Raw genomic sequence first — 461373 nt, forward strand, 5'->3', positions numbered from 1 at the left:
ACCGCCATCGCCGTCGCCGCGCTGCTGGTCTTCGCCTTCGGCGCCCTCACCGACTTCGACGCGGGCTCGCTCAACAACATCCCGGCGGACCACTCCTCCTTCGGCTCGAGTTCCTGGCTGCCGTTCGGGCTGCTCGGCATCTGGTCGGCGTTCCCCTTCGGCATGTGGTTCTTCCTGGGGGTCGAGGGGGTGCCGCTGGCGGCCGAGGAGACCCGGGACCCGGCCCGTACGCTGCCGAAGGCCATGGCCTGGTCCATGGGCATCCTGCTGCTCCTCGCCCTGCTCACCTTCCTCGCGGCGACGGGGGCGCGCGGCCCGAACGCCGTACAGGACGCGGGCAATCCGCTGGTCGAGGCGCTCCAGCCGGACGGCAAGGCCACCGTGTTGTCCCGGATCGTCAACTACGCGGGCCTCGCCGGGCTCGTGGCCTCCTTCTTCTCGCTGATCTTCGCCGGTTCGCGCCAGCTGTTCGCGCTCTCCCGGGCCGGCTATCTGCCCCGCTTCCTCTCGCTGACCAGCCGCCGCAAGGCCCCCTTCCTGGGCCTGCTGGTCCCGGGCGCCATAGGCTTCGCCCTCGCGGCGTGGACCGGCGACGGCGCCCGGATGCTCAATACCGCGGTCTTCGGCGCCACCATCTCGTACGCCCTGATGTCGCTCTCCCACATCGTCCTGCGCCGCCGCGAACCGGGCCTGGAGCGTCCTTACCGCACCCCCGGCGGCACGGTGACGTCGTCCCTCGCCTTCGTCCTGGCCTGCTCGGCGCTGGTGGCCACCTTCCTGGTGGACAAGGACGCGGCCTTCATCGCGCTCGGTGTCTACGCGGTGGCGCTGGCCTACTTCGCCTTCTACAGCCGCCACCGCCTGGTCGCGGCGGCGCCGGAGGAGGAGTTCGCGGCGCTGGCCGAGGCAGAGGCGGAACTGTCCCGCGACTGAGACCATTCCCACGGCGGAGAACCGTCCCGCGGCCGAGAACCGTCCCCCGGCGGAGAGCGGTCCCCGCGGCCGAGAACCGTCCCCCGACCGAGCAGATCCACGAAGATCGGAGTCCCCGGTGTCCAAGCCCCTGATCGGCGTCAGCACCTATCTCGAATCCTCGGCGAGCTGGGGCGTGTGGAACCTTCCCGCCGCGCTGCTGCCCTCGGGCTACCACCTGCTCGTCCAGCGCGCGGGCGGCCTGGCGGCGATGCTGCCGCCGGACGAGGACCCGGCCGCCGCCGCGTCCGTCGTCTCCCGCCTCGACGGGCTCGTCATCTCCGGCGGCCCGGATGTGGAACCGGCCCGGTACGGGGCCGAGGTGGAGCCGCGCACCGGGCCGCCCGCGCGGGAGCGGGACGCCTGGGAGCTGGCCCTGATCGAGGCGGCCCTGGCGTCGGGCACTCCCCTGCTGGGCATCTGCCGCGGCCACCAGCTCCTGAACGTGTCCCTGGGCGGCACCCTCGTCCAGCACCTGGACGGCCACGTGGGTCGGCCCGGCGTCTTCGACCACCACGAGGTGAAGCCGGTCCCGGGGACGCTCCTCGCCGGGATCCTCCCGGAACCGGTGTCCGTCCCCACCTTCCACCACCAGTCCGTGGCCCACCTGGGCAAGGGGCTGACCCCCTCGGCCCACGCCACGGACGACGGAACGGTGGAGGCGGTGGAGCTGCCGGACGCGGAGGCGTTCGTACTGGGCGTCCAGTGGCATCCGGAAGCGGGCGACGACGTACGCGTCATGCGCGCCCTGGTGGAGGCGGCGTCGGGCTGAGAAGCCGAGAAGGGACCGGCTCAGCCGAGCTTGAGCAGCAGTTCGGTGAGTTCACCCGGCATGGTGATCATGCAGTCGTGACCGGTCGCCAATTCCCACACCTGTGACGGGCTGCCGTTGGGCTGGACGGCGGGGACGGGCCGCCGGGTGATGCCCTCCGGCACATCGGCGACGCAGTGGATATGCGCCCGCGGGATCGCGTTCACGGCCGGGTTGTCCAGCCGGACCGGCTGCTGGAGGCAGCGCACCGGCTGATCCGACAGCATCGACCGCAGCCACTCCACATCCGCCGGTTCGGTCACCCCGAACAGACCCGAGGACGGCTCCATCCCGGCCAGGGGTGGTATCCGCCAGCCGCTCTCGGACGTCAGGGCCTGGTCGATCATGGCCTGGGTGAAGGGCATGACATCGACCGCGCTCTCGCCGTCCTCCGGGACCATGGCGTCGAGATAGACCAGCTGCGCGATCCGCTCCGGGACCCGGTTGGCGGCGGACGAGATGACCAGCCCGGCGTAGCTGTGCCCGACGAGCACGACATCGGTGAGGTCTTCCTCGGTGATCAGCCCGACGATGTCGTCGACATGCGTATCCAGCCCCACCTCCGGGCCCGCCAGATGCGCCGTGTCGCCGTAGCCGGTCAGCGTCGGCGCCAGCACCCGATGCCCGGCCGCCGTCAGCAGCGGGACCACCCGCTCCCAGCACTGCCCGCTGTGCCAGGCACCGTGCACCAGCAAATATGTCGACATAGTCCTACTCCATCCCCACACCGAATAAACGGGACACTGTCCCGATTGACGATATGGGACAGTGTCCCGCTTAGCAAGCGGGGACGGCACGGCGGTCAGGAGTTGATCTCGTACGGGTCGCCGTAGACCTTCCACTTCAACGGGGGCGCCAGGTCGAAGTTCTTCTCGTTGAGGAACTTCCGCTGCTCGGTGTCGACCCGGCTGGTGTCGCTGTGCGCCTCCTCGCTCTTCATGGCCTCCTTACGGGCGTCGAGGAAGGCGTTGAGGTAGGTGGTCTCATTGCCGCCCTGCGCCGGGGACTTGGCCTTGGACAGGGCGGTCTTACGGATGCCGCCGAAGCTGTACTTGCTGTTGCCGGGGCCGTGCATCACGATCGCGTCGTAGTAGATGAACTGGCCGAGCGCGCCCACGCCGTCGTCCTTGCCCTGCTTGACGGCCGGGTTGAAGTAGACGCGGTCGCGCTCGTGCTCCTGGGCGTCCTGGAACGCCTTGTCGGCGGCGGCCTTCTTCCAGTCCTTGGTGAAGTTCGGGTCGAGACCGTCGTGGGAGTCGGTGCCGTCGACGTCGCGCAGCGCGGGGAGGTACTTGGCCAGGACGTTGCCGGGCTTCTGCTGGGTGTAGTACTCGACGAGTTCCAGCATGTCGCCGGTGCCGGAGCAGAATCCGATGATGCCCGCGGTGTAGCCGCGGCCGTCGCCTATGTCCTCGATGTACTTGAACTGGGCGCGCCAGTCGAGCGAGGAGTTCTCGGCGCTGGAGACCAGCTTCATGGCGATCTCCTTCTTCGCCGGGTCGTCCAGGCCGCTCGCCGCCGCGGCCTTGTGCGCCGAGTGGGTGTGGCGCACATCCGACGAGGACGGCAGGTGGTCGGACGCCTGCCCGACTCCGACGCCGGTGAAGACGAGCGCGGCCGGTACCGTGACGGCCACGGCCGCGAGGCCGATCCTCCTGTGCATGGGGGACATGGGGGACATGGGGACTCCGTTCCTTGTCGACTGTGGGGGAAGTGCGCGCGGCCGCCCCAGGGCACGCCGGGGCAGCCCCGGCCCCCTGAGGCGATCCGTTAGGAACCTTTCCTAACCATTCAAGCGAGCGCGTCGTGTCCACCACAAGGGTTTGGACGCCATTCAGCGCCATTCGACAAAGAAGCAACCCGTGTCGTACCGCCCCGGGAGGCGGCCCCAACCCCCTTGTTACGACTGGGGGATGGGCATCGCGGGGTCCGCGCCGCCGGTCGCTCCGGGACGCTTTCCGGTCGCCCCCGAAGCCCCGGCCCCGGACGGTCCGGCCGAAGCCCCGCCGCCGGACGGTCCGGCGGGAACGGCCGGCTCGGCCGCACCCTCGGCCGCGGCCGGTACCTCCGTCACCGGCCGGGCCGCGATCGCCCGCCACCACGGCTCCAGCGGCAGCCCCTGCTCCGGCTCGAACGGCTGGCCAGGACGCGGAACGGCCACATTCGCCCCGGCCTCCTCGGCCGCCGCCACCGTGCCCTCGGCGGGCTCCTCCCACGGGTGCGGGGCGAGGTTGAAGGTGCCCCAGTGGATCGGCAGCATGATCCCCCGCACCGGGTCCCCGCCCTGGAGATCGAGATGGGCCCGCATGCCCTCCTCGGGGGTCATGTGGATGTCCGGCCAGTAATCGGAGTAGGCACCGATCTGGATCATGGTCGCGTCGAACGGCCCGTGCGCCGCGCCGATCTCCGCGAAACCGGGGAAGTAGCCGGTGTCCCCGCTGTGGTAGATCCGGCGCCCGGAACCCGCCACCACCCAGGAGGCCCACAGAGTGTGCTGGGTGTTGCGCAGCCCGCGACCGCAGAAGTGGCGGGCGGGGGTGGCGGTGAGCGTGAGCCCGGCGACCTCGGTGGACTCGTGCCAGTCCAGCTCGGTCATCCGCTCGGCCGGGACGCCCCAGCGCTCCAGATGGGCCCCCACCCCGAGCGGGACGACGAACATCGCGTGGCTCCGCACCAGCGCCCGGACCGTGGGCATGTCCAGATGGTCGTAGTGATCATGGGAGATGACCACCGCGTCCACCGGCCCCAGCTCCCGCAGCGGCACCGGCACCGGGTGCAACCGCTTGGGCCCCACCATCGAGAAGGGCGAACAGCGCTGTCCCCAGACGGGGTCGAACAGCACCCGCCGCCCGTCGATCTCCGCCAGCACACTGGAGTGCCCCATCCAGGTCAGCCGCAGCCCGGAGGCGGGAGGGGTGGCCAGATCGGCGACGGTGGTGGGGTGCACCGGCACGGTCCCGGCCGGGGCCCGGCGGACGCGCTCCTCCTTGCGGAAGTAGGTGGACGCGAGCTTCAGCATCGAGCCCGACGGGGCGGTACGGGCCCCCACCGGGTTGACGAACACACCGTTCACGAAGTTCGGCGACCGCCGGATGCGCTCCATCCGCTCCCCACCGGGATCCGCTCCGAAGGCGGCGGGGCGCAGGGCGGCGGTGAGCCGGGAACGTGTCGGATGTAAGCCGGTCACGGGGCCTCCAGGGTGAGAGGGCGGGAGCACTCCAACGAGCGGTGCCGTTGGGCTGCAATGACACAACTCTTACGAGGGGTGACCTTGTTCCGGAACGGTGCGCTCGGCCGCGATGAAGGACAGCAGCAGGTGGTCCTCCAGCGGGCGATAGCCGAGACGCTGATAGAGGGCGTTGCTGGTGGGGTTGTCGAGATCGGTGAAGAGCAGGACCTCCTGCACCCCGGCGGCCCGCGCGGCCCCGCTCACGGCGGCCGTGGCGGCGCCCGCGTAGCCGCGTCCGCGCAGCTCGGGCGGGGTGTAGACCAGGGAGACCCGGGCCATGCCGGCGATCGTACGGCTGATCCCGGCACAGGCCACCGGCCGGCCGTCGAGCTCCCACACCGTGATCCCGTCATGGCCGAGCTTGTCGTCCACCTGCGCCGCGACATCGTCCCTCAGCGCGCCGGTCTCGCGGGCGAACCCCTCGTACCAGGTGATCAGCAGGTCCCGGTCGGCGGTGGTGGCGATCCGGGGCCGCCCCGGTGGGGCCGGATCGGGCGGGGTGAGGGCATCGAGACGATAGAGCCGGTGGGTCTGCTCGACGGTGGCCACCGCACCGGTGAGGTCCTCCCAGGCGGTGGCGAAGGTCTCGGCGGTCTCGCGCCCCGCGTTCACTCCGGTGACCTTCAGCTCGCCGTCCCGGGCGAGGATACGGGCGAGGGCCCGGGACGCCTCGCCGGAGAGGGCGGAGAGCAGCGGGGGGTAGGGCGGCGTGCACAGGAACGCGCCCTCCACCGCCCCGCCCTCTCCGGTCCACCAGCCGTAGACCGGCGGCTCGTCGCCGTATCTGCCGCTGCCCGCCACCGTCAGGGAGGAGACCACCGTGAGCAAAGTGGTGTTCCGGGCCGGGTGGGTGCGCAGGAAGCCACCCGCCGCGACCCGGAACTCCTCGAGGTCGTACGTCACCGTCCACGCCATGTGCTCCAGGCTGGCGCGTGGCGGCGGAGCGGCGCACCTCAATTTCCTCGCTTCCGGCCGGACGCCCGCTCGGCGCCGGTCAGCGGCGACCGAACAGCGGCGGCCGGTCAGCGGCGGCCGGTCAGCAGCTCAGGTTGGAGCCGGGGGTGGTGCCGAGTATCTGGACGAACCGCTGGTAGGCGTCTATTCGGCTCTGCACCTGGCCGGGGTTGCCGCCGTTGCACTCCAGGCTGCCGTTGATCGCGCGGATGGTCTCGCCGAAGCCGCGCTGATTGACCATGGCGTCGTGCGGGGTCATCGAACCGGCCCCGCGCTGGGTGTTCCAGAACCACAGGGCGGTCTTCCAGGACACCGCGGCGTCCCGCTCCACCAGCCAGGGGTTGCCGAGCAGATCGATGCCGAGCGCGTCGCCCGCGGCCTTGTAGTTGAAGTTCCAGCTGAGCTGGATCGGGCCGCGGCCGTAGTACGCCGCCTGGCCCGCGGGGCAGCCGTAGGGCTGGTTCCAGTCGCAGTAGTGCGGGTAGTTGGAGGTGTTCTGCTCCACGATGTGGACCAGGCCGCCGGTTTCGTGGTTGACGTTCGCCAGGAAGGCGGCCGCCTCCTGCTTCTTGACGGTGTCGCTGCCGGTGTTGGCGAAGCCGGGGTAGGCGCTCAGGGCGGCGGTCAGGCCCTGGTAGGTGTAGAACGAGTTCCGGTTCGGGAACATCTGGTTGAACTGCGCCTCGCTCACCACGAAGCCGCTCGGGTTCTGGCCCTCGCCGCCGCAGTCGTAGGGCTCCCAGTACCAGGTGCTGATCACCGGGTCATAGCCCGGGTTGTCGTGCTCCGCGCGGTAGTACTTGCCGTCGGTGTACCGGACGATGTCACCGGTGACGTACGGCTTGCCGGCCACCCAGTTCGGGTAGTCGCAGGCCGCCTGGGCGGTCGTTCCCGCCGCCGAGGCCGTCGAGGCCATGGGCATGACAAGCACACTCGCGCACACCGCCGCGGTCGCCGCGAGCGGCGCCAGAACACGTCTCTTCCGCATGGGGCCGATCTCCTTCGTGTGGGGGGCCCTGCAACTTCGAGGAACACTCAAGCGGTTTGGTCTATACCAGTCAAGGTATAGACCAAACCTTTGTGCGGGGATGAGCAAAAGGGCGGACATCACGGGATGACCGGAAGAGCGGACATCACGGGATGCCGGAAGAAAGGCGCCGGGGCCGGTGGTGCCGGTTCCGTCAGTCCGGCAGCAGGTGTGACACCAGGGTGCGCGCCCATTCGGCGGTGGGGGCCTGGTCGGTGAAGACGGCCCGGTAGTAGAGGGGGGCGAGCAGAGCCTCGGTGGCGCGTTCGACGGTCGGGGCCCAATTGCCCCGGGCACGTTCCCGGTCGAGCATGGCCTGGAGCTGCTGCTGACGCTCTCCGGTGCACGCACTGGCGCCTTGCTCCCCGGCCGTGCCGATGGTGGCGCGCACCAGAGGGAGGGTGTCCGGGTCGTTGAGGTCCTTGGCGAGGTCGGACGCATAGCGTTCCAGGTCACCGCGGAGACTTCCGGTGTCCGGCACCACGTTGCCGTCGGAGAAGCGGCTGGTCGCGACGTCGGCGAGCAGGTCGCCGACGGAGCCCCAGCGGCGGTAGACCGTGGTGGCGTGCACGCCCGCCCGGGCGGCCACGACCGGGATCGTCAGCAGTTCGTCGGCCTCGTCGGTGAGCAGTTCCTTGACGGCCCGGTGGACGGCCGCGCGGATGCGGGCGGAGCGGCCGCCGGGCCGGCTGCCTGTGCGGGGCACGGAGGAAGTCGTAGCGGGCATGTCGCCAGTATCGCACTGATCGCTGCTTTTTTAGCGCAGCGATCAGTGCGTTAGTGGTACCTTGGGGCCACTAACGCACTGATCACTGCGAGGCCGTATATGCCCATTGAATCCGCCGCCACCGCCGCACCGCCCGTCGCCGATCCGCACCACGTGCCACGGAAGGGTGCATTCCGCTCCGTGGCCGCCACCTTTGTCCTCTTCCTGGCCGCCTCCAGCGCACCCTCCCCGCTCTATGTGATCTACCAGCAGCAATGGCGGTTCACGGCGTGGGTGCTGACCCTCGTCTTCGCCCTCTATGTGGTCGGCCTGCTGGGCTCGCTGCTCGTGGTCGGAGCGCTGTCGGACCATCTCGGCCGCCGGCCGGTGCTCGCCGCGGCGATCGGCCTGGAGATGGTCGCGCTCACGCTGTTCCTCACCGCCGGGAACGTGGTCGTCCTGGCCGCCGCCCGGGTGCTGCAGGGCATCGCCACCGGGGCGGCGACGACCACCCTGAGCGCCACCCTCGTCGACCTCGAACCGCCGCACGCCCGTGGCCGCGCGGGCGCCGTCACCTCGGTGTCCCCCCTGACCGGGCTCGCCCTCGGCGCTCTCGGCTCCGGTGTGCTGGTGGAGTTCGGCCCCGCCCCGACCCGGCTGGTCTACGCGCTGCTGTTCGGCGGAATGGTGCTGGCGGCGGTGGCCGTCGCCGTCCTGCCGGAGACGTCTCCCCGTCGGCCGGGAGCCGTCGCATCCCTGCGTCCGCGGGTCGCCATGCCCGCACATCTGCGCGCGGACATCCTCCCGGTGGTGCCGGCGATGATCGCGGGCTGGGCCCTGGCCGGGATGTACCTCTCGCTCGGCCCGTCCGTCGCGGCCAAGTTGCTGGGGCTGCACAGTCATCTGGTCGGCGGCGTCGTCGTGACGCTCCTGACCGGCACCGGCGCGCTCGCGGTCTTCCTGCTCCGCTCCCGGTCCGCGTCCTCGCTGCTGACGCCCTCGTCCGCACTGCTCGGGCTCGGCACCCTGATATCACTCGCCGGAATAGCGGAGGACCTCACCTGGCTTGCCGCCGTCGGCACCGTCGTCGCGGGCCTCGCCCTCGGTGCGTCGGTGCTGGCGACGTTCGGCACCTTCGCCCGGGTCGCCGAGCCGCACGAGCGCAGCGCGGTCTTCGCGCTGGCGAACGTCATCGCCTATCTGGGAAACAGCGTGCCCGCCGTACTCGGGGGAATCGCCGTCACCACCCTGGGACTGAGGACCGCCGCCGAGAGCTACGCGCTGGCGATCGCGATGATCGCCTTCTCCGTCCTCGTCCTGCGCCTGAACCGGGTACGGGCGCGGCGCCGTGACGTCATGGCCCCGTGCGGATGAGGGGCCGGCCAACGGCAGAGGATCCCTCGACCGCCGTTTTCATCCACTGCCCGATACGGCATTACACAATGCGGAACAAGGAGACACCGTGACGACGACAAGCAGGCCCAGGAAGAACCTCGAGGTGCGGCGATCGGACCACACGACGATCCGGTACACGGCCGGCGGTCCCGCCGGAGGGCCGACTCTGGCTCTCATCCACGGCTGGGCATGCGACCGCGGCGACTTCGACGCGGTGACCGACCATCTGCCCGAGGACTACCGCGTTCTCGCGATCGACCTCGCCGAGCATGGCGAGTCGCGGTCGACGCGGGACGTCTGGACCATGGAGGAGTTCGCCCGCGACGTGGCAGCAGTGCTGGAAGCCGAGTCGGTGGACACATGTGTCGTGGCCGGGCACTCCCTCGGCGGGGCGGTCGCCGTCGAAGTCGGCCGGCTGCTCCCTGCCACGGTCTCTCATGTGGTCGCACTCGACGCGCTGCACTATCTGTCCCTGTTCCCGGCGCTGAGCGACGAACAGACCGACGCGACGCTGCGCATGTTCCGCGAGGACTTCGCCGGAGCGGTGCGGGGCCTCGTCGAGGGAGGTTCGCCGGCCGGGACCAGCACGGCTCTCAAGGATGCGTACTTCGAGAAGATGGTCGCGGTGCGGCAGCCCGCGGGTCTGCGTTCCATCGAGGGTCTGGTGCGTTGGGACATGGACGCGGCGCTGCGCGAGACCAAGCAGCCGATCACCGTGTTCGCGATACGTGACCTGGTGACGCGTGAAGCGATCGACCGCTACGGGGACCGCTTCGACATCGTGCTCGTCGACCTGGGCACCCACCACTTCCAGGTGGAGGCACCCGAAGGCACGGCGAAGATCCTGGCCGGCGTGGGAACCGAGCAGGGATCCGGGAACCGGCCCTCGCTCGCGGCCCGGGGCCGAGCGCGGGATCAGGTCTAGCGCCCGGGGCGTAGGTGTCGGCGTCCACCTTCCGGGGGCCGGTCGATGGTCACGACGCTGAGGTGCGGCGCTGACACGCCCGCCCCGCCGCGTCACCCACGTCTGCCACCTCTCCGTCGAACCCGTCGCCCCCAGGGCGGCACATTCCGTCAAGTCTCCTTGTCCGCAAGTCACCTGGGCTCTCGGGCGCCCGTCTTCCGGTCGCCGAGCATCAGGCGGGCGTGACCGAGGAGTTCAGCGCCCATCTGAAGCTGAACCGCTTCCATCTCGTCAGCCAGTTTCGGCTGGTAGCCCTCACTGTCCGCATCCGAGACCAGATAGCACCCAAGCTGGTTGTACTGGCTCAGCCCAGTTCGGGCAAAGCTGCGGCCGAGGGCCATACCTACACCGACGCCGAGGCGGCCGAGTGGACCGCGCTGGACCCGCTCTTCGGCTACAGCCGCCATCCGCACCGAGGCGCCGGTCCGCCATGCCGGACCGGCGCCTCGGTGATCTCGGTGGACGGCGACGGCGCGGTGCGCCGCCGCCGTTTCATCCCTACGGAACTGGGCAGTCTCCAGAACGGGTCGTAGCGCGTACGACGTGTTCGCGGGCGGTGTGCTGGAACGCGCCCCGGCGCCGCCCCCGCCGGTCGCTTCGTGGTCGGTCGGTCACACTGTTTCCCCCTCGATCCCCCTGGTCACGATGAGCGTCACAGGCCCGGACGTCACACCGGACGTCACAGGAACAGAAAGTCCGCCTCCCCGGCCTTCGCGCTCTGGATGAAGCGTTTCATCTCCAGATGCGTGTAGATCAGGGCCGGTCCGTCCGGGTCGGTCGACTGGCGCAGCGCCACCCGTCCGTCCGTCAGTCTCATGGCCTCGACGCAGCTTCCCCCATTGCCACCGCTCCATGGCTTGTGCCAGCCCTCGTTGCCGAGTTCCCTTGCCGGCATGCCGCTGTAGACGCGGTTCCCGCATATGCGATCCATCGTTCAGATCTCCTTGCGAATGCGACTCAGAATCGCCTGAGTCGTCTGTGCAGGCGCGGCCTGCGCGCACATCCGGTCCAGGGCCTCCAGGAACGCCGATACATCATCGCGCTGGTCGAAGTAGGAGCCGCTGACGAGCGTCTCCGTGTACGCGATATCGGGGAGCTCCGGGATCGGGAACCGGAAGATATGGAAGGGGCCGTACATCGCCGGGTGCGGACCGGCGTCGAACGGCATGACCTGCAAGCGGATATGAGGCGCCTCGGCCTCCTCGATGAGCCTCGCGATCTGGGCACGCATGGTCTCGGCGCCGCCGATGGGGCGGCGCACCACCGTCTCGTCCATGACCACCCACAGCATCGGCGGGTTGTCCCGGGTGAGCAGCGCCTGGCGCTCCATGCGGAGGGCTACGTTGCGCTCGATCTCCGATTCGGGCGCATGCGGCATGCCCGCGCGGAGCACCGCGCGGGCGTAGTCCTCGGTCTGGAGCAGCCCTGGGATGTAGTGCGGCTCGTAGGCCCGGATCAGATTGGCCTCGACCTCCAGGCTGACGAAGGTGTTGAACCACTCCGGCAGGACGTCGCGGAACCGGTGCCACCAGCCGGCCTTGTTGGCCTCGCGCGCGAGGGAGAGGAACCCCTCGACCTCCTCGGGGTCGGTGACGCCGTACGTCCGCAGCAGCTTCTCGACGTACGGGAGCTTCAGGCCGACCTCGGCCTTCTCCATCCGCCGGATCGTGGCATGGGTGACGTCCAGGGCGCGCCCGGCCTGTTCGAATGACAGCCCGGCCTTCTCCCGAAGGTCCTGGAGCCGTTTTCCGAGCACGACTCGCAGGACGGTCGGGGCTCCGCCCGCCCGCGCATCCGCCACTACCGTCCCCCTCCAAGTACCTTCACGACACAGCAGTCTGGCATGGGCTCAGCATTCCGAACAGCCTGCGCTTGCGATTCTGTAATTTACAGATTGAACCTTGCCATACGCGAGTGTGACAGAGCATAGTGTCGGCGTGGCTCCTTCCTATGAGGCTCTCCGGTTAGGGCGCGGCGGCACCGTGGTCGCTCCGCCCCGCCACGACGTGTTTCGTCTGCCGGCGCTGAGCACGTCCGTCGCCGAGGCGAGAAGGCATGTCGTGCGGCGGCTGGGCTCATGGGGCATCGACCAGGACACCCGGGACAGCGCGGAGTTGATCGTCTCCGAGCTCTTCACCAACGCGGTGCGTCACACCTCCAGCGAGGAAGTTCGCTGCTCACTCCAGCTCATAGGCACCCGGCTGCGGCTGGAGGTGGCCGACCAGGGCTGTGCGCGCACGGTGCCCGAGGCCCGGTCGGTGAGCGCGGACCAGGAGGGCGGCCGCGGGCTGATGCTGGTGGAGGCCATGTCGGAGGCCTGGGGGGTCAGGCCGAACCAGGGCGGCGCGGGCCGCGCCGTCTGGGCCTACCTGGCGATATAGCGGCCCAGCGGCGACGACACGACGTACGCGAGCGGTGCCGAGGGAATAGGGGCAGCGACAGCGCATCGGGCGGTCAGCCTCGGGGCGCCAACGGGGGTCTGCCCCTATTCCTCCGGGACCGCTTCGGGTCACAGGCCCTCAGGGCCGCAGCGGCAGCAGATCGGGCCGCTTGGGTTCCACATGGTCACCCGACGACTCTCCGCGCAGCCGTCGGCCGATCCAGGGCACCAGATATTCGCGCGCCCAGTGGATGTTGTCCCGGCGCACCTCGGCCGGGGTGCGCTGCCCCTCCGGGGGCCAGGGCTGATCGGGGTCGGCGGGGACGTCGAGGCCGAGCACCTGACCGGCCCTCAGCGCGACCCGGGTGTGACCGTCCGGCGACAGATGCAGCCGGTCGGCGTCCCAGGCCCGGCGGTCCTGCACCGAGCGCAGCGACCACAGGTCGAGCACCGGGCAGCCGTGGCGGTCGGCGATCGCCCGCACATGCGCCGTATACGTGGCGATCTTGCCCCGTAGATGGCGCAGCACCGGCACCCCTCTGGTGTCGAAGCCGGTGCACAGCAGCACCGTGCCCACCCGCGCCCGGAGGTCGGCGACGGCGGCCTCATAGCGCTCGGCCACATCGTCGGGGTCGCTGCCGGGGCGCAGGATGTCATTGCCACCCGCGCAGAAGGTGACCAGATCGGGGCCGAGTTCGATGGCCCGGGCCACCTGCTCGGCCACTATCTGGTCAAGGAGTCGACCGCGTACGGCCAGATTGGCGTAGCGGAAATCGTCGTGGGGTCGTTGGTCGGACAGCAGGACGGCGAGCCGGTCGGCCCAGCCGACGAACACCCCGTCAGGACCGGGGTCGCCGACGCCCTCGGTGAAGCTGTCCCCGACGGCTGCGTAGGACCCGATGGAACCGTTGCTGAATCTCTCCTTATCGTCTGCCACGTCGGGACATCATTCACCCGATGGCGTGACTTACGCCACCGTAACCGGGGCTTGACGTGGGGTGATCTATCCCACCTGGTCAGTTTCGGCGAAGGTGGAATACGGCGGCGTCCAGGTCGCCGCTCAGCCCGGTGCGCAAGCCCCGGTGGGCGAGCACCGCTCCACGGTGCACCTCCCCGGTCTCCAGATCCCGGTAGGTGGCCGCCGGGTCGAGCCCGCGCAGCCGCAGCGGAGGCTGTGCCCGGCCGTGGTGCTGCGACTGGAGCCAGGCCAGCACCACGGTCTCCTCGCCCCGGACGTACTGCACCGCGCTGAGCCCGTCGCCCTCCGGAGGCCGCAGCCGGTACAGCTCACCGTGCTGGACGACCGGGCGCACCCGCTTGTAGAGCGCCACCCAGTCGCGGGCCTCGGCGAGTTCGGCCTCGCTCCAGCGGGTCAGATCGCCACCCACGCCCAGCACCCCGGCCATCGCGCTGACGAAGCGGAAGCGCAGCGAGCTGACGCGGGCGTTGCCCATGGCGTTGGGGCTGTCGGTGACCCAGGCGGCCATCACCCGGGCCGGGTGGAGCTGACCGAAGCCGTGCTGGATGGCCAGCCGGTCCAGCGGATCGGTGTTGTCAGAGGTCCACACCTGGTCGGTGTGGGCCAGGACGCCGAGGTCGATCCGGCCGCCGCCGCCCGAGCAGGACTCGAAGGCGACCCCGGGGTGGGCCGCGCGCAGCCGCTCCAGCAGCTCGTACAGCCCGCGTACATGGTCGATCCACAACCGTCGCGGATAGGGGTCGCCGGGCCAGCCGGGGTCCGCGAAGGAGCGGTTGAAGTCCCATTTCACATAGTCGATGGGCGCGCCGCTCAGCAGAGTGTCCAGCCGCTCCCACAGATAGGCACGCACCTCGGGTCGGGCGAGGTTGAGCACGAGCTGGTTGCGGAACTCGGTGCGACCCCGGCCGGGGTGGTGCTGCACCCAGTCGGGATGGGCACGGTAGAGGTCGCTGTCGGGGTTGACCATCTCCGGCTCGACCCAGATGCCGAACCGCATCCCGAGCGCGTGCACCTGGTCGGCCAGCGGCTTCAGCCCGTACGGAAAGCGGTCCGGGTTGGGCGTCCAGTCGCCGAGCCCGGCCCGGTCGCTGGTGCGCGAACCGAACCAGCCGTCGTCCACGACGAACAGCTCGACGCCCATGTCGGCGGCCAGCCGCGCGAGCGAGCCCTGCTGCTCCTCGCTCACCTCGAACTCGGTGGCCTCCCACGAGTTGTAGAGCACCGGCCGGGACCGGTCGGCGCCGGGGACCACATGCGCGAGCTGCCAGGCGTGCCAGGCGCGGCTCGCGGCCCCGAAGCCGCCGTCGGTCCACAGCCCCGCGAAGACGGGCGTGGTGAAGGACTCACCGGGCGCGAGGAGCAGCTGGCCCGCGTCGTCGTGGCCGACCCCGCCGACCGCCTGGACGGCGCCGTCGCTCAGCAGCTGGACGGCGATCCGCCAGGCCCCGGACCAGGCGAGTGCGCAGCTGTGCACCTCGCCGCTCTCCTCGGTGGCCGCCCCGCCGTCCAGGGCGATCCAGGGCAGATGGTGATGGCTGGTATGGCCTCGGCGGCTGCCGATCACCTTCTCGCCGGGGGTGAGCTCGGTGCGGGCGAGCCGGCTCTCGGCGGCCCAGCGGCCGTGCAGATGGGACAGCCGCCAGCGGTCGCGCGCCGGGAGCGACCAGGCGGCGGAGTCGGCGCGCAGCAGCTCCACCGGCTCCTGCCCGGCGGTGCCGGTGTGGGCGAGGGCGGTCCAGCGCTCGATGACATCGCCGTCGTCCCGCATCCGGTAGTGGAGGGTGATGTCGAGGTGGTGCAGCGGATCGTGGAAGCGCAGCCGCAGCTCCTCACCGGTGCCGGGGTCGAGGACGGTGCCGCCGCCGAAGCGCCACTCGGTGCCGCGTACGCCCCCGGCGTGGACGGACAGGGCGGGGCGTACAAAGCGCGGACCGCCCTCCACGGGGTACTCCTCGCGCCCGTCAAGCGGTGATTCGAACGGCCAGTCCGGCGGCCCGGGCTCGGCGGCGAGGGCCTCGGCGTCCTCGACCGCGATCCTCGGCCCCCAGTGGAGATGGAGCAGCTCATCACGGTCGGTGAGGTGCAGGGCGTAGCTGCTGCGCCGCCCCGAGAGCACCCAGAGCCGACCGCTTCCACCGGTTTCGATCATCGCACTCCCCAATTCTCCACAGGTATCAACATGATCGGGGAGGGCGGACGGTGCGGCAATGCCCGCACCCTCACGAGACCGATTGCCCGTTGCACGCATGTCGTATGGTCAGCTTCAGCCCGCCTCGTCGACGAGCCGCGTCGGCGGCCGATGGTGAAGGAGAGCCCGTGACGCAGCAGTCGCAGTCGCCGCAGGTCCCCCAGGCCGAAAGCCGATTGGTGGGGGTACGCAATTTCCGTGATCTCGGTGGACTGCCGGCTGCCGACGGCCGCCGGGTACGGCCCGGAGTACTGTTCCGCAGCGGCCATCTCGCCCATGCCACCGAGGCGGACACGGCCTACCTCGACTCGCTCGGCCTGCACACCGTCTTCGACTTCCGCAACGCCGCCGACATCAAGCTGGAGGGTCCGGACGTCACGCTCCGCGGGGTCCGCAACGTCAATCTGCCGCTGTCCGACCCGGCCGACGGCGCCGGGTTCTGGAGGATGGTGCGCGAGGGCGATCTGAAGACCCTGCGCGAGCTGCTCTCCGAGGGCCGGGCCGAGAAGCGCATGATCGGCTCCTACCGCTCCATCATCACCACCCGGCTCGTCGAACACGGCCGGATCCTCCGCGACATGGCCGAGGACAGCTCACCGGTGCTGATGCACTGTTCCGCGGGCAAGGACCGGGCCGGGCTCTCCATCGCGGTGACCCTGCTGGCCCTCGGCGTCGACCAGGAGGCCATCGAGGCCGACTACCTCGAGTCGGCGGCCACCCACCGGCGCTACAAGATCTGGCGCAAGGGCGCTCCGGGGGACGGCTCCGACCCCATGTCGCCCGAGGTCATGGCGCTGCTGCTGCCGCTGTTCGACGCGCGCGCCGAATATCTGGCGGCGGCGTTCACGACCATCGAGGAGACCTGGGGCGGCCCCGAGCGCTATCTCGCCGAGGGGCTCGGCCTCTCCCCCGAACAGCGCGACCGGCTCCGGGAACGGCTGCTCACCGCCTGACGCGCTTCACGGGCTGGGGAGGTGTCCGACGGATCTTGAGGCCTGCGGCGGGCTGCTCCCCTACCCCGCCCCTTCCCGACACCTGACGATATGCGGCTCCGCCGCGTGGGGGGCTGCGCCCCAGACCCCGGGGTCCAGGGGCGAAGCCCCTGCCACGCGGCGGAGCCGCATATCGATACTGCGGGAAGGGGCGGGGAGGGGAAAGATCCACCGGACACCGCGTAAGGGGCTTCGGGTGCGAGACGGAGACGGCCGCGGGCTCACGGGGCTCACGGGGCTCACGGGGCTCACGGGGCTCACGGGGCTCACGGGGCTCACGGGGCTCACGGGGCTCACGGGGCTCACCACATGGTGTCGGCCCCGGGCTCCGGCTCGGTGACCCAGCCCGCCGTCAGCACCAGACCGGTGGCGCGGTGCACGGCCAGGAAGCCGAACGGGCGGTCGTACGCCACGCTGATCAGCTTCGCCTTCTGCTGCGGCGGCGCCGAACCGGGCGCCATGGCGAACGCGGTCACCGCCGCCGCCCGGAAGCCCTCGGCGCTGAACGAGGCGGTCATGGACTGCTCCGCCGAGTACAGCGCCAGCGCGGCGGGGCTGATCCCCGGAAAGTGGCCGCGCGCGGTGTCCTGGGCGGTACGCAGCCCGAACAGCTCGGCCCTGCGCAGCAGATCGTGCCGCGCCGTCACGGTGAACTGCGGGGTGGAGAGCGTCGCCCGGGGCGTGGGGTCCCAGCTCGGGACCTCCATCACCCGGACCCCGGGCCCGGCCTCGCCCAGCGGCAGCGCCGAGCCCGGCAGCCCCGGGTACTCCCCGGCCACCGCGCCGATCCCGGCCTCCAGCACCTCGCCGCCCACGGCGTCCTCGGCTCCGAGGACCAGGTGCGCATCCAGCCCGTTGTCACCCGCGATGCCCGAGAGGGTGAGCGGACCGGCCGGGGTGTCGGGGACGACCCGCAGCACCCCGTCGAGGTCGTCCGTGGACCGGGTGAGTCCGGCCAGCGAGCGGTCCCGCCAGGGGCCGCTCGCCGGCCTCAGCCAGCCCGGCCGGAACGGCTGGAGCCAGGCCGTCTCCACCGTGAGCGCCCCGGCCAGCACCAGCCGGGTGTCGGGGGTGAGCGGCACCGGCATCTCGGCGATCGCGCCCCGGGTGCGCCGGGACGCCCAGCCGTCCAGCTCCTTGCGGTCGCGCTCGGCGTCCCCGGTCAGCGTGGAGCGTACGCCCGGGGGCAGCCCGGCCTCCCACTCGGGCCGGATCGGCAGGTCCTGACGGGTCCACAGCCCGGTGGCCGCGTGCACGCCGTCCATGGCGTCCAGCGACCCGAGCAGCCGCCCGCCGAGCGCCGTCGCGCCGTCCGCGCCGACGCCCAGCGCGCCCGCCAGCTCCTGTCGGGCCGGGCCGTCGGCACCGCCCGCGAGCAGGGCGAGCAGCGACCAGACCCCGGTGGCGGCGAAGGCCGTGCCCTCGTCCGCCACGGCCGCCCGCGCCCACCTCGCCGTCATCGTGTTCACGGCCCGTACGGCGGTCGCGTCGATCATCCGGGGTCCCCCATCGGTCAGCGGTTGGCCACCGCCTGTTTGACGAGCGCCCGGCCGAAGTCCCAGATCAGACCGCCGCCGTCGTGTGCGTCGTCCATGACCGCTGTGAACGCCTCGACGAAACGGTCCACTTCCCGCTCACCGATGATCAGCGGCGGGATCAGCTTAATGACCTCCAGATGGTCGCCGGACACCTGGGTGAGGATGCGATGGCGCCGCAGCAGCGGGACGACGACCATCTGCGCGAACAGCCCCTTGCGCGCCGCCTGGAGCATCGCCCACCGGCCGCGCAGCCCCAGTGAGCTGGGTCGGCCGAACTCGATGCCGATCATCAGCCCCCGGCCGCGGACGTCGTGCAGCAGCTCGTAGCGGTCCACCAGGGCGGCGAGGCGGTCGCGCAGCAGCTCGCCGGTGCGGCGGGCGTTGGCCACGACCTCCTCGTCCTCCATGACGGCGAGGACGGCGAGCCCGGCCGCCATGGCCTGGGCGTTGGAGCCGAAGCTGGCCGAGTGCACCAGCACCCGGTCCATCGACGAATAGACCCTTTTGAAGATCCAGTCCTTGCCGAGGGTCGCACCGACCGGCACATAGCCGCCGGAGAGTGCCTTGGCCACGCACACCAGATCCGGTTCGACGCCGTCCTCGTGCTGGTAGGCGAAGAAGTCCCCGGTGCGGCCGAGGCCGGTCTGCACCTCGTCCGCGATGAGCAGGGCCTTGTGGCGGTGGAGCAGCTCCTGTGCGGCGCGCAGGAAGCCGGGCGGGGCCTCGTGCACCCCCTTGCCCTGGATGGGCTCCACCACGAACCCCGCCACGTCCCCGCGCGCCAGCTCCCGCTCCAGCGCCTCGAGGTCGCCCATCTCGATCGGGGTGTCGGGCAGCAGCGGGGCGAACCCCTTGCGGAAGCCGTCCTCGCCGTTGACCGACAGCGCGCCGGTGGTCAGCCCGTGGAAGGCGTGGGCGCAGTACAGGACGCGCGGCTTGCGGGTGGCGTAGCGGGCGAACTTCAGGGCGGTCTCGACGGCCTCGGTGCCGCTGTTGCCGAAGAAGACCCGGTCCAGATGGGGGGCGTGGGTCAGCAGCCGCTCGGCCAGCAGACCGGGCAGCGGCTGGCAGTCGAAGCGGGTCAGATCGGCCAGGTCGGCGTCCAGGACGTCGTGCAGCGCCTTGCGGACCACGGGGTGGTGGCGGCCCAGGCCCATCACCCCGAAGCCGGCGAGCATATCGAGGTAGTCCTGGCCCTCGTCGTCCCAGAAGTACGCGCCCTCGGCCCGCTCGTAGACCTTGTCGAACCCGATGGTGCGCAGCATCCGGGGCAGCTGGTGGTTGAGGTGCCGGGTGTGCAGGTCGTACCGCTCCGAGGCGCGCTCGGCCAGCAGCTTGCCGAGGTCGAAGCCCGAACGCCGCTGCTGCTGCTCGGCTGCTGTCATGCCTGGCTCTCCTCGGCGGCGGTACGGGCTTCGGCGGCGGTACGACCCCCGGCGGGCGTACGGGCCCCGGCGGCGGCACGCGCCTCGGCGAGGGCGCTCGCCCGCTCCGGGTGGGCCGCCTCGATACGGGTCAGGGCCGCCCCGATCCGGCCCGCGATCTCGGCGGGGGTGAGCCCGATGTCGGCGAGCACCTCACCGCGCTTGGCATGGGCCAGGAACGCCTCGGGGATGCCGAACGTCCGCACCGGCAGGTCGACTTCGGCGTCCCGCAGCGTCTGGGCGACGGCCGCGCCCACCCCGCCGGTGCGCACATTGTCCTCCACGACCGCCACCAGCCGGTGGCGCGCCGCGAGCCCGGGGAGCTCGGGGTCGACGGGCTTGACCCAGCGCGGATCCACCACCGTGCAGCCGATGCCGCGCCCGGCCAGCAGCTCGGCGGCGCGCAGCGCGACGGGCGCCATGACCCCGGCCGCGACGAGGAGGACGTCCTCGCCCCGGCGCAGGACGTCCATCCCGCCCACCCGGTCGATCGCCGGAATCGGCTCCCCCACCGACTCCTTGGGGAAGCGGATGACGGTCGGCGCGTCGTCCACGTCGATCGCCTCGCGCAGCTGGGCGCGGAGCTGGTCGGCGTCGCGCGGGGCGGCGATCCGCAGCCCCGGCACCACCTGGAGGACGGACATGTCCCACATGCCGTTGTGGCTCGGCCCGTCGGTGCCGGTGACACCGGCCCGGTCCAGGACGAAGGTCACCCCGCACCCGTGCAGGGCGACATCCATGAGGATCTGGTCGAAGGCGCGGTTGAGGAAGGTGGCGTAGACGGCGAGGACCGGGTGGAGTCCGCCGGTGGCGAGCCCGGCCGCCGAGACCGCCGCGTGCTGCTCGGCGATGCCCACGTCCCACACCCGCTCGGGGTACGCCTCGGCGAAGCCGGCGAGCCCCACGGGGTGCAGCATCGCGGCGGTGAGGGCGACCACATCGGGCCGCTCGGCGCCGATCCGCACCATCTCCTCGCCGAACACCGAGGTCCATGAGCGGCTGCCGGAGGGGGTCAGCGGCGCGCAGGTGAGCGGGTCCATCGCGGCCACGGTGTGGAAATGATCCGCCTCGTCCTCCAGCGCGGGCGGGTAGCCCCGCCCCTTCTCGGTCAGGCAGTGGACGAGGACCGGGCCGTGGAACCGCTTGGCGCGGCGCAGGGCCGACTCGACCGCCTCGGTGTCATGGCCGTCGATGGGGCCGACGTACTTCAGCCCCAGGTCCTCGAACATGCCCTGCGGCGCGAAGGCGTCCTTGAACCCCTTCTTGGCGCCGTGCAGCGGCTGGCCGACCACGGGGGTGCGCTGGAGCACGTCCTTGCCCCAGGCCAGGAAGCGCTCGTAGCCGTCGGTGGTGCGCAGGGTGGCGAGGTGGTTGGCGAGCCCGCCGATGGTCGGCGAGTAGGAGCGCTCGTTGTCGTTGACGACGATGACCAGCGGCCGGTCCCGGGCGGCGGCGATGTTGTTGAGCGCCTCCCAGGCCATACCGCCGGTCAGCGCCCCGTCCCCGATGACGGCCACCACATGGTCGGTGCCGCCGTGCACCTCGTTGGCCTTGGCGAGGCCGTCGGCCCAGCCCAGCACGGTGGAGGCATGGCTGTTCTCGATGATGTCGTGCTCGGACTCGGCCCGTGACGGATAGCCGGACAGCCCGCCCTTGTGGCGGAGCTTGGAGAAGTCCTGGCGGCCGGTGAGCAGTTTGTGGACGTAGGACTGGTGGCCGGTGTCCCACAGGATGCGATCGGCGGGCGAGTCGAAGACGCGGTGCAGGGCTATGGACAGCTCGACCACGCCGAGGTTCGGTCCCAGATGGCCCCCGGTCCTGGCCACCGCCTCGATCAGGAACTCCCTGATCTCCTGGGCGAGCGCGGCCAGTTCCTCACCGGTCAGCGCCTTGAGGTCGTGCGGGCCCCGGATGTTCTCCAGCAATGGCACGGTCGGTTCCCCTCCTCGGTGTATCAGCTCACGGTGACGTCCGGGGTACCCGACGGGACCCCCTCATCCTCCATGCGCCGCGCGATGTTCATGGCCTCGTCGATCAGGGTCTCCACGATCTTCGACTCCGGCACGGTCTTGATGACCTCGCCCTTGACGAAGATCTGCCCCTTGCCATTGCCTGACGCCACCCCCAGATCCGCTTCCCGCGCCTCACCCGGACCGTTCACCACACAGCCCATGACCGCGACCCGCAGCGGGACCTCCATGCCCTCCAGACCGGCCGTCACCTCATCCGCGAGCTTGTACACATCCACCTGCGCCCGACCGCACGACGGACACGAGACGATCTCCAACCGCCGCTGCCGCAGATTCAACGACTCCAGAATCTGGATCCCGACCTTCACCTCCTCCGCCGGAGGCGCCGACAGCGACACCCGGATCGTGTCCCCGATCCCCTCACTCAACAGCGCACCGAACGCCACCGCCGACTTGATCGTCCCCTGAAACGCCGGACCCGCCTCCGTCACACCCAGATGCAGCGGATAGTCACACTGAGCCGCCAGCTGACGATAGGCGTTGACCATCACCACCGGATCGTTGTGCTTCACCGAGATCTTGATATCCCGGAACCCGTGCTCCTCGAACAGCGAGCACTCCCACAACGCCGACTCCACCAACGCCTCCGGCGTGGCCTTGCCGTACTTCTCCAGCAACCGCTTGTCCAGCGACCCCGCGTTCACCCCGATACGAATCGGCACACCCGCGTCCGACGCCGCCTTCGCGATCTCCCTGACCTTGTCGTCGAACTGCCGGATGTTCCCCGGATTCACCCGCACCGCCGCACACCCGGCATCAATCGCCGCGAACACATACTTCGGCTGGAAGTGAATATCGGCGATCACCGGAATCTGCGACTTCTTCGCGATCACCGGCAACGCGTCCGCGTCATCCTGCGACGGACACGCCACCCGCACGATCTGGCACCCCGACGCCGTCAACTCCGCGATCTGCTGCAACGTCGCACCGATGTCCGCCGTCACCGTCGTCGTCATCGACTGCACCGAGATCGGCGCGTCGCCGCCCACGGCCACCGATCCGACCTGGAGGCGGCGTGAGACCCGGCGCGGTGCGAGGGGCCTGCCCGGCACGCCGGGCAGGCCGAGTGCGACTGGTTCCGCTGAGCTCATCGCGTCACCCATGGCTTCCGGCGGCGGTCTCCCGGGCGGCGCGCAGCGACTCCTTGAGGGAGCCCATGGTCGCCAGGACCGCGGTGGGCTCATAGCCGCAGTGGGCCATGCAGTTGTCGCAGCGCGGATCCCTGCCGCGGCCGTAAGCGTCCCAGTCGGTCTCCTCCACCAGCTGACGGTAGGTCGGGACATAGCCGTCGCTCATCAGATAGCAGGGGCGCTGCCAGCCGAAGAGGGAGTAGTTGGGAATGCCCCAGGCCGTGCACGGGAAGTCCGTCTTGCCCTCGAGGAAGTCGAGGAAGAGCGGGCTGTGGTTGAGCCGCCAGCGGCGCCGGTTGCCCCCGGCGAACGCCTTGCGGAACAGCTCGCGGGTCTGCTCGACGCCCAGGAAGTGCTCCTGGTCGGGTGCCTTCTCGTACGCGTAGGCGGGCGAGATCATCATCTCGTCCACCTCGAGTTCGTCATTGAGGAAGTCGAGCACGTCGATGACGGTCTGCGGGGTGTCGGTATTGAAGAAGGTGGAATTGGTGGTGACCCGGAAGCCGCGCCGTTTGGCCTCCTTGATGGCCTCCACCGCCTCGTCGAACACCCCCTCCTTCGCCACCGATTCGTCATGCCGCTCCCGCAGCCCGTCGATGTGCACCGCGAAGGCGAAGTACGGGGACGGCTTGAACAGATGCATCTTCTTCCGCAGCAGCATCGCGTTGGTGCACAGGAAGACGTACTTCTTCCGCGCCACCAGCTGCCGTACGATCTCGTCGATCTGCGGGTGCATCAGGGGTTCGCCGCCCGCGATGGACACCATCGGCGCGCCCGACTCCAGCACCGCGCCCACCGCCTGGGCGACCGGCATGCGCTGCTTGAGCACCCCGGCCGGATGCTGGATCTTCCCGCAGCCCTCGCACTTGAGGTTGCACGCGAACAGCGGCTCGAGCTCGACGATCAACGGGAACTTGTCCCGCCGCTTGATCATCTTCTGTTCAAAGAGATACGTCGCGACCCGGATGGTCTGGCGGAGAGGCATGGCCATCTAGCTCACCTCCTGGGAGCAGCGAAGAACGGTGCCAGTGAAAGAAAGCGGGGAGAACGGTCCGAAGAACCCGGAAAGCCGATATTCCACCGCGTAGCGTGCCGATTCGGACGAGTTCATGTTCTGGAGCGTCCACGACCACCCGGACGGCCGCAACCGGACGGACGCCGTGGCCGACGGCGGTGCGCAGGGTCGCGGCGGACTCCATGTCCACCGCGATGGCGCCGGTGCTGTGCAGCGCGGCCCGCTCGGCGCCGCGCACCACATGGTCCGAGCCCACGACCGGACCGATATGGACGGCCCGGCGGGGGCCGCCGGGGAGGGGAGGGGACAGGGCGTCGGCGAGGATCCGGGTGCCGGCGCACAGGGTCCGGCCCGCCGGATCGCGGGTCTCGTCGGCGACAACGATGTCCCCCGGATGCATTCCGGGGGCCAGCCCGGCGCAGAAGCCGGTGGCGATGACGGCGGTGGGCCGCTCACCGGGCGTGGCGCGCCGCTCACCGGGGGCACCGGGCGCACCGGGTTCACCTGGCTCACCGGACCTTCCGGTGAGCGCCCGGGTCACGGCGCGCTCGGCCGACTGCGGCCCCATGCCCGTGCGCAGCACGGTCACGGCCCCGGCGGCGGCGCCGAGGCCCGCGCCGCGCAGGGCGAACCGCTCGATGCCGAGCGCACAGGCGATCAGCAGCGCCGCACCGTCGGCCTCCGCGGCCGGATCGGCGGACATCAACTGCTCCGCGGTCGCGCCCCGGTGGGCTCGCCGTGGACATACCGGCCCAGTGCCGTGACCGGGAAGACCTGCCGGTACAGGTGGTAGTTGATGGAGAAGTCCCAGGGGAAGCCGGTGCCGGTGAAGTACGGCTCGTCCCAGGAGCCGTCCTGCCGCTGGGTCTGGGCGAGCCAGGTGACCCCGCGCTCCACGGCCGCGCCGTCCCGCTCCCCCGCCGCCAGCAGCGCGAGCAGCGCCCACGCCGTCTGCGAGGCGGTGGAGGCGCCCCGGCCCATCCACTCGGCGTCGAGGTAGGAGCGCTGGTCCTCGCCCCAGCCGCCGTCCTCGTTCTGGACGCTCTCCAGCCAGCGGACGGCCCGGCGGACCGCCGGATGGGAGGCGGGGACGCCCGCGGCGATCAGCGCGGGGACGACGGAGCCGGTGCCGTAGACGTAGTTGGTGCCCCAGCGGCCGAACCAGGCGCCGCTCGGCTCCTGCTCGGCCAGCAGCCAGGAGATACCGCGCCGGGTGCGGGCGTCGTACGTCCGCCCCTCGTGCGCCAGCATCTCCACGACATGCGCGGTGACATCGGCCGACGGCGGGTCGATCACCTCGCCGAAGTCGCAGAACGGCAGCTTGTTGGGGAGCGGGCTGGTGTTGTCGACGTCGAACGCGCCCCACGCCCCGTTCTTCGACTGCATGCCCAGGGTCCAGCGCATGGCCCGCCGCACGGCCGCCTCGATCCGCTCGGGCTCGGGGTGGTCGACCCGGCGCAGCGCCAGGATGACCTCGGCGGTGTCGTCGATGTCGGGGTAGTTGTCGTTGTGGAACTCGAAAGCCCAGCCGCCGGAGGGCAGCCCGGGCCGCCGGACCGACCAGTCGCCGGGCCGGTCGATCTGCTCGGTCAGCATCCAGTCGGCGGCCTTGACCAGCGCCGGGTGGTCCGGCGCGAGACCGGCGTCGGCGAGCGCGATGGCGGCCAGGCAGGTGTCCCAGACCGGGGACTGACAGGCTTCGATCATCCGGCTGCCGTCCTCGCGCCACACCGCGAACCGGTCCAGCGACTCCAGACCGGCGCGCATCACGGGGTGGTCGAGGTCGTAGCCGAGCAGATGGAGGGCGATGAGGGAGTAGACGGCGGGCGGCTGGATGCCGCCCCAGCAGCCGTCGTTCTCCTGCCGCTCCACGATCCAGCGGGCGCAGGAGCGCAGCGCGGCCCGGCGCAGCGGGCGGAAGGCGACCTTGTGGTAGGCGTGCAGCGCCCGGTCCAGCCGCTGGAAGGCGCCGTCCCAGGAGGCGACGGGGGCGAGCGGGCGCGGCGGATTGGGCCTGCGGGGGTCAATGTGGAGCTCGTCGAGGGGGAAGGGGGCCGGGCGCACGGGGCGCTTGGCCGAGACGATGGTGAGGGGCACGATGGTCTGCCGGGCCCAGCAGCCGAAGTCGTAGATGTTGAGCGGAAGCCACTTCGGGAAGTAGATGATCTCCGGTGGCAGCTCGGGCAGGTCCTCCCAGCGCCACCAGCCGAAGAGGGCCAGCCAGATCCGGGTGAACACCCGACTGCTCGCGATCCCGCCCCGGGAGCGCACCCAGGCGGAGGCGGCGGCCATATGGGGCGCGTCGGGCTCGTCGCCGGCCAGCCGCAGGGCGACATACGCCTCGATGGTGGCGGAGAGCTCGGGCGGACCGCCGTGGAAGGTGGCCCAGGTGCCGTCGGTGGCCTGCTGGGAGCGCAGATAGCGGGCCGCGGCGTCGAGGGTGTCGGGGTCCTGGATGCCGAGGAACTGGCGGAGCATCAGGTCCTCGGCGTCCATGGTGACGTTGGTCTCCAGGTCGCCCTTCCACCAGCCCCGCTCGTCCTGGCGGGACAGCAGGTGGTCCACGGCGCGGGCCATCGCCTCACGGGCGACGCTTAACGTCTTGGGCTCGAATGATTCGGAGGGTTGGACGGTCGGTGTCGCTGTCATGGCTTCCCCTCTGCAGTGTGCTCATCTGCCGTCTTTGGGGCTTCCGTCGGCCGGCACCCCGGCTGGGTGCCGGCCGGCGACTGCGAACTAGCGGTCCATGGCGATCATCTCTCTCGTACGACGACGAAGTCGGCGAGCGCCACGAACCGCGCCCGGATCTCGGCGGGCATGTCCACCGAACCCAGCGCCTCCATGGCGGTCGCATGCTGTCTGCGGGCCTCCTGAGAGGTCCAGTCCCGGCCACCTGCCTGCTCGATCAACGCGGCGCGCACGGCGAACTCCTCCTCGGAGAAGTCGGCGAACTCCTCCTCCGGCTTGTGCGCGTCGGCCGCGAGGATCTGGGCGAGCCGCTCGGAGTCGGGGCCGCCGGCGTCGAGCGCGGCGACCACGGGGAGGGACTTCTTCCGCTGGCGCAGATCGCTCCAGGTCCGCTTGCCGGTCGCCTCCGGGTCGCCCCAGATGCCGAGCAGGTCGTCGACGGCCTGGAAGGCGAGGCCCAGGTGGTAGCCGTAGCGCTCCAGGGTGTCGGCGGTGCGGTCGTCGGCGCCGCCGAGCACGGCGCCGATGGAGGCGGCGCAGGCGATCAGGGCGCCGGTCTTGTTGCCCTCCATCTCCAGGCACTCCTCGACGGTGACCCGCTCGCGGTGCTCGTAGGAGATGTCCTGCGCCTGACCGTCGATCAGCTTCCGGGTGGCGGCGGTGAGCCGGCGGGTGGCCCGCCCGGCCTCGGCGGTGCCGATCTCCAGCAGTATCTCGTTGGCCAGCGCGAACAGGGCGTCACCGACCAGGATGGCCTGGGCCGGGCCGTGCACCTTCCAGACGGTGTCGCGGTGGCGGCGCTGCTCGTCCCCGTCCATGAGGTCGTCGTGGAGCAGCGAGAAGTTGTGCACCAGCTCGACCGCGACCGCGCCGGGCACCCCGGCCTCGGGGGTGGCGCCCGCCGCCTCGGCGGAGAGCAGGGCGAGCGCGGGGCGTACGGCCTTGCCGCCGTCGCCCTCGGCCGGGTTGCCCTCGGCGTCGATCCAGCCGAAGTGGTACGCGGCGACGGTGTTCATGGGCGGGGCCAGCCGGTCGACGGCGGCGCGCAGCACCGGCGTGGCGAGCGTACGGCCGCGGTCCAGCAGCGCCATGACGCCTGCGGTGTCGACACCTGGGGTCGCCGGGGTCACGGTCTCTCCTCTGTTCTTGGTGGTGGTGCTCATGCCGCCTCCTTGGGCGTCCCCCCGCCCGGGGCGGGGAGAGGGTTCACATGCGGGCGGCCGAAGACGGACCCTAGGTCGGTGAGGGCCGCGCGGGCGGCGGAAAGACCGCTGCGCACGGCGCCCTCCATGGTCGCGGGCCAGCCGGTGGCGGTCCACGCACCGGCCAGGTAGAGGCCGGGCGCGTCGGTCGGGGCGGAGGGCCTGAGGAGGCCGACGCCGGGGACGGGGGCGAAGGTGGCGGTGCGCTCCCGGGTGACGAAGAAGTCGCGCACCCGCGCCCCGCGGGCGACCGGAAGCAGCCGCTCGAGCTCGGGCAGATAGCGGGCGCGCAGCTCGGCCACCGGGCGGTCGATGTCGTCGTACGCGGCGGACTGCGACACCGCCAGGTACTGGCTGTCCCCGGCCCCGGGCGCGTCCCTCAGCCCCGAGGCGTCCGTACGGTCGAAGACCCACTGGACGGGGGAGCCGATCGCGGCGAAGAAGGGGCGGCGCAGCACCGTGCGGTCGTAGATCACATGCAGATTGAGGATGGGCGCGGTGCCGATGCGCAGCAGCCGGCCGGGGTCCTTCAGGGCGCCGTCGGGCAGCAGGGCGTGCGCCTCGCGCTGCGGTACGGCCAGTACGAGAACGTCCGCCTCGGCCCGCGGCCCCTCCCCCGGCCGCCCGGCGGTGGCCGCGCTCCAGCGGCCCTCGGGGGTGCGGGTGACGGCGGTCACCCGGGTACGCAGGCCGGTCCGCACGCCCGCCGCGTCCAGGGCGCGGTGGGCGTGGGTGTGGTGCAGCTCGCCGAGCGGGGCGCGGGCCCAGCCGATGTCGGCGGCGCCGGGCCGGGAGAGCAGCCCGGTCTTGAAGACCATCGCGGCCAGGCCCAGCGATACATGGGGCGCGGTGGCGTTGAGCGTGGCCACGCCGACCAGGTCCCACAGCGCCTCGACGGCGCGCGGCGACTGGCCGTGGCGGCGCAGCCAGCCGGCGAAGTCCACCCCGTCCAGCGCCGGGTCCTCGGGGTCCAGCCGCCCCAGGGCGAGCGCGGCGCGGCCCACCTGGGCGCGCTCGGCGAGGGAGAGATGGGGGTAGGTGGCCAGGCTCGCGGACAGATGGAGCGGCACCGGCAGGGCGGTGCGGCGCAGCCGGCCGAGCCGCCGTCCGTCGCGCCCCCGGGCGTCGAGGACGGGGACGTCCAACCGGCCCTGGAGCGGGGCGAGTCGGGCCGCACCGACCCGCTCCAGGAACCACTGGTAGGCGGTGCAGCAGCGCAAGTACACATGCTGGCCGTTGTCGACGCTGAGCACGCCCGCCGGGGAGGAGCGGTGGAAGGAGAAGGCGAGGCCGCCCAGGCGGGGGCGGCCCTCGACCAGGGTGACCCGCAGCCCGGCGTCGGCCAGCGCGAGCGCGGCCGTCGTACCGGCGAGCCCGCCGCCGATCACCAGCGCGCTCCGCCCGGCGGGGCGTGGCCCGGCGGGCGGAGCGGGGTCCAGGGTCGAGTGGGTCACACCGGCCTCCCGGGGCCGCGGCGCTCCACGGCACGGGCGTCGAGACCGGCGAGCCCGCGCACCGCCACATACGCCTTCTCATGGCCGGGCAGCGAGACACGGCCGCGCAGGACGGCCGCGGGGTCCTTGGCGATCCGGTCCAGCAGCCTGCGGTAGATGCCCGCCATGGCGGCCACACACGCGCCGCTGCGCCGGTCCAGCAGCGGCAGCAGCCGGAACCCCTCGGTGAACAGCGCCCTGGCCCGGCGCACCTCGAAGTGGACCAGACCGGTGAAGTCGGCGTCGGGCGGTGCGGTGGAGCTGCGGAACGCGGCGGTGCAGCCGAATTTGGCCAGGTCGTCGGCGGGCAGATAGGTGCGCCCGGTGGCGGCGTCCTCGCGGACGTCGCGCAGGATGTTGGTCAGCTGGAGGGCGAGCCCGAGGGTGTCGGCGTAAGCCGGGGCGCGCTCGAGCTCGTCCTCGCTGTGGCCGGTGCCGGGGGCGGTCCCGAAGACGCCGAGTGACAGCCGTCCGATGGCGCCCGCCACACAGCGGCAGTAGACCTTTAGGTCGTCCCAGGTCTCGTAGGTCTGCCCGGCCACGTCCATCAGCACGCCGTCGATCAGCTCGTCCAGCGCGTCGAGCGGGATCGGGAAGCGGTGTGCGGCATGGGCGAGGGCGACGGCGACGGGGTCGGTGTCGTCCTCCTCGATGCCGCCGCCCCGCATCCGGTCCAGCAGGGCGCGGGTGTCCGCCAGCCGGGTGCGCTTGGCCTCCGGGTCGAGGGGGCCGTCGCCGATGTCGTCGACCCGGCGGGAGAAGGCGTACAGGGCCGACATCGCATGGCGCTTCTCCGTCGGCAGCAGCCTGATGCCGTAGGCGAAGTTACGGGCCTGGTGGCCGGTCACGGCCTCGCAGTAGCGGTACGCCGCGAGCACTGGCGCGGACGCGTGCGGAGATCCCTTCACGGTCCGGCTCACCCCTCTCTTCGCAGTGTCGCCCCCACCTCGCGCAGCAGGCTGAGCTTGGTGGGCCTGGGCGGTCCAGGGAGTACGTCATGTCCCGCGGCCGCGACCGCCCGCAAGGCGGCCCGCCCCCCGGCCACGAATCCGGCGAGCAGCACCTTGAGCCTGCCGTGGACGCTACCCACCAGGGGGGTGCCTTCATTCAGCAGGGCAGCGGCGCGTTCCGCCTCCTTCGCGACCAGCGCGCGCACCCGTACGCCGCCCCTGGGGGCGGCGAGGTCGGCCTCGGTCACACCGAAGCGTTTCATGTCCTCGGCGGGCAGGTAGACGCGGTCCCTGCGGAGGTCCTCGGCCACGTCCTGAAGGTGCTCGATGATCTGCAAGGCGGTGCAGATGGCGTCCGAGTGGCGGATCCGCTCGGGGCTCGCGGTGCCGGTGATGCCGAGGACGAGCCGTCCGACCGGGTTGGCGGACAGCTCGCAGTAGTCGAGGAGGTCCTGGTAGGTGGCGTACCGCCGGATCCGCTGGTCCTGGCGGTTGGCCTCGATCAGCCCCAGGAAGGGCCCTTGGTCGAGCCCATGGCGGTGGACGGTGGGGCGCAGGGCCCGCAGCAGCGGATGGCGCGGTTCCACGGCGGGCTCGAAGACCCGGCGGAGGTCGGCCTCGAACGCGTCCAGCATCGCGAGCGCGTCGTCCGCCCGGTCGCGGTCAAGACCGAGCAGTTCGGCGTCGGCGCCGCCGGGGGGCAGATCGCCGTCGCCGATGTCGTCGACCAGCCGGGCGTAGCCGTAGACGGCCATCAGATCGGTGCGCCAGGCGCGGGGGAGGAAGAAGGGGGCTACGGGGAAGTTCTCGTGGGCGGCCTTGTCGAGCACGGCGCGAGCGGCTTCCTGCCCGCCGCTCCGGCTGCTCGACGTGGTATGGGACCCGCTGCGCTCGTCCTCGACGGTCACCGTGGACAGCCAGGCGTACGGGCGAGACCCAGGACGCCACGTGGGTCCCGGCGACCGGGCCCCTCGGGAGCGCTGGAGATGGGCCGTGTAGCCAATGCCGTCACATCCCCCGTTCTACACCGGTTACCAGGGTCCGCACGATCCGGACACGCCGCTCCGTCTTGTCAACGGGCCCCGGCCCCTAGCCCCCGAACAGGCGACAAGGGCCCGGCTCCGGCATGATCCGGACGGGCATTGCCACAGCTTACGCCTCTCGGTGTACACATGTACGGAGCGATACCCCGATGTGACCTTCGACGGGGCGCCGGGCGGGTGACCGGCGAACGCCCCCGGGCCGGTGTCCGGGGGCCTTCGGACGACCTCAGACGACCTCTTCGTAGAACTCCGAGATGTCCAGCACCCGGCACAGGTCGCGGAGCTCGAACTCGAAGAAGTGCTGACCCTCAGAGAGCGCGAAGGACATATGGCCGAGCGCCTCCATGGAGATCACCCCGTACAGCCGCACCCAGCAGCGGAGCATCACGGCGATGGCTCCGGGGGGCATGTCGACGTCCTGGTCCTCGCTGAGCGCGGTGAGGGTGCGCGCGAGGCCGGGGTCGAGCTCCTCGACCTCGGGGGCGGGGAAGCCCCGCACCCGCCACAGGTCGGCCACCAGATCGGAGTAGACGGAGCCGAAGACCCAGCTCATATGGCGCTCGGGCTTGGTCTCCTCGCGGCCGAGCCCCGGGGCCCAGGGGCCGAGGATGAGCCCGAACTCATGGGGGTGCTTGATCGCCCAGACCCGCAGCGCGCGGGCGCCGCTGATCCACCGGCGGCCCGGCTCCTCCTCGGGGTGCTGGCCGAGGACCCCCTGCATGAAGCGGGCCATCTCCTCGAAAATGTCCACACGCAGCTGAAGGATCAGCGCATCCCGGCTACTGAAGTAGCGGTAGACGGCCGGCGCGGTCATGCCCATCTCACGCGCGATGGCCCGGATGGTCACGTTTTCCGGGCCCTCCTGAACCAGGAGCGTCCGGGCAACGTCCTTGATTTCACGGATGGTCGCGATGCGCAGCCGCTCGCGCCGTGAGTACGGTGCGACGTGCGCTTCCCCTGGCGACACGCGTCCCCCTCCCTGATGCTGCGCCGCTCGACAACCCGGCGTACACGCACACGATACAGCGCCTCCGTTTAGTGAACAGCGGCGGTGACAGTGCCTCTGGTTCAACTGCTAGCCCCCTGACCCTGCCACAGATCCGCGGGGTTGCCCCGCCGGATGGCTCAGCGACCACCATCCGGGTCACCCGGGGGCGCGGGGGAGCGTCCGTACATACGTCGGACATTCATTCGGAGGCATTGTGCGCGAGTGCTCCGGGGAGCGGACGGGGGGCGGTGGACGGCCACACCGGGCGCCACCTGGGAGTAAACGCCCGTAGCGATCGTGAAATGAAGTTCTTGCGCGTCCCGGCGCACCTGGGGAAAGGGTCCGTCCCACCCCTTCCACCAGGAGCGTCAAGAAAACCGACCGGTCGGCGCGGTGGATTTCCGCCCCCGCCCGGGAACGGTTTCCGCGGCCCGCCGGAGGGCGTAGCCCCGGCGCGGGAGCGCTGCCGCGCGATCGGCCCGGGCCTCGCCCTTCGCGCCCGGCCGCACATCTTCCGCATTTCCGAACCCAGCGCCACGGGACGCGTTTTCCCCGAAATGCGCCCGCGTCCCGTCGATAATGATCCACCGCCACGGACCCCTGCTTCCGACGGTGTGCCGGGTATCCCGGGCCGGGGCGCGCGGGCGAAATCGGGAAAGGCGACGGCGCCGGTCCGGCCCGGAACTCCGATTCCGCTTCCGCCCTCCGGGCTATGGGTGATGGGGGCAGGCGGCGGGGGCGGCGGGAGCGGTCCGGCGGGACGGACGGGGGGCGGCGGTGGATCGCTCGCGCGGAGTCACCGTCACCATCACGTCCTTCAGCGGCCGCAGCGAGATCACCGGTGAGCCGTACCGCAGTTCGGTCCCCGGGATCCGGCTGATCCGGAAGCGCTGGTTCACCATGGCCACGATGATGCGCAGCTCCAGCAGCGCCATGAAGTTGCCGACGCACTGCCGGGGCCCCGAGCCGAACGGCAGGTACGCCATCCGCGGCCGCTCCTTGATGGCCTGCGGGGTGAACCGGTACGGGTCGAAGGCCAGCGGGTTCTCCCAGTGGCGCGGGTTGTGGTGGGAGACCAGCGGGGACAGCAGGATCGAGGAGCCCGGCTCGATGCCGTAGCCGCCGAGGGTGTCCGCCTCCACCGCCGCCCGGGGGAAGATCCAGATGGGCGGGTGCATCCGCAGGCTCTCGTCGACGACCATCTTGGTGTACGTCAGCGCCTCGGCGCTCTCCGCGTCCGGCAGGCCGCCGCCGAGCACCGTGGCGATCTCGGCGTCCAGCTCCTCCTGGACGCCGGGATGAGCGGCGACCGACAGCAGCGTCCAGCACAGCGAGACGGCGGTGGTCTCATGGCCGGCCAGATAGACCGTGAGCAGCTCGTCCTTGATCTGCTGATCGGTCCAGGGCTCACCGGTGGCCGGGTCGGTGGCCCGCTCCATCAGCGCGATCAGCGGCCCCTCCCCCGTCTCGGCGTAACTCCGGCGCACATCGGCCACGATGCGGTCGAAGACCCGGTGGATCCTGAGGATCTTGCGCTGACGGTCCGTCGGCACCCAGGAGGGCAGCATCTCGGTGGCGGTGCCGCGGCGGAACATCACCTCCACCACATCGTCCACGATCGTCTTCAGCAGGGCCGAATCCGGCTTGATGTCGTAGGCGAACAGCGAGCGGGAGAGGGTGACCAGGGTCAGCCGCAGCATGTCGGTCATCAGGTCGACCGGCTCACCGGCGGCGGCCTTGCGCTCCCAGGTGTCCAGCATCTCCTCGGTGGCCCGGATGATGTTGGGGATGATGTCGGTGATGGCGTTCTTGAGGAAGACCGGCTGTACCGCCCGCCGGTGGGCGCGCCAGAACTCGCCGTCGGTGGTGAGCAGTCCCTTGCCCATGACCACGCCGAACTGCTCGTAGAGCGGGCCGCGGACGTAGTTGCCGTTGTTCTCCACCAGCACCCGGCGTACCGCCTCGGGCTCGGTCACCTGGTGCACCAGGAACGGGCCGAGCCGCATCCGGACGATCTCGCCGTGGTCGCGCTGGAGTCCGAGCAGGAATTCGGCGGTGTTCCGCTTCCAGGGGCCCAGACTGCCCAGCAGCGGGGCGCCCTTGGGGCCGGGTGCGATGCGCGGCGCGGAGGTCGCTGTGGTCATCGGTGGTCTCCTTGCTTTCGCGGCCGCGGCCCGCGGGGCACCGGAAACAGGCGGCGCACGAAGAGATGGTCGAAAAGGACGTCGGAGGTGAGGCGCCGCAGGGCGATCGTGCTGTGGGCGAGCAGTCCGACGGGGTAGCGGGCGCGCGGCCGGGAGCCGCGGGCGCCCTTGGCCACCACCTTCGCCACCCGGCGGGCCACATCGTCCGCCTGGATCGCGAAGGTGCCCGCCAGGGTCCGGCGGCTGCCGGTGTAGATCGCCTCGAAGTACTCGGCGCTCTCCCGGCGGAAGGTCTCGTACGTCCGGCTCACCGGCCGCAGATTGGCCACATAGGTGGCGCCGAAGCGGGTGGTGCGCACCGGGCCCGGCTCGACGAGGACGACCCGCACCCCGAAGTCGGCCACCTCGTTCCGCAGCGAGTCGCTCAAGCCCTCCACGGCGTGCTTGGTGGCGTTGTAGAAGCCCGAGCCGGGGACGGCGTAACGGCCGAAGATGGAGGAGATGTTGACGATCGTGCCGCCGCCGTGGGCGCGCATCGCGGGCAGCACCAGCTGGCTGAGCCGGACCAGGCCGTACACATTGGTCTCGAACTGTTCGCGCACCTCGGCCAGGGAGGCTTCCTCGATACAGCCCGACATGGCGTAGCCCGCGCTGTTGACCAGCGCCCCGACCGCGCCGTGCTCCGCCTCGACCTTGGCGACGGCGGTGGCCATGGACTCCTCGTCGGTGACGTCGAGCGCCATGGTGCGGATGCCGATCGCCGCGAGCTCCGCCAGCGTCTCGGGCCGCCGCGCGGTGGCGTACACGGCGTGCCCGGCCCGGTGCAGCCGCAGCGCGCACGCGCGGCCGATTCCGGAGGAGCAGCCGGTGATGAGGACCGGGATGCCGGCCCCGGAGCCCGGGGCCGGCTCATGGCCGGTCACGCCGGGGGCGCGTCGAACGCCCCGAGCTGGGTGGCGAGGTCGTAGGAGTCCATGGAGAACCAGCTCTCCACGATCTTGCCCTCGTCGTTGAACTCGTCGATGACGATGCCGGGGATCTCCAGCTTGCGGCCCTGCGCCGGGATGAGGCCCGCGTAGTCGTCGCCGGTGTGGGTGCCGCGCGCGGTGAAGCGGCTGACGACCTTGTTCCCCTCCAGGATCCAGTCGTCCACGGTGACGTGGAGGTCGGGGAAGGAGGCGCGCTGGAGCCGCACCCACTCCTTCAGGTGCTCCACGCCCTCCTTGCCGTTGGCGGCGGTGCCGTGGCTGATGTGGTCCTCGGTGGCGCCCTCGTAGATGACGTCCAGGTTGCCCTTGTTGAGGCACTCCTCGTAGTAGCGCGCGAGGACGGCCTTGTTCTGCTCGGGAGTGGACATGAACTGCCTTTCTATTCCGTCGTGTTTCCCAGCGGGCCGGAGAGTCCCGAGACGGTCGCCACGGGCTCCCCGGAGTCTGCGTCGGTGATCCGCCAGACGCCGAGCGAGGGATCGCCCTCGACACGGGTGGGTCCGCGCTCGGCGGAGTGCGGTGCGATCCGGCCGAGGACCAGGGGGTCGGCGGTGACCGAGAGGCCGTCGCCCTGGGTGGTGCACCGCCGCACCACGTTCTCCAGCGCGGCGACCGGAAGGGCCGTCCCGGGCACGTACGGCGTCGCCCACAGGTCGACCGGCAGGCAGCGCGGGACCTCGGCCACCAGGCGGCCCGCCGGCCCCGCCGTCCATGCGGAGAGCGGCACCACGGCGCCGCGCCAGTGCAGGAAGGGCGGCCCGGAGCGGAGGGTGGTGGTCTGCTGGACGTCGGGGCGCGGCGGGGCGGGCGGCCGGGGCGCGCCGGTCTCGTGGACGATGCGCAGGCTCGCCTCCGGGCCGTCCGCGGCCCCCTCGTGGCGGTAGCGGACCTCCACGATCCAGTCGTGCCCCTCGTGGAAGCCGCGGATCTCGCGGACCAGCCGGATCGCGGGGCCGTCGAGGCGCAGCAGCGCCAGCGGCACCACGATCTCCTCCAGCGCACCGGCCCGCAGCGCCGGGAAGTCCTCGGGGACGATCCATTCGGCGGCCCGCAGCGCGTTCTCCAGCAGCAGGGAGGGCGGCAGCGCGGGGGCGCCGTCGACGCGGAAGTCGCCCAGCGCGGGGGTGTGTTCGGGGTCGATGACGACGCGTGCCGTGAGCTGGGCGTGCGGCTGGTAGGAGGTCACCTCGCCGAGGTGGAAGACCTTCGGATACGCGGCGGCGAAGCCGGGCAGCGCGGGCACCACCGGATAGCCGATGGCCTGCCCCGGGTCGATGGCCTTGCCCAGCGGTCCGACGAAGGTGACCTCGCCCTCGGACCCCGCCAGCAGTTCGGCCCGCCAGCGCTCCAGACCGTCCGCCACGTCGATCGCGGCCATGTAGCGCAGCGTGGCGGCGAAGTTGGCGATCAGACCGATGCGGTCCCAGGTGGGCCAGGCGAGGGTCATCACGGGGAACGCGGCCCGGCGGGCGGCCCACTGGCCGAGCCGCGCCAGACCGTCGTTGGCCGCCGCGTACTCGAGCTGGCCGACCATGCCGCCGAGCCGTCCGGTGAGGGAGCCGACGCTACAGAAGAACTTCAGGTCGCGCCCCCGCACCTCCTCGAAGACGTTGAGGAAGCCCTCGATCTTGACCTCGACGGTGCGCAGGATCTCCTCGTCGGTCTTCTTCGGCAGCCGGGCTGAGGTGTCCACCCCGGCGTTGTGCACCACCCCGGCGAGCCGGCCGCCCTCCAGCGCGTCCTCGCGCCGGATGAGCTCGCGCACCTGGGCGCGGTCGGTGAAGTCGCAGCGCGCGTACTCGATGCGCAGCCCCTCCCGCCGGGCCGAGGTCAGATGGGTGGCGAGCTCCCACAGCCGGCGGGTGCGGGCCAGCCGGCCGCGGACCACGGCGGGCGACTCGCCCTTGGCGCGGCCCGCCCAGATCTGCCTCTCGTACGCCTTCCACCCGGCCTCGTCCACGCCGAACCAGGGCTCGTCCCCGCTGGGGAACGGCTCCCGGCCGGTCACCACGACCCGTACGCCGTGCCGGGCGGCCAGCGACCTGGCCAGCTCCCAGCCGATGCCGCGGCCGCCGCCGGAGATCAGCACGGTGTCCTCGGAGCCGAGGGTGAGGGCGAGCGCTGCCACCGGCCGGTCCTCGGGGGTGAGGGTGTACCGGCGGCCGTCGCGGTAGCCGACCTCGATCTCACCGGTGCGGCCGAGCTCGGCGGCGACGATGCCGGGCAGTTCGGCGGAGGCGGCCAGGTCGATGTCCACGACGCGGGCGGCCACGTTGGGGAACTCCCGGTGCAGGGTCTTGGCGAGCCCCGCCCAGATGCCGCCGAGCGGCTGCTCGAGACCGTCCCGCGGATGCTGGCCCATCCCGCCGCCGAGGTAGCTGACGGCGAGATAGCACAGCCGGTCCGCGGCGGTCTCGGCCGCCCAGTCGTCGTAGACCCCGCGCAGCGCGGTCACGGTCTCGGTCAGCGCCCGCCGCCACGCCCCGGCGGAGGCGGCCCGGTCCGGGTCGTACGCCCGGCCCACGGTGAGGTCGACGACGGCGTCCACGGGGCCGGGGCCGTCCGGCTCCCGGCGCACCAGCGCGCCGTGCCCCTTCAGTTCCCGCTCCACCCCGGCGGCGATGTCCTCCTCGCCGCCGATCAGCAGCACCCGCAGCCCGGCCAGCCGGGGGTGCGGCCCGGCGGGGCGGGGCAGCTCGGTGAGCCGCCACACCATCCGGGTCACCGGCTGGACCGGCGCGTCCTCCGCGGTCACGGTCATGTCCGGCTGAGTCGCGGTCATGTCCGGTCCTCCCCCGCCGGTGCCTGCTCCAGGGGGACGGCCTCGCCGGTCTCTGCGTCGACATAGCCGATGAGGGTGGCCCGCATGTCCTTCATCTGGAGCAGCATCCGGCCGTCGGGCCGCACCGCCACGAAGCGGTTGCTGATGGTGTCGGCCGTCAGATCGAAGCCGGGCGGGGTGACGAAGAGATCGATGTCCTCCCCGGACGCGGCCAGGTCGTGGTCGCTGATCTCCTCGTACAGATCGATCCGGCGGATCGACAGCGGCGCGGCCACCGGCACCAGATGCCCGTCGACCAGGTCCAGCACCCCCACCCGGGCCAGCCCGTCGAGCAGGATGCTCGGCACGGTGAAGCGGGACCACACCGGATCGCCGGCCGGGACGTCGGGCGCGTAGCGGGCGCGCTTGCCCCGGGGGTGGATCCGGGTGTCGGTGGTGGAGACGAAGGGGCCGGTCAGCCGCACCGGGGAGCCTGGCTGGTGGTACGGGTCGGGCACCGGGGTCTCCTCCCCCGTCGGCCACTCCTCCCAGCGCGGCGCGGTGGGCGCCTCGGTGTCGAGCAGCACCCGGGCCAGGAAGTGCACCCGGTCCTCGACCAGGACCACCCCGCTGGGCGCGACCACGTCCTCGGTGATCCGCACCTGGACGACGGTCACCTCACCGGGGCTGTCCACCAGTTCGGCGCGGATCCGCCTGGGACCGGCCGGGATGTCGCGGTAGACCCGCAGGAAGTGCTCGAAGCGCAGATCCTCGAAGGCGATCACCCGCTTGCCGGGGACCAGGGCCCGGGCGGCCTCGGCGGCCAGTTCGGTGACGAAGGTGCCGGGCAGGGTGGCCTCGCCGCGCACCGTGTGGTGTTCGAGATAGCCGTCGGTGTCCAGGTCGAAGGGGCACTCGTAGACCACGGACCGCTCGTCGGAGGCCACCAGCCGGCGCAGGAAGAACCCGGGCCGCCGGTCCAGATAGCCGGGGTAGAAGCGCTCCACGGTGGCGCGCTCGGCGTCGCCGAGGTGGACGACGGAGGGGCGCCGCACGGGGGCGTGGAGCTCCTGGACGAAGTGGTGGATGCCCTCGGCGATGGCCATGTTGCTGTACGAGCCCGCGCGCTCGTAGTACGCCTTGGTCAGCTCGTTGGCGCCCATGCCGACGCCTTCCCACAGCGTCCAGCCGATGGTGAACTCGTCCGTCCGCGAATCGGTCGCGCGGGTGTGGGTCGCGGCGGCGGCCAGGAAGTCGTTGGCCGCGGCGTAGTCGGCCTCCCCCAGCTGCCCGAAGTAGCCCAGCAGCGAGCCGAAGTTGCACCACAGCCGGGGCGGCGCGGTGCGCAGGGCGCGCTTGAGGTGGAGGTAGGAGTCCAGCTTCAGATCGCGGATGGAGGCGAACTCGGCGAAGCTCTTGTCCTTGATCAGCCCGGAGCGCTGTAGCCCGGCGGCGTTGACCAGCAGGTCGATCCGCCCCCGCTCCTCCAGGACCCGGCCGATCGCCCGGTCCACCGCCGCGCCGTCGCGCATGTCGCAGGCGAGGTAGGTGACCCGTCCCGCGCCGCTGTGGGCGGCCATCTCGTCCAGGTTGCGCTTCGCCCAGCGGGCGTTGACCATGCGGTCGAAGGCGCGGTTGATGTCGGCCACGGTGCGGCCGTCGCGCCGGGCGATCTCCGTCTTGATGTAACCGGCGCGCCGGGCGGCGAACTCCTCGTCGGTGCCCTGGTACGTCTCCGGCGGATAGTCGTCCAGGGAGTTGCTGCCCAGGACGTAGATCCGGGGCCGGAAGTGCTCGGCCACCGCCTTGACCACCTCGGCGGTGATGCCCCGGGCTCCCCCGGCGACCACCACGACCGAGTCCGGGCCGAGGACGGCCGGTGCCCCCGCCGCCAGGTCGTTCGGCTCGTCGGAGAGCAGATACGCCTTCCGCACGCCGTCGAGGTCGAACACCACGGGGAAGACCCGCTCGGCCGCGCTCTCCTCCTCGGCGCGGGCCATCGCCTCGGTGAGGTCGGTGGCCGAGGTGCACAGCGTGAAGACGAGGCAGGCGTCCCGCTCCAGGGCCGCGGTCTTCCACAGCCCGGTGAAGAGCCCGGTGTACGGATGCGGGGTGCCGTCCGGCGCGGCGCCCAGCAGCAGCGCCACGGCCGAGGAGCCGGGGTCGCCCAGGTCGTCGTAGAGGTGCTGGAGGGTCAGATAGGCGGCGTCGTGCAGGGCGGTGAGGGCGGGCGCGGGGCCGTCCGTGGCCGCCCGGCCGAGGTCACCCACCACCCTGAGGTGGGTGACCCCGGGGCCCGCGCCCGCCAGGGCTCGGCGGACCGACTCCTCGGTGACCTCGGCCAGGTGGTGCCAGCCGGGGCGCGGGGCCGCGAGCGGCGCCGTGGACAGGACGGTGAGGTCCGCGTCCGGCGGCGCGGCGGCGGCGAGCGGCCCGGGGGCGTCGGTGAGCACCACCGCCCCGGCGGGCAGGAACGGGACGCGCTCGCGTACGGGGCGCGCGGGCAGCTCGGTCAGGACGGGCACCTGGCGGCGGACCCGTACCGGGGTGCCGTCCGCGAGCCGTCCGCCGGTGGTGAACGCGGCGGGCAGCGCGGCCGGGACCGCCTCCCGGCCCTCGGACTCCCGGCCCTCGGACTCCCGGCCCTCGGACTCCCGGCTGTCGGACTCCCGGCCCTCGGACTCGGAGCCGGCGGACTCCGGGCCGGCGGACTCCGGGCCGTCACCCGGGATGGTCAGCCGGAGCCGGGCCCCGGCGGCGCCCTCGCTCTCGTCGGTGGCGATCTCCACGGTCCCCGAGGGCCGGTGCAGCGCCTTGAGGACGGCGAGGCCGCCGGCCGCGCCCAGGTAGCGGGCGTGCTCGGGCGCGGGCGTACCGCACAGCAGGACCTCCTCCGGGGCGGCCTCCCCACGCCCCGCCTCGACGGCGCCGAGCGGCTCGTCCACGTACGCGAGCACCTCGAGCCCGGCGGCGCGGGCCCGCTCCTCGGTGGTGAGCGCGAACAGGAAGGCGCCCTCGGCGAGTTCCCGGGCCTCCGGCGGCAGCAGCTCGCCGATCAGCGTCCGGTACTCCGGGAGGCTGTTGCCGTTGATCCCGCCCGCGAGCGCGAAGTCCAGCTCACCGGTGCGCAGATAGCGGCCGGCGGAGGTGATGGAGGAGACGGCGGAGGCGAAGCCGGAGTCCATCGTCATGTTCGGGCCGTTGAGGTCGAAGTAGTTCGCCACCCGGGCCGAGATGATGTTGGGCATCTGGCCGGGGAAGGAGTCCTCGTTGGAGGCCGGGATCATGCCGCGTACGCGGTCGCCGAGCCGCTCCAGCACACCGGGCAGGGCGTCGGAGGGCAGTTCGCCCAGCGCCTCGGCGATGTCGTCGAGGTAGCAGCGGTTGGCGTAGAGCATCGCGGCGCGGGTCGGGCCCATATGGCCGACGAACACCCCGGTCTTGAGCGCCCGCTCCTGCCAGAAGTCCGGCATCTGGTCGCGCAGTTGATGGGCGCACTCCACGATCATCAGCTGGCAGCGGTCCAGGGCGCGGATGGTCTTGGGCGGCAGCCGGACCTTGCTGAACGGCGGCGCCGGGTACTCGTCGCCGAAGCTGTCGCGGGGGCGCGGCCCGCCGCCCAGCCAGCGGGTGACCTCCTCGCGGCCCGCCAGCCCCGGCAGATGGGCCGACCAGCCGACGATCGCCACCCGGCTGCCGGTGTCCGGGACCTTGGTGACGGTCGCGGGGGCCCGGTCGGTGGCGGTGGCGGCTCCGGCGGCGGGGCGCGCCCGGTGCTCGGAGACGATCAGATGGGCGTTGGTGCCGCCGAAGCCGAAGCCCGACACCGCGGCCAGCCGCGGGCTGTCGGACCGCTCCGGCCAGTCCTTGTGCTCGGGGGTGATCTCCAGTCCGGTCTCGGCGAGCCGGAAGTCCTCGCGGGGCTTGGAGAAGCGGAACTGACCGGGGATGGTGTGCTCGGCCAGGCCCAGCAGGTTCTCGATGAGCGAGACCACGCCCGCCGCCCAGCCGGTGTGGCCGATCAGGGACTTGTTGGAGGTGACCGCGGCGGGTCCGGCGGTGCCGTAGTACTCCCGCAGCGTGGTGAACTCGGCGAGGTCACCGGCCGGGGTGCCGGTGGCGTGGGCGTTGACCCAGCTCACCGCGGAGCCCTCGACCTCGCCCGCCTCCAGGGCGCGCCGCACCGCGAGGCTCTGACCGGCGGCGTTGGGGGCGTAGATGGCCTTGCCCTTGCCGTCGGACGACGAGCCGAAGGCGCGGAGCACCCCGAGCACCTCGTCGCCGTCGGCCCGTGCCCGGCTCAGCCGCTTGAGGACGACCAGCGCGGCGCCGTCGGCGAAGATCACGCCATCGGCGTCCTCGTCCAGCGCGTGCACCTCACCGCGCTTGGAGAGCCCCTGGAGCTTGGAGAAGAGCACGGTGCCGCGCGGCGCGAGCGCGAAGGCGCCGCCGCAGACGGCGATGTCCTGCTTGCCCATCAGCAGGCCCTTGGCCGCGATGTCGATCGCGTACAGCGACGAGGAGCAGGCGGTGTCCACCATGTGCAGCTCGGTGGAGGGCGGCAGCAGGCCGCGCATCGCCAGCTCTCCGACGCGGTGCGGCAGGAAGCGCGAACGGTCCTGTCCGGCGCGCCAGTAGCGGCGGTTCAGGGCCGCCTCGATGTCGCCGCCGAGGGCGGTGCGCTCACCGTCGTCCAGCGGCAGGTCCCCGAGGATGTCGTGGGTCATCCGGGTGACGCTGTCCAGCACCCCGGCCTCTTCCAGGTGCTGGCTGCCGTCGGGGGTGTAGCCGACCACGAAGGAGCAGCGGTCGGAGTCCTGGTGGCGCACTCCGTCCAGGGCCTGGACCAGGCTGTGGCGCAGCCACATGGTGGTCAGCTCGTGGTCGTCCGCGCCCTCGGCCATGCTGTCGACGGAGCCGGGGGCGGCCTGGAAGTCGGTGATGAAGACGCAGCGGTCGGCGTACGCCTTGTCCTCGGCGGCCGTGTCGACGGCGTGGAAGTTCTCGTGCCGCCAGCGGTCCCGGGGGATCTTGACGAACAGCTCGTCACCGGTCGTACGGAGCTTCCAGAACTCCTCGGGACTGTTCGCCCCGGCGACCGCGAGGCCCATGCCGACGACGGCGATCGCGTCGTCGGGGACATCGGGGGCCACGGGCTCAGGGGCCACGACGGGATCCGGCTCGGGCGCCAGGACGGGCTCGCGCGTCACGACGGGCTCGGGCGCCACGACAGGCTCGCGCGTCACGACGGCCTCGCGCGTCACGACGGCCTCGCGCGCCACGACGGGCTCCGGCTCCGGTGCGGCCGGTGCGGCCTCCTCCCGTACGGGGGCCGCGGCGGGCGGCGACATGAGGGCGGCGCCCAGCGTCAGTCCCCCGTCGGCGAGCACCACCTGTCCGGTGATCCACCGCGAGGCGTCGGAGGCCAGGAAGGCGACGACGTCGGCGAACTCCTCCGGGGTGCCCAGCCGTCCGAAGGGGGTCGCCCTCGCGATCACCTCCTGCATCTCCCGGGCCCTGGGGAACTTGTCCGCGACCTCGCTCTCCAGCATGGCGGCCGAGGCGGTGTTCACCCGGATGCCCAGCGGGGCGTACTCCACGGCGAGATAGCGGGTGGCGGCCTCGGCGGCCGCCTTGGCGGGGGCGCAGGCCGAGTAGTTGGCCATCACCATCTGCGAGCCGCCGAGCGCCGAGACGGTGACGATCGACCCGCCGCCGCCCCGCGCCATCAGCGGGACCGCGCCGCGGGCGCAGCGCAGTCCGCCCTTGTAGTTGGTGTCGATGGCCTTGGCGATGTCCTCGTCGGTCACCTCGGCCAGGGGCAGCAGGGCCCCGTTGGCGGCGCTGTTGACCAGGATGTCCAGCCGCCCGTGGCGCTCCTCGATCTCGGCGAACATCCGGTCGACCTGCTCCTGCCGGGCCACCGAGGCCCGGGCGAGCTCGACCCGGGCGCCCTCTGCCACCAGTTCGTCCCTGGTGCGCTTGGCCTGGTCGTGCGAGTGGAAGTAGTTGAGGACGACATCGGCGCCGCGGGCCGCGAGGGTCCGCGCGATCGCCTTGCCCACGCCCTTGGAGCCCCCGGTGACCAGGGCCACCTTCCCCGTGAGGTCTTTCATCGGAACGACTGACTCCTTCTGCGACTGCGGCGACGAGGGGTGGGCGCTTCAGCCCGTGGCGGAGGCCGGTGTGTGGGCCCCGTGGTCGTTGAGCTGCTGGAGCACAAAGTCGGTGATCTTGCCCATGGTGTTGTAGGTGGCCAGCCGGAAGCCGGACTCGCGCGGCGGCAGCCCGTAGCGACTGGAGACCCTGGACAGAAGTTCGACCTGCTTGACGGAGTCGACGCCCAGCTCGGCCTCAAGCTGCACCTCGTCCTCGAAGACGTCCTCGGGGTATTCGAGCGCCTCGGCGTAGAGGGTCCGCAGCTCCCCGAAGAGCTGGTCGCGGCCGTACCCCTCGGGCCGCGAACCGGACGCGGGGGCCGCCGGGGCCGCCGGGGTCTCCGGCGCGGGAACGGGAGCGGGAGCGGGAGCAGCCTCGGCGGCGGGCTCAGGCTCGACGGCCGCCGCGGGCTCCGGCCCGGGCTCGGCACCGCCACCCTCGGTCGACTTGCGGAAGGCGTCCAGTTCGGTGCGGACCAGCTCGAGCACCATATGGCCGCGTTCGCTCCAGTACGCCGCGAAGACGTCCGCGGGCACCGAGGGGGCCAGCAGCTCGGCGAGCCCGCCGCGCTCCGGCGCCGCCAGACCGGCCTCGCGCAGCGCGTCGAGGGTGCCGTCGAGCGCGAGCCGCCCGCCGGTCACGGCCAGCGTGGGCAGCGACCGCACCGCGGAGCCGTCGGTCACCTTGGCGACCAGCTTGGAGAGCGCGGCGCGCCCGCCCGCCTCCACGAACACCTCGGCACCGGTCTCCCGCAGGTGCCGTACGGCCGCGGCGAACCGCACCGGCCGGGTGAAGTGCTCGGCCAGCAGCTCGGCGAGGTCGTCGCCCGGCTCGTAGTAGCGCTGGAGGATCGGCGAGTAGACCGGGCGGTTCAGCGGACGCTGGTCCAGCTTCCTCACGTACGCGGCGAACTCGGGGGCGGCGGGGGCGAGCGCCGGGGTGTGGAAGGGGAAGGGGGTGTCGATCTCGATGGCGCCCACGTCCAGCTGCCCGGCGATCGCCACCACGCGGTCCAGGATTCCGGCGGGGCCGCTGACCACGGTCTGCTCGTCGTGGTTCTCGGTGGCGACGGCCAGCAGCGGCTCGTCCACCAGGTCCAGCAGCTTGCGGGTGCGCTCGGCGCTCGCGGCCAGGGCCACCATGCGGCCGTCGACCCCGCCCTGCCGCTCGATCACGGCGACGCGCTGGGCGACGATCCGGACCCCGTCCTCGACCGAGAAGGCCCCGGCCGCCACCAGGGCGGTGATCTCGCCGAGGCTGTGCCCGGCCAGCACGTCCGGGGCGACGCCCTGGGCGGCGAGGATCTCGTAGGCGGCCAGACCTGCGCCGTAGATGGCGACCTGGGAGGCCCAGGGGTCGTTGTCGAGCAGATCGCGCAGATCCGCCTTGCGCTCGCCGAAGAGCACCTCGGAGATGCGGCTGCCGTAGAGCTCCTCGGTCACGGTGTCGAGCCGCTCGAAGACCCGGCCGATCTGGGGGTGGCGCTCCTTGGCGCGGCGGAGCGCCTCGCCGTCGAAGCCGCCCTGTCCGGGGAAGAGGAACGCCGTCGTGACGCCGGGGGACGGATTGCTGGACATGCCGATGCCTCCATGGCTGTGGTGGTGACGGTGGGTGGGGTGCGTCACCCGCGCGGGTGACGCGGCGCTGTGGGCGGCCGAAGGCCGTTGTGAGGTGCGGGCGTGCGGGGTGGGCGTGACGCGAGGGGGCCCGGCTACGGGGCGTCCGGCGGGCTGCTCCCCAACCCGCCCCTTCCCGTTACAGGGGCTTCGCCCCTGGGCCCGGACGCCCTTCGGGCGTGTCCTCAATCTCCCCCAGCTACCGCTGGGAGGTGCCCCCTGGACGGGCTGAAATCAGCCCCTCCGGCGCTTGAGGAGCGGGGTCTGGGGCGGAGCCCCAGTTGAGGGAAGGGGCGCCGCCGCAGGCGTACGCGATCCGTCGGACACCCCCTAAGCCACGCGGGCGACCGGGGAGTCGAGCAGGAAGGTGCCCATGCTCCCGAGGTTGGCGGCGATCAGTCGGTCGGCGAGCCGGGTCGCCGGGGGCAGATGCCGGGGGGCGCCGCGGACGAGCCAGCGCACCATCCGGATCTTCCAGCCCGGTTCGGAGCCCGGCGGGATGTGGTCGAAGAGGGCGTGGATATTGGCCGGGGAGTAGAACTCGGCGGGCGGGACGATGGTGGCGAACATCCCGACCATGCCGCTGCCGTGGTGCGGGCTGCGGGCCATCGCCCGGATGAACTCCAGCTCCTCGCGGTTGTAGTCGGCGATCGCGGCGTGGTCGCGGGTGTACTGGAAGTGGCCGCTCACCAGGGCGTCACGGCGCCGGGCGTAGCCGGCGAGGGCGGGGGCGAGGTCGCGGTCCCCGGCCAGGGCCGGCTCCACGGCCTCCACCAGCAGTTCGGCGCCGCGCAGCGAGTCGGTGATACCGGCGGCGGTGATGGGGTCGCGGGTGTAGCCCGCGTCGCCGACCAGGGCCCAGCCGGGGCCGTGACAGTGGCGCAGGAAGTTGGGGACCGCGCCGGTCATCCACTTGTCGACGCGCCGGGTGTCCCGCAGCCGCGCCGCGAACTCCGGGTCGACCTCCTCGAAGGCGGAGACGACCGTGGCGTCGCGCTCCCCGTCGGCGGACGCCTTGAAGTCCTTGACCGGCAGGGCGAGTCCGACGATGGTCAGGCCGTCGTGGGTGGGCCAGGTGAAGGCGTGCTGATGGCGGTGGCGGTAGGTGCGCACCTTGCCGTCGTGCGGCAGATCGGCCCAGTACGACCAGTGGCTCTTGTTGAGCACCGGATGGGAGTCGTACTTCTCGGCCCCCACCAGCCGGGCGACGGTGGAGTTCGAGCCGTCGGCGCCCACGACCAGCCGGGCGTGCTCGACGATGGGGGTGCGGTCCCCGGTCTCGGCCCGGACGCCGATGACGGTGCCCTGGGCGTCCGTCAGCAGCTCCCGCACGGCGACCTGTTCCCGCAGTTCGGCCCCGGCCTTGACGGCGGCCTCCAGCAGGATCTCGTCCAGCTTGCGGCGCTCCGGGGAGTACGCCTCGGCCACGCCCTCCACGGCGGGCAGCTTGGCCATCAGCTGGACGGGACCGCTCTGCAGACCGTAGGAGTGAATGGGCGGGCAGCCGGTGGCCGCCACCTCGTCCAGCAGCCCCCAGCGCTTCAGCCGGAGAATTCCCGGAGGGTGGACCAGATTGGTGGCGGCCCCCTTACCGCCGGGGAATTTCGCCCGGTCGAGGAGGAGGACCCGGTACCCCGCTCTCGCCAGGAGCATCGCGGTCGATGACCCGCTGATGCGTGCTCCTACCACAATGACGTCGTACATAGCGTCCCCCATACCCAACGGTCACCCGGGATCCGGGGGCCGGTGGATCTTCTTGTTCGCTCTGACTTCGCTCTCTCGAATTTAGTTGCGCGATCGACTCGGCAGGTTTCCCTGATATGAATCCTCGACGGCCCCCGAAGAAATCACCTTCGTTTCGGCCGGCGCGGTGCGGCCGCGCGGTGCCATGAGAATGGCCAGACAGCCGGCGGCGGCGATTCCGGCGCCGATCCAGGCGGCGGGCCGCAGCCCGTCCACGAATTCCTGCGGCGAGCCGTATCCGCCCAGCGTGGTGAATACGGAGGTGAGCACCGCGACGCCGAGTGCGCCGCCGAGCTCCCGGAAGGTGTTGTTGGCGCCCGAGGCGATTCCCTGGTCGCGGGGCGCGACGACGTTCATCGCCATTTCCGCGACGGGCGAGAAGAACAGCCCCAGGCCGATTCCGCCGAGCACCAGACCGGGCACCTGGTCGGCGTAGGCGGTGTCCGCGCTCACCACGGACGCCAGCCAGCCGAGACCCGCGGCTTCGAACAGCAGGCCCGCGGCGACCACCAGACGGTTGCCGAGCCGGGCGGTCAGCAGCGCCGCCAGCGGGGCGACGACGACCGGCATCGCCGTCCACGGCAGCATCTTCACGCCCGCCTCCAGCGGCGAGAAGCCCTGGATGTTCTGCATGAACTGGGTGAGCAGGAAGACCAGTCCGAACATGGCCGCGAACATCAGCAGGCTGGCCGCGTTGACCGCGCTGAACGCCCGGTTGCGGAACAGCCGCATCGGCAGCATCGGTTCGGCCGTGCGCAGCTCCCAGCCGACGAAGAGCGCGAGCACCACCAGGCCGCCGGCCAGGAAGCCGAGCACCCGGCCGCTGGTCCAGCCGTGTTCGGTGGTGGACACCAGCGCGTAGACCACGCCGAACACCCCGAGGCTGACCAGGACCGTGCCCACCGGGTCCAGCGAGGTGTCCGGGCGGGTGGACTCGACCAGCTTCCACAGGCCGAGCACCAGCACCACCACGCCGATCGGCACATTGACCCAGAAGATCCACTCCCAGGAGATCTTCTCCACCACGGCCCCGCCGATCAGCGGGCCGAGCGCGACCGCGAGCCCGCTGAGGGCCCCCCAGACGCCCAGCGCGACACCGCGCCTGCGCTCGGGGACGGCCACCGTCAGCAGGGTCAGCGTCAGCGGCATCACCACGGCCGCCCCGAGCCCCTGTACGGCCCGGGCGGCGATCAGGGCGTCCGCGCTGTCGGACAGCGCCGCGGCGGCGGAGGCCCCGGTGAAGACGACGAGGCCGGCCAGGAACACCCGGCGGCGGCCGAACCGGTCACCGGCGGCCGCGCCGGCCATCAGGAAGACCGAGAAGGTGAGGGTGTAGCCGTTCACCGTCCACTCCAGGTCCTGGAGGCTGGTGCCCAGGTCCTTCTGGATGGCGGGCAGCGCGGTGATGACGACGAGGTTGTCCAAGGCGGCCATGAAGACGGTGAGTCCGGACACCACCAGCGTCCACACGGGGTTCATTCCGCTCGGGCCGGAACGGTCAGTCATGAATACCTTTCCTATGACGGCGCGATTGCTGTGCGACAGGTTGGTTCACGTCGTTATCCGGCCGACGGATAAACGGGCAGACGGCGGCAACGCTAACCGGCCACGCCTCTCCCCGGAACTGTACTTTGGTACAGGTGGCGGTAGCTGAGCGCGACCAGACCGGCCTGTAGTCGCGATTCGACCTGCAGTTTCGCGAGTATTGACGCCACATGCGCCTTCACCGTGCGCTCGGTCACTTGCAGCCGCAGCGCGATACGGCGGTTGGACCAGCCCGCGCCGAGCAGTGCAAACGTCTGGCCCTCCCTGGCTGATAACAGCGGCACACGTTCCAGCTCCCGCGCCCAGTTGGGCACGGGAATATCGGGCACGACGGTGAGACCGCCCCTGTCGGACACGGTGACATTTCCCCCTAGTTAGGCGGCTCTTCGAGCCGCCGATCATGCAAGAATCAGACTTGATTGCCCTCTTGATTATTGCGGCCGCACGCCCGTACGAGTCAAGGATTTCCGACCCTTTCTCGCCTCGCGAGAAAGGGCTGGTGAAGCGCGGGAAATGCGCTTCGCGTTTACTCCTGTTACCGTAAATTTACTTCGTTCTCGAATCGTCGCCATCCGGACCGGCGGGACGGCCCCGCCCCAGGTCGGCCAGCGCGGACGCCGTCCGCTCGACCGCCTCGATGACGGTCACCGGACACCGCGTCATGACCTGCTTGGGCTTCATCACCAGCACCGAGCCCATCACCAGCCCGTCCCAGGTGACCGGCGCCGCGCACTCGTTCCACCCCGCCGCGCACTCCTCGTGCCCCAGGGCGTACCCGCGCGCCCTGATCCGGGCCAGCGAGGCCAGCAGCCGCACATCGTCCTGGTAGGCGCCGGGACCGGCCTCGGTGGGCACCGGCCGGTCCAGCACCTCCGACTGGATGGTCTCCGGCAGATACGCCAGGATGGCCCGCCCCGCGGCCCCCACCCGCAGCGAGTGCTCGACGGTCTGCACCGCGCGCGGCGTCATCCCGAGCTCCGTCAGATCGGAGTCGCCGACGGCCATGTCGACGCACTGCCGGTGCGCGCCGCCGAAGGGCGCCAGCAGATAGAGGAAGGCCAGCCCCCCGGTGGCCCGGCGCAGCGCCTCGAGGAGGGCGTGGGCGGCCTCCGGCGCGGGCGAGTGGGCCAGGGCCTTGAGACCGAGCTGCGGGGCCGCCGAGCCCAGCCGGTAGAGACCCCGGCCCTCGCGGACGAAGATGCCCTGGTGCACCCCGGACTGAAGGATCCGGTAGACGGTCGAGTCGTCCAGATCCGCCGCTCTGGCCAGCGCCCCGGGCCCATGGGCCCGCCCCTCGAGCTGGGTGAAGGCCCGCTGCACGCGGAACACCCTCTCGGCATGACCGCTTCCGCCCACGGCACCGCTACTGGCCACCCCGTCAGCCCCCCGTGCAGATTCCCCCGTCGCCCTGCCCAACGTGCCACGGATGCACACCCATTCCCATCCGGGGCACATGGTCCGCTTGTGGCCAACAAGGCCCCGCCGGGTTGCCCGGCGGGGCCTGATGGTTTATGGGACGACGTTCGCCGAGCGGCTACTTGCCGGTCTCCTTCTCGTACGCCTTGACGACCTCGTCGGTCGGGCCGTCCATCAGCAACTCGCCCTTCTCCAGCCACAGCACCCGGTCACAGGTGTCCCGGATGGACTTGTTGTTGTGGCTGACGAGGAAGACCGTGCCGGCCTCCTGACGGAGCTCCCGGATCCGGGCCTCGGAACGCTTCTGGAACTTCCTGTCACCCGTGGCCAGCGCCTCGTCGATCATCAGCACATCGTGGTCCTTGGCCGCGGCGATGGAGAACCGCAGCCGGGCCGCCATACCCGAGGAGTACGTACGCATCGGCAGGGTGATGAAATCACCCTTCTCATTGATACCCGAGAAGTCCACGATGCCCTGGTAACGCTCCCGGACCTGCTCACGCGACATCCCCATCGCCAGACCGCCCAGGATCACATTCCGCTCACCGGTCAGGTCGTTCATCAGCGCCGCGTTCACCCCCAGCAGCGACGGCTGACCATGGGTGTAGACCTTGCCGCGCTCGGTGGGCAGCAGCCCCGCCACCGCCTTCAGCAGGGTCGACTTCCCCGACCCATTGGACCCGATCAGACCGATCGACTCACCCTTGTACGCCACGAAGGTGACCCCGCGCACCGCGTGCACCTCACGCATGCCCGGCGCATTCTTGCGGCCCAGCAGGCGGCTGAGGGCGGCGGTGGCACTGCCCTTCCCCTTGGGGCCGCCGTTGACCCGGTAGACGATATGGACGTCGTCGGCGATGACGGTGGGCACCCGCGCCGGCGCGGAAGCCGCCCGAGCGGCCTGGTCGGCCCGCTCCGCCTGGGCACCTTTGTCGAGGGTCTGCTCAGCCACGGCCGTACTGCTCCTCTGCCTTCCAGAAGTACACGAATCCCCCGACACCGAAGAGCACCGCCCAGCCCAGGGCCAGCGCCCACACATGCGGCGGCAGGTTGGCCCCGGTGTAGTCGTCGATCAGGGCGTACCGCATCAGGTCCATGTACACCGCCGCCGGATTCCCGAGCATGGCGTCCGAGATCCACTTACTCGCCCCCGCGTGTTCGAGCGTACGGGCCAGCGGGAACATCACGCCGGACGCGTACATCCACGTACGGAGGATGAAGGGCAGCAGCTGAGCGAGGTCCGGGGTCTTGGCCCCCAGCCGGGCCATGATCAGCGAAAGCCCGGTGTTGAAGACGAACTGGAGCGCCAGCGTGGGAACGATCAGCAGCCAGGCGAAGGACGGGAAGTGACCGAAGCCCAGCAACACGACGACCAGCACGATCATCGAGAAGAGCAGCTGCTGGAGCTGCTGGAGCGCGAAGGAGATGGGGAGCGAGGCGCGAGGGAAGTGCAGGGCCCGCACCAGCCCCAGGTTCCCGGAGATCGCCCGAACGCCCGCCATGGCGGACGCCTGGGTGAAGGTGAAGACGAACACACCCGTCACCAGGAACGGAATGTACATGTCGTTCGCCATGCCGCGGCTGCTCTTCAGCAGCATGCCGAAGATGAAGAAGTAGACCGCCGCGTTGAGCAGCGGGGTCGCCACCTGCCACACCTGACCCAGCTTGGCCTGGCTGTACTGGGCGGTGAGCTTGGCCGACGAGAAGGCGATGATGAAGTGGCGCCGGCCCCACATCTGGCGGATGTACTCGCCGAGGCCCACCCGGGCGCCGCTCACCGACAGCTCGTACTTCCGCGCCAGCTCGGCCGGGGACAGTCCCTCGTCGGCTGATGGCGGGCCACTCACGGCTACCGCACCGTCGTGCGTAGTCTCGCTCACAGTTGACACTTTCGTCTTCAGGGTGCGCTGAGCGGGGCCGCGCCCCGGGTCGCGCCCGATGCTCTTCGATACGAGCTTGTCAGATGACAGGAGGTCGGCCCAGTCGGGTCAGGCGCCATACCGTACGCCACTTCATGGGGTGGCGTGGACCACATGGTGTCCTCCAGCCTTCCCGGAACCCCCCGAACCAGGCCCGAAGTGCGGTTTTCGAAGGACGCCTGGCCAGCGTGAGCAGCAGCCAGACGCCCAGATAGACGGGGACGAGCAGCGCAGGAAGGTTACGCCGGGCCAGCCAGACCCGGTTGCGCGCCACCATGCGGTGGTAGACCGCGTGCCTGCTCGGGGCGGTGGTCGGATGGTGCAGCACCATGTCCGACCGGTAATCGATCATCCATCCGGCGTCCAGCGCCCGCCAGGCCAGATCGGTCTCCTCATGGGCGTAGAAGAAGTCGTCCGGCAACCCTCCGACCTGCTGGAACACCGTGGTACGGACCGCGTTGGCACCGCCCAGGAAGGTGGTCACCCGGGAGGACCGCAGGGGGTCGGAGGCGCGCAGCCGGGGCACATGGCGACGCTGGGTGACGCCGGTCTCGGGGTCGGCGATGCGGAACGAGATGATGCCCAGCTTCGGGTCGGCGGCGAACGCCTGGCGGCACAGCTCGGCGGTGTCGGTGCCCGGCAGCAGTCCGTCGTCGTCGAGGAACAGCAGCACGTCGACGTCCGACCCGCCGGGTCCGAACGCCTCGATGCCCACGTTGCGGCCCGCCGGAATGCCCACGTTCTCGGGCAGCTCGATGGTCCGTACGCCCTCGGGGAGCGTGGGCAGCGGCGAGCCGTTGCCCACGACGACCACCTCGACCGGGTCGCCGTCCTGCTTGGCGACCGAGTCGAGGAGCGCGCGCAGCTCCTCGGGGCGATTGCCCATCGTCAGGACGACCGCTCCGAGCTTCATCGTGCCGCTCATGCTCACTTGAGCCTGCTCGACGCGAGGATGGACACGAGGTGAAGCAGGGTTTGCAGCAGGGCGATACCGGCCAGTACGGCAACGCCCAGCCGGGTGAAGAACAGATCGCCGCGCACCTGGTCCACGACCGCCACCACGAGGATGAGCAGCGACGCCTCGACGCCGAGGACCAGCCGGTGGAACTTCAGCGCCGCGGCCGCCCTGCGGGCCAGCGCCACACCGGACGAGCGCGGCTCGGCGGCCGCCTCCTTGACCGGCGGCAGACCGCCCTGGTGCCGGGCGACCCCGACCAGGTCGGTCTCGGCCTTGATCAGGATGGCACCGAGCGCGGCGAGGGTGCCGAGGAACGCCCACAGCCAGTCGATCCGCCCCGAGCCCCACAGGTCGGCGGCGCGCAGACCGAAGCCGACGAGCACCGCGGCGTCGCACAGATAGGCGCCGACCCGGTCCAGATAGACGCCGCCCAGCGAGAACTGCTTCTTCCAGCGGGCTATCTCGCCGTCGACGCAGTCCAGCAGCAGGTAGAGCTGCACCATCAGCACCCCGAGCACGGCGCCCGCGATCCCCGGCACCAGCAGGGCCGGGGCCGCGAGGGCGCCGAAGACGGTCATCAGATACGTCAGCTGGTTGGGCGTGACCCGCGTGTTCACCAGGTGCCGGTCGATGCGCAGCGAGATCTCGCGCATGTAGAGGCGCCCGGCCCAGTGCTCACCGCTCCGCCGGTCCTTCACCCCAGCGGGGTGGACGACCGGGCGGAGTTCAGCCACTGATGGCTTGACTGACTGCTTTGGCATAGTCGGCGTATGCGTCCCTGATCGCGTCGGATGAGAGGTCGAGGTGCTCGAGGATCGTGTAGCGGCCGGGGCGCGTCTTCGGAGCGAACTCCACGACCTGGACGAACTCGTCCGCGGTGAAGCCGATCTCCTCGGGCAGCACGGGCAGCCCGTGCCGGTGCAGCACCTCGGCCATGTGCTCCGACTCCTCGTGCGCCCCGCGCAGACGCATCGCGAAGGCGGCGGCCAGGCCGCACTGCTCGCCGTGGCTGGCGGCGCGCTTGGGGAAGAGCAGGTCGAAGGCGTGGTTGATCTCGTGGCAGGCACCGGAGGCCGGGCGGGAGTCCCCCGCGACCGACATCGAGATGCCGGTGAGCACCAGTCCCTCGGCCAGCACCTGGAGGAAGCCGTCGTCGCCGACCCCGCCGGGGTGGCGCAGCACGGCCTCACCGGCCTGGCGCGCCATCGCGGCCGCGAGGCCGTCGATCTGCTCGCCGGTCTCCCGGTTGGACAGCTCCCAGTCCGCGACCGCGGAGATGTTGGACAGGGCGTCGCCGATACCGGAGCGGACGAAGCGGACCGGCGCCTCGCGGATCACATCGAGGTCGATGACCACGGCGATCGGGTTGGGCACCCCGTACGAGCCGCGGCCCGCGTCGTTGTCGAGGGTCGCGACCGGGGAGCACAGACCGTCGTGCGAGAGGTTGGTGGCGACGGCGACCAGCGGAAGGCCGATGCGCGCCGCGGCGAACTTCGCACAGTCGATGATCTTTCCGCCGCCCAGCCCCACGACCGCGTCGTAGTGCCCCGACTTCATCCGGTCGGCGAGCTTGATCGCGTCATCCAGGGTGCCGCCGTCGACCTCGTACCAGCTCGCGCCCGGCAGCGCCGGCGCCAGCCGCTCGCGCAGCAGGGCGCCGGAGCCACCGCTGATGGCGATGGCCAGCTTGCCGGAGGAGGAGATCCGCTGGTCGGCGAGGACCCCCGCGAGATCGTCCAGGGCGCCCGCGCGGATGTCGACGACGAGCGGCGAGGGGATGAGCCTCGTCAGTACTGGCACGCGATCTCACGGCCCTTCGCCAGATCGTCGTGGTTGTCGATCTCGACCCACTTGATGTCGCCGATGGGTGCCACGTCGACCTTGAAGCCGCGGTTGACCAGCTCCTGGTAGCCGTCCTCGTAGTAGAGGTCGGGGTCGCGCTCGAAGGTGGTCTTCAGCGCGTCCGCGAGCTCCGCGGCGGCCTCGCCCTCGATGAGGGTGACACCGATGTACTCACCGGTCGCCTCGGCCGGGTCCATCAGCTTGGTGATCTTCTGGACGCCCTTGTCGGGGTCGGCGACGACCTTCATCTCCTCGTCGGCGAGCTGCTTGACCGTGTCCAGGGCGAGGATGATCTTCTGGCCGTTGCCGCGCGCGGCCAGCAGGGTCTTCTCGACCGAGACCGGGTGCACGGTGTCGCCGTTGGCGAGGATCACGGAGTGCTGGATCGCGTCACGGGCACACCAGAGGGAGTAGGCGTTGTTCCACTCCTCGGCCTTGTCGTTGTCGATCAGCGTGAGCTTGACGCCGTAACGCTGCTCCAGGGCCTCCTTGCGCTCGTACACGGCCTCCTTGCGGTAGCCGACGACGATGGCGACCTCGGTCAGACCGACCTCCGCGAAGTTGCCGAGGGTCAGGTCGAGGACGGTGGTCTCACCTTCCTTCCCTTCGGGTCCTACGGGCACCAGGGCCTTGGGAAGCGTGTCGGTGTAGGGGCGCAGACGCCGTCCGGCGCCGGCCGCGAGCACGAGGCCGATCATGCGGGTTCTCCTGATTCGTCGTGTACAGCGGGTGCTCCTGAGGACACCCAGAAGCGGATGCTCTCGATGAGCACCGCCAGCGCGAGGACCGCCGCCAAAGCGGTCAACGCGATGGTGAAACCTTGGTTCTGGTGCGGCAGGGCAGCGGCGGCCGTGACCACCACCGTCCGCCCCTCGTGCCCGCCGATCGCCCGCACCAGCCGGTGCGGGGGCGCTCCCGTGCCGCCACGGATGCGGTACACCGTGTCGTAGTGATGGTAGGCGACCGCCGCAACGAGCCCGAAAGCCGCCGGCAACGCGCCGTTCACCTCCGAGCAAGCCGCCAGGATCAGGATGGTGCCGTATTCGGCCGCGCGGAAGAGCGGCGGCACCAGCCAGTCGAGGGGGCCCTGGAGGGGCGCGGCGACGGCGACGCCCGAGAGGACCGCGTAGAGCACGGCGCAGCCGACGGGCACCCAGGAGCCGAAACCTGCGGCCGCGGTGCCGGCCAGGACGGCCGCCGTGCCGAGGGCGGCCGCGAGCGGGGCGAGGTACGAACTCGCCCCGCGGCGGGCGGCCTTGGCGACCAGCTCGGCCAGCGGGCCGGAGTCGGCCAGCTCGGCGAGGGCGCGGGCGGCCCGGTCCGTGCGCTCGGCCCGGCGGGTCAGCGAGCGCAGCACCCGGCCGGCGGTGGTGTAGCAGGCGGCCAGCGCACAGCCGATGAGCAGTGCGTAGAAGGTGATACGGGGGGTGGTGAGCGCCGTCAGCACCGCGATCATCGCCCAGCGCTCGCCGATCGGCAGCACGATCATGCGGCGCACCCAGACCGTCCAGCCGACGCTGTCGAGGCGGCCGGAGAGGGCGGCGGTGGGGCTGGTGTTGCCGGTGGCGTCGTGATTGGCCTCGTTGAAGGCGAAGTCCACGACATGACGGCAGGTCTGGAGCACCATCGCGCCGAGCGCGAGCGCCCAGACGTCGTCGCCGTCGGCGCGGGCGGCGCCGAGCGCAAGGCCCGCGTAGTAGGCGTACTCCTTGGCGCGGTCGAACGTGGCGTCCAGCCAGGCGCCGAGCGTGGAGTACTGGAGCGAGTAGCGGGCCAACTGCCCGTCGGTGCAGTCGAGCACGAACGAGGCGATCAGCAGCACACCGGCCGAGACGAACCCGGGCCGGGTGCCGGTGGCGGCGCAGGCCGCGGCGATGAGCGCGGTGAGGAGGGAGGCGGTGGTGACCTGATTGGGGGTCAACCCGCGCCGGGCGCACCAGCGGGCGATGTAGCGGGAGTACGGGCTGATGCAGAAGGTCGTGAAGAAGCCGTCCCGCGCCTTCACGGCCGACCGCAGCCGCACCCGCTCGTCGTCCACCGCGTCCACGGCGTCCCGCGCCGCGGCCCGCGCGGCGGCGTCCGCGGGCACGGCGGCCACGAGCACCCCGAGCTCGGGCCGGTGCACGGTGACGCCTTCGGCGTCGAGGGCGGCGGCGAGGTCGTCCACGCGGGAGCGGGCGTCGGCGGCGGCGTGCATGGCCGCCACCTCGGCGGGGGCCACGGACCGCGACGGTGCGGCGAGGCCGTCGGCGGCGTGCCCTGCGGCGACCGTCTCACCGGCCCGCGTGGCGGGCCCGGCAGCCACGGCGTCCGCGTGTACGCCCGCGGCGGCGCGGTCCGGCGCGGCCCCGTGCGCGGCCTCGCCGGGCGCGGCGGCAGTGGGCGAGTCGGCGGCGGGCGCGTTGGTGGCGCCCATGGCCGCCACCTCGGCGGGGGACTCGGAGGGGGACCGCGTGGCGGAGCTGTCGGCGGTGTGTGCCGCGGGGCCTGCACGCACGCCTGTGTCGGCGGCGCGCTCCGGCGCGGCCGTCCCGGCGGCATCGGTGCGGGTCGCCCGCCCGGCAGCACCGGCGGTGGTGGGCGAGTCGGCGGCGCCGAGGGCCGTGGCGACTCCGGACGGCCGCGTCCGGCTCCGGCTTCCGGCGTACTCGCCCGACCCGTGTGCCGCGGCGGGCGCGCGCAGCGCGGCGTCCGCGCTCGACGCCGCGGCCGCTCCCGGCGTGCCCGTGTGGCCGTCCCTGGTGTCCGCGCCGGGGCCCGGGGCCGAGCCGACGGGCGGCTGCGCCTCCCCCGCCCGGTCGGGCACGGCGGCGGGCACCGCTGTCGGCGCGGCCTCGCGTTCCAGGCTCTCGGCGGAGCCGAGAGCCTGGGCGGGGGCGGCGGTGGGCGCCCCGCCTCCGTTTCCAGCGGGCCGCGCCGTGGCGGCGGCAGCCGTCACCGCGCGGACCAGGGCCGTACGGGCCTCCGCCTGAACGCTGAGCGCACCGCGCACCGCGGCGGCGGGGAAGCGGGGGTCGGTGAGGGCCAGCCGCAGGGTATGGACATGGCCGACGAAGCGGGGGTCCACGAGGGCCACCCGCTCATGCGCCGGGACGGCGGCGAGCTCCGCCGTGACCCCGGCGGCGTCGGCCGCCGTACGCACGGCGAAGCCCAGCGACCGCAGGTCGTCCTCGAGGGACGAGCCGGCGACCGGCGCACCGGTGAGAATCGCGGTCGACAGACGAACTCACTCCTTGGCAGCTGACATGGTGGCCGCGCCGCTGATGGCACTGGCCTGGGGGCCCTCCGGGCCGTGGGCATCGCACGCCCTGGCCCCGTGGGGTCGGCGGCACGTCCGGCAGAGGCTATCGGATCGATGGAAGCCGCCGTTCACCGCACATTCACCACACGATCGGGGGAACGACCACTTCCGCGCGCCGCCGATCATCATGGTGGATGGCGGCTGTCCTCCACAAACGGCGATCGCCCCGCCATGGATAGGGTGCGGGGCATGACATGGCTGATCACAGGTGGTGCCGGATATATCGGGTCGCATGTCGTGCGGGCCATGGCCGAGGCGGGCGAGTCCGTGGCCGTGCTCGACGACCTGACCAGCGGCGTCCGGGCGCGGCTGCCCGAGGACGTACCGCTGGTGAGCGGCTCCACCCTGGACCGTGGGCTGCTGGACCGCACCTTCGCCGAGCTGGGGGTCACCGGTGTGGTGCATCTCGCGGCGAAGAAGCAGGTCGGGGAGTCCGTGGAGCAGCCGCTCCGCTACTACCGGGAGAATGTGCACGGGCTCACGGTGCTGCTGGAGGCGGCGGTCGCGGCCGGTGTCAGCCGCTTCCTCTTCTCCTCCTCCGCCGCCGTCTACGGCATGCCCGATGTGGAACTCGTCACCGAGGACACCCCGTGCCTGCCGATCAATCCGTATGGAGAGACCAAGCTGGCCGGAGAGTGGCTGGTCAGAGCGGCGGGCGCGGCCCACTCCCTCTCCACGGCCTGTCTGCGCTACTTCAATGTGGCGGGTGCCACGCGCCCCGATCTGGCCGACACCGGAGTGTTCAACATCATCCCGATGATGTTCGAGCGGATCACCGAGGGAGAGCCGCCGCGGATCTTCGGTGATGACTACGACACCCCCGACGGCACCTGTGTCCGCGACTACATCCATGTCGAGGATCTGGCCTCCGCCCATCTGGCCGTGGCCCGTCGGCTGGCGGCGCAGCCGGAGCCGGGCGATCTCACGGTGAACATCGGCACCGGCCGGGGCGTCTCGGTGCGGGAGATGTCCGATCTGATCGGCGAGATCACCGGCCGACCCGAGCTCACCCCCGTGGTGGGGCCCCGCCGGGCGGGCGATCCGGCCCGGGTCGTCGGATCCACCGAACTGATCACCAAGGAGCTGGGCTGGAGCGCCCGGCACGATGTGCGCGCGATGGTGGAGTCGGCCTGGGAGGGCTGGTGCCTGCACCACCCCGAGGCCCGGCGCGGCTGACCGGGCCCCGCCCCGGCGCCGTCGGCCTGGCCGCGAACCTGGTGTCGCCGGCCCTGCTCCGGGGCGGGCGGCGCACCAGCCTGAACGTCCGGGGCGCCTTCCTGGACCGCACGCCCTTCAGGGACGTCTGGGGGAGCACGTCGACGTCGGACACCGCACGTTCCAGCCGGAACCGGGTGGGCATGCTGATCACGAAGCCAAGCTGTGCCACTGACACGGACGTGGGGCACATGTGCGGCAGACTTGGACGTTCACGAGTCGGAACTATGAGGATGGTCATGCCGATCACACCTGCCAACGGCGGCTCCGCCGAGACCGCCGCGCCGAGCGGTTCCGCAGAGCCGATCATGCTCGAGCTGGTCGACGAGGACGGTACGACGATCGGCACCGCGGAGAAGCTCTCCGCACATCTCGCGCCCGGCAAGCTGCACCGGGCGTTTTCGGTCTTCCTCTTCGACGACGAGGGGCGGCTGCTGCTCCAGCGCCGCGCGCTGGGCAAGTACCACTCCCCCGGGGTCTGGTCCAACACCTGCTGCGGCCACCCGTACCCCGGTGAGCCGCCGTTCGTGGCCGCCGCCCGGCGCACCGCCGAGGAGCTGGGCACGGCACCCGCGCTGCTGCGGGAGGCGGGCACGGTCCGCTACAACCACCCGGACCCGGCCTCCGGCCTGGTGGAGCAGGAGTACAACCACCTCTTCGCGGGGCTGGTGCGGGCGACCCCGCGCCCGGACCCCGAGGAGATCGGCGAGATCGCCTTCGTCACCCCCGACGAGCTGGCGAAGCTGCGCGACGAGGGGCCGTTCTCGGCGTGGTTCATGACCGTGCTGGACGCGGCCCGCCCGACGGTCCGTGAGCTCACCGGGACGGCGGCAGGCTGGTAGCCGCGCCGGGCAGCGGAAGGGCGGCCCAGACCACCTTGCCGCCGCTCGCCGTGTGGTCCACGTCGTAGACCCCGCCCGCCTCCTCCGTGATCGCCGTCACCAGCAGCAGTCCCCGCCCACCGGTCCCGCCCTGGTCCGCCATCAGCGCCACGGGCCGGTAGGGATGGTTGTCCTCGACGGCGATCCGGACCCAGTCCCGGCTCAGGGAGACCTCGACGGCGATCTCGGGGGAGAGCAGCGCGGCATGCCGTACCGCGTTGGTGACCAGCTCGGAGACGATCAGAAGCAGACTCTCCACCAGTTCGTCGTTCACCGGCACCCGCTGATGGGCCAGCAGCTCGCGCACCGCGTGCCGGGCCTGTGGCACGGAGGAGTCCAGGGCCGGTGCGGTGAACCGCCAGGTCCCCTCGTAGCCGACCGGGGGCGGCGGCGCGGGCGGGGCGTGTCCCGCTTCGGAGGGGACTCTCCCGACGATCTCCATGTGCGATACCCACCCCTCGCCGCGGCCCGACCTCTCGTATCGAGTGTTGGGAAGCTCTGGTACTGACCCGATGGACTACGCACAACTTGACGCTTATCGAGCGTTTTTGATCGTTGGCGTATGCCAGGGTCACGCGCTCGACTGTTCCTGCTCGCGTGGATTCCGTGCATTGACTCTGTGGATTCCGAGCCTTGACTCAGCCGTGACCGGCTCGAACGGCCGGGCCCGGCCCGGGGGCCGCAGGGGCCGCCGCGCGGCCGGGCACGAGCGGCCCGGACACGAGCGGCCCGGACACGAGCGGCCCGGACACGAGCGGCCCGGATACGAGCGGCCCGGATACGATCCGCCACATGGAGCCCTCCCTGGAGCACGAGGTCGCCGACGGCATAGCGACCGTCGTCATCCGCCACCCCGCCAAGCGCAACGCGATGACCCCCGGGATGTGGCGGGCGCTGCCCCCGCTGCTGACCCGGCTCGCCGCCGACCCCGCCGTACGGGCGCTGGTGCTCACCGGCGACGGCGACACCTTCTGCGCGGGCGCCGACATCGGCTCGCTGAGCGCCACGTACGAGGAGACCACCGGGATCGCGCTGCCCGCCGAGGAGGCGCTGGCCGCCTTCCCCAAGCCGACCCTGGCCGCGGTGCGCGGCTACTGCGTGGGCGGCGGCTGTCAGCTCGCGGCCGCCTGCGATCTGCGGTTCGCCGAGGAGGGCGCCCAGTTCGGGATCACCCCGGCCAAGCTGGGGATCGTCTACGCCCCCGGCTCGACCCGCCGGCTGGTCGAGCTGGTGGGACCGGCCACCGCCAAGTTCCTGCTGTTCTCGGGCGAGCTGATCGACACCGAGCGGGCGCTGCGCACCGGTCTGGTGGACGAGGTGCTGCCGGCGGGCGGACTCGACAAGCGGGTGGCGGAGTTCACGCGGGTGCTGGTCTCCCGGTCGCAGCTCACCCAGGCCGCGGCCAAGGAGTTCGCGGCCGGGCCCGTCGCGCCGGACAGGGTCGCGTACTGGCAGGAGCAGGTGGGGGACAGCAAGGAGGCCGCCGAGGGCATCGCGGCCTTCTTCGAGCGCCGCCCGCCACGGTTCCGCTGGACCCCGCCGACCGGATGACCACGGCGGGACGCGCCCGGGCCGGGCGGGTTCATGGGATCCGTAAGGGCGTCACGGCGGTCAAGGAGTGGCCGGATCCGGCGGGACCGATCAAGACTGGTGAGACCCGGGCTACCGGGGGTGACTACCAGTCGGTAGCGTGCGCCCATGACCACACTTCCCGAGCTTGCCGCCCGGCGCTGTTACAGCGTCATCAACCCCCTCCACTCCGCCATCTACTTCTCCCCCGACTTCGGCGAGGAACTCGCCGAGCTGGGGCTGAAGGACGGCGCGGCCGCGTACTTCGTCGGCCGCGCGGCGCCCCTGGGACGGGTGGGCGCGGGCACCGTCACCGCGACCTTCTTCAACTTCAGCCACGAGCTGGTCGCCCGCCACATCCCGGCCGCATGGGACGTGGTCTCCCCCGAGGTCGCGCTGGAGGCCCGGCTGCGAGCCGCCGACTCGGTGCTGCGGCGGGTGCTGGGCGAGGAGGTCATCGCCTCCAAGGAGCTGGCCGAGGCCGCGGAGCTGGCCCTGCGCGCCACGGAGGCGTGCTCGCGCCTGGCGCGCCCGCTGTACGCCGCCCACGCCGATCTGCCCGTCCCGGACGCCCCGCACCTGGCGCTGTGGCACGCCGCCACGCTGCTGCGCGAACACCGCGGTGACGCCCATCTGATGACCCTGGTCGGCGCCGGGCTCGACGCGGTCGAGGCGCTGGCCTCCCACACCGCGACCGGTCAGGGCATGTCCACCAAGTGGATCCTGCGCACGCGCGGCTACAGCGCCGAGGAGTGGGAGGCGGGCCGCCAGCGGCTGCGCGACCGCGGCCTGCTCACCGCCGACAACGAGCTGACGGAGGCCGGTGAGCGGCTGCGCCGGGACCTGGAGGCCGAGACCGACCGCCTGGACGCGGCACCGTACGAGCACCTCGGCGCCGAGGGCGTGTCCCGGCTCACCGAGCTCGCCACCGCCTTCTCCACAACCGCCCGCGAAAACGGCGCCTTCCCGGCCGACCTCCGCAGCAAGAACTGACGGACGGCCCCCCGGGCCCGCCTGTCGGGACCGCGCCCCTGGATCGCCCGCCCCGGGGCCGCGCCCCTGGAGAGTGTCCGACGGAGCTTGCCGCCTGCGGCGGGCCGTTCCCCTCCCCGCCCCTTCCCGGCACCTGACGATATGCGGCTCCGCCGCGTGGGGGGGCTGCGCCCCAGACCCCGGGGTCCAGGGGCGAAGCCCCTGCCACACGGCGGAGCCGCAGATCGATACTGCGGGAAGGGGCGGGCAGGGGAAAGCATCGATATGCGGCTCCGCCGCGTGGTCCGCCGGGCACCGCGTAGGTCCACGCGTCCCGGGGCCGCCGCCGATGCCCGCCGCGGGACGGCCGGGCCGCGGGTGCGACGCACCTTCACCTCCGGTCAGCCCCACGGGTATGGCGCGCCGCGCGGCCGCTCCGGCCCAGCGGCACCCCCGGCTGAGCGGCCACCGCACCTCAGTCCCGGCGCACCCACAGGGCGGCGGCCCGGCCCCTGCACCGGCCCGACGCGGGAGCCCGCTGTCGGCCCGACGCGGACCCCAGCCGAGGCCGGGCGCCGGGCGCGCCCCAGCCAAGGCCGGGCGTGGGGGCCCCGGTACAGGGCCCCGATCGGCGGCCCCGCCGTGGGTCGCGTTTGGCAGGGGCACATCGGGATACCCGCTTGTCGTGCGCGATCGGCCGTCTGACAACCGGGCGCCCACACCGCGCGCCGCGTACGCCGGCAACAGCCCGTGCGCCGCGTAGCGAACGGCGCCCGGCGGCCACCGCCGAGCCGCCACCGACCGACAGGAGGTATCCCGTGTTCCGTGCCATCGCCGACGTGCTCCGTGCCATCGGTGCCGCCATCGCGACCGTGGTGACGCTTCCCTTCCGCGCTGTGGCCCGCCTTTTCGGCGGTGTCTCCGACGCGGCGAGCGGACCGCGCCGCAGGCGGGTGTGATGACCGTTTCCGGCTGATACCGGTGTCCGCCCGGCCCGTACCCGGGCCTCCCCGGCCCGCCGAAAGCGTCGGCCGCGACCGCTTCGTCAGTGCCACCTGCCACAATGCAGGAGCAGTGCAGACCGAAAGCGGAGCGTGATCGTGACGACGTCCATCGAAGGCAGGATCGCCGAGGAACTCGGCGTACGGGAACGGCAGGTCAAAGCCGCCGTCGAGCTGCTCGACGGCGGCTCTACCGTGCCGTTCATCGCGCGCTACCGCAAGGAAGCGACGGAGATGCTCGACGACGCGCAGCTGCGCTCCCTGGAGGAGCGGCTGCGCTATTTGCGGGAGCTGGAGGAGCGGCGCACCGCGATCCTCGACTCGATCCGCTCCCAGGGCAAGCTGGACGAGGCCCTGGAGGCGCAGATCCTCGCCGCGGACTCCAAGGCCCGGCTGGAGGACATCTACCTCCCCTACAAGCCCAAGCGGCGCACGAAGGCGCAGATCGCCCGCGAGGCCGGGCTCGAGCCGCTCGCCGAAGGGCTGCTGGGCGACCCGACGGTGGAGCCCACGGCCGCCGCGGCGGCCTTCGTGGACGCCGAGAAGGGCGTCGCGGACGCCGCCGCCGCGCTGGAGGGCGCGCGGGCCATCCTCACCGAGCGGTTCAGCGAGGACGCGGACCTCATCGGCGAGCTGCGTGAGCGCATGTGGGAGCGCGGCCGGGTGGCCACCAAGGTGCGCGAGGGCAAGGAGGAGGAGGGCGCCAAGTTCGCCGACTACTTCGACTTCGCCGAGCCGTTCACCGAGCTCCCCTCGCACCGGGTGCTGGCGATGTTCCGCGGTGAGAAGGAGGAGGTCCTCGACCTCACCCTGGAGCCGGAGGAGCCCTCCGAGGAGACCGGCCCCACCTCCTACGAGCGCTCCATCGCCCAGCGCTTCGGCATCGCGGACCGCGGCCGCCCCGCCGACAAGTGGCTGGCCGACACGGTGCGCTGGGCCTGGCGCACCCGCGTCCTGGTCCACCTCGGCATCGATCTGCGGCTGCGGCTGCGCCAGGCCGCCGAGGACGAGGCCGTCCGGGTCTTCGCCGCCAACCTCCGCGATCTGCTGCTCGCCGCCCCGGCCGGGACACGCGCCACGATGGGCCTCGACCCCGGCTTCCGTACGGGCGTGAAGGTGGCCGTGGTCGACGCGACCGGCAAGGTGGCGGCCACGGACACGATCTACCCCCACGTCCCCCGCAACCAGTGGGACGAGGCCCTCGCCAAGCTGGCCGCGCTGGCGCGTGAGCACAAGGTGGAGCTCATCGCGATCGGCAACGGCACGGCGTCCCGCGAGACCGACAAGCTGGCGGGCGACCTGTGCGGCAAGCACCCCGAGCTGAAGCTCACCAAGGTGATGGTCTCGGAGGCCGGCGCCTCCGTGTACTCGGCATCCGCCTTCGCCTCGCAGGAGCTGCCGGAGCTCGATGTCTCGCTGCGCGGCGCCGTCTCCATCGCGCGGCGGCTCCAGGACCCGCTGGCCGAGCTGGTCAAGATCGATCCCAAGTCGATCGGCGTCGGCCAGTACCAGCACGACCTCTCCGAGGTGAAGCTCTCCCGCTCGCTCGACGCGGTCGTCGAGGACTGTGTGAACGGTGTCGGGGTGGACGTCAACACGGCCTCCGCCCCGCTGCTCAGCCGGGTCTCGGGCATCGGCACCGGCCTCGCGGAGAACATCGTCTCCCACCGCGACACCAACGGCCCGTTCCGCAACCGTAAGGCGCTCAAGGACGTGGCCCGGCTCGGCCCCAAGGCGTATGAGCAGTGTGCGGGCTTCCTGCGCATCCGCGGCGGCGACGACCCGTTGGACGGGTCGAGCGTGCACCCCGAGGCGTATCCGGTGGTGCGGCGGATGGCCGCCACGGCGGGCGGCGACGTGACCACCCTCATCGGCAACACCTCGGTGCTGCGCGGTCTGCGGCCGAACGAGTTCGTGGACGACGCCTTCGGTCTGCCGACCGTCACCGACATCCTCAAGGAGTTGGAGAAGCCGGGCCGGGACCCGCGTCCCGCCTTCAAGACGGCGACCTTCAAGGAGGGCGTCGAGAAGATCGGCGACCTGTCGGCCGGGATGATCCTGGAGGGCGTCGTCACGAATGTGGCGGCGTTCGGCGCGTTCGTGGACGTCGGTGTGCACCAGGACGGTCTGGTGCACGTCTCCGCGATGTCCAAGACGTTCGTCAAGGACCCGCGGGACGTGGTCAAGCCCGGTGACATCGTCCGGGTGAAGGTCCTGGACGTCGACATCCCGCGCAAGCGGATCTCGCTGACGCTCCGGCTCGACGACGAGGCGGGCGCCCCGTCCGGCGGCGGCCGTGACCGCAACCGCTCCGACGAGGGCCGCGGCCAGCGCGGCGGGGGCCGTCGCGGAGCGCCCCAGCAGCGCCAGGGCGGCAGCCGTGGCGGCCAGCGTGGTGGCGGCGGCCGCGACGCGGCCCCGGTGAACGGCGCGATGGCCGACGCCCTGCGGAGGGCGGGCCTGCTGGACCCGAAGAAGCGGTAGCCCTCTGAGAACGGTTCCGCCCCTGTTCCGCGCCGCCATGACGGCGAGGCCGCGCGGGGGCGGGCCGACGGCCGCCGTTACCGTTCCACGGGTGTGACCCGGACGGCCTCGTTGGTGCGGGCCACCAGATAGGAGCGGCCGCGCAGCGCGCGGGGGTCCAGGGGAATGTGGTGGGTGCCCGGGTCCAGGACGGCGTCGAAGAGTTCGCGCGCATGGGGCCGGGACAGCCGGTTCAGGCGGTGGGCCGCGAGCGCCACCCGGCACGTGGCCGCGGCCTCGACCACCGCCTCGGCCCCGCCCGCCACCGTCGTCAGCCCGAGGAGGCGGCGGCGGTCGTGAGGGGTGCGGTCCAGGGCCTGTACGACCTGGGCGACGAGCAGGGGGACGATCGGGGCGAGCGCGGTGACGCACACCGCGTCGGAGCGCGCCGCCGCGAAGGCGTCCCGGACCGCGTCACGCTCGTCCTGACCCACCGTCCGGCCGAAGACCACCGCACCGTACTTGCGCAGCTCATCCGCGTGGGCGCCCGCCGCGTCCAGGGTGATCTCGGCGCCGATGCCGATGCGGCGCAGCGCGGCGGCCAGCTTGGCGAGGACGGCGGCGCGCGGCCCGATCAGCAGCGCCCTGGGGCCGTTCGGGATCGCGGGCGCGAGCGCGCCGTCGGCGGTCAGCAGCCCCTTCAGCGCGGTGCGGTACTGCTCGCCGTGGAAGCGGTAAGGGCCGAGGTCGTGGTAGCCGTCGCGCTCGATGTCCGGGGTCCCGCCGGTCTGCCGGACGAAGTCACGCCAGACGACGTCGGGGCCGTCCCGCTCGATGACGGCGGTGACGGCCCCGCATTCCGGACCCTCGCACTCCGGACAGCCGTAGAGGACGAACCGGCTCCCCTCCGGCGCCGGCTCCGTCTCCAGCAGCAGCCTCCGCACCTGTTCGGCGAGGGCGGAGGGCCCGATGTCGGCGGCGAGCGGTGAGACCGCGTCGAGGTCGGCCAGGCGCGCCAGCAGGGGCCTGCCGTCCACCACGAAGTCCAGGAAGTCGCGGTGGGTTTGGTACGCGCCGTCGGCCAGCACACCGCCCGCGCGCATCGCCGGGGCCAGCCCGAAGGTCACGTACTCGGAGGTCATGCCCCAAGTATTCCCGCTTCGAGGTGGTATCAGGGGGTAACCGACGGTGCGCCGCCCGGACCGGTGGGTCCGGGCGGCAGGGCACGGCCGCGCCCGAAAGCGGCGGCCGGTACGCCTCAGCAGGTCGGAGGAAGTCCGCTACGGTTCGGGCAGCGCCCCGAAGGGGCGCGGGGCTGTGTCGATGTGCGGCTCCGCCGCGTGGGCGCGACCAGCCACGATGCGGCCGCAGACGCACGACGGCATTTCGCGGCACTTCCCGCGGAGCGCTTAGCGGGTCTTGGCCGCGGCGGTGTGATCGTCCGGCCCGGCCGCGCCGTCCTGGTTCTCCGACGGGGAATCGGCCGGGGAATCGGCAGCCGACGGGGAGTCGGTGTCGGACGGGGTCACCGGGCCGATGCGGATCTCGAACTCGCCCGCGTACTTCTCATGGCCGGCGATGACCGCCATCTCGACGGCCTCCTCGCCCTTCTCGCCCCGGACGATCAGCGGATCGCGGCGCAGATCCTTCAGCAGGGCCCAGCACAGCCCCACCATCACCAGTGTGAAGGGCGCCGCCACCAGGATCGTCAGGTTCTGCAACCCGGTGAGGGCGTCTCCCCCACCGCCGCCTATCAACAGCATGACGGCCGCCACCGCGCCCGTGACCACGCCCCAGAAGACCACCACGAAGCGGGTCGGCTCGAAGGCGCCCTTCTGCGAGAGCGTGCCCATCACGATGGACGCGGCGTCCGCGCCGGAGACGAAGAAGATGCCGACGAGGATCATCACCAGCACGCTCATCACGCCGGCGATCGGGTACTGCTCCAGCACCCCGAACAGCTGTCCCTCGGGGGTGGATTCCTTCCCCAGCCGCCCCGCGGCCTGAAGCTTCATCGACGAACCGCCGAAGATGGCGAACCAGATCAGGCTCACGGTGCTCGGGACCAGGATCACGCCGCCCACGAACTGCCGGATGGTGCGGCCACGGCTGATCCGGGCGATGAACATGCCCACGAACGGCGTCCAGGAGATCCACCAGGCCCAGTAGAAGACCGTCCAGCTGCTCAGCCAGTCCGCGACCGACTTGCCACCGGTGGCCTCGGTGCGGCCCACCAGCTGCGGCAGATCGCCGATGTACGAGCCGATCGAGGTCGGCAGCAGATCGAGGATGATGATGGTCGGGCCCGCCACGAAGACGAAGACCGCGAGGAAGAGCGCCAGCACCATATTGATGTTGGACAGCCACTGGATGCCCTTGGCGACACCCGAGACGGCGGACGCGATGAAGGCGACGGTAAGGACCGCGATGACGGTGACCAGCAGCCCGGTGCCCACGTCGCTCTTCCAGCCCAGCACCTCGATACCGCTGCCGATCTGCAACGCGCCGAGGCCGAGCGAGGCGGCGGAGCCGAAGAGGGTGGCGAAGATGGCCAGGATGTCGATGACCCGGCCGCCCCAGCCGTTGGCGTTCTTGGAGCCGATCAGGGGCGTGAAGACCGCGCTGATGGTCTGTCGGCGGCCGCGGCGGAAGGTGCTGTACGCGATGGCCAGGCCGACGACCGCGTAGATGGCCCAGGGGTGCAGCGTCCAGTGGAAGAGCGTGGTGGACATCGCGGTCTGCATCTTCTCGGCCGCGGTGCCGGGGTCGGTCCCGGGCGGTGGGGTCATGAAGTGCGACAGCGGCTCGCTCACGCCGTAGAACATCAAACCGATGCCCATGCCCGCGCTGAACATCATCGCGACCCATGAGACGGTGCGGAATTCGGGTTCCTCGCCCTCCCTTCCGAGGGTGATCTTGCCGTAGCGGCTCATGGCCAGCCAGAGGGCGAATATCACGAATCCCGACGCGGCCAGGACGAAGGCCCATCCACCGTTGTGGATCAGCCCGGAGAGCATGCTGTTCGAGACGCTCTCCAGGGTGTCGGTGGCCACGGACCCCCAGACGACGAAGGCCAGCGTGAGCGCGGCGGAGACGCCGAAGACCACGCGGTCCGTCCGGGGAGTCCGATGGGGCCCGGCGTGGTCGGAGCCGGGGAGATCCACGGTCACCGGAGGATCGCCGCCGACGTCCCCCGTGGTTGTACCTGTCTGCGGCACGCAAAAGACCTTTCACTGAGGGTTTATCTGACGGATTTCCGGCTACCCAGGACTCCAGGATGCATGCCACCGGCCGCGGGGCCGGTGTTTTCGTGCGCCGTCAGGGCGTCAGTTCAGCGCCGTCAGGGCGTCAGTTCAGCGCCGTCAGGGCGTCAGGTCAGCACCCTCAGCACGTCAGGTCAGCACGCGTCCACCGGCTGCCCCTCTGTGAGGTGGTACGCGGCGCGGCCGTCCAGCAGCAGCGGCACCAGCGCGCGGGCCGACTGGCGCAGCGGTACGAAGGCGCTTCCATCGCGCTTGACGGGCCGCGCCGTCACCCCGTGCAGGGCCAGCTCGTCCCGCACCGCGCCGTAGCTCTCGGCGTCCAGCCGGTAGCCGCACGGCGGATCCTCGAGGACCGTGTCCTCCTCCGGCGGTTCGTTGTCGGCGCCGCCGAGGTAGACCGGGCCCCGGTCCGCGTAGCCGGCCAGCCGCGCCGCCGTCGTGGCCGCCTCGATCCTGGCGCGCCGCCGGCTGATGAAGTCGAAGGTGCCGTTCAGGGCCGCCAGATGGGAGCTCACCCGGCGGCGGTTGTTGAGGGCGGGGTCGGCCTTCTCGGCGTCGGTGAGCGGGTCGACCCGGGTCTCGGCCAGCAGCCCGATGGAGTGCTTGACGCCCGCGGTGTTGCGCAGGATCCGCTCCTGGCCGTCGCCCGCCACCTGCTTGACCGGCTCGCCGGTCTCGGGGTCGGTCCAGATGCCGTAGACGCCGGTGGTGTGGCCCGCGGCCTCGACGCTCGGGCGCACATAGGCGTCCGACAGGGTCCGCGCCTCCCGGTGCACCGGGCCGTCGGTGTTGAGGTTGCGCGGCCACAGCGCCAGCAGGTCCTTCACGTAGTACGGGGCGGTCGCCCCGTACTCGTGCAGGTCGTGGACGGTGTCCGGGCGCCAGTCGCGGATGACGCCCGCCATCGCGCGGGACTCGGCGGTGGAGAGCGCGATGTGGTCGCGGTTGATGTCCACACCGTCGGAGTTGCCGCGGGTGTCGGCGGCGCGGCCGTCGGGGTTGGCGGTCGGGACCACGAGCACCTGGGTGCGCTCCAGGAAGCGCCGCGTCCGGTTGTCCTTGGCGTAGGCGAGGTCGCGGATGGTGGACAGACATGCTTCGCGGCCGGAGGGCTCGTCGCCGTGCTGGGAGCAGATCAGCAGCAGGACGTTGCCGCGCGCCGCCCGGGCCGGATCGGCGGGCGCGGCCGGTGCGCCGATCCGCACCAGCCGCAGCGGCCGCCCCTGCGCGGTGGCGCCGATCCGGTCGACGGCGACGCGCGGGGCGGCCTTGTCGACGGCCGTGAGGAAGTCCGCCTCCTCGGCCTGGCTGGTCCACCGTGCGCCATGGCTGATCTCGAACCCCGTACGCGGCGGGCGTTGTTCGGCCCGCGCGGGGGCGCTGAGGGACGACCCGGTCAGCAGCGCACCGATCGCACCGCAAGCGGCGCTGCGGATGAGGGGTGACCGCGAGAACACGAAGGACCTCCTGGGGTGAGGGGATACGGGGGCGATATCGGTGCTGGCGTCCTGCCGGGCCCGCCGCCGGTGGGCCCCCGCTCGGCGGCGGGGACCCACCGGCGCGGGTTCAGTCGTGGGTGGACATGGACGGGAGCGGGGTCCGGTGGTGCGGGGCCCGTACGCCCTTCAGGGGCGGTGCGGCCGCCGTGCGGGAGGGGGCGGCCGCGGCCTTCGGGGCACCGCCGACCAGCGGCAGACGGGCCGAGGTGCGGGGCAGGTCCAGGGTCAGCCGCGGGGTGGTGGACGGCGGTTCGATGAGGCCCGCGTCCGTACCGGCGATGATCAGACCGAGGCGGTGACCGGCCGGGACCACATGGTCGGTCGCCGCGAGGTCGAGGGTGATGGTGTACGCCTTGCCCGGGGTCAGCGGGCGGCCCTTGCCGTCGTCCGCGAAGTGACCGAGGTCGGCCCAGCCCCGGCTGAAGACCGTGTAGTCCACGTCCTCCTTGTCGGCGGCGGTCTCCTTGAAGCAGGCGCTGTCGCCCTCCGTGCTGCTGCCCCAGCAGGTGCGCCGGTCGAGGGTGGTGATCCCCTCGCCCGCCGCCGTGTAGTCGCGGATGGTGGCCGGGCCGAGGTCGACCAGGACCGCGGAGAGATGGGCGCTGGTGGTGGAGGGCGTGGCGGTGACGGTGACCGTGCCGGAGCCGGACAGCCGCAGGTCCTTCTCGAGCGGACCGGTGGTGAAGCCCGCCTTGCCGGGCGTCGAGGTGTCGATCGCCGCGGACCAGTCGGCCTCGCTCAGCGCGGGGTCGTCGGTGAAGGTCTCCGTGGCGCCGGGCTCGGCCTGCTCCGTGCCGAGCACACCCACTCCCGCCGTGGCGCCGCCGCGCGGGCGCAGGGTGGTCTGCCGGGTGCCGGAGGGGGGCCAGACCCGGTCGGTGGACCACTGGTCGGGGGCGCGCTCGACATCGGCCATCGGCTCGCGCTCGATGCCGTTGTCGATACCGAGGAGGTAGTGGTCGAACCAGCGGTGCAGGGTGCGCACCCACTCCCCGCGCCGGTAGTCGAACGGGTCGACATGCCCGGTCTGCGAGAGCCAGATCTTGCGCTCGACGCCCGCGTCGGCGAGGGCGTTCCACCACTGGCCGAGGTGCTTGGTGCGGACGTTGAGGTCCTGCGCCCCGTGGACGGCGAAGACGCTGGCCCGCACCTTGTCCGCGTCCGGTACGTAACTGCGGTCGGTCCACAGACCGGTCCAGTCGCCGTTGCGCGGGGCGCCCTCGACGAGACGCTTCTGTACGGCGGCGCAGCGGGCGTGGGCGTCATCGCTCTCGACGGCGTCCGAGAGCCCGTCGGGGCCGGAGTCGAAGAGCGCGGCGCCCTTGGCGAAGTAATAGTCGTACCAGGAGGAGATGGCGCCGATGGGCACGATGGTCTTGAGCCCCTTGACGCCGGTGGCGGCGACCCCGTTGGCGATGGTGCCGTCGTAGCTCTTGCCGATCATGCCGGTGGCGCCGTTGGTCCAGCTCGCCGTGGTCCGCTCCCCGCCGGTGCGGGTGCGGTACGCGGTCCCACGGCCGTTCAGCCAGTCGACCACGGCCTTGGCGGAGAGGATGTCGGAGCGGCCGCCGATGTCCACACAGCCGTCGGAGCGGTTGGTTCCGGCGAGGTCGACCAGGACGGTGGCATAACCGCGCGGTACGAAGTAGTTGTCGTAGAAGAGCGGGAACCGGACCGGATTCCCGGCCGCGTCATAGGTCTTGGTCTGGCTCTCGTTGCCGCGCCCGCAGCAGGAGTAGTACGGACTGGCGTCCACGATGACGGGGACGCGGCGGCCCTGGGCGGCGGGTTCGCGCGGCCGCACGATGTCGACGGCGACCCGGTCGGTCCGTCCGTCCGCGTCGCCGTCGATCGTGGTGTCCACCCATACGGATTCGCGGATGGCGTTCTCGTAGGAGTAGACGGGTCTGCTCTCTGATGGGCCTTTTGCTTTGCTGTCCGATCTGCTCTGCGCGGCGGAAGCGGCGGAAGCGGCGTGGGCGGCCGGGGCGCCGAGCGGTGGCAGCAGCGATACGGCGGCGGCGACCAGCGCGGTGACCGCCGACAGCACGAGTGTGGTCCAGGGGATGCGGGATCTCCGCGTCTGTAGCAGCACGGGCGGACGGTAGCGCGAGTCAACTCCTGTACAGAAGAGGGCGATACGTGTCGTGAGCGTGTCCGAGTCGATGCGCATTGCGTCCGGATGTCGATTGGATGTCGAACGGCGTGATGGACGTGAGGTGCGTGTGAGGAGTACATAAGGTCACGAGTGATCGTTCTCCCCTACGAGTTGGAGGACTCGTGCGTCACCACAGACTCCTCGTCCCGGGCGCGGCCGCGGCCTGCCTGCTGCTGGCGATCCCGGCATCGGCGGCCGATGCCACGCCGGGCGCCCCCGGCATCGGGGACTCCTACTACCCCTCGTACGGCAACGGCGGGTATGACGTCTCCCATTACGACCTGCGGCTGAGGTACCAGCCGAAGACGGACCGGCTGGAGGGCACGGCGACGATCGTGGCCGACGCCCGGCAGGATCTGTCCCGGTTCAACCTGGACTTCGCGCTCGATGTGAGCGAGGTGCTGGTGGGCGGGAAGAAGGCCGCCTTCAAGGCGACCGGAGACCATGAGCTGGAGATCACCCCGGCCGCGCCGCTGACCTCCGGCCGCCCCTTCACCGTGGTCGTGCGCTACAGCGGTACGCCCTCGAAGGTCGTGGCGAACGGTTTCACCTCCTGGCTGCGCACCCCGGACGGCGGGATCGCGGCCAATGAGCCGGAGTCGGCGTGGTGGTGGTTCCCGAGCAATGATCACCCGCTGGACAAGGCCACCTACGACGTGTCGGTGACCGTGCCGGACGGAACGCAGGCGATCAGCAACGGCACCCTCCAGTCGACCAGTTCGAAGCTGGGCTGGACCCGCTACGTCTGGCGCTCCAACAAGCCGCAGGCCACGTATCTGGCCACGCTGGCGGTCGGCAAGTTCGACATCACGACGGACACCACCGCCAACGGTCTGCCGGTGATCAACGCCTACAGCAAGGACCTCGGGGACAACGCGGGGGCGGCGCGGGCGAGCGTGGAGCGGTCGGCGGAGATCGTCGACTGGGAGTCCACGGTCTTCGGCCCGTACCCCTTCGACGCGCTGGGCGGCTATGTGCCCAATGTGCCCACGGGCTACGCACTGGAGACCCAGACCCGGCCGTTCTACAGCCCGAAGGGGTTCGCCAAGGGCGCCAACCCCTCGTTGATCGTGCATGAGCTGGCCCATCAATGGTTCGGCGACAGCGTCTCGCTGAAGGACTGGCGTGACATCTGGATCAACGAGGGCTTCGCCAGCTACGCACAGTGGCTGTGGTCGGAGAAGGAGGGCGAGGGCACCGCGCAGGAGCTGGCGGACTACACCTACGCCTCCTACCCGGCCGACGACCCCTTCTGGAAGGTCGAGCCGGGCAACCCCGGGGCGGAGAACCAGTTCCATGACGCGGTGTACGACCGGGGCGCGCTGGCCCTCCAGGCGCTGCGGAACCACATCGGCGACAAGGACTTCTTCGCGATCCTGAAGGGCTGGGCGGCGGAGCACCGGTACGGGAACGCCTCCGTCAAGGAGTTCGTGACCTATGCGGAGAAGGTGTCGGGCAAGCCGCTGGCCTCGCTCTTCGAAACCTGGCTGTTCACCCCGTCGAAGCCGGCCGCGGCACAGGCGCGGGCGGCGGAGCTGAGCCCGGCCAAGGCGCCGGTGCGGCCGAAGTCGTGGCAGCGGATCCAGGACACCCACAGCGCCCACGGACGCTGAGCCACCCGGACCCCGGCCGGGTCCCCCCACCCCGGCCGGGGCCCGGCGCCTCCGCGACGCGGCGGCGCCGTCCCGTACGGCCCGCCGCTTCGCGTGGCGTCTTGTACGGCCCGCCGCATCCCGTGGCGTCCCGTACGGCCTACCGCCTTGCGGAGCGCTGGTAGGCCGTCCGCGCCCAGAGATAGCCGCCGACCGTCAGGGCGACGCACCAGGCGAGGGAGACGAGGGCGCTGTTGCCGATCTCCGTGCCCATCAGCAGACCCCGCAGCGTCTCGATGACCGGGGTGAAGGGCTGGTACTCGGCGAACCAGCGGAGCCCGTCGGGCATGGACTCCGTGGGAACGATGGCGCTGCCCATGAAGGGGAGGAACTGGAGAGGCAGGGGTATGTTGCTCGCGGACTCGGGGGTCTTGGCCATCAGGCCGATCGCCGCCGAGACCCAGGTGAGCGCCAGCGTGACCAGGGCGAGCAGACCGGCGACCGCGAGCCATTCGACGGGGGTGGCATCCGGCCGGAATCCGATGAGCAGCGCGATGCCGATGACGAAGGCGATACTGATCAGCGTCTGGATCACGCTGCCCACCACATGCCCGGTGAGGAAGGACGCCCGGGAGATCGCCATGGTGCGGAAGCGGTTGACGATGCCCTCGGTCATATCGACGCAGATGCCCACCGCGGTGACCAGGGACCCGGAGGTCGCGGCCATCAGGATGATGCCGGGCGCGACATAGTCGATATATCGATCACCGCTTCCCCCGCCGCCGGTGGCGCCGCCGGAGATCCCGCCGATTCCGGCGCCGAGGGCCCCGCCGAAGGCGTAGTTGAACAGCAGCAGCATCAGCACGGGCATCGCCACGACGGAGGCGGTCATGGAGGGATAGCGCTGTGCGTGCTTCAGATTGCGGCGCAGCATCGTCAGCGAGTCGCGGGCGGCGTAGGACAGGGCGGTCATCGGATGCTCTCCTTCGCGGCGGTGTCGGCGCGCTCGCCGGAACCGGAGTGGCCGGAGCCGGAGTGGCCGGAGCCGGAGTGGCCGGAGCCGGAGTGGCCGGAGCCGGAGTGGCCGGTGAGGGTGAGGAAGACGTCGTCGAGATCGGGGGTGTGCACGGTCAGCCCCTCGGGTTCTATCGACGCGTCGTCCAGGACGGCGAGGACGGCCCGCAGAGTGGGGACGCCGCCATCGCTGGGGACCTGGAGGGTGAGCGCCTCGCGGTCGGGTGCGGCGACGCCGAAGAGGTCGGTGGCCGCGTCGAGTCCGGCCGTATCGGCGAACCGGAGCCGGATGTGGCCGCCGGGGATCCGGCACTTCAGCTCCTCCGCGGTGCCCTCGGCGACCAGCGTGCCCTGGTCCAGGACGGCGATGCGGTCGGCGAGTTGATCGGCCTCGTCCAGATACTGCGTGGTCAGGAAGATGGTGACGCCGTCGTCGGCGACCAGGCCGCGGATGATCTCCCACATGGTGCGGCGGCTGCGCGGATCGAGTCCGGTGGTGGGCTCGTCGAGGAAGATGATGCGCGGATCGCCGACCAGGGTCATCGCCAGGTCGAGCTTGCGGCGCATCCCGCCCGAGAAGGTGACGACGGGCTTGCGGGCGGCCTCGGTGAGATCGAAGCGGCGCAGTAGTTCGGCGGCGCGCCGCCGCCCCTCTCGGCGGTCCAGATGGTGCAGATCCGCCATGAGGAGCAGGTTCTCCTCCGCGGTCAGCAGATTGTCCACGGCCGAGAACTGCCCGGTGACGCCGATCGCGGCGCGCACGGCGTCGGCGTCGCGGACCAGATCGTGGCCCGCGACCCGGGCCTGGCCGGAGTCGGCGGAAATCAGCGTGGAGAGGATCTGCACGGTGGTGGTCTTGCCCGCGCCGTTGGGCCCGAGCATGGCGAAGATCGTGCCCTCGGGGATGCTCAGGTCGATGCCCTTGAGCACTGGCTTGTCACCGTAGGACTTGGTCAGTCCGGTGGCCGTGATCGCCACCGGAAGGGTGGCGGTGGAAGACGCGGTCATGGCGGTCCTGTCTCTTCCATGGGCTGTCATGGGCTGTCATGCATGGGCTGTCTCGGGCGGTGCGTGATCGGGGTGCGGGAGGGTCGTCAGGCGCGGCGGATCACGATGTCGCCGAACGCGGTGCGGGCGCGGATCTCGACCGTCTCCTCGGAGGCTTCGGGGCCCTCGGCCGGCCCGAGGGAGGTGTGCACGGTGCCGAACCGGGTGTGGACGTCGAGCCAGGCGGCGGTGGACTCGCGGACGCCGACTTCGACATCGCCCGTGGCGGCCTGGAGCCCGATCTGCCCGCGCACCGCCTCGTCGATCCGGATGCTGCCGTTGGCCGACTTGGCGTCCACTCCCGCATGGGCGACGCCGACGGAGATGAGCCCGTTGGAGGAAGTGGCCCGCAGTTCGCCGACGACCTCGCCGACGACGGTGTCCCCGTTGCCGTTCTTGACCGTGGCCGCGCCCGCGACCGTGCCTATCTCGACCCGGCCGGAGCCGACGACATCGGCCTCTCCCGTGGCGCGGGACAGGCGGACATCGCCGTGCGAGGTCCTGAGATGGGCGGCCGCCGCCTCGTCGACCTGGATGTCGCCGAGCGAGGTCTTGACCCGGCAGTCCCCCAGACGGCCCTCGCAGAGGAAGTCCGCCAGCGGGGAGGTGGCCTGGAGGTCCGAGCCCGCCGGGAGCTCGATGGTCACCTCGATCGAGCCGGGCTTGCCGAACAGACCGCGCTTCTTGGGCCCCTTGACCAGCAGGGTGCCGCCCGAGCAGCTGACCTTGGTCTGCTCGGCGGCCCGGATGTCGGCCTCCTCGGCGGGGTCGTGCGGCCGGACCTCGACGACCGTGTCCAGGCGCTTTCCGGCGGTGATCCGGGCGGCGCCCATGTCGAATTCCAGGGTTACGGAGAGCGGTTCGGGTGTGTCGAAAGCAGGCATGGCTGTCCCGTCCTCATGGCTGTGGTACGCGTTCCCGCTGGTCGTGCGGGTGAGATGGAAGGTGGTGCGCTACTGCCGCTGAGTCAGCGGACCCAGCCCTTGTAGCTCTGCCGGCCCTTGGGGCGGCCATGAGCGGCCGCGGCCGGGCGGGCCCGCTCGGCGGGCTCGAGCGCGGCGGCGACGGCCCGGACCAGCCAGGCGTTGACCGAGAGACCCTCGGCCCCGGCGGCCTCCTCCACCCGGGTCTTGAGATGGGTGGGGAGACGGAGGTTGATGCGCGCCGTGCCGCCCTCGTCGGCCTCGGCGGGGACCGGCGGTATGGGCGACGCCAGGGCGGCACCACCCGGCAGCTCCTCCGGCTCCTCGGCCTCCTCGTACGCCACCGCGAGCGGCGGAGGTGTCACCACGAACTCGGGGTCGAGCCCGCGCAGCCGCACATCGACCGAGCCGGGCGCGAGCTCACGGGTCACCTCGTCCATGGCGGCGGACAGGGCGTTGAGCAGGGTGAGCCGGACGGCCGACTCCAGAGGTGTGGTGAGCCGCTCGGCCAGGGCGCGGGCTTCGTCGCCGCCCGCGTCCGCGGCCACCGCGAGCTCATGGCGGAGATTGTCGACGTACCGGGTGAGGTCCATGGCATCATCATGGCACATCTCTGGCGCCACGTCGAGACTTTATGGCACCACGCGTGCCAGCGATGGCGCCATCATGGCTCCGGGCCTGACATCACCCCTGGTCATGTCCCTATCGCGCGGCACCAAGCCATGCGCCACACCTGTGCCACACCAAGCGACACGCCATGCGCCACACCACCTGCCACGCCGCGGAAAGCCACTGATCACGGCCGTCCGGCGCGGGCGCGGCGCCGGGCCTCGCGCGCGATGGGCAGATAGCGCAGCCGCTCGGGCAGCAGCGGGACCACCACCCGCGCGGCCCTCCCGAACCACCGCAGCCGCCACTCCTGACCGCGCGTCCACTCCAGCCCGATCGCCTCCCGCGCGTCCGGCGGCATCAGCCCGACGGTGAGGAACGCGCGGAAGCGGGTGAACAGCGGGCGCAGCAGCGGCCACAGCAGACGGACCGGCAGCGCGTCCGGCGGAGGCACGGCCGCGTCGGGCTCGGCCAGTTCACGCGCGACGACGGTCGGCTCCAGCCGTTCCCGCACCATCGCGCGGTAGTAGGGCCAGAACTCCTCGACGGATCCCGGTATCTCGTGCTCGTCGATGCCCAGCACCTGCCCGATCCGCAGCCATTCCCCGTACAGCTGCCGCTCCTCGGCCGCGGTGAAGGGGCGGGTGCCCAGATAGCGCTGGGCGCGCAGATAGACCGGATAGCCGGTGGCGTGCACCCACGCGTAGACGGGCGGGTCCAGCGCCCGGTAGGAGCGGCCGTGCGCGTCCACGCCCTGTATGGACGCGTGGAGCCTGCGCAGCCGGTGGCCCTCCGTCTCGGCCCGCGCGCCGCCGTACACCCACAGCTGCACCGACCGCAGCGACCGCTCCCCGCGCCCCCAGGGGTCGGTGCGGAAGACGGAGTGCTGGTCCACGCCCGCCCCGACGGCCGGATGCGCCACCTGCATGGTCATCGCGGCCGGCAGGGCGAGCACACTCCGCAGCTCCCCCGCCACGGCCCACAGGATGCCGCCCACAGGGGGCGGATCGTGGCCTTCGGCGGTGTGGCGGGGGCTCTGCGTGCTCATGGGTCCATCGGTGGTGCGGCTACTTCCCTCCTGTCCCAGTGTGCGCGCTCGCGCCGCCGTCGAGCGGGCGCAGGGTGAGCGTGTAGTCGTAGGCGCCGTCGGCCTTCACCCGGTACTGGTCGCGCACCGGGTTGGGGGTGTCGCCCACGCCGGTGACCGCGTGGTCGGCGTGCAGGGTGTTCCAGCCGTCGTTGCGCTTGAGGAAGTGCGGGTAGGCGGCGCGGTCGAGTTCGTCGTACGCGCTGGCACCCGCCTCCAGATCGCCGGAGACCAGCAGTCCGGCGCCGCCGCGGTCGGTGAGGGACGCCCAGCGCACATCGTCGTGGTTGCCGTGGTCCTGGGGCTTCAGATACTCCACGTACTGGTCCTCGACCGAGGAGGACCAGACGCCCATGGGGGTGCCGTCCTTACGGTCGTTGAGGTTCTCCACCGGTCCGCGCCCGTACCAGCGGAACGTTCCGTACCGCTCGGGCACCTTCAGCTTGAGGCCGATCCTGGGCAGATAGGGCAGGGTGCGGAAGTCGCCGCGCGCCTCGACCTGGTGCCGGATCCGGACCTGGCCCGCGCCGTCGACCCGGTAGGCCACGGTCTGTCCGAAGGACGCGCCGGTCACATCGGGCGCGGCGGCCGTGGAGCGGACGGTGACGGTGACCGTGCCGTCGTCGCCGGGGGTCACCTCGATCCCGTCGACGGTGGTGCGCAGCCGGTCAAGCCCCAGGGAGCGCCAGCGCTTGCCCTCGGCGGTGCCCCAGTCGGAGCGCTCATTGCTGATCGGGGCGCGCCAGGCGTCCAGTTCGGGGCCGGAGCGGAGCAGTTCGCGGCCCGCCACGCGCATCGAGGTGAGCGTGCCCTCCTTCTTGCCGAAGGTGTAGCGGAAGCCCTCGCCGCTGACCTGTACGGCCTCCCCGCTCTCGGCGGCCTTGGCGGGGCTTTCCGCGGCCGGGGCGGGGGCCGGCTCGGGCACCTTGTCGCCGCCGACCGCGAACTGGCCGAAGGAGACCACATGCCCGGCCTTCGCCCAGTCGGTGGAGTGCGCGGTGACGGCCCGTACGGTCAGATGGCGCTCATAGCCACCGGGGTTGGCGGGCGGGGCCGGGAGCTGGACCACGGCGCTCTCACCGGGCCCGACGTCCAGGGCGCGGGTGCCGCTCGCGACGGTCCGCGCGCCCTCGGTCACCGTCCAGCGCAGCCGGAGGTCGTCGATGCCGGTGAAGGCGCGCTCATTGGTGACCTTCACCTTGCCGGCGCGGGCGCCCTCGCCGCCCGGGTCGGTGATGCGGATCGGGGCCTGCGCCCAGGCCAGCTGGGCGGTCTCCGGCTCCGGGTCGCGGTCGGCGGTGACCAGGCCGTCCACACCGGATTCATAGAGCCCGTAGGAGAGATAGCTGCCCTTACGGGTGAAGTCGTCGAAGTTCAGCGCGATCAGGGCGTCGCGCTCGGGGTCCTGGCCGGCGGCGAGCCGCTCCGCGCCGAGTGCCGTGTCATAGACCCGGACCTGGTCGATGGTGCCCTTGGCGGTCCGGCCGGTCCAGCCGTCCTCCATGGTGTCGTTGTTCCGGCCGACGCCGAGGTCGAAGCCGGTGTAGTCGATATGCCCGCTCCACTCGGTCCTGGCGAGCTCCTTACCGTCGGCATAGAGGCGCAGCGCGCCGCCGTCGTAGGTGCCGGTGACCCGGTGCCAGGCGCCGGTCCAGCCGTCGGGCACGGGGGCCGTGACGGTGCGGGGCTTGCCGCCGCTGGTGATCGTGAATTCGAGGGTGTCCTCGTCCTTCATCCGCAGGACGTACTGGTCGCCCTTGCTGACGATGGTGAAGTCCCCGGTCCAGGGCTCGGCCGGTTTCACGCGGGCGTCGAGGGTGACGGCGGTGCCGGTGAGGTCGAGCTTCGGATCGCGGTAGGTCTCGACGAAGTCGTCAAGACCGGACAGATACAGCGCCTTGCCCTTGCCTCCGTAGCCGTCGACCACCTTGGGCTTGCCGGACAGGGAGGCGGCGATGTCATGGCCGGAGGAGTCGGGGGTGGTGATCAGCGGACGGCGGATGTTCTGCTCGGCCCAGTCCCAGATGAACCCGCCCTGGGCGCTGGGGTAGGCGCGCATCACCTCCCAGAACTCCCGGAAGTTGCCCAGGCTGTTGCCCATGGCGTGGGCGTACTCGCCCATCACGATGGGCTTGGTGAAGGTCTTGGCCTTGGCCTCGAGGGAGGCCGGGGTGGGATAGCGGGGACCCGCGATGTCCGCGTAGGGGGCGTCGCCGTCGGGGCTGTTGGACTGGTGGTAGAGCGGGCGGGTGGGCTCGTTCGCCCGGGTCCACTCCGCCATCGCGTAGTGCGCCTTGCCCAGCCCGGCCTCGTTCCCGGTGTCCCACATGATCACGCTGGGGTGGTTCTTGTCGCGCTCCACCATGCCCTGGTGGCGCTCGAGGAACGCCTTCTGCCATTCGGGGCGCTCGGCCAGGCAGTCGTCCGGGCAGTTCTCATGGCTGTGGGTCTCGACCTCCATCTCGTCGTCGATCAGGATGCCCTCGCGGTCGGCGAACTCGTAGAGGTACGGGTCCGAGGGGTAGTGCGAGGTGCGGATCGCGTTGACGTTCAGCCGCTTCATCAGCCGGATGTCCTGCTCCATCCGGGCACGGGTGGCATGGCGTCCGGTGGCCGGGTCGGTCTCGGCGCGGTTGACGCCGCGGATCAGGATCCGCTTGCCGTTGAGCGTGAGCTGCTTGTTCTTGACCTCGACCTCACGGAAACCGACGCTTTGGCGCACGGTCTGGATCGCCTTGCCCTCCGGATCGCGCAGGGTGAGCACCAGCGCATAGAGGTTCGGCGTCTCGTCGGACCACTTGGCGGGGTTGGCGATCTGTCCCGTCAGCTCCACCTTCCCGGCCTTCTCCTCGGCGATCAGCCGCCGTACCTCACGTCCCTTGGGGTCGTAGAGCACACCGGTGACCTGATGGGGGCCGCTCTTGTCGCTTCCGGTGCGCGCGATGTCCACTTCGGTACGCAGGGTGGCGTCCCGGTAGGAGGCGTCGAGGTCGGTGGTGACGTACGCGTCCTCCATCCGGGTCGTCGGCGTGGAGTACAGCGATACCGAGCGGAAGATGCCCGCGTAGCGCCACTGGTCGTAGTCCTCCAGATACGATCCCGCGCTCCAGCGGTGCGCCTGGACGGCGATCCGGTTGGTGGCGCCGGGCCGCAGATAGTCGGTCACATCGAACTCGGCGGGCACATAGCCGCCCTGGTCGTAGCCGACGTAGTGGCCGTTGATCCACAGGAACCAGCCGGAGGTGACCCCGTCGAAGCGGATCACCTGCCGCCGCCCGTCCCAGTCCCGGGGCACCGTGATGTCCCTGATGTACGCCCCGGTCGGGTTGGTGTCACGGGGCACCTTGGGCGGGTCGTCGGGCGACATCTCGCTCTGTACGTTCCGGAACACCGGATGGTCGAGGTCGTCGGTCTGCCAGGTGTGCGGGACCTGGACCCGCTGCCACGCCGAGGCGTCGTAGCCGGCCTTCCAGAAGCCGCCCGGGGCGTCCTCCGGCCGGTCGGCCAGGGCGAACCGCCAGGATCCGTCCAGGCTGCGCTCCCACCGCGCGCGGTCGGGCCCGTCCGGCCGCAGCCGGGTGTGCGGGGGCTCCTGGCCCTCGCCGGTGCGTTCCGGGTCCTCGAGGTAGGTGTGCACATCGGCGGGGAACTTGCCCGCGTCCGGCGACCTCCCGACGGCCGTGTCCGCGGCCGTGAGACCGAGGCCGACGGCGGTGGTCATGGCCAGCACCGCCCCGATCAATCGCCGTATTCGATACCTGCCGCGTTCCGAGCTCAATCCGACCCCACCTCACAGATTCGGAAGAAAACCAACACAGCTGAACGGCGTCGCACGCTATTCATCGGTAAAGAGAGCGTCAACAGGTCCTACCGATCCCGGTGTTCACCGTGTGGCGGTGGGAGGTTTCACAGCGATGATGCGACAGCAATACTGATGAACCCGATCGGGCAGCAGCACAGCGGAGCAGGACGACGCGGAAGCGAGGCACGACCGATGACCACCCCCGGCACCGAGGAACCCACCCTCACCGTCGACGAGCTGGCGGCCCGCGCCGGGGTGACCGTGCGCACCGTGCGCTTCTACAGCACCCGCGGGCTGCTTCCGCCGCCCGCGATCGGCCCGCGCCGGGTCGGCCACTACGGCGCCGAGCACCTCTCCCGGCTCGCACTGATCGAACAGTTGCAGCGCCACGGCATGACCCTGTCCGCCATCGAGCGCTATCTGAGCCAATTGCCACCGGATCTGAGCGAGAACGATCTGGCGATCCACCGCGCCCTGGTCGCCACCTGGGGCCCGGACGCCCCCGAGGAGGCGACCCGCGAGCAGCTGGACCGGCGGGCCGGGCGGGAGCTCACCGAGGAGGACATCGACCGGCTGGCCGCACTGGACGCGCTGGAGCGCACCGACGACCCGGAGCGGTTCCGGATCGACCCCAAGGCGCTCCATCTGGGGCTGCGGCTGCTGGAGGTGCCGATCGAGCTGGAGACGATACGCACCGCCCACACGGTCGTCCTGGAACACACCCGCTCCGCGGCGCGCGAGCTCAGCCGGCTGTTCCGGGACGAGGTGTGGGGGCCCGAGCGCGATCATGAGTCCGGGAGCGGGCCGGAGCGGATGCAGGCGAAGAAGTCGCTGTCGGCCCATATGCAGCCGCTGGTGGTGGAGGCGCTGGTGATCGCGTTCCAGCGGTCGATGAAGCAGGAGCTGCGCGCCTGGTACGGGCAGGACGCGGACTGAGCGGGCCCGGGGGCGGTACGGCGGCCGCCCCGGGGGAACCGGCCGGTCAGCGGCCGCCGGTGAACTGGGCAGGGGCCGCGCGGTGAGTGGTTGCCGGCCTCCGGTGAGCGGTTGTCGACCACCGATAAGCGGTTGCCGACCACCGGTGAGTGGGTCAGCGGCCGTCGGTGAGTGGGTCAGCGGCCGCCGATGAGCGCGGTGGCGAGCTCCTCGGGGCGGGCGGCGAACGGCGAGTGGCTGCCCGGCAGCGGCCGCACGGTGAAGGGCCGGTCCGGCATGGCCGCGTCGGCCTCCGCGATCATCAGATCCTGCATCGCGGGGGTGCACGCCCAGTCCTCGGCGCACCGGATGAAGGTGCGCGGGATCCGGCCCCACCGCTCCCGGGTCAGGGCGATCGGGGTGGTCGGCACCGCGAAGGGCAGATCCGGGCTCAGGGCCTGGTACCAGCGGGCGAAGGACTCGGCGGGGACGTCGTCGTAGAAGGCCATCCGCAGCTCCTCCACATACGCCGGATCGGCGGAGCGCGGATTGATCCGGAACGCGCCGATGGCCTCCGGGTCGCCCAGCATCAGCCCCTGCCCCCGCGCGGTCGCGGTCTGCTCGGGGGACGTCAGATAGTCGGCGAAGCGCGGGCGCCCGGCGGGGACGAAGGACGACAGATGGATCAGCTCGTCGACCAGCTCGGGCGCCCGCTCCGCGGCCAGGGACGCGGGGGCGCCACCGGCGCTGTGCGAGACCAGGGCGACCTTCGGACACCGGCGGACCGATCGCAGCGCGGTGACGACGGCCTCCGCGCACTCCTCCAGGGTCACCCCGGCCAGCGCCGACTTCTCGGTCGCCAGACCCGGCTGGCCGGGGAGGAGGAGGCCCGAGGGCAGCGGTGCCTCGAAGCCGTGCCCCGGCAGATCGACGGCGAGGCTCGCCGCGCCGAGCCGGGCCAGGGCGCGCTGGGTGGACGCCCACTGCCAGGAGGCGTGCCAGGCGCCGTGGACCAGCACGAACACGGTCCCGGACGGAACCGGGCCGGGGCGGGAATCGGTGAGAGGGGTTCTGGGGCTCGTGGCACTCATGAGCACAGTCCACCGGCCCGGCCAGGCGTTATCCACCCTCATAGCTGACAACCCCGTCGCCGATATCTCCTGAATATCGCCTCGGCTATCCTCGGTCCGATGGAGTCACGTCATCTGCGCTACGCCCTGGCGCTGGCCGAGCATCAGCACTTCGGACGGGCGGCGGCCGCCCTCGGCATCGCCCAGCCCCCGCTGTCCCAGCAGATCGCGGCGCTGGAGCGGGAGCTGGGCGCGCGACTCTTCGACCGTACGGCGCGCGGGGTGTTCCCGACCGCCGCGGGTGAGGCGTTCCTGGCCAGGGCGCGCCGGGCGCTGGCCGAGATGTCGGCCGCCGTGTCGGACACCGGCCGGGCCGCCCGGGGTGAGACGGGGCGGCTGCGGCTCGGCTTCATCGGCTCGGCGCTGCTGGAGCTTCTGCCGTCCGTGCTGGGCACGTTCATCCGCGACCGACCCGAGGTACGGCTGGGGCTTCAGGAGATGTCCACCCGCCGGTCCACGGCGGCGCTGCTCGCGGGCGAGCTGGACCTCGCCATCGGGCGCGGGGCGCCCCGGGGCGCCGGTGCCGAGGATCTGGTGTCGGTCACGGTCGGCCGGGACCATCTGGTGGCGGTCGTGGGGGCCGCCCATCCCTTCGCCGGGCAGGCCAAGGTGAGCCTCGAACAGCTCAAGGGGCAGCATCTGATCGTCGCGCCCGCGGAGGAGGAGCCGACGGTCGCCGCCTGGCTGGCCGGGCTGCTGGGCGAGGGCCTCGACGTGCCCGCGCGGGCCGGTGGGGTCACCGAGGCATGGGACGCGCACACCATCGTCGGGCTGGCCTCGTGTGGGGTCGGGGTGGGGCTGGGCCCGGCCTGTCTGCGGGTGGCGGCGCGGCCGGACGTCCGGGTGTGCGAGGTGAGTCCGCGGGTGGAACTGCCGGAGCTGGTGATGTCGTTCCGCGCCCAGGACCGCTCCCCCGTGCTGGCGGCCTTCCTGGACATCACGAGGGAGCGGTGCCCGGGGGTGGCCGAGCGGCTGGAACGCCGTCTGGGCGCGCGCTGACGGGCGGCCGGACCGGCCGGGCGCCTGCGGCGGGCTGTTCCCCTCCCCGCCCCTTCCCGAAACGATGGGGCTGCGCCCCCTCGCACCCCCCGGGGCTCCGCCCCCGACCCCGCTCCTCAAACGCCGCAGGGGCTGGAAAGCGGGGTCCAGGGGCGGAGCCCCTGCCACGCGGCGGGGCCGCGTATCGATGCAGCGGGAAGGGGCGGGGAGGGGAGGGGAACAGCCCGCCGCGGGCGCCAGGATCCGCCGGGCCCCCTAGTCGTCAGTCCGTGAAGCGCTCCCCGCGCTCCGCCTTCTCCAGCAGCAGCGCGGGCGGGGCGAACCGCTCCCCGTACGCCGCTTCCAGCTGCCGGGCACGGGCCACGAAACCGGCCACGCCGCCCTCGTACCCGTTGATGTACTGGAGCACCCCGCCCGTCCAGCCGGGGAAGCCGATGCCGAGGATGGAGCCGATGTTGGCGTCGGCGACGGAGGTCAGCACGCCCTCCTCCAGCAGCCGCACGGTGTCGATGGCCTCGCAGAAGAGCATCCGCTCCTTCATGTCCTCGAAGGGGATGCGGGTGCCCTCGCGCACGGCGTCTCCGGACCCGCCCGGTGCGAAGTGCTCGCGCAGCCCCGGCCACAGCCCGGTGCGCTTGCCGGTCGTCGCGTCGTAGTCGTAGAAGCCCGCGCCGCCGCTGCGGCCGGGGCGCCCGAACTCCACCACCATGCGGTCGATGACCGCGTCGGCCGGATGCGGCCGCCACTCGCCGCCCGCCTCCTCGGTGGCCCGGCGCGTCTCCTCACGGATCTTGCGCGGCAGGGTGAGGGTCAGCTCGTCCATCAGGGAGAGCACCTTGGCCGGGTATCCGGCCTGGGCGGCGGCCTGCTCCACGGAGGCCGGGTCGATGCCCTCCCCCACCATCGCCACGCCCTCGTTGAGGAAGTGGCCGATGACGCGGGAGGTGAAGAAGCCCCGGGAGTCATTGACCACGATCGGGGTCTTGCTGATCTGCCGCACCAGATCGAAGGCGCGGGCCAGCGCCTTGTCGCCGGTGCGCCCGCCCTTGATGATCTCGACCAGCGGCATCTTGTCGACGGGCGAGAAGAAGTGCAGCCCGATGAAGTCGTCGGCGCGCTGCACGCCTTCCGCGAGCAGCGTGATGGGGAGGGTGGAGGTGTTCGAGCACAGCAAGGCGTCCGGGGCGACGACGCCCTCGATCTCCTGGAACACCTTGTGCTTGAGCGCCGGGTCCTCGAAGACCGCCTCGATGACCGCGTCACAGCCCTCGAGGTCGCGCGGATCGGCGGTCGGGGTGATCCGGGCCAGCAGCTGGTCCCGCTCGGCCTCGGTGGTGCGGCCCTTGGCGAGCGCCTTGGCCAGCAGTCCCTCGGAGTACGCCTTGCCCTTGGCTGCGGCCTCCACCGACACGTCCTTGAGGACGACCTCGATGCCCGCCTTGGCGCACGCGAACGCGATGCCCGCGCCCATCATCCCGGCGCCCAGCACCGCGACCTTGCGGACCTGGCTGGGCTCGATCCCCTGCGGCCGGTTGGCACCGGAGTTGACCGCCTGTAGTTCGAAGAAGAACGCCTGAATCATGTTCTTGGCGGTCTGGCCGACGACCAGCTCGGTGAAGTACCGGGCCTCGATGGTCTGCGCGGTCTCGAAGTCCACCTGGGACCCCTCGACGGCGGCGGCCAGGATGTTGCGCTGCGCCGGGTAGGGGGCGCCGTTCAGCTGCTTCCGCAGATTGGCGGGGAAGGCGGGCAGATTGACGGCGAACTTCGGATGCGCCGGGGTGCCGCCCGGAATCCGGTAGTCCTTGTCGTCCCACGGCTGCGCCGACTCGGGGTGGGCGGCGATGAAGGCGCGCGCCCGGGTCAGCAACTCCTCGCGGGTGGTCACCACGTCATGCACCAGCCCCGCCTCCTGGGCGCGCAGGGGGCTGTATCGCGTGCCCTGGAGCAGCCACTTGAGCAGCGCGTCGGTGACGCCGAGCAGCCGTACGGTACGGGCGACGCCCCCGCTGCCGGGGAGCAGGCCCAGGGTGACCTCGGGGAAGCCGATGCGGGCCCCGGGGGCGTCGAGGGCGATGCGGTGGTGACAGGCGAGGGCGATCTCCAGCCCGCCGCCGAGCGCCGCGCCGTTGATCGCGGCCACCACGGGCCTGCCGAGGGTCTCGATCCGGCGCAGCGCGCGCTTGACGCGGAGGTTCTTCTCGTAGACCTCCTGGGCCTGGCCGGGCCCGACCTGGATGAGGTCGTTGAGGTCGCCACCGGCGAAGAACGTCTTCTTGGCGGAGGTGACGATGATGCCGCGAATGGCGTCCCGCTCGGCCTCGACGCGGTCGGCGATCGCGTCGAGGGAGTCGATGAACGCGGCGTTCATGGTGTTGGCGGACTGATCGGGGTCGTCGAGCACCAGGGTGACGACGCCTTCGTCGTCCTGCTCCCAGCGGATGGTCGAGGCGGTGGTGGGGTGGGTCATCTGAGGTCTCCAGGGCGAAGGGGCGTGGGGAAGGGCGGGAAGGAAGGGGCAACGGCGGTGTCTTGAGAGCGGCCCGGCTCTACGCGGCGTCCGGCCGATCTACGCGGCGTCCGGCGGCTCTACGCGGTGTCCGGCGGCTCTACGCGGTGTCCGGCGGACCATGCGGCGGAGCCGTGTGGCAGGGCTCCGCCCCTGGACCCGGGGTCCGGGGCAGAGCCCCAGTCGAGGGAAGGGGCGGGGAGGGGAAAGCAACCCGCCACAGGCGTCAGGATCCGTCGGACACCCCCTAGAGCCGCTCGACCACCGTCGCGATGCCCATCCCGCCTCCCACGCACAGCGTCACCAGCCCGAACCGCCCGCCGCGCCGCTCCAGCTCGTCGATCACCGTGCCGAGGATCATCGCGCCGGTGGCGCCCAGCGGATGGCCCATGGCGATCGCGCCGCCGTTGACGTTGACCTTGTCCAGGCTCAGCCCCATGTCGTCCACGAAGCGCAGCACCACCGCCGCGAACGCCTCGTTGATCTCGACCAGATCGATGTCGTCGATGGTCAGCCCGGCCTTGCCGAGCGCCTTACGGGTGGCGGGAGCCGGGCCGGTGAGCATGATGGTGGGGTCGGCGCCGGAGACGGCGGCGGAGACGATCCGGGCGCGCGGCGTCAGCCCGAAGCGCTCACCGACCTCACGGCTGCCGATGGCCACCAGGGCGGCACCGTCCACCATCCCCGAGGAGTTGCCCGCGTGGTGGACATGGTCGATCGCCTCGACCCAGTGGTACCTCTGTAGCGCCACCGCGTCGAAGCCGCCCGCCTCGCCGATGGCGGCGAACGACGGCTTCAGCCCCGCCAGGGTTTCGGGGGTGGTGCCGGGGCGGATGTGCTCGTCCCTGTCGAGGACGGTCAGCCCGCTGCGGTCGCGGACCGGGACCACCGAGCGGTCGAAGTGCCCCTCCTTCCAGGCGCGGGCGGCCCGCTCCTGGGAGAGCGCGGCGTAGCTGTCCACGTCATGGCGGCTGTAGCCGCCGATGGTGGCGATGAGGTCGGCCCCGATGCCCTGCGGTACGAAGCCGGTCTCGTAGTTGGTCATCGGGTCCGCGAACCAGGCTCCGCCGTCGGAGCCCATCTTCACGCGCGACATCGACTCGACCCCGCCCGCGAGCACGAGGTCCTCCCAGCCGGAACGGACTTTGGCCGCCGCCAGGTTGACCGCCTCCAGGCCCGAGGCACAGAAGCGGTTCTCCTGGACGCCCGCGACGGTGTCCGGGAGCCCGGCCGCGATGGCCGCGATCTTGGCGATGTCGGAGCCTTGGTCGCCGAGCGGGCTGACGACGCCGAGGACCACGTCGTCGATCGCCGCCGGATCGAGCTCGGGGAACCGCCGCCGCAGCTCGTGGATGAGGCCCACCACCAGATCGACGGGCTTGGTGCCGTGCAGGGCACCGTCGGCCTTCCCGCGCCCGCGCGGGGTGCGGATGGCGTCGTACACATACGCTTCGGTGCTCACGTCAGCGGCCTTTCGGGGAAGGGTTGGGGCGGTGACGGCTCAGTGGTCCGGCGGGAAGCGCGGACATGGGGCTCACGACGGGTTTCCCTCGATGAGTGAGGTGACTCCCCAGTCGCGGGCCACCTCGTCGGTGTCCGCCCCGGGCCGGGCGGGCGCGCGGCGCACCGCGCCCGGAGTGGCGGAGAAGCGCGGGGCGGGCGCGGGCTGGGTGATCCCGCCGTGGTCGACGAAGGTGGAGCGGGCGGCGAGCTGCGGATGGGCCGGGGCCTCCCGCAGCGACAGCACGGGGGCGACGCAGGCGTCCGAGGCGCCGAAGACGGCGGTCCACTCCTCGCGGGTGCGCTCCTTGAAGCGGTCGGCGATGGCGGCGCGCAGCGCGGCCCAGCTGTCGAAGTCATCGCGGGCCGGGGCCCGGTCGGCGATCCCCAGCAGCTCGATGAACTCCGCGTAGAACTTGCGCTCCAGCGGCCCGACCGCCATATAGCCGCCATCGGCGGTCTCATAGGTGCCGTAGAAGGGGCAACCGCCGTCGAGGAGGTTGCTGCCGCGCTGGTCCCGCCAGCCGCCGGCGGCCATCATGCCGTGGATGACGGCGGTCAGATGGGCGGTGCCGTCGACGATCGCGGCGTCCACGACCTGGCCGGGGCCGCCCGCGCGGGCGTGGTGCAGGGCGGCGAGGAGGCCGATGACGAGGTAGAGCGAGCCTCCCGCGTAGTCCCCCAGGAGGTTGACGGGGGCGACGGGCGGGCCGTCGGCGGCGCCGATCATGCTCAGGGCGCCGGTGACGGCGATATAGCCGATGTCATGGCCGGCGGTCCGAGCGAGCGGGCCCTCCTGGCCCCAGCCGGTCATCCGGCCGTAGACCAGCTTGGGGTTGCGGGCCAGGCAGTCGTCCGGGCCGAGGCCCAGCTTCTCGGCGACCCCCGGGCGGTAGCCCTCGACGAGGATGTCGGCGCGCTCGACGAGGTCGAGCACGACGGCCGTGCCCCCGTCGGACTTCAGGTCGATCAGCACCGAGCGCTTGTTGCGGTTGGCGAGATCGTAGTCCGGGTCGATCCGCAGACCCCCGGCGCCTCCGGGGCGGTCGACGCGCACGACGTCGGCTCCGAGGTCGGCGAGGACCATGGCGGCGAACGGACCCGGCCCGATCCCGGCCAGCTCCACCACCCGCACCCCGGCCAGCGGGCCGCTCGCCGCCCCTTCCTCCGCGACCGTCATTCCGTCCCCCCATCGTGTGACACCACCGCTGTAACACCGCCGATGCTAAGAACGCGTCCCGCATTCCACAAGCCCTCTCCTGGGTCTGTGGACAACCAAGCCCCGTGACCGGAAAGGGGGTTCGGCCGTGCGGGCGCGCGGCGGGCCGGGTGTGGCGCCGACCGGGCCTTTCGGATCAGGTCTTCTTCAGGTCGGGCCCCGCCATCGACAGCGGCTGTCCGTTTACCAGATGGTCCTCGTCGCCCTCCGGATCGGTCAGCCGGCCCAGCCGGCGCGGCACATCGGCGCCGACCAGCACGATCACCACCAGCGTCAGCCCGAAGGTGAGCACTGCCAGCGCCCGTCCGAGGGACATGCCCTCGGCCAGATGGGCGCCGAGCACCGGCGCCACCGCGCCGCCGAGCGCCCCGGTGTTGTAGACGAAGCCGAGCGAGGCCGCCCGGCTCCCGGTCGGGAAGTGGCCCGCGATGTACTTCGGCAGGATGCCCGAGATCCCCTGGCTCAGCGCGAGCAGGAAGAACAGCAGCACACCCAGCCCGACCAGCGAGTCCTGCACCGCGAACACCGGGAAGACGAAGGCCAGCGAGGCGAGCAGGGTCACGGCGTAGGCGCGCCGGGTGCCGAGCCAGTCACCCACGAAGCCCGCCAGCCAGCAGCCGGCCATGGTCCCGAACCCGGCGTAGAACATCACATCGGTGACCTCGGAAGGGGAGTACTCGAGCTGCTCCTTCAGATAGGTGGGCAGCAGCGCCTGGATCGGCCAGCTGTAGAGGAACGCGCAGAAGACCGTGCACATCAGGGACACGTACAGCGGCCAGCGGCGCCGTCCGCCGAGCTGGGCCGCGAAGGCGAACAGGCACCCCGCCGCCAGGACCGACAGCGGCCAGCGCCAGCCCGCCCCCGCCGGGGTGAAGACCAGGAACAGCGCGACGTTCGCGGCCACGGTCAGCGCCGTGTTGACGCTCGCGCGGATGCGTCCGGCGAACAGCGGCCGGAAGGGGTTCGGCCGCCTCCGCGCCGCCGCCACCTCCTCGTGCCAGTCCCCGGCCTCCGGGAGCGCGCGCCGCACCCACAGGGCGACCACCACCGGCAGCACACCGATCCAGAACATCCAGCGCCAGCCCCAGTGCGGCACCACCCACTTGTAGAGCTCGGAGGCGATGATGGTGCCGCCCGAGTAGCCCGAGATGAGGAAGCCGGAGGCGCGGTTGCGCAGCCGCGCGGGCCAGCTCTCCAGGACGTAGGTGGCGCTTGCGCTGTACTCACCAGCCATGCCCATGCCAATCACTAGGCGGGCCGTGAACAGGCTGATGTAGTTCCAGGCGAACCCGCAGGCGAAGGTGGCGAGCGAGTAGAGCAGAATGCTGACGATCATGGCGGCCTTGCGCCCGTAGCGGTCGCCCAGCGCGCCCAGCACCGCGCCGCCGAGCCAGCGGGTGATGAAGGCGCCCGAGACCAGGCTCGCCGCCGACGCCGTGCTCAGGTCGAACTCGTCGGCTATCTCGGTCAGGACGAGCGTGATCAGCACAAAGTCGAAACCGTCGAGCAGATAGCCGATCCAGGCGGCGAACAGGGACTTCCACTGACCGGGTGAGACCTCGCGGTACCAGGGCACCCTGGCGGCTTCGGTCACGACAACAGCCCTCCCTCCTCCAGGAGTTGACGCACGATCTTGACGGCGGCCTCGCCCAGCGGCACCTGGGGCGCGGCGGTGTCCGCGCAGTCGATCACGCCCAGCAGCCGCAGCGCTGCCTTGAAGCCGCCCAGGCCCGAGGAACTGCCGCCCATGTGGGTGGGATCCCCGGCGTCGGTGATGGCGAAGAGCGCGGCCAGCCGGTCCTGTTCGGCGGCCGCCTGCTCCCAGCGCCCCGCGCGCGCGTGCTCGTACAGCCGGACGAACCCGGCCGGATCGACGTTGGCCAGCCCCGGGACGACGCCATGGACGCCCGCCAGCAGGGCGCCGTCCACCGCCAGTTCGGAGCCGGTGAGCACGGTGAAGGTGTCGGCGAGACCGCGCCGGCGAACCTCGACCAGCAGCCGCCGCAGCGCCCCGTCGTCCCCGCTGCTGTCCTTGACCCCGGCCAGCGTGGCGTCGGCGGCCAGCGGCAGCAGGATCGAAGTCGTCAGCTTGGAGTGGACGGAGGCCGGGATGTCATACGCGAACAGCGGCCTGTCCACGCCGTCGCGCAGCCGCCGGAAGTGGTCGGCGATCTCCAGGGGGTGGGTGCGGGTGTAGAAGGGCGCGGTGGCCACGATGCCGTCCGCGCCCAGCTCCGCCGCCGTACGGGCATGATCGAGCACCCGCGCGGTCGTCATGTCGATCGCCCCCGCGAGCACGGGAACCCGGCCGCCCGCGGCCTCGATGACCGCCGTAAGGGCCGTACGGCGGCTGCGGTCGCTCAGATAGGCAGCCTCTCCGCTGGAGCCGAGCGCGAACAACGCGCTCACCCCCGCGTCGATCAGCCGCTCGGCGAGCGCGGCGAGGGAACGCGTGTCGACCTCGCCCGTGGGCGTGAGCGGGGTGCACAGGGGCGGAACGACACCGGTAAGGGGAGCCGGAAGACTCATCGACACCCAGCCTTCTGGATAGCGGGACAATACGGACGTGGGACGTCCTATGTTCGGGCCCGAATCTGACGGAGCGCCATCGCCCTGTCAAGTACATTCCCGCCGCAGCGCCTCGTCCGAATCCCGCCAGCGCGCCGCGACCCCACCGGCCAGGCTTGACCGCATGGACGAAAACTATGAAATGCGGGCCATCGCGCCCGAGGTGCTGAAGCAGCTGCGGATCACCGATGACGCGGGCAACGTGCCGCGGCCGGTGGTGGAGGACGAGGAGGGCGGCAGCCCGATGCGCTGCTGCCTGGGCCGGAGCCGGCCGCACGAGACCATCGCGCTCGTCTCCTACGCCCCGCTGCGCCGCTGGGCGCGGGAGACGGGGGCCAGGCCCGGCCCCTACGACGAGGTCGGCCCGGTCTTCATCCACCTCGACGAGTGCGACGGCTGGACCGGCCCCGGCGTCGCGGACGGCATCCGGGGCCGGCGGCGGGTGCTGCGGGCGTACACGGCCGAGGGCAACATCCTCGGCGGGCGGCTGCTGAACGACTTGCCGAACGACGGCCAACCGACGATCGAGGAGGGGCTGGCCGAGCTGTACGGGGACCCGCGGGTGGCGGCGGTGCATGTGCGGGCCGTCGAGTTCGGCTGCTTCCTGGCCGAGACGCGGCGGGTCTGAGGCATCCGGCACCCCGGGGGCAGGCGACGCCGGGGGGTACAGGGGTTCGCCCGGCGCCGCGCTCGGAGTACCGCGTGCACAGCCGCCACGTCCGGACGTCGGGCTCACCACACCGCGTTCAGAGCGTGGCGGCTTTCAGGGCCCGGCGGCACAGCGCGTCCGCGCGCCGTGTCGTCTCGGGCTGCCGGAAGCCGCGGGCCAGGTGCAGGGTGTAAGCGCAGGCGTCCGCGATGGTGACCCGATGGCCGACGGAGACGAAGAGCGGCTTCACCGCGTCGCGGGTGCGCAGCGCCCGGCCGACCTCCTCGTCCCTGTCGAGCAGGGGCGACCAGTCGCCACGGCGCGGCCCCGGGTCGGCGTGGCGGAAGCCGAAGGGGTTCTTTGCGACGCCGATGGTGGGCAGCCCGGTGAGCACCCCGAGATGGCTGGCCAGCCCGAACCGCCGGGGGTGGGCGAGGCCGTAGCCGTCGCACACCACCAGGTCGGGGCGGCGGCCGAGCCGCCGGTCGAGGTCGCCGAGCGCGTCGAGGACGGCCGGGATCTCACGGAACGCCAGCAGCCCGGGGACGTACGGGAAGGAGACGCGGCCCACCGCGGTCGCCTCCGCGACGACGTCGAGGCTATGGGCGTCCAGGGCGACGGCGGCCGCCGCGACCAGGTCGTGCTCGTCGTCGTACGCCACGTCCGCCCCGACGACCGCGCCGGTGCCGGTGCCCGGCTCGGGCACCTCGCCGCCGACGACCACGGACGCCCGCGTCCGCTCCTGGACGGCGATGGCCTCGGCCTCGGTCGTGGGCCAGTCGCGGGGCAGTTCATATCGTGGATCGACGGCGCTGGTCATCGTGCGGTTCACGTTACTAGCCTGCCCGTCATGTTCGTACTGGAGATCACGTACACCGCCTCGGCGGACCGCGTCGAGGCCGCCCTCCCCGAACACCTCGTCTGGGTGGACGATCACTTCGCGAACGGCGCCTTCCTCGCCTCCGGGCCCAAGAACCCCCGCGACGGCGGGGTCATCCTGGCGCTCGGCGACGACCGGGCGAAGATCGAGGAGATGCTGGCGAGCGACCCCTTCGTGGTCGCGGGCGTCGGCGAGTACACCATCACCGAGTTCCTTGCCACGCGTACGGCCCCGGCCCTCGCCGATTACCGCCAGCAGCGACCGTAAGGAGCCCGTTTCGGCTTACGCCTTGAGGGAGGCTATGAACACGCCCCACGATTCGGTGGGGAACAGGAGGGCGGGACCGTCGGGGTCCTTGGAGTCGCGGACGGGGACGAGGCCCGGGAGGTTGTCGGCGACCTCGACGCATTCGCCGCCGTCACCATTGCTGTAACTGCTCTTGCACCACGCGGCAGTGCTCAGGTCCGGGTTGATCGGCATGGGTCCAGTCCTTCATGACGGCTCGGATCATCGCCTCCGAGTCGCGAGGCGAGAGGGCCATGGCCCTGAGCAGATCGTAGTTCTCCCGGCGCACTGCGACTCCCTCTCGGTCCTCGATGATGGTCCCGGACCGACTGCCTTCCTCGTAGGCCACTTGCGGTCCCTCGGGCACCGTGTAGAGCGTCAGCGCGCCACCCAGCATCTCTGGGTGCTCACCCACCGCGAAGGGAAGCACCTGGATGGTCACGTGTGACTCTGTCCCACGCCAAATCAAAGACGCCAACTGATTGCGCATTACCTCTGATCCACCAACGGGGCGGCGTAGTACTGCCTCGTCGAGGATGAACCAGCAGCGTGGTGGCTTGGGTCGACCCAGCAACGCCTGCCGGTCGACACGGGCCTTGACCATCGCCTCGATCTCCGCGTACGGCGCATGCGGATGGACACCGCGCATCAATGACTCCGCGTACTTCGGTGTCTGGAGCAGTCCGGAAGCACTTCCGCTGATGTACTGCTCGATGACGACCGCCCGGCTTTCGATCTCCACCACCCGCCGGTATTTACCGGGAAACGGCTCGTTCTTGGCGAGCGCGTGCAGCCTCGCGAATAACCCATCCGTGCCGAAGCACGCGTCCAGCTTCGCCGGTAGGTCGTCGTACGGCAGCGACTCCGCCGCCTCGATCCGCGCGAGGTGGGACTTGCTGTAGTTCAGCACCTCGGACAGCCGCCGCAGCGACATGTCCGCCTTCTCGCGGTGGCGGCGGATCTCCGCGCCGAACAGGTCGCGTGCGGAGCGGTCGGGGAAGAGTTCGCGCGGCTGGAACGTCATCGGTCCATCCCTCCTGGTCCCGCTGTCCGGCTGGGACCGCCGGCTTGTTTTGAGCTTACGCTCCGGAGGGCAACGCACCTGATACGTTCCGTAATTGACTCTGGGCAAATTGAACCCCGGGGACCGCGCACGGCCCCCGGGGCAAGGTCAGCGCACGCAGAGCCGGACCACGAGCGAGACGCAGTCCCGGGAGTCGCCGGACCCGGAGCCGGAGTCGGAGCCGGGGTCGGTCGGCTTGGCCGTGGGCCGCTGCGTCGGCTCGTCCGTGGGCTGCCGCGTCGGCTGCCCGCTCGGGGTGCCCTCCGGGTCCGACGTGCCGCCGTCCGTCGGCTTCTCGGTCGGCCGGTGCGATGGACCGCTCGACTCGGTCGGCGAAGACGGTCGCGACGAGGGCGATTCGGAGGAACCGGACGTCGGCGCCTTGCGCGAGGGGGACACGGCGCTGGACGGCACATCCGTCGGGGAGTGCCCGGTGGGCACGCTCGCGGTGGTCGGCCGGTTCCGGGACGCCTCCCCCGGAACGCCCGCCCGCGAGCCCTCCGAGTGCCGCGAGGCCCCGGACGCGGTGGACGACCCGGAAGAAGCGGAAGAAGCGGAAGAGCTGGAAGGGTCAGCGGAGTCGGATGTGTCCGATATGGACGGCTCCGAGGCCGCCGCCGGCTGCTGCGCTGCCGCCGAGCCGCCGTCCGTCAGCGCCAGCCCCGTCATGACCGCCGCCCCCGCGACCAACAGCACACCGCCCGCGGCCGCCGCGACCGCCACCGGCCCCGCCTGGCGCACCTGCCCGCGGACGAGGTGGTGCATGGAACGGCGGGAGGAGACCAGCGGCCCGTTCGAGGGCGCCGCGTGCGCACCGCCGCCGGTCGCCAGGGCACCCGCTCCGGCGGCCCCCACCGCACCGGCGGCGGCCAGCGGCGCCAGGAAGCGCGCCATGTCCCGGTCGTACAGCGCGAGCAGCGCCGGGCCGGTCAGCGCGGACAGCCGGTCGTCGGCCGCGACCAGCTGCTCCATCCGGCCCCGGCAGTCCTGGCAGCCGTCGATGTGCACGGCGATCTGTTCGGCCTGATGCGGGGAGTCCGTGCCCCGCACATGGTCGGGCAGCCCCTCCCAGTGCCCACCGCACGCGGCACTCGCCGGATAGCCGGGCTGGGCGCGCAGGAACTCCTGGCGCACGCTCTCCCGGACGCGCTCCACCAGGGCCGCCGCGCCATCCGGGCTCGCCCCGGCCCGCCACGCCACCTCCTCCGGCGGGAGCCCGTCCACCTCGGCGAGCCACAGCACCTTGACCCAGCGCTGCGGCAGCTCGCCGAGGACCTGGACGAGCGGTTCGAGATACGACGCCTGCTGCGAAGGACCCCCGTTCCTCACCCCGGCCGACAGCGCCCTTACGGCGCCCGTCAGCTCGGCCGGGACGGCATCGGCACCGAGGGGATGCCCGGCGCGGATCCGACGCCACACGCTGTAGTGCGCCTCGGCCACCAGGTCTCCCGCAACCCAGGGGTTGCCGGTGAGAGTTCGGGCATATCCGCACAGACGCGAATATTCGGCTTCGTAGATTCGGCTGTAGGCGGCCGTGTCGAGCGCCGCGTGACCTTCGGTCATGGTGGAACAACCCCTGGGGTGGGTGCCTCGTCATGGCCGACGTTTCTGTAACAGCTCCGCACGGCGTCCGAGACCTTGCATGGATTGGCAAGCCTAAATGCCCTATGTCCCCTCGAAAAATCAGTCGTGACGCACGTCACGTCGAAAGTGGGTGCACTGGCCTGATCGCTCAAACGTCTTAACGGTCGTAAGGGCGACGCGCCCCGCACCTATCGCAAGGGAGCCGACGTGACCACTGTCATCGACCAAGCCGTCCAGGCACAGCTGATCGCGTCGACGCCCGAGTCACGCGCGATTCCGGCGTGCCTGCACTACGAGCGGGACGACCCGTTCGCCGTCCACATCTCCTTCCCGCCCTCCGCGTCCCTGGACGGCTCCGCGGTGGAGTGGACGTTCGGGCGCGAGCTGCTCGCGGCCGGGCTGCGTGGCCCCGCGGGCAGCGGGGATGTGCAGATGTGGCCGAGCGGACCGCAGGGGACGGTCCTGGAGTTCCATGCCCCCGAGGGCATGGCCATGGTCCAGTTCGACACCGCCGACCTCCGCAGATTCCTCGGCCGGTCGTACGCGGTCGTCCCCGAGGGCAGCGAGGCCGGGGAGCTCGACCTGGACGAGGGGCTGGCATCCCTGCTGAGAGACGCCTGAGGTCCGTACGGAAGCCCGGGCCGGGCCGGAACGGAGGCTCGGGCCCGTACGGGCGCCTGGCCCGTACCGACGTCCTGGCCCGTACGGGCGCCCGAGCCCGCCCCACCGGTGAGGGAGGGGTCAGGTGGCGGTCACGGCCGTGGTCGACGCCAGCATGGTCGTGACGACGGCGGCGGCGAGCGCCGTCCGCACCTGCGCGATGACCTTCTCCAGCACCGGGCCCATGCCCCCGCAGCGCTCCCCCAGCTCCAGGATCCGGCGCTTGCGGACCTTGGCGTCCGTGGCCGTCACCACGGACCTCAGCTCACCCGCCGCCGCCAGGGTGACCAACGCCGCGTCCCGTTCGGACACTTCGGCCGCCGGCTGCTCACCGTGCAGCACGCGCACCGCGTCGTCCCGCATCCCGGCCACCTGGTCGGGCCGTTCCAGCAGGTACTCCTTGGCGGGGAACAGCCCCAGCATCCGCTTTCCCTTCGCCCGCACATATCCGGCCGTCACCATCTGGTCGCGGACCGCGTGCTCGGTCAGCCGCGGCTGATGGCCCACCCAGATCTGCCAGCTGCGCGGCCGGGATTCGCCGATCAGCTCCAGCAGCCCGTCGAGCGCTTGGTCGCCGGTGGTGGCGTCAGGCACGGGGCAAGGGCTGCCGTCGGCGTCGGTGAGCATGCCCCGCTGAACGAGTTCGGTGAGGGCGGCGGCGCGGACGAGGAGGGCGGTGTGAGCACCGGCGGGTTGGCCGGTCTCGGGGTCGTAGGAGAGCAGGTAGAGCGAGGCGGCTAGGGAGAGCGATCCGTTCGGCACGGGAAACCTCCGACGGTCGGGCGTCCGGTGGGGCGGCGTACTTCGACCATATCGGCCACGCACCCTCATGATCGACCCTCCGCCACGGGGTCTCCGCGGCTCCTGGGAACACGTCACCTGACCGAGGCCCGGTTGCCCTGAACACGTCACCTCCCCGGGTCTTGGCAACCCCCGGGTGACATGGCCACTCCCCGAACACCGTGGCCCCCGGGACGGCGGCCCCGGAACACGTGGAGGTAGCGACACGCGGAACTGGCGACACACGGAGGTGGCGGCGACGCGTACCCCCGTGTGTACGCGTGGCCGCCACCGGTCCCCGCCCCCGTCGCCCCCTCGGGCCGTGTCCCCCACGTCCCCCGTCGGCCCGCTCGGGGCCTCTCCCCCGTCCCCCGTCGGGCCCGAGCCAGTCACCCCCGTGGACTCACTCGGGCCCGCGTCCCCCGTCAGGGCACGTCCCCCGTCCCCCGCCGCCCCCTCGGGCCGCCCCCGTCAGCCCGATCGGCCCGCGTCCCCCGTCCCCCGTAAGACCCCCGTCAGGCCCCGCTCACGGGTGGTACAGCTTGACCACGGCAGTCGTGGCGGTGCGCTTGAAGTCGGCCAGCGGCGCCTGGTCGTAGCCGCCCATCTCGCCCCACGTCACGACGGTGACGGTCCGGCCGTCGCGGCCCACGCCGAAGAGATGGATGCCGGGCTCCGAGTCCGGATACGAGGTGTGGACGCCGTAGACATGGGCGCCGTCCTCGGCCGTCAGGGCGCCGTAGTCCCGCCATGAGGCGGTGCCCTCCGGGTACTGGCGCTCCCAGTCGGCGGCGCAGTTCCGGATCTTCTTCTCGGCCGCGGCGGCGAGCTTGCGGGCCGCGTCCACCGTGCCGGTCCTGACGACGATCTGGGTGGCGCCGGTGTCGTACTCGGTCCAGAAGGTGCGGTGGGTCGCCCCGGCCGACGGGAAGGTCTTCTCCACGCAGAACGGAGGGGTCTCGGGCAGGCCCTTGGTGACATCACTCGCGTACCAGTCGGAGCTCGGATGCGGCGGGAGCTCCCTGGGCACGAGGTGGCCGGGGGTGCGCAGGGGCACGGCCACCCGCACCTCCCCCCGGGCCTGGGCCTGGGCCTGGGCCTGGGCCTGGGCCTGGGCCTGGGCCGACGGTGCATGGGCCAGGGCCGGCCCGGTCCCGGCCACGGCCACGATCCCGACGGCCGCTGCCACGACGCCGAGCGCGGCGCCGCGGAATGAGTGCGTGGGCTTGCGCATGAGGTGTTTCCCCGTCTCTTCCCGATCTCAGGGTTTCAGCATGTCGCCGTCGCACCGGGAGGTCGCGGCGGCAGGACAAGCGTGTGCGCCACCTGGCCGTGGCGGCTACGACCGGCGGGGCATTCGGGACGCTGGAACGCCTGCACGTACGCTGACTTGGGGGTATGACAACACCCTGGAACGCGCTCGTGGGACGCCCACGGGACGATGCGCGGCGCCGGGGACGATATTGGGGGGTGGAGGGCGTGGGGAACGCCAAAGAGGTAGAGGACTTCGCCGAGAGACTGCGGGCACTGAAGGAGCGCTCGGGCCGCAGTTACGGCTCGCTGGCCACACGACTGCACGTCAGCACGTCCACGCTGCACCGCTACTGCAACGGCGACGCGGTCCCGGCGGACTACGCCCCCGTCGAGCGCTTCGCCCGGCTGTGCGGCGCCGCCCCGGAGGAGCTGGTCGCGCTCCACCGCCGCTGGATCCTCGCGGACGCCGCGAAGCGCCGCGCGCGGGAGCGTGCGATGTCGGCTCCGCGCGGGGGCGAGGACGCGTCCGGCGGCCGCGCCGCGGATGGCACCGCGCGGAGGATGGACGCCCGGTCCGGCGGCGGTGAGCCTCGGCAGTCGGCCGGCGTACGAGGCGCCGACGCCGCCTCGGACGCGTCCGGGACCACCGCGACGCCCGGCCCGGGCCCGATGACGGGCCCGCACCCGGATGCGGCCACGGCCACCGGCCCGGCCGGAGACAGCAGCGGCGGGCCGGAGGCCGGGGCGCGCTCGCGCGACGCTCAGCCGGGCGCCGCAGCCGATGAGCGACACGACACCGCCGACCCGGCCGACGCGTCGAGGGCCACTCCGCCGTCCGACGCCCACCCGGCCGCGCGCCGCGCGTCCGCCGCGGCCGACCCCGCGTCGGGCCGCCCCGGAGACGACAACGGCCCGGACCGGTCGGCACAGGCCCATGGCACCGCGCACCGCGGCGCGGCCGCATACCCGTACGGCGACCCGCACCAGCGCGCCGACGCCACCGACCGGGCCGACGGCACCGACCGCGCCGACGGCACCTTGACCGACGGCACCCGCACCCAACCGCCCGGCGCGACCACGGACGAGGCCGAACCCACGGCCACCGGCCAAGCCCAACCACCCCGCCCATGGCCCCCGGCCACCGACCGCGCCGACGGCACCGACCGCGCCGACGACCCCCAGCCCCGACCGCCCGGCGCGCCCACGGGCGAGACCGGGCCCGCACCCACGGCCGAGACCGAACCCGCGGCCGCCGACAAGACCGGACCCACGCCCACGGACGAGACCGGCCCCCCGCCCGCCAAGCGAGCCCGTTTGCGGGCCGTGGCGGCAGGCACCACCGACACCGCCACCACCTCACGCGCACGCCGGCCATGGGCGCTGCTCGCCGGGGCCGCCGCCGTTGTCGTGCTCGCCGTCACCGCGGTCGAGGTGCGGCCGCCCGGGGAGGACAGCCGTAAGGACGCCGCGGCCGTGCCTCCCTCCGCCGCGCCCACCTCCACCTCACCCGCCGGGCCGACCGCCCGGGGCCATCTGGACCGTCAGAAGACGGACGGCGACAAGGAGTCCGGCTCGCCGCGCGGCGGCGATGAGGGGAAGGGCGAACGCGGTAAGGAGCGGAGGGCCAAGGAGGGCGCCTCCGGCTCCCCCGCGCCCGGCGCGTCCAAGGGGACGGACCACGGCGGGTCCACCCAGGTCCCGCTCACCCTCGCCACCCGCTCCCATGTCTGGGAGAACGGCTGCGGCCACCGCTATCTCATCGACCGGCCCCCGGCCCAGGTCGCCCCGCCGCCCACCGAGCAGGACGCCCCGACCTGGGCCGCCGCCCATGACGCGGTGCACGGCGGGACCACCAATGTGGAGGTCACGGTGCAGGGCCGGGCCTCGTCGGCCGTCGTCCTTCAGGCCCTGCACGTACGGGTGGTGGGCCGCCGCACCCCGCTCGCGTGGTCGTCGTTCGCCATGGACAACGGCTGCGGGGGATCCCTCACCCCGCGCGCCTTCTCGGTGAATCTGGACGCCGCCCGTCCGCTGGCCCGGCCCACGGACGGCAATGACGCGGGCAAGCCGATCCCCGCCGTCCACTTCCCCTACCGCGTCTCGGCATCCGACCCCGAGGTGTTATTGGTCAACGCCCGGACGGCGGGCTGCGACTGTAGCTGGTACCTGGAGCTGGACTGGTCGAGCGGGGACCGCTCGGGGACAGTGCGGATCGACGACCACGGCTCGCCGTTCCGCACCAGCAGCATCAAGGGGCGCCCCGCCTACGCCTACGACTACGCCGACGGCACCTGGCACAAGAGCGACTGACCCCAGGGTCCCCGAAGCCCCCAGGGCCCCGAAGCCCCCAAGGGGCCCCGAAGCCCCAGGGGTCCACAGGATCCCGGGGCCCCGGGCCCCGGCCTCACCGCCACCTCACTCCACCGTCGTCGTAAGCCGCAGCGCCGCGTCCCGCACATCCGCGTGCGGATGGCCGCGCAGCGTGCGCAGCCGCTCCCGCCAGTGCTCCGCCCAATCCGTACGGGCCCCGGCCACCTCGGTGAGGGTAGCGGCGAACAGCCCGGAGGCGTGGCCGCCGTCCTCGTCGAGCTCCCGCGCGGCGCGCAGCAGGGCCGCGTCGGAGCCCGGCCGCGCGGCGGTGTTCAGCCGTCGCCGCAGGGCGTCGGCGGTACGGACGGCGAGCGCGGGGCGGGTGGTGTGCAGCCGGGCGAGGCGGGCGAGGGCGGCGGCCAGCGGGCCGGGGCGGGAGTCCAGGTCGATGGCGTTCACCAGCACATGGGCCGCCTCCTGGACGAACGTCTCGTACCCGGCGAGGAGTTCACCGGCGGCCCGCGCGGTGCGCCGGGTCACCCGCGGCCGCATCCGGGCCAGGGTGGCGAGCCGGTCGGCCAGGTGCCGGATGCGGCGGTGCGCGGGGCGGTCCCGGTCCGGTTCGGCGTCGGGGCCGCCGGGCCGGGCGTCGGCGGTGGCGAGCGCGGCGAGCGCCCAGGCCAGCGGGTTGTCACCGGGCGAACCGTCGGGCGCCGCGGCCATCAGGTCCAGCAGGGCGTCGGCGGCGGGCCGCCAGCTCGCCCGGTTGCCCAGGTCGGTGACGGCCGTCACCAGCACGGCCGCCGCGTCCGGCGCCCATGGCGACCAGCGGGCCAGCGCGCCGTATCCGGCCGCGGCCACCTCGGGGTCGTCGGTGTCGTAGACGGCGCGTATGAGCTGGGCGTAGCGGCCGCGGTGGGCCTCGGCGAGGTCCAGCGGGCGGGTGCGCAGCACGGCGTGGCGCAGCTCGCGCCGGCCGCTCGCGGCGGCGGTCAGCAGCTCCCAGGCGCGTTTGGTGTCGAGCAGCCCGGTGCCGAAGGCGACACAGGCGGCCTGCACATCGGGGTGCTGGCCGGGCAGTTCGAAGGCGTCGGCGAGCAGCGCGGCGGCGTCGGCCACCGGGAGCAGGGTGGCGGCGAGCCGGACGGCCTCCTTACGGCTGGTGACCTTCGCCGGGACGGGCGGTACGGCGGTGGCGACCCCGTCCGGTGCGAGCACCCCGCGCACCAGCCGCCCCAGCCGTGACGGCTCGACGTACCGGGACGCCCTCGTGGCCGCGTACATCGCGACCCGGGCCCGGTCGCCGCCCGCGTGGGCGAACAGGACGGGCAGGGCCTCGCCGGGGCGGTCGGTGCGGGCGAGGGCGGCGAGCGCGGTCTCGGCCAGGACCACATCGTCGGTGTCCGTCCAGGTCCGGACGGTGGCCGCGCCGTGGCCGGGGATCGGCGCGGCGTCGGCGACGGCGGCCGCCCGCTGCCCCGGCCGCAGGGAGGTGTCGGCGGCGGCCCGGTCCAGGACGCGGGCGGCGGCGGCCTGCTGACGGGGCAGCCAGCGGCCGGTGTCCCGCCCGGTGGGCGGGGTCCAGTGGGTGCCGGGGGTCAGAAAGCGCCCGTACGGCGGGGTGTCGCCGAGGACGAGGTCGAGCAGATCGGTGCGACGGCGGGTCAGCACGGCCAGGACGGGCGGCAGCACGGCCGCCGAGGGCTCGTGCGCGAGCAGTTCGGCCACGCGGGCGTCCCGCTCGGCCGGTGGTTCCAGCCACAGCCCGATGGCGGTGCGGGCCGTCGCGTCGCTGCCGAACGAGATGGCCTGCCACAGGAGTTCCTGGAGCTCGGGGAGGGTGTGGGCGCGCCGTCCGAGGGAGCGGGCGAGGGCGAAGGTCAGCTCGTGGTCGACCCGTTCGGCGCCCGCTTCCAGCCAGGGCCGCAACGCCTCGAACACCGCCTGCTCCTGGCCGCGCCGCAGCTGGTGGTCGAGGCGGCCCAGGTCGGCAGCGCCGACGCTGCCCGCGAGCCGGGTGAGGGTGCGCAGCGCCCAGCCCAGCAGCTGCCGCCGCCCGGTGACGGCGTGTTCGCGCAGCAGCGCCACGGCCAGGTGGCGCAGCGCCTGGCGGGTGGCGGAGGACGAGTCGCGGGCGGAGATCGCGTCGGCGGCGATCCGGTCCAGCTGCTCGGCGGCGTCGTCGGTGAACAGCGCGGGGTGGGTGTGGGCGAGCGCGCCGAGCACCGCGGAGCGCACCGGGTCCTGCTCGTTGCGCAACCGCTCCAGCTGCCGCAGCAGCTCGGTGAGGGCGTCCGGGTCGCCGGAGCGTGCGACGCACCGGATCAGCAGCGGATGGGCCAGGGCGCGGTCCTCGGCCGAGGAGCGGCGCACGGCGGCCGCCAGCTCCTCGCGCGCCTCCTCGACCGGCAGATGGGCCACCGACTCCAGCACGGTGGTCCAGGGCGCGCCGCGTTCGCGCGCCTGGACGGCCATCCGGCGGGCCTCGGCCTGGCGGCGGGGGCGCGGCAGGACCTCGAGCACGGCAGGCTCGATCACGGTGTGGTCGGCGTGGGCGGCATGGGCGGCATGGGCGGCGTCGCGTCCGCCGGTGGACTGGTCGTACGTGGCTTGGCCGTCGGCGGCCTGGCCGTACGTGGCCTGATCGCCGCTGAACTGGCCGTACATGGCCTGGCCGTCGGCGGCCTGGCCGCCGGTGGCCCGGTCGCCAGTGGCCCGGTCGCCAATGGCCTGGCCGCCAATGGCCTGGCCGCCAATGGCCTGGCCGTACATAGCCTGATCGCCGGTGGCCCGATCGCCAGTGGCCTGGCCGTACATGGCCTGATCGCCGCTGGACTGGTCGTACGTGGCCCGGTCGTAGAGCGCGGAGCGGCGGGCGGGCGGCAGCGCGGCCAGCAGCCGGGCGAGGGCTTCGGGGTCCGCGTCGTGCCGCAGTGCACGGCCGAGCTCGGCGAGCTCCGGCGGGTCGGCGCGGACCATCCGGCGCAGCACGGCCCGGTCCAGCCGCCGCCGGGTGCCGCTGTGCTCGGGGGCGAGCAGCAGCCGCAGCGTACCGCTCGGATCGGCGGTCACCAGCGCGGACAGCCGGGCCCGTACGGGGGTCGGCAGCGGGCCCTGGCCGTAGTCCTCCAGCAGCTCCAGCACCCGCTCGGGCTCGACGGGCGCGGCGAGCGCGACGCAGGGCGCGTAGCGGGTCCACCAGTCGGCGCGCAGCGGCGCGGGCAGCGCGGCGAGCTGGCGCGCCGCCTCGTCCAGGACGGCCACCGGGTGCCGGGAGACGAGGGGCCGCCAGCCACGGACGGCGTGGAACAGCCCGGGCAGCAGCCGCGCCACGGTCTCGGCGCCGCATCCGGGGAGCAGCCGGGCGGCCTCGCCGTCGCCCCAGCGCTCCCGGAACGGCTCGATCAGCCGGTCCGCGAGCGCGGTGCGCCGCCCGGCCACGACGGTGCGGGCCAGTTCGCGCCGTACGGTGGCGGGCGCGTCCTCGAAGGCCGCCTCGAGCGCGGCGTCCGGGACCGCTCCGGGGCCGCCGCGGCGGGCGGTGTCGAGGGCGCGGTGCCGCACCACGGGGTCCGGGTCGGCGAGCCGCGCCGCGAGGTGGCCGGTGCGCCCGCCGGCGGCCGCGGCCACGGCCGCCAGCCGCCGCTCGTAGGTCCCGCGCCGCTCCAACTCCTCGATCAGCGCCCCCAGCCGCCCCTCGGCACTCGCCGCCCGCGCCCGCCCGGCCAGCTCCCGCATCCGGCGCGGAAAGGGCAGCGGATCGAGGGCGGCGAGCAATTCGTCGGCGAGGGCGCGCCGGGAATCGGGAGCGCCGAGGGCTTGGGAGCCGCCGTCAGCTCCGGGAGCGCCGAGGGCTTGGGAGCCGCCGTCAGCTCCGGGAGCGCCGAGGGCTTGGGAGCCGCCGTCGGCTCCGGGAGCGCCGTGGGCTTCGGGAGCGCGGGGAGGCTCGGGGCCGCGGTGGGCTTCGGACGCGTTGACCATGCCAGGGATTGTGCCGCCCACACGTCCGGTCACACCTACCGCCGGCAGATGGTTTCCCGGAGCACCCGTAGCCCGGCCCGTCGCGCGAGGCCGCGCCCGCCCGCGCGCCACACTCCGGGCCGCGAACCGCACGGCCCCGGTGACCCACCGCCCGCCGAGCCGCACCCCGGCGACGACCCCAGGCGCCCCTGGCGCGCACCCGGCCGATCTCGCCGGGGCCGTCGGGGCCCTCGGGCCCCGCTCACACCCCACCGCTCCCGCGCCCGCGGCCCCCGCCCCCGCCCTCCGTACGCCGTGCGCGAGGGACCGGTGCCGCTTACGCTCGGTATGTGGGCCGGACGGGTGCGTCGATGGATCCACTCGGGACCGGCCCTGTCGTCCGAGCCCGGAGGAACCCATGCCGGAGCTGTTCATCGGCGGCCACTGGACGACCGCCCTCGACGGACACAGCCGCGAGATCCGCTGCCCGGCGGACGGCTCGCTGGTCGCCGTGGTCGACGAGGCGGGGCCGAAGGACGCCGCCGCGGCGGTGGCGGCCGCCCGGGACGCGTTCGACCGCGGATCGTGGCCCGGCACCCCGGCCGGTGACCGGGGCGGGCTGCTGCTGCGGGTGGCCGAACTGCTGGAGCGCGAGAAGCCGACGCTCGCCCGCGCCGAGTCCCTGGACACCGGGAAGCGGCTGGTCGAGAGCGAGTACGACCTCGACGACATCGCGAACTGCTTCCGCTACTTCGGCACCCTCGCCGCCTCCGGGAGCGGTGGCCGCGTGGTGGAGGTGGGCAGCCCGGAGATCGACAGCAGGGTGGTGCACGAACCGGTCGGGGTGTGTGTGCTGATCACGCCGTGGAACTACCCGCTGCTCCAGACGGCCTGGAAGGTGGCGCCCGCGCTGGCGGCCGGGAACACCTTCGTCCTCAAGCCCAGCGAGCTGACCCCGCACACCGCGATCCATCTGATGCGGCTGCTGACCGAGGCCGGGCTGCCGGGCGGCGCCGCCAATCTGATCCTCGGCTCGGGGGCCACCGCGGGCGCGCCGCTGGTCACGGACGAACGCGTGGACATGGTGTCCTTCACCGGCGGGGTGGTCACCGGACGCTGGATCATGTCGGCCGTCGCGCCCACGGTGAAGAAGCTCGCCCTGGAGCTGGGCGGCAAGAACCCCAACATCGTCTTCACCGACTGCGATTTCGACACCGCGGTGGACTACGCGCTCACGGCGGTGTTCCTGCACTCCGGGCAGGTGTGCTCGGCCGGTGCCCGGCTGCTGGTGCAGGAGCAGCTGCATGACGCGTTCGTCGACGAGATCGTCCATCGGGCCCGGAGCATCCGGCTGGGCGGGCCGTTCGACGAGAACGCCCGCACCGGGCCGCTGATCTCCGCCCAGCACCGCCAGAAGATCGCCGACTATGTGGCGGCGGGGGTCGACGAGGGCGCGGTGCTGCGCTGCGGCGGGACCCCGCCCGACGACCCGGACCTGGCGAAGGGCTTCTACTACCTGCCGACCGTGCTGGACGACTGCACCCCGGACATGTCGGTGGTGCAGGACGAGTCGTTCGGCCCGGTGCTCACCGTGGAGCGGTTCCGGGACGAGGACGAGGCGGTGGCGCTCGCCAACGACACGGTGTACGGCCTGGCGGGCGGGGTGTGGACGCAGGACACCGAGAAGGCGCACCGGGTGGCGTCCCGGCTGCGGGCCGGGACCGTATGGATCAACGACTTCCATCCGTATGTCCCGCAGGCCGAGTGGGGCGGGATGAAGCAGTCCGGTTTCGGCCGGGAGCTGGGCCCGTCCGGGTTGCACGAGTACCAGGAGCTCAAGCACATCTGGCGCAACACCGCGCCCCGTCCGCAGCGATGGTTCGAGTGACGGCGACCGAACCGGACGGACCGCCGCCGGAGCCACGGCCGGACGGTGCGCACGACGACGACTCGCTCACCGAGCTCGGCTACCGTCCGGAACTCAAGCGCACCCTGGGCAACTTCCACACCTTCGCCGCCGGGATCAGCTACATCTCCATCCTGACCGGCACCTTCCAGCTGTTCTACTTCGGCGTGGCGCACGGCGGCCCGGCGTACTGGTGGTCGTGGCCGATGGTGTTCACCGGACAGCTGATGGTGGCGCTGTGCTTCGCCGAGCTGGCCGGCCGCTATCCGGTGGCCGGTTCGGTCTACAACTGGTCCAAGCTGCTGGGCGGTCCGCATGTGGGCTGGCTGGGCGGCTGGATGATGATGACGGCCTCGATGGTGTCGCTGGCGGCCGTGGCGCTCGCGTACCAGGTGACGCTGCCGCAGATCTCCTCGTTGTTCCAGTTCATCGGCGACGGCTCCACCGGGACCGAGCGCGCGGCCAACGCGGTGCTGCTCGGCAGTGTGCTGATCCTGTTCACCATGATGGTCAACGGCTTCGGGGTGAAGCTGATGGCCCGTATCAACTCCGCGGGCGTGGCCATCGAGCTGATCGCCACGGTGGTGCTGATCCTGCTGCTGGCCGCGAACATCGCCCGCGGCCCGTCCGTGGTGCTGGACACCTTCGGCCGTGGCCAGGGGCAACCGCTGGGCTACCTCGGCGCGTTCCTCACCGCCTCGCTCGCCTCGGCGTATGTGATGTACGGCTTCGACACGGCGTCCTCGCTGGGCGAGGAGTCCGTGGACCCGGGCCGTAACGCGCCGCGCGCCATCCTGCGGGCGCTGGTGGCGTCGTTCGCCCTCGGCGGGCTCATCCTGCTCTTCGCCCTCATGGCGGTGCCGAATCCGCGCGACAAACGGCTGGCAGTGGACGGCCTGCAGTTCGTGGTGCTCTCCACGCTCGGCCACGGCGTGGGCCTGATGGTGCTGTGGTGCGTGGTCGTCGCGATCACCGTATGCGCGCTGGCCGTGCACACCGCCGCCATCCGGCTGATGTTCGCCATGGCCCGGGACAACAACCTGCCCGGCGGCTCCCGGCTGGCCCGGGTCCATCCGCGGTTCCAGACCCCGCTGCTGCCGGCGGTGCTGATCGGGCTGGTGGCCATCGCGATCCTGGTCCTCAACATCAACCAGCCGCAGATCTTCTCCGTGGTCACCAGCATCGCGATCATCATGATCTACTTCGCCTATCTGATGGTCACCCTGCCCATGCTGGTACGGCGGCTGAGGGGCCAATGGCGCCCGGCCGAGGGCCGCTTCTCGCTGGAGCGGCTGGGGCTGCCGGTCAATGTCCTGGCCGTGCTGTGGGGCACCGCGATGACCGTCAACCTCGCCTGGCCCCGGGCCCAGGTCTACAACGCCACCGGACCGCAGCACTGGTATCTGCGCTGGGGGGCGGTCCTGTTCGTCGGCGCGGTCGCACTGGGCGGCTTCACCTACTACTGGTTCGTCCAGCGAACCCGTACGGGTGTGCTCGCCGAACACGCGGCCGCCACCACCCCGTGAGGAGAGGCCCGTGGACCAGTTCGACTACGTGGTGGTCGGCGGCGGTACGGCCGGATCGGTGGTCGCGGCGCGGCTGTCCGAGGACCCCTCGGTGAGCGTCTGCCTGCTGGAGGCGGGCCCGTCCGACGTCGGGGACGACAACATCCTGCGGCTGAACCGCTGGATGTGGCTGCTGGAGTCCGGCTACGACTGGGATTACCCGGTCGAACCGCAGGAGAAGGGCAACAGCTTTCTGCGCCACGCCCGCGCCAAGGTGCTCGGCGGCTGCTCCTCGCACAACTCCTGCATCGCCTTCTGGGCCCCCGCCGAGGACCTCGACGAATGGGCCGCCATGGGCCTGGACGGCTGGTCGGCCGCCGACTGCTTCCCGCTCTACCAGCGCCTGGAGGACAACGACGCGCCCGGCGACCACCACGGCCGCGGCGGCCCGGTCCGGATCCGCACCGTGCCGCCCGAGGACCCGTGCGGCAGGGCGGTGCTGGCGGCCTGCGAGGAGGTGGGCATCCCGATCACCCCGTTCAACACCGGGACGACGGTGCTGGACGGCGCCAACTGGTTCCAGATCAATGCCCGCGAGGACGGCACCCGCTGCTCCGCCTCGGTCGCCTACCTCCACCCCGTCATGGACTCCCGGCCCCATCTGGAGGTGCGCACCGGACTGCAGGCCAAGCGGCTCGTCCTGGACGAGAACCTGCGCTGTACCGGTGTCGACTACCTCTCCCCGGATCTCATCCGCACCCTGCGGGTGCACGCCCGGCGCGAGGTCATCGTCTCCTGCGGCGCCATCGACACCCCGAAGCTGCTGATGCTCTCCGGTATCGGCCCCGCCGGACATCTGCGGGAGACGGGGGTGGAGGTGCTCGTGGACTCCCCCGGTGTCGGTGGCAACCTCCAGGACCATCCCGAGGGCGTCATCATGTGGAACGCCGAGCAACCCATGATCAAGAGTTCCACCCAGTGGTGGGAGATCGGCATCTTCACCACCACCGAGCCCGATCTGGACCGCCCGGACCTGATGTTCCACTACGGCGCGATGCCCTTCGACCTGAACACCTACCGCCGTGGCTACCCCACCTCCGAGAACGCCTTCTCCCTCACCCCGAACGTCACCCGGGCCCGCTCCCGGGGCACCGTGCGGCTGGCCTCCCGCGACTTCCGTGACAAGGCGCGCGTCGATCCCCGCTACTTCACCGATTCCTACGACATGGACATCATGACCCGCGGGCTGCTACTGGCACGCAAGATCGCCGCCCGTCCCGCGCTGGCCATGTGGGCGGGCACCGAACTCGCCCCCGGGACCGATGTGAACAGCGGCGACGAGCTGGCCGGCTACATCCGCGCGACCCACAACACCGTCTACCACCCGGCGTGCACGGTGCGGATGGGCGCGCCCGACGACCCGGACGCCCCGCTGGATCCGGAACTGAGGGTCAAGGGGGTGACGGGGCTGCGGGTGGCGGACGGCTCGGCGATGCCGTATCTCATCGCCGTCAATCCGTGCATCACGACGATGATGATCGGCGAGAAGTGCGCGGACATGATCAAGCGGGCGTGATCGATCACGCCTGATTGATCAGGCATGATCGAGCGCCGCCGTCCGTGACCCACCGCCGCGCTCCTCTGCCGTTCCCCAACTCCTGTGGCCGTTCAGGGCGTTGGCACGCCCCGGCCACAGGATTCGCTTGAGCACATCCGCTCGCGGCCACCACTCTGATCGCACCTTCCGACAGGAGAGTCGGATTGCGATGAGGGAGGAAGCCAGCCGATGCGAAGATTGCGTCGCTTCTTGGCTGTGGTGGGCGCCGCCGGTGTGATGGGCGCCATGGCCGCTCCGGTGGCCAGCGGGCGGCCGTCCCAGGCCGCCGCGGAGGCCCCACCGGCCCGTACGCAGCAGCACACGGTCACCCTGATCACCGGCGACACGGTCAGCGTCACCACCGGCGCCGACGGAAAGTACGCGGTGGAGGTGGAGCGGGCGCCGGGCCGCGAGTCGGCGGAGTTCGTGACCACCCAGCAGGACAAGGACATCAGCGTCGTACCCGTGGACGCGCTCCGGCTGATGTCCAAGGGCCGGGTCGACGCGGGCCTGTTCAACATCACCCAGCTGGTGAAGCAGGGCTACGACGACCGGAAGACCGACTCGATCCCGGTCATCGCCTCCTACCGCGCCGACGGCGCGCACCCGACCCCCGAGGGCGCGCGCAAGACCCTCGCCCTCACCAGCGTGGACGGTGCGGCGCTCAGCGCCAGGAAGGCCGACGCGGCGGACTTCTGGGCCGACGTCACACGCGACAAGGGGTTACGGAAGCTCTGGCTGGACCGGAAGGTCAAGGCGTCGCTCGACGTCAGCGTCCCGCAGATCGGCGCCCCGGAGATGTGGAAGGCCGGATACGACGGCAAGGGCGTGAAGGTCGCCGTGCTGGACACCGGCATCGACGCCACGCATCCGGACGTCAAGGACGCCGTCGCCGACTCCAAGAGCTTCGTCCCGGACCAGACCGTCAAGGACGGCCATGGCCACGGCACCCATGTGGCCGACACCATCGTGGGCAGCGGCGCCGGATCCGACGGGAAGTACAGGGGTGTGGCCCCGGGCGCGAAGCTGCTGGTCGGCAAGGTGATGAACGACGCGGGCGAGGGCTACTCGTCGTGGATCATCGAGGGCATGGAGTGGGCCGCCGCCTCCGGTGCCAAGGTCGTCTCCATGTCGCTCGGCGGCACGGCGTCCGGCCCCTCGGATCCCCTGAGCGAGGCGGTCGACCAGCTGTCGGCGTCCTCCGGGGCGCTGTTCGTGATCGCGGCGGGCAACTCCGGGCCGTTCGAAGGGACCGTGGAGACTCCCGGCATCGCCGACTCGGCCCTCACCGTCGGCGCCGTCGACAAGTCCGACAAGTGGGCCACCTTCTCCAGCCGTGGGCCGCGCTCCGGGGACTACGCGATCAAGCCCGAGATCACCGCCCCCGGTGTGAACATCACGGCGGCCCGCGCGGCCGGCACGTCCATGGGCACCCCCGTCAACGACCTGTACACCACGGCGAGCGGCACCTCCATGGCGACGCCGCATGTGGCGGGCGCGGCGGCGATCGTCGCGCAGGTCCACCCCGACTGGACCGGCTCGCAGCTCAAGGAGGCCCTGGCCGGCACCGCCAGGACCAGTACGGCGGACGGTCCCTTCACCCAGGGCGACGGCCGGGTCGACGTGCCGCGCGCGGCCACACAGAACGTCTTCGGGACCCCGATCCTCAGCTACGGCCAGTACGCGTACGACGCCGACAAGGCCGACCCCAAGGCCATCACGTACACCAACGCCACCGACAAGCCGGTGACGCTGAAGCTGGCGTCCTCGGTCGGCGACGACTCCCTGACCCTCGGCGCCGACACCGTGACCGTGCCCGCGAACGGCGAGGTGAAGGCCCTGGTCACCGTCGACCCGGCCAGGGCGAAAGCGGGCCGCCACGCCGGATACATCACCGCCACCGGCGACGACGGCGCGGGCGGCACGGTCAAGGTGACCACGGCCGTCGCCTACGAGAAGGCCGAGAAGCTCTACGACCTCAACGTCACGCTGCTGGACCGCGAGGGCAAGCAGTCGCCCGGGGCGGCGCTCTTCACCCTCCAGCGGCTCAGTGACGCGAGCCAGAACCAGTTCGGCTACATGAACGCCTCCGACTCCTTCCAGCTGCCGCCCGGCACCTACTCCCTCGCCACCTGGATCCCGGTCTACGACAGCGGGAAACACGAGGTCGCGACCAGCGTCGTGGGCGATCCGCAGATCGAGCTGAACCGCGACACCTCGCTCACCCTCGATGCCCGCAAGGCCGTCGAGATCAAGCCACAGACCAAGGAGAAGGACGCCGAATCCCAGGGCGTGACGACCTCCTGGCACCGGGAGCTGAAGGGCGGCAGTTCCTTCGGCCTGACCTACTCCATGGGCAAGTGGAGGAAACACATCTACGCGGCGCCGACCGAGAAGGTCACCGAGGGCTTCTTCGAGTTCTACAGCCGCTGGCGGCTGGAGAAGACGAAGCTGACCGCGAGCGTCACCAGTCCCGAGCGGGTCACGCTGAACCCGGAGTACGCGGATACGTACACCGGCTGGCCCGTCAAGATCGACGGTAAGCGGAAGGTGCGGCTGGTGTCGGCCGGGGCCGGTACGCCCGAGGACTTCGAGGGCCTGGACGTGAAGGGCAAGGCCGTGCTGGTGGGCCTGGCACCCGACGGATGGCCCGACGAAGCGGTCATCAACGCCACCAAGGCGGGCGCCGCGTACGTCCTCGTCTACCGCAAGACCACGCTCGGCCTGTGGATCACCGCGGTCGACAGCGCGACTATTCCCGTCATGTCCGTACCCGGCGAGGAGGGCGACAAGCTGCTCTCGCTGCTGGACGGCCAGTCCAAGGGGGTGACCCTCGAACTGGGCGGCACGGCCAACAGCCCGTACCTGTACGACGTCCTGCTGCCCGAGCGGGACGCCATCGGCGAGAACCTCACGTACCCCATCGACAGCCGCACCACCCACAAGGTCACCGCCCGCTACCACGCCCCCGGGAAGGATCAGCTCGGCGCCGAGGCCACCCACACCTACCGCCCCTACCAGCTCTTCTCGGTGGAGCAGAAGTCCGAGGTGCCGCTCGGCACCCAGCGCACCGAGTACTACAGCGCCGACCCCGACACCCGCGTCTGGCGCACCGCGATGCAGGACTACGACGGCGCCGGACGACAGTGGTCGCCGTTGCGGACCTATGCGCCCGGGACGAAGGAGACGGTGGACTGGCTGTCGCCGGTCATCCGGCCCACCACCGCGGCCGAGTTCGGCACCTCGGAGCGCGAGGGTGACCAACTCACCGTCGCCATACCGGAGTTCTCCGACTCGGGCACCGGACACTACGGCTCCGCGGGCGCGGCCAAGGACGGCATCGACGCGGTGAAGACCAGCCTGTACGCGGACGGCAAGCCGGTCGGCGAGGCCCCGTACGGCTCCGGCACCTTCCAGGTGCCCGCCGAGAAGGCCGCGTACCGGCTGACGATCGACGCCCGGCGGAAGGCCGACTGGTCGGCGTACTCGACCAGGACCACCACGCAATGGGACTTCGCCTCCGCGCACACCGCCCAGGCGACGGCGCTCCCCCTGCTCTCCGTCGACTACGACCTCGGCGTGGACCTGCTCGGCCGGGCCAAGGCGGGACGAAAGTTCGGCTTCGGCCTGACCCTTCGCCACCAGGAGGGCGCCGACACCGCGAAGTTCACCGGTGCGAAGGCATGGGTGTCCTACGACGACGGCACGACCTGGAAGAGGGTCGAGCTCACCCGCTCCGGCACGGGCTACCGGGCCGCGGTCGGCCATCCCCCGCTCGGCGCCACCAACGGCTTCGTCAGCCTGCGCGTCCAGGCCGCCGACGCGGACGGCAATCGAATCGATCAAACGGTCATTCGCGCATATGGCCTGAAGTAGGCCGAAAGCCTTCCTTCGGCGGTAACGAACAACGTCTAGCGTGCCGTTGATCGCATCGTTGCATCGACGCGCTGGAGCCGCCGCCAGTGGACAGCAGAGCATCCGTATCCGCATCCGACGAGACCCCTGCCACGAGCCCGAGCCCCTGGGCCGCGGCAGGGGTCTCCGACTTCGACGAAGCGCTGTACCACGCGATCCTCCACCAGCCCGAGGCGGGCATCACCGGCTGGTCGCGACTGCTCGGCGCCTCCCCGCCGCGGGTACGCCGCGCCTGCGCCCGGCTGCTCCGCCTCGGCCTGATCCAGGCCCCCGACTCCACCGGGGGGCTGCGGCCCGTCGACCCCCGTATCGCCGTACGGGCCCTCATCCGCAAGCGCGAGAGCGAATCCGACCTGCTCGCCGCCACCGCCGACGACATGGCCAAGATCTACGCCGCCGGGCTGCTGCGCGCCGAGCCGTCCTCGCTCGTCGAGGTCGTACGCGGCGAGAGCGCCAACGCCGCCCGGCTGGAGGAGCTGTACGCCCGCGCCGAACACGAGGTCTGCCTCTTCGACTCCCCGCCCTACCTCGCCCCGCTCACCCCGCAGCTGGACCTCCAGAGCGAGGTGCTGCGCCGTGGGGTCGCCTACCGCACCGTGTACTCCGTCACCTCGCTGGAGTCCCCCGACCTGCTGGCGTACGCGGAGGGCATGGTCGCGCTCGGCGAACAGGCCCGGGTGCTGCCGACCGTCCCCATGAAGCTGCTGGTGGTCGACGGCCGGACCGCGATGCTGCCGCTGACCAGCGCGGACGTCGGTCCGGCCTACTGCGCGGTGATCGTGCGGCACTCCGCCCTCACCGATGCCCTCCAGACGCTCTTCGAGACCTTCTGGCAGCAGGGGACCCCGCTGAGCGGTACGCCGGACGACGGTGCCGAGGAGCTCAGCGCGGCGGACCGTCGGCTGATCGGCCTGCTGGCGGCGGGCATGAAGGACGAGGCCATCGCCCGTCACCTCGGCGTGAGTCTGCGCACCCTGCGCCGCCGGGTCAGCGACCTCCAGCTCCGCCTCGCCGCCGCCGGGCGCTTCCAGGCGGGCGTCCGCGCCGCCCAACGGGGCTGGGCCTGACGCCGTGCGGAACCCGGGCCTGACGCCGTGCGGAACCCGGGCCTGGCACCGTGCGGAACCCGGGCCTGACACCGCGCGAAACCAGGGCCTACGGGCGCCACTGCGGCCCCGTGCCGCTCCCCCTCGGCACGACCGTCTCGATCTTCGCCCGGATCTCCCGCATCACCGCGACGATCCGCTCCTCCCGCCCCTCCGTCAGCCGGGCCGTCGGCACCGAGCAGCTGATCGCGTCCACCGCGGGTACGTCGTACCGCAGGGCGAACCCGAAGCCCACGATGCCCAGGACCCCCTCCTCCCGGTCGATGGCGTGGCCGCGCTCCCGCACCCGCTTCAGATCGGCCAGGAGCGAGGCGCGGGTGCGGTGGGTGTTGGGTGTCGCCTGGTCCAACTCCTCGCTCATCAACGGGAGTTCACGGTCGATCCGCTCGGCGAGCAGCGCCTTCCCCAGGGCCCCCACATGGGCCGGGAGCCGCCGCCCGACGCGGCTGAAGGGGCGCAGGTACTCATGCGATTCCCGCGTGGCGAGGTAGACGACATCGCCGCCGTCCAGCCGGGCGAAGTGAATGGTCTCGCCCAGCGCGTCGGACGCCTCGTCCAGATACGGGCGCGCCGCCCGCACCCGTGGATCGCTGTCCAGATAGCTGGTGCCGGTGAGCAGCGCGCGGATGCCGATGCCGTACAGCGAGCCGGTGACATCGGTGCGCACCCAGCCGCGGTCGATCAGGGTCTTGAGGAGGGCGTACATACTGCTGCGCGGAACGCCGAGCTCCTCGGCGAGCTCGCGCAGCCGGGCCGGCTGCTCGCCGCGCGCGGCGAGCAGCTCCAGCAGTTCCACGGTGCGGCCCGCGGACTTCACTTCGCGCACCCCACCGGTTTCCGCCATGGCTCACATCGTAACTGTCGCCGTACACCTTGACGTTGAACCGATTCAAGGCTTCCATCGTGGGGCCACGACGCCTGGGAGCGCTCCCAGACCTCCCCGGCAGCCCCCTCCCCCGAGAGGACCCCCATGCGATCGATCCCGCACTCCATACGCAGACTCTTCGCTCTTGTCATGACCGCGTCGCTCTGCGCGCTGGGGCTGAGCCTCGGCGTCACCTCCACCGCGCGGGCGGCGGCCCTGGGGAACGGCTCGGTGACCGACCCCAACATCGTCTACACCGGCCGCTGGGACCTCGGCTCCGCCGGCGCAGCCGTCCCCAACTGGACCGGCGGCTACCTCCAGACGGCGTTCACCGGCACCACCGTGAAGGTCAAGGCCCGCGAGGCGGTGAACTTCTACGCGAGCGTCGACGGCGGCCCCGATGTCTTCTACGCGGGCGTCAAGGGCACCGTCACCCTCACCCCGCAGCCGCTCCCCCAGGGCACCCACACCCTCCGCGTCTCCTACCGCTCCGGCGACACCGTCTTCCAGGGCCTGGTCCTGGACGCGGGCGCGGGCACGGTCGCCCCGCGCGTCCCGTCCGGGCTCATCGAGTTCGTGGGCGACTCCATCACCGCGGGCGCCCTCACCGACCGGCTCGCGCTGGACTCGTACGGCTGGAAGACCGGCGAGCGGCTGGGCATGCTCCACACCCAGATCGCCCGCTCGGGCTACTGCCTGGTCGGCAAGGACGGCTGTACGGGCCTGGCCACGCAGTTCTTCAAGACGGCCTCCACCGGCGATCAGAACTGGGACTTCTCCCGCTACCAGGCCAGTGCGGTGGTCATCAACCTGGGCACCAATGACATCGGGCACGGCGTCACCGGGCCTGAGTTCCAGTCCGCGTACACCGGCCTCCTCCGCGACATCCGCGCCACGTACCCGAACGCCGCGCTCTTCGCCGTCCAGACCCTCAAGAAGCGCTATGTGACGGAGACCAAGGCGGCCGTGAGCGCGCGCAACGCGGCGGGCGACGCCAAGGTGACGTACGTCGACACCACCGGCTGGCTGACCGACGGCACGGACTACGAGGACGGCAACGGCCACCCCAACGAGGCGGGCCACACCAAGTTCGCCGACCGCCTGGCGCCGATCATCGCCGCGAAACTCGGCACCGCGCCCCTGAAGGCCGCGCCCGGCCAGCCGGGCGACCCCAACATCCGGTTCACCGGCCGCTGGGACACCAAGAGCTCGGCCACCGCCTACACCCCCTACTGGGCGGGCGCGTACTTCCGCACCGGCTTCACCGGCCGCACCGTCAAGCTCAAGCAGCGCAACGCGATCGACCTGTGGGCCAGCATCGACGGCGGCCCCGCCACCTTCTACGACGAGGCCAAGGGCACGGTGAACCTCACCCCGGCCCCGCTCGCCGCCGGAAACCACACGCTCCAGGTCAACTACCAGGTGGTCGCGGGCTCCTACCACGGTGACGCGGTCTTCCAGGGCCTGGCGCTCGACAGCGGCGCCACCACCTTCGCGCCGCCCGGCCCCAAGAACCTCATCGAATTCGTCGGCGACTCGATCACTGTCGGCACCACCACCTCGCAGAACGCCCGCACCGCCTACGGATGGCTCATCGGCGAACGGCTCGGCGCCGACCACACCCAGATCGCCCAGGGCGGCGCGGCCCTGGTCGACACGGCGGACGACCGGATGAGCCTGGAGCAGCAGTTCACCAAGCTGAACCCGAACGCCGCCACGCCCGACTGGGACTTCTCCCGCTACCAGGCGAGCGCGGTGGTCATCAACCTCGGCACCAACGATGTGGGCCGCGGGGTGACCCCGGCGCAGTTCCAGGCGTCCTACGCGAGTCTGCTGCGCAAGGTCCGCACCGCCTACCCGAACGCCTGGATCTTCGCGCTGCGCACCTTCAGCGGCCGGTTCGGCGCCGAGACCAAGGCCGCCGTGACGGCCTCCGGCGACACCAGGGCTTCCTACGTCGACACCACCGGCTGGCTCGCCGCCGACGACCTCTCGGACTCCGTCCACCCCAATGACAAGGGCCACCGCACCATCGCCGACCGCCTGGCCCCGGTCATCTCCGAGCGTCTCCCGGGCCTACCGCACGTGAGCCGCCACGACCCACGGTGACCAGCCGTTCGTCCCGTTTGGACGGCGCGGGGAGCGGTACTCGGGGGTCATGGTTCGATGGGGATACACGATGATGACCGAGCAGGCCGGTCCACGTCAGCTCGTCGACGACGTGGTCCGGGCCGAGCAGGTCGGGTTCGACTTCTCGGTGACGTCCGACCACTACTTCCCGTGGCTGGACTCCCAGGGGCACGCCCCGTACGCCTGGAGCGTGCTGGGCGCCGCCGCGCAGGCCACGTCCTCGATCCCGCTGACGACGTATGTCACCTGCCCCACCGTGCGCTACCACCCGGCGGTGGTGGCGCAGAAGGCGGCGACGCTCCAGCTGCTGTCCGAGGGGCGGTTCCGGCTGGGGCTCGGGTCCGGCGAGAACCTGAACGAGCATGTGGTCGGGCAGGGCTGGCCGTCGGCGGATGTGCGGCACGAGATGCTGGAAGAGGCGATCGAGATCATCCGGGCGCTGTTCGGCGGTGGCTATGTCAACCATCACGGCACCCACTACGACGTCGACTCGGCGAAGCTGTGGGATCTGCCGGACCAGCCGCCGCCCATCGGCGTGGCCGTCTCCGGGCCGCAGTCCTGCCGGCTGGCCGGGCGGCTGGCCGACATCCTGATCGCCACGGAGCCCAAGTCCGAGCTGGTGGGGGACTTCGAGCGCAACGGCGGCGGCGGGAAGCCCCGGATCGGCCAGATCCCGGTCTGTTACGACCCCGACCGGGACGCGGCGATCGCGCGCGCCCATGACCAGTTCCGCTGGTTCGGGAGCGGCTGGAAGGTCAACTCGGAGCTGCCGGGGCCCGCCTCCTTCGCGGGCGCCACCCAGTTCGTCCGGCCCGAGGACGTGGCCGCGTCCATTCCGTGCGGTGATGATGTCGGGGAGTTCACGGAGCTGATCCGGCCCTTCGTCGACGCGGGCTTCACCGATGTCGCCCTCGTCCAGATCGGCGGCGACCATCAGCGGCCGTTCCTGGACTGGGCCGAGAAGCGGCTGCTGCCCGCGCTCAGGGAGCTATAGCCCCCGGGGCGCCCGGGGAGTCGCAGGAGTCTCCGCGCGCCGTACGAAGAGCTCGTGCAGGTCGCGTACGGCGCGCGGCACCGAGCCCGAGCGGCGGCGCTGGACCATCAGCAGCACCTCGGTGGCCTCGCCGTCCGCGAGCGTCCGGTGGGTGATCGCGCCCCCGCGCTCCAGGGGGTCGCCGATGACGCTGAAGTCGGGGAGCACGGTGACACCGAGCCCCTCGGCCACCATCAGCTTGCCCATCTCGGCCCCGTCGGTGGAGTACGAGAAGGACGGGGTGCGCCCGGCCAGCAGCCGGTGGATGAAGCGGTGCATCAGATAGCCGGAGCGCATCACGATCAGCGGCTCCCGCCCGTCCAGCAGATCCGCCGCGCTCACCGTCGGCCGGGCGGCCAGCGGGCTGTCCGGGCGCAGACAGACCACCGGGCGGCCGCGCAGCAGCACGGTGGTCTCCAGGGCGGGCGGAACGTCGTCGCCCTGGAGGCAGTTGACCAGCCCCAGGTCGAAACTCCCCTCCAGCAGCGCCCGGTGGATCTCGGCCTGCTGCGCGCCCACCACCTCGACCTGGGTCGCCGGGTGGGTGGCGCGGAACTCCCGGACGGCCGGGATCAGCAGCGGGACGGTCGCGGTGTTGACCGTGCCCAGCCGGATCATCCGGCTGACCCGGTGCTGGTCCCCGGCGGCGCCGCGCAGCCGGTCGACGGCCTCGATGACGCCCGCGATATGCGGCAGCAGCTCCCGTCCCTCCGCGCTGATCGTCGCGCCGGAGCGCTTGCGCTCCAGCAGATCCACGCCGAGTTCGCGTTCGAGATTGCGCACCGTCTCGCTGAGCGCCGGCTGGGACAGATGCAGTTCCTCGGCGGCGCGGCGGAGCGATCCGAGGCGGGTGACGGCGGCGATGTATTCCAGCTGTTCAATTCGCACACTGCGCACCCTGCCCGCGCGGGCCCGCCCGCTTCAAGGGAATCCCTGTCACGGTCTCATGAATACCGACTCACGCCCCGGCCCGCCTCCCGGGTAATCTCGAAGCGGGCGCCGCGGAAATTCCGCGGCCCGGCCCACGCGTCCGGGATATGGAATGACACCCGGGCCTTCTTGACCGGCAGGACTTCCCCCTGGTTGGATCGGTGACATGAAGCGACAGGACCTCACGCGGCGACGCCACGTCGACCTCGCGCGTGTCTCCAGCGCGTCCTGTTGCTGTCCGGCCTGACCCGCCGTACGGGTCCGAGCGAGCCCTGAGGGATCGCCTCCGCTTCGCTCCCCGTCGCCTCCCATGATCGGGAAAGGCTTCTAGCCGCCGCCACCGAAAAAATGCGGCCGCGCCGTCCCGCCTTTGCGCCCATTCGCGCTGCCCGGTCTTTCCGCGCCCCCGCCCCGGATGAATTCCGCTCGACGCCGGGGCGCCGATTCGCCATGCCCGTATTCGTTCCACCGGGAGTTCCTCATGCCCGCAGAACCCCTCCGTTTCGCCTATTGGGTACCCAATGTCAGCGGCGGACTGGTCACCAGCACCATCGAGCAGCGCACCGACTGGGGCTACGACTACAACCGCGATCTGGCCGTGCTCGCCGAGAACAACGGCTTCGACTACGCCCTCAGCCAGGTCCGCTACATGGCCAGCTACGGCGCCGAGTACCAGCACGAGTCGACCAGTTTCAGCCTCGCGCTGCTGCTGGCCACCCAGCGGCTGAAGGTCATCGCCGCCGTCCACCCCGGACTGTGGCACCCCGGCGTCCTGGCCAAGCTGGGTGCCACCGCCGATCACCTGTCCGACGGGCGGTTCGCGGTGAACGTGGTCAGCGGCTGGTTCAAGGGCGAGTTCACCGCGCTGGGCGAGCCCTGGCTGGAGCACGACGAGCGCTACCGCCGCTCCGAGGAGTTCATCCGGGCGCTGCGCGCCATCTGGACGCAAGACCACGCCGAACTGGCCGGGGACTTCTACCGGATCCGTGACTTCTCCCTCAAGCCCAAGCCGCTGAGCAGCCCCGGGCGCCCGCATCCGGAGATCTTCCAGGGCGGCAACTCCACCGCCGCCCGCGCCATGGCGGGCCGGGTCTCGGACTGGTACTTCAGCAACGGCAAGGACTTCGACGGCGTCACCGAGCAGATCAGGGACGTCCGCGCCTCCGCCGCCACCGTCGGCCGCCCCGCCCCCGGCTTCGCCCTCAACGCCTTCCTCATCGCCCGCGACACCGAGGCCGAGGCCCGCGAGACCCTCCGCGAGATCGTCGCCAAGGCCGACACCGAGGCCGTGGCCGGATTCCGTGGCGCCGTCCAGCAGGCGGGCCGGTCCACCGCCGACGGCAAGGGCATGTGGCAGGACTCCTCCTTCGAGGACCTGGTCCAGTACAACGACGGCTTCCGTACGGGGCTGATCGGCACCCCCGAGCAGATCGCCGAGCGCATCGTGGCGTACAAGCGGCTCGGCGTGGACCTCTTCCTCCTGGGCTTCCTGCACTACCTGGAGGAGGTCGAGTACTTCGGCGAGCGGGTGCTGCCGCTGGTCCGCGAGCTGGAGGCGGAGCTGCCGGAGCCCGTGCCCGCGCTGCCCTGACCGCCGCCGGCGTTCCCGCCGCCGTTCCCGCCGGCTCACGATCCCACCGCCTCGACCGCCTCACGAAGGGTTGCTCATGGCCACCGTCCTGTCCCTCTCCGGCTCCCCCTCCGCCACCTCCCGCACCGCCCGGCTGCTGCGCCATCTGGACGCCCGGCTCACCGCCCAGGGCCATCATGTGATCCCACTCGACGTCCGCACCCTGCCCGCCGCCGCGCTGCTCGGCGCGGACTTCTCGCATCCGGCCATCGTCCGGGCCAAGGCGCTGGTCGAGCAGGCGGACGGGCTCGTGGTGGGGACGCCGGTCTACAAGGCCGCCTACTCCGGGCTGCTGAAGTCCCTGCTGGACCTGTTGCCGCAGTACGCGCTCGCGGGCAAGACCGTGCTGCCGCTGGCCACCGGTGGCACCACCGCCCATGTCCTGGCCATCGACTACGCATTGCGGCCGGTGCTGTCCTCCATGGGCGCGGCCCATATCGTCCAGGGCTGGTTCACCCTGGACAAGGACATCACGGTCGAGCCGGACGGCGGGGTGAGCGTGGCGGCGGGGGCCGCCGAAGCGCTGGAGCAGGTCGTCGACCAGTTCTCGGCGGCGCTCGGCCACACCACCGTACTGGCCGCGGCGAGCTGACCGTGTCGTCCCTGCCCGAGCCCGCCCATGTCATCGCCGATGACACCGAGGCGCTGAAGGTGGCCGCGGCGCTGGCCGAGGAGTTCCGTACCGGCGCCGCCGAGCGCGACGCACGGCGCCGGCTGCCGCGTGCCGAACTGGACCGGCTGTCCGCGTCCGGGCTGCCGGCGATCACCGTCCCCGCGGAGTACGGCGGGGCGGACGTGTCGGCCGTGACCCTCGCCGAGGTGTTCCGGCTGCTCGCCGCCGCCGACGCCAGCCTCGCCCAGATCCCGCAGAGCCACTTCGTGTACATCAATGTGCTGCGCCGTCAGGGCACGCAGGCGCAGCAGGCGTTCTTCTTCGGCGAGGTGCTGGCGGGGAAGCGGTTCGGCAACGCCCAGTCGGAGGCGGGCACCCGCCACATCCAGGACATCCGCACCCGCCTCGCCCCGGCCGCCGACGGCTCGTACACCCTGACCGGTGTCAAGCACTACTCCACCGGCGCGCTGTTCGCCGACTGGATCCCGGTGCTGGCCCGCGCGGAGGACGACGACCTGCACGTGGCCTATGTGCCACGGGACGCGCCCGGTCTGACCGTCGTGGACGACTGGGACGGCATGGGCCAGCGCACGACCGCGAGCGGCACCGTCCGGCTGGAGGCCGTGCCCGTCCCAGCCGACCGGGTCGTACCGCACCATCTCACCTTTCGCGGGCCCCAACTGCACGGCGCGGTAGCGCAGTTGCTGCACGCGGCCATCGACGCCGGGATCGCCTCGGGGGCACTGGCGGAGGCGGTGGCCTTCGTCCGCACCAAGAGCCGCCCCTGGTTCGAGAGCGGCTTCGAGACCGCCGCCGAGGATCCGCTGCTCATCCAGCGCTTCGGCGAGCTGGCCCTCCAGGTCCGGGGCGCCGAGGCCCTGCTGTCCGCCGCCGCCCGGGCCGTGGACACCGCCCGTGGCCACCTCGACGAGGACACCGCCGCCGAGGCGTCGATCGCGGTGGCCGCGGCCAAGGTGGCGGCGGCCACCGCGGCCGTGGAGACGGGCAGTTCGCTGTTCGAGGTGTCCGGCACCCGCTCGGCCCTGGACGCTCTGGGCCTGCACCGCCACTGGCGGGACGCCCGTACCCACACCCTGCACGACCCGGCCCGCTGGAAGGTCCAGCACATCGGCCGCTATGTGCTGAACGGCACGAAACCGCCCCGCCACGGCCTTCTGTAGCCCCCACCCCCGCACACCCCTGAACGGAGCCGCACCATGTCCCTCACCTTCCACTGGTTCCTGCCCACCAACGGCGACAGCCGCCATGTCGTCGGCGGTGGCCATGGCACCCCCGTCACCTCGGCCGGAGGGGACCGTCCGCCATCCGTCGGCTATCTCTCCCAGATCGCCCGCGCCGCCGAACACCTCGGCTTCGCCGGTGCGCTGACCCCGACCGGCGCCTGGTGCGAGGACGCCTGGCTGACCACCGCGATGGTCAGCCAGCACACCGAGCGGCTGAAGTTCCTGGTGGCGTTCCGCCCCGGCTTTCTCTCGCCCACCTTCGCCGCCCAGATGGCCTCCACCTACCAGCGGCAGACCGGCGGACGGCTGATGCTCAACGTGGTCACCGGCGGCGAGAGCCAGGAGCAGCGCGGCTACGGCGACTTCCTCGACAAGGAGGCCCGCTACGCCCGCACCGGCGAGTTCCTGGGCATCGTCCGCGACCTGTGGGACGGCAAGACCGTCGACCACACCGGCGAACACCTCCATGTCGAGGGCGCCAAGCTGGCCCGGTTCCCCGACCCGATCCCCCAGGTCTACTTCGGCGGCTCGTCCCCCGCCGCCGGTCAGGTCGCCGCCCGCCACTCCGATGTCTACCTCACCTGGGGCGAGCCGCCCGCCCAGGTCGCGAAGAAGATCGCCTGGATCCGCTCCCTCGCCGCCGAGCAGGGCCGTACGATCCGCTTCGGCATCCGGCTGCACGTCATCACCCGCGACACCGCCGAGCAGGCGTGGGCCGAGGCACGCCGACTGCTCGACGGCTTCGACCCGGAGACCGTGCGCTCCATCCAGGCCGGCCTCGGCCGCAGCGAGTCCGAGGGCCAGCAGCGCATGCTCGCCCTGCACGGCGGCAGCCTGGACAACCTCGAGATCTACCCCAACCTCTGGGCCGGTGTCGGCCTGGTCCGCGGCGGCGCGGGCACGGCGCTGGTGGGCAGCCACGCCGAGGTCGCCGAGCGGATCACCGAGTACCACCGCCTCGGCATCGACGAGTTCATCCTGTCCGGCTATCCGCACCTGGAGGAGGCGTACTGGTTCGGCGAGGGCGTCCTGCCCCTGCTGCGACGGCAGGGCCTGTGGTCCCACCCCTTCCAGCCCGCCGCCCCCGAACAGCCCACCGTGCAGGTCCCCTTCGCGGCTGCCGGGAGCTCCTGATGTCCCGGTGACGTCGGGTGGCGTGCCCGCGGTCGAGTCCGCGGGCGCGCCTCCGGCTCAGCCGTGTGCGGCGAACCGGACGAACCGCGCCCAGCCGTCACGGCTGACGGCGAGACCGGGGCGCGCCGTGTCCTTGGAGTCCCGTACGTGGACGGCTCCTTCGGTGACGGCGACCTCCACGCAGTCGTCTCCTTGACTGCCGCTGTAGCTGGACTTGAACCAGGTGAGTTCCGCCCTACTCATAGGTCTCCTCGCAGTCGCTCCAGCAGGCCACGGGAGTCTTGGGGTGTCAGGGCCTGCGAGCGCAGTGTGTCATAGCGCTGGTGGAGGAGGCGTACCTCTATCGAGTCGGCAATCAGCCGTCCGTTCTGCTGACCCTCCGAGTAGGCATAGCGCCGCCCTTCCAGTGTTTCCAGCAGCCGAACAGGTCCGTCCAGGCACGCGTGCAACTCAGCTTCGAGGGGGACGACTTGCAGCTTCACGTTACGCAGCGCGCTGCGCTCCAGCACGTGGTCGAACAAGCGCCGCCTCTGCTCTCTGTCGCCGAACCCGCGCCGGAAGACGGCCTCCTCCACGATGAAGCTGAACGGGACGTGCGGCCGCTCGTGCAGCATCTTCTGCCGCTCGGTCCGCGCCACGAGCTGGGCCTCCAACTGCTCATCCGTCAGCAGAGGGATGGTGCCATCGAACACCGCCCGCGCGTAGTCCTCCGACTGCAACAACCCCGGCACCAACCGACACTCGTACGTGCACAGGCTCACCGCCACCCGCTCCAGCCGTGCCCACCGCCGGAACCACGCCGCCAGCCCCGGCTCACCCCGCGCGAGGAATCGGGCCGCCTTCCGCAGCGCTCCCGTGTTGCCCAGGACCTCCTCCGCCCGCTCCACGAACGACTCGTCCGGCATGCGCCGCCCCAGCTCCACCGATGCCACGGTGTGCTTCGAGAACCGGACCAGCTCCCCGAACTGAGCCCGGGTGAGGCCCGCGTGTTCGCGGAGGGCCTGGACCACGGCCCCGAAGGTCCGCAGACTGTCGGAGGGGTCGGGCTCCCGTTCCCCGTCACCGTCCCCGGCCACACAGGTGTTGTCGGTCGTCATACGCGGACACCTCCAGGTGCGTACGTGCGAGGGCCCCCGCGCTCGACTCACCCAGGGTGACGGATCAACGGGTGTACCGTCCACCGAACGCGCATGTACGCTGACGCTGCGTACGCGGCGCGCCACTGGTGAAGGCCGCCGCTCACCCACCACCGTGGCCCCCATGAACGCAAGCACGCCCCAAATCCCCGCCACGAGCTGGGCCTTTACCCAACGCCTGTCCTCCACGCGGCGCGGGGCCCGGCTGGCCCGGCTGCTCGCCGTGGAGCAGCTCCGCGCCTGGCCCGTGTCACCCGCCGTCGCCGACCGCGCCGTGGCGATCATCGCCGAGCTGAGCGCCAACGCGGCGCTGCACGGGCGCGTGCCGGGCCGGGACTTCCGGCTCGGTCTCGCCCTCGACGGCGCCACGGAAACCCTCCGTATCGAGGTCACCGACACCCGGAGCGAGCGGCAGCCCACCCTCCAGCCGCCCCCTCCCCCGGACCGTGAAACCGGGCGCGGCCTGCTGCTGGTGGACGCGCTCGCCGACCGCTGGGGCACCGAGCCGCACCATCCGGTGGGCAAGACGGTGTGGGCGGAGCTGGATTCCCGCACCGGCTGACCGGCGGTCGCGTGGCACGGCGCACCCCTGCCCGGCAGGGGTGCGCTCGCTCCTTTCGTTCGGGCGGCGGCCGCGGTTCAGTCCGGCAGGCCCCACGGCTTGGCGTCGCCGACGGCGGGGACATCGCGCGGGGCCGGGTCCGGGCGGTGGCCCCGGGGGGTGATGAGGGCCGTCTCGTCGCGGGCGAGGGGGATCTCGATACGGCCGGGGCCGGTGGTGCGGTAGTGGAGGGGGCGCCCCCGGTGGTCGCGGACGTCGATCGGGCCGGGGATGCCGTGGTGGAGGACGAGGGGGGCACCGGCCTCGCTGTGGACGCGGACCCAGCGGGTGCTCCCGGCCGAGCGGTCGGCGTCCACGAGGAAGGCGCCCTGGGTGCGCAGGGACTGGACCGAGAGGTCGGGCCAGCGGCGGGAGACGGACGGGAAGACCCGCACCACGCCGTTGTGGCTCTGGACGGCCATCTCCAGCACCGACTGGGCCGCCGTCAGGGGGCTCTCGGTGGCGAGGTTGCCGCCCTCGACGTACATGGTGTTCGGGGTGATCCAGGCGTTGTTCACCTTGTTGCCGCCGATGAGGAAGGTGAGGTGGTCCAGCGCCTCCTCGGGCCGTTCCATGCGCGATGCCATGGAGGAGGCCACCGCGTAGCTGTAACCGGCCCACAGGCTACGGTCCTTGACCCAGTGGTCGAAGGTGGTGCGCATGATGTCCCGGTCGGCCGGGCGGTCCCAGTCCAGCTCGTGCAGCGGGTAGAGCCAGAGCATATGGGAGAAGTGGCGGTGGGACTCGGTCAGCGGCTTGCCCGCGCCGATCATGATCCCGGTGGCATCGCGGGGGTAGGCCACCAGGCGGTCCAGGATCTCGCGCCAGCGCCGGGCGCGGGGGTGGTCGGTGCGCAGGATGCGCAGGCAGTCCAGGAGGGTGGCGCAGCCCCAGCGGAGCAGGGAGAGGTCGTAGGTGCAGTCCTCGGCGTCCGCCCACTCCGGTGAGCGGGTCAGCGGCAGATGCAGCTTCCCGTCGCCGCCCTCGTACAGGAAGTGGTCGTAGAAGTTCACCGCCTTGGCGAGGATCGGGTAGAGGACGTCGCGCACGATGCGGATGTCCATGGTGTGGCGGTAGCTGAGCCAGATGTTGTGCATGGCCCAGATGAGATTGCCGTTGTTGTCGGTCTTGGTGGAGGTGCCGGGGATGCCGACGGTCTTGGCGCCGGGGCGCAGCAGCCAATCGGAGGGGTGGGCGAGGGCGTAGGTGTCCCCGTCCTGGTACTCCGGGGGGACGGACAGCGGCAGGTTCTTCTCGAAGTCCCGGAAGGTGGAGGTCACGGAGTCGAGTTCGAGGTGGTTGGAGCCCTGGATCAGCCAGGTGGCGATCTGCACGTTGAGGTTCCACCACACCGCGGTCCAGCTGCCGCCGGTCTCCGGGTACCACGGCCCCCATTCGGACATCGAGGGCCCGTCGGCGCGGGTGGCGCAGGCCGCCTTGTAGAGCTGGATCCAGTAGAAGTGCTGAAGGCGCTTGTCGGGTACGGAGAGCAGGCTGCGCTGGTAGTAGCGGTGCCACCAGGCGCGGTGTGAGCGCACCAGGTCGTCCGGGTCCTCGGCCAAGGTGCGGGCCACCTCGGCGACGGCGAGTTCCGTGGTGCGCGAGAGGTCGCCGGGGTGGCGGTAGACGATGTGGGCGGCCAGCAGTCTGCCGGTGCCCACCCGCCGTTCGCGCCAGGCGGTGGTCCAGCCGCCGCCCGCGATCAGCGGCTGCTCCACATAGTGGGTGTCGCCGGCGGAGCCGGTGCGGGGGTCGGGGTTGCCGGTGTAGTCGGCGGGCTTGTCCTTGGTCCGGGGGGAGACCGCGGGCATCCATGTGAACGACCAGGCCGCGCTCTCCTCCCCCGCGCTGGGCCGGGTGAAGATCAGCAGCGCGGTACGGGCGTTGTGCACCAGCATGGTGAAGCGGACGCTGCCCCGGGTGGTGGTGACCGTGCCGCGCAGCTCGGCGTCCCACAGGTCGAGGGTCCAGTCGACCCCGGTCACCTCTCCGGCGAGGGTGAGGTCGAAGTGGCCGATGGGCAGCCGTGAGTAGCCGTACGGGGCGCGCCACTGGGGCCGCTGGTCCTGCACCTGGCTGTGGCTGAGCATGACTTTCACGGAGTTGGGCGTGGCGCCCTGGTACACCACCGCGCCGAGCAGGCCGTTGGCCAGGAAGGGTCCGTCCTTCCAGTCGCCGGGCAGCCGCCGCCACCGCGGGGCGGCGGCCCTGGCCATCCGCTCGGGCAGGGCCGCCGCTCCGCCGGACGCCTGGGGCGCGGCCCAGGCGGTGCCGGATCCGGCCAGCCAGCCCCCGGCGCCGACCGCGGCCGCGGTGCCGATCACACCTCTTCGAGAGATCCCGTTCCCTGTTGGCGCGGTCACGTATGTGCCTCCCATATCCGGTGGTGAACTACCGGCATGGTGCAGGGCCCGTGAGCACCTGGGAATACCTCCGACGTATAGAAATTCAGCCGGCTACGTATGCGCAGATGAGGTGGGCTCAGCTCCTCACATTGAACCGTCGAGTGTCAGAGTGAGCCGATGTCTCGCCTTCGACGGCCACAGTCACGGGCACGGTTCGAGGTCGACCAGGATCCGGGCCACCGTGGTCTTGCCGGAGCCGGACTCCCCGACGATGCCCAGCGAACCGCCCGCCGGGACGGAGAACGCCTCCCTGGACGAGGCACGGGCGGTCGAAGCGTCCCACCAACTGATCGTGCTGAGGCAGCAGTTGATCGACCGGCCCGAGCCGCGGCCGCGCAAGAGCTGAGCGGGCGCCTGGGGCTTCTCACCGGGAGGGCGGGGCCGCCGGGGAGCCGGCCGGGGAGAGCAGGGTGCCGAGCGGGCCGAGGTCGAGGTTGAGATCCGCCATCCGCAGGCCGTGACGGTCGCACATCTCCTCCATGCGCTGCTGGAGGATCATCAGCGTCATGCCGACGCGCTCCTCCTGCTCCTCCGTCAGATCGCCCTTGTCGATGCGGTGGAGCGCCTGGCGCTCCATCAGCTGACGCAGCAGCTCGACCACGGTCAGCACCAGCTTGGCCAGATCGCGTTCGACCGTGTCCGCGTCGGTGCGCAGCCGCTGGGCGGCGGCGCCGGAGGGGGCTGACATGCGCGGGTTTCCTTTCGTCGGGGCGTTCGCAGGGCACTCGTCAGGGGCATTCGTCAGGGCAGCAGCGGGGCCGGGTGTTCGGCGTCGACCGGAGCGATGACCGCGCGCAGGTCGATCCGTACGAGATCGACGTCCGCGATGGACAGGACGAGGTCCCCGGCGAGCACGACCCCGCCCTGGAGCAGCCGGTCCAGCAGGTCGATCAGGGCGACCTCGCGGCCCGCGAGCGCCCGTGCGTCCTCCTCGTCCAGCGCGCCGCTCATACGGCCTCGTCCAACGCGCCACTCGTCCGGGCCTCGTCCAGCGCGCCGCTCATACCGGCTCCGGCCGGGCCGCCGGTTCGGGCTCGGGCGGAAGGGCGAAGGAGTACGGCGCCCAGGGGCCGGTCACCTCGACGCGTACCCCGGGCTGCCCCTCGGCGGCGGCCAGGATGCGGGCGCGGAACTCCTCGGCGCGGTCGGCGGGCACCAGATACGCGTCGTTGGCGATGTTCTCGCCACCGGGCTTCCCGCCACCGGCCGTCCCGCCACCGCCCACCTGGGCGAGTTCGCCGCGCTGCGGCCGATGGGCGACCCTGCCCACCGCCAGGCCCCCGGCCTCCTCGGCGATGCGCGCGGCCGTCCGTGCCGCCGTCTGCCAGGCTTCCTCGGCGCCGCGCCGGCGCCGACGGCGGGCGGCGAGATAGGCCCGGCCCGGACTGAGGAACCCCTCCCCACCCGCGGTCTCCCCACCCGTGGGCTCGGCGGCCCCCGCCGCGTCCCCCGCCAGGGAGTCCGTGGGATCGGTGTAGACCTTGACGCCCCATTCGACATGCCCGGCGAGCCGTTCCAGCAGCGGCAGGAACTGGTCGCGACGCTCCTGGAGGACCCGCCGCACCCGGTCCTCGTCCCGGTAGACGGTGGCCAGCCGCAGCGGCAGTACGGCGCCCAGCGAGGCCAGCCCCGCCACCACCCCGTGGTGGCCGCGGGCCAGCGCCTCCAGCCGGGGCAGCTCCTCCAGGCCCGCCCGCAGCGCGCCCTCCTCGAACTCCTCGGCCGGGACCGGGCCCACGGCCGCGGCCAGGTCGTCCGTCTCCACGAGCCCCACCTGCTCGTCCGCCACCCCGCGCAGCGTGGCCACCGCCTGCGCGGCCTCCGGGGTGGGGCGCAGCACCGCGTAGGCGTACACCATGTGCTGTCGCCATGCGCTCTCGGTCAACCGTCCACGCTCCTGTCCTCGGCCCGTGTCCGCAGCGCCGCGATCTCGGCGCGCAGCCGGGCGTTCTCCTCGGTGAGGGACCGCTCCGCGTCGTCGTCCGGTACGGCCCGGGTGCGGGCGCGGGAGGACAGCGACGGATCGTGCTCCCACCAGTCGATGCCCATCTCCTTCGCCTTGTCGACGGAGGCGACGAGCAGCCGGAGCTTGATGGTGAGCAGCTCGATGTCCAGCAGGTTGATGCGGATGTCGCCCGCGATCACCACGCCCTTGTCCAGCACCCGCTCCAGGATGTCGGCGAGCGACGGGGCGGGCTCGGCGCCCTGGCCGTACGGGGTGGTGGGCAGGCGTGGCGAGCCCAACCTGCCCGCCACCGGTTCTGTCGTCGTCACGGGGCTCGTCTCCGCTCGTCCGGCCGTTCCCGGCGTTCCAGCTGTGCCAGCCGGTCGAGCAACTCGTCCTCGCGGCGGTCGTACGCGTCCTCGTCGATCCGCCCGGCCAGCAGGTCCTGTTCCAGTTCGGCGAGGGCGCGCCGGACCGGCGCCGGGTCGTAGTACTCGCGCTCGGCGGCCGCGGCCATCTGCTCGGCGGCCCAGACGGTGACGCGCACCGGCGCCAGCGGAAAGGTGAGCAGTCCGGTCAGCAGTCCCATGACGCCCCCGTCCTCAGGCCACGAAGCTGTACGGCGGCAAGGGGCCGCGCAGCCGGAAGTCGTAGCCCTCTCCGTAGCCCTGCGCGAGCTGCCGCGCGGCCTGGGAGAACTCCTCGGCGCGCCCCCGCTCCACCAGGAACGAGGCGTTGAGGAAGTCCTCCCCGGCCGGGGAGGCCATCACCTTGCCGCGGGCCATCTCGGACAGCCGCCCGACGACCTGGTCGGCCAGCAGCCGCTGCCGCGCGTCCAGTTGATGTGCCACCAGCTCGCCGAGGGCCACTCGGTCCGCGTAGGTGCCGCCGCCGTCGCGGGTGCGTTCGTTGAGGCGCCGGGCGTCGTCGGACTCGGTGAGCACCTCCCGCAGCAGGTCCTCCTGCGAGCGGGCCGCCTTCAGGTTGAACTCCGCCGTGGCGTGCAGCTCCTCGAGTCTGCGGACGTATTCGGCGCGCTTGCCGTCCAGCGCCGCCGTCACCGCGGCGTCGTCGGGCGCCAGCATGCCGAACCGCATCGGCAGCACCGCGCCGTCCGCCATCAGCCGCTCCTGGACCTCCTGGTGGGCGGCGAGATCACGGCGCTTGGGACGCAGGTCCGGCGGCGCCGGGCTCACCACGCAGGCCAACGGCCCGCCGGTGACCGCGCGCAGTGCGTCGCCGGACCCGCCGCCCACGGCGCGCAGTCCCGCCAGCCGCAGCGGATGGTCGGACCCGGTGATCGCGTAGATGTAGAGGGACGGGGTCGGGGACGGGGGCTGGGACGCGGACTGAGAAGGAGACTGGGACTGGGACGGGGTCGACATGGTCACCTGTCCTCGTCGTCGCGGTCGCGGTCGAAGACATCGCCGATGGCACCGAGGGCACCGCTGATCGCCCCCTCGGTCTTGCCCCGGGCGCCGCCCTCGACGATGTTGCCGACGATGTCGCTGAGCTTGTCCGGGGCCTTGCGGCCCGATTCCAGGTCGAGGCGGTTGCACGCCTCGGCGAAGCGCAGATATGTGTCCACGCTGGCGATCACGATCCGGATGTCGATCTTCAAGATCTCGATGCCGACGAGGGAGACCCGGATGAACACGTCGATGACGAGGCCACGGTCCAGGATGAGTTCGAGGATGTCGAAGAGGCTTCCGGTCCCTGAACCGGTCGCTGCGGTGGCAGGCAGCCCGCCGGTCTGCGTCATCACGGTCACGTGTGCTTCCTCTCGGTCGCGCTCGGTCGCTCGCCTGTCCGCGTCTGATACGGGCGCGGTGGCGGTGGCGTTCACCGATGTGGGCGCGTGTGACACAGGGCGCGCGCCCATGGAACGGCCCCGCGCGGACGACGTCCATGGCGCGGGGCCGTGGGAGGAAACCCGGCAAAAGAACGGCCGTGCCTGGTCTGGCTCCGGTGTCTAACGTCCGCGGTCGAGCTGACCGCGGGCGTAGCGGTGTTGCCGCTCGTAGCCGAGGAGCTGCCCTTGTGAGTCGAGGGTCACACGGTAGGTGGCCATGATGGTCATGGTCTCGGGCACCCGCTCCAGCTCCACGACCTCCACATCGGCCACCCAGCCGTCCGGCGTCGGCTGCATCGCGGAAACCGCCTCCGGCGCGGTGCCCAGCAACTCCCCCAACTGCCGGGCGGCGCCCCGCATGGCCTGCGCCACGGGGACGCGGGGCGGCCGCTCGGTGTTCTCGGGAGTGCCTGTGGGCGGTGTGTCCGGCTCAGTGCTCGTCATGGTCCTACGGTGCCAAGTCCTGTGGGTGCGTGGTGTGCGGATCCCCAAAGCGGGGGCGTCGAGCGTCGTGAACCGCACCGCCTTCGCCCGGCCGTTCTTCAACGCGGCGACGTCGGGTGCGAAGATCGCGCCGCGGCGGACCACGGCGAGCAGCATCCACACCGCGACGAGCGATTTCTATCGAGAGTCAATCGATGTCCATGCGTTCGTCGAAGCCCGTCCGGGGGTTGACGGCCCGCCCAGCCGCCCACCAGTTCTCGCTGTTCGTCTCGACCACGCACAGGAGGATGTCCTCCTCGGGGACGTCCGCGTACAGCAGGAGGTTCCTGCGGATGGCCGCGTACAGCTCCGCCTTCTGCCCGGGGTCGCGGTGGTTGAAGAAGAGCTGGATGAACATCGTGCGGTCGCCGCGGCGGATGTCGAAGAACACCGGCTGCGTCTGCACGTTCTCGGGCTTGAGCTCGTGGATGAGGTGGAACTGGTCGTCCTGCGGGACCTTCAGGACGTCCACCATCGACCGGTGGATGCCCAGCGAGACATTCCGGCGGTACTCCGGGGTGGTGCCCTCGCGCAGATAGATGTTGACCAGAGGCATGGTGTGTCGTTCCGTTCTGCTGTGGTGTGCTCACCACGCTAGGAAGCCCCACGACATTCCGCCAACGAATGTCTCGCATGGCCGGTATGCTGTCTGCGCATGGATGACACGCGTCTGGATGACACGCACCTGGACGACCCGCGCATGGACGTGCGCTCATGGACATGACCCTGGTCGGGCTGCGGGTGCTGCGCGAGGTGGCGGAGCGGGGCACGATCACCGCCGCGGCGGAGGCGCTCGGATACACCCAGTCGGCCGTCTCCCGGCAGGTGGCCGCGCTGGAGCAGGCGGCCGGTGCCCGGCTCTTCGACCGCCACCCGGGCGGGGTGCGGCTGACCGCCGAGGGGCGCGGCCTGCTGCGGCACGCCGTGGTCGCCCTGGACGCGCTCGACGCGGCCGACCGGGAGTTGCGCGGGGGCGAGGCGGAGGACGGCCCGGTCCGGCTCGGCTTCTTCCCCACCGCCGGAGCGGTGATCGTGGCCCGCGCGCTGGCGGCCCTGCGCCGGGAGCACCCCCGGATCCGGGTGAGCACACGCGAGGGCACCACCCCGTCGCTGGTACGGGCGCTGCGCACCGGCACGCTCGATATCGCCCTGCTGTCCTCCAGGCCACCCCACCGCTCCCCCGACACCGACGCCCCGCCGCTGCGCGTGGAGCCGCTGTTCGAGACCCGGCTGACCGTGGCGGTGGCGGCGAGCGGCCGGTTCGCCGGACGCGACAGCGTCACGGCCGAGGAGATCGCGGGCGAGCCGTGGATCGCCAGCCCGGCCGCCGCGGAGGAGCCACTGCTCGGCGTCTGGCCGGGGCTGCCGGGACGGCCCCGGGTCCGCCACACCGTCCGCGACTGGCTGACGAAGCTTCACCTGGTGGCGGCCGGGGCGGGCATCACCACGGCCCCACCGGCACTGCTTCCCGCCGTCCCGCCAGGTGTGCGTCTGGTCGCCGTCGAGGGCGTGGCGCAGGAGTGGCGACGCGTCAGCCTCGCGCACGCGCCGAGCCCCGCCACGGCGTCGGCGAACGCGGTGGCGCACGCCCTGCGGCAGGAAGCCGCGGAGCTGGCCGACGACCCCGACTGACGGCCCGCGGCTCGCCGCCTGCGGCGACCTACCGCGCGAGCTCCATGCGCAGGACCTTCGAGCGGCGCGCACGGCCGTCCGGAGGCGGTGCGGTGGTCCCGCCGTCGGTGATGAGGTAGGCCACGCGTCCGTACTCACCGGGACCGCGGCCCCAGGCGATGCTCGACGGCCCCAGGAGCCGCAGGTCCAGGGGGTCGCCGAGGACGATGTCCCGGGGCTGGTCCGGCGGCCCGTCCAGCAGTACGCGGTCGAGGGTGTTCTGACGGTGCGTCGTCACGTAGGCGACGCCCGCGTCCTCGTCGAGGCAGAAGTCGTCGGCCATCGTGCCGCCGCCGACATGCTCCGGCGCTCCGGCCGGATCGAGGGTGTCGGGGTCCACCGGCACCCGCATGAACAACCGCCGCGCCGTGGAGGTGTAGTACAGGTGGTGGGTCCGCTCCGCGTAGCGCACACCGTTGATGCCCGGCTGGGGCGGCTTCACAGTGCTGAGCGGGTCGTGCTCCATGCTCGGGTGGGCGAGCCAGACGTCGGCGGCCGCCGGCCCGCCGGTGGCGGAGAGGTCGACACGCCAGACGAAACCGCCGAAGCAGTCGGCCAGCAGCAGGACACCGGGGGCGATCAGACAGCCCCCGTTCAGGGCGCGCACCCGGGAGTCGAAGGTGAGGACCGTCTCGATCGCGGGCGCGGCGCCGAGTGGCCGGCCACGCAGATCGACCCGGCTCAGATACGACGCGTGTGTGGTGTAGCCGTCGCTGAGGGCCACGTGGAACACATCCGGCTCGGTCTCCACGACCGCCGTGACGAGATGGTCGTAGGTGTGCAGGAGGATCGGCTCGACCGGGGTGTCCGTCGCACCGGAAGCCGGGATCAGCCACAGCTGCTTGTGGTTGAGCGATGTCACGACGATCGAGTTGTCACTGCGCACCGCGAGATTCTCCAGGAAGGAGTGCTCGGGGAACTCGGCGACGGTGTGCAGGGTTGCGGTTTCCATGGTCGTCCTTCCTCCGGGTCTCACTGGTCCAGGCCGACCGCGTTCGACGGCACGTCGAACGCGGCGAGGGTCAGCGACACACCGGTGAACCAGCCCATCAGCACGGTGACGTCGACGATGCCCGCGTCGCCGATCGTCCCCTTGGCCCGGCGGTACAGCCCGACGGGGATGACACGCCGTTCCACCAGCGATGACGCGAGTTCGTACACGAGCTGCTGCCGTGGGTCGTCGAAGGAGGCGGGACGGCCGGCGACGATGGCCTCCACCTGCCGCGGGTCGAGACCGCCCAGCGCCACGCCGATCTTCTCGTGCTCATAGGCGGCGTAGGCGGAGCGCCAGTGGCCGGTGACGACGTTCGTGACGATCTCGATCTCCGCCTTGGACAGCGACGAGTCCGTCTGGAAGTACGCACCGGTGGGCACGATTGCCGTCAGCAGCCGGGGGTTGGCCAGCCAGATCTTGTGCGGGCCGGGCACCAGGCCACGCAGTCGCCGAGTGTACTCGTACGCGGTGCGCGTCTCCGGTGGCATGGCGTCGACCGGCGTCTCCACGTAGCGACCGAACGTCCCGAAGTCCTCGGGATCCTCGAACATGGGATTTCTCCTCCTTACGGGGTATGGGGTACGGGGTAGGGGGTTACGGGGCTACTTCCGCGGGGCCGGGCCTCCCGCCGGCACGTCGTACGCGTTGAGGACGACTCCCAGCGCCAGGTAGTGGACGGTCACGAAGACGATCGCGTCGAGGGCTTCCCGCCCCAGCGTCCTGACGGCCGTGTCGTACAGCGGGCCCGGCACAGGGCCCTTGCCGGTCAGGGCGGTCGCGACGTCGGCCGCGAGCGCCTCCTCCTCGGTGAGGCCGGACGGGCGGCCGCCCGCGCACAGCGTCGCCACCTGATCCGGCCGCAGCCCGGCCCGCGCCCCCAGACGAGCGTGCGCGTACAGCTCGTACGCCACGTCGAAGCGCGCTCCGATCGTCAGGATGACGACCTGGCGGGCCCGCTCCGAGAGTCCGGGAAGCCGCTGGGCGAGGTCGATGAACCGGGCGAGCGCCTGCCCCAGTTCCGGGAAGTGGAGCATCACCCCCCACGGTCCGACGAACGCTCCGTCGGCGTCACGGACCTCGAATCCGGCGTACTCGTCGGCCTTCACCATCGTGTCGAAGGCGTCGTACAGATCCCGCTGTGCCGGGGTCAGTTCCTCGGGATGGAGCAGCGGCAGCCGCATGGCCATCTCCTCTCTTCGACGGCTCTCTTCCATGACGTTCTTCCGTGGCTCTCTGCCACGACGACGCGGTCAGACGTCCCTGACCAGTCGGGTGTCGAAGGTGGTGACCGGGGCGACGCGCTCCTTGCTGACGACGACATCGATCAACGCCGGGCGGGCAGCGGCGATCGCCTTCTCCAGGGCGCCCCGGAAGGCGTCCGCCGAGTCGACGCGGGCCGCGAACACCCCGTACGCCGCCGCGACCTTGGCGTGGTCGACGTCGAGGAAGTCGCAGACCTCCGACACGGGCTCCTCGCCGAGGGCGTGCTTGAACCCGACGTGTTCGTAGGCGAGGCTCGCGTTGTTCAGGACGATGGTCACCGCGGGAATGTCCAGCCGCAGCGCGGTCTCCAGGTCTCCTACGTGGTAGCCGAAGCCACCGTCGCCCACGAGCGCGAACGCGCGACGTTCCGCCCCGGCCGCGAGCTGTGCCCCGAGGACCGCCGGGAACGCCCAGCCGAGCGTGCCGGCGGCGCGCAGGAACGTCCGGCCGGGCGCGTGGACGGGAAACAGCGCGCCTCCCCAGGCCCCCATGAACCCGGTGTCCGCGACGAGCAGATCGCGGTCGTCCGCCAGCTCGCGCAGGATCGCCACGACGGCCTCGGGCCGGACATGCCCGGCGGCGGGGCGGTGCGCAACGGCCCGGAACGCCTCCTGCCAGGTCGCGCACCTGCTCCGCACCGACTCGCGCCAGGTGTGATGAGCACGGTTGCCGGGCTCCGAGGGCAGTGCCACGGCAAGGGCACGGCACAGCTCACCGGCGTCGGCTACCACTCCCGCGTCGACCGTACGGGTCCGGCCGATGTGCTCTGCCACTACGTCGACTTGAACCACGTCCGCGTCCGACGAGGGCAGCGTGTAGGTATCGGTCGCGAGGCCGCCGAGGTCGGTGCCGATCGCGAGGACGAAGTCGGCCTCGCGCGCGATCCCGTTCGCCACCTTGCTCGCGTAGCGTCCCGCCACGCCGACCGACAGGGGATGGTTCTCGGCGATCGAGCCCTTTCCACCCAGGGTCGTGAGGACCGGAACACCCACGGTTTCCGCGAGTCGGGTGAGGTCTTCGGCGGCATCGGCCATCAGGACCCCGTTGCCGGCCAGGAGGACCGGTCGCAGGCTCCGGGCCAGGCGGTCGGCGATGTCGGCCACGGCGGCGGCCGAGGGAGCCGACGGGGCCGGGCGACGGATCGGTGCGTACAAGGCATCGGCGTTGGCGTTGGCGTTGGCGTGCGACGGTGCGGCTTCTGCCGCTTCCACCGCTTCCGCGGCGAGGATGTCGCACGGGATGTCGATGTGCACCGGCCCCGGAGCTCCCGCACCCGCGATGCGCAACGCCTGGGCGACGAGCTCCCCGGCGCGGTCCGCGCGCGTGACCCGTGCCTGCCATTTCGTCACCGACTGGAACATGGGCGGCTGGTCGAGCTCCTGGTACTCGTACTTGTACTCGACCCGCGTCGAGACCGTGCTGGTGAGCGCCACGAGCGGGCTGTGGGCCCATCGGGCGTCCGCGAGCGCGGCGGCGACGTTCGCCGCTCCCGGCCCCCACTGCCCGTAGACCACGGCGGGCCTGCCGGTGACCCGGGCGTAGGCGTCGGCCATCACCACGGACGCGGCCTCGCTGCGGGCCAGGCACATCTCGATGCCGTGATCGCGCAGGGCGCGCCAGAGCCACAGATCACCACCGGTGATCAGGAAGACCCGGTCGACGCCGCTGTCCTGCAGGGCGCGCGCGACGTCATGCGCGACCCGGGGCACGACTCCACTGGCTGTCGCCACAAGCGTTCTCCCGTCTAAAAAAACGAATGACCGTTCTCTTATTTCGTCACACTGCCTCGCCCGCCGCCCCACTGTCAAGAAGAAGACGAACGATCGATCACTTTTGCTGTAGCCTGACGCCATGCCGAAGGTGAGCCAGGAGTACCTCGACGCCCGCAGAGCGGAGATCCTGACCGCGGCGAGGCGCTGCTTCGTCCGGGACGGCTTCCACGAGACGTCGATGCAGGATCTGCTCGCCGAGGCCGGGATGTCCTCGGGGTCGGTGTACCGGTATTTCCCCAGCAAGCAGGACATGATCATCGCGATCGCCGAGGAGAACCTGGCCGAGGTGGTGCACGAGGCCCGCCGCCAGGCCGAGCGCAGGCCCGCCGCCGGGGCCGGCGCGGCGATCGCCGATCTCTTCGAGGTCATCAGGGCGAAGCACGCGGAGAACGGCTTCGCCGCCATCGCGCTGCTGACCTGGTCCGAATCCCTGCGCAACCCGACGCTCGCCGAGCGGCTCAGGACCGCGCTCACCGAGGCGACGGCCGACCTCGCCACCATCGTCCGGGAGCATCAGGACTCCCGCCGTCTACCGCCGGACGCCACGCCGGACTCACTGGCCCAACTGATCACCTCGACGGTGCCCGGCTACATCCTCCAGCTCGCCACGCTCGGCCCGGACGCGGTCGACGGCCTGCCCGACGCCGCCCGCGCGCTGTGGCCGACGCCCGAGGCGCCATAGACTGGACCAGCCAGTCCAGTCGAGAGGGGCGCAGCGCACCATGCGCAAGGAGCTGACGGCGAAGGGGAAGGCCACCCGGAACCGGATCGTCGAGGGCGCGGCCGCGGTGCTGCGCGAGAAGGACGTGTCGGCGGCCACGCTCGACGACGTCATGGCGCGCACGCGCACCAGCAAGAGCCAGCTGTTCCACTACTTCCCCGACGGGAAGGACGAGCTGCTGCTGGCGGTCGCGCACCACGAGGCCGACCAGGTCCTGGCGGACCAGCAGCCGTACCTGGGCTGCCTGGACTCCTGGGAGGCGTGGCAGCGGTGGCGCGATCAAGTGGTCAAGCGCTATGCGGAGCAGGGCGAGGAGTGCCCGCTGGGCTCGCTCGTCCTCCATCTGGGCCGCTCCACCCCGGGCGCCCGGGATGTCGTGGTGGCGTTGATGCGGCAGTGGCAGGAGAGCCTGGCCACCGGCATCCGGGCCCTCCAGACGGCCGGGCAGCTGCCCGCCGAGCTGGATGTCGAGCACCGCGCGGCCGCGCTGCTGGCGGGCATCCAGGGTGGTGTGCTGATTCTCCAGTCGACCGGCCGAGCCGACCATCTGCGGGCCGCGCTCGATCAGGGCATCGGGGATCTGCGGCGCGCCGCGGCGGCCTGAACGCCACGGATGAGCGCGCCGCGGCGGCCTGAGCGACCCCCGGGATACTGGACTTGCAAGTCCATTTTTTTCTTCGCACAGTGGCATGGCCCCGGCGGACCCGCGGGGCCTCCACGGTGCGGAGAACGAGCGTGCGGGAGTGCGTGATGAGTGGACGGTTGCAGGACAAGAGGGCGCTGGTGACCGGTGCGACGAGCAACATCGGGCGGGCGATCGCGGAGCGGTTCGCCGCCGAGGGCGCGCATGTGGTGGTGTCCGGGCGCAGCGCCGAGCGGGGCACGGAGGTGGTCGACGCCATCCGTGCGCGGGGCGGCCGCGCCGACTTCCTACGGGCGGATCTGAACGGAAGCGCGGAGGCCTCCCGCGCCCTGGCCGAGGAGGCGGCGTCCGTTCTGGGCGGAGGCATCGACGTCCTGGTCAACAACGCCGGGATCTACCCCGGTGACAGCACCGCGGACACCGACGAGAAGTCCTTCGACCACGTCTACGCGGTGAATGTGAAGGCGCCGTTCTTCCTGACCGCCGCGATCGCTCCGGCGATGGCCGAGGCCGGTGGCGGGGCGATCGTCAACCTGGGGTCGTGGATCGCCCGGCTGGGCATTCCCATCGGCGCGCTCTACAGCTCCAGCAAGGGCGCGATGGAGACCCTGACCCGGGCCTGGGCCGCCGAGTTCGGCCCGCGGGGTGTGCGGGTGAACGCGATCTCTCCGGGAGTGGTCCACACGCCCGTACCCGGCGAGGCGCACCCGGGCGAGGCCATGATGAACGGCACCCCGGCCGGGGGCGTCGGAAGTCCGGAGGCCATCGCGCACGCGGCGGTCTATCTCGCGGGCGACGAGGCCGCGTTCGTCCACGGCATCGTGCTGGACGTCGACGGGGGCCGCACCACGGCGGCCGTCATCGCGGCGTAGCGGACTACGCTACGCAGCTCCGCGTCCGGCGCGCCGGCCCGGCTCAGGACGGCCGGCGACTGGTTGACGGCGAAAAAAGCCGTCAGTCGGTGCCGAACGTGCCGGGCAGGACCTCGGCGGCGTCCGGCAGATGCCACGAGTAGGGTGCGATCAGTTCGCTGACGGCCGGTTCGGGGCCCCAGGAGCCGGGGGCGTAGGGCTGGACCGGCGGGGGGTTCTCCAGGAGGGGGGTCGACGCGGCCCAGATGCGTTCGATGCCGCCTGCCCGGGTGAACAGCGACTGGTCGCCCAGCATGGCGTCCAGGATGAGGCGTTCGTAGCCCTCGAGCCCGTTCTCCTCGCAGAACGACCCGGCGTAGCCGAAGGCCATCGTGGCCGGTTCGAGCCGCATGGCGGGGCCGGGCTCCTTGGTGAGGAAGCGGGCGGCGATCCACCCGGGGTCCCCGAAGTCGATCACGATCTTGTTGGCCCGGTTCTTCTCCTGGTCGGCGAGGTCGGTGGGGAACATCCGCAGGGGCGGCTCGCGCAGTCCGAGGGTGATCACCTGGCGGCCCCGTGCGAGGTTCTTGCCGGAGCGCAGATGGAACGGGACCCCGGCCCACCGCCAGTTGTCCACCTCCACCCGCAGTGCGGCGAACGTCTCGGTCGTCGAGTCGGGGGCCACCCCGGGTTCGTCGCGGTAGCCCTCGTACTGGCCGCGCACGACATCCCCGGGCCCGATGGGGCGCATCGCCTCGAAGACCTTGTCCTTCTCGTCGCGCAACGGCTCGGCGGCGAGCGAGACCGGTGGTTCCATCGCCACGATGCCGAGCACCTGGATCAGATGGGTGACGATCATGTCCCGGAAGGCCCCGGTGCCCTCGTAGAAGTGGGCACGGCCCTCCAGGCCGAGCGTCTCGGGCACATCGATCTGCACATATCTGATGTGGTCCCGGTTCCAGTTGGGCTCGAACATGCCGTTGGCGAAGCGGAGGGCGAGGATGTTGTCCACCGACTCCTTGCCGAGGAAGTGATCGATGCGGAAGACCCGGGATTCGTCGAAGACGGCGTTGATCGTCTCGTTGAGCGCCCGCGCCGACGCCAGATCGGTGCCGAAGGGCTTCTCCACGATCACCTTCGCGTTCTCCGCCGCCAGGCCCGTGTCGCCGAGCATGCCGATGGTGGACGCGAACGCCGAGGGCGGAATGGCCAGGTGGAACAGTCTGCGGGACGGCCCGCCGAGGGAGTCCTCCGCCGCCCGTACGGCCGCGAGCAGCGCCCCGGGGTCCTGGGGGTCGGCCGCGCCGAAGGACAGCGACTCCTCGAAGGACTTCCACCCCGGCCCGGTCGGCTTGGACCGTCCGAAGGTGGCGACCGCGTCATGGGCGAGGGTGCGGAACGCGTCGTCGCTCATCGCGGAGCGGGTCGGGGCCGAGCCCACGATGCGGTAGCCGTCGGGGAGGAGTCCCGCGGCGGCGAGGTGGAACAGCCCGGGGAGCAGCTTGCGCTTGGCGAGGTCGCCGGTGGCGCCGAAGAGCACGATCACATGGTCGTCCGGTGCCGTCATCGCCCGCTCCTCTTCTCGGCGTGTCCGCCGAACTCGCTGCGCATGGCGGACAGCACCCGGTCGGCGAACTCGCCGAGGCCCCGCGACTGGAAGCGGTCGGTGAGCGCCGTGCTGATCACGGCGGCGGGTACGCCTTCGTCGATCGCGGCCCGTACCGTCCAGCGCCCTTCGCCGGAGTCCGAGACGCGACCGGTGAACTCGTCCAGCTGCGGTGACCGGGCCAGCGCGTCGGCGGTGAGATCGACGAGCCAGGAGCCCACGACCGAGCCGCGGCGCCACACCTCGGCCACCTCGCCGACGTCGATCTCGTACTGGTACGCCTCCGGTTCGCGCAGCGGGGTGGTCTCCGCGTCCGCGGCGCGCTTGCGCAGTCCGGCGTCCGCGTGGTCGATGATGCTGAGCCCCTCGGCGATCGCGGCCATCATGCCGTACTCGACCCCGTTGTGGACCATCTTCACGAAGTGGCCGGCTCCGCTCGGACCGCAGTGGAGATAGCCCTCCGGCGCCGTTCCGTCGGCGTGTCTGCTCGGTGTCGGCTCGGCGGAGCCGGCGCCGGGCGCGATGGTGCGGAAGATGGGGTCGAGCCGGGCGACGGGCCCGTCCTCACCGCCGATCATCAGGCAGTAGCCGCGCTCAAGTCCCCAGACGCCGCCGGAGGTTCCGCAGTCCAGGTAGTGGATGCGGTGCGGGGCGAGCTGCGCCGCGCGGGTGATGTCGTCGCGGTAGTAGGAGTTGCCACCGTCGATGATGGCGTCATCCGGGTCGAGGAGCTCGGTGAGCTGGTCGAGGGTGGGCTGTACGACGGCGGCGGGCAGCATGAGCCACACGGCCCGTGGCCGCTCCAGCTTCGCCACCAGGTCACCGAGCGAGCGGGCGGCGACCGCGCCCTCTCCCTCCATCTCCTGTACGGCGCTTTCGTTGACGTCGTAGACCACACAGCGGTGGCCGTCGCGCATCAGCCGGCGCACGAGGTTCGCGCCCATCCGGCCGAGCCCGATCATGCCGAGCTGCGTGGGGGTGTCGGTAGCCATGTGCTCTCCTGTCGCGTCATCGCCCGCTCAGCCCGGGGCCACCAGCTCGCGCGCCACCCGCGCGACGCGCTCGGGGGTGAATCCGAACTTCGTGAGCAGCTGTTTGAGGGGGGCGGAGGCACCGAAGGTGTGCATGCCGACGACGGCCCCGTCCGCGCCGACGTACCGGTCCCAGCCGAACGTGGAGGCCTCCTCCACCGCGACCCTGCGCGTGACCGCGGGCGGCAGCACCTGGTCGCGGTACTCGCGCGGCTGACGGTCGAACAGCTCCCAGCAGGGCATGCTCACCACCCGGGACGCGATGCCCTCGGCGGTGAGCTCCTCGTGCGCGGCCAGGGCCAGCGCCACCTCGGAGCCGGTGGCGAGCAGGATCACCTCGGGCTCGCCCCGGTCCGCGTCCGCCAGGACGTAGGCGCCCCACGCGACACCGGTGGCCGCGCCGAGCCGGGTGCGGTCGAGGGTGGGCAGCGGCTGGCGGGAGAGGACCAGCGCGGCCGGGGCCCGGCGGAGACCGGCGACCACCCGCCACGTCTCGGCGACCTCGTTCGCGTCGGCGGGGCGGAACACCAGCAGCCCGGGCGTGGCGCGCAGCCCCGCCAGCTGCTCGACGGGCTGGTGGGTGGGCCCGTCCTCGCCGACCCCGATGGAGTCGTGGGTGAAGATGTGCACGGTGGGGATCTCCATCAGCGCGGAGAGGCGAATGGCCGCCTTGGCGTAGTCGGAGAAGATCAGGAACCCGGACCAGTACGGACGGAGCTTCGTCAGCGCCATTCCATTGGCCACCGCGGCGGCCGCGTGCTCCCGTACGCCGAAGTGCAGATTGCGCCCGGCGCGGTCATACGGCTGGAAGTCGCCCGCACCGCCGAAGGTGAGGCGGGTCTTGGTCGACGGCGCCAGGTCGGCGGACCCGCCGAGCACCCAGGGCACCGCCTTGGCCACCGCGTTCAGCACCTGGCCCGAGGAGTCGCGGCCGGCCAGGCCCTTCGGATCGGCCGGGAAGGTGGGCAGCGCGGTCTCCCAGCCGTCCGGCAGCTCACGGCGCTGGATCCGCTCCAACTCGTCGGCGAGCTCCGGGTACGCGCCGCGGTAGGCGTCGAACGTCTTCTCCCAGTGACTGCGCAACTGGCCACCGCGCGCGCCGATCCCCCGTGCGAACCAGTCGGGCACACCGTCGGGGATGTGGAAGTCGGCGTCGGGTGGCAGGCCGAGGGCGCGCTTGGTGGCTTTGACCCCCTCCGGCCCGAACGGCGACCCGTGTGCTTTCGGTGAGTCCTCGACCGGCGAGCCGTACCCGATGTGGCTGTGGACGAGGACCAGGGTCGGGCGCTCGGTCTCGGCGCGGAAGAAGTGGAAGGCGCGGCCGATCCGGCCGAGGTCGTTGGCGTCGGCCACGGTGGTCACGTTCCAGCCGTAGGCCAGGAAGCGCGCGGCGAGCTCCTCGGTGAAGGTGATGTCGGTGTGGCCCTCGATGGTGACCCGGTTGGAGTCGTAGATCCAGCACAGGTTGGACAGCCGCAGGTGTCCGGCGAGCGAGGCGGCCTCGGAGGAGACGCCCTCCATCATGCAGCCGTCCCCGGCGAGCGCGTACACATCGAAGTCGAAGAGCGTGAAGTCGTCGCGGTTGTACCTGGCCGCCAGCCACTGGCCGGCGATCGCCATGCCGACGGAGGTGGCGACGCCCTGGCCGAGCGGGCCGGTGGTCGTCTCGACGCCGCTCGTCCAGCGGTACTCGGGGTGGCCGGGGCAGCGCGAGTCGAGCTGCCGGAAGGACTTCAGATCGTCGAGGGTCACCGCCGGACGTCCCAGCACCTCGTACTCGGGGTCGACCGTGCGCACACCGGTCAGGTGCAGCAGCGACCAGAGCAGGGCGGAGGCATGGCCCTCGGAGAGCACGAAGCGGTCGCGGTTCGGCCAGATGGGATCGGCGGGGTCGAAGCGCAGAAACCGCTGCCACAGTGTGTACGCGACGGGCGCCATGCCCATGGGCGTTCCGGGGTGCCCCGAATTCGCCTTCTGGATCGCGTCCATGCACAGTCCGCGGATCGTGTTCACCGACAGCGTGTCCAGGTCGGTCATGGCGACGCCGCCCTCCGTGCGCTCGATGGTTGTCCGTTGAGCCTCGCTAGGTGTCGGCTCTGACGATCGTCGCGAGGACGTCGTTGAAGGCCTCGGTGGAGGTGGGGTGGGTGTAGACGGCGTTGCGGAGCTCGGTCGCCCGGATGCCGTGGCGCATGGCGAGCGCGACGGTGTTGATGATTTCCTGCGCGTCCACGCTGAGCAGCGCGGCGCCCAGGATCTCGTCGGTCTCGGCGTCGAGCACGAACTTCATCACCCCACGGGTGTCCTCGACGATGTACGCGCGCGGCATGGCGACGATCTCGGCGACCGGCTGGCTCGCGATCCTCACCCGGTGCCCGGCCGCCCTGGCCTGCTTCTCGGTGAGCCCGACGGTGGCCAGCGGCGGGGTGATGAAGACGGTGTGCGGGATGGCGACCCGGTCGTCGGTGGAGCGCTTGCCCTCGCCGAGCAGCTGATCGAGGACGATACGGCTGTCGTCGAGGGAGATATAGGTGAACTGCGGCCCGCCGTTGACGTCTCCGAGGGCGAAGATGTGCGGCCGGCTGGTCCGCAGATGCTCATCGACCTCGACCGCGCCGCGCTCGGTGGTGCGCACACCGGCGGCGTCCAGCCCCAGATCGCGGGTGGCCGGTGCGCGGCCGGTGGCGGCGAGGACGGCGTCGGCCTCCAGCGTGTGCTGTTGGCCGTCCGTCTCGTAGACGACGGTCGCGGAGGTCTCACCGTCCCGGATCTCCGTGACGGCGGCCCCCGTGACGATCTCGATGCGCTCCTCCACCAGGATGTCCTCCGCGACGGCGGCAACGTCGTCGTCCACCAGGCCGAACACCTTCGGGGCGGCCTCGAGCACGGTGACCTCGGAGCCGAACTGCCCGTAGATGGAGGCGAATTCGAGGCCGAGGTAGCCGCCGCCGATGATCGCCAGCCGTTCCGGGAGGATGGTGGTGTCGATCAGTTCGGTGCTGGTGACGGTGTACTGGCTGGTCCGCAGGCCGGGGATGTCGAGGACGATCGGCTCCGATCCGGTGTTGATGAGGATCGTCTCGGCGGTGACCGTCAGGGGGCCGTCGGCGGTCTCGACGCGCACGGTGTGCGGATCGGTGAACGCGGCGGTTCCGGTGATCACCGAGACGGTGTCCATGTCGTTCAGCCCGTCGTAGTTGCCACCGCGGAACAGCTTCGTCAGCGCCCGCACCTCGCCCACGGAGCGCTCGTACCACTCCTGGGGCACATCCTCCGGCCGGCGCTTGCGGGAGTGGTGGACCAGTGCCTTGGTCGGCACACAGCCGACGTTCGGGCAGGTGCCGCCGTACATCCGCGCCGACCGCTCGACCAGCACCACGCGCTTGCCGAGCCCGCCCATCGTGGCGGCCACCGTCTTGCCGCCCTTGCCGAAACCGATCACGAGCAGGTCGGCTCGCAGGCCGCGGTCGGTGGTGCCCATGGTCGCTCCCCTTCTCGGTCCTCCGGGGGGGGTGCTTGCCTCCGTCATTTCAACGGCACCACCAACACCGCGGCCCCGCAACTGGCCGCCCCCGGTGCCACCACGCACCCTGGAAGCAGGCGGAACCGGAGGAGAACGTGTGATGGCCGGACCGATAGCGGCGCTCTTCGACATCGACGAAACCCTGATCCACACCGGAGGCTCGGGAGCCCGGAGTTGGGCCTGGGCCTTCGACCGGTTGCACGGCGTGGCCGCCGATATCGGAGAACACACCTCGGCCGGGGAGACGGATCCGCAGGTCGGCCGGGAGACGTTCCGGGCCGTGCTCGGCCGCGAGCCCAGTCACGATGAGATGGCCCGTCTGTACGCGGCGTATCTGTGGCATCTCTCGGAGGACATCCGGACCTCGGAGGGGTATCGCGTCATGGACGGCGCCGAAGACACCCTGCGGCGGATCACGGACGCGGGGATCATCCTCGGGCTCATCTCCGGCGCGATGGAGGGCGCGGCCCGGATCAAGATGGAACGGGGCGGGCTGGGCCGCTATTTCGTGTTCGGCGCCTACGGCTCGGACTCCCCGGACCGGGCGGAGATCACCCGCCTGGCGATGGCGAAGGCCGCCCGGCTGCACGGGCACGATCTGGGCCGTTCCGATGTCTATGTGGTCGGGGACACCCCTCGCGACATCGAGGCCGCACGCGCGGCGAACGCGACGGCGGTGGGGGTCGCGAGCGGCCACTACTCCGCGGAGGAGCTGCGTGCCGCCGGGGCCGACCATGTGCTCACAGCGCTGACCGAGCCGTTCCCGCACACCTGAGAACGACCGGGGGCCGAGTCAGCCTTGCGCGGCGGCGTCCCGCTCCCGGTCGTAGGCGGCCCGCGCCTCCAGCACCTCGTCCATGTGACGCATCGACCAGTCCTTCAGCGCCACCAACGGTTCGCGCAGCGTGGCGCCCAGTTCGGTGATCTCGTACTCGACCCGGGGCGGGATCTCCGGATGGACGGTCCGCCGGACCAGCCCGTCCCGACTTCACCGACGCCACCGGCCTCACCGAGGCGTTCAAGGGGGCGCGGAAGGTCCTGCTCGTGTCGACGACCACCGTCAGCGAGCGGTTCGACAACCACACCCGCGCCATCGACGCGGCCGCGCGGGCCGGTGCCGAGCTGATCGCCTACACCAGCACGCTCAACGCGCACACCGCGAGCATGATCCTCGCCGACGCCCATGCGAAGACCGAGCGGTGTCCGCGCGACAGCGGGGTGCCCGGGGTCGTCCTGCGCAACGGCTGGTGCCTGGAGAACTACACCTCCCAGATCCCGCTCTATCTGCGGTCCGGAGTCGTGCCCGGCAGTGCCGGTGCCGGGCGGGTCAGCGCCGCGTCGCGACGCGACTACGCGGAGGCCGCGGCCACCGTCCTGACCGCCGAAGGGCATGCGGGCTCGGTGTACGAGCTGGGCGGGGACACCGCCTTCTCCCTCGCGGAGCCGGCCACCGCGCTGTCCGCCGCCACCGGCCAGGAGGTGGTCTACGGCGACCTCCCCGCCGAGCGGTTCCGCGGTGCGCTGCTCGACGCCGGGCTGCCCGCCGAACTGGCCGAGGTGCTCGCCGACTCGGACCTCGGGCTCGAGCGCGGTGAGCTCTTCACCGACTCCTCGGATCTGAGCCGTCTGATCGGCCGGCCCACGACCACCCTCACCGACGCGCTCACCGACGCGCTCACCGGGGCTCTCGGCTCCTGACCGCGGTGCCACCGCGGCGGCGGTCGCCGGTGCCGCGCCGGTCCGGTGTGGAGACACCGGCCATGTCGATGCTTTGATCTGTTCCTCGAACGGACGCGTTCGACCACCGCGGAACAGAGGTACGCATGGCAGGCAACGACGGACTGTCCGGGGAAACGCCATCCGGGGAGGCGCCATGAGGCTGTCCACCCGCATCGCGCTCGCGGTCGGCGTGAGCGTGCCGCTGCTGGTGCTGGCCTCCGGCTGGCTGCTGCTGCATCTGGTCGGCGACGATCTGCGCGCCCACCAGAACTCCCAGTTGCGCGCTCGCGCCACGGTCGTCGCCAAGAACGCCAAGTCGTTCCTCGATGTCGCCGGGACCGACCGCCCGGTCATGAAGCAGGCCCGGAAGCGACGGCTGGTCAACTCCGCGCGGGACGTGGGCATCCGGCTGACCGCGCCCGGGGACACGATCTCGGCCGGGCCGCAGCCCGATCCGTTCCCCTCGCTGCCCCGCGACGCCCAGAAGCCGGTCACCGTGACCTCCGGTGACACGGACTGGCTGGTCCTGTCGCTGCGTGTCGGTGCCGCGAAAGGGGGCACCACGCCGAATCTGTGGCTGTTCTCGCCGGACACCGCCGAGGAGGAGCTGGCGCTGGTGCGCCAACGGGTCCTGCTCGGGGCGCTGGTGGCCGCGCCCCTGGCCGGGGCCACCACCTGGGCCATCGCGGCCCGGGCGGTCCTGCCGCTGCGGCGGTTGCAGCGGCGCACCAGCGGCCTGGACCCCCGGACCAGCGCCGTGCGCCTGGAGCACACGCCGACCCGTATCGGCGAGGTCGACGACCTCGCGTACACGATGCAGACCGTGCTCACCCGCTACGACGAGCAGGTCGAACGCACCGGGGAGGCGCTGGCCACCGCCCGCGCGTTCGCCGCGACCGCGTCCCACGAGCTGCGCACCCCGCTGATGAGCATGCGCACCAACATCGACATCCTCGCCGACCACCCCGACCTCGACCCGGTGGACCGCGCGGAAGTGCTCGACGACCTGGGCCGCGAACACACCCGGTTGCTGGGGCTGCTGGTGATGCTCAGGGCGCTCGCGCAGGGCGACCTGGTCGAGGCGGACGCGTTCACGTCTCTGGACCTCACGGAGGTGCTGGACGCGTCCGTCTCCGACCTGCGGCGCGCCCATCCGGACGCCGAGGTGTCGGTGCGCACCACCCCGGGGCTGCTGGTGCACGGCTGGGAGGAAGGGCTGCGCTCGGCGGTGGACAACCTGCTGACCAACGCCTGGACCCATGGCCGTGCCACCGACGGCACGGCCCATATCGAGGTGACCCTGCGCCACTCCGGTGACCCGGGGCAGCCGCTCGCCGTGCTCACCGTGGACGACCACGGCCCCGGCATCCCGCCCGAGCGCCGCGAGGAGGTCTTCCAGCGCTTCCGGCGCGGCCCGGACAGCCCCGGCTCGGGCCTCGGCCTGACCCTGGTCGCCCAGCAGATCACCCTGCACCGGGGCCGGATCACCGTACTGGACCGGCCCGACGGACGCCCCGGCACCCGCTTCGAGGTGCGGCTGCCGGTCACCGGCGTCCGGGACGTGGAGAGCACCCTGCCGCTGATGCGCCGGGACTGGCTGACCGGCCGCCACGCACTGCCTCGCTGAACGACCGCACCTCGCGGCACTTCCCGCGGAACGCTCAGGCGGCGCGGACGGTGGCCATGGCGGTGCTCCAGCTGACGACCTGGTCGAGCAGGGTGTTCACGGCCTCCGTCTGGTGCTCGGCGGGGGTGAACGTGCTGAAGTTCTCGAAGTCGGTGAACAGGGACAGGGCGACCTGCGCGCGCACATCGGCCACCTGGAGCTCGGCCATGACCAGGCGCAGATGCTCGACCGCGCGGGTGCCACCGGCGCTGCCGTAGCCGACGAAGCCGGCGGCCTTGTTGTTCCACTCGGCGTACAGGAAGTCGATGGCGTTCTTCAGGGCGCCGGAGGTGGAGTGGTTGTACTCGGGGGTGATGAACACATAGCCGTCGAAGGAGGCGATCTTCTCCGCCCAGGTCCTGGTGTGCGGCTGTGCGTACTGGCCGAGCGACGGCGGGACCGCCTCGTCCAGGAGCGGGAGCCGGTAGTCGTCGATGTCGACGAGTTCGTACTCCGCGTCGGTGCGCCGCCGGGCGATGTCGAAGACCCACTGGGCGACGGCCGCGCCGTTGCGGCCGGGGCGGGTGCTGCCGAGGATGATGGCGATCTTGGGCATTGCGTAGTCCTTTCCGTTCCGTGGCGCGTTCCCAGAGTCGGGCCCGTAACTCTTCCGGTCGGACCGCTGTCTCCCGTCGCCCGCCCCAACCCACGACATCGGCGGGTGACGCGCGGGCGGGAGCGTATTCTGCCGGGCGTGTCGAGGGTGACGATCGGGGATGTGGCACGGGCGGCGGAGGTGTCGACCGCGACGGTGTCCAACGTGCGGGGCGGCACCGGCCGGGTCTCGGAGGCGACGCGGGCCCGGGTGAGGGCGGTGGCCGGTGCGCTCGGTTACGGCCCGGTGGGCAGCGGCGGGCGCACCCTGGCGCTCGCGGTGACCACTCATGGGGACAGCGCGTGGGACTTCGCGAGCGTGCCGTACTTCGCCCAGGCCATCGGCGCGGCCACCGTCGCCGCGCATCGGCGTGGCTATGCGCTGATGGCGATGGACTCGGGGCCGGCCGAGCACATGTGGCGCACCCTCCCGGCCGCCGGGGTGGTGGTGCTGGACAGTCCGCCCGGCGACCCCGTGGTGCGGGTGCTGCGGGCCCGCGGTCTGCCGTTGGTGTTCGACGGCCGCCCCGACGATCTGCGGGCGCGGGAGACCTGGGTCGACAACGACCACGAGGCCATGACCCGCCGTGTGCTGGAGCATCTGGCCGGGCAGGGCGCGGAGCGGATCGCGCTGATCGCGGGGCCCACCCGGGAGTACTACAGCCGCGCGAGCGCGACGGCCTACCGGCGGTGGTGTGCGCGGACCGGTGTGCGGCCGTGCGTGGTCCCGTTCGACGAGGAGGACGCCACGGGACGGGGTCTGGACGCCCTGCTGACCGGGGAGGGCGGGCCGGACGCGGTGTTCGCGCTGTACGACCCGTGCGGCCGTCAGATCCTGGCGGCGGCCGCGCGGTGCGGGCTTTCGGTGCCGGAGGACCTGATGGTGGTGTGCGGCAGCGAGGATCCGGCCTACGGGCGGACCGTCCCGCCCGTGTCGACGGTGTCGCTGGCCCCCGAACAGGCCGGAACGGCGGCTGTCGACGCGCTGGTGAGCCTCGTGGAGGATCCGCCGCGCACACCGCCGCCCGTGGTGATCGGGACCCGTCTGGTGGTTCGGTCGTCCTCGCTGCGCCGATCCCGTCGGCAGGCGTCGTGAGGGCGGGGCGGCCCGGATGCCGTCGCCCGCGTCAGGCTTCCGGGGGCGTGATGTCCAGCGCCGTGAGGAAGGCCGTCGCCGCCGGTGTGCGGCTGAAGCGGCTCCAGATGACGTACTCGACGCGGGCCGGTGCGTCGGCGACCTCGATGGTGACGACGCCCGCGAGCTGAGGCGCGTAGGCGGTGGGGAGCATCGCCACGCCGAGGCCCGGTCCGACGAGCCGGGCGATGAAGTCCGCGCTGGTCACTTCGAAGGCCACGTCACGGGTGAGTCCGGCGGCCTCGAAGGCCAGGTCGGACTGGGCGCGTCCGGCGGTCCCGGCCGGGAGGTCCACGAACACCTCGGAGGAGAGCCTGCGCAGGTCGACCTGTGACTCCCCGGCGAGGGGATGGTCCGGCGCGACCACGGCGACGAGCCGGTCCCGCGCGAGTTCATGGGCGGCGACACCCCGTGGGCGGGCTGTGGTGGGCAGGCCGAGGAACGCCACGTCGAGGGCGCCCTCCTCGACCTGCTCGACGAGTTCGTCGCTCGCGCCCACCCGCAGGCTGATGCGCACCCGCGGGTACCGCTCGCGGAAGTCGCGCAGCGCGCCCGGGATGTCGACCGCGGTGACGGTGGGGATCAGGCCCACGGCGAGCCGCCCGCGTACCTCCCCGACGGCCGCCGCGACCTCGGCGGCCGCGCGCTCGGCGGCGTCCAGACACTGGCGGGCGGCCGGGAGGAAGGCCGCGCCGGCCGGTGTCAGCCGCACCCGGCGGCTGGTGCGCTCGAAGAGTCTCGCACCCAACTCCTTCTCCAGGCGGGCGATTTGGTGGCTGAGGGCGGACTGGACGACCAGACACCGTTCCGCGGCACGCGTGAAGCTGTTCGTCTCGGCGACGGCGACGACGTACCGCATCTGCTGAAGCTCCATGGATCCATCGTGGATCGAGATCGATGAGGTGACAAACATGTGTTGGACTCATCAATGGCCCCGAGGTGAGACTTCGAGGCATGACACGGCACACCACACAAGTGGCTTCCGGCGGGGCCGGCGGTGCCCGCCACGGAACCCTGCCACGCACCGCCCTGACGGCGCTCGCTCCCTCGGTGTGGGGCACGACGTATGTCGTCACCACCGAACTGCTCCCCGAGGGACATCCGCTCTTCGCGGGGTTCCTGCGCGCGTTGCCCGCGGGCCTGATCGCGCTGGCCCTCACCCGGACGCTGCCGCGTGGCGCCTGGTGGGGGAAGGCCGCGGCGCTCGGCGTGCTGAACATCGGGCTGTTCCTCCCACTGCTGTTCATCGCGGCGGAACGGCTGCCGGGCGGCGTGGCCGCCACCCTGGCGGCGGCCCAGCCGCTGGTGGTGGCCGTCCTGGCCGTCACCGTGCTCCATGAGCGCCTTTCGCCGTGGCGCCTCCTGTGGGGTGTGACGGGCGTCGTCGGCGTCGGTCTTGTGGTGATCGGGCCGAACGCGGCACTCGACACCGTCGGGGTCGTGGCGGGCCTCGCGGGCGCGGCCACGATGGCGCTCGGCGTGACGCTCACCAAGCGCTGGGGGCGCCCCGCCGGGGTCGGGGCCACCACCTTCGCCGGGTGGCAACTCACCGCGGGCGGGCTCTTCCTGCTGCCCCTCACCTTCCTCGCCGAGGGGGCACCTCCCGCGATCGACCTGCCCGCCGCGCTCGGTTATCTCTGGCTGGGGCTCGTCGGCGGTCTGATCACCTACGCCCTGTGGTTCCAGGGCATCACCAGCCTGCCCGTGGCCTCGGTGGCGGTTCTCGCCCTGCTCTCACCGCTGGTGGCCGCCGTTCTCGGCGCCATCGTGCTCGACCAGACGCTCGGGCCGATCCAGCTCGTGGGATTCGCGCTCTCGCTCGCCGCGATCGTCGCGGGACAGCTTCCGCCGCGTACCGGCGCACGCGCCCGCACCCGCACCCGGACGCCCGAACAGGAGTCCGTCTCCACCCCCACTCCGGAAGGGACACCCAGATGAAGATCGCCGTTGTCGGAGCCGCCGGCATGGTCGGCTCGCGTGTCGTCGACGAAGCCGTGAGCCGGGGCCATGACCTCGTCGCGGTGTTCCGGAAGGAGCCGGCGGTCGCCCCGCCGCCCGGGGTGATCGCCGTGCACGGCGACGCGAACGACCCCGGCCATATGAGCCGGCTGTTCGTCGGCACCGACGCGGTCGTGGCCGCGAGCCGCCCCGCCCCCGGACACGAGGACACCGCCGTCAGGACCACGGAGGCGCTGCTCACCGCGGCCGAGACGGCCGGGACACGCATCCTGGTCGTCGGTGGCGCCGCGCCCCTGCGGAATCCGGGCCACCCCGGCCGGCTCGTCCTGGACAGCCCCGAGTACGTCCCGGAGCCCTTCCGCGCCATCGCCGCGGCCAGCGCCGCGCAACGATGCTCACTCCCTGAGTGTGCTGAGGTGTGACGCGTCAGCCTCGGTGATTAAGCCCTTAAGCACCAGCCGCCCAGAGCTGCCGATATGGCCTGTGGGCGGGGGTCTGCACAACGGATCCCGTAGTCGGCCGCCCCTCCGCGCGCATGGTTTCCTCCCCCCGGCACATGGCTACCGGCGCTGCTCCCAGACAGCCCGGGTGAGCTCGTACTCGACCTCGCCGTGCTCGGATCCCTCGATCGCCTCCGGCCACTCCTCGGTGAAGGTGCGGACGAACGACAGCCCCGACTTCTCCATCACCCGCCGGGACCCGGTGTTCACCGCCATGGTGTTCGCGGTGACCCGTTCCACGCCGAGGTCGGTGAACCCCTTGTGGATCAGGGCCAGGGAGCCTTCCGTGGCGTAGCCCTTGCCCCAGGCGGCCCGGTTCAGGCGGTAGCCGAGCTCCACCACGGCGGGGCTGTGGTCGTCCAGGGGACGGAACTCGAACCAGCCCAGGAAGGTTCCGGTGACCTTGCCCTCGGCGGCCCAGTAGCTCCGGGTGCCGAGGCCCGGGTGGTCGTGGAGGAATCGCGGCAGGGTCTTCGTACGGATCGTCTCCCGGCTCGTCGGCTTGCCGCCGGTGAGGAACCGCATGACATCGGGGTCGTTGTCGAGCGCGAAGAGGTGTTCGGCGTCGGCGTCGGTGAACGGGCGCAGCACCAGCCGTTCGGTTTCCAGGAAGACATCCATGCCGCGATCCTCACCACCGGACGGCCGGGCCCGCCACCGGATATTCGCGGCGGGCCGAAGGCGGCCGGGGCTACGGCTCGATGTCCTCGATGTCCAGGATGCCGTGCGGTTCAGCAGGCCACCCGGTACGGCCGCGCCCGCTCGCTGTTCAGCGTGAGCCCCAGCCCGGGCGCTCCGTCATCTCGTCAAAACTGTCCGTGGCGTACGCGCCCCGGCTGCCCGCGTCAAACCTGACCTCGGCGTCCACCTCCGCACGCAGCGCCCCCTCCAGCCCGCTCGCGGTCCGCATGCCGCGCTTCCCCCTTCCGTCAGGCGTGCCCGCGTCCCGGCAGGCGCTCGGCGTACTGGGCGACCTTCTGCCGGATGCCCCGGTGGGCGATCCCGGCCAGCTCGGGGTCGTGCAGCGCGGCCTTCACGGTCTTCTTCGCCATGGGGACCATGAGATGGGGCGGGATCGGGGCGATCTCCTGGTCGACCATGAACTCCAGGACGACCGGCCGGTCACTGGCCAGCGCCTCGTCCCAGGCCCTGCCGACCTTCTTCGGGGACTCGCAGCGGATCCCCCGCAGCCCCAGCAGCTCGGCGTACGCGCCGTGGGGGATGTCGGGGATGACCTGGGAGGCGGGGTACTTCGGGTCCCCGGCCATGGCGCGCTGCTCCCAGGTGACCTGGTTGAGGTCCTGGTTGTTGAAGACGCAGAAGACGAGCGGCGGGCCGTCCGCCAGCCGGTCCATATAGCGCTTGACCGTGATCATCTCGTTCATGCCGTTCATCTGGAAGGCGCCGTCTCCCACGAAGGCGATCACCGGGCGGGTGGGATGGGCGAACCGGGCCGCGATCGCGTACGGCACCGCGGGGCCCATGGTGGCCAGCGTGCCGGACAGCGAGGCGTCCATTCCGTCGCGCAGCCTCAGATGGCGCGCCCACCAGTTGGTGGCGGATCCGGAGTCGGCGGTGAGGATCGCCCGGTCCAGCAGCCGCGAGGAGAGCTCGGCGGCCACCGACTGGGGGTTGATGGTGTCCCCGAAGTGCTGGCCGGCCCAGGTGTCGCAGATGGTGAGCCACTCCCGCACATCCTTCTCGACCTTCTTCCGCCAGGCCCGCTTCTCCTTGCGCCGCAGCAGCGGGAGGAGCGCCTTGAGGGTCTCCTTCGCGTCGCCCACCAGATGGGCGTCCATGGGGTAGCGCATCCCGATCATGCGACCGTCGATGTCGATCTCCACGCCCCGGGCCTGCCCCTCGTCCGGCAGCCACTCGGAGTACGGAAAGCTGGTGCCGATCAGGAAGAGGGTGTCGCACTCCTTGATCATCTTGTCGCTTGCGGTGCTGCCCAGCAGACCGATCGGCCCGGTCACATAGGGCAGGTCGTCGGGGAGAACGTCCCGGCCCAGGAGCGCCTTGGCCACCCCGGCGCCCAGCAGCTCCGCCACTCCGACGACCTCGCCCGCGGCATCGGCCGCGCCCTGGCCGACGAGGATGGCGACCCTCTCGCCCTCGTTGAGGACATCGGCGGCGCGGCGGAGCTCATCGGGGTCGGGCAGGACGCGGGGGCGGCTCCAGCCCACGCTGGAGAACACCGATCCGTGTGCTTTGGGCGGGGAGGGCTGGGCGTCCTCCTCCTGGATGTCGTTGGGGATCACGATCGTCGCCACGCCGCGGGTGGTCAGCGCGGTCTTGAAGGCGCGGTCGATGACATGCCGTGCCTGGCCGGGGTGGACGACCGTCTCGCAGTACTCGGAGACGTCGGCGAAGAGCCGGTCCAGGTGGATTTCCTGCTGGTAGTGGGTGCCGAGGCTGAGCCGCTTCTGCTGGCCCACGATGGCGACCACCGGCTGGTGGTCCAGCTTGGCGTCGTACAGGCCGTTGAGCAGGTGGACGGCGCCGGGCCCCGAGGTGGCGACGCAGACTCCGACCTCGCCGGTGAACTTGGCGTGGCCGCAGGCCATGAACGCGGCCATCTCCTCGTGCCGGACCTGGATGAACTCAGGGTCGCCCTTGGCGCGGTCGAACGCCCCGAGCAGACCGTTGATCCCGTCGCCCGGATAGCCGAAGACCCGCGCCACCCCCCACTCCCGCAGCCGAGCCAGCACGTAATCCGATACCTGAGCCACGGCGCCTCCTCGGTAGTGCTGCACGAAGCACCTCACAGGAGTAGCCGTCGCCCGGGCCGGTAAACGTGGCGCGCACCGGGAGACGTGGCGCGCATGGGCCACGGCCGGCCGGGGCACCCGGCCGCCGGTCGGCAGCACGTACGCATGCGGCGGCCCGCCCGGGAGCACGGCGGCCCGCCGAGGGAGGACACGATCATGAGCGGAGAGAAGAAGGGCGCCCGGACGGCGGCCGAGGAGATCGAGGCCGAGATCACCGAGGCCGAGACGCGGGTGACCGACGACGAGGAGGACAGCCGTTACGGCGAGTCGGGGGACGCCATCACGCCCAACGTCGACGCCCAGGAGGAGAGCCAGGGCGAAGGCTCAGGGACGGGCGGCCACCAGTAGGTCCACCACATACGTCTCCTCCACCCTCTCGTCCGGGAAGAGCTCGCGCAGCCGGCAGCGCTCGGCGGCGAGAAACGCCTGAGTGCCGGACTCGCCGAGGACGAGGAACGCCGAGTGACTGGTGATGTTGGCCAGGTGGGTGTCGAGGGAGACGACACGGCTCCAGCGCACATGGCGGCGGGTGACGCGGAGACCGGAGAGGCCCGCGAGCCGGACGGCGCGGCTGTCGTCGGGACCCACGCGAGGGGTCGACGTCACACCGGAGTGGGCCGCGACGCGCTCGGCCTGGGCGGCGATCCACGGCACGTCGAAGGCGGTGGTGTTCCACCAGACCGCCAGCGCGCCACCCGGGCGCAGGACGCGCAGCGCCTCCGGAACGGACCGGTCGGTGTCGGTCCAGTGCCAGGACTGCGCATACGTGATCAGGTCGCGGGAGGCGTCGGCGAGGGGCAGGGCGTTGCCGTCGCCCCGGACGATCGGCACCTCCGGAAGCGCCCGGCGGAACTCGGCGGCCATGCCCGCGCCCGGCTCGACGGCGATCACATCGGCGCCGCGCCCGCGCAGGACGGCGGTGGCGATTCCGGTGCCCGCGCCGACGTCGGCGACGCGGGCGCCCGCGAGGGGGCGCCCGGCGAGCTCCTCGACGGCGTCGAAGAGGGCGGGCGGGTAGGAGGGGCGGTTCGCCGCGTACTGGGCGGCGGCCGTGTTGAACGAATGGGCACGCGAGGTGGCGGTCATCCGCCCATCCTCACCCGTTCGGCCCCTTCTGCCGAGCCCCCGGTTTTCGAGCCCCCGGTTTTCGCCGGGCTCCTCGTGGCCCGGCCGCGCCCCCGTCGACGCGCCCGACCTTGGTCCAGCCGGTCCAGCCCCGCTGCCTCAGCAGCTCGATCAGCCGGCGGGCCGACGGCATGGTGTCGAACGCGAGGGTGTCCATCACCCTGACCAGCGGTGGCTCGATCTCGGCGTCGTCGATGTAGTCCTCGCCCCGCTCCTCGGCCATCTCCGTGAGGTAGGCGGCCAGCTCATCGGCCAGCCCGTCCAGCCGTGGGTCGTCGTCGGCGTGGTCGAGCGCCCGGCCCAGAGTGCGGTAGAAGCCGATGAACCGCGGGTCGGCGAGCTGCTCCCGCTTGCGTGCCATCCACTCCGGGACCCGCTCGGGTGCGTGCGCGGCCAGCGGGATCCAGCCGTCGCGCTCCACCTGGACGATCCGCTCGTCGACCCCGAGCGCCCGCAGCCGGTCGAGAAACTCCACCACCGCCGGGGGCAGCGCCAGGCCGTCCCCGGCGGCGAGGCGGGCGATCCGCGCGCGGTGCCGCTGCCGCTCCCGGATCTCCGCCCGCAGCCGCTGGTCGATCTCCGCGACCGCCGCGGCGAACTCCTCCTCACCGGCCCGGAGCAGCTCCCGTACGCGCGCCAGCGGAACCCCGGCCTCGGCGAGGGTCCGGATCCTGATCAGCTCGACGACGGCGTCGGCGCCGTACCGCCGATAGCCGGAGTGGTCCCGCTCCGGCTCCGGCAGCAGCCCCTTGGCGTGGTAGTGGCGTACCGCGCGCACCGTCACTCCGGCGTACGACGCCAGCTCGCCGATGGTCAGCATCGGACCAGTCTCCTGGGAATCGCTCTCACATCGCCCACATCACCCACATCGCCCGCATCGCTCACGTCGCCCACGGGGGCGGCCCGTCGGCCGGGTGGCGCCGGATGATCTCCGCGATCTCCCTGGCGTGGGTGAACACCAGCCGGTGGCCGGTGTCGAGCCAGGTCGCGGAGGTGTCCGGCCGCTCGCGCACCAGCCGGTCGATGCCCGCGCGCCAGAGCCGGTTGTGCCGGGGCACACGCCCCTCGGTGCTGCCGCCCGCGATCGCGGCCGACATGATCATGTGGATCGGGCGGTCGATCTTCCGGTACCGGTCGAGGATTCCGGCCCGCACCACATCCATCTCGAGCTGTAGATCGAGGATGTCCTGCGGGCTGAGCAGAACCTGACGCGCGGTGCCCCTGGCCCGCCCGAGCTCCCGCCACATGGCCGGGTCCTCCGCCATCGCGCGGAACTCCGGCAGGTCGGCGTCGGTGATGAACGGTTCGGGCAGCGGGTTCGCCCCGTCGATGAGGACCAGCCCGGCGACGGCCTCAGGGCGCTCGGAGGCGTAGTGCACGGCCAGGTCCGCCCCCAGCGAGTAGCCCACGAGCACGGGTGGCGAGGACAGGCCGAGGCGCCCCGGCTCCGCCAGCACGGCGAAGAGATCGCTCCGGAACGCGTCGAAGGAGTACCGGTCGGCGGCGGAGGCGAGGCCATGGCCCCGGAGGTCGAAGGTCACCACCTCGTGGTCGCGCCGCAGGAGTTCGATCAGCTCGCGCAGGTCGGCCCGGGTGGAGTTGAGTCCGGGGCACAGGACCAGCGGCCGCCCCCGGCCGCCCCGGGACACCGGGATCGTGACACCGTCGTGGTGGACCGTGAAGTGGCGCGTCGTCGTCATGCCGACCATGCTGCGAGGCTGCCCCTGCGTCACGGTCAACCACCACGGCGGCCCTCACCACGGAGAGCCCCCTAGCGCGCCCGGTACGGGTTCTTCCACAGGTACACCTTGTGGTGCTTGGTGTCGTTGCCCGCGACGTGCCGACCGTCCCGGCTGAAGGCCACATCCTTGACCGTGCTCTCCGCCCCCTGCGCGCCGGTCGACAGGATGGCGCGTGGTTTGCGGCCGGTCACGTTCCACAGCATCAGTCCATGTGCGGCGGGGGCGGCGAGCGTCCTGCCGTCCGGGCTGAACGCCAGGTGGTCGACCCTCCCCTGGTAGGAGTCGCCGAGTGTGGCTCGCTGACGGCCGGTCTTCACATCCCACAGCCGCACCTTGTCGTCGTAGCTGCCGGTGGCGATCGTCTTGCCGTCCGGACTGAACGCCAGGCTCAGGACTCCTTGCGCGGGGGAGATGGTGACCCGTGGACCGTCCTGGCCGTAGGGATCCGGATCGCGGTGTGCCACGTCCCACAGCCGCACCGAGTGTTTCGGGGTGAGGTTGCTGTCGGAGTCGTCGCTCGCGGAGGCCAACGTCCGGCCGTCCGGGCTGAAGGCCACACCCGTGACTTTGGCGTCCTGGTCGTAGTAGGCGAGTATCTCGTCCTTCTTGCGGCTGTTGATGTCCCACAGGAACACCGAGCCGGACTGACTGCCGGTGGCGAACAGCTTGCCATCCGGGCTGAATGCCACCCTGTCGCCGCCGTTGACGCCGTCAAGGACGCGAATCTGCCGGTGCTTGGCCACGTCCCACATGGTTACCCAGCCGGTCGTATTGGTGACGGCGACGAGCTTGCCATTGGGGCTGAACGTCACCTCGCGAGTCGGAAACCCGTTGTCGCCGACGCCGTCGCGTTGGGTGAAGGTGGCGCGTGGCTTGCGGTCGGCGACACTCCACGTTCGCACCTTGCCCTCGTCGCTGCCCGTGGCCAGCGTCTTGCCGTCCGGGCTGAACGCCATGCCTTCGGTGTCCCCGGACTGCCCGGTGGGGCCGATGGCGGCCGTCGGCTCGAACGAGCGATAGGGGAGGCCGGGGCCGCGGTCGGGGGAGGAGCCGGGGAGGTAGACGGCGATCAGGACGACGGCGAGGACGAGGATCCCGACCCCGCTGAGCAGGACGGGCAGCCCCGGGGCGGGCGTGGTGAGCGGATCCGGGACCAGCGGGTCCGGCGGGGTGTCAGCGCCCGGTGGGGTCGCGGGAGCACCGGAGGCGGCGCCCCGTGCCGGGTCGTGCGCGGCCGGAGCGGACGGCGGCGGTACGGGGGCGGCGGGCCCGGACCCGCGTGGCGACAGCGATGTGCGTGTCTCGGCGTCGGGCGAGCCGGGAGTGCTGGGCGATCCAGGGGCGCCCCGCGGACCGGGAGTTCCGCGCCCGGGCCCTGACGGCGACACCACGGTGCGGGTGTGGGCGTCGGCGATGGCGTCCGCGACGCCCGTCGTGCCGGCCCGGCCGCACTGCTCGACGACCTGGGCCGGGGTCGGCCGCCGCGCCGGGTCCTTCTCCAGGCAGCGGGCGGCGATGGCCCGGAGGGGCTCGGGGCAGCCGTCGAGGTCGGGATCCTGCTCCAGGATGCGGTAGATGACGCTGTGGTCGGAGCCGCCGCCGAAGGCGAGCCGTCCGGTGGCGGCGAAACCGGCGATCACGCCGAGGGCGAACACATCACCGGCCTCGGTGACGTCCTGCCCCCTGATGTATTCGGGCGCCATGTAGGCGGGCGTTCCGGTGCGCATCCCGGTGACGGTCACCGCGGTGACATCCGCGGCCCGGGCGATACCGAAGTCGATGACCTTGGGTCCCTCGGCGGTGAGGATGATGTTGGAGGGCTTCAGGTCACGGTGGATCACATCGGCGGCGTGGATGGACTGCAAGGCCTCGGCCACCCTGGCGATCAGCCCCAGCGCCGCGTCGGCCGACAGCGGCCCGCTCTCGGCGACCGCGTGCTGGAGGGACGGCCCGGGGACGTACGCCGTGGCCAGCCAGGGCTCTTCGGCCCGCAGATCCGCGTCCACGACCGACACGGTGTAGAGACCCTGGACCCGCCGGGCCGCGGCCACTTCCTGCTCGAAGCGCTTGCGGAACGACGCGTCGCCCGCGTACTCGCGGTGGACGACCTTGACCGCCACCGCGCTGCCGGCCGGCGTACGCGCCAGGTAGACGCGGCCCATTCCCCCCGCGCCCAGCACCGCCTCCAGCCGGTACGGACCGGCCGTGACGGGATCGGCGGCCCCCAAGGGGCGGTGTGGTGGCGGAGCCGTCGGCCACCCAGGTTGCTGCGGTCGGGACATGCTCCCCGTCACCCCGTCTCTTGCCGTTCGAGCGAGCGACAGCGTAAACGAACCCAGCACCCCGTAACAGCTCTCCCCCTTACGAACACACGAAGACCGGTGGGCCGTTCGCTGTGGCGTCGGGCCCACCGGTCTCGCGGGGCGGACCCGCGTCCGACGCGCGTTCCCGGTCATTGACGAAGTTGCCACCGCTCCCGCGACCGCCCCGCCGACCGGCCTCCGAAGCCCGCTTCGGGTCGTTGGCGCATCACACCGGATGTCCCGTCAGGATTGGCGGCCCGCAGGCGGGTACTCAGGACGCCGGAAAACGTCGGCGCAGAGAGGGGACACGCCCGTGGACGAGAAGAACATCTTTGTGATCGGCCTGGACGAGGCCAATGTGCCCATCCTGGAAAGTGGGCCCGGTGCCGGCCGGTACCGGTTCCACCGCCTGCTCACGGTCGAGGATCTCCAGAGCGGCGAGGTGTCCGTGGCGGACCTGATCGCGAAGGCGCAAGGTGTTCTGGACGCCTTTGAGGGCGGTATCGACGCGATCGTCGGCTACTGGGACTTCCCGGTGAGCACACTCGTGCCGATCCTCAGCGAGCGCTACGGCACGCGCAGCACCAGCCTGGAGTCGGTGGTCAAGTGCGAGCACAAGTACTGGAGCCGGCTGGAGCAGCGGAAGGTGATCGAGGAGCATCCGCGGTTCGGCCGGGTGGATCTGGAGGCGCGGCACCCGCGGCCGCCGGAGGGCGTCCGCTTCCCGATGTGGCTCAAGCCCGCCCTCGCGTACTCATCCGAGCTGGCCTTCTCCGTCAAGGACGAGGAGGAGTTCGGTGCGGCGGTGAGCCGGATCCGTGAGGGCATCGGCCGCGTGGGCAAGCCCTTCGACGCCGTCCTCGAACGGCTGGAGCTCCCGCCGGAGATGGAGGGTGTGGGCGGCCAGGTGTGCCTCGCGGAGGAGGCCCTGAGCGGGGTGCAGGTCGCCGTGGAGGGATACGTCCACCAGGGCGAGGTCACCGTCTACGGCGTGCTGGACTCCATCGACTACCCCGACAGCTCGTCCTTTCTGCGCCACCAGTACCCCTCCGCGCTGCCCGAGCCCGTGATCAGGCGGCTGCATGACGTCTCGCGGCGGGTGATGCGGCAGATCGGCATGGACGGGGCCACGTTCAGCATCGAGTACTTCTACGACGCCGCCAAGGACGAGATCAATCTCCTGGAGATCAACCCCCGGCACTCCCAGTCGCACGCCGAACTCTTCGCCTATGTCGACGGGGTGCCCAACCACCACTGCATGGTCAGTCTCGCCCTCGGCGAGGACCCCGCCCTGCCGTACCGCGAGGGCCCCTACGCGATGGCCGCCAAGTGGTACTACCGGTGGTTCGCCGACGGTGTGGTCCATGACGCCCCCGTCGACGAGGAGATCGAGCGCATCGAGCGGGAGATCCCGGGCGTACGGATCGATGTGGTGCCCGAGGAGGGACAGCGGCTGTCGCAGCTGGAGCAGCAGGACAGCTACAGCTTCGAACTCGCCCACATCTTCACCGGCGGGGACAGCGAGGAGGACCTGCGAGAGAAGTACGACCGCTGTGTCGCCGCCCTGAACCTGCTCTTCGACGCCAGCGCCCCGGGCGCCCGGCGGGAGCGGCAGCCGGAGCGGAAGACGCGGGAGCAGCACGGCTGAGCCCCGGCCGCCGGTGTGCCGGTCGCATCCGTGGGAACCCGTGCGCCCCTGTCACCAGGGCCGCCACCATGGCCACCGCCAGGGAAGGAGCAAGTCGGCCTATGCGCCTCGTGAGCAATCTGCCGTGCGCCACGAAGGAAGAGGAACACATCACGATCCCGATGTCCGACGGCGTTCGCCTGTCGGCGCGTATCTGGCGTCCCACGTCCTCGGACGAGGAGCCGGTGCCCGCGGTGCTGGAGTACATCCCCTACCGCAAACGGGATCTGACCTCCGTGCGCGACTCCATTCACCACCCCTATATCGCCGGTCACGGCTACGCGTGTGTCCGCGTCGATCTGCGGGGCACCGGGGAGTCGGAGGGGGTGCTGACGGACGAATACCTGGGGCAGGAGCAGACGGACGCCGAGGAGATCCTGGCGTGGCTGGCCGAGCAGCCCTGGTGTGACGGCGCCACCGGCATGATGGGCATCTCCTGGGGCGCGTTCGCCGCCCTCCAGGTGGCCGCCCGGCGGCCGCCGAGCCTGCGCGCCATCGTCATCGCGTCCTTCACCGACGACCGGTACGCCGATGACATGCACTACATGGGCGGTGCGCTGCTGTCCGACAACCTCGCCGAGGCGGGCACGATGTTCGCCTACGCCACCTGCCCGCCGGACCCGGCGGTGGTCGGCGAGCGCTGGCGCGGGATGTGGCACGAGCGGCTGGAGAACGCCCGCCCCTGGGTGGTCGAGTGGCTGCGCCACCAGCGCCGCGACGACTACTGGCGGCATGCCTCGGTGTGCGAGGACTACCAGGCCGTGCGGTGCCCCGTGCTGGCCTCCAGCGGCTGGGCGGACGGCTACTCCAACGCCGTGACCCGGCTGCTCGGCAATCTGGACGTACCGCGCAAGGGCCTGATCGGGCCGTGGTCGCACAAGTACCCGCACCTGGGCGAGCCGGGCCCGGCCATCGGCTACCTCCAGGAGGTGGTCCGGTGGTGGGACCACTGGCTGAAGGGCGTGGACAACGGCGTCATGGACGGGCCCATGCTGTGGACGTGGATGCAGGACAGCGTGCCACCGTCCACCGCCTACGAGGAGCGGCCCGGCCGCTGGATCGCCGAGCCCCGGTGGCCCTCCCCCAATGTCGAGCCGGTGGTGCACCCGCTCACCGGCTACCGCATCGCCGACCCCGGTGACACACCTCCCGGGAAGGATGCCCCTGGCGAGCCGCTGACCGTCCAATCACCGCTGTCCGTAGGTCAGTTCGCGGGCAAGTGGGCCTCGTACAACGCGCCTCCGGACCTGCCGTACGACCAGCGGGAGGAGGACGGCGGTTCACTGGTGTTCCAGACCGATCCGCTCACCGAGCGGGTGGAGATCCTCGGCTCGCCCTCCGTCGAACTGGAGCTGTCGGTCAGTGAACCGGTCGCCATGGTCGCCGCCCGGCTCTCCGATGTGGCTCCGGACGGCCGCGCCACCCGGGTCACCTACGGTCTGCTCAACATCGCCCACCGCGAGACCATCGGCGATCCCGAACCGCTGGAGCCCGGCCGGCGCTACCGCGCCCGGGTGCGGCTCAACGGAGTGGCCCAGGCGTTCCCGCCCGGCCACCGCATCCGGCTGTCGCTGTCCACGTCGTACTGGCCGCTCGCCTGGCCCCCGCCCCGGCCGGCGCTGCTGACCGTGTACGAGTCCGACAGCGCCCTCACGCTGCCGTTGCGCCGGGAGTCCGCGGGCGAGGACCGGCCCCAGCGCCCGTTCGGGGAGCCGGAGGGCACGCCGCCGGCCGCCACCACCCGGATCACGCCCCACGAGGAGCGCTGGGACGTCAAGCGCGACCTGGTGGGCTACGGGTCCGAGCTGGAGATCGTCAAGGACGCGGGCACCCTGCGCTTCGACGACATCGGTCTTGACGTCGGCCGCCGGGCGTACGAGCGCTATACGGCGGTCGCGGACGACTTCACCTCGGTCGGTGGCGAGTCGACCTGGACCATGCGCTTCCACCGCGACGACTGGGATGTGCGGGTGGTGACGAGCACGGTGCTGCGCTCGAGCGAAACGGAGTTCTTCGTGGACGCCACGCTGGACGGCTACGAGGGCGACCGGCGGGTCTTCTCGCGCACCTGGAACGAGACGCTGCCCCGGGACTGCCTGTGACTCTTCTCGGACATGGCACGCGCACATCACGCCCTGCCGGGGGTACTCGCCGCTGATGGTGTTCAAGACGCCTCCAGGTGTGTACGCCCCGCAGGACGACACATGGCTGTTGTCCGAGGCCCTGCTGCGCGAGGACATCACGGCCGACACGGCGGTGCTGGACGTGGGGACCGGCAGCGGGTCCCTGGCCCTCGCCGCGGCCGGGCGTGGCGCGGCCCAGGTGACCGCGGTCGATGTCTCACCGCTCGCCGTGGGCGCCACATGGCTGCGCGCCCGCCTCAAAGGGCTGCCGGTGCGTGTCCTCCAGGGCGATCTGCTGACACCGGTCGCCGACCGCAGGTTCGATCTCATCGTGGCCAATCCGCCGTATGTGCCGGTGGCGGGGCGGCGGATCCGCCGGGGCCGTGGCGTGGCCTGGCGGGCCGGGGCCGACGGGCGGGCGGTGGTCGACCGGATCTGCCGGGACGCGCCACCGCTGCTGCGCCCCGGCGGGGTGCTGCTCCTGGTGCACTCGGGGCTGTGCGGCCCGGATCGTACGGTGGAGCAGTTGGAGTCGGCGGGGGCGGGGCTGCGGGCGGCCGTGACCGACCGCCGCACGATCCCCTTCGGGCCGGTGCTGCGCGAGCAGGCCCCCTGGCTGGAGGCCCATGGGCTGATCGCCCCGGGCGAGACGAAGGAAGAGCTGGTGGTGATCCGTGCCGAACGACACATGTGACCACGCGGTGAGCGTGCGGCTGGGGACCGACGGCCCGATGCTGATCGAGGGACCGGTCGAGATCACCCTGCCCGATGGCAGCGTGGTGCGCTCCGACCGCTTCATGGCGGCCGTGTGCCTGTGCGGCCGCAGCGCGCGCTACCCGTGGTGCGACACCAGCCACCGCCGCAGGCCGCCGAGGTCACGGCGCGGGGCGGACCCGGAGTAACCGCTCTCCGGACAGTGCGCGATCATCCGACGTCTGGACCATGTCGGGCAGGGGCACTCATCACGGATGCGCTGTGGAGTGCTCGACATCGGATCCCGTACCGTCCATCTCAAGATCGCCGACCTGTTCCCGGGCAGACCCCCGGAGCCGGTGACCTCGTGGAAACAGCCGGTCCGGCTGGCCGACGCGACCGATCGCCAGGGGGTGATCCCCCGCGAGGCGATCCGGTCCCTGGTCGGCGCCGTCACCGCGAGTGCCGCGGCCGCGTCCGCCCACCACGTCGACCGCCTGATCCCCTTCGCCACCTCGGCGGTGCGCGACGCGACCAACCGGGACGCGGTGCTCGACGAGATCGAGGCCGCCACCGGTATCCGCGTGGGTTTCATGAGCGGCGTGGAGGAGGCACGGCTGACGTTCCGGGCGGTGCGCGGCTGGCTCGGCTGGTCGGCGGGGCGGATACTGCTCCTCGACATCGGCGGTGGCTCCCTGGAGATCGCCTGCGGAAGCGGCACGTACCCCGCCCTCGCCATCTCCCTGCCGCTGGGAGCCGACCGGCTCACCCGCCACCATCTGCCCGATGCCACACCAGTGCGGAAGCGGGACGTCAAGGCGTTGCGCCGGCACGTACGCGCCGCCCTCGGACAGGCCACCGCCGAACTGCGCGCACAGCCCGCGCCCCTCTCCTGTGTCGCCACGTCCAGCACGTTCGCCCAGCTGGCCCGCCTCGCCGGAACCCCGCGGCCCGGCGACGGTCTGCCCGCGGTCCACAGTCTCAGCCGTAAGGAGCTGGTGCCCTGGGTGTCACGGCTGGCGGTCAAAACGGACGGGCAGCGAGCGAAGCTGCGCGGCATCTCCGCCTCCAGGGCGCGTCAATGCCTGGCCGGTGCCATCGTCGCGGAGGCCACCATGGACGTCATGGCGGTGAAACGGCTCACCATCTGCCCATGGGCCCTGCGCGAGGGCGTTCTGCTCGACCATCTCGCCCGCCTCGAGGGCGAACATTCGGAGTTCATGACCGCGCCGCGCGCCCTCCACGCGCTCACCCGGGAGGCGTAACCGATGCGCTCGGAACGGTATTGCAGCGGCGCGCGGCGCTCACCGTTCCCGCGTCACGGTCATTGCGGACGCTCTACGCACTCGATGCCGTGGGGCGGCCCGCCACGGCGCGCGGCTGATATCGCCGGTAGAATTCCCCCTACGGCGAGTTGGGCATTCCGGACACGGTACGCGGCGTGGCATCGGACCTCTACGAGCTGCTGGAGGGTCTCAAGTGATCAGCCACCATGCCCATGCCGTCGAGCCGTGGTGTCTGCGCGAGACCGAGCTCAACCTGGACGTACTGGCTCAGAGCGAATCCGTCTTCTCGGTGTCCAACGGGCATGTCGGCTGGCGCGGCAACCTCGGCGAGGGCGAGCCGCACGTCCTGCCCGGCAGCTATCTCAACGGTGTGCACGAGCAGCATCCGCTGCCGTACGCGGAGGGCGGTTACGGGTTCCCCGAGTCCGGCCAACCGCCGGGCCGGCGGCCCGAACCACGCCGCTGACGCCCGAACCGCACCCGGCAACGCCGCGTCCGAAGCCCGCCAGCGCGCCTGAACGAAGGAGCCCACCGCCGTGTTACGCACCCGCCTCCGCGGCGCGCGTGGCTCTGCGCGCCGCCACGGCGGCGAGCGAGGAGAGCGCCGCGGCGGCGAGCAGGACCGCCTCGAATGCCCGCGCCGCGCGGAGGAGGGGACCTGATCCGGTACGGCATCGAGCCGTGGCGCGGCGGAGCGACGCATCCGCCGGGGACCGGTCACAGGGTGAGCAGTTCCTCGTGGAACCCGCCGAACCCCCGCTCCCGGTCGATGAGGTGGATCTCCAGGATCCAGTGGCAGCGGCGCCCGGTCTTGTCGGTGCGCCGCAGCGGTGTGCCGTTGGCGGGCGTGATGTACGACTCCACGTCCGCGCCGTCGATCGTCTCGTGCGGGAACTCCCCGACCAGGTGCCCCGCGTGCCAGCCGCCCAGCCCCCAGCCGGCCTCGGCGGCCAAACGGCCGACCTCGGCGTGCAACCGCTCGCCGGTGATGTCCGGGTCGCCCTCGAAGAAGGTCTTCCCGGCGGCGAACACCCTGGGCAGATCGTCCCGCAGCCGGTGCTTGGCCGGGTCGTCGCCGAGGACGAACGTCCTTCCGAAGTCGGCCTCGTACTCTTCGAAGATCGGCCCGAAGTCGGCGAACGCGATGTCGTCCGTACCGATCACCCGGTCCGGCGGATTCTCCCGGTACGGCAGGAGGGTGTTCGGCCCCGAGCGCACGATCCGTTTGTGCCAGTGCCGGGTCGTACCGAACATCTCGTTCGCCAGGTCCCGGATCCGGTCACTGACCGCCCGCTCCCCCTCCCCCGGCGCCACCAGCCCGCGCTCCTCGATCTCCGCGAAGAGCCGCGCGGCCTTCGCCTGGGCATCCACCAACCGTGCCGCGCGGGTGCGTTCGTCGTCCGCCATATCCGCCATGGGCTCGTACCTAGCCATCTGGATCACTTCCCTCAACGCGATGCGTGCTCACCAGCCGCCGCTGTGCGAATGTGCTCGCTCACGTGTTCCACGGAACACAAAGTGGTACTCGCACGGTCGTAAGAGGCCATGCTGCGTCGTCCGACACCGGCGTCAGGTGGTGGTCGCACCGGAGGTGTCCTTCGGACGTGGATTCCGTTGCCCCGGTGGCACGTCACGATGCCGACCGAGAGGCTGCGGGCCTTGTGAAGGGATCCCTATGAGCGTCGACGACGCGTACGACGGCAGCGACATCACGCAGTGGCTGCTGGAAACCGACTCACTCGAAGACTTCCTACAGACACTGGCCGACGCGGCCCTGGCGTTGTCCCGCGCCCAGGGCGCCGGCCTCACCCTGCAACGGGATGGCCGGCCCCTGACCGTGGTCAGCTCCGGTACCGCGGCACCGGATCTGGACGAGAAGCAGTACGGCCAGGACGACGGCCCCTGTCTGCAAGCGCTGCGCACCGGAGAGGAACTCCTCATCGACGACATGCTCGCGGAGACCAGGTGGGGCGACTACCCCGCCTACGCCGTCGCCTGCGGGATGCGTTCGTCCCTCTCCCTGCCGATAGCCCCCCGCACCCACACCACCGGCGCTCTCAACCTGTACGCCGCCCCGCCGGAGGCGTACGCACAGGCCGATCTCACCTCCTTGCGCTCACTCGCCGCTCAGGCGACCGGCGCCATCGCTCTGGCCCAGCGCATCGCCGACACACAGGAATTCGCCGGTCAGCTGCAAGGCGCCATGGCACACCGCAGCGTCATCGACCAGGCCCTCGGCGTCATCATGGGCCAGCGCCGGTGCACCGCGCAGGAGGCCTTCGGCATCCTGCGCTCCGCCTCCCAGCACCGCAACATCAAACTCCGCGAGCTGTGCACCGAGCTGATCACCAGCCTCACCGGCCAGCCCCCCACCGCACCCGAGCTGCGCCGACGCCCCTGAGCCATCGGGCGTGGCAGCCACGGCCGTGCGGCTACCCGACGCGGTCCAGTGACGCCCAGAAGCGGGTGAGAACCTCGGCACCACGGCGCGGGTCATGCGTCATCCACCAGTGGCCCAGCCCGTCGAGGACCTCCACTCCGGCACCGGCCCGGAGCGCGCCGCGGCGTCGCTGCTCGACGGTCCCGACCACGTGGTCCTCGGTGGCGAGCACCACGAGCCCCGGCCGCTGGGCCGCGTTCTCCAGGTCCCGGCCGAGTTCGTTCATCACCGGCCGCGTGGCGGAGGTGTAGAGCGCGATCACGGCCCGGCCCATCGCCTCGTTCTGGCCCTCGGCGACCCGCTCGGCCACCGCCTCGCCCATCCCCCGCTCGACGAGCGTCGCGATCCGCCGCTCGAGGGGCGCGCCGAAGCGTTCGGCCACATCGGCCTCGCCGACTCCCGGTGTCTGCCACCGCTGGGCGAGCTCATGCCAGACGTAGTCGGGATCGTAGACCCCGATCGTGTCGCTGACCCAGCTGCGTACGAGGTCCGGGCTGCTCATCACCGCGTTGAGGACGTGTCCGCCGCCCCAGTCGTGACCCACCAGGTCGACGGGCTCGGCGAAGCGTGTCAGCTCGCCGATCAGCCAGTCGCGATACTCGTGGACGGTCGCCCCGAATCCGTCCGGCAGCGGAGCGCCGAACCCGGGCGGGGACAGCCGGATCAGGTCGGCCGGGGCCGCACCGGCGGCCTCCAGTTCGGCGACCAGCAGATCCCAGACGGCCGCCGTCTCGGGATTGCCGTGCACGAAGACCGCGGGCATCAGATCACACTGCCCTGGAGCGGCACGGTGGGTTGCAGGACCGATTCCACCAGCGCCTCGGCGCGGAGATGGGCCACCGCCTGATAGTCGGGGTCCCGGGCCATGTCGACGAACGCCTGGCGGCTGGGGTAGCGCACCAGGAGCACCGTGTCCCACGCCTGCCCGTCCTCGGCGACCAGGGCACGACCGCCGTCCCCCAGGTACTCCACCCGCAGTCCGTACCGCCCGTGGATCTCCCGGCCCAGCGCCTCCGTGTAGCGCTGGTAGCTCTCGCGGCCACCGTCCGGGCGGAACCGCAGCAGGTTCAGCATCACCACGGGGCCGCCGGGGTCCTCGGCCAGCAGGGTGTCGAGGGCCCGCTCATCCATATCGATCATCAAAGCCTCCTTCTGGATGGTGAGCAGCGTATAAACTTGTTAGCCAACATGCAAGTAAGTTAGGCCAGGGTCAGCCGGGGCGGCCGAGCCCGCGACACAGAACGCAGTCCGCGCCACGCGGCGGGGCCCGCGCCACGCGGTGGAAAGGGAAGCGGGGCCAAGGCATTCCCACCGGTTCACCAATTGCTGATGGTTTGGGGTCCGTTGGCATCAGCACCTGTCTCCTGACCCGTAAAGAACGTCATCCTGCTGATCGGTGACGGCATGGGTGACTCGGAGATGACGCTGGCCCGTGACTACACGGTCGGGGCCGACGGCCGGCTGAACCTGGACAAGTTCCCGCTCACCGGCGCCTACACCACCTACGCGGTCCACGCCGACGGCACCCCGGACTACGTCACCGACTCCGCCGCCAGCGTCCGCGAGGCCCAGAGCCCCGAGTTCGCTGTGATGATGCGGCTCCCGGCGGCCCCGCAGCGGATTGTCCGGGCGGACCAGTCTGGCCCGAGGTCCTGCGGGTCGACTGGCGCACCGCACGGCACCTGACGTTCGGGCACGGCCTCCATGTCTGTCTCGGCGCCCGGCTGGCCAGGTCCAGACGCGCATCGCTCTGGAGGAACTGATCAGGGTCGCTCCCCATCTCTCTCTGGAGGCCGACCCCGCAGATCTCGGCTACCGCCCGCCCGAGGCGGTGGTGCGCGGACCGACCTCCCTCCCGGTCTCCTGGTGAGTGGACTGCACGCGGTTGGTGCTCCTCAGCCCCCGGCAGCCGCCGGGGGCTTCGTCGTGCTGCCCGGAGGCCACCGTGCCCACCTTCGACACTCTCCCCGCTTCACCACCGGCCTCCAGCGCCTCGCCCCCGCCCGGCGCAGCCGCTTCCGCCGTGTCGTCCTCGGCGCCTTCGTCCCGGACTTTACGCACCGGCCTCTTCCGGCCCGGCCTGCGCGAAGCGCGCGAGTTCGCGGAATCCTGAAGCGCGAGCACCTGGAACCCGTGCACCCGTGCACCCGTGCCGAGTTGATGGGTCGGGGACGCACGGGTTCCAGGTGCTTGCGGTGGTCGCGGCCCGCTCCGGGCCTTCGCGTTGCGTGGAGGGGGGCAGGCGCAGCAGTCGCCGCCTGGCCGGCATCCGCAGGTGTCGGTGGTCTGCTCTGTGCTGCGCTGCGTGGTGCTCATGTTCATGACCTACTTCAATTGCGGCCGGAGCGAAGCCACCTCCGCACGAGCACGCCCCCGTAGCGCACCGGTGCCTGACCGGCCGGCTCCCTGGCCCGCGGGGGCAGGGGCAAAGCGGGCCCGGCCGTCCGGTGCGACGGCCCGGCCGACCATGCGCGGCGCCCCGTCGGGGTCCCCGGCGGCCGGTCCGCGCGCCTCACACCGGCCCTCGACAGGACGGGACTGATCGAAATGTTCCCGGGCTCGTAGGGTCAACGGGGTTGGCTGCAAAGCGAAGAGCAGTCTCAGCGGCGCTGAGCAGTCTCAGCGGAACGCGTCGACATTGCGGGCGGCCCAGTCGGCGAAGGGGCGCGGGGCGCGGCCGAGGACCCGCTGGACGTCCGGGCTGACGCGCAGCTCGGACGGGCTCGGGGAACCAAGGATGTCCAGAGTGTCGTCGGCGAGCTCCGCCGGCATGCTCTGGGTCATGGCGGCCTTGGCCTCGTCGCGGGTGAGCTCGTGAAACGTCACTGGCGAGCCCAGCGCGGCGGCGATGGCCTCCGCCTGCTGGCGCGGAGTGATCACCTCCGGGCCGGTCAGCTCGTAGACGCCGCCGGTGTGCCGGTCATCCAGCAGGCAGGCCGCCGCGACCGCGGCAATGTCCGCCGGGTCGATGATCGGCACACCGATGTCGCCGAAGGGCGCGGCGACGACCTGTTGCGCGCGGACAGACTCGGCCCACCACAGCGCGTTGGAGGCGAAGCCGCCCGGCCGCAGGATGGCCCACTCAAGGCCGGACTCCCGCAGGGTGTCCTCCAGCGCGCGCATCGCGATCCGCGTTGGGCCGAAGGGCCTGGTCACCACGCCCAACGTGGAGAGCAGGACGACGCGGCGGACCCCGCTGGCCGCAGCTTCGCCGATGATGTCGGCAGGGTTGGCTCCAGTGGCGTGCAGGTCGCCGGACAGCAGCAGGAACAGCGCCTTCGCCCCGGCCAGCGCGGGCTTGAGGCCGGCCGGCTCGGCCAGGTCGGCCGCCAGGTGGCGGACGCCGTCCGGCACCGCCGCCGTGTGCCGGGACACCGCCGTCACCTGCTGGCCCGCCTCGGTCAGCGCCTGCGTCAACGGCCGCCCAATATTCCCGGTAGCCCCGGTCACCACGATCATGATCAGCTCCTTGCTGGATGTCCTCTGAGGTCCTCACGCTAGGAGCGTGGCTAACTTTTGGTAAGGACATACCTTGAGGTAAGCTCATAACATGGTGGGAGGCGTGCAGCACAGACAGGCCGAGACAGGGGAGCGGTATGACGTGTTTCACACCGACTGCCCCGCGCGCGATGTGGTCGACCACGTGACCAGCAGGTGGGGCATCTGGGTGCTGATCTCGTTGCGGAGCAATGACCTCCGGTTCTACGAGCTGCGCGAGAGCATCCAGGGCATCAGCGAGAAGATGCTCGCCCAGACCCTGCGGGCGCTGGTCCAGGACGGCCTGGTCTGGCGGGAGGTCGAACCGACGACGCCGCCCCAGGTCACCTACGGGCTGACCGAGTTCGGCCAGGACATCGGCGAGCCGCTGACGACGCTGTTCGACCGGATCACACAGCGGCTGTCGCCGCGCAGCGCGGGATAGCGTGGTACTGGCTGGTGCACATCCGCGACGCGAAGGACGACCTGCTGAGGCAGATATCTTCGCTCTGATCCAACCCCGTCTCTTCAGCGGAATGGGGTGAGCTGACGCCCTGCCAGTAGAAAGGTGTCGCTGACCCGCAAGGAAGCGAGTGTCTACGTCGTATCCGGTGCAGGAGCAAGGACACCTTTCTGGTGAGCGATGGCCCGGGTGCTGCGGTCGAGTACGGCACATGGCCGGCGAGAGCGGGCCGGGTGCTGATCCAGCCGGCTTCGGCGAGCGCACCGAGGGCGAGCACCCGCCCCAGGCGCGGAGGACGCCGAACGGGGGATCGTCGAATGCGACACCAAGCTCGCCCGCTACCGCGAAGCCCTGGAAGCAGGAACGGACCCGAAACTCGTCGCCCGGTGGACCGCCGAGGTCCAGGCCCACCGCGCCGAAGCGCTCAGCCGGTCACGCAAGATCACCGGCCGGCGCCGAATGACCAAGGACGAGATCCGCGCCATGCTCAAGCCGCTGGGCCCCATCCCTGACGTCCTCGCCGACGCCGAGCCGCGGGACAGGCCGAGGTCTACCGGGACAGGCCGAGGTCTACCGGAACCTCGGTCTCAAGCTGATCTACGAACCCGGAAAACAGCTCGTGCGGGCCGAGGCGACGCTCGACCCGCACAAGTTGGGGATATTGTCTGTGTCCGAGGGGGGACACGCACCATACGTACACGCCCGTCTTGCGCGGGGAGCTGCTTCTGCCGTAGCCACGGTCATGGGTAGAGCCGGGCAGCGCCGGGAATCCGACAGCAGTCGTCCGAACGGACCAGCGAAAACCGGCACTGGCGCTCACCTGCCAGGGAAGCCGGTGCGACGTCGACCGGGACCCGGGCAGCCTCCGCCACGGCCATCAGCGCGGGCCGCGCAGACGAGTTGGGCGGTGGGGATCAGGGGCGTGGAGTGGCGGTGGCCTTTCCTCACGGCTGAAATGATCGTGGACGAAAACGCTTGTTCCGGCGAGCTAAAGTCTTGGGCCCGCACACCACGGAACAAGGGATGACACATGGGGGCACCGCAGGCCAGATGGAGCGCGTTGCTGGAGATACTGACGCGCGACGGACGGATCGAGGTCGAGGCCGCCGCTGACGCGATGCAGGTCTCCGCCGCCACGATCCGGCGTGATCTGGACGAGCTGGCGCGTCAGCAGATGGTCACCCGTACCCATGGCGGCGCCGTGATCAACGCGATTGCGTACGATCTGCCGCTCCGTTACAAAGCCGCGCGCAACGCTCCGGAGAAGGAGCGGATCGCCGACGCCGCGGCGGGCCTGGTGAAGGCGGGCGCCGTGGTGGGCCTGAACGGCGGCACCACGACCACCGCGGTCGCCCGTGCGCTGACCGCCCGGCCGGAGCTGGGCACAGAGGGCGCCGGGCCCTCGCTGACGGTGGTCACCAACGCGCTGAACATCGCCAACGAACTGGTTGTACGCCGCCATGTGAAACTCGTCGTCACCGGCGGCGTGGCCCGCCCTGCCTCGTACGAGCTCACCGGGCCGCTCGCCACCGAGGTGCTCACGCGGATCACCCTCGACCACGTCTTCATCGGCGTCGACGCGATCGACGCCAGATACGGTGCGACGGCCCAGGACGAGGGCGAGGCCGACATCAACCGGGCGCTGGCACTGCGCGCCGAACAGGTGGTCGTCGTCGCGGACTCCTCCAAGCTGGGCCGGCGGGCCTTCGCCCGGATCTGCCCGGTGGAGGACGTCCATGTGCTGGTGACCGACAAGGCGGCGGGCCCCGCACTGACCGACCCGTTCGCGGCTGCGGGCGTGGAGATCGTCCGGGCCTGAGCGTCGCCCTTGTCGCAGAACAACAGCCGTGCGCTGGAATGCTTGATTCTGATCGAAACTGCCAGAATCAAGCATTCACATCCATCATGCGCACGGGATGGTCCAGGGGACGACCCCGAAGATGCGCGAGGCGGCGGGCACCTTCGTGCCTGACCCGCGCTCAGGAAGCAGAACCGCACGAATCGGGCGTGGTTCACCCAGAATTTACCGCCGTCTTCCCCTGGCTCGCGGCCTCAGGAGCCAGGGCGCCAACCAGGGAAATCCACCGTCACCAGGGGCGTTGGGCCCGATGGTTGGGGTCAAGAAATCACGGCGACGAGTGTTGACAGTTGACTTAAATCGCAAGAATATGAACAGAAATAAGCATGATCTTGCAGTGCTACTCAACGACACCATGCCCGCCCGCAGGAGGACGTGAGTGCGCACCCACCCCCGTAGAACGCGCGAAACCCGCGGATTCGGCATGCTTCTGGCCGCCGCGCTGGCCCTGGCGCTCATACCGTCCGTGACCGAACCCCTCACCACACCGGCCCGGGCAGACACCTCCGCCCAGCCGAAGGTGACCCGCAGCGCGGATGCCCTCACCGTGTCCGCGCCGGCCACCGAGAAGACCCCCGGCTACATCATCGACATCGCCACCGGCGAACTCGCCATCACCACCGAGCGCGCCGGAGAGGCCGTGCTCAGCACAGCGGGCGGCGAGACGGGGGGCCTGCGATTCCGCTCCGGCGGCCAATGGCAGCACGCGACCGAGGTCACCGACTGGGCGTGGAAGGACGGCGTCCTCGCTCTCACCGCGGACACCACGCTCGACGGCGCCACCGTCAAAGCGCGGCTGACCCCCACATCCGACCGTTACCAGCTGGACTGGGATGTCGAGGGCGGCAGCCCCGACCGACTCGGCCTCGCCTACGACCTGTCATCGGCGGGCCACTGGTACGGCCACGGCGAGGCGGAGACCCCGCAGGGCGGCCCGGGTGTCGACCAACCCTGGCCGCTCGACACGGGCGAGGTCGAACACGGCACCTTCGGCCCGGCCTCGTACAACATGATCGACCCGTTCTGGTACACCTCCACCGCGACCGGCCTCCGGGTCGACACCGGGGATGTCATGGACGTGGCACTCAACAAGGGCAAGGACGGCCTCGGCGCCTTCACCGTCGAGTCGCCCGACACCTACAAGGCCACCGTGTTCGTCGAGTCGACCCCGCTCGAGGTCTACCGCGACTACATCGGCATCGTCGGCAAACCGGCCAAGAGCGATGCCACGTACGAGCAGTACGCCAAGCCGCTGTGGAATTCCTGGGCACAGTTCTACACCAAGGTCGACCAGGAGAAACTGCTCGACTATGCCACCGACCTCCACGACAACGGTCTTGACGGGCACACCATCCAGCTCGACGACAAGTGGGAGTCGAACTACGGCAATCTGACCTGGGACCCCACGACCTTCCCCGATCCCAAGGGCATGTCCAAGAAGATCCACGACATGGGGTTCGACTTCGGCCTCTGGGTCACCCTGTGGATCAACCTGGACTCGGACAACTACCAGCACGCGGTCGACAACGGCTACCTCCTCATGGACGCCAAGGACACCAGCAAGCCCTGCGAAGTGACCTGGTGGAACGGCCAAGCCGGAATCATCGACCTGGCGAACCCCGACGCCAGGGCCTGGTACGAGGGCAACCTCAAGAAGCTCATGAGCGACTACGACATCGACGGGCTGAAGTTCGACACCCGCTTCTTCGACGAGAAGTGCGCGCCACGCGAAGGCCACCAGGCCACCGACTACCAGAAGCTCGGCACACAGCTCGCCGACGAGTTCGACCTCCAGGGCGCGGGCATCCGGGTGCACTGGAACGAGACGGCCCACGAGGCCGGCTTCGTCACCCGCCAGGTCGACAAGGGCACCGGCTGGGACTCCCTGCGCGCCTCCGCCACCCAGAACCTGGCGATCTGCACCATCGGCTACCCGTTCGTCGAGTCCGACATGATCGGCGGCTCCGGCGGCCAGCCCGCACCGTCCAAGAACGTACTGGTGCGATGGGCGCAGTCCGCCTCGCTGATGCCGCTGATGTACGCCTCGACGTCACCAGTGGACACCAATGACACCACCACCGGACAGAAGGTGGACTACGACCAGGAGACGGTCGATCTCTACCGGCAGGCGATCGAGACGCACAAGAAGCTCGCCCCCTACATCTGGGACCAGGTCCAGTCCACCCTGAAGACCGGCGACCCCATCATGCGGCCCCTGTTCTTCGACTTCCCTAAGGACAAGGAGAGTTACACCGTCACCGACGAATGGATGCTCGGCCCGGCCGTACTCGCCGCACCCAAGCTGAGCACCGGCGCCACCCGCACCGTCCATCTGCCACCCGGCACCTGGTACGACGTCAACCACGGCACGGTGATCCACGGCCCCAAGAACCTCAAGGGGTACGCGGCGCCGCTCGGCGTCACCCCGGCCTTCGTCGACCTCAAGGCCAAAGGCGCCGCCAAGGCCATCAAGGCCCTGAAGCGCCACGACGTCCCGGCCGCCTCCGTCCTGATCAGCCCTGACGCCCCGTCCACCGGCTCCGGCACCCCCTTCGAGGTGACCACCGAGGCGACCAACTGGTCCACCCGGGCCATCAGAAACGTCCAAGCGGCGCTGGACCTCCCCGACGGCTGGACCGCCACGGCGACCGGCCCCACCACCGCGAAGTCCCTCAAGGCCGGGGGAACGCTCACCACCACCTGGACGGTGACCCCGGCCGCCGACGCGCGATGGGGCGGTCACGATCTCACCGGAACGGTGACGTACGACCGTGCCCAGAAGGTCTCCGACACCGTGCGGGCCGAGGTCAAGGCAGCCCCCGGCAGTGTGACGGCCCCGTATCTGACGACCGCCACCACCGATGACGCCCGATATGCCCAGGGCGGGGACCAATTCGCCATCTGGGCCGGCGGTCAGGACCTGTCCGGGTGGAAGGACGAGAAGGGCGTCATCTACCTCGACGACGCGGCCGGTGAGAAGGCCACGGTGCAGGCCCAGCTGGTCTCCCAGGACAGCACCTCGCCCTTCGGCAAGGCCGGGATCGCCCTCGCCAACGATCTGACCGCGCCCGGCAAGGGCGGTTACGCGGTGCTGGTCATGACCGAGCAGTACGGGCTGGAGTTCATGACCGACAGCGATGGCAACGGCGCGCTCGACACCTGGGCGGGCGGCGGCTCCACCTACCACCCGGCGTATCTGAAACTGACCCGGGACGGCACCGCCTACACCGCGTATGCCAGTAAGGACAGCGAGACCTGGTCGCGGGTCGGCACCGCCGACGTGCCCTCGGCCGCCGGCACCGGTGACGCCGGGATGGTCGCCAGCGCGGCCAACGTCAGCTACCCCGGCGAGAACATCGAGGCCGTCTTCGGCGGATTCTCCATCACCTCCTGACGCCACAGGGACCACGTGTACCGCCCCTTCCCGGCAGGCCCCGCCCCACCACCCCGGGGCCTGCCGGGGACCATGCCCCCACACGTCCGTGAGAGAGGGAGCACAGACCCATGGCACGTACGTCCGCAGCTGTCGCCGGCTTCGTCGCGGGTGTCGTGGTGGCCGCGAGCACCACCGCGATCGCCGTCACCGGTACGAACACCGTCACCGACACCGGTTCCAAGGCCACCACGACATGGCTGACCGCCAAGGTCGCCGACGCCATGGGTACCAGGGACACCATCACCTGGGTGCCCACCGGATCCTTCGCCACCTCCGCGGAGGAACGGGTCCCGCGCTACCCGATGACCGCCATCCAGGGCAAGGACACCAAGGAGCTGAACCTCTCCGCCGTACGCAACGAGCAGGTCTCGGCGCAGTTGGCGATCGCGTCCGGCCAGGATCTCGACCACGTCAAGGCCGTGGTCGGCGATCTCACCGGACCCGGCGGGGCGAAGCTGTCCGGAGACGACACCCAGGTCCGGTTCGTGAAGTACGTGCCCGTGCAGCGTTCCAAGAGCGAGGTCGACTGGTCCGCCACCATCGACCAGGTCAGCTCCGGCAAGGAGGTCTCCGGCGACCGTAACCCCGATGTGGTCGGCGACCCCCTCGAGGAGCGGTCCTCCGTGGACGTGCCCGCGTACGCGGCGCAGCCGCTGTGGTTCACCTTCCACATCCCCGAGAAGGCCAGGCCCGGCACCTACCGGGGCACGGTGAAGGTCGACGCCGACGGCCGGACCCAGGCCCGTTACCCGCTGACCATCGCGGTCGCGGACGCGAGCGCGCCCGACCCCGATGACTACGACTTCTTCCTCGACGTATGGGCACAGCCGGAGACCATCGCCCAGGCACACGGCGTGAAGCTCTGGTCCGACAAGCACTGGAAGCTGATCGGGGCCTACAGCCGCGACCTGGCTTCCCGCGGTCAGAAGGTCATCAACACGACCATCGTCGACAACCCCTGGCACCACCAGTGGTCGCTGGGCACCCGGGAGTCGCAGACGGCCACGCCGTACTCCAGCATGGTCGGCTGGACCTGGGACGGGAAAACGTTCTCCTTCGACTTCGCCCGCTGGGACAAGTACGTCCGGACCGCCAGACGCGCCGGGCTCGGGCCCGACATCGGCGCCTTCTCCATGCTGGCGTTCCAGGACAAGGAACACCTCACCTACACGGACACCCGTACCGGCAGGACCGTCTACGAGAACGTCGAGCTGGGCGGGGACCGCTGGCGGGAGGCGTGGGGGGCGTTTCTGCCCGCCTTCGAAAAACACCTGAAGGCGAAGGGCTGGCTGGAGGACACCTGGCTGTCCTTCGACGAGCGCCCGATCAGCACCATGACGGTCGTCAAGGACTTCGTCCACGAGATCGCGCCAGCCTTCGACGACCGTATCTCCGTCGCCGGGTCGATCAGCACGGAGGGCGTCGCGTCGAACCTGTCCGTCGACTGGGGCGGCATCGACGCGATGACGAAGGAGAAGGCGGCGGAACGGCGCGCGGCCGGAAAGACCACCACCTTCTACGTGTACGGCTCACCGGCTCATCCGAACACCCTGTCGTACTCTCCCGCCGTCGAGTCACGCATGCTGCCGTGGATCTCCGCCCAGCGGAATCTCGATGGGTTTCTCCGCTGGTCGTACAACAGCTGGACCCGCGACCCCTTCGATCAGCCGGTGCACATCTTCACCCAGGGCGACGAATACCTGGTCTACCCCGGCAAGAACCGGCCGATGTCCAGCATCCGCTGGGAGCAGTTGAAGGAGGGTATCGAAGACTATGAGCTCATCGCCCAGCTGAGGAAGAAGGAGGCCGGCGCCGCCGACAGCGACGCCCTGACCGAGGCCCTCGCCACGGCGACCCGGAACCTCGACGGCCGTACGAAGGACGTCACCGACATCGAGACCGCGCGGGCGGCCGTGGTGAAGGGGCTGACGTCATGAAAGGGCGATGGCGCTCCCTGTTGCTCGCCGCGCTTCTGACCGTCATTCCCCTGACCGGTCCGGCCGCCGCGACTCCGGCTCAGGCGAAGCCGCGGACGCAGGAGCACACGGTCGCCTACGACCAGTACTCCGTGAAGGTCGACGGCGAGCCCCTGTACATCTGGGGCGCCGAGTTCCACTACTTCCGGCTGCCCAGCCCCGACGCATGGCGTGACGTACTCCAGAAGATCAAGGCGGACGGATTCAACGCGGTCTCGCTGTACTTCGACTGGGGTTACCACTCGGCCAAGCCGGGTTCGTACGACTTCACCGGCATCCGTGATGTGGAACGGCTGCTGGACGAGGCCGAGCGCGCGGGTCTGTATGTGATCGCCCGCCCCGGCCCGTACATCAACGCCGAGGTCTCCGGTGGCGGCTTCCCGGCCTGGCGGAAGACGCGAAAGGGCGTCAACCGCACCTCCGAGACCGGCTACCTCGACGACGCGCGCGAGTGGATGAGCCGGATCAACCGGATCATCGCCCGCCACCAGCTCACCCGAGGCACCGGCACGGTGATCCTCTACCAGGTCGAGAACGAGTACCAGGGCGGCCGCCACGACGCCGACTACATGCAGACGCTCATCGAATGGGCGAAGAGCGACGGCATCGACGTGCCCACCTTCGTCAACGACGGCGGCGCCAACAAGAACTGGGTGAGCGGCAAGGGAGCCCCCGCCATCTACGGCTTCGACGCCTACCCGCAGGGCTTCGACTGCTCGCAGCCCGACGCCTGGAAGAACCTGCCCGACTACTCCTATGTGAACGACTGGAAACCCGAGTCCCCGCTGATCATCCCGGAGGCGCAGGGCGGCGCCTTCGACCCCTGGGGCGGCACCGGGTACCAGGACTGCGCGCAGCTCACCGGCACCGACTTCACCCGGGTGTTCAGCAAGATGAACATCGCCGCGGGGGTGACCGGCCAGTCCTTCTACATGACGTACGGCGGCACCAACTGGGGCTGGCTCGCCGATCCGAACGCGGTGTACACGTCGTACGACTACGGGGCTCCGATCAACGAGTCCCGTCAGCTGACCGACAAATACCAGGAGTTCAAGCGCCTCGGGTACTTCGTCAACTCGGTCCGCTCGCTGGCGCGGACCGACAGGGCCGAGGCGCCCACTCCTTCCGATGAGGCGCTGCGCGTCGACCGGCGGGTCAACCCCGACGACGGCACCCAGTTCTTCACCGTCCGGCACGCCGACACCCGGGTGAAGGACAAGGATGAGACCACTCTGTCCCTGACCGGCGCGGACGGCGACTATCCGCGCGTGCCGCAGCAGGGCACGATCACGGTCGACGGCCGGGACGCCAAACTCCTCGTCGCGGGCTACGACCTGGGCGATCAGCGGCTCGTCTACTCCACCTCGGAGATCATGACGCACGCACGCGTCGGCGACCGTGACGTGGCGCTGCTGTACGGACGCAAGAGCGAGGCCGGTGAGACCGTCCTGCGGTACGCGAAGCGGCCGAAGGTCACCGTGCTCGACGGCGATGTCACCACCGCCTGGGATGCCGAACGTGGCGATCTGCGGCTGGACTACACCCACGACGGGCTGGCCCGAGTGCTGGTGAACGGCCTGGAACTGCTGATCGCCGACACCGCGGAGACCGCCCGCTGGTGGCGGCAGGACACCGCCGCGGGCCCGGTCCTCGTGCGTGGCCCGTCGCTCGTCCGTACGGCCGAACTGGACGACGGAACGCTGAAGCTCACCGGCGACTCCACCGATGCCTCGAAGATCGAGGTCATCGCGGACGCCACCAAGGTGACGTGGAACGGCCGCGAGACCGCCGTCACATCGGCGCCTCATCCCATCGAACTGCCCGAGCTGACGACGTGGAAGTACAAGGAGGAAGCGCCGGAGTCCGCCCCCGGCTTCGACGACTCCGCCTGGACCACCGCCGCCAGGCTCAGCGCCAACAACGCCGAACTGGACGGATCGCTGCCCGTCCTCGCGATGGACGAGTACGGCTACCACCACGGCGACGTCTGGTACCGCGGCCGGTTCACGACCACGGGGAAGGCGACCGCGATCGCGCTGAACGCCAACACCGGACCGACCGGCCAGTACGCGGTGTGGCTCAACGGCAGCTACCTCGGCAGCTCCGGCGACGGCGCGCACACCTTCGACATCCCGGCGGGGACGCTCGCGGCGGAAGGCGACAACGTCCTCTCCGTGCTCGTCGAGAACGCGGGCCACAACGAGGAATGGGGCCATGACTACTCCAAGGAACCGCGCGGTCTGCTCGGCGCCGAGGTGATCGGTGGGGCCACCACCCTCACCTGGAAGATCCAGGGCGGCCGGGGCGCCGAGAACCCGGTCGACACCGCACGGGGCCAGTACAACAACGGCGGGCTGTACGGGGAGCGGGCCGGCTGGTCGCTGCCGGGTTACCCCGACAACGGCTGGAGCCGCACCACCCTGTCCGGGCAGACCGGGAAGACCGGGCCCGGCGTGCGGTGGTACCGCACCACCGCCGGGCTCGACCTGCCGCGGGGCCAGGACGACGCGATCGCGTTGGATCTCGCCGAACCCAAGGGCACAAGCACCGACTACCGCGCCCAGATCTTCGTCAACGGCTGGCTGATCGGCCGCTACCTGGCCGACACCGGGCCCCAGACGCGCTTCGTCATCCCCAAGGGCATCCTGCACGAGCAGGGCGGCAACACCATCGCCCTGGCCGTCTGGTCCACCGAGAAGGCTTCTGGCCCCGGCTCCGCGACCCTCGTCGACCTCGGCGCGTCGGCGGGCGGGATCAGGGTCCGTACGGTGGACGCGCCCTCCTACGACGCCAGGACCTACGCCATGCCGGCGTCGGGCGCCCGGGTCACCGTCAGCGCCGAGCCGTTCCTTAAGCCCGGCACGGCCACCGAGGTCCCCGTCACGCTCACCGTGCCGAAGGACGCGCCGACCGCCCGGAACGTCAAACTGGCGCTGACCGTGCCGGACGGCTGGACCGCGACCACCGACGACACCACCCGCTTCGACCGGGTCCGGCCCGGCGACACGGTGACCGCGGCCTATACCGTCACCCCGCCCGGCGACCCGGTTCACTACGCCGTCCTGTCCGCGACCGCGGAGCTGACGCAGACTGGCCGTCCAGGCACCGTCACCGGCCGGCGGGCGGTGCAGGTGCCGCCGCCGGGGCTGTCCGCCGACGCCTACGTGAGCGACCTGACGCTGGTCAAGTCGGTCAACGGCTGGGGCCCGGTCGAGAAGGACGCCTCCAACGGCGAGTCCGCGGCGGGCGACGGGCGGCCGCTCGCGATCGGCGGCACCACATACGCCAAGGGCCTCGGCGTGCACGCGAACAGCCAGATCCGGGTCTACCTCGGCGGCGGCTGCACCCGGTTCACCGCCACCACGGGGGTGGACGACGAGGTCGGTGACAACGGCAGCGTCTCCTTCCAGGTGATCGCCGACGGCCGCTCCCTCTTCACCGGTCCGGTGCTCTACGGCTCCGGCGGCGGCGCCGCGATCGACGTGGACGTGACCGGTGCCCGCTGGCTGGACCTGCTGGTCGACGGGGACGGCGATGTCTCCACCGACCACGCCGACTGGGCCGACGCCAAGCTGACCTGCGGCGGCGGTGCCTGATGTCCGGCGTGAGCCGAACCCTCCGCCGCTGCTCGGCGGTGCTGGCCCTGGCCGCCCCGCTGCTCGGCGCGGCCCCGGCAGCCGCCACGACCGGGCCGATCACCCTCGCGACGCCGGGCTACGAACTGCGCATGGCGACGGACCGGTTGACCCTCACCACGGTACGGGCGGGCCGGACCGTCCTGGCCACGGCGGCGGGGGCGTTCCGGTTCCGGATCGGCGCTGACTGGTACCTCGTCCGGGAGGTCGCCGACAGCGCCCGCGACGGCGACACCCTGCGCGTCACCGCCGCCACCGATCTGCCGGGGGTCGCCGTCGATCTGAGGATCACCCTGCGGTCCGACCGGTACGACGTGACGTGGTCGCTGACCGGGGCGACCGCGGACGCGCTGAGCACGGCATACGACCTGAAGAGCGCCGGGCACTGGTACGGGCACGGCGAGAACAGCGACCACCGGAGTGTGGCGCGACGTGGGCCGCGGCACGGTCGTCCACGGCCCCGTGACACTCGAGGACTATGCGGCGCTCTCGGGATCACCCCGGCGTTCGTGAACCTCAAGGCCAACGGCGCCGCCAAGGCGCTCAAGGCACTCCACCATGCTTCCTGAGGAGGACCCGTGCTTGGCGTGCCTGGTGTGTTCAGAGGGCTCGGACACCGCGGATTCGCCGCCTTCGCCGCGGGCTTGGCGGCCACCCTGGCTGCGCTGCTCATGGCGGCGCCGGCCGAGGCCGGGCAGCTGGCCTGGACGGGTACGTGGGCCACCGCGCAGCACGCCTCGTACGACCCCGGCAGCTCGGAGGTCACCGTACGCATACCGGTGCGCGTCAGCGCCGGCGGGTCGAGCGTGCGGATCCGGCTGGCCAACGGATTCACCGACCAGCCGGTGACGATCGGTCACGCCACCGTGGGGCGGCGCGACAGCGGTTCCGCCGTGGCGCACCCGTACGACCTGCGGTTCGGCGGGAAGCGGGAGGTGACGATCGCGGCGGGCGAGCAGGCGGTCAGTGACCCGCTCCGGCTCGCCGTGCCCGCCCGTACCGACCTGGTGGTCAGCCTGTACTTCCCGGGCCGGCTCACTCATGTCAGCCAGCACTGGATGGGCCTCCAGACCGTCTACTGGACGCCCGACGGCGGTGGCGACCACGCCTCGGACGCCGACGGGGACGCCTTCACCCGGACCGACTCCACCTTCCCGTTCCTGACCGGCGTCGACGTTCGGGGCGGTGACGCGAAGGGCGCGGTGGTGGCGCTCGGCGACTCCATCACCGACGGGGCGTCGTCCACGGCGAACGCAAACCGGCGCTGGCCCGACTACCTGGCCGCCCGGCTTTCGGCCTGCTCGTCCACCGCCGGGGTGCTCAACGAGGGCATCAGCGGCAACCGGATCACCGCCGGGACCGACGGCAACCCGTCGGCGCTGGACCGGCTGGAGCGCGACGTGCTGTCCCAGCCGAACGCCCGGACGGTGATCCTGTTCGAGGGCGTGAACGACCTCAGCTGGGGTGGCGCCACCGGCGACCAGGTGATCGACGGTATGCGGCAGATCGCGCGGCGGGCCCACGCCCGCGGGCTCCGGGTGATCGGCGCGACCGTGGTCCCGTACCGGGGATGGGGCGACTGGTGGACCGAGGACAAGGAGGCCGACCGGCAGCGGGTCAACGCGTTCATCCGCGACTCCGGCGGCGTCTTCGACGGGTACGCCGACTTCGACAAGGCGGTACGGGATCCGGCCGACCCCACCCGCTACGCCGCCGCGTTCGACTCCGGTGACCATCTGCACCCCAACGACACCGGGATGAAGGCGTTCGCCGACGCCGTCGATCTCACTACCCTCGGGGCGGCCCGCGACTGCCCCTCGGCCCGTGTCCGGCTCACCCCGTACCGGCCGACCCTCCAAGCTGACGGCGACGGCACGGAGATCACGTCGACCGTCACCAACACCGGGACCACAGCAGTCACCCGGGTCAGCACTCGCCTCGATCTCCCCGACGGCTGGTCCGCCGAACCGGCCGGCAGCGCGCGGATACGCTCCCTCGCCCCGGGCGACAGCACCGCCGTCACCTGGACGGTGGCCCCCGCGGCCGACGCTGCCTGGGGCACCTACCAGATCGGCGTACGCACCTCCTTCCACCAGGACGGCCGGACACGGCACGACTCCGACAGCGTGGACGCCACGGTGACCCCCGTTCCGTCCAAGGTGCGGCCTCCGTATCTCACGACCGCCACCACGACCGAGGAGGGGCGATACGCCGAGAACGGCGGGCAGTTCGCCATCTGGGCGGGCGGCCAGGACCTGTCGGGCTGGAAGGACGAGAAGGCGGCGGTCTACCTCGCCGACGCCGCGCCGCCGTCCGGCACCGTGACCGCCCGGGTCGCCGGTCAGAGCGGCAGCGGCCCGTCCGCCAAGGCGGGGATCGCCGTCGCCAACGACCTCACCGCGCCGGAGGCGGGCGGCTACGCGGTGCTCACCATGTCCGCGCAGTTCGGCCTGGAGTTCCTGACTGACAGCGACGGCGACGGCAGGCTCGACACCTGGTCCGGCGGCGGCAGTTCGTACCACCCCGCCTGGCTGAAGCTCGTCCGCGACGGCACCGTCTACACCGCGTACGCCAGTACCGACGGCACCGCCTGGCAGCAGGTCGGCACCGCGACCGTGCCCTCGGCGAGCGGCACCGGCGACGCGGGCCTGGTCGCCAGCGCCGTCAACCTCAACTATCCCGGCCAGACCACCACAGCTGTCTTCGACTCCTTCTCCGTCACCGAGTGAGAGGCACCTTCATGGCAGTCAGCCGCAGAGACCTCCTGACCACCGCGACCGCCCTCGGCGGGGCCGTGCTGCTCGGCCCGCCGGGGATCGCTCACGCCCTCGGCGGCGGGGCGCGCCCCGACTATGAGCCCACCAAGGCGTCGCTGGACACCCACCCGGTGCCGCGCTGGTACAAGGACGCCAAGTTCGGCATCTTCATCCATTGGGGCGTCTACTCGGTGCCCGGGGGCACCGGACGGCACAACGCGGGCGAATGGTACCTGTGGTACCAGAGTTTCAAGGACACCGCCGAGTGGAAGTACCACCGGGACACCTACGGCCAGGACTTCGTCTACGACGACTTCATCCCGCGGTTCAAGGCCGAAAACTTCGACCCGGACTCCTGGATCAGGCTCTTCGAGCGGGCGGGCGCCCAGTACTTCGCGCTGACCAGCAAGCACCACGACGGCTTCGCCCTCTTCCCCAGTAAGGTCACCGACCGGCACTCGGTGAAGTACGGCCCCAGGCGCGACCTGGTCGGTGAGCTGATGACCGCCGCCCGCAAACGCGGCACCGTACGGCCGGGCCTCTACTACTCGCTGGGCGAGTTCTTCAACCCGGCCATCGGCCGGCCGATGAAGAACTTCTACACCGACGAGGAAATCCCGATGGTCGGCTACAAGCCGGTCCAGGACTACGTCGGCGACTACGAGCTGAAGCAGCTCTACGAGGTCATCGACCGGTACGACCCCGAGCTGCTGTGGGCGGACGGCCAGTGGTTCCGGCCCACCGGGGAGCCGCCGTGGCGCAGCGAAGAGCCCATGGCCTACTACTACAACAAGGCGAAGAACCGGGCGCGGCCCAAGGGTGTCGTGATCAACGACCGGTTCGACACCCACTTCGACTTCGCCACGTACGAGCAGCGCACCAACCCCACGATGGACCCGCAGAAGTGGGAGTGCTGCATCACCATGGGCTACTCCTGGGGCTACAACAAGCACGAACTGGACGAGGACTACAAGACCTCCGAGTTCCTGATCCACCTGCTCGCCGACGTGGTCAGCAAGAACGGCAACCTGCTGCTGAACATCGGCCCCAAGCCCGACGGCACCATCCCCGCCATCATGCGGGAGCGGCTGCGCGACATCGGCGCCTGGCTGGACGTCAACGGCCCGGCGATCTACGGCTCGACGCCGTGGGTGCGGGCGGAGGAGGAGGGCAGCCCACTCGGCATCCGCTACACGGTCACCCCCGGCAGGTTCAACATCATCGCGCTGGGTGCCCCCAGCGGAACCCTGTCGGTGCCCGCCGACATCCCGATCAGCTCCACTTCCAGGATCTGGCTGCTCGGCCACCAGGGCCCGCTGCGGTGGACCCGCGAGGACGGCAAGATCCACATCACGGTCCCCTCCGCTCTCCCCAGCGACACCGCGAATACCTTCACCGTCGACTGGGACCGGGGATGAGCGCGATGACCGGACGCGACGAAACCCGGTTCGACACCCTCGGACCCGCCCTCACGGTGACCACGGTGCCCGCGGACCCGGCCGGCGGCGACGCGGTGACGGCCACCGCGCACCTCACCAACGACTGCCCCTTCCCGCTCCGCGACGCCGTTCTCCACCTGATCGGCCCGGGTGCGACGACGGCCGCCAGGACCCTCCCCCTCGGCAACCTGCGGCGCGACGCGAAGGTCACCCGCAGCTGGCAGACCGCGATGCCCGCCGACGTGGCGGGCGACGTATCGTTCACCGCGCACCTCGTCTTCGACGTCGACGGCCACAGCTCCGACTGCGCCCGCGCCGCCAGGACCGTCAGCGTCCCCTACGAGCCCAACGGGGTGCGGGAGCCGTACACCACCTTCGCCACCACCGACGACGCCACGTTCGGCCAGTACGCCCCCGGCCAGTTGGTCATCTGGGCCGGTGGCCGGGACCTGTCCGGCGGCACCGACGAGAAGGGGGTCATCTACCTCCCCGGCGCCGCCGCCGAGTCCTGCGTGGTGCAGGTCAGGACGGCCGGCCTGACCGGCAGCGACAACCCCAGCGCCAAATCGGGGATCGCGATCGCAGGCGACCTGACCGCACCCGGCAAGGGCGGCTACGCGGTGCTGACCATGTCCGCCCGGTACGGCCTCGAATTCATGACGGACAGCGACGGCGACGGACACCTGGACACCTGGGCCGGAGGCGGCGGCTCCTACCACCCCGCCTGGCTGCGCCTGGTGCGCTCGGGCACCACCTACACCGCGTACGCCACCGGCAACGGACTGGCGTGGGAGCGGGTCGGCACCGCCACCGTGCCGTCGGCGAGCGGCGCCGGGGACGCCGGAGTCATCGCCAGCGCCGTCAATGCCAACTACCCGGGCACCACCGTCCGGGCGGTCTTCGATCACTTCTCGGTGGAGGCGCCATGAACGGCCACGCGTACCGGCCCGACGAGGACTTCCTCACCCCGCCCCTCTCACTGACCGTGTCGCCGACGAGTCCGGAAGCGGGCTCGGCGGTGACGCTGACCGCCACCGTCACCAACACCGCCCCGATCGCGCTGCGTGACACGGTGCTCTACCTCGCCGTGGACGGCACCGGGCGGCCGTCCCGTCTGGGCAGCCTGGCGCCCGGTGCCACGGCCACCCGCAGCTGGCGTACCCGGCTCGCCGACGACGCCGAGGGCCTCGTCTCGTTCACCGCCCACGCGCTCTTCGACGTCCACCACGACGGCTCCGACTGCGCCCGCGCCACCTCGTCGGTGCGGCTGCCGAACCGGTCGCTCGCCGGTGCCTTCGACAATGCGGGCATCGCCTCCGACGACGCCCTCACGGTCGCCGACATCGACGGGTCGCGGTCCAGCCTGTCCGCGCAGGCGCTGGCCTCGGTCGGGCTGACGCCGGGGGCGGCGGTGACGTACGACGGGACGACCTTCACCTGGCCGGACACCCGGCCGGGGAACAAGGACAACGTCGTCGCCTCCGGGCAGACCGTGCTGCTGTCCGGCTCGGGCTCCCGGCTGGCCTTCCTGGCCACCAGCACCTGGGGCGAGGGCAAGGGCGAGGGAGCCGTCCTCTACGCCGACGGCACGCGGCAGGCGTTCTCCGTCGCCGTCCCGGACTGGTACGGGGCGAACAGCTCCGCCTCAGTGGTGGTGCCGTACCGCCACATCTCCACCGGCCGGGACGACACCCCGGTCAGCCTCTACGTGTTCGGCGTCGAGCTACAGGACAAGGAAGTGCGCGCCGTCGTGCTGCCGAAGGTCAGCGACGGCCTGCAGTCGGGCGTCCCCGCCCTGCACATCTTCGCGATGACGGTCGTCTGAAAGGACATTCATGGACAACAACGAAGGCGTCAGTCGCAGACAGGTGCTGACCGGAGCGGCCGCCGTGAGCGGCGCGCTGCTGCTGGCGAAGCCGCAGGCCGCCCGAGCGACCGCAGCGAACGGGAGCGCCCGGCCGTTCGACACGGCACCGGCCGCCGCCGCGCTGCGGCGGCTGGTACCCGCCCACCACCAGCAGGTCACGCTGCGCGCGATGGCGGCCGGCGGCGGCGACCACTTCAAGGTCACCGGCCGGGCCGGGAGCATCACGGTGGAGGGCACCAGCCCCGCCGTACTGCTCACCGGGTTCCACCGGTACCTCGTCGAGGCCGCGAAGGCCGACATCTCCTGGAACGGCGAGCAGCTGAACCTCCCGCGGCTGCTGCCCGCGCCCGGCGCGGAGATCACGGGAGCGGCGAATGTCGCCCACCGGTTCGCGTACAACGACACCAACGAGGGCTACACCGGCGCCTACCGGGGCTGGAAGGCCTGGGAGCGCGAGATCGACGTGCTCGCGCTGCACGGCATCAACGAGGTGCTCGTGTACATCGGTGCCGACGCCGTCTACTACGACACCTTCCGGGGCTTCGGCTACTCGGACGCCGAGCTGCGGGCCTGGATCCCCGCGCCTTCCCACCAGCCCTGGTGGTTGCTGCAGAACATGTCGGGGTTCGGCGGTCCGGTGTCCAAGCACCTCATCGACCAGCGGGCCGCCCTCGCCAAGAAGATCATCGCCCGGGTGCGGGAACTCGGCATGACCCCCGTGCTGCCGGGCTACTACGGCACCGTGCCGGACGACTTCCTGGCCAAGAACCCCGGCGCGTCGCTGGTCTCCCAGGGCACCTGGGGCGCCTTCAAGCGCCCCGACTGGCTCGATCCGCGTACGGACCTCTTCGCCGAGGTCGCCGCCGCCTTCTATCGGCACCAACGGGAACGCTACGGCGACAGCTCGATGTACAAGATGGACCTGCTGCACGAGGGGGGCAACCCCGGTGACGTGCCGGTCGGAGAGGCGGCCAAGGCCGTCGAGGCAGCTCTCCAGAAGGCACACCCCGGGGCGGTCTGGGCGATCCTGGGTTGGCAGACCAACCCCAGCCGGGAGATCCTCGGCGCGGTCGACAAGAGCACGATGCTCGTCGTCGACGGCCTGTCCGACCGCTACACCACCGTCACCGACCGGGAGAGCGACTGGGACGGCACCCCGTACGCCTTCGGCTCCATCTGGAACTTCGGCGGTCACACCCCGATCGGCGCCAACGCTCCCGACTGGGTGGACCAGTACCCGAAGTGGCGGGACAAGTCGGGCAGCGCGCTCGCCGGGATCGCGATGATGCCGGAGGGCGCCGACAACAATCCCGCCGCGATGGCCCTGTTCACCGACCTGGCCTGGACGCCCGGTACCATCGACCTCGACGATTGGTTCGCCTCCTACGCGACCTCCCGGTACGGCGGCGAGGACCCGCACGCCGTCGCCGCCTGGAAGGCGATCCGTGCCACCGCGTACAACATGTCCCGCGCGGACTCCTGGAGCGAGGCGCCCGACGGACTGTTCGGCGCCCGGCCGAGCCTGGACGCCAACAGAGCCGCCGCGTGGGGCCCGGAGGCCGACCGCTACGACACCACCGCCTTCGACACGGCTCTCACCGAACTGCTCCAGGTGGCGCCGGGGCTGCGCCACAGCTCGGCCTACGCCTACGATCTGGCCGACGTGGCGCGCCAGGTGCTGTCCAACCGCAGCCGGGTGCTGCTGCCCCAGATCAAGGCGGCGTACGAGGCCGGGGACCGCGGCCACTTCGACCGGCTCACCAAGACCTGGCTCAGCTGGATGAAGCTGATGGACAAGGTGCTGGCCACCAGCGGCCGGCACCTGCTCGGACGGTGGCTGGCCGACGCCCGTTCCTGGGGCACCACCACGGCGGAGAAGGACCGGCTGGAGTACGACGCACGGTCGATCATCACCACCTGGGGCGGCCGGGCGAGCAGCGACGAGGGCCTGCACGACTACGCCAACCGGGAGTGGTCCGGACTGCTCAGCGGCCTCTACCACCTCCGCTGGAAGACGTACTTCGACGAGTTGTCGGCGGCACTCGCGGCCGGCCGGCAGCCGGCCGCGATCGACTGGTTCGCGCTGGAGGACCGCTGGGCGCACCGGCACGACAGCTACCCGGTGCGGACGTCGGGCGACATCCACAAGCTGGCCCGGAAGGTGCGGGACACCCTGGCAGCGGACGCCCACCAGGTGGCGCTGACCGCGTCCGCCGACCGGGCAGCGGTGGCCGAAGGACGCCCGGTCACGGTCACCGTGTCGTTCACCAACCGCAATGGATTCGGCACCGCGACGGATGTGAGCCTGTCGGCCGACGCACCGGAGGGGATGACCGCCGAGCCGGCCGGCCCGACCACCGCGGCGTCCATCGCCCCGGGCGAGACATTCTCGGCGAGCTTCCGGGTCACCCTCACCGCGCCCGCCGGCGCGCTGGTCTCCCGGGTGCCGGTGGGCGCGTCCTACCGGACCGGCGGCTCGCGGGGCTCGGCCTCGGCGGCGGTCCGCCTGATGGCGGGCACCGGAGTACAGGCGCCCTACCGAACGGCTTCCTTCAACGACGCCGTCTTCGGCCAGTCGGGAGACGGGCTCGCCATCGAGGGCGGGGGCGCCGATCTGTGGGGTGGCACCAATGAGTTCGCCACGATCCACCGGGTCGCCGCCTTCGGCTCCGCCTCGGTCGCCACGGTCCAGGTCACCTCGCAGGACAACACCGGCGGCTGGGCCCGCGCCGGGCTGATGGTCCGTAACGACCTCTCCGCGAACGGCGATGGCTCGGCCGGGTACGTCAATCTGGCGGTGACACCGTCCAACGGATGCGCACTGTCCTGGGACGCCGACGGCAACGGAACATTCGACTCGATCGAACTGTCCGGGCCCTTCACCGCTCCGGTGCATCTGCGGCTGACGCGCTCCGGCAACGCCTATACCGGCGAGTGCAGCGCTGACGGCGTCTCATGGACCACGGTCGGCACGGCCACCCCGGGCGCCGCCGCCGACGCCCAGGACATCGGGGTGTTCATGACGGCTGCCAACGGCTGGACCGACACCCGCGGGATCGCCGCCTTCCAGGGCTTCTCCGTCACCTGAGCCAGCGGGGGTCCGTGCGGTCCTGCTCAAGGCCCGCTCCTCAAAGTGGCCCAAGGCATAGTTGCCCGTCGGGTACTGACGCGAGCCTCTTGAGGCCGCGGGATTCCCGGTCGGCGTCAGTGGTTGGGGTCCCTGGAGGTCCCATCGCGGTTCGCAGTCGCCGCGTCCGCGAAGTCGGCGAGCGCGGGCTCCCACGGGGAGGGTGCGGTGCTGCCCTTGAGGGGGACCGTGTCGCCCTCGGCGAGTGCCTCTTGGTATGCGCGGGCGGTCATACGCCACGGGCGCGCGGATTGGCGGCGGAGGGCGTCGGAGCTGTTGCGCAGGCCGGTCCAGTAGAAGTCCGCGCGCCGGCGCAGGGCACAGCCCGCCTCGCGCGCGGCGGCCGCGAGGCAGTGGCAGGCGGCGGACGGAATGCCTTCGGTGCAGATCAAGGGCAGGCAGGCGGGACCGAGTTCGGCCTCCGCGGCCTGTAGCACGGCCGGGTTACCGACCACGCCCGATAGGGCAAGGGCGACCTGACAAGCACCCCTTAGGGCACTGATACGAACCACACATCACGCCCTGACAACGGTGCAGGTCACAGCCCTGACACCACGAGGTCGCATGCCTTGAACACACAGTCTCCCCATGAACCCGACACGAACCCCCACACCATGAGATCGAGAGAAACCCCAGGCCAGCGCACTACCACCGCGACAATCTCGCGCCACCCATTTCGACCACCCGGTCGACGCCTCACGCAGAAAGCCTGGTCAGCGCGCTGACCAGGCCTTTGAGTGAGTGTCCGAGGGGGGACTTGAACCCCCACGCCCGATAAAGGGCACTAGCACCTCAAGCTAGCGCGTCTGCCATTCCGCCACCCGGACCAGGTGTGCTCCGCGGCTCGGCCGCGGCGACATGGACCACGATACCAAGGTTTCGGAGTGCGTTTCACCTGCGTATGCCGGGCGCCCACCCCCGCGCCGACCTGGGGGGAAGCGGGGGTGGGCACGGAGGGTGGTCAGTCGGGCATCAGGTGGTAGTCGGGGAAGTTGCCGGGGAGGCGCTCGGGGGCCGGGCCCTCGGTGACGGCGCGGACCAGGAGGTCGCCGCCGACGAAGGCGCCGCGCCAGGAGGCGCCGAAGCCGCCGAAGAGCTCGTCGCGGTCGCCGCGGGAGCGGGGCTTGCCGTGGCCGGTCTTGAAGGCGCGGATCTGGGGGGCCAGGCGGTCGTAGGTGGCGGGGTCGTCGCAGGAGAGGGTGGCGACGAGGGCGCCGTTGCTGGCGTTCATGGCGGCGAGCAGTTCGGCCTCGGTGTCGACCAGGACGAGGGTGTCGACCGGGCCGAAGGGCTCGGCGTGGTGGAGCGGGGAGGTCGAGGGCGGGTTGAGGAGGGTGACGGGGGCCATGTAGGCGGAGAGGTCCTGGCCGGGGAGGAAGTGGCCGTCGGCGAGGTCGCCGCGGTGGAGGGGGACAGCGCCGCGGTCGATGGCCTCGGACACCTGGTCGGCGAGTTCCTTGGCCTTGGCCGCGTTGATCAGGGGGCCGAAGTCCAGGTCGGGGAGGTGGTCGGAGGGGTTCTCCACCACCAGGGGGTGGCCTACGCGGATGGAGCGTGCCGCCGGGAGGTAGACGGAGAGGAAGGCGTCGAAGGACGAGCGCTGGACGACGAAGCGCGGATAGGCGGTGCAGCGCTGCTTGCCGTAGTCGAAGGTCTTGCGGATCAGCGGGGCGAGGGCGTCCCAGTCGGTGAAGTTCCAGATCCCCCAGGCGTTGAGCCCCTCCTGCTCGAGGATGTGGCGCTTGCCGAGGTCGGCGACGGCGGTGGCGACCCGGGCGCCGGTGTCGCGGCCGCCGACGAAGGAGACGCAGCCGATCTCGGGCGAGCGGACCAGTGCCTCGGAGAGCTCACCGCCGCTGCCGCTGAGGAGGGTGACCGGGATGCCCTCGCGGACGGCGAGCGCGCAGGCGAGGGTGAGGCAGGCCAGCCCGCCGTCGGTGGGTGTCTTGGCGATGACGGCGTTGCCGGCCAGCGCCTGGACGAGCATGGCGTGGGCGAGGACGCTCATCGGGTAGTTCCAGCTGGCGATGTTGGAGACCGGGCCGGGCAGCGGGGTGCGGCCCTCGACCATGCGGTCGATCTCGTCGACGTACCAGCGGACGCCGTCGATGGCCCGGTCCACATCGGCCTGGGCCAGCCGCCACGGCTTGCCGATCTCCCAGACCAGGAGCAGGGCGAGCAGCTCGCGGTGCTCGCAGAGCGCGTCGAGGGTGGCGGACACCCGCGCCCGGCGGTCCGGGAGGGCGATGTGGCGCCAGCGGCGGTGCTGGTCGAGGGAGGCGCGTACGGCCTGGTGGGCGGTGGTGGCGTCGAGCCGTGGCGGGCCCGCGATGGGGGTGCCGTCCACGGGGGTGGTGGCGGGGAGGGCCCGGCCGTCGCGGTGCCAGGTGCCGTCCCAGAGGTTGAGGACTCGGTCGTCCTGGAACGCCTCGGGGGCGACGGCCAGGCAGCGCTGCCAGGCGTCGCCCCAGGCGGTTCCGGGCTTGAGGGTGAGGGTGGGTGCCATCGGTGATCTCCGCTCTCGTTGCACAGGCGGGGCGGGATGTGGCGGGCCGTACGGCGGCGCCGGCGTACGGCATGGGTGTGCGTACGACACCCGTACGGCATGGGTGTGCGTACGGGGAGGAAGGTAGCGGCACGGAGCGTGACCGTGACCCGATCGCGGGCCGGGTATGGCTCACATCACGCGAGGTTGCCGGGTGTTTCGGCCAGACGGGCCAATACCAGCCCGGCGGTCTCGGTGGGGGTCGCTCCGACGCTCACGCCCGCCGCCTCCAGCGCCGCCTTCTTGGCCGCCGCGGTGCCCGAGGAGCCGGAGACGATGGCGCCCGCGTGGCCCATCGTCCTGCCCTCGGGGGCGGTGAAGCCCGCGATGTAGCCGACGACCGGCTTGGTGACGTGGCCGGCGATGTACCGCGCGGCCCGCTCCTCCGCGTCGCCGCCGATCTCGCCGATCATCACGATGAGGTCGGTTTCGGGGTCGGCCTCGAAGGCGGCGAGCGCGTCGATGTGGGTGGTGCCGATGACCGGGTCGCCGCCGATGCCCACGCAGGTGGAGAAGCCGATGTCGCGCAGCTCGTACATCAGTTGGTAGGTGAGGGTGCCGGACTTGGACACCAGCCCGATCCGGCCCGGTTTGGTGATGTCGGCGGGGATGATCCCGGCGTTGGACTGGCCCGGGGAGATCAGCCCGGGGCAGTTGGGGCCGATGACCCGGGTGGCGCGGGCCCGGGCGTACGCCTGGAAGGCGACCGCGTCGTGGACCGGGATGCCCTCGGTGATGACGACGGCGAGCGGGATCCGGGCGTCGGCGGCCTCGGTGACGGCGGCCTTGGCGTGCGGCGGCGGGACGAAGAGGACGCTCACATCGGCGCCGGTGGTGTCCATGGCCTCGCGTACGGAGCCGAAGACGGGCACCGTACGGCCGTCGATGTCGACCCGGGTCCCGGCCTTGCGCGGATTGACACCGCCGACGACATCGGTGCCCGCGGCGAGCATCCGCCGGGTGTGCTTCATGCCTTCCGCGCCGGTCATGCCCTGGACGATGACCTTGCTGTCCTTGGTGAGGAAGATGGCCATGCGAGGAGCCCCCTTATGCGGCGGACGTGCCGGACGCGGCGGATATGTCGGATGTGTCGGATATGCCGGTCGCGGCAAACGCAGAGGTCCCGCCGGTCGCAGAGGTCCCGGCGGTCGCAGCGGTCCCGGCGAGTTCGGCGGCGCGCGCGGCGGCGCCGTCCATGGTGTCGGCCTGGTGGACGAGTGGATGAGCCAATTGGCCAATGATGGCCCGGCCACGTGCGGCGTTGTTGCCGTCGAGCCGGACCACGAGCGGTTTGGTGAGGGGCACGGTGTCCAGGGCCCGCACGATGCCGTCGGCCACCGCGTCGCAGGCGGTGATGCCGCCGAAGACATTGACCAGGACGGAGCGCACATCCGGGTCGTCGAGGACGAGGGAGAGACCGTCGGCCATCACCTGGGCGGAGGCGCCGCCGCCGATGTCGAGGAAGTCGGCGGGGCGGGCGCCGCAGCCCGCGACGACGTCCAGGGTGGACATCACCAGGCCCGCGCCGTTGCCGATGACGCCCACCCGGCCGTCCAGCTTGACGTAGCCGAGCCCGGCGGCCGCGGCCCGGGCCTCCAGCGGGTCCCGGGCGCGGTCGTCGGCGGCGTCCCATGACGGCTGCCGGAAGCGGGCGTTGTCGTCCAGGGTGACCTTTCCGTCCAGGGCCACGATCGCCCCGTCGCGGGTCACCACCAGCGGGTTGACCTCGACCAGCAGGGCGTCGTGCGCGGTCAGGACGGTCCACAGCCGGCGGATGGTCCCGGTCGTCTCGCGCGGCAGTCCCCCGGCGACGGCGATCTCGGCGGCCTTCGCCTCGGTCACCCCCTCGGCCGGGTCGACGGCGATCCGGGCCACCGCCTCGGGGCGGCGCGCCGCGACCTCCTCGATCTCCATACCGCCCTCGGCGGAGGCGATGGCCAGGAAGCGGCCCGCGGCCCGGTCCAGGGTGAAGCCGAGGTACATCTCCCGCGCCACCTCGACGGGTTCGGCGACCATCACCCGGTGGACGGTGTGGCCCTTGATGTCCATGCCGAGGATCCGGCGTGCGGTCAGCTCGGCCGCGACCGGGTCGTCGGCGAGCCTCACCCCGCCCGCCTTGCCCCGGCCACCGGTCTTCACCTGGGCCTTGATGACGACGCGTCCGCCGAGCCGTTCGGCGGACGCGCGGGCGGCCTCGGCCGTGTCCACGACCTCCGCCCTCGGCACCAGGACACCGTTGCCGTGGAGGAGTTCTCGTGCCTGATGTTCGTACAGGTCCATTGCCAGCTCCCTGTGCTCCCTGATGGCCCGTCAACAACGCTTGATCCAGCGCTGGATGGAACGAGTGGCGCACGCCCCCTGGACATCGCTCGGCCGATGGTGGGATAACAAAGTTCATACAGGATAACGTCGACTGTATGCAATCCAGCGATCCATCCGCGAGGCACGCACCGACCCCTACGAAGGGACGCGATTCGCCATGCCCGACGACAGCCAGGACCTGATCTCCGGCGGGCACTTGGTCGCCAAAGCACTCAAGGCAGAAGGCGTCGAGGTCATCTACACCCTCTGCGGCGGCCACATCATCGACATCTACGACGGCTGCGTCGACGAGGGCATCGATGTCATCGATGTGCGCCACGAACAGGTCGCCGCCCACGCCGCCGACGGCTACGCCCGGATCACCGGCAAGCCCGGCTGCGCCGTCGTCACCGCCGGCCCCGGCACCACCGACGCGGTCACCGGTGTCGCCAACGCCTTCCGCGCCGAGTCACCCATGCTGCTCATCGGCGGCCAGGGCGCCCACAGCCAGCACAAGATGGGCTCCCTCCAGGACCTCCCGCACGTGGACATGATGGCGCCGATCACCAAGTTCGCCGCCACCGTCCCGGACACCGCCCGCGCCGCCGACATGGTCTCCATGGCCTTCCGCGAGTGCTTCCACGGCGCCCCCGGCCCCTCCTTCCTGGAGATCCCACGCGATGTGCTGGACGCCAAGGTGCCGGTGGACAAGGCCCGCGTCCCCCAGGCCGGGCACTACCGCGCCTCCACCCGCGGCGCCGGCGACCCCGAGTCCGTCCAGAAGCTGGCCGATCTGCTGGTCCAGGCCGAGAAGCCGGCGATCCTGCTGGGCAGTCAGGTGTGGACCACCCGCGCCACCGGCGCGGCCACCGAGCTGGTCCGCACCCTGAACGTGCCCGCGTACATGAACGGCGCGGGGCGCGGCACCCTGCCACCCGGCGATCCGCACCACTTCCAGCTCTCCCGCCGCTACGCCTTCGCAGGCGCCGACCTCATCGTCATCGTCGGCACGCCCTTCGACTTCCGGATGGGCTACGGCAAGCGGCTCTCCCCCGACGCCACCGTGGTCCAGATCGACCTCGACTACCGCACGGTCGGCAAGAACCGGGACATCGACCTCGGCATCGTGGGCGACGCGGGGCTGATCCTCTCCGCCGTCACCCAGGCCGCCTCGGGCCGCATCAACGGCGGCGCGAGCAAGCGCAAGGAGTGGCTGGACGAGCTGCGCGCCGCCGAGCAGGCGGCGATCGAGAAGCGGCTGCCCAACCTCCGCTCCGACGCCTCCCCCATCCACCCCTACCGCCTGGTCAGCGAGATCAACGACTTCCTCACCGAGGACTCGATCTACATCGGCGACGGCGGCGACATCGTCACCTTCTCCGGTCAGGTGGTCCAGCCCAAGTCGCCCGGCCACTGGATGGACCCGGGCCCGCTGGGGACGCTCGGCGTCGGGGTGCCGTTCGTGATGGCCGCCAAGCAGGCCCGCCCCGACAAGGAGGTGGTGGCGCTCTTCGGCGACGGCGCGTTCTCCCTGACCGGCTGGGACTTCGAGACGCTGGTCCGCTTCGACCTGCCGTTCGTCGGCATCGTCGGCAACAACTCCTCGATGAACCAGATCCGTTACGGCCAGAAGGCCAAGTACGGCGAGGCGCGCGAGCGGGTCGGCAACACGCTCGGCGACGTGCCCTACGACCAGTTCGCGCGGATGCTCGGCGGCCACGGCGAGGAGGTCCGCGACCCGGCGGACATCGGCCCGGCGCTGCGCCGCGCCCGGGAGTCCGGCAAGCCGTCGCTGATCAACGTCTGGGTGGACCCGGACGCGTACGCCCCCGGAACCATGAACCAGACCATGTACAAGTAGGGAGGCGCCACCATGTCCCAGGCTCTCGAGGCCCATCAGGCCCTGTCGGGCATCCGCGTCCTCGACATGACGCATGTGCAGTCCGGTCCCTCCGCCACCCAGCTGCTCGCCTGGCTCGGCGCGGATGTGATCAAGCTGGAGAACGTCACCGGAGACATCACCCGCAAGCAGCTCCGCGACCTCCCGGATGTGGACTCGCTCTACTTCACGATGCTCAACTGCAACAAGCGGAGCATCACCCTGAACACCAAGAGCGAGCGCGGCAAGGAGCTCCTGACCGAGCTGATCCGCCGCAGCGACGTCCTGGTGGAGAACTTCGGTCCGGGCGCGGTGGACCGCATGGGGTTCTCCTGGGAGCGCATCCAGGAAATCAACCCCCGGCTGGTGTACGCCTCGATCAAGGGGTTCGGCGACGGCCCGTACACCAAGTTCAAGGCGTACGAGGTGGTCGCCCAGGCCATGGGCGGCTCGATGTCCACGACCGGCTTCGAGGACGGCCCGCCGCTGGCCACCGGCGCCCAGATCGGCGACTCCGGCACCGGGGTGCACTGTGTGGCGGGCATCCTCGCCGCGCTCTACCAGCGCACCCACACCGGGCGCGGCCAGCGGGTCAATGTGGCGATGCAGCACGCGGTGCTCAATCTGTGCCGGGTGAAGCTGCGCGACCAGCAGCGGCTGACGCACGGCCCGCTCGCGGAGTACCCGAACGAGGACTTCGGCGACGAGGTGCCGCGCAGTGGCAACGCCAGCGGCGGCGGCCAGCCCGGCTGGGCGGTCAAGTGCGCGCCCGGCGGGCCCAACGACTACGTCTACGTCATCGTGCAGCCGGTCGGCTGGGAGCCGATCACCCGGCTGATCGGCCGCCCCGAGCTGGCCGACGACCCGGAGTGGGCCTCGCCCGAGGCGCGGCTGCCGAAGCTGGCCAAGATGTTCCAGCTGATCGAGGAGTGGTCCAGCACGCTGCCGAAGTGGGAGGTGCTGGAGCAGCTCACGGCGCACAACATCCCGTGCGGGCCGATCCTGTCCACCAAGGAGATCGTCGAGGACGCGTCGCTCGCGGCCAACGAGATGATCGTCGAGGTCGACCACCCCGAGCGCGGCTCCTTCACCACGGTCGGCTCCCCGCTCAAGCTCTCCGACTCCCCGGTCCGGGTCGAGCGCTCCCCGCTGCTGGGTGAGCACAACGAAGAGGTGTACGTCGGGGAGCTGGGGCTCGGCGACGAGGAAGTGCGGCTGCTCAAGACGAACGGAGTGATCTGACGGTGACGTATGACAACGATGCCGTGCGCGCGGTGCTGGACGCCGCCCGCGCCGAGGGGCGCACGGCGCTGACCGCCCCGGAGGGGAAACGGATCACCGACGCGTACGGTATCCCCACCCCGGCCGAAGGGCTGGCGGAGTCCGCCGACGAGGCGGTGGCGCTCGCCGACCGGATCGGCTTCCCCGTCGTCCTCAAGATCGTGTCCCCGGACATCCTGCACAAGACCGACGCGGGCGGGGTGCGGGTGGGGCTGGCCTCCTGCGCCGAGGTGCGGAGCGCGTTCACCACGATCGTCGACAACGCCCGTGGCTACGACGCGAAGGCCCGGATCCTGGGCGTCCAGGTGCAGCAGATGATCCCGGACGGCGGCCAGGAGGTCATCGTCGGCGCGGTCACCGACCCCACCTTCGGGAAGGTCGTGGCATTCGGGCTCGGCGGGGTGCTGGTGGAGGTGCTGAAGGACATCACCTTCCGGCTGGCCCCGGCGACCGAGGACGAGGCGCTGTCGATGCTGGGCGGGATCCGCGCCGCCGAGGTGCTGCGCGGGGTGCGCGGCGGCGAGGCGGTGGACCGCGCGGCGCTCGCTGATCTGATCGTGCGGGTCTCCCGGCTGGTGGCGGACTTCCCCGAGATCACGGAGGTCGATCTCAACCCGGTGTTCGCCACCGCGAGCGGGGTGCTCGCCGCCGATGTGCGGCTGCTGATCGGGGACCCGGCCCCGCGCACGCGCCGCCGCTACTCGCGCGAGGAGATCCTGGCCTCGATGCGCCGGCTGATGCAGCCGCGCTCGGTGGCGGTGATCGGCGCCTCCAACGAGCCGGGGAAGATCGGCAATTCGGTGATGCGCAACCTCATCGACGGCGGCTTCCCCGGGGAGATCCACCCGGTGAACCCCAAGGCCGACGACATCCTGGGCCGCAAGGCGTACAAGACCGTCACGGACGTCCCCGGCGAAGTGGACGTGGCCGTCTTCGCGATCCCCGCGAAGTTCGTGCCCGCCGCGCTGGAGGAGGTCGGCCGCAAGGGCATCCCGAACGCGGTGCTGATCCCGTCCGGCTTCGCCGAGACCGGTGAACACGAGCTCCAGGACCGGATCGTGGCCATCGCCGAGGAGCACGGGGTGCGGCTGCTGGGGCCCAACATCTACGGCTACTACTCCACCTGGCAGGACCTGTGTGCCACCTTCTGCACCCCGTACGACGTCAAGGGGCCGGTGGCGCTCACCTCGCAGTCCGGTGGCATCGGGATGGCCATCCTCGGCTTCGCCCGGACGACCAAGACCGGGGTCTCGGCGATCGTCGGCCTCGGCAACAAGTCGGACCTGGACGAGGACGACCTGCTCACCTGGTTCGGTGAGGACGACCGCACCCAGTGCATCGCGATGCACCTGGAGGACCTCAAGGACGGCCGGGCCTTCGTGGAGGCGGCACGGGCCACGGTGCCCCGGAAGCCGGTGGTGGTCCTCAAGGCGGGCCGTACGGCGGCGGGCGCCAAGGCGGCCGGGTCCCACACCGGCGCGCTGGCCGGGGACGACGCGGTCTACGACGACATCCTGCGGCAGGCCGGGGTGATCCGGGCGCCGGGCCTGGGCGAGATGCTGGAGTACGCGCGGGCGCTGCCCGTGCTGCCCGCGCCCCAGGGTGACAACGTCGTCATCATCACCGGCGCCGGGGGCTCGGGGGTGCTGCTGTCGGACGCGATCGTCGACAACGGGCTGTCCCTGATGGAGATCCCCGACGATCTGGACGCCGCCTTCCGCCGCTTCATCCCGCCGTTCGGCGCGGCCGGGAACCCGGTGGACATCACCGGCGGCGAACCGCCGTCCACCTACGAGGCGACCATCCGGCTGGGCCTGGAGGATCCGCGGATCCACGCCCTGGTCCTGGGCTACTGGCACACCATCGTCACCCCGCCGATGGTGTTCGCCGAGCTGACCGCGCGGGTCGTCGAGGAGTTCCGCGCGCGGGGCATCGCCAAACCGGTGGTGGCCTCGCTCGCGGGCGACACCGAGGTCGAGGAGGCGTGCGCGTACCTCTTCGAGCGTGGGGTCGTGGCTTATCCGTACACCACCGAGAAGCCGGTGGCCGTCCTGGGCGCCAAGTACCGCTGGGCCCGTTCGGCGGGGTTGCTCACCTAAGCGCTCCGCTGGAAGTGCCCCGACCCGCCGTCGATCGTCTGCGGCGCCGTCGTGGCTGGTCGCGCCCGCGTGGCGGAGCCGCACATCGACACGGCCCCGCGCCCCTTCGGGGCGCCACCGAACCGCGGCCGACTTCCACCGATCCGCAGAGCAACCCGCGTTTCCCGGAGCACGAAGAGTTTGGACAGGGGGCGCTGGCCGGGTTCCTTCGAAGCCAAGGGGACGACATGAGCACAGCAGAACAGCCGGAAGGGGCCCTCCCCTTCCGTGAAGTGCGGGACAGCAAGGGACGTACGTATCGCATCGGCGAGACCGACCGCGACATCCTGGGCCACAGCCGGAAGCTGATGGTCTATCTGCCGTGGATCGCGATGATGGCCATCAGCGTGTCCGAGTACGCGTACGGCTCGGCGGAGGACACGCTCTCGGAGGCGCACGGCTGGACCCAGAGCAACACCTTCTGGATCCTGAGCGTCTGGGTCTTCTTCCAGGCGGGCATCGCCTTCCCGGCCGGATGGCTGCGGGAGAAGGGGATCCTGACCGCCCGACGGGCGATGTTCCTGGGTGCGGGGCTGTGTCTGATCGGCTTCCTGGCCCTCTCCCACCTCGACAACGTCTTCGCGGCGATCGTCGGCTTCGGTGTCATCGGCGGGCTCGGCTCCGGGTTCGTCTACGCCACCTGCATCAATATGGTGGGCAAGTGGTTCCCGGAGCGGCGCGGGGCGAAGACGGGGTTCGTCAACGGAGGGTTCGCCTACGGCGCGCTGCCGTTCATCTTCATCTTCAACTACTGGTTCGACACCGGGAACTTCGACGAGGTCCTGGACCTCATCGGGGTCTATGTGCTGATCGTCGTGGCGGTCTGCGCCTGGTTCTTCAAGGACCCGCCGAAGAACTGGTGGCCCGCCGACATCGACCCGCTGAGCTACGCCGGGAACGCCAAGGGCGCGGCGAGCCTGGCGAAGAACCCGCCGGCGGTGCGGCAGTACACGCCCAAGGAGGCCATCAAGTCCGGGATGCTGCCGCTGATGTGGGTGTCCCTGGTGCTCACCGCGGGAGTGTCCATCTTCGGGATCTCCTTCCAGGTCGACTACGCCAAGGAGGTGGGCTTCGGCCCGCTGGTGGCGGCCTCGTCCATGGGCATCATGTCCGTCGTCAACGGTGTCGGACGCGGGGTGGTCGGCTGGCTCTCGGACCTGTGGGGGCGGAAGACGACGCTGGTCTTCGTCATCGTGGTGCTCGGCCTCGCCCAGTTCGGGGTGATCTGGGCCGGCAACATCCACAACGAGGCGCTGTTCCTCTTCTTCGCCTTCCTCTCCGGGTTCGGCGGCGGCGCCTTCTACCCGATGTTCGCGGCGCTGACCCCGGACTACTTCGGGGAGAACTACAACGCCACCAACTACGGCCTGGTGTACAGCGGAAAGCTGGTCAGCGGGCTGTTCGGCGGCGGCCTCGGCTCGATGGTGGTCGACTCCTGGGGCTACGACGGCGCGTACGCGTTCGCCGGAGGCATCTCCATGCTGGCGGCCGCGGTGGCCCTGCTGCTGCGGCAGCCAGGCCGGCCGCGGGCCCGGGGCATCGCCCCGAACCCACAGCCGATCAGCCGCGAGGCGGTCTAGGCGGGGCCGTCCGGCCCGGCCGCGAGGGGCCCTCGCTCAGCCCCGTCCGCCGCACCGCAGCGACCGCAGATAGCGGGCGGAGCGGCGGGCGGTGGTGAGCGAATCGGCGGGCTGGTCGTGCTCCACCATCCAGTGGTGGTCACGCCGCCCGCCATGGGTCTTGCCCACCGCGCTGAGGAAGCGGCGGTAATCGATGTCACCGTCCCCGACGTCCACCATCCGGTAGCCGTCGGGGACGGTCTCGTCGTGCTCCCCGTCCTTGACGTGGAAGAGCGGATAGCGGTGCGGGGCCCGCAGGACGTAGTTCAGCGGCTCGAAGGGCGCCGGAGAGCCGTCGGCCTTCCTTCCGAAGCGGTACTGAGCCACATACGCCCAGTAGATGTCCATCTCCAGATGGACCAGCTCGGGGTCGGTCTCGGCGAGCAGCACATCGTAGAGGCGGACGTCCGGCCGGTCGGTGGCGAAGGAGAACTCCTCGGCGTGGTTGTGCTGGTAGAACTTCAACCCGCGCGCCTTGGCGGCCGCGCCGTAGGTGTTGAACTCCTCCGCACAGCGCTTCCAGCCGTCCACCGTGGAGCCGTAGCGCCAGGGCCCGGAGGCGGTGCCCACATGCGGCAGGCCGAGCGCCTCGGCGTCGTCGAGCACCTGGGTGAGATTGGTGGCGAAGGTGTACGCCTTCGGGTCGTCGGAGTAGTAGCCGACGTGGCTGCCGATACCGCGCAGCCCGTTGTCCCGCATCAGCCGCTTGAGCTGCTTGAGAGTGATGTCGCCGGTGCCCTGGGTGTAGCCGGCGAACTCCACCTGGTCGTAGCCGTACCGGGCCAGTTCCTCGAAGACACCGGCGAAGCCGATGGACTGCACCTGGTCGCGGAGGGTGTAGAGCTGGATGCCGAGGTGGCCGCGGGGCACCAGCGGGCCGCCCCGGCCGTTCTGGGCCGACGCGGCGGTGGTGGTGCCCGTCTGGGCGGCCGTGGCGGTGCCGGTGCCGAGCAGACCGGCGGCCGTGGCGCCTGCGGCGACGCCGAGGAATCTGCGGCGGCGGAGGGTCTCGGCGAGTTCGGGGTTGTCCTGGGCCCTCTTCACGGGGTGTCTCCTTCGGTTGCGTTCGTCAGGCCGGCGAGGCGGAGGAGCAGGTTCTTGACGTCGGTGGCGGCCACTTCGCCGCTCACCGCGCCGGGCTGGGAGCAGAGCAGGACGGGCCCGTCCTCCTCGCGGTCCGGGAGGCGGCCGTGGCTGCCGCGCACCGGGGACGGATCGAGCGGGACGACGGCCATGCGGTAGCGCATCCCCGTCTTCTTGCGGGCCAGCGCGGTGGCGGCCCGCACCCGCACATAGGGGTCCTTGGGGTCCATGAACAGCTCGGCCGGGTCATAGCCGGGCTTGCGGTGGATCTCCACCAGCTGGGCGAAGTCGGGGGCGCGGGCGTCGTCGAGCCAGTAGTAGTACGTGAACCAGGCGTCCGGCGCGGCCACCGCGACCAGCTCGCCGGACCGGGGGTGGTCCAGGCCGTGGGCCTTCTTGCCCTCGTCGTCGAGGAGTTCGGCGATGCCGGGCAGTCCGGACAGGGCGGCGCGGGTGGCGTCCAGGTCTTCCGCGCGGCGCACATACACATGGGCGAGCTGGTGGTCGGCGACCGCGAAGGCGCGGGAGGCGCCGGGGTCCAGGTACTCCATGCCGTCCTGGGTGTGCACCTCCAGCAGCCCGGCGCGGCGCAGCGCCCGGTTGATGTCCACCGGCCGGGAGACCCGGGTGATGCCGTACTCGGAGAGCGCCACGACGGTGCGGCCGCGGGCGGTGGCGTCGTCGAGCAGCGGGCCGAGGGCGGTGTCGAGTTCGGCGGCGGCGGAGTGGGCGCGGGGGTCGTCGGGGCCGTACCGCTGGAGGTCGTAGTCCAGATGCGGAAGGTAGGTCAGCACCAGATCGGTGGGGCTGGTGCGCAGGATGTGGCGGGTGGCGTCGATGATCCACTGCGAGGAGACCAGGTCCGCGCCCGGCCCCCAGAAGTGGAAGAGGGGGAAGGTGCCGAGCTTCGCGGTGAGCTCGTCGTGCAGCGCGGGCGGCCGGGTGTAGCAGTCCGGCTCCTTGCGGCCGTCGGCGTAGTAGACGGGGCGCGGGGTGACGGTGATGTCGGTGTCCGAGCCCATCGCGTACCACCAGCAGATGTTGGCCACGGTGTAGCCCGGGTGGGCGCGGCGGGCGGCGTCCCACAGCTTGTCGCCGCCGACCAGCCCGTTGTGCTGCCGCCACAGCAGCACCTCGCCCATCTCGCGGAAGTACCAGCCGTTGCCGACGATGCCGTGCTCGGCGGGGGTGGTGCCGGTGAGGAACGTCGACTGGGCGGCGCAGGTGACGGCGGGCAGCACGGTGCCCAGCGCGGCGCGCGAGCCGGAGCGGCCGAGCGCCCTGAGGCGTGGCATGTGGTCCAGCAGCCGTGGGGTGAGCCCGACGACGTCGAGGACGAGCAGGGGGGTGGGGCCGGTCCCGTGGCTCAGGTCGCTCATGGCAGCTCCTTGAGGCCGAGGTCGGTCAGCAGGTCGCGGGCGAGGGCGAGTTCGGCGGCGATGCCGTCGGCGAGCCGGTCGCGGGTGCGCGGGCGCAGCTCGGGCGGGAGCGCCTGCCAGGTGTAGGTCTCCACTTCGAGGTGGTGGGTCAGCGGGGCGGGCCCGCCGACGAGACGGGCCAGGGCGTCGGCGAGCACCGGGAGGGTGGAGGTGAGCGGGGGCTCGGGCGGGGCGTGCAGGGGCACGTGGAAGTGGGACCGCCAGGGCGCGGCGTCCGCAAGCCCGCCGCCGAGCGCCTGGTCGAGGTCGTCGGTGCCGGTGACGCCGCCCTCGGGGGCCCGGGTGCGGGTCTGGTGGAGGAAGCGGGGCTCGGCGAAGGCCGCGAGGGCCTCCCGTACGGCGGGCCGCCCCGGGTCCTCGGCGTGCAGCGCGGCGGACAGCTGCGCCTTGACGACCGCGACCCCGGCGGCGGTGAGCGCGTCTGTGGCCGTGTGCGGATCCTCGAACTGCGTCGCCAGGTGGCAGGTGTCCAGGCAGACGCCGACGCGGTCCAGGGGCGGGCCGCCGGGCGCGGTCAGCGCCTCGATGGCCTGCGCGGTGGTCTCCACCGTGCAGCCGGGCTCGGGCTCCAGGCCGATGCGGACGGAGCGGCCGGTGAGCTCCTGGATGGCGTCGAGCCGCTGGGCGAGGGTGGTCAGGTGACGGCGGGCGGCGCGGGCGGCCTCGGCGTCGAACGGGGCGCGCCAGGCGAGCGGCAGGGTGGAGACGGAGCCGTCGGTGATGTCGTCGGGAAGCAGCGCGGCCAGCAGCCGGGCCAGATGGGTGGTGTGCTCCAGCCGCTCCGGATCGGTCCAGTCGGGCTTGTAGACGCGGTACTTGACCTCCTGGGCGCCGAACCCCTCGTACGGGAAGCCGTTGAGGGTGACCACCTCCAGGCCGCGGGTGTCCAGCGCGGTGCGCAGCCTGCGCAGTTCGGCGGGGTCGGAGCTCAGGGTGCGGGCGGCGTCGCGGGCCAGCCACAGGCCGATGCCGAGCCGGTCGCGGCCGAGGCGGCGGCGCACCGGTTCGCAGTGCAGCCGGAGCTGCTCCACGACGCCGTCGAGGTCTTCGGCGGGGTGGACATTGGTGCAGTAGGCGAGGTGGACGGTGGAGCCGTCGGGGTGGCGGAAGCGCATGAGGTCCTCCTCACCATTCCGTCGGCGCGGCGGCGGGGGCGCCACCGCCGCGCAGGATGGAGTTGCCCTCGTGGGTGGCGGTGGCCGCGGTCTCCTCGGCGTCGAGGTCCAGGTCCAGACGGCCGCTGAGCCCGTAGAACGCGACCGGGTTGCGCCACAGCACCAGGTCGACGTCGTCCTCGCTGAAGCCCTCGGCACGCATCAGGTCGCCGACCTTGCGGGTCTTGAGCGGGTCGCTCCTCCCCCAGTCGGCGGCGGAGTTGACCAGGACCTTCTCGGGCCCGTACGCGCGCAGGATCGCGACCATCCGCTCCTCGTCCATCTTGGTGTCGGGGTAGACCGAGAAGCCCAGCCAGCAGCCGCTGTCCTTGGCCTCCTTGACGGTGGTCTCGTTGAGGTGGTCCACGAGGACGCGGTCCGGGGGCAGCGCGGACTCCCCGACGACGTCGAGGGTGCGGCGCAGCCCGGCCGGCTTGTCGCGGTGCGGGGTGTGGACGAGGGCGGGCAGCCCGTGGTCGGCGGCGAGCTGCAACTGGGCGGCGAGAGCGGTGTCCTCGGCGGGGGTCATCGAGTCGTAGCCGATCTCGCCCACGGCCACGACGCCGTCCTTGACGAGATAGCGCGGCAGCTCGTCCAGGACGGGGGCGCAGCGCGGGTCGTTGGCCTCCTTGGGGTTGAGCGCGAGGGTGCAGTGGTGGGCGATGCCGTGCTGGGCGGCCCGGAAGGGCTCCCAGCCGAGGAGGGAGTCGAAGTAGTCGTAGAAGCTGGCGGGCGAGGTGCGGGGCTGCCCGAGCCAGAAGGACGGCTCGACGAGGGCGCGCACCCCCGCGGCGTACATGGCCTCGTAGTCGTCGGTGGTGCGGGAGGTCATATGGATGTGGGGATCGAAGATGCGCATCAGGACTCCTCGCGGGTCAGGGCGCGGGGCGCGCCGGGCAGGGCGCGGGTCATGGCCAGTACGCGGTCGAGATCGCCGGGCACGGGGCGCCCGGCGGCGGTGCGCTCACGGGCGTAGTCGCCGAGCATGCGGCCCAGCTCGGCGTCCCCGTGCGCCCGCCGCTCCCAGTCGGCCACGGCGGTGAGGGGCACACCCGTGAACAGGCACTTGAGCACGGCCTGCCGCCAGCTGTGCGGCGGGAGGTGCCGAGCGGCGTACGGCCCGACGGCGGCGGCCACGAGCCGGGTGTCGTTGGTCCGCAGGGCGTCCTCGACGAGCGGTACGGCATCGGGCCCGGCGAAGAGCCCGAGATGCGGAAGCGCCCGCAGCACGGCCCGGCGCTCGGCGCCCGTCCCGTGCGCGTACAGCCTCGCGACGGTGGACGCGTCCGCGCGCGCGGCGTGGAGGATGAGGACGCGGGCGGCGTCGGGGAGGTCGTGGGGGGCGAGGTCGTCGGCGGCGGGTTGGGGGGCGAGGTCGTCCGCGGCGGTCCGGGGGGTGCGGACGTGGCGGCCCGCGGAGGCGAAGTCCAGCTCCCAGCGGGCGGGGCCGGGCGCGTCGGGGCGCGGTCCGGATGTCGCCGCGTCCGTCAGGGCGCCGTCCAGCCAGGCGCGGCCCGCCTCGTCCAGCCGCCGCTCCACGGCGGCGCGGAGCTCGGTCACGGTCAGCATCGGACGCCTCCTTCGCTCGCGGCCCGTTCCGCGTCCTTGAGGAACCGCAGCGAGGCGCGGGCCAGTTCGGGACCGGCGTGGGAGTGGCGGGGCAGCTCGACGCCGACGAGCCCCCGGTACCCCGCCGCGAGCAGCGCCTCCAGGACCGGCGGGAAGTCGATCTCCCCCTCGCCGAACGGCAGATGCTCATGCACGCCGCGCCGCATGTCCTCGATCTGCACATGCCGCACCCAGGGCGCCGCCGCGCGGACGCACTCGGCGGGCGGGTCGGGTTCCAGGCACTGGCAGTGGCCGATGTCGAGGGTGAGCCCGAGGGCGGCCGGATCGCCGAGCGCCGTGCGCAGCCGGTGGAACCCGGCGAGGTCGGCGAGGAGATGCCCCGGCTCCGGCTCGATCGCGAGGGAGACGCCCACCGCCGCGGCGGCCACGACCACCGGCCCGAGGGCGTCCGCCAGCCGCCGCCACGCCGTCTCCGCGGGCTCACCGGGCGGCAGCACCCCGCTGAAGCAGTGCACGGCCGGGGCGCCGAGGTCCCCCGCCACCCGTACGGCCCGCAGCAGCAGATCGACCCGGGCGCCACGGGCCTCGGGGTCCGGGTCGAGCAGGGTGGGGTGGTGCTTGCGCCGGGCGTCGAGCACATACCGGGCACCGGTCTCGATCGCGACACCGAGGCCGAGCCGCTCGAGGTCACGGGCGACGCGGCGGGTGCGGGCGGCGAGGTCCGGGGCGAGCGGGTCGAGGTGCATATGGTCGAGGGTCAGCGAGACGCCGTCGTAGCCGAGGTCGGCGAGGAGGGCGAGGGCGTCGCTCAGACGGAGGTCGGTCAGACCGTTGGTGCCGTAGGCGAAGCGCAGGGGTTCCGGGGCGGGGCGGCCGGGGTCGCCGGTGCGGCTCATGTCGCGCTGACCTTTCTCGACAGCCGTCGGGCGACGGGCATCAGCGCGAGCAGCCCCGCGGCCGTACGGTGCGCCCCGGCGCGGGAGGCGAGCACGGCCTGAAGCGGGATCATCGCGCGGATGCCGCTGCCGACGGCACGCTGGAGGAGGTACGGGGACGGGTTGAGCGCGGCATGCGCCAACGGCCGGGCGACCGTGGCCACGTACCCGCCCGCGAGGGCTACCCCGGCGACGGCCGCGAAGCGGCTGACCGCCGCGCCGCGCGAGGGGGCGCTCCGGGGCAACGCGCCCCCGGCACGACCGCCCACGAGGCCGACCCCGGCCACGGCGGCAATGCGGCCGCGCGGACGCGTACGCTCGGCCGCCGCGCCGCCCGAGGCGACGGTCAGGCGCAACCCCGCCCCGGCACGCGGCCCGCCCGGCGAACCGCCCCGCCCGGCGGCCGCCGCGACCGCCACGCGTCGGCCCGCCACGACCGTAGCGACGAGCCTCCTCGCCGGACCGCCCCGCCCTGCCCGTACGCCCATGCTGAGTTCCCGGGCAACGGCGGCCGTGGCGCCCTGGACGGCGGCCGGGGGGGATGCGGCGGGCTTGGGCAACGTGGCCGCCCGGACGGTGGCGGCCATGTGCCGCGCCGCCGCGCTCCGGCTCCACAAGCCGGTGACCGTCCGGCCAACGGCCTCGCCCCCAGAGGAGCCTCGCCCCGACGTGGACACGCCGCCCACGGCAGGGAGGCGGCCCGCCTGTGTGAGGGCGCGCCGAGGGGCCCGCCGCCAACCGGGGCGGTTGCCCCGGCTCGGAGAAGCCGGCGCGGTCGCGGCCCCGGCGAGCAGCCTTGCCGGACCAGCACGGCGTGGCCCCGCGGGGGCGAGCCCCCTGGCGAGTGCGGCGATGGCACCACCGGCGGCCGCGCCACCGGTGGCCATGGCACCCGCCGGAGCGCCGCTGGTGGCTCCGTTCACCACCGCGACCGGCGCGCCGTGGCCCATCCCGGGGCCGCGCCCCGCGGCGGGGGCCGGGCGTCTGGTCGCGGACCAGGCGATCGCCGCTCCCGTCGCGAGGGCGCCGAGGGGGGCCGTCGAGGAGCCGCCGGTCGCCTCGCGGCGGGAGACCGCGGTCACCGCGAGGGTGTGGGCGCCCAGGAGGGCGGCCGGGCGGAGGGCCGGGCGGAGGTGCCCGGCGGAGGCCGTGGCGCCGAGGAGGAGGTCGAGTGCGCGGGCGGCGGCCATGGTGGGCGGGCCCGCGGGGGTGTTCTTCAGCCCCAGGTCGTACGCCCACACCGTGCCCGCCAGGGCCGTCGCCGTGGCGAGGGCCGGGCGACCCGCGGCGGCGGCGCAGAGCAGCCCGGCGGCGGTCAGCCCGGTCGCGGCGGTCAGCGCCGCGGCCGGGGCGATACGGCCCGACGGCAGCGGGCGGCCGGGGCGTTCCACGGCGTCGATGTCCCGGTCCGCCCAGTCGTTGAGCGCCATGCCCGCCTCGTACAGGCACAGCGACGCGCAGACCGCGAGCGCCGTGCCCCGGTTGGGGCCGCGCCGGGCCGCGGCCGCGCCCGCCAGGGCGTCACCTGGCACGGTGAACAGGGCCGACACCCTGAGGAGTTCGGCCCAGTCGCCCCACGTCCCGAAGGGCCCCCGCTCCCCCGCCTCGCCCGTCACGACCGGCCCCGCAGCCGCCCGGCGAAGCCGATGAGCGCCGCGTACTGGTCGGCGAGGGCGGCCGGGCCGCCGTCCGGGTCCTTGAAGTAGAAGCCGAGTTCGGGGAGCGGTCCGGTGAGGCCGGCCTCATGGGCGCGGGCGGTCAGCCGGGCCAGATCGAGGACGAGCGGCGCGGCGAGGGCCGAGTCGCAGCCCTGCCAGATGGTCTGGAGGATCATCCGCGAGCCGAGGAAGCCCTCGAAGGAGACGTGGTCCCAGGCGGTCTTCCAGTCGCCGAGCGCGGGCACGTTGTCGATGTGCAGCTCACCGTCGGGGAGTTCGCCGAGAGTGTCGGAGAGGACCCGCGCCTTGCCCGCGTTCTTGGCCGCCGCGGCGCCCGGGTCGGCGAGCGCGGCGCCGTCGCCGCCGCCGAGGAGGTTCGTACCGGACCAGCTCCGTACGGCCAGCGCCCGCTGGGCGAACATCGGCGCGAGGACCGACCGCAGCAGCGTCTGCCCGGTCTTGCCGTCGCGCCCCGCGTACGGCAGCCCGGAGCGCTCGGCCCGCTCGCGCAGGCGGGGGTGGTGGAGCCCGGTGGAGGGCGTGAAGTTGACGTACGGGCATCCGGCGCGCAGCGCGGCGGCCGCGTAGAGGGAGCTGGGCGGCAGCGTCCCGGCGTCCTCCGGGGCCGCCTCGGTGGAGGCGACGTTGACGACGACGGCGCGGGCGAGGCCGTGTGTGCGGATGAACTCCGCGAGGTCGGCCGCGAACGCCGCGATCAGCTCCTCCTCGCCACGGCCGTCGCCGGGCTGTGGCCCGCCCGGGCGGACGGCCGCGTCGGCGGCGGCGAGTTCGCCGCGTACGGCAGCGGGCAGCCCGTGCGGCAGCACCCCGTCGGCGGCCAGCGCCTCGGCCCGCTTGGGCAGCGGGGTGGCGGCGGTGTCATGCCCGCCGAAGACGAGGTCGGCGAGCGCGGGCAGGCCGCTGTCCGCGAACGCCGCGGTCTCGGTGACCATTCCGGTCGGCGGCTGAAGCCCCCCGGCGACGGCGGCGCAGCCCGCCACGGCGGTGGTGGCGACGGAACCGCGAGCGCCGATGAGCCAGACCCCCGTACGGGGTGCGTCGCGGAGTGGGGTGATGTCGTCGGGACGGGTGGTCACTGGCTGCCTCCCGGGGGCTGGGCGTGGGTTGCGCAGGTGGTTCGGGGTGGCGCGGATCCGCGTCGATGGCGCCGGTTCGGTCGTGGCGCGGGAGTGGTGTGGTCGGGCGGGCGTGGCCGAGGCCGCCCCGCGCCCGGGAGTCGGGGCCGGGGCGGGGCGGCGGGAGCCGCCGGGCGGGTGACCCGGGGCCGTCCATGTTCCGGCGCTGGACATGGTGGTGGGGGTGGCGGCGGGAGGAGGCGGCGTACTCCTGCCCGCCGCCACGCCGTCCCCACGGCTCCCCTCGGGCCGTCGGGACGGCGGACCGGGGGCCTAGCCGTCGTGGTGGTGCTGGTGGTGGCCGCCGCCCTTCGCCGGCAGGTCCTTGACGCGGATGTTGCGGAAGGAGACCTCGTCCCCCTCCCCGTGGTTCTGGATGCCGACGTAGCCCTGGAGCAGGCTGCGCGCCGGGTCCCGGTTGGTGAAGTCGTTGATCTTCACGCCGTTGAGCCAGATCCGCAGCCGCTCACCCTGGACCCGGATCTCGTAGGTGTTCCACTCCCCCGGCGGGTTCAGCGCCGCGTCCCGCTTGGCGAGGTCCGCGGACTGGAAGCCGTAGACCGAGCCGGTGGTGTGATCGGGGGTGTCGGTGGCGTCGATCTGCACCTCGTAGCCATTGTTGACCGCCGACCAGGGGTCGTCGGAGGCGGGGAAGCCGACGAAGACACCGGAGTTGTCGTCGCCCGCCATCTTCCAGTCCAGCTTGAGCGAGTACGAGCGCAGTTCGCGCGCGTCGTACCAGAGCATCCCCATGCCGCCCGTCGAGCTGAGGGTCCCGGACGCGGTGTCGAGGGTGAAGCCCCCCGGGCCCGCCTGCTTCCAGCCGTCCGTCGAGGTGCCGTCGAAGAGCGGGCGGTAGCCCTGCTCGGGGCGGCAGTCGGCGTGTGCGGCACCGGTGGCGTAGCGGATGCCGCCGAGCAGGTGCTGCCGGAAGGCGGGGTCGGCGTAGGACTCCTTGGTGTGGCCGAACCCGGTGTAGAAGGCACGGCCGCCCCGGTACTCCTGGCACCACGAGATGGGGTGGTCCTCGCCCATCGCGCCGCCCTGGTACGAGGATTCGTCGAGCGTGGCGAGGACCCGCACCCGCTCCCTCGGATTGGTGCGGTAGTTGTACCACTCATCTGTCCGCTCCCACGTCGGCGCCAGATGCGCGGTCGCGGGGTTGGCCCGGTCCTCGACGTCCACGGTGGCCCGCTGGATCGCCGGGTGGGACTGGAAGTACGCCCCGGCCAGGCCCCCGTAGAAGGGCCAGTCGTACTCGGTGTCGGCGGCCGCGTGGACGCCGACGTAGCCGCCGCCCGCCCGCACATAGCCCTCGAACGCGGACTGCTGGGCGGTGTCGAGGACGTCGCCGGTCGTGGAGAGGAAGACGACGGCGTCGTAGCGGGCCAGGTTGTCGGGGGTGAAGGCCGCGCCGTCCTCGGTGGCGTCGACGGCGAAGCCGCTCTGCGCGCCGAGTTCCTTGATGGCGGCGATGCCGTCGGGGATCGAGTCGTGGCGGAAACCGGCCGTCTTGGAGAAGACCAGGACCCGGTCGTCGTCGGCGGCGCCGGAGGCGGCGGCCCCGGACGCGGCGGCGGGCAGGGCCGTCAGGGCGAGCAGCAGCGTGGCCCCGACGGCGGCGAGCCGCGCCCCACGCCGGGAGCGGGTTCCGGAGCCAGGTCCGGAGCCGGTTCCGGAGCGGGTTCCGGAGCCAGGTCCGGAGCCGGTTCCGGAGCGGGTTCCGGAGGCGGTTCCGGAGCCGGGTCTGGGGTGCGAAGAGGTGTGCGGGTGCATATCCGTCGTGCTCCTTCCTCCCGGGCCGGGGGCGGCGGTCGCGTACGGCCGCCGCCCCGGGCCCCGGGCGTCAGCCGGTGCCGATCGTGAAGTCGTCCACGTCGAAGAGCGCTCCCGCACCGCCCTTGAAGACGAGCGACAGCGTGGTGGTACCGGCCGGGGGTTTGTTCAGCGTCGTCTTGACGTCCTGGAAGGTCTCCCAGTCGCCGGTCACCGGCACGGTGACGGTGCCGAGCAGCCGTCCGGTCGAGGAGCCGCTGCGGATCTCCAGCGTGCCGCCGGCGCCCGCCGAGGAGACCCGTGCGGTGAAGTCCTTGGCGTTGCCCAGCGCATACGGGGTGAAGGAGATCCAGTCCCCGTTCTCGATGTTGCCGACCGTCTTACCGCCGTTGGCCGGGGTGTGGTTGATCACCGAGACGCCCTGGCTCTTCCCGTAGTGCTCGGCCTGGCGGTGCTTGGGCTGGACGATGGACTGGTCGTGGGTGGTCAGCGGCGGCTGGCCACCCCCGCCGCCGTCGGTGTACTCGGCGTCGAAGACCCCGAAGATGTTGGCGTTGGGGTCGTGCTCACCGTCCGCGTTGGTCTTGATGGTGCCGGAGCAGCCGTTCGCCGTGGTCACGGGGTGGCCGTGGCTGTCGTGGCCGAGGATGTAGGTCACCTTGACCTTGGCGCAGTCGACGGTGCCGTCCTCGGGGTCGGTCACCTTGACCTTGAACGGGACCTCGTCGCCGAAGGTGAACAGCTGGCCGTCGGCGGGCAGTTGCAGCGTCACCTTGGGCGCGGTGTTGCCCACCGTGAGGTGCACATTGGCGCTGGCGGTGCGGCCGGTGGGGTCCTTGACGGTGAGGGTCGCGGTGAAGGTGCCGTTCTTCCTGTACGTGTGGGTGGGGTTGGCGGCGGTGGAGGTCGTGCCGTCGCCGAAGTCCCAGTTGTAGGCGAGGGTGTCGCCGTCGGCGTCCGAGGTGCCCGCCGAGGAGAAGGCGACCTTCATGGGTGCCTTGCCGGAGGTGCGGTCGGCGCTCGCCTCGGCGATGGGCGAGTGGCCGTCGGTGGCGTTCTCGATCCGGTACAGCGCGGAGTGCTCGTCTCCGTTGAAGTAGCCGAGGCCGTAGTCGAGGACGTACAGCGCGCCGTCCGGGCCGAAGGCCGAGTCCATGACCTGGGTGCCGGACCACGGGAAGTCGTTGATCTTCTGCACGGCCCCGTCGGCGCCCTGCTCGATCCGCTTGATCCACTGGCGGCCGAACTCCCCCGCGAAGAAGTTCCCGTTGTACGACTCGGGGAACTTCACCGGGGAGTCGAGCGAGGCGTCATAGCGGTAGACCGGCCCGGCCATCGGGGACTCGGAGCCGGAGCCGAACTCGGGCACGGAGTCGTTGTCGTACGGGATCCAGGCGGGCTGGGCGGGCGGCAGATCGGTGAGCCCGGTGTTGTACCGCGAGGTGTTCTTGGGCGCGGCGCAGTCGAAGGCCGGGCCGGAGGTGCCGGTGGCGAAGTCGTAGTCGCGGTACGGCTTGTTGTCGGCGATGCAGTACGGCCAGCCGTAGTTGCCGGGCTTGGTCACCCGGGCGAACTCGACCGCGCCGCCCGGTCCGCGCTCGGGGTTGGCGGCGCCGGCGTCCGGTCCGTAGTCGCCGACGTAGACCGTGCCGGTCGGCTTGTCCACGCTGATCCGGAAGGGGTTGCGGAAGCCCATCGCGTAGATCTCGGGCCGGGTCTTCTCGGTGCCGGGCGCGAAGAGGTTGCCGTCCGGGATGGTGTACGAGCCGTCGTCGGCCACCTTGATGCGGAGGACCTTGCCGCGCAGGTCGTTGCTGTTGCCCGCGGAGCGCCGGGCGTCGTAGGCGGGGTTGCGGTTCTCCCGCTCGTCGATGGGGGTGAAGCCGTCGGAGGCGAACGGATTGGTGTCGTCGCCGGTGGACAGGTACAGGTTGCCGTCCGCGTCGAAGTCGATGTCGCCGCCGACGTGGCAGCAGATGCCGCGGGACGCCGGGACGTCCAGGACCTTCTTCTCGCTGCCGGTGTTCAGGGTGCCATCGGCGTTGAGGGTGAAGCGGGAGAGGCGGTTGACGCCGTCGAACTTGGCGAAGTCGGCGGCCGTGCCCTCGTTGGGGGCGTCACCGGCGGGGGTGTCGAGCGGGGGCGCGTAGTAGAGGTAGATGGCGCGGTTGTCGGCGAAGCCGGGGTCGATGCCGACGCCCTGGAGCCCTTCTTCGTCGTGCGAGTAGACGGGCAGCCTGCCGGACACCTTGGTCTCGCCCGTGGCGTCGGTCAGCCACAGGGTGCCGTCGCGCGAGGTGTGCAGCACGGAGCGGTCGGGGAGCACGGCGAGCGTCATGGGCTCACCGGTCTCCTCCACGCCCTTGGCGAGGGTGACCTGCTGGAACTGCTCGGCTGCCGGGGCCGGTTGGTCCGCTTGATCCGCGCCCGCCTGGGGTGCGGTGAACGCGAGCCCCGCGCCGACGAGCAGTGCGCTCGTGACGAGCGCGAGGGGTCCGCGCAGTCGAAGCCTTTTCCTGTGCACGCTGATCCTCCGTGGAAAGAGGGGGGTACGGGCGGGCCGTCAGGCCGCCGTGACTGGCACAGGCGCGCGCCGTCGCGCCGGGATGACCGGTCCGGGGCGAGGGGCCCTGGGTGACCGGTACATCTCAAGGACCGTAGCGGGGTTTGTCCGGTCCGGAAACCCCTTTGACACAAAACAGCTGCTGCTTCATCCACGGGCAGGACAAAGCTGGGTGGGGGCGCGGTGTGCGGTCCCCCACCCAGGGGCCCTGGGACGGGTCCTCGATGCCCGGACGGGCCGGGCTACTTGTCCCCGCCGCCGAAGGCCGCGTCGAACGACGCCGTCGGCGGGTCGAAGTCGAAGTGCTTCAGCCGGGCCAGCGCCTCCGGGGCGCCGGTGAGCCGGTCCATCCCGGCGTCCTCCCACTCGACCGACACCGGACCGTCGTAGCCGATCGAGCGCAGCATCCGGAACACGTCCTCCCACGGCACATCGCCATGGCCCGCGGAGACGAAGTCCCAGCCGCGGCGGGGATCGCCCCAGGGCAGATGGGAGCCGAGGCGGCCGTTGCGGCCGTCCAGCCGCTTCCGGGCCTCCTTGCAGTCCACGTGGTAGATCCGGTCCCGGAAGTCCCACAGGAAGCCGACCGGGTCCAGGTCCTGCCAGACGAAGTGGCTGGGGTCGAAGTTGAGCCCGAAGGCGGGGCGGTGGCCGACGGCCTCCAGCGCCTGGTGGGTGGTCCAGTAGTCGTAGGCGATCTCGCTGGGGTGCACCTCGTGGGCGAAGCGCACGCCCTCGGCGTCGAAGACGTCCAGGACCGGGTTCCAGCGCTCGGCGAAGTCCTCGTAGCCCCGCTCGATCATCCCCGGCACCACCGGCGGGAACATCGCCACCAGATGCCAGATGGAGGAGCCGGTGAAGCCGATGACGGTGCGGACCCCGAAGGCGGCCGCGGCGCGTGCGGTGTCGGCCATCTCGGCGGCGGCCCGCCGCCGTACGCCCTCCGCCTCGCCGTCGCCCCAGATCCGGGCGGGCAGGATGGCCTTGTGGCGCTCGTCGATGGGCGAGTCGCACACGGCCTGGCCGACCAGGTGGTTGGAGATGGCCCAGCACTTGAGACCGTACTTCTCCAGCAGCTCGCGCCGCCCGTCCAGATAGCCGGACTCGCCGAGCGCCCGGTCCACCTCGAAGTGATCGCCCCAGCAGGCGAGTTCCAGTCCGTCGTAGCCGAAGTCACGGGCCAGCCGGCAGACCTCCTCCAGGGGAAGGTCGGCCCACTGGCCGGTGAAGAGCGTGAAGGGTCTGGGCATTCCGGCCTCCTCCTCAGACGGGTACGGGGGTGTAGACGCAGTTCTTCTCCGCGCTCTCCTCCACGGCGGCCAGCACCCGCTGCACCTGGAGCCCGTCCTCGAAGGACGGCTCGGGGCCGGTGCCGTCGGCGATCGCGAGCACCATGTCCCGCGCCTGGTGGACGAAGGTGTGCTCATAGCCGAGGGCGTGGCCCGGCGGCCACCACCCCTCGAGGTAGGGGTGGTCGGGCTCGGTCACCAGGATCCGGCGGAAGCCGGAGTCGATGGCTGGCTCGGTGTGGTCGTGGAAGGACAGCTCATTGAGGCGTTCCAGATCGAAGGCGAGCGAACCGCGATCGCCGTTGAGCTCGATCCTGAGCGAGTTCTTACGGCCCGCGGCGAACCGGCTGGCCTCGAACGAGGCCACCGCTCCGGAGCCGAACCGCCCGGTGAACAGCGCCGCGTCATCGACCGTCACCGGCCCGCGCGCCGCCCCGCCCGCCCCGGAGCCGCCGAGCCCGGCCACCGCGCCGGCGGGCAGCGGCCGCTCCCGGATGAACGTCTCGGTGAGCGCCGAGACGCCGATCAGCCGCTCCCCGGCCAGATGCTGCGCCAGGTCGACGATGTGCGAACCCAGGTCGCCCAGGGCGCCGGAGCCCGCGTACTCCCGCCGCAACCGCCACACCAGGGGGAACTCCGGGTCGACGATCCAGTCCTGGAGATAGGTGACCCGCACGTGCCGCAGCACGCCGATCCGCCCGTCCGCCACCATCCGGCGGGCGTACGCGATCGCGGGCGCGCGGCGGTAGTTGAAGCCCACCATCGCCACCTGGCCGCGCTCCCGCGCCCGCCGCGCCGCCTCCACCATGGCCTCGGCCTCGGCCACGGAGTTGGCGAGCGGCTTCTCGCACAGCACGTGCTTGCCCGCCTCCAGGGCCGCGATGGCGATCTCGGCATGGCTGTCGCCGGGGGTGCAGACGTCGACCACCTGCACATCGTCCCGGGCGATCAGCGCCCGCCAGTCGGTTTCGGCGGCGGCCCAGCCGTGCCGGTCCGCGGCGGCCCGTACGGCGTCCGCGTCGCGCCCGCAGACCGCGGACATCGCGGGGCGGGCGGGGAGGTCGAAGACACGGCCGACGGTGCGCCAGCCCTGGGAGTGGGCCGCGCCCATGAAGGCGTAGCCGACCATGCCGACGCCGAGTGTCTTCGCTTCAGGATTTTCCATGGGACTCCTTCTGACGATCGCAAACCGACGCGAGGTGGGGGGTCTGGCCCTCAACAGGGCTCAGCTGAATCCCGTGGGGAGGTATTCGTCCACGTTGTCCTTGGTGACGACGGCGGAGTAGAGAGTGAGAGAAGCCGGGATCTCCAGCTCCGCGAGGCCGCCGACGCCCTTGCCCTGGCCGAGTGCGCGGGCGAGGTCGATGGCGGAGGCGGCCATGGTGGGCGGGTAGAGCACGGTGGCCTTCAGCACGCTGTTGTCGGCCTTGATGGCGTCCATGGCGTGCTTGGCGCCCGCGCCGCCGACCATGAGGAAGTCATCGCGCCCGGCCTGCTTGATGGCGCGCTCGGCGCCGACGCCCTGGTCGTCGTCGTGGTTCCACAGGGCGTCGAAGTCGGAGTGGGCCTGGAGCAGCTGGGCCATCTTCGCCTGGCCCGACTCGACCGTGAACTCCGCGGCCTGGCGGCCGACCTTCTTGATGTTGGGGTAGTTCTTCAGGGCGTCGTTGAAGCCCTCGGTGCGCTGCCGGGTCAGCTCCAGGTTGTCGATCCCCGCCAACTCGATCACCTTGGCGTTCTTCTTGCCCTTGAGCTGCTCGCCGATGTAGCGCCCGGCGTTGAGACCCATGCCGTAGTTGTCGCCGCCGATCCAGCAGCGGTACGCCTGCGGCGAGGCGAAGATCCGGTCGAGGTTGACCACCGGGATGCCCGCCCGCATGGCCTTGAGCCCGACCTGGGTGAGCGCCTTGCCGTCGGCGGGCAGGATGACCAGGACGTCGACCTTCTTGTTGATGAGGGTCTCGATCTGGCCGATCTGCTGGGCGGTGTCGTTGGAGCCCTCGGTGGCCTCCAGGGTGACGTCCTTGTACTCCTTGGCGCGCCGCTTGGCCTGCTCGTTGATGGCGTTGAGCCAGCCGTGGTCGGCCTGGGGCCCGGCGAAGCCGATGGTGACCGCCTTACCGGGCTTGTCATTGGCCGTGTTCGCGGCCTGCTTGGCGTTGTCGCCGTCGTCGTTGTTCTCGTTGCTGGTGCACCCGGCGGCGAACAGCGCGCCCGCCGCGGCGGTGCCCAGGAGGAGGTTTCTGCGACTGGTGGCGGAGGAGGAGCTCTTGGCATACCTCATGGCGTCGAACGACCCTTCTGTACCAGGACGGCGGCGACGATGATCGCGCCCTTGGCGATCTGCTGGACATCGCTCTGAAGGTTGTTCAGGGCGAACAGATTGGTGATGGTGGTGAAGACGAGGACGCCGAGGACCGATCCGGTGATGGTGCCGCGGCCGCCGCTGAGCAGCGTGCCGCCGATGATCGCGGCGGCGATGGCGTCGAGTTCGTAGAGGTTGCCGTTGGTGTTCTGGCCCGAGCCGGTGAGGACGACCAGCATGAAGGCGGCGACACCGCAGCACAGCCCGGAGAGCAGATACAGCAGCAGCCGCTGCCGTTTGACGTCGATGCCCGCGAGCCGGGCCGCCTCCGCGTTGCCGCCGATGGCGACCGTGCGCCGGCCGAAGGTGGTGCGGTTGAGCACCAGCCAGCCCACCACGGTGACGGCGGCGAAGATCATCACCAGCGGCGGTATGCCGAGGACGTAGGCGTCCGGGAGCCCGAGGTCCAGGACCTGGTTGACGGTGACGACCTGGGTCTTGCCGTCGCTGATCTGGAGGGCCAGGCCACGGGCGGAGGCGAGCATCGCGAGGGTGGCGATGAACGGGACCATCCCGCCGTACGCGATGAGCACCCCGTTGACGAGTCCGCAGCCGAGCCCCACCAGGACCGCGCACAGCAGGATGCCGCCGAGCCCGTAGTCCTGGGTGGCGAGCGTGGTGGCCCACACCGAGGCCAGCGCGACGATCGCGCCGACCGACAGATCGATGCCGCCGCTGGTGATGACGAACGTCACGCCGACGGTGACGACACCGATGACGGACGCCTGGGTGAGCACGAGCTGGAGGTTGTCGGTGCTGAGGAACTCATCGGGCTTGGTGAAGCCGCCGACGGCGACCAGCACCGCCAGCACCCCGAGGAGCGAGAGGTTGCGCAGGTCGGCCAGGCGCCGCAGCCTGCTCAGCGGATCGGTGTCGGTACGGCCGGCCGGCGGTTTGCCGACCGGACCGGCCGTCAGCGTGGCGCCCGCGCCCGGTACCGGGGCGGGGTCGGCCGGAGGCGGCGACGCCGGCCTGCTCCCGGGTGAATTCACGACGGGCTCCCTTCCATGACGAGATCGAGGACCCGGTGCTCGTCCAGCTCCCGCGCGGGCGCCGTATGGACGACGCGGCCCTCGCGGAGCACCAGCACCCGGTCGGCGAGGCCCAGGACTTCGGGCAGTTCGCTGGAGACGAGAAGGACGGCCATGCCGTCGTCGGCGAGTCGGCGGATCACCGCGTACAGCTCGGCGCGGGCGCCCACGTCCACCCCGCGCGTCGGCTCGTCCAGCAGCAGCACCCGGCAGCCGCGCAGCAGCCAGCGGGCCAGTACGGCCTTCTGCTGATTGCCCCCGGACAGGGTGCGCACCGGCCGCTCCGGGTCGTCGGGGTGCAGCGACAGATCGCGGACGCAGCGGCGGGCCGCCGCCCGCTCCGCGCCGCGGTCCACCCATCCGGCGCGGGAGAAGCGGGTCAGCGAGGAGACCGAGACATTGCGGGTGACGGACTCCAGCATCAGCAGCGCCTGCGCCTTGCGCTCCTCGGGGGCGAGACCGAGCCCGGCGCGCACGGCGGCGGTCACACTGCCGGGGCGCAGCGGGCGGCCGTCCACCACGACCCGGCCCGAGGTGGGGCGGCGGGCGCCGTAGACGGTCTCCAGGATCTCGGACCGCCCGGAGCCGACGAGTCCGGCCAGCCCGACGATCTCGCCGGGCGCCACCTCGAGGTCGAGCGGCTCGAACTCCCCCGCCCGGCCCAGGTTCTCCAGCCGCAGCACGGGCGTGGCGGTGGCGACCGGCGGCGCCGTGGTGCGGCGCGGAAACGCGTACTCCACGTCCCGGCCCGTCATCAGCGCCACGACCTCGCGGGTCGGGGTGGTGCGCGCGGGCAGCCCGCGGGCCGCGGCGCGACCGTCCTTGAGCACGGTGACGCGGTCGCCGATCCGGCGGATCTCCTCCAGCCGGTGCGAGATGTAGACGACGGCGACCCCGGCGGCGGTGAGATCGCCGACGATGCGGAAGAGGTTGTCGACCTCGTCGGGGTCGAGGGCCGCGGACGGCTCGTCCATCACGATCAGCTGGACGTCGTGGGAGAGCGCGCGGGCCATCGAGACGATCTGCTGCCCGGCCGCGGACAGGTCCCCCACCAGCCGCCCCGGGTCGATCTCGGGGTGCCCGAGCCGGGTGAGGAGGGCGGCGGTGGCGGTGCGGGCCGCGCGGGAGCGGACGAACCCTCCGGTGGCCATCTCATGGCCGAGGAAGACGTTCTCGGCCACGGACAGCCCCTCCACCAGGTCGAGTTCCTGGTAGATGGTGGCGATGCCGAGGCGCATGGCGGCGATGGGCGATTTGAGGGTGACCGGTTCGCCACGCCAGAGGATCTCGCCGCTGTCGGGCTGATGCGCCCCGGCGACCACCTTGATCAGCGTGGACTTGCCCGCGCCGTTCTGGCCGAGCAGACAGTGCACCTCGCCCGCTTCGACATCGAGGTCGACGCCGTCCAGGGCCCGTACGCCGGGGAAGGACTTGGTGATCGCGGACATGGTGAGGAGTGGGCGCGGGTCGGGTGGTGCCGGTGCCATGGCGGGCCTCCTCGGCGGGGGTCGCTCGATGCGGTGCTGTCGCTCGTATGCGGTGCGGTCGCTCGGATGCGGTGCGGTCGCTCGGATGCGGTGCTGTCGCTCGGATGCGGTGCTGTCGCTCGGATGCGGTGCGGGTCGCTGGGCGTGCGGGGCGCTTGGGCGTGCGGGTGCGCGGGGGCGTGGCGGTGATGTGGCGGTGCCGTGATGGGGTGGCGGGGCGCGACCGGGTAGCGGCGCGGCCCGGTGGGATCTGGTGCCGGGTGGTGTACGGCTCGGTGGTGCGGCTCGTGCCTCGACGTGGCGTACGCCGAGGGGCGGTGCGATGCGGTGCGGATGCCGTGCTGCTGCGCTGTGCCGAGGTGCGGCCCGGCCGGGACCGGACGGGGTCAGGCGGTCATGCGGTGGTGGCCATCAGGCGGTCAGGCCGGTGAGAAGAGGTGGTCGCTGATCAGGCGGGCGGCGCCGGTAACCCCGGCGGCCGGGCCGAGTTCGCCCAGCACGATGGGGAGGTTGCCGGTGGCCAGGGGCAGGGACTGGCGGTAGACCTGGGTCCGTATGGCGGCGAGCAGCGTATGGCCGAGCCCGGTGACACCGCCGCCGATGACCACCAGACCGGGGTTGAAGAAGCTGACGAGCCCGGCGATGACCTGGCCCGTACGGGTGCCGCCGTCCCTGATGAGGTCGAGCGCGGTCGCGTCGCCCGCCGAGGCCGCCGCGGCGACGTCGGTGGCGGCGAGGCTGCCCACTTCCTCCAGCCGGGCGGCGAGTTCGGCGGACCGGCCGTCGCGAGCGGCCTCCTCGGCGTCGCGGGCCAGCGCCGCGCCGCCGAAGTACGCCTCCAGACAGCCGTGGTTGCCGCAGGCGCAGGGGCGGCCGTCGGGTTCGGCCTGGATGTGGCCGATGTCGCCCGCGCTGCCCGTCGTACCGCGGTAGACCTCACCGCCGACGACGATCCCGCAGCCGATACCGGTGCCGATCTTCACGCAGAGGAAGTCCTTGACGGAACGGGCGACTCCCGCGTGCTGCTCCCCCATCGCCATGAGGTTCACATCGTTGTCGACCATGACCGGGCAGCCGAGCTCCTGGCTGAGCGCCTCCCGTACGGGGAAGCCGTCCCACCCCGGCATGATCGGCGGCGCCACGGGCACGCCCTCGGGGAACCGCACCGGTCCCGGCACCCCGATGCCCGCCCCGTCGAACCCCTCGGCCACCCCGGACGCCCGGAGCTTCGCGGCCATGTCCAGCACCTGCTCGAAGACCGCGACGGGCCCCTCGCGCACATCCATGGGCTGGTTGAGGTGGCCGAGAATCTCCAGTTCGGCATTGGTCACGGCGACGTCCACGGAGGTGGCGCCGATGTCCACGCCGAGCAGCCGCAGCCCGGGCGCGAGCCGGATGTTGTGCGAACGCCGGCCGCCCCGCGAGGCCGCCAGCCCGTCCGCGACCACCAGCCCGGTCTCCAGCAGCCGGTCGATCTCCACGGCCAGCTTCGAACGCGACAGGTCGATCTCATCGCCCAGCTGAGCACGGGAGTTGGGGCCGCCGTCGCGCAGCAGGCGAAGCAATCGCGCCTGATGCGCGTTGGCCGGTCGTGCCGTCATGCGCCTCACGCTGCCCCTCCCGCCGTCATCGGCATCCACGTGGCCGGGCTTGCACGGGGAACGTAGCAGCGGTTGTCGGGAGTGGGAAGAACTTGCGCCGCAATTGGCTCCGACTTTCTCCTGTCTCAGGACAAAGTAATGCGCGCACGAGTGCCCCCCAGGTGCCCGGCGACGCCTCAGCCCGGCTGCCTCAGATGGCGCATGAGCTGCTCGAACAGCGCCCAGCTCGAGGGCGAACTCCCGTCGCCGAGCGGATAGTAGAAGCCCGGGCGGGCCGCGGGCCCCAGCGGCACGGGCTGGGCGGGCAGCGGTGTGCGCCGGGCGAAGGTGAGGCCGACGTCCCGCGCCTCGTCGGCTCCGAGCGCGAAGCCGACCGGGACGGCGGGCGGTTCGAGGCGGGCGGGCAGGCTCAGGTCGCGGCGGGCGGCCCGCAGCTGGACCAGCAGCGACTGGAGCCGGTGCTCGGTCACCAGCGTGGCCGCGAGGTCGGGCAGGGCGTCCAGTGGCGGCTTCTCGCCGGGGCCGTAGCCGAAGGCCAGCGTCACGTCCTGTTCGACGCCCCGGGCGGTCCGCTCCACGCGCAGCGTGGCGATCGCGGGCCGGTCGGCACGGCCCACCGCGACCACCCAGGTGCTCTCCGGGGCGCGGTCGCGGGCGAGGGCGGTCAGGGCCTCGCACGACCAGGGCAGATTGACGGGCTCGGCGGTGCTCCAGCCCTCAGGTGGACCACCGGTGACGGCGGCCCAGGCCGCCTCGAGGGGCCCACCGAGGACGAGCCGCTCCTCGGCCGGCTGCACGGTGCGGAAGGACAGGGCGAGTTGGCGCTCCCCGGTGTCCTCGGCGCCCTCGAGGAAGGCCCGGGCCACCGGAGTGCGCTCCGGTTCCGCCTCGACCGGGGTGAACCCCCCGTCGTGCCAGCGCAGCAGGGCGCCGGACAGCCCGTCGTAATAGCCGCCGCCCTCGTCGTCGCACACCACCCAGCGGGACGGCAGCCCGGTGAGCGACAGGCGCGTGGGCAGGCTGAGCCGGGAGGTCGCGGGGGTCACGATCTGGACGGCGCGGTCGCTCGCGGCCGCGGCCCGTATCGCGTCCGAGAGCCAGGCCGTCATGGCCACCACGGGTCTGTCCTGGAGCACCACCGCCGTACGCTCGGTGAGCACGTCGACGGCGGGCTGGGCCGCGGCCGGGGCGGCGGCCGCGGCACCGGCGCCGGGCTGTGCGGCCTCGGCGTCCGCCGCCGCGGCCGACGGCCAGACCGAGCCGCCGCACAGCCCGGCGAGACGCCGCGCGAAGGACGCCGCCAGCAGCTCGGCGCGCTCCACTCCGGTGGCGGCCCTGGCCTCGGTCCACCACACGGGCACGCCGGTGTCCCCGGCCTCGGGTCCCAGCAGCCGCGCCGCCTCGCCCGCGACCCGCACCAGCAGCGGCGCCTCCACGGACACCAGCGGGCGGCCCGCCTCGTCGCACATCTGGAGCACCGCGCCCTCGCCGGCCGAGCGCACGTCGAGGCCGGGGCCCCCGGCGAACAGCCCGGCGACGAGGCTCCAGACGTCGGGCATCCGCTCGGTGAGCGCGATCACGTCCTTGGTCATCGGCCGTCCTCCTCCGGGTGCCGCTCCTGCTCCACCCATCCCGTCTGGACCAGGCGGTCGGGCTCACCGCGCCGGACCAGCAGTCCGCGCCCGGGCGGCTGCGCGGACGCGTACACGCCCGGGAACAGTTGGCCCTCCATCCGGTCGCCCGCCATCACCAGGGCCGATGTGCCGCTCTCCCGCAAGGTCATCAGGAACGGCTCGTACAGGGCCCGGGAGCTGCCCGCCACCCGCCGGGCGACGACGAAGTGCAGCCCGATGTCGGGCGCGTGCGGCACATACGGCAGGAAGGGCTGAAGCGGCTGCTGGCCCGCGGTGGTGAGGATGTCGTAGTCGTCGACGAGGATGACGATGCGGGGCCCGTCGTACGCCGGGCCCGCGGCGGGCGGCGGGGTGCCGGTGGTCTCGTCCGGCATGCGCTTGGCCAGCTCGCCCGCGATGCCCGCGGCGAGCCCCTCGCAGATCCGGGCGTTGTACGCATAGCCGCCCTGGTACGCCTCGGGCACCACCTCGCGCAGCCCGCGCCGCGGATCCATGATCCCGAAGACCAGCTCCTCGTCGGAGTACCGCGCGGCCAGGCCGTCGGCGATCAGCCGCAGCAGATTGGTCTTGCCGCATTCGTTGTCCCCGAGGATCAGCAGGTGCTGGTCGCGGTCGAACAGGTCGAGCAGCACCGGCGCGAGCGCGGTCTGGTCGACCCCGATCGGCACCCGGCGCGGCTGGGACGTGGCCGACGGCAGCGACCGGGCGGGGAGCCGCGCGGGCAGCACCCGCACCCGCTGCGCCGTCTCCCCGGGCCAGGCCGCGCCGATGGACCGGGCCGTCTGCTCGACGGCCGCGCCCAGATCGGCGGTGGAGGCATGGCCGTCCAGGCGCGGAAGGGCGGTCTGCGCGAACAGCTTGCGGTCGGTCAGGGCGCGCCCGGCGTCGTCGGGGGTGAGGGTTTCGGCGAGCCTGCGGTCGATGCTGCTGTCGCCCGCGTCGTTCAGCCGCAGCTCGATATGGGTGCCGAAGGTGGACTGGTGGCCGATGCGCACGTCGTTCCAGCGCAGCATCGCGGCCACGACGTGGATGCCGTACCCGCCGCCGCGCCTGAGCAGGTCGCCCACGGCGTCGTCCAGGGCCTCGAAGTCGTCGCGCAGTGCCCCGAACCCGTCGATGAGCAGCACGATGTCGGTGGACGCCAGCTCGGGCAGGGATCCGCCGGCGCGCAGGGCGCGCAGCCGCTCCATCGAGTCGATGCCGTGCTCGCGGAAGAGCTCCTCGCGGGCGTCCAGCATGCCGCGCACCTCCTCGACCGTGCGGGTGGCCCGCTCCCGGTCGGCCCGCCCGGCGACGCCACCGACGTGCGGCAGCGCGGCGAGGGCTTGCAGACCGCCGCCGACCAGGTCGAGACCGTAGATCCCGACCTCACGCGGGGTGTGGGTGAGGGCGAGGGAGAGCGCGAGGGCGCGCAGCAGCGTGGTCTTGCCGGACTGCGGGCCGCCGATCACGGCGGCGTGGCCGCCGGCGAGGGTGAGGTCGAGGATCCACTGCCCCTGCCACTGCCGCCCCGGGTCGTCCAGCAGCCCCAGCGGCACCCGCATCGTCCCCGGGCGCCGGACGAACTGCATGCCGCGGGCCGCGTCGACCTCCACCGGCCCCGCCGCCGCGTCCAGCGCGAGCGCGGCGGGCAGCGGCGGCAGCCAGATGCGGCGCACCGGGTCGGCGGCGCCCCTGATCCGGTCGACCATCACGGACAGCACGGTCGGCCCGGGGTCCCGGGTGCGCTTGCCCGCGCCGGGCGCGTCGTCCTCGGCGGGCGCGGAGTCCTCCGGCCCGGCGAGCGTGTTGTACGCGGGGTACGGGTGGATGGCGGGTCCGGTGTCCTCCACGGTGCGCAGCGCCGGACCCCGGTACGGGCCGGAGACGTACCCGGCCTTGAACCGCTCGTACGCCGTGGTGTCCACCTTGAGGTAGCCGAAGCCGGGCAGCGGCGGCAGGTGGAAGGCGTCGGTGGTGTCCAGGACGGTGCGGCTCTCGTCGGCGGAGAAGGTGCGCAGGCCCAGCCGGTAGGAGAGGTAGGTGTCCAGGCCCTTGAGCCTGCCGCCCTCGATGCGCTGGCTGGACAGCAGCAGATGGACGCCGATGCTGCGGCCGATCCGGCCGATGGACAGGAACAGATCGATGAAGTCGGGCTTGGCGGTGATGAGTTCGCCGAACTCGTCGATGACGACGAAGAGGTGCGGCAGCGGCTCCAGGTCGGGCCTCGTCGTCTCGCGCACCGCCGCGTAACTCGAGATGTCGGCGACATTGCCCGCGTCCTTGAGCACCTGCTGACGGCGCTTGACCTCGCCCGCGAGGCTGGTGTGCACCCGCTCCACGAGCCCGGCCTGGTTCTCCAGGTTGGTGATGACGCCGGCCACGTGCGGCAGCCCGTCGAACGGGGCGAAGGTCGCGCCACCCTTGTAGTCGACCAGCACCAGCGCCAGGTCCTGTGGCGGATGGCCGGCCACCAGGGCGAGAACGAGGGTGCGCAGCAGCTCGCTCTTGCCGGAGCCGGTGGCGCCGACGCACAGGCCGTGCGGGCCCATGCCCAGTTCGGCGGACTCCTTCAGGTCGAGCAGCACCGGCTCGTGGGCGTCGTTGACGCCGATGGGCACCCGCAGGAAGGAGCGCTCGCCGCGGGGTGCCCAGGCACGGGCCAGGTCCAGGGCGCCGGGGTCGTCGATGCCCAGCAGCTGCGGGAAGTCGACGGGCCCGGACAGCGGGGCGTCCACGAGGGATTCGGCCGACAGCCGCAGCGGGGCCAGCATCCGGACCAGCCCCTCGGCCCCGGCGGCGGTGACGTCGTCCACGGTGCCGTGGGCGCCCGCCGGATGCCCGCCGCGCAGGTCCTCCACGACCACCTCGTCCTCGCCGACGGTGATGCGGATCGCCACCTCGCCCGGTTCCTGCACCCGCTCGGCGACCAGGTGGAGCACGGTGACGCCCATCTCGCGGTGGGCCACGGCCTCGTCGGGGCGCGGCAGCTCCCGTGCCTCCTCGCCGTGGTCATCGCTGATGACGAGCAGCCGGCCGCTGAGCCCGAGCGCGTCCGCCCCGGACAGGCCGCGCCGCACCTCGGCCGCGTAGGCGGCGCGCTGCCGGAGGTCGCGGCCGAGGAGCCGGGCGAGCTGGGGCAGGTCGGGGGCGATCCGGCGGGCGGCGACCGGCCCGTCGCGCTCCTCGGCGTCCAGCAGGTGCGGCAGCCACTTGAGCCAGGCCCAGTCCCGCTCGACCCGGTCGCCGGGGGCGGCGAGCGCCAGGGCCACGTCGTCGGGGGCGTGGGTGGCGGCGGTCTGGACGAGCAGCGCCCGCACCACCCGCAGCACCGCGTCCCGCTCCCCCACCACGCTGACGTTGCCCACGCGGTCCAGCGGCACGGTCAGCGGCAGATCGGTGACCAGTGCGTAGCGCCCGACCAGGGCGCCTGCCTCGTTGAGCATGAACGGGTCGGGCGGGGTGAGCACACTGCCCGACTGCCGGGCCACGGTCAGCGGCCGCAGCGGCATCTCGCCGGTGCCGATCCGCACCCGCAGGAAGTCCGGGTCGGTGCGGCGCCGCTCCCACAGCCGGGCCGGGTCGCGCACCACGTCGTACAGGGCCTGCGGCGGCGGGTCGAGCAGCCGCGCGGTGGCGCGCCAGGCCCGCTCCTCGGCGCCGAGCTCCTCGCGCAGCTCCTCCAGATACTCCAGATACCGCTCGCGCTGCTGACGGCGGGTGCGCTGCGCACGGCCGCGCTGGGAGAACAGCAGCACCAGGGCGCCGACGACGGTGACGACGAGGACGAGGGCACCGATCGCGGCGAACTGGCCGCTGCGCAGCACGGTCATCATGACGACCGAACTCATCACCCCGGCGATCGGCAGCAGCGACATGGCGGCCCCCGCCGCCTTGCCCTCGGGCAGGTTGGGCGGGGCCTCGATGGTGCGCGGCTCGGGCTCGGGCAGCGGGCGGGTGGCGCGGGCGGGCCGGTGCACCAGGCGCGTTGTCATCGCCGTCCTCCCCTGTCGCGCACGGCACGGTCCAGGAGTGCGGCGGCCAGGCGGCCCGCGGCCAGCCGGGTGCTGTGCGCGAGCAGCCCGGTGCGGATGGCGCCGCCCGCGGCCAGTTGGCGGTCGTACGGGATGGCCATCACCTCGACCCCGCTCTCGGCGAGGTGGGCGCGGGCCACGTCCAGGTCGAGCGCGGTGTCGGGCGAGGACTCGGTGAGGGCGACCACCGTGCCGGGCAGCATGGGCCGCGGCACCGCCGCCATCCAGTCCAGGACGGTGCGGGTGCTCGCCACGCCCTCCAGGGTGGCGGGCGCCACCAGCACCCTTGCCTGCACGGTGTCCAGGGCCGTACGCGCCAGCTCCCCCGGCAGCGTCTCGCAGTCGACGACGGTGACACCGAAGTAGCGGCGCAGCGCCATGGTCACGGTGCGGTAGGCCCGGATGTCCAGCGGAGTGCCGATGCGGCCCTGGCTCCCGGGCAGCAGCCAGCCGCCCTCGGGCAGCTGGACCAGATAGCCGGTGACCTCCGCGAACTGCATCGAGGGAGAAACGACTCGGGCCACGTCCGCGCAGGTCCAGCGGACCGACTCGGCGCCGAGCCGGATGGGCAGGCTGCCCAGCGCCGGGTCGGCCTCCACGACGAGGACCGGGTCCTGGCGGTAGTGCGCGAAGGTGAGGTTGAGCAGCGCCGCGACGGTGGTCTTGCCCGCGCCACCCCGGATGCTGCTCACCGCGATCTGCCGCCCGGTGGTCACCGGTTGCTGCAACGCGCGGGCGACCTCGGTGGCCTCCTCCACCTCACGCGAGGCAGACGCGGCGACCAGCCGCCGCAGGGTGCGCCCGGCGCGGCGAGTGACCGGGTCCCCACTGCGAAGCCTGCCCTGCGCGAGGGCCAGCCGAGGGTCGACGGGCGGCACGGGTGTGGGGGCGGGCAGGTGTTGGGGGCGCGCCTGGGGACACCGATCGGCGGGGGCGGGGGGTGCGGGAGGTCCGGCGGGGGCGGGGAGTGCGGCGGGTTCGGGGGCATCCGGGCCCGTCGCCACCTCCACCCGCCGTGGGGCGGGGGCGGGGGCGGCGTGGGCCTCGGCAGCTCCCGAACCGCCGGACGCCTCCCCGGCCTCGGGAGCGCCCGAAGCCATCAGAGCGCGCAGCGCCTTGTAACCTTCCGAGTCCTTGGAGTCAGGGCCACCATCCAAAGCCTTGGACGATTCAGCCTTGGGTGCGTCAGCCTTGGACGATTCACCCTTGGGCGCGTCAGCCTTGGGGGCGTCACCCTTGGGCGCGTCAGCCTTGGGGGCGTCAGCCTTGGGCGCGCCCCGGACATCGGCTTCGGCAGCCCTGGAGGGCCCGGGGCCCTTGGAGGCAGGCGTGTTCCGCAACTGGTGGAGCACATCGCTCTGCCAATCCCCTGCGCCCATGACGCCTCCCCTCGGCTCGGATACGGACAACGGTCGACTACGGCAACGACAACGGCCGGGAACCGGCGCTAGAACGCGTCCAGCAATCGCCCATACACCCCGAACTCCCCGACCACCAGTGGGAACAGCACGATGACGCCGACCGCCTCGACCAGATCCACGATCCGCCGGAGCCGGACGCGGACATGCTCGGGAGGCCGTATGGTCAGCACGCCCAGCGGGAGCAGCGCGGCGACGGCGAGCGCGGCCAGCGGCCCGTACGGTCGGCCGTCGGTGGTGTCGAGCCAGAGCACCACCAGACGCACCAGCAGCACCATGGCCGCGGCGAGCAGCGCCACCACCTCGGCCGCCAGCGGGTACGCCCGCGACCGGGACAGCAGGACGACCGCGAGCACCGCGGTGAGCGGCACCGTCCATGGGGAGGCGTCGCCGACGGCGAGCAGCCCGGCGGCGGTGGCGGACACCGCGGTGACGAGGGTGGCGAACACCAGCCCCCGGTGGGTGGCGGCGAGCGCGGTCGCCACCTCGTGCCGGCTGACCGACGCCCCGCCCGAGCGCCGGTCGTCAAGACCGGTGAGCCCGGCGGCGGTCAGTGCCACGCGTGGCAGAAGGCCGAGCGCCACCACGGACACCACGGCGAGCACCGCGCCCAACCGGGCCTGCTGGGCATCGGCGTGGGCCCCGTCCTGCACCGCGGCGACGGCCTCCCACAGCCCGCCGGTGACCACGACGGCCCCGGCGCCGATGTACGCGCCCCGCCCGACCGTGGCCGAGACCCCGAGCAGCAACAGCGTCACCACAACGGCCCCCGCCACCCCGGCGAGCCGCGCCGCGCCGCCCCAGCCGTGGGCGTCCGCGGCCGTCCAGGCGGCGAGCACGCCGAGGGCGCCGCCGGTGAGCACGAGGGTGGCGCCGAGGTCCCGGTTGCGCAGCCGGGCGGCCGCGGCCCCGGTCAGTGCCGCCGCCACGGCCGCCACGGCCAGGGCGGTGGCCACGCCGGAGTCGGGGAGGCCGCGCCGCGCCAGCAGCCCGACGGCCAGCGCCAGCGCGAGAGTGGCCGCGCTCGCGGTCCACTGCCGCGCCGCCGCCGACCACCGCCATGCCCGGAGGTCCAGATCCTCTGCCACCTCATCGGTGACGTCGTGCACCACCGGCGCCGCCGGAACGTCCCGCTCCCGTACCAGCCGCAGCACCGCGCCGTCCGGGACCGCCGCGGACGTGAGCGTGGCGTCCTGCGGCAGGACGACCCCCTCGGCGGTGACCAGATGCCGCAGCGTCGGCCGGTCCGCCACCTGGTCGTCGACCAGCCGCAGCACATCCGGCAGCAGCCGGCCGACCGGCTCGTCGGCGGGCAGCACGATGTCCACCCGCCGCCGCTCCCCGACCAGCGTGACCCGGCTCAACTCAGCGCTCCGCGCCTGCTTCGCCGCCCTCACGATTCCCCCTCCCCCGACAGGCCCTACCGTGCCGTGTCCGTCGCCGCGGTGGACGAAGGCGTCAGCACACCCGGCGCGGACCGGCCCTGCTTGCCGATGGTGTCGGAGATGAACGACCACCCCACGCAACCGGCGCACAGCACCGCCGCGATCACGATGCCCGCGAACACCTTCCCCAGGTTCTCATCCACCGACCGCCGCCCCCGCTGCGCGCCGAACAACAACGCGTCCCGGATCCGCCGCCGCCGGACCGCCACCGACTCCAGCAGCTGACTGTCGTAGTCCCGTGCCATCAGTTCTCACACCCGGCCAGTTCGCGCAGGGTGGCAAGGTCCGGGGCCGTGGCGTGGGAAGCCAGGTCCACACGGCCGGCCTGGGTGTCGGCCGGCTCGCGGGCGAACTCGGCGAGGGCTTGCGAGGGCGCGAGCCCGCTTTCCTTGGCCCGCCGCAGCCGCTCCAGCCACCGCAGGCCCGCGTGATAACCGGCGTCCTCGGCGGCGTCGCGAGGCTCATAACTGGCGGCTCCTTCGGCGTCCGCGGCCCATAGATAGCCGAGGATGCCCCCGCGCTCACTGGTGACCGGGACATACTCGACTTCACCCTTGGCGGTCCTGGCATAATCGTTCCCGCCAAACCCCGTGTTGTGGTGGAAAACGCGGTTCCGGTAGAGGATCTCAAAACTGCCCCACACATCGGATGCCGAACCGTCCTCGTCGAAATAATTGTCGACGCCGGTCTCGGTCGGTTTTCCGAACCAGGTGGGATCGCCGGGATCGGTGTCATCGCCGATGAGCTCGGAGATTTCCCGCAGAGCCGCCGCGAGACGCGGATAGTTCGCCGCGTGCACGGCTTCCTGCGGCCGACCGCGCAGATCGTACGGCATCCACGCATCGGAGTAAGTCGTCAGGCGTGCCGTGTAATAACCGAGGAGCATTGACGCGCCGAACGTGAGCAACCGCTCCTCGCGATGCTCGGCGCCGTCCGCCCCCAGCCATACGCCCGGGCACCTGATGTCCGCCTCCACGGAGCCGGGCTCGCCGGGGCGCAGCCCGCGCCTCACCAGGCGGACCAGGTCGTTTCCGTCCGGCTCGGTCACCTCGAATTCGCCGCTGAAGAGGGAGTTCTTCGGATGGCCCGACTCCGGGACCGAGACGCGGACCCGGGGGTTACCTACGGCGAGCCGGTGGCTCGCCAGGACCGAGAACCCGGCCAGCACACCGGTGAGGGTCCGCTCGACAGCGTCCACGGCGTCGTCCTCATTCCCCCACGTCCACCGGGCGACGGGCGTTGACGCGATCACGGCGCTCCTCCAGGATCAGGAACGAACTTTCCGCCGGGGGGAATCATCAGGGTGCCGTCCTCGACTCGAATGACGAACTGCACGTTAGTGGTGCCATACACCTCGTTCAGCCGCCGGGCCATGTCCTTGGCTTGCAGATCCGCCAGAGTGCCCTTGGTGTCGAGCACGAACGTCTGCACATCGGCATGTGAAAGAGTCAGCTGGTCTATGTTCGCGAAAATCGCTTTCATTAGCTTCTTGGGGTTCGTGAGGGTCTTGAACTGGTATCCGTAGGCCGTACCCCTGTGATCGTAGGCCAGTACGTCCAGATCCGCCCCATCCTCCATCCAGTCGCCGGGCTTGATCTCAAAGCCGTCTTTCCCCTTGGCCTCGAATTTGATGTCGTCGATCCCGCTGGCGTGCAGCCGGTTGGCGAGGCGGACTTGGTCAATCCCACCCTTCATGTCCTCCTTGGCGAAATTGGAGAGCAAAGTGTCGAAGCCGTAGGAGTGCTTGAACCGGCCGGAGGCGATAGTGTCGGCGATCTCCTGGCCCTGTGGATGCCTGGCGAGGTTGTCCAGCAGCTTTCCCCGGTCGTTGGACTTGACTGACGTACCACGCAGCTGTTCGCGGATCAGCCGCTCCGTCTCGCCTCCGCGCTCGAACGGTCGGGGCTCCTCGGCGGGAAGCCCGTCGTGGCCACCTGGACCGCCCGGGTCATGGGGCCCACCGGGGTCGCCCGGACCGCCCGGGTCGTGGGGGCCGCCAGGACCACCACCGCCGCCCGGGCCGTCACCGCCACCCCCGCCGCCCGGGGCGGCGGGGTCGTGGGTGGGGGTGCCGGTGTCGTGGGTGGTGGGGTGGGAGCCGCCGCTCGTGGTGGGCGTGTGCTTCTCCGGCGGGTCGTTCGGTGGGTCGTTCGGCGGGTCCTTCGGGCCGTCGTCGCTCGCGCGGGGGCCCAGGTCGTCCGGGGCGCGGCCCACCTCGTGGCCGGGTGCGCCCACATGGGCGAGCTCCCGCTGCCGGGCGCGCCGGGCCGTGTCCAGCGCCTGCCGGTCGGCGGCGGACGGCTCGTGCACCGGGTGGTGCACGGTGCCGTCGGGGAGTTCGAGAGCGCCGTTCTTGTGCAGGACGCTGCCGTCGGGCAGCTTGACCGAGCCGTCCGGGCGGAAGACCGTGTCGTCCGGAAGTTTGAGTGAGCCGTCCGGCAGCTGCACACCGCTGCCGGCGCGCAGGTTCTTCAGATGGCTCACCAGGTCGCCGACCTTGAGCTTGGACAGTCCGATGCCCGCGCCCTTGAAGACGTAGGTCATCGGGTCCACGACCTTGCCGACCTTCCCCGCCACGCTGAGCGTCCGCGCGACGGCGCCCGACTTGGCGGCGGACCCCGCGCCGTCCGTGGCGATGGCCGTGAGCACGTTGAAGGTGACTCCGCCCGCCGCTCGGGCCGGGTTCTTGCCCCACTCATCCCATGCCACCATCGCCTTACCGGCGTTGATCATGGTGTGTTTGGTGCTCTTGAGAAACCCCGGCAACATGGAGTCCGGCGTCATGTACCAGCCCGGCAGCAGCGTGTTCAGCGAGAGGCCCACGGCCAGCTTGCCGAGGTTCGCCCAGGAGTTCTTGAAGGCGTCCCAGCCGTCGACCCCGACCATGGTGCCCAGACCCCGGATGGTCCCCCAGACGCCGTCGACGATGAAGCCGTCCCAGACGAAGCTCTTGATCCAGTGGCCGAACTCGTACCAGTGGTGTGTCTCCGACTCCTGAGTGCCCCAGGGCGTCTTTTCCGCGTGCTGGAAGACGTCGGCCGTGTAGCCGTACATCCCTGGCTTGTGGGACCCGTCGTCGACCACCCAGTGGGTGCCGCCGACAAGAGCACTGATCTTGTTGGCGCAGCTCCGCTCGGCAGCCTCGAACGCGGCCGTGGCCGCGCCCACATCGGCGATCAGGTCATTGTTGTGCTGGACCTTGTCCCCGTCGTCCTTCCAGTCGTCGTCGCCTCCGTTCTCCCTGATGAACTCGGCGGCCTCCGCCCTGAGCCGCTTGAGCCGCTCGACGATGGGCCGCACCTCGGCGGCGTATGCGCTCAGGGCGTCGCTGACGGCCTCCAGCTTGGTCGCGAACCCGTCGGCCTTCTCCTTGACCGGCCTGGTGGTCGCGAACAGCTGCTCGGCCTCGGGCGCCGTGTAGTACGCCGACAGGCCCTGGAACTGGTCGTGGACCCCCTGGCCGGTCTTGCGGACGTGTCCGGCGTCCGTCTTCAGCGCCGGCGCGTCCTTCTCCAACTGCTCCAGGTTTCCCGTGAATTCGGGAATGCCATCCAGACTGATCATTTCGGACCGGCCCGATGGTGCTTACCCGGAGGGTTCAGATCGGGTGCTTTCAACGCCTCGCGCTGGGTGTGCGCCGCCATGGCGAGGTCGCCCCCGACGTACTCTTTGGTGGCGGTCGCCGCACCCTTGATCGACTTTCCGGAGCGGGCGGCGATGTACTTGATGTCGTTCTCTGTCTTCTGCTCGAACTCGACCAGTGCGGCGGCCACGGGCCCGCCCTCGGGCTTGGGCCCGCACCCCATGCTCAGCGTGCCCGCCGACTTCGCGGCACTCAGCAGGTGCTTGCCGTACGACTTCGCCTGGCCCTCGATGTCGTCGGCCACACGTCCGGTCTTGAGAAGGACACCGCGCACCCCACTGGTGTCGATGTCCCAGCCGTCCTCAGGCTTTCCCACCACGTCCCCCTTTCAGCCTCAACGGCGCGCGGTGTCGCGCAAGTTCAGCCGATGGCGTCCACCGCGGCCTTGGCCCTGGACAGCGTCTGCTGGGCGGTCCCGTCGTTCTTCTCCAGAGTGGACTTCACCAGCTGGATGATCTGCCGCACCTCGGCGGCGGACTTGTTCCACCGCGCTTCCTTGCCGTGGTACTCGTCGGCCACACCGTCGGCGGTGAAGTCCGCCATCGCCGCCTTCACCGCCCGGTCCCGATCGGTGAGCACCCGCTCCAGCTGCCCGATCACCAGGCCGAGGCTCCCCTGCACCTCACCCGACGCCCCCGTGTCGTAGCTGCGCCGATCCTGATTCCCCATTGCTCGTCACCCCCGCCGTGTTCACCGGCCGTTGAAACGGGCCGCGTCGAAATTGGCCGCGGCCATGGTCTGCCGCGCGTTGTCCGCCGACTCCACGTCACCGCTGCCGAATGCCTTGTCCATCCCGGACTGGCCGCCCAGGATGTCCCGCAGTGAGCCGTTGAGCGCCGCGGTGATCTCGTCCGCGTTCTGCTTGAACTGGTCGAACGCCGCCTTGCCCGCGCCGTTGAAACGGCCTTCCAGCGGCTGCGCCGCGGCGATCAGCTGGCGGATGAGCGCCCCCAGGTCATCACTCGATCCGGATGTCTGGGAGGTCAGCGTTGACAGCGTGGAACTGCCCATGTCGAACTTCACGAACCCACCCCCGTTGGGTAGTCGCCATGGTTCCGTCGAGCGGGCCCCGCATCGGAAGCCCGACCCATCTCAGTATGGCCCCGGGCACCGACAGTCCCACCACCGCTCTGTAACAGCCGGTCACCCAACCCGTAACAGGACCGGCGGCGGCGCACCGCCACGATCGCCGATCCGCGCCACTACGATCGCCCCTCATGGAGATAGCGGCGTACATCGCGATCATGGCCCTCATACTTCAGTATCCGCTGCTGGAGTCGAGGATTCAGAAGATCCAGCGCAGGGCGGACCGTATCGAGCGCAAGCTGGATCTGATCCTCGGCCATCTGGACATCCAGGTGGCGGAGCCCGGCTTGGAGCGGGTGATGGACCTGGTGCGGCAGGGCAAGAAGATCGAGGCCATCAAGGTCTACCGGGAGCTCACCGACGCCGGTCTGAAGGAGGCCAAGGACGCGGTCGAGCGCATGGAGGTGGCTTGAGGGTCGCGGCGCCGGGCGGACCGGCGGATCGGGTCAGGGGCGCTCGCGGTCGTGGTAGGTGCGGCGGGTGTGTTCGGTGTGGGCGCGCATGACGGCCGTGGCGCCGTGTTCGTCGCCGGCGGCGATGGCCGCGATCAGCTCGCGGTGCTCGATCCAGGACTGCTTGCCGCGCTGGCGGGCGACCGGGGTGTAGTACCAGCGGACCCTGCGGTCCACCTGGGCGGCCAGTTCGGACAGGACCACGTTTCCGGCGAGCTCCATCACCTTGGCGTGGAATTCGGCATTGGCCGCGACCGCGCCGTCCACATCGTCGTCCAGGACCGCGCGCTCGCCCTTCGCGCACAGGTCCTCCAGGGCGGCGACGCCGGTCTCGTCGGCCCCGGCGGCGGCCAGCCGGGCGGCCTCGGCCTCGAGGAGCGTGCGCACCGTGAGGAGCTGATCGGCCTCCTCCTCGGTGGGCTCGTGGACGAACGCGCCCTGGGCGGGCCGCAGATCGACCCAGCCCTCGGTGTTGAGCCGCTGGAGGGCCTCGCGCACGGGCTGGCGGGAGACGCCGAGATGGCCGGCGAGCTCGCTCTCCACGAGGTGCTGGCCGGGGCGGAGGGCGCGGGTGGTGATGAGTTCGAGCAGCGCCTCGTAGACGCGCTCGCGGAGTGGCCCGGGCCGCTCCAGCTTCGGCACCGCGCCCTGCGGTAGTCCCCTGGACGGCATCGCGCCCCCTCTGGCTCGCTGTTCACCGGATGTCCGGATTCACCGTATGCGTGAATTGGTTATTGTCTACAGTTTACCCAACCTGTCCACGCCGCCGACACATCCCAGGTGCCTTGACGTCTAGTCATCGACTCGTTGAATCCTTAAAGTCCGGGCACATGCCCACCAATGATCGTCTCGGCCCGCTCAGCCGCTCGCGCACCCTGGCCCCACCGGGCTGGAGCCGCTGGCTGGTGCCGCCCGCCGCCCTGTCCGTCCATCTCTCGATCGGCCAGGCCTACGCGTGGAGCGTGTTCAAGCCGCCCCTGGAGTCCTCGATGGACCTCTCGGGCACGGCCAGCGCGCTCCCCTTCCAGCTGGGCATCGTGATGCTCGGCCTGTCCGCCGCCTTCGGCGGCACGCTCGTGGAGCGCAACGGCCCGCGCTGGGCGATGTTCGTCTCCCTCGTCTGCTTCTCCTCCGGCTTCCTCGTCGCCGCCCTCGGCGCCGCCACCAGCCAGTACTGGCTGGTGGTCCTCGGCTACGGCTTCATCGGCGGGATCGGTCTCGGCATCGGCTACATCTCCCCCGTCTCCACGCTGATGAAGTGGTTCCCCGACCGGCCCGGCATGGCCACCGGCATCGCCATCATGGGCTTCGGCGGCGGAGCGTTGATCGCGTCTCCCTGGTCCAGCAAGCTGCTGGAGCACTTCGGCACCGACAACGGCGGCATCGCCGCCACCTTCCTGGTCCACGGCGTGACCTACGCGGTGTTCATGACCCTCGGCGTACTGCTGGTACGCGTACCGCCCGAGGGCTGGCGGCCGGCCGGCTGGGAACCGCCGCAGGAGCAGGGGCACATGATCAGCGCGGCCGACGTCTCCGCGCGCAACGCCATCCGCACCCCGCAGTTCTGGTTCCTGTGGGTGGTGCTGTGCATGAACGTGACGGCGGGCATCGGCATCCTGGAGAAGGCCGCGCCCATGATCGGCGACTATTTCAAGGACACCGACACCCCCGTGTCCGCCACCGCGGCAGCCGGTTTCGTCGCCCTGCTGTCGGCGGCCAACATGGCCGGGCGGCTGCTGTGGTCGTCCACCTCCGACCTCATCGGGCGCAAGAACATGTACCGGGTCTACCTGGGCGTGGGCGCGCTGATGTATCTGGCCATCTCACAGCTCGGGGACTCCTCCAAGCCGCTGTTCGTGGTGTGCGCCCTGGTGATCCTCTCCTTCTACGGCGGCGGCTTCTCGACCGTTCCGGCGTATCTGAAGGACCTGTTCGGCACCTATCAGGTGGGCGCGATCCACGGCCGGCTGCTCACCGCGTGGTCGGTGGCCGGGGTCCTCGGCCCGTACATCGTCAACAAGGTGGCCGACCACCAGGAGGAGGCGGGGAAGACCGGCCCCGGGCTGTACTCGCTCTCGCTCACCATCATGATCGTGCTGCTGGTCGTCGGCTTCGTCGCCAACGAGCTGATACGGCCGGTCCACCCGCGCTTCCATGAACCGGCCCCCGCGGCGGCCGAGTCCGAGGCGGCCCCCGCCGAGAAGGGAGGGGACCGATGACCGAGCCCACCAAAGACCGCACGGCGCTGACCGTGGCCGTCTGGGCCTGGGTGGTGCTGCCCTTCGGGTACGGGGTCTACGAGCTCGTCCAGAAGGCCACCCAGCTCTTCACCGGCTGAGCCCGCTCCGCCGACTGAGCTCTCCCCACGGTCCGAGGTCCCATCACCGGGAGCCCGACGGGGGGTTGAGGTGTCGTCCGACTCCTTGACCCCCTTCTCGGGCATACTGTATTCAATATTCAGTCGACGATTCCCGGACGCTCGGTCCCCTCACGTCGCACCGCGCGGCGTGACCGCCGTAAGGAGCCCGTCGTGGCCCGTAACCGCCAGCGCAACCGACAGCAGAAGCAGTACCCGCGACTCACCCATCCCCTGGTGCGGGACTCGGTGAGCGGAGAGCTCCGCCGCGCCTCCTGGGACGAGGCGCTGAGCCGGGCCGCCGCCGGGTTCCGGGCCGTGACGGCGGCCCACGGGCCCGACGCGTTCGGCATGTTCTCCTGCGCCCGCGCCACCAACGAGATGAACTACGTGGCCCAGAAGTTCACCCGGGTGGTGATCGGCACCAACAACGTCGACTCCTGCAACCGCACCTGCCACGCGCCCAGCGTCGCGGGGCTGTCCGCCGTCTTCGGCTCCGGCGGCGGCACCTCGTCGTACGCGGAGGTCGAGGACACCGACCTCATCGTGATGTGGGGCTCCAACGCCCGCTTCGCGCACCCGATCTTCTTCCATCACGTCCTCAAGGGCATCCGCAACGGCGCCCGGATGTACGCCGTCGATCCGCGCCGCACCTCGACCGCCGAATGGGCGGAGAGCTGGCTGGGGCTCAATGTGGGCACCGACATCCCGCTCGCCCACGCCGTGGGCCGCGAGATCATCCACGCGGGGCTCGCCAACCGGGCCTTCATCGAGCGCGCGACCACCGGCTTCGAGGAGTACGCGGCCCATGTGGAGCCCTGGACCCTGAGCGTCGCGGAGAAGGTCACCGGCGTCCCGGCGGACGCCATCCGCGACCTCGCGCACGCCTATGCCACCGCCGAGCGCGCCCAGCTGTGCTGGACGCTCGGCATCACCGAGCACCACAACGGCACCGACAACGTCCGGGCGCTGATCAATCTCTCCCTGCTGACCGGCCATGTCGGCCGGTACGGCTGCGGGCTCCAGCCGCTGCGCGGCCAGAACAACGTGCAGGGCGGCGGCGACATGGGCGCCATCCCCAACCGGCTGCCCGGCTTCCAGGACATCCTGGACCCGCCCGTCCGGTCCAAGTTCGAGCGCGCCTGGGACGTGGTCATCCAGCCGCGCTACGGACTGAACCTCACCGAGATGTTCGAGGCCATGGAGGCGGGCGAACTGCGCGCCGTCTACTGCGTCGGCGAGAACCCGGCCCAGTCCGAGGCCGACACCGAGCAGGCCGTCCGGCGGATGGAGTCGCTGGAGCACCTGGTGGTGCAGGACATCTTCCTCACCAGGACCGCCGAGCTGGCCGATGTGGTGCTCCCGGCGACCGCCGGCTGGTGCGAGACGGAGGGCACCACCACCAACAGCGAGCGGCGCGTCCAGCGGGTGCGCAAGGCCGTGGAGCCGCCGGGCGAGGCGCGCGAGGACATCGACATCATCTGCGCGCTGGCGCGGCGGCTCGGCCACGACTGGAAGTTCGAGGGCGCGGAGGAGGTCTGGAACGAGCTGCGCGCCGTCTCCCCGGACCACTTCGGCATGACCTACGAGCGGCTGGAGGAGCACCAGGGCATCCAGTGGCCCTGCCCCAGCACCGACCGTCTCGAGCCCACCTATCTGCACGGCCGCCTGTGGGAGAACGATCCGGCGCTGCGCGGTCCGCTCGCCCCCTTCGGCCCGGTGAAGCACGATCCGCCGGTCGATCTGACCGATGACACCTTCCCGATCCGGCTCACGACGGGACGGCGCCTGGACTCGTACAACACCGGGGTGCAGAGCGGGGGTTTCGCCTCTCCGCTGCGGCGCGGCGAGTACATCGAGCTGTGCCCGGAGGACGCGGCCCGCTACCGGGTGGAGGCCGAGGAGCGGGTGCGGGTCACCTCGCGGCGCGGTTCGGTGGTTGCTCCGGTGTGGATCGATCCCGGGCTGCGGCCGGGGCTCGCCTTCATGACCATGCACTTCCCCGACGAGGTGGACACCAACTCCCTGACGATCGAGGCGAACTGCCCCATCGCGGGGACGGCGGAGTTCAAGGCGTCGGCCATAAGGATCGAGAAGATTCCCGTGACCGCCGTAAGGAGCTGATCGTGGATCTGCGGTTCGGTGACAGCAAGCCCACGGACGAGGAGCGGGCGGCGGTCGACGCGCTGCTCGGCCCGCCCGAGTCCGCCTGGGAGGGCGCGGACGACCGTACGGACACGGATCTGCGCTGGGCGCGCGGCGGCCGCGAGGCACGGGAGCGGCGCGATCTGCTGCTGCCCGGACTGCACGCCCTCAACGACCGGGTGGGCTGGATCAGCGAGGGCGGCCTGGACTATCTGTGCCGCCGGCTGACGGTCCCTCCGGCCGAGGGCTACGGGGTGGCGACCTTCTACGCGATGTTCGCGGTGAAACCCCGTCCGGCGACCGTCGTCCACGTCTGTACGGATCTGGCGTGCGCGGCCCGGGGCTCCGCCCAGGTGTGCGCGGAGCTCGAACGGGACGTGGGCCCGGCGGGCTCGGCGGGGTCCGGGGCGGTCTGGCAGCCCAGTCCGTGCCTGGGCCTGTGCGAGCGCGCCCCGGCGGCCCTGGCCATCCGCGCGGGCGAGGCCCCGCGGGCCGCGGTCGTCGCCCCCGCCACCGCCGAGGCGGTCGCCGACGCGGCGTCCGCGCCGCACGAGGCGGCAGCCGAGCCGCCCGCGGTGGCCGCGGTCCACCAGGCCGGCGCCGACGGCCTGGTGCTGCTGCGCCGGGTCGGGGTGGTCGACCCGGGGTCGCTCGACGACTACCGTGCCCACGGCGGATACGCCGCTCTGCGGCGCGCGTTCGCGCTCGGGCCCGCCGGGGTGATCCGGGAGGTGACCGAGTCGGGTCTGGTCGGGCGGGGCGGGGCCGCGTTCCCGACCGGGCGGAAGTGGTCGGCCACCGCCCAGCAGCCCGACCAGCCGCACTACCTGGTCTGCAACGCCGACGAGAGCGAACCGGGCACCTTCAAGGACCGGGTCCTGATGGAGGGCGATCCCTACGCCCTCGTCGAGGCCATGACCGTCGCGGGCTACGCCACCGGGGCCCACCGCGGCTATCTGTATCTGCGCGGCGAGTACCCGCGCGCGCTGCGCCGGCTGCGCACCGCCATCGACCGGGCCCGGGCCCGTGGATTCCTCGGTGAGGACGTCATGGGCCAGGGATTCGCGTTCGACATCGAGATCCGGCGCGGCGCGGGCGCGTACATCTGCGGCGAGGAGACCGCGATCTTCAACTCGATCGAGGGGCGGCGCGGTGAACCGCGCAGCAAACCGCCCTTCCCGGTCGAGAAGGGGCTGTTCGGCAAGCCGACCGCGGTCAACAACGTGGAGACCCTGGTCAATGTGTTGCCGATTCTGATCGAGGGCGCACAGGCGTATGCGCGTACCGGCACCGGCACCTCGACCGGCACCAAGCTGTTCTGCGTCTCCGGCACGGTCGCCAGGCCCGGCGTCTACGAGCTGCCGTTCGGGGCGACGCTGCGGGAGCTGCTGGAGCTCGCGGGGCCGCCCGAGACCCTGCGCGCGGTCCTGCTCGGCGGCGCCGCGGGCGGCTTCGTACGCCCCGACGAGCTGGACGTGCCGCTGACCTTCGAGGGCACGCGCGCGGCGGGCACCACGCTCGGCTCGGGGGTGGTGCTGGTGCTGGACGAGGGCGTCGAGCTGCCCCGCATCCTGCTGCGTATCGCGGAGTTCTTCCGCGACGAGTCCTGCGGCCAGTGCGTCCCCTGCCGGGTGGGCACCGTACGGCAGGAGGAGGCGCTGCACCGGCTCAAGGACCGTACGGGCGCCGCCGCGGCCGGGGACATCGCGCTGCTGCGCGAGGTCGGCCAGGCCATGCGGGACGCCTCGATCTGCGGTCTGGGCCAGACCGCCTGGAACGCCGTGGAGTCCGCCATCGACCGCCTGGGAGCCTTCAAGTGACCGCGATACCGCTGCGACCCCCGCGCCGACTGGTCGACCTCACCCTGGACGGCGAACCGGTCCGCGCCCCGGAGGGCAGCACCCTGCTGGACGCGTGCCGTGCCGCGGGCAAGGACATCCCGACCCTGTGCCAGGGCGACACACTCACCCCGAAGAACGCCTGCCGGGTGTGTGTGGTGGAGGTGGAGGGCGCCCGCACCCTCGCCCCCGCGTGCTCCCGCCGGGTGGAGCAGGGCATGGAGGTGCGCACGGACACCGAGCGGGCCCGGCACAGCCGTAAGGTCGTCCTGGAGCTGCTGGCCTCCTCAACCGATCTGGCCACGACCCCGCGCGCCGCCGAGTGGATCGAGAAGTACGGGGCCGAGCCGGACCGCTTCGGCGCGGACGCGGCCCGGGTGGCCGAGGAGCCGAAGGTCGACAACGACCTGTACGTCCGCGACTACGACAAATGCATCCTCTGCTACAAGTGCGTGGACGCCTGCGGTGAGCAGTGGCAGAACACCTTCGCGATCGCGGTCGCGGGCCGCGGCTTCGACGCCCGGATCTCCACCGAGCACGACGCGCCCCTCACCGACTCCGCGTGTGTCTACTGCGGCAACTGCATCGAGGTGTGCCCGACCGGCGCGCTGAGCTTCAAGACGGAGTTCGACATGCGGGCGGCCGGGACGTGGGACGAGGCGGCCCAAACGGAGACGACCACGGTGTGCGCCTACTGTGGTGTGGGCTGCAATCTCACCCTCCATGTGCAGGACAATGAGATCGTGAAGGTCACCTCGCCGCACGACAACCCCGTCACGCACGGGAACCTGTGCATCAAGGGCCGATTCGGGTACCAGCACGTACAGAACCACGCACAGAACCGGGACTGATCGACATGGGACGGGTCACCGAGCGACGCCGCGTCATCCGCATCCGGGACGGGGCGGTCAGCACCCGGCCGGACACCCTCGTGGCGGAGGAGCCGCTTGAGATCCGGCTGAACGGCAAACCGCTGGCCATCACCATGCGCACGCCGGGCGACGACTTCGCCCTCGCCGCCGGGTTCCTGGTGAGCGAGGGCGTCCTCGGGCGCGCGGACGAGCTGGCGAACATCGTCTACTGCGCGGGCGCCACCCAGGACGGATCCAACACCTACAACGTGGTGGATGTGACGCTGGCGCCGGGCGTGCCGGTCCCGGACATCACGCTCGAGCGCAATGTCTACACGACGTCGTCCTGCGGCCTGTGCGGCAAGGCCAGCCTGGACGCGGTGCGGACGACCGCGCGCTGGCCGCTGGCGGACGGCCTCGAGGACGCCGGGGGCTCCGCCGTCCGGATCGAGCCTGAGACGCTCACGGTGCTCCCTGACCGGCTCCGCGCGGCGCAGCGCGTCTTCGACCGGACCGGCGGTCTGCACGCGGCGGCGCTGTTCAGCCCGGACGGTGAGCTGCTGGACCTGCGGGAGGACGTGGGGCGGCACAACGCGGTGGACAAGCTGGTGGGGCGGGCGCTCCAGCAGGGCCTGCTGCCGCTGTCGGGGTCGGTGCTGATGGTCTCGGGGCGCGCCTCCTTCGAGCTGGCGCAGAAAGCCGTGATGGCGGGGATCCCGGTGCTGGCGGCGGTGTCGGCGCCCTCCTCGCTGGCGGTGGATCTGGCGGCGGAGACGGGGCTGACCCTGGTCGGCTTCCTCCGCGGCACCTCGATGAACGTGTACGCGGGCGAGCAGCGGCTCGCCCTGCGGACAGCGGTTGGCGGGGCCTGAGAAGCGGTCCGCCCGCTGCACGGGTTGGCGGGCCGGCCGACGGGGAGCGCCCCCTGCGTCGGCCGGCCCCTACCGGGCCCGGTGGCCCCGCCGCCCCACAGTCCCGTAGCTACGTTCCGCGTTCGGGCCTACGTTCCGCGTCCGGGGCTTCACTCGAAAGTGTTCTTGACCGCTCGTTCTGATTAGGTGCTACGGTTGGGCCATGGCCAGAACGAAGGAATTCGATCCAGAGGCCGCCCTCCAGTCGGCTCTCGAGCTGTTCTGGCAGCGCGGCTATGAAGCGACCTCGATGGCGGACCTCGTCGACTACCTCGGCATCGGCCGCGCCAGTATCTACGCGACCTTCGGCAGCAAGCACGAGCTGTACCTGAAGGCCATGGACCGCTACGCGGAGACGCGCGACCCGTCCCTGCTGGCCGAGCTGTCCCAGCCCGGTCCCGCGCTGCCCGCGGTGCGGGCGGTGGTGCGCCGTTTCGCCGAGGAGGCCGCCTCCCCGGAGCTGCGGCGGGCCGGCTGCCTGGTGACCAACACGGCGGCCGAGCTGGCGCCGCACGACCCGGCGGCGGCCCGCCGGGTGGAGCTCAGCTGGGACCGCGTGGAGACCCCGCTGTGTTCCGCGCTGATACGGGCCCAGGCCCAGGGGGAGCTCCCCGAGGACCGCGACCCCCGCGCGCTGGCGCGGATGCTGTTCGTGCTGTTGCAGGGGCTGCGGGTGGTCGGCAAGGCGTCGGACGACCCGGCCCGGGTGCGGGACGCGGCGGAGCAGGCGCTGGCACTGCTGGACTGAATTTCTCACGATCACGGGAGTCACACAGAGTCCATTCGCATGCCCTTATATTAAAACGATCGGTCAAATATTGGGGGAGAGATGACCGTCACCGACACCCCGTGCGACCCCGACACCGATACCAACGCGGACACGGGCCCCAACCCCACCACCCTCACGACCCACCATCGCCGGGCCTTCGCCCTGCTCGGCTCCGTCCAGATCACCCTGATCTTCACGCTCGCGGCGATCGCCGTGCCGCTGCCCGAGATCGGCCGGGTCTTCGGCCTGGAGCGGGCCGATCTGATCCTGCTCAGCGCCGCCTACGGGCTGACCTTCGCCGGGCTGCTGCTCTTCGGCGGGCGCCTCTCCGACCGCTACGGCGGGCGGCGGGCCCTCACCGCCGGGCTCATCCTGTTCGCCGCCGCCTCGGCCGCCGCCCCGTTCGCCCCCGGTATCGGGACCCTGCTCGCGGCCCGGTTCGCCCAGGGCGCGGGTGCGGCCCTGACAGCGCCCGCCGCCATGACCGTGCTGCGCGCCGTCTTCCCCGCTCCCACCGTCTACGGCAAGGCGATGGCGACCTGGGGCGGGCTCTCCGTGCTCGGCGCGACCGCGGGCAATCTGCTCTCCGGTGTGATAGCCGAGCTGCTGTCCTGGCGGTGGAGCTTCGCCGTACCGCTGGCGGTGGCCGTGGCCGCCCTCGTCCTCGCGCCCCGGCTGCTGCCGGACACCCCGCCGAGCCGGGGCCGGGCGCTCGATCTGCCGGGCGCGCTGCTGGCCACGGCCGGGATCACGCTCGCAAGTTATGGGCTCGTGGTCACCGACGCCCTGCCCTGGTTCTCGGCCGGGGTGCTGGTGCCCCTGCTCATCGGAGCCGCGCTGCTCATCGCGTTCTGGTACGCGGAGCGCCGGGCGGGCGACCCGCTGCTGCCGCCCCGCTTCCTGCTGGACCGGCGGCGGGCGCTCGCCCTCGCGGCCATCGCCTTCAGCGCCTGTGCGACCGCGATGACCTTTGTGACCCTCTCGCTCCATCTCCAACAGGACCGTGACTGGTCGCCGCTGCGAACGTCGGCCGCCTTTGTGCCGTTCGCCATCGCCCTGCTCACCTCGGGCCGGGCGGCCGGGCCACTGATAGCCCGCTTCGGCCCCCGCGTCGTCACCGCCGCCGGGCTGGCCACGGCCGGGGCCGGGCTGGCGCTGCTCGCCCTCACCGGGCTCGACCCGCACGCCGCGTATGCCTCGGCGCTGCTGCCGGGGCTGGTGCTGCTGCCGGCCGGTGCCGCCGCCTCCTTCGCCGGGGCCGCCGTGCTCACCACCCATGGGGTGCCGCATGAGCGGACCGGACTCGCCGGCGGGGTGCTGAACACCGCGATGGAGCTCGGCCCGACCGTGGTCTTCGCCATCGTGCTCACCTTCGGCAGCGATGCCGTCTCCCTCGCCGCGACGGGGGCCGCGCTCGCTCTCGTCGCCGCCCTGAACCTCCGCGTCCAGCGGAGCCGTCCGTCCCGTCCCTCCTCTCTTCCTCAAGGAGCCACGCAGTGAACCGCTTCACCGGAAAGACCGCCCTCGTCACCGGAGCGGGCACCGGTCTCGGCCGTGCCATCGCGCTCGCCTTCGCCGCCGAAGGCGCCTCCGTGGTGGCCGCGGGCCGCACCGAATCCACGCTGGCCGAGACGGTCCGCCTCATCGAGGCCGCCGATGGCCGGGCCGCCGCCGTGACCGCCGATGTCACCGACTCCGGGCAGCTGCGGGAACTGGTGCACGCCGCCGTCGCCCGCTTCGGCGGACTGGACATCGCCGTCAACAACGCCGGGATACTGCGCGGCAAGGGGCCCGTCGGCGAGATCAGCGAGGAGGACTGGGAGGCGGTGCTGCGCACCAATGTCACCGGTGTCTGGCTGGCCATGAAGCACCAGATCGCGCATATGAAGGAGCACGGCGGCGGGGCGATCGTCAATGTCTCCTCCAACCTGGGCGCCCATCTGCGGGTATCGGGCCTCGGCGCCTACAGCACCTCCAAGGCGGCGGTCGCCACGCTGACCCGGATCGCCGCGCTCGACCACATCCACCAGGGCGTCCGGATCAACGCGGTCAGCCCCGGCGCCTCCGACGGCCCCATGTCGCTGTTGCCGGGTGAGACGGAGGCCGACCGCGCCGAGCGGGCGAAGAGCGAGACTCCGCTGGGCCGGGTGGCGGAGGCGGACGAGATCGCGGCTGCCGTGCTCTACCTCGCCTCACCGGCGGCGGGCGCCGTGGTCGGCACGGATCTCGTGGTGGACAGCGGCTCGTCGGCCTGACCGGCCCCGAGCGCCCGGCCGGAGCCCAGCCGGAGCTCGACCGAAGTCGGCCGAAGCCCGGCTGGAACCCGGCCATGGGGCTGTCCCTACCCGAACCCCGGGGGCTTGCCGCATGGCCGGGGCACCACCGCTCCCGGAAGCTGGTGAGACATGAACGCACCCACGAAGCGCCCTCGTTTACGCCTCGTCACAGCCGCCGCCGTCACCGCCGCCCTCCTCGGCGGTGCGGCCGCGGTCCCGGCCGCCGCCACAGCACCGGAATCCGGCTCCGCCTCGTCCACCGACTCCACCGGCTCCGCCGACTCCTCCGCCCCCACGGGCCGGCGGCTCACCGAGGCCGAGTTGCGGCGTGCGGTGGCCCGGACTCTGGAGGACGCCGGATTCATCGGCATCACCGTGGAGGTGCGCGACGGCCACCGCCGGATCCACGCCCGCGCGGGCGAGGCGGAGCGCAACACCGGCCGCCCCATGCCGTACGGGGCGCACTACCGGGCCGCGAGCGTCACCAAGTCCTTCGTGGCCACGGTCGTGCTCCAACTGGTCGCCGAGGGGCGGCTCTCGCTGAGCGACCCGGTGGACAAGTGGCTGCCGGGCGTGGTGAGCGGCAATGGCAACGACGGCCGCCGGATCACCGTCAGGAATCTGCTCCAGCACACCAGCGGCATCCACAACTACGCCTACAGCGACGACACCGGCGACTCGGCGGCGGACTTCGAGCGGACCCGGTTCGGCCATGTCTCCCCCGAGCGGGTGGTCGCCGGGGCGATGAAGCACCGGCCCGACTTCCCGCCCGCTTCGGCCGATGACCCGAAGCCCGACTGGAACTACTCCAACCCCGGCTATGTCCTGGCCGGAATGATCATCCAGAAGGTCACCGGACGGGCCTGGCCGGAGGAGGTCCGCGACCGCGTCATCCGCCCGCTGGGCCTGACCGGCACCTCCGAGCCCGGGGACGATCCGCGGATCAAGGCCCCGTACGCCCATACGTATCAGCGCTTCCCCGGCTCCGACAGCTGGACGGACACCACGCTGCGGAACGTCTCCTGGGGCGGTGCGGCCGGTTCCATCATCACCACCGATCGCGATCTGGACCGGTTCTACACCGCCCTGTTGAGCGGCCGTCTGCTGCCCCCGGCGCAGCTGGCCGAGATGCGCCGGACGGTCCCCGTGGGGCCGGACTTCGAGGTGGCCTTCCCCCACGCCCAGTACGGGCTCGGGATGATCCGCCAGCCGCTCAGCTGCGGCGGCTACCGCTGGGGCCACGGCGGCGACCTCGAAGGGGCCACGGTGCGTACCGGCTTCACCGAGGGCGGGCGGCGCTCGGTGACCATCAGTTCCAGCGGGAAGACCGCCGATGACGAGCAGCTGCTCCGGGCCGAGAAGGTCATGCAGGGCCTTATCGACCGGGTTCTGTGCGAGGGGATCGGAGGCCGTAAACTCTGACACGCATTGGAGGGTTCGGAGGCGAACGGCCGCGAGGAGGAGGCCCATGCGGATCGGCGAGCTGTCCCGCCGCACCGGGGTGAACGAACGGCTGCTGCGCTACTACGAACAGCAGGGCCTCCTCCGGCCCGAGCGGCTGCCCAGCGGCTATCGCGCGTACCGCGCGTCCGATGTGGCGGTGGTGCGGCGCATCCGCGCGCTGCTGGCGGCCGGGCTGTCGACGGCGACCATCTCCCAGGTCCTGCCGTGTCTCCACGACGACGGTGAGCACCTCGTGCCCACCTGCCCGGATCTGCTGGGCGAACTGCGCGCCGAGCGGGACCGGATGACCTCGGCCATCGAGGAGCTCGAGCTGTCCCGGTCGCTGCTGGACCGGGTCATCACGGCGGGTCAGACGGCCATGGGCTGACCGAGGCGGGGCGCCATCCGGGGGCGGGCACCGTCCCCCTCGCGCCCCGCCCTCACCTCAACTGGCGCAGCGTCACGAGGATATGACGCACGGTCCTTGTCCCGGGCGACCACAGGACGAGACACTTTCAGCCGCAGTCATGTGTGAGACATGGGATGTCTTGATGTCCTGACGGCATGATGCCTCATGGCGTGATGCCTGACGGCCTCGACGTCCAGATGCCGATGCCTCAACAAGGCAGTCTGAAGGGCAGGCCGTGACCATGGCGTCAGTTCTCCGCACACGTCCCCGCAGCAGACCTCCCCGCTCCCGTACCAGACCGTGGCGGCGGCGCGCCTCCGTGCTCCTCACCGCCGTGGCGCTGGCCCTGATCCCGCTTCCGGTACGGGCCGCGGACACGGATTCCTCCGCGTCCGCGGCCCGCGCCGACTCCGGCTCCAGCTCCGGCTCCAGCTCCGGCTCCAGCTCCGACTCCGGCTTCGAACAACAGGTCCTCTTCAAGTCTGCCCAGGAACAGGGCTACTCCTGCTTCCGGATCCCGGCGGTCGTCAAGGCCAAGGACGGCACCCTGCTGGCCTTCGCCGAGGGCCGGGTCGACAACTGCGGTGACGCCGGGGACATCGATCTGGTCCTCAAGCGCTCCACCGACGGCGGCCGCACCTGGGGCCCGCTCCAGGTGGTCAACGACGGCAACGGTGACACCCACGGCAACCCCGCGCCCATCGTGGACCAGCGCACCGGCCGCGTCGTGCTCGCCAGCACCTACAACACCGGCCGCGACGACTCCCAGAGCTGCGACGTCCCCTGTGACCGCTCCCCGCACCTCCAGTACAGCGACGACAACGGCGCCACCTGGTCGGCCCCGCGCGATCTGAGCTCCTCACTGATGCCGGCCCAGTGGAACTCCTGGTACGCCACCGGCCCCGTCCACGGCATCCAGCTCCAGCGCGGACGCCACAAGGGCCGGCTGGTCTTCACCCTCAACACCGAGAGCTTCAGCGGCGGCCGCATCACCGACAACCACGCCGCGCTCGCCTACAGCGACGACGGCGGCGACCGCTGGCGCATCGGCGCGGTGGACAGCTATCCGCTCGCGGAGGACGGCACCTTCCGCCAGAAGCCGTCCGAGATGACGCTGGTGGAGCGGGCCGACGGCTCGATCTACGTCAACGGCCGGGAGCAGGACGGCACCGATCTCGGCCACCGCGACTACGCCATCAGCCGGGACGGCGGCCAGAGCTTCACCGCGCCCTTCCGCACCATCCCCGATCTGCCCACCCCTCAGGTGCAGGGCTCGATCCTGCGGCTGCGCGACCCGGCCCGCGACGGCTACAGCCGACTGCTCTTCTCCGCCCCCGCCGACCCCGACCGCCGCCGCACCATGATGGTCCGCTCCTCCTGGGACGAGGCCCGTACCTGGGACGGTGTCGACCGCGGCAAGGTCGTCACCACCGACTGGTCCGGCTACTCGGACATGGTCGCGATCTCCCGCGACACGGTGGGGTTGCTGTACGAGGGCGGTGCGGTGGACGCCCGTGACGAGATCCGCTTCGCCCGCTTCACCGAGGACTGGCTGGGCTCCCGGCGGCCGCCCTCCCCCACCACCGACGACCGCGCGCCCGGCGCCCGGCCCGCAACCGTGCTCGGCGGCGCGGCGGGGCGTGACGACGGCCGCTTCGGCGACGCGCTGTCGTTCGACGGCACGGACGACGCCGTACGGGTCCCGTACCGGAACGCCCTGCCGCTCGGCACCCGCGACTTCACCGTGAGCCTGTGGTTCCGCTACTCGGCCGCCTCCGGGCAGCATCCGTTCCTGTGGATGGGCGGCATCGGCAACAAACAGCCACAGGTCTGGCTGCGGGGTGAGCCCGGGAGCAACCGGATCCGGGCGCTGATGACCACGGTCAACGGCTTCGCCACCTTCACCAGTGCCTCGGTGTCCACCGACGCCGCGTACAACGACGGGCAGTGGCACCACATCGCCCTCGTCCGCAGCGGCGGACGGCTCTCCCTCACCGTGGACGGGGGCACCGCGGTCACCGCCCCCGACGCCCCGGGCACCGTGAGCCGCACCGCGCCCTTCGGCCTCCATCTCGGCCAGGCCGTGGACAGCCGGTCCTCTATGACGGGCGATCTCGATGAGTTCCGCCTGTACGCCCGCGCCCTGTCCGACACCGAACTGCGCCGCGTCCGCGAGTTCAACGCCCCGCTCGACGACCCTCACTCCGGCGCCCTCGTCCACCTCCCGCTCGACCGCGTGCGGTCATCCCACGGCTAGACGACGCAGAACTCATTGCCCTCCGGGTCCTGGAGCACCACCGCGTAGTGCTCCATCTCCGGCTCGTCCATGATCCGCTGGACCGTGGCTCCGGCCTTCTTCAGCCGGTCCACGGTCGCGGTGACGCGCTCGGTGCGGACCGCGAGGGGCACATCCCGCCCACCGCCCACCTTCAGATCGAGATGCAGCCGGTTCTTGGTGACCTTGGACTCCGGAACCTGCTGGAACCACACCCGCGGGCCCTGCCCCTCCGGATCCACGATGGACTCCGGGGTCTCCCCGGCCCCGGGGGGCAGCTCCTCCGCGGGCACCCCCATGTCCGCCCAGTACTCCCGCCAGGTGGCTTGGCCGCCCGGCGGGGGCTCGGGCACATAGCCCAGGGCCTCGGACCAGAAGGCCACCATCCGGTGTGGCTCGGCACAGTCGATGGTCAGTTGCAGCGTGAGCGTCGTCATGTCCGAAGCCTCTCAGAGGGGTCTGACAACGGGGCCCGGCGTGGTGCGTCCCGCTTGAGCGGTGTCCGACGGATCGTGTCGCCTGCGGCGGGCTGCTTTCCCCTCCCCGCCCCTTCCCGAAACTGGGGCTCCGCCCCAGCCCCCGGAATCCAGGGGCGAAGCCCCCTGCCACGCGGCCGAGCCACATTTCGATACCACGGGAAGAAGCCACCGGCACCCAGCGCCATCCGACGGACCCCAACGCCCGGCGCAGCGGCTGCTCCACCCCCACCCCAAACCCCGGAGTCCAGGGGCGAAGCCCCCTGCCACGCGGCCGAGCCGCACGTCGATCCCGCCGGAAGGGGCTACCCGCACCCAGGGGCGTCCGACGGGCCCCAACGCCTGGGACCGGACTGCTCCGCCCCCACCCCAGACCCCGGAATCCAGGCGCAAAACCTCCCACGCCGCCGAGCCGCACATCGACGCCACACGAAGGAGCCACCCGCACCCAGCGCCATCCGACAGACCCCAACGCCTGGCAGCGGGCTGCTCAGCCAACCCCGGGGTCCAGGGGCGGGGCCCTGGTAGTGGGAAGGGGCGGGGAGGGGAAAGCATCGATATGCGGCTCCGCCGCGTGGTCCGCCGGGCCCCCGCTAGGGTGTTCAGCCGTGACCGAAGCCGACTTCCTCCACTCCACCCGGGCGTCCTACGACGCCATGGCCCTTGACTACGACGAGCGTTTCCGCGATGAACTGGCGGCCCAGACGCTGGAACGGGCGATGTTCGCCGGTTTCGCCGAGCTGGTGCGGAACGCCGGGGGCGGACCGGTGGCCGATGTGGGCTGCGGGCCGGGCCGGGTGACCGCGCATCTCCACGGTCTGGGGCTGTCCGTGTACGGGATCGACCTGTCGCCGCGGATGGTGGAGCTGGCCCGGCGGGAGCACCCCGGGCTGCGGTTCGAGGAGGGGTCGATGCTGGCCCTGGACATCCCGGACGGCACCCTCGCCGCCGTGGTGGCGTGGTACTCCACGATCCACATTCCGCAGGAGCGGCTGCCGGATGTGTTCGCCGAGTTCCACCGGGTGCTGGCCCCCGGTGGATACGTGCTGGTGGGCTTCCAGGTGGGCGATGAGCAGCGGGACTACACGGAGGCGTTCGGCCATGAGGTGTCGCTGACCTTCCGCCGGTGGCAGCCGGACCGGATCGCCGAGTTGCTGGCCGGGGCCGGACTGCCGGTCCACGCCCGGACCTTCCGGGAACCGGAGCGCTGGGAACCCACCCCGCAGGCGTCTCTCATCGCCCGCAAGCCGCTGCCGCCTGCCGAAGACGGCGACGGAGATGCGGATGGAGATGCGGATGGAGACGGCGACCGAGACGGAGACCAGACCGTCGGAAACCCGGCCGCCACCCGCTGACGTCAGACGCGGGTCAGGGCAGGGTCGTCCGCGCTGTCCGTATCAGCCTGAGCCACGGACGACCGGTTCCCGGCTTCCGTCCCCGCCGCCTCCGGCGCCCGCGCCGCGAAGCGGCGGGCCAGCACCGCGCAGACCATCAGCTGCATCTGGTGGAAGAGCATCAGCGGCAGCACCGCCAGGCTCGCCTGGGCTCCGAAGAGCACGCTCGCCATCGGCAGCCCGGCGGCCAGGCTCTTCTTCGACCCCGCGAACACGATCGTGATCCGGTCCTCGCGGACGAAGCCCAGCTTCCGCGAGCCGTACGAGGTGAGCGTGAGCATCACCGTGAGCAGGACCGCCTCGACGCCGAGCAGGATCGCCAGCCGCGCCGGGGTCACCTGGTGCCAGATGCCCCGGACCATGCCCTCGCTGAACGCCGCGTAGACCACGAGCAGCACCGAGCCCCGGTCCACAAGACGCAGCACCGCCCGGTGGCGCGAGATGAAGCCGCCGATCCAGCGGCGCAGCAGCTGACCGGCGAGGAAGGGGGCCAGCAGCTGAAGCCCGATCTTGATCATCGAGTCGGCCGAGAAGCCGCCTCCGCTGCCCCCCAGCAACAGCGCGACCAGCGCCGGGGTGACCACCACGCCGAGCAGGCTGGAGAAGGAGCCCGCGCAGATCGCGGCGGCCGCATTGCCCCGGGCGATCGAGGTGAAGGCGATGGAGGACTGGACCGTGGAGGGCACCAGGCACAGGAAGAGCAGCCCGGTGTAGAGGGGATGCGTCAGCACGTACGGCACCAGGCCGCGCGCGGCCAGGCCGAGGGCCGGGAAGATGACGAAGGTGCACACCAGCACGGTCAGATGGAGCCGCCAGTGGCGCACCCCGTCCAGCGCCTCCCGGGTGGAGAGCCGGGCGCCGTAGAGGAAGAAGAGGAAGGCGACCGCGACCGTGGTGGCCCCGTCGGTGATGGTGGCGGCCCGGCCGCTGACCGGGAGCAGCACGGCGAGCGCCACGGTGCCGATGAGCCCGAGGATGAAACCGTCCAGGGGGAGCCAGGAGGGAAGGGCGGGAAGGGCAGGAAGGGCGATCTTGCGCAGACGCAGGCGGTGCGGGCGGTGCGAGGGGTGCGGGCGGTGCGGGCTGGGCATTCGTTCTCTTTCTCGCTCTTTCTCGGCTGGCCTGGCATTTTCGGACACGGACGGGGCCCCGTTCATCATGCTCTCGATCAAGGCCATCGGGAATCCCGTATACCGCTCTGACTGTCATCGCGTCCCGTGATGGCCTCGGCGTACAGTGGCCGCCATGTACGACCCCGCCCAGCTCCGGACGTTTCTCGCGGTGTCCCAGACCCTCAGCTTCACCCAGGCCGCCGACCGCCTCGGGGTGCGCCAGTCCACCGTGAGCCAGCAGGTGCGCAAGCTGGAGGCGGCCGTGGGGCGGCAGCTCTTCGCCCGCGACACCCACGGGGTGGAGCTGACCGAGGACGGCGAGGCGATGCTGGGGTTCGCCCGCTCCATCCTGGAGGCGAACGAGCGGGCGGCGAGCTGGTTCCGGGGCACCCGGCTGCGCGGCCGGCTGCGCTTCGGCGCCTCGGAGGACTTCGTGGTCACCCGGCTGCCGGAGATCCTGGAGGGGTTCCGCCGCGACCATCCCGAGGTGGACCTGGAGCTCACCGTCGAGCTGTCGGGCACCCTGCACGAGCGGCTGGAGGCGGGCAAGCTGGATCTGGTGCTGGCCAAGCGGTCGGAGGACCGGCCGGGCGGGCAGCTGGTGTGGCGGGACCGGCTGGTGTGGATCGGCGCCGAGCGGCTGCGGCTGGATCCGGACCGTCCGCTGCCCCTGATCGTCTTCCCGCCGCCCGGGCTGACCCGGGCCCGCGCGCTGGATGTGCTGGAGCGGCACGGCAGGTCATGGCGGATCGTGTGCACCAGCGGCAGTCTCAACGGACTGGTCGCGGCGGCCCGCGCCGGGCTCGGGGTGATGGCCCACACCCATGGCCTGATTCCGCCCGGCCTGGCGCCGGTCCCCGAACGGGCCGGACTGCCCGACCTCGGCCCGGTGGATTTCGTACTGTTGTACGGAAAGCGTCGGCGGGAGGACGCCTCGCACGCCGCCGCGGAGCGACTCGCCGCCGCGATCCTGGCCGGGCCTGTGCCACGATCGGAGAGATTTCGTGCAGAAGACCGTTACATATGAGCCACACACGCGGCGCATAGGACCAGACTCCACGCAATCCGCCCTCGCCAACGCCTGATTGGTGCCCTTTCACCTCACTGTCCGCCCGGCATTCCGTACGTTCCGGGCACAAAACACCTCTCCCGCATCGGGGGCCGGATCGGGTACGGTCGCGGCGCTGTGCCCAGCGGCTTCAAGGAGCAGGTATTGCGCGAGTTCACCGTCCCCCCGTTGGCGACGCCGCCTCAGGCCGGAGGACTGGCGGACGCCGTCTTCGACCATGCGGACTCCGACCCCCTCCGGGTTGCACTGGCGCGCAAGACGGCGGACGGCGGCTGGCAGAACGTGACCGCGGGCCAGTTCCGGGACGAGGTGACGGCGCTCGCCAAGGGCCTGCTGGCCCGTGGTGTCCGGTTCGGCGACCGCGTCGCCATCATGTGCCCCACCCGCTATGAGTGGACGCTCTTCGACTTCGCCCTGTGGGCCATCGGCGCCCAGAGCGTCCCGCTGTACCCCACCTCCTCCGCCGAGCAGGTCTGCTGGATGCTGCATGACGCGGGGGTCTCCGCCTGTGTCGTGGAGCATGAGGACCATGCGATGACGGTCGGCTCGGTGGTCGGCCGGCTGCCGCATCTGCGGCAGCTGTGGCAGCTGGACGCGGGAGCGCTGGAGGAGCTGCTGGCGGCCGGGGAATCCGTCGAGGACGATCTGGTGGAACGGCACCGGCTGGCCGTCACCCCCGAGCAGCCCGCGACCATCATCTACACCTCCGGCACCACCGGCCGCCCCAAGGGCTGTGTGATCACCCACGCCAATCTGATGGCGGAATGCGACAACATCGTCGAGCGGTACGAGGAGGCCTTCCACTCCAAGCGGGGTGACGAGGCCGCCACCCTGCTCTTCCTCCCGCTCGCCCATGTCTTCGGCCGGATGGTGGAGGTCGCCGCCATCCGCGGCAGAGTCAAGCTCGGTCACCAGCCCAGGCTCTCGGCCGCCGCGCTGCTGCCCGATCTGAAGACGTTCCGGCCGACCTTCATCCTCGCGGTGCCGTACATCTTCGAGAAGGTGTTCGCGGCGGCCCGCCGCAAGGCCGAGGCGGAGGGCAAGCTGGGGGTGTTCGAGAAGGCCGTGGACGTGGCGGTGCGGTACGCAGAGGCGCAGGAGGCCAAGGCGTTCGGCACCGGGCCGGGTCCGGGCGCCGGGCTGCGGATGCAGCACCAGTTCTTCGAGAAGGCCGTCTACGGCAAGGTGCGCGCCGCGATGGGCGGCCGGGTGCGGCACGCGATGTCGGGCGGTTCGGGCATGGAGCGGCGGCTCGGCCTGTTCTTCGCGGGCGCGGGCGTCATCATCTACGAGGGCTACGGCCTCACCGAGTCCACCGCCGCCGCCACCGCCAACCCGCCCGAGCAGACCCGCTTCGGCACGGTCGGCGTGCCGATCCCCGGCACCACGGTCCACCTCGCCGACGACGGCGAGGTGTGGGTGCGCGGCGGCCAGGTCTTCGAGGGCTACCTCGGCGATCCCAAGGCGACCGACGCGGTGCTGCGCGACGGCTGGCTCGCCACCGGCGACCTGGGCACGCTGGACGACGACGGCTATCTCACCATCACCGGGCGGAAGAAGGAGATCCTGGTGACCTCCAGCGGCAAGTCGGTCTCCCCGGCGGGCCTGGAGGAGCGGGTGCGGGCGCATCCGCTGGTGGCCCAGTGCATCGTGGTGGGCAATGACCGCCCGTATGTCGCGGCGCTGGTCACCCTGGACTCGGAGGCGGTCGCGCACTGGCTGACGATGCGCGGCAAGCCGGAGCTGCCGCCGGGCGAGCTGGTCCGGGACCCCGATCTGGAGACCGAGATCCGGCGGGCGGTGGTCGCGGCGAACACCACCGTTTCCCAGGCGGAGTCGATTCGCACCTTCCGGATACTTGCCGCGCAGTTCTCCGAGGAGCATGGTCTGCTGACGCCGTCGCTGAAATTGAAGCGAAAGGCCATCGAACAGGCGTACGCCGTCGAGGTCGAGGCGCTGTACACCACCTGAGCCGCGAAGGGGGCACGAAATGATCGATGTCATTCTCCCCGAACTTCCCGAACGCGAATTGGCCCTGCTGTCCGAGGAGACACCCCAGCCCAGCGGCCCGAGGCTGGCCGGGCGGGTGGTCCTGGGCGGGCCGGTGGCCTTACCGGTCACGGCCGACCTCGTCGGGACGGATCCGGAGCTGCTGGACTTCCTGCGCACCGAGGCGGACAACGCCGTCTATCACCTGGTGCATCTGTCGGTGACCTGCGCCCGGGACGCGCCGGACCCCGCCCTGCACTCGGTCAATCTCGATCTCAGTCTCACGGCGGAACCGGTGCGACGGGGCACCGCGGTCTTCCAGCCGGTGGCCTGGTCCATGACCCCGCGCCAGCTCACCGCCGAGGTGACGGCGTCGGCGCCCGCGGCCCACCTCGGCCCGCGGCTCGGGTTTCAGGACGGTGGCGACACCGCCTTCGGCGAGCGGGTCTGTCTGGAGGCGCGGCGGGAGCTGCGCTCCGACCCGGGCTGGGAGATCCGGCACACCTCCGCGGTGCGCATCGGGGGCACGTACCGGCTGGCCATGGTGGTACGGGCGCCGCGCGGGGCGGTGACCCGGGCGGCGGTCGCGGTGGGCGCCACGGTGCGCGAGGGGCACACCCTGCACCGCTTCCGGGAGGAGCTCGAGGAACCGCTGCGCCTGGCCGCGCTTCAGTAGGGACGAAACGCGGGGGCCACGGAACGGTACGAGCACAGGCGAGGAGCGGCGGAACACGGTGGACGGCCAGGACGGGGACGGGCATCCGGCGCTGACGACCGAGCAGATCGAGGAGTTGGCGCGGGTCTTCCCGCCCGGCCCGTCCGCCGTGGCGCTGCTGCGCAGAGCGGGCTTCCCCGCCGAGCACATACCGGCGGCCGCCACGGCCGCCGGGGAGTTCTGGTCCGCGGTGGCCGGGGCGGTCGCCGCGGGCCGGGTCGCGGACGGCAGACTGCGCGTCCTGGCCGCCGCGTGCGTCAGCTTTCCGCACAACGAGGTGTTCCGCGCCGCCTTATGGGAGCGGCCGGGCGGGGGCCGGGTCCGGCGGGTGCTGGTGACCGGCGCCGCCCCGGGCGGCCAGGAGTTAGCCGCGGTCCAGCGGGCGGCCCGTGGCGTCCTGACGGTGGACCGGTGCCCCGCCGCGGCCGCCACCGATCTGCGGCGGATCCTCACCGTACGCCCGGATGTGCTGCATCTGGTCTGCCGCCGGGAGGGGCGCACGCTGGTCTTCGAGGACGGCGACGGGCAGGCGCATCACACACCGGCCGCGCGCCTGGCCGAACTGCTGGCCGTCTACCGCCGGCTGACCGGCGCCCCGCTGCCCGGTGTGGTGCTCGGCTGCCCCGAAGGCGCGCCGCTGGCCGCGCTCTTCGCCGGGGCGGCCGAGGTGGTGGTCGCCCACCGGGGGCCGCTGGACGGCGCGGCGTCGGCGGCCTTCGCGGGCGGGCTCTACGGTCTGCTGGGCGAGGCGCCCACGCTGGAGCGGGCGGCGCGGCGGGCGGCGGAGCTCATCGGGCGGGACGGGGACGGCGTGCTGATCCTGCGCGGAAGTCCCTGGTAGCGGAAGTCCCTGGTGAACAACGGGAATGACGGCAGGCCGTTGATCGTTGCAACAGTTGGAAGGACGTAATCCACATCCGACGTAAGGATCGACTGCTCGTGAGCAAGGTCCCCTTCATCACGCTCAACAACGGCGTACGGATGCCGCAGCTCGGCTTCGGTGTCTGGCAGATCCCGGACGACGAGGCGCAGGTCGCGGTGCGCAACGCACTGGACGCCGGGTACCGCAGCATCGACACCGCCGCGATATACGGGAACGAGGAGGGCACGGGGAAGGGGCTCGCCGCGTCGGGCATCGCGCGCGACGAGTTGTTCGTCACCACCAAGCTCCAGAACGCCGACCAGGGGTACGACTCGACCCTGCGCGCCTTCGACGCCTCGCTGACCAGGCTGGGTCTGGAGTATGTGGATCTCTACCTGATCCACTGGCCGCTGCCCGGGGTCGACAAGTACGTGGACACCTGGAAGGCGTTCGAGAAGATCTACTCCGAGGGCCGCGCCAAGGCCATCGGCCTGTCCAACTTCCACCCCGCCCACACCCAGCGGCTGCTCTCCGAGACCTCGATCGTCCCGGTGATCGACCAGATCGAGCTGCACCCGCAGCTGCCGCAGGCGGAGCTGCGCGCCTTCAACGCCCGCCATGACATCGCCACCGAGGCGTGGTCCCCGCTCGGCCAGGGCAAGGGCCTGCTGGAGGACCCGAAGCTGGCGGCGATCGCCGAGAAGCACGGGAAGTCCCCGGCCCAGGTGGTGCTGCGGTGGCACCTGGACCTCGGCAATGTGGTGATTCCCAAGTCCGTGACCCCGTCGCGGATCAAGGAGAACATCGACGTCTTCGACTTCCAGCTGGACTCCGAGGACCTGGCGGCGATCGACTCCCTCGAGACCGGCGTCCGTCTGGGCTTCGACCCCGAGACCTTCAACGGCTGAGTCCGAGACCCGCAAGAGCCGAGACTTTCCGCCCCGTCGCGTCCCCCGCGGCGGGGCGGACCCGTATCCACCGCCACCGCCACCGCCACTCACCGTCCTGGCATATCCCGGGCGCATGACCCCCGTACGGGGCCGGTGCGGCCCACCGAGCGAGGCACGTCTCCGGCCATTACGCTTGGCGCCCAGATGGGCACACAGCGTGACCATTTCCCTAGCCGAGGAGACCGAAGATGTCCCGCAGACGCCGTCACGGCCTTGAGCTGGCCGCCGGTTGCACCGTCGCGATAGCCGCCCTCTTCCTGGGGAGCGGCATACCCGCGGTGGCCGACCCCGGTGAACCCTCCCCCCGCCCCCGGAGGGAGGTGCCCCCCGAGATGCTGGCCTCGATGCAGCGCGATCTGGGCCTGACGGCCGATGAGGCACGGATGCGGATATCCAACGAGTACCGGGCCGGAGAGGCCGAACCGGGGCTGCGCAAGAGCCTGGGCAGCTCCTACGGCGGCGCGTGGGTGTCCGGCAACACCGCCGAACTCACCGTGGCCACCACCGACGAGGAGCAGAGCGCCACCATCACGGCCGGCGGCGCCAAGCCCGCCGTCGTCAAGCACAGCCTCAAGGACCTCGTCGACGCCAAGCAGGCCCTGGACCGCGCCGCCTCCGAGCGCCCGCCGGCCACCGATGTCGCCTCCGCCTGGTACGTGGACGTCAAGACCAACAGCGTCGTGGTGCAGTCGGCCGAGCCCACCGAGGCGGCCGCCTTCGTCGCCGCGAGCGGCGCGGACCGCGAGGTGGTACGGGTCGTGGAGTCGGCCGAGCGGCCGAGCCCGCTGTACGACCTCCGCGGCGGCGAAGCGTTCTACATCAACGACGCCGCCCGCTGCTCGATCGGCTTCTCCGTGACCAAGGCCGAGCAGAACGGCTTCGTCACCGCCGGCCACTGCGGCAGCCAGGGCGACACCACCGCCGGCTTCAACCGGGTGGCGCAGGGCACCTTCCAGGGCTCCAGCTTCCCCGGCAACGACTACGCATGGGTGGCCACCAACGCCGACTGGACCCCGCAGCCGTGGGTGATCGGCCCCGAGGGCACCAACGTCACCGTCACCGGCTCCCAGGAAGCGCCGGTGGGCTCGTCCGTCTGCCGCTCCGGCTCGACGACCGGGTGGCACTGCGGCACCATCCAGCAGCACGACACCAGCGTGCAGTACCCCCAGGGCACGGTCCGGGGGGTCACCCGCACCAATGTCTGCGCCGAGCCGGGCGACTCCGGCGGCTCGTTCATCTCGGGCAGCGAGGCGCAGGGCGTCACCTCCGGCGGCTCCGGCGACTGCACCGTCGGCGGCACGACGTACTACCAGCCGGTGAACCCGATCCTGACGACCTACGGGCTCACCCTCACCACCGGCTGACGCCGGGCGCCGGGGCCGCCGCGGTCGAGCGGACCGCGGCGGCCTCACGCGTGCGAACGGCACACCTTGACGTGACCGGCGCTCCTCGACGCTTCACCGGCACACCTCGACACTCACCGGCACGCCTCGACGTTCACCGGCACACCTTGACGTGTTCGGAGCACCTTGACCAATCCGCACCCGTCCGGGCGACGAATGAGGTACGACACCTCCGTGTGCGCCGCATCGTTCCCGGAAGGACGGCCCGTGAGAGAACCCGTGTACATCGGCGGCCCCGCCGCGCGCGGACCGGACCTCGAAGAGTTGCTCCAGATGGTGGCCCGGGGGGACCAGAACGCGTTCGGCGCCCTCTACGACGCCGTCAGCGGGCCGGTCCTGGGGCTGACGCGCAGTCTGCTGCGCGACCCGGCCCAGGCCGAGGAGGTCACACAGGAGGTCCTGGTCGAGGTGTGGCGGTCCGCGGCGCGGTTCGAACCGGGCCGGGGCAGCGCCATGTCCTGGATCATGACGGTGGCGCACCGGCGCGCCGTGGACCGGGTGCGCTCGGCGCAGGCCGCCTCCGACCGCGAGGAGCGCGCCGCGCTGCTGTCCCGTACCCCGGCGTTCGACGAGGTGACCGAGCAAGTGGAGGCCAGGCTCGAGCGCGAGCAGGTGCGCCGGTGCATGCGGACGCTGACCGAGCTCCAGCGGCAGTCGGTGACGCTCGCCTACTACCGGGGCCGCTCCTACCGTGAGGTGGCGGAGCTGCTGTCGCTGCCGCTCGGGACCGTGAAGACCAGACTCCGGGACGGGCTCATCCGGCTCCGGGACTGCATGGGGGTCGGCGCATGACCAGAGCGGATTTGCACACCTTGACCGGGGCCTACGCGGTGAACGCACTGTCGGGGCGGGAGTTGAGCGAGTTCGAGCGGCATCTGGCGGTCTGCGACGCCTGCCGTCAGGAGGTACGGGAGCTGCGGGAGACCGCCACCAAGCTGGCGGTGGCCACGGCCCTGACCCCGCCGCCGACGATGAAGGACGATGTGCTGCGGCGGATCGCCACGGTCCGCCAGGAGCCGCCCCGGGTGGCGGCGCGGGAGGCCCGGGAGTCCCACGCGGGCCCCCGGCGGCGCACCGGGCGGCGGGCGATGAACTTCGCGCTGGCGGCCTGTGTGGCCGCTGCCGCCGTGTGCGGCGGGGCCGCGGTGTGGCAGTACCGGCAGGCGTCCGACGCCCGTGACACCGCCCGCCGCTCCGAGCAGCGGGTGGCCCGGGCCGAGGAGCTGACCCAGGTGCTGGCCGCGCCCGACGCGCACAGCCGCAGCGGCCGGATGACGGACGGCTCGACCGGCACGGTGGTGGTCTCGCGCGGGCTGAACAAGGCGGTGTTCCTCGCCTCCGGGCTGCCCGAGCCGCCCGCCGGGCGGATCTACCAGCTGTGGTTCAGCGACGGCGGCACGATGCGCCCGGCCGGTCTGATGGACTCCTCGGGCCGGTCCACGGCGGCGGTCATGAGCGGCGCGGTCGGGAAGGCGTCGGCCATGGGGGTGACGGTCGAGCCCGCCGGAGGGTCGAAGACCCCGACCAGCGATCCGCTGGTCCTGTTGACGTTCCCCTCGGCGTGAACGGACCCAATCTGCCGATATCAGGTGACACGGGCCACCAAGCCGCCGATCCGCGGGGCCGGGTGGGGTAAGGGAGAGGGATGAGCACGTCTCTCTCCGTCTTCACCTCCGATCTGCGGCTGTCCGACAACCCCGTGCTGCGCGGCGCGCTGCGCTCCGCCGAGCGGGTCGTGCCGCTGTTCGTCGTGGACCGTGGCCTGGCCGGGACGGGGTTCGCGGTCCCCAACCGGGTGGCGTTCCTCGCGGACGCCCTGGCCGATCTCGACGCGGGGCTGCGCAAGCGCGACGGACGGCTGGTGGTCCGCCGGGGGGACGCGGTGGCGGAGATCCTGCGGGCGGCGCGGCAGGCGGACGCGGCCGAGGTGCACATCGCGGGCGGGGTGAGCGGTTACGCCGCCCGCCGCGAGCGGCGGCTGCGCGAGGCGCTGGAGGCGGACGGACGGCGGCTGCGGGTGCACGGCGCGGTGGTGACGGCGGTGGAGCCGGGCGAGGTGGCCCCGGCGGGCAAGGACCACTTCGCGGTCTTCACCCCGTACTTCCGCGCCTGGCAGCGGGCGGGGCTGCGGAAGCCGCTGAGCGCGCCGGGCACGGTGACTGTGCCGTCCGGGCTGCGCTCGGAGCCGGTGGCGGCGGTCACCTCGCTCGCCTCCGGCAGCCCCTCCCCCGGGCTGCCCGCGGGCGGGGAGACGGCGGGCCGCCACCGCGTGCGCTCCTGGTGGCGGTCGGGGCTGGGGAGTTACGCCGACCGGCAGGACGATCTGGCGGGCGACGCCACCTCCCGGCTCTCCCCGTATCTGCACTTCGGCTGTCTGTCCCCGGTGGAGCTGGTGCACCGGGCGCGGGAGGCGGGCGGCGCGGGCGCCGACGCCTTCGTACGGCAGCTGGCCTGGCGGGACTTCCACCACCAGGTGCTGGCCGCCCGGCCCGACGCCTCGTACGCCGACTACCGCTCGCGGGGCGACCGGTGGCGCGAGGACGCGGCGGAGATCGCGGCCTGGAAGGCGGGCCGCACCGGCTATCCGCTGGTGGACGCGGGGATGCGGCAGCTGCGCCACGAGGGCTGGATGCACAACCGGGCGCGGCTGCTGGTGGCGAGCTTCCTCACCAAGACGCTCTACCAGGACTGGCGGATCGGCGCCCGGCACTTCCTGGAGCTGCTGGTGGACGGGGATGTGGCCAACAACCAGCTGAACTGGCAGTGGGCGGCGGGCACCGGGACCGACACCCGCCCGAACCGGGTCCTCAATCCGCTGGCGCAGGCCCGGCGGTTCGACCCGGACGGCGCGTATGTGCGGCGCTGGGTGCCGGAGCTGGCCGGGGTGACCGGCCCCGGCGTCCATACGCCCTGGCGGCTGCCGGAGGCCGAGCGGGACCGGCTGGACTACCCGGACCCGATCGTGGACCTCCAGGAGGGGCTGGCCCGCTTCCAGCGCGCCCGTAAATGACCCGGCGTGGCCGGCTGGTCAATCGGCGCGGGCGCCGTGCTGCGGGGCGATCTCCTCGATCCGGCCGGCGAGCTCGAAGTCGAGCGCGGTCACCTTGCCGCCGACGCTGTGGGTGTTCACCGTGACGCCCACCTTGTTGTAGCCGAGGGTGAGGTCCGAGTGGTGGGCGAGCTCCTCCTGGATGGTGGCGATCTCCGCCACCAGCCCGGCCGCCTGTGGATGGCCCTTGAAGACATACGTCCGGAAGAGCCGGTCGTCCGCGAACGACCAGCCGGGAAGCTGCTCCAGACGTCGCTGGATCTCCTGGTCGGTGAGCGGCTCGACTGCCATGACACATCCCTTCGTCGCGGGTGACCGGTGGCCCCTCCACCCTGCCATGGCCCCCGCCCGGCGTCGGCTACCTTCGGGTCATGACGACTGCCGCGCCGCCCCGGGTGGGCACACTCCTGCGCGAGTGGCGGGACCGCCGCCGGATCAGCCAGCTGGAGCTCGCGCTGCGCGCCGACTCCTCGGCCCGCCACATCAGCTTCATCGAGACCGGCCGGTCGCGGCCCAGCCAGGAGATGGTGCTCCGGCTCGCCGACCACCTCGACGTCCCCGTACGCGAACGCAACGCCTTGCTGATCGCCGCCGGTTACGCCCCGCACTATCCGGAGCGGTCGGTGGACGACCCGTCGATGAGCGCCCTGCGCGACTCCCTGGAGCGGCTGCTGACCGGCTATGAGCCGTATCCGGCGCTCGTGGTGGACGGCACCTATGAGGTGCTGGCGGCCAACCGTGGCATCGCCGCGCTCCTGGAGGGGGTGGCGGAGCATCTGCTGCGGCCCCCGCTGAACGCGATGCGCCTCACCCTCCACCCCGAGGGGCTCGCCCCGCGCATCCGCAACCTCCGCGAGTGGCGTGGCCATCTGCTGGACCAGATGGACCGGCAGCTGGCGCTGATGCGCTCCTCGCCGCTGCGCGCACTGTACGACGAGGTGGCGGCCTATCCGCTGCCCGAGACCGGCGGCCGGGAGACGGCGACCGCCGGGGACACCCCGCCCTTCGCGCTGCCGATGATGATCGAGCACGGCGGGCGGGTGCTGTCGTTCATCTCGACGATCGCCACCTTCAACACCCCCTTGGACGTCACGGTCTCCGAGCTGGCCATCGAGACCTTCCTCCCGGCCGACCCGGAGACCGCCGCCGCCCTGGGCCGGTTCAGCCGGCCGTAGGGACGCGGTTTCAGCCGCTCGCGGGGACGCGGTTTCAGCCGGCGGTGGGGACCCGGTCCAGGAAGCCGAGGACGGAGCGGATCCGGCCGTCCTCGGCCAGGGTGATCACATCGGTCGCGGCGACGGGGGCGGAGCCGTCGGCCGTGGAGACCAGCTCCCAGGTGAAGCGGGCCGTGTCGTGGTGGCCGTCCACGGCGCCGGTGAGCCGGAACTCATGGCCGGGGAACTGCTCCTGCGCCCCGGCGATGACGGCGGCCAGCTGCTCATGGCCGCGCGCCTGCGCCAGCGGGTCGGTGTAGCCGCCGTCCTCGGTCCAGGCGGCGGCCACGGCCTTGGCGAGGGCCTCGGGTCCGGTGGCGTTCCATGCCTCGAAGTAGCGGGCGACGGCGGTGTCGTACTGCGTCATCTGGTCACTCCTCCATGAAATCCCCTGGCGGGAACGGGTTCCGGACCGGAGGGCGCCGGCCCGGAACCCGATGCCTCAACCCTGCCGCCGCCGTGCGCGGGGGTCGATTACCGCCGAGGTAATGGAGGCTGGGGGTGACTCAGGACCGCTGGGACTCCACGAGCGCGATGGCCTCCTCCTTGGTGGCCACGGCGGGCGGCGAGCCCTCCAGCGGCTTGCGGGCCGTCTCCTTCATCACGGCGGCGGCGATGATGCCGACGACCGCCGCGAGCATCGTGTAGTAGGCGGGCATCAGATCGTCCCCGGTGCTGCTGATCAGCCCCTCGGTCACCAGCGGTGTGGTGCCGCCGAAGAGTGAGACGGAGATGTTGAAGGCGATGGAGAGCGAGCCGTAGCGCACATTCGTCGGGAAGAGCGCGGGCAGCGACGCGGACATCACGCTCACATACGGCAGCAGACACAGCCCCAGGAGCAGCAGCCCGGCGAAGACCGGGACGATCCCGCCCTCCTTGATGAGCAGGAAGGAGGGCACGGCGACCACCAGGAAGCCGACCGAGCCGGCCATCAGCACGGGCTTGCGGCCGATGCGGTCGGAGAACCGGCCGACGAAGGTGATGGCCGCCATCAGCACCAGCATCACGATGATGATCGAGACCAGCGCGCTGGTGCTGCTGTAGTGGAGGGTGTCCGACAGATACGTCGGCATGTAGGACAGCAGCATGTAGTCGGTGATGTTGTACGCGGCGACCAGCGCGATGCACAGCGCCATCGCACGCCACTGGGTGCGGAACACCTGCCAGAACGGCAGGCTTTCGCGCTCGGCCGCGTTGCTGGAGCCCTCGTCCTCCAGCTTCTGGAACGCGGGGGTGTCGTCCAGCTTCAGCCGCAGATACAGACCGACCAGCCCGATCGGCGCGGCGACCAGGAACGGAATGCGCCAGCCCCAGGAGTCCATCGAGGAGTCGGCGAGCGTCACGGTCAGGATGGTCACCAGTCCGGCCGCCGAGGTGTAGCCGATCAGCGTGCCGAACTCCAGAAAGCTGCCGAAGTAGCCACGGCGCTTGTCGGGCGCGTATTCGGCGATGAAGGTCGAGGCGCCGCCGTATTCCCCGCCGGTGGAGAAACCCTGGAGCATACGGAACAGGATGAGCAGCGCGGGCGACCAGAAGCCGATGGTGGCATAGCCGGGGATGAGTCCGATGGCGAGCGTGCTGGACGCCATCATGATCATGGTGAAGGACAGGACCTTCTTACGGCCGATCCGGTCGCCCAGCGGCCCGAAGAACAAACCTCCCAGTGGGCGGACCAGAAAGGCCACCGCGAAAGTCGCGAGGGAGGAGAGAACCTGGGCCGTGCCATTGCCGGACGGGAAGAACACTTTGCCGATGGTGACCGCGAGATAGCTGTAGATCCCGAAGTCGAACCATTCCATGGCGTTTCCCAGGGCGGCGGCCTTCACCGCTTTCCGGACGGTACTCTCCTCGGTGACCGTGATGTCGCTCCGACGCAGTGGAGGGTTCTTGCGTCGCTGGACGGCACGCCAGAGCAGGCGGTGCCGGGAGGGCGCGGACGCGGAGGCTTCAGCATCGGTTTGGACAGGCACAAGCAACTCTTTTCAGTGGACAGGCTTGTTGCGCATACCCGGCGACCGCCACGGCATGCCCGGCGTGTCGCAGACCACCCATGACGAGGGCCACGACGAGGGCCACGACGAGGGCCACGACGAGGGCCACGACGAGGGCCACGACGCTCAAGGAACGTTCGACCCCGGCCCGAGCCGGGCCGGGCATGTTCAGGGAACCCGGCGGTTGCTTTACCGATTCTTGGTCTTCACCAGACCTATCCAGGCAAGCGCACAACCCGTCACACAGCGCCGAAAGGCGCCGAACTCAAGGGGACATCATGCTCTACGGCAATGCCCTCCGAAAGGCCGTCAGCTCCTCTCCCACCACTCCTCTCATCGGCATCTACGACATGTACTCGGCGTCCATCGCCGCACAGCACTACAACGGCTTCTTCGTGTCCGGATTCGGGTTCGCCGCATCGCATTACGGGCTTCCCGATATCGGCTTCATCGCCTGGCCCGACATGCTCGCCTTCGTGGAGCGGCTGCGGCTGGCCTTCCCCGAACACCATCTGCTCGTGGACATCGACGACGGCTATGTGGACCCCGAGGTCGCCTGCCATGTGGTGCAGCGGCTGGAGCGCACCGGGGCCTCCGGGGTGATCCTGGAGGACCAGCGGCGCCCGCGCCGCTGCGGCCACGCCGACGGCAAGCTGATCCTGCCGCTCGAGGAGTACCTCGAGAAGCTCCAGATGGTGCTGAGCAGCAGGACGGACTTGGTGGTGGTGGCGCGTACGGACGCCACCGAGGAGTCCGAGATCCTGCGGCGGGCGGCCGCGCTGGCGGAGACCGACGCGGATGTCGTCCTCGTCGACGGGGTGCGCAGCGTGGAGTGGATCCGCAAGGTCCGTAAGGTCATCGGCGACAAGCCGCTGCTGTTCAATCAGATCGCGGGCGGGAAGTCACCGAGGCTCTCGCTGTCCGAGCTGTCCGAACTCGGGGTGGATGTCGCCATCTACAGCACTCCGTGCCTGTTCGCCGCCCATGGCGCGATCGACGGGGCGCTGAGCGATCTCAAGACGGCGGACGGACGGCTGCCGGACACCCGTAAGACCGGGGCCATCGGGGTCAAGGGCGCCACGGAGCTGCTGGAGAGGAACATCAGCAGGCACCACGGGGACCGTCAGCCCGCCAAGGTCGGATGACGAGGGTCGCGCGCATGACCTCGACCTTCCTCGGGCCCGGCCCCGGCCGGCGCCGAAAGCCCCGCAAGGACATCCTTCCGATCCGTCCGTCCACGGTGGGGCTCTTCCTCGCGGCCACCGCGAGCGTGCTGTGCGCGGGCCCCGCGGCCCCCGCCAAGGCGTCGCCGCCGCCCGCGGGCACCCCGCACGACGAGGACGGCGAACCGGAGGAGGAGGCCGCACCGGCCTCCTCCGACCAGCACAACGGCCTCGTGGTCATCGACAACTCCGGCGCCGACTCCTGGCTGGAGGTCGACCGCACCCTCAACACCCTGCTGCTCAGCCGTGGCACGGCGGGCAGCGACCACGACGGGGGCGGCGGCGCCATCGATGTCGTGGCGGGCGACATCGCCGGTGCGGATCGGATGCTGCCGCGGATCGGTCACCCGCCGTGGCAGGCCGGAGGCGGTGATTGATGTGAGACGGAGGTCCTGGCCGCTGTCGTGGCCGGGCCGGCTCGGGAGGGCGGTGGACCCCTATGTCGCCGCCCTCCTCGGGACGGTCGCGCTGGCGACGCTGCTGCCCGCGAGCGGGGCGGCGGCCACGGCCGTCGGCGACGCCGCGGACATCGCGATCGGGCTGCTCTTCTTCCTCTACGGTTCGCGGCTGTCCACCCGCGAGGCCCTGAACGGGCTGCGGCAGTGGCGGCTGCACCTGGTGGTGGGCGCGAGCACCTTCGTGCTCTTCCCACTGCTGGGGCTGGCCGCGCGCGGCCTCGCCCCGTTCCTCCTCACCGACCAGCTCTACACCGGTCTGCTCTTCCTGTGTGTGGTGCCCTCGACCGTCCAGTCGTCGGTCGCCCTCACCTCCACCGCCCGGGGCAATGTCCCGGCCGCGATCTGCGCGGGGACGTACTCCAGCCTGCTCGGCATGATCGTCACCCCGCTGCTCGCGGCCTGGCTGATCGGCTCGGACGTCCGCTTTTCGGCGAACGGGCTGCTGGCCATCGCCACCCAGCTGCTGCTCCCCTTCCTCGCCGGGCAGGCGCTGCGCCGCTGGACCGCGCCGTTCATCGGCCGCCACAAGAAGGTGCTGGCCCTGCTGGACCGGGGCTCGATCCTGCTCGTGGTCTACACGGCGTTCAGCCGGGGCATGACGGAGGGCATCTGGAACCAGATCACCCCGGTCCGGCTGGTGGCGCTGCTGGGCATGGCCGCGGCCGTGCTGGGCCTGGCCCTCACCACGACGTCGTTCACCGCGCGGCGGCTGGGCTTCCGCCGGGCGGACCGCGTCACCATCGTCTTCTGCGGCTCCAACAAGTCCCTGGCCACGGGGCTGCCCATGGCCGCGGTGCTGTTCGGGGACGCGGCCGGGCCGGTGATCCTGCCGCTGATGCTCTTCCACCAGTTGCAGCTGATGGTGTGCGCGATCATCGCGGGCCGGTGGTCCCGGCGGGCGCCGGAGCCCGCCTCCGCGCAGGGGGAACGCGTCCAGATCACGGAGGCGAGGGGGTAGACCGGGAGGGCGGCGGCCTCAGCCGTGGCAGCTCAGGCACGCGGCTCGGGGGCGCCGCTCGGGCGCGCGGCTCGGGGGCGCCGCTCGGGCGCGCCGCTCAGGCACGCCGCTCAGGCACGCCGCTCAGGGGCAACGGGCGATCACCACGATGGCGGCGTCGTCGTTGACGACCCCGCCGGTGTGCCGGAGCAGATCGGCGTGGAGATAGTCCACCAGCGACTGCGGGCTGCCGCCCTTCCAGCCCGCGAGCCGCTCCGGGAGCGGATAGAAGGCGCCGCTCTCGTTCCGGGCGTCGACGACGCCGTCGGTGTGCAGCACCAGAAGGTCGCCGTACTCGAAGCGGAACATCTCGACCTGGTAGTCCCGCTCCTTCGGCTCCTCGAGGCCCAGCGGCACCGCGGGCTCGTCCACCTCCAGCGTCGCGATCTCGCCCTTGTGGAGCAGCAGTGGTGGGGGGTGGCCGCAGTTCACCATCCCCGCCACCGGGCCGTCGTCGTAGACGTCCAGCACCACGGCGGTCACGAAGGACTCCAGGAAGTGCCGCTCCTCACCTCCGACGTGGCACCAGTTCCAGCACATGGCGCTGCCCAGGTGAGTGGCGATGCCCGGCAGCGAGAGATTGCGGTACGCGGACCCCTGAAAGGCCCCGATCAGCACGGCGGCGTCACCGATCGCGGCCAGCCCCTTTCCCCGTACGTCCCCGATGACCAGCCGGGTCGCGCCCTCGGTGCGGACGGCCGCGTACAGATCACCGCCGATCTGCGCCTCCTCATCGGCCGCGAGATACAGCGAGGCGATCCTCAACTCCCCGATCCGTTCGGGCAGCGGCCGCAGCAGGACCTCCTGCGCGGCCACGGCCACTGAGCGCACCTGGCTCAGCCGCCGCCGGTGCCGGTCGGTGGCGTAGCGGAAGCTGGCCACCAGCCCCGAGATCACGATCAGGGCGACGATCTGCGCCTGGTGGTTGGCGGTCATCAGACCGCCGTGGAACACACCGATGATGATCTGAGCCCCCACGGCGAGGGCTCCGATCACGGCTGTACCGCCCGCGCCCGCGAAGGACGCGGTGATCGCTGGTGCCGCGATCAGAAAGGGGCCGAGGTGGACGGTCGGCGGCGAGTTGAGGTCGATCACCGTGACCGCCAGGATGAGCATGAGCGGGACGGCGAACAGCGCCCTGCTCGACCGCGTTTCCCCACCGATGCGGATGAGGTCGGGCGAAACGCGCATAACTCATGCTTACACCCGATACGGGCGGTTGCGCTCAGACGGCGCTGTCGGCAGTGGCCGCGGGGCTCGCCGCCGTGACCGCGGGGCCCGCCGCCATGACGTCAGCGGCCTCCGTGACGTCGCTGACTCCCGCTCGGCTCGTCCGCCGCGCCGCCATCCACACGTACACCAGCACACCGGCGAACAGGAACAGCACACCCTGGTACACCGCCGCGTATCCGGCGCCCGCGACCAGCCAGAACGAGAAGCCGAAGCCCGCCAGCGCGAGCACCACGTCCCGGACGAAGCGCCCCGTCCGCACCTCCTCGCGGCGCCCGGACAGCAGGAAGTACAGCTGCGCGCCCGACGCCAGCAGATACGGGACCGTCGCGGAGAAGGTGGTGATCAGCACGAGGATCTCGAAGAGCCCGCTCGAACCGGAGGTGTAGTTGACCACGGTGAGCAGGGACGCCAGGAGCACGCCGACGATGACGCCGAAGGTGGGCACCCCGCGCCGCTTGGTGGCGAACGCGGCCGGGAAGAGCCCGTCCCGCGCGGCCGCGTACGGGGCCTGCGCGCTCATCAGCGTCCAGCCGTTGAGCGCGCCGACGATCGAGACCACGGCGGCCAGCGCGATCAGCGTGCCGCCCCAGCCACCGCCGAACATCGCGTCGACCGCGTCCGAGAAGGGGGCGGTGGAGTCCACCAGATCCCGGTGGGCCACGGTGCCGAAGACCGACACCGTGCCGAGCAGATAGACCACGGCCGCGCCGACCGTGCCCAGCACGCTCGCCCGTCCCACATTGCGCTCCGGGTCCCGCACCTCGCCCGCGCTCATCGACGCCGACTCCACGCCCACATAGCTGTAGAGCAGGATCGCGGCCGCCGCCGACAGACCGCCGAGCGCACTGCCGCCGCCCTCGTTGAACGAGCCGAGGTTGTGCGGGTCGAAGAAGAAGAGGCCGACGACGGCGACGAAGAGCAGCGGGATGAACTTCAGCACCGTGGAGACCAGCTGCACCGCGCCCACCCAGCGGGTCCCGGCGAGGTTGGCGAGCGCGGGGAGCCAGAGCGCCAGCAGCGCCACGGCCAGGTTCGCGCCCCTCGAGTCATGGCCGGGGACCAGGACGTGCACATAGCCGACCGCCGCCACCGCGAGCGCCGCGTTGCTGACCCAGGTCATCGTCCAGTACGACCAGGCCGACAGGAACCCGGCGAAGTCGCCGAAGGCCGCGCGGGCGTGTACGTACGGCCCGCCCGTGCTCGGGTCGCGCTCGGCGAGCCGCCCGAAGACCAGCGCGAGCGCGATGGCGCCGAGCGTCAGGATGCCGAAGGCGAGCAGGCTGAGGGTGCCGAACGGGGCGACGGACGCGGGCAGCAGAAAGATGCCGCCGCCGATGATGTTTCCCATGACGAGCGCGGTCGCCGTGGGCAGGCCGAAGCGGCGGGGGTGAGGCTGGTCGTGCATAGGAATATGGTCACAGAAGGTGTAGAGGGCACCCAAATCACCGGGTTTTGTTCGGCACGACCCGGCTGACCACGGTAAATGGTGCGGCGGGAGCGCCGTCCCACCGGGAATCCTGCATGGTGCGCGCCGCGTCGGACGCCTTGGCCGGCCGTGGCTCGGCGGGCACCTCGGCCGCCGCCGGGGCCTGCGCCGCCGACGCCTCCGGGGCAGCCGGGGCAGCCGGGACCTCTGCCGCCGCGACCTCCACGGGGGCGGCCGTCGCCTCCTTCTCCGGCACCTGGGGCCCGTCCGCCTCCTCCAGCCAGCGCCGCAGCACCTGGTGCACCCGCTCGGCCCCGACCAGCTCCTCCCCCGCCGCCACCGGCGGGGTCAGCTCGGCCGGCCACAGCAGAAAGGGGTGCCCCTGCTCGCCGCCGAGCCCGCCGTGCGAGCCGATCTGCCCCTCGAAGGCGTGCACCGTGCCGCGCGCCGGGTCGTAGGCGGAGTTGACCATGATGTCGGGGGTGTTCCGGAAGTGCGCGGTGCGCCGTACGGCGCTCTCGGCGCCCGGCCCGAAGACCGTGAGCGGGCTCGCCCCGAACACCTCCCCGGTGTCCAGCCGGTGCTCGGCCCCGTCCGCGCCCAGCACCACCGCGCCGTGCGCCTCGGACCGTACGAGCACGAAGCCCACGCCGGGGTGGTCGGCGAGTGTGCGCAGCAGCGCGGGGTGGCGGGCGTCGATCTGCTCGCGGCTCATCCGCCCCGGTACGTCGGGGAAGGAGATCAGGCCGAGGTTCCCGGAGGCGAGCACGATGGGATCGGAGACGGCGGTGTCACCGGCGCCACCGGCGCTACCGGCGCCACCGGCACCGGCGGAGGCCTCCCGCCCCCCGCACCACCCGTCCCCGTCCACCCCGGGCTTCTCCGGCCGGTGCAGCGCCGCCCGCCCCGCCTCGCGCGCCTCCGCCCCGCTCGGGGTCCGCCCGGCCCGCCGCGAGACGGGCAGACCGCAACCGGCCCGCACCAGGTCCTCCAGCGTCAGCCCGTACGCCCCCGCGAAGGTCTCGCCGGGGCTCTGCCCGTGGTCGGACAGCAGCACGATGCGGTAGTCGCGCGGGGCGTGCTCGGCGACCTTGGCGATCAGCTCGATGGAGCGGTCGAGCCGGGCGAGCACCTGCCGGGCGTCCCGGCTGCGCGGCCCCGAGTGGTGGGCCACCTCGTCGTACGCCACGAGGTCGGCGTAGATCGCGGTACGGCCGGAGAGGATGTCCCCCATCACCGCCGTCACCACGACGTCCCGCTCCACGACGGTGGCGAACGCCCGGATGAACGGATACAGCCCGCCCCGCTTCACCCGGGGCGTCTCGCGACGCAGCTTGGCGCGGGTGGACTGGCAGATCTCCCGGACCACCTCGGCGAGGAACGACACGGCGGTGCGGGTGGCGTTGGCGGGGTCGGCGAAGTACGCGAAGTAGCCGGAGCGGGAGCGGTTGTGCTTACCGCGCCGCGCCGCGACCGAGAGGACCAGCGCCAGCTGATCGGCGCCGCCGGTGAAGAGGTTGCCCCGGCTGGCCCCGTCCACCGTGAGGAGTCCGTCATGTCCCGCCCGGGCGGCGGCGCGGCGCTGGAGCACCGCCGCGCTGGTCGGCCGGTTGCTCACCATCACCTCCCCGCTCTTCTTCTCGTACCAGCGGAAGGCGGGCACGTCCTCGTTGGAGCCGTGCAGGATGCCGAGTTGGCTGGCGCCGGTCTGGCTGGACCAGTCGGTGCGCCAGGGTGTGACCTTGTGGGTGCTCTGGAGCCAGCCCGCGACGGTGGGCATCACCGGTGGCCGGTTCTCGCGCTCCCGCAGCGCCTCCCGGAGCACCGCGTGCCCCACCCCGTCGAGCTGGAGGAACACCGTCCCCGGGGGCTCGTCGCTCCCCCCGTCCTCGCCGAGCCGCCGCCTGCGCCGCACGGCCAGCCGCGCCAGCCGCCGCCGGTAGGCGTCGTCGTCCCGCACGGTCAGGAAGGTGCTCGTGGCCGACGACGCGGCGGACATCACGGCCGCCACCACGACGGCGGTCTCCGGCTCGGCGGCGCCCCGCCCGTCCGGGTTCACGCTGAGGGCGATCAGCAGCATCGAGCCGTTGAGCACGAACACCAGGAGCCCCAGCACCAACGCGGGCATCAGCAGCAACGCCCGTACGAGCAGCGGCCACACCAGCGCGCTGAGCACCCCGAAGGCCCCCGCGCCGCTGGCCGCCGTGACGGCGATCTGCGTCGCGGTGTCGCCGTCACCTGACTTCAAGCGAAAGTCGGGGAGGATCCCGGCGAGCGCCAGCATCGTGAGCGTGGACACCGCCCACACCGCCGCCACCCGCAGCAGGGTTCCCCCCACGGTCTTCCATCGGGGCATCTGCACGCCGCGCCCTCACTTCGCGTCACCGGCCCGCACCATGCGCACGAACCGGCCTCAAGCGTGGCACAGCGCCCCCGCGACCCGGCGGACAGCGGGTTACCGGGACGGATCGATTCCGCTTACGGCAGCCCATCAGTTCGCCAGGGGCGCGACGCGTAGCGCTCGGCGCTACGGGGGCCCGGGACTTGGCCGGGCTACGGCGCCCAGGAACGGTCGGTCAGCCCGTAGAACCACACGGCTCGCGTCTCATGATCGGCACACTGGGTCAGTGGGTTGTTCTGGCAGGTAGAGCGACCTTTCACTTGCGGTGAAGGACCTGTGAACCGCTCGGCAGAGCTTCCTGATGGAGGAGGCCAGGTCGGGAAGGGACGCATCCCACAGCCGGACTGTCTTGTCGTCGCTGCCGCTGGCCAGCGTACGGCCGTCCGGACTGAACGCCAGCGACGTCACCGTCCCGGTGTGCCCGGCCAGAGTGGCGCGGGGCTTACCGGTCGCCAGGTCCCACAACCGGATCTTCCCGCTCTCCTCACCACCTGCGAGGATGCGGCCGCTCGGGCTGAACGCCACAGACGTCACATAGTCGGTATCCGCGATCAGAATGGTGCGGGGCCTGCCGGTCGCCAGATCCCACAGCCGAATCGCCTGGTGGGCGCCGCCGCCGGCCAAGGTGCCGCCGTCCGGACTGAATGCCACCGATTCCACTTCGGCCCTTCCGGGCAGGCTGGTGCGGGACCTGCCGGACGCCACGTCCCACAACCGGATCTTCCCGCTTTCCTCACCACTGGCGAGGGTGCGGCCGTTGGGGCTGAACGCCACCGAGGTCACGTCACCGGTGTGCCCGATGAAGGTGGTGCGGAGCCTGCCCGTCGCCACGTCCCACCACCCCACGGTCGTGCCGTCGCCGGCGGCCACAGTGCGACCATCCGGACTGAACGCCAGAGGCGTCACATAGTCAACGTCCCATAGGGTGGTGCGGAGCCTGCCGGTCGCCACATCCCGCAACTGAACGTTTCCGTCCGATTCGCTGGCCAGGGTGCGGCGGTCCGGGCTGAACACCACGAACGACACGTAGTCGGTATGCGTGAGCGTGGCGCGGAGCTTGCCCGTCGCCGCATCCCACACCCGGACCGTCTTGTCGTCGCTGCCGCTGGCGACAGTGCGGCCATCCGGACGCCACCGAGTTCACGGTATCGGTGTGCCCGATGAGGGTCGCGCGGGGCCTGCCCGTCGCCACATCCCACAGCCGTACGGTCAGGTCGTCGCTGCCACTGGCCACGGTGCGGCCATCCGGACTGAACGCCACCGACGACACGTAGTCGGTGTGTCCGGTGAACCGTCGTTCGAGGGGAAGAGCCGCGGCGGCGAACAGGCCAGCCGTGGCTTCCCGTGCTGGGCACTGACCGCCTGGTGTCGTTGCCGCTCGCTGGCCCGGTACTGCTGCCAAGCGACCAGTCCGGCGGTCAGGGCGAGGACGAGCATGATCGACAAGGTGGTGGTGAACTGGCGCAGGCGCCGGGTGGTGCGGGCGGCTGCTGCTTCCTCGCGGCGGCGGGCGGTGGAGCTGCTGGTGAGGAAGTCACGTTCCAGTGGGGTGAGGTCGTTGTTCGCATCGGTGCCGGAGAAGGCTTCTTCAGCGGCGGCGAGCCGGGTGCCGCGGTAGAGCGCGCCGGGATCGCGGCCGAGAGTCTGCCAGCTGTAGGCGGCTTCGGTGAGCTGGCGGTGCAGGCGCAGGCGTTCGCGGGCGTCGTCGATCCATTTCCGCAGCCGGGGCCAGGCGGCGATGAGGGCTTCGTGTGCGAGGTGCACCGTGCTGCCGTCGGGAATGACCAGTCGCGCCTTCACCAGCCGCTCCAGTACGGCGGCGGTAGTGGCGGAGGTGGCTGTCCCCCAGTTCTTCCCGGGGTGCGGGCCGCCTGGTGTCCTGCGCGCCTTCTCCCGGGGTGACCAGGCGCAGCAGGATCCGGCGGGCGCAGGCGGCCTGGTCGGGAGACAGGTCGGTATAGAGGTCTTCGGCGGTCCGGGCGACGGCGCCGTGGATGCCCCCGGCCGCTTCGTAGGCGGTCAGGCTGAGGGCGCGGCCCTTGCGGCGGTGCCAGGTCTCCAGCAAGGCGTGGGACATCAGGGGCAGGGCGCCGGGTTCGCCGTCGACCTCGTCGATGATGCGGGCGGTCAGGGTGCGTTCGACGATGAGCCGGGCGGCTTGGGCGGGCCTGACGATGGCCTCGCGGAGTTCGTCGCGGTTCATGGGCGGGACCAGGAGGGTGGCGTCGCGCAGGGCGTCGGCGAGGGGGCGGCGGTCGGCCAGGTGCCCGAAGAAGTCGGCTCGTACGGCGATCAGCACCCGTAGTCGGCTGTCGGGGGCCTGGGCGTTCAGAAGGCGGTCGATGAACCGGGTGCGTTCCGCCGGATCGGCGCAGAGCGTGTAGAGCTCCTCCATCTGGTCCACGACCAGCCAGGTGTCCGCCTCTTCGCCCTCTTTCGGAACGAGCCGCCGCCCGTGGTCGGGCAGGGGGTGGGCGCCGGGGGTGATGACCCGCAGGGCGGCCGGGCGTAAGTCAGGGTTGTCGGTGGAGCGCAGCCGGGGGATGAGGCCGGCGCGCAGCAGCGAGGATTTGCCGCTGCCGGAGGCGCCGACCACCGCGGTGATCCGGTGGTGGGCGGTCAGGTGCAGCAGGTCGTCGATGAGCTGGTCGCGGCCGAAGAACCAGGCCGCGTCGTCCGGCTCGTACCGCGCCAGGCCCCGGTACGGAGGCTCGGCGGCGTCGTCGGAGCGTGGCTCGGCGGCTTCTTCCGCGGCCGCCTGCCGCCAGCGCTCTTCCCATTCCTCAGCGTCGCCACCGCAAGCCTCCACGTAGGCCAGCACCACCGGGAGCGTCGGCAGTCGCTCCCCTGCCGCCGCTTCGGACAGCGTGCTCGCCCCGTGGCCGGTGCGCGCGGCCATGGCTCGATAGGTGGGACTGCCGGCCTCCGCCCGCAGCTTCCGTAACTCAAACGCCAACCGCTGTGCCGGTCCCGCGCTCGGGTCCAGCGGACTCTCAGGACGCCCCGCCATCGGTCACCCCCCTCTCGCCTCCCCCCGGAGACGGATTGACCGCCGCCAAGCTACGCACCGGCCGAAGCGGCGGCAAGCACATCACCTGCCACGGCCCTGACCTCATTGATCGGTGTGGCGGAACAGGGGTGCCGAACAATGCCGGCCCCGGTGAACTCGAAGGCGCAACGCCCCACGGCGGCGCCGTGCGCATCGCGGACGCAGCTCCACGGGGGTGGGCAACGCCCGCATCCGTACGGCAGCGGCCATCGGGGCCTGGCTCATGAAGAGAGGACAAGATCGTGAACGCACACAAGAGCATTGCCTTGGCGGCGGTGACTACGGCCCTGGCCGGCGGACTCGCACTGGCGGCTCCGGCCCATGCCGTGAGTACGGACCGGCCGGTGACCGTCGCGTCGGCGCGGCACGGCGTCCACATCGACGGATACGAGCCCGACTCGGTCGTCACGCGGGGCGCCTGCAAGGGCTGGATGAACACCAAGAAGACCGACGGTCACTGGTTCGCCCAGGGGCTCGTCCAGTCCTGGAACGGCACCCGCTGCGCCATGATCCTGGAGCGCGAGCACAACGGCGGGGCGTACAACATGATCTCCGATCAGCACATCGTCCCGGACAACGGTACGGACAAGGACTCGACCGGCTACTACTGGGACCACACGGGCTACAAGTCCCGGGTGTGCATCGCCAACCTCAGCTGGGGCGACGCCTCCTGGCACTGCGGCAAGGGCATCTGAACGCGGCCGACGTGCACCAATCCCGGAGCAGCGCGGGCGCCCGGCACAGCCGGGCGCCCGCGCGCAGCGGAAAGGAGCCCCACGTGAACGTGCGCGAGCACCATGGCGAGGCGCTGGAATTCGAGGAATACGTACGAAGTCGGCACGACGCTCTGCTGCGCACCGCCCGGCGCCTGATCGCCGACCCGTTCGACGCTCAGGACCTTCTACAGACAGCGCTCGCACGAACGTACGACCGCTGGGCCGGCATAGCGGACAAGCAGCTCGCCGACGCCTATCTGCGCCGAGTCATGATCAATACTCGAACCGAATGGTGGCGGGCCAGAAAGCTGCGGGAGGTCCCCACTGAGCAGTTGCCGGACACGAGCATCGAGGACGACACCGAGCAGCACGCCGACCGGGCTCTGTTGATGGAGGTCATGAGGGCGCTCTCCCCGAAGCAGCGCAGTGTGGTCCTGCTGCGGTACTGGGAGCAGATGTCCACGGAGGAGACGGCCGTCGCCCTCGGCGTGTCGGCCGGAACGGTCAAAAGCACACTGCACCGCACGCTCGCCCGGCTCCGCGAGGAACTGGAGCGTCACGTGAGAGACTCGGGCGATGATTATCGAACGTGCGTACGCACACATTGACCCGGGCTCGCGTGAGGAGGAGAAGTGGCCCTGGTCCGTGCCGTGTGTGCGGGGGTTGCTGGCAGACGGGTTGCGGTTCACCGCGCCCGTGACGTTTCTCGTCGGGGAGAACGGGTCGGGCAAGTCGACGCTGGTGGAGGCGCTCGCGGAGGGGTTCGGGCTGGACCCCTACGGCGGCTCGCACGACTGGCAATACGCCAGCCACCGCCCCAAGTCGGCGCTGGGTGAGCGGATCCGCTTCGACGCGGCGCCGCGCGGGCGGCGGATGCTGGGCAGTTGGGCGGCGCGCAAGGGGTTCTTCCTGCGCGCCGAGACCGCGTTGGACGCGCTGCACCGGGAGGGTTTCCGCCCGCATTCGGTCAGCCACGGCGAGGGGTTCCTCGCGGCGCTCCGGGGCAAGTTCCTCCAGCCCGGGCTGTACGTCATGGACGAGCCGGAGGCTGCGCTCTCCTTCGCCTCGTGTCTCGAACTGCTGGGCCACATGGAAGAGTTGGTGAAGAACGGCGGGCAGGTCATCTGCGCGACGCATTCGCCGCTGCTGACGGCGTTGCCCGGTGCGGACATCGTCGAGGTCGGCGAGCACGGGATGCGGCGGGCGGCCTGGAGCGAGTTGGCTCTGGTCGATCACTGGCGCCGGTATCTCGCCGATCCGCAGAGCTATCTGCGGCATGTGCTGGAGTGAGTACCGGGGTGAGTACCGGAGTGAGTACCGGACTGGGGTCGTTGGTTGCCTGCGGCGCCGTTTCGCGCCTTCGGCGCAGTTTGAGCATGGGGGCGGCAGGTGGGGGGCGCGGGCCGCGTCGCCGGCCGCCGGGCCGGTGGGAGGTCGGGCCCGGTGGCGGCTTCCGCAGTCGGGGGCTCGGGTCGACGCCGGACAACTCCGCCGGGGGTGGGGTACCCCTCTGGAGATTGCTTGACTTATTAGTTGCGCCAGATCAAGTGTTTTTGAGAGGGGTACCCGGAGGGGCCAGGCCCGCAGTCCGGATCGGCCCCGACCCCCGAGCCCGGATGCCGCCACTCGCCCCGCCCCCACCGGCCCGGCGGCCGGCGACGCGGCCCCGGCCCCGGCACCCCCGACCCATGCTCACACTGCGCCGAAGGCGCGAGACGGCGCCGCGCCCAACCGAGCACCGCTAGAGGCGGATTCGGGCCCAGACCGTTTTGCCGACGATGCGCTCCCGGACACCCCACGCCTCGGCGAGCGCGTCCACGATCGCCAGGCCGCGTCCGGATTCGTCGTCCGGTGTCGGGTCCGCCAGGGCAGGGTGCCCCTCCCGGGGGTCGGACACCTCGACCCCGACCGTTTTTTCTGCGTCGTATGCGATACGCACCTCGAAGTACCGCCCCGGTACGCGTCCATGGCGCACGGCGTTGGTCGCCAGCTCGGAGACGACCAGGAGGACCAGGGCCGCCGAGCTCCGGTCCAGGCCCCAGGCGCGGAGAGCGGCATCGGCGGCGCGGCGGGCGTGGGGGATGGACAGGGGGACGGGCGTAAACCTCTGCTTCCAGCCATGGAGTGGGTTTACATCGTGACTTTCCGCGTTCATGCTCCCACTGTCAGTGCAGGCGGCTACCTTCACCAGTAACAGAGCGTCGACTGCGGCGACCGACAACTCTGGTCGAACACAGGTTGATTGGCGTTGAGAGTTGTTGAGGGGGTGGTCCGCGTGGCCCAGTCGAAGAAGAAGGACTCCGCTCCGCCGACCGTGCAGTACTTCGCCGCTGTCCTGCGGCTTCTGCGGGAACGGGCGGGGCTGACCCAGGACGAGTTGGGTGCGCTCATGAACTACACGGGATCGGCGGTGAGCGCCGTGGAGACATGCGCGAAGCCGCCGACGGACGAGTTCATCGACGCGGCCGAGAAGGCACTGGACGCGGGCGGGTTGCTTCGGTCTGCGATCAAGTACTTGCGGCTTGAGCGCTACCCGGCCCACTTTCAGGGCTTCGTTCAGTTGGAGCAGGCCGCGCTCAGCGTCTCGTCGTACTGCACACAGCTGATCCATGGGCTTCTGCAAACTGAGGGCTACGCACGCGAGGTGCTCCTATGTGCGTTCCCTCCGCTCGACGCGGACGAGGTCGAGCAACTAACCGAAGCGCGCATGGAGCGCAAATCGTTGCTCGAGCGCAAGCCAATGGCGGTGATCAACGTCGTCCTTGAGGAGGCGGCACTGCGTCGACAGATCGGCGGGGCGGAAGCCATGCACGCCCAGTACACGCATCTCGTCGAGTGCGCGAGCCGACCCAACGTTGTCATCCAGCTTATGCCGACGAGCCGTGCCGGGCATGCTGGCCTGCAAGGGCCAATGACTGTCATCGAGATGCCAGACGAAACTCCCGTGGCCTACTTGGAGGGCCACGGGAAGAGCATCCTGATGTCGAAGCCCGACGAGGTGGGCGTCTTGGCCCGGCGCTATGCCATGATCAGGTCCCAGGCCCTCGGGCCCGAGGAAACCGTAGGCATCATCGAGCAGTTGATGGGTGATCTATGAGCAACCTTGTGTGGTTCAAGAGCAGCTACAGCGATTCCAGCGGTGGCGAGTGCATCGAGGTCGCCTACGACTGGCACAAGTCGAGCTACAGCGACAACACCGGCGGCCAGTGCGTCGAGGTCGCCACCACCCCCACCCCCGCCACCGTCCACATACGGGACTCCACGAACCCCGACGGCCCCCACCTCCGCATACCCGCTACCGCTTGGGCCGACTTCCTGACCTTCGCGACGGCCTGAGCAGAGCCGTCGGCAGGAACACCGCGTCGCAGACGACCATCGCGGCCGACAGGAAGGGCAGGCCGAGCAGGACGGCGATTCCGGCGTGTTCGAGGATCATCACCGCCAGCAGCGCGGTCTTGAGGCGTCGGTAGCCGAGCAGGAAGGGGAACGCGACCTGCATCACGACGGTCCCATAGCTCAGCAGGACGATCAGGAGCATATGGCTCGCGAGCAGGCTGCCGAGGCCGGGCCAGGGGCTGAAGTAGTCGAGGTGCAGGGCGTAGTGGAGCCCGCTGCCGTCCTGCCAGCGGGTGCCTTGGACCTTGTACCAGCCCGCCGTGGCGTAGATGAGACAGATCTGGGCCGCGATCACGAGCATCGCGCAGTTGTGCAGCATCGTGACGGCCGCGTCGAGCAGTTCGCGCGACCACGCTCCCCGTGACCATCGGCGGGCCGCGTACCAGAGGCCCTGGCAGACCCAAGCCGCCCACAGGACCGCCGCCCAGGCGGTTCCCTGGAAGCCGTCCGACACCCACAGCAGGACCACTCCGAGGATCTGCCACATCACGAACCCGGCCCGGTCGACGCGCCCGGCCCGGCGGTTGCGGCGGGCGCGGCGGGCGTCGAGGGACCAGACGGTTCCGCATTGGGTGAAGGCGAGGTAGATGGCCATCACGCCGATCACGTTGTCCCCGCCGTCCCCGATGAGGGGGTTGCGGTTCTGGAGCGAGAGAACGGCGAGCAGGAAGAGGACCGAGGTGGCCCGGGTCCGCCAGCCGAGCATCAGCAGGGCCGCCACCAGGATCGCGCCATGGTAGACGCATTCGAACCACCAGCGTCCGGCGCTCCAGGTGAGCACGGTGAAGGCGTGGTTCTCCGCGACCAGGCGGGCCGCCAGGTCCAGCGCCCAGGGGCTGCGGTCCCCGTAGAGCACCCGGCGGTGCGGCCATTCCCGCAGCAGATAGGCCAGGACGAGTCCGCTCAGGCCGATGCGGAACAGGGCGCACTGATACCGCGCATGCGCATCGCAGGCGAAGGCGATCAGCCTCGCCACCGCCTGCCGCCATCGCCCATGGACGGCACCCGCCGAAGGAGCGGTGGCGGGCCGTGTCGGGGGGTGGCCGAGGTGGTCGATGCTCATGTCACAGTCCCCTGCGGTCCCGGTCCTTCACCGGCCACCATGGCAACGTACGGTGGCGGGCACTCTGCGCGGACGACGCCCGGTCGCTCCAGCGGGGCGGGGCCACCGGCCTGGCGGTGACACGCACCTGCACGGCGACGGCCCGCTCACCGCCAAGTCGCCCTTCGAGGCGCTGAAGGGCGATCCGCTTGATATATGCGGCGAAGAGAAGTCCCCGGGTGCCGAACGGTACGTCCCGCCGACTGTGTGCCGGATGGCCTCGACGTCCTGAGTCGTCAGGTCGGCCCATTGCCCCGTGTGGGGATTTCCGGAATCCCGGGCGGTGCGCACCCTGGCCTCCACGATGACGTTCTCATGGAGCGGCTCGGGCGCGAACAGCTGCCAGCCCTGAGTGAATTCCGGATAGACATGCCCGTTGATCAGATGTGCATACCGGCTCTTGACCGGGTTGTCCGGCGTAACGGCGAGAAAGAGCGTGGCGAGGTGCCAGCACGCGGCGCCGAGCAGCACCGCGGCGGTCACCGCCAGAACGACGACGGCTTAGGACTGCTTTCAGAAAGCTGGGAGTCTGCGGGTGAGGGCCATGCACTGAGCGAGTTGGAGGAACGCGTCGTGCATGTCGTCCCGGGTCTCCCAGCGCATGCGTAAGCGGCGAGGGCCGTGGAGATGGGCGATGGCGGATTCGGCGACCCAGCGGACCCGGCCGAGCCCCGAGCCGTGGGCCTGCCCGCGACGCGCGATCTTCGGGGTGATGTTCCGCTCGCGGAGCCGTCGACGGTAGATGTCGTGGTCGTACCCGCGGTCGGCGTACACCGCCCGCGGTTTGCGGCGGGGCCGGCCCCGCTTCCCCCGTACCGGCGGCAGGTCATCGACCAGGGGCAGGAGCTGGGTGACGTCGTTGCGGTGGGCGCCGGTCAGCGACACCCGCAGCGGGATACCGTTCCCGTCGGTCAGGACATGGTGTTTCGAGCCCGGCCGTGCGCGGTCAACCGGACTCGGGCCGACTTTTGGGCGGCTTCGCCCCCGCTTGGCCTGCACGTGAGACGCATCGATCGTGGCACGGGAGAAGTCCAGCCGGTCCGCCGCCCGCAACCGGTCCAACAGCACCTGCTGAAGCTCGCCCCAGACACCGGCCGCCTGCCACTCGGCCAGCCGCCGCCAGCAGGTAGGTCCCGAACCGAAGCCCAACTCCTGGGGTAGAAACTCCCACTGGATTCCGGTGTAGAGCACGAACAACACGCCCTGCAGCGTCTTGCGGTCATCGATCCGCTTGCGCCCCGGATACCGGTAACGGCGTTCGTGCCTGGGCAGAAGCGGTTCGATCACCGCCCACAGCTCGTCACTGATCTCCCACGGCTTCCGCTGAGCCATCCTCACTCCTGAAGAACGAGGTCACCTACCCCTCCACCGTGCCACACGAAGATCATTCTGCAAGGACTCCTTAGTGCGAATGAACCCGCACCGGAAATCAGGCCCGGCCGTGGGCCCTCTGCGCCCGGCGGGAGAGCGAGTCGACCACGACGGCGAGCAGCAGCACACCGCCGGTGATCATGAACTGGACGGCGGTCTGGATGTCCATGAGGGCCACGCCCGAGGCGATCGACTGGATGACGAGCACACCCAGCAGCGCGGACCACGTGCTGCCACGGCCGCCGAAGAGGCTCGTGCCGCCGATGACGGCCGCCGCGATGGCGTTCATCAGCAGGTCGGTGGAGACCGAGGTCTGGCTGACCGAGTTGATCCGGGAGGCCAGGAAGAGGCCGCCGATGGCGGCCATGGTGCCCGACATCATGAACGCGGAGGTGCGCACCCAGGCCACATTGATCCCGGCGCGGCGGGCCGCCTCGACGCCGCCACCCAGGACGAAGATCATCCGGCCGTAGGCCGAGCGGCGCAGGACGTGGTCGAGGATGACGAGGACGATCACGAAGATCAGGAGGGCGAGCGGCAGGCCCTGGAACTGGTTGAGCACATACGCGGCGGCGAAGGCGAGCACCGCGAGCACGCCCGTGCGGACGCCGATCCAGACCGGGGCGCGGGTGGGCACTCCGGCGGCGCGGCGGCGCTTGACGTCGCGCCAGGCGGTGAGGAAGTACCCGGCGGTGCCGACCGCCGCCAGGGCGTAGGCGGCGGCGACGTCGGAGAAGTAGTAGTTGGTCAGCTGGGCGACCAGGCCCTGATCGTCGAGGTTGATGGTGCCGTACTCGCCCATGATGGAGAGCATCAGGCCGTACCACCCCAGCAGTCCGGCGAGGGTGACCACGAACGCGGGGACGCCCACCACCGCCGTGAAGAAGCCGTGGACGAAGCCGACCGCCGTACCGCAGAGGACGCCCAGGATGATGGCGGGCGGTTCGGGCATGCCGAAGTTGACGTTCAACACGGCGAACAGGGCAGAGGCCAGGCCGCTCACCGAGCCCACCGACAGATCGATCTCGCCGATCAGCAGCACGAAGATCACGCCGACCGCGATCATGCCGGTGCCGACGATGTCCACGCTGAGGTTGGAGAGGTTGCGCGGGGAGAGGAAGTACGGGTTGAGGACCTGAAAGGTGATCCAGATCGCGAGCAGCCCGAGCAGGACCGGGACGGCGCCGAACGTACCGCCGCCCACTCGGCGCCCGAACACGTCGGTGAAGCGCTCCGCGCCGTGGGCGCGGGATCCGCCGGGGATGCTCACAGCTCCCCCTCCCGCGCCACGCGCCGCGTGACCGCGTTGTCGGACGCGCCGGTGATGGAGGAGACGATCTGCTCCTGGGAGGTGGTGGTGACGTCGAAGAACCCGTTGTTGCGGCCCAGGCGCAGCACCGCGACCCAGTCCGCGACGGCCTTGACGTCGCCCAGGTTGTGGCTGATCAGCAGCACCCCGAGCCCGCGCTCACGCAGCCGTTCCACCAGATCCAGGACCTGGGCGGTCTGCTCGATGCCGAGGGCGGCGGTGGGCTCGTCCAGCATCACCAGGTTCGGTGCGCCGAGCAGCGCCCGGGAGATGGCGACGGTCTGCCGCTGGCCGCCGGAGAGGGACGCGACGGGCCTGCGGACATCGGGGATGCGGATGGAGAGGGTGGCCAGCAGATCGCGGGTGCGGCGCTCCATCTCCACCTCGTCCAGGACACCGATCCGGGTGATCTCGCGGCCGAGGAAGAGATTGCCGACGACGTCGAGGTTGTCGCAGAGCGCCAGGTCCTGGTAGACGGTGGCGATCCCGAGGTGCTGGGCGTCGTGCGGGCGGCCGATGTGGATGGGGCGGCCCCGCCATTCGAGGGTGCCCGTGTCGGCCGGTTCGACGCCCGCGATCACCTTGACCAGGGTGGACTTCCCCGCGCCGTTGTCGCCCACCAGGGCGATGACCTCACCGGCGTGGATCTCCAGCTCGACGTCCGTGAGCGCCTGGACCGCGCCGAAGCGCTTGAAGACGCCACTCAGCGCCAGCAGGGGCGGGGCCGACGGTCGGGCCATCCGCGCCTCCCTTCATTCCGCGTCGTGCGGTGAGCCGTCCCGGTCGACGAGCCCGGCCTTGCGGCAGTCATCCGCGTACTTCTTGGTGCATATCTGATCGACGCGATACAGACCGTCCTTGATGACGGTGCTCTTGATGGTGTGCACGGTCACGGCCACCGGCTCGAGCAGCACCGCGGGGATGTCACGGGCACTCGCGCTGTTGACCCGCTGCTTGGTGATCTTGCTGAGCGACTGGCCGCGTCCCACCGCGATGGCCATCTCCGCGGCGGTGTACGCCTCGGGCTTGAACGGCTTGTAGACGGTCATGTACTGCTCGCCCGCGACGATCCGCTGAATGCCCGCGACCTCGGCGTCCTGGCCGGTGACCGGGGGGATCGGATGGATCCGGGCCGCCTTGAGGGCGGTGATGACGCCCGAGGCCAGGCCGTCGTTGGCGGCGAGGACGCCGTCGATGCCGTAGGGGCCCAGGACGGCGATGGCGGCGGACATGTTGCGGTTGGCGTTCTCCGGGCGCCAGCCGACGGTCTCGTAGGACTTGGCGATCTTGACCTTGCCCCGGAGGACGGACCGCGCGCCCCGTTCGAACCAGCCCGCGTTGGGGTCGGTCGACGAGCCGTTCATCATGACGATCTGGCTGCTCCTGGCCTTCGGGCCGAGGGCCCTCAGCAGCGCCTCGCCCTGGAGCCTGCCGACGCCTCCGCCGTCGAAGGAGACATAGCCGGAGATGGGCCCCTCCGCGAGGCGGTCGTAGGCGATGACCGGGACATGGGCGCGGTGGGCCTGGACCACGGAGTGACGGACGGCCTTGGTGTCCACGGCGTCCAGGATGAGCACATCGATCCCGTTGGTGATCATGGCTTCGATCTGGAAGCGCTGGGCGGCCGGATCGTGCTGGGCGCTGGAGTAGCTCACCGTGCAGCGCGAGCACAGCTCCTTGACCCGCCGCTGGATCAGGGGCCTGTCGAAGCGCTCGAAACGGACGATCTCGTTCTCCGGGAGCAGCAGGCCGATGTGCAGGGACCTATGGCGGTGGGTCCCGGCAACGCTCATCGTCTCGCCGAGCTGGGCCGCCTTGCCGCAGGCGGCGAGGGACACGGTCAGGACGAGGCCCACCGCGACGGCGATGGCCGCGCGGAGACGATCGCGCGTAGGGAAACAGGTGTGGGACCGCGTGCGGGAACGGGTCGGGGGGTGCGCCCGGGAACGCGTACGGGAACGGCTCATCGCCCAGCGCGTACGGGAACGGCTCATCGCCTCGCCCTCCTCCTCGGCCCCTTCCTCCCCGGGCCTTCCGGGAGCTCCACCGGAGACCGGTCCGTGAGCCCTTCCGGGGTCTGTTCCCCGGGCCGGTCCGTGTGCCCTTCCGGAGGCACTTCCGGAGGCCCTTCCCGGGCCGCGCCCGGGGACTCCTCCCGCGGGGACGACAAGTTGATCTCGCCCCAGACCTGCTTGCCCCCGCTCAGCGGCACCGAGCCCCAGGTCTGCGACATCGCCTCGATCAGCAGCAGCCCCCGCCCGCCGGTGGCCTCCCAGTCCACGGTCGTCGGTTTGACGGGGGTACGCGGCGAGGGGTCGTTCACCGCGATCCGCAGCCGGTCCGCGGTCAGCGTCAGATTCAGCCGCACCTCGCCCCGGGTGTGCACCAGTGCGTTGGTGACCAGCTCGGAGGTGACCAGCAGGGCCACGTCCATCTCATCCTCCACCCCCCAGTTGCGCAGGGTGCGCGCGGTGAAGCGGCGGGCGTGCATCACCGCGTCGGGCAGCCGCCACACCGTCCAGCTCGCCCGGGTGGGCCGTACCCGCATCCCGTCGTAGCGCAGCAACAGCAGCGCCACGTCGTCGTCCCGGCGGCTGTCCCCGCCGAGCAGCGCGTCCGCCACCCCGCCGGGGTCGGACGGGTCGGCGCGGCCGAGCGCCTGGCAGGCCCGGCGCACCCCGTCGTCCAGGTCGAGCCGGGCGGACTCGACCAGGCCGTCGGTGAGCAGGGCGATCAGGGTGCCGGAGGACAGCCCGGCCGCGGTCATCGGGAACTCGGCGTCGGCGACCACGCCCAGCGGCGGGCCGCCCTCGACGTCGAGCTCCGCGGTGGTGCCGTCCGGTTGGCGCAGCAGCGGCTGGATGTGTCCGGCCCGGACGAACCACGCCTCGCCCTCCTCCATGTCGAGGTCGGCGTAGCAGCAGGTCGCGAAGAGATCGGTCTCCATGCCGACGAGGAGGCGGTTGGCGTGCGCCACGACCACATCGGGTGGGTGGCCCTCCACCGCGTAGGCCCGGATGGCGGTGCGCATCTGGCCCATGATCGTGGCGGCCGCGGCGCTGTGGCCCTGCACATCCCCGATGACCAGCGCCACATGGCCATCCGGCAGCGGGATGACGTCGTACCAGTCGCCGCCCACCTCCAGCCCCATCGTGGCGGGCAGATAGCGGGTGACGGCCACCCCGCCGGGCAGCTCCGGCAGCTTCCGGGGCAGCAGGCTGCGCTGGAGCATGGTGGCCAGCTCGTGCTCGGCGTCCAGCGCGTGGGCGCGCACCAGGGCCTGCCCCACCAGACCGGCGGTCGCCGTCAGCAGCGAGCGCTCCTCCGGGCCGAACTCATGCCGCTCCTCCCAGCCGATCAGGCATACGCCGACGATCCGGCCGTCCGCCGGGAGCGGGAGGACGGCGAGGCCGCCGGGGCCGATACCGCCGAGCCCGGGTTCGAGATCGGCGCCCTCGGGCCAGATGCTGACCTGCCCCTCCCGCAGCGCCTCCGCCAGCGTGGGCAGGGCATGGCTGGGCAGCTCGGGCCATTCGGAGCGCCAGGCGGCGCGCCACACCTCGGGCCAGGCGGCCGGTTCGGCGGGGGCGAGGACGCCGACCACCAGCTGATCGGCCTGGAGTTCGGCGACCGCGAGCCGGCCCGCCCCGAGCGGATCGCGCAGCGCGCCGACCACGGCCCGCCCCACATCGCGGACGGTGGTGGCCCCGGCCAGGGCGGCGGACAGCCGCTGCACCAGGGACACCTCGTCGGCGGTGGGTCGCAGATACGAGGTCTCCGCGATCACGCCGAGCATGCGCCGGGGCGTGCCGTCCGCCGCCGTCTCGACCCGGGCGCGCAGGCCCAGCCAGCGCAGCTCCCCGTTGGGCCGGCGGATCCGGAACTCCAGCTGTGCGGTGCCGGAGGTGAGCAGGTCGGGCTCCAGGACCGACATCAGGGCGGGGATGTCGTCCGGGACGGCGACCGCCAGCAGGGTCTCCACCCGTCCGTCGAAGTCCTCCGCGGGAATGCCGAAGAGATCGAGCACCTGGGTGTCGGCGGTCATCCGCCCGCTGTCGAGGTACAGGACGAACGAGCCGACCCGCAGCCGGTCCAGGGTGAGGCCGGGCAGTTCGGGCCGCCGCTGGGTGAGCGCCTGCGGCCCGGCCGCCTCGACCCCGGCGGCCACATGGTGGGCGTAGAGCTCGATGAAGCCGCGGCGGTCGGCGTCGATCCCGCCGGGTGCCTCGTCCACCACCACCAGACACCCCAGCCCCTTGCCGTCCCCGCCGAGCGGCAGCGCCCCCAGTGAGACGCCGGGCGTGGTGGGGGTCTCGGGCGTGGTGGGGCCGATGGGGCCGTAGGCGGCGAGTTCGGTGGGGGTCAGCCACAGGGGGCGCCCGGCGCGGAAGGCGTCGGCGACGGGCGAGCGCCCGGACAGCGGGTAGCGGGCCGGCAGCGCGTACGACCGTCCGGCGCCGCGCACCGTCTCGGCCAACCGCAGCTCGACACCCTCCGCGTCCAGCACGTAGACAGCCACCAACGCGGTCCCCGTGAACGTCAGCACATGCCCGGTCACAGCACGCCTGCACCGCCTCCGTGCGTGGACCGCCGGTCTCGCGGGCGTACCCGGGCCCCTGATCGGCCTCCGCGCGGCGACCGGTCATGACCACCGGCGGGGCCTTCGCTGCCGCGCCCCCTCGAAAGGGATGGCGCCTCTCCTCAAAGCATGGCACAGCGGGATGAACCCGGCCATCTCCCCTCGGGGCGACGGTGCTCGGCCGCGACCCGGCGGTGCGGGAGACTGGGCGGCATGGTGCGGCTGCGGGTGGTCACGACGGACGACTGGCCGCTGTGGCGGGACGTCCGGCGGACCGCGCTGGCCGAGGCGCCGCACGCCTTCACGTCCCGGCTCGCCGACTGGCACCGCGGCGGCGAGGAGCGGTGGCGCGCCCGGCTGGAGATGCCGGACGCCTACCACGTCGTGGCCCTGCTGGACGGCCGGGCGGTCGGGATGGCGGGCGGCATGCCCGGGGACGGGGACGGGCGGCCGCCGGAGCTGAGGTCGGTCTGGGTCAGCCCCGAGGCGCGCGGCCACGGTGTCGGCGGGCGGCTGATCGCGGCGGTCGAGGCCTGGGCCCTGCGGACGGGCGCCACGGCGCTGCGGCTGGCGGTGCTCCCGGGCAACGCACCGGCGATCGCCCTCTACGAGCGGCATGGTTTCGCCGCCACCCGGGAGCCGGGGGATCTGCTGGCCGACGGCGTGACCAGGGAGCTGGTCATGGTGAAGGCGCTGCGGCGGAGGTGACCCGGCCCACCGCGCTCGCCGCCATAGTCATGAATCCTGTTCATTGATATGGACACACCATCAACTCTGCCCTACCTTGACTCTTGGTCTAGACCATGATCCAACACGGGAACGGAACAGACCGGAGGTGGGCCAATATGCCCGCATTACGCACCAGACGCTCCCCCCGCTTCAGGGCGGCCCTGGCGTTCGCCGCGCTCGCCGGGGTCCTGTCGGCGGGAGTCGCATCCGGAGGGACGGCCGCGGCGAAGGAGTCCGCGGCGTCGCCGACCGATGGATGGACGCAGACGTCGTTCACATACTCGATGCACAAGCCGTGGAACCTCGACCTGAGCGAGCGCTACAGCTACAACTCGAGCACGAAGACCCACACCATGTGGGTGAACTCCACGGACGAGCCGCTCGAAGAGGGCAGCGACACCGATCCGCGCACCGAAATGCGGTGGAAGCAGGAGTACTCCTCGGGGAAGCACATGTGGGACGCCGATGTGTATGTGCCGTCCGGGACGAACGGCGCGGACATCATGCAGATCCTGCGGGGCAAGCACCCCAGCGGAACACCGGCCACCGACATCATGCTGCGGGCGTCCAGCGCGAACGGCGGGACGCTCAAGCGCTATACGGACGCCGTCATCAAGACCGGTATCTACAACACCTGGTGGAACCTGAAGGTGGCCCATGACGCGGACGCCGGAAAGATCCAGGTCTACGCCGACGACAAGCTGGTGCTGACGGTCGACGACCGGGGACCGGCCACGCGCTACTTCAAGAACGGCGTCTATCACCACGGCAGCGGCCGGGCCGAGGCCCGGTTCCGCAACATCCGCTATTGGGTGAAGTAGAGGGGTGGGACCGGACGACCGACACGTTCGGGGCATTTCGCACCAGGCAGCGAGAATAGCCCGACCACCGTGGTGTGGAGCAACGTCGCCTTCTCGGCCGTGAACGGTCGAGCTTGCGCGCTCCGTCGTTCACGCCTCGTCGCGCTCCCGACTGTCCCCTACGACAGGACGGTTACGGGGCGCATCCACCCTCCCCCTTGCGGTTCAGGGGGAGGGTGCGGGTGCGGTGACAAACACCCACGCCGAGCGTGCGCGATCGCGCACGTTGACCCCCGGCGACGACATCGGCCGGACCAGCGAGCCCGCACCGACGACAGCGAAAATGGTCCCGGTCAGGCCGGTTGGCGCGCTCGGTGTGGCCGCAGCGCGGACAGCGCTGCGAGATATGGCGCGCGTCCACCTCCACGAACGAGGATGACCCGCTGGTCGCCCCGTAGCCGTACCCGCTCGCGGATCCCGCCGAGTGCCTCGACGGCGATCCCGCGACCGGTGCGTTGGGCGACGGACACGATCTCCTTGCTGATGCGGTCGTTCACCTGCCTGGCGGCTTGCGTAGGCGTCAAGGACCTTTTTCACCGTCCGGACCACTGGCTGCGCGGACAGCCCGAAGGCCGCCTTTGAATCCGCGTACGCCTCCTTCTGCAAACCGTTGCGGTCCTTGACATCCTTGGTGAAGGCGACGGTGGAGGCGTAGGTGGCGGCACGGTTGCAGGCACGCAGGGTCGCCTCGGCCGTGCGGGCGCTCCGCGCCCGGCAGACGCGGATTGAGCTCCCTCCTCAGTGCTCGGTGTCCGCCGGGGACGGGGCGAGCACCTCCGGCAGCGGAGCGTGCCGCGCCCCGGCGATGAGGACGTCGAAGCCCCAGGCCAGCCGGTCCTGGGGGGACCCGGAGAGCAGCCGCGGGCCGAGCGCGGCGATATGCGGATGGGTCCGCGGTGAGACGTCCCGCACCACCGTGGCGAGCGCCTGCCAGTCCGCCTCGCTCTGGGCGGTGTCGCCGGGGGCCCGGTGGGCGTGTTCGGCCGCGGTCGCGGTGGCGAACTGGAGCAGCAGATCGACCAGCCACGCGGCCCGGTCGGGCTCGAGGCCGCCCTCGTCCAGCAGTGCCAGCAGCGCCTCCAGCAGCTTCAGATAGTGCTTGCCGAAGGGGCGGGCCACCAGGGCGGACTGGGCGAGACCGGGGTACTCGAACAGCACCGAGGTGTACGAGGTGAGGATCCGCACCAGCCGGTCGCGCCACTCTCCGTCCGCCGTCGCCGGGCTCAGGTCGACGGCTCCGAGGAGCTCGTCCAGGACGGCCGCGTGCAGCTCCGCCATGTTGCGCACGTAGACGTAGAGCGACGCCGGCCCGGTGTCCAGCTCCTTGGCCAGGCGGCGCATCGTCACCCGCTCCAGGCCCTCGGCACGCATGAGGTCGACCGTGGTGGCGATGATGCCTTCCCGGGTCAGGGCCGGTTTCGCCGGACGTTCCCGGCGGCTCCGCGGGGCGGTGGGGTGCGCTGTCATGGCGCCATCGTACCGGTCGACGAACATGTTCGTCACGAACGCGTTTGCCACGAACGCGTTCGTCACCTTACGCTCCCTCCATCCGCGGCGCCCCCGCGCCGAGCCAGGGAGGCCCAGGGAGGCATCCATCGCCATGTCCACACAACGCCGTAACCGCCGGAAGCGCCGTATCGCCATCGTCGGAGCGGGGCCGGGAGGGCTGACGCTGGCGCGCGTCCTGCACATCCACGGCATCCCCTCGACCGTCTACGAGCTGGACGCGTCGGCGACCGCACGCGACCAGGGCGGCACGCTGGACCTGGACGAGGAGTCCGGCCAGCGGGCGCTGCTGCACGCCGGGCTGCTCGAGGAGTTCCGGCCGCTGAGCCGCCCCGAGGGCGGGGAGCTGCGTCTGCTCGGCAAGCACGCCGACGTCGGCTTCCACATCCCCCCGCCGCGGGACGGTGACGGCAACGACCGTCCCGAGATCGACCGCAGGGTGCTGAAGGAGCTGCTGCTGGGCTCACTGCCGGAGGGGACCGTCCGCTGGGGCCAGAAGGTCAAGGCGGCCGCCCTCGGCGCGGCGGGGCGACCCGCGCTCACCCTGGCCGATGGCACGACCGTCGAGGCGGATGTGCTGGTCGGCGCGGACGGGGCGTGGTCCAGGGTCCGGCCCCTGCTGTCCGACGCCGATCCGGTCTACACCGGGGTGTCATTCGTCGACGGTCTCCTGAACGACGTGGACACCCGGCACCCGGCCGTGGCCGAACTCGTGGGCCGGGGCTCCATGTTCGCCCTCGCGGACGAGAAGGGGCTGTTCGCCCAGCGCAACGGCGGCGGCCGGATCCGCGTCTACACCGCGGTCAAGGCGCCGGAGGAGTGGAGCCGTTCGGGTCTCATCGACCCGGCGGACCCGGCGGACCCGGCGGACCCGGCGGCGGCCAGGAAGCGGCTGCTGGACCTCTTCCCCGACTGGGACGAGGGGCTGCGCGCGCTGATCGCCGACAGCGACGGCCCGCTCGTCCCCCGGCCCATCCACGCCCTGCCCATCGGCCACCGCTGGGACCGGGTGCCCGGCATCACGCTCCTGGGCGACGCCGCCCATCTGATGTCCCCCTTCGCCGGGGCGGGCGCCAACCTCGCCATGCTCGACGGCGCGGAACTCGCCCTCGCCCTGGCCGCCCACGACGACCTGGAGACGGCTCTGCACGCCTACGAGACAGCCATGTTCCCGCGCGCCGAGGCGGCGGCCACACAATCGGCCGACCACCTCGTCGACTTCTTCCAGCCGGACGCCCTGCGGATCATGCGGGACGCCTTCACCACGATGACCGCCGGAGGTGCGGACCGATGAGCACGCCCACCGAATTCACCGGGTTCACCGGGTTCACCGTTGAGCCCTACCCCGGTCTGCCCCTGACGGTGCGGGACGTGGGCGCGGGCCGCCCCGTGCTCGTCCTGCACGGCGGCGCAGGGCCCGCCAGTGTGAACGGCGTGGTGGACCACTTCGCCGCCACCTCCCGGGTGCTGGCGCCGACTCACCCGGGCTGGGAGGACACCCCGCGCCCCGAGTGGTTCGCGAGCGTGGGCGACCTCGTCGAGACGTATCTGGATCTGCTGGACGACCGCGATCTGCGCGATGTCCTGGTCCTCGGCAGCTCGTTCGGCGGCTGGATCGCCGCGGAGATGGCCGTGCGCGACCGGGGCCGCCGCATCGGCGGGCTGGTCGTCATGGGCGCGTTCGGGCCGCGCCTCGAGGGGCACGAGGTGCGGTTCCCCACGGCCCCGCCCGGCCCGCCGCCCGGCGAGGCTTCCGGGCCCGGTCAGGGCCCCGGGCCCGGTCAGGGCCCCGGGCCCGGTCAGGCCCCCGGGCCCGGTCAGGCCCCCGGACCTGGCCGGGGCCCCGGACCCGGTCAGGGCCCCGGACCCGGGGAAGGCTCCGGACCCGGGGAAGGCTCCGGGCCCGCCCAGGGCCCCGGGCCGGGGGAAGGTTCAGGCGCACCGGCCCCGCGCCGGGGGCCCTCGCCCGCGGCGCTCCAGGCGCTGGCGGCCTACGCCGGGCCGACGAAGTCCGACCCGAAGCTGCTGCACCGGCTCGCCCGGGTGACGGTGCCCGCCCTCGCGGTGTGGGGCGAGAACGACACCGTCGTCCCGCCCGACTACGGCCGCGCGTACGCCGCCGCCATCCCCGGGGCGCGCTTCGAGCTGATCCCGGGGGCGGGGCACCTGCCCACCCGGGAGGCCCCGGAGGCCACATTCGCCGCGATCGACGCGTTCCTGGGCGCCGCCGGGCGGTAGGCGCCACATCTACCTCAGTTGGGGCGTCCCAGCTCCTTGCGGAAGAGCTCCAGCACATTGCCGCCGAGGATCTTCTCGATGTCCCCCTCCGGAAGGCCCCTTCGGACCAGCGCCTCGGTCACCAGAGGCAGTCCGCGGGGGCCTTCGAGGCCGGGGACCACCAGCCGGGCGTACTCGACGTCCTCGCAGCAGGGCGGGGTGGTGTCCGCGCTGACCTCTTTGATGAAGTCCGGGCCCAGACCCACGTGGCCGACGCCGATCACCTCGGCGATGTGGACGATGTGATCGGCCAGCCGGTCCACGGTGCGGTCGGCCGGGTCGGTGGCCAGGAATTCGCCGAGGAAGTTGACGCACACCGTGCCGCCGGTGGCCGCGATCCCGCGCAGCTGCTCGTCGGTGAGGTTGCGATGGTGGTCCAGCAGGGCGCGGGCGGAGGAGTGGGTGGCCAGCACGGGGCGGGTGGCCAGCTCCAGCACATGGGCCACCCCGGAGGCGCCGAGATGGGAGACGTCGAAGAGGATGCCCAGGCGCTCCATCTCCTTCAGCGCCCGGACCCCGGCCTCGGTGAGCCGGCTTCCGGCGGCGTCCTCACCGCTGCCGTCGGCCAGGGCGGTGCGCCCCCAGTGGGCGAGCGAGGCGATACGCACCCCGAGGCGGTGGAGGGTCGGGAGGAGCTCGACGTTGGCGTCCAACCCGGGGGCGCTCTCCAGCGCCAGCACCAGGGCGATCCGGCCGTCGGCGAGCGCGGCGTCGATGTCGTCGCCGTCCAGGCACAGCCGTACCTCGTCGGCGTTGCCCTCGGCGAGGGTGTGGGCGCACTCGATCATCCGCAGCGTCTCGCGCAGTGCGCCCTCGGGGCGGAACTGGTCGTCGATGAAGACCGGCAGCACCTGGAGATCCACCCCGCCGTCGCGCAGCTGCGGCAGCCAGCGCTCCCGGAAGTAGCCCGCCCAGCGGTGCGGCGGACGGGCGGTGACGGCGATCAGCAGGTCGTTGTGGGCGTCGGCGACGACGGCGCGCTGGTGGAGTGCACTGCTCATACGGACGACGGTGGCCTTTCGTGTGAGCGGGGCCCCGGGGGGGCGGGGTGGGCGGCGGTCATCGTGGCGTACGGGCGGCACGCCGGTCCACGGATTTTCGCGCGGCGGGGGTGTCCGGCGGGTCTTTCCCCTCCCCGCCCCTTCCCGCTACCAGGGGCTCCGCCCCTGGACCCCGGAGTTAGGGGCGAAGCCCCTGCCACGCGGCGGAGCCGCATATCGATGCTGCGGAAAGGGGCGGGGAGGGGAACAGCGCAGCCGTCGCTGTCGGACCTGCGGTACGCCGTCAGTTGAGGGCGATCAGCCCGATCGCCAGCCCCGCGCCGAGCAGCCCGACGGCCTGGGGCCGGGTGATCCGCTCCCGTAGGAACGTCAGCGCGAGCAGCACCGGCACCGCCGGATAGAGCGCGGACAGCACCACGGCGACGGACAGCAACTCCTGCCGGGTGGCGAGCAGATAGAGGATCGTCGCCAGGGTGCCGAGCGCGCCCGCCACCGCCGCCATGGCTGCCGCCCGGCGGGGCAGCCGCAAAGAGGCGCCGGTCGCGGGGAACAGCGCCAGGATGACGGCCACCGACACGGCCCGGCTGACCACCACCGGCCACCATCCGGCCGAGGCCGGTATCCGGGCGAGCGCGAAGAAGTGCAGCGCCAGGCCCACCCCGGCGATCAGCGCCAGGACGACGGCCGGGTGCGACCGGTTGGTGCCCCGGCCGTGCCCCGGCCGTGGCTCGTGCGGCTCACGCGGCCCGCGTGGCTCGCGTGGCTCGCGTGGCTCGCTCGGCTCACCCCGCGAGACCAGCCAGAGCGCGGGCAGCCCCAGCGCGATCCCGGTGAGCGCCGGGGGCGAGGGCCGGTCGCCGAGGAGGGTGATCCCGGCCAGTACCGGCAGCCCTACCGCCGTGACATCGCTGACCGGCACCACGACGCTCATCGGCCCCTGGTTCATCGACCAGTAGAGGCACGCCACGCCCACCCCGGTGCCGAGCCCCGAGAGCGCGCCCCAGACCAGGGCCGACGGCGGGGCGTTGGCGCCCTGAGTGAGCAGCACCGGGATCAGGCTGACCACCGTGCCGCCCGCCTGGGCACAGGCCGCGACCGTCACCCCGTGGCGGTGGCGGGAGACCAGTCCGCTCAGGAAGTGGGTGGTGCCGAAGCAGAGCGCCGAGGCGACGGCCAGCAGCTCACCCATGGTCCGTACCGGCCCCGTCCTCGGCCGCCGTCCGGGCGGCCGCCCGGTCCGCGGCCCCGACCGGGCACTCCACGCCGTCCGGGGTGCAGGCGCTCCGGTCGCACAGCCGGCACATCCGGTCGGCCGAGCCGCTGCCCTGGTAGAGCCCGTCGAGCAGCGTGGCCAGCAGTGCGCCGAGGTCGCGGACCTCCGCCTCGCCGAGGCCGTCCAGCACCCCGGTGAGCCGGGAGGTCCGCGAGGTCAGCAGCCGGCCCGCGGTCCGCCGGCCCTTGGCGGTGGGGTGGACCCCGGTCCAGTTGCCGATTCCGCGGCGCCGCTCGACCAGGGCGTCCCGCTCCAGCCCGTCGACCATCCGCACCGCCGCGGACTGGGTCAGCCCCACCCGGCGGCCGAGCTCGGTCACGCTCACCCCGGGGTCGGCGCGGAGCACGATCAGCGCGGCGGCCGCGCTCATGCTCAGGCGGGACGCGGCGGCCGGGGCGCCGAGCAGATCGTCCGTGATCGCCAGCGCCGTGGCCCCCAGCAGATTCGCTACACGTTCCCTCTCCTCATGCATGAGTCATGCATACCCGGCACGGTTGATTCCATGCACCACCCGGCGGGGTGAGAGGATCGGGGCGGGACGGCCCGAGGGAGGAGGCGGGAGATGTCGGTGGAGATCACCTGGTGGGGGCATGCCACCGCGACCGTGCGGGACTCCGGTGTGCGGGTGCTGACCGACCCCCTCTTCGTACGGCGGCTGGCCCATCTGCGGCGCCGCCGGGGAGCCGTGCCACCGGCCGCCGCCGCGGTGGCTGACGTGGCGCTGGTCTCGCATCTGCACGCCGACCATCTGCACCTCGGCTCGCTGGCCAAGCTGCTGCCCGGCACCCGGCTGCTGGTGCCGCGCGGGGCCGGGCGGGCGGTGCCCGGGCTGCGGCGGGTGGTCGCGGCGCGGGGGCTGCGGGTGACGGAGATGGCGGCGGGGGACGTGTGCGCGGTCGGCGAGGTGCGGATCCGGGCGGTACCGGCCGCTCACGACGGGCGGCGGCTGCCGTACGGGCCGAGCCGGGTGCCCGCGCTGGGGTACGTGCTGAGCGGCGAGTCGACCACGTACTTCGCGGGCGACACCGGGTTGTTCGACGGGCTGGCGGAGGCGGTGGGCGCCTGCGATGTGGCGCTGCTTCCGGTGGGCGGCTGGGGGCCGTACCTCGGCCCCGGCCACCTCGACGCGGGCCGCGCGGCGCAGGCGCTGGCGCGACTGGGGGCGCGCTGCGCGGTGCCGGTGCACTACGGGACGTACTGGCCGATCGGGATGGACGCGATCCGTCCGCATGAATTCCACGCCCCGGGCGACGACTTCGTGCGCCACGCCGGGCGGCTCGCCCCCGACGCGGTGGTGCACCGGCTGGTGCACGGGGAGTGCGTGCGGCTGGAGCCCGCCAGGTGATGGGGGATCTGGCGGACCTGGCGGATCTGGCGCGGAGCGTGCCGTCCGAGTCGACGCAGCAGGCGGTGGGGTATCCCTCGCTGTTCCTGCTGGTGGTGTTCGGGTCGCTGGTGCCGGTGGTGCCCACCGGGGCGGTGGTCTCCTCGGCGGCGGTGGTGGCCATCCACCAGACCGCTCCCCCGCTGTCGCTGCTGGTGGTCTTCGGGGTGGCCTCGATGGCGGCCTTCTCCGGCGATGTGATGCTGTACTGGCTCGGGCGGCGCGGGGTGCGCTCGAAGAACGGCTCGCGATGGCTGGAGCGGATCCACGACCACGCGGCGCCGGAGCGGCTGGACCAGGCACAGGTGCGGCTGGACGAGCACGGGGTGGCGGTTCTGGTGCTGTCCCGGCTGGTCCCGGCGGGGCGGATACCGGTGATGCTGGCCTGCCTGCTGGCGCGCTGGCCGCTGCGGAGGTTCGCCCGGGGCGCCGGACCCGCCGCGCTGGCCTGGGCGGTGACGTATCAGCTGATCGGGATCCTGGGCGGCTCGCTCTTCGCCGAGCCGTGGGAGGGCGTGGCGGCGGCCGTGGTCCTGACGGTCGTGATCAGCACGGCCCCCGCGCTGTGGCGCCGCTTGCGCCGCCGCACCGCCCGCGACGCCCAGAGCGAACCCACGGGCTGACGGCGACCCCCTGAGAGTCACAGCCGGGCAGGGCCGCGGTCGCACCGGCCACCACGCCGGCCCCCGCGGCGGCCGGCCGTGACGCCCCGCTCCGACCGGTCAGCCGAGGCGCTCCCGCGCGCCCCAGTGGTCTGCGGACGACCGAGCGCTGAGGGTGTCGGGGTGATCGGGCCCAAGGATGCGTGCCCGGTCGGTGGCGAGTACCCAACCACTTTGCGCCCCCGGCCCGGCGCCCGGCGCCGCGTCCCACGGCCCCGGGCGGGTGGCACCCGGAAGCGGGGCGGCGTCCGGACGCCGGTGGCCTCCAGGACACGCGGGGTCAGACCTCCAGCCGCAGAACCTCTCGCAGCGCCCGCGTCATCGCGGCCTCCGGGTCGGGGACCGAGCGCTCCGCCCGCCAGGCGACGAAGCCGTCGGGGCGGACCAGGACCGCTCCGTCGGGGGCGGTGCCGTGGAGTTCGGCCCAGTCCGTGCCCGGTTCGGGGGCGAGTTCGTGGTCCGGGCCCTCGCCCACCCGGTAGCAGTCCAGCGGTACGCCGAGGGCGTCGGCGGCGCGGCGGCCCGCCTCGTGCCAGGCGGCGCCGCCCGGCCCGGTGAGCAGCACACAGGTGCGCTCGTACAGATCGAGGGTGGACAGCCGCACCCCGCAGCGGTGCACCCACATATGGGGTGCGCGGCTGCCGGGCTCGGCCGAGACCGTGAAGTGGTCGGGGACCGCGGGCGCGGAGGGGTCGGCGCCCGCGACCGCGCCGCGCACATAGCGGTAGCCCATGGCGACGGCCATGACATTGGACTGCGGGCCCCGGTCCTCGGTGGCCGGTGCCGAGTAGCCGGGGTGGCTGTGCTCGGCCGAACGGGCGGCCGCGCGGGCGCTGGTGGCCTGGGCGACCGGCCGCCGCTCCATGCCGTAGGTCTCCAGCAGCGCGGGGCCCGCCCAGCCGCCCATGACGGCGGCGAGCTTCCACGCCAGGTTGTGGGCGTCCTGGATACCGGTGTTGGAGCCGAAGGCGCCGGTGGGCGACATCTCGTGGGCGGAGTCCCCGGCGAGGAAGACCCGGCCGTCGGAGTAGTGGTCCGCCACCCGCTCGGCCGCGTGCCAGGGCGCCTTTCCGGTGATCTCGACTTCCAGGTCGGGCATGCCGACGGCGGTGCGGATGTGCTGGGCGCAGCGCTCGTCGTCGAACGCCTCCAGCGGTTCGCCGCGCTCGGGGTGCCAGGGGGCGTGGAAGACCCAGCTCTCCTGGTTGTCCACGGGCAGCAGCGCCCCGTCGGCCTCGGGGTTGGTGAGGTAGCAGGCGATGAAGTGGCGGTCCCCGACCGCGTCCGCGAGCCGCTTGGCGCGGAAGGTGATGGACACGTTGTGGAACAGCTCACCGCGTCCGCTCTGGCCGATGCCAAGGGCCTCGCGGACCGGGCTGCGGGGTCCGTCGGCGGCGATGAGGTAGTCGGCGCGGACCGTGGAGCGCCGCTCGGACCTGCGGTCCAGGAGGGTGGCGGTGACGCCGTCCGCGTCCTGCTCGAAGGAGATCAGCTCGGTGGAGAACCGCAGGTCGCCACCGAGCTCCTGGGCCGCGTTCAGCAGTACCGGCTCCAGGTCGTTCTGGCTGCACAGACACCATCCGGCAGGGCTGATCCGGGCGGCCTTGCCACCCGGGTCCATCTCCCGGAAGAGCCAGTGGCCCTCCGTACCGGTGAGGGACGGGGTCTGGAGGATTCCGTGGTTGTCGGCCAGGACGGACGCGGCCTCGCGGATCGCGGACTCCACCCCGGCGGTGCGGAACAGTTCCATCGTCCGGATGTTGTTCCCCCGTCCGCGCGGGTGGTGCGAGGTGCGCGGGTGTTTTTCGACCAGTAGATGACCGATCCCCAGTCGGCCCAGGAACAGTGAGGCGGACAGGCCCACCAGGGAGCCGCCCGCGATGAGGACGGGCACACGCTCAGCATTGTCGGCAAGACGGTTCATTGTGCTGCTATGCCCGGTGTTTCCGGGCTCTTCCGGGACGCTGACGAGGCGTTCGCTCGGATGGCTCACATATCTCGCGCCATTGGTGGGTGCACCCCACGATCGTCTAACGGGCGGGTGTCCTCGATGCCCGGAAGGACGCGTCCGCGAAATAAGGAGTGGAATATGAGCACCCTGTCCGACATTCCGGAGACCACGGTGAACCAATCGCCGACCACCGTGGAATCCGCTCTCACCGACACCAGATTGCGCGTCGTCTTGCTGGTGCAGGTCAACAGCGGTGCCGAGCAGCGCTTTCTGCGTGCCTACGATCAGCTGTCCCAGCAGGTGGCCGCGGTGCCCGGGCACATCAGCGACCAGCTCTGCCAGTCGATCGAAAACCCCTCCCAGTGGCTGATCACCAGCGAATGGGAAAGCGCCCCTCCGTTCCTCGCCTGGGTGGACTCCCCCGCGCACCGGGAGATGGTCAAGCCCTTCCACGGCTGTGTCGAGGACACCCGCTCGCTGCGGTTCAGCATCCTGCGGGAGACCCTGACCGCCGGGTCCGCGCCGGTCGATGTCACCACCCGGGGCGTCGACGCCGCGCTGCGGGTCGGCGACGGGCTGGTCCGGCAGGCCCTCACCTTCACCGTGAAGCCCGGCAGCGAGGACGCCGTCGCCAAGATCCTCGCCGATTACGCCTCGCCCCAGGCCCGGGTCGACGAGACCACCCGGCTCTCCCGCACTTCGGTGTTCATGAGCGGCAACCGGGTGGTGCGGGCCGTGGAGGTCAAGGGTGATCTGACCGCGGCGCTGCGCTTCGTGGCCCGGCAGCCGGAGATCAGGGCCGCCGAGGAGGCCCTCAATCCGTATCTGGAGGAGGACCGCAACCTCGACGACCCCAGCTCGGCACGGGAGTTCTTCGCCCGCGCCTCGCTGCCGGTGGTCCACCACATGACGGCCGGCGGGCCGCGCCCCGCCCAGGGCGTCCACCGGCACGCCCTGCTCTACCCGGTCAAGACCGGCTGCGGCCCGGCCGTGGCCAGTCTGCTGGCCCGGCAGGACGAGCTCGCGGTGAACAAGGAGATGGCCGCTGAGCAGACCGCCAAGACCCTGCTGAGCAGCACCATCTTCCAGCGTGACGACATCGTGGTGCGGCTGGTGGACCTGGCCGTGCCGCTGGACCGTAACCCCGCCATGGCGGCCGGTGTGAGCGGCCGGCGGGCCGCCGCCGTACTGGGCCGCCTGCTGGACCTCGGAGCGGACGGTGCGGTGATCGACCTGTCCATGGACGACGGGCAGCGCCGCTTCCTCGCCGACTGCGACATGACCCCGGTCACCGACCGCAAGTCGGCCGACCACTGACGACGTCTCTCCCCCTTCGTACCTTTCCACCCCCGTGGCGCGGACCGCGCAACGCTACCTGGAGGAACTCATCATGACCACGCAGTCCCCTCTCGTCGTCGACCTCGCCGCGGTCGCCCCCAACCGCCGGCGCGGTGGCGATGTGCGCGCCATGCTCACACCGCCTCTGGTGGGCGCCACGAGCGGCTTCATGGGGATGGCCATCGTGGGGCCCGGTGAACGGGTCGCCGAGCACTACCACCCGTACTCGGAGGAGTTCGTGTACGTCGTCAGCGGCGACATGGAGGTGGACCTGGACGGCGAGGCGCATCCGCTCCACCCCGACCAGGCGATCCTGATCCCCATCAACATGCGGCACCGGTTCCGCAATGTGGGGAGCACCGAGGCCCGGATGGTCTTCCACCTCGGGCCCCTGGCGCCGCGCCCCGAGCTCGGTCACGTGGACACGGAGGCCGCCGAACCCGCCGAGGCGACGTCGTGACCCGACGGGTGGTGGTCACCGGGCTCGGTGTCGTCGCCCCCGGGGGTGTGGGCGTTCCGGCGTTCTGGGACATGCTCACCGCGGGCCGTACGGCCACCCGGAACATCACGCTCTTCGACGCGGAGCGGTTCCGCTCCCGGATCGCCGCCGAATGCGACTTCGACCCGCTGGCCCACGGTCTGAGCTTCGAGCAGATCGAACGCTCCGACCGCTATGTGCAGTTCGCGCTCGTGGCGGCCCAGGAGGCGGTACGGGACTCCGGTCTCGACCTCCAGGCGCTCAACCCCTGGCGGATAGGGGTTTCGCTGGGCAGCGCCGTCGCCGCCTCCACCCGGCTGGAGCAGGACTACGTCAAGGTCAGCGACGCCGGTGAGCACTGGGCTGTGGACCACCGCAAGGCGGGTCCACACCTTCAGCACGCGTTCTCACCGAGCGCGCTGTCCTCCGGGGTGGCGGAGCTGACCGGGGCGCAGGGCCCGGTGCAGTCCGTCTCCACCGGCTGCACCTCCGGTCTGGACGCGATCGGTTACGCCTTCCAGGCGATCGAGGAGCGGCGGGCCGATGTGTGCATCGCCGGGGCCGCGGACTCGCCGATCACCCCGCTGACCGTGTCCTGCTTCGACTCGATCAAGGCCACCTCGGCGAACAACGACCACGCGGCCACCGCGTCCCGGCCGTTCGACGCCCACCGGGACGGCTTCGTCCTCGGCGAGGGCGCCGCCGTGCTGGTCCTGGAGGAGCTGGAGCACGCCCGGGCCCGGGGGGCGCGGGTCTACTGCGAGTTCCGGGGGTTCGCCACCTACGGCAACGCCTACCACATGACCGGTCTGACCCGTGAGGGTCTGGAGATGTCCGAGGCGATCGACCATGCGCTCGGCCACGCCCGCGTCAACAGCTCCGAGGTCGACTACGTCAACGCGCACGGCTCGGGCACCAAGCAGAACGACCGGCATGAGACGGCGGCCGTGAAGCGGTCCCTGGGCGAGCACGCGTACAAGACCCCCATGAGCTCGATCAAGTCCATGGTGGGCCATTCCCTGGGCGCGATCGGCGCCATCGAGGTGGTCGCCTGCGCCATGGCCCTCGCCCATGGCGTGGTGCCGCCGACGGCCAACTACGAGACCCCCGACCCCGAATGCGACCTCGACTATGTCCCGCGCACCGCCCGCGCCCTCCCGCTGCGCCATGTGCTGTCGGTCGGCAGCGGGTTCGGCGGCTTCCAGTCCGCGGTGGTGCTGAGCCGGGCGGACGGGAGTGCGGCATGACATCGGCGAAGACCACCCGGAACCGGGGCGCGGTCGTGACCGGCCTCGGTGTGATCGCCCCCAACGGAGTGGGCACCGACGCCTTCTGGAAGGCCACCCGGGAGGGGATCACCTCCCTGGACCGGATCTCCCGCGAGGGCAGTGAGCACTTCCCGGTGCGGATCGGCGGCCAGGTCCGCGGCTTCGATCCGGGTTCGATGATCGAGGAGCGGTTCCTCGTCCAGACCGACCGCTTCACCCACTTCGCGATGGCCTCGGCCGACCTCGCGCTGGACGACGCCAAGCTGCCGGTGGACGACATGTCGCCGTTCGCCGTGGGCGTGGTGACCGCCGCCGGTTCCGGGGGCGGTGAGTTCGGCCAGCGCGAGCTCCAGCAGCTGTACAGCAAGGGGCCGCGCTATGTGGGCCCGTACCAGTCCATCGCCTGGTTCTACGCGGCCAGCACCGGCCAGGTCTCCATCCGCGGCGGGTTCAAGGGCCCCTGCGGGGTGGTGGCGAACGACGAGGCCGGCGGTCTGGACGCGCTGGCGCACGCCCGCCGGTCCATCCGGCGGGGGGCGGACGCGGTGGTGGCGGGCGCCTCGGAGGCGTCGCTGGCGCCGTACTCCATCGTCTGCATGCTCGGCTGGGACGAGGTCAGCCAGGCCCGTGACGCGGGCCGGGCCTATCTGCCGTTCACCGAGGACGCCTGCGGATTCGCGCCCGGGGAGGGCGGGGCGATGCTGGTCGTGGAGGAGGAGGGGGCCGCCCGGCGCCGCGGGGTGCGGATCCGGGGCTTCATCGCCGGCTACGGCTCGACCTTCACCGGGCCGTCCCGGTGGGAGCGGTCCCGGGAGGGGCTCGCCCAGGCCATCCGCGTGGCCCTGGAGGACGCGGAGTGCGCGCCGGAGGAGATCGACGTGGTCTTCGCCGACGCGCTCGCGGTGCCCGAGGCGGACCGCGCCGAGGCGCTGGCGATCGCCGACGCCCTCGGGCCGCACGGCACCCGGGTCCCGGTGACCGCGCCCAAGACCGGCTTCGGCCGGGTGCACTGCGCGGCTCCCACGCTGGACGTGGCGGCCGCGCTGCTCGCCATGGAGCACCGCGTGGTGCCCCCGACCCCGTACGTCACCGACGTCTGCCATGACCTCGACCTCGTCACCCGCAGCTCCCGCCCCGCCGAGCCGCGGACGGCGCTGGTGCTCAGCAGAGGACTCATGGGTTGCAACGCGGCGCTCGTGCTCCGCGGACCGGAAGGAGATTACTGATGTCCAGTCAACTGTCCTATGGCGAACTGGCCACGCTGATGAAGCGGTGCGCCGGACTCACCGTCGACCCGGACATGATGCAGACCCGGCCGGACTCCACCTTCGAGGAGTACGGCCTGGACTCGCTCGGTCTGCTCGCCATCGTCGGCGAGCTGGAGAACCGGTACGGCACCCCGATCGAACCGGGGGCCGAGAGCTGCAAGACCCCCGGTGACTTCCTCGACGTCATCAACACCTCACTTACCTCAGGAGCATGAAGATGGCAGGCCACACCGACAACGAAGTCATGATCAAGGCGCCGTTCGACCTCGTCTGGAACATGACCAACGACCTGGAGAACTGGCCGCAGCTGTTCAGCGAGTACGCCTCGGTCGAGGTGCTCCAGCGGACCGGGGACACCACCACCTTCCGCCTGACCATGCACCCCGACGAGGACGGCAAGGTCTGGTCCTGGGTCTCCGAGCGGGAGACGGCCCGCGATGTGCGCACGGTCTGGGCGCGCCGCGTGGAGCCCGGCCCCTTCGCCTACATGAACATCCGCTGGGAGTACGAGGAGGAGTCCGAGGGCACCCGCATGCGCTGGACCCAGGACTTCGAGATGCGGCCCGACGCGCCGGTCGACGACCCCACGATGACGGACCACATCAACCGCAACTCCCGTATCCAGATGGATCTGATCCGGGACAAGATCGAACAGCGGGCCAGGGAGACGGTGGGGGCATGACCATGTACCGCACCATGATCGTCGCCAAGATGCAGCGGGACGCGGCGCCGCAGGTCGCCAAGATCTTCGCGGACTCCGACCGCGGCGAACTGCCCAAGCTGATCGGCGTCACCGGCCGCAGCCTCTTCCAGTTCGGCGATGTGTATCTGCACCTGATCGAGGCGGAGCGGCCGCCGGCCACGGAGGTCACCAAGTACTCCAAGCACCCGGAGTTCCGCGACGTCAGCGCGCGCCTCCAGCCGTATATGCAGGCGTACGACCCGGAGACCTGGCGCGAGCCCAAGGACGCCATGGCCCACGAGTTCTACCGCTGGGACCGGGACCAGGGCTAGCGCACGCATCGCGCCGCACGGGGCCGCCGACGGAGTTCGTCTCCCGGCGGCCCTTTTCGTATGCCGTCATTCGTGGGGTTTCCTTCGCGTGGCGTCTTTCCCATGGCGTCTTTCGCATGGCGTCGCGAGTGGGTCATGCACCGGGCACGAAAATCTCACACTACTGGGCTCATCGGAATGATGCCTGCCGAAAAGGTGAAAGGGCATCAGTCCATTCGCGCGGCAAATGAGTGATCATTGCGCTTATCTCCACCCAGAGGGCTTACAACCAAGCAGATCGCAGGCCGTGCCGAGTGGCAGGGGAAGCCCTCTTCGCTGACGGTGGACAAGACGCCGCTGCGATCCCTTTATCTGGCAAATAGTCAGTATCGCGACGGCGCCGGAAGGAATGGCTCATGCGATCTACTCGCGCACTCTTCACCGGGGCGGCGATTGCCGCCACCCTGACCCTGGGCGCCCCCGCCGCCGCGTTCGCCGCCGACGTCTCGGACCCGGGCGGTCACGGCGGGTACTCGAGCAGCCAGGAGTCCTCCGAGGACGGCTACGGCCAGGGCGGCAGCTCCTGGAAGGACAAGGACGACCACGGCCGCGAGGAAGGCCGGGAAGAGCACGGCAAGGAAGAAGAAGAGCACGGCAAGGAGGAGATGAAGGGCAAGGACGAGGGCGGCGAGCGCGACTGGTCCTCCTCCCACGGCCAGGAAGAGGGCAAGGAAGAGGGCAAGGAAGAGGGTAAGGAAGAGGGCAAGGAGCACGACTTCGGCCGGGAGCACGAGTGGTCCGGCAAGAAGGAGGACCACGACTGGTCCGGTGGCTCCTGGAAGGACCACGAGAAGGGCGACAAGCCGCGCGGTGGCGTCCACACCGGTGGTGGCGGCATGGCCACCACGGGCAGTGGCATGGCCGCCGGCTCGGTCCTGCTTCTCGGTGGCCTCGGCGCCGGTGCCTACGCCCTGCGTCGCCGCAAGCCGACCGGCACCGCGATCTGAGCCTGACTCTTCGTATTCCGTGCTGCCGTGGCACCTCCGCCGAGCGGTGGTGCCACGGCAGTTCCACGAGCGCTGTGAGAAAGCGGCCATGAGAAAGGCGCCTCGAGCTGAGGCGCCATGAGACAAGGCGTTGCAAGAAAGGCGAACACCCCCATGGGAAAGCCGGCCAAGCAGGGCGCTGCCGATGGCAACACCCGCATTCTCCGCTGGGCCGCCGCGTCGGCCCTCATCGGCGCATTCCTCATCTACAACTCCGTGGACGCCGCCTCCCAGAACACCCCGTCGGCCCGGCCCGCGGCGAGCGCCCCCGCGTCCATCTCCGAACCGGAGAGCGACACCTCCAACGAGGACGCGTACGCGGATTCCCCGGAGTCGACGACCGCCCCCGAGTCCCGTCCGGGACCCGCGCTGCCGCGCTCCCCCGCCTCCCATCTGGACATCCCCTCGATCGGCGTGAGCGCGCCCTTCATCCCGCTGTCGCTGGACGCCGCGGGCGTGCTGGTCCCGCCCCCGGACACCGACCAGAACCTGGTGGGCTGGTACGAGGGCGGCCCCTCGCCCGGTGAGCGCGGCAACGCCATCGTGGCCGGGCATGTGGACACCAAGATCGGCCCGGCGGTGTTCTACCCCCTCGGCCAGCTCAAGCCGAAGAGCAAGGTGGCCATCACCCGCGAGGACGGGATCGTGGCGACCTTCGTGGTCGACAGGGTCAAGACGTTCAAGAAGAACGCCTTCCCGGACAAGCAGGTCTACGGGGACACCCCCAACGCCCAGCTGCGGCTGATCACCTGCGGCGGGGCCTACGACCACACGGCCAAGGACTACACGGCCAATGTGGTGGTGTTCGCGCACCTCTCCTCGTACCGGTACAGCTGACGCACCCACAAGGCTCCGCCCCTGGACCTGGGGTCCGGGGGCGGAGCCCTGCCATGCGACGGAGCCGCATATCGGTGCTAGTGGCGGGCCTTGGTGGGCACCGTGGAGTCGAAGGCGTGGAGGGCGCCGTTGACGGGCCGGATGTCGGTCACGTTCAGACCGGCCTCGGTCATCCGCGCCACCATGCTCTCCTCGGTGTGCTTCCGGCCGCCCACATTGAGCAGCAGGAACAGGTCCATCGCCGTGGTGAAGGAGGACAGGCTGTTGTCGACGAGGTTCTCGATCACGACCACCCTGGCGCCGGGCCGCGCCGCCGCGACCACGTTGGCGAGCGTCCGGCGGGTGCTCTCGTCGTTCCATTCGAGGATGTTCTTGATGATGTAGAGGTCGGCCTCGACGGGGACCTCGCGGCGGCAGTCGCCGGGCACGAGCGTGGCCCGCGAGGCCAGCGCCCCGCCGTCCCGCAGCCGCGGATCGGCGTGCGCCACCACCTGCGGCAGGTCCAGCAGCGCGCCGTGCAGCGCCGGGTGCTTCTCCAGCAGGCTGGCCAGCACATGTCCCTGGCCGCCGCCGATGTCCACCACTTCCTTGACCCCGTCGAGGTCGAGGAAGGCGGCGACGTCGGTGGCGGACTGCCGGCTGGAGGTGGTCATCGCGGCGTCGAACACCCGGGCCGACTCGGGCGCGTCCTCATGGAGATAGGCGAAGAAGTCCTTGCCGTAGATCTCGTTGACGACACAGCCGCCGGTGCGCACCGCCCGGTCCAGCCGCGGCCACGCCTCCCAGGTCCATGGCTCGGTGCACCACAGGGCGATGTTCCGCAGGCTGCCCGGGGTGTCCTCGCGCAGCAGCCGGGACATCTCGGTGTGCCGGAAGCGGCCGTCCTCGGTCTCGGCGAAGATCTGGCAGCAGGCCAGGGAGCGCAGCAGCCGGCGCAGCGGGTCGGGTTCGACGTCCACGGCGGAGGCCAGCTCGCCGATGGAGGCGGGCCGGTCGCCCAGCGCGTCGGCGATCCGCAGCCGGACCGCGGCGCGCACCGAGGCCGCCCGTGCGGCGCCGAAGACGATTTCGCGCAGCCGCATGGGCGGCGGGAGCGCGGCCGGCGGGGGCTGTGCCGCGTCGGCTCTGGTGGTGTCCACAGTGGTCATGTCGCCGCCTCTCAGCACCGGCCCGTGGGCGCGGACAGCTCACAGACGTTGTCGGTGAAGGTGTTGTCGGGGCCGTTGTCCCGGTCGGCGAGGTCGGCGGGCTGGTTGCCGCTCATCACGTTCCGGCTGATGGCGTTCTTGGTGTTGGGGGCGCCGACGACGCTGGTGTAGAGCACGATCCCGCCGGACATGGGCGAGGTGCCCACGTTGTCGTTCACCTGGTTGCCCGTCACCCGGGTGCCCTCGGCGCCGGTGAGCACGATGCCGGCGCCCTGGATGAAGGGGAGCCGGTCGGTGGCCGCGCAGTAGGCGTTGTTCTCGTAGACGGAGTTGTGGCGGACGTTCAGGTCCCCGGCGCGCGGGGTCGACTCGTCGCCGACGATGAACACCCCGGCGCAGTTGGCGGTGATGGTGTTCCCCTCGACCGAGAGGTCGCGCAGCCGGCGGACCACGACTCCGGTCCGGTTGCCGCTGAGCCGGTTCCCGGCCACCAGGGTGCCCAGGGCGTCGGTGGCGCCGCCCTCGGCGTCGATGGTGTTGGCCAGGAAGACGCCGGACTGCTTGTTGTCGCGGGAGACGTTGTCGACGAAGGTGCCGCGGGTGGACATCTCCTGGCCCATGCCCTGCTGGCCGTTGGCCTCGGTGGTGGTGTTCCGTACGGTCATCCGGTCGGTGCCGGAGCCCCAGATGCCGTTCTTGGGGAAGCCGGTGACCTTCAGTGAGGCGATCCGGACATCCGAGACGGGGTCTTCGGCCGTCCCGGTGACGCAGATGCCGTGGCCGGCCTCGCCGCAGGCGTTGGCCGACGGCTTCTCGGCCGGGGAGAGCACGGTGGACTCGCCCGCGCCCACCAGGGTCAGCCGGTCGGTGGTGATCTGGATGTTCTCCCGGTAGGTGCCGGGCCGGATCTCGATGGTGTCGCCGGGCACGGCGGCGTCCACGGCGGCCTGGATGGACTCGCCGGGCTGGACCACATGGCGGGTCGCGGCCTGGTCGACGGGGGCGGCGTGGGCTCCGGGGAGCTGGGCGAGTTCGATGACGAGGACGGCCGTGAGGCCGGCGAGGTGGCGAAGTTTAGGTGTGCGCATGAAAAGGAAGTTAGGTGCGCTCCGCACCACTCGCCACTTATGTTCCACTCGTCACTTATACTCCGGATTAGGCCACTTGGACGCCTTATGGCCCGGCCTATTCGAGCACGCGGGAGGCCCCGACCGGCAGATCCCACAGCTCCTCGCGCGGCCGCCCGGTGGCCTCCCAGGCCGCGCGGATCCGGTGCAGCGGCTCCAGGGGCGGCTCGGCCGCGAGCAGGAAGGTGGACCAGTGCATGGGCGCCAGCACCCGCGCCCCCAGGTCCAGATGCGCCTGTACGGCCCCCTCCGGATCGGTGTGCACCCCGGCCAGCATCCAGCGCGGCTCGTACGCGCCGATGGGCAGCAGCGCGATATCGATGCCCGGGTAGCGGCGGCCGATCTGCCGGAACCAGTGGCCGTAGCCGGTGTCCCCGGCGAAGTACACCCGCTGTCCGTCGGGCGCGGTGATGACCCATCCGCCCCACAGCGAGCGGCAGGTGTCGGTGAGGGTGCGCTTGCTCCAGTGGTGGGACGGGACGAAGTCGAAGCGGACCGGGCCGTCCTCGCCGGGCAGTTCGGCCGCCTCCCACCAGTCCAGCTCGGTCACCCGGGTGAATCCGCGCACCCGGAACCAGCGGGCGAGCCCGGCGGGCACGAAGACCGGCGTCGCCTTCGGCAGCCGTTTGACCGTGGGCGCGTCCAGGTGGTCGTAGTGGTTGTGGCTGATGACGACCGCGTCCACGGGCGGCAGGTCCTCCCAGCGGACCCCGACCGGAGTGACCCGGGCCGGAGTGCCCAGGATCTTGCGGGCCCATACCGGGTCGGTGAGCACGGTGAGCCCGCCGATCCGCACCACCCAACTGGCGTGCCCGGCCCAGGTGAGCGCGGTCCGGCCGGGGCCGGTGAGCGGCAGTGGCCCCGGTTCGAAGGGCAGCTCGGGGATCTCGCGGAGCGACTCCACGGGCGGTCTGAGCCGTCCCTCCCGGGCCAGCCGGGCCAGCGCCCGCACCCCCGGCAGCGGGGAGGTGAGCCGGTCGGCGAACGACGGCGGCCACCTGCGGATCTCACCCGGCGGACGCGGGGCGCCGGGCTCGGGGGCGGCCGGTTCGGCGACGCCCGGCTGGGCGCCGCCCGGCTCGGGGCCGGTCGGTTCGGGGGCGGTCGGTTCGAGGCCGGTCGGTTCGAGGCCGGTCGGTTCGAGGCCGGTCGGTTCGAGTGCGGCTTGCTCGGGGGCGCCCGGCTCAGGGGCGGCCGGGGCCAGCCGGGGCCGGGCGGCGGCGCCGGGCCGGGCGCGGCGCCGCCCGGCCGGTTCCGTCGGCTCCGCCGGTTCCGCCTGCTCGGCGTGGTCGGTCATGGCCTGGCTCCCTTCCGTATCTGGGCCGTTCCCGGGCCGGCCCCTCGGTGCCGGCGCGCCATGGAGGTCCATGGCCGGGGTCCGGGGCGGCTCAGGTCACCGGACTGCTTTCGATCAGGTCGCGGAAGGCCGCCTCGAAGGCGCCCAACGCCGTGGCCACATGGGGCAGTTCCAGCGGATCCCGCGTCTGGAGCGCCCGTAGCCGCGCCTCCTCCGCCGCGCCGAGCAGCGGCAGGGTCGCCAGCCGCAGCCGCAGGGTGTGCGGGGGGTCGCCGAAGCGGTGGCCCCCGGCCACGCTCCGGCCGATCCGCCGCACCAGCGCACGCTCCAGCTCCACCGAGTCGGTGATGCCACGGGCGGCGAGCACCCCGCGCAGCTCGTCCAGATCGGCGTAGAGGTGCCGGCCGGCCTGCGGCGGGCGGGCCAGCGCCCCGAGGGCGGTCAGCGCGCGGTAGGCGGCCGCGGCCACGGCCCCGTGCGCCCGGGCGGCGGCCGCCATCCGGTCCCGTACCGGCTCGGGCTCGTCCAGGGCGTACGCGGCGGCCGCCGCGATGGGCGCGGGCAGCCCGGAGCGTACGGCGGTGAGCAGGGACAGCACCCGGCCGCGCAGCTCCGCCCCGCGTTCGGTGGCCGGGAACCGGGCGATCGCGGCGGGCCAGCCCCCCGGGGTGAAGGCACCCGCCAGATCGGAGAGCACGATCACGTTCTCGGGGGACATCTCGGCGGGGCTGAGCAGCACCGTGCCCTGCGGATGGTGGACGGTGTCCCGCCAGGTCTCGTCGCTGACGATCAGCAGCCCCTCGGCCACGGCCGCCTCGCACACCTCGTGCAGCAGCTCGGGCGGGGCCACGGTGCCGGTCGGGTCGTCGGCCGCCGACAACAGCAGGACCCGGGGCACCCCGCCCTCGGCCCGGATCCTGCGGACGATCTCCAGCAGCGCGAACGGATCGGGCAGCCCACCGCATTCGGCCGGGACGGGCGCGTGGTGGGCGCGCCGGTCCACCAGCCGCACCAGCGGCGCGTACCAGGCGGCGCAGGGGCGGGGCAGCAGCACATCGCCGCCGGGGGCCGAGGCGAGCAGCGCCAGCAGCAGCGGCTCGGCGCCGGGGGCGACCACGACATGCTCCGGGTCGGTCCACAGCCCGCGCCGCGACCAGTAGCCACAGGCCGCCGAGCGCAGCCGGGCCGAGCCGCCGACCGGCTCCGGCGCGGTGTGGCCGGCCGCCGCGACGAAGCTGTCGAGCAGCTCCGGGAGGACCGGCAGTCCGCCGTCGTCCCGGTCCGCCGGTGCCGGGGCGGTCCACTGCCGCTGCATTCCGTCCACACCTCCGCCCGTGTCCGGCGGGTCACCGCCCACGTATGTCCACCTTCGCAGATCTCCGGCCCCGTTTCGCGGAAGGGGCCCGGGGGACCCGGGCGCCATGACAGCGACGCCGGAACAACACGATGTGGTGACCCTGCTCACCGCGGACCACCACGCGGTGCGCGACCTCTTCGAGGGGTACCGCACCACCACCGACCCGGAGCTGCGGCGGCAGCTGGTCGACCGGATGACGGTGGCGGTGGTGCGGCACTCCGTGACCGAGGAGGTCCATCTGTACCCCACGGTCCGCAAGGCGCTGCCGAACGGCGACCGGATCGCCGACGAGGAGATCGAGGAGCTGACCGAGGCCGAGCGGATCCTGTCCGACCTGGACGCCGTGGACCCCCGGGACCCGCGGTTCGACCCACTGGTCCGGGAGCTGATGGACGTGGTGTCCATGCATATCCGCGGCGAGGAGGACCTGGTCTTCCCCGAGCTGCGGGAGCGGCTCACCCCCGAGGAGCGGATGGCGCTGGGCCTGCGGGTCGGCGAGGCGGCGGCCGCGGTGCAAGGGGTGCCCCCGGTCAGCTCGGAAGGTCCCGGTCCTGGCCGGACGCTGGCCGCCCGGGTCCGGGAGCAGCTGACCGGCCGAACTCGATGAGGTTCCGCTCCAGACCACGGCCGCGGGTGCGCACCACGGTCCCGGCGAGCTCCGCCAGCTTGCGGTTGGTCTGCTGGGAGAACCTGCGCAGCAGGTCGAACGCCTGGTCCGGGTCGCAGCCCAGGACGTACATGACGATGCCGCACGCCTGGTCCACCACCGGCCGGCTGCGCAGCGCCGTGTCCAGCTGGTCGACCTGGACCAGGGCGGCGCGGTAGAGCCGGTCACGGGCCATGCTCTCGGTGGCCAGGTCGCCGAGCAGCCCGGTGGTGCCCTGGGCGGCCTTCCGCAGCGGCCCCGGGCGCAGCCCGTAGAGCGAGACGGTCACGGTGAGCCCGTCGTAGACGAAGGGCAGGGCGGCGGAGGACCGGATGCCCGCGTCCAGCGCCCGGGCCCGGTAGCGCGGCCAGCGGTCGTCGTGGAGCAGATCGTCGGCGCCCTCCGGGCGGCCGCTGTCGAGCGCCGAGATGATCGGGCCCTCCCACGCGCTCATCTGCACCGACACCAGCGGGGGGAGATCGGGGTGGGTGGCCACCGTGGTCCGGTCGGCGTCCGCGGCAGCGGAGGGCTCCTCGGCGAGCACGGCGGTGGCGGTGGCCCCGCAGCTCTGCGGCGTTCCCGCGGCGGCCTGCTCCGCCAGTTCGACCAAGCCGCGTCCGAGGGACGGCGCGTCGGTCTGGCGGGCTGCGCGGATGTGCGTACGGTCGGGCATCGCCGGGTTCACTCCTTTCGCTCCGGTGCGAGGTGCTGTCCGGCCCCGTTTCCTTCCGGGGCCTGATTTTTCGGGTCTCCAGATCATTGAGTCGAAAACAACGCCCATGCGGTACTCCGCGGCCGGTCAGGCTACGGTGTGCCCATGCCAGGCGCAGAGCAGTTTGGTGCGGAGCTCTCAGACTTCCGCAAACGGGTTGAGGAGTTGCGGACCGCGCGAGCGCTGCCCCCGCAGGAGCGGCCGTCCCTGCTGGACGCCGCTCTCTTCGAACTCCAGCATGTGGTGGACGTGCTGTGGCCACGGTACGAGGAGCTGACGGCCGGCTCGTCCCGGGGCTCCGGCGGGGGCCGGGGCGACCCGCAGGAGCAGCAGCTGCTGCGGGCGCTGTTCCAGCGGCTGCCGATCGCCACGGTGCTGCTGGACCGCGACGCCGTGGTGCGGCGCATGAACTTCACCGCCACCCAGCTGTTCCACACCCGGGCCGGATACGCCACCGGTCGCCCGCTCACCGCCGCGCTGCGGCGCGACGGGCAGGCGGCGCTGCGCTCGCAGGTCGCCGCCGTCGCGCGCGGCGAGGGCGACCGCAGTCTGACGGTGTGGCTGTCGCAGCCGCCCGTCCACGGTGAGGTGCGGGTGACCCTGGCCGCGCTGCGGCCGCCGGGCGAGCCGCATCCGGCGGTGCTGGCGACGTTCCAGCCCGGGGTGGCCGGCCCGTCGGCGGGCGAGGGTGCGGCCGGGGTGCGGCCGCAGGAGTCCCGGCCGGATCTGGGCGAAGTGTCCCGCCATGCCGAGCTGCTGGACCTGGTGGACGACATGACGGCGGCACTGCTGAGGGCGGCGCCCGCCGGGGGTGGTCCGGAGGCGGTGCTGGCGGCGGCCTCGGAGGTGCTGCACGGCCGGTTCGCGGACTGGGTGATCGCCGATCTGGCCCCGGAGGCCGGTCCCGGCAACCCGCGCCGGGTGATGGCGCTCGGCCCGCGGGAGGCGGTGGGCGACCGTACGGCGTCCCTGGCCGAGCAGGATCCGGCCGACTGCCCCCTGGTGGTGGACGCGCTGTACGAGGGGGCCTCCGCGCTGCGGGTGAGCCCGGTCGAGGCCGAGGCCTTCGGCCGGGACGCCACGGGCGCTCCGGTGCTGGTGCGGGAGGAGGTCACCTCGCTGCTGTGCATACCCCTGCGCGCCGGCGCGGGCCCGGTCCTGGGGGCGCTCACGCTCTTCCGCACGGGCGGGCGCGGTGCCTTCGAGATGGCGGAGGCGGGCGTGGCGGACCGGATCTCCCGCCATGTCGCCCTGGCCATGGCGCGCACGGCCGAGCGCGCCCCGGCCCCCGAGGCGTGAGGCACGCGCGGCCCCCGCTCGGGCGGCAGCATCGGAGCCTGCCCGCGCTCAGGCCGCACCGGAACCTGCCCGCGCTCAGGCCGCACCGGAACCTGCCTGCCTGCCCAGCCGGGCGCAGGTGGCGCTGAGCGGACGGGAGACCTGCATCTGGGAGATGCGGAGCCGGAAGCCGTCGTCCGCGCCGCGCGGTTCCGCGTCCAGCGACAGCGTGGCGAAGCCGCCCAGGGCCTCCATGCCGGTGCGCACATCGGCCTCGCTCGGACCGGTGTGGGCAGCGACGCCGACCACGTCCGGGGTGGGCGCGTCCGGTGCGCGGGTCAGCTCCTGGACGGCCTCGCGGACCTGGCTGCGCAGCTCCTGGGCCCGGCGTGGGACGCGCAGGCTCCACATGTGGTCGCGGAAGTGCCGCTTGACCTCCCCGACCACGGTCGGGACGGGGTAGCTCTCGAAGGCCGAGCCGCGGTCCGGGTCATAGCGCCTGACGGCCTTGCCCAGGCCGACCATGGCGGCCTGCCGCAGATCCTCGGCGGCCTCGCCGCGGTTGCGGAACTTTCCGGCGAGCCGCTCGGGCATGGGCATCCAGACGCGGACGACGTCCTGCCGCAGGGCCTCCTTCGACGGCCCGTCCGGCAGGGTGGCGATCCGGCGGAACTCGGCGGAGGTGTCCGGGGCGTCGTCGTGCGGATGCCTGGGGTGTGCTCGGGGATGTGCTCGTACGGACGTCATACGCCGTACCTCCCTTGAGCTGTCGTCGGTCTCACCACGGAGGCAAAATCGGACAAAAGGGTGACCCGGTGGTCACGCCTCTGGCGGCCGGGCCGCTCCCGTGGCGTGCCTCCGGTCCGAAGCGCTTAAGGCGCGTGCCCGTCCCGGGCCGGACCAAACGAGGTTTTCTTCCCCGGGCCCCGGTTACCCGTCGCATCCGCAGGAATCCGCGCTCGAGGAGGCCCCATGACCGAGTACGGCTACTTCCTGGCCGCCGAAGAACACGGGCCCGCGGACCTTGTCGAGCAGGCACGGATGGCGGAGCAGGCCGGGTTCAGCCATTTGTGGATCTCGGACCACTACCACCCCTGGAACGACGCCCAGGGCCAGAGTTCGTTCGTCTGGTCGGTGATCGGGGCCCTCGCACAGGCCACCAGCCTGCCCGTGCAGACCGCGGTGACCTGCCCCACCATCCGCATCCACCCCGCCATCGTGGCCCAGGCCGCCGCCACCAGCGCGGTGCTGCTGGAGGGCCGCTTCCGGCTGGGCGTGGGCAGCGGCGAGGCGCTGAACGAGCATGTGCTGGGCGACCGCTGGCCGCCCGCGCCGATCCGGCTGGAGATGCTGGAGGAGGCCGTGATGGTGATGCGCCAGCTGTTCGAGGGGCGCCGCGTCACCCATCACGGCAAGCACTACACGGTGGAGAACGCCCGGCTGTACACCGTGCCCGAGGAGCCGGTGCCCATCGACATCGCGGCCTTCGGATCGGCCGCCGCCGCGCTGGCCGGACGGGTCGGCGACGGCTTCATCACCATGACCCCGGACGCGGAGCTGGTGGCGCGGTTCCGGCGCGGCAGCGGCGCCGGGGGCAACAGCAAACCGGCCCGCGGCGGCCTGAAGGTGGCTTACGGCCCGGATCCCGACGAGGCCCTGCGCACGGCCCACCGGCTGTGGCCGACCGAGGGGCTGCCCGGCGAGGTGCTGTCGACGCTGACCACCCCGGGCCAGTTCGAGCAGGCCGCCCAGCTCGTCACCCCCGAGCGCATCGCCGATGAAGTGGTCTGCGGGGATGACGCGGAGGCGCATGTGGCCGCGCTGAACGCCTACGCGGAGGCCGGGTTCGACACCGTCTACGTCAATCAGATCGGCCCCGACCAGCGCGGCTTCTTCGACTTCTACCGCACCAAGGTGCTGCCGCAGGTGGCCGGTTGAGAGTGATCACCGGGAAAGGCGATCACCGAGAGGAGCGATGACCCACATGACCAGGAAAGTGGCCGACTACATCCTCGCCCGACTGTCGGAGTGGGGTGTCGAGCATGTGTTCGGCTACCCGGGGGACGGAATCAACGGCCTGCTCGCCGCATGGGGGCGGGCCGAGAACGAGCCCCGGTTCATCCAGGCCCGGCACGAGGAGATGGCCGCGTTCCAGGCCGTCGGCTACGCCAAGTTCAGCGGCCGCCTCGGCGTCTGCGCGGCGACCTCGGGACCCGGCGCGATCCACCTGCTGAACGGGTTGTACGACGCCAAGCTGGACCACGTCCCGGTGGTGGCGCTGGTCGGCCAGACCCACCGCAGCGCGATGGGCGGCTCGTACCAGCAGGAGGTGGATCTGCACAGCCTCTTCAAGGACGTGGCCTCCGACTTCCTGGAGACGGTCACCGTCCCCGAGCAGCTGCCCAACGTCCTGGACCGGGCCATCCGCACCGCCTACGCCCGCCGCGCCCCCACCGCCGTGATCATCCCGGCGGATGTGCAGGACCTCGACTACTCCGCGCCCACCCACGAGTTCAAGATGGTGCCCTCCAGCCTGGACCGCAGCGGCTGGTCCGCGGTGCCCTCCAACAGCGCGGTGGAGCGGGCCTCGGAGGTGCTCAACGCGGGCGAGCGGGTGGCGATCCTGGTCGGCCAGGGCGCCGCCGGGGCCCGCAAGGAGGTCCAGCGGGCGGCCGAGACCCTCGGCGCCGGGGTGGCCAAGGCGCTGCTCGGCCTGGATGTGCTCAGCGATGAACTGCCCTATGTCACCGGAGCCACCGGACTGCTGGGCACCCGGCCCTCGTACGAGCTGATGCGGGACTGCGACACCCTGCTGACCATCGGCTCCAGCTTTCCGTACAGCCAGTTCCTGCCGGAGTTCGGCAAGGCGCGCGGGGTCCAGATCGATCTCGATCCGCACATGATCGGGATGCGCTATCCGTACGAGGTCAACCTGGTCGGTGACGCGCGCGAGACCCTGCTGCGGCTGCTGCCGCTGCTGGAGCGCAAGGAGGCGCGGGACTGGCAGGAGGAGATCGTCGCGGGCGTACGGCGCTGGCGCGAGGTGATGGCCTCCCGCGCGGAGGTGTCCGCCGACCCGATCAACCCCGAGTACGTGGCCCACTGCCTGGACCCGCTGCTGCCCTCCGACACCATCGTCACCTGCGACTCCGGGTCCGTCGCCAACTGGTACGCCCGCCATCTGCGGATGCGCGGCGAGATGCGCGGCTCGCTTTCGGGCACGCTGGCCACGATGGGCTGCGGGGTGCCGTACGCCATCGGCGCCAAGTTCGCCCGTCCGGACCGGCCGGCGGTGGCGCTGGTCGGGGACGGCGCGATGCAGATGAACGGCCTGGCGGAGCTGATCACGGTGGCCAAGTACCGCCGGTTGTGGGAGGACCCCCGGCTGGTGATCGCCATCTGGAACAACCAGGACCTCAACCAGGTCACCTGGGAGATGCGGGCCATGGGCGGGGCGCCCCAGTTCCTGCCCTCGCAGACGATCCCGGATGTCTCCTACGCGCGGTTCGCCGAATCGCTCGGCATGACCGGCATCCGGGTGGAGAAGCCCGAGCAGGTCGAGCGGGCGTGGCGCGAGGCGCTGAGCGCGGACGGCCCGGCGGTCGTGGAGTTCCTCACCGACCCGGACGTCCCCCCGATCCCGCCGCACGCCACCTGGGAGCAGATGGAGGCCACGGCCGAGTCGATCATCAAGGGCGACCCGGACCGCGCGGGCATGGTCCGCCAGGGCCTGAAGGCGAAGGTGCAGGAGTTCCTGCCACACCGGAAGAAGACGTCGGACAACGCCTGACGTCACCTGATGTTCCCGTTTCGACCCCGTCCGCGCTGGCTACCCGCCGCACCGGACGGATGCCGAACCCGGACCCGAAGAGACCGGAAGGACGTGAGCAGCAATGAAGGTCGCTTTTCTCGTGGCCCCGGAAGGTGTGGAACAGGTCGAGCTGACCGACCCCTGGCAGGCGGTCCGGGACGCCGGGGGCACCCCCCGTCTGGTGTCCACCAAGCCCGGCCGCATCCAGGCGTTCAACCATCTCGACAAGGCGGACACCTTCGAGGTCGACCAGGTCGTGAAGGACGCGACGGTCGAGGAGTACGACGCCCTGGTGCTGCCCGGCGGGGTGGCCAACCCCGACTTCCTGCGCCTGAACGACAAGGCCGTCGCCTTCGCCAGGGGCTTCTTCGACGCGGGCAAGCCGGTGGCCGCGATCTGCCACGCCCCCTGGACGCTGGTGGAGGCCGATGTCGTACGCGGCCGCACCCTGACCTCCTGGCCGAGTCTGCGCACCGACATCACCAACGCCGGCGGAACCTGGGTGGACGAGCAGGTCAAGGTCTGCACCGGCGGGCCCAACGCCCTGATCACCAGCCGTAAGCCGGATGATCTCAAGGCGTTCCGCGAGGCGTTCCTGGAGGAGTTCGCGAAGACGACGAAGGGATCGGCACGATGACGGAGGACCGCAAGGAGCGGCAGCGCGACATGTACCGCGCGCCCGACCCCGCCGAAGGGCCGCTGACCACCGACCAGGGCGTGGCCGTCGACCACACCGATGACTCCCTCACCGTGGGCGAACGCGGCCCGACCCTGATGGAGGACTTCCACTTCCGCGAGAAGCTGACCCATTTCGACCATGAGCGCATCCCGGAACGGGTGGTGCACGCGCGGGGCGCGGGCGCGTACGGCTACTTCGAGCCGTACGAGTCCTGCGCGGAGTTCACCCGCGCCGCCTTCCTCCAGGATCCGTCCGTGCGCACCCCGGTCTTCGTACGCTTCTCCACCGTGCAGGGGCCCCGGGGCTCGGCGGACACGGTGCGGGACGTGCGCGGCTTCGCGACGAAGTTCTACACCTCGGAGGGCAACTACGACCTGGTCGGCAACAACATGCCGGTCTTCTTCATCCAGGACGGGATCAAGTTCCCCGACTTCGTGCACGCGCTCAAGCCGGAGCCGCAGAACGACATCCCGACCGGCGCCTCCGCCCATGACACCCTGTGGGACTTCGTCTCGCTCCAGCCCGAGACCATGCACATGATGATGTGGCTGATGTCGGACCGGGCGATTCCGCGCAGCTACCGGATGATGCAGGGCTTCGGGGTGCACACCTTCCGCTTCGTGGACGCCCAGGGCCGCGGCACCTTTGTGAAGTTCCACTGGAAGCCGAAGCTGGGCGTCCACTCGCTGGTGTGGGACGAGGCGCAGGAGTGCCAGGGCCGCGACCCGGACTTCAACCGGCGCGATCTGTGGGAGGCGATCGAGGCGGGTCAGTACCCCGAGTACGAGCTGGGGGTGCAGCTGATCCCGGAGGAGGACGAGTTCAACTTCGATGTCGATCTGCTCGACGCCACGAAGATCATTCCGGAGGAGCAGGTGCCGGTGCGGCCGATCGGCCACATGGTCCTGAACCGCAACCCGGACAACTTCTTCGCGGAGACCGAGCAGGTGGCCTTCCACACCGCGAACGTGGTCCCCGGCATCGACTTCACCAATGACCCGCTGCTCCAGGCACGTAACTTCTCGTATCTGGACACCCAGCTGATCCGGCTGGGCGGGCCCAACTTCTCGCAACTGCCGGTCAACCAGCCCGTCACCCCGGCCCGGACCAACCAGCGGGACGGCTACCACCAGAGCATGATCCACAAGGGGACGAACTACTCCCCCAACTCGCTCGGCGGCGGCTGCCCGGCCCTGGCGGGAGCGGACGGCTATGCCTTCTCCCACTACGCGGAGCGGGTGGAGGGCCACAAGATCCGCAAGCGGAGCGAGTCCTTCAAGGACTTCTACAGCCAGGCCGCGCTGTTCTGGAACAGCATGAGCGACTGGGAGAGGCGCCATATCGTGGACGCCTTCCGCTTCGAGCTGGGCAAGGTCGGCGCGGTACATGTGCGGGAGCGCACGGTCGAGCAGCTGGCCCGGGTCGACTACGACCTGGCCTCGCAGGTGGCCCAGGGCATCGGCGTGGCGCTGCCGGAACCGGGCGCCAACAACCACAAGCCGCAGGCCTCGCCCGCGCTGAGCCTCGACAACCTCCAGGGCGACGGCTCCATCCGCACCCGTCAGATCGCGGTACTGGTCATGGACGGCGTGGACACCGGCCAGCTCACCCAGGCCCAGGAGGCGCTCACCGCCCAGGGCGCCATCGTCGAGGCCCTCGCCCCGCACGACGGCAAGGTCCTCGGCGCCGACGGCAACGGCTACGCGGTGGACCGCGCCCTCCCCACGGTCGCCTCCGTCCTCTACGACGCGGTCCTCCTCCCCGGCGGCCCCACCGGCACCCCCGGCCTGGCCTCCGACAGCGAGGCCATGCGCTTCGTCCGCGACGCCTACCGCCACGGCAAGCCCATCGGCGCCCTGGGCTCCGGCGTCGGCATCCTCTCCTCCCTCGACCCGGAGGGCCTCCACATCGCCTCCGGCCACGGCCACGTCTGCACCGACCGCGGCGTCGTCACGGACGCCACGACGGGCACGGCGAGCGAGGAATTCACCCAAGCCTTCACCGAGGCCATAGCCGCCCACCGCCACTGGGACCGGCCGCGGGTCCGCTGCTGAATTCCGCGGGGCGCGGTGGGCCGATATGCGGGTGCGGGGTGTGGCCGGAGTTCGCCTCCGCCCACACCCCGCACCCGTTGGCACGCGTGGGTGCGGGTAGCGCTCGCGCGCCGGGTCCGCCCGGGGTGGGAGCCCGCCAGCCACGCATTCGGCACGCCCGGGCCCGGGCGCGTCGGCGCGTCCCGCCTCGGGGCGGGGAGCTCCCAATGCAGCCCCTCCGGCGTTCGATATCCAGCCCCTCCGGCGATTGAGGAGCGAGATCCGGGCCAGAGCCCCCATCCAGCCCCTCCGGCGATTGAGGAGCGAGGCCCGGGGCGAAGCCCCGGCACCCGGCGGGGGTGAGGGGGCGGAGCCCCCTCTTTCGGGAAGGGGCGGGGTGGGGACTGACCCCCTACGGCTCGCGACCCAGCAGGGCCAGCAGCCGAGCCTGCGCATCCGCCCCCGCCGGCGGCTCAACCGGCGCCGCGAACAGCCCGCTCTCCTCCAAATCCGCCGCGTACGGCGCGACCTCCCGCACCGAAAAGTCCACCAGCGGCTTGGGAATGCGCTCATCCGCCCCAATGGCCCGGGCCAGATCCCACGCGTGCACCGCGGCGTCAGCCGTCATCTGCGCGCAGTAGTGCGTCGCGGGGCTCTCCCCGTACGAGAGGTCGACCATCCGGTCGAGCGCCCCCGGCTCGCGAAAGGCATCCCGAGCCGCGGTCGCCACCACGTCCCACGTGGCGACGGGGTCGTCGCCGAGCAGATCGCCCTCCATCGCATCGCTCTGGTCGCCGACGCTCGCCCCCTCCCGGACCAGCGGCGGCACCCACATCTGCTCGACGGCGAGATGGTTCACCAGGTCGCGTACGGTCCACTCGGTGCAGGGCGTCGGGTCGTCCCACTGATCGGGCCGGATCGCGTGCACCCGTTCGGTGAAGAGGTCCAGCGCCTCGGCGTACCTGGTCAGCAGCGGATTCTCCGCCATGGGCGATCACCCCGCGTGAGGAGGATGAGGGGGTTGAGGAGGAGCCACGGGCCCCGAAGGGGCGGAAGGCGCCGAGGGTGCGGAAGGCGCCGAAGGCGCAGAAGGCGCGCCGGGACGTCGCCCCGCCCCCTGCCCCGCCGCGTTCTTCAGCCACCCCGCCACCACCAGCAACAGCGCGAAGACGACCAACGCCGCCGCCCACCCCGGAAGCGCCAGCGCGAACAGCAGCACCAGGCACGCCGTCAGCGCACCCCCCGCGTAGAGCCCGGCCGCCGCCGCGCCCCCGTAGAGGCGGACCGCGCGCCGCCCGGACTGCTCACGCAGCTCCCGGCGGACCTCTTCGCGGACGGCTCGTGCGACCGGCTCCGCCAGGTCCCCGGCCGAGGGTATGCCCGCCTTCGGATAGTCCGATTTATCAGTCATGCGCCGCCGGGTACCCGTACCCCACCCCGTTAACAGTCCTCGTCAACGCGAGAGTCCTCGTCAACGCGCGCGGACCACGGGTACGCGGGCACTTCCGCAGGGCATCTCGACAGAGCACGGCGCCGGACCCGGCCCCTGATGTCCCGCGTCCGGCGCCGCTCCTCACTCCCTACGGGCCGCTCGGCCGACCGACGGGTCCCCCTCCCCCGCGAGCCTCAAACCCCGGCTTCGAACATGGTCCCCGATCGCCCCGACGACCTCGTGTCGATGCCGTCGTCATGGGTACGCGTGGGGGACGCGAAATCTGGAGGGAGTACATGCAACTCGCACATCTCCAACCGCTCTACGACCGCCCCGGCCCCTGGGCCAGCGTCTACTTCGACACCTCGCACCCCGACGAATCCGCGGCCGAGGAACAGGAACGCGCCGCCCGCGAGGCGAGCCGCCGGCTGCAAGGGCAGGGCGCCGACCAGGCCACCTGCCGTGCGGTGTGCGACAGGCTGGCCGCGCTGCCGCCCGGTGCGGGACCGGCCGGGTGGGCCGTCTTCGCCACGGCCGGTGAGGTGGTCCTCGACACCCCGCTGCTGACCCCGCCGCCGATGAGCGAGCCCCCATGCTGGTCGGCGCTTCCCCATGTGGGACGGCTGCTGGAGCTGACCGGCGAGGACCCGTCCTGCCTGGTGGCGTACATCGACCGCACCGGCGCTGACATCGAGCTGCGCGACGCGCGCGGCGGCGACCGGGTCGGCTCGGTGGAGGGCCGGCAGTGGCCGGTGCACCGGACCGCCACCGCCGACTGGTCGGAGCGCCACTTCCAGCTCAAGACGGAGAACACCTGGGAGCAGAACGCGGCCCTGATCGCCGATGAGCTGGGCGCCTGCCGGCAGGAGACCGGCGCGGATCTGTTGGTGCTGGCCGGGGACCCGCGCGAGCGGCGCGCGGTCCACGAGCGGCTGCCCAAGGAGCTGCGCTCGGCGGCGGTGGAGACCTCACGCGGGGGCCGCGCCCCCGGTTCCGCCCCGCACGGCAGCCACGCCGCCCGGCTGCTGGACCAGGAGGTGGACGACGCACGCGCCCGCTACGCCCAGGAACGCGGCGAGGAGGCGCTGGAGCGGTTCCAGGCCGGCCGGATGCCCTCCGGTGGGCGCGTGGAGGCGGCCGAGGGGGTTCCGGCGCTGGTCGACGCGGCACGTGAGCACCGCATAGGCTCGTTGCTGATACGCCCCGACGGGCCCGATCTGTACCGCGAGGTATGGGTGGGCACCGAACCCGACCAGCTGGCCCTGCGCCGTACCGATGTCCAGTACCTGGGCGACACCCAGCCGTCCCCGGCCCGCGCCGACGACGCGCTGATCCGCTCGGCCGTGGCCACCGGCGCCGAAGCGCTGACGGTGGCACCGGCCGAGGCGGAGCCGAACGGCGACGACATCCCGGTGGGCGGCCTCGGCGCACTGCTGCGCTGGCCGTACGGGGGCGGCACGGGTTGAACATCCCGGAGCGGATTCGACCGTCCCGGGAACCGATTGACACGTCCCGGGCGATGACCGGCCCGGGAGACACACGGACCCGCTGAGGAAGGGGACCGACATGCAGCGAGGCAGCGACCGGCTGAGCGTCCACAAGGACGACGAGATGAAGCACGAGCTCCAGGGGCTGATCCGCTCCGGGCACCCGACCCGTGCCGAGGAGTGGCACGACCCGGAGCCGTCCGCCGACGACGACCCGGACGTCGCCCTGGGGCCGGTCCCGGCGCGGGGGACGACCGGCGAGGCCGAGGCGGTGCGGTTCGAGTTCGCCCGCCGGCTGGGACGTACGTCGTTCCCGGCGGATCGTGAGGGGCTGCTGGACATCCTGGAGGACCGGCACGCGCCGGACGGGCTGATCGCTCTGGCCGAGGAACTGCCCGCGGACCGGACGTTCCACACCGTGCAGGAGGTGGTCTCGGCGCTGGGGCTGCACCCGAGCACGTAGGGTTCGCTCAGGGATCGCGGACGGCGCGTATCCGGCACGCATACCTCCCGCCCCGGCTGGGTACTGCGGGCAGCACATCACCCACGAAGGGGAGGTGGACAAATGCCCCACGACCCACCTCACGACCCGACGCGCCCCGTGCGGGAGGCCATGACGCGGCCCGCGATCTGGGTACGCCCCGACGCCTCGCTGGTGGAGGCCGCTCAGCTGATGCGCGCCCAGGACATCGGCGATGTGCTGGTCGCCAGCGAGGGAGAGGTGCTCGGCGTCCTCACCGACCGCGACATCACGCTCCGCGCGGTCGCCGAGGGCGTCGACCCCCTCGCCGTCACCTGCCATGCCGTATGCACCCCGGATCCGGTGACGATCGGGCCGGACGAGGAGGTGGCCGAGGCCGCCGCGCTGATGCGGCGGCATGCGGTGGGGCGGCTCCCGGTGGTCGAGGCGGGGCGCGCGCTGGGCGTGATCAGCCGGGGCGATGTGACGGAGCCGCGTAGCTGACGGGACCGCCGAGACCGGTCGCTCGCATGTCGAGACAGTTCTTCTCGTGATGCGAGATGCCTTCTACCGTGGAGCCACCCGTTCACCGGTCCCGAAGGGGGAGTTCCGCCATGCCGAAGGACACCGCCGTCTACACCCACGGCCACCATGAGTCGGTGCTGCGCTCGCACACCTGGCGCACCGCCGCCAACTCCGCCGCGTATCTCACCGGCCATCTGCGGCCCCATATGCGGATCCTGGACATCGGCTGCGGCCCCGGCACCATCACCGCGGACCTGGCGGAGCTGGTCCCCCAGGGGCAGGTCACGGGCGTCGACGCGGAGGGCGCCATCCTGGAGCGGGCGCGCGCGGTGGCCGAGGAGCGCGGGCTGGCCAATGTCTCCTTCGCGGTCGCCGACGTCCACGCGCTGGACCACCCCGACGACTCCTTCTGCGTGGTCCACGCGCATCAGGTGCTCCAGCACGTCGGCGACCCGGTGGGGGCGCTGCGCGAGATGCGCCGGGTGTGCGCGCCGGGCGGCATCGTGGCGGTGCGCGACTCCGACTACGCCGCCATGACCTGGTACCCGTCCGTCCCCGGACTGGACGGCTGGCTGGACCTCTACCGCCGGGTCGCACGGGCCAACGGCGGTGAGCCGGACGCCGGACGCAGGCTGCGCTCCTGGGCCCTGCAGGCGGGGTTCACCGACATCACCTCGACCGCCACGGCGTGGGCTTACGCCACCGAGGAGGAGCGGGCGTGGTGGAGCGGTCTGTGGGCGGACCGCACGGTCGCCTCCTCCTACGCCCGGCTCGCGGTGGACGGCGGCCATGCCACGGAGGAGGAGCTGCGGTCGATCGCGGCGGCGTGGCGGACGTGGGGCGAGGCTCCGGACGGTTGGTTCGGCGTCCTGCACGGTGAGATCCTCTGCCGCGTCTGAGCAGTTCAACTAGGCTCGCCCGCATGGATATTCTGGGGACTTCACTCCGCGTGTGCGTCGACGACCTGGACTCGGCCATCGCCGTCTACGAAAAGCTGACGGGAGCCGAGGCGGTGCGCTTCCAGCGCGGCCCCGTCGCGGTCGCGGCGGTCGGCTGCTTCTTCCTGATGAGCGGACCGGAGTCGGAGATGTCGATCCTCCGCAAGATCACGGCGACGATCGCGGTGAAGGACGTGGACGAGGCGATCGCCGATCTCACGGCGGTCGGTGGGCAGATCGTCGCCGGTCCGCTGCCCGCCCCCGTGGGCCGCACCCTGGTGGCCCGCCACCCCGACGGCTCGATCTTCGAGTACGTCGACCGGAACCCGGCGTGACCCGCGCGTGAACACACCGTCCGGCAGACCCGTCAGGAGGGCGGTCCCGGATCCACGATGACCTCCTCGTCGTCGACCTCCTCGTAGAGATCGTCCACATCCCGGAGCTCATCGCTCTTGATCCGGACCGCCTCCTCCTCGGCGGACAGCCCGCTGGTCGAGCCCTCCTGGGAGTAGACGTCCTGCTCACGCGGGAGGTCGGAATCCGGCTCGTCGTACAGCAGCCCGGCCGGTTCCGGCACGCTGCCGACCGGCTCCCCCGCCTCCGGCTCCTCGTCCGTCAACCGCTCGTCGAGCGACTCCCGCTCACGCGTCTCCGCGCTCGTGGTGTCCCGGTACGCGGCGATCGTCGGCTCGTCCCCGGCCACGGGCAACTGCTCAGGATCCTCGGCCCACTGCTGCTCGGGCGTCCCGTCCTGTAGATCGGGAATCCCCTCATCCTCCGGATCCGCCCCAGGATCATGCGGTGTCCTCACGGTACGCGGCTCCTTTCCACGGCTGCGCCACGCCGACGTCCGCACCCGAGTGCCCGCCATGCGCCACCGCTATGCGGACCCAGCCCCGCCCTGGCCCCCTCCGGCTCGCGATGGCCCACGGTGAGGGGCCCGCCCTGCGGGCGCGGGCCGGTCGGGCCGCGAAGCGCCCTACAGGGCGCATCGCAGGCCGCCGACGGACGCACCCGGGCTCGCTGCGCGGCCACGCGCGAGGCGAGAAGCGATGCGGGCCGGTGCGCGGACCACCTGCGGGCCGCGGCGCGAGGGCCGCGCCGCCCCCGCAAGCCCGCCTGCAAGCGCAGCCCGGATCAGGCTGGGCTCCGCAAGGCCACCTGCGAGCGCGGCCGGATCGGGCCGGGCTCCGCAAGCCCGCCTGCGAGGCGGCCCGGATCGGGCCGCCTCCAGGCAAGGCCAACCGCAGGCCAAGCCCAGCAGGCGGCCCATCGGGCCCAGCCCACGTGCAGAGCGCGGGCGCAGCCCGGCCAAAGCAGTCGCCATGCGGGCGCACGCCGGTTGGGCCGTCGCACGGCCCGGCCCAGACCACTCGCCGGGCGCGGGACGCATGCGGGCGCGGCCCGGTCGGGCCGCTCGCCAAGGGGGGCGCACCCCGGCATGGTTTCTGCGGGCCGTAGGCCCGCTAGGCGGGGCGCATGCGGAATTCGTAGTGGGCGGGGAGGGGGTGGTCGGCGTGGGTTCGGGCGCGGGCCTCCTCGGTGAGTGGGTCCTCGGTGCCGGTCGCCAGCCGTTCCACGATCGCGTACCAGGTGTCGCTCAACGTCTCGTCGCCCTCGCGCAGATCGCAGACCTCGAAGCCCTCGTCGAAGACGGCGCGGGCGGCCAGGGCGTCGCCCTGGGCCAGCAGGACCTGGGCGCGCAGCAGCCGGAAGCGGCCGCGTGCGCGGATGGCGGGGCGCAGCGCGTCGAGGACCGCTCGTGCGTCGTCGGCGCGGCCGGCCGCGAGCAGCGCGAGGATCGCCTCCCGGCCGAGGGCCGCCTCGGCCGTCTCCAGGGCGAGCGGGTCGGCGGCGACGGGCGGCGCGGCCACTGAGACGGCCGCGCCCCGCCCAGCGCCCTCCCGCCGCACCGCGCTCTGCCCAGCGCCCTCCCCCCGCTCCGCGCCCTGCCCAGCGCCCTCCCCCCGCTCCGCGCCCCGCCCCGCTCCCGCCGTTTCGAGCACCGGGGGCGCCTCGGGCTCCGGGGCGGCGGCCGAGGCGAGGAGGAGCCGTACGGCGCGCAGCAGCCGTTCCGCCGCGCGCGCCGGATGGCCCGATGCGGTGTCGGCGACGGCCAGACACCGCAGCGTCCAGGGCGTCTCCGCGCACCGCAGCGACCGCTCCCAGCTGCGCTCGGCCTGGGCGCGGTCGCCCGCGTGCCACTGGGCGACGCCCAGGTGGTACTCGGCGGCGGCGGTCGAGGGCGCCGCTTCGAGGAGGTCGCGCCAGGCGGGCGCGACCACGGAGGCGCCGGGGTCGGCCCGGGAGGGGCCCGGCTCCCAGTCGGGCAGGGCGCCGGTGCGCAGCAACCGGCGCCACGGCTCCTGCGCCTCCCCCAGCGTGTCCGGGTCGAACGGCGTCCCGGGCAGCTGGAATCCGCCCCGCTCGATCTCCAGCGCGCCCCAGCCGGAGCCGGTCGCGAGGCGCTCCGCCGGTTCCGCGTCGGCGTACGGGCGCCAGGCGGCGTAGGCCGCGTCGACGGCGGCGCGCGGCAGCGCGGCCTCCAGCCGGGTCTCGGTCTCGCGGCGGGCGGCGGCCCAGTCCGCGCCGTGGACGGCCGCCGGGTCGGCGGTCAGCGTGCCGTACGCCTCCAGCCAGGCGAACTCCTCGCCCGCCTCCAGCGGGATGTGCTCGAGCTGGGTGCGGGCGAGCCCGGCCTGGATCTCGGCGTAGCCGCCGGTGCCGGGCTCGGTCAGCCACTGCTGCCAGCGGCGGCCGCCGGGGCCCGCGCCCCAGACGAAGAGCTTGCGGCCGCGCAGCAGATCGGTCGAGGTCTGGACGAGGCCGCCGCCGTCGGCGTCGAGCGAGGCGATCCAGCGGCGGGCGCCGTCGGGCACCTCGTAGAAGTAGTCGGCGGGGTAGGCGCCGCGCAGCGGATAGCTGCGGTCGGCGCCGTCCCACTCCGGGACCGGGACCTTGCTGAGGGTGCGGGCGTACCCGAAGTGCCAGGCATCGTCGGCGGGGGCGAGGACGCGGGTGTGCTCGTCCTCGGGGACGGCGATGTTGGACCACCAGTAGACGGGGGCCGGGAGGTGGTGGGGGTTGCGGATCCTGACGCCCACGTAGAGGAACGCGGAGTCGGCGGGCAGCCACAGATCCACCTGGAAGGGCAGGTCGCGCAGCCGCTCCCACTCCCACAGCCGCACCATCGCGCCCCCGTCGGCGGCGTCGGGCGCGGGGACGCGGGCGGCGTGCAGGGGTGAGCAGGACAGGGTGGTGTGGCCGGTGGCGCCGATGTTCCACTCGATCCCGCCGGAGAACCAGGCGCCGTTGAGGGCGAAGTCGGCGGGCTGGAACACCGGGTTCCGGTACAGCAGCTCACGGCCGGTCGGCTTGTGGACCAGTGAGTGGACCCGGCCGCCGAGCCCGGGCAGCACGGTGGCCCGCAGCCGGTCGTTCTCCAGGACGATGGCGTCGAGCGCGGCGGGGGCGCGGTCGCGGCCGTAGCCGTCGCGCAGCCGCACCGGCAGCACCGACCGCAGGGGTGCGTAGGCGACCTGACGGGCCATGTCGGTGGGGAGGGTGGCCCGGGTGCGGTCGTCCACGCGGTGCACCTCGTCGAGGGGGCGCAGCGCGGGCAGGGGGTTGTCGGGCCCCACGGGGGCGGTGGGAAGGGTCAGAGTGGTACGTCGCACGCTCGTGGCCACGGGCTGCCTCGTTCCGACTGCCTTGGGTCACCTCGGTGCGGCGACCGTCCGGTGACCATGGAACAACGCGACGGGCCCGCTGAACAGAGCGACTTCGGACCGATCATGGTGACCCGTCAGCCCTGCCGTCACCCGGCGCCCGGCACCGTCGGTCGGCACCCTGAGCAGGTCGGAGGAAGCCCGCTGCGGTTCGGGCAGCGCCCCGAAGGGGCGCGGGGCTGCGTCGATGTGCGGCTCCGCCGCGGCTGTGTCGATGTGCGGCTCCGCCGCGTGGGACCAGCCACGACGGCGCCGCAGCCGGCCGACGACCCATCGCGACACTTCCAGCGGAGCGCTTAGGTCGGCCCCCGGCACCGTCAGCCAGGGTCGGTCCGCTGGTCCAGCATGTCGCTGGTCATGGCCCAGCGCTCGTGGTCGCGCCAGGCGCCCTCGATATAGAGGAAGTCGGGGGAGAACCCCTCCAGCCGGAAGCCATGGCGCTTCACCAGCCCGATCGACGCCTTGTTGCCCGGCTGGATGTTGACCTCGACGCGGTGCAGCCCCAACGGCCCGAAGGCATGGCGCAGTACGAGCCCGAGCCCCTCGGACATATAGCCCTGCCCGGCGGCGGGCGGAAAGGCACCGTAGCCGATCGAGCCGCACTGGAAGGCGCCGCGCACAATGTTGTTGATGTTGATGAACCCGGCCAGGTCACCGGTCTCCCGGGCATGGACGAGGAAGCCCTCGCGGTCCTCGCGCTCCAGCTGGGCGATGTAGTGCTGAAAGGCCGGCTCGGTGGTGGGGAGGGTGAGCCAGGGGCGGTGGAACGGCATGCTCTCCCGGGCGCGCCTGGTGAACTCCGCGGCGTCCTCGCGGCGGGTGTGGCGGATGGCGGCCCGGGTTCCCTCGGCGAGATACCGGACGTCAGACATGCGGCAATGATGTCAGCAGCGCCATGGCCGCCGCATAGCCGGAGCTCCCGGGTATGGCCCCCGCCACGGGGATGTCCGTCATCGCCCACGGGCCGACCGGCACGGCGGAGAGCCCGGTGCCGACATAGTTGACCGCCGGGTCCCGGGACAGGCCGGTGCCCAGGCCCTTGAGATAGGCCTCCTTACGGGTCCAGCAGCGGGCGAAGGCGGCGGGCCGGTCGGCGGGCGCCAGCGCGTCCAGCTCGGCGCGCTCCTTGGGGTGCAGGCTCTCGGCGACCCCCTCGACCACCGAGGCGGGCTGGAGCTTCTCCACGTCCACGCCGACCGGGGAGCCCGCGAAGGCGAAGAGCACCAGATCGCCGGCGTGCGACATATTGAAGTGCAGCGGGGTGCCGGACACGGCGGGGCGGCCGTGCGGCCCGCCGCAGCCGGGGCAATCCTCACGGGTGAACGGCACGTCGGCCGGGGCTGTCCCCAGATAGGCGCCGAGCAGCTCCCGCAGCCCCAGATGGGCCGCCGTATAGCGCTCGCGGTCCTCCGCCCGCAGGAACTTCGAGGCCCGCTCCCGCTCCCCGGCGTCCAGGATCGCGCCGGGCGCGCCCGCGTCCATGGCCGCGGTGTACCGCGAGACGCTGAGCAGCCAGGTCTCCGGCTCGCCGCCCTGCGGCCAGGCATCGGCGACGGCGGTGGGCAGCGGATCACGGCCGACGATGCGCGGGGCCGATGGGGGTGTCAACTCGCTCCTCCAGTGGAGTTCGGAACCGCTGACTTCAGCAGCTCCAGGGTGGGCACATCAGATCTGATCAGCCCGAAGGTCTGGATGTACAGCGACAATTCGGCCTCCAGGGCGCGGATCATCGTATCGGCGCGGCGGAAGCCATGGCCCTCGCCCTCGAAGGTGAGATACGCGTGCGGGACGCCGCGCCCGGAGACCGCCTCCAGGAAGCGCTCGCACTGCTCGGGCGGGCAGATGGTGTCGTCCAGCCCCTGGAGCAGGACGAAGGGCGAGCCGACGCGGTCGGCCCGGTGCAGCGGGGAGCGCTCGCGGTAGCGGTCGGCCACCTCCGCGAACGGGCCGACCAGCGATTCGGTGTAGCGCGACTCGAAGTCATGGGTGCCGCCGGTGGCCCAGGGGACCAGGTCGAGGATGGGGTAGCTGACGGTGGCGCAGGCGTAGAGATCCGTGGCGGTGAGGGAGGCCGCCGCCGTCCAGCCACCCGCGCTGCCGCCGCGGATCGCGAGCCGGGCGCGGTCGGCGATGCCCTCGTCGGCGAGCGCCCCGGCGACGGCGGCGCAGTCCTGGACGTCGACCACGCCCCACTGCTCGCGCAGCCGCTCGCGGTAGGCGCGGCCATAGCCCGTGGACCCCCCGTAGTTGACCTCGGCGACGCCGATGCCGCGCGAGGTGAAGTAGGCGATCTCCAGGTCGAGCACGAGCGGGGCACGGCCGGTGGGACCGCCGTGGGCCCAGATCACATACGGCGGAAGCTCACCATCCGGTGCGGTGTGGCCGGGATGGTGCGGTGGGTAGAGCTGGGCGTGGATCTCCCGGCCGTCCGGTCCGGTGAAGGTGCGGGCCTCCGGCCGGGGGTAGTAGGCGGGGTCCACGGGGTCGGTGTGGGCGCTGCCGATGACCCGGGAGCGACCGGTGCAGACATCCAGCTCCACCACCTCATGGCCACTGTGCGGGCCGGCCGCGACGCCGACCACGCGGGTGCCGTTGACGGCCAGCGTCGGCTCCCATTCGGTCCAGGGGCCGGGCACATCGGCGAGCTCGCCGGTGCGTGGGTCGAGGATGCCGAGGGCCGCCGCGCCCCGGCCGTGCAGCACCGCGATCAGACCGCCGGTCAGCGGCGCGAACCAGCGGTGGCCCAGCTTCCACAGCGGCCCGCCGAACTCCTCCTGGCGCGGGCAGAGCTCCACCGGCCGACCGGCCGTGGCCCGTTCCCGCGCACCGGGCGCCTCCTCCGGCGGCTGGAGACGGTGCAGATTCCACCAGCCGGTACGGTCGGTGGCCGCGAGCAGCGCGCCGTCCTCGGCCCATTCGATCTGGGCGACCGACTCCTCCGGCCCGCCCAGCACCGGCCGGGCGCCGGTGAAGGAGCCGTCCTCCGCGACATCGGCCAGCATCACCTCCGTGCCGTCCCAGGGCATCCGGGGGTGGTCCCAGACGATCCAGGCGGCCCGCCGGCCGTCGGGCGAGAGCCGGGGTCCGGTGAGGAAGCGATGGCGGTCGTCGGTCAGCTCGCGCACCGCCGCACGGTCCTCGGCGGCCGACCCGTCCAGCGGTACGGCGGCGATGACCCGCCGCACATCGGTCGGCCCCGCGCCGGTGAACTCCTCCAGCACACACCACACCTCGCCGCGCTCCGGGAGGAGCACCGGGTCGGCCCAGCGCAGCCCCTCCCCCACCGCCGACAGCGGGGTCAGCGGGCGCGGCGCGACCCCGGCCGGGGCGTCCGGCTCATGGACGTACAACCGCTGGTCGGCGAAGTGGACGAAGACCAGCAGCGGGCCGCTCGCGCGGTCCGCCGCGGCCCAGGGCATTCCGCCGTACCCCATCACCTTGCTGCGCACATTCCACGGCGGGGCCAGCACCGGGACCTCGGCGCCGTCGGTGCGCCGCCGGATCAGGGCGCGGCGGCCGCCCTCGCCGGGGCGCGGCGCGGTCCACCACACCTCCTCGCCGACCGTGCCCACATACTCCGGATGGCCGTCGTGGGAGGCGACGAGCGCGGCGTCGACCGGGGAGGGCCAGTGGCCGTAAGGGGCCGCCGTGACGGCCGTCTGCTGCTGCACCGTGTTCCTCACGCCCTCTTCAGGAAGTGGTCGAGCACGCGGACGCCGAAGTGCAGGGCCTCCACCGGCACCCGCTCGTCCACGGCGTGGTAGAGCGCCTGGTAGTCGAAGCCCTCGGGCAGGCGCAGCGGTGAGAAGCCGTATCCGGCGATGCCGAGCCGGGAGAACTGCTTGGCGTCGGTGCCGCCCGACATGCAGTACGGCACGGCGCGGGCGCCCGGGTCGAAGTGCTCGACGGCGGCGCGCATCGCCCGGTACGTGGGGGTGTCGATCGGCGCCTCCAGCGGGCGCTCCCGGTGGTGGAACTCCCACTCCACATCCGGGCCGGTGAGCCGGTCGAGGGTGTCGTGGAACTCCTCCTCGCCGCCGGGCAGCATCCGCCCGTCCACATAGGCGGTCGCGCTGCCCGGGATCACATTGACCTTGTAACCGGCCTCGAGCACCGTGGGGTTGGCGCTGTTGCGCACGGTGGGCTCGATCAGGGCGGCGGCGGGCCCCAGCTTGGCCAGCAGGGCGTCGGCGTCGAAGTCCGGGGCGTCCACCTCGGCCGGGATGCCCTGGAGCGCGGCCAGTTCGGTGAGCGCGGACTTCACCGTGGGCGTCAGCCGGACCGGCCAGCTGTGCTCACCGATGCGGGCGACGGCGGCGGCCAGCCTGCTGACCGCGTTGTCCCGGTTGACCTTGGAGCCGTGTCCGGCGCGGCCGTGCGCGGTGAGCTTCAGCCAGGCCGTGCCGCGCTCCCCCGCCGCGATGGGGTAGATCCGCATCCCGGACCCGGCGTGGAAGGTGAAGGCTCCGGACTCGCTGATGCCCTCGGTGCAGCCCTCGAAGAGCTCGGCGTGACGGTCGGCGAGGAAGCCGGCGCCCCAGGCGGCGCTGTCCTCCTCGTCGGCGGTGAAGGCCAGCACGATGTCCCGGCGCGGCCGCACGCCCGTCCGCGCCCAGGCCCGGACGACGGCGAGCACCATCGCGTCCATGTCCTTCATGTCGACGGCGCCCCGGCCCCAGACGACCCCGTCGCGCACCTCCCCGGAGAAGGGGTGCACGGTCCAGTCGGCGGGCTCGGCGGGCACCACGTCCAGATGGCCGTGGACCAGCAGCGCGGGCGCGGACCGGTCGGTGCCCTCGATCCGGGCCACGACATTGGTGCGCCCCGGCGATCGCTCCAGCAGGGTGGGCTCGATCTCCACATCGCCCAGCATCTCCGCCACGTACTCGGCGGCCGGGCGCTCCGAGCAGTCACCGCCGCCGCGGTTGGTGGTGTCGATCCTGATCAGATCGGAGGTGAACCGCACCACCTCCTCGAGCGCCTGGGCGTCGATCGCCTCGGCGCGCTCCCCGTCAGCCATATTGCTCCTCCACCGCGGCCGAGACGACCGTCGTGACGGCCTTGAAGCAGCGGATCCCCTCGTACATGGTCGGTGAGGTGTACGCGACGCGACGCTCGCCGCTGCGCTCCACGCCCGGCACGACGCTCGCCGCCCCCACCAGATGCTCGGCGTCGAATTCCAGCTCCAGCGTGAACGGCCCGCCGCGGGCGGGCTCATGGCGCACCGCCAGCACCGCCGCCTCGCGCGCCGCCTCCCGGATGTCCGCGGCCGTGCGGGCGGGGGTGCGGCACACCGCCGCATAGCGCGAGACATAGTCCTTGACCGCGACGCACCGGGCGTCGGGCACATAGTCCTTGGCGTCCTCGCAGGTCTTGTCGTCCCCGGTGATCAGCACCACCGGCACCCCGTACTCGGCGACCACCAGTGCGTTGAGCCTGCCCTCGCTCGCCCGCGCCCCGTTCACCCAGACGCCGGTGATGGAGTTGGCCAAGTAGGTGTGGGCGAGGACGCCCTCGGTGCCCGCGCCGGTGTGATAGCCGACGAACGCCACCCCGTCCACATCACCGTGCTGCACGCCCTCGACCATGCTCAGGGCCTTGTGCCGCCCGGTGAGCATCTGCGCGCGGTCGTCCAGCTCCTCCAGCAGCAGATTGCGCATGCTCCAATGCGCCTCGTTGATGAGCACCTCGTCCGCACCGCCATCGAGGAACCCCGCGACGGCCGCGCTCACATCGGAGGTGAACAGACGGCGGCAGCGCTCCCACTGCGGGGTGCCGGGCAGCACATCAGCCGGCCAGGTCACGCCGGTGGCGCCCTCCATGTCAGCGCTGATGAGGATCTTCATGCCTCGAAACGTTACGCGCCGCGCCCGACCCGAACCACCCCTGTGGATAACTGGTCCAGTCCACCGCTCCCGCCTGCGGCGCGCGGGGTGCGCCCGCCACGTCGGGCTACGCCCGCGAGACCACGAACCAGCGGGCCGGCAGATCGACCCGGGAGCCGTCCGGCCACTGCTCCGTCTGGGCCAGGGCCGTCGGGCCGTCGGCCAGTATCTCAAGACCGGCCTCCGCCAGCACCTCCGGTACCTCCTTGTCCGCCGCGTCGGCCGGCCGCAGCCCGTGGTCGAAGACCCGGCGCAGCTTCGGCGGCGGACCGCCCGGGCTCGCCGCCAGCTCCCTCAGCACGGCCTTGGACCCGGCGGTCAGCTCCACGACGAACCCCCGCCCGCGCCGCCCCAGCAGCGTGGCCACCGCCTCCGCGACCGGACGCCGGTCGGCGGCGTCACTCTGGTGGATGACGGCCCGCATATACACATTCGTGTCGCCGAGCCGCCGGCCCAGGTCCGCCACCGCGGCCGCGTCCGTCAGGCTCAGCCGCCGGTACTCCGCCGCGCCCGCCGGGTCGGCGCGCCGTGCGTGCTCCACCGCGGCCTGGGCCAGATCGACGCCAAGCGCCCGCCCGAAGCGGGAGGCCAGATAGCGGGTCTGGGTGCCGTTGCCGCAGCCCAGGTCGACGATCGGCAGCGAGGTGTCGGCGTGCGGGGCGAGCAGGTCCAGGTGCGGGGCGGCGCTCAGCGAGGGGTCCGCGTCCCAGATGGCGTCCCCCGGGGCGTCCGAGGTCTCCCGCCAGTAGCTCTCCCACGCCTGCCGGTAGCGCTCCGAGACGCTCATCGCCGCTCCCCTGGGTGTGCCAACGTCTGCTCGGCCGGATGCGTCGTCGTCTGATCGGCCGGGTGTGGCAACGCCTGCTCGGCCGGATGCGTCAACGTCTCGGCCCGGTGTGTCAACGCCTGCTCGAACCACACCGTTTTACCGCGCCCCGTGCGGCTCGTCCCCCACTCGCGCGCCAGTTTGCTGATCACCCGCAGCCCGCGCCCGCTCTCGGCGTCACGGTCCGCGCTCAGCAGCGCCGGCAGTTCGTGGTCGTCATCGGTGACCTCGCACAGCAAGGCGTCGGTGCGCACCAGGCGCAGCCGCACATGGTGGGTGTGGGCGTGCCGTATCGCGTTGGTCACCGCCTCGCTCACCAGGAGCTCGGCGGTCTCCACGGACTCCGGCAGCCCCCACCGCAGCAGCCGCTCGCGGACCAGCCGGCGCGCCCGCCCGACCTCGCTGGGGTCCAGCGCGAGCCGCCACTGGGCAACGTCCTCGGCCGGTATGCCGTTCAGCCGGGCCATCAGCAGCGCCACGTCGTCCTTACGGCCGCCACGGCCGTCCGTGTCCCGGGCGGCGGCGGCCAGCGCCCGGATGATGGTGTCGCACGCGTCGTCCATGGACGCCGCCGGATGCGCCGCGGACTCGCACAGCGCGGCGATCCCGGCGCCGATGTCCTGGCCCCGCACCTCGACCAGGCCGTCCGTGCACAGCACCAGCCGGTCGCCGGGCGCCACCCGCACCGTCACCGTCTCGAAGGGCACCCCGCCCACGCCGATCGGCGCCCCGGTCGGCAGGTCCAGCAGCTCGCTGCGGCCGTCCTGGGCCCGCACCAGCACGGGCGGGATATGGCCCGCGTTGGCGACCACCAGCTCCGAGCTGACGGGGTCGTAGACGGCGTACAGACAGGTGGCCAGATAGTGCTCACCGAGCCGCTGGGCCAGATCGTCGAGGTTGCGCAGCAGCTGGGCGGGCGGCAGATCGAGCGCGGCCATGGTCTGCACGGCGGTCCGCAACTGCCCCATCATCGCCGCCGAGGTGAGCCCGTGCCCCATGACGTCGCCGACCACCAGCGCGGTGCGCGACCCGGGCAGCTTGATGGTGTCGAACCAGTCTCCGCCCACCCGGCCCAGCCGGGTCCCGGGCAGATAGCGGGTGGCGGTGTCGCAGCCCGCCATGCGCGGCGTCACCTGGGGCAGCATGCTGTCCTGGAGCGTCTCGGCGACGTTCTCCTGGTAGGTGTACATCCGGGCGTTGTCGAGCACGAGCCCGGCGCGGGCGGCCAGTTCGGCACCGGTCGTGCGGTCCATGTCGTCGAACGGCTCCCGCCCCGGGCGCCGCAGCAGCACCATGAATCCCAGCACCACATCGCGCGCCTTGAGCGGCACGATCAGGATCGACCGGCCGTTGATCAGGGGCCTGAGGTCGCGCTTCTCGAACTGCCCGGCGATCCGGTCGCCCACCTCGTCGCTGATGTGCGGGATCAGCACCGGCTCGCCCGTGACCATGCACTGGAAGAACGGGGTGTGCTCGGGGAACGCGATGCTCTCCCCGACCGGCACGGTGTCGTCCCAGCGGCCCGGTTCGTCGTTGTGCTCGACCCAGACGCGGTGCCAGACGGTGGTGACGTCGGGCGGGCCGTCGGGGAACCCCTCACCCGCCAGGACCTGGGCGCGCAGATGGGTCCCGGCGAAGTCCGCGAAGCGCGGGACGGCGGCGCTGGTAACCTCGCGGATGGTGCGGGCGAGGTCCAGCGAGGTGCCGATGCGGCCGCTGACCTCGTTGAGGAACTCCAGCCGCTCACGGACCGCCGCGTACTCCAGGTCCACGTCGTCGGGGTCCTCCGGCGCGTACTCCGGGTCCACGTCGTCGGGACCAGGCGCACGCTCGGGGGCGTGCGCCTGATCCGGCGCGCCGCCCGCCGCGATCGCGCTCCGGCGTACGGCCTCCTGGCGCGCCCGGCGCTCGCGGTAGCGGGGCATCCCCCAGTCCGGCGTCACCGGGACGCGCTCGTGGTGGCTGATCTCCAGTACCGGATAGCCCAGTTCCAGCACCTGGGCGACGATCCGGCCGGCCGTGGCCGGGCCCATGTTGGGCAGGATGTCCGGCAGCCGGCCGGCCAGCCGCTCGGCGCCGGGGAACTCGGTGTGCAGCGCGAATCCGGGCCCGATCCGGTCGCCGCGCCCCAGCGCGTCCCCGCCCACCCCCTTGGTGTCCGCCGCCAGCACCAGCAGCCGCTCCGGGCCGGGGCCCACCAGCGGATACGCCCACCACAGGACGTCCACCTGACCATGGCCCGGCTCCGCCATACGGGCCCGCCCCGCGGTGGGGTAGTACACGGTGCCGAGCCGCGAGTCGTCGAGCTCCGGACTACCCGTCGCGTCGGTGCGCACCTCGGCGCCGCGTAACGCCCCCGAGACCGGCATCAGGTCGACGGCGGGCCGGCCGACGGCCTGTTGGCGCGTGGGTCCGAAGAGCCTGCGCGCCCCCGAACTCCAGTGTGTGACCCGCCCCTCGGCGTCGATGACGACGACCGCGAGCGGCATCCTCCCGTGGACACCCCTGCGCTGCTCCGGCACCACGGGCGGCTCGCCCCGGCCGTCGTCGCAGCGCGACGTGCCGTACTCCATAGGCGGAAGACTCCTTCGCACGCAAGATCTGCGACAGCGCTACCCACGGTACGGCTGTTGCGGGCGGCTGCGGGAGGCAATACCCGAATAGGTGTCATGTGCGGGTACGTGCGAGGGAGCCGCCGCAGCGCGCCGCCCGGCGGATCTTTCCCCTCCCCGCCCCTTCCCGCTACCAGGGGCCCCGCCCCTGGACCCCGGCACTCGCGGCGGAGCCCCACCGCGCGGCGGGGCCGCGTATCGACGCTACGGGAAGGGGCGAAACCCCGACCCGAGGTCCAGGGCCTGGGGTGAAGCCTCAGCCCGGAGTCTGGGGCGAAACCTCGGCTCGGGGTCTGAGGCGGAGCCCCGACCCGGAGTCTCGGGTCTGAGGCGAAACCCCTGCCCGACGTCTCGGGCGAAACCCCGGCCCGACGTCTCGGGCGAAACCCCTGCCCGACGTCTCGGGCGAAACCCCGGCCCGACGTCTCGGGCGAAACCTCGAGGCCTGGGGCGGAGCCCCGGCCCGGGGCCTGGGGCGGAGCCCCGGCCCGGGGCCTGGGGCGGAGCCACAGGTTCGGTAAGGGGCGGGGAGGGGAACAGCCCGCCCCTTACCGCGGCACGCCGACGCGGCGGAAGACCAGGCGGACGCCCGCGCACATCCGGGCCGTCCGGCCGGGGTCCGGAGGCGGAGCCCCGCCGCGCGGCGGAGCCGCGTGTCGACGCTGTGGGAAGGGGCGGGGAGGGGACAGCCCGCCGTAGGCGTCACGATCCGCCGGACAACCCGCCGGACGCCCCCTAGTCCTCGTAGCCCAGTTGGAGATCGCGCTCCGTACGGCCGCCGCCCGCGATCTGGAGGACCGTCGCCACCGGCGGGTAGCCGGCCGCGATGACCGTGTACTCGCCCGCCGACAGGTCGATGAAGCGGAACGCGCCGTCCTGGCCCGTGGTCGCCGTGTCGACCACATTGCCCGCGGCATCCAGCAGCGTGACCCGGGCGTCCTCCACCACCCGGCCGCCGGTGGCCCGGACGACCCCGCGCAGGACCGCGCCACCGGCCAGTTCGATGTCCTGCCGGGTCTCGCGGGCGGCCTGGACCGTGACGGGGAGGGCGGCGGGGCGGAACGCGGGGGCGCTGGCGGCGAGGGTGTACTCACCCGCCACCAACTCGTCCATCACATAGCCCCCTTCGCGGCCGCTGCGGGTGGCCGCGACGACCTCGCCGCGCACATCGGTCAGGGTGACGGTCGCCTCCCTTACGGGCGTGCCGTCCGCCGTAAGGACGGCACCGGCGAGCCGGCCCGCGCCGCCGAGCACCACGTCCAGCTCGACCGGCCGGTCCCCGACGGTGACGCTGACCGCCCGCGGCTGGTGGCCGCCGGCCGCCGCGATCAGGACGTACGACCCGGCGCCGGGCGTGCTCAGCGCGTACCGCCCGTCCTCCCCGGTGGCGCCGCGCCCGATCTGGCGTCCGCCGACGTCGATGAGGGTCAGGGCCGCCCGTGGGACCGAGGTGCCGTCGTGGTGCTGGACCGTGCCGCAGACCGGGACGCCCGCGGTGGGTGGCGGCGCGGTGGGCGAGGCGGCCGCGGCGTGCCGGGCCTTGGCGCCCGTGCGCGCGGCCGGCACCACGGGGTCGTGCAGATCTTGCGGGTCTTGCTGGACGGCATAGTCGGTGTGGGACACCAGAGGTTTCTCCTTCAGGAGGAAGGCGAGCAGGAAGCCCAGGACGAGCACCGGCACGAGATAGAGGAAGATCCGCGGTATGGCGTGGGCGTACGCCGCGATGTAGCCGTCACGCAGGGCGCCCGGCATGGCGTGCACCATCTGTGGGGTGACCGAGTCGGGGTCGGGCAGACCGGTTCCGTCGCCGCCGCTCCCGTACGCCGCCCCGGAGGGCAGGTCGACCTGGAGGCGGTCGGTGAGCCGGTTGGCGAAGAGCGTGCCGAAGACGGCCGCGCCGACGCTGCCGCCGATCTGCCGGAAGTAGTTGTTGGCGCTGGTGGCCGAGCCGAGGTCGGCCGCGGGCACGGAGTTCTGCACGGCGAGGATGAGCACCGGCAGGACGAGCCCGATGCCGAGCCCGAGGACGCCCATCCACAGGCTGTAGTCCTGGCGGGTGGTGTCCTCCTCCAGCCGGGAGAGCAGCCACATGCCGCCGATGGAGATCAGCCCGCCGACCACGGGGAAGACCTTGTAGCGGCCGGTGGTGCTGATGAGGTGTCCGGAGAGGATGGAGGCCAGCACCATGCCGCCCATCATGGGCACCATCAGCAGCCCCGACTCGGTGGCCGAGACGCCGTCGACCATCTGGAGGAAGGTCGGCAGATAGCTGGCGGCGCCGAAGAGGGCGACGCCGATGACGGCGCCGATCAGCCCGCTGACGCAGAAGACCGAGTCGCGGAACAGCCGCATGGGGATGATCGGTTCGGGGACGACGCACTCCACGACGACGAAGAGGATCGCCGAACCCGCCGCCCCCAGGGCGAGCCCGAGGATGACGCGGGAGCCCCACGCGTACTCCGTGCCGCCCCAACTCGTCAGCAGCACCGCACAGGTGGAGAACAGGGACAGGAACAGCGCGCCCAGGTAGTCGAAGCGGGCCCGCCGCGGTGGCTCCGGCACCTTGAGGACGGCGGCCACGACGGCGAGGGTGAGCAGCCCGAAGGGGACGTTGACGTAGAAGCACCAGCGCCAGGAGGCATGGTCGGTGAAGAACCCGCCGAGCAGCGGCCCGGCCACCGAGGCGAGGCCGAACGCGGCGCCGATGAGCCCCATATAGCGGCCACGTTCCCGCGGGGGAACAATATCGGCCATGATCGCCTGGACGCCGATCATCAGACCGCCGGCGCCCACGCCCTGCACCGCCCGGAAGGCGATCAGCTCCTCCATCGTGCGTGACCAGCCCGCGAGCGCGGATCCGGCGATGAAGACGACGATCGCGAAGACGAAGACGCTCTTACGGCCGATGAGATCGCCCAGCTTGCCGTAGAGCGGCAGGACGACGGTGACCGCGAGCAGGTAGGAGGTGACGGTCCAGGACATCTTGCCCAGGCCGTGGAGTTCGCCGACCACCTCGGGGAGGGCGGTGGCGACGATGGTCTGGTCGAGGGCCGCGAGCAGCAGCGCGAGCATCAGCCCGAAGAAGACCATCCGCACCCGGGGCGGGCTGAGCGGGGCGGGCGCCGGGGCGGCGCCGCCCGCCGGGTGCGGCGCCGCACCCGCCCCGGCGCCGCCGGCTTCGGCTCCGTCGTCCGTTCCGTCGTCGGTGGCGTGGGCGGGAGGGCCCGCCGGTTCGTACCCGCCGTGCTCATGGCTCTCTCGCCGCTTGGGCACGGTGGCGCCGGTGGTCCCGGTGGTGCCGCCCACGTCCTTCTCCCCTCGTCACGTCTGCGCCGCCCATTTCTCGCATCACGCGCAACGGGGGGCAAACAGCGACGAATCGCCGACAAGGGGCCGCGGACGGCATTCGCCCCGGTGAGAGTGTGTACGGGGGTATGCGGAACCGCGGAGAAAACCACCCGAACCGGTGAGTGTGACGCTCGGTCGGGAGACGGGGCAGGGGCGGAACGGAGCCGGGATCAGGACGCCATGGGCGCCATAAACGGCGCCACAATCGGCGCCCTAAGCGGTGTCATAGCCAGCGCTATGAGCGGCGCCCAAAGCAGCGCCATAGGCGCTATTCGGCCGTCTCGGCGGCGAGCTTGGCCAGCAGTTCGTCGTAGATCCGGGCCAGCCCCTTGGGGGCGAAGGTCCGCTCGAAGAAGCCGCCGATACCGGTCGCGCCGGTCCACGTCGAGGTGACGACGACCCGCGACTTCCCCTCACCCGCCGGGGTGACGGTCCAGGTGGTGACCATCGAGGAGTTGCGGTCCTTCTCGATCAGCTGACCGTCGGACGGCTCGGTGACCTCCAGCAGGCAGTCGCGCACCCGCTTGCTGGTCGCCTGGAGCTTCCAGTGCACGACGGTGCCCTCGCCGTCGCCGCCCTCGCGCACCTCGTACTCGCTGAACTGCTGCGGGAGGAGCCGGGGGCGGGTGTCGCGGTAGTCGGCGAGTGCGTCGAACACATCCTCGGGCTTGCCCGTGACGATCCGCTCCGTTGTGGCCTCGACCTGCCCCATCGCATTTCCTTCCGCCCTCGACGTGGCGCCTTCAGCCCTTGACGCCCTGACAGGCGCAAGCCAACCACCTCAGGGGCACCGACCCAAATCCGGGGTTGACGAAAACCAATCAAACATGTGTTCTATTGTGGTAACGAGCGAGCCCCGGAGGTGCCTGCGATGCGCTGGGACAACCTGACCCGAGACGACACGGCGGCCACCCCGGCCCTCTTCGCCGCGGACGCGGTGACCACCCGGACCTTCGACACCCCGGAGTTCCGCGGGATCACCTTCCATGAGATCCGGGCGCGCTCGATCGTCAATCGGGTGCCAGGGGCCTCCCGGATGCCGTTCGAGTGGACGGTGAATCCGTACCGCGGCTGCTCCCACGCGTGCGTCTACTGCTTCGCGCGCAAGACCCACAGCTATCTCGACCTGGACACCGGGATCGGCTTCGACTCCCAGATCGTGGTGAAGATCAACGCGCCGGAGCTGCTCCGCCGCGAGCTGGCCTCCCGCCGCTGGACCGGCGAGCACATCGCCATGGGCACCAACGTGGACTGCTACCAGCGCGCCGAGGGCCGGTACCGGCTCATGCCCGGCATCCTTACGGCGCTCACCGAGCGCGCCAACCCCTTCTCGATCCTCACCAAGGGCACCCTGATCCTGCGCGATCTGGAGCTGCTGCGGCGGGCGTCGCGCGTCACCGACATCGGCGTCTCGGTCTCGGTCGGCTTCACCGACGGCGAGCTGTGGCGCACCGTCGAACCGGGCACGCCCTCGCCCGAGCGGCGCCTGGACGCCGTAAGGACGCTGTCCTCGCACGGGATCCCGTGCGGTGTGCTGATGGCCCCGGTGATCCCCTTCCTCAGCGACTCCCCCGAGCAGCTGCGGGCCACCGTAAGGGCGATCGCGGAGGCCGGCGCCAGCTCCGTGACCCCGCTGGTGCTCCATCTGCGCCCGGGCGCCCGTGAGTGGTTCACCGCCTGGCTCACCCACCACCACCCCCGGCTGCTGCGGCGGTACGACGCGCTCTACGAGGGCGGGTCCTACGCCCCGAAGTGGTACCAGCGGCGGATCACCGGGATGGTGCACGACTTCGCCGCCGAGTACGGCATCGGCCCGTACGCGTCGGGCACCCACCGCAATGTGTCCGAGAGGCCGGACGCCCGGACCGAGGAGCAGCCGGACGCCCCGGCCGACTCGCCGCCGGCCCAGCTGTCACTGCTCTGACTGTCACCACCCTGAGAACCCGCCGCCCCCGCTTCTCCTCACGGCACCCGCGCCTCACCCGCCTTCTCCGCCGCGCCGCCCTGGCCCGCCGACTCCGGCGCGCCCCCGCCCGTGACGGCGCCCTCGCCGGTGATCCGGGCCAGCGCGGCGGCGGCCGCCGCGCTGAGGCGTATGTGCTGGGCGGCGGCGGTCAGGGCGGGGATGGCGCGCTCGTCGCCGATCGCGCCCAGTCCCTCCACACAGGCGCGGGCGATCGCCCAGTGCCGGTCGCGGGCCGCCAACTGCCGTTCCAGGGCGGCCACCAGGGCCGGTACGGACTCGGGGGCCCGCAGCTCCACCAGCAGCCGGATGGGGTGCAGTGAGTACGCGGTGCGCAGCGGGTTCGTGGCCAGAGCGGCGGCGGCCCGCGCGGTGCGCGGATCGCCGAGCCGGGCCAGCACCCGCGCGGCGGTCGCACAGCGGGCCGGCTCGCGGTAGTTGAGCAGGAGGACAAGGGTTTCGAAGGCCCGGCGGTCCTTGGCGCTGCCGAGCACGAAGGCGGCCGTCTCCCGGGCCCACAGCGGCTGCTCCGGCGCGACGAGGATGCGGGCCAGCTGTTCACGCGCGGCGGGGGTGCCCTGGCGCACGAGCGCGAGCAGCGAGGCATGGGCCGCGGTTTCCTGGGGGGTTGAGAGCGAGGCCCGTACCCGCTCCGTCAGCGTCCGGAATTCATCGTCCATACGAGGTCTCCCCTCCCCGGTGGGCCGTGTTCCGGCACGGCCTCACTTTGAGCTCTGGCATCTTGGTTACCCGCGAGTTAATATGGCGACACGAGCAGCACCCCTGCTCCGGCGGCCTGGTGACGCAGCCGCCGTGTGTGACGTCGGTTCGGCAGTTCCAGAACAGCAGTTGAGGCACGGCCCCGGGACAGGGCCGGCCACGTGTCTCCCATGGGCAGTTTCCTCCGTGCGGCGCTGTCCGTAAGGGAGCGTGCAAGCCCTTCCATCGGGGATTTGTGTCAGCCGCGTCAGCCCCCCGCGCGTGCGTGGCGTGAACGGCAGCAGTGGCATGACACGAGCTCCCCTCAGTCGTCACTTCATCCCCGCGTCCGGGGAACACCCTCTGGAGTCCGCGATGGACCGTCTCCCACACACCGGCGTCAGCACTACGTCCCCCTCTGATCTCTCCCCCTCCCGGGCCCCGCTCACTACTGTCGCCGTCGTCGGGCTCGGCACGATGGGCACCGGCATCGCCGAGATCCTGGCCCGGGCGGGCCGCGAGGTGATCGGTATCGACATCAACGAAAGCGCCTGCCGCCGAGCCGTCACCGCGCTCGAGGTCGCCACCGCCCGCGCCGTGCACCGTGAGCGGATCAGCGAGCGGGAGCGGTCCGGGATCCTCGACCGCTTCCGCGTCTCCACCGATCTGCGCGCCGCCGCCGACGCGGAGCTGGTGATCGAGGTCGTGCCGGAGGACTACGACACCAAGCACGAGGTCTTCGCCGAGCTGGACACCGTGGTCAGCCCCGCCGCGATCCTCGCGACCGGCACCAACGCGCTGTCGGTGACCCGGCTGGCCGCCGAGTCCGCCCATCCGGAGCGGGTCCTGGGCCTGCACTTCTTCAATCCGGCGCCCGCGATGAAGCTCGTCGAGATCGTCTCCAGCGTGCTGACCGCGCCCGCGGCCGTCGAGGCGGTCACCGCGCTCGCCCGCGACCTGGGCAAGGAGCCGGTGGCGCTCGGCGACCGGCCCGGGTTCGTCGCCGACGGGCTGCTGTTCGGCTATCTCAACCAGGCCGCCGCGATGTACGAGGCCAAGTACGCGGCGCGGGAGGACATCGACGCCGCGATGCGGCTCGGCTGCGGGCTGCCGATGGGCCCGCTGGCCCTGCTCGACCTGATCGGCGTCGACACCGCCCGCACCGTCCTGGAGGCCATGTACGCCGCCTCCGGCGACCGGCTGCACGCGCCCGCGCCCATCCTGGGGCAGCTCGCCCAGGCCGGGCTCACCGGCCGTAAGGCGGGCCGCGGCTTCTACACGTACGAGGCGCCGGGCAGCGGCACCATCGTCCCGGACGCCGCGACGGCCGAGGTCGAGCACTCCGCGGAAGGGGCGCGCCCCGTGCGCGCCGTCGGCGTCGCCGGCTCGGGCACGATGGCCTCCGGGATCGCCGAGGTCTTCGCCAAGGCGGGCCTGGAGGTGGTGCTGGCCGGCCGGACCCTGGAGAAGGCCGCGGCGGCGAAGGCCCGCATAGGGAAATCCCTGAAAAGGTCGGTGTCCAAGGGGCGGATGACCGAGCAGGCCCGGGAGCAGGCGCTGGCGCGGATCACCCCGGCCGACGCGCTCGACGCGTTCGCCGAGGTGGACCTGGCCGTGGAGGCGGTGGCCGAGGACCTGGTGGTCAAGCAGGAGCTGTTCCGGGTGCTGGACAAGGTCTGCAAACCGGGCGCGGTGCTGGCCACGACCACCTCCTCGCTGCCGGTCGTCGCCTGCGCGCGGGCGACCTCGCGGCCGCAGGACGTGGTGGGCCTGCACTTCTTCAACCCGGCGCCCGCGATGAAGCTGGTCGAGGTGGTGCACACCGTGCTGACCGCAGACGATGTGCGCGCGACGGCGCACGCGGTGTGCGCGGCGGTGCGCAAACACCCGGTGGACTGCGGCGACCGGGCGGGGTTCATCGTGAACGCCCTGCTGTTCCCGTACCTCAACAACGCCGTGAAGATGGTCCAGGAGCACTACGCCACCCCGGACGCCATCGACGCCGCGATGAGGCTGGGCGGCGGCTATCCGATGGGCCCCTTCGAACTGCTCGACGTCGTGGGGCTCGATGTGTCGCTGGCCATCGAGCAGGTGCTGCACCGGGAGTTCCGTGAGCCGGGCCTGGCGCCGGCGCCGCTGCTGGAGCATCTGGTGGCCGCCGGTTGCCTCGGACGCAAGACCGGGCGCGGCTTCCGCGAGTATGCCAAAGCCTGAGTACGCCTCCGGGTGGGGCGGACCGTCTGACTCCGGTTCCCGGTGGGGCGGGCTGCTGGAGCCGTCCGTCGGTCTGCCCCCGCACCGGCACTCACAAGCGTGTTACGTTCCCCACATGTCCCAGCCCGTGAAGGCCACGCGTACGGAGCGTACGAAACGAACCCCCTCGTCCGGCGGCGGTGAGAGCGCGGGAAGCCGCCGCGCCGCCGCTCAGCGTCTGTCCATGCGCCGCAAACTCGCGGCCGCGGCGATGGAGTTGTTCGCGACGCAGGGGTACGAGGCGACGACCGTCGACGAGATCGCGGCCACGGCGGGGGTGGCCCGGCGCACCTTCTTCCGGCACTTCCGCTCCAAGGAAGAGGCGATCTTCCCGGACCACGACGACACGCTGGTGCGGGCGGCGGCGGTGCTGGACGCGGCGCCTCCGCATGAGAACCCCCTGGACACCGTGTGCCGCGGGATCAAGGAGGTCATGCGGATGTACGCGGCCTCGCCCGCCGTCTCCGTGGAGCGCTACCGGCTGACCCGTGAGGTCCCGGCGCTGCGGGAGCGGGAGATCGCCTCGGTGGCCCGCTACGAGCGGCTGTTCACCCGCTATCTGCTGGGCCACTTCGACGAGGGCGCCCACCACGACGGCGACGACGATCCGCTGCTGGCCGAGGTTGCCGCGTCGGCCGTGGTCACGGCCCACAACCATGTGCTGCGGCGCTGGCTGCGGGCGGGGGGCCAGGGCGATGTGGAGTCCCAGCTGGACCACGCCTTCGCGATCGTCCGCGAGACGTTCGGGAGCGGCATCGGGGGCCGCCCCGCCGTGGCCGGCGGGCGGCCCGCGGCGACGGTCTCGGCGAAGGAGGAGGACGAGGTGGTGGTGATGGTGGCACGGACGGACGCGCCGCTGACGGAGGTTATGCGGACGATCAAGGAAGCGTTGCAGCGCTAGCGCTGCGGTTTGGGGTTCGCCGGGTTCGTTGGTCCTGGGCTCGCCCCGGGGCCGAGTGACCCTCGTTGTGGGCTGGGGTCGCCCGCCCATGCGGATGGTTCGGCACCGCCGGACTCCGCCGTCGGGCTTCCCGCCGCCGCGGCGGGGAGTGGGGGGGGCGGCACCCGCCCCCTCCCACCTCGCCGTTGGGGCGGGGACGAGGGCGGCACCCGCCCCTTCCACAGGCCGACCGCGTCGCGGCGGGGATGAGGGCGGGGTCCGCCCCCCACAGGCAGACCCCGCCCTGGTCGCGCCTCAGGCGGTCTTCGTCAGTTTCGCCGCGTAGCCGCCGTTCTTCGGGATGGCCACCTTGAGCCGGGAGGTCGCCGTGACCTCCTGGGTTTCGGTGACGACCTTGCCGTCCGGGCCGTCCTTCCACACCTCGATCCGCCAGCCGCCCTTGCCGAGGAAGCTCAGCGGCTCGTCCAGCGTGCGGGCCTCGCCCGAGGTGATCGCGCCCAGGTACCAGGTGTCGCCGGAGCGGCGGGCCAGGACGGCGCGGTCGCCGGGGTCGCCGTCGACCAGCTTTGTCTCGTCCCACACCGTGGGCACCTGGTTCAGGAACTTCAGCTCCTGCGGCCTGCTCTCGTACGACTCCACGCTGTCGGCGAAGTGCTGCACTCCGGACTCGTAGACGACCGACAGCGCGAGTTCGGCCGCGTCACTCGTGGGCCGCACACCGGTGAAGGTCACCGGGGTGAAGTCCATGGGCCCGATGAGGTTCCGGGTGAAGGGCAGGGTCGTGTAGTGCGCCGCCGGGAAGGGCTGGCGGCCCGGCTTGGGGCGGGTGCCCTCGGCGCCCTTGACCGCTTCGGTGCTCATCAGCTGCGGCCAGGTCCGCTCCTGGCCGCGCGGGATCGTGGCGCCGTGGAAGTTCAGCATCAGCTTGTGCCGGGCGCTGTCCTTGAAGACCGCGTCGTACCAGCGCATCCGGTCCTGGCCGTCCGATTCCAGGAAGTCGATCTTCAGCCCGGCGATCCCCCAGGACTTCCACAGGGGGAACAGCCGGTCCCGCTCGCTCTGCGCGTCGATCGTCTGCCAGCGCGCCCACAGCCAGACGCCGACGCCCTTCTCCTTGGCGTACGCGGTCAGCTCGGGCATCCAGGAGTCGCTCCAGCCGGAGTCCACCAGGATGTACTCCCAGCCCTCGCGCGCCGCGAAGTCCACGAACTTCTTCTGGGCGTCCAGGCTGGTCGGACTCTGCCCGTCCGACCACCAGGACCAGGCCGCCTTGCCCGGCTTGATCCAGGAGGTGTCCGCGACCTTGGAGGGGGCGGCCAGATCGGTCGGCAGATCGCTCTCGGTGACGGTGGCGAGGTCACCGATGACCATGGTCCGCCAGGGGGTGGTCAGCCCGGGGCCGCTGACCTCGGCGGGGTCGGGGAGGGTGAGCTTGAAGCGGTCGGTGGCGGAGTCGAGGGTGAGCCGGGAGCCGCCGTAGGAGCTGTTGAGGTCCGCCTCCTCGATCAGCATCCAGCTGGAACCGATGTGGAAGAGCGACGGATAGCCGTAGTCGCCCGCCTTGGCGTCGGCGACCTTGCCGTGGTCATGGGCGGACTCGTAGTCCTGGCGGCCGTTGTCGTACGGCAGGAGGAAGGAGTCGGCGGACGGCGGGACGGCGTACTCGGTGCTCTCGCCGAGCACGGTGACCGTCCCCTTGTCCGGCAGCACATAGCGGTAGGCCAGACCGTCGGCGGAGACCCGGATGACCACCTTCAGCGTCCGCCCGTCCTTGCGGAAGGTGAAGGTCGACTCGGAGGCGTCGGAGGTGTGGTGGGTGCGGCGGCCGGTGGTGGTCGTGTAGGTCTCATGGACCTTGCGGTCGCTGCGCCCCGCGAAGCGCAAGCCCTTGCTGAAATCGGTCTCGGCGGTGCGGATGCCCAGGCCCGACGGGCGCAGCACGGTGGTGGCGCCATGGCGCGCGGCCAGCGTCAGCGCGCCCTCGTTGTTCAGCTTGAGCTCGCCGCTGACCTGCCCCTTTCCGGTCAGCCGCCAATCCTGCGCACGACCGTCCGATGCCGCCGCCGCCCGGAGCGGCACCAGCACGGCGGCCGCGCAGGCGAGGGCGGCCACGGCTCTGGTGACCTTTGATCGTGCCGTATGCATCGTTCCTCCTCGTTCACCGCATCCTCGATACGGCGCTCGATACATCAGAGCAATCAGGTGCCTTGACGCATCATCAGCCCGTTTCTACGCTCCCGTCTAGCCAAATCATCGGAGCAATCTGATCGCTTCGGGGACGGGAGATGTTCGGGATGCCAGTCAGCAGACGCGGATTCCTGGGCCGGGTGGCGGCGGGCGCCGCCGCGAGCACGGCCGTCGGCACGGTCCTCCCCGAGCAGGAGGCGGCCGCACAGCCACAGCAGTCGGTGACCCTGCGCGGCATGCGCACCGACCAGGAGTGGGAGCGCTTCCTCAGCGGGCAGGATCTGGTCTGGAAGCGCTTGCCGAGAACGTGGTACGAGGGGCCGTTCCTCGGCAATGGCCTGCTGGGCTCGATGATCTACCAGGAGCCCGGGGAGAACGCGCTGCGCTTCACGATCCACCACAGCGAGGTGCAGGACCACCGGCCCACCGAAGGCGGCAGCGACTGGGGCGTGGCGCGGCTCCCGGTCGGCAATCTGCTGCTGCGCCCGGTCGGCGCCATCACCGGCGTCGATCTGCGGCTGGATCTGTGGAACGCCGAGCTGCGCGGCACGGTCACCACGGACAAGGGGAAGCTGAAGCTGCGGGCGCTGGTGCACAACGACCGCACCATGCTGCTGGCCACCGTCGAGGCGAGCGCCGGCGAGGAGGGGTTCCGCTGGGAGTTCAAGCCCTCACCGGCGGTCAGCCCGCGCATCGTCCGCGAGGATCCGCCGAAGGGCTTCGAGCCCAACCCGGCCCCGGTCAGCCGCACCGAGGACGGGCTCGGCATCACCGTCCAGTCGCTGGTGGCGGGCGGGCAGACGGTGAGCGCGCACAAGCAGCGCGGCAGCGGCCGTGAGCGCACGTACTACCTGGCCGTGGCGCACTCCTACCCCGGTACGGACGCGGAGGGCCGGGCGCGGACCACCGTGCGCAAGGCGTCCGCGCTGCCGGTCTCCAGCCTGCGGCGCAGCCACTACGAGTGGTGGCACCGCTTCTACCGCAAGAGCTTCATCTCGGTGCCCGACGGGATGCTCCAGAGCTTCTACTGGATCCAGCTCTACAAGCTGGCCTGCGCCGCCCGTGAGCACGCCCCCGTCATGGCCACCACCGGCCCGTGGGTGGAGCCGACCCCATGGCCCGGGGTGTGGTGGAACCTCAACGTCCAGCTGGAGTACTGGCCGGTGTACGGCTCCAACCACCTGGAGCTTGACGCGATTCCGCGCACCCTCGCCGAGAACACCGATGTGCTCATCAGCGGCCTCAAGCCCGAGTACCGCGCCGACTCGGCCGGGCTGCGCCGCTCCACGGACGCACAGTGCGAGGACAACGGCACGGTGCCGGTGCCGGGCGTCGGGGACTCCCCCGAGGTGGGCGATCTGCCCTGGGCGCTGCACAACGTCTGGCTGACCTACCGCCACACCATGGACCGGGGCCTGCTGGAGGATGTGCTCTATCCGCTGCTGCGCCGCTCCACCAACTACTACCTGCACTTCCTCACAGAGCAGCCGGACGGCAGGCTGCATCTGCCGAAGACCTTCTCCCCCGAGTACGGCGCGGCCCCGGACTGCAACTACGACCTGGCGCTGCTGCGCTGGTCCTGCCAGACCCTGCTGACCACGGTCGAGTTGCTGGACAAGGACGATCCGCTGGTGCCCAAGTGGCGCGAGGTGCTGGAGAAGCTGGTCGACTATCCGGTGGACGAGAACGGCTTCATGATCGGCACCGGCGTCCCCTTCGCCAAGTCCCACCGCCACTACTCCCATATGCTCTCGGTCTACCCGCTCTACCTGGTCAACTGGGACCAGAAGGAGCACCGGGACCTGATCGCCCGCTCGCTGGAGCACTGGATCAGCTTCGAGGGCGCGCTGCGCGGCTACAGCTTCTCGGGCGCGGCCTCGATCTCGACGCAGATGGGGCGGGGCGATGACGCGCTGAAGTATCTGCGGGAGCTGGTGGCGCGGTTCATCCAGCCCAATACCCACTACTACGAGGCGGGTCCGGTGATCGAGACCCCGCTGTCGGGCGCACAGGCGATCCACGACATGCTCTGCCAGAGCTGGGGCGGGACGATCCGCTTCTTCCCCGGGGTGCCGGGCGAGTGGCAGGACGTCACGCTGCACGACTTCCGCACCCAGGGCGCGTTCCTGGTCAGCGGGGTGCGTACGGGCGGGAGGACGCGCTGGGTGCGGGTGCGCAGCCTGGCCGGGGAGCCGTGCCGCGTCCGTCACTCGATCGGCGGCCGGGTGGCGGTCGCCGGGGTCGGCGGCCCCGCGCCGAAGTGGCGTGACCTGGGCAACGGCGAGATCGAGCTGGAGCTGGACCGGGAGGACGAGGCGGTGATCTACCCGGCCGGCACCCGGCCGGACTTCCGGATCGCCCCGGTGAAGGTCACCACCCCGGCCGAGCCCTGGGGCCTGCCGGAGCTGCCGCAGGCGGGCGCGGTCACCCAGGTCGATCTGACCGGGCACTTCGACAACGACGCCATCACCACCGAGATGTACTACGGGGACGGCGACTTCGACGGTACGGGCCGCACCTATCCGATGGCGCAGCTGCCGCAGACCGGGCAGACCGAGGACGACGGGATCACCTTCGCGTTCACCAACGGCAGCGAGGGCTCCAACAACAATGTCATCGCCGCAGGTCAGAAGGTTACGGTCACGGCGGGCGGCTATACGAAGCTCCATGTGCTGGGCGCGGGCGACACCGGCAATGTGTCCGTCCCCGCCGAGGCCGCGTACGCCGACGGCTCGACGGGCAAGCTGACCATCCAGCTGACGGCCTGGAGGTCGGGTCCCGCGTACGGCGAGACGGAGGCGGTGCGGACGAGTCAGATCCACACCAGCACCGGCCCGTTGGGCACCAAGGCCGCGATCTTCCACCAGGTGGTGGAGCTGGACCCGGGCAAGGAGCTGTCAGCGATCACCCTGGGCGCTCCCTCGGGCACCGCGCGGGCGCATATCTTCGCCCTCTCCCTGGAGAAGGACGACTGACAGCACCCACAGCTGATCCACACCGCGACGGCCACCCCGGTTGGGGCGGCCGTCGTTGCTCATGTGTGCACTGGAGATGACAACTGAGGGAAATTGTTGGCACCCAGTGTCTTGCGAGGTGGCACAGCGTGCCATACGGTGATGATGTCCGGGCGACCGGCGCGCTGCCAACCATCGTGCGCCGGCTGTCCCCGCAAGCCGCTTTGCGCGCCCGGACACGCCTGCGTCACCAGGCACCCGGCGCTACCCGCGCCGCACCGAGCACCACCTCCGCCGAACCGACGGCACCGCATCAGCAATCACCCGTCACGAGCCCAGCGTTCCCTCAGGCGTCCCCTCATGGACGCTTCGCCGGAGGCACCGATGAACGAGATACTTGACGCGATCCTGGCGTCGGACACAGCACCCGAGGAGTTCGCGGCACTGCGCGTCCCCGAGTCGTACCGCGCGGTGACCGTGCGCAAGGACGAGGCCGAGATGTTCTCGGGCCTCACCACCCGGGAGAAGGACCCCCGCAAGTCACTGCACGTGGACGAGGTGCCGGTGCCCGAGCTGGGCCCCGGAGAGGCGCTCGTCGCCGTGATGGCCAGCTCGGTCAACTACAACTCCGTGTGGACCTCGATCTTCGAGCCGCTGCCGACCTTCGGCTTCCTGGAGCGGTACGGCAGGCTCTCCCCCCTGGCCAAGCGGCACGACCTGCCGTACCACATCATCGGCTCCGACCTCGCGGGCGTCGTGCTGCGCACCGGCCCCGGCGTGAACTCCTGGAAGCCGGGCGCCGAGGTCGTCGCGCACTGTCTGTCGGTCGAGCTGGAGAGCGCCGACGGCCACAACGACACCATGCTCGACCCCGAGCAGCGCATCTGGGGCTTCGAGACCAACTTCGGCGGGCTCGCCGAGATCGCGCTGGTCAAGTCCAACCAGCTGATGCCCAAGCCCGCCCATCTGAGCTGGGAGGAGGCGGCCGCCCCGGGCCTGGTCAACTCCACCGCCTACCGGCAGTTGGTCTCCCGTAACGGCGCCGGGATGAAGCAGGGCGACAACGTCCTGATCTGGGGCGCGAGCGGCGGACTCGGCTCGTACGCCACCCAGTTCGCGCTGGCCGGCGGGGCCAACCCGGTCTGTGTGGTCTCCTCGCCGCAGAAGGCCGAGATCTGCCGGCGGATGGGCGCCGAGGCGATCATCGACCGCACCGCCGAGGACTACACGTTCTGGAAGGACGACGGCACCCAGGACCCGCGCGAGTGGAAGCGGTTCGGCAAGAAGATCCGCGAGCTGACCGGCGGCGAGGACGTGGACATCGTCTTCGAGCACCCGGGCCGGGAGACCTTCGGCGCGTCCGTCTATGTCACCCGTAAGGGCGGCACGATCGTCACCTGCGCCTCGACCTCCGGCTACACCCACGAGTACGACAACCGCTACCTGTGGATGTCGCTGAAGCGGATCGTCGGCTCGCACTTCGCCAACTACCGCGAGGCGTGGGAGGCCAACCGCCTGATCGCCAAGGGCAAGATCCATCCGACGCTGTCCAAAACGTACCGGCTGGAGGACACCGGCCAGGCCACGTACGACGTCCACCACAACCTCCACCAGGGCAAGGTCGGCGTGCTGTGCCTGGCGCCCGAGGAGGGCATGGGCGTGCGCGACCAGGCGATGCGCGAGCAGCACATCGACGCCATCAACCTGTTCCGTGACGATCACAAGAACGGCCGGGGCGTCTGATGAGTGGCACACCCCGCCCCAAGGACCGTCCCTGGCTGATGCGCACCTACGCCGGGCACTCCACCGCCGAGGCGTCCAACGAGCTGTACCGGCGCAACCTGGCCAAGGGCCAGACCGGGCTCTCGGTCGCCTTCGACCTGCCCACCCAGACCGGCTACGACCCGGACCACGTCCTCGCCCGCGGGGAGGTGGGCCGGGTCGGGGTCCCGGTCTCGCACCTGGGCGACATGCGGCGGCTGTTCCAGGAGATCCCCCTGGAGCGGATGAACACCTCCATGACGATCAACGCGACGGCGATGTGGCTGCTGGCGCTGTACCAGGTCGTCGCGGAGGAGCACGGCGCCGATACCGCGAAGCTCCAGGGGACGACGCAGAACGACATCGTCAAGGAGTACCTGTCGCGGGGGACGCATGTCTTCCCGCCGGGCCCGAGCCTGCGGCTGACCACCGACATGATCGCGTACACGGTCCACCACATCCCCAAGTGGAACCCGATCAACATCTGTAGCTACCACCTCCAGGAGGCCGGGGCCACTCCGGTGCAGGAGATCGCCTTCGCGATGTCCACGGCGGTCGCCGTACTGGACGCGGTGTTCGCCTCCGGCCAGGTTCCCGAGGACCGTAAGGGCGATGTGGTGGCCCGGATCTCCTTCTTCGTGAACGCGGGCGTCCGCTTCATCGAGGAGATGTGCAAGATGCGCGCCTTCGGCCGCATCTGGGACCGGATCACCCGCGAGCGGTACGGCATCAAGAACCCCAAGCACCGCCGGTTCCGCTACGGCGTCCAGGTGAACTCGCTCGGCCTGACCGAGGCACAGCCGGAGAACAACATCCAGCGCATCGTCCTGGAGATGCTGGCCGTCACCCTCTCCAAGGACGCCCGTGCCCGCGCCGTCCAGCTCCCGGCCTGGAACGAGGCGCTGGGCCTGCCCCGCCCCTGGGACCAGCAGTGGTCGCTGCGCATCCAGCAGGTCCTCGCCCATGAGAGCGATCTGCTGGAGTACGACGACATCTTCGAGGGCTCCCATGTGATCGAGTCCAAGGTCGCCACCCTGGTGGAGGAGGCCGAGGCCGAGATCGAGCGGATCCAGGAGATGGGCGGGGCGATGGCCGCCGTCGAGTCCGGCTATCTCAAGGCGCGGCTGGTGGCCTCCCACTCCGAGCGCCGGGCGCGGATCGAGGCGGGCGAGGAGAAGATCGTCGGCGTCAACTGCTACGAGTCCACCGAGCCCAATCCGCTCACCGCCGACCTCGACACCGCGATCATGACGGTGGACCCGGAGAACGAGGCGCGGGTGGTCTCGGCCCTGCACTCCTGGCGCGAGCAGCGCGACGAGGGACCCGCCCAGGAGGCCCTCGGTGCCCTCCGTAAGGCCGCCGTGGGGACCGACAACCTGATGGAGGCCACCCTGCGCTGTGCCCGCGCGGGTGTGACCACCGGGGAGTGGGCCTGGGCGCTGCGCGATGTCTTCGGCGAGTACCGCGCCCCCACCGGGGTCGGCGGCGCGCCCCTGTCCGTCGCCACGGAGGCGGGCTCCCTGCTGGCCTCGGTCCGCGAGAAGGTCGGGAAGACCGCGGCCGAGCTCGGCGGCGGCAGGCTGCGGCTGCTGGTCGGCAAGCCGGGCCTGGACGGGCACAGCAACGGCGCGGAGCAGATCGCCGTACGGGCCAGGGACGCCGGTTTCGAGGTGGTCTACCAGGGGATACGGCTCACCCCGGAGCAGATCGTCTCGGCGGCCGTGGCCGAGGACGTGCACTGCGTCGGGCTGTCGATCCTGTCCGGGTCGCACGCCGAGCTGGTGCCCGACGTCCTGGAGCGGATGCGTACCGCGGGCGCCCAGGACATCCCCGTCATCGTCGGCGGGATCATCCCGTCCTCGGACGCGGCCGCCCTGCGCGCGGCGGGTGTCGCCGCGGTTTTCACCCCCAAGGACTTCGGTATCACGGAGATCATCGGCCGTATCGTCGATGAGATCCGCGCCGCGAACACGCTTCCCCCTCTGGAGGTTCTCGTATGACCGCCCCCGACCGCGCAGACGCTGCCGCCGGCCGCCTGCGTCCGCGCCGTTCGTGCCTCGCCGTCCCCGGCTCCAATCCGCGCTTCCTGGAGAAGGCCCAGGGGCTCCCGGCCGACCAGGTCTTCCTGGACCTGGAGGACGCCTGCGCCCCGCTGGCCAAGGAGGACGCCCGGCACACCATCGTCAAGGCGCTGAACGAGGGCGACTGGACCGGTAAGACCCGGGTGGTGCGGGTCAACGACTGGACCACCCACTGGACGTACCGGGACGTCATCACGGTGGTCGAGGGCGCGGGCCCGAACCTGGACTGCATCATGCTGCCCAAGGTGCAGGACGCTGAAGCGATTGTCGCGCTGGACCTGCTGCTCACCCAGATCGAGAAGACGATGGGCTTCGAGATCGGGCGGATCGGCATCGAGGCGCAGATCGAGAACGCCAAGGGCCTGGTCAACGTGGACGAGATCGCCGGCGCCTCGCCGCGTCTGGAGACCATCGTCTTCGGCCCGGCCGACTTCATGGCGTCCATCAACATGAAGTCGCTGGTCGTGGGCGAGCAGCCGCCCGGCTATCCGGCGGACGCCTATCACTACATCCTGATGCGGATCCTGATGGCGGCCCGTATGCACGACCTCCAGGCGATCGACGGCCCGTACCTCCAGATCCGGAACGTGGACGGCTTCCGCGAGGTGGCCGGGCGCGCGGCCGCCCTCGGCTACGACGGCAAGTGGGTGCTGCACCCCGGCCAGGTGGAGGCGGCCAATGAGGTCTTCTCGCCGTCGCAGGAGGACTACGACCACGCGGAGCTGATCCTGGACGCCTATGACTACTGCACCTCGGCGGAGGGCGGTATGAAGGGTTCGGCGATGCTCGGGGACGAGATGATCGACGAGGCCAGCCGCAAGATGGCCCTGGTCGTCGCGGGCAAGGGCCGCGCCGCCGGGATGAGCCGTACGTCCACCTTCCAGCCCCCGGAGGCATGAGCCATGCAGTTCGGCCGTACCTATGAGGAGTTCACGGTGGGCGACGTCTACCGGCATTGGCCGGGGAAGACGGTCACCGAGTACGACGACCACCTCTTCTGTCTGCTCACCATGAACCACCACCCGCTGCACATGGACAGCAACTACGCCGAGAAGACGACCGATTTCGGCAAGAACGTGGTGGTCGGCAACTACATCTACTCCCTGCTGCTGGGCATGTCCGTTCCCGATGTCTCCGGAAAGGCCATCGCCAATCTGGAGGTCGAGTCACTGCGGCATGTGGCGCCCACCTTCCACGGAGACACCATCTACGGCGAGACCGAGGTCCTGGACAAGACGCCGTCGAAGTCCAAAACAGACCGCGGCATCGTGCATGTGGAGACCAAGGGCTACAAGCAGGACGGCACCTTGGTCTGTGTCTTCCGGCGCAAGGTGATGGTGCCGACCGCCACATACATCAAGGAGCGGGGCAGGGGGCACCTCCCGGGCGGTAGCCCAGGGGGAGAGCAGCCGGGCCGCCCGGAGCTGGGAGGGCAGTGATATGAGCCGCCTCGCGCAGACGGAGGGCCTGACCGACATCCAGCGGGAGATCCTCTCCACGGTCAGGGATTTTGTCGACAAGGAGATCCTGCCGGTCGCGACCGAGCTGGAACATCGCGATGAATATCCGACGGCGATCGTCGAAGGGCTGAAGGAGCTCGGCGTCTTCGGGCTGATGATCCCGGAGGAATACGGCGGTCTGGGTGAGTCACTGCTCACCTACGCACTGTGCGTGGAGGAGATCGCCCGCGGCTGGATGAGCGTCTCGGGCATCATCAACACCCACTTCATCGTGGCGTACATGCTCAAGCAGCACGGCACCGAGGAACAGAAGGAGTATTTCCTTCCCAAGATGGCGCTGGGCGAGATCCGGGGCGCCTTCTCGATGTCGGAGCCGGGTCTGGGCTCGGACGTGTCGGCCATCACCAGCAAGGCGGTGCCGGACGGCGACGACTACGTCCTGACCGGACAGAAGATGTGGCTGACCAACGGCGGCAGCTCCACCCTGGTGGCGGTCCTGTGCCGGACCGGCGAGGCCAAGGAGGGGGTCGCGCCGCACAAGGCGATGACCACCTTCCTGGTCGAGAAGGAGCCCGGCTTCGGCGAGGTCCGGCCCGGTCTGACCATCCCCGGCAAGATCGAGAAGATGGGCTACAAGGGGGTCGACACCACCGAGCTCATCATGGACGGACTGCGCATTCCGGCCGATCGGGTGCTCGGCGGGGCGCCGAACCGAGGTTTTTACCAAATGATGGACGGAGTCGAGGTCGGCCGGGTGAATGTCGCCGCCCGCGGCTGTGGTGTGGCGCGACGCGCTTTCGAGCTGGGCGTTGCATACGCACAGCAGCGGCATACCTTCGGTAAGCCGATCGCCCAGCACCAGGCCATCCAGTTCAAACTGGCCGAAATGGGAACAAAGGTCGAGGCGGCGCATGCGATGATGGTCAATGCGGCCCGGAAGAAGGATTCGGGCGCGCGCAACGACCTCGAGGCGGGAATGGCGAAGTACCTGGCGTCCGAGTACTGCAAAGAGGTCGTGGAGGACGCCTTCCGCATCCACGGCGGGTACGGCTTCTCCAAGGAATACGAGATCGAGCGGCTCTACCGAGAGGCACCGATGCTTCTCATCGGCGAAGGGACCGCTGAGATTCAGAAAATGATTATTGGACGGAGGCTTCTGGAGGAATACCGAACCCAAGACTGAACGTCCCTTTTGGGGTGGTATCCGAGAGAAGAAGGTCACACCGCGCCGAGGGTCTTCGGTCACTGACAAGCCACCGACGAGCCCTGGCGCTTGCCCAGTTACCGCTCGCAACCGATACCATCCCGTAAAGCCGCCGTCCCCAGTCTTGCGTCGCGGCATCCTCCGCTACGAAGGTCATCCATGCCCCACAGCCAATCCTCTGCACAACGCGGCCGCGTCCGCCTCGCGCGCGGAGCGTCGCCGTGGCTCCTCCCGACCGTCGCCACCGCGGCGGTCAGTCTTGCTCGGTCCCGCCGCTCCGGACGCTGGGCGGCGGTCGCCGTGCCCGCCACCGCGCTCGCGGCGGGCATGCTGTGGTTCTTCCGCGACCCCGAGAGAGAGATCACGCAGGGCCGTGTGATCTCCCCGGCCGACGGCGTGGTGCAGAGCATCATGCCGTGGAAGGACGGGCGCACCCGCGTCGCCATCTTCATGAGCCCGCTCAACGTCCACGTCAACCGCGCTCCGCTGGCCGGTACGGTGACCTCCGTGGAGCACATCCCCGGCGGCTTCGTTCCCGCGTTCAACAAGGAGAGCGAGAACAACGAGCGGGTCGTCTGGCACTTCGACACCGAGCTCGGCGACATCGAGATGGTCCAGATCGCGGGCGCCGTCGCCCGGCGTATCGTGCCGTATGTGCCACAGGGCACGAAGGTCGAACAGGGTGAGCGGATCGGTCTCATCCGCTTCGGCTCGCGGGTCGACGTATACCTCCCCGAGGGTGTCGACGTCGCGGTCGAGGTCGGCCAGGCCACCACCGCGGGGGTGACTCGCCTTGACCGTGATTGATCCCGATACACAGGCCGCCTGGGTCCCCGAAGCCGAGGTGGACGCGGCGGACGTCGACGAAACGGACGACATGCCGCTGTCGACGCGACTGTCGATAGCCGACACGCTGACCCTGGGCAACGCCACGTGTGGCTTCCTGGCGGTCTACTTCACCACCACCGGCGTCCTCATCCCGCACCTCACGGGCAGCGAGGACGGCGGGATGACCCGGCACAGCGCCGCCTCCGCGGTGATGCTGATGCTGCTCGCCTCCGTCTTCGACCTCTTCGACGGGCTCGTCGCGCGGAAGCTGCGCAGCTCGGCGATGGGCGCGGAGCTGGACAACCTCTCCGACCTGATCAGCTTCGGGCTGGCCCCCGCGTACTTCGTCCTCGTCTGGGGGATGGTGTCCGACGACGCCTACCAGCGGGTCTCGGTGGTGGGCGCGATCGTGGTGCTGCTGGCGGTGGTGCTGCGGCTTGCGCGATTCTCCTGCGTGACGCTGCGTGACGGCGTCTTCCAGGGCATGCCGAGTCCCTTCGGCGCCCTGACGGTCGTCTCGGTGGTCCTGCTCGGCCTGCCGTTCGTGCCGACGCTGCTCGCGATCGTGGGCGTCGCGTGGCTGATGGTGAGCCGGGTGGAGTACCCCAAGCCGCGCGGCCGGCTCGCGGTGGCCATGCTCGGCTGGATCGTCACCAGCATGGCCCTGCTGGCCGCCTGGGCCTTCGAGGCCCCCGGCGGTGAGCTCCTCCTCCAGTCGGCCTGCGCCCTTCAGGTCGTCATGGGCGCGGTGATCCCCCTCTTCGCCACGGCGCGACGGGTGAACGCGTTCCGCGACAACCGCCGCGAGGCGAGGGCAGCCCAGCTGCCGTAGCGGCTACCAGGCCGCCCGTCCTTCGACGAAAACGCCGTGGGGCCCGAGCTTCCCGCTCGGGCCCCACGGCGTTTTCTGGTTACGGCCGGGGTTACGGCCCCACGTCGAGGATGCGCACCGGCTGCCCCTTCCACCCGTCCGCCGCAGCCGTCGCGACCACTGCCCCGGCAGGGCGCTCAGGTGTCGGCTGGGCCACGTACGCGGTGTGGGCAGCCGCCCATCCGGCGGGAGCGCGTGCCACCGCCAAGGCGGCAGGCAGGTCGAGGTCCAGGACGGTGAGGCTGGGCAGGGCGGCGATGTGCTCCGCCGTTCCGGGACGGGCCCGGTCGGCCTCCACAAGGGCACAGGCGGGAGCGTAGAGGAACCAGCCCGGCTCTGCGTGAGCACGGTGGATCAGGCGGGAGAGCAGGATATTGCCGCGCCCGGCGGCCACCATGGCGGTGTCGTCCAGCACGATGTGCAGAGCTTCGGTCACCGGGTGTCCGCCTCGGCCAGACGCCGATCCAGGTCGGCGTCCAAGTCTGCGATCTCGGCTTCGCTGGGGTTGTACCCGTTCCACTCCTGCAACACGGCGCGAGCTCGCTCAGCGCGCTCGGCCCGCTCGGCCGGGGTGAGCAGGGTGTCGGCGAGGCGGGCCAGATAGGCCCGCAGGGAAAGCCCCTCCGAAGCCGCTATCTCGGCCAGCCGGTCTCGTGCCTCGGTGGGAATCCGTACGTTGGCATCGGCCATGGTGAGGCTCCCTCCACTCATGACACCAGGGTACGGGTACGCACCCGTACCCGTACCCGAATTCGGGAAGATGCGCCGAAAGCCGAAATCAGCCGAGGAAGTCCGCTGCCAGGCGTTCCGCGGTGCGTTCCAGGAGGGGGCCGGCCTCGGCGATGCAGCGGGTTGGGTCCGGTTCCAGGTCGGTGAGGGCGTAGGCGCGGCGGATGCCCGCGTTGCCCAGGGCCGCGGGGGCCAGGGACAGGCGGCCGCAGACCGCGACCACCTCGATGCCCCGCGCGCGGGCGGCCGCCGCGACGCCCGCCGGGGCCTTGCCGTGGAGGGTCTGCTCGTCCAGTGAGCCCTCCCCCGTGATCACCAGGTCCGCGCCCTCCAGCGCGGCGGGGAAGCCGAGGACGTCGAGCATCACCTCGATGCCGGGGCGGAAGCTCGCGCCCAGGCCGACGAGGGCGCCGAAGCCGATGCCGCCCGCCGCGCCCGCGCCGGGCGCGAGGGCGTATTCGGCGGCCGAGGCCCCGACCGCGCGTTCCAGGACGCGTACGTAGTGGGCGAGGGCGGCGTCCAGGGCCGCCACGTCGTCCTCGCCTGCGCCCTTCTGCGGGCCGTAGACCGCCGCCGCGCCCTTCGGCCCGGTGAGGGGGTTGTCGACGTCGCCGGCCAGGATGGTCTCGGTGTCGGCGAGGCGTGGGTCGAGGCCGGACAGATCGGCCGCGGCGAGGTCGCGCAGCGGGCCCCCGCCCGGTGCGACAGGGGTACCGTCCGCCCGCAGGAAGCGCGCCCCCAGCGCGCTGAGCATCCCCGCGCCGCCGTCCGTCGTGGCGCTGCCGCCCACGCCGAAGACGATCGTGCGGGCGCCCGCGTCCAGCGCCGCGCGCAGCAGCTCCCCGCTGCCGTACGTGGTCGCGGTGAGCGGCGCGAAGACCCCCTTCGGCAGATGGCGCAGCCCGGACGCCTCGGCCATCTCCACCACGGCCGTGGTCCCGTGCAGCGCGTACGCCGCCGTCACCGGCGCGCCCAGCGGCCCGGTGACCCGCGCCTCGCGCCGTTCGAACCCGGCCGCGACCGCCGCGTCCACCGTGCCGTCCCCGCCGTCGGCGACGGGCAGCGCCGCGATCCGCAGGCCCTCGCCACCATGGGGCGCGCCGCGGCGCAGGCCCGCCGTGACGCGCTCGGCCACCTCCACCGCCGTGAGCGAGCCCTTGAACTTGTCCGCGGCGATCAGCACACGACTGGGGGGCGTCGCCTGCCCCTGCGCCCATGTCCTGGTCCCGGCTGTGGCTTCCTTCGCGTCGTCCGAAGCCTCCGTCGAAGCGTCCGTCACCTTCGTAACCCCTCGCATTCGCCCAGGCGGTCGCGCCGCTGTGACCCTATCCGGCGCGGCCGCACCGGTACACCCACCTCAGACGCGGGTTGCCAACTGCTGATTCGGTTGTTGGTCGTGGTTGGCCAGGGTGTCGCTCGATGGGATGAACGGGGTCACATCTCGGGGTGTTGGGGGTATGGGGAATGCATGATCGGTGGTGGCGGATTCGTTCGATGCGGCGAAGGGGGTGGCTGGTGGCGCGCAAGCGGGGGAGGGAGGGTGAGCTGCGTGTGATCGCTGCCCCGTTCACGGTGGCCGCTCCGTGCGGGGCGCGGATCCGGGACCGGCTGAAGGATCTGACGGCGGCGGATGTGAAGGTCCTGACGCTGGTCGGCGAGCATCTGGGCCACCACCAGCGGGCCGATCTCGCCGCACGTTTCCGGACGGGGAACGTTCCGGCGCGGCAGACCGGGCGGGCGGGGCGGAAGAAGCAGCTGACGGCGGTGTCCTCGTCGCGGTGGGCGGGCGCGATGACCCGGGTGTCGGAAGACCAGTACCAGCTGTCGATGCGCTGCCTGATCGATGAACGGGCCGGTCTGCGCTGCCGCATCCGGAAGATCGAGCAGCGGCTGGCGGTGGCGTGCGGGCACAGACAGGGCCGGGTGCGCGGGTATGCCGACCGGGCCGAGCGCTGGCAGAAACAGCGGCACCTGAGCAAGCTCCAAGCCCGGCTGGCGGTGGTGGAGCAGCAGATCGACCAGGGGCGACCGTCGGTCACGGTGGGCGGGCGCCGGCTGGCCAGCACCCGTCACCGCCTCGCGGAGACCGGCCTGACCGAGGCCGACTGGCGGAAGCGGTGGGATGCTGCCCGCCTGTTCCTGACCGCCGACGGCGAGTCCGGGGCCCCGCACGGCAACTACACCATCACCGTCGACCCCGCAGACGGCTCGCTCACGCTGGTGCTGCCAGAACCCTTGCGATATCTGGCCAACGCCCCGCGCGGCCGCTACCGGCTCTCCTGCACGGTCACCTTCCACCACCGCCGCCCGGAGTGGCTGGACCGGGTCAGCGCCCACCGGGCCGTGCGCTACGACATCGTCTATGACCCCGCCCGCGACCGCTGGTACCTGGACGCGTCCTGGTCCACCAGCACCACCCCACCCCCGAGCCCGGAAGAGATCCGGGCGTCCGGCGCGAGGCTGCTCGCCGTCGACCTCAACGCCGACCACCTCGCTGCCATCGTCCTCGACCCACACGGCAACCCCATGGGCGAACCCCACACGATCCCACTGGAGCTGACCGGCCCCACCACCACACGGGACGGACGCCTGCGAGCGGCCATCACCCGCCTCATCGCCCGCGCCCACGAGCACGACTGCGCCGCCATCGTGATCGAGAACCTGGGCTTCGCCGATGCCCGCGCCACCGGCCGGGAGACCATGGGACGCGGCCGCCGGGGCAAGGCTTTCCGCCGCACCGTGGCCCAGATCCCCACCGCACACTTCCGCGAACGGCTGCGCTCCATGGCCTGTCACCAGGGCGGCAAGACCCGACCGCGCCGAAGTGACCAACTCGTGCCGCTCCCCGACCTCAAGGACCGTTCGCGAGGTCACCAGGCCCCAAACAGTCTGGTCTGTGGCCAGTTGACCGACACTGGCCAACTCCCACAGGAACGGTACACCTGACCCATGGCCCTCAGCGGGAGCGCACTCGCGGACCGGATCCTCGGCGGCTGGCTCGGCCGGATCGCCGGGAACATGCTCGGCAAACCCGTCGAGAACGGTGAGCACTGGACCCGCGACCGCATCGACCGGTATCTCCGCCGCGCCGACGCCCTCCCGCTGACCGACTACCTCCCCGCGCTGGAGCCGCCGCCCGACCCGGTGGAGTTCGAGCTGCGCCCCGAATGGCAGAGCTGCGTGCGCGGCCGGATCCACGGCAGCTGCCGCGACGACGACGTGGACTACTCCGTCCTCGGCCTGCACCTGCTGGAGACCCACGGCCCCTGCTTCAGCACCGAGCAGGTCGGCGAGGTGTGGCTGCTGCGGCTGCCGTATCTGCAGACCTTCACCGCCGAGCGGGTCGCCTACCGCAATCTCACGGCCGGGGTGAAGCCGCCGCTCAGCGCGACCCTCGACAACCCCTACCAGGAGTGGATCGGCGCCCTGATCCGCGCCGATATCCACGGCTGGGTCAACCCCGGCGATCCGCGGCGGGCCGCCGCGATGGCCCGCCGCGACGCCGTCCTCTCCCACACGGGCAACGGGGTGTACGGGGCGATGTGGGCGGCCGCGCTGATCGCGGCCGCGTTCACGGCGGACGGTCCGCGCGCCGCCGTCGACAGCGCCCTGGACCGGATCCCGCCGCGCTGCCGGCTGGCCCGTACGGTGCGCCGGATCGCGTCCCTGCACGACGCGGGCGTGGCGTGGGCGGACGCGCTCGCCCAGCTGGAGCGGGAGACCGCCGGGCTGCCCTGGATCCATGTGATCCCCAACGCCGCCGTCCTCACGGCCGGGCTGCTCTACGGCGCGGGCGACTTCACGACCACGATCGCCCTGACGGTGCGCGGCGGCCTGGACACCGACTCCAACGGCGCCACGGCCGGGTCGGTCGCGGGGGTGCTGTGCGGCGCGGCGGCCATCCCGCCGCAGTGGACCGAGCCGCTGGAGGACCGGGTGCGCAGCGCCGTCTTCGGCTTCGACGGGGCCCGCATCAGCGACCTCGCGGCGCGAACGCATCGGCTGGCGGTTGCAAGGGAGCGAAGGTGGGACGGCCACCCATCTGGCCCCGGCGGCGGCTGATCGATGGCATACGGTTCCGGGTTCGGACAGGAGTTCCGTAGCGGATCTACGATCCGCTACGAGGCGGACGTCCAGTCGGACGTCACGGCCGCCACCGACCTTCAGGTCGAAGTGCCACCGGTTCTTGGCGACCTTCGGCTCCGGAACCTGCTGGAACCACACCCTCGGTCCACGTCCCGCGGGATCGATGATCGACTCCGGTATATCCCCGGCACCGGCCGGCAACTCTGTCTCGGGCACCCCCATCGCCGCCCATCAAGGGTGTCCGCCAGTAGGTCATCGGATGTGGGAGCTTCGAGGGCGGGTGTCCCAGCGGTAGAGGGTCCAGGCGCGTCGGATCAGGGAGCGCACGGTGATAATCGTGCTGGCCAGAGCGATGAAGAATGCGACCGAAGCCCTTCGTCGCTCGGTACAGCGGCGGAGCTTGCCGAAGTTGTTCATCCAGGAGTTCGTGCGCTCCACAACCCACCCCGTCCGCCGGCCTGGATCGGGGTCTTCACACCGCGCTCGGCAATCTGACCGAGGATCCCTCTGGCATCCAGGTCGAGGTGAACCATGCTGTAGTCGTATCCGGCATCCAGGCTCAGTCGCGGGTGCTCGGGCAGCGGTCCCAGGTCTGCTTCCAGGCCGGCGAAGCGATCGAGAGTGGCGGGCAGCAGCGTGTGGTCGCGGATGTTGGCCGGCGCCGGGTCCGTGACCAGCGGTATGCCGTACCCATCCGTCAACTGTGAGCGCTTGATGCCCAGTTTGACCCTGTCGACCGGGCTCTTGCCAGCGCACTCACCGCCGGAGGGTGCCTTGGCGATGCACCCGTCGGCGGATAGTTGGTCGAGTTCGAGGCCGATCATGCGGTCGTAGCAGGCGAGGACGAGAAGGCGCAGGGTCTCCATTACGCCTGCGGCGATCCAATCATCGCGGCGGCGGCGCAAGGTGGTGGCGGAGCAGAGCCGGTCGGCAGCCCGCTCGTAGCCGCAGCCGAAGACCAGGACCTGCACCAGGCGGTCGAAGACCACCGCGTCGCTGATGCGCGGGTTGTGGCAGCCCCACGGATGACGGTCCTCACGTGCGGGCAGCAGCGCCAGGAACTGGTCCCGAAGCGGGTCGAGAATGCATGAAGGGACGGCAGGCACGGATCCCCCGGTGATCATGAAGCGTAGAGAACTCCATGATCGGGCGAACCGTGTCTGCCCCGCTACTACCGCCCAACCGGAACCTCCTTGCGGACGCCCTTAGAGGCGGATCCGCGTCCCCGAATCCCCCGACCGCTCGATCGCGTCAAGCAGCCGCTGCCGCCGCGCCGCGTGCGTGAAGTCCGGGGCAAGCGCCGTGCCCTGGGTCAGGTCAGCGTGGATCTGGGCGTACTGGGCGCCCACGTTGTAGGCGGGGCTCCTCCACAGACCGGCAAGTTCCGGTACGTCCAAGTAGCGGGCGGGCAGCGGGATTTCGGCGAGGGCAGCGGCTGTGCCCCGGGCGCCGTGGACGGTGAGCGCGTCCTGCTGAAGGTGGCCGTGGTCGCCCGTGACGACGAGGTCCCCCTCGGTGCCGTTGATCTCCCAGTGGAAGTTCGTGCCCCGGGAGAGCCCGGCGCGGAAGTGCAGCGAGGCGACCGCGCCCGATGCAAGGCGGCCGCTCACCGCGACCTGGTCGTGCACGGTCATCGCGGCCGCGCGGCCCGTGCCCTCCTCGTGCACCACGGGCCGCCGGGTCGCGAGCGTCGAGGAGACCTCAGTGAACTCGCCAAGCACCTGGGCTACGGCGTCGACGGTGTGCCCGAAGGGGATCGTCAGCATGGTGCCGCCGTTCTCGCGGTCCAGGAGGTACGCGCCGCCCGGCTCGAAGGTGGCGCCCCACCGGCGCCCCGACGCCACCAGGCTGGTGGAGAGGACCTCGCCCACGTACCTGTCGGTGACCAGGTCCCGCACCTGCCGCACCACGGGCGCCGAGCGGGCCTGAAGCCCGGCGAACGTCCGCACTCCGGCCTTCGCCGCGGCGGCCGCGAGCTCCTCTGCCTCGGCGAGCCCGTTGCCCAGCGGCCACTCGCAGAGCACCGCCTTGCCCGCGCCGAGTGCCGCGAGGATCACCTCGCGGTGCAGCGGCACCCGGACGCTGACGACCACTAGGTCCACCTCGTCGCTCGCCACAAGTTCCGCGGTGCTACCGAAGGCGAGCGGCACCCTGTACTTCTCGCCCGCCGCTCGGGCGGACTCGGCGCTCGAGGCCGAAAGGGCGCGCAGCTCGTACCCCTTGAGGCGGGAGAGGGCGGGCAGGTGCGACTGGGGAGCCCAGCCGCCGCGGGCGGAGAGGCCGACAAGGCCAACGCGGACAGGGGCGGAAGCGGCGGTCGAGTTCATGCCGCGAACGTACGGATACCCCCGTACTCACCCGCAAGGGCACCAAGTATATTTTGGAAACTATGACAGCTCAGAGGCGGTTTTCCGACATGGCCGAGCGCGCGCACCGGCACGACATTTACGGGCTGCTCTGCCCGGGCCGTGCCGTCTTCGAACTGCTCGCCAACAAATGGACGGGCCTGGCCATCACCGCCCTGGCAGGCGGCCCCCGCCGCTTCGGCGAGCTCCGCCGCAAGCTGGAGGGCGTCAGCCCCAAGGTGCTCACCCAGACCCTGCGGCGCCTGGAGGACAACGGCCTGGTCGTGCGCACCATCTACCCGGAGGTCCCACCGCGTGTCGAGTACGAGCTGACCGAACTCGGCCGCGGCGCCCTGGAGCCGCTGGCCCATCTGCGCACCTGGATCCGCGCCAACACCGGCCGGTTCGCTTCCGAAGGGCCGGGGGAATGAGCGGCCGAGCTGCCTGTCGAGTTCTTCATCGCTCTCGCCGCCGCGATCATCACCGTCTGTAGCCTCATCCACCGGGCATGGACCCCTCTGTCGCTGGCCCAACCGCCCCCGAAGCCCCCCGCATCCGGTGACCTACTGGCGGACGCCCCCAGCGCGCGGAACAGATCCACCGCGCCATCGCCCGCGTCCTCATCCGTCGGGTCCGCCATCGCCACCCCCGCCATTCCTCTCGGCCCGGTCCGTCTGCAGAAACCGCAGCGTGGGACGGTCCGACCACGCGGAGTAACAGGAACCGGCGGTTCCCCACCGAGCGGGTGAACCCTCGCGGACGTCAGCGCTCGGCGGTGTCCCATTCGCTGCCGAGCCAGCCGCCGTGGCTGTCGAGGAGGGCGACGAGGGACGCGGTCACGCGGTCGTCCCACCAGTCCGCCACGGCCTTGAGCTCGAAGGCGGTTCCGGGGCCGCTGTGGAAGTCGAGGACGATCCGGCGGTCCAGCCGCCACCGGATGCGGCGCGGGGTGCGGCCGGGGTCGCCGCCGCCGTTGAGGATGATCCCGATCACGACCAGCAGTTGGAGGGGGAGGAACAGCCACCACACGCCCCACCAGAAGGGCCGCCCCTTGAAGCCCACGGCGGGCCGGGAGCCGGTCTGCTGGACGGTCCAGCGGGTGCGGAGGCCGCCCTTCATCGCCGGGCGGCGGGTGATGAGGGCCAGGGGTTCACCGGCGGCGCCCAGGACTTCGTACGTGGCGGGGCCGCCCTTGGTGGCCGACTTGGTCACCACCTGCGCGAACACCTGCCCGCGTTGGGGATCTGCCCAGAGGGTGAACGCGCGGGTGCCCTCCTTACGGGCGGCACGGTACTCGGGGAGGCCGCCGCCGGGTGGGTTCCGCCGCTCGGGGAAGGCCAGCGGGCGGCTGGTGCGGCCGCGGCGAGGTGGTTCGTCGGAGACGCGTATCGTCCGGGCGATGCCGCCCTCCGGCGCCCCGTCCTCCTCCTCCGCGGTCCGGCCGCTCAGCCATAGGAAACGCGCCATCCCCGTGCTCTCCCCGTCCGCGGTGTCCGACCCGGGCGTCCGACCCGGGCCTCCGGGGTCGGGCCTCCGGGTCGGGCGTCCGGGTCGGGCGTCCGTCCCGGTGCCGGGCGGACTTTACCCGTCCGGATAAACGCGCTCGCCGTCGGCCGCGCCGCGTGCGTACGCTCGCCGCATGAGCAGCGAGACGACGCACCGGCCGCTGGTGGCGATCCTGAGCGGGGCGGGAATCTCCACCGACTCCGGAATCCCCGACTACCGCGGTCCGCAGGGGCTGTGGCGGCGCGATCCCGAGGCCGAGAAGCTCGTGACGTACGAGTACTACATGACCGACCCCGACATCCGGCGCCGCTCCTGGGAGATGCGGCGCGACAGCAAGGCGCTGCACGCCCGGCCCAACGGGGCGCACGAGGCCGTCGCCCGGCTGGAGCGTTCGGGGGTGCCGGTGCGGGTGATCACCCAGAACGTGGACGGGCTGCACCAGATCGCCGGGATGCCCGCGCGCAAGGTGCTGGAGCTGCACGGCACCGCGCGGGCCGTGCGGTGCACCCACTGCGAGGCGCGGTCCGGGATGGACGAGGCGCTGGAGCGGGTCGCGGCGGGTGAGGCGGATCCGGCGTGCCGGGAGTGCGGCGGGATCCTGAAGTCGGCCACGGTGATGTTCGGGGAGAACCTCGATCCGGAGGTGCTGACGGAAGCGGTCGCGGTGGCGCAGGCGTGCGAGATCTTCATCGCGGTCGGTACCAGCCTCCAGGTTCAGCCCGCGGCCTCGCTCGCCGGGCTGGCCGCCGAGCATGGGGCCCGGCTGATCATCGTCAACGCGGAGCCGACGCCGTACGACGAGCTTGCGGACGAGGTCGTTCGCGAGCCCATCAGTGTGGCGCTGCCTGCTTTGCTGGACCGCATCGCCGCGGGCTGATCACTGAGTTCATGGTCAGAAGAGGCCGGGCAGTTCTTGCCGCTCTTGTCGCGACTCGAACTCCAGCAGCCGCCGCTTGCGGTCCAGGCCGCCGCCGTAGCCGGTGAGGCTGCCGGACGAGCCGACGACGCGGTGGCAGGGGACGATGATGCCGACCGGGTTCTTGCCGTTGGCCAGGCCCACCGCGCGGGAGGCGGTGGGCCGGCCGATGCGGTCGGCCAACTGGCCGTACGACCAGGTCTCGCCGTACGGGATGGCCCGCAGCTCGGCCCAGACGCGGCGCTGGAAGGGCGTGCCGTCCAGGTGCAGCGGCAGGTCGAACTCGGTCAGCTCGCCCGCGAAGTAGGCCGTGAGCTGGTGGATGGTCTCGGCGAAGGGAGTGTCGGCCGGGTCGCCGGGGGCGCCGAAGGTTTCCTCGAATGGGCGGTGGCGCTGCGCGACCATGTAGAGCCCGGAGAGGTCGGTGCCGGTGGCCACGAGGGTGAGGGGGCCGTAGGGGCTGTCGATGGTGGTGTGGGTGCGGTTCATGTGTTCCTCGGTGGGGTGGCGGGTGATGCGTGCGGTGCTGGTCGGGCGGCTCAGCGGTGTGCGGGCCGCCGTTTCGTTGCCGGGTGCGGCCCGGTGGCCGGTTTGTGCCCACCCGTCCCTCCCCCAGCTACCGCTGGGAGGTGCCCCCTCGCGGGGCGATTGCCCACAAACGGTCATGCTGCCGGTAGGCGGTTGATGGCGTGGGCCGCGTCCGTGGCCCATAGGTACTGGACGGCGTAGGCGCGCCAGGGGCGCCAGTGGGTCGAGTGGCGGGTGAGGGCGCCTGGCGTCGCGGGCAGGCCCAGTTCGGTGGCGGCGCGGCGCACTCCCAGGTCGGTCGGGAGGAAGGCGTCCGGGTCGCCGAGGGCGCGCATCGCGATCACCTCGACGGTCCAGGGGCCGAGCCCCGGCAGCGCGCCGAGGCTCGCGCGGGCCTCGTCCCAGTCGCTGCCGACGCCGAGCGCGACCCGGCCCTCGGCGAGCGCGCCGATCAGCCCGGTGAGGGTGGCGCGGCGGGTGCGGGGCATGGCCAGCTTCTCGGGGTCGAGCCCGGCGAGGGCCTGGACGGACGGGAAGAGGTGGGTCAGGCCGCCCGCCGGGTCCTCCACGGGCTCGCCGTGCGCCGTCACCAGGCGCCCGGCGTGGGTGCGGGCGGCCGCCGTGGACACCTGCTGTCCGAGCACCGCGCGCACCGCGAACTCGTCCGCGTCCACCGCGCGCGGCACCCGCCGCCCCGGGGCCTTGTCGACCAGCGGGGCCAACCGGAGGTCCGTACGCAGCAGATCGTCCACGGCGGCCGGGTCCGCGTCGAGGTCCAGCAACCGCCGGCAGCGGCTGATCGCCCCGGCCAGATCGCGCAGGTCGGCGAGGGAGAGCTGGCAGGCGATGTGGTCCGGCCGGGGGCTGAGGGTGACCACCCCGGGCCCGTACGGCAGCCGCAGGGTGCGCCGGTACGCGCCGTCCCGCCACTCCTCGACGCCGGGGACGGCGGTGGCGGCCAGGTGCCCGAAGAGGTTGTCCGGACACAGCGGCGCCCGGAACGGCAGCCGCAGCGTCAGCGCCCCCGGCACGCTGGTCCGCGGCCCTCGGCCGGCCCGCTGCCGCAGCTCGGTCGGGGAGAGCGCGAAGATCTCCCGTACGGTCTCGTTGAACGCGCGGACGCTGGCGAACCCGGCCGCGAAGGCGATGTCCGCCATCGGCAGCGCACTGGTCTCGATCAGCAGCCGCGCGGTCTGCGCCCGCTGGGCCCTGGCGAGCGCGAGCGGGCCCGCGCCGAGCTCGGCGAGCAGCTGCCGCTCGACCTGCCGGGTGCTGTATCCCAGCCGGGCCGCCAGGCCCGGGACCCCGTCCCGGTCCACCACACCGTCGGCGATCAGCCGCATGGCACGGGCCACCAGATCCGCCCGCTCGTTCCACTCCGGCGAGCCGGGGCTGGCGTCCGGACGGCACCGCTTGCAGGCCCGGAACCCGGCCTGCTGGGCGGCCGCGGCGCTGGGGTAGAACCGCATGTTCTCGGGCTTGAGCCCGACGACCGGGCAGCTCGGCCGGCAGTAGATCCCGGTGGTCACGACGGCGATGAAGAACCACCCGTCGAAGCGGGCGTCCTTGGCCTGTGCGGCGCGGAGGCACCGGTCGGTGTCGGTGTGCATGGGTCCAGCATCCGCCAGCGGGGTGGGGGCAGGCTCGCGGGAATCCGACATCGACCTTGCGCGGACCGCCCCGGTGGCGCGCGCCCCGTGGCCCCGCGCCCCGTCCGTCGTTCCGGCGGCGTTTGGTGCGAAGGGGCAGACCGGACGCCTGATGATCGGCATGATGAGGAATGTGACGGAACACCGTGAGATACCCCTGGCGGACGGCACGACCGTACGGCTGGAACTGGCCCCCGTGGGAGACGCCTCCCCCGAGGACGCATACGGCGGCGTCGGCGGCGTGACCCCGGTGGGGCGGGGTGCGCAGGCCGCGGCCACGCTCGCCCATGCCGGGCTGGGCGTCATCCTGCAAGGGCTGGGGCCGGTGCTCCAGGATGTGCACGACGCCGTCAGCTCGGCTCCGCATCCGCCCCAGGAGTTCACCGTGCAGTTCGGGGTGCAGGTCGGCCAGGACCTCAAGCTCGGCATCGTGGGCGCCAACGGGAACGCCAACCTGACCATTTCGGCCACCTGGAGGCCGTCGGAGCGGCCCGGGCCCACGGCGCCGGCGGTGCCGCCGTCCCGGCCCGGCCCCGCGGGCTGAAGCCCATGGGGTGGTTCCACGCGCACGGGGTCTCGTCACGGCCCGCGGTGTCCATTCTCGCCAAGGCCGACGGAAGACCGGCGGGCGCGGGCGTCCTGCTGCCGCGCCGCCATCTGCTGACGTGCGCTCATGTGGTCAACAGCGCGCTGGGAAAGGACATGCTGGCCCCGGATCACCCGGGCCCGATCGCCGTGCCCGTACGGCTCCACGGACCGGAACACACCGTCGAGGCCCACGCCGAGCTGGCGGTCTGGATACCGCCCCGGACCGACGACGGCGGCCTGGGCGCCTTCGAGTGGAACGGCGACCTCGCCGTCCTGCGGCTGAACGTGAGCCCGCCGCCCGCGATCGAGCCGCCGCGCTGGCACCCGATGGCCAAGCGGCAGCTCGTACGGGCCTGGCACGGCAGCGGGGAGCCCGGAGTGTTCGCCGACGCCGAAGTGAGCGCGTGCGACGGGCGGTTCGGCTACTTCGACGGGGCCGAGCGCGCCCTGGACATCGAAGCCGCCTACAGCGGCGGCCCGTTGTGGTCCAACGAGGAGGGCGCCGTCGTCGGGCTGGTGACGGCAAAGCTCCGCGTCCAGGGGACGCTGCGCCGCGCCTGGGGCATCCCCTGGCAGCGCGTGACGCGGGAGCTGGACGACGCCGGGGCGGGCCATCTGCTGCCCCGGCAGCCCGCGGAGGACGTGCGCGACCACCCCGGCTACGCCGAGCTCGTCGCCCTGCTGGACGGGCCGCTGACGCTGTCCGAGGGCTGGATCCGCTGCTGCCGTACGGTCGCCCGCCAGTGCGGCCTCGGCCATCGCGCGGACGGCGTGCCCTCCGCCGAGGAGTTCGCCCAGCTGCTGCTCACCCGGGGGCGTGCGCTGCCCGCGCTGGTCGAGGCGGTGCGCGGCATGGCGGGCCCGGTGGCCGACGACCTCCTCGCCATCGGACGCCGCTGCGGGCTGCCCAAGCTGCTCTCGCCAGGTGAGCACGAGCGGCTGCTGGTCCAGCTGCGCGCCCTGCCCGCGGCCGCCGCGGCCGGTGTCCCCGGGGCCGTACGGGCGGCGCTGCCGCTGGCGGCCCTGCCCGCGGCGCTGCTCACCGGCGATGACGGTCACCACGGCCGTGATCGGGACGGCGACGGACACGGCCTCGGCGGTGTCCGCGGCGGAGACGGCCTCGGCGGGCGGTTCGAGGCGTTGATCGCCCATGTGGAGGGGCTGCACGGGGACAGCTCGGCGGCCGACGACGGGGCCATGCCCGCCGTGCCGGGCCTGCTGCGGGCCGTGGAGTTCGTGGCCGCCGGATGCTGCCCGGCGGAGCAGCGCGCCGCGCTGCGGCGGTGGAACGCGGCGGTCGCCCGCCGTCTCGGCGTCCATGACGCCGCCCTGATGGACCGCCGCCACGACGCCGAGCAGTGGGCCCGGAGCGCCTCCCGGGGCGCCGCGCCCCGCGTGGTGGCGAAGCTGGACCGCTGCGGGGCGGCACCCGGCGGCGCACCGGCGGCGACGCGGGAGGAGGAGCCCGAGCGCTACCGGCTGCGGCTGTGGTGCGACGACGGGGACGGGCTGCGCCAGGTGTCGGACGACAGTGAACGGCCGCGCGGCGCGCAGGAGGTGGCCCAGGAGATCTTCGCCGCCGTGGGCACGCTGCGCCGCCCCGACCCCTCGGGGCCGCGGCCCGTCATCGAACTGGTCGTGGACCGGGACGCCCTGGAGGTGCCGGTGGACCGCTGGAAGGCCGCGGGGCCGGGAGCGGTGCTCCCCATGCGGCTCGGCACCCCGTACCCCCTGGTCGTCAACTGCCCCGAGCTGCGGGAGCTGAACGGCGGCACGATGCTGGACCAGTGGCGGGAGCGCTGGGCCCGGCTGGAGGCCGAGGAGCCCGTGCACATCGACGACGCCACGGCCCCGGACCCGGAGGCGGTGTGCGGTCTGCTCATGGAGCGGCTCACCGCCCGGGTCACCGTCGATGTGGCGGCCCACCGGCGCACCGGTGTGGTGCAGATGTGTCTGGCCGCGGGCGTTCCGGTGGTGCTGTGGGATCGCAGCGGGGAGCAGGGCTCCCCGGCCGTGCGCCACGCGGCGGGGGCGAGCACCCGGCAACTGCCCGAGGCCGTACGGACCTACCGCACGAAGACCCTGCAACGGCCCGAGGAGTACCCCGGGCGGCCGGTGCTCGCCTGGGCCGATGCGGGGCGGGCGCTGCCACGGCTGGATCTTGTGGACCCCACGGAGTGACGGTGGGATCCGCAGCGGCAGTGAGGCGGCAGTGAGAGAGACGGCAGGAGGCGCGCGATGTCCGCTGAGGCGGGCCGAGAGGGAGGTTCCCCGATGAATCCACGGGAGGAGCCCGACTGGCGGCTGTTCCGGGGGGACGGCGTGGCCCGGCACGTGGAGATGCCACCCGCCCCGCCGTGGCGCCGCTTCGGCGCCACGGCGGGGCGGGCAGTCCCCGACGGGGAGCGGGCGCCGTCCGGTCCGGCGGGCCCGGCGCCGTATCTGATCGAGCCCGAACACGCGGACGTGGTCAACGCGGCCCTCCATCTGCGGCGTCCGCTGCTCGTCACCGGCAGCCCGGGGACCGGCAAGTCCTCGCTCGCGCGGGCGATCGCGCATGAGATGGACCTGGGCGAGGTGCTGCGCTGGCCGGTCAACAGCCGGTCCACCGTGCAGGACGCGCTCTACCGCTACGACGCGATCGGGCGGCTGCGCGAGACGGCCCTGACGCGCGACCGTGGCGAGGCCGAGCCCGACATCGGCAGCTTCGTACGGCTCGGACCGCTGGGCACCGCGCTGGTGCCGGGCGAACGCCCCCGGGTACTGCTCGTCGACGAGCTCGACAAGGGCGATGTCGACCTGCCGAACGATCTGCTGACCGTCTTCGAGGAGGGCGAGTTCGAGATCCCCGAGCTGGCCCGGCTGCCGGAGGAGCAGTCGGTGGTGGAGGTGCTCACCGAGCGGGCGGGCGAGCGTGCCACGGTGCGGCGGGGCCGGCTGGTGTGCGAGGAGTTCCCGGTCGTGGTGATCACCAGCAACGGTGAGCGCGACTTCCCGCCCGCCTTCCTCCGCCGCTGTGTCCGGCTGGAGCTGCCCACCCCCGACGAGTCGCGACTGCGGGCGATCGTCACCGCGCATCTGGGAGACGACGCGCTGGAGGACGTCGATCAGCTGCTGGACGCCTTTCTCCGCCGCCGGGCGGCCCGCGAGCTGGCGACCGACCAGCTGCTGAACGCCGTGTTCCTGCGCGCGGGCGGCTTGGATGTGACGGCGGACGGCCTGCTGGAAGCGGTGCTGCACCGGCTGGGCGGGGCGGTGTGACACGTGAGCCGGGGGGACGCGGGGCACGGCGGCGCGGGGCATGGCGACGCGGGGCATGGCGACGCGGGGCATGGCGACGCGGGGCATGGCGACGCGGGGCAGGACCGCGGCGGGCGGGGTGACGCCGGGCAGGGCGACGTCGGGCGCGGTGACACCGAGCAGGGCGGTGCCAGGCGGTTGGGGCGGCTTGACGAGGCGATCGCGGTTCTTGCCGCCAGTGGTCTCGAGCTGTCCGGGGAGGAGCTGCTCGACGCGCTCTGGCTGGCCGGGCGGCTGCCCGAGGACGGCGCGGAGCGGGCGCCCCTGGCCCGCGCGGTGACGCGCGGCGGGGCGGCGCTGCCCGGCACGCGCCCCGGGCCCATTCCCCGTCCCGCGGCCACGGCCTCGCCGCCCGCCTCCGCTCAGCGGACCGAGCAGCGGACCACGCCCGCCGATACCGCGCGGGCCAACGGCGGCGTGCCCGGCGCCCGGCCGTCCGCCCCCGCCGAGGGGTGGCCGGACGATCCGCCGGAGCAGCGACCCGCCCGGGCCCCGCGCGGTGGCGATCAGCGGCTGCGCGGCCTGTACGGCGGCAGTCAGGCGCCCGGTGCGGAGGGGGCGGAGGGCCTGGAGGGCACATCCGCGGACGCGCGGCGCGCGCTGCCGCTGCGCGTGCCCGAGGACAAGGCGCTGCACCAGGAGCTCTCCATCGGCCGCGCCCTGCGCCCGCTCAAACAGCACCGTCCCAATCCGCTCAAGCGGGAGTTCGACGAGGCCGCCACCGCCACCGCACTCGCCGAGACCGGTCTGCCGGACGTGGTGACCCGCCCCGCCCGCGAACGGTGGCTCGATCTCGCGCTCGTCATCGACGACGGGATGTCGATGCTGCTGTGGCGGCGGCTCGCCGTCGAGTTGCGCACCGTACTCCAGCGCTCGGGCGCCTTCCGCGTCGTCCGGGTGGTGGGCCTGCACACGCGCGGCGATGGCGCACCCGCGCTGCGCACCCGCCCGTACGCCCCGGAAGCGCCCCTGCTGCCCACGACGGCGTTGTCCGATCCTTCCGGGCACACGCTGGTGCTCGTGGTGAGCGACGGGGTGGGCGCGGCGTGGCGGGACGGGCGGATGGGCCAGGTGCTGGCGCGCTGGGCGGGGTTCGGCCCCACGGCGGTGGTGCACGCGCTGCCGCCCCGGCTGTGGGAGGGCTCCGGGATCCGGACGCGGCGCTGGCAGGTGCGTACCCGCAGACCGGGCTCGGCCAACGCGGACTGGACGGTCGCGGATCCGGTGCTGCCCGCCGCCCTGGCGCGTTTCGCGGGGGTGCCGGTTCCGGTGCTGGAGCCGGACGCCGGGCCGCTGGCCGACTGGGCCCGGCTGATCGCCTCCGCGAGCGGTACGGCGGTCCTCCCGCTGCTGGTCCCGCCGCGCGACGGGCCGCGCGCCAGCCCGCATGACGGCCCGCACGCCAGCCCGCACGACGGCCCGCGTACCGCCCCGGCCGCCGCCTCCGCCCCGGCCGCCGCCGTCCCCGCCCCGGCCGATGAGCTCGGCCCCGTCCAGCGCTTCCGGGACGCGGCGTCCCCGGAGGCGTACCGGCTGGCGGCCCATCTCGCCGCCGTGGCCCCGCTGCCGGTGCCGGTGATGCGGATGGTGCAGAAGGCGGTGGACGGCCGGACCGACACCGGACGGCTGGCCGAGGTGTTCCTGGGCGGGCTGATGCGCCCCGTCGAACCGCCCGCCTCGGCGGGTACGGACCCGCTGCCGCCCGAACACCGCCCCTTCACCTTCACCGACGCGGCACAGCGGGCGCTGCTGGGCGCGGTGCCGCTGGCGGAGCTGGTCGCGACCAGCCGGCTGATCGGCCGTCGCCTTGAGCAACTGGCGGGCCGCTCCCCCGACTTCCCGGCCTGGCTGGCCGACCCGGGCGGCACCGACCGGCTCCCGCCCGGCGCCCGGCCCTTCAGCACGGTGGAGCGACGGCTGGCGGCCCGGCTGGGGGCCACATCGCTGTCGTCGGCGTTCACGACCCGTACGGCGGCGGAGCAGTGGCGCCGTCTGGAGCCCAGAGATCCACGCACCATCGGTCCGTACCGGCTGACGATGGCCGGACCACCGGGAGCGCGGCTCAACCCGTATCTGGGCCGGGACCCATACGGCGCGGAGGCCATCGTCCAGGTGGCCCGGCGTGTGCGCGGCCAGCAGGACGCCGACCTGCTGGCGGTGGAGGCGGAGGCGCTGCGCCGGATGGACGGCCGCTACGCCCGCCGTCTGCTGCGCGAGGGGCTGAACGACGACGTTCCGTGGGTCGCGGAAGAAGCCCTCATCGGGGAGCGTCTGGACTTCGTCCTGCGCGCCGACGCCGAGCGGTGGGGGGACCGGCTGGACGACGCCCTCCTCACCAGCCCCGAGCGCTGGGACGGACATACCGCCCTCGCGCTCGCCCGCAAGGTCGCGGACGCGGTGCGGATCTCCGAGAAGGCGGGGATGGTGCACGGCGACCTCAGCGTCAGCACCGTGCATATCGCCGGTGAGAACATCCTCCTGACCGGCTGGTCGTCGGCCACCATCGACAGGATGCCGTCCCCGGCGTCCACCGATGGCCGCCCGCCGGCCTTCAAGGATGTCATCGGTGCACTGGGCGACATCCTGCTGTGCCTCGGCGGCGGGGCACAGACGCGTCGGCCCGCCCCGGGGCTGTATTTCATGCCGCGCTGGAGCGATGCCGCCTGGGAACCGCTCCGCGCCATGGTGATGGCGTGCCGGGAGAACCCCAGCCACCACACCGCACGCGGGATCTGGGAATTCCTCATGGACTTCCAGCCGGACGCCGCGCCGCCGCATGCCCGCGCCGGGCAGCCCCGGCCGCGCCCCGGGGAACCCACCACCTGCGCGGTGTGCGGCGACCCACTGGACCCGTTCGACCGCTTTTGCGGCGTGTGCGGCGCGGATCTGTCCACGACACCGCCCTTGCCGGCGTCCTCCGGCTCCGCCGGCGCTCCCCGCACGGAGCCGGAGAGCGGCCTGCCGTCGTTCGACCCGTACCGCGCCTACCGCAGGCTGGGCGGCAGCCGGGGGCAGGACGTCTATCTGGCCCGTCGATCGGGCGCGGCGAACGATGTGGTGATACGCGTCGCCCCGGGCGCCCATCGGGAGCTGCGGACCGAGGCGGAAGCGCTGCGGCGGATGTCCGGGCACTACGCGCCACGGCTCGTCGCGGACGACTCCTACCTCAACCCCCCGTGGATCACGCAGGAGTTCATCAGCCTGCCCGACGGCTCACCGGCCCCGCTACTGTCAACGCTCCTGGGCCGGAGGTCTGACGGCTCCCCCCGGCTGGACGCCGTGCACGCCGCCACCATCGGCCTCCGCGTCGCCGAGGCGGTGAACATGTGCGCGCTCAAGGGGATCGTCCTCGGGACCCTTACGGCGGACACCGTGCTCGTCGTCGGCCGTACGGTGAAGCTCATCGGCTGGACCGACGCGAGCATCAACGACCGCCATCGGAAAACCCCCACCCACGCGGACAATGTCTACGCCCTGGGCGAGATCCTCCGCGCCCTGAGCGACGCACAGCCGACCGCTCAGCTCTCCCGGACAGACGCCATATGGCGCGAACCCCAGCTGATCTCGATCGTGTCCGCCTGTCTGGACGACCGGCCGAGCAGACGACCGTCGGCGGGCCGGGTGGCGGAGGTCCTCGTCCGGTGCCTGCCGCCCGTGCTGGCCTCGGCCCATACATCGTACGAGGTCGAGACCTCGGCCCCGCCCTCACCGCCGGACGGGACACCGGACGCCGGGCCCGCCCCCACGACGGCTCCCGAGCCGCCGCGGCCCCCTCGTTCCACCCGTTCCCGCCTGGCCGCGCTCGTGGGGCTCGGCGGGCGGTCGGCCAGGGCGGAGCAGCGACAGCGCAAGCTGGACCTCATCCGTACGCCGCTGCCGTCCTGCCACCGCATCGCGGTGATCAGCCGCCCCGTGAGTGCCGGGCGCACCGTCACGACCCTCGCCCTGGGCGCGCTCCTCGCGGCCGAGCGCCAGGACCAGGTCATCGCGGTGGACGCGATGCCCGGCGGTGACTCGCTCAGCCGCCGGGTCGACGGCCGATCCGAGGGGGCCGTCCACGATCTGGCCCGCGCCGGTCTTCCCATCGACGACGCGGAGTCCATCCGGCGCTTCACCTCGCGACTGCCCTCCGGGCTCGAGGTCCTCCTCGGAGACACCACCCCGATGAGTCTCGTGGGCCGGGCGGCCCCGATCGACGACACGGAGTACCGCCGCGTCATGACCCTTCTGGCGCCGCACTACCCGATCGTCCTCAGCGACTCGGACACCGGCGCACTCCACCGCAGCATGCGCGGGATCGTCGATCTCGCCGACCAGTTGATCATCGTTACCACTCCATCGGTTGAGCACATGAGGAGCGCGCACACGGCCCTGGACCGGCTGGCCGAGGACGGTCACGCGGACCTGGTGCGACGCGCCATCACCGTGATCAACATGTCGCACGACGTGCCCTGGACCGATCACTACGAGGGCCTCGCGGCGGGGTTCCGGGACCGCTGCCGCGGCGTGGCCGTGGTGCCGTACGACGAGCATCTGGCAACCCGGGGCGCAATCGACCTCCAACGGCTCGCGTCCAGGACCCTCGACGCCTACATCGACCTCGCCGCCCTGGTCGCGGAGGGGTTCCCCGGGGCCGGGACATAGCGCCCGCCGCGAGGGCCTATCCTCTACGCCATGTCCGCCGATTTGATCCGCATCGTCTCCCGTTCCTCCCCCATGGCCCTCGCCCAGGTCGAACGGGTCCGTACCGAGCTGGCCGCGCTGCGGCCGGGGATCCGTACGGAGGTCGTACCGGTCACCACCTCCGGCGACCGGTGGATGGGCGATCTGTCGAAGCTGGGCGGGAAGGGTGCGTTCACCAAGGAGGTGGACGCCACGCTGCTGGCGGGTGAGGCGGATCTCGCGGTGCACTGCATCAAGGACGTGCCCGCCGACCGTCCGCTGCCCGCGGGCACGGTCTTCGCCGCCTACCTCAAGCGGGACGACATCCGCGACGCCGTGATCCACCCCGGCGGGCTCACCCTCGACGAGATGCCCGCGGGCACCCGGATCGGCACCTCCTCGGTCCGCCGCGTCGCCCAGCTGGCCATCACCCACCCGCAGCTGGAGTGCGTGCCGATGCGCGGCAACGCCAACCGCCGGCTGGAGAAGCTGGACGCGGGCGACTGCGACGCGCTGCTGCTGGCCGTCTCGGGTCTGGAGCGGATCGGCCGTATGGACCGGATCAGCGAGATCCTGCCGGTGGACGCCATGTGCCCGCCGATCGGCGCCGGGGTGCTGGGGCTCCAGTGCCGGGAGGACGACACCGAGACGATCGAGGCCGTGGCCGGGCTCGGCGACGCCGCGGTCTGGAAGGAAATCACCGCGGAGCGCATGCTGCTGCATGTGCTCCAGGGCCACTGCAACTCCCCCATCGCGGGCTATGCCAGGGCCGAGCGCGACGGCCGCCTCTCGCTGCGCGCCCGGGTCTTCAGCCCCGACGGCAAGACGGTCCTGGACGCCCACGAATGGGCGGGCCCCCTGGACCCGGCCACCCTGGGCACGTCGGTCGCGGTGGCGCTGCTCCGGCAGGGCGCCCGCGAGGTCATCGACACCATCCCGCACTGAGGCGCTGTCCCGCACTGAAGCACCATCCCGCACTGAAGCACCATCCCGCACTGAGGCGCCGTCCCGCACTGAGGCGGCCGCAGGCCCCAGCCGGGCCCTACCGCGCCCGCAGCCTCCGCCACACCGCACGCGCCGCGTGGTGGCCCGACATGCCGTGGACGCCGGGGCCCGGCGGGGTGGCGGAGGAGCAGAGGTAGACCGCCGGGTGGGCGGTGGCGTAGGGGACGCGGGCGAGCTTGGGGCGTATGGCGGCCTGGATACCCGCGAAGGCGCCGCAGGCGATGTCGCCGTCGATGTAGTTGGCGTTGCGGGCGGCGAGCTCGGGTGGGCCGGCCACCGCGCGGGCCAGCACCAGATCGCGGAAACCCGGGGCGAAGCGCTCGATCTGACGCTCGATCACCTCCGTGGCGTCGCCCTTCCAGCCGCTGGGCACATGGCCGTACGCCCAGAACGTGTGCTTGCCCTCCGGGGCGCGGGAGGGGTCCAGGAGGCTGGGCTGGGCGGTGATCAGGAACGGGACGGAGGGGTCGCGGCCCTCGACGGCGGCCCGCAGCGCCGCGCCGATCTCGCCCGAGGTGGGGCCGACGTGGACGGTGCCCGCGCGGCGGGCGTCGGGCGCGGTCCAGGGGACCGGGCCGGACAGCGCGTAGTCGATCTTGAAGGCGCTGGCCCCGTAGCGGTAGCGGCGGTAGGCGTTGCCGAGACCGGCGATACGGGCCAGGGCGCGCGGCGAGGTGTCGAAGATGTACGCGCGGGCGGGCGGCAGTTCGTCGAGCCGCTTGACCTCGGTGGAGACGTGGATCGCCCCGCCGTGTGCGCGCAGGTACGCGCCCAGCGCGTCCACGATCGACTGGGAGCCGCCGCGCGGGATCGGCCAGCCGACCTCATGGGCCGCGACGGCGAACATCAGGGCGAGGCCGCCGGTGACCGGTGCGCTGGTGGGCGCGATGGCGTGCCCGGCCAGCCCGGCGAACAGGGCGCGCGCCTTCTCGTCGCGGAAGCGGAGCGGACCCGCGAGCAGCGCGACCGGCAGGAGCGCGTGCAGCCCGAAGCGGGCCCAGGTGATCGGGTCGCGGGGCACCCCGTCCCAGTGGGCGCGCAGCAGATCGGGGGCGAGGGTGGCCCAGCGGCCGAGGTAGGGGGCCAGCAGCCGGCGGTAGGTGCCGGCGTCGCGGGGGCCGAGCGACATGGCGGTCTCGCCGACCGAGCGGGCCAGCACCGCGGCGGTGCCGTCCGGGAAGGGGTGGGCCAGCGGCAGCTCGGGGTGGAGCCACTCCAGGCCGTACCGGGCCAGCGGCATCCGCTCGAAGGCCGGGGAGCCGATGGCGAGTGGGTGCACGGCGGAGCAGGGGTCGTGCCGGAAGCCGGGGAGGGTCAGCTCTTCGGTGCGTGAGCCCCCGCCGATGGTGTCCGCGGCCTCGAAGACCTCCACCGCGCAGCCGCGGCGGGCGAGTTCGACGGCCGCGGTCAGCCCGTTCGGTCCGGCACCCACTACGACCGCGTCGAGCATGGACGGCACGTCGGCTCCCCCTCGTCCTCGAGGTATCGGTGGAACGATCAGCCGGCGTCGGCCAGCAGGCCCAGGATATGCCGAACGGCCGCCTCGTCCCTGGCCGCAGTGAAAGGAAGGGCGTTGCCCCCAGTGATCCGGAACGGCTTGCCGTCGAGCGTGCTGTGTGCCCCGCCCGCCTCGTCGACCAGGAGCAGACCGGCGGCGTGGTCCCAGGCGTTCTCCCAGGTGAAGGCGACGGCGTCGAGCCGCCCCCGGGCCACGTTCAGATACTCGAGACCGGCCGAGCCGCAGGGCCGCACCTCGGCCTCCGGCGCCCGCAGGCCCGACAGGGTGCGCTTCTCCGCGTCGGTGGTGAAGTCGAAGTGGGAGATGGCGATGTGAAGGGCCGAGCCGGGCTCCGGGGAGCCGCTGTGGATCGGCTCGCCGTTCAGCAGCGCGCCCCCGCCACGGCGGGCGATGGCCATCTGGCCGAGCACCGGGGCGTACGTCCAGGACGCGAGGAGCTCTTCCCGGTGGGCGAGGGTGACCAGCGTCGAGAAGCCGGGGTCGCCGTGGACGAACTGCCGGGTGCCGTCGACCGGGTCGACGATCCATACGGGCGCGTCCCCGCCGAGGGCGGTGAGCACGGCCGGATCGGCGTGCACCGCCTCCTCGCCCACCACCACGGAGCCGGGCAGCAGCTTGGTGAGGGCTTCGGTCAGATGCTCCTCGGCCAGCCGGTCGGCGGTGGTGACCAGGTCGTGCGGGCCCTGCTTCTCGACGATCTCATGGGCGGCGAGCTGCCGGAAGCGCGGCATGACCTCTTCGGCGACCGCCGCGCGGACCGCCTTCTCCACCGCGCCGAGATCACCGGCGAGAAATTCATCGATCATGCGTTCATCGAATCATGTCTCTGCGACAGCGGGTGGCACGGCGACCGCGGGAAGGTGTCATCGAGGTGAAGGGAGGGACCGCCGCGAATCCCGCTTTGACCGGCATCACGGCTCACCCCGGCGCTATGCGGGAACGGGCGCCAGGTCACGGCACCCGTTCGGCGGGCTGGCCGGGGGCCGGTTCGGGGCCGGGCTCCGCCGGGCGGCGGGCCCGGGCGCCGGTGGTGAGCAGGCCCAGCGTCACGATGGCGAGTCCGCACCCGGCCATGATTGCCCAGCCCAGATGGCTGGCCCCGGGGAACCCGGAGCTGAAGGGGCCGTGCACCCGGGCGGTGGAGACCGACCCGAGGACGGCGACACCGAGGGCCGCCCCCACCTGGCGGCCGGTGGAGGTGACCGCGGCGGCCACCCCCGCCTGGGAGCGCGGCATCCCGGAGACGGCCGAGTAGGTCAGCGGGGCGTCGAGCATGCCGAAGCCGATACCGAACGCCACATAGGCGATGACCAGGTACCAGATCGGGGTGTCCGCCCGCACCTGGGTCAGCAGCAGTCCGCACGCCGCCGTACCGGCCCCGGCGATCACCATCGGGATACGCGGGCCGCGGGCGCCGACGATACGGCCCGCGAGCGGCGAGGAGACCAGGGTCATGGCCGCCATCGGCAAGGTGAGCAGCCCGGTGTGCAGCGGGGAGAACTCCTTGACGTCCTGGAGGTACAGGGCGTTGAGGAAGAGGAACCCGGCGAGCGCGGCGAACCCGCACACCGCCGAGGCGATGGCGCCGCTGAAGGAGGGGCTGCGGAAGAAGCGGACGTCCAGCAACGGTTCGACACGGCGGAGTTCATAGCGGATGAGGGAGACGGCGGCGGCCACGACGACCGTGAAGCAGCCGATGATCGGCGCCGAGTCCCAGCCCTTGACCGGGCCCTCGATGATGCCGAACGTGAGCGTCGCCAGCAGCGCGATCACCAGCAGCTGCCCCACCGGATCGAGTCTGCGCGGCCGCGGGGCCTTGGACTCGGGGACGAACAGCGCGGTGAGGGCCAGGGCGAGGGCGGCCACCGGGAGGTTGACCCAGAAGACGGCCTGCCAGCCGGTGGAGTCCACCAGAGCGCCGCCGACGACAGGCCCCAGCGCGATGCTCACACCCGCGACCGCGCCCCACAGCCCGATCGCCCTGGCCCGCTCCTTCAGGTCGGTGAAGGTGTTGGCGATGATCGAGACCGCGACCGGGTTGAGCATGGCGCCGCCCATGGCCTGCACCATCCGGAAGGCGATCAGCGAACCGGTGTCGGAGGCCAGCCCGCACAGCAGCGACCCCAGGCTGAACAGCAGCAGCCCGGTCTGGAACGTTCTGCGCCTGCCGAACCGGTCGGCCATGGAGCCGGAGAGCATCAGCAGGCCGGCGAGCACCACGGTGTAGGCGTCCACCGTCCACTGGAGCCCCGAGGGCGTGGCGTCCAGATCGTCCTGGATGGACGGCAGGGCGAGGTTCACGATGGTGGTGTCGAGGCCCACCATGAACAGGCTGATGCAGCAGATCCCCAGGATCAGCCACTTGTGGCGGTGGTGCGGCGGCGGGCGGTCGCCCTCGCCGTCCGTGTGGCCAGGGGTGGCTGGGCTCGTGGCGCCGGCCATGGTTCGCCTCCCGATCGGGGCGGGTCGTGCCCCCGGCGCACGGGCCGTCGCGACCTCCGCATCGCACGGCGCGCCCGCCGGGGGTGTCCTCGCCTGGTTCCGGACTACGCCTTGCGGCCGGTGATCACGACGGTGTCCGCGCCGAGGGGCACCCGTCCGGCGGGCTCGATGCCCACCGCGCGGAACCACTCCTCGTACTCGGCGCCCGTGTAGACCATGCCCTCGCCGGAGGCGATGGTGTGGAAGTACGCGGACAGCAGCGCCGCCCGCTCGGGTCCGGTGCCGTCGTCGTCCTGGCGCGGGGTGACCACGTAGACCGCGCCGCCGGCAGGGAGGGCGCGGGCGGCCTTGGCGAGGAGTTCCTGGACCCGCTCGGGGGACCAGATCTCCAGGAAGTGGGCGAAGAGCACGCCGTCGCAGCCGGTCGGGAACTCGTCGTGGAAGGCGTCGAGGCTCACCGCCCGCACCCGGTCGGCCAGCCCCAGCTACTCGATCTTCTGGTTGGCGGCCGCCGCGATGGAGGGCAGATCACCGATGGTGATGCGCAGATCCGGTCGGCGGGCGGCGAAGTTGGCGGCGTTGATGGCCGTTCCGCCGCCGATGTCCAGGAGATGGGTGCACTCGGAGAGGTCGAGCTTCTCTCCCAGTTCGGCGCCCACGAGCCTGCTCACCGAGGACATCATGGTGTGGAATGTGGCTTCCAGTTCGGGATTTTCGGCGAGCCGCCCGTAGAGGGTGGGCGCCGTTCCCGGAATCTCCCGCCGCAGACCGATGTTGGTGTCTTCCTTGAGGGATTCACAGAACCAGGCCATTGCCCGGTAGATACCGTCTTGTTCCCAGGGAATGTTGGAGGCGGGCGCCTCGTCGAAGTTGGCGGTCAGCGGCTTCGAGAGAGGGGTGATGTAGTAGCTGTCGCCCTTCTTGTCCAAAAGCCCGAATACCGTACAGCCGAGAAGGAGGATGCGGGTGGGCTGTTCCTTGAGCCCCAGCCGGGTGGCTATCTCCCCCACGGCCAGGCCGGGCTCCTTCTCCACCAGCGCGAAGAGCCCTAACTGGAATGCCGCGCTCAGGAACTGAAACCGATAGTGGGCCTTGTAGAGCCCCCGGAGCTCCACCTCTATCGGTACCTCGGCTTGTGTCATGCCCAACCCTTCTGTGGCAATGAGTCGTTCGGCCGACCGCACATCAGAGCACAAAAACCGAGGTGATTGTAACCACGTTCGAAGGTTTTCGGGGATCTGCTTTTTGTTCTCCGCGGCCGCCCGCCAATAGTCGACGAGCGGCCGCAGAAACGGAATTGACTCCTCCTTAGGAAAAAGGGGCCATGCCGTGCCGGTGCGCGGCTCAGCCGGTCTTCCGGTCAGCCGGTGAGCGCCGGGATGACATGCTCGCCGTACGCGTCGAGCGTGCGCTCCTTCGCGTCGTGCATCGCATAGACCGCGAACTGGCCGACCCCCAGCTCGCGCAGCCGCTCCAGCTTCTCGATATGCGCCTCGGCCGGGCCGAGCAGACAGAACCGGTCCACGATCTCGTCGGGCACGAACGCCGTGTCCGGGTTGCCGGCCCGGCCGTGGTGGGCGTAGTCGTACCCCTGCCGCTCCTTGATGTACGCGGTCAGGGACTCGGGCACGGCGCCGGAGTGCTCGCCGTAGCGGCCGACCAGGTCGGCCACGTGGTTGCCGACCATGCCGCCGAACCAGCGGCACTGCTCACGGGCGTGGTCCAGGTCGTCGCCGACATACGCGGGGGCGGCGACGCAGATGGTGACCGCGTCCGGATCGCGCCCGGCCCCGGCGGCGGCGGAGCGTACCGCCTTGACCATCCACTCCGTCAGGAACGGGTCGGCGAGCTGGAGGATGAAGCCGTCGGCCTTCCGCCCGGCCAGCGCGAGCGCCTTGGGGCCGTACGCCGCCATCCACACCGGCAGCCTGCTGTCCTCGATCCAGGGGATGCGCACCGGGCTGCCGTCCACGACGGCCTCCCTGCCCTCCGCCAGATCGCGGATGGCGCCGATGGCGTCCTCGAGCCGGGCGAGGGTGTTGGGCTTGCGCCCCGCCACCCGCAGCGCGGAGTCGCCACGGCCGATCCCGCAGACCGTGCGGTTGCCGTACATCTCGTTGAGGGTGGCGAACGTGGAGGCGGTCACCTCCCAGGTGCGGGTCCCGGGGTTGGTGACCATGGGGCCGACGATCAGCCGCTCGGTCCGGGCCAGGATCTGGCTGTAGATGACGAACGGCTCCTGCCACAGCACGGCGGAGTCGAACGTCCAGCCGTAGCCGAAGCCATTGCGCTCGGCGCGGCGCATCAGCTCGACGACGGCCGAGGCGGGTGGATCGGTCTGAAGCACGAGTCCGAAGTCCATGCTCGCTCCCTGGGTCAGTTCAGGTACTGACAGGTGTCACGGGGGAGGAACTGGCCGTGCCCGGCACGTCCGGTGTACTCCCGCCGGTCGATGACGGGGACACCGCGCGAGAGCACGGTCTCGACCTGCCCGGTGATCTGCTTGCCCTCGTACGCCGAGTAGTCGACGTTCATGTGATGGGTCTCGGCGGACAGGGTCTGCCCGGCCCCCGGGTCGTAGACGACGATGTCGGCGTCGGCCCCGGGCGCGATGGTGCCCTTGCGCGGGTAGAGGCCGAACATCCTGGCCGGGGTGGCGCAGGCGATCTCGATCCAGCGGCGGCGGGAGATACGGCCGTCCACCACGGCCTGGTGGAGCAGGTCCATCCGGTGCTCCACGCCCGGCATGCCATTGGGGATCTTGGAGAAGTCGCCCCGGCCCAGCTCCTTCTGCCCGGTGAAGCAGAACGGGCAGTGGTCGGTGGAGACCACCTGGAGGTCGTTGGTCCGCAGCCCCCGCCACAGCGCGGCCTGGTGCGCGGCGGGCCGCAGCGGGGTGGAGCAGACGTACTTGGCGCCCTCGAAGTCCGGTTCTGCGAGGTTGTCCGTAGACAGGAACAGATACTGCGGACAGGTCTCGCCGAAGACCGGAAGCCCCAGGTCACGGGCGTGGATCAGCTCCGCTACGGCCTCCTCGGCCGATACGTGGACCACATAGAGGGGGGCGCCGGCCACCCGGGCGAGCTGGATGGCGCGATGGGTCGCCTCCGACTCCAGCAGCGCCTTGCGGACCTCACCGTGGTAGCGGGGGTCGGTCCTGCCCTCGGCCAGCGCCTGCTCCACCAGGACGTCGATGGCGATGCCGTTCTCGGCGTGCATCATGATCAGCCCGCCGTTGCCGGAGGCGCGCTGCATGGCCCGCAGGATCTGCCCGTCGTCGCTGTAGAAGACCCCCGGATAGGCCATGAACAGCTTGAAGCTGCTCACGCCCTCCCCCACCAGGAGATCCATCTCCTTGAGCGTGCTCTCGTTCACATCGGAGAGGATCATGTGGAAGCCGTAGTCGATGGCGCAGTTGCCGCGCGCCTTGAGGTGCCAGGCGTCCAGCCCCTCGCGCAGGGCGTGGCCCACGGTCTGGACGGCGAAGTCCACGATGGTGGTGGTGCCGCCCCAGGCCGCCGCCCGGGTGCCGGTCTCGAAGGTGTCGGAGGCGAACGTGCCGCCGAACGGCATCTCCATATGGGTGTGCCCGTCGACCCCGCCCGGGATGACGTACTTGCCGGTGGCGTCGATCGTACGGGCGGCGGTCCAGCCCTGGGCCCACTCGCTGCCGGGCGCGGCGAGGGCGGCGACCTTGCCGTCCTCGATCAGCACATCGGCCGGGGTCTCCTCGGCGGCGGTGACGACCAGCCCGCCACGGATCACGGTACGGGACATCAGCTCGCGCTCCTTCCGGACCGGGTGGTCTCCAGGGCGGTCCTGAGGGCCGCGTCGAGGATCTCCGCGCCCTCCTCGGCCTCGGCGACGGTGAGGCTGAGCGGCGGGGCGATCCGCAGCACGCTGGTGTTGTGCCCGCCGCCCTTGCCGATGAGCAGCCCGCCCTCCCGGGCGGCCTCCAGCACGGCGGACGCGCCCTCGGGCGACGGATCGCCGGTGCCGGGGTCCACCAGCTCGACGCCGATCATCAGCCCCCGGCCACGGACCTCGCGCACACCGTCCAGACCGGCGCAGGCGGCGCGCAGCCGCTCGATCAGCAGCCCGCCGACCCGGCGGGCGTTGCCCTGGAGGTCGTGTTCGACCAGGTGGTTGAGGTTGGCCAGACCGGCGGCCATGGTGATCGGGCTGCCGCCGAAGGTGGAGATGGAGTTGGCGCCCAGGCAGTTCATGACCTCGGCGCGGGCGACGACACCGCCGATCGACATGCCGTTGCCGATGCCCTTGGCGAAGGTGAGGATGTCGGGCGGCCCGGAGCCGTCGTGCGCCTGCCAGCCCCAGAAGTGGTCGCCGGTGCGGCCCCAGCCGGTCTGCACCTCGTCGGTGATCCACAGGATGCCGTGCCGGTCGAGCACCTCGCGGAAGGCGGCGAACAGCCCGTCGGGCGGGGAGGTGAAACCGCCGACGCCCTGGATCGGCTCGGCGATCAGCGCGGCGACATTGCCGTACCCCTGGCCGAGGACGTCCTCGAGGTCGGCCACGCACGCCTTGATGAACTCCCCGTCGGACAGCCCGGCGAACGGGCCCCGGGTGCGCACCCCACCGTGTACGTAGAGCGTCTGCAACGGGGACAGACTGGTCGGTGACCAGCCGCGGTTGCCGGTGATGCCGACGGCCGAGAAGGAGCGGCCGTGGTAGCTGTTGCGCATCGCCAGGATCTGGTTGGAGCGGCGGTACGCGGTGGCGAGCAGCAGGGCCGTGTCATTGGCCTCGGTGCCGGAAGTGGTGAAGAAGACCCGCGCGTCCGGGATGCCGGACAGCGCGGCGACCCGCTCGGCCAGGTCGACCATGGGCCGGTCGAGGTAGAGCGTGGAGGTGTGCAGGATCCGCCCGGCCTGCTCGCTGATCGCCTTGGTGACCTCGGGGAGGGCGTGGGCGGTCATCGTGGTGAGGATGCCGCCGAAGAAGTCGAGGTAGCGGTTGCCCTCGGCGTCCCAGACATGGCGTCCCTCGCCGTGGGTGATCTCGATGGGGCGCTGGTAGTAGACGGCGAGCCAGTCGGGGAGTACGGCCTGGTGGCGGGCGTGGAGGGTGGCGTGGGCGCCGCCTTTGACGTCGTCGCTGCTCATGGCCGCACCAGCCCCTCGTAGGCGTCGGGCCGCCGGTCGCGGTAGAACGCCCACTGCTGGCGCACCTCGTCGATCAGGCCGAAGTCGAGGTCGCGGACGATCAGCTCCTCCTCCTTGTCACTGGCCACATCGCCGACGAACTGACCGCGCGGATCGACGAAGTAGCTGGTGCCGTAGAAGTCGTTGTCGCCGTACTCCTCGGTGCCGACGCGGTTGATCGCGGCGATGAAGTACTCGTTGGCGACGGCCGCGGCGGGCTGCTCCAGCTGCCAGAGGTAGGCCGACAGGCCCCGGGAGGTGGCCGAGGGGTTGTAGACCAGCTGCGCCCCCGCCAGGCCCAGCTCACGCCAGCCCTCGGGGAAGTGGCGGTCGTAGCAGATGTACACCCCGACCTTGCCCACGGCGGTGTCGAACACCGGCCAGCCCACGTTTCCCGGCTTGAAGTAGTACTTCTCCCAGAACCCCTTGACCTGCGGGATGTGGTGCTTGCGGTACTTGCCGAGGTAGCTGCCGTCCGCGTCGATCACGGCGGCGGTGTTGTAGTAGAAGCCGGACTGCTCGAGCTCGAAGACGGGGACGACGATCACCATCCCGGTCTCCCGGGCGAGCGCCTGCATCCGCCGCACGGTCGGCCCGTCCGGCACCGCCTCCGCCCACCGGTAGTGTTCCGCCTCCTGCACCTGGCAGAAGTACGGCGCGTTGAACACCTCCTGGAAGCCGATCACCTTGGCGCCCTGAGCGGCCGCCTGCCGGGCGTACTCCTCATGCTTCGCGATCATCGATTCGGTATCGCCGGTCCAGGTGGCCTGGACGAGAGCGGCACGTACGAGGTTGGCCATGATCAGCTCCTCAACCTGTGTCTACGCACGTAGATTCCGGGCTGTGAAGAACGTAAGAGCGCACTGACCACTCTGGCAATACCGCCGCCGTTACTCAACGAAGACGATCACGTTTCGTGTTTTGTCGGGTCTGGGTTCAGGCGAGACGGGCTTCTCGGCTCGGTCGAGCGGGTTAGGTCGCTCGGGCTTCTCGGCTCGGTCGGGTGCACCGCCGTTTCGCGCCTTCGGCGCAATTGAGCAGCGGGGCAGGGGGTGGGGGGCGCGGCGCCGCCGCCGGGCGCCGGGCCGGTGGAGGTGGCCGCCGGTGGCGGCTTCCCTGGCCGAGGGCTGAGGCAGCGCCGGACAGCGGGAGGGGTTGGGGTACCCCTCTCGAAAACGTTTGACAAATTAGTTGCTTCAGATCAAGTGTTTTTTCGAGGGGTACCCGGAGAGGCCGTCAGCCCGGCATCGGCCTCAGCGCCCGGGCGCAGTTGCCGCCAGCGGCGCCCGCACCCACCGGCCCGGCGCCCGGTGACGCGGCGCGCCCCCCGCCCCCTGGCCCGCTGCTCAATCGCGCCGAAGGCGCGAGACGAAACCCGCACCCGACCGAGCCGACCAGCCCGAACGACCCCGCCACCACCCCCTCGCGCGAGCGTCACGCGAGGCCGGGGACACCCGGCAGGCGCGCGGCGCGGAGGGCGTGGGCCAGGTCGTGGTGGGCGCTGGAGGAGACCTCGGCGGCCACATCGAGCAGCAGGGGCACCAGCGTCGCGGGGTCCTCGGCCGCCGCTCGCGCCGCGTCCTCCGGCGTACGTACCCGTACGAGCGCCTCGAGCAGGAACCCGGCCCGGCTCGGGGCGCCCGCCGCGAGGAGCGCCTTCGCGGTGTGGGCCACCTCGGAGACGGGCCGCGAGACACTCTGCCGCAACAGCCCCTCGCCCTCGGCCTCGCGGTCCGCCGCGAACAGCGCCTCGGCGGCCGCGGCGAGCTGTAAGGGCGGCAGACACGCCATCTCCCACAGCAGCGTGGACACATCGGCCCCGAGTCCCGCGCGCTCCAGCTCCTCCGCGAGCACCGGCAGCCGCGCGGCGGGCCAGACAGCGGCCTCGTACAGCACGACATGGGCCTCGCCGGAGCGACCCTCCGCCCGGAGTCGGCCCAGCCGCGCGACCGCCTCCTGGGCGGCACTCCGCGCCGCCGCGCGCTCCGCCGCCTCACGGGCAAGCCGTCGCCCGTCGTCCGCCACCCTGTCCCGCTTACGACGCTTGCCGCCGTCCTCGCCCTCATACGCCCCGGCGAACCGCGCCCCACGCGGGGTGGCACGGGCTTCGGCCCCGCTCTCCGCCGAGGGAGCCGCGGGCGAGGCCGGGGTCGGCACCACCGCGGCATCCTCATCCCCCGCCCCGGCAAACCGCGCCCCGCGAGGTCGCGGAGCCGCGTCCGCCTCCTCCACCCCCGCGAACCGCGCCCCGCGCGGCCGAGGTCGCGCGGGGGCAGGAGCGTGCTGGGCGGTGACCGGGCCGGGGGACGCCGCCGAGGGCCGGTTGGGCTCGTCGCCCCCGGCGACCGCCGGCCCGCCGTCCGGCCCGGCCGATGCCAGGTCGCCCTGGTGCTGGGCACCGCCGGGCTGCCGCACATCCTGGTCGCGTGCGGCGTACCCGAGTGACGCGACGCCAGAGCCGGTGGCCGCCTCCGCGCCACCGCCCTCCCCCGCGGCGTACCCGAGTGACGCGGCCCCAGGACCGGTGGCCGCCTCCGCTCCACCGCCCTCCGCTTCGTACGCCACCGCGAACCCCACCGCCCCCTGCGGACGCTCTCCCCGACCAACCCCGCCCGTCGCGGGCGCGGGCGCACCCGCGAGCGGGCTCGGTGGCGTGGGCCCCGCCGCCGCGGCCTGCGTCGGACGGGACACACCCGGAAGCGCGGCCAGGCGGGCGTGGAGTTCTTCCGCGCGGGCGGTGGCGCGCTGATAGTCGTCGTGGGCCCAGGCCAGCTCCGCGGCGAGGCGGTGCCGGGCGGCCGGGTCCTCGGCGGTGGACAGGGCCGACCGGAGGTCGGCCGAGCGTTGGGCGGCGTTCCGGCGTTGGCGGAGCATGCCGTCCAGGCGGCCCCGGAGGGCCTCGGGACGGCCGGGCCCGGCGTCGTGGGCCGCGACCGAGGCGCGGTAGAGGGTCGCCGCGCGGGATGCCGCCTCCTGGGCGGCACCGGGGCCGTGCTGGGCGGAGAGATCCTGGAGAAGGGACTGGACGAGGTCCCACGGCGGCACCTCGAGTCCGTCGAGACAGGCCCGCAGCCCGTCCGGGTCGCGCAGGGCGAAGACGCCGTACCAGCCCGCCCCCGAGTCCAGCCGTCTCGTCAGCCCCCGCAGATACGTCGCGAACTCCTCGACCTCGGCCGGGAGTTGCCCGCCCGCCATGGCCACCCCTCCCCCTCGGACGATGGACGATGCACAACCCGAGGCCACGCATTCGACACCCTGCGTGTTACGGAACCGGTTACGGCTGTGCTACGGGCGCTTTTCCTACTCCGCACACGACAGGAAAACTTGCAAGTTTGGCTGTCGATTTCCTATGCTCCAAGCATGACCCCGCATGATCCGGCACATCTCGCCGCCGACCTCGCCGGCGTCGTCACCCAGCTGATGCGCCGTATGCGGGCGGCCTCCTCGCAGGGGGCGCTCACCCCCTCCCAGCGCACCGTGCTCAGCCGGCTCTACAGCGAAGGGCCGACCACCACCGCCGCGCTGGCCCGCGCGGAGCTGGTCCGGCCGCAGTCGATGCGCATGATCCTGGCGGCGCTGGAGGAGCAGGAGCTGGTGGAGCGGGCCCCGCATCCGACCGACGGACGGCAGGTGGTCTTCTCGAGCACCGAGCGGGGGCGGCAGGCGGTCGCCTCCGTACGGCAGGCCAAGCAGAGCTGGCTGCTGGACGCGATCGACACCCGGCTCGACGCCGATGAGCGCCGCACCCTCGCCGAGGCCACCGACCTCCTGAAGCGACTGGTCCAGGAATGAGCGACACCGCGGGAAAGTCCGCCATACCGGCGGCCGGGACGGCGGGCGAGCGCCATGCCCCCGCCGATCCCGCCGACCCCTTCGGCCCCCGGCTGATGGCCCCGCTGCTCATCGGCTCGGTCCTCAACCCCGTCAACTCCACGATGATCGCCACCGGCCTGGTGGCCATCGGCCATGACTTCGGGGTCGGGGCCGCCCGGACGGCCTGGCTGGTGGCCTCGCTCTATCTCGCCAGCGCCGTGGCGCAGCCCGCGATGGGGCGGCTCGCGGATCTGCTCGGTCCGCGCCGGGTCTTCCTCTCCGGGCTGCTCGTGGTGTGCGCCGCCGGGCTGGTGGGCGCGCTCGCGCCCGCGTTCGGCTGGCTGATCGCCTCGCGGGTGCTGCTCGGCGTCGGTACGTCCGCGGCGTACCCGGCGGCGATGGCGCTGCTGCGCGCCCAGTCCTTCGCCACCGGGCGGGAGACGCCGCGTCCCGTGCTCGGCCGGCTCTCGCTCGCCGCACTCGGCAGCGCGGCGGTCGGCCCGGTGCTGGGCGGGCTGCTCACCGCGACGGCCGGATGGCGGGCGATCTTCGCGGTCAATGTGCCGCTGGCCCTGCTCGGCATCACGCTCGCGCTGCTCTGGCTCCCCAGGACCCGTATGACGAGCGAGGAGGGCGGCGCGGAGGGCTCCGGGGCCAGGACGGCGGGGGCGGCGTTCGATCCGCTCGGGATCGCGCTGTTCACCGCCACCCTCACCACCCTCATGATCTTCCTGATGAACCTGGCGCGGCCCAACTGGGCGCTGCTGCCCGTCGTCCTGGTGCTCGCGGGCGCCCTCACCTGGTGGCAGCTGCGCCGCCCGCGCCCCTTCATCGATCTGCGGATGATCGGCCGCAACCGCTCGCTCGCCCTCACCTACCTCCGCCACGGCACGGCGTACCTGGTCATCTACATGGTCATGTACGGATACGCGCAGTGGCTGGAGGAGGGCCACGGCTACTCCGCCTCCCGCGCGGGTCTGATCATGCTGCCCATGTCGGGCGCGGCCGCCGTGTGCTCGCTGCTCGGCGCCCGTACGAAGGGCATCTACGCACCGCTCGTCCTCGCGGCCGTCCTGCTCGCCGCCGGGAGCGGGGTGCTGCTGCTGGCCGACGAGTCCACCCCGCTGGTCGCGCTGCTGCTGGCCGCGGTCCTCTTCGGGCTGCCGCAGGGGCTGTCCTCGACCGGCAACCAGGCCGCCGTCTACACCCAGGCCCCGCCGACGAGCGTCGGCGCGGCGGCCGGGCTCCAGCGCACCTCGCAGTACCTGGGCGCGATCACCGCCGCCGGGCTGATCGGGCTCTTCTACGGGCAGCGGGCGACCGCCTCCGGGCTGCACGGCATCGCCATGGTGGCGGGTGCGCTCAGCCTCGCGGTGCTGATGCTGACCGCCACCGACCGGGCCCTGCGCGGCCGCGCCCGTACCCACACCTGACCACCTTCCGTTTCCTCATACGCCCCACAGACCCGCCGCAGGAGGCACCGTGCCCGCCACCGCGCTCGACCCGAACACCGCCCTGGTCCTCGTCGACCTCCAGAAGGGCATCACCGGACTGCCCACCGTCCACCCCACCGCCGAGGTCGTCGAGCGCGGCGCCCGGCTGGCCGCCGCCTTCCGCGAGCGCGGGCTGCCCGTCGTCCTGGTCCGGGTGGTGGCCGGGGCCCCGGGCCGCACCGAGGCGCAGCTGGGCGGGGGCGGCGGGCAGTTCCCGGCCGACTTCGCCGACCTCGCGCCGGAACTCGGCCGCGAGGACGGCGACATCGTGGTCACCAAGCACACCTGGAGCGCCTTCCACGGCACCGACCTCGACCTCCAGCTGCGCCGCCGCGGGGCGACCCAGGTGGTGCTCGGCGGCATCGCCACCAGCATCGGGGTGGAGTCCACGGCCCGGGCGGCGTACGCGCACGGGTACCACGTGACCCTCGCGACCGACGCCATGACCGACATGGACGCGGAGGCGCACCGCAACAGCGTCGAGAAGATCTTCCCCCGGCTCGGGGAGACGGACTCCACGGACGCGATCATCGGCCTGCTGGGCTGATGGGCGGCTGACGGACGGCCGACGGACAGGAATACGTACGGCGGGCTCCGGAACCGGAGCCCGCCGTACGTACCTGGTCAGCGGTCAGTGGTCAGCGCTTCGGGCTCACCACCATCGCCGAGCCGCCGCCCCGCCGTTCCGTCTCGGCCGCCGCGAGCCACCGTCCGCCGGACAGCCGCTGCACCCCGGTGGCCGCCCCGATCTCGGGGTTCTGCTTGAAGGAGTGGCCGAGCGCCTCGAGCTTGGCGCGCTCCGGGCCGTTCCACAGTCCCGGTTCCAGCTCCGTCTGGGCCGCGTTGCGCTGGCTGGCGCGCGGTGCGGCGATCGCGTCGACCAGCGGCATACCCCGGTCGAGATGGTTCAGCAGGGTCTGGAGCACGGTGGTGATGATGGTCGCCCCGCCCGGGGAGCCCAGCGCCAGCACCGGCTTGTGGCCGTCCAGCACGATCGTCGGCGACATGGACGAGCGCGGCCGCTTCCCCGGGCCCGGCAGGTTCGGGTCGTGGACGGCGGGGTCGGCGGGCGCGAAGGAGAAGTCGGTCAGCTCGTTGTTGAGCAGGAAGCCACGGCCGGGAACGGTGATCCCGCTGCCGCCGGTCTGCTCGATGGTGAGGGTGTAGGCCACCACATTGCCCCACTTGTCGGCGACCGTGAGATGCGTGGTGTTCTCGCCCTCGTACGTGGTCGGGGCGGCGTGGCCCCGGGTGTCGCAGGAGCCGGGCCCGGACGGGTTGTTCGGGTCACCGGGCGGCACGGGGCTCTTGAGCACCGCGTCGTCCTTGATCAGGCAGGCCCGGGAGTCGGCGAACCGCTGTGAGGTGAGCCCCTTGGTGGGGACGTCCTCGGCCGCGGGGTCGCCGACCCAGCGGCCCCGGTCGGCGAAGGCTATCCGGCTGGCCTCGATATAGCGGTGCAGATACTCGACGTCGCTGAGCTTGGAGAGGTCGGTCTTCTCCAGGATGTTGAGCGCCTCGGCGACGCTCGTGCCGCCGGAGGATGAGGGCGCCATGCCGTACACGTCCAGACCGCGGTAGTCGGTCCGGGTCGGGGCCTGCCGCTTCGTCCCGTAGGACCGCAGGTCCTCGGTGGTCAGATCGCCCGCGCGCACGACGCGCTGCGCCTTCGGGTCGACGGGCGGCTTGCGCACGGTGTCGACGATGTCGCGGCCCAGCTCGCCCTTGTAGATGGCGCCGACGCCCTTCTTGGCCAGCAGCGCGTACGTACGGGCGAGGTCGGGGTTGCGGAACGTCGAGCCGACCGCCGGGGGCTCGCCACCGGGGAGGAAGAGCTTGGCGGTGGCCGGGAAGTCCTTGAAGCGGGCCTGGTTGTCGGCGGTCTGCTGACGGAACGTGGAGTCGACGGTGAACCCGTCGCGGGCCAGCCGCTCGGCGGGCCTCAGCACCTGCCCCAGCGATCGGGTGCCCCAGTCCTTCAGGGCGTCGTTCCAGGTGGCGGGGGTGCCGGGAGTGCCGACGCTCAGCCCGCTGGTGACGGCGTCGGCGAACGGCAGCGGTTTGCCGTTTTTGTCGAGGAAGAGCTTCTGGTCCGCGCTGCGGGGAGCGGTCTCGCGGCCGTCGAGCGTGGAGACCTGGTGCCGCTTGGCGTTGTAGTAGACGAAGTATCCGCCGCCGCCGACACCCGCCGAGTACGGCTCGGTGACCCCGAGCGCGGCGGCGGTCGCCACGGCCGCGTCCACCGCGTTGCCCCCGTGCCGTAGTACGTCGATCCCGGCCGCCGAGGCGTCGGGGTCCACGCTGGAGACCGCGCCGCCGTAGCCGACGGCCACGGGCGTCTTGGCCGGAGCGCCCTTGTCGGCGCTCTCGTGCCCGGCGGCACCGGCCGGGACGACGCCCAGTACCGCGACCATTCCGGCGGCGGCCGCGAGCGCGGGCAGTCGGCGCCGGACGGCCGCCGTGGCGGACCCGGCGGATGTGGTGGACCTGGTTGACGATGCGGCTGGTCGTGCGGCGTGCCCCATCCGTGACCTCCAAGCGAAACGACAGGGGCCGGAGCCTACCCGCGAGCCACGCCACCCCAACAGGGGTGCATCGGTCCCCTCTCTTTTAGGGGCTCGGTTCGCCTCCGGGGCGCTTCAGTCTCCCCCAGCTACCGCTGGGAGGTGCCCCCTGTCGACGGTCGACCGTGCTCGGTCGCTCGTTCCTCGCTCCCTGCGCGCGCTCTCCCTTTCGACAGCGACGCGCCCCTTCGGCTCACTCGCCGACCGAGTACCCCACTACCTGATGGCAACCTTCGCGACCTCTGAGCGCTCGAACATCGGCCCGGTCGGGGGCTACGATGCGCGGCCATGACAGACACCCTGCAAGACCTGATCGCCTCCGCGGCCGCCCTGATCGTGGGCCTGGCCGCCGGCTGGGCCGTGCACTCCGCGTTCGCGCGCCGCAAGCGCGCCCGCGAGCAGCGCTTCTTCGGTCTGCCGGACGGTTCGGAGTGTGTGATGGTCACCCATCGGGACAGCACCTCGGCCCACTGGAGCATCCCCCGCCATGACGCGCTGGCGCTGCTGGGGCTCGCGTCGGTCGTGGAGAACTGCGGGGCGCACGCCGAGGTGGCCCCGCATGACACGGGGTTGCAGGGCTTCGGGGCACGCACCGAGTTCTGCGTCGGCGATCCGACCGCGCACCGCAGGCTCGCCGCCCATATGGCGAATCTACTGCCGGGCGTCACCGTGCACGCGGGGGACGACTCCGGCACGGACCGGGGGATGTTCACCATCGCCGGTACCCACTACCGCCCGGATCCGGGCGCGGTCGAGCATGTGCTGCTGGCCCGGCTGACGGCGGGCGACGACAGCCGCCCGGTCTTCCTGGCCGCGGGCCAGCGGCCGGTCACCCATCGCGCCGCCGTCCGCCACCTCGTCCGCAACCGCACCCGGCTGGCCCGGAAGTACGGCGCGCAGGGCTCCTTCTGCCTGCTGCTGAAGGTGGTCAACTCGCAGGCGTACGGCCCGGACCTGGTGGAGGTGGTCGCGGATGTGACCAAGCCCGCGACCACCTCGGTGGGACCGCGCACCGCCGCGAAGGCGGCCACGAAGGACGACTGAGGCGACCAAGGACCACTCGGTCAGCCGCGGACCCGGCCGAACAGCCGCGCCCCGCCCATCAGGCACAGCGCCGCCAGGGCCAGGGTGACGGCCGCCCCGACGGCGACCGTGGCGTTGGCGTAGTGCCCCAGGAACACCTGGCGCACCGCGTCGACGGTGTAGCGGAACGGCACGGCGCGCGAGGCGCCCGCGAGCCATCCGGGGGCCAGGGTCATCGGCAACAGCAGCCCGGAGAGCAGCATCAGCGGCATGCCCGCCGTATTGGCGATGGCGGCGAACTCCGGGGGCGTACGGACGTTCATGGCCAGCCCGTAGGAGAGCGCGGACAGGGCCGCCGCGAGCACGGCCACGAACAGCAGCCCGAACAGCACGCCGAGGAGCGGCGCGCGCAGCCCGAAGGCCAGACCGAGCAGCACCAGCAGCACCGACTGGGCCACCAGCTGGACGACATCGCGCAGGGTGCGTCCGAGCAGCAGCGCCAACGGGCTGACCGGGGTGACCCGCATCCGGTCCAGTACGCCGAGGTTGCGGTCCATCAGCAGGCCGAGCCCGACGTACGACCCGCCGAGCAGCGCGAGCTGGACGAGCACACCGGGGACCAGCGTCTGCCAGGACGATCCGCTGACGCCCATGTCGAGTTCGGTCAGCAGCGGGCCGAAGAGGGCGAGGAAGAGCAGCGGCTGAAGCATGCCGAAGAAGAGATTGGTCTTCGAGCGAAGCGTTGAGCGCAGACAGCGGCCGAAGACGATGCCGGTGTGGGCGAGAAGAGTCATAGGAGGCCCTTGGGTGGGTCGGATGTCGTGGCTGGCAGTACGGGTGTCCGGCGGATCTCTCCCCTCCCCGCCCCTTCCCGCAGCATGCATGCGCGGCTCCGCCGCGGAGCCCCGGTACGGGGTCTGGGGCGGAGCCCCAGTTTCGGGAAGGGGCGGGGAGGGGAGCAGCCCGCCGCAGGCGTCAAGGCCCGCCGGACACGCCTAGATGGCGAGGGGTTGCCCGGCCGCACCCCGCCCCGTGATGGCCAGGAAGGCGTCCTGGAGGCTGGCACCCGGACCCCCCGCATAGCGGCTCTTGAGCTCGGCGGAAGTGCCCTCGGCCACGATCCGCCCGGCATCCACGACCACGATCCGGTCGGCGAGCGCGTCGGCCTCGTCCAGGTAGTGGGTGGTGAGGAAAACCGTGGTGCCGTGCTCGGCGCGGACGCGCCGCACCAGGTTCCACAGCTCGGCCCGGCTTCCCGGGTCGAGACCGGTCGTGGGCTCGTCGAGGAAGAGCACCTCGGGCCGGTTGACCAGGCCCAGCGCGATCTCCACCCGGCGGCGCTGACCGCCCGACAGCGCGGCGGTCGGGCGGTCCATGAGCCCTGACAGCCCGAGCTCACCGACGAGTTCCTCGGCACGCCCGGCCGCCGCGCCCTTGGCCATCAGATGCAGCCGCCCCTGGGTGACCAGTTCCTCGCGTACGGAGCACCCCGGGTCCAGGCCGCCCGACTGGGCCACATAGCCGATCCGCCGGCGCACGCCCGCCGGATCGCGGAGCAGATCGCGCCCGGCGATCTCGGCTTCGCCCCCGCTGGGCGGCAGCAGGGTGGTGAGCATGCGCAGGGTCGTGGTCTTACCGGCCCCGTTGGGGCCCAGGAAGCCGAGGATCTCGCCGCGGCCGACGGTCAGATCGATTCCGCGGACGGCGTGCACGGGGCCGCTGCCCAGCGAGAACGTGCGGGTGAGGCCGCGAACGCGGATGACGGATGAGGACATGCCCCGATCAGAGCACAATGCCCACCAAACTTGCAATCGACTTAAAACTTTAAGGCGGGTGTAAGTTTGCAGCGGGCTACACTGACGGCCATGAGCGAAGGACTGCGGGAGAAGCACAAGCGCCGTACGCGCCGGCGGATCGCGGACGTGGCCACCGGGCTGTTCCTGGAGCGCGGCTTCGACCGGGTCACGGTCGCCGAGGTCGCCGAGGCCGCGGAGGTGTCCGTCAACACGGTCTACAACTACTTCCCGGCCAAGGAGGACCTGGTCCTGCCGCCCGACCAGGCGTCCCCGCGGCGGCTCGCCGACATCGTGCGCGAGCGCCCGCCCGGCCGGTCCGCCGCCCAGGCGGTGCTGGACCGGCTGCGCGAGGAAGTGGAGCGGCGCGACCGCTCGCTGGGGCTGACCGAGGGCTTCGGCCCGTTCTTCGCGATGATGCGGGCCGCCCCCACACTGCTGGCCCGGCTGGAGGAGCTGGGCCACCGGATGAACGACGAACTGGCCGCCGTGCTCGCCGAGGAGACCGGCGCGGCGCCGGAGGATCCGCTGCCGCGCGTGGTGGCCGCCAAGATCAGCGGCTATCACTCACTGATCTTCGGCGAGATCGGACGGCGCGTCACGGCGGGCGAGCGCCCCGACGCCATCGCCAAGGCCGTGACCGAACTCCTCGACGCCACCGAGGAGATGCTGGGCGCTCCGATGCTCGGCTACGCCGTACGGGAGGGACGGGAGGAGCGACCGTGTTCCGAGTGACGATCCGGGGCGCCTTCGAGGAGTTGGGCGAGGACGAGCGCGAGGCGCTGCGCGGCGTGGTCGACTCCCTCCAGGTCGCCTTCACCGAGGCGGGCACCTTCACCTGCGACCGGAGCCTTTCGGCGTTCACCTTCCGCTGCGAGGTTCCGGCGGAGCCGGATGACGGCGAGCAGGAGGCGACCGAGCGGGCCATCGCGGCGCTGACCGCGCATGGTTATCCGCACCGGATCCTGCGGATCGGCGTGACGGACATGCGGAACATCAAGATCCGCCGCAAGCCTCGCGGGGCGGGCGGCACGTAGCGCGGGCCCGGGCCCAACCCAGGGCCTGGGGCCGGGGCCAGGACTCGGCCCGGGGGCGGGCTCGTCCCGGAGGCAAGGCTCAGCGGTCGGCGGGCCTTCCGCAGCAGCGGAATGGGGCGGGGCCGGACCCTGGCGGATCCGGCCCCCGGATAGCGCCCCGGGCCGGGCCGGCCCCGGCAGCCGACCTCGGCCCTCTATCGTTACCCATGCGTAACTTACCGCGCTATTACCGCCGGTAAACACCCGAGTTACCGTCAGGTCACAAGCACCGGTGCTCCCCTGCCCCCACGGCATCCCCCACCAGGAGCCATCCCAGGAGCCATCGTGACCCCTGCTCGAAAAGCCCTTCGCCCGACGACCGCCGCCGCCCTCTCCGTCACCGTCATGGCCGGTGCGGCCTTCGGCCTCGCCCCCGCCAACGCCGCCGCGGCACCGGCACCGGCACCGGCACCGACCGCCACCACAACCGCCCCCACCTCCACCGCCGCCTCCTCCGGCGTCTCCATCCGCTTCGTCGACATCCCCGGCGACGGCGGCGTCAACCTGGCCGCCAACGTCGTGGCCCCCGCGAACGCCGACGCCTCCCACCGCCTCCCCCTCGTCGTCCTGCCCACCAGCTGGTCCCTGCCCCAGGTCGAATATCTCGCCCAGGCCAAGAAGCTCGCCGAAACCGGCTATGTGGTGCTGACCTACAACACCCGCGGCTTCTGGCAGTCCGGTGGGCGGATCGAGACGGCCGGGCCGCCCGATATCGCCGACGCGTCCAAGGTCATCGACTGGGCGCTCGCCAACACCCCCGCCGACCCCGACCACATCGGCATGGCCGGGCTCTCCTACGGCGCCGGGATCAGCCTGCTCGCGGCCGGTGCCGACCCGCGGATCAAGGCCGTGGTGGCCATGAGCGGCTGGGCGGACCTGGTCGGCTCGATCTACAGCGGCCGCACCCAGCACTCCCAGGCCGCCGGGCTGCTCGCCGGGGCCGGGACGCTGACCGGGCGGCCCAGCGAGGAGTTCCAGCAGATCCTCGATGACTTCTTCTCCTCCAACCTCGCCAAGGAGAAGGATCTGATCGCCTGGGGCAAGAAGCGCTCCGCCGCCACCTACCTCGACCGGATCAACGCCAATGGCGCAGCCATCATGCTGGGCAACTCCTGGGGCGACTCGATCTTCCCGCCCAACAGCTACGCCGACTTCTTCGACAAGCTGACCGGTCCCAAGCGGCTGGAGCTGCGGCCCGGCGACCACGCCACCGCCGAGCTCACCGGGCTGCTCGGACTGCCCAACGCCACCTGGACCCACGCCCGGCAGTGGCTCGACCGCTACCTCAAGGGCGAGCGCAACGGCATCGACAGCGAACAGCCGGTGCAGCTGACGTCCCGTACGGCGGACGGTGACGGCTACGAGGGCTACCCCAGCTGGTCGGCCGTCCCCTCCGAACAGCGCCGCGTCCCGCTCGCCGCCACCGAGAAGGTCACCGCCCACCACGACTCCGGCGCAAACGCCGGAACGGTGCTGCTCGGCGGCGCCCTCGACCAGTTCCTGAAGCTCCCGCCGCTCGCCTCGATCCCGCTGCTGCCCCGGTCCTACGCGGCCGTCTGGCAGACCGGGACCTACGCCGACGAGCAGCGCGTCCGCGGCACCGTGAAGCTCCACACCACCGTGACCAGCGACCGCTCGGACGGTACCGCGGTGGCGTATCTGTACGACGTGGGCCCGCTGGGCGTCGGCAAGCTCATCACCCACGCCCCGTTCACCTTCCACGACCGCACCCCGGGCACGCCCTTCGGGGTGGACCTGGAGCTGTTCTCCACCGCGTACGACGTCCCGGCCGGTCACCGGCTGGCGCTGGTCGTGGACACCGTCGACCCGCTCTACATCGAGCACAACCCCGACGGCGCCCACCTCACGTTCTCGTCCCCGGACGCCGACCCGTCCCATCTCACGATCCCGGTCCGCGACTGAAGCGACTGAATCAGCCGAGACACCCTCCGGCCGCCCCGGCTCAGCCGCGGGTGTCCCCCGGCATCGGGGCGGCCGGTTCGGCGGCGGCGACCTCGACCTGACGGGTCTTCACACTGCGCCGCTCCCGCTTGGCCACCCAGTTGGCGAACCACGACAGCAGCATGCACATCCCGATGTAGATCGGTGAGATCACCATGACCACCGGGATGAACGGCAGGTCGTAGTCGAGATTGGACGCGATCAGCTTTCCGGCGTGCAGAAACTCCTCATAGGTGATGAGGAAGCCGAGCGAGGTGTCCTTCAGGGCCACCACCAGCTGGCTGATGATGGCCGGGAGCATCGCCCGCACCCCCTGTGGCACCAGCACGGACATCATGACCCCCGTCTTCCGCAGGCCGAGCGAGTACGCCGCCTCGCGCTGGCCGCGGTCCACCGCGTTCACCCCGGCCCGGAACACCTCGGCCAGCACCGAGCCGTTGTACAGCGTCAGCCCGGTGACCAGGGCGGGCAGCGGCTGGACCCGCAGCGCCACGAAGACGAAGAAGATCATCACCAGTACGGGCATCGCCCGGAAGAACTCCACCACCAGCGTGGCCGCCCAGCGCAGCGGGCGGTGCTCGGAGAGCCGTCCGGCGGCGAGCACCCCGCCGAGGGCGAGCGAGAGGACCGCGGCCATGCCGAACGCCTTGAGGGTGCCCGCGAGCCCGTTCAGCAGCAGCTCCTGGATGCCCTTGTACTCGAACGGCATCCACTTGCGGTAGGCGAACTGGCCGGTGTGGATGAGGAGATAGACGATCCAGCCGAGCAGGGCCAGCAGCACGGCCGTCCCGGCCAGCGCGTACATCCGGTGCCGGCGCCGGGTGTGGGGCCCGGGGACGTCGTAGAGGGCGCTGGTGGTCGAGGGGGCGGTCATCGCGGCACTCCCCAGCGCCGCTCCAGCAGGGCGAAGATCGCGCTGATGGCGAGGGTGATGATCAGATACCCGACGGCGATCCAGACGAAGGTCCAGATGATGCTGTAGCCCTGCTCGTTGAGTGGCTTGTAGGTGCCGAGCAGTTCGGTGACGCTGAACGACCCGGCGATGGCCGAGTTCTTGGCGAGCGCGATCAGGGTCGAGCCGATGGGCGGGATGACCGTACGGAACGCCTGCGGCAGCACCACCGCGCTCAGTGTCTGGTCGAACGTCATGCCCAGGCTGCGGGCCGCCTCGCCCTGCCCCAGCGGCACCGTGTTGATGCCCGCCCGCACCGCCTCGCAGATGAAGGCCGAGGTGTAGCAGCCGAGCGCGATCACCGCGAAGACGGTGAACGGCAGCACAAGGCCGAAGCGCGGCAGCCCCAGCATCACCGCGAAGAACAGCAGCGTCAGCGGGGTGTTGCGGAGCACCGTCACCCAGACGGTGCCGAGCGCGCGCAGCGAGGCGACCGGCGCCACCCGGAACGCGGCCATGAGGATGCCGAGCACGAGGGCGAGCAGCGAGGCGTAGACGGTCAGCTGCACGGTGCCGAGGAAGCCCTTGCCGTAGAGCGAGAAGTTCTGGGTGAGCACGTCCATGGGATGGCCTTCAGCCGGTGCGGTAGCGGTCGATGGGCGGCGGCTTGGGGGCGGGCACACCCGAGAGGCCGAGGGTCGCGTCGTACGCCTTCTTCCAGTCGCCGTTGCGCTCGTGGAAGAGGATCGCGTCGTCCAGCGCGAAGCGCAGCGCGTTGTCCCGCTTGGGCACGCCGATGCCGTACGGCTCCTTGGAGAAGGGCCGGCCGACCACCTTCAGCTCCTCGGGGGCCTTGGCCGCGTAGCCGAGCAGGATGGTGTTGTCGGTGGTCACCGCGTCCACCTGGAAGCTGAGCAGGTTGTCCACGCACACGGAGTAGGTGTCGTACGCGACCGCGTGGGCCTTGGGGTAGTCGGCCTGGATGCGCTGGAGCGGGGTGGAGCCGGCCACCGAGCAGACGGTCCTGCCCGCGAGGTCCTCGGGGCCGTGGATGTCGTTCTCGTCGGTGCGCACCAGCAGCGACTGACCGGCCATGAAGTACGGCCCGGCGAAGCCGACCAGCCGCCTTCGCAGCGGATTGATGGTGTAGGTGCCGACGTAGTAGTCGATCTGGCCGCTCTGGAGGGCGGTCTCGCGGTTGGCGGAGGCGATGGTCTGGTAGCGGATGGTGCCCGGGGCGAAGCCGAGGGAGGCGGACATCATGCGGGCGATCTCGATGTCGAAGCCCGAGTAGCGGCCGGTGGCCGGGTCCCGCTCGCCCAGATAGGGCTGGTCCTCCTTGACCCCCACGATGAGATGACCGCGGCGCTCGGCCCGGCGCCAGGTGGGCGAGGCAGGCAGCCGGAACCCGGTGTCCACCTTGTAGGTGGGCAGCTTCTCGGCCCGGGGGCCCTTGGTGGGCGGGCTGCCCTCCTTGCCGCAGCCGGGGATGAGCAGCAGGACCAGAGTCGTGGTGAGGGCGGCGGTCGCGCGGCGCAGGCGCCTCATGTCCGTCATCACCCGGCTCAGTGCTTGAGGATCTTGGACAGGAAGTCCCGGGCGCGCTCGCTCTCGGGGGCGCGGAAGAACTCCTCCGGCGTACGGTCCTCGACGATCGCGCCGTCGGCCATGAAGACCAACCGGTTCGCGGCGGAGCGGGCGAAGCCCATCTCATGGGTGACCACGACCATGGTCATCCCTTCCTGGGCGAGCTGACGCATCACCTCCAGCACCTCGTTGATCATCTCGGGGTCGAGGGCGGAGGTCGGCTCGTCGAAGAGCATCACCTGAGGGTCCATCGCCAGCGCGCGGGCGATGGCCACCCGCTGCTGCTGGCCGCCGGAGAGCTGGGCGGGGAACTTCCCGGCCTGGTCGGCGAGTCCGACCCGGTCCAGGAGCTCGCGGGCGCGCCGCTCGGCGTCCTGCTTGGGGCGGCGGCGGACCTTGGTCTGACCGAGCATCACATTGGCCAGTACGGTGCGGTGGGCGAAGAGGTTGAACGACTGGAAGACCATGCCGACCTCGGCGCGCAGCCGCGCCAGCTCCTTGCCCTCCTCGGGCAGCGGACGGCCGTCGACGACGATGGAGCCGGACTGGACGGTCTCCAGCCGGTTGATCGTCCGGATCAGGGTGGACTTGCCGCCGCCGGAGGGGCCGATGACCACGACGACTTCGCCGCGGCCGACGGTGAGCTCGATGTCCCGCAGAACGTGCAGCGCGCCGAAGTGCTTGTTGACGCCGCGCAGCTCGATCAACGGCTCCCCGACGGCCATACCCGGCCCCACCCACCTTCCGCTGTGTCCCGGTCAGCGCAAGCTATCCGGACAAGCGGGGAGCATTGGGTACGGACACGCACCGATGGGCGGATACCGCCCGACAGGGTCTACGGGGGCTTTCCCCACCCCGCCCCTTCCCGACACCTGACAATATGCGGCTCCGCCGCATGGGGGGCTCCGCCCTCTGGGCCCCGGCACGGCCTAGCTGATCGCGGCCGGCCCGCCGACGCAACGGCTGAGCGGGCGGGCGCCCCCGCACCTCCGAGTCGTCCGACCGGGGTCTGGGGCGGAGCCCGGGACGGGGCCTGGGGCGGAGCCCCGGGACGGGGGTCTGGGGCGGAGTCCCCGCACGGGGGCCTGGGGCGAAGCCCCCGCACGGGGGCCTGGGGCGAAGCCCCCGCACGGGGGCCTGGGGCGAAGCCCCCGCACGGGGGCCTGGGGCGAAGCCCCCGCACGGGGGCCTGGGGCGAAGCCCCCGCACGGGGCCTGGGGCGAAGCCCCCGCACGGGGGCCTGGGGCGAAGCCCCCGCACGGGGGCCTGGGGCAGAGCCCCGGCACGGGGCCTGGGGCGAAGCCCCGGCACGGGGGGCTGGGGCGGAGCTCCAGTTTTGGGGAGGGGCGGGGAGGGGAAAGCTCCCCGGCCCCATCGCTAGGCCTCCGCGACCTCCGCGTAACGCTGGCAGAGTTCGGGAGCCCCGTCCGCCGCCCACTGCTGGCCGGCCTCCACGACGTCAACCTCGCGGCCGGAGGCCAGTCTGACGACGGGTCGGCCGTCGGGCCACACCTGCCAGACGGCCCCGGGGACGGTGCGGACGATGACCGTGCCCAGGTAGAGACCGGCGTCGTTACCGAGCCAGGGGAGCTCGTCCGGGTCGTCGCGCCAGCGCGGCGCCATCTGGTCCAGTGCCTCCAGCGAGGCCGTGGAGTCATCGAGCCCGATGCCCGCGGCGGAGGCCCGCGCGCGCAGGAGTTCGCATTCGGAGAGCAGTTGGGCGACGCCCTGGGGGTCCTCCTCCTGGGCACCCATCAGGGCCGCGCCCGAGGCGGGGCCACGTCGCTTGCGCCAGTTGCCCAAGAAGGAGATGTTCATACCGCTCAGCGTGGCATCCAGGCCACCGGCGCACCACAGGGCGCGCGGTATGAGCTGTGACCCGATGCTAGGTGTGAGCCGTGATCCGTTGCTTGTCTTGACGACACCCACCTGCCTCCATACGTTCTCCGGGCACCTGTCGAATCACCGGTCGGGCTGGTTGCGAGAGGGGACACATATGCGCGTCGCGAGACCGTGGACAACCGCCGGGATCGTCGCGGGAGGTGTCACCCTCGCACTCATCGCACCCTCCTCCGCCGCACCGGCCAGTGTGCCGACCCACAAGCCGCTCCCTTTGGAGCGGCTTTTCGACAACCGGGCGGTCAGCGATGACACCCGCCCGGGTGACGCCGACTTCGACGGCACGGGCGCCTCGCTCTCCGCGCAGGATCTGCGGGCCGCCGGCTGGACCCCGGGGCGCGATATCGCCCTGGACGCGGCGCGGCTGACCTGGCCGAGGAGCGCGGGGGCACGGCCGGACAATGTGATCGCCGACGGTCAGGCGGTGCGGCTGCGCGGCCGGGGCGAGGCGCTGACCTTCCTGGTGGCGAGCAGTTCGCCGAACGGGCCCGGCGCCGGGGCGAGCGGCGTCGGAACGGTGCGCTACCGCGACGGGTCGAGCCATCCGTACACGCTGAGCGCGCCGGACTGGCGGGCGGGCCCCGCCGCCACCAAGGCCGTGGGCCTCCCCCATCTCAACACCCCCGCCGGGCAGCGGCAGGAGACGGCCCGGCTGTACGCGGTGACGGTGCCGTTGGAGCGCGGCCACGAGGTCGCGTCGGTGGTGCTGCCGAGGGACCCGGGCCCGGCGGCCGATCTCCATGTCTTCGCCGCGGCGCTGCGGCGGCCCGCGTACGGCTGGACCGGGAGCTGGGCGGCGAGCACCGCCGGGTACACCAAGGTCGGGCCGTGGACCGATCAGACGCTGCGGCTGGTGGTGCACACCAGCGCGGGCGGGCCGAGCGCCCGGGTCCGGCTGGAGAACACCTTCGCCGCGGCGCCCGTGGAGATCGGGCATGCGACGGTCGCGCTCCAGGCGAGCGGCGCGGCGGCGCAGGGGTCACCGGTGCCGCTGACCTTCGGCGGGCGGCCGGGGACCTCGATCCCCGCGGGCGCGCAGGTGTTCAGCGATCCGGTGGACTTCCCGGTTCCGGCGGACGCCAATCTGCTGGTGAGCATCCATCTGCCGGGTCCGGTCGCGGCGGTGCCGGTGCACAGCCAGGCCACCCAGCGGTCGTATCTGAGCGCGGCGGGCAGCGGTGACCGGACCGCTGAGCCGGGCGCCGAGTCCTACACCGGCACCCTCACCACCTGGCCGTTCCTGACCGGGGTCGATGTGCGGGGCGGGCCGGGTTCGGTGGTGGCGCTCGGCGACTCGATCACCGACGGCACCAAGTCCACCACTGACGCCAACCGCCGCTGGCCCGATGTGCTCGCGCGGCGGCTGCGCGGCCAGTCCGAGGTCCCGGCGTACGGGGTGCTCAACGCGGGCATCTCCGCCAACCGCGTGGTGGCCGACCGCTATCCGGGCGAGGGCGTCTCCACGGACACCGGCGGGGTCAGCACCCAGCACCGGCTGGAGCGGGATGTGCTCGCCCAGACCGGGGCCCGTACGGTCGTCGTCTTCCAGGGCATCAACGATCTGCGGTGGGGCAGCTCGGCCGAGGAGCTGATCGCGGGGCTGCGGTCGGTCGCGGCGCGGATGCGGGAGCGCGGGCTGCGGGTGGTCGGGGCGACCATCGCCCCGTGCGAGGGCGAGTCGCTGTGCACGGCGGACGCGGACGCGCGGCGCTCGGCCGTCAACGCCTTCATCCGGGACAACGGCGGGGTGTTCGACGCCGTGCTGGACTTCGACGCGGTGGTACAGGACCCCGAGCACCCGGCGCGGATCCTGCCCGCCTACGACAGCGGGGACCATCTGCACCCGGGCGACGCGGGGTTGCGGGCGATGGCGGACTCGATCGACCTGCGGAAGCTGACCGGGTAGCCGGGTAGCCGGGTAGCCGAGTGGCCGGGTAGGGGGGGTCTCAGGGGCTCCCCCTCCTCGCCAGGACATCCCGCCGCGGGGTCACACCTCCAGGTCGACGACGATCGGGGCGTGGTCGGAGGCGCCCTTGCCCTTGCGCTCCTCGCGGTCCACATACGCGTCGCCGACCGCCTTGGCGAACGTCTCGTTCCCGTAGACCAGGTCGATGCGCATGCCGCGGTTCTTGGGGAAGCCCAGCTCGCGGTAGTCCCAGTAGGTGAAGGGGCGGTCGTACTTCAGCGGCCGGGGCACCACGTCCGAAAGACCCGACTCGCGCAGCGCCGCCAGGGCCTCGCGCTCCAGGTCCGTCACATGGGTCAGCCCGTCGAAGGCGGAGCGGTCCCAGACGTCCTCGTCGGTCGGCGCCACATTGAAGTCGCCAAGGACCGCGAAGGGGCGCTCACCGGCCGCGTCCCCGGCGACGGCCGTGCGCAGCGCCTCCAGCCAGCGCAGCTTGTAGTCGTAGTGGGGGTGGCCGATCTCCCGGCCGTTGGGCACATAGACCGACCAGAGGCGGACCGGGCCGCAGGTGGCGCCTATCGCCCGCGGCTCCTGGCCGCCGTCGTAGTCCGGGCCGCCGGGGAGGCCCACGGTGACGTCCGCGAGCCCGGCCTTGGAGAGCAGCGCCACTCCGTTCCACCGGCCGGTGGCGTTGACCGCGGCCTCGTAGCCGAGCTCGCGCAGCGGCTCGTACGGAAAGGCGGACTCGGCGCACTTGGTCTCCTGGACGCACAGGACGTCCGTGCCGCTGCTCTCCAGCCAGGCCAGCAGCCGGGGCAGCCGGGCGGTGATCGAATTGACGTTCCAGGTCGCGATGCGCATAGGCCACAACCTACATCCCGGGTCCGACAGCGGGCCCGGCCCTCAGAGGGTGAGGGATTCGCCCGGGGTCAGCCGCAGGTGCTCGGCGCCTTCCGTGCCGGGACCCTCGGGGCCGAGCATCCGGCCGTAGACCGTGTGCGCGACGTCGGACAGCAGGGCGTCGTGGATGTCGATGGCCCGGCGCGGGCCGACCGCGCGGACGTAGTCGAGGATCTCGGCGAACTTGTTCCAGGGGGCGTGCACCGGCAGCATCAGGGTCTCCACCCGGTGCCCGGCGGGCACGGTGAGGGCGTCGCCGGGGTGGAAGAGCGTGCCGTCCAGCAGATAGCCCACATTGGTGATCCGGGGGATATCGGGGTGGATGATGGCGTGCAGCTGGCCGTGGACCTCGATGTCGAAGCCCGCCGCGTTGAAGCTGTCGCCCTCCCCGATGGTGTTCACCCGCCCGGGGAACGCCGCCGAGATGTGGTGGGCGACGCTGTGGAGCGTCCAGATCTGGGCGGCGGGGTTGGCGTCGAGCGCCGTGCGCAGCCGCTCCTCGTCGAAGTGGTCGAGGTGCTCGTGGGTGACCAGGATCGCGTCCGCCCCGACCGCGGCGTCGGCTTCGCTGAAGGCTCCGGGGTCGATGACGAGCGTCTGCCCGTCCTTCTCGATCCGGACGCAGGCATGGCCCTTCTTGGTGAGCTTCATGGAGATCATTGTGCTACCGCGGGCCCCGTTGACCGCACTGCCCTTCCGGGCCTTTGCGCTCAGCCTTTCCGCTCAGCCTTCCGGGCTCAGCCCTCCGGGCTCGTCTCCTCGCGGATGATCCGCTGGGCCACGGCGAAGGCGGAGTTCGCCGTCGGCACCCCGCAGTAGACGCCGGTGTGCAGCAGCACCTCCTTGATCTCGGTGGGGGTGAGCCCGTTGCGCAGCGCGGCCCGGGTGTGGAAAGCGAGTTCGTCGAGGTGGCCGCGGGCGGCGAGGGCGGTGAGGGTGACCACGCTGCGGATCCGCCGGTCGATGCCGGGCCGGGTCCACACCTCGCCCCAGGCATAGCGGGTGATGAAGTCCTGGAAGTCGCCGGTGAACTCGTCGGCCAGGGACTGCGCCCGGTCCACATGGGCGTCGCCGAGCACCTCGCGGCGCACCTTGATGCCCTGGTCGTACGCGTCGGCTCGGGCGTCCAGCAGCGGTTCGGGCACGTTGTGGCCGAAACCGACGACCTCGGCGCCGGGCGGCACCGTCGAGAGCACGGGCTTGGGCGGGGGCGCGGGGATCGCGGTCATCCCGGTCGGGTGGTCCGGGCTCTGCCAGGAGCTGGAGAAGTGGCGCACCAGCAGATCGGTGACGGCCATCGGCTGCTCGACGGGGGTGAGATGGGAGGCGCCGGGGACCAGCGCGAGCCGTGCGTCGGCGATCCCGGCGACCAGGACGCGGGCGTCGGCGGCCGGGGTGACCTGGTCGTCGGCGCCGGCCACCACGAGGGTGGGGACGCCGATCCGGCTGAGCTCGGCACGGATGTCGAAGGCGGCGAGGGCCTCGCAGGCGGCTATGTAGCAGCCGGGGTCGGTGGTGCGGACCATCTGGACGGCCCACTCGACGATGGCGGGCTGGGCGGCGGCGAAGCCGGGGGTGAACCAGCGCTCGGGGGTGGCGCGGGCGATCGGGTCGAGGCCGTTGGTGCGGACCACGACGCCGCGCTGCCGGAAGGAGTCGGCGGTGCCGAAGCGCGGGGAGGCGGAGACGAGGGCGAGTGAGCCCACTCTATGGGGATGTCGCAGTGCCAGTTCGGCGCCGATGGCCCCGCCGATCGAGCAGCCCGCGTAGCCGAAGCGCTCGACGCCGAGCTGGTCGAGGGTGGCCAGCAGCCGGGCGGCGAACTCGGCCACGGAGGTGGCCGGGTGGGCGGGGGCGCCGCCGTGGCCGGGGAGGTCGAAGCGGAGGACGCGCCAGTGGCGGGAGAGCTCGGGTATCTGGCGGTCCCACATGTGCCAGGTGGTGCCCAGCGACGGTCCGAGGACGAGCACGGGCCCGTCCTCGGGGCCGTCGGTCCGGTACTGAAGTGTCTTCGTCTCGCTCACCCGAAAACGGTATCCGACACGGGTGGCGGGGTTTTCGGGCGCGATGTACCCAGAACGTGAAGGCCTTACGGCGTGACCGTGGAGACCACGTAAACCTTCGGATGCACGGGGTTGTCGAACTTGACCGTGATCCTCAGCTTGGGTTGGGGATCCTTCTGCTTGATGACCGTCCCCGCCCAGTCGTGACCGGGCGCTCCGACCTGCCAACCGACCTTCCTGGCCTGCTCCTTGGTGATGGTCACCTCGCCCTTGTCCAGGGCGGAGCGGCGGGTGCCGAGCTTGGTCAGGAACGAGTCGAGGCCATCGCGGGACGTGACGAACTGCACGTACAGCGAGCTGACCTTCCAGGAGTTGGTCTCGTAGAAGGCGACCTTCTCGGAGTACGGCGGCACCGGCACGTCGTATATGCGCCGCTGCACCCGGGTCGGATAGCCCGCGCTGAGGCCCTTGGCCGACGCCGCCTCCGCCTTGTCCTCACCGCCGTTGCGGCTCTGGAGGGCGGAGATCACCAGATAGCCCGCCGGGATCGCGATCAGCAGGAAGACGACAATGATCTTGAGCCAGCGGCGGGGCGGACGGCCGCCACCGGGCACGGGCCCGCCGGACGTGGGGCCGCCCGGTGTGGGGCCGCCCGGTGTGGGCCCGCCGGGGCGCATCCCGTCGGCCGGGGGCATCGCGGCGCCGGGCCGCTGGTCGGCGGCGGTCATTCGCGGCCTGCCTGACTGCGCGGCGCCAGCCGCAGCGGGGAGGAGGACCCGGCCCGCTCGTAGCGCTCGACGCGGCGGCGGTTGGCGCGCCGGAAGCGGCGGGCGACCAGCCGGGCGAGGTCGGCGGCGCCGACCATCCCGGCCTCGGGGCCCAGCTGCGCCTTGACGATCCGGGCCTCCGGCCGGTAGCCGCGGCCGGTGAGGGTGCGCCGGAAGGCGTTGCGGGCCGGGTCGATCAGCAGGTCGTCGGCGGCGCTGACGCCGCCGCCGATGACGAAGCAGGAGGGGTCGAGGGCGGCGGCGAGATTGGCGATGCCGACGCCGAGCCACTGGCCGATGTCCTGGAGCAGTTCGACGCACATGGCGTCGCCCTGGCGGGCCAGCTCGGTGATCAGCGGCCCGGTGATCTCCTGGATGTTGCCGCCGACCCGGTCGTTGATCCCGTAGGCCACCGGCGATTCGGCGGCGGCCAGTTCACGGGCCTCGCGGACGAGGGCGTTGCCGGAGCTGTACTGCTCCCAGCAGCCGCGGTTGCCGCATGGGCAGCGGTGACCGGCCGGGACGACCTGCATATGGCCGAACTCCCCGGCGACCCCGTACTTGCCGCGCTTGACCTGGCCGTCCTCCAGGATCGCGCCGCCGATCCCGGTGCCGAGGGTGATCATGACGAGATGGTCCTCGTCGCGTCCGGCGCCGAACCGCCACTCCGCCCACGCGGCGGCGTTGGCGTCGTTGTCGACCAGGACCGGGACGTCGAGCCGCTCCGCGAGCCGGTCGCGCAGCGGTTCGTTGCGCCAGGACAGGTGCGGGGCGAACAGCACGCGGTTGCGGTCGGCGTCCACCCAGCCCGCGGCGCCGATGCCCACGGCGTGCACATCGTGCCGGTCGGAGAGGTCCAGCACCAGCTCGGTGATGGTGTCCTCGACGACCTTGGGGCTCTTGGACTTGTCCGGGGTCTCGGTGCGCAGCTTCTCGAGGATGTTGCCGTCGGCGTCGACGACCCCGGCCATCACCTTGGTGCCGCCGATGTCGATGCCGACCGTGGGCACCCGGGGCGCGCTGAGGTGCGAGCGGCGCTCACGGGTGCCGACGGTCCGCAGCACGGTGGCCCGGGCCGAGCCCCGGTGCACTCGTTCGCGGTAGATGCTCATCGGCCGGCTCCCTCGCCGGTGTGGGGGGTGCGGTCGCTGCGGGTACGTGCTCGCAAGAGTTCGTCGTCCCTGCGGGGGTCTCGGGAGGCCGCGCGGCCTCGGGTGCGTCGGTCGTGGCGGGTGTGGCCCGCCGTGCGATTGTGCCTCACCCGCGCCTCATGCCGCATGGCGAGCCTACGGCGCGCGGCCCCCGGGAGGCACCGGAACACGGCCGACGACCCGGCCGCTCAGCCCTTGACGACCTCTCCCAGCCCCCGACGACCTCTCTCAGCCCATGACGACCCCGCTCAGCCCTTGGCGACCCCTCCCGACAGGTCGGGGGCGGGGGTGCGGGCCAGCTCATGGCTGAGCTGCTCCAGCTCGCTGCCGCCCGCCATCTGCCGGGTGAGCTCCTCCAGGGCGATCTCGTCCTTGGCGTGGCTGCCCGCCATGGCGCCGCGCTTGAGCAGCACGAAGCGGTCGCCGACGAGATAGGCGTGGTGCGGGTTGTGGGTGATGAGGACCACGCCGAGGCCCGCGTCCCGGGCGGCCGCGACGTACTTGAGCACGACGCCGGACTGCTTGACGCCCAGCGCCGCCGTGGGCTCGTCCAGGATGAGCACCTTCGCGCCGAAGTGGACGGCGCGGGCGATGGCCACGCACTGGCGCTGGCCGCCGGAGAGGGTGCCGATGGGCTGGTCGACATCGCGCAGATCGATGCCCATGCGCAGCAGTTCGCGGTGGGTCGTGGTGCGCATCGCCTCCACGTCGAGGCGGCGGAGCGGTCCGCGGCCCTTGTGGATCTCCGAGCCCAGGAAGAAGTTCCGCCACACCGGCATCAGCGGGACCACGGCGAGGTCCTGGTAGACCGTGGCGATCCCGCGGTCGAGGGCCTCGCGCGGGGAGCCCAGCCGGGTCTCCTCCCCCTCGATGGCGAGGGTGCCGCCGTCGTGCTGGTGCAGCCCCGCGACGATCTTGATGAGGGTGGACTTGCCCGCGCCGTTGTCCCCGAGGACGCAGGTGATCTCCCCGGCGTGCACCTCGAGGGAGACGCCCTCCAGGGCCTTGACGTTGCCGTAGTACTTACTGATGTCGCTCAGCGCGACCAGGGCCGCCCGGGGCGCCGGAGATGTCTGAGATGCCTTGGATGCCTGGGACGCACTCATTTGCTCTCCTCCGCCCGCTTGCGGACCCACCAGTTGAGCAGCGTGGCGAGCAGCAGCATCGCCCCGAGGAAGAACTTGAACCAGTCGGCGCCCCACTGCGCGTAGACGATGCCCTTGTTGGTCATGCCGAAGATGAACGCGCCGACGGCCGCGCCGACCGCCGAACCGTAGCCGCCGGTCAGCAGACAGCCGCCGATGACGGCCGCGATGATGTAGAGCAGCTCATTGCCCACGCCCTCGCCGGACTGGACCACGTCGTAGGTGAACAGCAGATGCTGGCCGGAGATCCAGGCGGCCAGCGCGACGCCCAGATAGAGGCCGATCTTGGTGCGCTCCACGGGGACGCCGACCGCGCGGGCCGCCTCCTTGGCGCCGCCCACCGCGAAGATCCAGTTCCCGGCGCGGGTGCGCAGCAGGATCCAGGTGGCGAGCGCGATCAGGGCGAACCACCACAGGACGGTGATCTGCACCTCGACATCCCCGATGGTCAGATGCGAGGCGAAGACCTTACGGGCGGAGGGGAAGCCCTCCATGTCGGAGATGCTCTTGGTGGAGACGGTGTCGCTGATCAGCTTGGTGAAGCCGAGGTTGCAGCCCTGGAGGATCAGGAAGGTGCCGAGGGTGATGATGAAACTCGGCAGATTGGTGCGGACCAGCAGATAGCCGTTGAAGAAGCCGATCGCGAGGGTGGCCAGCAGGGACACCCCGACCCCGACCCACACGTTCGCCGTCATCTGGTACGAGAACATCGAGGAGATCAGCGCCGAGCTGGTCACCAGGACCCCGGTCGAGAGGTCGAACTCCCCGCCGATCATCAGCAGCGCCACCGGCACCGCCATGATCCCGATGGTCGAGGAGGCGTACAGCACGGTGCTGAAGCTGGACCACTGGAGGAAGGCGTCGGCGACGACCGAGAAGAAGACGAAGACGGCGACGGCGCCGACGACCGCGCCCAGCTCCGGCCGGCCCACCAGCCGGCGCGGCAGCGAGCCGCGCACCGGCCGGCTCTCGAGCGTCTCCTCGGCGGGCGGTGCCACCGCGCTCATCGGGTCCCCCGCTTCGTGTACGAGGCGAGCTCGGCGGCGTCGTCCTTGGTGATGATCTGCGGACCGGTGAGCACCGGCTTGCCGCCACCGAGCACATCGGCGTTGTAGCGGTTGAGCCACAGCAGATCCACGGCCTCATAGCCCTGGAGATACGGCTGCTGGTCCACGGCGAAGCCGAGCGTGTCGTCCTGGAGCGCGGCGGCGACCTTGGCGTTGAGGTCGAAGGTGTCGATCTCGGCCTTGCTGCCCGCCTGGTCGGCGGCCTTGGCGGCGGTGTCCGCGAAGGGCGCGCCCAGGGTCAGCACGGTGTCGATGCCCTTGTCCGACTGGAGCTTGGCCTCGATCGAGGACTGCACATCGGGCATGTTGGTGCCCTCGACGTAGATCTTCTCCATCTTGCCGTCGAAGGTCTTGGCCGCGCCGTCGCAGCGCTGCTCGAGGCCGACGTTGCCCTGCTCGTGGAGGACGCACAGAGCCTTCTTCTGGCCCCGCTTGTTGAGCTCGTCGCCGACGGCCTCGCCCGCGATGGTCTCGTCCTGGCCGACGTGGGTGAGCGCGCCGAACGCCTTGGACACCTCGGCGCCGGAGTTGACGGTGATCACCGGTATCCCGGCCTTGTGGGCCTTCTTCACCACGGACTTCATGGCGTCGGGCTTGGCGAGGGTGACGATCAGGCCGTCGACCTTCTGGTCGATGTAGGACTGGACCAGCTGGGCCTGCTCCTTGCCCTCCTCGTTGTGGGCGTAGAGGAACTTGATGTTGTCCTTGACCGCGGCCTGCTTGGCGCCGCTCTGGACGATGTCCCAGAAGGTGTCCCCGTCTCCGGAGTGGGTGACCATCGCGAAGGTCCACTTCGGGGTGTTGACAGCCGCCCGTCCCCCGGCGGCCGCCTCCCGGGCGGCCCGCTCCTCGGCCCGCTTGCCGCCCGTATCGCTGCACCCCGCCAACGCCGTACCCAGCACCGCCGCCAGCACGGCGGCGGTCATAGCGCGTGCCCCTCTCCGCACCGTCGCCACGAAGACCCGCCCTTCTCACTGTGTGTTCGTCCCGCTGTCACCTTCGCGGCCGGGCACCGCATGATCGGTCCCGGCCGCCGCCCAAGTATCCGTCACCGGTCATCGCCGGGGCTGCCGGGGTGGGCGAGGGCCCCGGCGCCCGTACGGCTTGAGGACTTGTAGCCGGGGACGCGGGACACGTCAAGGACAAAGGGCGCGGCACACGGCGTGCGGGGCGCTCAGGGGCGTACGAGCAGCTGGAACTCGAAGGCGTAGCGCGAGGCCCGGTAGGTGTGGGAGCCGAACTCCACGGCCCGGCCGGTGTCGTCGAAGGTCGTGCGCTCCATGGTCAGCAGCGGCGCGCCTTCCGGCTCCCCGAGCTGCTCCCCCTCCTCGGCGGTGGCCGCGCGGGCGCCGACCGCCTGGCGGGCGCTGTGCAGGGTGATCCCGGCCGCGCGCATCAGCCGGTAGAGCCCGGTGTCCTCCAGCTCGGCGCTGTCCAGCTTGAGCAGGCCCACCGGGAGGTGGTTGCGCAGATGGGCCATGGGCTCGCCGTGCGCCAGCCGCAGCCGCTCGATCAGCACCACCTCTTCGCCCTCGGCGACGCCGAGGGCGGCGGCGACCTGGGCGGTCGCGGGCTCGGTGGTGTTCCGCAGCACCTGGGTGGCGGGGCGCTGACCGGCCGCCTCCAGGTCGTCGTAGAGGCTGCTCAGCTCCAGCGGGCGCTTGACCTGGCTGTGCACGACCTGGGTGCCCACGCCCCGGCGGCGCACCAGCAGCCCCTTGTCGACCAGCGACGAGATGGCCTGCCGGACGGTGGGGCGGGACAGCCCGAGCCGACCGGCCAGCTCGATCTCGTTGCCCAGCAGGCTCCCGGGCGCCAGCCGCCCCTGCTCGATCGCCGCCTCGAGCTGCTGGGACAGCTGGAAGTACAGCGGGACCGGACTGCTGCGATCGACGCTGAGCTGGAGCGCCTCCGCCCCGCCCGAAGCGTCTTCTTCCTCCATAGCCACGGGCCGAGGGTATCCGGATGAGCACATGACGGGAAGTCGTGAAGTTCTGTTGTCAGGACAAACTACGCACAGGTGATCAGTCGGGAGCCGACAACGCTGTCAGCCGTCCACGGCTTCCCCCTCGATTTCACGCGCCCGCCTGCTCGCGCAGCCGGGCGGCGGACCGGGCCAGCCGTATGGCGCCGACCACGGGCAGGGTGAGCGCTATCAGCAGGGAGGCCACGAACGAGGGGGCGCTGATCCCGTCGAACGCCAGGGAGAGCGCCACCGCCAGGACCGGCACCGTCACCAGGGGCGACAGGACGAACAGCGTGGCCTGCCGCTTCTCGCGCCGCGCCCAGGGCGCGGACCGCCACAGCCGGACGAGCGCGCCGAGGGCGGCGACCAGCCCCAGGGGTATGCCCACGCCCGGGACCAGGCACAGCGGTACGGGCAGCACGGCGAGGCCGAGCGTCACCCAGGTGGCACCGGCGTCCTCCGGCTCGGGCGGGAGGCTGCCGGACTCCTCGGCCAGCGCGTCCGCCGCGATCTCCTCCGGGGTGCCGATCCAGTCGAGCACCTGTCGCACCCGCTCAGCTCCGATCGCGGAATCGCCGTCCCCGGCGGGATCCTCGCCGAGGTCGTCGGCGAGCGCCGCCGCGATCTCCTCGCGCAGGTCCTCGAGCAACTCCTCCCGCCACGCGGCGGGAAGCGCCGCGGTCTGCCGCTCGACCGAGGACAGAAAGGTCCGCACGAGGGGGTGGCTGAGGGGACTGCTCATGTCGTCTCTCCGGGGGCGAGGAAACGGTCACCGGTCCAGGGCATTACAACCGGCATCCGTCAGCGTGTAGCACCCGCACGAGGGCCGCGCCCGGATTCGCGCAAATGCGCATCCCGCTGTGTTCGGCAGGCTAATGGCCCAGGCTAATGGGGCGCCGCTTCGCCCGCGCCACGGGTCATGACCCGGTCCAGTTCGGTCCCGGTGAGCCCGTCGGGCAGCGGGGCGGTGTCGGGGCGGGCGCGCAGACCGTCCAGGACGAGCGCGGCGATACGGCGGGCCGCGCGCCCCCAGGCGTCGGGCGGGAGTTGGGCGTGGCCGAGCATCGCGCCGGTGACCACGAGGTCGGCGACGGTGGCGTCGGGGCGGATCGAGCCGTCGCCGACACCCCGCTTCAGGACCGCGGCCAGCGACCGGGAGATCCGCGAACCGAGCGGGTCGGCCTCGTCCGTCAAGAGCGGGCCCGGGGCACCGAGCAGCGGCAGGGCGAGATGGTGCCGCTCGGCGAGCAGCCCGTGCAGAAAACCGGCCACCGCGTCCAGCGGCGGTGCCGCGCTGTCCTCGGCCTCCTGGGCGAGGGCCGCCATGAGTTCGTAGGAGCGGTGGACGACGGCCGCGTACAGCTCCTCGCGGTCGGCGAAGTTCCGGTACAGCGTGGCGATGCCGACCCCGGCCTCGCGCGCCACCACCTCCAGCGGCACGGCGGGGCCGTCGCGGAGCAGAACCCGCTCGGCCGCGTCGAGCAGGGCGGCGCGGTTGGCGACGGCGTCCGAGCGGCGGCGCGCTGGCTGGGCGGGACTCATGAGGCCATCTTCCCGCTCCGGGCCCGCCGGAAGGGCGACGGACGCGAGAGTCGTACGAGGATGCCCGGATTTTCAGCCGCCCTGTCACTCTCGTGTCCGCCGCCGCGTCATCGCCGCATCATCGCTTCATCCACTCATCCTCGTACTTCTTGTACGTACCGTCGTGGGTGGCCAGATGGACCCACTGATCGACGTACTCCTTGAACTGGGCGTCGCCGCGCGGCAGTACGTACGCCTTCTCGGAGAAGGAGAACGGCTCGTCGGGGTGGACCGCGCACAGCTCCGGGTGGATCGCGGACTGGTAGCGGGTCTCGCTGGCGTCCGTCATCATCACATCGGCGCGGCCCGCGATGATCTCGTCGAAGATCGTTGTGTTGTCCGGATGGACGGTGAGGGTGGCCTGTTTGATATGGGCCCGGGCGAACTGCTCATTGGTGCCACCCGGGTTGACCACGACTCGTACGCCGGACCGGTCGATCTCCTCCAGCGTCCGGTACTTGTCCTTGTCCTCGCAGCGCACGATGGGCGTCTTGCCGTCGGTGAGGTACGGCTCGCTGAAGGACGCCTTACGCGCGCGGGCCAGGGTCACCGACACTCCGCCCATGCCCACGTCGCAGCGTCCGGCGGCGAGGTCGTCCACGAGGGTGGCCCAGGTGGTGGGCACATACTTCGGCTTGGCGTCCAGGCTCTTGGCGAGGTCCCCGGCCATCTTGATGTCGATGCCCGTGTAGGCGCCGGACTTGGGGTCGCGATGGCTGAAGGGCCGGTAGTCGCCCGTGGTGCACACCCGCAGCACCCCGCGCTCGGGCACCCGGTCGAGCAGGGTGCCGCGCTGCTGCCGGGCGCGGTCGGCAGGCGCTTGTTCCGGCGCGGAATTCGCCGTGGAGCCCACGGCCAGCGCCGAACCGGCGGCGGTGGCGGCGAGCACGGCGGCGAGGGCGGACAGCGTGACGGTACGTCTCACGGCACCTCCTGGGCGCGGGCGGCCGCTACGAGCCGCATGATCACAGCGCGCTCAGGGTGGCAGAAGTCCCGGCCCACGGGAAGCCGTTGACCACCGGACGGACGGGTCGCGTGCTGCCCTCAGGACGTCAGTACGGCTCCTGCGCCGAGTCCAGCGGGGGCGCCACATCCGCGAGGCGGGCCAGCAGTTCGGCGGCGCGCTTGCCCACGGTGTCCCGGTCGCCCTCGGACAGCGCCGAGCCCATTCCGCACGCGACGGCCCCGGCCGCGACCCAGTCCGGGGCCTCCGCCAGGGTCACCCCGCCCGTGGGGACCACGGCGGCCTGCGGCAGGGCGGCCCGTACATCGCTGACCCATCTGGGCCCGTAGGCGGAGGCGGGGAAGAGCTTCAGGGCGTCCGCTCCCAGCTCCATCGCGCGCACCGCCTCGGTGGGCGTGGCCACGCCGGGGAAGACCGGCAGACCGTAGCGGTGGCCGGTGCGGATGACCTCGGGGTCCAGGCTCGGCGAGACGAGGAAGCGGGCGCCCGCGTCCACCGCCATCCGGGCCGAGGCGCCATCGAGCACCGTGCCCGCGCCGATCACCGCGTCATCGCCGACCTCCCGGATCAGGGTGGTGACCGCCTCCAGGGCGAAGGGCGTGGTCAGCGAGATCTCCAGGCTGGTGATACCGGCGGAGAGCAGGCTGTCCGCCGTGGCGTGGGCGTGGTCGTAGCTGTCGCTACGGACGATGGCGAGGACGCGCTGCGCGAGCGCGGCCCGGGTGATCTCCCAGCGGTACACGGCGGTCGCCGCCTTCCTCTCCCAGGTGCTGCTGGCGATGCCGCCCCGGATTGCCTCCGGGATATGCGGCGGTTTCGGTGTGCGATGGACGATACGCGGTGCTGTGCTGCGCTTGGCGGATCGGTATCTGGGTTGTCCGTCTTACCGGTGCTGCTCTGTGCTGTTGTGGGGTGCGCGGTTGCTGTGGAGTGCGGGGTTGGTGTGGGGTGCGCGGTTGGTGTGATGTGCGCGGCATCCGGGCCCCGCGGGCGGGCCGTGGACACCGCGGCCGGTTCAGCGGTACACCGCGTCCCCGCCCTTGGACAGCTCGGCGAGCGCCCGGTCCCGCGCGGCGGCGGTGGGCAGCCCGTCCGTATCGGTGGCGGCCTGGACGACCAGGGCGGCCACGCACGCCGCCTCGGCGAGCGCCTGGTCCTCGTGCAGCCCGCGCAGCCGCGCCGACAGATAGCCGGCCGCGAAGCCGTCACCGGCGCCGATCGGGTCGACGACCGGCACCGCGTGGGGCGACTGATCCCAGCCGCCGCCCGCGGTGAGGACGGTCGAGGAGTGGTCGGCGCGCTTGATCACGACCTCGTCGGCCCCGCCGCGCAGCAGCTCCCGCGCGGCCTCGTCGGCGGGTTGGGCGGTGAGCAGCTCCAACTCCTCCTCCCCCGCGAGGACGATGTCGGCGTCGCGCAGCAACGGGCCCGCCGTCTGGGCCCACTGCGCCGCGCCGCCCAGCTTGTGCCGTACGTTCGGATCGAAGGACACCTTGGCCCCGGCCGCACGGGCCAGCTCCACCAGGCGGCGGCTGGCGGCCGCCGCGGTCGGCGAGAGCATGGGCGTGATGCCGGACAGATGCAGCAGTTGGGTGCCTTCGAGCGCCTCGGGGCGTATCTGCTCGGGCGTCAGCCGGGAGGCGGCCGAGCCCATGCGGTAGTACTGCACATCGATGGCGCGGTACGCGTGGCTGTCCCGCATCAGCAGCCCGGTGGGGGCGTGGTCGTCCACGATCGCGTGGGCGACGTCCACGCAGTCGGCGCGCAGCTCGCGCAGCACCGCCTCCCCCGCGGGGTCGGCGCCGACCCGGCCGAGCCAGCGCACACCGTGGCCGAGCCGGGCGAGGCCCACGGCCACATTGGATTCGGCTCCCGCCACCGACCTGCGGAAATGCACAGCCCGGTCCAGCGGAACCCCGGGCTCGGCCAGCAGGAGGAGCATCGCCTCCCCACACGTGACCACTTCCGGCCCCTTCGCCACCATGCCTCCCCGCACGTCCGCTGCTACCGAGACGGTATCGGGAAGCAACGACAATGGCCCGCTCGGGGTTCCCGGGGCCCGCGGCCGATACGGGTCCGGGGCCCGCGGCCGATACCGGGCGGCGTCGGGCGCGGAGGGCGGGGGCGGGCGGGCACAGCACCGCGGCCGCTGCCCGAACGTGGGGGCAGCGGCCGCGGTTGCGGGGGGTGGCGGTCTTCGGTGGGCGACGTCAGCAGCCGCGGTCCACCAGGTCGAACGAGGCGTAGTGGTCCGCGGTGTAGTAGTCCTCGTCCGTCTGCTTACCGGTGACGATGCGGCGGGCGCCACGGTCGTCGGAGCCCGGGGTGATCACGGTGTACTCGTGGTAGTAGCCGGAGGACTGGGACGGAAGGACGCCTTCACGGTTCTGGAAGACGGTGCCGTCCTGCGGGAAGGGGTAGGGGCCGCCCTTCTCGATCAGGTCCAGGGTGTCATGGGCCTGGGAGGGCAGATCCGAGTAGCAGATGTCGCCAACGGCGGCGATGACCTGCGACGACGCGACGGTGTGCGATGCCGCCGGGGTGACGGCGGTGGCCGCGGTGGCCGCGCCGCCGATGAGCAGCGTCGAGACGAGGGCGCCGAGGGCACCGATGCGGGCGATCCGTGGGGGGATTGTCATAGACCTAGCATGACGCGCGTAGACGCTGTCGTGTCAATGCCAAGTGACCGCCGTTCTCCGGGAGTTCACAACAACTGCGCGAAGCGCCAGAAGAGGTAACGAAAGCGTAACTCTTGCCTCTGAGGCAAACTTTTTGCCTCAGAGGTCAGGGCTGGCTATACCGGAGATATGAACCCGCTCCCCCACGGGCCCGCCGAGTGGCCCACGGGCGGGCCGGCCGACGGTGACGCCGGCGGACCGTCCGCCGAGCTGCCCACTGTCGCTCCCCGCCTTCGTGACCTGCGGCGACGCAGCGGTCTGACCCTCGAGGCCGCCGCCCATCGCGTGGGGCTCTCCCCCGCGCATCTGTCCCGGCTGGAGACGGGCCGTCGCCAGCCCTCGCTCCCGATGCTGCTGACCCTGGCACGTACGTACGGAACCACGGTATCCGACCTGCTGGGCGAGGTGCCCGCGGAGCGGGATCCGGTCGTACGCGCCGACCGCATGGAGGCGCAGGAGGCGGGCGGCTGGACCTACTGGCAGGCCGGCGGCTCCGGCCGGGCCATGCAGGCGCTGCGGCTGCACGTACCGGAGCGCTCCGCCGCCCAGGAGGACCTGGTGCGGGTCCACCCCGGCGAGGAGTGGCTCTACGTCCTGGGGGGCCGGCTGCGGCTCACGCTCGGCGAGACCGTGCACGCCCTCTCCGCGGGCGACGCGGCCCATTTCGACTCGCTCACCCCGCACCGCATCGCCGCCGCCTCGCCCGGCGGCGTGGATCTGCTCTTCGTCCACACGCTGCTCCAGAGCGGCGCGGCCGAGCTGTGTCTCGGTGACGCCGCTCACCGAGGAAGGCCCGGTATGCCATGAAGGACGGGAACGACATGAGCGCGACCGATGCGACCGATGCGACCGATGTCCCGATGGCCCCCGCGACGCCGGCCCGGACCGGGCCGAACGAGGAGGACCGGGCGCCGATGAGCTTCACGGTGCGGGTCTTCATCTACCTCGTGGGCGTCCACTTCATCGCCGCTTTCCTCTTCTTCCTCTTCTACGTCGCGGGCGGGTAAGAGGCGGCGTCCCGGGGGCGCGGGCCCCTCGTCACCCCGCGTGGGTGGAGAACATCCCGCCCGTCGGCCCCTGCTTGTCACCGCCCTGCGCCTTCTTCAGGGCGTTCGCCAGGCCCTCGATGGTGAGCGACTGGAGGATCACGCGGCCATTGCCCTCCAGCGTGGCCAGCGACAGCCCCTCACCGCCGAAGACCGCGTTCATCAGCCCCTGGCGGTTGAGCCCGCCGATGCGCTGCACGCCGTACTGGATGCCTTCCTCGAAGGCCACGATGCAGCCGGTGTCGACCTCGATCCGGCCGCCGAAATCGGCCGGGTTGAGGTCGATGAAATTGCCCGCACCACAGATGATCACGGTGCCGTGCCCGGTGAACGTCTCCAGGATGAATCCCTCGCCGCCGCTGCGCCCGGTCTTCCCGCCCTGGAAGGCGATGCCGAACTCCACGGTGGACTCGGCCGCCACGAAGGCGTCCTTCTCCGCGAACCACGCCCGCGTCCCGTCCAGCTCCAGCGCCCGCATCTCACCGGGCAGCACCCCCGCGAAGCCGACGGTGCCCTCGCCACCGGTGGAGGTGAAGTACTGGAACGCCAGCGACTCCCCCGCCAGCGCCCGCTGCCCCACCTGCATGGCGGTGCCCATGGCCTGGCGCAGCATCCCGCCCATGCCACCGCCCGCACCGCTACCGCCGCTCCCGCCGTTGCCCCCGACGGCCTGGCCGCCGCCCCCGCCGGGCCCGGACAGCCGGGTCTCCATCGTCACGTTCGACGTCTTGAACAGGAACTTTCCGGCCTCGCAGTAGACGGTCTGCCCAGGGTGGAGGGTGCAGACCGCCATCTGCATGGCGTTGCCGACGATCTCTTGCCGCAGGGTCACAGCAGCTCTCCTCGAGGGTCGCGTCAGGCGGTCAGGTGGCGTCAGGTGGCGCCAGGTGGCGCATAACCAGACATCCGGGTCAACGTACGACCCCGACCACCGGGTTCCGTGAGCTTGACACAATGCCGGTCGTGGTCCGGCCCCAGGTCGGCCCTGAAGGGAGCAGGGAGCATGGCGATGAACACCAGCGCCGCGACGACCGCCCGCACGATGTGGGCCCTCTACGAGCCGATCCACGCGGTCGCGTACTTCGCCCCGGAGGCCCGGGCCGCGTACGAGGACGCCGGGCTCCGCGGCTTCTGGCGCGGCTACTTCGCGGGCCGTGCCGCGCCTCTCGGGCCGGTCGGGCCGGAACCCGTCGTGGCGTCCTTCTTCACCTTCGCCCCCGCGATGGTGGCCCGCGCGCTGCCCGACGTCTGGTCCCTGGCCGCGCCCGAGCGCGCCCTGGAGCTCCGCCGCGCGGGCGCCGCGGCCGCCCTCACCCGGCTGCTCGCCGGGCACGAGCGCGAGGTGGAGCGCGCCGTCGAGGCCCTGGTCCCCCGTGCGGCGGGCCTGGACGGCTCCGGCCGGGTACTGGCCGCGGCGAACGGCGCACTGGACTTTCCCGGCAAACCGATCGAGCGACTGTGGCACGCGGCGACCCTGCTGCGGGAGCACCGCGGCGACGGCCATGTCGCGGCCCTCGTCGCCGCCGGTCTCGACGGCTGCGAAGCCCTCGTCCTCCGTTCCGCCGTGGACGTCCCCCGCGCCGAGCTCCAGCCCCACCGCGGCTGGACCGACCAGGAGTGGGACGCCGCCGCCCAGCGCCTGACCGACCGCGGCCTCCTCGCCCCGGACGGAGCCGCGACGGAGGCCGGACGCGAACTGCTCCGCACGGCCGAGGCCGCGACGGACCAGGCGGCGGAACGCCCCTGGCGCCCGCTGCCCCCCGAGCAGGTGGCAGCCCTGGTCCACCTCCTCACCCCCCTGACCACCGCCTGCGCCACCGCCCTGCGCTTCCCCAACCCGATCGGGCTCCCGAAGCCGACGGGGTGAGCGGTCGTACGGAGGCGGCCGACGGAGGTCCGGGGCGGGGTACGGGAGCGCACGTCGGGCCTTCGGCTGCGGACCGGCGCCGCGCGCGGGGTGACCGGAACGCCCGTGGTCAGTCCGCGACGCCCTGCATCGGGGCCCAGAACTCCTCGAACGACATCGTGCCGTCGCCGTCCGTGTCGAGTACGTCGATGAATTGCTGCGCCTGTTCGTCGGTGAGGTGCTCGCCACGCAGCTCGGCGACGACCTGCTGGTATTCCTTGGCGGTTATCCGCCCGTCGGCATCGAGGTCGTACGCATCAAAGACCTTGCGCGCGGCCGCTTTCATGTCCACCACGTGGGTTCGCCCTTCCTCGTTGGATGGTGTGCGATGCTACTGCGCATTGATCACCTGGAGCACGCCAAGGCGGGACGGTTCAGAAGGGCACGCCCGCCCGCTTGGCCAGCTTCGTAAGACGAGGGTTACTGCGGCGGTGCAGCGAGGTCAGCACGCGCATCAGCTCTTGGCTGGTCGGGTGGACACGGGCCATCTCGGGCGCGACGTCCCAAGCCGCTTCGAGCGATTCGAGAGCCCCGTCACGGTCCCCAGGGCGAGCTTCGAGCGGCTGATGTTCATGTGCAGCGGACCAACCCGCGTGGCCGGAAGCGTCACCCCACCCCGGATCAGGTCATCCGCCGTGTTGAGGGACTCACGGTAGTCCTCCCTGTCAGAGGCCGTCGAAATGACGTGCACAGCGGTGTTCTCGGGCCCGAAGTGGATGCCGTGGTCTTCGACGTCCTCAGGAAACTCCTCGGCCACCTGCCATGCTGCCTCGATGTGCCGTTCAGCGGTTGCCTTGTCCTTGACCCGACCGGCCAGCGTCAGCCCGCGCAGGTGCAGGTGCAGGATGCCCAGACCGTACGCGCGATCACGACCTCGCAAGGTCGACTCGGCCTCGACAACGGCGCGGTCCACAATGGCCAACCCGCCAGCAAAGTCCCCGGAGTTCAGGAAGGCTCCGGCCTCGTCCCGGGCGGCCACCGTGGCCGCGATGGGGTGCGCACGCTCGGCGGCCAGCCGCTGTTTCATGACGGCCAGCTCGGCGAGGTGCATCCAGCGGTGCCGGGCGGCCAGCCAGTAGACCACCGAGTAGGTGTCGGCGACACGGGTCCAGGCGTCGGGCGATTGGGTGGCGTGCGCGTAGTTGGTGGCATCGGCCAGCACACCGGGGAGCTTCTGAAGGACCGCCGACAGCTCGGTCCGGTAGCGGTGCTCATTCAGCTCGGCCAGCCCGCGCGGAAGGTCCTCGGGGTGGGCCGGCGGCGTATCGGGGATGTCGAACCGCCGAATGGCGTAATTGAGGGCGGCAAGGCTTTTCTCGTCGGAGCGTTCGACGGGGGCCGTGCCCAGCAGCTCATCCAGTGTCAGACCCGTGACCTGAGCGAGAGCGGCGGCAATGCCCTGCGTCAGCGCGCGATCGCCCACCTCGATCTTACTGAGCAGGGAGACGGACACGCCTGCACGCCGGGCGAGGGCAACCTGGCTGAAGCCTCGGGCCTTGGGATCATGGCACAGACAGAAGAGAAGCCGCCGACGGTGCTCAACCACGGCGATCTGCCGTACCCAAAGGGAACGCTCGTCGAAGACACCGAGACCGGATGCACGGGCGAGTTGCAGGGCGTGATTGAGGAGCGAGTCAAGGGCACCGGAAAGCCGTTCAGCCAAACGGCGTTACATGCGGCCGAGGGGAGGTGGCCTCGAGTGGGAAGCCCCTTTGGACCGCATCAGGCCCGCCGACGACGAGAACGGTCAAGCCTGCCCACCAAGTGCGTAACGCCTCGATCCGCGCCCACTGCGCATCAGTCAACGGCACACCCGGACCAACGACCGACTGATCCATACGAAACTGCCTAGGTGTGGAAGGCAAGGAGTTGGGCAGGACCCTGATTCTGCTCCTGATCACAGCCGGAGCAGCGGGGTCCGGTAACCACTACCACCCTTGGACGACGAGTACGGAGCGGTGAGCAATGAGCATGCCCGGCGGCACCGGCAACACCAGTGGTCGCTACCTCATCCGGGGTGACTACTACGACGAACATCTCACGGAACGTCAGCTGACCAACACCGTCACGATCGTGTGGGGCTCTGTGGGCCTGGTCTTCGGCTTGCTCATCGGAATGGGGTTGTCGTCGCTCTTCGGGCTGTCGACCGTATTCCGCGTCGTGCTGATCACTGCACTAGTCCTCGTCGTCGGTGGGGGCACCGCATGGATCGCGCGCCGGATAGCGCGGCGCGGAACGGAGGACAAGCGGGTTGCAGAGTTCCTCGCGGAGTACGGAAGCGCGGAGAGCGACAGCGCCGACAGCGCCGACAGCGCCGACAGCGATACGCAACGGGACGCTGAGCGATGAGTAGCCGTGGCGGCCTGCGCTCCTCGGGCCCGGCTTCGTCACTGCCGTGAAGCAGACGGAGCTTGGCCTCCCGGCGGCGTCATCGGCTCCTGTCCGTTCTCCGGCCCGGCACGCACGGCCGTGGACCGAAGTGGGTCCGTGGCCGGAGACGCCGTCGAATACCACCTCGCCGCCGATGCCCGCTGTCGGCCCCTCGCGTTCGTTCTCACCGCCGGACAAGCCGGTGATGCACCTGCCTTCACCGAGGTCATGGCCCGCCTGCGTGTTCCCCGTCGGCGAGGACGTCCCCGCACCAGGCCGGACCTGGTCCTGGCCGACAAGGCGTACTCCTCCCGCGCGATCCACGAGCACCTACGCAGACGCGGCATCCGCACGGTGATTCCGGAACGGGCCGACCAGCAGGCCAACCGCGGGGTCCCGGTTCCTAAGCTGATGGGAAGCCGGAACCCGCCGGGCCATCAGGCGGCGATGGCCGGCCGGAACCGGGTCGGAGCCGGAGTGGTGCGCCCAGAAACCGGAGTGGTGCGCCCAGAAAGGGGCCTGCGGAGTGAGCGCTGAGGCAGCTGCCATCAATCTCGGGCGGACGGTCGCCACCCGCGTCGTGCGGTTATGGCTCGAACCGCGCCGGCGCGAGCAGGAAGGCCGGATGGAGATGTCCGCCCTGGTCCGGCGGCGGGTGCCGGGGCTGCGGGCGCAGCGGGGTGTGGAGCGGCAGTTCGAGCAGATCGCGGACGCGGTCGCGGCGCGGCTGGAGCCCATGTGCGGGCATGAGTTCCGCGACTTGGAGGAGGGCGGGCGGCAGGCGGCGCTCGACGCCGTGACGGCGGCCTTCGGCCGCGCGGACCTGTCCGACGAGGCGATCCTCGGGTCCGACGCCAACCCCGCCGAGCTGGCCCGCCGGGTGCGGGCCTCCGCTCCCCCGCCCGCCGGGCTGGGCGAGGCGGCCACGCACTTCTACGAGCTGCTGCTGGCCGAGTGCTGCGACTGCTATGTGCGGATCCTCCAGCGGCTCCCGGTCTTCACCGAGCGCGGGATCGCCGAGCTGCTGGGGCGGGTCGGCGAGCTCGGCCCCGAGCTGAGCCGGGTGCTGGAGCGGCTCCCGGTCAGATCGCTGTACGCGCCGCAGGGGGCGGACCAGGACGCCGCCTTCCGCAGGGAGTACCTGGAGTTCCTCAGCCGCGCCCTGGACGAGGTGGAGCTGTTCAGCTTCACGGCCGGTCAGGCCCCGCGCACCAAGTTGTCCGTCGCCTACATCAGTCTGCGGGTCAGCACGGGCGGAGACGGGCGGGCGGCGCGGCGGTCAGTCGGTGGGCCCGACCAACTGCTGCGGACGGGCATCAGCTCATGGGACGGTCCCGAGCAGGAGTCGTCGGCGAGCGTACGGGTCGAGGCGGCACTGAAGGAGTCGGCTCGCATTCTGCTGCGCGGGGAGGCGGGTTCCGGCAAGACGACGCTGCTCAACTGGCTGGCCGTCACCGCAGCGCGCGGCGCCTTCGGCGGGGATCTGGCCGAGTGGAACGGTCTGATCCCCGTCCTGGTCAAACTGCGGCGTTACGCCTCGCGCGAGCTGCCACGGCCGGAGGAACTGCTGGACGCCACGGCCGGACCGCTGACCGGCCATATGCCCCGGGCATGGATGGACCGCGAGTTCCAGGCGGGGCGGGTGCTGCTGCTCGTCGACGGGGTGGACGAGCTCGTCGCGGGCGAGCGGCGCAAGGTCCGGGAGTGGCTGCGGCTGCTGCTCAACGCCTATCCGCAGACCCGAACGGTGGTGACGTCCCGGCCGACCGCCGCGCGCGGCGACTGGCTGCGCGCGGAGGGCTTCGCCCCGGTGGGGCTGGAGCGGATGACGCCCGCGGATCTTCGGGCGTTCGTACGGCAGTGGCATCAGGCGGTGGGAGCCCAGGGCGGCGATCTGCCATGCGCCCTGGAGGAGCTGCCGCACTACGAGCGGGCATTGCTGGCGGCCCTCCAGGACCGCCCTCATCTGCGGACGCTCGCGGCGAGCCCCCTGCTGGCCGCGCTGCTGTGCGCGTTGCACCTGGGACGGCGCCGGCGGCTGCCGCGCAACCGCATGGAGCTGTACCGCATAGCCCTGGAACTGCTGGTGCAGCGCCGCGACGCGGAGCGCGGGGTGCCCAGCGCGCTGGACGTACAGCTCAGCCTGACCGACAAGCTGTGTGTGCTGCGGGATCTGGCATGGCGGCTTTCGGACAACAACCGCAGTGAGATTTCCACGGAGAAGGCGCTGGCTCATGTCACCGTCAAGGTGGCGTCGATGCGCCATCTGGACACCGAGGGCGAGGCGGTGCTGGATCACCTGGTGTCGCGTTCGGGAGTGCTGCGCGTCCCCGCCGAGGACCGCATCGACTTCCTGCACCGCAGCTTCCAGGAGTACCTGGCGGCAGAGGAGGCGGCGGCAGAGGACCGCATCGGCAACCTGGTCGAGCGGGCCCATCTGGACACCTGGCGCGAGACCATCATCATGGCCGCCGGACATGCCAACCGCAGTCAGCGGCAGGAGCTCGTCACCGGCATCCTCGACCGCGCGGAGGCCGAACGCCGCCATGCGCGGGGCCTGCGGCTGCTGGCGGCGTCCTGCCTGGAGACGATGGAGTCCGTGCAGGAGGGGCTCGCGACACGGCTGGACGAGAACCTCCGGGTGCTGGTGCCGCCGAGGCGCCGGAAGGACGCCGTGTCACTCGCGGCGGTGGGGGATCCGGTGCTCCGCCGGCTGCCGCGCTCACTGGACGGTCTGACGGACGCGGCGGCCAGGGCGGCGGTGCGGACCGCCGCGCTCATCGGTGGCGAGCGTGCGCTCGATGTGCTGGATGCTTACGCGGAGGCGGAACGAGTCGGCGCGCACCAAGAACTCGCCGATGCCTGGGAGTATTTCGATCCGGACGAGTACGCCCAGCGCGTGCTCGCCAAGATTTCCCTGGAACGCGTCACGCTGAAGCTCTCCCACCCCAGCCAGTGGGCCGCGGCCAGGAAGCTGGCGTCGGTACGGAAGCTGTCGATCAGCCATCCGCTCACTTCCGGTCTCGCGACGCTCACGGACTTCCCCGGACTCTCATCGCTGTGGATCTCACGGCTGGTGGGCGACAACGACCTGAGCCCGCTCGCCGCCCACGCGCAGCTCAGCACGCTTTGGATCCTCGGAGACACTGCCCTGGAGGACGCCTCACCATTGAGCGCGCTCACGCACCTTCAGGAATTGAGCCTCACCGGCTGGCCTTCCCTCCCGCCCGTGAGCGAAATCCCGATACCGGAAACCTTGACCAAACTGAGCTTGGGAGACCTGCCTCACGATCCTGATCTGCGGTTCCTTCACGATCTGCCACCGCTCGACAGGCTCTACCTGGCAGGCTCGGGGACTCCGCGTCACCTCGCGAGCTTTTCAGCGGTGACCACCCCGGAGCGACTTTGGCTGGGCGGTTTCGACCTCTCCGCATGCCTCCCCGACATGTCAGCTTTCCTTCGCATCCCGGACCTGAGCTTCTACCGTTGCGTCTTTCCAGCCGACCTCGGCCCGCTCAACGCCGTCCCCTCTCTTGAGACCGTGTTCTTCGGTGAATGCCGGGGCCCGCACCCCGGCCCCCTGGACCTCTCGTCCCTGGCCGGGCGTTCGGCCCCGACACAGCTCACCGTCAAGGTGGGCAGGACGCAAACAGCCGCCGGGACCGAACAACTCGGTCCCGGCATCCGCGTCCAGCACCTGTAGCGCCGGAGCTAGCCGCCGCCCAGCTCCGCATGGCGCGCCGCCAGCCACCTCGCGCCCTCCTCCGTCAGCGAGCCGTGCAACCGCAGCCGGCCCACGCCGCCGTCCGGATAGATGTCGATCCGGACGTGGGTCACCGGCGGGGCCGCGTCCAGGAGGAAGCGGTGGACCGTGTCGGGCTGGAGGCGGGTGCGGGGCAGGAGTTCGGTCCAGGCCGGGGCCGTGGGGTCGGCCGGGTCCGCGCCGGTTGTCGCGTCGAGGCCGTACAGCGCCGCCCAGCCCGGTGCGTTGCCCTTGTAGCAGCCGGTGTCGATCTCCACGGCGCGGATGGTCCCCTGGGCGGCGAGGCGGTAGCGGACCCAGTCGTGGCCCGTGTCGCGGCGCCGGCGGGTCTCCCAGCCCTCGTCCATCCGGCGGGAGCGGCCCGGCCCGATGGAGTTGGCGGGCGGGGAGTAGAAGCGGTCGGAGGCGTCCTCGGCCGCGCCGCCGCACTCCAGCGCCACCAGGTCGAAGGTGCCGAGGGCGGTGAGCCAGGCCGGTTCTGGGGCGGCCTCGCCGTGGACGCGGAGGCGGGCGATGCCGCCGTCGGGGTGCTGTTTGAGGCGGAGGTGGGTGAAGCGGCGGCGTACGGAGACGGGGAAGCCGTTGGCCGCGTGGCCGCCGATCTGCGTACGGGGGACGAGCTCGGTCCATACGACGTCGTCGGCGAGGAGCTCCTCGGGGGACGGGGTGCCGTCCACGGCCGTGGCCTCGACGCTCACCGCGCGCGGGTAGTTGCCGCGGAAGTGGGCGGTGTCGACGACGATGCCGTGGACGACCCCGGGCGCGCCGAGGCGGATCAGGGCCCAGTCGTGGTCGTCCTCGGCCGGATGCGGGGTGCCGGCCGAGGCCCCGCGCCGCCGCCGGGTCTCCCAGCCGTCCATGACCTTGCCCTTGTGGCCGAAGGACTCGGGGTCGAAGCGCGGGTCTTCGGGCTTCAGCAGGTTCTCGCGCTCGGCGAAGAACTCGTCGTTGGCCGCGATCACGCTTCCGCCGAGCCGCCGGTCGGCCAGGTCCACGAGATGGGTGAAGGGGAGGTCGGCGGTCCGGTAGTCGGCGTACGGATCGCCGCCGCCGTACGGGGCGGCGTCGCCGGTGAAGCGGGGGATCGGCGCGGTCATGTGCGGTGCTGCCTCTCCAGGAGTCGGCCGGTGGGTTCCGTCGGCGTGCCATGGTCGGCGATCTTCCGGCCGCGCAGCCATGTGGACCGTACGACGCCGTACAGCGTTCTGCCCGCATAGGCGGTGACCTGGTTGCGGTGGTGGAGGGCGGCGGGGTCGACGGTGAAGGTCTCGTCGGGGGCGAGGACCGCGAAGTCGGCGTCGCGCCCGGGCTCGATGGCGCCCTTACGGTCGAGACCGACGAGCGCGGCGGGGCCGGTGGACATCCAGCGGGCCACGTCGTGGAGGGTGTGGCCGCGCCGCCGGGCCGCCGTCCAGACGGCCGGGAGCCCGAGCTGGAGCGAGGAGATGCCGCCCCAGGCCCGCCCGAAGTCGCCGACCTTGAGGTCGGCCGTGCAGGGCGAGTGGTCGGAGACCACGCAGTCGATCTCCCCGGCCGCCAGGCCCGCCCACAGCGCGTCCTGGTTGGCGGCCTCCCGGATGGGCGGACAGCATTTGAACTCCGTGGCACCGTCGGGGACTTCCTCGGCGGTGAGGGTCAGGAAGTGCGGGCAGGTCTCCACGGTGATCCGGACGCCCTCGCGCCGTGCGTCGGCGATCAGCGGCAGCGCCTCGGCGGACGAGAGGTGCAGGACGTGGACGCGGGCGTCCAGCTCGCGGGCGAGGGCGATGAGGCCCGCGATGGCCTCGTTCTCGGCGGTGCGCGGGCGGGAGGCGAGGAAGTCGGCGTAGCGCGGGCCGGTGGGCGGCGGGGCGCCGTCGATGAGGCGGGCGTCCTCGGCGTGGACGATGAGCAGTCCGCCGAAGCCCGCGATCTCACGGAGGGCGGTCCGGAGCCGGCCGGGGTCGAGTGGCGGGAATTCGTCCACGCCGGAGGGGAGCAGGAACGCCTTGAAGCCGAGGACGCCCGCGTCGTGCAGCGGCCGTAGCTCCGGGACGTTCCCGGGCACGGCCCCGCCCCAGAACCCGATGTCGACATGGGCCGACCGCCGGGCGACGGCCCGTTTGACCTCCAGGGCCGGGACGGTGGTGGTCGGCGGGACGCTGTTGAGCGGCATGTCGACGAGGGTGGTGACGCCGCCGGCCGCGGCGGCGCGGGTGGCCGAGCCGAAACCCTCCCATGCGGTGCGGCCGGGGTCGTTGACATGGACGTGGGTGTCGACGAGGCCGGGGAGCAGGACGTCGTCGCCGAGGTCCTCGACCCGTGCGCCGTCCGGGTCCGGTGCGTCGTACGGCCCGACGGCCACGATGCGGCCGTCGGCGACGGACACGGAGGCCGCGCGCGGGCCGTCCGGCGTGACCACGTTGGCCGAGCGCAGCACCAGCTCGACGTCGGACACCGACATCCTCCTCACCCGCCAACTCCGGATTTTCCGCTACCCGGAATTCATTTTTCGTTGCATTCTTCACTCCGTCGTCGGCCCGGTCAAGGCCCCGCCCGCCGTGACCTGCGAGGGAATCGGTACATCGGCCAGTTCGCCACCGACGCGGACCTTCGCCCTCACGGCATAGATGACCCCGGCGATGGCCATTCCGAAGACCCAGGAGAACGGGGCCACGTCCTCGAACCCCTTGACCAGGGCCAACACCGCCGAGACCGTAGCGGAGGGCACGAAGGCGATGATCGCCTCCGGGTTGAAACCCTTGCGGTAGTAGTAGGCTCCCGCCTTGTCGGCGCTGAAGAGCGCGTCGACATCGATGTTTCCGCGCCGCACCAGGTAGTAGTCCACGAGCAGCACGGCGACCAGCGGGCCGAGGAAGGCGCCGAGAGCGCCCAGGAAGTACTGGATGACGACCGGGCTCGAGTAGAGCTTCCACGGCATGACCACGATCGCGAGCACCGCCGTGATCATGCCCCCGCGCCGGAAGTCGAGGTACTTCGGCGCGAGGTTGGCGAAGTCGTACGCGGGCGAGACGAAGTTCGCCACGACGTTGATGCCGATGGTGGCGACCATGAAGGACACCGCGCCGGCCACCGTGACCACCGGGTTGTCGATCCGCGCGATGACCTCGACCGGATCGGAGATCGCCTCGCCGAAGACCGAGATGGTGCCGGCCGTCATCAGCACCGAGACGACGGCGAAGGCGGAGAAGTTCACCGGCAGTCCCAGCAGATTGCCGCGCCGGTAGGCCCGGTGGTCCGGGGTGAAGCGCGCGAAGTCGGCGTAGTTGAGCACGAGGGTGAGGAAGGTGGCGACGGTCAGACTGACCGCGATCAGGCTCTGGTGGAGCTGCTCGCGCCCGCTCAGCCCGGTCAGGCTGTCGGTGAGCGAGATGTCGCCATCCGCCTTGGCGATCAGCCACACGGCGAGCGCGAGCATGACCAGCCAGACCACCGGGCCGGTGGCGAGGTCCTGCACCTTGCGGATGAACTCCATGCCCCGGGTGAGCAGCACCGCCTGCAGCAGCCACATCACCAGGAAGGCGATCCAGCCGAGGGTGGACAGCCCGAAGACGGAGTTGTGGTCGTATTCGGCGAGCGAGGGCGCCAGTTGGACGCCGAGGAGGATCAACGCCTCCGACGCCAGCCAGGTCTGGATGCCGTACCAGGCGACCGCCATCACCGCCCGCAGAAGGGCGGGGATATTGGCCCCGTACACACCCCAGCTGGCCCGTGCCAGCACGGGGAAGGGCACTCCGGTGCGGTGGCCGGCATGGCCCATGCGGTTCATGAACCAGTAGAGGATGGTGACACCGGCCAGCAGGGACAGGAAGACCTCCCAGGTGGGCAGCCCCAGCACAAACAGGCTCGCCGCGAAGGTGTAGTTGCTGATCGCATGGGTGTCGGACATCCACATGGCGAAGATGCTGTACGTTCCCCACTTGCGCTCCACGGCGGGCGCGAGGTCTTCGTTGTGGAGACGGGGGTCCGGTTCGACGGGTGATGCCATGGCGCCCTCCATAAGAGTCGTCCGGAATAACTTTTCCGCATGACGGTGCCTTGAAGGTGTTGCCGTTCGATTACGCCGACGTTGCCCGCGGACTCACCCGTGGGATCAGGACGGCCGGGCGCTGACAGGCCAGCCGCCGATGGCCTTGGGACGGGGCGGGGCGAAGGTGCGCACCTTGCTGGTGGAGAGACCGAGCCCGACCACCGACTCGGCGAACCGCACCGCGGCGGCGACGCCGTCCACGACCGGGACCCCGCCCAGCGCCGCCGAGACCTGGTCCTGGAGCCCGGCCATGCCACCGCACCCCAGGCAGATCACCTCGGCGCCGTCCCGCTCCACCACCTCGCGCGCGGTCCGCACGATGGCCTCGACGGTCCGCTCCGGGTCTTCCTCCAGCTCCAGCACGCCCAGGCCGGTGCCGCGCACCGCCGCGCAGCGCTGCGCCAGCCCGGCGATGAGCAGCCGGTCCCTGATCTGCGGTACGGCCCGGTCGAGAGTGGTGACGACCCCGTAGGCGTGGCCGAGCATCATGGCCAGCTGGGCGGCGGACTCGGTGATGTCGAGGACCGGTACGTCGAGGAGTTCCTGCGCCCCCTCGCGGCCCGGCTCGCCGAAGCCGGCCATCACGAGGGCGTCGAAGGGCTCGTCGTACGTGGCCAGTCGGTCCAGTACGGCGGCGGCGCTGAGATAGCCCTCGAAGTGGCCCTCGATCGACTCGGGCCCCCACAGCGGCTCGGTGGCCACGATCTCGGTGCCGGGGCTCGCGCTCGCCTCCGCGATGGCCCGGATCGAGGCCGTCATGGAGGCGGTGGTGTTGGGGTTCAGCACGAGGATGCGCATGGGACTCCCGCAGCGGTTCCGGTCCAGTGATTCAGGACGTCGATTCCGTAGGATGAAAGTTGACTTTCGATACAGAGAACCTAGCCACCCCCGCCACCGGCGTCGAGGGAACCCGGTATTCCGGCATCGGTCGATCATGGCCAGTCCGCCATACCGGCCGTGACCGGCACCGACAGCATTTCCAAGCCCGCTGTGGGCGTCGCCGGGGACCGGTAGGCTGCCCGTGGCCGGTCGGCAGCGGATCGTCACCGTATGCGGGCCGGTGCCGACCGCTGGGAAAGGAACACCGACGTGCCGTCCGCCGAGTCCAAGACCGCCGCCACCACCGCCGGATCCGGTGGCGTCCAGTCCCTGGAGCGCGCCTTCGATCTGCTGGAGCGGATGGCCGACGCCGGGGGCGAGGTCGGACTGAGCGAGCTCTCCGCCAGCAGTGGACTTCCCCTGCCCACCATCCACCGACTCATGCGCACGTTGGTGGCCTGCGGATATGTGCGCCAGCAGGCAAACCGCCGGTACGCCCTGGGGCCCCGGCTGATCCGGCTCGGCGAGAGCTCGTCCCGGCTGCTGGGCAGCTGGGCGCGGCCGTATCTGGCGCGGCTGGTGGAGGAGACGGGCGAGACCGCGAACATGGCGCTGCTGGACGGCGATGAGGTGGTGTACGTCGCGCAGGTGCCCTCGCGCCACTCGATGCGGATGTTCACCGAGGTCGGGCGGCGGGTGCTGCCCCACACCACGGGAGTCGGCAAGGCGCTGCTGGCGGACACGCCCCCCGAGGAGGTGCGCGCCCTGCTGGCCCGCACCGGTATGCCCGCGGCGACGGAGAAGACGATCACCTCGCCGGACGGGTTCCTCGAGGCGCTGCGGCAGGTCCACGAGCACGGCTACGCGGTGGACGACAACGAGCAGGAGATGGGCGTGCGCTGCCTCGCCGTCCCGGTGCCCGACTCCCCCGCCCCGGCGGCCATCTCCATCTCGGGCCCGGCGGGCCGGGTGACCGACGAGGCCACTGAACGGATCGTGCCGATCCTCAAGGAGGTCGCGGCGGAGCTGTCGGACGCGCTGGCCAGCACGGGGTCCGCCTGACGGCGGAGGGGAGCGACGGCGCGCCGCCCAAGCGGGCGGGGCCCGCTGAGCCACAAGCCGGGCGTGGGGATACTTTCCCCTCCCCGCCCCTTCCCGCAACCAGGGGCTCCGCCCCTGGACTCCGGAGTCCCGCCACGCGGCTGAGCCGCATACCGCCGTGGGAAGGGGCGAAGCCCCGGTCCGGGGTCTGGGGCTCTGCCCCAGTTTCGGGAAGGGGCGGGGAGGGGAACAGCCCGCCGCAGGCGTCATGATCCGCGGCGAGCGCGGTAGCACCCCAAGCGTCATTCGGCGCGCCCGGGGCCGCCGGGCCGGACGGATCCGCCTTGCCCGTTGCCCGTTGGCCGGGTCGCTCAGTCTCTCCCTATGCCCGTCCGGGGCACGCTGCCGAACTGGTCGATCGCCGCACGGACGCCCGTCAGGGCGGGGCCCAGGGCGCTGACCGAGCCCAGGGCGCCCGCGATGAGGAGCAGCGAGCGGCGCAGCCGGTGCAGCTCCGGGGCGCCGGTGCGGGCCATGGCGTCGAGTGCGGCCAGCTCGTCGTCCGCGATCGCCCGGTCGGGTAATTCCGCCGGGTGGGCGGCCAGATCGCGCCTGAGCCGGGCCACGGCACGGCGCAGTTCGGCCGCCCTCGGATCGTCCTCGGTGCCCGCCACTCGCCTGACTTCCACGACTGCGGCGCCCTCCACTGACAAGGCGCCGGGTTCACCCCAGAGCCTCGCGCCTTCGTTGGCCAACACTGCCCTTCTCCCCCTCGCGCCCTCTCGCACGAGCCTGCCCCCTCTCCGCATGACCGCCCCAACCCTCCACCTCGCGTGGATTCGGACACAAGGGGCCGCGGATCAGTTAACGCCACTCAGTGCACGACGCGCTATACGGAGAGCGAAAATCAGACCGGCTGGGATGAAGCCCCCGCCCGGCCCCGATGTGCGGTAAGCAGGGCCCATGGAACGTACAACGGAGGACTCCGCGCAGGTCGCCGGGATCGTACTGGCGGCCGGGGGCGGCCGGCGGCTGGGCGGGCGGCCCAAGGCCCTTTTGGCGCATCGGGGGCGTCCACTGGTGGAGCACGCCGCGCACGCGCTGCGAGAGGGCGGCTGCGCCCCGGTGCACATCGTGCTGGGCGCCGCGGCCGGGGCGGTACGGGCGCGGGCCCGGCTGGACGGGTACGTCCTGGTGGACAACCCCGACTGGGAGGAGGGCATGGGCTCCTCGCTGCGGGCCGGGCTCGCCTCACTGGCCGGTACGGGCGCGAAGGCGGCGCTGGTCGCGCTGGTGGACCAGCCGGGGATCGGCGCCGAGGCGGTGGCGCGGGTGGTGGCCGCGTACCGCTCGCCGTCCACCCTGGCGGCCGCCGCGTACGGCGGGGAGCGGGGGCATCCGGCGCTGTTCGGCGCGGACCGGTGGGCGGATATCGCGGCGAGTGCGGTGGGCGACCGGGGGGCACGCGCCTATCTGCGGGCGCATCAGTCCGCGATCACGCTCGTCGACTGCTCGGATATCGCTCGTACGGACGACATCGACACCCCCGAGGACTTGACGCTGCTGGAGTGAGGGGCACCGACGGGCACGGCACGGAGGCGCGGTTCAACAGAAGATTGAACTTCCACCATGAGGAAATTAGTATCCGCAAAGCAGAGGTATTGCGAGCGTTCAGCCGAGACTCGCCCAAGGAGTGACCGCCCATGTCCGCATCAGCGCCGTCCCCGCTGGCCATCGTCGACGCCGAACCGCTGGAGCGTCAGGGAGAGGTGCTGACCGACGCGGCCCTGGCCTTCCTGGCCGAGCTCCACCACCGCTTCACCCCGCGCCGGGACGAGCTGCTCGCGCGCCGTGCGGAGCGCCGCGCCGAGATCGCCCGCACCAGTACCCTGGGCTTCCTCCCCGAGACCGCCCACATCCGGGACGACCCCGACTGGCGCGTCGCCCCGGCCCCGCCCGCGCTCGAGGACCGCCGGGTGGAGATCACCGGCCCCACCGACCGCAAGATGACCATCAACGCGCTCAACTCCGGCGCCAAGGTCTGGCTCGCCGACTTCGAGGACGCCTCCGCCCCGACCTGGGCGAATGTGATCGGCGGTCAGCTGAATCTGATCGACGCCTATGAGCGCCGGATCGACTTCACCTCCCCCGAGGGCAAGAGCTACGCCCTGCGGCCCGACGACACGCTGGCCACCGTCGTCACCCGGCCGCGCGGCTGGCACCTCGACGAGCGCCATCTGCGCGACGCCGACGGCCGCGCGGTCCCCGGCGCCCTCGTGGACTTCGGGCTGTACTTCTTCCACAACGCCCGCCGGCTGCTCACCCGGGGCCAGGGGCCGTACTTCTACCTCCCCAAGACCGAGTCCCACCTCGAGGCCCGGCTGTGGAACGACGTCTTCGTCTTCGCGCAGGACCACCTCGGGATTCCGCAGGGGACGATCCGCGCCACCGTTCTGATCGAGACGATCACGGCCGCGTACGAGATGGACGAGATCCTCTACGAGCTCCGCGACCACGCCTCCGGGCTCAACGCGGGCCGCTGGGACTACCTCTTCTCGATCGTCAAGAACTTCCGCGACGGCGGCCCCGGTTTCGTCCTCCCGGACCGCAACGCGGTCACGATGACCGCCCCGTTCATGCGCGCCTACACCGAACTGCTCGTCCGCACCTGCCACAAGCGCGGCGCCCACGCGATCGGCGGCATGGCGGCCTTCATCCCCTCGCGGCGCGACCCCGAGGTCAACGCCGTGGCGTTCGACAAGGTCAAGGCCGACAAGGACCGTGAGGCCGGCGACGGCTTCGACGGCTCCTGGGTCGCCCACCCCGATCTGGTCCCGGTGGCCCGCGCCTCCTTCGACGCGGTCCTCGGCGACCGTCCGCACCAGAAGGAGCGGCTGCGCGAGGACGTCCACGTCACCGCCGCCGAGCTGATCGACATCGCCTCGATCGACGCCAAGCCCACCCAGCAGGGGCTGCGGAACGCCGTACAGGTCGGCATCCGCTATATCGAGGCGTGGCTGCGCGGCCTCGGCGCCGTCGCGATCTTCAATCTGATGGAGGACGCGGCCACCGCCGAGATCTCCCGCTCCCAGATCTGGCAGTGGGTCAACGCGGGGATCGTCTTCGAGAACGGCGAGAAGGCCACCGCCGATCGTGTCCGTAAGGTCGCCGCCGAGGAGCTGGCGGCGATCCGCGAGGAGGTCGGTGAGGACGCCTTCGCCGCGGGCAGGTGGAACCAGGCGCACGATCTGCTGCTGAGGGTCGCGCTGGACGAGGACTACGCGGAGTTCCTGACGCTGCCCGCGTACGAACTGCTGGACTGACGCGGCCCGTTCACACGGCAGGGCCCCGGACCGCCACCGATGCGGTCCGGGGCCCTGCCCGTCGCTACGGCGTGTACAGCTGGGCGCGCTCCACGATCTGCTGGGGCACGCTGGGGCTGGACCACAGCAGCTTCATATGCGCCTCACCGGTCTGCTCGGTGTACTCGATCCGGATGGCGTGCTTGGTTCCGGAGCGCAGCGCGACGGTCGCCTTGTCGACCTGTGGACCGTGCGGGGTGGTGCTGTCGATGACCAGACGGCCGTCGATCCACACCCGCGCGGTGTCGTCGGAGACGGTCGAGAGGGTGTAGGTCTCGCTGTGCCGGGGCTGGAGATAGCCGGTCCAGCGGACACCGAAGTGGTCGGCGGGGACATCGGCGGCCGGGGAGCCGGAGAACCGCCAGGTGTGGTTGACGGTCGGGTCGGTCCGGGTGACGGCCGGCGGCCCGGTGAAGGTCTCATTGGGGAAGACCTCCTCCCGGAGTCCCTGGCCCTGCCCCTGGGGTGCGGCCGGGGCCGGTTTCACCGTCAGCTCGATCACCGAGGCGATGTCGTTGACCGCCCCGCCGGAGGGGGTGAGGTCGAAGCCGTCGCCCGCCTTCGCCACCTCGACCCGCTGTCCGCTGCCCAGCACCCGGGCGCCGACCACCGTGAACGGTGCCTTCGCGGTGAGGTGAAGCGGCTGACCGGCGGCGGGCCAGGAGGTGACGGACGCGTACAGCCGGTTGCCGGACCGGCTGACCGCGCCCCAGGACGGCTCGTCCACCAGCCCGGTGGCCCCGGCCCCGTACACCGCGCGGCCCTGGTCCGAGGTCCGCAGCCAGGAGCCGATCTCGCGCAGCCGGTCGACGGAGGGCTGGGGCACCCGGCCCAGTTTGTCGGGGCCGACATTCAGCAGGTAGTTGCCGCCACGGCTCGCGATGTCGAGGAGATTGCGGGTGAGGGTGGTGGGCGACTTCCAGTCCTGGTCGTACTTGGCGAAGCCCCAGTGGCCGTTGAGGGTCATACAGCTCTCCCACAGCTGCCCGTCCACCGGCGCGTCCGGGATCTCCTGCTCGGGCGTTCCGTAGTCGCCGTCGACCACGCGCCGCTTGCCGACCCGGTTGTTGGTGATCAGGTCGGGGTCGAGCCCGTGGAGATAGGACTGGAGCCGCTCACCGTCCTGGGCGGACCAGCGGTTGGTGGGGTTGTCCGCGTCCCACTCCCCGTCGAACCAGAGCAGCGCCGGATGGTAGCTGTCGACCAGCTCCTTGAGCTGGGCGTACATCCGCTTCTCATAGCGCGGGAAGGTGGCGGGGTCGGCGAAGTCGGGGTCGTGCCAGTCCCAGATCGAATAGTAGAAGCCGAGTTTGATCCCGGCGGCGTCCGCGGCGGACTTCAACTCGGCCAGGATGTCGCGCCGTTGGTCGAAGGAGGAGTGGTCGCGCAGATTCCAGCTGTTCTGCTTGGTGGGCCACATCGCATAGCCGTCGTGGTGCTTGGAGGTGATGACGATATAGCGCTGCCCGGCGTCCTTGGCCGCCTTGACGATGGCCTTGGCGTCGAAGGACGAGGGGTTGAAGTCCTGGGCGGCGTCCTCGTACTCGCTCATCGGGATCTGGCAGTTCCGCTTGATCCACTCCGCGTCACGGCAGACGGTCCCGTCCGCCCGCCGGTATTCGCCCTCCAGCTGGGAGTAGGCGCCGAAGTGGATGAACATCCCGAAGCGGTCCTGCCGCCACCAGGCGGTGCGGGCGGAGGTGAACGGATCGTCGGTCGCGTAGTCGGTTCCGGGCCCGGGCTCCCGGGCGGTCGTGGGCGCCGCGGTGGCGGCGGGAGGGCCGCTGAGGATCGTCGCCAGCACCATGCCGAGCAGAAGGCTGAGCGCTCGGAGGGGGAGGACGGCCCGTCGTCTGGACATACGCATGGCGGCTCCTGTGCTCGTGGATGGTCGGACAGGAGGGCTGGCCAGCCGCGTACGGGAACCTAGAACCGGAAAGGTTGGATGTCAACGGGGCCCGAACGCCCTGACGGGCCGCTGATGACCGCCGTAAGGCGGCCACCCCAGCGACCCATCCGATGTATCGGCGCGAACGTTCAGTCTGCCTCCGCGATACGGGCCAGGCGCCGCGCCTCGGTGCGCGCCTCCCGCGCGATCTGGTCCTCGTCCACCGTGAGCAGCCGGCCCGACTCCACCACCGGAGCGCCGTTCACCAGGGACAGGGCCACCGGGGCGGGGGCGCCGAGGACGAGGGCCGCGACCGGGTCGGCGATGGACGAGTGGCCGAGGCCGTCCAGCTTCCACAGCACCAGATCGGCCAGTTTGCCCGACTCCAGCGAGCCGATCTCCTCCTGACGGCCGAGCACCCGCGCACCGCCGTGGGTGCCGAGGCGCAGCGCCTGACGGACGTTCAGCGCCTTCTCGCGGTGGCCGCCGAGCCGGTTGATCAGCAGCGCGTTGCGCAGTTCGGTGTGGAGCTCACCGGATTCGTTGGAGGCGGTGCCGTCCACGCCGAGGCCGACCGGTACGCCCGCGGCGAGCAGATCGGGGACGCGGGCGATCCCGGCGGCGAGCCGGGCGTTGGACGAGGGGCAGTGGGCCACCCCGGTGCCGGTGCGGGCGAACGCCTGGATGTCGGTGTCGTTCATATGGACGCAGTGGGCCATCCACACGTCCTCGCCCAGCCAGCCGGTGGACTCGAAGTAGTCGGTCGGCCCCATCCCGAACCGCTCATGGCAGAACTTCTCCTCCTCCACCGTCTCCGAGCCGTGGGTGTGCAGCCGTACGCCCTTGCGGCGGGCCAGCGTCGCGGACTCGCGGAGCAGTTCGGTGGTGACGGAGAAGGGTGAGCAGGGCGCGACCGCGATCCGCAGCATGGCGTCGGACGCCGGGTCGTGGTGGGTGTCGATGGCCGCCTCGGTGGCGGCCAGCGCGTCCTCCATGGACTCCACGGCGAAGTCCGGCGGCAGTCCGCCGTCGGAGGTGCCGAGGTCCATGGAGCCGCGGGCGGCGGTGAAGCGCACCCCCAGCTCGCTGGCCGCGCGGATCTCGGCGCCCAGCAGATCGCCGGCGCCGCGCGGAAAGACGTAGTGGTGGTCCATGGCGGTGGTGACCCCGCCGCGCACCATCATCGCGAGCGAGCCGCGGGCCGCCGCGCGGACCATCGGCTCGTCGATCCGCGCCCAGACGGGGTAGAGCGCGACCAGCCAGTCGAAGAGGTTGCTGTCCTGGGCGAGGCCGCGGGTGAGCCACTGGTAGAAGTGGTGATGGGCGTTGACCAGGCCCGGGGTCACCAGATGCCCCGTGCCGTCGACCCGGCGGACGACGCCCTCAAGACCCTCGGGCGCGCGCCCCTCGCCCACCGACTCGATGCGGTTGCCCGCCACGACCACGTGGCCGGAGGCGTACTCGGTGTCGTGGGCGTCCACGGTGGCGACGGCGCAGTTCTCGATGACAATGCGGTTCACGGAGCGTGGCCCTCCCGTCGTATCGGTCGGTGGGGATCTGTTGGGCGAGCTGTCAGTCGGTGGGGATCCGGGGCTCGGCGCCGTCCCGCAGCACGGTGGCCTCGATGAGCCCGTACGGCCGGTCGGCGGCGAAGTAGACCTCGTTGTCGTTGGTGAGGCCGAAGGGTTCCAGATCGACCAGGAAGTGATGCCTGTTGGGCAGTGAGAGACGTATCTCGTCGATCTCGGGGCGGCGCTCGATCACCCGTGCGCCCATCTGGTAGAGCGTCTGCTGGAGCGAGAGCGAGTAGGTCTCGGCGAACGCGCTCAGCAGATGGCCGCGCGCCTCGGCGTGGCCGTGGTCCCAGTCCGGCGTCGGCCGGGTGTCCTCGCTCCAGCCGTAGCGCCAGCGGGCGTGCACATCGGTGGCGAGGATCCGGTCGCGGGCCTCCGGGAGCGTGGTGTACCGGTCCTTCACATAGCCCCGGAACTCGGAGTCCGTGGTGTTCAGTACGGTGAGGCCGGTGAGCCCGGAGACCACCTCCCAGCGCTCGCCGTCGAAGGTGATCTGGGCGGTGCGGACCTCCTGGCCGCGGCGGACGAAGGAGTGCTCGGCACTCCCGGCCGTCCCGATCCGCTCCCAGGCGTACTCCTCGACGCGGACGCGGGCGCGGTGGATGGGCTCCTGGCTGGTGACGAAGTGGCGGGCCAGCCGGATGCCGAACTCCTCGGCCGTGTCGATGCCGTGCTCCTTGGCGAAGGCGTACACGGTGTTCTTGGTGGTGTCGGTCGGCAGGACGTTGGCGTTACTGCCGGAGAGGTGGACCTCGTCCATCTCACCGGAGAGCGCCACCGAGACATTGAGGTCCTTGAGGTGGTGCACGGCGCCGTCGCGCACCACCCGGACGACGCGGGTTTCGGCTTTGCCGTATTGGTTCGGGCCGAGCGTGGGCATCGGTGCTAGCTCCCTCGGTAGACGGAGTAGCCGAACGGGGTGAGCAGCAGCGGTACGTGGTAGTGCTCACCCGGCTCGACGGCGAAGGCGACCGCGACCTCCGGGAAGAAGGCGTGGGTCAGATACGGCCCGGTCTCGAAGCGCAGCCGTGCGTGGGTGGTGCCCTCGGGGAGGGCGGGCAGGTCCCCGCAGCGCCCGTCGGCGTCGGTGAGGGAGTCGGCGTGCGGCGTCCACTCCGCGCCGGGTCCCGAGCGGACGGACAGCTCGACGACCACGCCCACGGCGGGGCGGCCGATGCTGGTGTCCAGGATGTGGGTGGACACCGAGGTGGCACCGCTCGCCATCGTCGCTCCTTCCGCCGGGGCCCGCGGGGCCTCCAGGGTTTCCGATCGGGTTTCCGCCCGGGATCCCGCCCGGGTTTCCGATCGGGTTTCCGTCAGCGCTTCCGTCATCCGGGTCAGCCGGATGCGGTTGATCTTTCCCAGTTCGGCACGGACGATGTCGCGCTCGGTGTCGGCGTCGTGCCGGATCCGCTCGCGCAGCGCGGCCAGCATCTCCCCGCCGGTGCGGCCGGTGGCACAGATCAGGAAGACATGGCCGTGGCGCTCCTGGTACGCGAGGTTCAGCTCCAGCAGCTCCGCGCGCTCCGCGTCCCGTACCCCGCTCTGCTCCCGCGCCGAGGCGGCGTCGCCCGGTGCCGGCCGTCCGATGGGCGGATGGGCGGCCATCGCCTCGGCCAGGTCGGCGGCGGTCAGCCGGGCCATGGCCGCGTCGGCGGCGTCGAGCAGCTCACCGACCGTGGCGTACGGCCGTCCAGCCGCCACCGCCGCGCCCCACGCCCGGCTGGCGCACACCTCGCGCAGCAGCGCGGCGGCGTCCCGGTCGTCCACCGCGTTGAACCGGGCCAGCCCCGGCGGTGCACTGGAAGTCACTCTCGCAAGCTAGGAGGCTCCCGCACCAAACGTCAACACTTTGTTGAAGAACCCCGCGTAACGACGAGGAATGATCAGTCCCCGCCCTTCTCCCGGTTGAGGTAGTTGTAGACGGTGAAGCGGCTGACCCCGAGGGCCCCGGCGACCGTCTCGACCCCGTGGCGCACCGAGAACGCGCCGCGCTGTTCGAGCTGGCGGACCACGGACTGCTTGGTCTTGCGGTCGAGGGCCGAGAGCGGTACGCCGTGGCGGCGCTGGAGGTCGGCGAGGATGCGGTCGAGCGAGTCCGACAGATGCGGCAGCCTTACGGCGACCACCGGGCGGCCCTCCCAGGAGAGCACCACATCGTCGCCCCGGGCCCGGTCGGGCGCGATCATCTCGCCGCCCATGGCGTCGACGAGCGGCTTCACCGCGGCGGCGAAGGGGTGGTCGGCCGGTACGCTCACGCCTCGGCCTCCCCGAGGACGCTGACCTGGAGCGAGATCCGGGTGGCACCGGCCTCGAGGGAGCTGCGCAGCAGCCGGTCGACGGCCTCGAGCACGGCCTCCGTCCCGCCCTCCGCGGTGTTGCCGAAGGGGCCGACGTCCACGGCGTCCAGCGGGGCGGCCTGGACGGTCTCGCGGGCGGCCACGGCGTGCGGCGGCACCTCGTCGAGGTCGAACGGTTCGGTGGTGAACTCAACCCTCAATCTCACGCCGCCAAC

The 461373-nt window shown here is 71.8% G+C and carries 381 protein-coding genes, 1 tRNA gene and 13 pseudogenes (1 of these 395 only partly in view); 161 read left to right on the forward strand and 234 right to left on the reverse strand.

Features of this window, described 5'->3' with window-relative positions:
• Both eat and KHP12_RS13740 read left to right on the forward strand, forming a co-directional pair.
• Positions 1-933, forward strand: the 3' portion of a protein-coding gene (eat, locus tag KHP12_RS13735) for an ethanolamine permease (RefSeq protein WP_086881598.1). The gene continues 561 nt to the left of window position 1, outside the view; only the last 933 of its 1494 coding nucleotides appear in the window; its start codon lies beyond the left edge, outside the window; its stop codon occupies positions 931-933.
• A gap of 118 nt (positions 934-1051) precedes the next feature.
• Entirely contained in the window at positions 1052-1744 is a 693-nt protein-coding gene (locus KHP12_RS13740) for a gamma-glutamyl-gamma-aminobutyrate hydrolase family protein (RefSeq protein ID WP_211832999.1), read from the forward strand.
• A 20-nt stretch (positions 1745-1764) separates the two neighbouring features.
• On the opposite strand, the gene KHP12_RS13745 is transcribed toward KHP12_RS13740, so the two are convergent.
• The 6 genes from KHP12_RS13745 to KHP12_RS13770 form a co-directional block, all read right to left on the reverse strand.
• Positions 1765-2490 (reverse strand): alpha/beta fold hydrolase, encoded by a 726-nt coding sequence (locus KHP12_RS13745; protein WP_086881596.1) that lies wholly within the window; start codon positions 2488-2490, stop codon positions 1765-1767.
• A gap of 95 nt (positions 2491-2585) precedes the next feature.
• Positions 2586-3455: a chitosanase gene (locus tag KHP12_RS13750; RefSeq protein WP_086881600.1), complete on the reverse strand. Its 870-nt coding sequence runs from the start codon at positions 3453-3455 to the stop codon at positions 2586-2588.
• A 228-nt stretch (positions 3456-3683) separates the two neighbouring features.
• Positions 3684-4970, reverse strand: a complete 1287-nt coding sequence (locus KHP12_RS13755) for an MBL fold metallo-hydrolase (protein ID WP_208652978.1) — start codon at positions 4968-4970, stop codon at positions 3684-3686.
• Positions 4971-5039: 69 nt separating this feature from the next.
• Complete coding sequence (locus KHP12_RS13760) at positions 5040-5927, reverse strand: GNAT family N-acetyltransferase (RefSeq protein ID WP_086881595.1); 888 nt, start codon at positions 5925-5927, stop codon at positions 5040-5042.
• A 121-nt stretch (positions 5928-6048) separates the two neighbouring features.
• Positions 6049-6954, reverse strand: coding sequence for a glycoside hydrolase family 19 protein (locus KHP12_RS13765; RefSeq protein ID WP_086881594.1), 906 nt, complete (start codon positions 6952-6954; stop codon positions 6049-6051).
• Between the two features lie 193 nt (positions 6955-7147).
• Positions 7148-7720 (reverse strand): TetR-like C-terminal domain-containing protein, encoded by a 573-nt coding sequence (locus KHP12_RS13770; RefSeq protein WP_086881593.1) that lies wholly within the window; start codon positions 7718-7720, stop codon positions 7148-7150.
• A 180-nt stretch (positions 7721-7900) separates the two neighbouring features.
• On the opposite strand from KHP12_RS13770, the gene KHP12_RS13775 reads away from it, so the two are divergent.
• From KHP12_RS13775 to KHP12_RS53350, 3 genes and pseudogenes are all read left to right on the forward strand, one after another.
• A complete protein-coding gene (locus KHP12_RS13775) occupies positions 7901-9073 on the forward strand; it encodes an MFS transporter (protein WP_244202758.1) in 1173 nt (390 codons plus the stop codon).
• Between the two features lie 88 nt (positions 9074-9161).
• The gene (locus tag KHP12_RS13780) at positions 9162-10019 is read left to right on the forward strand and encodes an alpha/beta fold hydrolase (protein ID WP_086881591.1); all 858 of its coding nucleotides are present in this window, start codon (positions 9162-9164) and stop codon (positions 10017-10019) included.
• Between the two features lie 365 nt (positions 10020-10384).
• Positions 10385-10784, forward strand: a pseudogene (locus KHP12_RS53350) (STM4011 family radical SAM protein); the annotation flags it as partial.
• Here the strand turns inward: KHP12_RS53350 and KHP12_RS13790 are convergent.
• Both KHP12_RS13790 and KHP12_RS13795 read right to left on the reverse strand, forming a co-directional pair.
• Complete coding sequence (locus tag KHP12_RS13790; protein ID WP_037961646.1) at positions 10738-10989, reverse strand: DUF397 domain-containing protein; 252 nt, start codon at positions 10987-10989, stop codon at positions 10738-10740. The pseudogene KHP12_RS53350 and the gene KHP12_RS13790 sit on opposite strands and share 47 nt — an antisense overlap.
• 3 nt (positions 10990-10992) lie before the next feature.
• Entirely contained in the window at positions 10993-11859 is an 867-nt protein-coding gene (locus KHP12_RS13795; RefSeq protein WP_037961647.1) for a Sco1979 family transcriptional regulator, read from the reverse strand.
• A 136-nt stretch (positions 11860-11995) separates the two neighbouring features.
• Between KHP12_RS13795 and KHP12_RS13800 the strand changes: the two genes are divergently transcribed.
• Positions 11996-12439 (forward strand): ATP-binding protein, encoded by a 444-nt coding sequence (locus tag KHP12_RS13800; protein ID WP_240813243.1) that lies wholly within the window; start codon positions 11996-11998, stop codon positions 12437-12439.
• Between the two features lie 138 nt (positions 12440-12577).
• Here the strand turns inward: KHP12_RS13800 and KHP12_RS13805 are convergent, their stop codons facing one another.
• Both KHP12_RS13805 and KHP12_RS13810 read right to left on the reverse strand, forming a co-directional pair.
• On the reverse strand, positions 12578-13375 hold the full coding sequence (locus tag KHP12_RS13805; protein ID WP_086881590.1) for an SGNH/GDSL hydrolase family protein: 798 nt from the start codon (positions 13373-13375) through the stop codon (positions 12578-12580).
• A gap of 79 nt (positions 13376-13454) precedes the next feature.
• Complete coding sequence (locus KHP12_RS13810; protein WP_086881589.1) at positions 13455-15566, reverse strand: alpha-galactosidase; 2112 nt, start codon at positions 15564-15566, stop codon at positions 13455-13457.
• Positions 15567-15733: 167 nt separating this feature from the next.
• Between KHP12_RS13810 and KHP12_RS13815 the strand changes: the two genes are divergently transcribed.
• The gene (locus tag KHP12_RS13815; RefSeq protein WP_086881588.1) at positions 15734-16558 is read left to right on the forward strand and encodes a tyrosine-protein phosphatase; all 825 of its coding nucleotides are present in this window, start codon (positions 15734-15736) and stop codon (positions 16556-16558) included.
• Between the two features lie 341 nt (positions 16559-16899).
• Here KHP12_RS13815 and KHP12_RS13820 read toward each other — a convergent pair whose 3' ends face one another.
• The 29 genes from KHP12_RS13820 to KHP12_RS13960 all read right to left on the reverse strand — a co-directional run bounded on the left by KHP12_RS13820 (position 16900) and on the right by KHP12_RS13960 (position 58332).
• The gene (locus KHP12_RS13820) at positions 16900-18093 is read right to left on the reverse strand and encodes a serpin family protein (protein WP_211833000.1); all 1194 of its coding nucleotides are present in this window, start codon (positions 18091-18093) and stop codon (positions 16900-16902) included.
• A 17-nt stretch (positions 18094-18110) separates the two neighbouring features.
• Entirely contained in the window at positions 18111-19520 is a 1410-nt protein-coding gene (locus tag KHP12_RS13825; protein ID WP_086883776.1) for an aspartate aminotransferase family protein, read from the reverse strand.
• Positions 19517-21490 (reverse strand): 1-deoxy-D-xylulose-5-phosphate synthase, encoded by a 1974-nt coding sequence (gene dxs / locus KHP12_RS13830; protein WP_211833001.1) that lies wholly within the window; start codon positions 21488-21490, stop codon positions 19517-19519. The genes KHP12_RS13825 and dxs overlap by 4 nt, the downstream gene beginning before the upstream one ends.
• Before the next feature lie 23 nt (positions 21491-21513).
• A complete protein-coding gene (gene ispG, locus KHP12_RS13835; RefSeq protein ID WP_245010209.1) occupies positions 21514-22680 on the reverse strand; it encodes a flavodoxin-dependent (E)-4-hydroxy-3-methylbut-2-enyl-diphosphate synthase in 1167 nt (388 codons plus the stop codon).
• A 4-nt stretch (positions 22681-22684) separates the two neighbouring features.
• Complete coding sequence (hpnH, locus tag KHP12_RS13840; protein WP_037964546.1) at positions 22685-23710, reverse strand: adenosyl-hopene transferase HpnH; 1026 nt, start codon at positions 23708-23710, stop codon at positions 22685-22687.
• The gene (locus KHP12_RS13845) at positions 23661-24437 is read right to left on the reverse strand and encodes a phosphorylase family protein (protein ID WP_210610161.1); all 777 of its coding nucleotides are present in this window, start codon (positions 24435-24437) and stop codon (positions 23661-23663) included. Before KHP12_RS13845 ends, hpnH begins: the two co-directional genes overlap by 50 nt.
• Complete coding sequence (shc, locus tag KHP12_RS13850) at positions 24437-26383, reverse strand: squalene--hopene cyclase (RefSeq protein ID WP_210610159.1); 1947 nt, start codon at positions 26381-26383, stop codon at positions 24437-24439. The genes KHP12_RS13845 and shc overlap by 1 nt, the downstream gene beginning before the upstream one ends.
• Positions 26384-26487: 104 nt before the next feature.
• Complete coding sequence (locus KHP12_RS13855; protein WP_086879178.1) at positions 26488-27585, reverse strand: polyprenyl synthetase family protein; 1098 nt, start codon at positions 27583-27585, stop codon at positions 26488-26490.
• Complete coding sequence (gene hpnE, locus KHP12_RS13860; protein ID WP_308016772.1) at positions 27582-29078, reverse strand: hydroxysqualene dehydroxylase HpnE; 1497 nt, start codon at positions 29076-29078, stop codon at positions 27582-27584. Before hpnE ends, KHP12_RS13855 begins: the two co-directional genes overlap by 4 nt.
• Positions 29075-30037, reverse strand: coding sequence for a presqualene diphosphate synthase HpnD (hpnD, locus tag KHP12_RS13865; RefSeq protein ID WP_208653191.1), 963 nt, complete (start codon positions 30035-30037; stop codon positions 29075-29077). The genes hpnE and hpnD overlap by 4 nt, the downstream gene beginning before the upstream one ends.
• A complete protein-coding gene (gene hpnC / locus KHP12_RS13870; RefSeq protein ID WP_086884815.1) occupies positions 30034-30897 on the reverse strand; it encodes a squalene synthase HpnC in 864 nt (287 codons plus the stop codon). Before hpnC ends, hpnD begins: the two co-directional genes overlap by 4 nt.
• A gap of 439 nt (positions 30898-31336) precedes the next feature.
• Positions 31337-32077, reverse strand: a complete 741-nt coding sequence (locus KHP12_RS13875; RefSeq protein ID WP_037964558.1) for a TetR/AcrR family transcriptional regulator — start codon at positions 32075-32077, stop codon at positions 31337-31339.
• A 731-nt stretch (positions 32078-32808) separates the two neighbouring features.
• Positions 32809-34242 (reverse strand): cytochrome P450, encoded by a 1434-nt coding sequence (locus KHP12_RS13880; protein ID WP_211833002.1) that lies wholly within the window; start codon positions 34240-34242, stop codon positions 32809-32811.
• A complete protein-coding gene (locus tag KHP12_RS13885; protein ID WP_086885497.1) occupies positions 34239-35165 on the reverse strand; it encodes an SDR family NAD(P)-dependent oxidoreductase in 927 nt (308 codons plus the stop codon). Before KHP12_RS13885 ends, KHP12_RS13880 begins: the two co-directional genes overlap by 4 nt.
• On the reverse strand, positions 35162-35599 hold the full coding sequence (locus KHP12_RS13890; protein ID WP_037964560.1) for an ester cyclase: 438 nt from the start codon (positions 35597-35599) through the stop codon (positions 35162-35164). Before KHP12_RS13890 ends, KHP12_RS13885 begins: the two co-directional genes overlap by 4 nt.
• A gap of 11 nt (positions 35600-35610) precedes the next feature.
• A complete protein-coding gene (locus tag KHP12_RS13895; protein ID WP_086885499.1) occupies positions 35611-38013 on the reverse strand; it encodes an SDR family NAD(P)-dependent oxidoreductase in 2403 nt (800 codons plus the stop codon).
• Positions 38010-44108, reverse strand: coding sequence for an SDR family oxidoreductase (locus tag KHP12_RS13900; protein ID WP_211833003.1), 6099 nt, complete (start codon positions 44106-44108; stop codon positions 38010-38012). Before KHP12_RS13900 ends, KHP12_RS13895 begins: the two co-directional genes overlap by 4 nt.
• 48 nt (positions 44109-44156) lie before the next feature.
• Entirely contained in the window at positions 44157-45728 is a 1572-nt protein-coding gene (locus tag KHP12_RS13905) for an acyltransferase domain-containing protein (protein ID WP_210610155.1), read from the reverse strand.
• A gap of 369 nt (positions 45729-46097) precedes the next feature.
• The gene (locus KHP12_RS13910; RefSeq protein ID WP_078559720.1) at positions 46098-47483 is read right to left on the reverse strand and encodes an NAD(P)/FAD-dependent oxidoreductase; all 1386 of its coding nucleotides are present in this window, start codon (positions 47481-47483) and stop codon (positions 46098-46100) included.
• A 69-nt stretch (positions 47484-47552) separates the two neighbouring features.
• Complete coding sequence (locus tag KHP12_RS13915) at positions 47553-49016, reverse strand: MFS transporter (RefSeq protein ID WP_086884215.1); 1464 nt, start codon at positions 49014-49016, stop codon at positions 47553-47555.
• 92 nt (positions 49017-49108) lie between these two features.
• A complete protein-coding gene (locus KHP12_RS51000) occupies positions 49109-49411 on the reverse strand; it encodes a response regulator transcription factor (protein ID WP_051573984.1) in 303 nt (100 codons plus the stop codon).
• 190 nt (positions 49412-49601) lie between these two features.
• The gene (locus KHP12_RS13925) at positions 49602-50375 is read right to left on the reverse strand and encodes an IclR family transcriptional regulator (protein ID WP_244203164.1); all 774 of its coding nucleotides are present in this window, start codon (positions 50373-50375) and stop codon (positions 49602-49604) included.
• A 214-nt stretch (positions 50376-50589) separates the two neighbouring features.
• Positions 50590-51423: an ABC transporter ATP-binding protein gene (locus tag KHP12_RS13930; RefSeq protein ID WP_372455193.1), complete on the reverse strand. Its 834-nt coding sequence runs from the start codon at positions 51421-51423 to the stop codon at positions 50590-50592.
• Complete coding sequence (locus KHP12_RS13935) at positions 51416-52351, reverse strand: ABC transporter permease (RefSeq protein WP_211833004.1); 936 nt, start codon at positions 52349-52351, stop codon at positions 51416-51418. The genes KHP12_RS13930 and KHP12_RS13935 overlap by 8 nt, the downstream gene beginning before the upstream one ends.
• A gap of 79 nt (positions 52352-52430) precedes the next feature.
• Positions 52431-53303, reverse strand: coding sequence for a glycosyltransferase family 2 protein (locus tag KHP12_RS13940; RefSeq protein ID WP_086882568.1), 873 nt, complete (start codon positions 53301-53303; stop codon positions 52431-52433).
• 14 nt (positions 53304-53317) lie between these two features.
• Entirely contained in the window at positions 53318-54109 is a 792-nt protein-coding gene (locus KHP12_RS13945) for a CDP-alcohol phosphatidyltransferase family protein (RefSeq protein WP_078559614.1), read from the reverse strand.
• Complete coding sequence (locus KHP12_RS13950) at positions 54075-55148, reverse strand: iron-containing alcohol dehydrogenase family protein (RefSeq protein WP_037962237.1); 1074 nt, start codon at positions 55146-55148, stop codon at positions 54075-54077. The genes KHP12_RS13945 and KHP12_RS13950 overlap by 35 nt, the downstream gene beginning before the upstream one ends.
• Positions 55136-55888: a phosphocholine cytidylyltransferase family protein gene (locus tag KHP12_RS13955; RefSeq protein ID WP_037962238.1), complete on the reverse strand. Its 753-nt coding sequence runs from the start codon at positions 55886-55888 to the stop codon at positions 55136-55138. The genes KHP12_RS13950 and KHP12_RS13955 overlap by 13 nt, the downstream gene beginning before the upstream one ends.
• Positions 55885-58332, reverse strand: a complete 2448-nt coding sequence (locus KHP12_RS13960) for a DUF5941 domain-containing protein (protein ID WP_308016774.1) — start codon at positions 58330-58332, stop codon at positions 55885-55887. The genes KHP12_RS13955 and KHP12_RS13960 overlap by 4 nt, the downstream gene beginning before the upstream one ends.
• 348 nt (positions 58333-58680) lie before the next feature.
• Between KHP12_RS13960 and galE the strand changes: the two genes are divergently transcribed.
• On the forward strand, positions 58681-59667 hold the full coding sequence (gene galE, locus KHP12_RS13970; protein ID WP_086882551.1) for a UDP-glucose 4-epimerase GalE: 987 nt from the start codon (positions 58681-58683) through the stop codon (positions 59665-59667).
• 278 nt (positions 59668-59945) lie between these two features.
• Positions 59946-60548 carry an isopentenyl-diphosphate Delta-isomerase gene (idi, locus tag KHP12_RS13975; protein WP_086882553.1) on the forward strand — a complete coding sequence of 201 codons (603 nt, stop codon included), beginning with the start codon at positions 59946-59948 and terminating at the stop codon, positions 60546-60548.
• Here idi and KHP12_RS13980 read toward each other — a convergent pair.
• Positions 60523-61029 carry an ATP-binding protein gene (locus KHP12_RS13980; RefSeq protein WP_086882554.1) on the reverse strand — a complete coding sequence of 169 codons (507 nt, stop codon included), beginning with the start codon at positions 61027-61029 and terminating at the stop codon, positions 60523-60525. The two genes, idi and KHP12_RS13980, sit on opposite strands and share 26 nt — an antisense overlap.
• 350 nt (positions 61030-61379) lie before the next feature.
• Here KHP12_RS13980 and KHP12_RS13985 point away from each other — a divergent pair, with 350 nt between their 5' ends.
• The 4 genes from KHP12_RS13985 (at position 61380) to KHP12_RS14000 (ending at position 66613) form a co-directional block, all read left to right on the forward strand.
• Positions 61380-62138 carry an enoyl-CoA hydratase/isomerase family protein gene (locus KHP12_RS13985; protein ID WP_086882555.1) on the forward strand — a complete coding sequence of 253 codons (759 nt, stop codon included), beginning with the start codon at positions 61380-61382 and terminating at the stop codon, positions 62136-62138.
• Between the two features lie 147 nt (positions 62139-62285).
• Entirely contained in the window at positions 62286-63149 is an 864-nt protein-coding gene (locus KHP12_RS13990) for an SCO6745 family protein (RefSeq protein ID WP_086882556.1), read from the forward strand.
• Between the two features lie 797 nt (positions 63150-63946).
• Positions 63947-64087, forward strand: coding sequence for an LPFR motif small protein (locus KHP12_RS13995; protein ID WP_020867265.1), 141 nt, complete (start codon positions 63947-63949; stop codon positions 64085-64087).
• Between the two features lie 141 nt (positions 64088-64228).
• Positions 64229-66613 (forward strand): Tex family protein, encoded by a 2385-nt coding sequence (locus KHP12_RS14000; RefSeq protein ID WP_086882570.1) that lies wholly within the window; start codon positions 64229-64231, stop codon positions 66611-66613.
• Between the two features lie 77 nt (positions 66614-66690).
• Here the strand turns inward: KHP12_RS14000 and KHP12_RS14005 are convergent, their stop codons facing one another.
• From KHP12_RS14005 to KHP12_RS14020, 4 genes are all read right to left on the reverse strand, one after another.
• Complete coding sequence (locus KHP12_RS14005; protein WP_086882558.1) at positions 66691-67734, reverse strand: oxidoreductase; 1044 nt, start codon at positions 67732-67734, stop codon at positions 66691-66693.
• A gap of 267 nt (positions 67735-68001) precedes the next feature.
• Positions 68002-69762 carry a BCCT family transporter gene (locus KHP12_RS14010; RefSeq protein ID WP_244202901.1) on the reverse strand — a complete coding sequence of 587 codons (1761 nt, stop codon included), beginning with the start codon at positions 69760-69762 and terminating at the stop codon, positions 68002-68004.
• 227 nt (positions 69763-69989) lie between these two features.
• Positions 69990-71312 carry a M14 family metallopeptidase gene (locus tag KHP12_RS14015; RefSeq protein WP_211833005.1) on the reverse strand — a complete coding sequence of 441 codons (1323 nt, stop codon included), beginning with the start codon at positions 71310-71312 and terminating at the stop codon, positions 69990-69992.
• Positions 71313-71421: 109 nt separating this feature from the next.
• Positions 71422-73449 (reverse strand): Xaa-Pro dipeptidyl-peptidase, encoded by a 2028-nt coding sequence (locus KHP12_RS14020; protein ID WP_244202900.1) that lies wholly within the window; start codon positions 73447-73449, stop codon positions 71422-71424.
• 185 nt (positions 73450-73634) lie between these two features.
• Between KHP12_RS14020 and KHP12_RS14025 the strand changes: the two genes are divergently transcribed.
• Positions 73635-75125, forward strand: a complete 1491-nt coding sequence (locus KHP12_RS14025; RefSeq protein WP_086882559.1) for a M1 family metallopeptidase — start codon at positions 73635-73637, stop codon at positions 75123-75125.
• Positions 75126-75264: 139 nt separating this feature from the next.
• Here the strand turns inward: KHP12_RS14025 and KHP12_RS14030 are convergent, their stop codons facing one another.
• The 6 genes from KHP12_RS14030 to KHP12_RS14055 all read right to left on the reverse strand — a co-directional run bounded on the left by KHP12_RS14030 (position 75265) and on the right by KHP12_RS14055 (position 83505).
• Positions 75265-76077 carry an ABC transporter permease gene (locus KHP12_RS14030; RefSeq protein WP_086882560.1) on the reverse strand — a complete coding sequence of 271 codons (813 nt, stop codon included), beginning with the start codon at positions 76075-76077 and terminating at the stop codon, positions 75265-75267.
• Positions 76074-77126 carry an ATP-binding cassette domain-containing protein gene (locus KHP12_RS14035; RefSeq protein ID WP_211833006.1) on the reverse strand — a complete coding sequence of 351 codons (1053 nt, stop codon included), beginning with the start codon at positions 77124-77126 and terminating at the stop codon, positions 76074-76076. The genes KHP12_RS14030 and KHP12_RS14035 overlap by 4 nt, the downstream gene beginning before the upstream one ends.
• 86 nt (positions 77127-77212) lie before the next feature.
• Complete coding sequence (locus tag KHP12_RS14040) at positions 77213-78049, reverse strand: DUF4097 family beta strand repeat-containing protein (protein ID WP_086882562.1); 837 nt, start codon at positions 78047-78049, stop codon at positions 77213-77215.
• An 83-nt stretch (positions 78050-78132) separates the two neighbouring features.
• Positions 78133-78681, reverse strand: coding sequence for a hypothetical protein (locus tag KHP12_RS14045; protein WP_037962251.1), 549 nt, complete (start codon positions 78679-78681; stop codon positions 78133-78135).
• A 203-nt stretch (positions 78682-78884) separates the two neighbouring features.
• Entirely contained in the window at positions 78885-79745 is an 861-nt protein-coding gene (locus tag KHP12_RS14050; protein ID WP_086882563.1) for an oxygenase MpaB family protein, read from the reverse strand.
• Between the two features lie 19 nt (positions 79746-79764).
• Positions 79765-83505 carry a glycoside hydrolase family 2 TIM barrel-domain containing protein gene (locus KHP12_RS14055; protein ID WP_086882573.1) on the reverse strand — a complete coding sequence of 1247 codons (3741 nt, stop codon included), beginning with the start codon at positions 83503-83505 and terminating at the stop codon, positions 79765-79767.
• A 273-nt stretch (positions 83506-83778) separates the two neighbouring features.
• On the opposite strand from KHP12_RS14055, the gene KHP12_RS14060 reads away from it, so the two are divergent.
• Complete coding sequence (locus KHP12_RS14060) at positions 83779-84522, forward strand: MerR family transcriptional regulator (protein WP_086882564.1); 744 nt, start codon at positions 83779-83781, stop codon at positions 84520-84522.
• A gap of 176 nt (positions 84523-84698) precedes the next feature.
• On the opposite strand, the gene KHP12_RS14065 is transcribed toward KHP12_RS14060, so the two are convergent.
• Positions 84699-85592, reverse strand: coding sequence for an alpha/beta hydrolase (locus KHP12_RS14065; protein ID WP_086882565.1), 894 nt, complete (start codon positions 85590-85592; stop codon positions 84699-84701).
• A 99-nt stretch (positions 85593-85691) separates the two neighbouring features.
• Between KHP12_RS14065 and KHP12_RS14070 the strand changes: the two genes are divergently transcribed.
• Complete coding sequence (locus tag KHP12_RS14070) at positions 85692-86630, forward strand: LysR family transcriptional regulator (protein WP_086882566.1); 939 nt, start codon at positions 85692-85694, stop codon at positions 86628-86630.
• 262 nt (positions 86631-86892) lie between these two features.
• Here the strand turns inward: KHP12_RS14070 and KHP12_RS14075 are convergent, their stop codons facing one another.
• The 5 genes from KHP12_RS14075 to KHP12_RS14095 all read right to left on the reverse strand — a co-directional run bounded on the left by KHP12_RS14075 (position 86893) and on the right by KHP12_RS14095 (position 94387).
• On the reverse strand, positions 86893-89100 hold the full coding sequence (locus KHP12_RS14075; protein ID WP_210610151.1) for a 3-hydroxyacyl-CoA dehydrogenase NAD-binding domain-containing protein: 2208 nt from the start codon (positions 89098-89100) through the stop codon (positions 86893-86895).
• Positions 89101-89386: 286 nt separating this feature from the next.
• Positions 89387-90601, reverse strand: coding sequence for an acetyl-CoA C-acetyltransferase (locus KHP12_RS14080; RefSeq protein WP_037962257.1), 1215 nt, complete (start codon positions 90599-90601; stop codon positions 89387-89389).
• Between the two features lie 72 nt (positions 90602-90673).
• Positions 90674-91819 carry a CaiB/BaiF CoA transferase family protein gene (locus KHP12_RS14085; protein ID WP_086882983.1) on the reverse strand — a complete coding sequence of 382 codons (1146 nt, stop codon included), beginning with the start codon at positions 91817-91819 and terminating at the stop codon, positions 90674-90676.
• A 175-nt stretch (positions 91820-91994) separates the two neighbouring features.
• Entirely contained in the window at positions 91995-93452 is a 1458-nt protein-coding gene (locus tag KHP12_RS14090) for a sialate:H+ symport family MFS transporter (RefSeq protein WP_211833007.1), read from the reverse strand.
• Entirely contained in the window at positions 93449-94387 is a 939-nt protein-coding gene (locus tag KHP12_RS14095) for a dihydrodipicolinate synthase family protein (protein WP_211833008.1), read from the reverse strand. The genes KHP12_RS14090 and KHP12_RS14095 overlap by 4 nt, the downstream gene beginning before the upstream one ends.
• A gap of 163 nt (positions 94388-94550) precedes the next feature.
• Between KHP12_RS14095 and KHP12_RS14100 the strand changes: the two genes are divergently transcribed.
• A complete protein-coding gene (locus tag KHP12_RS14100; RefSeq protein WP_244202959.1) occupies positions 94551-95054 on the forward strand; it encodes a DUF1203 domain-containing protein in 504 nt (167 codons plus the stop codon).
• Positions 95055-95172: 118 nt separating this feature from the next.
• Here the strand turns inward: KHP12_RS14100 and KHP12_RS14105 are convergent, their stop codons facing one another.
• Positions 95173-95895, reverse strand: a complete 723-nt coding sequence (locus KHP12_RS14105; protein ID WP_086882979.1) for an endonuclease V — start codon at positions 95893-95895, stop codon at positions 95173-95175.
• A 30-nt stretch (positions 95896-95925) separates the two neighbouring features.
• Here KHP12_RS14105 and KHP12_RS14110 point away from each other — a divergent pair, with 30 nt between their 5' ends.
• Positions 95926-96222 (forward strand): YciI family protein, encoded by a 297-nt coding sequence (locus KHP12_RS14110; RefSeq protein WP_086882978.1) that lies wholly within the window; start codon positions 95926-95928, stop codon positions 96220-96222.
• A 15-nt stretch (positions 96223-96237) separates the two neighbouring features.
• Here the strand turns inward: KHP12_RS14110 and KHP12_RS14115 are convergent, their stop codons facing one another.
• The 3 genes from KHP12_RS14115 to KHP12_RS14125 all read right to left on the reverse strand — a co-directional run bounded on the left by KHP12_RS14115 (position 96238) and on the right by KHP12_RS14125 (position 98866).
• A complete protein-coding gene (locus KHP12_RS14115) occupies positions 96238-96435 on the reverse strand; it encodes a DUF397 domain-containing protein (protein WP_086882977.1) in 198 nt (65 codons plus the stop codon).
• On the reverse strand, positions 96374-97264 hold the full coding sequence (locus tag KHP12_RS14120) for a helix-turn-helix domain-containing protein (protein WP_107471799.1): 891 nt from the start codon (positions 97262-97264) through the stop codon (positions 96374-96376). The genes KHP12_RS14115 and KHP12_RS14120 overlap by 62 nt, the downstream gene beginning before the upstream one ends.
• 147 nt (positions 97265-97411) lie before the next feature.
• A complete protein-coding gene (locus tag KHP12_RS14125; RefSeq protein ID WP_211833009.1) occupies positions 97412-98866 on the reverse strand; it encodes a hypothetical protein in 1455 nt (484 codons plus the stop codon).
• A gap of 228 nt (positions 98867-99094) precedes the next feature.
• Here KHP12_RS14125 and ssgD point away from each other — a divergent pair, with 228 nt between their 5' ends.
• On the forward strand, positions 99095-99508 hold the full coding sequence (ssgD, locus tag KHP12_RS14130) for a spore wall synthesis regulator SsgD (RefSeq protein ID WP_037962267.1): 414 nt from the start codon (positions 99095-99097) through the stop codon (positions 99506-99508).
• Between the two features lie 120 nt (positions 99509-99628).
• On the opposite strand, the gene KHP12_RS14135 is transcribed toward ssgD, so the two are convergent.
• Together KHP12_RS14135 and KHP12_RS14140 are read right to left on the reverse strand one after the other, a co-directional pair.
• Positions 99629-100309, reverse strand: a complete 681-nt coding sequence (locus KHP12_RS14135; protein WP_086882976.1) for a GOLPH3/VPS74 family protein — start codon at positions 100307-100309, stop codon at positions 99629-99631.
• A 544-nt stretch (positions 100310-100853) separates the two neighbouring features.
• Positions 100854-101561, reverse strand: coding sequence for a hypothetical protein (locus tag KHP12_RS14140; protein WP_211833010.1), 708 nt, complete (start codon positions 101559-101561; stop codon positions 100854-100856).
• 245 nt (positions 101562-101806) lie between these two features.
• Between KHP12_RS14140 and KHP12_RS53355 the strand changes: the two genes are divergently transcribed.
• Complete coding sequence (locus KHP12_RS53355; protein ID WP_372455194.1) at positions 101807-103891, forward strand: helix-turn-helix domain-containing protein; 2085 nt, start codon at positions 101807-101809, stop codon at positions 103889-103891.
• 105 nt (positions 103892-103996) lie between these two features.
• Here KHP12_RS53355 and KHP12_RS51010 read toward each other — a convergent pair whose 3' ends face one another.
• Positions 103997-107872 (reverse strand): hypothetical protein, encoded by a 3876-nt coding sequence (locus tag KHP12_RS51010; RefSeq protein WP_246648534.1) that lies wholly within the window; start codon positions 107870-107872, stop codon positions 103997-103999.
• A 397-nt stretch (positions 107873-108269) separates the two neighbouring features.
• On the opposite strand from KHP12_RS51010, the gene KHP12_RS14155 reads away from it, so the two are divergent.
• The 5 genes from KHP12_RS14155 (at position 108270) to KHP12_RS14175 (ending at position 117841) form a co-directional block, all read left to right on the forward strand.
• A complete protein-coding gene (locus KHP12_RS14155; RefSeq protein WP_210610145.1) occupies positions 108270-109739 on the forward strand; it encodes an aldehyde dehydrogenase family protein in 1470 nt (489 codons plus the stop codon).
• Positions 109727-111283 (forward strand): APC family permease, encoded by a 1557-nt coding sequence (locus KHP12_RS14160; RefSeq protein WP_211833011.1) that lies wholly within the window; start codon positions 109727-109729, stop codon positions 111281-111283. Before KHP12_RS14155 ends, KHP12_RS14160 begins: the two co-directional genes overlap by 13 nt.
• Positions 111284-111293: 10 nt before the next feature.
• The gene (locus KHP12_RS14165) at positions 111294-112838 is read left to right on the forward strand and encodes a GMC family oxidoreductase (RefSeq protein ID WP_086880736.1); all 1545 of its coding nucleotides are present in this window, start codon (positions 111294-111296) and stop codon (positions 112836-112838) included.
• A gap of 210 nt (positions 112839-113048) precedes the next feature.
• Positions 113049-116735, forward strand: coding sequence for a S8 family serine peptidase (locus KHP12_RS14170; protein WP_211833012.1), 3687 nt, complete (start codon positions 113049-113051; stop codon positions 116733-116735).
• Positions 116736-116821: 86 nt separating this feature from the next.
• Positions 116822-117841 (forward strand): response regulator transcription factor, encoded by a 1020-nt coding sequence (locus tag KHP12_RS14175; protein WP_086880734.1) that lies wholly within the window; start codon positions 116822-116824, stop codon positions 117839-117841.
• Positions 117842-117929: 88 nt separating this feature from the next.
• On the opposite strand, the gene KHP12_RS14180 is transcribed toward KHP12_RS14175, so the two are convergent.
• A complete protein-coding gene (locus KHP12_RS14180; protein ID WP_210610143.1) occupies positions 117930-118724 on the reverse strand; it encodes an IclR family transcriptional regulator in 795 nt (264 codons plus the stop codon).
• A 171-nt stretch (positions 118725-118895) separates the two neighbouring features.
• Between KHP12_RS14180 and KHP12_RS14185 the strand changes: the two genes are divergently transcribed.
• Both KHP12_RS14185 and KHP12_RS14190 read left to right on the forward strand, forming a co-directional pair.
• Positions 118896-120854 (forward strand): GDSL-type esterase/lipase family protein, encoded by a 1959-nt coding sequence (locus KHP12_RS14185; RefSeq protein ID WP_246643108.1) that lies wholly within the window; start codon positions 118896-118898, stop codon positions 120852-120854.
• 49 nt (positions 120855-120903) lie between these two features.
• Positions 120904-121869, forward strand: coding sequence for an LLM class F420-dependent oxidoreductase (locus KHP12_RS14190; RefSeq protein ID WP_086886127.1), 966 nt, complete (start codon positions 120904-120906; stop codon positions 121867-121869).
• Here KHP12_RS14190 and KHP12_RS14195 read toward each other — a convergent pair.
• Positions 121864-122796, reverse strand: coding sequence for a LysR family transcriptional regulator (locus KHP12_RS14195; protein WP_086886131.1), 933 nt, complete (start codon positions 122794-122796; stop codon positions 121864-121866). The genes KHP12_RS14190 and KHP12_RS14195 overlap by 6 nt on opposite strands.
• Positions 122797-123319: 523 nt before the next feature.
• Here KHP12_RS14195 and sfnG point away from each other — a divergent pair.
• From sfnG to KHP12_RS14215, 4 genes are all read left to right on the forward strand, one after another.
• Positions 123320-124429, forward strand: a complete 1110-nt coding sequence (sfnG, locus tag KHP12_RS14200) for a dimethylsulfone monooxygenase SfnG (RefSeq protein WP_086886128.1) — start codon at positions 123320-123322, stop codon at positions 124427-124429.
• 76 nt (positions 124430-124505) lie between these two features.
• The gene (ssuE, locus tag KHP12_RS14205; protein ID WP_086886129.1) at positions 124506-125060 is read left to right on the forward strand and encodes an NADPH-dependent FMN reductase; all 555 of its coding nucleotides are present in this window, start codon (positions 124506-124508) and stop codon (positions 125058-125060) included.
• Between the two features lie 2 nt (positions 125061-125062).
• On the forward strand, positions 125063-126262 hold the full coding sequence (locus KHP12_RS14210) for an SfnB family sulfur acquisition oxidoreductase (RefSeq protein ID WP_086886130.1): 1200 nt from the start codon (positions 125063-125065) through the stop codon (positions 126260-126262).
• A gap of 36 nt (positions 126263-126298) precedes the next feature.
• A complete protein-coding gene (locus tag KHP12_RS14215; protein WP_210610139.1) occupies positions 126299-127459 on the forward strand; it encodes an LLM class flavin-dependent oxidoreductase in 1161 nt (386 codons plus the stop codon).
• A gap of 57 nt (positions 127460-127516) precedes the next feature.
• On the opposite strand, the gene KHP12_RS14220 is transcribed toward KHP12_RS14215, so the two are convergent.
• Positions 127517-127702: a DUF397 domain-containing protein gene (locus KHP12_RS14220; protein ID WP_086885034.1), complete on the reverse strand. Its 186-nt coding sequence runs from the start codon at positions 127700-127702 to the stop codon at positions 127517-127519.
• A complete protein-coding gene (locus KHP12_RS14225) occupies positions 127699-128556 on the reverse strand; it encodes a helix-turn-helix domain-containing protein (protein ID WP_086885033.1) in 858 nt (285 codons plus the stop codon). The genes KHP12_RS14220 and KHP12_RS14225 overlap by 4 nt, the downstream gene beginning before the upstream one ends.
• A gap of 163 nt (positions 128557-128719) precedes the next feature.
• Between KHP12_RS14225 and KHP12_RS14230 the strand changes: the two genes are divergently transcribed.
• The gene (locus KHP12_RS14230) at positions 128720-129157 is read left to right on the forward strand and encodes an ATP-binding protein (protein WP_086885032.1); all 438 of its coding nucleotides are present in this window, start codon (positions 128720-128722) and stop codon (positions 129155-129157) included.
• A gap of 77 nt (positions 129158-129234) precedes the next feature.
• Here the strand turns inward: KHP12_RS14230 and KHP12_RS14235 are convergent, their stop codons facing one another.
• The 11 genes and pseudogenes from KHP12_RS14235 to KHP12_RS14285 all read right to left on the reverse strand — a co-directional run bounded on the left by KHP12_RS14235 (position 129235) and on the right by KHP12_RS14285 (position 136437).
• Positions 129235-131520 carry a glycosyl hydrolase family 95 catalytic domain-containing protein gene (locus KHP12_RS14235; RefSeq protein ID WP_344396073.1) on the reverse strand — a complete coding sequence of 762 codons (2286 nt, stop codon included), beginning with the start codon at positions 131518-131520 and terminating at the stop codon, positions 129235-129237.
• 237 nt (positions 131521-131757) lie between these two features.
• A pseudogene (locus KHP12_RS53360) lies at positions 131758-131844 on the reverse strand (ATP-binding cassette domain-containing protein); the annotation flags it as partial.
• Between the two features lie 121 nt (positions 131845-131965).
• Positions 131966-132346, reverse strand: a complete 381-nt coding sequence (locus tag KHP12_RS14245; RefSeq protein WP_246643546.1) for a gas vesicle protein K — start codon at positions 132344-132346, stop codon at positions 131966-131968.
• Positions 132343-132552 carry a gas vesicle protein gene (locus KHP12_RS14250; protein ID WP_037955600.1) on the reverse strand — a complete coding sequence of 70 codons (210 nt, stop codon included), beginning with the start codon at positions 132550-132552 and terminating at the stop codon, positions 132343-132345. The genes KHP12_RS14245 and KHP12_RS14250 overlap by 4 nt, the downstream gene beginning before the upstream one ends.
• A gap of 49 nt (positions 132553-132601) precedes the next feature.
• Entirely contained in the window at positions 132602-133486 is an 885-nt protein-coding gene (locus tag KHP12_RS14255; RefSeq protein ID WP_246643109.1) for a GvpL/GvpF family gas vesicle protein, read from the reverse strand.
• Entirely contained in the window at positions 133483-133875 is a 393-nt protein-coding gene (locus KHP12_RS14260) for a gas vesicle protein (protein ID WP_208653302.1), read from the reverse strand. The genes KHP12_RS14255 and KHP12_RS14260 overlap by 4 nt, the downstream gene beginning before the upstream one ends.
• Positions 133872-134135 (reverse strand): gas vesicle protein GvpG, encoded by a 264-nt coding sequence (locus KHP12_RS14265; RefSeq protein WP_037955604.1) that lies wholly within the window; start codon positions 134133-134135, stop codon positions 133872-133874. The genes KHP12_RS14260 and KHP12_RS14265 overlap by 4 nt, the downstream gene beginning before the upstream one ends.
• 13 nt (positions 134136-134148) lie before the next feature.
• Entirely contained in the window at positions 134149-134931 is a 783-nt protein-coding gene (locus KHP12_RS14270) for a GvpL/GvpF family gas vesicle protein (RefSeq protein WP_086886433.1), read from the reverse strand.
• A 2-nt stretch (positions 134932-134933) separates the two neighbouring features.
• Positions 134934-135317 (reverse strand): gas vesicle protein GvpJ, encoded by a 384-nt coding sequence (gene gvpJ, locus KHP12_RS14275; RefSeq protein ID WP_372455195.1) that lies wholly within the window; start codon positions 135315-135317, stop codon positions 134934-134936.
• A 201-nt stretch (positions 135318-135518) separates the two neighbouring features.
• On the reverse strand, positions 135519-135842 hold the full coding sequence (locus KHP12_RS14280) for a gas vesicle protein GvpO (RefSeq protein ID WP_037955606.1): 324 nt from the start codon (positions 135840-135842) through the stop codon (positions 135519-135521).
• Positions 135843-136029: 187 nt separating this feature from the next.
• Positions 136030-136437 carry a tautomerase family protein gene (locus tag KHP12_RS14285; RefSeq protein WP_086886432.1) on the reverse strand — a complete coding sequence of 136 codons (408 nt, stop codon included), beginning with the start codon at positions 136435-136437 and terminating at the stop codon, positions 136030-136032.
• A 158-nt stretch (positions 136438-136595) separates the two neighbouring features.
• On the opposite strand from KHP12_RS14285, the gene KHP12_RS14290 reads away from it, so the two are divergent.
• Complete coding sequence (locus KHP12_RS14290; RefSeq protein ID WP_211833016.1) at positions 136596-137513, forward strand: LysR family transcriptional regulator; 918 nt, start codon at positions 136596-136598, stop codon at positions 137511-137513.
• Positions 137514-137541: 28 nt separating this feature from the next.
• Here the strand turns inward: KHP12_RS14290 and KHP12_RS14295 are convergent, their stop codons facing one another.
• From KHP12_RS14295 to KHP12_RS14310, 4 genes are read right to left on the reverse strand one after another with little or no spacing between them, the layout of a single operon-like run.
• Positions 137542-138504, reverse strand: a complete 963-nt coding sequence (locus KHP12_RS14295; protein ID WP_086886430.1) for a hypothetical protein — start codon at positions 138502-138504, stop codon at positions 137542-137544.
• A gap of 20 nt (positions 138505-138524) precedes the next feature.
• Entirely contained in the window at positions 138525-139097 is a 573-nt protein-coding gene (locus tag KHP12_RS14300) for a carboxymuconolactone decarboxylase family protein (RefSeq protein WP_037955613.1), read from the reverse strand.
• Positions 139098-139148: 51 nt separating this feature from the next.
• On the reverse strand, positions 139149-139760 hold the full coding sequence (locus tag KHP12_RS14305) for a carboxymuconolactone decarboxylase family protein (RefSeq protein WP_210610137.1): 612 nt from the start codon (positions 139758-139760) through the stop codon (positions 139149-139151).
• 36 nt (positions 139761-139796) lie between these two features.
• A complete protein-coding gene (locus tag KHP12_RS14310) occupies positions 139797-141539 on the reverse strand; it encodes a thiamine pyrophosphate-binding protein (protein ID WP_211833017.1) in 1743 nt (580 codons plus the stop codon).
• A gap of 121 nt (positions 141540-141660) precedes the next feature.
• Between KHP12_RS14310 and KHP12_RS14315 the strand changes: the two genes are divergently transcribed.
• The 3 genes from KHP12_RS14315 (at position 141661) to KHP12_RS14325 (ending at position 143817) form a co-directional block, all read left to right on the forward strand.
• Entirely contained in the window at positions 141661-142263 is a 603-nt protein-coding gene (locus tag KHP12_RS14315; protein WP_086881938.1) for a TetR/AcrR family transcriptional regulator, read from the forward strand.
• A 40-nt stretch (positions 142264-142303) separates the two neighbouring features.
• A complete protein-coding gene (locus KHP12_RS14320) occupies positions 142304-142906 on the forward strand; it encodes a TetR/AcrR family transcriptional regulator (RefSeq protein WP_211833018.1) in 603 nt (200 codons plus the stop codon).
• 146 nt (positions 142907-143052) lie between these two features.
• Positions 143053-143817 carry an SDR family NAD(P)-dependent oxidoreductase gene (locus KHP12_RS14325; protein WP_086881940.1) on the forward strand — a complete coding sequence of 255 codons (765 nt, stop codon included), beginning with the start codon at positions 143053-143055 and terminating at the stop codon, positions 143815-143817.
• An 82-nt stretch (positions 143818-143899) separates the two neighbouring features.
• On the opposite strand, the gene zwf is transcribed toward KHP12_RS14325, so the two are convergent.
• From zwf to KHP12_RS14345, 4 genes are read right to left on the reverse strand one after another with little or no spacing between them, the layout of a single operon-like run.
• A complete protein-coding gene (zwf, locus tag KHP12_RS14330; protein WP_211833019.1) occupies positions 143900-145363 on the reverse strand; it encodes a glucose-6-phosphate dehydrogenase in 1464 nt (487 codons plus the stop codon).
• Positions 145360-146394 carry a phosphogluconate dehydrogenase (NAD(+)-dependent, decarboxylating) gene (gnd, locus tag KHP12_RS14335; protein ID WP_211833020.1) on the reverse strand — a complete coding sequence of 345 codons (1035 nt, stop codon included), beginning with the start codon at positions 146392-146394 and terminating at the stop codon, positions 145360-145362. The genes zwf and gnd overlap by 4 nt, the downstream gene beginning before the upstream one ends.
• Positions 146395-146421: 27 nt before the next feature.
• A complete protein-coding gene (gene tkt / locus KHP12_RS14340) occupies positions 146422-148470 on the reverse strand; it encodes a transketolase (protein WP_086881943.1) in 2049 nt (682 codons plus the stop codon).
• Positions 148471-148516: 46 nt separating this feature from the next.
• The gene (locus KHP12_RS14345) at positions 148517-149914 is read right to left on the reverse strand and encodes an FAD-dependent oxidoreductase (protein WP_086881944.1); all 1398 of its coding nucleotides are present in this window, start codon (positions 149912-149914) and stop codon (positions 148517-148519) included.
• 142 nt (positions 149915-150056) lie between these two features.
• Between KHP12_RS14345 and KHP12_RS14350 the strand changes: the two genes are divergently transcribed.
• Complete coding sequence (locus KHP12_RS14350) at positions 150057-150731, forward strand: HAD family hydrolase (protein WP_086881945.1); 675 nt, start codon at positions 150057-150059, stop codon at positions 150729-150731.
• Between the two features lie 135 nt (positions 150732-150866).
• On the opposite strand, the pseudogene KHP12_RS51020 reads toward KHP12_RS14350, so the two are convergent.
• Positions 150867-150932 (reverse strand): annotated as a pseudogene (locus tag KHP12_RS51020) (winged helix-turn-helix transcriptional regulator); the annotation flags it as partial.
• Between the two features lie 68 nt (positions 150933-151000).
• On the opposite strand from KHP12_RS51020, the gene KHP12_RS14360 reads away from it, so the two are divergent.
• Together KHP12_RS14360 and KHP12_RS14365 are read left to right on the forward strand one after the other, a co-directional pair.
• Positions 151001-151654 carry a Rossmann-fold NAD(P)-binding domain-containing protein gene (locus KHP12_RS14360; protein ID WP_086881947.1) on the forward strand — a complete coding sequence of 218 codons (654 nt, stop codon included), beginning with the start codon at positions 151001-151003 and terminating at the stop codon, positions 151652-151654.
• 175 nt (positions 151655-151829) lie between these two features.
• The gene (locus KHP12_RS14365; RefSeq protein WP_086881948.1) at positions 151830-153302 is read left to right on the forward strand and encodes a sensor histidine kinase; all 1473 of its coding nucleotides are present in this window, start codon (positions 151830-151832) and stop codon (positions 153300-153302) included.
• A 34-nt stretch (positions 153303-153336) separates the two neighbouring features.
• On the opposite strand, the gene KHP12_RS14370 is transcribed toward KHP12_RS14365, so the two are convergent.
• On the reverse strand, positions 153337-153897 hold the full coding sequence (locus tag KHP12_RS14370; protein WP_086881949.1) for an NADPH-dependent FMN reductase: 561 nt from the start codon (positions 153895-153897) through the stop codon (positions 153337-153339).
• A gap of 138 nt (positions 153898-154035) precedes the next feature.
• Between KHP12_RS14370 and KHP12_RS14375 the strand changes: the two genes are divergently transcribed.
• Positions 154036-155031 (forward strand): LacI family DNA-binding transcriptional regulator, encoded by a 996-nt coding sequence (locus KHP12_RS14375; protein ID WP_244202811.1) that lies wholly within the window; start codon positions 154036-154038, stop codon positions 155029-155031.
• A gap of 31 nt (positions 155032-155062) precedes the next feature.
• Here KHP12_RS14375 and KHP12_RS14380 read toward each other — a convergent pair whose 3' ends face one another.
• Positions 155063-155944 (reverse strand): LysR family transcriptional regulator, encoded by an 882-nt coding sequence (locus KHP12_RS14380; protein WP_037955704.1) that lies wholly within the window; start codon positions 155942-155944, stop codon positions 155063-155065.
• Positions 155945-156024: 80 nt separating this feature from the next.
• On the opposite strand from KHP12_RS14380, the gene KHP12_RS14385 reads away from it, so the two are divergent.
• Positions 156025-157008 carry an EamA family transporter gene (locus KHP12_RS14385; protein ID WP_208653001.1) on the forward strand — a complete coding sequence of 328 codons (984 nt, stop codon included), beginning with the start codon at positions 156025-156027 and terminating at the stop codon, positions 157006-157008.
• The gene (locus KHP12_RS14390) at positions 157005-157451 is read left to right on the forward strand and encodes an NAD(P)-dependent oxidoreductase (protein WP_086881950.1); all 447 of its coding nucleotides are present in this window, start codon (positions 157005-157007) and stop codon (positions 157449-157451) included. The genes KHP12_RS14385 and KHP12_RS14390 overlap by 4 nt, the downstream gene beginning before the upstream one ends.
• Before the next feature lie 138 nt (positions 157452-157589).
• Here KHP12_RS14390 and KHP12_RS14395 read toward each other — a convergent pair whose 3' ends face one another.
• From KHP12_RS14395 to KHP12_RS14405, 3 genes are all read right to left on the reverse strand, one after another.
• Positions 157590-158150 carry a GNAT family N-acetyltransferase gene (locus KHP12_RS14395; protein WP_086881951.1) on the reverse strand — a complete coding sequence of 187 codons (561 nt, stop codon included), beginning with the start codon at positions 158148-158150 and terminating at the stop codon, positions 157590-157592.
• A gap of 148 nt (positions 158151-158298) precedes the next feature.
• Positions 158299-158439, reverse strand: coding sequence for a hypothetical protein (locus KHP12_RS14400; protein ID WP_167442505.1), 141 nt, complete (start codon positions 158437-158439; stop codon positions 158299-158301).
• Positions 158440-158458: 19 nt separating this feature from the next.
• On the reverse strand, positions 158459-160261 hold the full coding sequence (locus KHP12_RS14405) for a thiamine pyrophosphate-requiring protein (RefSeq protein WP_086881952.1): 1803 nt from the start codon (positions 160259-160261) through the stop codon (positions 158459-158461).
• A gap of 195 nt (positions 160262-160456) precedes the next feature.
• Between KHP12_RS14405 and KHP12_RS14410 the strand changes: the two genes are divergently transcribed.
• Positions 160457-160648 carry a hypothetical protein gene (locus tag KHP12_RS14410; RefSeq protein ID WP_086881957.1) on the forward strand — a complete coding sequence of 64 codons (192 nt, stop codon included), beginning with the start codon at positions 160457-160459 and terminating at the stop codon, positions 160646-160648.
• Here KHP12_RS14410 and KHP12_RS14415 read toward each other — a convergent pair.
• The 4 genes from KHP12_RS14415 to KHP12_RS14430 form a co-directional block, all read right to left on the reverse strand.
• Positions 160625-161386 carry a class I SAM-dependent methyltransferase gene (locus tag KHP12_RS14415; protein WP_210610135.1) on the reverse strand — a complete coding sequence of 254 codons (762 nt, stop codon included), beginning with the start codon at positions 161384-161386 and terminating at the stop codon, positions 160625-160627. The two genes, KHP12_RS14410 and KHP12_RS14415, sit on opposite strands and share 24 nt — an antisense overlap.
• A 10-nt stretch (positions 161387-161396) precedes the next feature.
• Positions 161397-162245 (reverse strand): MerR family transcriptional regulator, encoded by an 849-nt coding sequence (locus KHP12_RS14420; protein WP_086883041.1) that lies wholly within the window; start codon positions 162243-162245, stop codon positions 161397-161399.
• 61 nt (positions 162246-162306) lie between these two features.
• Entirely contained in the window at positions 162307-163125 is an 819-nt protein-coding gene (locus KHP12_RS14425) for an alpha/beta fold hydrolase (RefSeq protein ID WP_246648538.1), read from the reverse strand.
• A 71-nt stretch (positions 163126-163196) separates the two neighbouring features.
• Positions 163197-165449, reverse strand: coding sequence for a protein kinase domain-containing protein (locus KHP12_RS14430; RefSeq protein WP_086883039.1), 2253 nt, complete (start codon positions 165447-165449; stop codon positions 163197-163199).
• Between the two features lie 334 nt (positions 165450-165783).
• On the opposite strand from KHP12_RS14430, the gene KHP12_RS14435 reads away from it, so the two are divergent.
• The 6 genes and pseudogenes from KHP12_RS14435 to KHP12_RS14460 all read left to right on the forward strand — a co-directional run.
• A complete protein-coding gene (locus KHP12_RS14435) occupies positions 165784-167118 on the forward strand; it encodes an ATP-grasp domain-containing protein (RefSeq protein WP_086883038.1) in 1335 nt (444 codons plus the stop codon).
• 101 nt (positions 167119-167219) lie between these two features.
• A complete protein-coding gene (locus KHP12_RS14440; RefSeq protein WP_086883037.1) occupies positions 167220-169259 on the forward strand; it encodes a CocE/NonD family hydrolase in 2040 nt (679 codons plus the stop codon).
• Positions 169260-169314: 55 nt separating this feature from the next.
• Entirely contained in the window at positions 169315-169974 is a 660-nt protein-coding gene (locus KHP12_RS14445) for a HemK2/MTQ2 family protein methyltransferase (protein WP_086883036.1), read from the forward strand.
• A 37-nt stretch (positions 169975-170011) separates the two neighbouring features.
• Complete coding sequence (locus tag KHP12_RS14450; protein ID WP_086883043.1) at positions 170012-170182, forward strand: CDGSH iron-sulfur domain-containing protein; 171 nt, start codon at positions 170012-170014, stop codon at positions 170180-170182.
• A gap of 66 nt (positions 170183-170248) precedes the next feature.
• On the forward strand, positions 170249-171238 hold the full coding sequence (locus KHP12_RS14455; protein WP_086883035.1) for a Ppx/GppA family phosphatase: 990 nt from the start codon (positions 170249-170251) through the stop codon (positions 171236-171238).
• A 214-nt stretch (positions 171239-171452) separates the two neighbouring features.
• Positions 171453-171692, forward strand: a pseudogene (locus KHP12_RS14460) (family 65 glycosyl hydrolase); the annotation flags it as partial.
• Between the two features lie 284 nt (positions 171693-171976).
• On the opposite strand, the gene KHP12_RS14465 reads toward KHP12_RS14460, so the two are convergent.
• Positions 171977-172666 (reverse strand): M24 family metallopeptidase, encoded by a 690-nt coding sequence (locus tag KHP12_RS14465; protein WP_086883042.1) that lies wholly within the window; start codon positions 172664-172666, stop codon positions 171977-171979.
• Between the two features lie 268 nt (positions 172667-172934).
• Between KHP12_RS14465 and KHP12_RS14470 the strand changes: the two genes are divergently transcribed.
• Entirely contained in the window at positions 172935-173660 is a 726-nt protein-coding gene (locus tag KHP12_RS14470; RefSeq protein WP_086880220.1) for a GAF and ANTAR domain-containing protein, read from the forward strand.
• A 31-nt stretch (positions 173661-173691) separates the two neighbouring features.
• Here KHP12_RS14470 and KHP12_RS14475 read toward each other — a convergent pair whose 3' ends face one another.
• Both KHP12_RS14475 and KHP12_RS14480 read right to left on the reverse strand, forming a co-directional pair.
• Positions 173692-174462: an alpha/beta fold hydrolase gene (locus tag KHP12_RS14475; protein ID WP_211833022.1), complete on the reverse strand. Its 771-nt coding sequence runs from the start codon at positions 174460-174462 to the stop codon at positions 173692-173694.
• Positions 174462-174839 (reverse strand): DUF1330 domain-containing protein, encoded by a 378-nt coding sequence (locus KHP12_RS14480; RefSeq protein WP_086880222.1) that lies wholly within the window; start codon positions 174837-174839, stop codon positions 174462-174464. The genes KHP12_RS14475 and KHP12_RS14480 overlap by 1 nt, the downstream gene beginning before the upstream one ends.
• 234 nt (positions 174840-175073) lie before the next feature.
• On the opposite strand from KHP12_RS14480, the pseudogene KHP12_RS14485 reads away from it, so the two are divergent.
• Positions 175074-175256: pseudogene (locus KHP12_RS14485) on the forward strand (alkaline phosphatase); the annotation flags it as partial.
• 255 nt (positions 175257-175511) lie between these two features.
• Here KHP12_RS14485 and KHP12_RS14490 read toward each other — a convergent pair.
• Together KHP12_RS14490 and KHP12_RS14495 are read right to left on the reverse strand one after the other, a co-directional pair.
• The gene (locus tag KHP12_RS14490; RefSeq protein ID WP_086880223.1) at positions 175512-175760 is read right to left on the reverse strand and encodes a hypothetical protein; all 249 of its coding nucleotides are present in this window, start codon (positions 175758-175760) and stop codon (positions 175512-175514) included.
• Positions 175761-176318: 558 nt separating this feature from the next.
• Positions 176319-177158: an SDR family oxidoreductase gene (locus KHP12_RS14495; protein ID WP_211833023.1), complete on the reverse strand. Its 840-nt coding sequence runs from the start codon at positions 177156-177158 to the stop codon at positions 176319-176321.
• Positions 177159-177249: 91 nt separating this feature from the next.
• On the opposite strand from KHP12_RS14495, the gene KHP12_RS14500 reads away from it, so the two are divergent.
• The 11 genes from KHP12_RS14500 (at position 177250) to KHP12_RS14550 (ending at position 197694) form a co-directional block, all read left to right on the forward strand.
• Entirely contained in the window at positions 177250-177621 is a 372-nt protein-coding gene (locus KHP12_RS14500) for a winged helix-turn-helix transcriptional regulator (protein ID WP_211833024.1), read from the forward strand.
• A gap of 1048 nt (positions 177622-178669) precedes the next feature.
• Entirely contained in the window at positions 178670-179458 is a 789-nt protein-coding gene (locus KHP12_RS14505; RefSeq protein ID WP_086880225.1) for a DeoR/GlpR family DNA-binding transcription regulator, read from the forward strand.
• Between the two features lie 463 nt (positions 179459-179921).
• Positions 179922-182891, forward strand: a complete 2970-nt coding sequence (locus KHP12_RS14510) for a TIM-barrel domain-containing protein (RefSeq protein ID WP_246648544.1) — start codon at positions 179922-179924, stop codon at positions 182889-182891.
• A 110-nt stretch (positions 182892-183001) separates the two neighbouring features.
• Positions 183002-184870: a DUF4091 domain-containing protein gene (locus KHP12_RS14515; protein WP_211833026.1), complete on the forward strand. Its 1869-nt coding sequence runs from the start codon at positions 183002-183004 to the stop codon at positions 184868-184870.
• Positions 184867-188505 (forward strand): beta-galactosidase, encoded by a 3639-nt coding sequence (locus KHP12_RS14520; protein WP_244202575.1) that lies wholly within the window; start codon positions 184867-184869, stop codon positions 188503-188505. The genes KHP12_RS14515 and KHP12_RS14520 overlap by 4 nt, the downstream gene beginning before the upstream one ends.
• A gap of 8 nt (positions 188506-188513) precedes the next feature.
• On the forward strand, positions 188514-189113 hold the full coding sequence (locus KHP12_RS14525) for a hypothetical protein (RefSeq protein ID WP_143677843.1): 600 nt from the start codon (positions 188514-188516) through the stop codon (positions 189111-189113).
• Positions 189114-189122: 9 nt separating this feature from the next.
• On the forward strand, positions 189123-191273 hold the full coding sequence (locus tag KHP12_RS14530; RefSeq protein WP_211833027.1) for a GDSL-type esterase/lipase family protein: 2151 nt from the start codon (positions 189123-189125) through the stop codon (positions 191271-191273).
• Between the two features lie 11 nt (positions 191274-191284).
• On the forward strand, positions 191285-192718 hold the full coding sequence (locus KHP12_RS14535; RefSeq protein ID WP_211833028.1) for an alpha-L-fucosidase: 1434 nt from the start codon (positions 191285-191287) through the stop codon (positions 192716-192718).
• A gap of 5 nt (positions 192719-192723) precedes the next feature.
• Positions 192724-193668: a hypothetical protein gene (locus tag KHP12_RS14540; protein ID WP_211833029.1), complete on the forward strand. Its 945-nt coding sequence runs from the start codon at positions 192724-192726 to the stop codon at positions 193666-193668.
• Positions 193665-194564: a beta-sandwich domain-containing protein gene (locus KHP12_RS14545; RefSeq protein WP_211833030.1), complete on the forward strand. Its 900-nt coding sequence runs from the start codon at positions 193665-193667 to the stop codon at positions 194562-194564. The genes KHP12_RS14540 and KHP12_RS14545 overlap by 4 nt, the downstream gene beginning before the upstream one ends.
• A gap of 10 nt (positions 194565-194574) precedes the next feature.
• On the forward strand, positions 194575-197694 hold the full coding sequence (locus KHP12_RS14550; RefSeq protein ID WP_211833031.1) for an alpha-N-acetylglucosaminidase: 3120 nt from the start codon (positions 194575-194577) through the stop codon (positions 197692-197694).
• A gap of 116 nt (positions 197695-197810) precedes the next feature.
• On the opposite strand, the gene KHP12_RS14555 is transcribed toward KHP12_RS14550, so the two are convergent.
• The 5 genes from KHP12_RS14555 to sucC form a co-directional block, all read right to left on the reverse strand.
• On the reverse strand, positions 197811-198188 hold the full coding sequence (locus tag KHP12_RS14555; RefSeq protein ID WP_211833032.1) for a DUF2399 domain-containing protein: 378 nt from the start codon (positions 198186-198188) through the stop codon (positions 197811-197813).
• Between the two features lie 287 nt (positions 198189-198475).
• A tRNA-Leu gene (locus KHP12_RS14560) sits at positions 198476-198560 on the reverse strand.
• Between the two features lie 134 nt (positions 198561-198694).
• Complete coding sequence (locus KHP12_RS14565; RefSeq protein WP_211833033.1) at positions 198695-200239, reverse strand: aldehyde dehydrogenase family protein; 1545 nt, start codon at positions 200237-200239, stop codon at positions 198695-198697.
• A 176-nt stretch (positions 200240-200415) separates the two neighbouring features.
• A complete protein-coding gene (gene sucD / locus KHP12_RS14570; protein WP_211833034.1) occupies positions 200416-201312 on the reverse strand; it encodes a succinate--CoA ligase subunit alpha in 897 nt (298 codons plus the stop codon).
• Positions 201313-201325: 13 nt separating this feature from the next.
• Positions 201326-202558: an ADP-forming succinate--CoA ligase subunit beta gene (gene sucC / locus KHP12_RS14575; RefSeq protein WP_246648550.1), complete on the reverse strand. Its 1233-nt coding sequence runs from the start codon at positions 202556-202558 to the stop codon at positions 201326-201328.
• Positions 202559-202757: 199 nt separating this feature from the next.
• On the opposite strand from sucC, the gene KHP12_RS14580 reads away from it, so the two are divergent.
• From KHP12_RS14580 to KHP12_RS14595, 4 genes are all read left to right on the forward strand, one after another.
• The gene (locus tag KHP12_RS14580) at positions 202758-204440 is read left to right on the forward strand and encodes a thiamine pyrophosphate-binding protein (RefSeq protein ID WP_086884893.1); all 1683 of its coding nucleotides are present in this window, start codon (positions 202758-202760) and stop codon (positions 204438-204440) included.
• Positions 204441-204452: 12 nt separating this feature from the next.
• Positions 204453-205700, forward strand: a complete 1248-nt coding sequence (frc, locus tag KHP12_RS14585) for a formyl-CoA transferase (protein WP_086884892.1) — start codon at positions 204453-204455, stop codon at positions 205698-205700.
• A gap of 2 nt (positions 205701-205702) precedes the next feature.
• Positions 205703-207838, forward strand: a complete 2136-nt coding sequence (locus tag KHP12_RS14590) for an acetate--CoA ligase family protein (protein ID WP_211833035.1) — start codon at positions 205703-205705, stop codon at positions 207836-207838.
• A gap of 227 nt (positions 207839-208065) precedes the next feature.
• On the forward strand, positions 208066-209457 hold the full coding sequence (locus KHP12_RS14595; protein WP_086884890.1) for an OFA family MFS transporter: 1392 nt from the start codon (positions 208066-208068) through the stop codon (positions 209455-209457).
• A gap of 36 nt (positions 209458-209493) precedes the next feature.
• On the opposite strand, the gene KHP12_RS14600 is transcribed toward KHP12_RS14595, so the two are convergent.
• From KHP12_RS14600 to KHP12_RS14725, 26 genes and pseudogenes are all read right to left on the reverse strand, one after another.
• A complete protein-coding gene (locus tag KHP12_RS14600) occupies positions 209494-210540 on the reverse strand; it encodes a sugar phosphate isomerase/epimerase family protein (protein ID WP_086884889.1) in 1047 nt (348 codons plus the stop codon).
• The gene (locus KHP12_RS14605; RefSeq protein WP_086884888.1) at positions 210537-211958 is read right to left on the reverse strand and encodes an alkaline phosphatase family protein; all 1422 of its coding nucleotides are present in this window, start codon (positions 211956-211958) and stop codon (positions 210537-210539) included. Before KHP12_RS14605 ends, KHP12_RS14600 begins: the two co-directional genes overlap by 4 nt.
• On the reverse strand, positions 211955-213133 hold the full coding sequence (gene eboE / locus KHP12_RS14610; RefSeq protein ID WP_210610111.1) for a metabolite traffic protein EboE: 1179 nt from the start codon (positions 213131-213133) through the stop codon (positions 211955-211957). The genes KHP12_RS14605 and eboE overlap by 4 nt, the downstream gene beginning before the upstream one ends.
• A 10-nt stretch (positions 213134-213143) precedes the next feature.
• The gene (locus tag KHP12_RS14615; RefSeq protein WP_086886105.1) at positions 213144-214031 is read right to left on the reverse strand and encodes a TatD family hydrolase; all 888 of its coding nucleotides are present in this window, start codon (positions 214029-214031) and stop codon (positions 213144-213146) included.
• Positions 214031-214741 (reverse strand): EboA domain-containing protein, encoded by a 711-nt coding sequence (locus tag KHP12_RS14620; protein ID WP_210610109.1) that lies wholly within the window; start codon positions 214739-214741, stop codon positions 214031-214033. The genes KHP12_RS14615 and KHP12_RS14620 overlap by 1 nt, the downstream gene beginning before the upstream one ends.
• Entirely contained in the window at positions 214735-215637 is a 903-nt protein-coding gene (locus tag KHP12_RS14625; RefSeq protein WP_086886438.1) for a sugar phosphate isomerase/epimerase family protein, read from the reverse strand. Before KHP12_RS14625 ends, KHP12_RS14620 begins: the two co-directional genes overlap by 7 nt.
• A 1019-nt stretch (positions 215638-216656) precedes the next feature.
• Positions 216657-217292 (reverse strand): annotated as a pseudogene (locus KHP12_RS53800) (SCO3242 family prenyltransferase); the annotation flags it as partial.
• Positions 217289-218431 (reverse strand): inositol-3-phosphate synthase, encoded by a 1143-nt coding sequence (locus tag KHP12_RS14635; protein ID WP_086886553.1) that lies wholly within the window; start codon positions 218429-218431, stop codon positions 217289-217291. The pseudogene KHP12_RS53800 and the gene KHP12_RS14635, both read right to left, overlap by 4 nt.
• Positions 218432-218743: 312 nt before the next feature.
• Positions 218744-220246, reverse strand: a complete 1503-nt coding sequence (locus tag KHP12_RS14640; RefSeq protein ID WP_211833036.1) for a ThuA domain-containing protein — start codon at positions 220244-220246, stop codon at positions 218744-218746.
• Between the two features lie 70 nt (positions 220247-220316).
• Positions 220317-222770, reverse strand: coding sequence for a carbohydrate-binding protein (locus KHP12_RS14645; protein WP_086885565.1), 2454 nt, complete (start codon positions 222768-222770; stop codon positions 220317-220319).
• Positions 222771-223051: 281 nt separating this feature from the next.
• Positions 223052-224059, reverse strand: coding sequence for a sugar phosphate isomerase/epimerase family protein (locus KHP12_RS14650; protein WP_020867529.1), 1008 nt, complete (start codon positions 224057-224059; stop codon positions 223052-223054).
• 13 nt (positions 224060-224072) lie between these two features.
• Positions 224073-225263: a Gfo/Idh/MocA family protein gene (locus KHP12_RS14655; RefSeq protein WP_086885566.1), complete on the reverse strand. Its 1191-nt coding sequence runs from the start codon at positions 225261-225263 to the stop codon at positions 224073-224075.
• Positions 225264-225323: 60 nt separating this feature from the next.
• Positions 225324-226382, reverse strand: coding sequence for a substrate-binding domain-containing protein (locus KHP12_RS14660; protein ID WP_086885567.1), 1059 nt, complete (start codon positions 226380-226382; stop codon positions 225324-225326).
• Positions 226379-227326 carry an ABC transporter permease gene (locus KHP12_RS14665; protein WP_244203351.1) on the reverse strand — a complete coding sequence of 316 codons (948 nt, stop codon included), beginning with the start codon at positions 227324-227326 and terminating at the stop codon, positions 226379-226381. Before KHP12_RS14665 ends, KHP12_RS14660 begins: the two co-directional genes overlap by 4 nt.
• A gap of 125 nt (positions 227327-227451) precedes the next feature.
• Positions 227452-228981: a sugar ABC transporter ATP-binding protein gene (locus tag KHP12_RS14670; RefSeq protein WP_086885569.1), complete on the reverse strand. Its 1530-nt coding sequence runs from the start codon at positions 228979-228981 to the stop codon at positions 227452-227454.
• A gap of 419 nt (positions 228982-229400) precedes the next feature.
• Complete coding sequence (locus KHP12_RS14675) at positions 229401-230582, reverse strand: ROK family transcriptional regulator (RefSeq protein WP_037957794.1); 1182 nt, start codon at positions 230580-230582, stop codon at positions 229401-229403.
• Positions 230583-230758: 176 nt separating this feature from the next.
• The gene (locus tag KHP12_RS14680) at positions 230759-232174 is read right to left on the reverse strand and encodes a DUF6177 family protein (RefSeq protein ID WP_210610103.1); all 1416 of its coding nucleotides are present in this window, start codon (positions 232172-232174) and stop codon (positions 230759-230761) included.
• A complete protein-coding gene (gene eccCa, locus KHP12_RS14685) occupies positions 232171-236190 on the reverse strand; it encodes a type VII secretion protein EccCa (protein ID WP_086885692.1) in 4020 nt (1339 codons plus the stop codon). The genes KHP12_RS14680 and eccCa overlap by 4 nt, the downstream gene beginning before the upstream one ends.
• On the reverse strand, positions 236187-237608 hold the full coding sequence (locus KHP12_RS14690; RefSeq protein WP_211833037.1) for a CpaE/TadZ family protein: 1422 nt from the start codon (positions 237606-237608) through the stop codon (positions 236187-236189). The genes eccCa and KHP12_RS14690 overlap by 4 nt, the downstream gene beginning before the upstream one ends.
• Before the next feature lie 68 nt (positions 237609-237676).
• Positions 237677-239047: a type VII secretion integral membrane protein EccD gene (eccD, locus tag KHP12_RS14695; RefSeq protein ID WP_086884458.1), complete on the reverse strand. Its 1371-nt coding sequence runs from the start codon at positions 239045-239047 to the stop codon at positions 237677-237679.
• Between the two features lie 20 nt (positions 239048-239067).
• Complete coding sequence (locus KHP12_RS14700) at positions 239068-239337, reverse strand: hypothetical protein (RefSeq protein ID WP_037957791.1); 270 nt, start codon at positions 239335-239337, stop codon at positions 239068-239070.
• Positions 239337-240260: a hypothetical protein gene (locus KHP12_RS14705; protein WP_244203199.1), complete on the reverse strand. Its 924-nt coding sequence runs from the start codon at positions 240258-240260 to the stop codon at positions 239337-239339. Before KHP12_RS14705 ends, KHP12_RS14700 begins: the two co-directional genes overlap by 1 nt.
• A gap of 80 nt (positions 240261-240340) precedes the next feature.
• A complete protein-coding gene (locus KHP12_RS14710; RefSeq protein ID WP_210610099.1) occupies positions 240341-242656 on the reverse strand; it encodes a hypothetical protein in 2316 nt (771 codons plus the stop codon).
• On the reverse strand, positions 242653-243051 hold the full coding sequence (locus tag KHP12_RS14715) for a DUF6507 family protein (protein WP_308036095.1): 399 nt from the start codon (positions 243049-243051) through the stop codon (positions 242653-242655). The genes KHP12_RS14710 and KHP12_RS14715 overlap by 4 nt, the downstream gene beginning before the upstream one ends.
• Positions 243052-243095: 44 nt before the next feature.
• Positions 243096-243404 (reverse strand): pore-forming ESAT-6 family protein, encoded by a 309-nt coding sequence (locus KHP12_RS14720; RefSeq protein WP_037957789.1) that lies wholly within the window; start codon positions 243402-243404, stop codon positions 243096-243098.
• 21 nt (positions 243405-243425) lie between these two features.
• Positions 243426-243758, reverse strand: coding sequence for a hypothetical protein (locus KHP12_RS14725; protein ID WP_037957788.1), 333 nt, complete (start codon positions 243756-243758; stop codon positions 243426-243428).
• A 194-nt stretch (positions 243759-243952) separates the two neighbouring features.
• On the opposite strand from KHP12_RS14725, the gene KHP12_RS14730 reads away from it, so the two are divergent.
• Positions 243953-244234, forward strand: a complete 282-nt coding sequence (locus KHP12_RS14730; protein ID WP_086881205.1) for a ribosomal protein L7/L12 — start codon at positions 243953-243955, stop codon at positions 244232-244234.
• A 33-nt stretch (positions 244235-244267) separates the two neighbouring features.
• On the opposite strand, the gene KHP12_RS14735 is transcribed toward KHP12_RS14730, so the two are convergent.
• Positions 244268-244945: a GntR family transcriptional regulator gene (locus tag KHP12_RS14735; protein WP_086881204.1), complete on the reverse strand. Its 678-nt coding sequence runs from the start codon at positions 244943-244945 to the stop codon at positions 244268-244270.
• Between the two features lie 158 nt (positions 244946-245103).
• Between KHP12_RS14735 and KHP12_RS14740 the strand changes: the two genes are divergently transcribed.
• From KHP12_RS14740 to KHP12_RS14790, 12 genes are all read left to right on the forward strand, one after another.
• Entirely contained in the window at positions 245104-246492 is a 1389-nt protein-coding gene (locus tag KHP12_RS14740; RefSeq protein ID WP_086881203.1) for an L-lactate MFS transporter, read from the forward strand.
• A complete protein-coding gene (locus KHP12_RS52405; protein WP_256653775.1) occupies positions 246489-246611 on the forward strand; it encodes an MFS transporter small subunit in 123 nt (40 codons plus the stop codon). Before KHP12_RS14740 ends, KHP12_RS52405 begins: the two co-directional genes overlap by 4 nt.
• A 192-nt stretch (positions 246612-246803) precedes the next feature.
• Positions 246804-248753 carry a molybdopterin oxidoreductase family protein gene (locus KHP12_RS14745; protein ID WP_086881202.1) on the forward strand — a complete coding sequence of 650 codons (1950 nt, stop codon included), beginning with the start codon at positions 246804-246806 and terminating at the stop codon, positions 248751-248753.
• Positions 248754-248755: 2 nt separating this feature from the next.
• Positions 248756-250594: an NADH-ubiquinone oxidoreductase-F iron-sulfur binding region domain-containing protein gene (locus KHP12_RS14750; protein WP_211833038.1), complete on the forward strand. Its 1839-nt coding sequence runs from the start codon at positions 248756-248758 to the stop codon at positions 250592-250594.
• Positions 250591-251463, forward strand: coding sequence for a 2Fe-2S iron-sulfur cluster-binding protein (locus tag KHP12_RS14755; RefSeq protein ID WP_211833039.1), 873 nt, complete (start codon positions 250591-250593; stop codon positions 251461-251463). The genes KHP12_RS14750 and KHP12_RS14755 overlap by 4 nt, the downstream gene beginning before the upstream one ends.
• Before the next feature lie 5 nt (positions 251464-251468).
• On the forward strand, positions 251469-252335 hold the full coding sequence (fdhD, locus tag KHP12_RS14760; RefSeq protein WP_211833040.1) for a formate dehydrogenase accessory sulfurtransferase FdhD: 867 nt from the start codon (positions 251469-251471) through the stop codon (positions 252333-252335).
• Positions 252336-252537: 202 nt separating this feature from the next.
• Entirely contained in the window at positions 252538-253122 is a 585-nt protein-coding gene (locus tag KHP12_RS14765) for a TetR/AcrR family transcriptional regulator (RefSeq protein WP_086885351.1), read from the forward strand.
• 81 nt (positions 253123-253203) lie between these two features.
• Positions 253204-254643 (forward strand): MFS transporter, encoded by a 1440-nt coding sequence (locus tag KHP12_RS14770; protein WP_086885350.1) that lies wholly within the window; start codon positions 253204-253206, stop codon positions 254641-254643.
• Positions 254640-255398: an SDR family NAD(P)-dependent oxidoreductase gene (locus KHP12_RS14775; RefSeq protein WP_086885349.1), complete on the forward strand. Its 759-nt coding sequence runs from the start codon at positions 254640-254642 to the stop codon at positions 255396-255398. The genes KHP12_RS14770 and KHP12_RS14775 overlap by 4 nt, the downstream gene beginning before the upstream one ends.
• A 150-nt stretch (positions 255399-255548) precedes the next feature.
• Entirely contained in the window at positions 255549-256841 is a 1293-nt protein-coding gene (locus KHP12_RS14780; protein WP_086885348.1) for a serine hydrolase domain-containing protein, read from the forward strand.
• Between the two features lie 46 nt (positions 256842-256887).
• The gene (locus tag KHP12_RS14785; protein WP_037957777.1) at positions 256888-257250 is read left to right on the forward strand and encodes a MerR family transcriptional regulator; all 363 of its coding nucleotides are present in this window, start codon (positions 256888-256890) and stop codon (positions 257248-257250) included.
• 340 nt (positions 257251-257590) lie between these two features.
• Positions 257591-259528, forward strand: coding sequence for an exo-alpha-sialidase (locus tag KHP12_RS14790; RefSeq protein ID WP_211833041.1), 1938 nt, complete (start codon positions 257591-257593; stop codon positions 259526-259528).
• Here the strand turns inward: KHP12_RS14790 and KHP12_RS14795 are convergent.
• Positions 259525-259983 carry a VOC family protein gene (locus KHP12_RS14795; RefSeq protein ID WP_086885346.1) on the reverse strand — a complete coding sequence of 153 codons (459 nt, stop codon included), beginning with the start codon at positions 259981-259983 and terminating at the stop codon, positions 259525-259527. The genes KHP12_RS14790 and KHP12_RS14795 overlap by 4 nt on opposite strands.
• Positions 259984-260630: 647 nt before the next feature.
• Between KHP12_RS14795 and KHP12_RS14800 the strand changes: the two genes are divergently transcribed.
• Positions 260631-261377, forward strand: coding sequence for a class I SAM-dependent DNA methyltransferase (locus KHP12_RS14800; RefSeq protein ID WP_244203012.1), 747 nt, complete (start codon positions 260631-260633; stop codon positions 261375-261377).
• Between the two features lie 2 nt (positions 261378-261379).
• Here the strand turns inward: KHP12_RS14800 and KHP12_RS14805 are convergent, their stop codons facing one another.
• Positions 261380-262507, reverse strand: coding sequence for a bile acid:sodium symporter family protein (locus KHP12_RS14805; RefSeq protein ID WP_246648563.1), 1128 nt, complete (start codon positions 262505-262507; stop codon positions 261380-261382).
• 154 nt (positions 262508-262661) lie between these two features.
• On the opposite strand from KHP12_RS14805, the gene KHP12_RS14810 reads away from it, so the two are divergent.
• The 9 genes from KHP12_RS14810 (at position 262662) to KHP12_RS14850 (ending at position 272526) form a co-directional block, all read left to right on the forward strand.
• Positions 262662-263555: a LysR substrate-binding domain-containing protein gene (locus KHP12_RS14810; protein ID WP_086883340.1), complete on the forward strand. Its 894-nt coding sequence runs from the start codon at positions 262662-262664 to the stop codon at positions 263553-263555.
• 186 nt (positions 263556-263741) lie between these two features.
• Complete coding sequence (locus tag KHP12_RS14815) at positions 263742-265568, forward strand: AMP-dependent synthetase/ligase (RefSeq protein ID WP_211834853.1); 1827 nt, start codon at positions 263742-263744, stop codon at positions 265566-265568.
• 19 nt (positions 265569-265587) lie between these two features.
• Positions 265588-266262 (forward strand): hypothetical protein, encoded by a 675-nt coding sequence (locus tag KHP12_RS14820; RefSeq protein ID WP_037957774.1) that lies wholly within the window; start codon positions 265588-265590, stop codon positions 266260-266262.
• Between the two features lie 58 nt (positions 266263-266320).
• Positions 266321-267142: an effector-associated domain EAD1-containing protein gene (locus KHP12_RS14825; RefSeq protein ID WP_086883342.1), complete on the forward strand. Its 822-nt coding sequence runs from the start codon at positions 266321-266323 to the stop codon at positions 267140-267142.
• A 98-nt stretch (positions 267143-267240) separates the two neighbouring features.
• Positions 267241-268071 carry an aldo/keto reductase gene (locus KHP12_RS14830; RefSeq protein ID WP_086883343.1) on the forward strand — a complete coding sequence of 277 codons (831 nt, stop codon included), beginning with the start codon at positions 267241-267243 and terminating at the stop codon, positions 268069-268071.
• A 230-nt stretch (positions 268072-268301) separates the two neighbouring features.
• A complete protein-coding gene (locus KHP12_RS14835; protein ID WP_211833042.1) occupies positions 268302-269477 on the forward strand; it encodes a S1 family peptidase in 1176 nt (391 codons plus the stop codon).
• A gap of 246 nt (positions 269478-269723) precedes the next feature.
• Complete coding sequence (locus KHP12_RS14840; RefSeq protein WP_044568962.1) at positions 269724-270308, forward strand: sigma-70 family RNA polymerase sigma factor; 585 nt, start codon at positions 269724-269726, stop codon at positions 270306-270308.
• Positions 270305-271081 carry an anti-sigma factor gene (locus KHP12_RS14845; RefSeq protein WP_210610093.1) on the forward strand — a complete coding sequence of 259 codons (777 nt, stop codon included), beginning with the start codon at positions 270305-270307 and terminating at the stop codon, positions 271079-271081. The genes KHP12_RS14840 and KHP12_RS14845 overlap by 4 nt, the downstream gene beginning before the upstream one ends.
• A gap of 80 nt (positions 271082-271161) precedes the next feature.
• On the forward strand, positions 271162-272526 hold the full coding sequence (locus KHP12_RS14850; protein ID WP_086881423.1) for a cryptochrome/photolyase family protein: 1365 nt from the start codon (positions 271162-271164) through the stop codon (positions 272524-272526).
• A gap of 18 nt (positions 272527-272544) precedes the next feature.
• On the opposite strand, the gene KHP12_RS14855 is transcribed toward KHP12_RS14850, so the two are convergent.
• Positions 272545-272856, reverse strand: a complete 312-nt coding sequence (locus KHP12_RS14855; protein ID WP_086881422.1) for a 4a-hydroxytetrahydrobiopterin dehydratase — start codon at positions 272854-272856, stop codon at positions 272545-272547.
• Positions 272857-272936: 80 nt separating this feature from the next.
• Between KHP12_RS14855 and KHP12_RS14860 the strand changes: the two genes are divergently transcribed.
• Positions 272937-273740 carry a helix-turn-helix domain-containing protein gene (locus KHP12_RS14860; RefSeq protein WP_086881424.1) on the forward strand — a complete coding sequence of 268 codons (804 nt, stop codon included), beginning with the start codon at positions 272937-272939 and terminating at the stop codon, positions 273738-273740.
• 34 nt (positions 273741-273774) lie between these two features.
• Here the strand turns inward: KHP12_RS14860 and KHP12_RS14865 are convergent, their stop codons facing one another.
• A complete protein-coding gene (locus KHP12_RS14865; RefSeq protein ID WP_037957765.1) occupies positions 273775-274146 on the reverse strand; it encodes a nuclear transport factor 2 family protein in 372 nt (123 codons plus the stop codon).
• Between the two features lie 139 nt (positions 274147-274285).
• Complete coding sequence (proP, locus tag KHP12_RS14870) at positions 274286-275749, reverse strand: glycine betaine/L-proline transporter ProP (RefSeq protein ID WP_086881421.1); 1464 nt, start codon at positions 275747-275749, stop codon at positions 274286-274288.
• 299 nt (positions 275750-276048) lie between these two features.
• Here proP and KHP12_RS14875 point away from each other — a divergent pair, with 299 nt between their 5' ends.
• The 3 genes from KHP12_RS14875 to KHP12_RS14885 are packed head-to-tail and all read left to right on the forward strand — an operon-like array spanning position 276049 to position 278409.
• A complete protein-coding gene (locus KHP12_RS14875; RefSeq protein ID WP_086881420.1) occupies positions 276049-276915 on the forward strand; it encodes an isocitrate lyase/PEP mutase family protein in 867 nt (288 codons plus the stop codon).
• Positions 276916-276929: 14 nt separating this feature from the next.
• Positions 276930-277370 (forward strand): hypothetical protein, encoded by a 441-nt coding sequence (locus KHP12_RS14880; protein ID WP_037957762.1) that lies wholly within the window; start codon positions 276930-276932, stop codon positions 277368-277370.
• Positions 277363-278409 (forward strand): bile acid:sodium symporter family protein, encoded by a 1047-nt coding sequence (locus KHP12_RS14885; protein WP_086881419.1) that lies wholly within the window; start codon positions 277363-277365, stop codon positions 278407-278409. The genes KHP12_RS14880 and KHP12_RS14885 overlap by 8 nt, the downstream gene beginning before the upstream one ends.
• 123 nt (positions 278410-278532) lie before the next feature.
• Here the strand turns inward: KHP12_RS14885 and KHP12_RS14890 are convergent, their stop codons facing one another.
• The 6 genes and pseudogenes from KHP12_RS14890 to KHP12_RS51045 all read right to left on the reverse strand — a co-directional run.
• On the reverse strand, positions 278533-279639 hold the full coding sequence (locus KHP12_RS14890; RefSeq protein ID WP_086881418.1) for a PP2C family protein-serine/threonine phosphatase: 1107 nt from the start codon (positions 279637-279639) through the stop codon (positions 278533-278535).
• Between the two features lie 34 nt (positions 279640-279673).
• Positions 279674-281086: an amino acid permease gene (locus KHP12_RS14895; protein ID WP_086881417.1), complete on the reverse strand. Its 1413-nt coding sequence runs from the start codon at positions 281084-281086 to the stop codon at positions 279674-279676.
• Between the two features lie 37 nt (positions 281087-281123).
• Positions 281124-283463 (reverse strand): phage holin family protein, encoded by a 2340-nt coding sequence (locus tag KHP12_RS14900; RefSeq protein ID WP_245011185.1) that lies wholly within the window; start codon positions 283461-283463, stop codon positions 281124-281126.
• A 249-nt stretch (positions 283464-283712) separates the two neighbouring features.
• Entirely contained in the window at positions 283713-284588 is an 876-nt protein-coding gene (locus KHP12_RS51035; protein ID WP_244203280.1) for a WD40 repeat domain-containing protein, read from the reverse strand.
• A 606-nt stretch (positions 284589-285194) separates the two neighbouring features.
• A pseudogene (locus tag KHP12_RS53370) lies at positions 285195-285308 on the reverse strand (nSTAND1 domain-containing NTPase); the annotation flags it as partial.
• 100 nt (positions 285309-285408) lie between these two features.
• Positions 285409-286518: pseudogene (locus tag KHP12_RS51045) on the reverse strand (helix-turn-helix domain-containing protein); the annotation flags it as partial.
• Between the two features lie 281 nt (positions 286519-286799).
• On the opposite strand from KHP12_RS51045, the gene KHP12_RS14910 reads away from it, so the two are divergent.
• The 3 genes from KHP12_RS14910 to KHP12_RS14920 all read left to right on the forward strand — a co-directional run bounded on the left by KHP12_RS14910 (position 286800) and on the right by KHP12_RS14920 (position 288563).
• A complete protein-coding gene (locus KHP12_RS14910) occupies positions 286800-287252 on the forward strand; it encodes a hypothetical protein (protein ID WP_143678370.1) in 453 nt (150 codons plus the stop codon).
• Between the two features lie 83 nt (positions 287253-287335).
• The gene (locus tag KHP12_RS14915) at positions 287336-287881 is read left to right on the forward strand and encodes a SigE family RNA polymerase sigma factor (protein WP_211833043.1); all 546 of its coding nucleotides are present in this window, start codon (positions 287336-287338) and stop codon (positions 287879-287881) included.
• A complete protein-coding gene (locus KHP12_RS14920; protein WP_086884978.1) occupies positions 287850-288563 on the forward strand; it encodes an AAA family ATPase in 714 nt (237 codons plus the stop codon). Before KHP12_RS14915 ends, KHP12_RS14920 begins: the two co-directional genes overlap by 32 nt.
• Positions 288564-289014: 451 nt before the next feature.
• On the opposite strand, the gene KHP12_RS14925 is transcribed toward KHP12_RS14920, so the two are convergent.
• Complete coding sequence (locus tag KHP12_RS14925; protein WP_211833044.1) at positions 289015-289428, reverse strand: ATP-binding protein; 414 nt, start codon at positions 289426-289428, stop codon at positions 289015-289017.
• 120 nt (positions 289429-289548) lie between these two features.
• On the opposite strand from KHP12_RS14925, the gene KHP12_RS14930 reads away from it, so the two are divergent.
• Positions 289549-290370, forward strand: a complete 822-nt coding sequence (locus KHP12_RS14930; protein ID WP_086886516.1) for a helix-turn-helix domain-containing protein — start codon at positions 289549-289551, stop codon at positions 290368-290370.
• The gene (locus tag KHP12_RS14935) at positions 290367-290609 is read left to right on the forward strand and encodes a DUF397 domain-containing protein (protein WP_210610089.1); all 243 of its coding nucleotides are present in this window, start codon (positions 290367-290369) and stop codon (positions 290607-290609) included. Before KHP12_RS14930 ends, KHP12_RS14935 begins: the two co-directional genes overlap by 4 nt.
• Here KHP12_RS14935 and KHP12_RS14940 read toward each other — a convergent pair.
• The 7 genes and pseudogenes from KHP12_RS14940 to KHP12_RS14965 all read right to left on the reverse strand — a co-directional run bounded on the left by KHP12_RS14940 (position 290569) and on the right by KHP12_RS14965 (position 299009).
• Entirely contained in the window at positions 290569-291732 is a 1164-nt protein-coding gene (locus KHP12_RS14940; RefSeq protein WP_211833045.1) for an HTTM domain-containing protein, read from the reverse strand. The genes KHP12_RS14935 and KHP12_RS14940 overlap by 41 nt on opposite strands.
• Position 291733: 1 nt before the next feature.
• Positions 291734-292254 (reverse strand): annotated as a pseudogene (locus tag KHP12_RS53375) (DUF5819 family protein).
• Between the two features lie 30 nt (positions 292255-292284).
• Positions 292285-293103, reverse strand: coding sequence for an IS5 family transposase (locus KHP12_RS14945; protein ID WP_211833046.1), 819 nt, complete (start codon positions 293101-293103; stop codon positions 292285-292287).
• Between the two features lie 97 nt (positions 293104-293200).
• Positions 293201-294412: a sugar ABC transporter permease gene (locus KHP12_RS14950; RefSeq protein WP_211833047.1), complete on the reverse strand. Its 1212-nt coding sequence runs from the start codon at positions 294410-294412 to the stop codon at positions 293201-293203.
• Complete coding sequence (locus KHP12_RS14955; protein WP_086885259.1) at positions 294409-295191, reverse strand: ATP-binding cassette domain-containing protein; 783 nt, start codon at positions 295189-295191, stop codon at positions 294409-294411. The genes KHP12_RS14950 and KHP12_RS14955 overlap by 4 nt, the downstream gene beginning before the upstream one ends.
• Positions 295192-295203: 12 nt before the next feature.
• Complete coding sequence (locus KHP12_RS14960; RefSeq protein WP_244203320.1) at positions 295204-296307, reverse strand: sugar ABC transporter substrate-binding protein; 1104 nt, start codon at positions 296305-296307, stop codon at positions 295204-295206.
• A gap of 134 nt (positions 296308-296441) precedes the next feature.
• Complete coding sequence (locus tag KHP12_RS14965; RefSeq protein ID WP_308016782.1) at positions 296442-299009, reverse strand: SpoIIE family protein phosphatase; 2568 nt, start codon at positions 299007-299009, stop codon at positions 296442-296444.
• A gap of 234 nt (positions 299010-299243) precedes the next feature.
• On the opposite strand from KHP12_RS14965, the gene KHP12_RS14970 reads away from it, so the two are divergent.
• Both KHP12_RS14970 and KHP12_RS14975 read left to right on the forward strand, forming a co-directional pair.
• Positions 299244-299738 carry a GNAT family N-acetyltransferase gene (locus KHP12_RS14970; protein WP_086881082.1) on the forward strand — a complete coding sequence of 165 codons (495 nt, stop codon included), beginning with the start codon at positions 299244-299246 and terminating at the stop codon, positions 299736-299738.
• Positions 299739-299875: 137 nt separating this feature from the next.
• Entirely contained in the window at positions 299876-300580 is a 705-nt protein-coding gene (locus tag KHP12_RS14975) for a polysaccharide lyase family protein (RefSeq protein WP_051574037.1), read from the forward strand.
• Between the two features lie 172 nt (positions 300581-300752).
• On the opposite strand, the gene KHP12_RS51050 is transcribed toward KHP12_RS14975, so the two are convergent.
• Both KHP12_RS51050 and KHP12_RS14985 read right to left on the reverse strand, forming a co-directional pair.
• The gene (locus tag KHP12_RS51050) at positions 300753-300986 is read right to left on the reverse strand and encodes a zinc ribbon domain-containing protein (RefSeq protein ID WP_308289401.1); all 234 of its coding nucleotides are present in this window, start codon (positions 300984-300986) and stop codon (positions 300753-300755) included.
• Positions 300987-301357: 371 nt separating this feature from the next.
• A complete protein-coding gene (locus KHP12_RS14985; RefSeq protein ID WP_086881088.1) occupies positions 301358-302086 on the reverse strand; it encodes a TetR/AcrR family transcriptional regulator in 729 nt (242 codons plus the stop codon).
• Positions 302087-302219: 133 nt separating this feature from the next.
• Here KHP12_RS14985 and KHP12_RS14990 point away from each other — a divergent pair, with 133 nt between their 5' ends.
• Together KHP12_RS14990 and KHP12_RS51055 are read left to right on the forward strand one after the other, a co-directional pair.
• Positions 302220-303419 carry an FAD-dependent oxidoreductase gene (locus tag KHP12_RS14990; RefSeq protein WP_086881081.1) on the forward strand — a complete coding sequence of 400 codons (1200 nt, stop codon included), beginning with the start codon at positions 302220-302222 and terminating at the stop codon, positions 303417-303419.
• Positions 303416-304363, forward strand: coding sequence for an alpha/beta fold hydrolase (locus KHP12_RS51055; RefSeq protein ID WP_246648571.1), 948 nt, complete (start codon positions 303416-303418; stop codon positions 304361-304363). The genes KHP12_RS14990 and KHP12_RS51055 overlap by 4 nt, the downstream gene beginning before the upstream one ends.
• A 14-nt stretch (positions 304364-304377) precedes the next feature.
• Here KHP12_RS51055 and KHP12_RS15000 read toward each other — a convergent pair whose 3' ends face one another.
• From KHP12_RS15000 to KHP12_RS15010, 3 genes are all read right to left on the reverse strand, one after another.
• The gene (locus tag KHP12_RS15000) at positions 304378-305403 is read right to left on the reverse strand and encodes a dipeptidase (RefSeq protein ID WP_211833048.1); all 1026 of its coding nucleotides are present in this window, start codon (positions 305401-305403) and stop codon (positions 304378-304380) included.
• A gap of 283 nt (positions 305404-305686) precedes the next feature.
• A complete protein-coding gene (locus KHP12_RS15005; protein ID WP_211833049.1) occupies positions 305687-306592 on the reverse strand; it encodes a DMT family transporter in 906 nt (301 codons plus the stop codon).
• Positions 306585-307148, reverse strand: coding sequence for a MarR family winged helix-turn-helix transcriptional regulator (locus tag KHP12_RS15010; protein ID WP_211833050.1), 564 nt, complete (start codon positions 307146-307148; stop codon positions 306585-306587). Before KHP12_RS15010 ends, KHP12_RS15005 begins: the two co-directional genes overlap by 8 nt.
• 90 nt (positions 307149-307238) lie before the next feature.
• On the opposite strand from KHP12_RS15010, the gene KHP12_RS15015 reads away from it, so the two are divergent.
• Together KHP12_RS15015 and KHP12_RS15020 are read left to right on the forward strand one after the other, a co-directional pair.
• Positions 307239-308021 (forward strand): MBL fold metallo-hydrolase, encoded by a 783-nt coding sequence (locus KHP12_RS15015; protein WP_086881077.1) that lies wholly within the window; start codon positions 307239-307241, stop codon positions 308019-308021.
• Entirely contained in the window at positions 308021-308683 is a 663-nt protein-coding gene (locus tag KHP12_RS15020; RefSeq protein WP_086881076.1) for a DedA family protein, read from the forward strand. The genes KHP12_RS15015 and KHP12_RS15020 overlap by 1 nt, the downstream gene beginning before the upstream one ends.
• A gap of 319 nt (positions 308684-309002) precedes the next feature.
• Here KHP12_RS15020 and KHP12_RS15025 read toward each other — a convergent pair whose 3' ends face one another.
• Entirely contained in the window at positions 309003-310646 is a 1644-nt protein-coding gene (locus tag KHP12_RS15025; protein WP_086881075.1) for an FAD-dependent oxidoreductase, read from the reverse strand.
• 165 nt (positions 310647-310811) lie between these two features.
• Here KHP12_RS15025 and KHP12_RS15030 point away from each other — a divergent pair, with 165 nt between their 5' ends.
• From KHP12_RS15030 to KHP12_RS15070, 9 genes are all read left to right on the forward strand, one after another.
• A complete protein-coding gene (locus tag KHP12_RS15030) occupies positions 310812-311990 on the forward strand; it encodes a SchA/CurD-like domain-containing protein (protein ID WP_086881074.1) in 1179 nt (392 codons plus the stop codon).
• 73 nt (positions 311991-312063) lie between these two features.
• On the forward strand, positions 312064-312471 hold the full coding sequence (locus KHP12_RS15035; protein ID WP_086881086.1) for a cupin domain-containing protein: 408 nt from the start codon (positions 312064-312066) through the stop codon (positions 312469-312471).
• Positions 312468-313736, forward strand: coding sequence for a beta-ketoacyl-[acyl-carrier-protein] synthase family protein (locus KHP12_RS15040; protein WP_086881073.1), 1269 nt, complete (start codon positions 312468-312470; stop codon positions 313734-313736). Before KHP12_RS15035 ends, KHP12_RS15040 begins: the two co-directional genes overlap by 4 nt.
• Positions 313733-314983: a ketosynthase chain-length factor gene (locus tag KHP12_RS15045; protein ID WP_086881072.1), complete on the forward strand. Its 1251-nt coding sequence runs from the start codon at positions 313733-313735 to the stop codon at positions 314981-314983. The genes KHP12_RS15040 and KHP12_RS15045 overlap by 4 nt, the downstream gene beginning before the upstream one ends.
• Positions 314983-315240: an acyl carrier protein gene (locus KHP12_RS15050; protein ID WP_086881071.1), complete on the forward strand. Its 258-nt coding sequence runs from the start codon at positions 314983-314985 to the stop codon at positions 315238-315240. The genes KHP12_RS15045 and KHP12_RS15050 overlap by 1 nt, the downstream gene beginning before the upstream one ends.
• 2 nt (positions 315241-315242) lie before the next feature.
• Entirely contained in the window at positions 315243-315707 is a 465-nt protein-coding gene (locus KHP12_RS15055) for an SRPBCC family protein (protein ID WP_037962524.1), read from the forward strand.
• Positions 315708-315709: 2 nt separating this feature from the next.
• Positions 315710-316039 carry a TcmI family type II polyketide cyclase gene (locus KHP12_RS15060; RefSeq protein ID WP_086881085.1) on the forward strand — a complete coding sequence of 110 codons (330 nt, stop codon included), beginning with the start codon at positions 315710-315712 and terminating at the stop codon, positions 316037-316039.
• A gap of 395 nt (positions 316040-316434) precedes the next feature.
• The gene (locus tag KHP12_RS15065) at positions 316435-317025 is read left to right on the forward strand and encodes a hypothetical protein (RefSeq protein ID WP_086881070.1); all 591 of its coding nucleotides are present in this window, start codon (positions 316435-316437) and stop codon (positions 317023-317025) included.
• A gap of 153 nt (positions 317026-317178) precedes the next feature.
• Positions 317179-317901, forward strand: a complete 723-nt coding sequence (locus KHP12_RS15070; RefSeq protein WP_086881069.1) for a class F sortase — start codon at positions 317179-317181, stop codon at positions 317899-317901.
• Positions 317902-317978: 77 nt separating this feature from the next.
• Here KHP12_RS15070 and KHP12_RS15075 read toward each other — a convergent pair whose 3' ends face one another.
• From KHP12_RS15075 to KHP12_RS15090, 4 genes are all read right to left on the reverse strand, one after another.
• Positions 317979-319049 carry a methyltransferase gene (locus tag KHP12_RS15075; RefSeq protein ID WP_086881068.1) on the reverse strand — a complete coding sequence of 357 codons (1071 nt, stop codon included), beginning with the start codon at positions 319047-319049 and terminating at the stop codon, positions 317979-317981.
• Between the two features lie 11 nt (positions 319050-319060).
• The gene (locus tag KHP12_RS15080) at positions 319061-320137 is read right to left on the reverse strand and encodes a right-handed parallel beta-helix repeat-containing protein (RefSeq protein ID WP_086881067.1); all 1077 of its coding nucleotides are present in this window, start codon (positions 320135-320137) and stop codon (positions 319061-319063) included.
• A gap of 97 nt (positions 320138-320234) precedes the next feature.
• A complete protein-coding gene (locus tag KHP12_RS15085) occupies positions 320235-321473 on the reverse strand; it encodes an MBL fold metallo-hydrolase (protein ID WP_244202686.1) in 1239 nt (412 codons plus the stop codon).
• Positions 321474-321564: 91 nt separating this feature from the next.
• Positions 321565-322788: an aminotransferase class I/II-fold pyridoxal phosphate-dependent enzyme gene (locus KHP12_RS15090; RefSeq protein ID WP_086881066.1), complete on the reverse strand. Its 1224-nt coding sequence runs from the start codon at positions 322786-322788 to the stop codon at positions 321565-321567.
• 106 nt (positions 322789-322894) lie between these two features.
• On the opposite strand from KHP12_RS15090, the gene KHP12_RS15095 reads away from it, so the two are divergent.
• A complete protein-coding gene (locus tag KHP12_RS15095; RefSeq protein WP_211833051.1) occupies positions 322895-323437 on the forward strand; it encodes a hemerythrin domain-containing protein in 543 nt (180 codons plus the stop codon).
• Here the strand turns inward: KHP12_RS15095 and KHP12_RS15100 are convergent.
• Positions 323361-324149, reverse strand: coding sequence for a GAF and ANTAR domain-containing protein (locus KHP12_RS15100; RefSeq protein WP_211833052.1), 789 nt, complete (start codon positions 324147-324149; stop codon positions 323361-323363). The genes KHP12_RS15095 and KHP12_RS15100 overlap by 77 nt on opposite strands.
• Before the next feature lie 144 nt (positions 324150-324293).
• Between KHP12_RS15100 and KHP12_RS15105 the strand changes: the two genes are divergently transcribed.
• The gene (locus tag KHP12_RS15105; protein ID WP_086881063.1) at positions 324294-325487 is read left to right on the forward strand and encodes a PAS domain-containing protein; all 1194 of its coding nucleotides are present in this window, start codon (positions 324294-324296) and stop codon (positions 325485-325487) included.
• Positions 325488-325562: 75 nt separating this feature from the next.
• On the opposite strand, the gene KHP12_RS15110 is transcribed toward KHP12_RS15105, so the two are convergent.
• Entirely contained in the window at positions 325563-326213 is a 651-nt protein-coding gene (locus KHP12_RS15110) for a sigma factor (RefSeq protein WP_211833053.1), read from the reverse strand.
• Between the two features lie 225 nt (positions 326214-326438).
• On the opposite strand from KHP12_RS15110, the gene KHP12_RS15115 reads away from it, so the two are divergent.
• From KHP12_RS15115 to KHP12_RS15130, 4 genes are all read left to right on the forward strand, one after another.
• Positions 326439-327404: a TIGR03557 family F420-dependent LLM class oxidoreductase gene (locus KHP12_RS15115; RefSeq protein ID WP_086881061.1), complete on the forward strand. Its 966-nt coding sequence runs from the start codon at positions 326439-326441 to the stop codon at positions 327402-327404.
• Positions 327405-327450: 46 nt separating this feature from the next.
• Positions 327451-329256 carry a thiamine pyrophosphate-requiring protein gene (locus KHP12_RS15120; RefSeq protein ID WP_211833054.1) on the forward strand — a complete coding sequence of 602 codons (1806 nt, stop codon included), beginning with the start codon at positions 327451-327453 and terminating at the stop codon, positions 329254-329256.
• A gap of 103 nt (positions 329257-329359) precedes the next feature.
• Entirely contained in the window at positions 329360-329914 is a 555-nt protein-coding gene (locus tag KHP12_RS15125; protein WP_086881060.1) for a type 1 glutamine amidotransferase domain-containing protein, read from the forward strand.
• The gene (locus KHP12_RS15130) at positions 329911-332010 is read left to right on the forward strand and encodes a catalase (protein WP_037962497.1); all 2100 of its coding nucleotides are present in this window, start codon (positions 329911-329913) and stop codon (positions 332008-332010) included. Before KHP12_RS15125 ends, KHP12_RS15130 begins: the two co-directional genes overlap by 4 nt.
• Positions 332011-332401: 391 nt before the next feature.
• Here KHP12_RS15130 and KHP12_RS15135 read toward each other — a convergent pair whose 3' ends face one another.
• Together KHP12_RS15135 and KHP12_RS15140 are read right to left on the reverse strand one after the other, a co-directional pair.
• Positions 332402-332977 carry a TIGR03086 family metal-binding protein gene (locus KHP12_RS15135; RefSeq protein WP_211833055.1) on the reverse strand — a complete coding sequence of 192 codons (576 nt, stop codon included), beginning with the start codon at positions 332975-332977 and terminating at the stop codon, positions 332402-332404.
• A gap of 6 nt (positions 332978-332983) precedes the next feature.
• The gene (locus tag KHP12_RS15140) at positions 332984-333400 is read right to left on the reverse strand and encodes a phage holin family protein (RefSeq protein WP_211833056.1); all 417 of its coding nucleotides are present in this window, start codon (positions 333398-333400) and stop codon (positions 332984-332986) included.
• Positions 333401-333717: 317 nt separating this feature from the next.
• On the opposite strand from KHP12_RS15140, the gene KHP12_RS15145 reads away from it, so the two are divergent.
• From KHP12_RS15145 to KHP12_RS15165, 5 genes are all read left to right on the forward strand, one after another.
• A complete protein-coding gene (locus KHP12_RS15145) occupies positions 333718-334887 on the forward strand; it encodes a baeRF2 domain-containing protein (protein ID WP_211833057.1) in 1170 nt (389 codons plus the stop codon).
• 100 nt (positions 334888-334987) lie between these two features.
• Positions 334988-335371 carry a DUF2795 domain-containing protein gene (locus tag KHP12_RS15150; protein WP_037962494.1) on the forward strand — a complete coding sequence of 128 codons (384 nt, stop codon included), beginning with the start codon at positions 334988-334990 and terminating at the stop codon, positions 335369-335371.
• Positions 335372-335473: 102 nt separating this feature from the next.
• The gene (locus KHP12_RS15155) at positions 335474-335872 is read left to right on the forward strand and encodes a CBS domain-containing protein (RefSeq protein WP_086886012.1); all 399 of its coding nucleotides are present in this window, start codon (positions 335474-335476) and stop codon (positions 335870-335872) included.
• 110 nt (positions 335873-335982) lie between these two features.
• On the forward strand, positions 335983-336792 hold the full coding sequence (locus tag KHP12_RS15160; protein ID WP_086886011.1) for a class I SAM-dependent methyltransferase: 810 nt from the start codon (positions 335983-335985) through the stop codon (positions 336790-336792).
• A gap of 23 nt (positions 336793-336815) precedes the next feature.
• A complete protein-coding gene (locus KHP12_RS15165) occupies positions 336816-337166 on the forward strand; it encodes a VOC family protein (protein WP_037962492.1) in 351 nt (116 codons plus the stop codon).
• A gap of 32 nt (positions 337167-337198) precedes the next feature.
• Here KHP12_RS15165 and KHP12_RS15170 read toward each other — a convergent pair whose 3' ends face one another.
• The 11 genes from KHP12_RS15170 to KHP12_RS15220 all read right to left on the reverse strand — a co-directional run bounded on the left by KHP12_RS15170 (position 337199) and on the right by KHP12_RS15220 (position 353942).
• Positions 337199-337642: a hypothetical protein gene (locus KHP12_RS15170; protein ID WP_086886010.1), complete on the reverse strand. Its 444-nt coding sequence runs from the start codon at positions 337640-337642 to the stop codon at positions 337199-337201.
• A gap of 655 nt (positions 337643-338297) precedes the next feature.
• Positions 338298-340520 carry a DUF5107 domain-containing protein gene (locus KHP12_RS15175; protein WP_211833058.1) on the reverse strand — a complete coding sequence of 741 codons (2223 nt, stop codon included), beginning with the start codon at positions 340518-340520 and terminating at the stop codon, positions 338298-338300.
• A 356-nt stretch (positions 340521-340876) separates the two neighbouring features.
• The gene (locus KHP12_RS15180) at positions 340877-341431 is read right to left on the reverse strand and encodes a GNAT family N-acetyltransferase (protein WP_086884598.1); all 555 of its coding nucleotides are present in this window, start codon (positions 341429-341431) and stop codon (positions 340877-340879) included.
• Positions 341424-342167: a 4'-phosphopantetheinyl transferase family protein gene (locus KHP12_RS15185; protein ID WP_037962488.1), complete on the reverse strand. Its 744-nt coding sequence runs from the start codon at positions 342165-342167 to the stop codon at positions 341424-341426. The genes KHP12_RS15180 and KHP12_RS15185 overlap by 8 nt, the downstream gene beginning before the upstream one ends.
• A complete protein-coding gene (locus KHP12_RS15190; protein WP_211833059.1) occupies positions 342164-344230 on the reverse strand; it encodes a prolyl oligopeptidase family serine peptidase in 2067 nt (688 codons plus the stop codon). Before KHP12_RS15190 ends, KHP12_RS15185 begins: the two co-directional genes overlap by 4 nt.
• An 8-nt stretch (positions 344231-344238) precedes the next feature.
• Positions 344239-345579, reverse strand: a complete 1341-nt coding sequence (locus tag KHP12_RS15195; protein WP_086884599.1) for a M20/M25/M40 family metallo-hydrolase — start codon at positions 345577-345579, stop codon at positions 344239-344241.
• Complete coding sequence (locus KHP12_RS15200) at positions 345572-346405, reverse strand: M55 family metallopeptidase (protein ID WP_086884600.1); 834 nt, start codon at positions 346403-346405, stop codon at positions 345572-345574. Before KHP12_RS15200 ends, KHP12_RS15195 begins: the two co-directional genes overlap by 8 nt.
• A 106-nt stretch (positions 346406-346511) precedes the next feature.
• Positions 346512-347231: a class I SAM-dependent methyltransferase gene (locus tag KHP12_RS15205; RefSeq protein WP_086884601.1), complete on the reverse strand. Its 720-nt coding sequence runs from the start codon at positions 347229-347231 to the stop codon at positions 346512-346514.
• Entirely contained in the window at positions 347228-349843 is a 2616-nt protein-coding gene (locus KHP12_RS15210) for a SpoIIE family protein phosphatase (protein ID WP_246643117.1), read from the reverse strand. Before KHP12_RS15210 ends, KHP12_RS15205 begins: the two co-directional genes overlap by 4 nt.
• A 774-nt stretch (positions 349844-350617) precedes the next feature.
• The gene (locus tag KHP12_RS15215) at positions 350618-352972 is read right to left on the reverse strand and encodes an MFS transporter (RefSeq protein WP_372455299.1); all 2355 of its coding nucleotides are present in this window, start codon (positions 352970-352972) and stop codon (positions 350618-350620) included.
• Positions 352973-353498: 526 nt separating this feature from the next.
• Positions 353499-353942, reverse strand: a complete 444-nt coding sequence (locus KHP12_RS15220; protein ID WP_037958771.1) for an SRPBCC family protein — start codon at positions 353940-353942, stop codon at positions 353499-353501.
• A 159-nt stretch (positions 353943-354101) separates the two neighbouring features.
• Between KHP12_RS15220 and KHP12_RS15225 the strand changes: the two genes are divergently transcribed.
• A complete protein-coding gene (locus KHP12_RS15225; RefSeq protein ID WP_086885150.1) occupies positions 354102-355154 on the forward strand; it encodes an Rv2578c family radical SAM protein in 1053 nt (350 codons plus the stop codon).
• 38 nt (positions 355155-355192) lie between these two features.
• Here the strand turns inward: KHP12_RS15225 and KHP12_RS15230 are convergent, their stop codons facing one another.
• On the reverse strand, positions 355193-355873 hold the full coding sequence (locus KHP12_RS15230) for a HEAT repeat domain-containing protein (RefSeq protein ID WP_211833060.1): 681 nt from the start codon (positions 355871-355873) through the stop codon (positions 355193-355195).
• A 394-nt stretch (positions 355874-356267) separates the two neighbouring features.
• On the opposite strand from KHP12_RS15230, the gene KHP12_RS15235 reads away from it, so the two are divergent.
• Both KHP12_RS15235 and KHP12_RS15240 read left to right on the forward strand, forming a co-directional pair.
• The gene (locus KHP12_RS15235; protein WP_086885148.1) at positions 356268-358106 is read left to right on the forward strand and encodes a 3-hydroxyacyl-CoA dehydrogenase family protein; all 1839 of its coding nucleotides are present in this window, start codon (positions 356268-356270) and stop codon (positions 358104-358106) included.
• A gap of 115 nt (positions 358107-358221) precedes the next feature.
• Complete coding sequence (locus KHP12_RS15240; RefSeq protein ID WP_086885147.1) at positions 358222-359046, forward strand: TetR family transcriptional regulator; 825 nt, start codon at positions 358222-358224, stop codon at positions 359044-359046.
• Positions 359047-359340: 294 nt separating this feature from the next.
• Here KHP12_RS15240 and KHP12_RS15245 read toward each other — a convergent pair whose 3' ends face one another.
• Positions 359341-361191, reverse strand: coding sequence for a glycoside hydrolase family 97 protein (locus KHP12_RS15245; RefSeq protein WP_086885146.1), 1851 nt, complete (start codon positions 361189-361191; stop codon positions 359341-359343).
• Between the two features lie 149 nt (positions 361192-361340).
• Here KHP12_RS15245 and KHP12_RS53805 point away from each other — a divergent pair, with 149 nt between their 5' ends.
• From KHP12_RS53805 to pssA, 8 genes are all read left to right on the forward strand, one after another.
• Positions 361341-364208, forward strand: coding sequence for a glycosyl hydrolase family 95 catalytic domain-containing protein (locus KHP12_RS53805; protein ID WP_211833061.1), 2868 nt, complete (start codon positions 361341-361343; stop codon positions 364206-364208).
• Between the two features lie 363 nt (positions 364209-364571).
• Positions 364572-365930, forward strand: coding sequence for a crotonyl-CoA carboxylase/reductase (ccrA, locus tag KHP12_RS15255; protein ID WP_086885145.1), 1359 nt, complete (start codon positions 364572-364574; stop codon positions 365928-365930).
• Positions 365930-367948, forward strand: coding sequence for a protein meaA (locus KHP12_RS15260; RefSeq protein WP_086885144.1), 2019 nt, complete (start codon positions 365930-365932; stop codon positions 367946-367948). The genes ccrA and KHP12_RS15260 overlap by 1 nt, the downstream gene beginning before the upstream one ends.
• Positions 367945-368928, forward strand: a complete 984-nt coding sequence (locus KHP12_RS15265; RefSeq protein WP_086885143.1) for an HpcH/HpaI aldolase/citrate lyase family protein — start codon at positions 367945-367947, stop codon at positions 368926-368928. Before KHP12_RS15260 ends, KHP12_RS15265 begins: the two co-directional genes overlap by 4 nt.
• Positions 368929-368931: 3 nt before the next feature.
• Positions 368932-369468 carry a MaoC family dehydratase gene (locus tag KHP12_RS15270; RefSeq protein ID WP_086885142.1) on the forward strand — a complete coding sequence of 179 codons (537 nt, stop codon included), beginning with the start codon at positions 368932-368934 and terminating at the stop codon, positions 369466-369468.
• 1 nt (position 369469) lies between these two features.
• Positions 369470-370672, forward strand: a complete 1203-nt coding sequence (locus tag KHP12_RS15275; RefSeq protein ID WP_086885141.1) for an acyl-CoA dehydrogenase family protein — start codon at positions 369470-369472, stop codon at positions 370670-370672.
• Between the two features lie 180 nt (positions 370673-370852).
• Entirely contained in the window at positions 370853-371500 is a 648-nt protein-coding gene (locus KHP12_RS15280) for a phosphatidylserine decarboxylase (protein ID WP_037958795.1), read from the forward strand.
• Positions 371487-372353, forward strand: a complete 867-nt coding sequence (pssA, locus tag KHP12_RS15285) for a CDP-diacylglycerol--serine O-phosphatidyltransferase (RefSeq protein WP_037958797.1) — start codon at positions 371487-371489, stop codon at positions 372351-372353. The genes KHP12_RS15280 and pssA overlap by 14 nt, the downstream gene beginning before the upstream one ends.
• A gap of 91 nt (positions 372354-372444) precedes the next feature.
• Here the strand turns inward: pssA and KHP12_RS15290 are convergent, their stop codons facing one another.
• The 3 genes from KHP12_RS15290 to KHP12_RS15300 form a co-directional block, all read right to left on the reverse strand.
• Positions 372445-372828, reverse strand: coding sequence for a PIN domain-containing protein (locus KHP12_RS15290; RefSeq protein WP_208653218.1), 384 nt, complete (start codon positions 372826-372828; stop codon positions 372445-372447).
• Entirely contained in the window at positions 372825-373082 is a 258-nt protein-coding gene (locus tag KHP12_RS15295) for a hypothetical protein (RefSeq protein ID WP_086885140.1), read from the reverse strand. Before KHP12_RS15295 ends, KHP12_RS15290 begins: the two co-directional genes overlap by 4 nt.
• Before the next feature lie 88 nt (positions 373083-373170).
• On the reverse strand, positions 373171-374304 hold the full coding sequence (locus tag KHP12_RS15300; protein ID WP_210610500.1) for a glycerate kinase: 1134 nt from the start codon (positions 374302-374304) through the stop codon (positions 373171-373173).
• A gap of 368 nt (positions 374305-374672) precedes the next feature.
• Between KHP12_RS15300 and KHP12_RS15305 the strand changes: the two genes are divergently transcribed.
• Together KHP12_RS15305 and KHP12_RS15310 are read left to right on the forward strand one after the other, a co-directional pair.
• Entirely contained in the window at positions 374673-376067 is a 1395-nt protein-coding gene (locus KHP12_RS15305) for a hypothetical protein (protein WP_210610079.1), read from the forward strand.
• Between the two features lie 3 nt (positions 376068-376070).
• On the forward strand, positions 376071-377183 hold the full coding sequence (locus KHP12_RS15310) for an ADP-ribosylglycohydrolase family protein (RefSeq protein WP_086881266.1): 1113 nt from the start codon (positions 376071-376073) through the stop codon (positions 377181-377183).
• Between the two features lie 9 nt (positions 377184-377192).
• Here the strand turns inward: KHP12_RS15310 and KHP12_RS15315 are convergent.
• The 3 genes and pseudogenes from KHP12_RS15315 to KHP12_RS15325 form a co-directional block, all read right to left on the reverse strand.
• A pseudogene (locus tag KHP12_RS15315) lies at positions 377193-377438 on the reverse strand (VOC family protein); the annotation flags it as partial.
• A gap of 21 nt (positions 377439-377459) precedes the next feature.
• Positions 377460-378313 (reverse strand): annotated as a pseudogene (locus KHP12_RS15320) (IS5 family transposase).
• Between the two features lie 99 nt (positions 378314-378412).
• Positions 378413-379534, reverse strand: a complete 1122-nt coding sequence (locus KHP12_RS15325) for a Gfo/Idh/MocA family protein (RefSeq protein WP_086881265.1) — start codon at positions 379532-379534, stop codon at positions 378413-378415.
• Between the two features lie 62 nt (positions 379535-379596).
• Between KHP12_RS15325 and KHP12_RS15330 the strand changes: the two genes are divergently transcribed.
• Positions 379597-379983, forward strand: coding sequence for a winged helix-turn-helix transcriptional regulator (locus KHP12_RS15330; protein ID WP_086881264.1), 387 nt, complete (start codon positions 379597-379599; stop codon positions 379981-379983).
• A gap of 331 nt (positions 379984-380314) precedes the next feature.
• Here KHP12_RS15330 and KHP12_RS15335 read toward each other — a convergent pair whose 3' ends face one another.
• Positions 380315-381019, reverse strand: a complete 705-nt coding sequence (locus KHP12_RS15335) for a hypothetical protein (RefSeq protein ID WP_208652958.1) — start codon at positions 381017-381019, stop codon at positions 380315-380317.
• A 172-nt stretch (positions 381020-381191) separates the two neighbouring features.
• Here KHP12_RS15335 and KHP12_RS15340 point away from each other — a divergent pair, with 172 nt between their 5' ends.
• Positions 381192-381935 (forward strand): SIR2 family NAD-dependent protein deacylase, encoded by a 744-nt coding sequence (locus KHP12_RS15340; RefSeq protein ID WP_086881263.1) that lies wholly within the window; start codon positions 381192-381194, stop codon positions 381933-381935.
• Positions 381936-381950: 15 nt separating this feature from the next.
• Here KHP12_RS15340 and KHP12_RS15345 read toward each other — a convergent pair whose 3' ends face one another.
• Entirely contained in the window at positions 381951-382463 is a 513-nt protein-coding gene (locus tag KHP12_RS15345; RefSeq protein WP_086881267.1) for a methylated-DNA--[protein]-cysteine S-methyltransferase, read from the reverse strand.
• Positions 382464-382636: 173 nt separating this feature from the next.
• A complete protein-coding gene (locus KHP12_RS15350; protein ID WP_211833062.1) occupies positions 382637-384112 on the reverse strand; it encodes a DNA-3-methyladenine glycosylase 2 family protein in 1476 nt (491 codons plus the stop codon).
• Positions 384113-384275: 163 nt separating this feature from the next.
• Between KHP12_RS15350 and KHP12_RS15355 the strand changes: the two genes are divergently transcribed.
• The 5 genes from KHP12_RS15355 to hemC all read left to right on the forward strand — a co-directional run bounded on the left by KHP12_RS15355 (position 384276) and on the right by hemC (position 393646).
• Positions 384276-384695, forward strand: a complete 420-nt coding sequence (locus KHP12_RS15355; RefSeq protein WP_244202494.1) for a CU044_2847 family protein — start codon at positions 384276-384278, stop codon at positions 384693-384695.
• Between the two features lie 5 nt (positions 384696-384700).
• Positions 384701-386920 (forward strand): VMAP-C domain-containing protein, encoded by a 2220-nt coding sequence (locus tag KHP12_RS15360; protein WP_086879571.1) that lies wholly within the window; start codon positions 384701-384703, stop codon positions 386918-386920.
• 93 nt (positions 386921-387013) lie between these two features.
• Positions 387014-388000: an AAA family ATPase gene (locus KHP12_RS15365; protein ID WP_086879570.1), complete on the forward strand. Its 987-nt coding sequence runs from the start codon at positions 387014-387016 to the stop codon at positions 387998-388000.
• A 3-nt stretch (positions 388001-388003) separates the two neighbouring features.
• Positions 388004-392683, forward strand: coding sequence for an SAV_2336 N-terminal domain-related protein (locus KHP12_RS15370; protein WP_210610075.1), 4680 nt, complete (start codon positions 388004-388006; stop codon positions 392681-392683).
• 30 nt (positions 392684-392713) lie between these two features.
• Positions 392714-393646 (forward strand): hydroxymethylbilane synthase, encoded by a 933-nt coding sequence (gene hemC, locus KHP12_RS15375; RefSeq protein WP_086879568.1) that lies wholly within the window; start codon positions 392714-392716, stop codon positions 393644-393646.
• A 97-nt stretch (positions 393647-393743) separates the two neighbouring features.
• Here hemC and KHP12_RS15380 read toward each other — a convergent pair whose 3' ends face one another.
• The 9 genes and pseudogenes from KHP12_RS15380 to KHP12_RS15420 form a co-directional block, all read right to left on the reverse strand.
• The gene (locus KHP12_RS15380) at positions 393744-395156 is read right to left on the reverse strand and encodes a phytoene desaturase family protein (RefSeq protein WP_210610498.1); all 1413 of its coding nucleotides are present in this window, start codon (positions 395154-395156) and stop codon (positions 393744-393746) included.
• A gap of 47 nt (positions 395157-395203) precedes the next feature.
• A complete protein-coding gene (locus KHP12_RS15385; protein WP_086880039.1) occupies positions 395204-396031 on the reverse strand; it encodes an inositol monophosphatase family protein in 828 nt (275 codons plus the stop codon).
• Positions 396032-396176: 145 nt separating this feature from the next.
• Positions 396177-397667 carry an MFS transporter gene (locus tag KHP12_RS15390; protein WP_086880038.1) on the reverse strand — a complete coding sequence of 497 codons (1491 nt, stop codon included), beginning with the start codon at positions 397665-397667 and terminating at the stop codon, positions 396177-396179.
• Positions 397668-397771: 104 nt separating this feature from the next.
• Positions 397772-398809: pseudogene (locus KHP12_RS15395) on the reverse strand (methyltransferase).
• 218 nt (positions 398810-399027) lie between these two features.
• Positions 399028-400029, reverse strand: a complete 1002-nt coding sequence (locus KHP12_RS15400) for a TIGR03842 family LLM class F420-dependent oxidoreductase (RefSeq protein ID WP_086880036.1) — start codon at positions 400027-400029, stop codon at positions 399028-399030.
• Positions 400030-400043: 14 nt separating this feature from the next.
• On the reverse strand, positions 400044-401444 hold the full coding sequence (hydA, locus tag KHP12_RS15405) for a dihydropyrimidinase (protein WP_211833063.1): 1401 nt from the start codon (positions 401442-401444) through the stop codon (positions 400044-400046).
• Positions 401444-402790 (reverse strand): aspartate aminotransferase family protein, encoded by a 1347-nt coding sequence (locus KHP12_RS15410; RefSeq protein ID WP_086880035.1) that lies wholly within the window; start codon positions 402788-402790, stop codon positions 401444-401446. Before KHP12_RS15410 ends, hydA begins: the two co-directional genes overlap by 1 nt.
• Positions 402787-403629 (reverse strand): nitrilase-related carbon-nitrogen hydrolase, encoded by an 843-nt coding sequence (locus KHP12_RS15415; RefSeq protein WP_037958830.1) that lies wholly within the window; start codon positions 403627-403629, stop codon positions 402787-402789. Before KHP12_RS15415 ends, KHP12_RS15410 begins: the two co-directional genes overlap by 4 nt.
• A gap of 634 nt (positions 403630-404263) precedes the next feature.
• A complete protein-coding gene (locus tag KHP12_RS15420) occupies positions 404264-406024 on the reverse strand; it encodes a serine/threonine-protein kinase (RefSeq protein WP_210610073.1) in 1761 nt (586 codons plus the stop codon).
• Positions 406025-406189: 165 nt separating this feature from the next.
• On the opposite strand from KHP12_RS15420, the gene KHP12_RS15425 reads away from it, so the two are divergent.
• Genes KHP12_RS15425 through KHP12_RS15435 form a run of 3 tightly spaced genes read left to right on the forward strand, consistent with a single transcriptional unit; the run spans position 406190 to position 408682 of the window.
• Positions 406190-406621 carry a MarR family winged helix-turn-helix transcriptional regulator gene (locus KHP12_RS15425; protein ID WP_037958836.1) on the forward strand — a complete coding sequence of 144 codons (432 nt, stop codon included), beginning with the start codon at positions 406190-406192 and terminating at the stop codon, positions 406619-406621.
• Positions 406618-408075, forward strand: coding sequence for an MFS transporter (locus KHP12_RS15430; protein WP_211833064.1), 1458 nt, complete (start codon positions 406618-406620; stop codon positions 408073-408075). Before KHP12_RS15425 ends, KHP12_RS15430 begins: the two co-directional genes overlap by 4 nt.
• A gap of 49 nt (positions 408076-408124) precedes the next feature.
• The gene (locus KHP12_RS15435) at positions 408125-408682 is read left to right on the forward strand and encodes an isochorismatase family protein (protein ID WP_086885754.1); all 558 of its coding nucleotides are present in this window, start codon (positions 408125-408127) and stop codon (positions 408680-408682) included.
• Positions 408683-408773: 91 nt separating this feature from the next.
• On the opposite strand, the gene ggt is transcribed toward KHP12_RS15435, so the two are convergent.
• Positions 408774-410549: a gamma-glutamyltransferase gene (gene ggt, locus KHP12_RS15440; protein ID WP_167442771.1), complete on the reverse strand. Its 1776-nt coding sequence runs from the start codon at positions 410547-410549 to the stop codon at positions 408774-408776.
• A gap of 438 nt (positions 410550-410987) precedes the next feature.
• Between ggt and KHP12_RS15445 the strand changes: the two genes are divergently transcribed.
• On the forward strand, positions 410988-411743 hold the full coding sequence (locus tag KHP12_RS15445) for a hypothetical protein (protein ID WP_086885755.1): 756 nt from the start codon (positions 410988-410990) through the stop codon (positions 411741-411743).
• A gap of 20 nt (positions 411744-411763) precedes the next feature.
• Here the strand turns inward: KHP12_RS15445 and KHP12_RS15450 are convergent, their stop codons facing one another.
• Together KHP12_RS15450 and KHP12_RS15455 are read right to left on the reverse strand one after the other, a co-directional pair.
• Entirely contained in the window at positions 411764-412516 is a 753-nt protein-coding gene (locus KHP12_RS15450; protein WP_086885756.1) for an ABC transporter permease, read from the reverse strand.
• 201 nt (positions 412517-412717) lie between these two features.
• Positions 412718-413497, reverse strand: a complete 780-nt coding sequence (locus tag KHP12_RS15455; RefSeq protein WP_086886563.1) for an ABC transporter ATP-binding protein — start codon at positions 413495-413497, stop codon at positions 412718-412720.
• A gap of 90 nt (positions 413498-413587) precedes the next feature.
• Here KHP12_RS15455 and KHP12_RS15460 point away from each other — a divergent pair, with 90 nt between their 5' ends.
• The 3 genes from KHP12_RS15460 to KHP12_RS15470 all read left to right on the forward strand — a co-directional run bounded on the left by KHP12_RS15460 (position 413588) and on the right by KHP12_RS15470 (position 416514).
• Entirely contained in the window at positions 413588-414250 is a 663-nt protein-coding gene (locus KHP12_RS15460) for a TetR/AcrR family transcriptional regulator (RefSeq protein ID WP_086886562.1), read from the forward strand.
• A complete protein-coding gene (locus tag KHP12_RS15465) occupies positions 414238-414552 on the forward strand; it encodes a DUF6204 family protein (protein ID WP_086886561.1) in 315 nt (104 codons plus the stop codon). Before KHP12_RS15460 ends, KHP12_RS15465 begins: the two co-directional genes overlap by 13 nt.
• A gap of 324 nt (positions 414553-414876) precedes the next feature.
• Positions 414877-416514, forward strand: a complete 1638-nt coding sequence (locus KHP12_RS15470; RefSeq protein WP_211833065.1) for a CocE/NonD family hydrolase — start codon at positions 414877-414879, stop codon at positions 416512-416514.
• 40 nt (positions 416515-416554) lie between these two features.
• Here KHP12_RS15470 and KHP12_RS15475 read toward each other — a convergent pair whose 3' ends face one another.
• From KHP12_RS15475 to KHP12_RS15495, 5 genes are all read right to left on the reverse strand, one after another.
• Entirely contained in the window at positions 416555-417427 is an 873-nt protein-coding gene (locus KHP12_RS15475; RefSeq protein ID WP_086882406.1) for an amino acid ABC transporter permease, read from the reverse strand.
• On the reverse strand, positions 417424-418068 hold the full coding sequence (locus tag KHP12_RS15480; RefSeq protein ID WP_086882405.1) for an amino acid ABC transporter permease: 645 nt from the start codon (positions 418066-418068) through the stop codon (positions 417424-417426). Before KHP12_RS15480 ends, KHP12_RS15475 begins: the two co-directional genes overlap by 4 nt.
• Before the next feature lie 10 nt (positions 418069-418078).
• The gene (locus KHP12_RS15485; protein ID WP_372455301.1) at positions 418079-418993 is read right to left on the reverse strand and encodes a glutamate ABC transporter substrate-binding protein; all 915 of its coding nucleotides are present in this window, start codon (positions 418991-418993) and stop codon (positions 418079-418081) included.
• A 17-nt stretch (positions 418994-419010) separates the two neighbouring features.
• On the reverse strand, positions 419011-419757 hold the full coding sequence (locus tag KHP12_RS15490; RefSeq protein WP_086882404.1) for an amino acid ABC transporter ATP-binding protein: 747 nt from the start codon (positions 419755-419757) through the stop codon (positions 419011-419013).
• A gap of 652 nt (positions 419758-420409) precedes the next feature.
• Entirely contained in the window at positions 420410-420850 is a 441-nt protein-coding gene (locus tag KHP12_RS15495; protein ID WP_138916941.1) for a DUF6278 family protein, read from the reverse strand.
• A gap of 178 nt (positions 420851-421028) precedes the next feature.
• Here KHP12_RS15495 and KHP12_RS15500 point away from each other — a divergent pair, with 178 nt between their 5' ends.
• Positions 421029-422837, forward strand: coding sequence for an SGNH/GDSL hydrolase family protein (locus KHP12_RS15500; protein WP_210610069.1), 1809 nt, complete (start codon positions 421029-421031; stop codon positions 422835-422837).
• An 81-nt stretch (positions 422838-422918) separates the two neighbouring features.
• Here KHP12_RS15500 and KHP12_RS15505 read toward each other — a convergent pair whose 3' ends face one another.
• The 15 genes from KHP12_RS15505 to KHP12_RS15575 form a co-directional block, all read right to left on the reverse strand.
• Positions 422919-423698 (reverse strand): exodeoxyribonuclease III, encoded by a 780-nt coding sequence (locus tag KHP12_RS15505; RefSeq protein ID WP_037958870.1) that lies wholly within the window; start codon positions 423696-423698, stop codon positions 422919-422921.
• A gap of 42 nt (positions 423699-423740) precedes the next feature.
• Complete coding sequence (locus tag KHP12_RS15510) at positions 423741-424388, reverse strand: MBL fold metallo-hydrolase (RefSeq protein WP_086880430.1); 648 nt, start codon at positions 424386-424388, stop codon at positions 423741-423743.
• Between the two features lie 86 nt (positions 424389-424474).
• Positions 424475-425761, reverse strand: a complete 1287-nt coding sequence (gene pcaDC / locus KHP12_RS15515) for a bifunctional 3-oxoadipate enol-lactonase/4-carboxymuconolactone decarboxylase PcaDC (protein ID WP_086880428.1) — start codon at positions 425759-425761, stop codon at positions 424475-424477.
• A 65-nt stretch (positions 425762-425826) separates the two neighbouring features.
• The gene (locus tag KHP12_RS15520) at positions 425827-426468 is read right to left on the reverse strand and encodes a hypothetical protein (protein WP_246643118.1); all 642 of its coding nucleotides are present in this window, start codon (positions 426466-426468) and stop codon (positions 425827-425829) included.
• A complete protein-coding gene (locus tag KHP12_RS15525) occupies positions 426465-427619 on the reverse strand; it encodes an ROK family glucokinase (protein ID WP_086880427.1) in 1155 nt (384 codons plus the stop codon). The genes KHP12_RS15520 and KHP12_RS15525 overlap by 4 nt, the downstream gene beginning before the upstream one ends.
• A 287-nt stretch (positions 427620-427906) precedes the next feature.
• Positions 427907-428764, reverse strand: coding sequence for an ATP-binding cassette domain-containing protein (locus KHP12_RS15530; RefSeq protein WP_086880426.1), 858 nt, complete (start codon positions 428762-428764; stop codon positions 427907-427909).
• Positions 428761-429810 carry an ABC transporter permease gene (locus KHP12_RS15535; protein ID WP_086880425.1) on the reverse strand — a complete coding sequence of 350 codons (1050 nt, stop codon included), beginning with the start codon at positions 429808-429810 and terminating at the stop codon, positions 428761-428763. Before KHP12_RS15535 ends, KHP12_RS15530 begins: the two co-directional genes overlap by 4 nt.
• Complete coding sequence (locus tag KHP12_RS15540) at positions 429807-430796, reverse strand: sugar ABC transporter substrate-binding protein (RefSeq protein WP_037949273.1); 990 nt, start codon at positions 430794-430796, stop codon at positions 429807-429809. The genes KHP12_RS15535 and KHP12_RS15540 overlap by 4 nt, the downstream gene beginning before the upstream one ends.
• A gap of 248 nt (positions 430797-431044) precedes the next feature.
• On the reverse strand, positions 431045-431812 hold the full coding sequence (locus KHP12_RS15545) for a GntR family transcriptional regulator (RefSeq protein WP_051572816.1): 768 nt from the start codon (positions 431810-431812) through the stop codon (positions 431045-431047).
• 133 nt (positions 431813-431945) lie between these two features.
• A complete protein-coding gene (locus tag KHP12_RS15550; RefSeq protein ID WP_086880424.1) occupies positions 431946-432578 on the reverse strand; it encodes an HAAS signaling domain-containing protein in 633 nt (210 codons plus the stop codon).
• 143 nt (positions 432579-432721) lie between these two features.
• Positions 432722-433378 (reverse strand): TetR/AcrR family transcriptional regulator, encoded by a 657-nt coding sequence (locus KHP12_RS15555; RefSeq protein WP_086880423.1) that lies wholly within the window; start codon positions 433376-433378, stop codon positions 432722-432724.
• A 118-nt stretch (positions 433379-433496) separates the two neighbouring features.
• On the reverse strand, positions 433497-434342 hold the full coding sequence (locus KHP12_RS15560; protein WP_086880422.1) for a transporter substrate-binding domain-containing protein: 846 nt from the start codon (positions 434340-434342) through the stop codon (positions 433497-433499).
• 127 nt (positions 434343-434469) lie between these two features.
• Complete coding sequence (locus KHP12_RS15565; RefSeq protein WP_037949278.1) at positions 434470-435123, reverse strand: bifunctional 4-hydroxy-2-oxoglutarate aldolase/2-dehydro-3-deoxy-phosphogluconate aldolase; 654 nt, start codon at positions 435121-435123, stop codon at positions 434470-434472.
• A 273-nt stretch (positions 435124-435396) separates the two neighbouring features.
• Positions 435397-436365, reverse strand: a complete 969-nt coding sequence (locus KHP12_RS15570; RefSeq protein ID WP_211833066.1) for a sugar kinase — start codon at positions 436363-436365, stop codon at positions 435397-435399.
• Between the two features lie 226 nt (positions 436366-436591).
• Complete coding sequence (locus tag KHP12_RS15575; protein ID WP_037949281.1) at positions 436592-437020, reverse strand: ribonuclease; 429 nt, start codon at positions 437018-437020, stop codon at positions 436592-436594.
• 168 nt (positions 437021-437188) lie between these two features.
• Here KHP12_RS15575 and KHP12_RS15580 point away from each other — a divergent pair, with 168 nt between their 5' ends.
• Together KHP12_RS15580 and KHP12_RS15585 are read left to right on the forward strand one after the other, a co-directional pair.
• On the forward strand, positions 437189-437866 hold the full coding sequence (locus KHP12_RS15580; protein WP_244202873.1) for a helix-turn-helix domain-containing protein: 678 nt from the start codon (positions 437189-437191) through the stop codon (positions 437864-437866).
• Positions 437867-437880: 14 nt separating this feature from the next.
• Positions 437881-438066 (forward strand): DUF6126 family protein, encoded by a 186-nt coding sequence (locus KHP12_RS15585; protein WP_244202874.1) that lies wholly within the window; start codon positions 437881-437883, stop codon positions 438064-438066.
• Between the two features lie 31 nt (positions 438067-438097).
• On the opposite strand, the gene KHP12_RS15590 is transcribed toward KHP12_RS15585, so the two are convergent.
• A complete protein-coding gene (locus KHP12_RS15590) occupies positions 438098-438937 on the reverse strand; it encodes an AIM24 family protein (protein ID WP_086882377.1) in 840 nt (279 codons plus the stop codon).
• Between the two features lie 177 nt (positions 438938-439114).
• Here KHP12_RS15590 and KHP12_RS15595 point away from each other — a divergent pair, with 177 nt between their 5' ends.
• Positions 439115-439972 carry an SCO6745 family protein gene (locus KHP12_RS15595; protein ID WP_086882378.1) on the forward strand — a complete coding sequence of 286 codons (858 nt, stop codon included), beginning with the start codon at positions 439115-439117 and terminating at the stop codon, positions 439970-439972.
• Positions 439973-440081: 109 nt separating this feature from the next.
• On the opposite strand, the gene KHP12_RS15600 is transcribed toward KHP12_RS15595, so the two are convergent.
• Complete coding sequence (locus tag KHP12_RS15600; RefSeq protein WP_245011171.1) at positions 440082-440297, reverse strand: EF-hand domain-containing protein; 216 nt, start codon at positions 440295-440297, stop codon at positions 440082-440084.
• A gap of 168 nt (positions 440298-440465) precedes the next feature.
• The gene (locus tag KHP12_RS15605) at positions 440466-441674 is read right to left on the reverse strand and encodes a helix-turn-helix domain-containing protein (RefSeq protein ID WP_246643120.1); all 1209 of its coding nucleotides are present in this window, start codon (positions 441672-441674) and stop codon (positions 440466-440468) included.
• Between the two features lie 302 nt (positions 441675-441976).
• Here KHP12_RS15605 and KHP12_RS15610 point away from each other — a divergent pair, with 302 nt between their 5' ends.
• From KHP12_RS15610 to KHP12_RS15620, 3 genes and pseudogenes are all read left to right on the forward strand, one after another.
• Entirely contained in the window at positions 441977-442360 is a 384-nt protein-coding gene (locus tag KHP12_RS15610) for a hypothetical protein (RefSeq protein ID WP_211833067.1), read from the forward strand.
• A gap of 135 nt (positions 442361-442495) precedes the next feature.
• Positions 442496-442825: pseudogene (locus KHP12_RS52410) on the forward strand (transposase); the annotation flags it as partial.
• 82 nt (positions 442826-442907) lie between these two features.
• Entirely contained in the window at positions 442908-446084 is a 3177-nt protein-coding gene (locus KHP12_RS15620) for an NACHT domain-containing protein (RefSeq protein WP_211833068.1), read from the forward strand.
• Between the two features lie 8 nt (positions 446085-446092).
• Here KHP12_RS15620 and alc read toward each other — a convergent pair whose 3' ends face one another.
• The 4 genes from alc to KHP12_RS15640 all read right to left on the reverse strand — a co-directional run bounded on the left by alc (position 446093) and on the right by KHP12_RS15640 (position 450972).
• Positions 446093-447241, reverse strand: a complete 1149-nt coding sequence (gene alc / locus KHP12_RS15625; RefSeq protein WP_211833069.1) for an allantoicase — start codon at positions 447239-447241, stop codon at positions 446093-446095.
• Positions 447238-448587, reverse strand: a complete 1350-nt coding sequence (gene allB, locus KHP12_RS15630; RefSeq protein WP_086882383.1) for an allantoinase AllB — start codon at positions 448585-448587, stop codon at positions 447238-447240. Before allB ends, alc begins: the two co-directional genes overlap by 4 nt.
• A 60-nt stretch (positions 448588-448647) precedes the next feature.
• A complete protein-coding gene (locus KHP12_RS15635) occupies positions 448648-450132 on the reverse strand; it encodes an NCS1 family nucleobase:cation symporter-1 (RefSeq protein WP_246643121.1) in 1485 nt (494 codons plus the stop codon).
• A 105-nt stretch (positions 450133-450237) separates the two neighbouring features.
• Positions 450238-450972, reverse strand: a complete 735-nt coding sequence (locus KHP12_RS15640; RefSeq protein ID WP_086882385.1) for an aspartate/glutamate racemase family protein — start codon at positions 450970-450972, stop codon at positions 450238-450240.
• Between the two features lie 252 nt (positions 450973-451224).
• Between KHP12_RS15640 and KHP12_RS15645 the strand changes: the two genes are divergently transcribed.
• A complete protein-coding gene (locus KHP12_RS15645; protein ID WP_244202877.1) occupies positions 451225-452055 on the forward strand; it encodes an IclR family transcriptional regulator in 831 nt (276 codons plus the stop codon).
• Between the two features lie 350 nt (positions 452056-452405).
• Here the strand turns inward: KHP12_RS15645 and KHP12_RS15650 are convergent, their stop codons facing one another.
• Positions 452406-452792: a DUF5955 family protein gene (locus KHP12_RS15650; protein WP_372455196.1), complete on the reverse strand. Its 387-nt coding sequence runs from the start codon at positions 452790-452792 to the stop codon at positions 452406-452408.
• A gap of 205 nt (positions 452793-452997) precedes the next feature.
• On the opposite strand from KHP12_RS15650, the gene KHP12_RS15655 reads away from it, so the two are divergent.
• On the forward strand, positions 452998-453606 hold the full coding sequence (locus KHP12_RS15655; protein WP_037949309.1) for a nucleotidyltransferase family protein: 609 nt from the start codon (positions 452998-453000) through the stop codon (positions 453604-453606).
• Between the two features lie 131 nt (positions 453607-453737).
• Positions 453738-455357 (forward strand): malate synthase A, encoded by a 1620-nt coding sequence (aceB, locus tag KHP12_RS15660; RefSeq protein WP_086882386.1) that lies wholly within the window; start codon positions 453738-453740, stop codon positions 455355-455357.
• Between the two features lie 64 nt (positions 455358-455421).
• Here aceB and KHP12_RS15665 read toward each other — a convergent pair whose 3' ends face one another.
• The 6 genes from KHP12_RS15665 to KHP12_RS15690 form a co-directional block, all read right to left on the reverse strand.
• Positions 455422-457263, reverse strand: a complete 1842-nt coding sequence (locus KHP12_RS15665; RefSeq protein WP_086882387.1) for an alpha-L-fucosidase — start codon at positions 457261-457263, stop codon at positions 455422-455424.
• A 170-nt stretch (positions 457264-457433) separates the two neighbouring features.
• Positions 457434-458804, reverse strand: coding sequence for an 8-oxoguanine deaminase (locus KHP12_RS15670; RefSeq protein ID WP_086882388.1), 1371 nt, complete (start codon positions 458802-458804; stop codon positions 457434-457436).
• A 52-nt stretch (positions 458805-458856) separates the two neighbouring features.
• Positions 458857-459738, reverse strand: a complete 882-nt coding sequence (gene pucL, locus KHP12_RS15675; RefSeq protein WP_086882389.1) for a factor-independent urate hydroxylase — start codon at positions 459736-459738, stop codon at positions 458857-458859.
• A 5-nt stretch (positions 459739-459743) separates the two neighbouring features.
• Positions 459744-460670, reverse strand: a complete 927-nt coding sequence (gene uraD, locus KHP12_RS15680; RefSeq protein WP_211833071.1) for a 2-oxo-4-hydroxy-4-carboxy-5-ureidoimidazoline decarboxylase — start codon at positions 460668-460670, stop codon at positions 459744-459746.
• Between the two features lie 74 nt (positions 460671-460744).
• Complete coding sequence (locus tag KHP12_RS15685) at positions 460745-461116, reverse strand: helix-turn-helix domain-containing protein (RefSeq protein WP_037949321.1); 372 nt, start codon at positions 461114-461116, stop codon at positions 460745-460747.
• Positions 461113-461364 (reverse strand): hypothetical protein, encoded by a 252-nt coding sequence (locus KHP12_RS15690; RefSeq protein ID WP_037949323.1) that lies wholly within the window; start codon positions 461362-461364, stop codon positions 461113-461115. The genes KHP12_RS15685 and KHP12_RS15690 overlap by 4 nt, the downstream gene beginning before the upstream one ends.
• Between the last annotated feature and the right edge of the window lie 9 nt (positions 461365-461373).

It is taken from the genome of Streptomyces asiaticus, from assembly GCF_018138715.1.
In the GTDB taxonomy this organism is placed as follows: Bacteria; Actinomycetota; Actinomycetes; order Streptomycetales; family Streptomycetaceae; genus Streptomyces; species Streptomyces asiaticus.

Excerpts from the sequence above, each read along its gene's own strand:
- KHP12_RS13745 (WP_086881596.1), bottom strand. The coding sequence starts at position 2,490 with ATGTCGACATATTTGCTGGTGCACGGTGCCTGGCACAGCGGGCAGTGC.
- KHP12_RS13750 (WP_086881600.1), bottom strand. The coding sequence starts at position 3,455 with ATGTCCCCCATGCACAGGAGGATCGGCCTCGCGGCCGTGGCCGTCACG.
- KHP12_RS13760 (WP_086881595.1), bottom strand. The coding sequence starts at position 5,927 with ATGGCGTGGACGGTGACGTACGACCTCGAGGAGTTCCGGGTCGCGGCG.
- KHP12_RS13765 (WP_086881594.1), bottom strand. The coding sequence starts at position 6,954 with ATGCGGAAGAGACGTGTTCTGGCGCCGCTCGCGGCGACCGCGGCGGTG.
- KHP12_RS13770 (WP_086881593.1), bottom strand. The coding sequence starts at position 7,720 with ATGCCCGCTACGACTTCCTCCGTGCCCCGCACAGGCAGCCGGCCCGGC.
- KHP12_RS13790 (WP_037961646.1), bottom strand. The coding sequence starts at position 10,989 with ATGGATCGCATATGCGGGAACCGCGTCTACAGCGGCATGCCGGCAAGG.
- KHP12_RS13810 (WP_086881589.1), bottom strand. The coding sequence starts at position 15,566 with ATGATCGAAACCGGTGGAAGCGGTCGGCTCTGGGTGCTCTCGGGGCGG.
- KHP12_RS13820 (WP_211833000.1), bottom strand. The coding sequence starts at position 18,093 with ATGATCGACGCGACCGCCGTACGGGCCGTGAACACGATGACGGCGAGG.
- KHP12_RS13825 (WP_086883776.1), bottom strand. The coding sequence starts at position 19,520 with ATGACAGCAGCCGAGCAGCAGCAGCGGCGTTCGGGCTTCGACCTCGGC.
- ispG (WP_245010209.1), bottom strand. The coding sequence starts at position 22,680 with ATGAGCTCAGCGGAACCAGTCGCACTCGGCCTGCCCGGCGTGCCGGGC.
- hpnH (WP_037964546.1), bottom strand. The coding sequence starts at position 23,710 with ATGGCCATGCCTCTCCGCCAGACCATCCGGGTCGCGACGTATCTCTTT.
- KHP12_RS13845 (WP_210610161.1), bottom strand. The coding sequence starts at position 24,437 with ATGTCCGCCGATCCGGCCGCGGAGGCCGACGGTGCGGCGCTGCTGATC.
- shc (WP_210610159.1), bottom strand. The coding sequence starts at position 26,383 with ATGACAGCGACACCGACCGTCCAACCCTCCGAATCATTCGAGCCCAAG.
- KHP12_RS13855 (WP_086879178.1), bottom strand. The coding sequence starts at position 27,585 with ATGAGCACCACCACCAAGAACAGAGGAGAGACCGTGACCCCGGCGACC.
- KHP12_RS13880 (WP_211833002.1), bottom strand. The coding sequence starts at position 34,242 with ATGACCACAGCGACCTCCGCGCCGCGCATCGCACCCGGCCCCAAGGGC.
- KHP12_RS13890 (WP_037964560.1), bottom strand. The coding sequence starts at position 35,599 with ATGTCCACTCCCGAGCAGAACAAGGCCGTCCTCGCGCGCTACTACGAG.
- KHP12_RS13895 (WP_086885499.1), bottom strand. The coding sequence starts at position 38,013 with ATGACCGCGACTCAGCCGGACATGACCGTGACCGCGGAGGACGCGCCG.
- KHP12_RS13900 (WP_211833003.1), bottom strand. The coding sequence starts at position 44,108 with ATGAAAGACCTCACGGGGAAGGTGGCCCTGGTCACCGGGGGCTCCAAG.
- KHP12_RS13905 (WP_210610155.1), bottom strand. The coding sequence starts at position 45,728 with ATGTCCAGCAATCCGTCCCCCGGCGTCACGACGGCGTTCCTCTTCCCC.
- KHP12_RS13910 (WP_078559720.1), bottom strand. The coding sequence starts at position 47,483 with ATGGGGGACGCTATGTACGACGTCATTGTGGTAGGAGCACGCATCAGC.
- KHP12_RS13915 (WP_086884215.1), bottom strand. The coding sequence starts at position 49,016 with ATGACTGACCGTTCCGGCCCGAGCGGAATGAACCCCGTGTGGACGCTG.
- KHP12_RS13940 (WP_086882568.1), bottom strand. The coding sequence starts at position 53,303 with ATGAAGCTCGGAGCGGTCGTCCTGACGATGGGCAATCGCCCCGAGGAG.
- KHP12_RS13945 (WP_078559614.1), bottom strand. The coding sequence starts at position 54,109 with ATGCCAAAGCAGTCAGTCAAGCCATCAGTGGCTGAACTCCGCCCGGTC.
- KHP12_RS13955 (WP_037962238.1), bottom strand. The coding sequence starts at position 55,888 with ATGATCGGCCTCGTGCTCGCGGCCGGCGCCGGACGGCGTCTGCGCCCC.
- galE (WP_086882551.1), top strand. The coding sequence starts at position 58,681 with ATGACATGGCTGATCACAGGTGGTGCCGGATATATCGGGTCGCATGTC.
- idi (WP_086882553.1), top strand. The coding sequence starts at position 59,946 with ATGCCGATCACACCTGCCAACGGCGGCTCCGCCGAGACCGCCGCGCCG.
- KHP12_RS13980 (WP_086882554.1), bottom strand. The coding sequence starts at position 61,029 with ATGGAGATCGTCGGGAGAGTCCCCTCCGAAGCGGGACACGCCCCGCCC.
- KHP12_RS13985 (WP_086882555.1), top strand. The coding sequence starts at position 61,380 with ATGGAGCCCTCCCTGGAGCACGAGGTCGCCGACGGCATAGCGACCGTC.
- KHP12_RS13990 (WP_086882556.1), top strand. The coding sequence starts at position 62,286 with ATGACCACACTTCCCGAGCTTGCCGCCCGGCGCTGTTACAGCGTCATC.
- KHP12_RS14005 (WP_086882558.1), bottom strand. The coding sequence starts at position 67,734 with ATGACCTCCGAGTACGTGACCTTCGGGCTGGCCCCGGCGATGCGCGCG.
- KHP12_RS14030 (WP_086882560.1), bottom strand. The coding sequence starts at position 76,077 with ATGACCGCCCTGTCCTACGCCGCCCGCGACTCGCTGACGATGCTGCGC.
- KHP12_RS14035 (WP_211833006.1), bottom strand. The coding sequence starts at position 77,126 with ATGACCGCGTCTTCCACCGCCACCCTTCCGGTGGCGATCACGGCCACC.
- KHP12_RS14040 (WP_086882562.1), bottom strand. The coding sequence starts at position 78,049 with ATGCCTGCTTTCGACACACCCGAACCGCTCTCCGTAACCCTGGAATTC.
- KHP12_RS14045 (WP_037962251.1), bottom strand. The coding sequence starts at position 78,681 with ATGGACCTCACCCGGTACGTCGACAATCTCCGCCATGAGCTCGCGGTG.
- KHP12_RS14050 (WP_086882563.1), bottom strand. The coding sequence starts at position 79,745 with ATGAGCACGCAGAGCCCCCGCCACACCGCCGAAGGCCACGATCCGCCC.
- KHP12_RS14055 (WP_086882573.1), bottom strand. The coding sequence starts at position 83,505 with ATGACCACCGCCGTCGGCCTCGGTCTCACGGCCGCGGACACGGCCGTC.
- KHP12_RS14060 (WP_086882564.1), top strand. The coding sequence starts at position 83,779 with ATGACCACCCCCGGCACCGAGGAACCCACCCTCACCGTCGACGAGCTG.
- KHP12_RS14065 (WP_086882565.1), bottom strand. The coding sequence starts at position 85,592 with ATGAGTGCCACGAGCCCCAGAACCCCTCTCACCGATTCCCGCCCCGGC.
- KHP12_RS14070 (WP_086882566.1), top strand. The coding sequence starts at position 85,692 with ATGGAGTCACGTCATCTGCGCTACGCCCTGGCGCTGGCCGAGCATCAG.
- KHP12_RS14075 (WP_210610151.1), bottom strand. The coding sequence starts at position 89,100 with ATGACCCACCCCACCACCGCCTCGACCATCCGCTGGGAGCAGGACGAC.
- KHP12_RS14085 (WP_086882983.1), bottom strand. The coding sequence starts at position 91,819 with ATGACGGTCGCGGAGGAAGGGGCGGCGAGCGGCCCGCTGGCCGGGGTG.
- KHP12_RS14095 (WP_211833008.1), bottom strand. The coding sequence starts at position 94,387 with ATGAGTCTTCCGGCTCCCCTTACCGGTGTCGTTCCGCCCCTGTGCACC.
- KHP12_RS14100 (WP_244202959.1), top strand. The coding sequence starts at position 94,551 with ATGGACGAAAACTATGAAATGCGGGCCATCGCGCCCGAGGTGCTGAAG.
- KHP12_RS14105 (WP_086882979.1), bottom strand. The coding sequence starts at position 95,895 with ATGACCAGCGCCGTCGATCCACGATATGAACTGCCCCGCGACTGGCCC.
- KHP12_RS14110 (WP_086882978.1), top strand. The coding sequence starts at position 95,926 with ATGTTCGTACTGGAGATCACGTACACCGCCTCGGCGGACCGCGTCGAG.
- KHP12_RS14115 (WP_086882977.1), bottom strand. The coding sequence starts at position 96,435 with ATGCCGATCAACCCGGACCTGAGCACTGCCGCGTGGTGCAAGAGCAGT.
- KHP12_RS14120 (WP_107471799.1), bottom strand. The coding sequence starts at position 97,264 with ATGACGTTCCAGCCGCGCGAACTCTTCCCCGACCGCTCCGCACGCGAC.
- KHP12_RS14125 (WP_211833009.1), bottom strand. The coding sequence starts at position 98,866 with ATGACCGAAGGTCACGCGGCGCTCGACACGGCCGCCTACAGCCGAATC.
- KHP12_RS14140 (WP_211833010.1), bottom strand. The coding sequence starts at position 101,561 with ATGCGCAAGCCCACGCACTCATTCCGCGGCGCCGCGCTCGGCGTCGTG.
- KHP12_RS51010 (WP_246648534.1), bottom strand. The coding sequence starts at position 107,872 with ATGGTCAACGCGTCCGAAGCCCACCGCGGCCCCGAGCCTCCCCGCGCT.
- KHP12_RS14155 (WP_210610145.1), top strand. The coding sequence starts at position 108,270 with ATGCCGGAGCTGTTCATCGGCGGCCACTGGACGACCGCCCTCGACGGA.
- KHP12_RS14160 (WP_211833011.1), top strand. The coding sequence starts at position 109,727 with ATGGTTCGAGTGACGGCGACCGAACCGGACGGACCGCCGCCGGAGCCA.
- KHP12_RS14170 (WP_211833012.1), top strand. The coding sequence starts at position 113,049 with ATGCGAAGATTGCGTCGCTTCTTGGCTGTGGTGGGCGCCGCCGGTGTG.
- KHP12_RS14180 (WP_210610143.1), bottom strand. The coding sequence starts at position 118,724 with ATGGCGGAAACCGGTGGGGTGCGCGAAGTGAAGTCCGCGGGCCGCACC.
- KHP12_RS14185 (WP_246643108.1), top strand. The coding sequence starts at position 118,896 with ATGACCGCGTCGCTCTGCGCGCTGGGGCTGAGCCTCGGCGTCACCTCC.
- KHP12_RS14190 (WP_086886127.1), top strand. The coding sequence starts at position 120,904 with ATGGTTCGATGGGGATACACGATGATGACCGAGCAGGCCGGTCCACGT.
- sfnG (WP_086886128.1), top strand. The coding sequence starts at position 123,320 with ATGCCCGCAGAACCCCTCCGTTTCGCCTATTGGGTACCCAATGTCAGC.
- ssuE (WP_086886129.1), top strand. The coding sequence starts at position 124,506 with ATGGCCACCGTCCTGTCCCTCTCCGGCTCCCCCTCCGCCACCTCCCGC.
- KHP12_RS14215 (WP_210610139.1), top strand. The coding sequence starts at position 126,299 with ATGTCCCTCACCTTCCACTGGTTCCTGCCCACCAACGGCGACAGCCGC.
- KHP12_RS14220 (WP_086885034.1), bottom strand. The coding sequence starts at position 127,702 with ATGAGTAGGGCGGAACTCACCTGGTTCAAGTCCAGCTACAGCGGCAGT.
- KHP12_RS14225 (WP_086885033.1), bottom strand. The coding sequence starts at position 128,556 with ATGACGACCGACAACACCTGTGTGGCCGGGGACGGTGACGGGGAACGG.
- KHP12_RS14230 (WP_086885032.1), top strand. The coding sequence starts at position 128,720 with ATGAACGCAAGCACGCCCCAAATCCCCGCCACGAGCTGGGCCTTTACC.
- KHP12_RS14250 (WP_037955600.1), bottom strand. The coding sequence starts at position 132,552 with ATGAGCGGCGCGCTGGACGAGGAGGACGCACGGGCGCTCGCGGGCCGC.
- KHP12_RS14265 (WP_037955604.1), bottom strand. The coding sequence starts at position 134,135 with ATGGGACTGCTGACCGGACTGCTCACCTTTCCGCTGGCGCCGGTGCGC.
- KHP12_RS14270 (WP_086886433.1), bottom strand. The coding sequence starts at position 134,931 with ATGTCGACCCCGTCCCAGTCCCAGTCTCCTTCTCAGTCCGCGTCCCAG.
- KHP12_RS14280 (WP_037955606.1), bottom strand. The coding sequence starts at position 135,842 with ATGACGAGCACTGAGCCGGACACACCGCCCACAGGCACTCCCGAGAAC.
- KHP12_RS14285 (WP_086886432.1), bottom strand. The coding sequence starts at position 136,437 with ATGCCTCTGGTCAACATCTATCTGCGCGAGGGCACCACCCCGGAGTAC.
- KHP12_RS14290 (WP_211833016.1), top strand. The coding sequence starts at position 136,596 with ATGGACATGACCCTGGTCGGGCTGCGGGTGCTGCGCGAGGTGGCGGAG.
- KHP12_RS14295 (WP_086886430.1), bottom strand. The coding sequence starts at position 138,504 with ATGGAAACCGCAACCCTGCACACCGTCGCCGAGTTCCCCGAGCACTCC.
- KHP12_RS14300 (WP_037955613.1), bottom strand. The coding sequence starts at position 139,097 with ATGTTCGAGGATCCCGAGGACTTCGGGACGTTCGGTCGCTACGTGGAG.
- KHP12_RS14305 (WP_210610137.1), bottom strand. The coding sequence starts at position 139,760 with ATGGAAGAGAGCCGTCGAAGAGAGGAGATGGCCATGCGGCTGCCGCTG.
- KHP12_RS14315 (WP_086881938.1), top strand. The coding sequence starts at position 141,661 with ATGCCGAAGGTGAGCCAGGAGTACCTCGACGCCCGCAGAGCGGAGATC.
- KHP12_RS14320 (WP_211833018.1), top strand. The coding sequence starts at position 142,304 with ATGCGCAAGGAGCTGACGGCGAAGGGGAAGGCCACCCGGAACCGGATC.
- KHP12_RS14325 (WP_086881940.1), top strand. The coding sequence starts at position 143,053 with ATGAGTGGACGGTTGCAGGACAAGAGGGCGCTGGTGACCGGTGCGACG.
- zwf (WP_211833019.1), bottom strand. The coding sequence starts at position 145,363 with ATGACGGCACCGGACGACCATGTGATCGTGCTCTTCGGCGCCACCGGC.
- gnd (WP_211833020.1), bottom strand. The coding sequence starts at position 146,394 with ATGGCTACCGACACCCCCACGCAGCTCGGCATGATCGGGCTCGGCCGG.
- tkt (WP_086881943.1), bottom strand. The coding sequence starts at position 148,470 with ATGACCGACCTGGACACGCTGTCGGTGAACACGATCCGCGGACTGTGC.
- KHP12_RS14345 (WP_086881944.1), bottom strand. The coding sequence starts at position 149,914 with ATGGGCACCACCGACCGCGGCCTGCGAGCCGACCTGCTCGTGATCGGT.
- KHP12_RS14350 (WP_086881945.1), top strand. The coding sequence starts at position 150,057 with ATGGCCGGACCGATAGCGGCGCTCTTCGACATCGACGAAACCCTGATC.
- KHP12_RS14365 (WP_086881948.1), top strand. The coding sequence starts at position 151,830 with ATGAGGCTGTCCACCCGCATCGCGCTCGCGGTCGGCGTGAGCGTGCCG.
- KHP12_RS14370 (WP_086881949.1), bottom strand. The coding sequence starts at position 153,897 with ATGCCCAAGATCGCCATCATCCTCGGCAGCACCCGCCCCGGCCGCAAC.
- KHP12_RS14380 (WP_037955704.1), bottom strand. The coding sequence starts at position 155,944 with ATGGAGCTTCAGCAGATGCGGTACGTCGTCGCCGTCGCCGAGACGAAC.
- KHP12_RS14385 (WP_208653001.1), top strand. The coding sequence starts at position 156,025 with ATGACACGGCACACCACACAAGTGGCTTCCGGCGGGGCCGGCGGTGCC.
- KHP12_RS14390 (WP_086881950.1), top strand. The coding sequence starts at position 157,005 with ATGAAGATCGCCGTTGTCGGAGCCGCCGGCATGGTCGGCTCGCGTGTC.
- KHP12_RS14395 (WP_086881951.1), bottom strand. The coding sequence starts at position 158,150 with ATGGATGTCTTCCTGGAAACCGAACGGCTGGTGCTGCGCCCGTTCACC.
- KHP12_RS14400 (WP_167442505.1), bottom strand. The coding sequence starts at position 158,439 with ATGCGGACCGCGAGCGGGCTGGAGGGGGCGCTGCGTGCGGAGGTGGAC.
- KHP12_RS14410 (WP_086881957.1), top strand. The coding sequence starts at position 160,457 with ATGAGCGGAGAGAAGAAGGGCGCCCGGACGGCGGCCGAGGAGATCGAG.
- KHP12_RS14415 (WP_210610135.1), bottom strand. The coding sequence starts at position 161,386 with ATGACCGCCACCTCGCGTGCCCATTCGTTCAACACGGCCGCCGCCCAG.
- KHP12_RS14420 (WP_086883041.1), bottom strand. The coding sequence starts at position 162,245 with ATGCTGACCATCGGCGAGCTGGCGTCGTACGCCGGAGTGACGGTGCGC.
- KHP12_RS14425 (WP_246648538.1), bottom strand. The coding sequence starts at position 163,125 with ATGACGACGACGCGCCACTTCACGGTCCACCACGACGGTGTCACGATC.
- KHP12_RS14430 (WP_086883039.1), bottom strand. The coding sequence starts at position 165,449 with ATGTCCCGACCGCAGCAACCTGGGTGGCCGACGGCTCCGCCACCACAC.
- KHP12_RS14440 (WP_086883037.1), top strand. The coding sequence starts at position 167,220 with ATGCGCCTCGTGAGCAATCTGCCGTGCGCCACGAAGGAAGAGGAACAC.
- KHP12_RS14445 (WP_086883036.1), top strand. The coding sequence starts at position 169,315 with ATGGTGTTCAAGACGCCTCCAGGTGTGTACGCCCCGCAGGACGACACA.
- KHP12_RS14450 (WP_086883043.1), top strand. The coding sequence starts at position 170,012 with ATGCTGATCGAGGGACCGGTCGAGATCACCCTGCCCGATGGCAGCGTG.
- KHP12_RS14455 (WP_086883035.1), top strand. The coding sequence starts at position 170,249 with ATGCGCTGTGGAGTGCTCGACATCGGATCCCGTACCGTCCATCTCAAG.
- KHP12_RS14465 (WP_086883042.1), bottom strand. The coding sequence starts at position 172,666 with ATGGCGGACGACGAACGCACCCGCGCGGCACGGTTGGTGGATGCCCAG.
- KHP12_RS14470 (WP_086880220.1), top strand. The coding sequence starts at position 172,935 with ATGAGCGTCGACGACGCGTACGACGGCAGCGACATCACGCAGTGGCTG.
- KHP12_RS14475 (WP_211833022.1), bottom strand. The coding sequence starts at position 174,462 with ATGCCCGCGGTCTTCGTGCACGGCAATCCCGAGACGGCGGCCGTCTGG.
- KHP12_RS14480 (WP_086880222.1), bottom strand. The coding sequence starts at position 174,839 with ATGATCGATATGGATGAGCGGGCCCTCGACACCCTGCTGGCCGAGGAC.
- KHP12_RS14495 (WP_211833023.1), bottom strand. The coding sequence starts at position 177,158 with ATGATCGTGGTGACCGGGGCTACCGGGAATATTGGGCGGCCGTTGACG.
- KHP12_RS14500 (WP_211833024.1), top strand. The coding sequence starts at position 177,250 with ATGGTGGGAGGCGTGCAGCACAGACAGGCCGAGACAGGGGAGCGGTAT.
- KHP12_RS14505 (WP_086880225.1), top strand. The coding sequence starts at position 178,670 with ATGGGGGCACCGCAGGCCAGATGGAGCGCGTTGCTGGAGATACTGACG.
- KHP12_RS14510 (WP_246648544.1), top strand. The coding sequence starts at position 179,922 with ATGCTTCTGGCCGCCGCGCTGGCCCTGGCGCTCATACCGTCCGTGACC.
- KHP12_RS14515 (WP_211833026.1), top strand. The coding sequence starts at position 183,002 with ATGGCACGTACGTCCGCAGCTGTCGCCGGCTTCGTCGCGGGTGTCGTG.
- KHP12_RS14520 (WP_244202575.1), top strand. The coding sequence starts at position 184,867 with ATGAAAGGGCGATGGCGCTCCCTGTTGCTCGCCGCGCTTCTGACCGTC.
- KHP12_RS14535 (WP_211833028.1), top strand. The coding sequence starts at position 191,285 with ATGGCAGTCAGCCGCAGAGACCTCCTGACCACCGCGACCGCCCTCGGC.
- KHP12_RS14540 (WP_211833029.1), top strand. The coding sequence starts at position 192,724 with ATGACCGGACGCGACGAAACCCGGTTCGACACCCTCGGACCCGCCCTC.
- KHP12_RS14545 (WP_211833030.1), top strand. The coding sequence starts at position 193,665 with ATGAACGGCCACGCGTACCGGCCCGACGAGGACTTCCTCACCCCGCCC.
- KHP12_RS14550 (WP_211833031.1), top strand. The coding sequence starts at position 194,575 with ATGGACAACAACGAAGGCGTCAGTCGCAGACAGGTGCTGACCGGAGCG.
- KHP12_RS14565 (WP_211833033.1), bottom strand. The coding sequence starts at position 200,239 with ATGGCACCCACCCTCACCCTCAAGCCCGGAACCGCCTGGGGCGACGCC.
- sucD (WP_211833034.1), bottom strand. The coding sequence starts at position 201,312 with ATGGCCATCTTCCTCACCAAGGACAGCAAGGTCATCGTCCAGGGCATG.
- sucC (WP_246648550.1), bottom strand. The coding sequence starts at position 202,558 with ATGGACCTGTACGAACATCAGGCACGAGAACTCCTCCACGGCAACGGT.
- KHP12_RS14580 (WP_086884893.1), top strand. The coding sequence starts at position 202,758 with ATGCCCGACGACAGCCAGGACCTGATCTCCGGCGGGCACTTGGTCGCC.
- frc (WP_086884892.1), top strand. The coding sequence starts at position 204,453 with ATGTCCCAGGCTCTCGAGGCCCATCAGGCCCTGTCGGGCATCCGCGTC.
- KHP12_RS14595 (WP_086884890.1), top strand. The coding sequence starts at position 208,066 with ATGAGCACAGCAGAACAGCCGGAAGGGGCCCTCCCCTTCCGTGAAGTG.
- KHP12_RS14605 (WP_086884888.1), bottom strand. The coding sequence starts at position 211,958 with ATGAGCGACCTGAGCCACGGGACCGGCCCCACCCCCCTGCTCGTCCTC.
- eboE (WP_210610111.1), bottom strand. The coding sequence starts at position 213,133 with ATGCGCTTCCGCCACCCCGACGGCTCCACCGTCCACCTCGCCTACTGC.
- KHP12_RS14615 (WP_086886105.1), bottom strand. The coding sequence starts at position 214,031 with ATGCGCATCTTCGATCCCCACATCCATATGACCTCCCGCACCACCGAC.
- KHP12_RS14620 (WP_210610109.1), bottom strand. The coding sequence starts at position 214,741 with ATGCTGACCGTGACCGAGCTCCGCGCCGCCGTGGAGCGGCGGCTGGAC.
- KHP12_RS14625 (WP_086886438.1), bottom strand. The coding sequence starts at position 215,637 with ATGAGCCGCACCGGCGACCCCGGCCGCCCCGCCCCGGAACCCCTGCGC.
- KHP12_RS14640 (WP_211833036.1), bottom strand. The coding sequence starts at position 220,246 with ATGCACCCGCACACCTCTTCGCACCCCAGACCCGGCTCCGGAACCGCC.
- KHP12_RS14650 (WP_020867529.1), bottom strand. The coding sequence starts at position 224,059 with ATGCCCAGACCCTTCACGCTCTTCACCGGCCAGTGGGCCGACCTTCCC.
- KHP12_RS14655 (WP_086885566.1), bottom strand. The coding sequence starts at position 225,263 with ATGGAAAATCCTGAAGCGAAGACACTCGGCGTCGGCATGGTCGGCTAC.
- KHP12_RS14660 (WP_086885567.1), bottom strand. The coding sequence starts at position 226,382 with ATGAGGTATGCCAAGAGCTCCTCCTCCGCCACCAGTCGCAGAAACCTC.
- KHP12_RS14670 (WP_086885569.1), bottom strand. The coding sequence starts at position 228,981 with ATGGCACCGGCACCACCCGACCCGCGCCCACTCCTCACCATGTCCGCG.
- KHP12_RS14675 (WP_037957794.1), bottom strand. The coding sequence starts at position 230,582 with ATGACGGCACGACCGGCCAACGCGCATCAGGCGCGATTGCTTCGCCTG.
- KHP12_RS14680 (WP_210610103.1), bottom strand. The coding sequence starts at position 232,174 with ATGACCAAGGACGTGATCGCGCTCACCGAGCGGATGCCCGACGTCTGG.
- eccCa (WP_086885692.1), bottom strand. The coding sequence starts at position 236,190 with ATGACAACGCGCCTGGTGCACCGGCCCGCCCGCGCCACCCGCCCGCTG.
- KHP12_RS14690 (WP_211833037.1), bottom strand. The coding sequence starts at position 237,608 with ATGGGCGCAGGGGATTGGCAGAGCGATGTGCTCCACCAGTTGCGGAAC.
- KHP12_RS14700 (WP_037957791.1), bottom strand. The coding sequence starts at position 239,337 with ATGGCACGGGACTACGACAGTCAGCTGCTGGAGTCGGTGGCGGTCCGG.
- KHP12_RS14710 (WP_210610099.1), bottom strand. The coding sequence starts at position 242,656 with ATGATCAGTCTGGATGGCATTCCCGAATTCACGGGAAACCTGGAGCAG.
- KHP12_RS14720 (WP_037957789.1), bottom strand. The coding sequence starts at position 243,404 with ATGGGGAATCAGGATCGGCGCAGCTACGACACGGGGGCGTCGGGTGAG.
- KHP12_RS14730 (WP_086881205.1), top strand. The coding sequence starts at position 243,953 with ATGGAGATAGCGGCGTACATCGCGATCATGGCCCTCATACTTCAGTAT.
- KHP12_RS14735 (WP_086881204.1), bottom strand. The coding sequence starts at position 244,945 with ATGCCGTCCAGGGGACTACCGCAGGGCGCGGTGCCGAAGCTGGAGCGG.
- KHP12_RS14740 (WP_086881203.1), top strand. The coding sequence starts at position 245,104 with ATGCCCACCAATGATCGTCTCGGCCCGCTCAGCCGCTCGCGCACCCTG.
- KHP12_RS52405 (WP_256653775.1), top strand. The coding sequence starts at position 246,489 with ATGACCGAGCCCACCAAAGACCGCACGGCGCTGACCGTGGCCGTCTGG.
- fdhD (WP_211833040.1), top strand. The coding sequence starts at position 251,469 with ATGGGACGGGTCACCGAGCGACGCCGCGTCATCCGCATCCGGGACGGG.
- KHP12_RS14765 (WP_086885351.1), top strand. The coding sequence starts at position 252,538 with ATGGCCAGAACGAAGGAATTCGATCCAGAGGCCGCCCTCCAGTCGGCT.
- KHP12_RS14770 (WP_086885350.1), top strand. The coding sequence starts at position 253,204 with ATGACCGTCACCGACACCCCGTGCGACCCCGACACCGATACCAACGCG.
- KHP12_RS14780 (WP_086885348.1), top strand. The coding sequence starts at position 255,549 with ATGAACGCACCCACGAAGCGCCCTCGTTTACGCCTCGTCACAGCCGCC.
- KHP12_RS14785 (WP_037957777.1), top strand. The coding sequence starts at position 256,888 with ATGCGGATCGGCGAGCTGTCCCGCCGCACCGGGGTGAACGAACGGCTG.
- KHP12_RS14795 (WP_086885346.1), bottom strand. The coding sequence starts at position 259,983 with ATGACGACGCTCACGCTGCAACTGACCATCGACTGTGCCGAGCCACAC.
- KHP12_RS14805 (WP_246648563.1), bottom strand. The coding sequence starts at position 262,507 with ATGCCCAGCCCGCACCGCCCGCACCCCTCGCACCGCCCGCACCGCCTG.
- KHP12_RS14810 (WP_086883340.1), top strand. The coding sequence starts at position 262,662 with ATGTACGACCCCGCCCAGCTCCGGACGTTTCTCGCGGTGTCCCAGACC.
- KHP12_RS14820 (WP_037957774.1), top strand. The coding sequence starts at position 265,588 with ATGATCGATGTCATTCTCCCCGAACTTCCCGAACGCGAATTGGCCCTG.
- KHP12_RS14835 (WP_211833042.1), top strand. The coding sequence starts at position 268,302 with ATGTCCCGCAGACGCCGTCACGGCCTTGAGCTGGCCGCCGGTTGCACC.
- KHP12_RS14845 (WP_210610093.1), top strand. The coding sequence starts at position 270,305 with ATGACCAGAGCGGATTTGCACACCTTGACCGGGGCCTACGCGGTGAAC.
- KHP12_RS14850 (WP_086881423.1), top strand. The coding sequence starts at position 271,162 with ATGAGCACGTCTCTCTCCGTCTTCACCTCCGATCTGCGGCTGTCCGAC.
- KHP12_RS14855 (WP_086881422.1), bottom strand. The coding sequence starts at position 272,856 with ATGGCAGTCGAGCCGCTCACCGACCAGGAGATCCAGCGACGTCTGGAG.
- KHP12_RS14860 (WP_086881424.1), top strand. The coding sequence starts at position 272,937 with ATGACGACTGCCGCGCCGCCCCGGGTGGGCACACTCCTGCGCGAGTGG.
- KHP12_RS14865 (WP_037957765.1), bottom strand. The coding sequence starts at position 274,146 with ATGACGCAGTACGACACCGCCGTCGCCCGCTACTTCGAGGCATGGAAC.
- KHP12_RS14875 (WP_086881420.1), top strand. The coding sequence starts at position 276,049 with ATGCTCTACGGCAATGCCCTCCGAAAGGCCGTCAGCTCCTCTCCCACC.
- KHP12_RS14880 (WP_037957762.1), top strand. The coding sequence starts at position 276,930 with ATGACCTCGACCTTCCTCGGGCCCGGCCCCGGCCGGCGCCGAAAGCCC.
- KHP12_RS14890 (WP_086881418.1), bottom strand. The coding sequence starts at position 279,639 with ATGCGCGTTTCGCCCGACCTCATCCGCATCGGTGGGGAAACGCGGTCG.
- KHP12_RS14895 (WP_086881417.1), bottom strand. The coding sequence starts at position 281,086 with ATGCACGACCAGCCTCACCCCCGCCGCTTCGGCCTGCCCACGGCGACC.
- KHP12_RS14900 (WP_245011185.1), bottom strand. The coding sequence starts at position 283,463 with ATGCCCCGATGGAAGACCGTGGGGGGAACCCTGCTGCGGGTGGCGGCG.
- KHP12_RS14920 (WP_086884978.1), top strand. The coding sequence starts at position 287,850 with ATGATTATCGAACGTGCGTACGCACACATTGACCCGGGCTCGCGTGAG.
- KHP12_RS14925 (WP_211833044.1), bottom strand. The coding sequence starts at position 289,428 with ATGAACGCGGAAAGTCACGATGTAAACCCACTCCATGGCTGGAAGCAG.
- KHP12_RS14935 (WP_210610089.1), top strand. The coding sequence starts at position 290,367 with ATGAGCAACCTTGTGTGGTTCAAGAGCAGCTACAGCGATTCCAGCGGT.
- KHP12_RS14940 (WP_211833045.1), bottom strand. The coding sequence starts at position 291,732 with ATGAGCATCGACCACCTCGGCCACCCCCCGACACGGCCCGCCACCGCT.
- KHP12_RS14945 (WP_211833046.1), bottom strand. The coding sequence starts at position 293,103 with ATGGCTCAGCGGAAGCCGTGGGAGATCAGTGACGAGCTGTGGGCGGTG.
- KHP12_RS14955 (WP_086885259.1), bottom strand. The coding sequence starts at position 295,191 with ATGGCCCGACCGTCGGCCCCGCCCCTGCTGGCGCTGAGTGGCGTCTTC.
- KHP12_RS14970 (WP_086881082.1), top strand. The coding sequence starts at position 299,244 with ATGGTGCGGCTGCGGGTGGTCACGACGGACGACTGGCCGCTGTGGCGG.
- KHP12_RS14975 (WP_051574037.1), top strand. The coding sequence starts at position 299,876 with ATGCCCGCATTACGCACCAGACGCTCCCCCCGCTTCAGGGCGGCCCTG.
- KHP12_RS14985 (WP_086881088.1), bottom strand. The coding sequence starts at position 302,086 with ATGACAGCGCACCCCACCGCCCCGCGGAGCCGCCGGGAACGTCCGGCG.
- KHP12_RS14990 (WP_086881081.1), top strand. The coding sequence starts at position 302,220 with ATGTCCACACAACGCCGTAACCGCCGGAAGCGCCGTATCGCCATCGTC.
- KHP12_RS51055 (WP_246648571.1), top strand. The coding sequence starts at position 303,416 with ATGAGCACGCCCACCGAATTCACCGGGTTCACCGGGTTCACCGTTGAG.
- KHP12_RS15000 (WP_211833048.1), bottom strand. The coding sequence starts at position 305,403 with ATGAGCAGTGCACTCCACCAGCGCGCCGTCGTCGCCGACGCCCACAAC.
- KHP12_RS15005 (WP_211833049.1), bottom strand. The coding sequence starts at position 306,592 with ATGGGTGAGCTGCTGGCCGTCGCCTCGGCGCTCTGCTTCGGCACCACC.
- KHP12_RS15010 (WP_211833050.1), bottom strand. The coding sequence starts at position 307,148 with ATGCATGAGGAGAGGGAACGTGTAGCGAATCTGCTGGGGGCCACGGCG.
- KHP12_RS15015 (WP_086881077.1), top strand. The coding sequence starts at position 307,239 with ATGTCGGTGGAGATCACCTGGTGGGGGCATGCCACCGCGACCGTGCGG.
- KHP12_RS15020 (WP_086881076.1), top strand. The coding sequence starts at position 308,021 with ATGGGGGATCTGGCGGACCTGGCGGATCTGGCGCGGAGCGTGCCGTCC.
- KHP12_RS15025 (WP_086881075.1), bottom strand. The coding sequence starts at position 310,646 with ATGAACCGTCTTGCCGACAATGCTGAGCGTGTGCCCGTCCTCATCGCG.
- KHP12_RS15030 (WP_086881074.1), top strand. The coding sequence starts at position 310,812 with ATGAGCACCCTGTCCGACATTCCGGAGACCACGGTGAACCAATCGCCG.
- KHP12_RS15035 (WP_086881086.1), top strand. The coding sequence starts at position 312,064 with ATGACCACGCAGTCCCCTCTCGTCGTCGACCTCGCCGCGGTCGCCCCC.
- KHP12_RS15045 (WP_086881072.1), top strand. The coding sequence starts at position 313,733 with ATGACATCGGCGAAGACCACCCGGAACCGGGGCGCGGTCGTGACCGGC.
- KHP12_RS15050 (WP_086881071.1), top strand. The coding sequence starts at position 314,983 with ATGTCCAGTCAACTGTCCTATGGCGAACTGGCCACGCTGATGAAGCGG.
- KHP12_RS15055 (WP_037962524.1), top strand. The coding sequence starts at position 315,243 with ATGGCAGGCCACACCGACAACGAAGTCATGATCAAGGCGCCGTTCGAC.
- KHP12_RS15060 (WP_086881085.1), top strand. The coding sequence starts at position 315,710 with ATGTACCGCACCATGATCGTCGCCAAGATGCAGCGGGACGCGGCGCCG.
- KHP12_RS15065 (WP_086881070.1), top strand. The coding sequence starts at position 316,435 with ATGCGATCTACTCGCGCACTCTTCACCGGGGCGGCGATTGCCGCCACC.
- KHP12_RS15070 (WP_086881069.1), top strand. The coding sequence starts at position 317,179 with ATGGGAAAGCCGGCCAAGCAGGGCGCTGCCGATGGCAACACCCGCATT.
- KHP12_RS15075 (WP_086881068.1), bottom strand. The coding sequence starts at position 319,049 with ATGACCACTGTGGACACCACCAGAGCCGACGCGGCACAGCCCCCGCCG.
- KHP12_RS15080 (WP_086881067.1), bottom strand. The coding sequence starts at position 320,137 with ATGCGCACACCTAAACTTCGCCACCTCGCCGGCCTCACGGCCGTCCTC.
- KHP12_RS15085 (WP_244202686.1), bottom strand. The coding sequence starts at position 321,473 with ATGACCGACCACGCCGAGCAGGCGGAACCGGCGGAGCCGACGGAACCG.
- KHP12_RS15090 (WP_086881066.1), bottom strand. The coding sequence starts at position 322,788 with ATGCAGCGGCAGTGGACCGCCCCGGCACCGGCGGACCGGGACGACGGC.
- KHP12_RS15095 (WP_211833051.1), top strand. The coding sequence starts at position 322,895 with ATGACAGCGACGCCGGAACAACACGATGTGGTGACCCTGCTCACCGCG.
- KHP12_RS15100 (WP_211833052.1), bottom strand. The coding sequence starts at position 324,149 with ATGCCCGACCGTACGCACATCCGCGCAGCCCGCCAGACCGACGCGCCG.
- KHP12_RS15105 (WP_086881063.1), top strand. The coding sequence starts at position 324,294 with ATGCCAGGCGCAGAGCAGTTTGGTGCGGAGCTCTCAGACTTCCGCAAA.
- KHP12_RS15110 (WP_211833053.1), bottom strand. The coding sequence starts at position 326,213 with ATGACGTCCGTACGAGCACATCCCCGAGCACACCCCAGGCATCCGCAC.
- KHP12_RS15115 (WP_086881061.1), top strand. The coding sequence starts at position 326,439 with ATGACCGAGTACGGCTACTTCCTGGCCGCCGAAGAACACGGGCCCGCG.
- KHP12_RS15120 (WP_211833054.1), top strand. The coding sequence starts at position 327,451 with ATGACCAGGAAAGTGGCCGACTACATCCTCGCCCGACTGTCGGAGTGG.
- KHP12_RS15125 (WP_086881060.1), top strand. The coding sequence starts at position 329,360 with ATGAAGGTCGCTTTTCTCGTGGCCCCGGAAGGTGTGGAACAGGTCGAG.
- KHP12_RS15130 (WP_037962497.1), top strand. The coding sequence starts at position 329,911 with ATGACGGAGGACCGCAAGGAGCGGCAGCGCGACATGTACCGCGCGCCC.
- KHP12_RS15135 (WP_211833055.1), bottom strand. The coding sequence starts at position 332,977 with ATGGCGGAGAATCCGCTGCTGACCAGGTACGCCGAGGCGCTGGACCTC.
- KHP12_RS15140 (WP_211833056.1), bottom strand. The coding sequence starts at position 333,400 with ATGACTGATAAATCGGACTATCCGAAGGCGGGCATACCCTCGGCCGGG.
- KHP12_RS15145 (WP_211833057.1), top strand. The coding sequence starts at position 333,718 with ATGCAACTCGCACATCTCCAACCGCTCTACGACCGCCCCGGCCCCTGG.
- KHP12_RS15150 (WP_037962494.1), top strand. The coding sequence starts at position 334,988 with ATGCAGCGAGGCAGCGACCGGCTGAGCGTCCACAAGGACGACGAGATG.
- KHP12_RS15155 (WP_086886012.1), top strand. The coding sequence starts at position 335,474 with ATGCCCCACGACCCACCTCACGACCCGACGCGCCCCGTGCGGGAGGCC.
- KHP12_RS15160 (WP_086886011.1), top strand. The coding sequence starts at position 335,983 with ATGCCGAAGGACACCGCCGTCTACACCCACGGCCACCATGAGTCGGTG.
- KHP12_RS15165 (WP_037962492.1), top strand. The coding sequence starts at position 336,816 with ATGGATATTCTGGGGACTTCACTCCGCGTGTGCGTCGACGACCTGGAC.
- KHP12_RS15180 (WP_086884598.1), bottom strand. The coding sequence starts at position 341,431 with ATGTCTGACGTCCGGTATCTCGCCGAGGGAACCCGGGCCGCCATCCGC.
- KHP12_RS15195 (WP_086884599.1), bottom strand. The coding sequence starts at position 345,579 with ATGGCTGACGGGGAGCGCGCCGAGGCGATCGACGCCCAGGCGCTCGAG.
- KHP12_RS15200 (WP_086884600.1), bottom strand. The coding sequence starts at position 346,405 with ATGAAGATCCTCATCAGCGCTGACATGGAGGGCGCCACCGGCGTGACC.
- KHP12_RS15205 (WP_086884601.1), bottom strand. The coding sequence starts at position 347,231 with ATGAGCGTCTCGGAGCGCTACCGGCAGGCGTGGGAGAGCTACTGGCGG.
- KHP12_RS15210 (WP_246643117.1), bottom strand. The coding sequence starts at position 349,843 with ATGGAGTACGGCACGTCGCGCTGCGACGACGGCCGGGGCGAGCCGCCC.
- KHP12_RS15215 (WP_372455299.1), bottom strand. The coding sequence starts at position 352,972 with ATGGTCTTCTTCGGGCTGATGCTCGCGCTGCTGCTCGCGGCCCTCGAC.
- KHP12_RS15220 (WP_037958771.1), bottom strand. The coding sequence starts at position 353,942 with ATGGGGCAGGTCGAGGCCACAACGGAGCGGATCGTCACGGGCAAGCCC.
- KHP12_RS15225 (WP_086885150.1), top strand. The coding sequence starts at position 354,102 with ATGCGCTGGGACAACCTGACCCGAGACGACACGGCGGCCACCCCGGCC.
- KHP12_RS15230 (WP_211833060.1), bottom strand. The coding sequence starts at position 355,873 with ATGGACGATGAATTCCGGACGCTGACGGAGCGGGTACGGGCCTCGCTC.
- KHP12_RS15235 (WP_086885148.1), top strand. The coding sequence starts at position 356,268 with ATGGACCGTCTCCCACACACCGGCGTCAGCACTACGTCCCCCTCTGAT.
- KHP12_RS15240 (WP_086885147.1), top strand. The coding sequence starts at position 358,222 with ATGTCCCAGCCCGTGAAGGCCACGCGTACGGAGCGTACGAAACGAACC.
- KHP12_RS15245 (WP_086885146.1), bottom strand. The coding sequence starts at position 361,191 with ATGCATACGGCACGATCAAAGGTCACCAGAGCCGTGGCCGCCCTCGCC.
- KHP12_RS53805 (WP_211833061.1), top strand. The coding sequence starts at position 361,341 with ATGCCAGTCAGCAGACGCGGATTCCTGGGCCGGGTGGCGGCGGGCGCC.
- ccrA (WP_086885145.1), top strand. The coding sequence starts at position 364,572 with ATGAACGAGATACTTGACGCGATCCTGGCGTCGGACACAGCACCCGAG.
- KHP12_RS15260 (WP_086885144.1), top strand. The coding sequence starts at position 365,930 with ATGAGTGGCACACCCCGCCCCAAGGACCGTCCCTGGCTGATGCGCACC.
- KHP12_RS15265 (WP_086885143.1), top strand. The coding sequence starts at position 367,945 with ATGACCGCCCCCGACCGCGCAGACGCTGCCGCCGGCCGCCTGCGTCCG.
- KHP12_RS15270 (WP_086885142.1), top strand. The coding sequence starts at position 368,932 with ATGCAGTTCGGCCGTACCTATGAGGAGTTCACGGTGGGCGACGTCTAC.
- KHP12_RS15275 (WP_086885141.1), top strand. The coding sequence starts at position 369,470 with ATGAGCCGCCTCGCGCAGACGGAGGGCCTGACCGACATCCAGCGGGAG.
- KHP12_RS15280 (WP_037958795.1), top strand. The coding sequence starts at position 370,853 with ATGCCCCACAGCCAATCCTCTGCACAACGCGGCCGCGTCCGCCTCGCG.
- KHP12_RS15295 (WP_086885140.1), bottom strand. The coding sequence starts at position 373,082 with ATGGCCGATGCCAACGTACGGATTCCCACCGAGGCACGAGACCGGCTG.
- KHP12_RS15310 (WP_086881266.1), top strand. The coding sequence starts at position 376,071 with ATGGCCCTCAGCGGGAGCGCACTCGCGGACCGGATCCTCGGCGGCTGG.
- KHP12_RS15325 (WP_086881265.1), bottom strand. The coding sequence starts at position 379,534 with ATGAACTCGACCGCCGCTTCCGCCCCTGTCCGCGTTGGCCTTGTCGGC.
- KHP12_RS15330 (WP_086881264.1), top strand. The coding sequence starts at position 379,597 with ATGACAGCTCAGAGGCGGTTTTCCGACATGGCCGAGCGCGCGCACCGG.
- KHP12_RS15335 (WP_208652958.1), bottom strand. The coding sequence starts at position 381,019 with ATGGCGCGTTTCCTATGGCTGAGCGGCCGGACCGCGGAGGAGGAGGAC.
- KHP12_RS15340 (WP_086881263.1), top strand. The coding sequence starts at position 381,192 with ATGAGCAGCGAGACGACGCACCGGCCGCTGGTGGCGATCCTGAGCGGG.
- KHP12_RS15345 (WP_086881267.1), bottom strand. The coding sequence starts at position 382,463 with ATGAACCGCACCCACACCACCATCGACAGCCCCTACGGCCCCCTCACC.
- KHP12_RS15350 (WP_211833062.1), bottom strand. The coding sequence starts at position 384,112 with ATGCACACCGACACCGACCGGTGCCTCCGCGCCGCACAGGCCAAGGAC.
- KHP12_RS15355 (WP_244202494.1), top strand. The coding sequence starts at position 384,276 with ATGAGGAATGTGACGGAACACCGTGAGATACCCCTGGCGGACGGCACG.
- KHP12_RS15360 (WP_086879571.1), top strand. The coding sequence starts at position 384,701 with ATGGGGTGGTTCCACGCGCACGGGGTCTCGTCACGGCCCGCGGTGTCC.
- KHP12_RS15365 (WP_086879570.1), top strand. The coding sequence starts at position 387,014 with ATGAATCCACGGGAGGAGCCCGACTGGCGGCTGTTCCGGGGGGACGGC.
- hemC (WP_086879568.1), top strand. The coding sequence starts at position 392,714 with ATGTCCGCCGATTTGATCCGCATCGTCTCCCGTTCCTCCCCCATGGCC.
- KHP12_RS15380 (WP_210610498.1), bottom strand. The coding sequence starts at position 395,156 with ATGCTCGACGCGGTCGTAGTGGGTGCCGGACCGAACGGGCTGACCGCG.
- KHP12_RS15385 (WP_086880039.1), bottom strand. The coding sequence starts at position 396,031 with ATGATCGATGAATTTCTCGCCGGTGATCTCGGCGCGGTGGAGAAGGCG.
- KHP12_RS15390 (WP_086880038.1), bottom strand. The coding sequence starts at position 397,667 with ATGGCCGGCGCCACGAGCCCAGCCACCCCTGGCCACACGGACGGCGAG.
- KHP12_RS15400 (WP_086880036.1), bottom strand. The coding sequence starts at position 400,029 with ATGGACTTCGGACTCGTGCTTCAGACCGATCCACCCGCCTCGGCCGTC.
- hydA (WP_211833063.1), bottom strand. The coding sequence starts at position 401,444 with ATGTCCCGTACCGTGATCCGTGGCGGGCTGGTCGTCACCGCCGCCGAG.
- KHP12_RS15410 (WP_086880035.1), bottom strand. The coding sequence starts at position 402,790 with ATGAGCAGCGACGACGTCAAAGGCGGCGCCCACGCCACCCTCCACGCC.
- KHP12_RS15415 (WP_037958830.1), bottom strand. The coding sequence starts at position 403,629 with ATGGCCAACCTCGTACGTGCCGCTCTCGTCCAGGCCACCTGGACCGGC.
- KHP12_RS15420 (WP_210610073.1), bottom strand. The coding sequence starts at position 406,024 with ATGGCGGGCGGGCAACTCCCGGCCGAGGTCGAGGAGTTCGCGACGTAT.
- KHP12_RS15425 (WP_037958836.1), top strand. The coding sequence starts at position 406,190 with ATGACCCCGCATGATCCGGCACATCTCGCCGCCGACCTCGCCGGCGTC.
- KHP12_RS15430 (WP_211833064.1), top strand. The coding sequence starts at position 406,618 with ATGAGCGACACCGCGGGAAAGTCCGCCATACCGGCGGCCGGGACGGCG.
- ggt (WP_167442771.1), bottom strand. The coding sequence starts at position 410,549 with ATGGTCGCGGTACTGGGCGTCGTCCCGGCCGGTGCCGCCGGGCACGAG.
- KHP12_RS15445 (WP_086885755.1), top strand. The coding sequence starts at position 410,988 with ATGACAGACACCCTGCAAGACCTGATCGCCTCCGCGGCCGCCCTGATC.
- KHP12_RS15450 (WP_086885756.1), bottom strand. The coding sequence starts at position 412,516 with ATGACTCTTCTCGCCCACACCGGCATCGTCTTCGGCCGCTGTCTGCGC.
- KHP12_RS15455 (WP_086886563.1), bottom strand. The coding sequence starts at position 413,497 with ATGTCCTCATCCGTCATCCGCGTTCGCGGCCTCACCCGCACGTTCTCG.
- KHP12_RS15460 (WP_086886562.1), top strand. The coding sequence starts at position 413,588 with ATGAGCGAAGGACTGCGGGAGAAGCACAAGCGCCGTACGCGCCGGCGG.
- KHP12_RS15475 (WP_086882406.1), bottom strand. The coding sequence starts at position 417,427 with ATGACCGCCCCCTCGACCACCAGCGCCCTCTACGACGTCCCCGGGCCC.
- KHP12_RS15480 (WP_086882405.1), bottom strand. The coding sequence starts at position 418,068 with ATGGACGTGCTCACCCAGAACTTCTCGCTCTACGGCAAGGGCTTCCTC.
- KHP12_RS15485 (WP_372455301.1), bottom strand. The coding sequence starts at position 418,993 with ATGAGGCGCCTGCGCCGCGCGACCGCCGCCCTCACCACGACTCTGGTC.
- KHP12_RS15490 (WP_086882404.1), bottom strand. The coding sequence starts at position 419,757 with ATGGCCGTCGGGGAGCCGTTGATCGAGCTGCGCGGCGTCAACAAGCAC.
- KHP12_RS15495 (WP_138916941.1), bottom strand. The coding sequence starts at position 420,850 with ATGAACATCTCCTTCTTGGGCAACTGGCGCAAGCGACGTGGCCCCGCC.
- KHP12_RS15500 (WP_210610069.1), top strand. The coding sequence starts at position 421,029 with ATGCGCGTCGCGAGACCGTGGACAACCGCCGGGATCGTCGCGGGAGGT.
- KHP12_RS15505 (WP_037958870.1), bottom strand. The coding sequence starts at position 423,698 with ATGCGCATCGCGACCTGGAACGTCAATTCGATCACCGCCCGGCTGCCC.
- KHP12_RS15510 (WP_086880430.1), bottom strand. The coding sequence starts at position 424,388 with ATGAAGCTCACCAAGAAGGGCCATGCCTGCGTCCGGATCGAGAAGGAC.
- KHP12_RS15520 (WP_246643118.1), bottom strand. The coding sequence starts at position 426,468 with ATGACCGCCGCCGACCAGCGGCCCGGCGCCGCGATGCCCCCGGCCGAC.
- KHP12_RS15525 (WP_086880427.1), bottom strand. The coding sequence starts at position 427,619 with ATGAGCATCTACCGCGAACGAGTGCACCGGGGCTCGGCCCGGGCCACC.
- KHP12_RS15530 (WP_086880426.1), bottom strand. The coding sequence starts at position 428,764 with ATGAGTGCGTCCCAGGCATCCAAGGCATCTCAGACATCTCCGGCGCCC.
- KHP12_RS15535 (WP_086880425.1), bottom strand. The coding sequence starts at position 429,810 with ATGAGCGCGGTGGCACCGCCCGCCGAGGAGACGCTCGAGAGCCGGCCG.
- KHP12_RS15540 (WP_037949273.1), bottom strand. The coding sequence starts at position 430,796 with ATGACCGCCGCCGTGCTGGCGGCGGTGCTGGGTACGGCGTTGGCGGGG.
- KHP12_RS15545 (WP_051572816.1), bottom strand. The coding sequence starts at position 431,812 with ATGGAGGAAGAAGACGCTTCGGGCGGGGCGGAGGCGCTCCAGCTCAGC.
- KHP12_RS15550 (WP_086880424.1), bottom strand. The coding sequence starts at position 432,578 with ATGAGCAGTCCCCTCAGCCACCCCCTCGTGCGGACCTTTCTGTCCTCG.
- KHP12_RS15555 (WP_086880423.1), bottom strand. The coding sequence starts at position 433,378 with ATGAGTCCCGCCCAGCCAGCGCGCCGCCGCTCGGACGCCGTCGCCAAC.
- KHP12_RS15570 (WP_211833066.1), bottom strand. The coding sequence starts at position 436,365 with ATGGTGGCGAAGGGGCCGGAAGTGGTCACGTGTGGGGAGGCGATGCTC.
- KHP12_RS15575 (WP_037949281.1), bottom strand. The coding sequence starts at position 437,020 with ATGACAATCCCCCCACGGATCGCCCGCATCGGTGCCCTCGGCGCCCTC.
- KHP12_RS15580 (WP_244202873.1), top strand. The coding sequence starts at position 437,189 with ATGAACCCGCTCCCCCACGGGCCCGCCGAGTGGCCCACGGGCGGGCCG.
- KHP12_RS15585 (WP_244202874.1), top strand. The coding sequence starts at position 437,881 with ATGAGCGCGACCGATGCGACCGATGCGACCGATGTCCCGATGGCCCCC.
- KHP12_RS15595 (WP_086882378.1), top strand. The coding sequence starts at position 439,115 with ATGAACACCAGCGCCGCGACGACCGCCCGCACGATGTGGGCCCTCTAC.
- KHP12_RS15600 (WP_245011171.1), bottom strand. The coding sequence starts at position 440,297 with ATGAAAGCGGCCGCGCGCAAGGTCTTTGATGCGTACGACCTCGATGCC.
- KHP12_RS15610 (WP_211833067.1), top strand. The coding sequence starts at position 441,977 with ATGAGCATGCCCGGCGGCACCGGCAACACCAGTGGTCGCTACCTCATC.
- alc (WP_211833069.1), bottom strand. The coding sequence starts at position 447,241 with ATGACCGCGCCGATCCCCCGCTTCACCGGCGACGCCGCCCCGTACGGC.
- allB (WP_086882383.1), bottom strand. The coding sequence starts at position 448,587 with ATGTCGGTGTCCGACGTCGAGCTGGTGCTGCGCTCGGCCAACGTGGTC.
- KHP12_RS15635 (WP_246643121.1), bottom strand. The coding sequence starts at position 450,132 with ATGGCATCACCCGTCGAACCGGACCCCCGTCTCCACAACGAAGACCTC.
- KHP12_RS15640 (WP_086882385.1), bottom strand. The coding sequence starts at position 450,972 with ATGCGCATCCTCGTGCTGAACCCCAACACCACCGCCTCCATGACGGCC.
- KHP12_RS15645 (WP_244202877.1), top strand. The coding sequence starts at position 451,225 with ATGCGGGCCGGTGCCGACCGCTGGGAAAGGAACACCGACGTGCCGTCC.
- KHP12_RS15655 (WP_037949309.1), top strand. The coding sequence starts at position 452,998 with ATGGAACGTACAACGGAGGACTCCGCGCAGGTCGCCGGGATCGTACTG.
- aceB (WP_086882386.1), top strand. The coding sequence starts at position 453,738 with ATGTCCGCATCAGCGCCGTCCCCGCTGGCCATCGTCGACGCCGAACCG.
- KHP12_RS15665 (WP_086882387.1), bottom strand. The coding sequence starts at position 457,263 with ATGCGTATGTCCAGACGACGGGCCGTCCTCCCCCTCCGAGCGCTCAGC.
- pucL (WP_086882389.1), bottom strand. The coding sequence starts at position 459,738 with ATGCCCACGCTCGGCCCGAACCAATACGGCAAAGCCGAAACCCGCGTC.